Source organism: Nitrospira sp. (genome assembly GCA_029194535.1).
In the GTDB taxonomy this organism is placed as follows: Bacteria; Nitrospirota; Nitrospiria; order Nitrospirales; family Nitrospiraceae; genus Nitrospira_C.
In genome coordinates this window covers 1,783,086-2,242,385 of record JARFXR010000001.1, presented here as the reverse complement: position 1 = coordinate 2,242,385, position 459,300 = coordinate 1,783,086, and the positions used below count along the sequence as shown (strand labels likewise).

General features: G+C 59.5%; 450 protein-coding genes, 7 tRNA genes and 2 riboswitches (2 of these 459 running past the window's edge). Of the genes, 222 read left to right on the top strand and 235 right to left on the bottom strand.

Annotated elements, in window-relative coordinates; genetic code table 11:
- From P0111_10415 to P0111_10400, 4 genes are all read right to left on the bottom strand, one after another.
- Positions 1–975, bottom strand: partial view of a hypothetical protein gene (locus tag P0111_10415; GenBank protein ID MDF0644435.1) — the 5' portion only. It extends 504 nt beyond the left edge of the window; the window shows 975 of its 1,479 coding nt (coding positions 1–975); it begins with the start codon at positions 973–975; its stop codon lies beyond the left edge, outside the window.
- 91 nt (positions 976–1,066) lie between these two features.
- Positions 1,067–2,329 carry a hypothetical protein gene (locus P0111_10410; protein MDF0644434.1) on the bottom strand — a complete coding sequence of 421 codons (1,263 nt, stop codon included), beginning with the start codon at positions 2,327–2,329 and terminating at the stop codon, positions 1,067–1,069.
- A 40-nt stretch (positions 2,330–2,369) separates the two neighbouring features.
- Positions 2,370–3,308, bottom strand: coding sequence for a hypothetical protein (locus tag P0111_10405; GenBank protein MDF0644433.1), 939 nt, complete (start codon positions 3,306–3,308; stop codon positions 2,370–2,372).
- Positions 3,309–3,859: 551 nt separating this feature from the next.
- Complete coding sequence (locus P0111_10400) at positions 3,860–5,062, bottom strand: hypothetical protein (protein ID MDF0644432.1); 1,203 nt, start codon at positions 5,060–5,062, stop codon at positions 3,860–3,862.
- Here P0111_10400 and P0111_10395 point away from each other — a divergent pair.
- Positions 5,061–5,324: a hypothetical protein gene (locus P0111_10395; GenBank protein MDF0644431.1), complete on the top strand. Its 264-nt coding sequence runs from the start codon at positions 5,061–5,063 to the stop codon at positions 5,322–5,324. The genes P0111_10400 and P0111_10395 overlap by 2 nt on opposite strands.
- Before the next feature lie 27 nt (positions 5,325–5,351).
- Here the strand turns inward: P0111_10395 and P0111_10390 are convergent, their stop codons facing one another.
- The 9 genes from P0111_10390 to P0111_10350 all read right to left on the bottom strand — a co-directional run bounded on the left by P0111_10390 (position 5,352) and on the right by P0111_10350 (position 18,148).
- Positions 5,352–6,629, bottom strand: coding sequence for a hypothetical protein (locus P0111_10390; protein ID MDF0644430.1), 1,278 nt, complete (start codon positions 6,627–6,629; stop codon positions 5,352–5,354).
- A gap of 230 nt (positions 6,630–6,859) precedes the next feature.
- Entirely contained in the window at positions 6,860–8,464 is a 1,605-nt protein-coding gene (gene lnt / locus P0111_10385; protein MDF0644429.1) for an apolipoprotein N-acyltransferase, read from the bottom strand.
- A gap of 225 nt (positions 8,465–8,689) precedes the next feature.
- Positions 8,690–10,129, bottom strand: a complete 1,440-nt coding sequence (locus P0111_10380) for a carboxypeptidase-like regulatory domain-containing protein (GenBank protein MDF0644428.1) — start codon at positions 10,127–10,129, stop codon at positions 8,690–8,692.
- A gap of 208 nt (positions 10,130–10,337) precedes the next feature.
- Complete coding sequence (locus P0111_10375; protein MDF0644427.1) at positions 10,338–11,363, bottom strand: hypothetical protein; 1,026 nt, start codon at positions 11,361–11,363, stop codon at positions 10,338–10,340.
- A 134-nt stretch (positions 11,364–11,497) separates the two neighbouring features.
- Positions 11,498–12,121 carry a FecR family protein gene (locus tag P0111_10370; protein MDF0644426.1) on the bottom strand — a complete coding sequence of 208 codons (624 nt, stop codon included), beginning with the start codon at positions 12,119–12,121 and terminating at the stop codon, positions 11,498–11,500.
- 83 nt (positions 12,122–12,204) lie between these two features.
- On the bottom strand, positions 12,205–13,245 hold the full coding sequence (locus P0111_10365; protein ID MDF0644425.1) for a cytochrome D1 domain-containing protein: 1,041 nt from the start codon (positions 13,243–13,245) through the stop codon (positions 12,205–12,207).
- 43 nt (positions 13,246–13,288) lie between these two features.
- On the bottom strand, positions 13,289–16,402 hold the full coding sequence (locus tag P0111_10360; protein ID MDF0644424.1) for a caspase family protein: 3,114 nt from the start codon (positions 16,400–16,402) through the stop codon (positions 13,289–13,291).
- A 265-nt stretch (positions 16,403–16,667) separates the two neighbouring features.
- Positions 16,668–16,910, bottom strand: coding sequence for a hypothetical protein (locus P0111_10355; protein ID MDF0644423.1), 243 nt, complete (start codon positions 16,908–16,910; stop codon positions 16,668–16,670).
- A 233-nt stretch (positions 16,911–17,143) separates the two neighbouring features.
- The gene (locus P0111_10350; GenBank protein MDF0644422.1) at positions 17,144–18,148 is read right to left on the bottom strand and encodes a DUF1080 domain-containing protein; all 1,005 of its coding nucleotides are present in this window, start codon (positions 18,146–18,148) and stop codon (positions 17,144–17,146) included.
- 676 nt (positions 18,149–18,824) lie between these two features.
- Between P0111_10350 and P0111_10345 the strand changes: the two genes are divergently transcribed.
- From P0111_10345 to P0111_10335, 3 genes are all read left to right on the top strand, one after another.
- Positions 18,825–19,202 carry a PilZ domain-containing protein gene (locus P0111_10345; protein ID MDF0644421.1) on the top strand — a complete coding sequence of 126 codons (378 nt, stop codon included), beginning with the start codon at positions 18,825–18,827 and terminating at the stop codon, positions 19,200–19,202.
- Between the two features lie 66 nt (positions 19,203–19,268).
- Complete coding sequence (locus P0111_10340) at positions 19,269–20,123, top strand: methyltransferase domain-containing protein (GenBank protein MDF0644420.1); 855 nt, start codon at positions 19,269–19,271, stop codon at positions 20,121–20,123.
- Between the two features lie 162 nt (positions 20,124–20,285).
- Positions 20,286–20,672 carry a nuclear transport factor 2 family protein gene (locus P0111_10335; GenBank protein MDF0644419.1) on the top strand — a complete coding sequence of 129 codons (387 nt, stop codon included), beginning with the start codon at positions 20,286–20,288 and terminating at the stop codon, positions 20,670–20,672.
- A 152-nt stretch (positions 20,673–20,824) separates the two neighbouring features.
- Here the strand turns inward: P0111_10335 and P0111_10330 are convergent, their stop codons facing one another.
- The 3 genes from P0111_10330 to P0111_10320 form a co-directional block, all read right to left on the bottom strand.
- Positions 20,825–21,382 (bottom strand): cytochrome c, encoded by a 558-nt coding sequence (locus tag P0111_10330; protein ID MDF0644418.1) that lies wholly within the window; start codon positions 21,380–21,382, stop codon positions 20,825–20,827.
- Positions 21,375–22,652 carry a sulfite dehydrogenase gene (gene soxC, locus P0111_10325; protein ID MDF0644417.1) on the bottom strand — a complete coding sequence of 426 codons (1,278 nt, stop codon included), beginning with the start codon at positions 22,650–22,652 and terminating at the stop codon, positions 21,375–21,377. Before soxC ends, P0111_10330 begins: the two co-directional genes overlap by 8 nt.
- 1,528 nt (positions 22,653–24,180) lie before the next feature.
- Positions 24,181–24,256, bottom strand: a tRNA-Arg gene (locus P0111_10320).
- 268 nt (positions 24,257–24,524) lie between these two features.
- Between P0111_10320 and P0111_10315 the strand changes: the two genes are divergently transcribed.
- A complete protein-coding gene (locus tag P0111_10315) occupies positions 24,525–24,848 on the top strand; it encodes a hypothetical protein (protein MDF0644416.1) in 324 nt (107 codons plus the stop codon).
- The gene (locus P0111_10310; protein MDF0644415.1) at positions 24,845–25,831 is read left to right on the top strand and encodes a hypothetical protein; all 987 of its coding nucleotides are present in this window, start codon (positions 24,845–24,847) and stop codon (positions 25,829–25,831) included. Before P0111_10315 ends, P0111_10310 begins: the two co-directional genes overlap by 4 nt.
- Positions 25,832–25,925: 94 nt before the next feature.
- On the opposite strand, the gene P0111_10305 is transcribed toward P0111_10310, so the two are convergent.
- From P0111_10305 to glgC, 3 genes are read right to left on the bottom strand one after another with little or no spacing between them, the layout of a single operon-like run.
- Positions 25,926–26,990, bottom strand: coding sequence for a DEAD/DEAH box helicase (locus P0111_10305; protein ID MDF0644414.1), 1,065 nt, complete (start codon positions 26,988–26,990; stop codon positions 25,926–25,928).
- Positions 26,987–28,846 (bottom strand): hypothetical protein, encoded by a 1,860-nt coding sequence (locus P0111_10300; GenBank protein ID MDF0644413.1) that lies wholly within the window; start codon positions 28,844–28,846, stop codon positions 26,987–26,989. The genes P0111_10305 and P0111_10300 overlap by 4 nt, the downstream gene beginning before the upstream one ends.
- The gene (gene glgC, locus P0111_10295; protein MDF0644412.1) at positions 28,821–30,059 is read right to left on the bottom strand and encodes a glucose-1-phosphate adenylyltransferase; all 1,239 of its coding nucleotides are present in this window, start codon (positions 30,057–30,059) and stop codon (positions 28,821–28,823) included. The genes P0111_10300 and glgC overlap by 26 nt, the downstream gene beginning before the upstream one ends.
- Before the next feature lie 116 nt (positions 30,060–30,175).
- Between glgC and P0111_10290 the strand changes: the two genes are divergently transcribed.
- The 9 genes from P0111_10290 to P0111_10250 all read left to right on the top strand — a co-directional run bounded on the left by P0111_10290 (position 30,176) and on the right by P0111_10250 (position 40,184).
- Positions 30,176–30,472: a hypothetical protein gene (locus tag P0111_10290; GenBank protein ID MDF0644411.1), complete on the top strand. Its 297-nt coding sequence runs from the start codon at positions 30,176–30,178 to the stop codon at positions 30,470–30,472.
- A 223-nt stretch (positions 30,473–30,695) separates the two neighbouring features.
- Positions 30,696–32,027 carry a TolC family protein gene (locus P0111_10285; GenBank protein MDF0644410.1) on the top strand — a complete coding sequence of 444 codons (1,332 nt, stop codon included), beginning with the start codon at positions 30,696–30,698 and terminating at the stop codon, positions 32,025–32,027.
- On the top strand, positions 32,024–33,235 hold the full coding sequence (locus tag P0111_10280) for an efflux RND transporter periplasmic adaptor subunit (GenBank protein MDF0644409.1): 1,212 nt from the start codon (positions 32,024–32,026) through the stop codon (positions 33,233–33,235). The genes P0111_10285 and P0111_10280 overlap by 4 nt, the downstream gene beginning before the upstream one ends.
- A 50-nt stretch (positions 33,236–33,285) precedes the next feature.
- Positions 33,286–36,357: a CusA/CzcA family heavy metal efflux RND transporter gene (locus tag P0111_10275; GenBank protein ID MDF0644408.1), complete on the top strand. Its 3,072-nt coding sequence runs from the start codon at positions 33,286–33,288 to the stop codon at positions 36,355–36,357.
- A gap of 21 nt (positions 36,358–36,378) precedes the next feature.
- Positions 36,379–37,176 (top strand): HEAT repeat domain-containing protein, encoded by a 798-nt coding sequence (locus tag P0111_10270; GenBank protein MDF0644407.1) that lies wholly within the window; start codon positions 36,379–36,381, stop codon positions 37,174–37,176.
- Positions 37,177–37,270: 94 nt separating this feature from the next.
- Positions 37,271–37,801 carry a peptide deformylase gene (gene def, locus P0111_10265; protein MDF0644406.1) on the top strand — a complete coding sequence of 177 codons (531 nt, stop codon included), beginning with the start codon at positions 37,271–37,273 and terminating at the stop codon, positions 37,799–37,801.
- A gap of 55 nt (positions 37,802–37,856) precedes the next feature.
- The gene (locus P0111_10260; protein MDF0644405.1) at positions 37,857–39,581 is read left to right on the top strand and encodes an ABC transporter ATP-binding protein; all 1,725 of its coding nucleotides are present in this window, start codon (positions 37,857–37,859) and stop codon (positions 39,579–39,581) included.
- A 163-nt stretch (positions 39,582–39,744) separates the two neighbouring features.
- The gene (locus tag P0111_10255) at positions 39,745–39,939 is read left to right on the top strand and encodes a hypothetical protein (GenBank protein MDF0644404.1); all 195 of its coding nucleotides are present in this window, start codon (positions 39,745–39,747) and stop codon (positions 39,937–39,939) included.
- A 35-nt stretch (positions 39,940–39,974) separates the two neighbouring features.
- Positions 39,975–40,184: a hypothetical protein gene (locus tag P0111_10250; protein MDF0644403.1), complete on the top strand. Its 210-nt coding sequence runs from the start codon at positions 39,975–39,977 to the stop codon at positions 40,182–40,184.
- A 30-nt stretch (positions 40,185–40,214) separates the two neighbouring features.
- Here P0111_10250 and P0111_10245 read toward each other — a convergent pair whose 3' ends face one another.
- From P0111_10245 to thiS, 9 genes are all read right to left on the bottom strand, one after another.
- Entirely contained in the window at positions 40,215–40,541 is a 327-nt protein-coding gene (locus tag P0111_10245) for a hypothetical protein (protein MDF0644402.1), read from the bottom strand.
- A 144-nt stretch (positions 40,542–40,685) separates the two neighbouring features.
- Entirely contained in the window at positions 40,686–41,201 is a 516-nt protein-coding gene (locus P0111_10240; GenBank protein MDF0644401.1) for a M67 family metallopeptidase, read from the bottom strand.
- Positions 41,189–41,992, bottom strand: coding sequence for a molybdopterin-synthase adenylyltransferase MoeB (gene moeB, locus P0111_10235; GenBank protein MDF0644400.1), 804 nt, complete (start codon positions 41,990–41,992; stop codon positions 41,189–41,191). Before moeB (P0111_10235) ends, P0111_10240 begins: the two co-directional genes overlap by 13 nt.
- A gap of 39 nt (positions 41,993–42,031) precedes the next feature.
- Positions 42,032–42,271: an NIL domain-containing protein gene (locus P0111_10230; protein ID MDF0644399.1), complete on the bottom strand. Its 240-nt coding sequence runs from the start codon at positions 42,269–42,271 to the stop codon at positions 42,032–42,034.
- A gap of 2 nt (positions 42,272–42,273) precedes the next feature.
- A complete protein-coding gene (locus P0111_10225) occupies positions 42,274–42,546 on the bottom strand; it encodes a MoaD/ThiS family protein (GenBank protein MDF0644398.1) in 273 nt (90 codons plus the stop codon).
- Entirely contained in the window at positions 42,543–43,790 is a 1,248-nt protein-coding gene (gene thrC, locus P0111_10220) for a threonine synthase (protein MDF0644397.1), read from the bottom strand. Before thrC ends, P0111_10225 begins: the two co-directional genes overlap by 4 nt.
- Before the next feature lie 27 nt (positions 43,791–43,817).
- Positions 43,818–44,630, bottom strand: a complete 813-nt coding sequence (gene moeB, locus P0111_10215; protein ID MDF0644396.1) for a molybdopterin-synthase adenylyltransferase MoeB — start codon at positions 44,628–44,630, stop codon at positions 43,818–43,820.
- A gap of 54 nt (positions 44,631–44,684) precedes the next feature.
- Complete coding sequence (gene cysK, locus P0111_10210) at positions 44,685–45,608, bottom strand: cysteine synthase A (GenBank protein MDF0644395.1); 924 nt, start codon at positions 45,606–45,608, stop codon at positions 44,685–44,687.
- Positions 45,609–45,610: 2 nt separating this feature from the next.
- Complete coding sequence (gene thiS / locus P0111_10205; GenBank protein ID MDF0644394.1) at positions 45,611–45,811, bottom strand: sulfur carrier protein ThiS; 201 nt, start codon at positions 45,809–45,811, stop codon at positions 45,611–45,613.
- A 315-nt stretch (positions 45,812–46,126) separates the two neighbouring features.
- Here thiS and P0111_10200 point away from each other — a divergent pair, with 315 nt between their 5' ends.
- The 6 genes from P0111_10200 (at position 46,127) to P0111_10175 (ending at position 51,807) form a co-directional block, all read left to right on the top strand.
- A complete protein-coding gene (locus P0111_10200; protein MDF0644393.1) occupies positions 46,127–46,504 on the top strand; it encodes a hypothetical protein in 378 nt (125 codons plus the stop codon).
- Positions 46,501–47,067 (top strand): phospholipase D-like domain-containing protein, encoded by a 567-nt coding sequence (locus P0111_10195; GenBank protein ID MDF0644392.1) that lies wholly within the window; start codon positions 46,501–46,503, stop codon positions 47,065–47,067. The genes P0111_10200 and P0111_10195 overlap by 4 nt, the downstream gene beginning before the upstream one ends.
- Positions 47,068–47,073: 6 nt before the next feature.
- Positions 47,074–48,363, top strand: coding sequence for an NAD(P)/FAD-dependent oxidoreductase (locus P0111_10190; GenBank protein ID MDF0644391.1), 1,290 nt, complete (start codon positions 47,074–47,076; stop codon positions 48,361–48,363).
- On the top strand, positions 48,360–49,103 hold the full coding sequence (locus tag P0111_10185; GenBank protein MDF0644390.1) for a hypothetical protein: 744 nt from the start codon (positions 48,360–48,362) through the stop codon (positions 49,101–49,103). The genes P0111_10190 and P0111_10185 overlap by 4 nt, the downstream gene beginning before the upstream one ends.
- A complete protein-coding gene (locus tag P0111_10180) occupies positions 49,100–49,837 on the top strand; it encodes a TPM domain-containing protein (GenBank protein MDF0644389.1) in 738 nt (245 codons plus the stop codon). Before P0111_10185 ends, P0111_10180 begins: the two co-directional genes overlap by 4 nt.
- A gap of 326 nt (positions 49,838–50,163) precedes the next feature.
- Positions 50,164–51,807 (top strand): heme peroxidase family protein, encoded by a 1,644-nt coding sequence (locus tag P0111_10175; GenBank protein MDF0644388.1) that lies wholly within the window; start codon positions 50,164–50,166, stop codon positions 51,805–51,807.
- 17 nt (positions 51,808–51,824) lie between these two features.
- Here P0111_10175 and P0111_10170 read toward each other — a convergent pair whose 3' ends face one another.
- Together P0111_10170 and P0111_10165 are read right to left on the bottom strand one after the other, a co-directional pair.
- On the bottom strand, positions 51,825–52,310 hold the full coding sequence (locus P0111_10170) for a hypothetical protein (GenBank protein ID MDF0644387.1): 486 nt from the start codon (positions 52,308–52,310) through the stop codon (positions 51,825–51,827).
- Positions 52,311–52,584: 274 nt separating this feature from the next.
- Complete coding sequence (locus P0111_10165) at positions 52,585–53,259, bottom strand: DUF3386 family protein (protein ID MDF0644386.1); 675 nt, start codon at positions 53,257–53,259, stop codon at positions 52,585–52,587.
- 222 nt (positions 53,260–53,481) lie between these two features.
- Between P0111_10165 and P0111_10160 the strand changes: the two genes are divergently transcribed.
- Positions 53,482–53,778, top strand: a complete 297-nt coding sequence (locus P0111_10160) for a hypothetical protein (GenBank protein ID MDF0644385.1) — start codon at positions 53,482–53,484, stop codon at positions 53,776–53,778.
- Positions 53,779–53,788: 10 nt separating this feature from the next.
- Here P0111_10160 and P0111_10155 read toward each other — a convergent pair whose 3' ends face one another.
- Positions 53,789–54,085: an ATP-dependent Clp protease adaptor ClpS gene (locus P0111_10155; GenBank protein ID MDF0644384.1), complete on the bottom strand. Its 297-nt coding sequence runs from the start codon at positions 54,083–54,085 to the stop codon at positions 53,789–53,791.
- 237 nt (positions 54,086–54,322) lie between these two features.
- Here P0111_10155 and cax (P0111_10150) point away from each other — a divergent pair, with 237 nt between their 5' ends.
- Positions 54,323–55,396, top strand: coding sequence for a calcium/proton exchanger (cax, locus tag P0111_10150; GenBank protein ID MDF0644383.1), 1,074 nt, complete (start codon positions 54,323–54,325; stop codon positions 55,394–55,396).
- On the opposite strand, the gene P0111_10145 is transcribed toward cax (P0111_10150), so the two are convergent.
- From P0111_10145 to P0111_10135, 3 genes are all read right to left on the bottom strand, one after another.
- A complete protein-coding gene (locus P0111_10145; GenBank protein ID MDF0644382.1) occupies positions 55,393–55,602 on the bottom strand; it encodes a hypothetical protein in 210 nt (69 codons plus the stop codon). The two genes, cax (P0111_10150) and P0111_10145, sit on opposite strands and share 4 nt — an antisense overlap.
- A 73-nt stretch (positions 55,603–55,675) precedes the next feature.
- Positions 55,676–56,809: a radical SAM family heme chaperone HemW gene (hemW, locus tag P0111_10140; GenBank protein ID MDF0644381.1), complete on the bottom strand. Its 1,134-nt coding sequence runs from the start codon at positions 56,807–56,809 to the stop codon at positions 55,676–55,678.
- Positions 56,806–57,078, bottom strand: a complete 273-nt coding sequence (locus P0111_10135) for a hypothetical protein (GenBank protein ID MDF0644380.1) — start codon at positions 57,076–57,078, stop codon at positions 56,806–56,808. The genes hemW and P0111_10135 overlap by 4 nt, the downstream gene beginning before the upstream one ends.
- A gap of 69 nt (positions 57,079–57,147) precedes the next feature.
- On the opposite strand from P0111_10135, the gene P0111_10130 reads away from it, so the two are divergent.
- From P0111_10130 to P0111_10120, 3 genes are read left to right on the top strand one after another with little or no spacing between them, the layout of a single operon-like run.
- Entirely contained in the window at positions 57,148–57,372 is a 225-nt protein-coding gene (locus P0111_10130) for a zinc ribbon domain-containing protein (protein MDF0644379.1), read from the top strand.
- 3 nt (positions 57,373–57,375) lie between these two features.
- On the top strand, positions 57,376–57,696 hold the full coding sequence (locus tag P0111_10125; protein MDF0644378.1) for a hypothetical protein: 321 nt from the start codon (positions 57,376–57,378) through the stop codon (positions 57,694–57,696).
- Positions 57,689–58,369 carry a hypothetical protein gene (locus P0111_10120; protein ID MDF0644377.1) on the top strand — a complete coding sequence of 227 codons (681 nt, stop codon included), beginning with the start codon at positions 57,689–57,691 and terminating at the stop codon, positions 58,367–58,369. The genes P0111_10125 and P0111_10120 overlap by 8 nt, the downstream gene beginning before the upstream one ends.
- 41 nt (positions 58,370–58,410) lie before the next feature.
- On the opposite strand, the gene P0111_10115 is transcribed toward P0111_10120, so the two are convergent.
- Both P0111_10115 and P0111_10110 read right to left on the bottom strand, forming a co-directional pair.
- Complete coding sequence (locus P0111_10115) at positions 58,411–59,292, bottom strand: formylglycine-generating enzyme family protein (GenBank protein MDF0644376.1); 882 nt, start codon at positions 59,290–59,292, stop codon at positions 58,411–58,413.
- Positions 59,289–60,044, bottom strand: coding sequence for an iron-containing redox enzyme family protein (locus P0111_10110; protein MDF0644375.1), 756 nt, complete (start codon positions 60,042–60,044; stop codon positions 59,289–59,291). Before P0111_10110 ends, P0111_10115 begins: the two co-directional genes overlap by 4 nt.
- Before the next feature lie 56 nt (positions 60,045–60,100).
- Between P0111_10110 and P0111_10105 the strand changes: the two genes are divergently transcribed.
- Together P0111_10105 and P0111_10100 are read left to right on the top strand one after the other, a co-directional pair.
- Positions 60,101–60,385 (top strand): hypothetical protein, encoded by a 285-nt coding sequence (locus P0111_10105; GenBank protein MDF0644374.1) that lies wholly within the window; start codon positions 60,101–60,103, stop codon positions 60,383–60,385.
- 92 nt (positions 60,386–60,477) lie between these two features.
- Complete coding sequence (locus tag P0111_10100) at positions 60,478–60,726, top strand: DUF2007 domain-containing protein (GenBank protein MDF0644373.1); 249 nt, start codon at positions 60,478–60,480, stop codon at positions 60,724–60,726.
- Here the strand turns inward: P0111_10100 and P0111_10095 are convergent.
- Entirely contained in the window at positions 60,723–61,148 is a 426-nt protein-coding gene (locus tag P0111_10095) for a hypothetical protein (protein MDF0644372.1), read from the bottom strand. The genes P0111_10100 and P0111_10095 overlap by 4 nt on opposite strands.
- Before the next feature lie 103 nt (positions 61,149–61,251).
- Positions 61,252–62,043: a hypothetical protein gene (locus P0111_10090; GenBank protein MDF0644371.1), complete on the bottom strand. Its 792-nt coding sequence runs from the start codon at positions 62,041–62,043 to the stop codon at positions 61,252–61,254.
- Between the two features lie 138 nt (positions 62,044–62,181).
- Here P0111_10090 and metH point away from each other — a divergent pair, with 138 nt between their 5' ends.
- Positions 62,182–65,859 carry a methionine synthase gene (gene metH, locus P0111_10085; GenBank protein MDF0644370.1) on the top strand — a complete coding sequence of 1,226 codons (3,678 nt, stop codon included), beginning with the start codon at positions 62,182–62,184 and terminating at the stop codon, positions 65,857–65,859.
- A 6-nt stretch (positions 65,860–65,865) separates the two neighbouring features.
- Here the strand turns inward: metH and P0111_10080 are convergent, their stop codons facing one another.
- Together P0111_10080 and P0111_10075 are read right to left on the bottom strand one after the other, a co-directional pair.
- On the bottom strand, positions 65,866–66,375 hold the full coding sequence (locus tag P0111_10080) for a hypothetical protein (protein MDF0644369.1): 510 nt from the start codon (positions 66,373–66,375) through the stop codon (positions 65,866–65,868).
- A gap of 146 nt (positions 66,376–66,521) precedes the next feature.
- Positions 66,522–67,664: a response regulator gene (locus P0111_10075; GenBank protein MDF0644368.1), complete on the bottom strand. Its 1,143-nt coding sequence runs from the start codon at positions 67,662–67,664 to the stop codon at positions 66,522–66,524.
- A 285-nt stretch (positions 67,665–67,949) separates the two neighbouring features.
- On the opposite strand from P0111_10075, the gene rph reads away from it, so the two are divergent.
- From rph to P0111_10055, 4 genes are all read left to right on the top strand, one after another.
- Positions 67,950–68,693: a ribonuclease PH gene (gene rph / locus P0111_10070; GenBank protein MDF0644367.1), complete on the top strand. Its 744-nt coding sequence runs from the start codon at positions 67,950–67,952 to the stop codon at positions 68,691–68,693.
- A gap of 2 nt (positions 68,694–68,695) precedes the next feature.
- Complete coding sequence (locus P0111_10065; protein ID MDF0644366.1) at positions 68,696–69,313, top strand: XTP/dITP diphosphatase; 618 nt, start codon at positions 68,696–68,698, stop codon at positions 69,311–69,313.
- Positions 69,314–69,501: 188 nt separating this feature from the next.
- Positions 69,502–69,578, top strand: a tRNA-Pro gene (locus P0111_10060).
- Positions 69,579–70,822: 1,244 nt separating this feature from the next.
- Entirely contained in the window at positions 70,823–72,580 is a 1,758-nt protein-coding gene (locus P0111_10055) for a S8 family serine peptidase (protein ID MDF0644365.1), read from the top strand.
- 436 nt (positions 72,581–73,016) lie between these two features.
- Here the strand turns inward: P0111_10055 and P0111_10050 are convergent, their stop codons facing one another.
- Positions 73,017–73,874 carry a hypothetical protein gene (locus P0111_10050; GenBank protein ID MDF0644364.1) on the bottom strand — a complete coding sequence of 286 codons (858 nt, stop codon included), beginning with the start codon at positions 73,872–73,874 and terminating at the stop codon, positions 73,017–73,019.
- Positions 73,875–74,698: 824 nt separating this feature from the next.
- Between P0111_10050 and P0111_10045 the strand changes: the two genes are divergently transcribed.
- From P0111_10045 to P0111_10035, 3 genes are all read left to right on the top strand, one after another.
- Positions 74,699–74,775, top strand: a tRNA-Arg gene (locus P0111_10045).
- 312 nt (positions 74,776–75,087) lie between these two features.
- Positions 75,088–78,054, top strand: coding sequence for a DUF748 domain-containing protein (locus P0111_10040; GenBank protein MDF0644363.1), 2,967 nt, complete (start codon positions 75,088–75,090; stop codon positions 78,052–78,054).
- A 137-nt stretch (positions 78,055–78,191) separates the two neighbouring features.
- On the top strand, positions 78,192–78,827 hold the full coding sequence (locus P0111_10035) for a peroxiredoxin (GenBank protein MDF0644362.1): 636 nt from the start codon (positions 78,192–78,194) through the stop codon (positions 78,825–78,827).
- Between the two features lie 48 nt (positions 78,828–78,875).
- Here the strand turns inward: P0111_10035 and P0111_10030 are convergent, their stop codons facing one another.
- Positions 78,876–81,077: a radical SAM protein gene (locus P0111_10030; GenBank protein ID MDF0644361.1), complete on the bottom strand. Its 2,202-nt coding sequence runs from the start codon at positions 81,075–81,077 to the stop codon at positions 78,876–78,878.
- 238 nt (positions 81,078–81,315) lie between these two features.
- On the opposite strand from P0111_10030, the gene P0111_10025 reads away from it, so the two are divergent.
- Both P0111_10025 and P0111_10020 read left to right on the top strand, forming a co-directional pair.
- Complete coding sequence (locus P0111_10025) at positions 81,316–81,936, top strand: DsbA family protein (protein ID MDF0644360.1); 621 nt, start codon at positions 81,316–81,318, stop codon at positions 81,934–81,936.
- Positions 81,929–82,414, top strand: coding sequence for a DUF4112 domain-containing protein (locus P0111_10020; GenBank protein MDF0644359.1), 486 nt, complete (start codon positions 81,929–81,931; stop codon positions 82,412–82,414). The genes P0111_10025 and P0111_10020 overlap by 8 nt, the downstream gene beginning before the upstream one ends.
- A gap of 92 nt (positions 82,415–82,506) precedes the next feature.
- On the opposite strand, the gene msrB is transcribed toward P0111_10020, so the two are convergent.
- From msrB to P0111_10000, 4 genes are all read right to left on the bottom strand, one after another.
- Positions 82,507–82,926, bottom strand: coding sequence for a peptide-methionine (R)-S-oxide reductase MsrB (msrB, locus tag P0111_10015; GenBank protein ID MDF0644358.1), 420 nt, complete (start codon positions 82,924–82,926; stop codon positions 82,507–82,509).
- Between the two features lie 110 nt (positions 82,927–83,036).
- Positions 83,037–85,436 carry an endopeptidase La gene (gene lon / locus P0111_10010; protein ID MDF0644357.1) on the bottom strand — a complete coding sequence of 800 codons (2,400 nt, stop codon included), beginning with the start codon at positions 85,434–85,436 and terminating at the stop codon, positions 83,037–83,039.
- A 115-nt stretch (positions 85,437–85,551) separates the two neighbouring features.
- Complete coding sequence (locus P0111_10005) at positions 85,552–87,555, bottom strand: hypothetical protein (protein ID MDF0644356.1); 2,004 nt, start codon at positions 87,553–87,555, stop codon at positions 85,552–85,554.
- Between the two features lie 40 nt (positions 87,556–87,595).
- Positions 87,596–88,780, bottom strand: a complete 1,185-nt coding sequence (locus tag P0111_10000) for a THUMP domain-containing protein (protein MDF0644355.1) — start codon at positions 88,778–88,780, stop codon at positions 87,596–87,598.
- Between the two features lie 54 nt (positions 88,781–88,834).
- Here P0111_10000 and P0111_09995 point away from each other — a divergent pair, with 54 nt between their 5' ends.
- Positions 88,835–89,401, top strand: coding sequence for an NUDIX hydrolase (locus P0111_09995; GenBank protein MDF0644354.1), 567 nt, complete (start codon positions 88,835–88,837; stop codon positions 89,399–89,401).
- Here the strand turns inward: P0111_09995 and P0111_09990 are convergent.
- The 4 genes from P0111_09990 to P0111_09975 all read right to left on the bottom strand — a co-directional run bounded on the left by P0111_09990 (position 89,396) and on the right by P0111_09975 (position 90,941).
- On the bottom strand, positions 89,396–89,659 hold the full coding sequence (locus P0111_09990; GenBank protein MDF0644353.1) for a hypothetical protein: 264 nt from the start codon (positions 89,657–89,659) through the stop codon (positions 89,396–89,398). The genes P0111_09995 and P0111_09990 overlap by 6 nt on opposite strands.
- A gap of 6 nt (positions 89,660–89,665) precedes the next feature.
- Positions 89,666–89,905, bottom strand: coding sequence for a hypothetical protein (locus P0111_09985; protein MDF0644352.1), 240 nt, complete (start codon positions 89,903–89,905; stop codon positions 89,666–89,668).
- Between the two features lie 13 nt (positions 89,906–89,918).
- Complete coding sequence (locus tag P0111_09980) at positions 89,919–90,245, bottom strand: PilZ domain-containing protein (protein ID MDF0644351.1); 327 nt, start codon at positions 90,243–90,245, stop codon at positions 89,919–89,921.
- 219 nt (positions 90,246–90,464) lie between these two features.
- Complete coding sequence (locus P0111_09975; GenBank protein ID MDF0644350.1) at positions 90,465–90,941, bottom strand: hypothetical protein; 477 nt, start codon at positions 90,939–90,941, stop codon at positions 90,465–90,467.
- 148 nt (positions 90,942–91,089) lie between these two features.
- Between P0111_09975 and P0111_09970 the strand changes: the two genes are divergently transcribed.
- Genes P0111_09970 through P0111_09960 form a run of 3 tightly spaced genes read left to right on the top strand, consistent with a single transcriptional unit; the run spans position 91,090 to position 92,923 of the window.
- Positions 91,090–91,809, top strand: a complete 720-nt coding sequence (locus P0111_09970) for an A/G-specific adenine glycosylase (GenBank protein ID MDF0644349.1) — start codon at positions 91,090–91,092, stop codon at positions 91,807–91,809.
- On the top strand, positions 91,806–92,210 hold the full coding sequence (locus tag P0111_09965) for a (deoxy)nucleoside triphosphate pyrophosphohydrolase (GenBank protein ID MDF0644348.1): 405 nt from the start codon (positions 91,806–91,808) through the stop codon (positions 92,208–92,210). Before P0111_09970 ends, P0111_09965 begins: the two co-directional genes overlap by 4 nt.
- Positions 92,207–92,923: a 3'-5' exonuclease gene (locus tag P0111_09960; GenBank protein ID MDF0644347.1), complete on the top strand. Its 717-nt coding sequence runs from the start codon at positions 92,207–92,209 to the stop codon at positions 92,921–92,923. The genes P0111_09965 and P0111_09960 overlap by 4 nt, the downstream gene beginning before the upstream one ends.
- A gap of 6 nt (positions 92,924–92,929) precedes the next feature.
- Here the strand turns inward: P0111_09960 and P0111_09955 are convergent, their stop codons facing one another.
- From P0111_09955 to mtaB, 4 genes are all read right to left on the bottom strand, one after another.
- Positions 92,930–93,841: a hypothetical protein gene (locus tag P0111_09955; GenBank protein ID MDF0644346.1), complete on the bottom strand. Its 912-nt coding sequence runs from the start codon at positions 93,839–93,841 to the stop codon at positions 92,930–92,932.
- A gap of 54 nt (positions 93,842–93,895) precedes the next feature.
- Positions 93,896–94,027 (bottom strand): hypothetical protein, encoded by a 132-nt coding sequence (locus P0111_09950; GenBank protein MDF0644345.1) that lies wholly within the window; start codon positions 94,025–94,027, stop codon positions 93,896–93,898.
- Positions 94,028–94,426: 399 nt separating this feature from the next.
- On the bottom strand, positions 94,427–95,767 hold the full coding sequence (gene miaB, locus P0111_09945; protein ID MDF0644344.1) for a tRNA (N6-isopentenyl adenosine(37)-C2)-methylthiotransferase MiaB: 1,341 nt from the start codon (positions 95,765–95,767) through the stop codon (positions 94,427–94,429).
- Positions 95,764–97,113, bottom strand: a complete 1,350-nt coding sequence (mtaB, locus tag P0111_09940; GenBank protein ID MDF0644343.1) for a tRNA (N(6)-L-threonylcarbamoyladenosine(37)-C(2))-methylthiotransferase MtaB — start codon at positions 97,111–97,113, stop codon at positions 95,764–95,766. The genes miaB and mtaB overlap by 4 nt, the downstream gene beginning before the upstream one ends.
- A gap of 158 nt (positions 97,114–97,271) precedes the next feature.
- Between mtaB and P0111_09935 the strand changes: the two genes are divergently transcribed.
- Both P0111_09935 and P0111_09930 read left to right on the top strand, forming a co-directional pair.
- A complete protein-coding gene (locus P0111_09935; protein MDF0644342.1) occupies positions 97,272–97,679 on the top strand; it encodes a hypothetical protein in 408 nt (135 codons plus the stop codon).
- A 131-nt stretch (positions 97,680–97,810) separates the two neighbouring features.
- Complete coding sequence (locus tag P0111_09930) at positions 97,811–99,073, top strand: MFS transporter (GenBank protein ID MDF0644341.1); 1,263 nt, start codon at positions 97,811–97,813, stop codon at positions 99,071–99,073.
- Here the strand turns inward: P0111_09930 and P0111_09925 are convergent.
- Positions 99,068–99,364, bottom strand: coding sequence for a hypothetical protein (locus P0111_09925; GenBank protein MDF0644340.1), 297 nt, complete (start codon positions 99,362–99,364; stop codon positions 99,068–99,070). The genes P0111_09930 and P0111_09925 overlap by 6 nt on opposite strands.
- Positions 99,365–99,534: 170 nt before the next feature.
- Here P0111_09925 and P0111_09920 point away from each other — a divergent pair, with 170 nt between their 5' ends.
- The 6 genes from P0111_09920 (at position 99,535) to P0111_09895 (ending at position 107,117) form a co-directional block, all read left to right on the top strand.
- Complete coding sequence (locus tag P0111_09920; protein ID MDF0644339.1) at positions 99,535–99,906, top strand: DUF4359 domain-containing protein; 372 nt, start codon at positions 99,535–99,537, stop codon at positions 99,904–99,906.
- Positions 99,907–100,237: 331 nt separating this feature from the next.
- Positions 100,238–103,765: a vitamin B12-dependent ribonucleotide reductase gene (locus P0111_09915; protein ID MDF0644338.1), complete on the top strand. Its 3,528-nt coding sequence runs from the start codon at positions 100,238–100,240 to the stop codon at positions 103,763–103,765.
- A gap of 264 nt (positions 103,766–104,029) precedes the next feature.
- Positions 104,030–104,437, top strand: coding sequence for a hypothetical protein (locus tag P0111_09910; GenBank protein ID MDF0644337.1), 408 nt, complete (start codon positions 104,030–104,032; stop codon positions 104,435–104,437).
- 21 nt (positions 104,438–104,458) lie between these two features.
- Entirely contained in the window at positions 104,459–104,869 is a 411-nt protein-coding gene (locus P0111_09905; protein MDF0644336.1) for a hypothetical protein, read from the top strand.
- A 5-nt stretch (positions 104,870–104,874) separates the two neighbouring features.
- Positions 104,875–105,555 (top strand): septal ring lytic transglycosylase RlpA family protein, encoded by a 681-nt coding sequence (locus tag P0111_09900; protein ID MDF0644335.1) that lies wholly within the window; start codon positions 104,875–104,877, stop codon positions 105,553–105,555.
- A 227-nt stretch (positions 105,556–105,782) separates the two neighbouring features.
- Complete coding sequence (locus tag P0111_09895; protein MDF0644334.1) at positions 105,783–107,117, top strand: hemolysin family protein; 1,335 nt, start codon at positions 105,783–105,785, stop codon at positions 107,115–107,117.
- 3 nt (positions 107,118–107,120) lie between these two features.
- Here the strand turns inward: P0111_09895 and ligA are convergent, their stop codons facing one another.
- Entirely contained in the window at positions 107,121–109,133 is a 2,013-nt protein-coding gene (ligA, locus tag P0111_09890) for an NAD-dependent DNA ligase LigA (protein MDF0644333.1), read from the bottom strand.
- Positions 109,134–109,393: 260 nt separating this feature from the next.
- On the opposite strand from ligA, the gene P0111_09885 reads away from it, so the two are divergent.
- The 8 genes from P0111_09885 to trpA all read left to right on the top strand — a co-directional run bounded on the left by P0111_09885 (position 109,394) and on the right by trpA (position 116,912).
- Positions 109,394–110,047: a LysM peptidoglycan-binding domain-containing protein gene (locus tag P0111_09885; GenBank protein MDF0644332.1), complete on the top strand. Its 654-nt coding sequence runs from the start codon at positions 109,394–109,396 to the stop codon at positions 110,045–110,047.
- A gap of 23 nt (positions 110,048–110,070) precedes the next feature.
- Positions 110,071–111,567, top strand: coding sequence for an anthranilate synthase component I (trpE, locus tag P0111_09880; GenBank protein ID MDF0644331.1), 1,497 nt, complete (start codon positions 110,071–110,073; stop codon positions 111,565–111,567).
- Between the two features lie 18 nt (positions 111,568–111,585).
- A complete protein-coding gene (locus tag P0111_09875; GenBank protein MDF0644330.1) occupies positions 111,586–112,221 on the top strand; it encodes an aminodeoxychorismate/anthranilate synthase component II in 636 nt (211 codons plus the stop codon).
- 71 nt (positions 112,222–112,292) lie between these two features.
- Entirely contained in the window at positions 112,293–113,306 is a 1,014-nt protein-coding gene (gene trpD, locus P0111_09870) for an anthranilate phosphoribosyltransferase (GenBank protein ID MDF0644329.1), read from the top strand.
- A 12-nt stretch (positions 113,307–113,318) separates the two neighbouring features.
- On the top strand, positions 113,319–114,158 hold the full coding sequence (gene trpC, locus P0111_09865; GenBank protein MDF0644328.1) for an indole-3-glycerol phosphate synthase TrpC: 840 nt from the start codon (positions 113,319–113,321) through the stop codon (positions 114,156–114,158).
- Positions 114,159–114,194: 36 nt separating this feature from the next.
- Positions 114,195–114,851 carry a phosphoribosylanthranilate isomerase gene (locus P0111_09860; protein ID MDF0644327.1) on the top strand — a complete coding sequence of 219 codons (657 nt, stop codon included), beginning with the start codon at positions 114,195–114,197 and terminating at the stop codon, positions 114,849–114,851.
- Between the two features lie 16 nt (positions 114,852–114,867).
- Positions 114,868–116,097, top strand: a complete 1,230-nt coding sequence (gene trpB / locus P0111_09855) for a tryptophan synthase subunit beta (GenBank protein MDF0644326.1) — start codon at positions 114,868–114,870, stop codon at positions 116,095–116,097.
- Positions 116,094–116,912, top strand: coding sequence for a tryptophan synthase subunit alpha (gene trpA / locus P0111_09850; protein ID MDF0644325.1), 819 nt, complete (start codon positions 116,094–116,096; stop codon positions 116,910–116,912). Before trpB ends, trpA begins: the two co-directional genes overlap by 4 nt.
- Before the next feature lie 380 nt (positions 116,913–117,292).
- Here the strand turns inward: trpA and P0111_09845 are convergent, their stop codons facing one another.
- The 9 genes from P0111_09845 to P0111_09805 form a co-directional block, all read right to left on the bottom strand.
- The gene (locus P0111_09845) at positions 117,293–117,901 is read right to left on the bottom strand and encodes a hypothetical protein (protein ID MDF0644324.1); all 609 of its coding nucleotides are present in this window, start codon (positions 117,899–117,901) and stop codon (positions 117,293–117,295) included.
- Between the two features lie 40 nt (positions 117,902–117,941).
- On the bottom strand, positions 117,942–119,087 hold the full coding sequence (gene traF / locus P0111_09840; protein MDF0644323.1) for a conjugal transfer protein TraF: 1,146 nt from the start codon (positions 119,085–119,087) through the stop codon (positions 117,942–117,944).
- A gap of 176 nt (positions 119,088–119,263) precedes the next feature.
- Positions 119,264–119,947 (bottom strand): ABC transporter ATP-binding protein, encoded by a 684-nt coding sequence (locus P0111_09835; GenBank protein MDF0644322.1) that lies wholly within the window; start codon positions 119,945–119,947, stop codon positions 119,264–119,266.
- 65 nt (positions 119,948–120,012) lie between these two features.
- A complete protein-coding gene (locus P0111_09830) occupies positions 120,013–121,293 on the bottom strand; it encodes a lipoprotein-releasing ABC transporter permease subunit (GenBank protein MDF0644321.1) in 1,281 nt (426 codons plus the stop codon).
- Positions 121,294–121,299: 6 nt separating this feature from the next.
- Positions 121,300–122,781 carry a lysine--tRNA ligase gene (gene lysS, locus P0111_09825; protein ID MDF0644320.1) on the bottom strand — a complete coding sequence of 494 codons (1,482 nt, stop codon included), beginning with the start codon at positions 122,779–122,781 and terminating at the stop codon, positions 121,300–121,302.
- Between the two features lie 9 nt (positions 122,782–122,790).
- A protein-coding gene (gene prfB / locus P0111_09820; GenBank protein MDF0644319.1) for a peptide chain release factor 2 occupies positions 122,791–123,931 on the bottom strand; the annotation gives its coding sequence in 2 pieces (ribosomal slippage) (positions 122,791–123,861 and positions 123,863–123,931; 1,140 coding nt in all).
- 19 nt (positions 123,932–123,950) lie between these two features.
- A complete protein-coding gene (gene lnt, locus P0111_09815; protein MDF0644318.1) occupies positions 123,951–125,576 on the bottom strand; it encodes an apolipoprotein N-acyltransferase in 1,626 nt (541 codons plus the stop codon).
- Positions 125,577–125,707: 131 nt separating this feature from the next.
- Positions 125,708–126,046 (bottom strand): PilZ domain-containing protein, encoded by a 339-nt coding sequence (locus P0111_09810; protein ID MDF0644317.1) that lies wholly within the window; start codon positions 126,044–126,046, stop codon positions 125,708–125,710.
- Positions 126,043–126,456: a VanZ family protein gene (locus P0111_09805; GenBank protein MDF0644316.1), complete on the bottom strand. Its 414-nt coding sequence runs from the start codon at positions 126,454–126,456 to the stop codon at positions 126,043–126,045. Before P0111_09805 ends, P0111_09810 begins: the two co-directional genes overlap by 4 nt.
- A gap of 569 nt (positions 126,457–127,025) precedes the next feature.
- Here P0111_09805 and P0111_09800 point away from each other — a divergent pair.
- The 9 genes from P0111_09800 (at position 127,026) to P0111_09760 (ending at position 133,316) form a co-directional block, all read left to right on the top strand.
- On the top strand, positions 127,026–127,742 hold the full coding sequence (locus tag P0111_09800) for a hypothetical protein (protein MDF0644315.1): 717 nt from the start codon (positions 127,026–127,028) through the stop codon (positions 127,740–127,742).
- Between the two features lie 153 nt (positions 127,743–127,895).
- Complete coding sequence (locus P0111_09795; GenBank protein ID MDF0644314.1) at positions 127,896–129,233, top strand: dicarboxylate/amino acid:cation symporter; 1,338 nt, start codon at positions 127,896–127,898, stop codon at positions 129,231–129,233.
- A gap of 185 nt (positions 129,234–129,418) precedes the next feature.
- Positions 129,419–129,814, top strand: coding sequence for a hypothetical protein (locus P0111_09790; protein MDF0644313.1), 396 nt, complete (start codon positions 129,419–129,421; stop codon positions 129,812–129,814).
- Complete coding sequence (locus tag P0111_09785; GenBank protein MDF0644312.1) at positions 129,789–130,412, top strand: hypothetical protein; 624 nt, start codon at positions 129,789–129,791, stop codon at positions 130,410–130,412. The genes P0111_09790 and P0111_09785 overlap by 26 nt, the downstream gene beginning before the upstream one ends.
- Before the next feature lie 29 nt (positions 130,413–130,441).
- Positions 130,442–130,930, top strand: coding sequence for a hypothetical protein (locus tag P0111_09780; GenBank protein ID MDF0644311.1), 489 nt, complete (start codon positions 130,442–130,444; stop codon positions 130,928–130,930).
- Positions 130,931–130,940: 10 nt separating this feature from the next.
- Positions 130,941–131,507: a hypothetical protein gene (locus P0111_09775; protein ID MDF0644310.1), complete on the top strand. Its 567-nt coding sequence runs from the start codon at positions 130,941–130,943 to the stop codon at positions 131,505–131,507.
- A gap of 160 nt (positions 131,508–131,667) precedes the next feature.
- Complete coding sequence (locus P0111_09770; GenBank protein MDF0644309.1) at positions 131,668–131,973, top strand: hypothetical protein; 306 nt, start codon at positions 131,668–131,670, stop codon at positions 131,971–131,973.
- Positions 131,974–132,228: 255 nt separating this feature from the next.
- Complete coding sequence (locus tag P0111_09765) at positions 132,229–132,849, top strand: CDP-alcohol phosphatidyltransferase family protein (protein MDF0644308.1); 621 nt, start codon at positions 132,229–132,231, stop codon at positions 132,847–132,849.
- A gap of 29 nt (positions 132,850–132,878) precedes the next feature.
- Complete coding sequence (locus tag P0111_09760; GenBank protein MDF0644307.1) at positions 132,879–133,316, top strand: hypothetical protein; 438 nt, start codon at positions 132,879–132,881, stop codon at positions 133,314–133,316.
- A 100-nt stretch (positions 133,317–133,416) separates the two neighbouring features.
- On the opposite strand, the gene P0111_09755 is transcribed toward P0111_09760, so the two are convergent.
- A complete protein-coding gene (locus tag P0111_09755) occupies positions 133,417–134,586 on the bottom strand; it encodes a YncE family protein (protein ID MDF0644306.1) in 1,170 nt (389 codons plus the stop codon).
- A 210-nt stretch (positions 134,587–134,796) separates the two neighbouring features.
- Here P0111_09755 and P0111_09750 point away from each other — a divergent pair, with 210 nt between their 5' ends.
- The 4 genes from P0111_09750 to P0111_09735 all read left to right on the top strand — a co-directional run bounded on the left by P0111_09750 (position 134,797) and on the right by P0111_09735 (position 139,290).
- Positions 134,797–136,446, top strand: coding sequence for an AsmA family protein (locus P0111_09750; protein MDF0644305.1), 1,650 nt, complete (start codon positions 134,797–134,799; stop codon positions 136,444–136,446).
- Between the two features lie 119 nt (positions 136,447–136,565).
- On the top strand, positions 136,566–137,306 hold the full coding sequence (locus tag P0111_09745) for a DUF3313 domain-containing protein (protein MDF0644304.1): 741 nt from the start codon (positions 136,566–136,568) through the stop codon (positions 137,304–137,306).
- A gap of 300 nt (positions 137,307–137,606) precedes the next feature.
- Positions 137,607–138,002: a hypothetical protein gene (locus P0111_09740; protein MDF0644303.1), complete on the top strand. Its 396-nt coding sequence runs from the start codon at positions 137,607–137,609 to the stop codon at positions 138,000–138,002.
- A gap of 853 nt (positions 138,003–138,855) precedes the next feature.
- Positions 138,856–139,290, top strand: a complete 435-nt coding sequence (locus P0111_09735) for a hypothetical protein (GenBank protein MDF0644302.1) — start codon at positions 138,856–138,858, stop codon at positions 139,288–139,290.
- 107 nt (positions 139,291–139,397) lie between these two features.
- On the opposite strand, the gene P0111_09730 is transcribed toward P0111_09735, so the two are convergent.
- Entirely contained in the window at positions 139,398–140,567 is a 1,170-nt protein-coding gene (locus P0111_09730) for a YncE family protein (GenBank protein MDF0644301.1), read from the bottom strand.
- Positions 140,568–141,234: 667 nt separating this feature from the next.
- Here P0111_09730 and P0111_09725 point away from each other — a divergent pair.
- From P0111_09725 to P0111_09705, 5 genes are all read left to right on the top strand, one after another.
- Positions 141,235–142,215, top strand: a complete 981-nt coding sequence (locus tag P0111_09725) for a transcriptional regulator (protein ID MDF0644300.1) — start codon at positions 141,235–141,237, stop codon at positions 142,213–142,215.
- A gap of 145 nt (positions 142,216–142,360) precedes the next feature.
- On the top strand, positions 142,361–142,990 hold the full coding sequence (locus P0111_09720) for a VWA domain-containing protein (GenBank protein ID MDF0644299.1): 630 nt from the start codon (positions 142,361–142,363) through the stop codon (positions 142,988–142,990).
- Positions 142,987–143,373 (top strand): hypothetical protein, encoded by a 387-nt coding sequence (locus P0111_09715; protein MDF0644298.1) that lies wholly within the window; start codon positions 142,987–142,989, stop codon positions 143,371–143,373. Before P0111_09720 ends, P0111_09715 begins: the two co-directional genes overlap by 4 nt.
- Positions 143,374–143,470: 97 nt before the next feature.
- Positions 143,471–144,037 carry a hypothetical protein gene (locus P0111_09710; GenBank protein ID MDF0644297.1) on the top strand — a complete coding sequence of 189 codons (567 nt, stop codon included), beginning with the start codon at positions 143,471–143,473 and terminating at the stop codon, positions 144,035–144,037.
- The gene (locus tag P0111_09705; protein ID MDF0644296.1) at positions 144,034–144,309 is read left to right on the top strand and encodes a hypothetical protein; all 276 of its coding nucleotides are present in this window, start codon (positions 144,034–144,036) and stop codon (positions 144,307–144,309) included. The genes P0111_09710 and P0111_09705 overlap by 4 nt, the downstream gene beginning before the upstream one ends.
- A gap of 249 nt (positions 144,310–144,558) precedes the next feature.
- Here P0111_09705 and lpdA read toward each other — a convergent pair whose 3' ends face one another.
- The 4 genes from lpdA to P0111_09685 form a co-directional block, all read right to left on the bottom strand.
- On the bottom strand, positions 144,559–145,968 hold the full coding sequence (gene lpdA / locus P0111_09700; GenBank protein ID MDF0644295.1) for a dihydrolipoyl dehydrogenase: 1,410 nt from the start codon (positions 145,966–145,968) through the stop codon (positions 144,559–144,561).
- 48 nt (positions 145,969–146,016) lie between these two features.
- Positions 146,017–147,333: a dihydrolipoamide acetyltransferase family protein gene (locus tag P0111_09695; protein ID MDF0644294.1), complete on the bottom strand. Its 1,317-nt coding sequence runs from the start codon at positions 147,331–147,333 to the stop codon at positions 146,017–146,019.
- 209 nt (positions 147,334–147,542) lie between these two features.
- On the bottom strand, positions 147,543–150,230 hold the full coding sequence (aceE, locus tag P0111_09690) for a pyruvate dehydrogenase (acetyl-transferring), homodimeric type (GenBank protein MDF0644293.1): 2,688 nt from the start codon (positions 150,228–150,230) through the stop codon (positions 147,543–147,545).
- 544 nt (positions 150,231–150,774) lie between these two features.
- Complete coding sequence (locus P0111_09685; GenBank protein MDF0644292.1) at positions 150,775–151,341, bottom strand: hypothetical protein; 567 nt, start codon at positions 151,339–151,341, stop codon at positions 150,775–150,777.
- A 397-nt stretch (positions 151,342–151,738) separates the two neighbouring features.
- On the opposite strand from P0111_09685, the gene P0111_09680 reads away from it, so the two are divergent.
- The 20 genes from P0111_09680 (at position 151,739) to P0111_09585 (ending at position 168,010) form a co-directional block, all read left to right on the top strand.
- On the top strand, positions 151,739–152,302 hold the full coding sequence (locus P0111_09680) for an HD domain-containing protein (GenBank protein MDF0644291.1): 564 nt from the start codon (positions 151,739–151,741) through the stop codon (positions 152,300–152,302).
- Positions 152,303–152,554: 252 nt separating this feature from the next.
- Positions 152,555–155,419: a type I restriction-modification enzyme R subunit C-terminal domain-containing protein gene (locus P0111_09675; GenBank protein MDF0644290.1), complete on the top strand. Its 2,865-nt coding sequence runs from the start codon at positions 152,555–152,557 to the stop codon at positions 155,417–155,419.
- 398 nt (positions 155,420–155,817) lie between these two features.
- Positions 155,818–156,048 carry an addiction module protein gene (locus tag P0111_09670; protein MDF0644289.1) on the top strand — a complete coding sequence of 77 codons (231 nt, stop codon included), beginning with the start codon at positions 155,818–155,820 and terminating at the stop codon, positions 156,046–156,048.
- Between the two features lie 213 nt (positions 156,049–156,261).
- On the top strand, positions 156,262–156,603 hold the full coding sequence (locus tag P0111_09665; GenBank protein MDF0644288.1) for a GIY-YIG nuclease family protein: 342 nt from the start codon (positions 156,262–156,264) through the stop codon (positions 156,601–156,603).
- A gap of 407 nt (positions 156,604–157,010) precedes the next feature.
- On the top strand, positions 157,011–158,387 hold the full coding sequence (locus P0111_09660; protein MDF0644287.1) for a restriction endonuclease subunit S: 1,377 nt from the start codon (positions 157,011–157,013) through the stop codon (positions 158,385–158,387).
- Entirely contained in the window at positions 158,387–158,635 is a 249-nt protein-coding gene (locus tag P0111_09655; GenBank protein ID MDF0644286.1) for a hypothetical protein, read from the top strand. The genes P0111_09660 and P0111_09655 overlap by 1 nt, the downstream gene beginning before the upstream one ends.
- 26 nt (positions 158,636–158,661) lie before the next feature.
- Positions 158,662–158,904, top strand: a complete 243-nt coding sequence (locus tag P0111_09650) for a DUF2283 domain-containing protein (GenBank protein ID MDF0644285.1) — start codon at positions 158,662–158,664, stop codon at positions 158,902–158,904.
- Between the two features lie 30 nt (positions 158,905–158,934).
- Positions 158,935–159,144, top strand: a complete 210-nt coding sequence (locus P0111_09645) for a DUF4926 domain-containing protein (GenBank protein ID MDF0644284.1) — start codon at positions 158,935–158,937, stop codon at positions 159,142–159,144.
- A gap of 35 nt (positions 159,145–159,179) precedes the next feature.
- Positions 159,180–159,425, top strand: coding sequence for a YgiT-type zinc finger protein (locus P0111_09640; protein ID MDF0644283.1), 246 nt, complete (start codon positions 159,180–159,182; stop codon positions 159,423–159,425).
- Positions 159,426–159,834: 409 nt separating this feature from the next.
- The gene (locus P0111_09635; GenBank protein ID MDF0644282.1) at positions 159,835–160,101 is read left to right on the top strand and encodes a hypothetical protein; all 267 of its coding nucleotides are present in this window, start codon (positions 159,835–159,837) and stop codon (positions 160,099–160,101) included.
- 170 nt (positions 160,102–160,271) lie between these two features.
- Positions 160,272–160,508 carry a DUF4926 domain-containing protein gene (locus tag P0111_09630; GenBank protein MDF0644281.1) on the top strand — a complete coding sequence of 79 codons (237 nt, stop codon included), beginning with the start codon at positions 160,272–160,274 and terminating at the stop codon, positions 160,506–160,508.
- 41 nt (positions 160,509–160,549) lie between these two features.
- The gene (locus tag P0111_09625) at positions 160,550–160,762 is read left to right on the top strand and encodes a DUF2283 domain-containing protein (protein ID MDF0644280.1); all 213 of its coding nucleotides are present in this window, start codon (positions 160,550–160,552) and stop codon (positions 160,760–160,762) included.
- A 264-nt stretch (positions 160,763–161,026) separates the two neighbouring features.
- The gene (locus tag P0111_09620) at positions 161,027–161,347 is read left to right on the top strand and encodes a nucleotidyltransferase domain-containing protein (GenBank protein ID MDF0644279.1); all 321 of its coding nucleotides are present in this window, start codon (positions 161,027–161,029) and stop codon (positions 161,345–161,347) included.
- Positions 161,344–161,742 carry a HEPN domain-containing protein gene (locus P0111_09615; protein MDF0644278.1) on the top strand — a complete coding sequence of 133 codons (399 nt, stop codon included), beginning with the start codon at positions 161,344–161,346 and terminating at the stop codon, positions 161,740–161,742. Before P0111_09620 ends, P0111_09615 begins: the two co-directional genes overlap by 4 nt.
- A 589-nt stretch (positions 161,743–162,331) precedes the next feature.
- Positions 162,332–162,562 (top strand): DUF4926 domain-containing protein, encoded by a 231-nt coding sequence (locus tag P0111_09610; protein MDF0644277.1) that lies wholly within the window; start codon positions 162,332–162,334, stop codon positions 162,560–162,562.
- Positions 162,563–162,834: 272 nt separating this feature from the next.
- On the top strand, positions 162,835–164,385 hold the full coding sequence (locus P0111_09605) for a class I SAM-dependent DNA methyltransferase (GenBank protein ID MDF0644276.1): 1,551 nt from the start codon (positions 162,835–162,837) through the stop codon (positions 164,383–164,385).
- 522 nt (positions 164,386–164,907) lie between these two features.
- On the top strand, positions 164,908–165,417 hold the full coding sequence (locus tag P0111_09600; GenBank protein ID MDF0644275.1) for a transposase: 510 nt from the start codon (positions 164,908–164,910) through the stop codon (positions 165,415–165,417).
- A gap of 336 nt (positions 165,418–165,753) precedes the next feature.
- A complete protein-coding gene (locus P0111_09595) occupies positions 165,754–166,857 on the top strand; it encodes a DUF4419 domain-containing protein (GenBank protein MDF0644274.1) in 1,104 nt (367 codons plus the stop codon).
- 194 nt (positions 166,858–167,051) lie between these two features.
- Positions 167,052–167,258: a hypothetical protein gene (locus tag P0111_09590; GenBank protein ID MDF0644273.1), complete on the top strand. Its 207-nt coding sequence runs from the start codon at positions 167,052–167,054 to the stop codon at positions 167,256–167,258.
- Positions 167,259–167,368: 110 nt separating this feature from the next.
- The gene (locus P0111_09585; GenBank protein ID MDF0644272.1) at positions 167,369–168,010 is read left to right on the top strand and encodes a hypothetical protein; all 642 of its coding nucleotides are present in this window, start codon (positions 167,369–167,371) and stop codon (positions 168,008–168,010) included.
- 161 nt (positions 168,011–168,171) lie between these two features.
- Here P0111_09585 and P0111_09580 read toward each other — a convergent pair whose 3' ends face one another.
- Positions 168,172–168,639, bottom strand: coding sequence for a hypothetical protein (locus P0111_09580; GenBank protein MDF0644271.1), 468 nt, complete (start codon positions 168,637–168,639; stop codon positions 168,172–168,174).
- Positions 168,640–168,967: 328 nt separating this feature from the next.
- On the opposite strand from P0111_09580, the gene P0111_09575 reads away from it, so the two are divergent.
- Positions 168,968–169,147 (top strand): SDR family oxidoreductase, encoded by a 180-nt coding sequence (locus P0111_09575; protein ID MDF0644270.1) that lies wholly within the window; start codon positions 168,968–168,970, stop codon positions 169,145–169,147.
- A gap of 184 nt (positions 169,148–169,331) precedes the next feature.
- Positions 169,332–169,511, top strand: coding sequence for a hypothetical protein (locus tag P0111_09570; GenBank protein MDF0644269.1), 180 nt, complete (start codon positions 169,332–169,334; stop codon positions 169,509–169,511).
- Between the two features lie 276 nt (positions 169,512–169,787).
- Here the strand turns inward: P0111_09570 and P0111_09565 are convergent, their stop codons facing one another.
- Entirely contained in the window at positions 169,788–170,270 is a 483-nt protein-coding gene (locus P0111_09565; GenBank protein ID MDF0644268.1) for a YbaK/EbsC family protein, read from the bottom strand.
- Between the two features lie 399 nt (positions 170,271–170,669).
- On the opposite strand from P0111_09565, the gene P0111_09560 reads away from it, so the two are divergent.
- Together P0111_09560 and P0111_09555 are read left to right on the top strand one after the other, a co-directional pair.
- Entirely contained in the window at positions 170,670–170,975 is a 306-nt protein-coding gene (locus P0111_09560) for a hypothetical protein (GenBank protein ID MDF0644267.1), read from the top strand.
- Positions 170,976–171,017: 42 nt separating this feature from the next.
- The gene (locus P0111_09555; GenBank protein ID MDF0644266.1) at positions 171,018–171,404 is read left to right on the top strand and encodes a PEGA domain-containing protein; all 387 of its coding nucleotides are present in this window, start codon (positions 171,018–171,020) and stop codon (positions 171,402–171,404) included.
- 39 nt (positions 171,405–171,443) lie between these two features.
- Here P0111_09555 and P0111_09550 read toward each other — a convergent pair whose 3' ends face one another.
- Positions 171,444–171,803, bottom strand: a complete 360-nt coding sequence (locus P0111_09550) for a hypothetical protein (GenBank protein ID MDF0644265.1) — start codon at positions 171,801–171,803, stop codon at positions 171,444–171,446.
- A 191-nt stretch (positions 171,804–171,994) separates the two neighbouring features.
- Here P0111_09550 and P0111_09545 point away from each other — a divergent pair, with 191 nt between their 5' ends.
- The 4 genes from P0111_09545 to P0111_09530 all read left to right on the top strand — a co-directional run bounded on the left by P0111_09545 (position 171,995) and on the right by P0111_09530 (position 175,534).
- Positions 171,995–172,300: a hypothetical protein gene (locus P0111_09545; GenBank protein ID MDF0644264.1), complete on the top strand. Its 306-nt coding sequence runs from the start codon at positions 171,995–171,997 to the stop codon at positions 172,298–172,300.
- 262 nt (positions 172,301–172,562) lie between these two features.
- Positions 172,563–173,792 (top strand): DEAD/DEAH box helicase, encoded by a 1,230-nt coding sequence (locus tag P0111_09540; protein MDF0644263.1) that lies wholly within the window; start codon positions 172,563–172,565, stop codon positions 173,790–173,792.
- 336 nt (positions 173,793–174,128) lie between these two features.
- Entirely contained in the window at positions 174,129–175,082 is a 954-nt protein-coding gene (locus tag P0111_09535) for a hypothetical protein (GenBank protein ID MDF0644262.1), read from the top strand.
- 284 nt (positions 175,083–175,366) lie between these two features.
- Positions 175,367–175,534, top strand: a complete 168-nt coding sequence (locus P0111_09530) for a hypothetical protein (protein ID MDF0644261.1) — start codon at positions 175,367–175,369, stop codon at positions 175,532–175,534.
- A gap of 36 nt (positions 175,535–175,570) precedes the next feature.
- Here the strand turns inward: P0111_09530 and P0111_09525 are convergent, their stop codons facing one another.
- Both P0111_09525 and clpX read right to left on the bottom strand, forming a co-directional pair.
- Positions 175,571–175,738: a hypothetical protein gene (locus P0111_09525; protein ID MDF0644260.1), complete on the bottom strand. Its 168-nt coding sequence runs from the start codon at positions 175,736–175,738 to the stop codon at positions 175,571–175,573.
- Between the two features lie 13 nt (positions 175,739–175,751).
- Complete coding sequence (gene clpX, locus P0111_09520; GenBank protein MDF0644259.1) at positions 175,752–177,032, bottom strand: ATP-dependent Clp protease ATP-binding subunit ClpX; 1,281 nt, start codon at positions 177,030–177,032, stop codon at positions 175,752–175,754.
- A 631-nt stretch (positions 177,033–177,663) separates the two neighbouring features.
- On the opposite strand from clpX, the gene P0111_09515 reads away from it, so the two are divergent.
- Positions 177,664–178,026, top strand: coding sequence for a hypothetical protein (locus P0111_09515; GenBank protein MDF0644258.1), 363 nt, complete (start codon positions 177,664–177,666; stop codon positions 178,024–178,026).
- Positions 178,023–178,340: a hypothetical protein gene (locus P0111_09510; GenBank protein MDF0644257.1), complete on the top strand. Its 318-nt coding sequence runs from the start codon at positions 178,023–178,025 to the stop codon at positions 178,338–178,340. Before P0111_09515 ends, P0111_09510 begins: the two co-directional genes overlap by 4 nt.
- 88 nt (positions 178,341–178,428) lie before the next feature.
- Here P0111_09510 and P0111_09505 read toward each other — a convergent pair whose 3' ends face one another.
- Together P0111_09505 and P0111_09500 are read right to left on the bottom strand one after the other, a co-directional pair.
- A complete protein-coding gene (locus tag P0111_09505) occupies positions 178,429–178,977 on the bottom strand; it encodes an MOSC domain-containing protein (protein MDF0644256.1) in 549 nt (182 codons plus the stop codon).
- A gap of 51 nt (positions 178,978–179,028) precedes the next feature.
- Complete coding sequence (locus P0111_09500; GenBank protein MDF0644255.1) at positions 179,029–179,919, bottom strand: alpha/beta hydrolase; 891 nt, start codon at positions 179,917–179,919, stop codon at positions 179,029–179,031.
- A 135-nt stretch (positions 179,920–180,054) separates the two neighbouring features.
- On the opposite strand from P0111_09500, the gene P0111_09495 reads away from it, so the two are divergent.
- The 3 genes from P0111_09495 to P0111_09485 all read left to right on the top strand — a co-directional run bounded on the left by P0111_09495 (position 180,055) and on the right by P0111_09485 (position 182,431).
- Entirely contained in the window at positions 180,055–180,672 is a 618-nt protein-coding gene (locus P0111_09495; GenBank protein MDF0644254.1) for an ABATE domain-containing protein, read from the top strand.
- A 128-nt stretch (positions 180,673–180,800) separates the two neighbouring features.
- Complete coding sequence (locus P0111_09490; protein ID MDF0644253.1) at positions 180,801–181,661, top strand: MOSC domain-containing protein; 861 nt, start codon at positions 180,801–180,803, stop codon at positions 181,659–181,661.
- 203 nt (positions 181,662–181,864) lie between these two features.
- Positions 181,865–182,431 carry a heme-binding beta-barrel domain-containing protein gene (locus tag P0111_09485; GenBank protein MDF0644252.1) on the top strand — a complete coding sequence of 189 codons (567 nt, stop codon included), beginning with the start codon at positions 181,865–181,867 and terminating at the stop codon, positions 182,429–182,431.
- Positions 182,432–182,462: 31 nt separating this feature from the next.
- On the opposite strand, the gene P0111_09480 is transcribed toward P0111_09485, so the two are convergent.
- On the bottom strand, positions 182,463–182,954 hold the full coding sequence (locus P0111_09480) for a hypothetical protein (GenBank protein ID MDF0644251.1): 492 nt from the start codon (positions 182,952–182,954) through the stop codon (positions 182,463–182,465).
- Between the two features lie 169 nt (positions 182,955–183,123).
- On the opposite strand from P0111_09480, the gene P0111_09475 reads away from it, so the two are divergent.
- On the top strand, positions 183,124–185,070 hold the full coding sequence (locus tag P0111_09475) for an oligopeptide transporter, OPT family (protein ID MDF0644250.1): 1,947 nt from the start codon (positions 183,124–183,126) through the stop codon (positions 185,068–185,070).
- A 228-nt stretch (positions 185,071–185,298) separates the two neighbouring features.
- Positions 185,299–185,577 (top strand): hypothetical protein, encoded by a 279-nt coding sequence (locus P0111_09470; protein ID MDF0644249.1) that lies wholly within the window; start codon positions 185,299–185,301, stop codon positions 185,575–185,577.
- A 326-nt stretch (positions 185,578–185,903) separates the two neighbouring features.
- Here the strand turns inward: P0111_09470 and P0111_09465 are convergent, their stop codons facing one another.
- From P0111_09465 to P0111_09455, 3 genes are all read right to left on the bottom strand, one after another.
- Positions 185,904–186,251 (bottom strand): hypothetical protein, encoded by a 348-nt coding sequence (locus tag P0111_09465; GenBank protein ID MDF0644248.1) that lies wholly within the window; start codon positions 186,249–186,251, stop codon positions 185,904–185,906.
- Positions 186,252–186,329: 78 nt separating this feature from the next.
- Positions 186,330–186,530 carry a hypothetical protein gene (locus P0111_09460; protein MDF0644247.1) on the bottom strand — a complete coding sequence of 67 codons (201 nt, stop codon included), beginning with the start codon at positions 186,528–186,530 and terminating at the stop codon, positions 186,330–186,332.
- 578 nt (positions 186,531–187,108) lie between these two features.
- Complete coding sequence (locus P0111_09455; protein MDF0644246.1) at positions 187,109–187,618, bottom strand: PilZ domain-containing protein; 510 nt, start codon at positions 187,616–187,618, stop codon at positions 187,109–187,111.
- 305 nt (positions 187,619–187,923) lie between these two features.
- On the opposite strand from P0111_09455, the gene P0111_09450 reads away from it, so the two are divergent.
- The 3 genes from P0111_09450 (at position 187,924) to P0111_09440 (ending at position 190,253) form a co-directional block, all read left to right on the top strand.
- Positions 187,924–188,331 (top strand): hypothetical protein, encoded by a 408-nt coding sequence (locus tag P0111_09450; protein ID MDF0644245.1) that lies wholly within the window; start codon positions 187,924–187,926, stop codon positions 188,329–188,331.
- 54 nt (positions 188,332–188,385) lie between these two features.
- A complete protein-coding gene (locus tag P0111_09445; protein MDF0644244.1) occupies positions 188,386–189,366 on the top strand; it encodes a kelch repeat-containing protein in 981 nt (326 codons plus the stop codon).
- A 251-nt stretch (positions 189,367–189,617) separates the two neighbouring features.
- On the top strand, positions 189,618–190,253 hold the full coding sequence (locus P0111_09440; protein MDF0644243.1) for a hypothetical protein: 636 nt from the start codon (positions 189,618–189,620) through the stop codon (positions 190,251–190,253).
- A 13-nt stretch (positions 190,254–190,266) separates the two neighbouring features.
- On the opposite strand, the gene P0111_09435 is transcribed toward P0111_09440, so the two are convergent.
- Positions 190,267–192,696 (bottom strand): fatty acid cis/trans isomerase, encoded by a 2,430-nt coding sequence (locus tag P0111_09435; GenBank protein MDF0644242.1) that lies wholly within the window; start codon positions 192,694–192,696, stop codon positions 190,267–190,269.
- 156 nt (positions 192,697–192,852) lie between these two features.
- On the opposite strand from P0111_09435, the gene P0111_09430 reads away from it, so the two are divergent.
- Together P0111_09430 and P0111_09425 are read left to right on the top strand one after the other, a co-directional pair.
- Positions 192,853–194,106 (top strand): NnrS family protein, encoded by a 1,254-nt coding sequence (locus P0111_09430; protein ID MDF0644241.1) that lies wholly within the window; start codon positions 192,853–192,855, stop codon positions 194,104–194,106.
- Between the two features lie 114 nt (positions 194,107–194,220).
- Positions 194,221–194,694 (top strand): hypothetical protein, encoded by a 474-nt coding sequence (locus P0111_09425; GenBank protein MDF0644240.1) that lies wholly within the window; start codon positions 194,221–194,223, stop codon positions 194,692–194,694.
- A 293-nt stretch (positions 194,695–194,987) separates the two neighbouring features.
- Here the strand turns inward: P0111_09425 and P0111_09420 are convergent, their stop codons facing one another.
- The gene (locus P0111_09420; GenBank protein ID MDF0644239.1) at positions 194,988–195,326 is read right to left on the bottom strand and encodes a BON domain-containing protein; all 339 of its coding nucleotides are present in this window, start codon (positions 195,324–195,326) and stop codon (positions 194,988–194,990) included.
- Positions 195,327–195,667: 341 nt separating this feature from the next.
- Here P0111_09420 and P0111_09415 point away from each other — a divergent pair, with 341 nt between their 5' ends.
- A complete protein-coding gene (locus tag P0111_09415) occupies positions 195,668–196,204 on the top strand; it encodes a DUF3015 domain-containing protein (protein MDF0644238.1) in 537 nt (178 codons plus the stop codon).
- 30 nt (positions 196,205–196,234) lie between these two features.
- Here P0111_09415 and P0111_09410 read toward each other — a convergent pair whose 3' ends face one another.
- Entirely contained in the window at positions 196,235–196,807 is a 573-nt protein-coding gene (locus P0111_09410) for an OmpA family protein (GenBank protein ID MDF0644237.1), read from the bottom strand.
- A 560-nt stretch (positions 196,808–197,367) separates the two neighbouring features.
- On the opposite strand from P0111_09410, the gene P0111_09405 reads away from it, so the two are divergent.
- A complete protein-coding gene (locus P0111_09405; GenBank protein MDF0644236.1) occupies positions 197,368–198,615 on the top strand; it encodes a DUF445 domain-containing protein in 1,248 nt (415 codons plus the stop codon).
- Between the two features lie 25 nt (positions 198,616–198,640).
- Here the strand turns inward: P0111_09405 and P0111_09400 are convergent, their stop codons facing one another.
- Entirely contained in the window at positions 198,641–199,342 is a 702-nt protein-coding gene (locus tag P0111_09400) for a hypothetical protein (protein ID MDF0644235.1), read from the bottom strand.
- Between the two features lie 375 nt (positions 199,343–199,717).
- Between P0111_09400 and P0111_09395 the strand changes: the two genes are divergently transcribed.
- Both P0111_09395 and cax (P0111_09390) read left to right on the top strand, forming a co-directional pair.
- Positions 199,718–201,133 carry a TolC family protein gene (locus P0111_09395; GenBank protein MDF0644234.1) on the top strand — a complete coding sequence of 472 codons (1,416 nt, stop codon included), beginning with the start codon at positions 199,718–199,720 and terminating at the stop codon, positions 201,131–201,133.
- A gap of 22 nt (positions 201,134–201,155) precedes the next feature.
- Positions 201,156–202,214, top strand: coding sequence for a calcium/proton exchanger (gene cax / locus P0111_09390; protein MDF0644233.1), 1,059 nt, complete (start codon positions 201,156–201,158; stop codon positions 202,212–202,214).
- A gap of 125 nt (positions 202,215–202,339) precedes the next feature.
- Here cax (P0111_09390) and P0111_09385 read toward each other — a convergent pair whose 3' ends face one another.
- Positions 202,340–202,660: a hypothetical protein gene (locus P0111_09385; GenBank protein MDF0644232.1), complete on the bottom strand. Its 321-nt coding sequence runs from the start codon at positions 202,658–202,660 to the stop codon at positions 202,340–202,342.
- 35 nt (positions 202,661–202,695) lie between these two features.
- The gene (locus P0111_09380; GenBank protein ID MDF0644231.1) at positions 202,696–203,484 is read right to left on the bottom strand and encodes a ParA family protein; all 789 of its coding nucleotides are present in this window, start codon (positions 203,482–203,484) and stop codon (positions 202,696–202,698) included.
- Between the two features lie 208 nt (positions 203,485–203,692).
- Between P0111_09380 and P0111_09375 the strand changes: the two genes are divergently transcribed.
- The 6 genes from P0111_09375 (at position 203,693) to P0111_09350 (ending at position 209,238) form a co-directional block, all read left to right on the top strand.
- The gene (locus tag P0111_09375; protein ID MDF0644230.1) at positions 203,693–203,962 is read left to right on the top strand and encodes a hypothetical protein; all 270 of its coding nucleotides are present in this window, start codon (positions 203,693–203,695) and stop codon (positions 203,960–203,962) included.
- A gap of 214 nt (positions 203,963–204,176) precedes the next feature.
- The gene (locus tag P0111_09370) at positions 204,177–204,398 is read left to right on the top strand and encodes a DUF5132 domain-containing protein (protein ID MDF0644229.1); all 222 of its coding nucleotides are present in this window, start codon (positions 204,177–204,179) and stop codon (positions 204,396–204,398) included.
- A gap of 161 nt (positions 204,399–204,559) precedes the next feature.
- On the top strand, positions 204,560–207,118 hold the full coding sequence (locus tag P0111_09365; protein MDF0644228.1) for a heavy metal translocating P-type ATPase: 2,559 nt from the start codon (positions 204,560–204,562) through the stop codon (positions 207,116–207,118).
- A gap of 13 nt (positions 207,119–207,131) precedes the next feature.
- Positions 207,132–207,800, top strand: a complete 669-nt coding sequence (locus tag P0111_09360; protein ID MDF0644227.1) for a hypothetical protein — start codon at positions 207,132–207,134, stop codon at positions 207,798–207,800.
- 22 nt (positions 207,801–207,822) lie between these two features.
- Positions 207,823–208,476 (top strand): TMEM175 family protein, encoded by a 654-nt coding sequence (locus P0111_09355; protein MDF0644226.1) that lies wholly within the window; start codon positions 207,823–207,825, stop codon positions 208,474–208,476.
- Positions 208,477–208,878: 402 nt separating this feature from the next.
- Entirely contained in the window at positions 208,879–209,238 is a 360-nt protein-coding gene (locus tag P0111_09350; GenBank protein MDF0644225.1) for a hypothetical protein, read from the top strand.
- 72 nt (positions 209,239–209,310) lie between these two features.
- Here the strand turns inward: P0111_09350 and P0111_09345 are convergent, their stop codons facing one another.
- The gene (locus P0111_09345; protein ID MDF0644224.1) at positions 209,311–210,015 is read right to left on the bottom strand and encodes a hypothetical protein; all 705 of its coding nucleotides are present in this window, start codon (positions 210,013–210,015) and stop codon (positions 209,311–209,313) included.
- Positions 210,016–210,955: 940 nt separating this feature from the next.
- Here P0111_09345 and P0111_09340 point away from each other — a divergent pair.
- From P0111_09340 to P0111_09330, 3 genes are all read left to right on the top strand, one after another.
- Positions 210,956–211,687: an SIMPL domain-containing protein gene (locus tag P0111_09340; protein MDF0644223.1), complete on the top strand. Its 732-nt coding sequence runs from the start codon at positions 210,956–210,958 to the stop codon at positions 211,685–211,687.
- A gap of 306 nt (positions 211,688–211,993) precedes the next feature.
- Entirely contained in the window at positions 211,994–212,326 is a 333-nt protein-coding gene (locus tag P0111_09335; GenBank protein ID MDF0644222.1) for a hypothetical protein, read from the top strand.
- Positions 212,327–212,468: 142 nt separating this feature from the next.
- The gene (locus P0111_09330; GenBank protein ID MDF0644221.1) at positions 212,469–213,437 is read left to right on the top strand and encodes an aldo/keto reductase; all 969 of its coding nucleotides are present in this window, start codon (positions 212,469–212,471) and stop codon (positions 213,435–213,437) included.
- 101 nt (positions 213,438–213,538) lie between these two features.
- Here P0111_09330 and P0111_09325 read toward each other — a convergent pair whose 3' ends face one another.
- On the bottom strand, positions 213,539–214,249 hold the full coding sequence (locus tag P0111_09325) for a class I SAM-dependent methyltransferase (GenBank protein MDF0644220.1): 711 nt from the start codon (positions 214,247–214,249) through the stop codon (positions 213,539–213,541).
- The gene (locus P0111_09320; GenBank protein ID MDF0644219.1) at positions 214,246–214,551 is read right to left on the bottom strand and encodes a GYD domain-containing protein; all 306 of its coding nucleotides are present in this window, start codon (positions 214,549–214,551) and stop codon (positions 214,246–214,248) included. The genes P0111_09325 and P0111_09320 overlap by 4 nt, the downstream gene beginning before the upstream one ends.
- A 502-nt stretch (positions 214,552–215,053) precedes the next feature.
- Between P0111_09320 and P0111_09315 the strand changes: the two genes are divergently transcribed.
- From P0111_09315 to P0111_09280, 8 genes are all read left to right on the top strand, one after another.
- On the top strand, positions 215,054–217,129 hold the full coding sequence (locus tag P0111_09315) for a DNA topoisomerase VI subunit B (protein MDF0644218.1): 2,076 nt from the start codon (positions 215,054–215,056) through the stop codon (positions 217,127–217,129).
- Between the two features lie 3 nt (positions 217,130–217,132).
- Positions 217,133–218,239 (top strand): DNA topoisomerase IV subunit A, encoded by a 1,107-nt coding sequence (locus P0111_09310; GenBank protein MDF0644217.1) that lies wholly within the window; start codon positions 217,133–217,135, stop codon positions 218,237–218,239.
- A gap of 108 nt (positions 218,240–218,347) precedes the next feature.
- On the top strand, positions 218,348–218,614 hold the full coding sequence (locus P0111_09305; GenBank protein ID MDF0644216.1) for a thioredoxin family protein: 267 nt from the start codon (positions 218,348–218,350) through the stop codon (positions 218,612–218,614).
- Positions 218,615–218,643: 29 nt separating this feature from the next.
- Positions 218,644–218,802 carry a hypothetical protein gene (locus P0111_09300; protein MDF0644215.1) on the top strand — a complete coding sequence of 53 codons (159 nt, stop codon included), beginning with the start codon at positions 218,644–218,646 and terminating at the stop codon, positions 218,800–218,802.
- 68 nt (positions 218,803–218,870) lie between these two features.
- Complete coding sequence (locus P0111_09295; protein ID MDF0644214.1) at positions 218,871–222,062, top strand: exodeoxyribonuclease V subunit gamma; 3,192 nt, start codon at positions 218,871–218,873, stop codon at positions 222,060–222,062.
- Complete coding sequence (locus P0111_09290) at positions 222,052–225,408, top strand: UvrD-helicase domain-containing protein (protein ID MDF0644213.1); 3,357 nt, start codon at positions 222,052–222,054, stop codon at positions 225,406–225,408. The genes P0111_09295 and P0111_09290 overlap by 11 nt, the downstream gene beginning before the upstream one ends.
- A gap of 12 nt (positions 225,409–225,420) precedes the next feature.
- On the top strand, positions 225,421–225,837 hold the full coding sequence (locus P0111_09285; protein MDF0644212.1) for a tetratricopeptide repeat protein: 417 nt from the start codon (positions 225,421–225,423) through the stop codon (positions 225,835–225,837).
- 2 nt (positions 225,838–225,839) lie between these two features.
- Entirely contained in the window at positions 225,840–226,223 is a 384-nt protein-coding gene (locus tag P0111_09280) for a metallopeptidase family protein (GenBank protein ID MDF0644211.1), read from the top strand.
- 25 nt (positions 226,224–226,248) lie between these two features.
- On the opposite strand, the gene lgt is transcribed toward P0111_09280, so the two are convergent.
- On the bottom strand, positions 226,249–227,085 hold the full coding sequence (gene lgt, locus P0111_09275; GenBank protein MDF0644210.1) for a prolipoprotein diacylglyceryl transferase: 837 nt from the start codon (positions 227,083–227,085) through the stop codon (positions 226,249–226,251).
- A 327-nt stretch (positions 227,086–227,412) separates the two neighbouring features.
- Between lgt and P0111_09270 the strand changes: the two genes are divergently transcribed.
- The 13 genes from P0111_09270 (at position 227,413) to P0111_09210 (ending at position 238,182) form a co-directional block, all read left to right on the top strand.
- Positions 227,413–227,649, top strand: a complete 237-nt coding sequence (locus tag P0111_09270) for a YtxH domain-containing protein (protein MDF0644209.1) — start codon at positions 227,413–227,415, stop codon at positions 227,647–227,649.
- A 223-nt stretch (positions 227,650–227,872) separates the two neighbouring features.
- Positions 227,873–227,959: transfer RNA gene (locus P0111_09265), tRNA-Leu, on the top strand.
- Between the two features lie 80 nt (positions 227,960–228,039).
- Complete coding sequence (locus P0111_09260) at positions 228,040–228,795, top strand: hypothetical protein (GenBank protein MDF0644208.1); 756 nt, start codon at positions 228,040–228,042, stop codon at positions 228,793–228,795.
- Between the two features lie 90 nt (positions 228,796–228,885).
- Positions 228,886–230,247, top strand: a complete 1,362-nt coding sequence (radA, locus tag P0111_09255) for a DNA repair protein RadA (GenBank protein MDF0644207.1) — start codon at positions 228,886–228,888, stop codon at positions 230,245–230,247.
- Positions 230,248–230,256: 9 nt separating this feature from the next.
- On the top strand, positions 230,257–231,105 hold the full coding sequence (locus P0111_09250; protein ID MDF0644206.1) for a hypothetical protein: 849 nt from the start codon (positions 230,257–230,259) through the stop codon (positions 231,103–231,105).
- A 22-nt stretch (positions 231,106–231,127) separates the two neighbouring features.
- Entirely contained in the window at positions 231,128–231,880 is a 753-nt protein-coding gene (gene tsaB, locus P0111_09245) for a tRNA (adenosine(37)-N6)-threonylcarbamoyltransferase complex dimerization subunit type 1 TsaB (GenBank protein ID MDF0644205.1), read from the top strand.
- 28 nt (positions 231,881–231,908) lie between these two features.
- Positions 231,909–232,478: a ribosomal protein S18-alanine N-acetyltransferase gene (gene rimI, locus P0111_09240; protein MDF0644204.1), complete on the top strand. Its 570-nt coding sequence runs from the start codon at positions 231,909–231,911 to the stop codon at positions 232,476–232,478.
- Complete coding sequence (locus tag P0111_09235) at positions 232,472–232,714, top strand: YdcH family protein (GenBank protein MDF0644203.1); 243 nt, start codon at positions 232,472–232,474, stop codon at positions 232,712–232,714. The genes rimI and P0111_09235 overlap by 7 nt, the downstream gene beginning before the upstream one ends.
- 52 nt (positions 232,715–232,766) lie before the next feature.
- Entirely contained in the window at positions 232,767–233,537 is a 771-nt protein-coding gene (tatC, locus tag P0111_09230; GenBank protein MDF0644202.1) for a twin-arginine translocase subunit TatC, read from the top strand.
- A 13-nt stretch (positions 233,538–233,550) separates the two neighbouring features.
- The gene (locus P0111_09225) at positions 233,551–234,600 is read left to right on the top strand and encodes a hypothetical protein (GenBank protein MDF0644201.1); all 1,050 of its coding nucleotides are present in this window, start codon (positions 233,551–233,553) and stop codon (positions 234,598–234,600) included.
- 16 nt (positions 234,601–234,616) lie between these two features.
- Positions 234,617–235,135 (top strand): peptidylprolyl isomerase, encoded by a 519-nt coding sequence (locus P0111_09220; GenBank protein MDF0644200.1) that lies wholly within the window; start codon positions 234,617–234,619, stop codon positions 235,133–235,135.
- 26 nt (positions 235,136–235,161) lie between these two features.
- A complete protein-coding gene (locus tag P0111_09215; GenBank protein MDF0644199.1) occupies positions 235,162–235,857 on the top strand; it encodes a hypothetical protein in 696 nt (231 codons plus the stop codon).
- Positions 235,858–235,974: 117 nt separating this feature from the next.
- The gene (locus P0111_09210; protein MDF0644198.1) at positions 235,975–238,182 is read left to right on the top strand and encodes a tetratricopeptide repeat protein; all 2,208 of its coding nucleotides are present in this window, start codon (positions 235,975–235,977) and stop codon (positions 238,180–238,182) included.
- Here P0111_09210 and P0111_09205 read toward each other — a convergent pair.
- The gene (locus P0111_09205) at positions 238,179–239,153 is read right to left on the bottom strand and encodes a D-glycerate dehydrogenase (protein ID MDF0644197.1); all 975 of its coding nucleotides are present in this window, start codon (positions 239,151–239,153) and stop codon (positions 238,179–238,181) included. The two genes, P0111_09210 and P0111_09205, sit on opposite strands and share 4 nt — an antisense overlap.
- Before the next feature lie 189 nt (positions 239,154–239,342).
- Here P0111_09205 and purH point away from each other — a divergent pair, with 189 nt between their 5' ends.
- The 5 genes from purH to P0111_09180 all read left to right on the top strand — a co-directional run bounded on the left by purH (position 239,343) and on the right by P0111_09180 (position 243,694).
- Positions 239,343–240,893 (top strand): bifunctional phosphoribosylaminoimidazolecarboxamide formyltransferase/IMP cyclohydrolase, encoded by a 1,551-nt coding sequence (gene purH / locus P0111_09200; GenBank protein MDF0644196.1) that lies wholly within the window; start codon positions 239,343–239,345, stop codon positions 240,891–240,893.
- Positions 240,894–241,039: 146 nt separating this feature from the next.
- Complete coding sequence (purD, locus tag P0111_09195) at positions 241,040–242,320, top strand: phosphoribosylamine--glycine ligase (protein ID MDF0644195.1); 1,281 nt, start codon at positions 241,040–241,042, stop codon at positions 242,318–242,320.
- A gap of 17 nt (positions 242,321–242,337) precedes the next feature.
- Positions 242,338–242,985: an L-threonylcarbamoyladenylate synthase gene (locus tag P0111_09190; GenBank protein ID MDF0644194.1), complete on the top strand. Its 648-nt coding sequence runs from the start codon at positions 242,338–242,340 to the stop codon at positions 242,983–242,985.
- Between the two features lie 47 nt (positions 242,986–243,032).
- The gene (locus tag P0111_09185; GenBank protein MDF0644193.1) at positions 243,033–243,464 is read left to right on the top strand and encodes a hypothetical protein; all 432 of its coding nucleotides are present in this window, start codon (positions 243,033–243,035) and stop codon (positions 243,462–243,464) included.
- A 29-nt stretch (positions 243,465–243,493) separates the two neighbouring features.
- Positions 243,494–243,694, top strand: a complete 201-nt coding sequence (locus P0111_09180; protein ID MDF0644192.1) for a hypothetical protein — start codon at positions 243,494–243,496, stop codon at positions 243,692–243,694.
- 203 nt (positions 243,695–243,897) lie between these two features.
- On the opposite strand, the gene P0111_09175 is transcribed toward P0111_09180, so the two are convergent.
- The 4 genes from P0111_09175 to P0111_09160 form a co-directional block, all read right to left on the bottom strand.
- Positions 243,898–245,091, bottom strand: a complete 1,194-nt coding sequence (locus P0111_09175; protein MDF0644191.1) for a pyridoxal phosphate-dependent aminotransferase — start codon at positions 245,089–245,091, stop codon at positions 243,898–243,900.
- Positions 245,088–245,576 carry a pantetheine-phosphate adenylyltransferase gene (gene coaD / locus P0111_09170; protein ID MDF0644190.1) on the bottom strand — a complete coding sequence of 163 codons (489 nt, stop codon included), beginning with the start codon at positions 245,574–245,576 and terminating at the stop codon, positions 245,088–245,090. Before coaD ends, P0111_09175 begins: the two co-directional genes overlap by 4 nt.
- Complete coding sequence (gene rsmD, locus P0111_09165; protein ID MDF0644189.1) at positions 245,573–246,145, bottom strand: 16S rRNA (guanine(966)-N(2))-methyltransferase RsmD; 573 nt, start codon at positions 246,143–246,145, stop codon at positions 245,573–245,575. The genes coaD and rsmD overlap by 4 nt, the downstream gene beginning before the upstream one ends.
- Positions 246,146–246,422: 277 nt before the next feature.
- Positions 246,423–246,605 (bottom strand): hypothetical protein, encoded by a 183-nt coding sequence (locus P0111_09160; protein ID MDF0644188.1) that lies wholly within the window; start codon positions 246,603–246,605, stop codon positions 246,423–246,425.
- 215 nt (positions 246,606–246,820) lie between these two features.
- Between P0111_09160 and radC the strand changes: the two genes are divergently transcribed.
- Together radC and fusA are read left to right on the top strand one after the other, a co-directional pair.
- Positions 246,821–247,543 carry a DNA repair protein RadC gene (radC, locus tag P0111_09155; protein ID MDF0644187.1) on the top strand — a complete coding sequence of 241 codons (723 nt, stop codon included), beginning with the start codon at positions 246,821–246,823 and terminating at the stop codon, positions 247,541–247,543.
- Positions 247,544–247,593: 50 nt separating this feature from the next.
- Positions 247,594–249,696, top strand: coding sequence for an elongation factor G (fusA, locus tag P0111_09150; protein MDF0644186.1), 2,103 nt, complete (start codon positions 247,594–247,596; stop codon positions 249,694–249,696).
- A gap of 8 nt (positions 249,697–249,704) precedes the next feature.
- Here fusA and P0111_09145 read toward each other — a convergent pair whose 3' ends face one another.
- The 13 genes from P0111_09145 to P0111_09085 all read right to left on the bottom strand — a co-directional run bounded on the left by P0111_09145 (position 249,705) and on the right by P0111_09085 (position 264,108).
- The gene (locus tag P0111_09145; GenBank protein ID MDF0644185.1) at positions 249,705–251,105 is read right to left on the bottom strand and encodes a Do family serine endopeptidase; all 1,401 of its coding nucleotides are present in this window, start codon (positions 251,103–251,105) and stop codon (positions 249,705–249,707) included.
- 66 nt (positions 251,106–251,171) lie between these two features.
- The gene (locus P0111_09140; protein MDF0644184.1) at positions 251,172–251,810 is read right to left on the bottom strand and encodes a TrkA C-terminal domain-containing protein; all 639 of its coding nucleotides are present in this window, start codon (positions 251,808–251,810) and stop codon (positions 251,172–251,174) included.
- 225 nt (positions 251,811–252,035) lie between these two features.
- Positions 252,036–252,581 carry an NADH-quinone oxidoreductase subunit B family protein gene (locus P0111_09135; GenBank protein MDF0644183.1) on the bottom strand — a complete coding sequence of 182 codons (546 nt, stop codon included), beginning with the start codon at positions 252,579–252,581 and terminating at the stop codon, positions 252,036–252,038.
- A gap of 12 nt (positions 252,582–252,593) precedes the next feature.
- Positions 252,594–254,180 carry an NADH-quinone oxidoreductase subunit C gene (locus P0111_09130; protein ID MDF0644182.1) on the bottom strand — a complete coding sequence of 529 codons (1,587 nt, stop codon included), beginning with the start codon at positions 254,178–254,180 and terminating at the stop codon, positions 252,594–252,596.
- A 15-nt stretch (positions 254,181–254,195) separates the two neighbouring features.
- The gene (locus P0111_09125; protein MDF0644181.1) at positions 254,196–255,698 is read right to left on the bottom strand and encodes a hydrogenase 4 subunit F; all 1,503 of its coding nucleotides are present in this window, start codon (positions 255,696–255,698) and stop codon (positions 254,196–254,198) included.
- 8 nt (positions 255,699–255,706) lie between these two features.
- Positions 255,707–256,375, bottom strand: coding sequence for a hydrogenase (locus tag P0111_09120; protein ID MDF0644180.1), 669 nt, complete (start codon positions 256,373–256,375; stop codon positions 255,707–255,709).
- Between the two features lie 2 nt (positions 256,376–256,377).
- Complete coding sequence (locus P0111_09115; GenBank protein ID MDF0644179.1) at positions 256,378–257,343, bottom strand: NADH-quinone oxidoreductase subunit H; 966 nt, start codon at positions 257,341–257,343, stop codon at positions 256,378–256,380.
- Between the two features lie 11 nt (positions 257,344–257,354).
- Positions 257,355–259,382, bottom strand: a complete 2,028-nt coding sequence (hyfB, locus tag P0111_09110) for a hydrogenase 4 subunit B (protein ID MDF0644178.1) — start codon at positions 259,380–259,382, stop codon at positions 257,355–257,357.
- A gap of 73 nt (positions 259,383–259,455) precedes the next feature.
- Entirely contained in the window at positions 259,456–260,394 is a 939-nt protein-coding gene (locus P0111_09105; GenBank protein ID MDF0644177.1) for a carboxypeptidase regulatory-like domain-containing protein, read from the bottom strand.
- 40 nt (positions 260,395–260,434) lie between these two features.
- Positions 260,435–260,584 (bottom strand): hypothetical protein, encoded by a 150-nt coding sequence (locus tag P0111_09100; protein ID MDF0644176.1) that lies wholly within the window; start codon positions 260,582–260,584, stop codon positions 260,435–260,437.
- A 290-nt stretch (positions 260,585–260,874) separates the two neighbouring features.
- Positions 260,875–261,111, bottom strand: a complete 237-nt coding sequence (locus tag P0111_09095; GenBank protein MDF0644175.1) for a tetratricopeptide repeat protein — start codon at positions 261,109–261,111, stop codon at positions 260,875–260,877.
- Positions 261,112–261,355: 244 nt separating this feature from the next.
- Entirely contained in the window at positions 261,356–262,714 is a 1,359-nt protein-coding gene (locus tag P0111_09090; GenBank protein MDF0644174.1) for a sigma-54 dependent transcriptional regulator, read from the bottom strand.
- The gene (locus tag P0111_09085; protein MDF0644173.1) at positions 262,711–264,108 is read right to left on the bottom strand and encodes an ATP-binding protein; all 1,398 of its coding nucleotides are present in this window, start codon (positions 264,106–264,108) and stop codon (positions 262,711–262,713) included. The genes P0111_09090 and P0111_09085 overlap by 4 nt, the downstream gene beginning before the upstream one ends.
- A gap of 254 nt (positions 264,109–264,362) precedes the next feature.
- Here P0111_09085 and P0111_09080 point away from each other — a divergent pair, with 254 nt between their 5' ends.
- A complete protein-coding gene (locus P0111_09080) occupies positions 264,363–264,878 on the top strand; it encodes a tetratricopeptide repeat protein (protein MDF0644172.1) in 516 nt (171 codons plus the stop codon).
- Positions 264,879–264,955: 77 nt separating this feature from the next.
- Here P0111_09080 and lipA read toward each other — a convergent pair whose 3' ends face one another.
- The 6 genes from lipA to P0111_09050 form a co-directional block, all read right to left on the bottom strand.
- Positions 264,956–265,918, bottom strand: a complete 963-nt coding sequence (lipA, locus tag P0111_09075; protein MDF0644171.1) for a lipoyl synthase — start codon at positions 265,916–265,918, stop codon at positions 264,956–264,958.
- Positions 265,919–265,924: 6 nt separating this feature from the next.
- On the bottom strand, positions 265,925–266,290 hold the full coding sequence (locus P0111_09070) for a hypothetical protein (protein MDF0644170.1): 366 nt from the start codon (positions 266,288–266,290) through the stop codon (positions 265,925–265,927).
- A 64-nt stretch (positions 266,291–266,354) separates the two neighbouring features.
- Positions 266,355–266,720: a hypothetical protein gene (locus tag P0111_09065; protein ID MDF0644169.1), complete on the bottom strand. Its 366-nt coding sequence runs from the start codon at positions 266,718–266,720 to the stop codon at positions 266,355–266,357.
- 37 nt (positions 266,721–266,757) lie between these two features.
- Positions 266,758–267,063 carry a Rieske 2Fe-2S domain-containing protein gene (locus P0111_09060; protein MDF0644168.1) on the bottom strand — a complete coding sequence of 102 codons (306 nt, stop codon included), beginning with the start codon at positions 267,061–267,063 and terminating at the stop codon, positions 266,758–266,760.
- 27 nt (positions 267,064–267,090) lie between these two features.
- Positions 267,091–267,966, bottom strand: coding sequence for an Mrp/NBP35 family ATP-binding protein (locus P0111_09055; protein MDF0644167.1), 876 nt, complete (start codon positions 267,964–267,966; stop codon positions 267,091–267,093).
- A gap of 142 nt (positions 267,967–268,108) precedes the next feature.
- Complete coding sequence (locus P0111_09050) at positions 268,109–268,960, bottom strand: acyl-CoA desaturase (protein ID MDF0644166.1); 852 nt, start codon at positions 268,958–268,960, stop codon at positions 268,109–268,111.
- Between the two features lie 166 nt (positions 268,961–269,126).
- Here P0111_09050 and P0111_09045 point away from each other — a divergent pair, with 166 nt between their 5' ends.
- The gene (locus tag P0111_09045) at positions 269,127–272,078 is read left to right on the top strand and encodes a proline dehydrogenase family protein (protein ID MDF0644165.1); all 2,952 of its coding nucleotides are present in this window, start codon (positions 269,127–269,129) and stop codon (positions 272,076–272,078) included.
- Here P0111_09045 and P0111_09040 read toward each other — a convergent pair.
- Complete coding sequence (locus P0111_09040) at positions 271,971–272,861, bottom strand: hypothetical protein (protein MDF0644164.1); 891 nt, start codon at positions 272,859–272,861, stop codon at positions 271,971–271,973. The two genes, P0111_09045 and P0111_09040, sit on opposite strands and share 108 nt — an antisense overlap.
- A gap of 118 nt (positions 272,862–272,979) precedes the next feature.
- Between P0111_09040 and P0111_09035 the strand changes: the two genes are divergently transcribed.
- Both P0111_09035 and bioD read left to right on the top strand, forming a co-directional pair.
- Complete coding sequence (locus tag P0111_09035; GenBank protein MDF0644163.1) at positions 272,980–273,765, top strand: SDR family NAD(P)-dependent oxidoreductase; 786 nt, start codon at positions 272,980–272,982, stop codon at positions 273,763–273,765.
- Between the two features lie 41 nt (positions 273,766–273,806).
- Positions 273,807–274,535, top strand: coding sequence for a dethiobiotin synthase (gene bioD, locus P0111_09030; GenBank protein ID MDF0644162.1), 729 nt, complete (start codon positions 273,807–273,809; stop codon positions 274,533–274,535).
- Here the strand turns inward: bioD and thiE are convergent.
- From thiE to P0111_08960, 14 genes are all read right to left on the bottom strand, one after another.
- Positions 274,516–275,148 (bottom strand): thiamine phosphate synthase, encoded by a 633-nt coding sequence (gene thiE, locus P0111_09025; protein ID MDF0644161.1) that lies wholly within the window; start codon positions 275,146–275,148, stop codon positions 274,516–274,518. The genes bioD and thiE overlap by 20 nt on opposite strands.
- A gap of 157 nt (positions 275,149–275,305) precedes the next feature.
- Positions 275,306–276,646, bottom strand: a complete 1,341-nt coding sequence (accC, locus tag P0111_09020; protein ID MDF0644160.1) for an acetyl-CoA carboxylase biotin carboxylase subunit — start codon at positions 276,644–276,646, stop codon at positions 275,306–275,308.
- Positions 276,647–276,704: 58 nt separating this feature from the next.
- Complete coding sequence (gene accB / locus P0111_09015) at positions 276,705–277,277, bottom strand: acetyl-CoA carboxylase biotin carboxyl carrier protein (GenBank protein ID MDF0644159.1); 573 nt, start codon at positions 277,275–277,277, stop codon at positions 276,705–276,707.
- Positions 277,274–277,834: an elongation factor P gene (gene efp / locus P0111_09010; GenBank protein MDF0644158.1), complete on the bottom strand. Its 561-nt coding sequence runs from the start codon at positions 277,832–277,834 to the stop codon at positions 277,274–277,276. Before efp ends, accB begins: the two co-directional genes overlap by 4 nt.
- A 52-nt stretch (positions 277,835–277,886) precedes the next feature.
- Entirely contained in the window at positions 277,887–278,387 is a 501-nt protein-coding gene (gene aroQ / locus P0111_09005) for a type II 3-dehydroquinate dehydratase (protein ID MDF0644157.1), read from the bottom strand.
- Between the two features lie 104 nt (positions 278,388–278,491).
- Entirely contained in the window at positions 278,492–279,292 is an 801-nt protein-coding gene (locus P0111_09000; GenBank protein MDF0644156.1) for a tetratricopeptide repeat protein, read from the bottom strand.
- 3 nt (positions 279,293–279,295) lie between these two features.
- Positions 279,296–280,543, bottom strand: a complete 1,248-nt coding sequence (gene coaBC, locus P0111_08995; GenBank protein ID MDF0644155.1) for a bifunctional phosphopantothenoylcysteine decarboxylase/phosphopantothenate--cysteine ligase CoaBC — start codon at positions 280,541–280,543, stop codon at positions 279,296–279,298.
- A gap of 2 nt (positions 280,544–280,545) precedes the next feature.
- Positions 280,546–280,905 (bottom strand): DNA-directed RNA polymerase subunit omega, encoded by a 360-nt coding sequence (locus tag P0111_08990; protein ID MDF0644154.1) that lies wholly within the window; start codon positions 280,903–280,905, stop codon positions 280,546–280,548.
- 20 nt (positions 280,906–280,925) lie between these two features.
- Positions 280,926–281,633, bottom strand: a complete 708-nt coding sequence (gene gmk / locus P0111_08985) for a guanylate kinase (protein MDF0644153.1) — start codon at positions 281,631–281,633, stop codon at positions 280,926–280,928.
- Positions 281,630–282,496, bottom strand: a complete 867-nt coding sequence (locus P0111_08980; GenBank protein ID MDF0644152.1) for a YicC family protein — start codon at positions 282,494–282,496, stop codon at positions 281,630–281,632. Before P0111_08980 ends, gmk begins: the two co-directional genes overlap by 4 nt.
- A gap of 8 nt (positions 282,497–282,504) precedes the next feature.
- On the bottom strand, positions 282,505–283,167 hold the full coding sequence (gene nth, locus P0111_08975) for an endonuclease III (protein ID MDF0644151.1): 663 nt from the start codon (positions 283,165–283,167) through the stop codon (positions 282,505–282,507).
- A gap of 33 nt (positions 283,168–283,200) precedes the next feature.
- Positions 283,201–284,808 (bottom strand): GTPase HflX, encoded by a 1,608-nt coding sequence (gene hflX / locus P0111_08970; GenBank protein ID MDF0644150.1) that lies wholly within the window; start codon positions 284,806–284,808, stop codon positions 283,201–283,203.
- Positions 284,809–284,901: 93 nt separating this feature from the next.
- Entirely contained in the window at positions 284,902–285,969 is a 1,068-nt protein-coding gene (gene tsaD / locus P0111_08965; protein ID MDF0644149.1) for a tRNA (adenosine(37)-N6)-threonylcarbamoyltransferase complex transferase subunit TsaD, read from the bottom strand.
- 139 nt (positions 285,970–286,108) lie between these two features.
- The gene (locus P0111_08960; GenBank protein MDF0644148.1) at positions 286,109–288,535 is read right to left on the bottom strand and encodes an ATP-dependent Clp protease ATP-binding subunit; all 2,427 of its coding nucleotides are present in this window, start codon (positions 288,533–288,535) and stop codon (positions 286,109–286,111) included.
- Positions 288,536–288,806: 271 nt separating this feature from the next.
- On the opposite strand from P0111_08960, the gene P0111_08955 reads away from it, so the two are divergent.
- Positions 288,807–289,667 carry an NAD(+)/NADH kinase gene (locus P0111_08955; protein MDF0644147.1) on the top strand — a complete coding sequence of 287 codons (861 nt, stop codon included), beginning with the start codon at positions 288,807–288,809 and terminating at the stop codon, positions 289,665–289,667.
- A 33-nt stretch (positions 289,668–289,700) separates the two neighbouring features.
- Here the strand turns inward: P0111_08955 and P0111_08950 are convergent, their stop codons facing one another.
- Together P0111_08950 and P0111_08945 are read right to left on the bottom strand one after the other, a co-directional pair.
- Positions 289,701–291,047, bottom strand: a complete 1,347-nt coding sequence (locus P0111_08950; protein MDF0644146.1) for an FAD-dependent oxidoreductase — start codon at positions 291,045–291,047, stop codon at positions 289,701–289,703.
- A gap of 252 nt (positions 291,048–291,299) precedes the next feature.
- Complete coding sequence (locus P0111_08945) at positions 291,300–292,757, bottom strand: class II fumarate hydratase (GenBank protein ID MDF0644145.1); 1,458 nt, start codon at positions 292,755–292,757, stop codon at positions 291,300–291,302.
- Between the two features lie 92 nt (positions 292,758–292,849).
- On the opposite strand from P0111_08945, the gene P0111_08940 reads away from it, so the two are divergent.
- Entirely contained in the window at positions 292,850–293,068 is a 219-nt protein-coding gene (locus P0111_08940) for a hypothetical protein (GenBank protein MDF0644144.1), read from the top strand.
- Positions 293,069–293,123: 55 nt separating this feature from the next.
- Here P0111_08940 and P0111_08935 read toward each other — a convergent pair whose 3' ends face one another.
- Positions 293,124–293,576, bottom strand: coding sequence for an Hsp20/alpha crystallin family protein (locus tag P0111_08935; protein ID MDF0644143.1), 453 nt, complete (start codon positions 293,574–293,576; stop codon positions 293,124–293,126).
- 133 nt (positions 293,577–293,709) lie between these two features.
- Entirely contained in the window at positions 293,710–294,846 is a 1,137-nt protein-coding gene (locus P0111_08930; GenBank protein MDF0644142.1) for a citrate synthase, read from the bottom strand.
- Positions 294,847–295,212: 366 nt separating this feature from the next.
- On the opposite strand from P0111_08930, the gene P0111_08925 reads away from it, so the two are divergent.
- Positions 295,213–295,599: a hypothetical protein gene (locus tag P0111_08925; protein ID MDF0644141.1), complete on the top strand. Its 387-nt coding sequence runs from the start codon at positions 295,213–295,215 to the stop codon at positions 295,597–295,599.
- 10 nt (positions 295,600–295,609) lie between these two features.
- On the opposite strand, the gene P0111_08920 is transcribed toward P0111_08925, so the two are convergent.
- Complete coding sequence (locus P0111_08920) at positions 295,610–295,981, bottom strand: hypothetical protein (protein MDF0644140.1); 372 nt, start codon at positions 295,979–295,981, stop codon at positions 295,610–295,612.
- A 92-nt stretch (positions 295,982–296,073) separates the two neighbouring features.
- On the opposite strand from P0111_08920, the gene P0111_08915 reads away from it, so the two are divergent.
- Positions 296,074–296,424, top strand: a complete 351-nt coding sequence (locus P0111_08915; protein ID MDF0644139.1) for an arsenate reductase family protein — start codon at positions 296,074–296,076, stop codon at positions 296,422–296,424.
- Between the two features lie 177 nt (positions 296,425–296,601).
- On the opposite strand, the gene rnd is transcribed toward P0111_08915, so the two are convergent.
- The 3 genes from rnd to P0111_08900 all read right to left on the bottom strand — a co-directional run bounded on the left by rnd (position 296,602) and on the right by P0111_08900 (position 299,963).
- Positions 296,602–297,801, bottom strand: coding sequence for a ribonuclease D (gene rnd / locus P0111_08910; protein ID MDF0644138.1), 1,200 nt, complete (start codon positions 297,799–297,801; stop codon positions 296,602–296,604).
- 8 nt (positions 297,802–297,809) lie between these two features.
- Positions 297,810–298,397, bottom strand: a complete 588-nt coding sequence (locus P0111_08905; GenBank protein ID MDF0644137.1) for a J domain-containing protein — start codon at positions 298,395–298,397, stop codon at positions 297,810–297,812.
- A 123-nt stretch (positions 298,398–298,520) separates the two neighbouring features.
- On the bottom strand, positions 298,521–299,963 hold the full coding sequence (locus P0111_08900; GenBank protein ID MDF0644136.1) for an NAD-dependent malic enzyme: 1,443 nt from the start codon (positions 299,961–299,963) through the stop codon (positions 298,521–298,523).
- 190 nt (positions 299,964–300,153) lie between these two features.
- On the opposite strand from P0111_08900, the gene P0111_08895 reads away from it, so the two are divergent.
- Positions 300,154–303,831: an aldo/keto reductase gene (locus tag P0111_08895; GenBank protein MDF0644135.1), complete on the top strand. Its 3,678-nt coding sequence runs from the start codon at positions 300,154–300,156 to the stop codon at positions 303,829–303,831.
- 228 nt (positions 303,832–304,059) lie between these two features.
- Here the strand turns inward: P0111_08895 and P0111_08890 are convergent, their stop codons facing one another.
- The 13 genes from P0111_08890 to hisH all read right to left on the bottom strand — a co-directional run bounded on the left by P0111_08890 (position 304,060) and on the right by hisH (position 315,874).
- Positions 304,060–304,545, bottom strand: a complete 486-nt coding sequence (locus tag P0111_08890; protein MDF0644134.1) for a tetratricopeptide repeat protein — start codon at positions 304,543–304,545, stop codon at positions 304,060–304,062.
- 248 nt (positions 304,546–304,793) lie between these two features.
- Positions 304,794–305,765: a GDP-L-fucose synthase gene (locus tag P0111_08885; GenBank protein ID MDF0644133.1), complete on the bottom strand. Its 972-nt coding sequence runs from the start codon at positions 305,763–305,765 to the stop codon at positions 304,794–304,796.
- Positions 305,762–306,769, bottom strand: coding sequence for a GDP-mannose 4,6-dehydratase (gene gmd, locus P0111_08880; protein ID MDF0644132.1), 1,008 nt, complete (start codon positions 306,767–306,769; stop codon positions 305,762–305,764). The genes P0111_08885 and gmd overlap by 4 nt, the downstream gene beginning before the upstream one ends.
- A 131-nt stretch (positions 306,770–306,900) precedes the next feature.
- Positions 306,901–307,677 carry a C4-type zinc ribbon domain-containing protein gene (locus tag P0111_08875; GenBank protein MDF0644131.1) on the bottom strand — a complete coding sequence of 259 codons (777 nt, stop codon included), beginning with the start codon at positions 307,675–307,677 and terminating at the stop codon, positions 306,901–306,903.
- 60 nt (positions 307,678–307,737) lie between these two features.
- Positions 307,738–307,814, bottom strand: a tRNA-Ile gene (locus tag P0111_08870).
- A gap of 129 nt (positions 307,815–307,943) precedes the next feature.
- Positions 307,944–309,752 (bottom strand): RNA polymerase sigma factor RpoD, encoded by a 1,809-nt coding sequence (rpoD, locus tag P0111_08865; protein MDF0644130.1) that lies wholly within the window; start codon positions 309,750–309,752, stop codon positions 307,944–307,946.
- Positions 309,753–309,754: 2 nt separating this feature from the next.
- Positions 309,755–311,560 carry a DNA primase gene (gene dnaG, locus P0111_08860; GenBank protein ID MDF0644129.1) on the bottom strand — a complete coding sequence of 602 codons (1,806 nt, stop codon included), beginning with the start codon at positions 311,558–311,560 and terminating at the stop codon, positions 309,755–309,757.
- 214 nt (positions 311,561–311,774) lie between these two features.
- Positions 311,775–312,119, bottom strand: a complete 345-nt coding sequence (locus P0111_08855; protein MDF0644128.1) for a histidine triad nucleotide-binding protein — start codon at positions 312,117–312,119, stop codon at positions 311,775–311,777.
- Positions 312,112–312,807 (bottom strand): bifunctional phosphoribosyl-AMP cyclohydrolase/phosphoribosyl-ATP diphosphatase HisIE, encoded by a 696-nt coding sequence (hisIE, locus tag P0111_08850; GenBank protein ID MDF0644127.1) that lies wholly within the window; start codon positions 312,805–312,807, stop codon positions 312,112–312,114. The genes P0111_08855 and hisIE overlap by 8 nt, the downstream gene beginning before the upstream one ends.
- On the bottom strand, positions 312,804–313,586 hold the full coding sequence (gene hisF / locus P0111_08845; GenBank protein MDF0644126.1) for an imidazole glycerol phosphate synthase subunit HisF: 783 nt from the start codon (positions 313,584–313,586) through the stop codon (positions 312,804–312,806). The genes hisIE and hisF overlap by 4 nt, the downstream gene beginning before the upstream one ends.
- A gap of 201 nt (positions 313,587–313,787) precedes the next feature.
- Complete coding sequence (gene hisA / locus P0111_08840; GenBank protein MDF0644125.1) at positions 313,788–314,516, bottom strand: 1-(5-phosphoribosyl)-5-[(5-phosphoribosylamino)methylideneamino]imidazole-4-carboxamide isomerase; 729 nt, start codon at positions 314,514–314,516, stop codon at positions 313,788–313,790.
- A 3-nt stretch (positions 314,517–314,519) separates the two neighbouring features.
- Positions 314,520–315,269: a hypothetical protein gene (locus P0111_08835; protein MDF0644124.1), complete on the bottom strand. Its 750-nt coding sequence runs from the start codon at positions 315,267–315,269 to the stop codon at positions 314,520–314,522.
- Positions 315,266–315,874 carry an imidazole glycerol phosphate synthase subunit HisH gene (gene hisH / locus P0111_08830; GenBank protein ID MDF0644123.1) on the bottom strand — a complete coding sequence of 203 codons (609 nt, stop codon included), beginning with the start codon at positions 315,872–315,874 and terminating at the stop codon, positions 315,266–315,268. Before hisH ends, P0111_08835 begins: the two co-directional genes overlap by 4 nt.
- A 207-nt stretch (positions 315,875–316,081) precedes the next feature.
- Between hisH and P0111_08825 the strand changes: the two genes are divergently transcribed.
- The 9 genes from P0111_08825 (at position 316,082) to P0111_08785 (ending at position 331,137) form a co-directional block, all read left to right on the top strand.
- Positions 316,082–316,966 carry an OmpA family protein gene (locus P0111_08825; GenBank protein ID MDF0644122.1) on the top strand — a complete coding sequence of 295 codons (885 nt, stop codon included), beginning with the start codon at positions 316,082–316,084 and terminating at the stop codon, positions 316,964–316,966.
- Positions 316,963–318,297: a hypothetical protein gene (locus P0111_08820; protein ID MDF0644121.1), complete on the top strand. Its 1,335-nt coding sequence runs from the start codon at positions 316,963–316,965 to the stop codon at positions 318,295–318,297. The genes P0111_08825 and P0111_08820 overlap by 4 nt, the downstream gene beginning before the upstream one ends.
- Before the next feature lie 169 nt (positions 318,298–318,466).
- Positions 318,467–320,809, top strand: a complete 2,343-nt coding sequence (locus P0111_08815) for a putative Ig domain-containing protein (protein MDF0644120.1) — start codon at positions 318,467–318,469, stop codon at positions 320,807–320,809.
- A 209-nt stretch (positions 320,810–321,018) separates the two neighbouring features.
- On the top strand, positions 321,019–323,085 hold the full coding sequence (locus P0111_08810) for a putative Ig domain-containing protein (GenBank protein ID MDF0644119.1): 2,067 nt from the start codon (positions 321,019–321,021) through the stop codon (positions 323,083–323,085).
- Between the two features lie 113 nt (positions 323,086–323,198).
- Complete coding sequence (locus tag P0111_08805) at positions 323,199–324,425, top strand: putative Ig domain-containing protein (protein ID MDF0644118.1); 1,227 nt, start codon at positions 323,199–323,201, stop codon at positions 324,423–324,425.
- Positions 324,426–324,507: 82 nt separating this feature from the next.
- Positions 324,508–325,179 carry a putative Ig domain-containing protein gene (locus P0111_08800; GenBank protein ID MDF0644117.1) on the top strand — a complete coding sequence of 224 codons (672 nt, stop codon included), beginning with the start codon at positions 324,508–324,510 and terminating at the stop codon, positions 325,177–325,179.
- A 237-nt stretch (positions 325,180–325,416) separates the two neighbouring features.
- Positions 325,417–326,580, top strand: coding sequence for an Ig domain-containing protein (locus P0111_08795; protein MDF0644116.1), 1,164 nt, complete (start codon positions 325,417–325,419; stop codon positions 326,578–326,580).
- Positions 326,581–326,649: 69 nt separating this feature from the next.
- The gene (dnaE, locus tag P0111_08790) at positions 326,650–330,105 is read left to right on the top strand and encodes a DNA polymerase III subunit alpha (GenBank protein ID MDF0644115.1); all 3,456 of its coding nucleotides are present in this window, start codon (positions 326,650–326,652) and stop codon (positions 330,103–330,105) included.
- Between the two features lie 63 nt (positions 330,106–330,168).
- Positions 330,169–331,137 (top strand): acetyl-CoA carboxylase carboxyltransferase subunit alpha, encoded by a 969-nt coding sequence (locus tag P0111_08785; GenBank protein ID MDF0644114.1) that lies wholly within the window; start codon positions 330,169–330,171, stop codon positions 331,135–331,137.
- A gap of 136 nt (positions 331,138–331,273) precedes the next feature.
- On the opposite strand, the gene P0111_08780 is transcribed toward P0111_08785, so the two are convergent.
- The 3 genes from P0111_08780 to P0111_08770 form a co-directional block, all read right to left on the bottom strand.
- Entirely contained in the window at positions 331,274–332,173 is a 900-nt protein-coding gene (locus P0111_08780) for a phytanoyl-CoA dioxygenase family protein (protein MDF0644113.1), read from the bottom strand.
- Complete coding sequence (locus P0111_08775) at positions 332,163–333,269, bottom strand: glycosyltransferase family 4 protein (protein ID MDF0644112.1); 1,107 nt, start codon at positions 333,267–333,269, stop codon at positions 332,163–332,165. Before P0111_08775 ends, P0111_08780 begins: the two co-directional genes overlap by 11 nt.
- A 631-nt stretch (positions 333,270–333,900) precedes the next feature.
- Positions 333,901–334,029 (bottom strand): hypothetical protein, encoded by a 129-nt coding sequence (locus P0111_08770; protein MDF0644111.1) that lies wholly within the window; start codon positions 334,027–334,029, stop codon positions 333,901–333,903.
- A gap of 68 nt (positions 334,030–334,097) precedes the next feature.
- Here P0111_08770 and P0111_08765 point away from each other — a divergent pair, with 68 nt between their 5' ends.
- The 3 genes from P0111_08765 to P0111_08755 are packed head-to-tail and all read left to right on the top strand — an operon-like array spanning position 334,098 to position 337,329.
- Positions 334,098–335,186 (top strand): saccharopine dehydrogenase C-terminal domain-containing protein, encoded by a 1,089-nt coding sequence (locus P0111_08765; protein ID MDF0644110.1) that lies wholly within the window; start codon positions 334,098–334,100, stop codon positions 335,184–335,186.
- Positions 335,183–336,718 (top strand): aldehyde dehydrogenase family protein, encoded by a 1,536-nt coding sequence (locus P0111_08760; GenBank protein MDF0644109.1) that lies wholly within the window; start codon positions 335,183–335,185, stop codon positions 336,716–336,718. The genes P0111_08765 and P0111_08760 overlap by 4 nt, the downstream gene beginning before the upstream one ends.
- A gap of 14 nt (positions 336,719–336,732) precedes the next feature.
- On the top strand, positions 336,733–337,329 hold the full coding sequence (locus tag P0111_08755; GenBank protein ID MDF0644108.1) for a VOC family protein: 597 nt from the start codon (positions 336,733–336,735) through the stop codon (positions 337,327–337,329).
- On the opposite strand, the gene P0111_08750 is transcribed toward P0111_08755, so the two are convergent.
- The 8 genes from P0111_08750 to P0111_08715 form a co-directional block, all read right to left on the bottom strand.
- Positions 337,315–337,770, bottom strand: a complete 456-nt coding sequence (locus P0111_08750) for a hypothetical protein (GenBank protein ID MDF0644107.1) — start codon at positions 337,768–337,770, stop codon at positions 337,315–337,317. The two genes, P0111_08755 and P0111_08750, sit on opposite strands and share 15 nt — an antisense overlap.
- Positions 337,767–338,252 (bottom strand): GNAT family N-acetyltransferase, encoded by a 486-nt coding sequence (locus P0111_08745; GenBank protein ID MDF0644106.1) that lies wholly within the window; start codon positions 338,250–338,252, stop codon positions 337,767–337,769. Before P0111_08745 ends, P0111_08750 begins: the two co-directional genes overlap by 4 nt.
- Before the next feature lie 253 nt (positions 338,253–338,505).
- The gene (locus P0111_08740) at positions 338,506–338,874 is read right to left on the bottom strand and encodes a response regulator (protein MDF0644105.1); all 369 of its coding nucleotides are present in this window, start codon (positions 338,872–338,874) and stop codon (positions 338,506–338,508) included.
- 104 nt (positions 338,875–338,978) lie between these two features.
- Positions 338,979–339,881, bottom strand: a complete 903-nt coding sequence (locus tag P0111_08735) for an aldo/keto reductase (protein ID MDF0644104.1) — start codon at positions 339,879–339,881, stop codon at positions 338,979–338,981.
- Positions 339,881–340,609, bottom strand: a complete 729-nt coding sequence (locus tag P0111_08730; protein MDF0644103.1) for an MBL fold metallo-hydrolase — start codon at positions 340,607–340,609, stop codon at positions 339,881–339,883. The genes P0111_08735 and P0111_08730 overlap by 1 nt, the downstream gene beginning before the upstream one ends.
- A gap of 66 nt (positions 340,610–340,675) precedes the next feature.
- Positions 340,676–340,951, bottom strand: a complete 276-nt coding sequence (locus tag P0111_08725) for a DUF202 domain-containing protein (GenBank protein ID MDF0644102.1) — start codon at positions 340,949–340,951, stop codon at positions 340,676–340,678.
- A 69-nt stretch (positions 340,952–341,020) separates the two neighbouring features.
- A complete protein-coding gene (locus P0111_08720) occupies positions 341,021–342,619 on the bottom strand; it encodes a peptide chain release factor 3 (protein MDF0644101.1) in 1,599 nt (532 codons plus the stop codon).
- Positions 342,620–342,657: 38 nt separating this feature from the next.
- Positions 342,658–342,804 carry a hypothetical protein gene (locus P0111_08715; GenBank protein ID MDF0644100.1) on the bottom strand — a complete coding sequence of 49 codons (147 nt, stop codon included), beginning with the start codon at positions 342,802–342,804 and terminating at the stop codon, positions 342,658–342,660.
- 147 nt (positions 342,805–342,951) lie between these two features.
- Here P0111_08715 and P0111_08710 point away from each other — a divergent pair, with 147 nt between their 5' ends.
- Positions 342,952–344,205, top strand: coding sequence for a hypothetical protein (locus P0111_08710; protein MDF0644099.1), 1,254 nt, complete (start codon positions 342,952–342,954; stop codon positions 344,203–344,205).
- Positions 344,206–344,230: 25 nt separating this feature from the next.
- Here the strand turns inward: P0111_08710 and P0111_08705 are convergent, their stop codons facing one another.
- Positions 344,231–344,695, bottom strand: a complete 465-nt coding sequence (locus P0111_08705) for a tRNA (cytidine(34)-2'-O)-methyltransferase (GenBank protein MDF0644098.1) — start codon at positions 344,693–344,695, stop codon at positions 344,231–344,233.
- A gap of 347 nt (positions 344,696–345,042) precedes the next feature.
- Here P0111_08705 and P0111_08700 point away from each other — a divergent pair, with 347 nt between their 5' ends.
- Entirely contained in the window at positions 345,043–346,788 is a 1,746-nt protein-coding gene (locus P0111_08700; GenBank protein ID MDF0644097.1) for a tetratricopeptide repeat protein, read from the top strand.
- Positions 346,789–347,001: 213 nt separating this feature from the next.
- On the opposite strand, the gene P0111_08695 is transcribed toward P0111_08700, so the two are convergent.
- A complete protein-coding gene (locus P0111_08695) occupies positions 347,002–348,216 on the bottom strand; it encodes a hypothetical protein (protein MDF0644096.1) in 1,215 nt (404 codons plus the stop codon).
- A 179-nt stretch (positions 348,217–348,395) separates the two neighbouring features.
- Positions 348,396–349,547 carry a response regulator gene (locus P0111_08690; protein ID MDF0644095.1) on the bottom strand — a complete coding sequence of 384 codons (1,152 nt, stop codon included), beginning with the start codon at positions 349,545–349,547 and terminating at the stop codon, positions 348,396–348,398.
- A gap of 467 nt (positions 349,548–350,014) precedes the next feature.
- On the opposite strand from P0111_08690, the gene P0111_08685 reads away from it, so the two are divergent.
- The 4 genes from P0111_08685 to P0111_08670 are packed head-to-tail and all read left to right on the top strand — an operon-like array spanning position 350,015 to position 356,311.
- The gene (locus P0111_08685) at positions 350,015–350,455 is read left to right on the top strand and encodes a response regulator (GenBank protein ID MDF0644094.1); all 441 of its coding nucleotides are present in this window, start codon (positions 350,015–350,017) and stop codon (positions 350,453–350,455) included.
- Entirely contained in the window at positions 350,449–353,712 is a 3,264-nt protein-coding gene (locus tag P0111_08680) for an efflux RND transporter permease subunit (GenBank protein ID MDF0644093.1), read from the top strand. Before P0111_08685 ends, P0111_08680 begins: the two co-directional genes overlap by 7 nt.
- Before the next feature lie 4 nt (positions 353,713–353,716).
- Entirely contained in the window at positions 353,717–354,928 is a 1,212-nt protein-coding gene (locus P0111_08675) for an efflux RND transporter periplasmic adaptor subunit (GenBank protein MDF0644092.1), read from the top strand.
- A 21-nt stretch (positions 354,929–354,949) separates the two neighbouring features.
- Positions 354,950–356,311 (top strand): TolC family protein, encoded by a 1,362-nt coding sequence (locus tag P0111_08670; protein MDF0644091.1) that lies wholly within the window; start codon positions 354,950–354,952, stop codon positions 356,309–356,311.
- A gap of 89 nt (positions 356,312–356,400) precedes the next feature.
- Here P0111_08670 and P0111_08665 read toward each other — a convergent pair whose 3' ends face one another.
- Complete coding sequence (locus tag P0111_08665; GenBank protein ID MDF0644090.1) at positions 356,401–356,616, bottom strand: cold shock domain-containing protein; 216 nt, start codon at positions 356,614–356,616, stop codon at positions 356,401–356,403.
- Positions 356,617–356,942: 326 nt separating this feature from the next.
- On the opposite strand from P0111_08665, the gene lptF reads away from it, so the two are divergent.
- From lptF to lpxD, 5 genes are all read left to right on the top strand, one after another.
- Complete coding sequence (gene lptF / locus P0111_08660; protein MDF0644089.1) at positions 356,943–358,034, top strand: LPS export ABC transporter permease LptF; 1,092 nt, start codon at positions 356,943–356,945, stop codon at positions 358,032–358,034.
- Positions 358,035–358,036: 2 nt separating this feature from the next.
- Positions 358,037–359,128 carry an LPS export ABC transporter permease LptG gene (gene lptG / locus P0111_08655; protein ID MDF0644088.1) on the top strand — a complete coding sequence of 364 codons (1,092 nt, stop codon included), beginning with the start codon at positions 358,037–358,039 and terminating at the stop codon, positions 359,126–359,128.
- A gap of 158 nt (positions 359,129–359,286) precedes the next feature.
- A complete protein-coding gene (fabF, locus tag P0111_08650; GenBank protein ID MDF0644087.1) occupies positions 359,287–360,543 on the top strand; it encodes a beta-ketoacyl-ACP synthase II in 1,257 nt (418 codons plus the stop codon).
- A gap of 50 nt (positions 360,544–360,593) precedes the next feature.
- Positions 360,594–360,893, top strand: coding sequence for an acyl carrier protein (locus P0111_08645; protein MDF0644086.1), 300 nt, complete (start codon positions 360,594–360,596; stop codon positions 360,891–360,893).
- Between the two features lie 9 nt (positions 360,894–360,902).
- Complete coding sequence (gene lpxD / locus P0111_08640; GenBank protein MDF0644085.1) at positions 360,903–362,015, top strand: UDP-3-O-(3-hydroxymyristoyl)glucosamine N-acyltransferase; 1,113 nt, start codon at positions 360,903–360,905, stop codon at positions 362,013–362,015.
- Positions 362,016–362,021: 6 nt separating this feature from the next.
- Here lpxD and P0111_08635 read toward each other — a convergent pair whose 3' ends face one another.
- The 24 genes from P0111_08635 to P0111_08520 form a co-directional block, all read right to left on the bottom strand.
- The gene (locus tag P0111_08635) at positions 362,022–362,543 is read right to left on the bottom strand and encodes a hypothetical protein (protein ID MDF0644084.1); all 522 of its coding nucleotides are present in this window, start codon (positions 362,541–362,543) and stop codon (positions 362,022–362,024) included.
- A gap of 315 nt (positions 362,544–362,858) precedes the next feature.
- A complete protein-coding gene (locus tag P0111_08630) occupies positions 362,859–364,970 on the bottom strand; it encodes an HD-GYP domain-containing protein (GenBank protein ID MDF0644083.1) in 2,112 nt (703 codons plus the stop codon).
- A gap of 105 nt (positions 364,971–365,075) precedes the next feature.
- Positions 365,076–365,996 (bottom strand): hypothetical protein, encoded by a 921-nt coding sequence (locus P0111_08625; protein MDF0644082.1) that lies wholly within the window; start codon positions 365,994–365,996, stop codon positions 365,076–365,078.
- A gap of 54 nt (positions 365,997–366,050) precedes the next feature.
- Positions 366,051–367,391, bottom strand: coding sequence for a response regulator (locus P0111_08620; GenBank protein ID MDF0644081.1), 1,341 nt, complete (start codon positions 367,389–367,391; stop codon positions 366,051–366,053).
- Between the two features lie 50 nt (positions 367,392–367,441).
- Positions 367,442–367,879: a hypothetical protein gene (locus P0111_08615; GenBank protein ID MDF0644080.1), complete on the bottom strand. Its 438-nt coding sequence runs from the start codon at positions 367,877–367,879 to the stop codon at positions 367,442–367,444.
- A gap of 20 nt (positions 367,880–367,899) precedes the next feature.
- The gene (locus P0111_08610) at positions 367,900–368,394 is read right to left on the bottom strand and encodes a chemotaxis protein CheW (GenBank protein ID MDF0644079.1); all 495 of its coding nucleotides are present in this window, start codon (positions 368,392–368,394) and stop codon (positions 367,900–367,902) included.
- A 58-nt stretch (positions 368,395–368,452) separates the two neighbouring features.
- On the bottom strand, positions 368,453–371,866 hold the full coding sequence (locus P0111_08605) for an Hpt domain-containing protein (GenBank protein ID MDF0644078.1): 3,414 nt from the start codon (positions 371,864–371,866) through the stop codon (positions 368,453–368,455).
- A gap of 51 nt (positions 371,867–371,917) precedes the next feature.
- Positions 371,918–373,792: a methyl-accepting chemotaxis protein gene (locus P0111_08600; protein ID MDF0644077.1), complete on the bottom strand. Its 1,875-nt coding sequence runs from the start codon at positions 373,790–373,792 to the stop codon at positions 371,918–371,920.
- A gap of 61 nt (positions 373,793–373,853) precedes the next feature.
- On the bottom strand, positions 373,854–374,276 hold the full coding sequence (locus tag P0111_08595; protein MDF0644076.1) for a chemotaxis protein CheW: 423 nt from the start codon (positions 374,274–374,276) through the stop codon (positions 373,854–373,856).
- A 106-nt stretch (positions 374,277–374,382) separates the two neighbouring features.
- Positions 374,383–374,745 carry a response regulator gene (locus tag P0111_08590; GenBank protein MDF0644075.1) on the bottom strand — a complete coding sequence of 121 codons (363 nt, stop codon included), beginning with the start codon at positions 374,743–374,745 and terminating at the stop codon, positions 374,383–374,385.
- Between the two features lie 66 nt (positions 374,746–374,811).
- Complete coding sequence (locus P0111_08585) at positions 374,812–375,549, bottom strand: DUF3365 domain-containing protein (protein MDF0644074.1); 738 nt, start codon at positions 375,547–375,549, stop codon at positions 374,812–374,814.
- A gap of 453 nt (positions 375,550–376,002) precedes the next feature.
- Positions 376,003–376,764, bottom strand: coding sequence for an adenosylcobinamide amidohydrolase (locus P0111_08580; protein MDF0644073.1), 762 nt, complete (start codon positions 376,762–376,764; stop codon positions 376,003–376,005).
- Entirely contained in the window at positions 376,761–377,885 is a 1,125-nt protein-coding gene (gene cobD, locus P0111_08575; protein ID MDF0644072.1) for a threonine-phosphate decarboxylase CobD, read from the bottom strand. The genes P0111_08580 and cobD overlap by 4 nt, the downstream gene beginning before the upstream one ends.
- On the bottom strand, positions 377,864–378,817 hold the full coding sequence (gene cbiB / locus P0111_08570; protein ID MDF0644071.1) for an adenosylcobinamide-phosphate synthase CbiB: 954 nt from the start codon (positions 378,815–378,817) through the stop codon (positions 377,864–377,866). The genes cobD and cbiB overlap by 22 nt, the downstream gene beginning before the upstream one ends.
- Positions 378,814–379,578: an adenosylcobinamide-GDP ribazoletransferase gene (cobS, locus tag P0111_08565; GenBank protein MDF0644070.1), complete on the bottom strand. Its 765-nt coding sequence runs from the start codon at positions 379,576–379,578 to the stop codon at positions 378,814–378,816. The genes cbiB and cobS overlap by 4 nt, the downstream gene beginning before the upstream one ends.
- The gene (gene cobT, locus P0111_08560) at positions 379,575–380,630 is read right to left on the bottom strand and encodes a nicotinate-nucleotide--dimethylbenzimidazole phosphoribosyltransferase (GenBank protein ID MDF0644069.1); all 1,056 of its coding nucleotides are present in this window, start codon (positions 380,628–380,630) and stop codon (positions 379,575–379,577) included. The genes cobS and cobT overlap by 4 nt, the downstream gene beginning before the upstream one ends.
- Positions 380,631–380,639: 9 nt before the next feature.
- Positions 380,640–381,194, bottom strand: coding sequence for a bifunctional adenosylcobinamide kinase/adenosylcobinamide-phosphate guanylyltransferase (gene cobU, locus P0111_08555; protein MDF0644068.1), 555 nt, complete (start codon positions 381,192–381,194; stop codon positions 380,640–380,642).
- A complete protein-coding gene (locus P0111_08550; GenBank protein MDF0644067.1) occupies positions 381,187–382,683 on the bottom strand; it encodes a cobyric acid synthase in 1,497 nt (498 codons plus the stop codon). Before P0111_08550 ends, cobU begins: the two co-directional genes overlap by 8 nt.
- Positions 382,684–382,695: 12 nt before the next feature.
- Positions 382,696–383,289 (bottom strand): cob(I)yrinic acid a,c-diamide adenosyltransferase, encoded by a 594-nt coding sequence (locus P0111_08545; protein ID MDF0644066.1) that lies wholly within the window; start codon positions 383,287–383,289, stop codon positions 382,696–382,698.
- A gap of 313 nt (positions 383,290–383,602) precedes the next feature.
- Positions 383,603–385,672 (bottom strand): TonB-dependent receptor, encoded by a 2,070-nt coding sequence (locus P0111_08540; GenBank protein MDF0644065.1) that lies wholly within the window; start codon positions 385,670–385,672, stop codon positions 383,603–383,605.
- Positions 385,673–385,717: 45 nt separating this feature from the next.
- A riboswitch (cobalamin riboswitch) is annotated at positions 385,718–385,845 on the bottom strand.
- Positions 385,846–385,992: 147 nt separating this feature from the next.
- Positions 385,993–386,763 carry a carbon-nitrogen hydrolase family protein gene (locus P0111_08535; protein MDF0644064.1) on the bottom strand — a complete coding sequence of 257 codons (771 nt, stop codon included), beginning with the start codon at positions 386,761–386,763 and terminating at the stop codon, positions 385,993–385,995.
- Positions 386,764–386,773: 10 nt separating this feature from the next.
- Positions 386,774–387,664: an ABC transporter ATP-binding protein gene (locus tag P0111_08530; GenBank protein ID MDF0644063.1), complete on the bottom strand. Its 891-nt coding sequence runs from the start codon at positions 387,662–387,664 to the stop codon at positions 386,774–386,776.
- Positions 387,661–388,743, bottom strand: coding sequence for an iron ABC transporter permease (locus P0111_08525; GenBank protein ID MDF0644062.1), 1,083 nt, complete (start codon positions 388,741–388,743; stop codon positions 387,661–387,663). The genes P0111_08530 and P0111_08525 overlap by 4 nt, the downstream gene beginning before the upstream one ends.
- A 68-nt stretch (positions 388,744–388,811) precedes the next feature.
- Entirely contained in the window at positions 388,812–389,825 is a 1,014-nt protein-coding gene (locus tag P0111_08520) for a cobalamin-binding protein (GenBank protein MDF0644061.1), read from the bottom strand.
- 183 nt (positions 389,826–390,008) lie between these two features.
- Positions 390,009–390,202: riboswitch (cobalamin riboswitch) on the bottom strand.
- A 186-nt stretch (positions 390,203–390,388) separates the two neighbouring features.
- On the opposite strand from P0111_08520, the gene P0111_08515 reads away from it, so the two are divergent.
- Entirely contained in the window at positions 390,389–391,795 is a 1,407-nt protein-coding gene (locus P0111_08515; GenBank protein MDF0644060.1) for a hypothetical protein, read from the top strand.
- 152 nt (positions 391,796–391,947) lie between these two features.
- On the top strand, positions 391,948–392,139 hold the full coding sequence (gene rpmB / locus P0111_08510) for a 50S ribosomal protein L28 (GenBank protein MDF0644059.1): 192 nt from the start codon (positions 391,948–391,950) through the stop codon (positions 392,137–392,139).
- Positions 392,140–392,240: 101 nt separating this feature from the next.
- On the opposite strand, the gene P0111_08505 is transcribed toward rpmB, so the two are convergent.
- The 22 genes from P0111_08505 to ccsA all read right to left on the bottom strand — a co-directional run bounded on the left by P0111_08505 (position 392,241) and on the right by ccsA (position 413,523).
- Positions 392,241–392,555 (bottom strand): hypothetical protein, encoded by a 315-nt coding sequence (locus tag P0111_08505; GenBank protein MDF0644058.1) that lies wholly within the window; start codon positions 392,553–392,555, stop codon positions 392,241–392,243.
- Positions 392,556–392,805: 250 nt separating this feature from the next.
- Positions 392,806–392,880, bottom strand: a tRNA-Gly gene (locus P0111_08500).
- Between the two features lie 52 nt (positions 392,881–392,932).
- Positions 392,933–394,144, bottom strand: coding sequence for a tyrosine--tRNA ligase (gene tyrS, locus P0111_08495; protein ID MDF0644057.1), 1,212 nt, complete (start codon positions 394,142–394,144; stop codon positions 392,933–392,935).
- Positions 394,141–394,599, bottom strand: a complete 459-nt coding sequence (locus P0111_08490; protein ID MDF0644056.1) for a helix-hairpin-helix domain-containing protein — start codon at positions 394,597–394,599, stop codon at positions 394,141–394,143. Before P0111_08490 ends, tyrS begins: the two co-directional genes overlap by 4 nt.
- The gene (locus P0111_08485) at positions 394,599–394,796 is read right to left on the bottom strand and encodes a hypothetical protein (GenBank protein ID MDF0644055.1); all 198 of its coding nucleotides are present in this window, start codon (positions 394,794–394,796) and stop codon (positions 394,599–394,601) included. Before P0111_08485 ends, P0111_08490 begins: the two co-directional genes overlap by 1 nt.
- Positions 394,797–394,969: 173 nt before the next feature.
- Positions 394,970–395,356 carry a glycine cleavage system protein GcvH gene (gene gcvH, locus P0111_08480; GenBank protein MDF0644054.1) on the bottom strand — a complete coding sequence of 129 codons (387 nt, stop codon included), beginning with the start codon at positions 395,354–395,356 and terminating at the stop codon, positions 394,970–394,972.
- A 16-nt stretch (positions 395,357–395,372) separates the two neighbouring features.
- Positions 395,373–395,792, bottom strand: coding sequence for a nucleoside-diphosphate kinase (ndk, locus tag P0111_08475; protein MDF0644053.1), 420 nt, complete (start codon positions 395,790–395,792; stop codon positions 395,373–395,375).
- Positions 395,793–395,899: 107 nt separating this feature from the next.
- A complete protein-coding gene (gene mtnA, locus P0111_08470; protein ID MDF0644052.1) occupies positions 395,900–396,919 on the bottom strand; it encodes an S-methyl-5-thioribose-1-phosphate isomerase in 1,020 nt (339 codons plus the stop codon).
- A 167-nt stretch (positions 396,920–397,086) separates the two neighbouring features.
- On the bottom strand, positions 397,087–397,272 hold the full coding sequence (locus P0111_08465; GenBank protein MDF0644051.1) for a hypothetical protein: 186 nt from the start codon (positions 397,270–397,272) through the stop codon (positions 397,087–397,089).
- 206 nt (positions 397,273–397,478) lie between these two features.
- Positions 397,479–400,013, bottom strand: coding sequence for a DNA internalization-related competence protein ComEC/Rec2 (locus tag P0111_08460; GenBank protein MDF0644050.1), 2,535 nt, complete (start codon positions 400,011–400,013; stop codon positions 397,479–397,481).
- A 42-nt stretch (positions 400,014–400,055) separates the two neighbouring features.
- Positions 400,056–401,405 (bottom strand): phosphoglucosamine mutase, encoded by a 1,350-nt coding sequence (gene glmM / locus P0111_08455; protein ID MDF0644049.1) that lies wholly within the window; start codon positions 401,403–401,405, stop codon positions 400,056–400,058.
- A complete protein-coding gene (gene folP / locus P0111_08450) occupies positions 401,398–402,207 on the bottom strand; it encodes a dihydropteroate synthase (protein MDF0644048.1) in 810 nt (269 codons plus the stop codon). Before folP ends, glmM begins: the two co-directional genes overlap by 8 nt.
- A 257-nt stretch (positions 402,208–402,464) precedes the next feature.
- Positions 402,465–404,276: an ATP-dependent zinc metalloprotease FtsH gene (gene ftsH, locus P0111_08445; protein ID MDF0644047.1), complete on the bottom strand. Its 1,812-nt coding sequence runs from the start codon at positions 404,274–404,276 to the stop codon at positions 402,465–402,467.
- A 100-nt stretch (positions 404,277–404,376) separates the two neighbouring features.
- A complete protein-coding gene (hpt, locus tag P0111_08440) occupies positions 404,377–404,916 on the bottom strand; it encodes a hypoxanthine phosphoribosyltransferase (GenBank protein MDF0644046.1) in 540 nt (179 codons plus the stop codon).
- A gap of 1 nt (position 404,917) precedes the next feature.
- On the bottom strand, positions 404,918–406,375 hold the full coding sequence (tilS, locus tag P0111_08435) for a tRNA lysidine(34) synthetase TilS (GenBank protein ID MDF0644045.1): 1,458 nt from the start codon (positions 406,373–406,375) through the stop codon (positions 404,918–404,920).
- A gap of 1 nt (position 406,376) precedes the next feature.
- Positions 406,377–407,321, bottom strand: coding sequence for a bifunctional riboflavin kinase/FAD synthetase (locus tag P0111_08430; protein MDF0644044.1), 945 nt, complete (start codon positions 407,319–407,321; stop codon positions 406,377–406,379).
- Positions 407,322–407,326: 5 nt separating this feature from the next.
- Positions 407,327–408,298 (bottom strand): porphobilinogen synthase, encoded by a 972-nt coding sequence (gene hemB / locus P0111_08425; GenBank protein ID MDF0644043.1) that lies wholly within the window; start codon positions 408,296–408,298, stop codon positions 407,327–407,329.
- Positions 408,299–408,302: 4 nt separating this feature from the next.
- Positions 408,303–408,695, bottom strand: a complete 393-nt coding sequence (locus P0111_08420) for a CBS domain-containing protein (GenBank protein ID MDF0644042.1) — start codon at positions 408,693–408,695, stop codon at positions 408,303–408,305.
- A gap of 39 nt (positions 408,696–408,734) precedes the next feature.
- On the bottom strand, positions 408,735–410,306 hold the full coding sequence (cobA, locus tag P0111_08415; protein ID MDF0644041.1) for a uroporphyrinogen-III C-methyltransferase: 1,572 nt from the start codon (positions 410,304–410,306) through the stop codon (positions 408,735–408,737).
- Positions 410,303–411,253: a hydroxymethylbilane synthase gene (gene hemC, locus P0111_08410; protein ID MDF0644040.1), complete on the bottom strand. Its 951-nt coding sequence runs from the start codon at positions 411,251–411,253 to the stop codon at positions 410,303–410,305. The genes cobA and hemC overlap by 4 nt, the downstream gene beginning before the upstream one ends.
- Positions 411,254–411,355: 102 nt before the next feature.
- Entirely contained in the window at positions 411,356–412,717 is a 1,362-nt protein-coding gene (gene hemA / locus P0111_08405) for a glutamyl-tRNA reductase (GenBank protein ID MDF0644039.1), read from the bottom strand.
- Between the two features lie 2 nt (positions 412,718–412,719).
- Positions 412,720–413,523: a cytochrome c biogenesis protein CcsA gene (gene ccsA, locus P0111_08400; GenBank protein ID MDF0644038.1), complete on the bottom strand. Its 804-nt coding sequence runs from the start codon at positions 413,521–413,523 to the stop codon at positions 412,720–412,722.
- Between the two features lie 63 nt (positions 413,524–413,586).
- Here ccsA and P0111_08395 point away from each other — a divergent pair, with 63 nt between their 5' ends.
- Positions 413,587–414,384: an SAM-dependent methyltransferase gene (locus tag P0111_08395; GenBank protein ID MDF0644037.1), complete on the top strand. Its 798-nt coding sequence runs from the start codon at positions 413,587–413,589 to the stop codon at positions 414,382–414,384.
- Here P0111_08395 and P0111_08390 read toward each other — a convergent pair.
- The 3 genes from P0111_08390 to P0111_08380 form a co-directional block, all read right to left on the bottom strand.
- Positions 414,381–414,659, bottom strand: coding sequence for a sulfurtransferase TusA family protein (locus P0111_08390; protein ID MDF0644036.1), 279 nt, complete (start codon positions 414,657–414,659; stop codon positions 414,381–414,383). The two genes, P0111_08395 and P0111_08390, sit on opposite strands and share 4 nt — an antisense overlap.
- A gap of 166 nt (positions 414,660–414,825) precedes the next feature.
- Positions 414,826–415,587, bottom strand: a complete 762-nt coding sequence (locus P0111_08385) for a hypothetical protein (GenBank protein MDF0644035.1) — start codon at positions 415,585–415,587, stop codon at positions 414,826–414,828.
- 207 nt (positions 415,588–415,794) lie between these two features.
- Positions 415,795–415,881: transfer RNA gene (locus P0111_08380), tRNA-Leu, on the bottom strand.
- A gap of 175 nt (positions 415,882–416,056) precedes the next feature.
- Here P0111_08380 and P0111_08375 point away from each other — a divergent pair.
- From P0111_08375 to alr, 12 genes are all read left to right on the top strand, one after another.
- Complete coding sequence (locus P0111_08375; protein ID MDF0644034.1) at positions 416,057–416,338, top strand: Fe(2+)-trafficking protein; 282 nt, start codon at positions 416,057–416,059, stop codon at positions 416,336–416,338.
- 166 nt (positions 416,339–416,504) lie between these two features.
- Positions 416,505–416,972 carry a bifunctional nuclease family protein gene (locus P0111_08370; GenBank protein ID MDF0644033.1) on the top strand — a complete coding sequence of 156 codons (468 nt, stop codon included), beginning with the start codon at positions 416,505–416,507 and terminating at the stop codon, positions 416,970–416,972.
- A gap of 1 nt (position 416,973) precedes the next feature.
- Positions 416,974–417,474, top strand: a complete 501-nt coding sequence (locus tag P0111_08365; GenBank protein ID MDF0644032.1) for a bifunctional nuclease family protein — start codon at positions 416,974–416,976, stop codon at positions 417,472–417,474.
- 31 nt (positions 417,475–417,505) lie between these two features.
- Entirely contained in the window at positions 417,506–417,937 is a 432-nt protein-coding gene (rplM, locus tag P0111_08360) for a 50S ribosomal protein L13 (protein MDF0644031.1), read from the top strand.
- A 188-nt stretch (positions 417,938–418,125) separates the two neighbouring features.
- Positions 418,126–418,518: a 30S ribosomal protein S9 gene (gene rpsI, locus P0111_08355; protein MDF0644030.1), complete on the top strand. Its 393-nt coding sequence runs from the start codon at positions 418,126–418,128 to the stop codon at positions 418,516–418,518.
- A 114-nt stretch (positions 418,519–418,632) separates the two neighbouring features.
- Complete coding sequence (argC, locus tag P0111_08350; GenBank protein MDF0644029.1) at positions 418,633–419,697, top strand: N-acetyl-gamma-glutamyl-phosphate reductase; 1,065 nt, start codon at positions 418,633–418,635, stop codon at positions 419,695–419,697.
- Positions 419,698–419,715: 18 nt separating this feature from the next.
- Entirely contained in the window at positions 419,716–420,948 is a 1,233-nt protein-coding gene (gene argJ / locus P0111_08345) for a bifunctional glutamate N-acetyltransferase/amino-acid acetyltransferase ArgJ (protein ID MDF0644028.1), read from the top strand.
- A gap of 229 nt (positions 420,949–421,177) precedes the next feature.
- Positions 421,178–421,951 (top strand): 30S ribosomal protein S2, encoded by a 774-nt coding sequence (rpsB, locus tag P0111_08340; GenBank protein ID MDF0644027.1) that lies wholly within the window; start codon positions 421,178–421,180, stop codon positions 421,949–421,951.
- Positions 421,952–422,159: 208 nt separating this feature from the next.
- Positions 422,160–422,756 carry a translation elongation factor Ts gene (gene tsf, locus P0111_08335; protein ID MDF0644026.1) on the top strand — a complete coding sequence of 199 codons (597 nt, stop codon included), beginning with the start codon at positions 422,160–422,162 and terminating at the stop codon, positions 422,754–422,756.
- On the top strand, positions 422,753–423,478 hold the full coding sequence (gene pyrH / locus P0111_08330) for a UMP kinase (GenBank protein MDF0644025.1): 726 nt from the start codon (positions 422,753–422,755) through the stop codon (positions 423,476–423,478). The genes tsf and pyrH overlap by 4 nt, the downstream gene beginning before the upstream one ends.
- Positions 423,479–423,494: 16 nt before the next feature.
- Entirely contained in the window at positions 423,495–424,058 is a 564-nt protein-coding gene (gene frr, locus P0111_08325) for a ribosome recycling factor (GenBank protein ID MDF0644024.1), read from the top strand.
- Between the two features lie 48 nt (positions 424,059–424,106).
- A complete protein-coding gene (gene alr, locus P0111_08320) occupies positions 424,107–425,216 on the top strand; it encodes an alanine racemase (protein MDF0644023.1) in 1,110 nt (369 codons plus the stop codon).
- An 87-nt stretch (positions 425,217–425,303) separates the two neighbouring features.
- On the opposite strand, the gene P0111_08315 is transcribed toward alr, so the two are convergent.
- From P0111_08315 to P0111_08300, 4 genes are all read right to left on the bottom strand, one after another.
- Positions 425,304–426,746 carry an outer membrane protein transport protein gene (locus P0111_08315; protein MDF0644022.1) on the bottom strand — a complete coding sequence of 481 codons (1,443 nt, stop codon included), beginning with the start codon at positions 426,744–426,746 and terminating at the stop codon, positions 425,304–425,306.
- A complete protein-coding gene (locus tag P0111_08310) occupies positions 426,743–429,433 on the bottom strand; it encodes a response regulator (protein ID MDF0644021.1) in 2,691 nt (896 codons plus the stop codon). Before P0111_08310 ends, P0111_08315 begins: the two co-directional genes overlap by 4 nt.
- A 376-nt stretch (positions 429,434–429,809) precedes the next feature.
- Entirely contained in the window at positions 429,810–430,118 is a 309-nt protein-coding gene (locus tag P0111_08305) for an MTH1187 family thiamine-binding protein (protein ID MDF0644020.1), read from the bottom strand.
- 20 nt (positions 430,119–430,138) lie between these two features.
- A complete protein-coding gene (locus P0111_08300) occupies positions 430,139–430,792 on the bottom strand; it encodes a bifunctional precorrin-2 dehydrogenase/sirohydrochlorin ferrochelatase (protein ID MDF0644019.1) in 654 nt (217 codons plus the stop codon).
- A 386-nt stretch (positions 430,793–431,178) separates the two neighbouring features.
- Between P0111_08300 and P0111_08295 the strand changes: the two genes are divergently transcribed.
- On the top strand, positions 431,179–431,634 hold the full coding sequence (locus tag P0111_08295) for a hypothetical protein (protein ID MDF0644018.1): 456 nt from the start codon (positions 431,179–431,181) through the stop codon (positions 431,632–431,634).
- A 167-nt stretch (positions 431,635–431,801) separates the two neighbouring features.
- Here the strand turns inward: P0111_08295 and P0111_08290 are convergent, their stop codons facing one another.
- A complete protein-coding gene (locus P0111_08290; protein MDF0644017.1) occupies positions 431,802–432,344 on the bottom strand; it encodes an HNH endonuclease in 543 nt (180 codons plus the stop codon).
- Positions 432,345–432,511: 167 nt separating this feature from the next.
- Here P0111_08290 and P0111_08285 point away from each other — a divergent pair, with 167 nt between their 5' ends.
- Positions 432,512–432,847: a non-heme iron oxygenase ferredoxin subunit gene (locus P0111_08285; protein MDF0644016.1), complete on the top strand. Its 336-nt coding sequence runs from the start codon at positions 432,512–432,514 to the stop codon at positions 432,845–432,847.
- 1 nt (position 432,848) lies between these two features.
- Here P0111_08285 and P0111_08280 read toward each other — a convergent pair whose 3' ends face one another.
- Positions 432,849–433,310 (bottom strand): hypothetical protein, encoded by a 462-nt coding sequence (locus P0111_08280; protein MDF0644015.1) that lies wholly within the window; start codon positions 433,308–433,310, stop codon positions 432,849–432,851.
- 257 nt (positions 433,311–433,567) lie between these two features.
- Here P0111_08280 and P0111_08275 point away from each other — a divergent pair, with 257 nt between their 5' ends.
- The 3 genes from P0111_08275 to P0111_08265 all read left to right on the top strand — a co-directional run bounded on the left by P0111_08275 (position 433,568) and on the right by P0111_08265 (position 435,138).
- Positions 433,568–434,011: a gamma-glutamylcyclotransferase gene (locus P0111_08275; protein MDF0644014.1), complete on the top strand. Its 444-nt coding sequence runs from the start codon at positions 433,568–433,570 to the stop codon at positions 434,009–434,011.
- A 126-nt stretch (positions 434,012–434,137) separates the two neighbouring features.
- Entirely contained in the window at positions 434,138–434,464 is a 327-nt protein-coding gene (locus P0111_08270) for a (2Fe-2S) ferredoxin domain-containing protein (GenBank protein MDF0644013.1), read from the top strand.
- Between the two features lie 161 nt (positions 434,465–434,625).
- Positions 434,626–435,138: a MogA/MoaB family molybdenum cofactor biosynthesis protein gene (locus tag P0111_08265; protein MDF0644012.1), complete on the top strand. Its 513-nt coding sequence runs from the start codon at positions 434,626–434,628 to the stop codon at positions 435,136–435,138.
- Positions 435,139–435,221: 83 nt separating this feature from the next.
- Here the strand turns inward: P0111_08265 and P0111_08260 are convergent, their stop codons facing one another.
- The 3 genes from P0111_08260 to P0111_08250 form a co-directional block, all read right to left on the bottom strand.
- A complete protein-coding gene (locus tag P0111_08260) occupies positions 435,222–435,656 on the bottom strand; it encodes a CBS domain-containing protein (protein MDF0644011.1) in 435 nt (144 codons plus the stop codon).
- An 83-nt stretch (positions 435,657–435,739) separates the two neighbouring features.
- Positions 435,740–436,783, bottom strand: a complete 1,044-nt coding sequence (locus P0111_08255) for a zinc-binding dehydrogenase (GenBank protein MDF0644010.1) — start codon at positions 436,781–436,783, stop codon at positions 435,740–435,742.
- A gap of 335 nt (positions 436,784–437,118) precedes the next feature.
- Positions 437,119–438,051 (bottom strand): PhzF family phenazine biosynthesis protein, encoded by a 933-nt coding sequence (locus P0111_08250; protein ID MDF0644009.1) that lies wholly within the window; start codon positions 438,049–438,051, stop codon positions 437,119–437,121.
- Positions 438,052–438,239: 188 nt separating this feature from the next.
- Between P0111_08250 and P0111_08245 the strand changes: the two genes are divergently transcribed.
- Positions 438,240–438,902 carry a 2OG-Fe(II) oxygenase family protein gene (locus tag P0111_08245; protein MDF0644008.1) on the top strand — a complete coding sequence of 221 codons (663 nt, stop codon included), beginning with the start codon at positions 438,240–438,242 and terminating at the stop codon, positions 438,900–438,902.
- Positions 438,903–439,196: 294 nt separating this feature from the next.
- Here the strand turns inward: P0111_08245 and P0111_08240 are convergent, their stop codons facing one another.
- A complete protein-coding gene (locus P0111_08240) occupies positions 439,197–440,435 on the bottom strand; it encodes a hypothetical protein (GenBank protein ID MDF0644007.1) in 1,239 nt (412 codons plus the stop codon).
- A 43-nt stretch (positions 440,436–440,478) separates the two neighbouring features.
- On the opposite strand from P0111_08240, the gene P0111_08235 reads away from it, so the two are divergent.
- Entirely contained in the window at positions 440,479–440,739 is a 261-nt protein-coding gene (locus tag P0111_08235; GenBank protein MDF0644006.1) for a hypothetical protein, read from the top strand.
- Here the strand turns inward: P0111_08235 and P0111_08230 are convergent.
- The 3 genes from P0111_08230 to P0111_08220 all read right to left on the bottom strand — a co-directional run bounded on the left by P0111_08230 (position 440,736) and on the right by P0111_08220 (position 445,196).
- A complete protein-coding gene (locus tag P0111_08230; GenBank protein ID MDF0644005.1) occupies positions 440,736–442,697 on the bottom strand; it encodes a radical SAM protein in 1,962 nt (653 codons plus the stop codon). The two genes, P0111_08235 and P0111_08230, sit on opposite strands and share 4 nt — an antisense overlap.
- 109 nt (positions 442,698–442,806) lie before the next feature.
- Entirely contained in the window at positions 442,807–444,711 is a 1,905-nt protein-coding gene (locus P0111_08225) for a radical SAM protein (GenBank protein MDF0644004.1), read from the bottom strand.
- 305 nt (positions 444,712–445,016) lie between these two features.
- The gene (locus P0111_08220; GenBank protein MDF0644003.1) at positions 445,017–445,196 is read right to left on the bottom strand and encodes a hypothetical protein; all 180 of its coding nucleotides are present in this window, start codon (positions 445,194–445,196) and stop codon (positions 445,017–445,019) included.
- Positions 445,197–445,524: 328 nt separating this feature from the next.
- Here P0111_08220 and P0111_08215 point away from each other — a divergent pair, with 328 nt between their 5' ends.
- The 4 genes from P0111_08215 (at position 445,525) to P0111_08200 (ending at position 447,187) form a co-directional block, all read left to right on the top strand.
- Complete coding sequence (locus tag P0111_08215; protein MDF0644002.1) at positions 445,525–445,761, top strand: hypothetical protein; 237 nt, start codon at positions 445,525–445,527, stop codon at positions 445,759–445,761.
- Positions 445,762–445,766: 5 nt separating this feature from the next.
- Complete coding sequence (locus P0111_08210) at positions 445,767–446,030, top strand: hypothetical protein (protein MDF0644001.1); 264 nt, start codon at positions 445,767–445,769, stop codon at positions 446,028–446,030.
- 534 nt (positions 446,031–446,564) lie between these two features.
- A complete protein-coding gene (locus P0111_08205) occupies positions 446,565–446,897 on the top strand; it encodes a type II toxin-antitoxin system RelE/ParE family toxin (protein ID MDF0644000.1) in 333 nt (110 codons plus the stop codon).
- On the top strand, positions 446,894–447,187 hold the full coding sequence (locus P0111_08200; GenBank protein MDF0643999.1) for a putative addiction module antidote protein: 294 nt from the start codon (positions 446,894–446,896) through the stop codon (positions 447,185–447,187). The genes P0111_08205 and P0111_08200 overlap by 4 nt, the downstream gene beginning before the upstream one ends.
- A gap of 412 nt (positions 447,188–447,599) precedes the next feature.
- Here P0111_08200 and P0111_08195 read toward each other — a convergent pair whose 3' ends face one another.
- Both P0111_08195 and P0111_08190 read right to left on the bottom strand, forming a co-directional pair.
- Positions 447,600–447,854 carry a hypothetical protein gene (locus P0111_08195; protein MDF0643998.1) on the bottom strand — a complete coding sequence of 85 codons (255 nt, stop codon included), beginning with the start codon at positions 447,852–447,854 and terminating at the stop codon, positions 447,600–447,602.
- Positions 447,851–448,051, bottom strand: a complete 201-nt coding sequence (locus P0111_08190; protein MDF0643997.1) for a hypothetical protein — start codon at positions 448,049–448,051, stop codon at positions 447,851–447,853. Before P0111_08190 ends, P0111_08195 begins: the two co-directional genes overlap by 4 nt.
- A 326-nt stretch (positions 448,052–448,377) precedes the next feature.
- Between P0111_08190 and P0111_08185 the strand changes: the two genes are divergently transcribed.
- Together P0111_08185 and P0111_08180 are read left to right on the top strand one after the other, a co-directional pair.
- Positions 448,378–448,671 carry a transposase gene (locus P0111_08185; GenBank protein ID MDF0643996.1) on the top strand — a complete coding sequence of 98 codons (294 nt, stop codon included), beginning with the start codon at positions 448,378–448,380 and terminating at the stop codon, positions 448,669–448,671.
- Positions 448,668–449,528, top strand: coding sequence for an IS3 family transposase (locus P0111_08180; GenBank protein ID MDF0643995.1), 861 nt, complete (start codon positions 448,668–448,670; stop codon positions 449,526–449,528). Before P0111_08185 ends, P0111_08180 begins: the two co-directional genes overlap by 4 nt.
- A 255-nt stretch (positions 449,529–449,783) precedes the next feature.
- On the opposite strand, the gene P0111_08175 is transcribed toward P0111_08180, so the two are convergent.
- Positions 449,784–450,809 carry an FkbM family methyltransferase gene (locus P0111_08175; GenBank protein MDF0643994.1) on the bottom strand — a complete coding sequence of 342 codons (1,026 nt, stop codon included), beginning with the start codon at positions 450,807–450,809 and terminating at the stop codon, positions 449,784–449,786.
- Between the two features lie 822 nt (positions 450,810–451,631).
- Between P0111_08175 and P0111_08170 the strand changes: the two genes are divergently transcribed.
- From P0111_08170 to P0111_08160, 3 genes are all read left to right on the top strand, one after another.
- Positions 451,632–453,041, top strand: a complete 1,410-nt coding sequence (locus P0111_08170; protein ID MDF0643993.1) for an amino acid permease — start codon at positions 451,632–451,634, stop codon at positions 453,039–453,041.
- 290 nt (positions 453,042–453,331) lie between these two features.
- Positions 453,332–453,586 (top strand): type II toxin-antitoxin system Phd/YefM family antitoxin, encoded by a 255-nt coding sequence (locus P0111_08165; protein ID MDF0643992.1) that lies wholly within the window; start codon positions 453,332–453,334, stop codon positions 453,584–453,586.
- A 6-nt stretch (positions 453,587–453,592) separates the two neighbouring features.
- On the top strand, positions 453,593–453,850 hold the full coding sequence (locus tag P0111_08160; GenBank protein ID MDF0643991.1) for a type II toxin-antitoxin system RelE/ParE family toxin: 258 nt from the start codon (positions 453,593–453,595) through the stop codon (positions 453,848–453,850).
- 107 nt (positions 453,851–453,957) lie between these two features.
- Here P0111_08160 and P0111_08155 read toward each other — a convergent pair whose 3' ends face one another.
- The 3 genes from P0111_08155 to P0111_08145 form a co-directional block, all read right to left on the bottom strand.
- A complete protein-coding gene (locus tag P0111_08155; protein MDF0643990.1) occupies positions 453,958–455,550 on the bottom strand; it encodes a hypothetical protein in 1,593 nt (530 codons plus the stop codon).
- Positions 455,551–455,912: 362 nt separating this feature from the next.
- Positions 455,913–456,431, bottom strand: a complete 519-nt coding sequence (locus tag P0111_08150; protein MDF0643989.1) for a Slp family lipoprotein — start codon at positions 456,429–456,431, stop codon at positions 455,913–455,915.
- A gap of 1,075 nt (positions 456,432–457,506) precedes the next feature.
- Positions 457,507–457,947, bottom strand: a complete 441-nt coding sequence (locus tag P0111_08145; protein ID MDF0643988.1) for a hypothetical protein — start codon at positions 457,945–457,947, stop codon at positions 457,507–457,509.
- Between the two features lie 254 nt (positions 457,948–458,201).
- Here P0111_08145 and P0111_08140 point away from each other — a divergent pair, with 254 nt between their 5' ends.
- Positions 458,202–458,495: a transposase gene (locus tag P0111_08140; protein MDF0643987.1), complete on the top strand. Its 294-nt coding sequence runs from the start codon at positions 458,202–458,204 to the stop codon at positions 458,493–458,495.
- Positions 458,492–459,300 carry the 5' portion of an IS3 family transposase gene (locus P0111_08135; GenBank protein ID MDF0643986.1) on the top strand. The gene runs 52 nt beyond the window's last position, so 809 of the gene's 861 nt are visible here — the first part of the coding sequence; its start codon is at positions 458,492–458,494; the stop codon falls past the right edge of the window. Before P0111_08140 ends, P0111_08135 begins: the two co-directional genes overlap by 4 nt.

Below are 459,300 nucleotides of genomic sequence, written 5' to 3'. Positions count from 1 at the left end.
CAGTACCGGCTCGATTTCATAGACGCCGGCGGCCACAAGCACATCGTCGCCCTTCGCGGACTGGAAGTGGAGCGCTTGGTCGAGCGTGACGGTGATCGGAGGGGTGGGCGAAGTATCAGGCACGCTTTCCAAAGAGGCGGTGGTATCAGCCGATTGATCGGGCACGCCTGCTTCCGCTTGTGGAACATCCATGGCTTCTGTTCCGCGTGAAAAGATATTCGGGTTGGATCTCGGTTTTTGCACGACGCCCGTGTCCGCCGGTGTCGGCGCTTGGACAATCTGCGACGGAATGCGCTGTCGAATGCCAAGTCGTTCACCGGGAAGCGGGTTCGCCCGCCGATATTCGGCATACAGCCGCTTCTTATCCGCTGGCGAGATCACGTCACCGGTCCTTGGGAAACTCTGCTTGTCGATATCGGGGACTGCTTCGCGGAAGTCGTCCGGCGCATAGACGCCGTAAGGAGTGCATCCTCCGGATTGCAACCACGGGTCTCGCGTACAGCGCGCGGTGAAAAACATGAAAATCTTGCCGCCAGGCGTGCGATTGGGAAGAAACGGTTCCCACCCAGTGACTTCCAAGGTCTCGGAAGCATTGGGGCGGTCGGTTTTCGTTTCCGCCGGCGTCCACGATCCTTCCCAGCGCGCCGTCATGAACGCGTTGGGTACGGCAGGACTGGTGCAGGTGCTCTGGAACCGGTATTTGGCCGAACCTTTCGGCCAGGACAGGAACTGCGGAAGGCCATTCAGCAGCGGTGGTGAGCAGGTGACCGGAATGGGTTGCGCCGGGGGACCAGTTCCCTCCACTGTTTCGGACATGTCGCAGAAGACCCCAAAAAACGTCAGACATTTGTGGAGGTTATACAACTGCTTGAGAAAATTTGCCTGGACCGGCATTGTCGGAAACGCAAAGCACGATAGGGCGAGGGCCAGAGCTACGAGGGCAGTTTTTCTGGGCAGCCAGTGTCGTTTCAGCATGCTGACCTCCCCATGACAGTCGGTCTGTCGATTGGCATCAGTCGTTCGCTTTCTTTTCACTTGTCCGTCGTCGGTTATATCGGCAACTGGTTCACGGTTTCCTCTCGGTAGGACGAGGTGGCTCGTCGGCCTCCTGACCCTCCACCCCCCGCGACATGAAGGGCGAGCGCCTCATCTGCGTGCTGGCGCTGCTGCTCGGTGGCGGCGCCTGCATGACAGAAGGAGGAGGCAGGGGAGTCGCTTGTGGAACAGCCGAGGGTTGCATGACCGACGAGGAGGGCAACGGCGATGTCTGTATGGGAGATGACTGCTGCTGGGATGCCTTCATGAGCTGAAACTGCACGGGGTAGCTCCAGGGACCGGGGGGTGTCTTCATGCTGGACCGCGCGCGCACTTGCCAACGGCCCGAATAGGCTCCCGTCACAATTTGAGCGACTGGGTACCCTTGAACGAGATTCTCAGTACCGACGGAGAAGACGGTGTAATAGGGATAGGAGTCCCGCTGAGCCGACGGGGCATCGAGGAATCGCAGCTCCAACTCGGTGACGTTGGTCGCGCCCACCTTCGGCGGCGTCGCAGTGATGACGAGCTGGCCTTGCGCAATCTTGTCGCCGGAGGCTGGCTTGGTAATGACGAACATGTCGGCGGCGATCTTCGTATTTTTAGCTTGGGGATTCATGGTCACGGCAGACGATGGGGCCTGGACGAGAGGACCGAGTGGTTTTGTCGCAGCTGCACCGAAGCTTGGAGGACGAGGTCCGCAGATCAGTCCTATGGCATCGACGAATTGCCCGGCGCGTGTACGAATGCCTACGGCAACTTCACCGGCAGGACAGCTCTGTTCCGGTGGTCTCGTTCCAAAGGGACCGAATGAAACATTCTCGTCATAGGGGTCTTTGTCCCCGAAGTAGAAACTCATACTCTTTACAGATGGCAGCATGGAAGCACAATACGCTTTAATGCGCTGCACATAGTGATTGTCCGATCGAAGGACATCAATCTTCCAAGACTGGACGACATAGACCCTGCCCACAAATTCATTCCAGCAGCTCTTATGGCGTTCTTGCCCTCCGGTGCTAGCCCCATGAGAGGGGCCGACGGACGGCGCGCCGAAAGCCTGCCTGGCTGCCACCCACGGAGCACAGACCGGTGCGATACGATCCACCCATTCGCCGGTTCTCCCCGCAAGGCCGACCAGATACGATCCCTTCGGGCACTCGGCCCTGAAATCATTCCCGCCCAAACCACCATAGACGGGAAGATCCGTCGCGAGGGCAGGCCTGGCGCAGAGTCCAAGCACGAAGCACAGCGCCACCAGAATCAAGTAATGAAGTCGTTGGCGTTGATCATTCATCCTCACCTCCTGCCGTATGGATACAGTCGGCAGTGACCCGTCACGGTTTCTTCTCCGTCTCAGCCGGTGCATCCACCGTCTGATTCCTTTCCGTTCCGCCTTTCTTGTCCACCCCCCGCGACATGAAAGGCGAGCGCCGCATCTGCGTGGGAGCGCTGCTCGGGGCCGGCGCCTGCATGACTGAAGGAGGAGGCAGGGGAGTCGCTTGTGGAACAGCCGAGGGTTGCATGACCGACGAGGAGGGCAACGGAGCAGTTTGCTGCACAGGAGAGCTCTGCCTCTTGGATTGAGTCGGCTGCGTCAGGAATAGTCGAAACTGCACCGGGAAGCTCCATGGTCCCGGCACCGCTTTGCCACTGGATCGCGCGCGCACTTCCCAACGACCCTCGTGTCCTCTGGTGACGCGCGGGTCCACCTGATAGCCTTGAAGCAATTGTGTCGTATCCACAATGAAGGGGTTGAGATAGGGTTTATCGGGCGGCGCGTCCAGCCACTGCAATTCCAGTTGCGTCACCTGAGTCGCTCCGATTTCTGGCAGATCGGCCTTGATGAAGAGCTGGCCCTGCTGCACGACAGCATTCCACCGGGGGTTGGTGATGGTGAACATGTCCTTGGTCTTTCCCATTACCCCAGGGATTCGCTTTGTCCCCGCGACGGGGGAATTGAGTCGTAGATATTGCGAGGACAGGCGTTGCCGATCAGCAGGGGCAATCATATTCTCGGTCTTTGGAAAGTTTAGCGACAGCAAATCTGGAACGGCTTCACGCAGGTCGTCCGGGATAAACGTGCCGCTGATGCGGCAGTTCGCCCCTTCTGGCTGCAACCATGGATCTTGTTTGCATCGCGCCATCCAGTACATGAAAATGCTGCCACCGGGTTCGCGAATGGGAATGAACGGTTCAAATCCTGTTATTTCGATCGCCTCGGACGCATTGGGTTTGTTCGGATCTTTCTCCGACGGGGACCATGATCCTTCCAATCGGTAGGTTAGTTGAGCTCCGGGCCTGTCCGGGCTTGTACAGATGCCGCTAAATGGATACTTTGCCGTTCCTTTCGGAATGCCGAGAAACTGTGGCTGTCCCGTGAGTCTAGGGGGACTGCAGGTTGTGGGAACCAATGTTGGTTCTGGTTCATCGGGGGTAGTTCCGAACGCTGAGGGGTAGGAGGCAGGGGGCGAAGCAAGAACCACAACCAGAAGTGCGACTCCTGCCACGCCGGCAATTCCTGGAAGGGATACTGATGGTTTTCGCATGGCTGCCTTCCTTTCCTTGTGAGCCGGTGAACGCGAGGCCGCTCGACATCATTTCCGGGGCAAGACCCCGGTTCCGGGAACTAGAACCTATCTCAAAACTCCTTCATGATGGGATGGGGATCTATTGTCGTCATTCCCGCGCAGGCGGGAATCCAGCATTTTCAGATCTTTCTGGATGCCCGCTCTCGCGGGCATGACCAGTTCTGACCGGAACACCCATTGTGAGATAGGTTCTATACTCTTCTCATCCATTCCATTGAACGGTCAGCTTCCCTCCGTCATGGCTGCTTCTCCATTTCGACCGGCATGTCCACGGTCTGGTTGCTCTCTGATCCGCCTTTCTCGTCTATCCCACGCGGCAAGATCACGGTGGTGTTCCCGAGGCCTGCCGATGGTGTCGTTTGCGGCCGGAACGCGCTTGTCCCGCCGCCCATGGTCGAACGTTTCTTTTGCCCTTCCACACTCAATGGCGTTTCGGCTCTCGGAGCGACAGCCGGATTCTGGAGGTAGTACTCAAACCGCACGGGCTGGCTCCAATCACCCACCTTGGGCTGATTGATGCGCACGCGCATTTCCCATGTCCCTGGAGCTAAATAACTATCCGGCGCCGCAATGCCGCTCGGACCGGCGATCAGACTCATCGGCACCTCGTAGGTGTAAAAGTCGAGGCCCTTGCCTTGGAAATGGGCCGGCGGGTTCAGCCACTTCAATTGAATCTGGGCCTGCGTCCCGGTGAGATACTTCGAGGGGGTGATCTGAAAAACGCCCTTGCCTTTGACCAAGAAGCCTTGAGGTAGGTTGATCGTGGGAGCGGTCGGAAATGCGGCGGTCGTGTGTGGAGCGTCAGACGGTACTGCCGTGCCGGATTTGCGAGGCACAAGAGGGCCACAGATCAGACCGAGCGCATTGAGAAACTGGCCGGCCCTGCCATGGAAGCCTCGGGCGAATTCGCCCTGAGGACATTGTGTCAAGGTATCGAGCGGCTTCGACGTCGTGTCGATTACGGGAAGCTCTGTGGGATGGCCGAAGATCCGGCGGCCGTCGCTGCGGAACGCGCCCGCGGTCGTAAAGCAGTCGTAGGAGATCGATTCGACAAACTTGAGCTGTGCGTTCTCACCGATGGTCATTGAATGTCTCGTCACACGTACGACCGTATGTGCCGGGCAGCGGCTATGATCCGGTGTCCCTCCGGTACTCGTCCCGATTGTGGCGCCGACGGTGAATTTACCGAATGTCTGCTTGTTCGGTGACAAGGGCTCACAGACCGGAGCGATTTGATCGATCCAGGCGCCCGTTCGCCCGGAGAAGCCCACCAAGAAGGAGCCGATCGGGCACTCAGCCCTAAAGTAGACGCCTCCTAGAGATCCCTGCGTCTTGGTATCAGTTGCGAAAGCTCCGGCCGGGAACCAGCCCAACGTTCCGACCAGTAACAGCAAGCAGCCATAAGGAGGTTTCAACAATGGTTGACGATGTCCCGTCATGAGTGCACCTCCTGTTCACGTAGGATCGCTCCTCGCTTCTCGTGAGTCGTCATTCGACGTAACTGGGTTCAAATCCGCCAACAGACGGATTCGCCTCGTCAAGGTGAACCTCCGGCCCCCTGCGCTCGACACACCGGATAAGAAAACGGTTCAACGTCGCTCAGAAGGAGAAGCCGCCATGTGGATCATCGCTGTGATGCTGGTCTCCCTCGTCGTCCTGGCCCTTGCCACCATGCTGCTTGAGCGGAGGGAAGTAGAATAAATCATTGGCAAACGGCATCACCTACTTCTACGGTGAGGTGAGGGTGCAGGGCACCGGCACCCACCGCGGTCCAATGTCGCTGGGATTGGGCCGACAGGGTGGAGATGACACGGTTCTCGCACCGACTGACGCCGCAAGAACTGCCGCTTCAATGGTTTTGTCGGGGATTGCAGGTATCGTGTTCATGCTGCGCGGTCTCACTCCGGACGGAAAGCCGATCGTCTCAAATCGCCTCCCATCCGCCGTCAGAAAGAGCAGGTGGAGATCGTCCAATGGACCCGGGATGACGACTGCAATCGTGCGGGAGATCGGAATCTGGTGGGTATCCCGATTCGCATTCAAGAGCACGGTCCGCCGGCCTTCTTGTGCGACTCCGAGCTGGAGATCCAGGATGGTTCCGATTTCATAGGCGCCGGCTTTGAACTCCACAGCCTCTCCCTTCGCATCCGTGGCGTGAAACGGCTGTTCGAGCGTGAGCGCAACCGGTTCGGCGACCTCAGGCGTTCCTTCCTCAATGACACCCGGGTCAGTACTTTCAACGCCCTCTGCCGGCGGGTCCTTCCCTTCCTTCCCGGAAGTCTGGCCTTCCTTTTCCTCTACGCCTCGCGCGAAAAGTCCTGATCGTGCCTGTGCACCCATCGATGCGCCAAGCGTTGGAAAGGCCGCTTGCGGTTCAGCCTCCATGCCTTGAGCAGCCTGGGCCTGCGCAGCCTGAGATGGCGTGATGACCGGGGACTGTTGCGGCTGGACCACCATGGCTTGCGTCGACGGGGATTGCTTGACGATCGGAGCCTGTTGCGGCTGAGTCATCATGCTTCGGATACGCTGCTGGTTGCTCATCCGGGCGGATCCCTGCTGGTTTGCCTCCTGATATTGTTTGATGAGTTGCTGCTTCAGCGTTGGCGATAGGGAGTCCTTTGTCAGGGGGAACGGTTTATCATCGATCTCAGAAGGGAAGGCTTCCCGCACGTCGTCCGGGACGTATTCGCCAAGGCGTCGGCAGGTGCCGCCTTTGAGCCACGGATCTGCGGTGCAACGGGCCGTCCAAAACACGAAGATTCTTCTCTCTCCTGACCCTTTCATTTGCCGGTTCGGGAAAAATTGCTCGTAGTTTTCAATGAACAGCGTCTCCACTGCGTTCGGGCGGTCTTGACGAGTCTCTGAAGGGTTCCATCTCCCTTCGAAGGAGAGATGGATGACGCCGTTGTGGTACTGCCCTGTTCTCAGTATGACAGGGCATTTTTCTTCAAAGGGGTAGGAGGCAAAGCCGGGAGGGTTCGAGGCGAATGTCGCAGCTTTCTTCATCACGGCTCCGGGGCAGGAGAGACTGACCGTATCGGTGCGACAGCCATTCCTACAGAACAGTAAGTCTCCCATGGCTTGAACTGACGCAGGCCCAGCAGGGATGCCGAGCAGGAGAACGATGCCGATCAACCAGGCAACCCATCGTGGCTCAATCTGCTGCCTTGCTCGATTCACCCATTCTGCAGCAAATCGGGTCTGTTCCATGGTCTCCTCCAAGAGTTGCGGGCGCTTTACCCAGCCGTTGGTTTGACAATCCGTTCGTCGGCGCATCGCTTCAGCGGTTCAACGCTTCGCCTCAGACCTGCCGCCGCGAGAAGGAAGACCCCATACATCCAGGAATCGCCGATTTCGGTATACCAGGTACCGGCGTTGCCGATGCGGATGGCGCCGGTTACCGTGTCTTCGATGAAGAGCTCAGACTCGGGGCCGACGATCCGTCCGTAGGCGTCGATGATTTGCGAGGGCCCCGTGTTCGACGCAATCACGATCGGCACGCGATGTTCCACCGCCCGGATGACGGACATGAGGTTGTGCTGGCGTGGAGCCGCGCTCCGTCCGAACCACACGTCGTTGGTGAGCTGGACGAGCATCTGCGCGCCGTTGCGGACCGAGTCACGGGCAAGAGCAGTGAACAGATTTTCCCAACAGATAAGTGGGCCGACCGAGAGCTGCTCGCCTATGCGAAGCAGTTGTCCGCCATCTCCCGCTGTCATCTCCGGCACGCGCGGAGCCAGCCATTCGGGCCAGGGGATGATGTCGGCAAGGGGACGATATTCCGCAAACGGAACGAGGATCCGTTTCCGATAGGGCCGTCCGAGCGGTTCGCCTGGCTCGATCAAATATGCGGTATTGAAGATTCGGCGACCGATCGTCAGCTCCGGTTCGCTCTTCGCGAATTTTTCGACCTGCGCCGCACCGACAATCAATGGAATGCCGATCTCAGTGGTCAGGCGTTCCAATCGTGCGACGAGTCCTGAATCAGACTGCAGATCGCCGGGGACGGCGCTTTCCGGCCAAACGATCAACAGGGGCTGCGCTTGGGCCGCCGAACGCGTGAGCCGTTCCAATCGTTCCAACGAGGTACGGCGCCCCTCCTCAGTCGTTCGCTCCGCCACGCGAATATCCGGCTGGATTGCGGTCACCGCGATACTCCGGCCTACCGGTGCGCTATAGAGGAGTGCCGCGCCCCATAGATGCGCGACTGCCAACAGCATTCCGGTCATCAGCACGGCCTGCCGTTCACGACGCAGGATGAGGCAGGCGAGCCCTACATTTCCCGCGGCCACGAGGAGGGTGACCGCTTGTTCTCCGCCAAGACTGGCGATCTGCAGGATGGCGAGGTTGTGATGCTGAGATTGCGCGAGGGTGCCCCAGGGAAGCGCGAGAAATCCGGCATGGGCGCGTAGCGTGTCACTGAGCACCCAGAGAAGGGGACCTGCCAAAAGCAGTGGTACGCCGAGGCGAGCCGTCCAGGCCATGGCTGCGCACCATGCCGCAGGGTAGGCGCCGACATAGACGGCCAGCACAACGGCATGGCGCATGTCGAAACTCGGCACTTCAAAGAGCCAGCCGTAGATGCCGAAGCTTGAAGCAATTCCGAACAAGAGGCCGAGACCGGCGGCCCGCCGCGGGCCTAATCCTTGGATTGCGATGATCAGCGGGACCAGTGCCACCCAGCCACACCATCCGATGTCGGGGTCAGGCAGCGAGCAGATCAAGAGAGCCGCGGACAGCAATGAGAGCGCAACCCTCGTGAATCGGTGCTCGAAGAGGTGTTGGTAGCGGATCAGTCCCGAGCCAACCGCAGAACCACGCGGGGACAAAAGGGGGAGCATCGTGCTTGTGGCGGTCTTGAACATTCGGTTAGCCAGATTGAGCGCGCCCCATAGAATGTTTCCTTTGTCTCGAGAAACGGAGGCAGCGCATCGACGGGATCCTCGCCTGCCGGCCATCTACGCGTCGGTCGAACCAGAATGGGGGAGCGTCACCTTCACGTGAGGCCGATGTGCCGAACGAATTGCTTTCAGGACACAGACACCTTGCGCTTCTTGCTCTTGAGGTCATTGGCCACCCAACGCCGAGTTGCGAAGGGGAGATATTCGCTCCAGGGTAGGAGGTTGAAGCGGAGGCAGCGCATTGATGGGATCGTCACCCGCCGGTCCTCTCAGCGTGAGCTTGACAAGAGATGGCTGCTGGTCCGAACGGGTCAGGTCGGGAACAGCGATGCAACGTACTGCATTGTAGGTGCCCGGTAAGACCGGTAACGGAATCGGAGAATGCGGGGGCGATGGAGGCGGCGGCCTGAATTCGTACAGTATTCGCCGCCAGGAGAGGGTTCGCTTCAACGCGCGCGGGCCGCAATAGGGACAACTCGGCTCCGAATACTTGTCGTACACGACTGCCGGCGCTGTCCCGCTGGCGAAGGCGCGAACACGGCCCTGGGCCAACGGCCCCAGACCGGGAAACGATCCCTCGATGTCGATCAGTTGCCAGTAGAGCATGAGATCGGGGCCATCGAACACGTCAAAGCTTCCGGACACATCTTCGAGCATTATGTTACTCACACGCGCATCCTGAGCGGGATCCGAAGGCAACACCATGGCGTTGTTCAAGCAATAGGTCGTGTCCTTCTTGTTGAATTTGAACCCGCTTTTGAATTGGTAGCGCCGGCTTTTCGCGGCTGCAACGAACCGTTCCAAGGCCTGTCCCGTTAATTCATAGTTGACGAGTCGAGCGGGCTCCAAGACCACGCTGATCGGGCGGCTGCGCGACACACATCCGTTCAATGCAAGGCTCGTCTGCATGTAGAGATGGTGGGTGCCGTAGTGCGGTTCAGTCAGCGCAACACTCGTCGCTAAGACCGGCTTCGTCAACTGCGCCGTCACCGGCACCCACGCGACATTCTTCTTGGTAAACGCCGCATCGGGGTTGAACTGTGATTCGGGATAGCGCTCCGCGGCGGAAAATTCGGCCAGGCGATAGAATGCCGGCTTTTCGGAGAAGACGGCAACAATATGGACCGTACGGCTGGTCGTCTTCGACCCACCCGACACTTCAAGGCTGGTAATCCTCTCACAGGCGTTATCTTCGCCCGTTGCCGTCCCTGCGATCCCTCCGCAAAAACTTGGCAGCGGTGTGGCTTGCCCCGGCTGTACAACGATCTGATGCACCAGGCTCGCGCCGTTGGTCATGGTAATCGTCGTTTGTGTGTTGGCGTATCCGTTACGGGACGTACGGACAGTGGTCGAACCCACCGGTAAAGAAGCGGAAAAACGGCCGTTTTGATCCGTCGTTTTCTGAGCACTCTGCCCCGGCATGTTGAGGCAGAGATTGACGTTGGGAATCGGCACGTCGTTCTGATCGGTGACAAAGATTTGGACCGAGCCGAATTCGGTCACGAGGGCCCAAGCCGACGACACGAGAAGGATGAACACGCAATTGAATGACACAACACAACAAACACAGATCGCTCGTTGAACTTTCGTCATACGAGGCAGCATCGTTCATCTCCCTTCGTCGTTCACCTCATTCCATCGCTTGGGCTGTGGGATGGTTGAGTCTCCCGTCGTGAATACCAGGAACTCTCTCAGAAGGTGTCCGTGGTCCTCGACGCCGGCACTTTGCACTGGCTACTTCTTCGGCGGACATTGATACGGATACTCGTCCTTTATAAGAGCAGGTGTGGAAGCATCATGAGTGCGCAGTTCATTACTGTGGCCTCATGAGGGAACCCTTGCCTATTGCGGCCTTTCCTGATTGCGAGCCGGTCGGAGGCGGCGTGGCCACCTTGAATTCGACCGCGTTGCTCCAGCCGGACTGATTGGGGGCCGACACCTGCGCGCTGACTCTCCAGGTACCGGGGTAAGTGGGAAACCCGCCGATGCCGAATCCGGTGTAGCCTCCCGGAGAGTGGGCTTGAAGGGCTCCGACCGGGATCGTCCTACTCTCGACCCAGATGCCCCGAGCGTCCTTCACTTGGAGCTTGACCATGTAGGTCGTGACGGTCCATCCCACAGGCGGACCCAACTTGATGGGAATGGGATTACCCCTCAGAAACACTTGCCCTGCCGCCGGTCTGAGGATTGACGGAGCCACTCCGGCGCTGTGCGACAAACCCGGCGATTGGCGGGCTCCTTGGGCGAGTTGCTCTTGCTTGCGATATGCAGCCCAAGCGCTCGCGATGGCCTTGTTGCTTCCGCTGGCGTAACGGACGGCGGCCGCGCTGTACGGCTTTTTGAAGTGCCCGATTTTGCTCAAAATCTCGTTCAGCAAGAGCCGGGACGCTTCGTATCTCGGCCCCGGATAGGCGCTCGACGGCGGATTGACTGAGGCGGTGATCGGCTCACATTTGACGTCGTTCAACCAGGGATCCTGTTCGCACCGGAACGAAGATTGAAACGTTCCCCAAGGACGGGAGGGTTCGCTGATTTTCGGTTCCGGCACCCGGAAAATTTCCGTCGCAACCTGCGACTGCGGCTCGTAATAGCCCTCCGCAGTAAAGGGGGCGTCGATCGGGATGAAGTAGGGGTTTCCTCCTGGGCTGTCAACCCGCAATCTGGCCACGTGACATTCGCCCTTGAAGAGATATTGGTGTTTCGTGTCTGTGAAATGAGCCTTTTGAGGTAAGGCTGCCGATTCTACGCAGGCCTCTCCTTCATCGATCGGCAGTTGACTGCCGCAGGAAGAGGTCAACAGAAGGCACAGCGCCACACCCCAACTCCAAACCTGTCTCATGACGCCCTCCCGTCTCAGACAAGGGAACTTGCAGAGTCTCGTTTATGGCATCAGTGAGTCGAGCGCTCGATCGTCACGGTTCAAGCCGACTGTCACCCCGACGCGCCTGTCCATCCTTGAGAACCTGCGATGGGCTATTTCACTGTGCCGTGCACCGCATCCGCCCAGGCCTTCGCGGCCTTCGCGTCGGTTGCGGCCGGCTTCGTGCATTTCTTGCCGCGCACGCCGTAACTGATGGTTTCGGTCCTGATCGGGCAGGTGCCGAACGGCGTGCCGAACTGTACGACCCCCTCGATCACCGTGAGAATGCTTTGCCCGTCTTCCTGAACTTTGAGGTTGAACTCCGTCTCTTTGACCGCTGCTGTGGCCACCGGCGTCTCCACCTCGAACCGCTTCGGTCCGCCGGCGGTCTTTGCCCAGACTTCCCCCTCCTTCAAGCGCAGGATCCGCACCGTCGGCTTGTCCTTCTCCCACCGGGATAACAGTTTGAAAGACGTGTTCTCGTTGAGCGCCACCTCGATGCCTTCAGTGAAGGTGATGAGGGCCTGGCTGCCGGAGTCGGTCTTGAGGACGTCGCCTTCATAAAGGGGCACATTCCCTTTGCCCAGCAATCGTTGCTGTACACCGTCGGTCCGGACGATGACCAGTGTGCCGATGGCGTTGACGGCTGTTCCGATGGGAATATTGTCAGCGTGCGCAGACGCCGAGAGGCTGAGGTTGAGGAAAGAGATCAGGCTGAGGTTGAGTAGTGCGGACATTGTCGCCTTCATTGAACTCATAGTTAAGACTCCTTCGTGCTTTTCGGTTTGCGCTCTCAGCTCTAAGCCATACGCCTGCTTGACTACCGCGACACCACGACTCGGATCGGCTTGCGGCCGACCGGCACCGTCGCGAGCGTTTGACCGGTTCCCGTGTCGATCACGCGGATTTCGTTGCCCTTGTCGTGCGCGACGAAGAGGCGCGTGCCTTCCGGATTGGACCAAATGCCGTTCGGCCCTTCACCGACGGCGATCTCGTCCATGACTTTGAGTTCCTTGAGATCGCCGCCGAGTCCCACCACCTTGTTCTGGCTGCCGACCGTGACGTAGGCCAGAGGACCGGTCGTGCCTTTATACGCAAAGGCGATCTGTTGAGGCTTGTCGCCCACGGCGAAGGTGCCGATCTTTTCGTGACTCTCCGGGTCCAGGACGTACACGTCGTTTTGGCCGGTATTGACGCCCCAGATATGTCCGTCCCGGCTCACGACCAGGAAATGCGGATTGGCGCCGACGGGAATGGTCTTGACGACCTGATGGGACGTGGTGTCGATGACGCCGACCGTTTTCTCTCCTTGAGAACTGACGAACGCAAACCGCCCATCGTGTGAAAAGGTCAGACCGGTCGGGCCCTTGCCCACCGGGATCGTCCCGAGGATTCTGAAGGTGGTGGTGTCGACGATCGAGATCGTGTTGTCGCCGATGTTGGCGACCCAGAGCTGACCATCGTCGTTGCTGAGCGCGACGACATGACACCGTTCGCCCGTGTAGATCGAGGCGATCGTTTCCCGTTTCGCCGTGTCGATGACGGAGACTCGCCCGGATGCCAAGTTACTGGCGTACAGGCGGCGGCCGTCACGGCTCACCGCCAGATCGTGCGTCGAATGGTTGAGCGCTGGGATAGTTCCGACCGACTGAAAATTCGTGGCGTCGATCACGCTGACGTCGTTACTGCTCTCGTTGGCGACATAGATGCGGGAAGGGACGGGAGCGAGCGCGGCCGCCGATGGCGGCGCGGTGGCCGGGGCCATGTCATACGACCCCATCTTGACGGGTTCGAATGCGCCGGCACAACCGGCGATCCCCAGCGCGAGACACGCAAGAAGAGTGAATCGATCTACACGCATGATAATGCCTCCATGATGACGATGGATGATGTGGAATGGGCGATCAGCGCACCTGACCCAGAATCAATTGTCCCTCAACCTCGCCTTTCTTGACCGGATGCTGATTCTGACCGGTCACCTCCGGAACCTTCTTCGAGACATACCCGTACGCTTCATCGACCGTGATGATGCCGTCTTTGTCGGCGTCGGCCTTGCCGCGCAATCCTTCCAGCAGATAGTAGGTGAACACTCCGTGGCCGAGATCTTCCCGTTCTTCGCTCACTTCGCTGGCCTTGCTCGCGCTGAGTACGATCCGTCCCTTGCCTTTGGACAGCCGGGACAGAAAATTCTCGGAAACGACCGCCCGTCTGGAGGCGGTGGCGAACGTCCGGCCGGCTGTCGCCCCGCTGTAACATGAGTCACTGATAAAAATGATCCGCTCCGGCGTGAGCCGCTGAAAGATTGTCTCGATTTCCCTCATCGGTAAGCCCGTCGTATACAGATCTCGCGGGTCTGCGTCGAAGGGAACGATGTATTTTTCGAGTCCATCGTCGTCGCCTGCCGATGCATCGGCTTCCGGCGCGCCGTGACCGGCGTAGTAGACAATGACCGTATCCTTTTCACCGGCCTTACGCTTGAGATCAGTCCCCAGGGTTCGCTTGAGGTTCATCAAGGTGGCCTGATCATTGAGCAACAGGGTCGTCTGCTCCTTCGGGATGCCGATGTGATTGGCCAGATAGTCGTGGAAGGCCAGCGCGTCCTTGTCCGCATAGCGGAGCGGCTGTACCCCCTTGTAATGGGAAATGCCGATCACGACGGCCCAGATTTTCCCGCGATCGGCGAGGCGCGTAACGCTGAGCGTGCGGGTGGCCGAGAGATTGTCGCGATCGACGGCGGTCACGACGATTTGATTTTTGCCTTCTCGCAGCGCCAAACGCTCGGAGAATTCGAGGTTGGTGTGAATATCCGACCCTTCAGGTTTCACCGTAATACCCCGGCTGTCCTTCTGAGTCACCAACTGTCCGTTGAGACGGATCTCGACGCGCGCCACCCCCTTCTCGCTCGCCGCCGCACCGGCCAGATGGATCCGCTCGACGCCGACTTCCGTGCCGTCTGACGGACTGGCCAGGGCGATGACCGGAGGCGCGTTCTGATAGAGCTTGACGACCGGCGTCCCGGAGATCGTCGGGATCGGCATGTCTCCCTTCACCGGTTCCTGTGATTCTCGAACGTCCGCCTTCGCAACCCAGCCGACTTCTTTGGGGGAAATCTGCACGCGATACCACTCGCCCAGCTCACCGGTCACGGCCAGACCTTGATCTTTCGGGGCGGAGGCGATGACGGATGCCTCGGGGCCGGCGCCGCTGTGGATCTTCGCGGACTGGGCGCTCACCGCGACCAATTTATTGGTGGCGACGATCTGCGGGGCGGTCTTGTGATCGACGGCGACCTTGACGGTGTCATCCAGCGTCGTGTGAAGGCCGCGCTCTTTGATGAACAGGCGAACGGGAATCTGCTCGTCCCGGATATCGCGCCCGACGAACAGGTTGACCGTGACATGCTTGGCCTCGTCGGGCTTGAGCAATCCGAGGTCCACCTGGCCCTTGCTGAGTTTCAGGCTTGGGTTGGACGGGATGGAGACCTCCACGGAGGTATTCTGAGCTTGGACGGTTCCGACGTTCTTGACAGTGACGAGCAGGTCTACCGCTTCGCCCCGCTGGAGGCGTCCATCGCCGTTTCCCACCGAGCCACCGCTTCCGTCGTCGATGATCTGCAGGGTGTAGGCGAACCGAGGACGAGGCAAGCCCTTGAGCGCCAACACCGCATTCAGGTTCTCCGGCACGAAGCCGTTATATTCCTCGAATTCCACGCGAACAGGAATGCTGCCGTCCGGTCGGTCGGCAGGAACCTTGATCGTCACGACATCCTCGGCGCTCTGCCCCCCGTCGATCTTGCCGAAATAAAAGAGATGCCCGTCGAGGGCCGGATCGTCGCTCTTAATACGAGCTTGAAACCGGTAGAGCGGCCCTTTGCCTGCGTTCCGGACGGCCAGCGTCAAGGTCACTTCGCCTCCGGCCTTCGCTTCCATCGGTCTGATGGCCAGGTCGGCTTGGGCCAGCGGGGGCGGTGACGGCGGGGTGCCGATCTCATTACCGCGCCGCTGCATCTTTTCCGAGAGCTGCGCGCTGAGCGTCGGCGGCGTGGGGGGTTGCAACCGGACAATGCGGTCTCGACCGGCTGAGGCGACGAGGGCTCCATCAGGAGAGATCGCCAGTGACCAGACCGGTCCCTTGTGTCCGCCGAGGGTATGCCGTTCGTTACCCGAAGCGACATCCCAAACCCGCACGGTCCCGTCTGCGCCGGCCGACAATAAGGCACGGCCATCCGAAGAAAACACAATCGCATAGACCTCGCCTTTATGTCCGGTGAGCGTCAGGTGTTCCTCGCCGCTCTCGAGGTCCCAGAGGCGGATCGAGCCGTCTGCGGAGGCGCTGGCCAACCATCGACTATTAGGGTGAAACGCGAGGCCGTGCACGGCGCCGGTATGTCCGGACAGGGCCTGTCGTTGCCTGCCGGTCGCCAGGTCCCAGAGATGCACCTGCATGTCGCTGCTTGCCGTCGCGAGGGTCTTGCCATCCGGCGAGAACCGCAACGCAAAGACCACGCCGAATTGCCCGCGAACGGATTTCGTTTCTTTCCCGGTCGCCGCATCCCACAAGCGGAAACTGCCGTCGTTGCCGCCGGAGGCGATCATCTTTCCGTCCGCCGCGAACGTTACCGCGCGGACCGCGCCAAATGAAGTGGTGACGGCGCGCACCTCCCGCCCGGATGCCACATCCCAGACACGGATCGAGGTATCGGCGCTGCCCGAGGCCAGGAGCGCGCCGTCCGGCGAGAAGGCCAGGGCATGCACGGCACCCAAATGCCCGCGCAGGACACGTACATCCCTGCCGGTGTCCGGCTCCCAAAAGCGAATGGTTTGATCGGTACCGGCCGAGGCGACCAGTCGGCCGTCAGGTGAGAATGCCACGGCGAGCACTTCGTTGCTGTGTCCGTTCAGCAGGCGGGTCACCTGTTCGAGAGCCTGCGAAACGAGGGGGAAACCGACGAGCCCACAGATGAGCAGCCCGGCGAAGAAATATCGGCACATGATGCGGATATTGCCCTGTCCGCTCACGGCGCTCTCCTCGGCCCAGCACACTACCCGAACAGACGTCGACGAGATGATCGTCGAATGCTCTGCCCGACGAACCATGCCTCCCTTGGTCGATGGCAGGCTCTGATCGGTTCAAGCGGGGGCTAGTCTAGGGATACCCCTTGCGGGAAGTCAATGAAGAGGAGCCGCCCTATACGAAAGGAGGGGTCCATCGACGGACTTGGGCTCCTGCGAATGAACAGAATGGAACAATCAGCGGAGGGGAAGAGAGCAATGGTGCAGCAGGCTAGGCAACTCGGAGCTTGCTCATGAACTTGTGGTAGCACTTGGGACAGTACGTGTGCGTGAAGAGATATTCCCGCGGATCGATCTGGTGTGTTGCTTCATAGATGCGCGACGTGACCCACCGTTCCGGAGCCGAGGATCCCTCAGACTCCACGCGGATCAGCCCGCATAGGCAGCAGACGGGGAGCAATGATTTCTCCTTCGTTTGGCTTTCCGTTCTATCCGGTTGAGTGGCCTGTGTCATGACTGAGCATCCAAATCGTGAATGATTCACTTTACCAGGTGTCGATCAACTTTGAAAAGAGCTGTGAGGAAAAAATAAAATATTTTTTCACCGGCCCTAGGCTCTCCCCTAGGTCGCTGGCGGAAAGAATACCGGTCGATGCTTGTGGAAATTACTAGGCGTGCTGTCGCTGCGTGAACGCGTTGCTAGACAGGTGAGCGTGACGCGACGCCCCTGCCGGTTCGTGACTTCGCTTATTGCGGTATGTGATCCTCTTTCGGAACGACCCAGATGTGACGAAACACGACAGGGTCGCCGTGACCTTGAAGATAGAGCACGTCCGGCAGCGGTCCTTCCGGCGCGCGGCCGGGGGTCCCGTGAGACAATTCTACATCGTCGTGAATCACCACGCCATTGTGGCGGACGGTCACGCGGGCGTTGCGCTGCTTCTTCCCATCGTGATCGAAGCGTGCAGCGGTGAAGTCGACATCGTAGGTTTGCCAGGTGAGCGGTGGAAAGCTCATATTGACCGACGGCGCGGCAATACTATAGATGCCGCCGCAGCCGTCATGTCCGGCCTCGAACCCGAAGGAATCCAGAATCTGCAGTTCGTATCGGTTCTGCAGATAGACGCCGCTGTTGCCGCGGCCTTGTCCTCTCGCCGCCGGTTTGAACGGCACGCGGAACTCCAGATGCAACAGATGGTCGCCGAATGTCTGGCGGCTGGCTGCATCCGCGGCCAGGAGATTCTTCATGACGATGTTGCCGTTCGTGAAGGCGTCGGCGGTGCTTCCGTCGAACAGGACGACCGAGCCTGGCGGCGGCGCGCTTCCTTGCGTGGGACTCTTCCGTTCAATGCGAGTCAAGGCTCCCATTTGCGACTGATCTCGACCGTACAGGGTCAAGACGCCCTGTTTGATGGTCGCGTGCCAGAAATCGACATGAAATGTCGTACCGTCCTCGCCGGAGATTCCATCGGCCGTCATGTTCCGATCACCTGGATGCCCGCCCTGTCCCGGCAAGCCGCCCGAAAAGAGGACGAGATGAAACCGCTTCTCTCCCAAAGCCGTGACTTGTGCGCCCCAGCGTCCTTCGCCGAGTTCACTATGGGACATTCCGAGGTATTCGCCTTGGATTTCGAAATCCGGTCCGGCGTTGGTGGGATCCGTAAATACTCCGGGACGATCCTGCGCATTTCCGTCTGTCGGGGCGAACAACAGCAGACAGAGTACCAACGCTTTCTCCCACCAGGTGCGCATAGGTTCCTCGCTGGTGAGTCGATGGTAACGATGCGGGGGAGGGCTTGCAAGACGTGTCGGTGAGAGAGAACTGCATGCAACCTGGATGACCGGCTTCGGTAGGAAGCCCGACCATTCGCCTGAACGGTCGTTGTGGTGGGGAGGTTTGACAGGGTGTCTCACTCAGCGATATGTTCGGGATTGGTGAGGTGTGATATGCTCGCCCGTCTGATTGCCGCCTTGTCGCTCACTACCTTTGTCGTCCTCTTCAAACGCCTGGTGACCCGCAAGCGCCGCCCGCTGCCGTACCGTAAAGCGGAATCCAATTGGCCTCGTCGAAGCTACCGCGAACCTTCGTCACGCTCCTGAATCCCGCTTCTGCTCGGTCCTAGTGTGGTATCCCGTACGTTCCTGTAATAATCCGTTCACCCTGAGCCGGTCGAAGGGCTCGCCACGAACGAACTTCTGGGACGCAACACTGGGCCTATATATAAAGGGAGCGTTTTCTGGTGTCGGACCAAGCTTCTTGACGGTATCAAGCTCATAACCAATTGTAATCATTTATCTATTACGATATTTCGACCGGTTGGTCGAAAGGCGGGGAACCGTCAGCCGGAGCTTTCGGGTTCCCCACCTGGCTGAACCGCCAGGTGCGCGTCTCTGTAATGAGAAGTACTGTATCGACAGGTACCACGGAATGGCCGATCCTCGCAGCCACACAAGGATTCCAGTCCGAGTCTCGGGCTGTTTTGCGTTTGGATCGGGCGGTTGGGTCGAAGGGATCGTCGTCGATCTGGCCGCCGGAGGCTGTCGTATTGAAACCAGGGCCAGGATCCAGCCGCCCAGCTATCTGCAATTGATCCTCACTCCATCCGCCGAAGACCTGCCCATCAGTATCGATCTTGCCGTGGCTCGATGGGTGAAAGAGGGTCAGGTCGGCGTCCGTTTCCTCAGCCTGCAGACCGAACAGCAAGACCGACTCCACTGGCTCCTCGCTCGAGACGGTCAGAGCCTCGACGTTCCAAGCATCTCACAGATTCCAGAGACGGCAGGACTTTCCCCGGAGAATGCGTGACCTCGGTCCGAACCCTCGCCGAATCCGTGAATCAAGTCGGACCCCTTTCCGTGTATAGTTCGCGCCATGTCAAGAAGCAGTTCCGACGATCCTTCCACTGATCCCGGCCGCATCAACGTCACAGCCTTTGAGCAAATCGACGCGGCCGCGAACGTGCAGGACTATGTCCATATCCTCGATGTCTTCGACAGGCTCGAGGGAATCCAACGGCTCAAGAAAGCCGCGATCGAACGATGTCGCATCCGGCCAGGCCTGTCGGTACTGGACAGCGGGTGCGGCATCGGCCTGGAGACGGTCAAACTAGCCGGACTTGTGGCTCCATCAGGTCAGGTCGTCGGCCTCGATTACAGTCGCAAGTTTCTGGATGTCGCACAACGACGAGGGGCCGGCCTCGATCTTCCGATCACGTACCGGCAGGGAGATGCGCAACAACTTCCGTTCCCGAACGCCGCCTTTGATGTCTCGAGGAGCGAGCGCCTGTTTCCCTATCTCAGTGATCCGCAACGGGCTCTGACCGAATTGATTCGTGTGACGAAGCCCGCTGGATGGGTCTACCTGATCGAGCCGGACTTCGAGACGGTCACGATCAACCTGAGCGATCGAAGTCTGGTTCGGAAGGTCCTTCACTACGACTGCGACCACCATACCAAGAACGGCTGGATCGGTCGTGAGCTGCCGAGACTCTTCAAGTCCAGCGGACTGGTCGATGTCGCAGTCGAAGCCAGTGTCGTCGTCTTCGAACCGGAGAGTTTCAGCGCGTACTTTCTGGAGATCGGCCGCGCCGCGGCCAGCAATCAGGTCATTACCGCCACGGGGCTGAAACAGTGGGAAGACGACATCCATCGATTACGCGATGCTCATGAGTTGTTCTGCACGATCAGCTATTTCATGGTCGCCGGCCGAGTACGCGAAGGATCGTGAATGAAACCGTCATCCGGCTCCGCCAGCCGCGCCGCATCTCCATGGCAGGGCGGGGACGTTCGCGAGCATATCTCATGCGGTCAGAAAGAAAGCGCGTCGCCCAAAGATTGCCGTGCTCGCTACTCGCAAGAAGCGGTTATGACTAGAAAAGGAGAACCGGACATGGAACCTGAGACCGTTCGGGCGGCGGTGGCCCGATATTTCGCTGCGATCCGACAGATGGACGCCGATGCCTGGGTCGCCTGCTTTGCGGAGCAGGCGACCAGTTATGAACCGGGGGCTCCTGCTCCTCTGCAAGGCCATGCGGCATTGCGCCAATTCTTTCTCGGAGTCGTCGGCGCGTTCGAGAAAGTCGGCTTGACCGAAGATCATGTCTTCCTGTCCGGCAACCGTGCCGCCGTGAAGTTCACGGGGCGCGGCATCGGGAAGAACGGCCGATCGGTCGTCTTCGAAGGCATCGATGTGTTTGAAATCCACTCGGACGGAAGAATCCATACGATGTGGGGCTACTGGAATCCGGCCGCGATGCTGGCGCAACTGCAGGGGTGAAACCGACGCCATGAATCCACGCCCACCTTCATGAGGTCGTCCCAACAAGCCAAGCGGAACGGGGCCATTGTTCGATTCCAGAGGGCGAGTGAACGGCCACCGGCAGCGGCCACGCCGGTGAGCCGTTGGATGCGGCTTGATACGAGCAACGGCTACTTCAACACATCGGGTCGAGGATCAGGCGTGAAGCCTGTGCGGTTCGGCATCTGAACGGCAGGGAGCGTCCGCGCATCGAGTGCCGCATCAGCCGGAAGGATGCCGTTCTGGTGCAGCAGCCAGGCAACGACGGCATACACCTCGTCGGCTGTCAGGGATTGCGGAGCGGGGAACGGCATCGCGCGGCGAACGTAATCGAACAATGTTGTGGCATAAGGCCAGTAGCTGCCGATGGTCTTGATGGGCTGTCCTGTGGTGAGCGTGCCCTGTCCGCCCACGAGCCGGTCCATCGGTCCTTCCTGGCCGGTCGGACCATGGCAGACCGCGCACTTCGCGGAAAACACGGCTGCCCCCTGGGTAACCGTCCCACGACCCGGAGGCAGGCCGACACCGGTCGGGGCGACATCGATGTCCCAGATCTGTATCTCCTTCTCGGCGGGTGAGCGGCCGAATCCATAGCCGAGCGGTATATTGTTGTCTCCTGCCAGAGCCGAGCCGGCAAGCCAGGCCGATCCTAGAGTGATCACCCACACTGCCGCCGCAGTCCTAGACATGGACATTGGTCACCTGCCCGTCCCGCGAAATCTTCCAGCTCTGAATGGCGTTGTAATGGTAGACGGAATGGATCCCGCGCACCGCGACCAGGGCCGCGCGGCTGGGTTGCACGTATCCGGTTTCGTCGGTGCAGCGACTCTGGAGAATGGTTTCCATCCCGTCCCACCGCCAGGGCAAACGAAACCGCGTGTGGCATTTGGGGAGGACCGGCTCTTGGAGGCGAGCCTGCTCCCACGAACGGCCTCCGTCGGTGCTGACCTCCGCCTTGGTGATCGACCCGCGACCACTCCAGGCGAGTCCGCGGATTTCGATGAAGCCGGGCTGTAGCGTCTGTCCGCCCGAAGGACTGGTGATGACGGATTTGGCTTCCATCACCATCGTGAACTGCCGCGCTGTGCCGTCGGGCATGAGATCGGTATATTGAGACGTCTCCTCGCGCGTCATGAAGGGAGCGGTTCCCAGCTTCAAACGTCTGAGCCACTTGATACAGGTATTGCCTTCCCACCCGGGGATCACCAGCCTGAGCGGGTAACCCTGTTCCGGCCTGAGCGCCTCGCCGTTTTGCGCGTAACAGAGGAGCGCGTCGTCCAGGATGTCGGCGAGGGGGAGGCTGCGCGTCATGGCTGCGGCGTCGCTGCCTTCCGCCAGTAGCCAGGTGCCGTCGGGTTTCGCGCCGACTTCTTTGAGGATCGTCGAAAGCCGCACACCGGTCCATTCGTTGGTGCTCGTGAGCCCGTGGGTCTGCTGGGCAGTCTGCCCCGCGGAGGCTCGCCATTCAGGCGCGGAATTTCCCGAACACTCGATGAAGAGGAGCCGCGACACCGAGGGAAAGCGCTTCAGTTCCTCGACCGTGAAGATGAGCGGTCGCTCGACCAGGCCATGGACAAGCAGCCGGTGACGGCCCGGATGAATGCTCGGGATGCCGTTGTGGTGGCGTTCAAAGTGCAAGGACGCGGGGGTCACGATGCCCTGAAGGTCCTGGAGTGGAGTGAGAGTGGACCACCAAGAGCGAGGCACCCGCTCGCTTGTCTCGAACTCCGAGCGATGCCCGTAGCGGCTGGGCGGAGACCCTGGCACTTTTGTCGGATCGGCCGAAGCCGCCGGCTCTTCGGCGCGCACAGGACTGAGCATGGTCTCAGCGATCGTGACTCCCACGACGGCCGCCGCCCGGCCCAGCCAAGTGCGACGGTTGACCAGCGGCTCAGGCCGATGCTCGTCGAACAACTCCTCCGGCGCTCGCACTGCCTGATCCTCAGGGTGCGCGCTCATCGGACTTTCTCCTGAATCGCTCATCGACGTGTCCTATTTCTGCGACAGCCTGAGACGGCCAATCGCGCCATGACATCATATAGAGGGCGATCGAGCCGCGCAAGCCGCAATGGGCACTCCTGTCCGGTCCGCAGTCTGTGACCATGCATGATACGAACGATCTCCGCTTTGCAAGAGGGACTGCGCTCCCATTGGTCGATCCCTATCCGGAACGGCTCTCATCTTCGTCGAGCGATGAGGAGAAGAAACGATGCAGGCTTATCAGCGCAAGAAGAAGGGCCTGGCTCACTCTTGTCTCAGCCAGCGGGAGGGGATTCTCCATGGTGGACGGCCGGAAGGCGAAGGGGTCAGATCCAAGTCTTCCTCGGGGAAACTGGTGCCCATCAGTGAGAGGGGAGGGTGATGCCATATGGAGCCAAGGGCCTATCGAGAATGCTTGGATAGCCGGGCATCACGATCCCATAGGGCGTCCTTCCGAGACTGGAAATGGGGGGCGGCGACAATGGAATATAGTATGCGAACTCGCCTCCTTTAGTGATTGTGCTGCCGCTTCCTGGAGGGGTGAATAAGTAGGACGGTTGGCCTGGCCGAAAAACATTGGCACTGCCATCGAACAGAGGAGACACGAACACACTCGGCTGCCCTGGGGAGATTATCACTCCTCCATTCGATTGAGCTTCCGCGCGTGAAGCAACCACCACAATAATCAGCAGAGAGAATAAGAGGACACGAATCATTCCAGTCCTCCCATCACATAATCATACTTTACAGGATTATCGTACACCAACCGACTACACAAAACGAGGTGCGCTGCATTGAACTGACTCTCCTCACCAATCATGAAGTACCTGTTCAACCTCAGTGGACTGGTGAACGTCTGGGAGTCTGACTCGAGTCAGATTTCTCGAATGAGACGACTCCGTCGAGCAGCAAGAATATGGCAATGAGGAGCAAGAGTATCCCACCGATCCCCCAGCCGCGCGGGGTAAACCACCACGGGTCTTTCGTGGTTGCTGCCAGCCCACCAAAAATTCCACACAGAGTGCCTAAACCTGCCATGATTCGGGCGATGATCGTTCGCTTGGCACCAGCTTCCATGGTGTACCTCCCAACGCGGTGGTTATGAGGCTCCGTAGACCAACCTATCGTCGGAGTATCTAGCAGCGGTGTCAAGGTAAGGCGGACGAGGTGGGCGCCGGCACGAGCAAGATAGATACAAGACTACTGGTGGGTTTTATCCGCGGGCGTCAATTGGGAGAGGCTTTGCCTGAATAGCCCGCGGCCCACACGAAGTGCGGTTTGGTGCGCCCGACAGGACGGAATTCGATAGGCCCGGATCCGTCAGTTGAAGAGAGGCTTCTCCTGAAGAGGCGCGGGCTGACACAAACATCTAACTCGGACTACTGGAGGTGTTTATCCGGCGGCGCAACAAAGAAAGGCTGCGCCTGGTGAGCCGCCGGCCCACACGAAGTGCGGTTTGGTGCGCCCGACAGGACTGAATTCGATAGGCCCGGATCCGTCAGCGGTTTGGTGCGCCCGACAGGACTTGAACCTGTAACCCCCAGATCCGTAGTCTGGTGCTCTATCCATTGAGCTACGGGCGCATCAAAGAAGTGCTGAGTTGTGAGTCCTGAGTTGAAGCAACCGGAAGGCGGCTTGGAGACGAGGTCAGACAGCCGGCTCCATCATCTGAATCAGCACTCAGGGCTCAGGACTGGCCGCTGCGGCAGTCTGCGGTTATACAGGGCCACGCCCCGGTGGGTCAAGGGAGCAGGGGCTGCCGATCCATTCAGAAAAAACTATATCCAGAATCCAACCACTCCAGTAGGATGATGCTCTGACGCTCAGGGAACTCATCCGTGAGGACTGGCTATGCCGAATCTCCAGGTCGTGGAGCAGGTGGTTGGACAAGCGGTTGAGCAACAGCCTCAGCAATCGGTTCAAGAAGATCGGCCGGTCGTGGAATCGACTCAGTCTGGTTCCAGTGCTGTCGGTACGATCGGTACGATCGTACGATGGACGGTCGGCATCGTGGCGGCCTTTGCGCTCGGGAGCTGGCTGGTCTGGCTGACCGCCTACCTGCAACGCCATTTCGTCCTCGAAGATATCCGTTCGGCCTGTCAAAGGGTCATGCCGGACACGGTCGAGCGATGTGTGGATACCGTCATCATCCAGCGGGGCGGAGCGAGGCGATGACCAGGCGCCTCCTGGCCATCGGAAGCCTGCTGGCCGCCGGCGTCGTCTTGACCTCTTCAACCTGGCTCGCCCAGGCCCAGGAGCCGGATGAGCCGCGGCGGCCTGCGACTGAAATCAACATCGGCACCTGGATCAGCGTCGGCGAGACGAAGTGGGCGCACAATGCGTCTTCGGTGCCGGGCCTCGGCAATCCCACATCGAAACTGGATTATGAGGACGTCGGCACGAACGTGATCGACGTGGCCGGGAAATTCTGGTTCTCTCAGAAAGTCTTTACCAAGCTCAACGTCGGGTTCGCCAATGTCGGGGGCGGTCGCTTGACCGACGATGATTATGGAGCAGGACAGCAACTCTTCTCGAGTACCCAGAGCAACATCAACGGCAATAACATGTGGTATGTGAACGCGGATTTGGGCGGGCGCGTGACGGAGTTCGCACACCACCGTGGCTATCTCGATGTCTTCGGCGGCTATCAGTATTGGCGTACGGAATATCAGGCGGTCGGGGTGGCGCAGATATCCTGCAACCCGGCTGCGATTCCAGGCCTGACCTGCCTACCGCCCGGCACGAGTACGAACCAGGGGCAGACCGTCATCACGAATACAACGTCCTGGCATTCATTTCGAATCGGCATGACCTCCGAGTATAAGTTCACCCGCCGGATCAGCGTTCACGGCACCGCAGCCCTCATTCCCGCCAGCTATCTGGACAACAAGGACCAGCATCACCTGCGGCCCGACTTGCAGCAGAACCCGAGCTTCGCCATGACCGGCTACGGCATCGGGGCTGATGGCGACATCGGGCTTCGCTTTCAATTCATGAAGAATTTTGCCGCCGACGTGGGGTACCGCGTCTACTGGAATCAACTCATCACCGGGAATCTCACCGTCTACCCGGTGAACGACTCAAGCCAGTCTTTTCCCCTCACCGAGTTTCAATCCCTCCGGCACGGATTGACCGCCGGCCTCACGCTGATATTTTAGCGGGGACTGGCTCGGCATACCTTGCCGTGCCTGTCCCAGTTGGATCAGGTTGTTAAACGGGGACAGCCGTCAACCGGAAGGGTGGCAGTCCCCGTCAGCGCCGGCGGCCCGACGGCATGGTTTCTTCTTCGTATCTGGCAAAAAGACGTTTGGCTTCGGGATGCCAATGGCCTGCGTGGCCATGGGGAATGCCCAGCGTGGGGAACAACGGGACGAGCTTGCCGTCGGGATGGAGGTAGCCGGCCCGGAGGGGTACGGTTCGTTTACTGTGTTTGATCAGGTGGCAGGGGACCGGACGAATCGACGTGAGCCAATCGGCGATATCTTGTGGGTTGCCGATCGAGGCCGAGAGAAGCAGCAGTCTCGCCTGCGATGGACAAAAGATGATGGTTTCTTCCCACACCACCCCTCGCTCCGGATCGGCGATGTATTGGGATTCGTCCATGATGACGAGCCCGAGTGTGTCGAGCCGCAGGTCGATCTCGCCTCCTGCCGCATCATAGAGGAGGTTGCGCAGGATCTCGGTCGTCATGATCAGTAGGGGCGCCTGACCGTTGTCCCGCCGGTCTCCGGTGAGAATCCCCACTCGATCTGCTCCGAAGATACGGGAGAATTCCGTGAATTTGGTATTGGACAGGGCCTTGAGGGGCGATGTGTAGATGACGGTGCGGTTGTCCTCCATGGCGCGTCTGGCCGCTTCCACCGCCACGTAAGTTTTGCCGCTTCCGGTCGGCACGCTCACGACCACGTCCGTCTGCTGCAACCGCTCCACGGCTTCCACTTGCCACGCGTCCGGCACAAACGGCTGCGGCGGCGGCACGCCGATACCGGAGAGCCACTCTCCCAGCGACGCAGACGGCTCATGCGACTCAGCCTCGTGGTGAGGAGGCTTGTGGCGCGGCGTGTGGTGGCTCTTCCCCTGGGAAGCATGGCGCAGCGGATGTGAGGGTGGGGCTGCCGGCTTCGCCGGCCGCTCGCCGATGAGGGCCATGACGTCCGACTCGAAGCCGGCCCGGTTTTCCGCCGAATGGCGAAGCAGCAGCTCGATCAGACGGCGCTTGCCCAGGCGGAAGTGTCGGTGAACACGGCCGCGGGCCAGGCGATGCAACAGGGCCATCGGTTGCTGTGCGAGCAGTGTTTCGAGTTCGTCAGTCGTCACGGTAATTCTTCCAGCACGCCGCGCCGCAGCGCGGCGATCGCCTTGGACGCGCAGTCTGCCAACTCCGGATGCGTGTCCTTGAGTCCGTGCAGCTGCGAGAGAAACTCCAACGTTCTGGCGAGGAGCCGGTAGATGTCTCCCTCGGCCATGGTTGTCATCTTGCAGAGGCCGATCCATGTGAGGTTCGGATCGCCGATCCACCGCTCCGTCACCGCCGCGATGTCTGCGCGCAAGAGCGGCGCCTCTTCATAGGGAGCGAGGGATTCGGCGAGTTTTCGAACCTGACCTAATAATGAGCCTAGCCCCGAGCTGATTCTCGGGAACAGGCCGGGCCGGTCGTCGTCGTGCGCAATGCTCGACATAACCGCCGCCAGGAGCGGCGGATCCCCGCCGGTGAAGGCCTCCGCGCGAATCAGCTCGGTGATGAGGAGCGAATGGTCGATGCGGATGAGGCGGGCCCATTCGCCCGCTTCCGTCAGTTGCGCCGTGGCGGTGAGATACCCGAACTTCTGCAGCACTTCGATCCGCTCCTGAAACCGATGCCACAGGCTCGTGCGCAGCGCTTGAATCGACTTCATGTGCCGCTGCTGTTCCTGTCGCAACTTGGAAGCGTTCGCGTAGTCCTTTTGGCAGGCGGACCGCGAAGGACAGGTCGGGCAGGAAAAGTCACCCAACGTTTGCACGATCGAGTCGGGGATCGGCTCATCATCTTTCGAGACGAGAATCGGCAGGATCGGCAGCCTGCCGGGGAGATCCTTCATGCTGTCCAGCAGGAGATCGAAACTCTCGGCCGTGCACCAGGGATAGGACGGAGACTCCCGGCATTCCAACACCCGGTCGAAGACGTCGGTGACGACGGCGGCGGGACATTCCGTGACGGCCCCGTCAGGACGGAGCACCGTGACCATGGCGCTCTTCTGGCCCTTGCTCCGATACTGCCGCAGGACGACGCCGCGAGTCTTGGATAATCCCACCACCCGGCCGGGACTCAGAAAGTGGAACCGTGCCGTCACCTCCGGCGGCTCGTGCCGTTGGATCATCGGACGATGATGCCGCTGCCGGCGGACCTGATCGAACATGTGCCATTGGGAGATCCAATCGGTGCACACACGCGGGCCGTAGGGCTCCATCTGCCGGTGCACGTCGTCCAGCTTCTGCTCGATCGCCTCGGCTCGTTGGTTCAACTGAAATTGCGCAAAGCTCTTGGCGAGGATGGACTGCATCTGATCGAGCGGGTGGGCCTTGAGCAAATTGAGGACCATCGGATAGGTGATGACGAATTGGCTGTTGATCGCCTCCGGATGACCGGTGAACCCTTTGGTGAGCACACCCAGGTCGATGTAGGGCGACGGCGTCACGATGGCGAACCCGACAAGGTCCTTGCCGCGGCGGCCGGCCCGTCCGGCGATCTGCTGGACCTCTCCGATCGTCAGGTCGGTGAAGTCACGCGCCTTGCGGATGCTGGACTGCGTGATGATCACCGTGCGGGCGGGAAAGTCCACGCCGGCCGCCAGGGTCGTGGTGGCGAACACGGCGTCCAGGCAACCGTGTCGCATGAGCTCCTCCACGGCAATTTTCCACGAGGGAAGGTGGCCGGCATGATGGGCCGCGACGCCGATGCGCTGTACCGTGGGGATCAACGGGTGTTCCGCGATGCTGGGATATTGAGTGATGACCTGTTCCAGCACCTTGGCGATAGCGTCCTGGCGGGCGGGAGGCAAGAGCGCTTCGGTGTGGTCGAAGGCCTGCATCGCCTCGTCGCAGGCGCGGCGAGATGTCAAAAACACGATGGCGGGCGTCAGGTGTTTCTGTCTGAGGGCCGTGATGAGGTCAACCGGATGAATCGACGGAGGCATGCAGCTTCATTCCCTTGGAGATCACGACGAGCCCGGATTCCGTGACCGTGAATCGCTGGGCGTCCGCTTCGCGGTCGTAGCCGATCTCCGTTTTCGCCGGAATGACGACGTCCTTGTCGATGATGGCGCGACGAATCCGGCTGTGCTCACCGATTTCGACATTCTCCATGATCACGGAGTCGCGGACGTCGGCATGGTCCTGAATCCGGACGTTCGGAGACAGCACGCTGTTCTGAACGCGACCGCCGGAGATGATGCAGCCGCCGCAGACGACCGAGTCCAGCGCCACGCCCATGCGGCCGCCCTGGTAGTCCTGGGCGAAGACGAATTTGGCCGGAGGAAACTGACCCTGATAGGTGCGAATCGGCCACTGCTGGTCGTACAGATTGAAGAGCGGGTCTACGGCGACCAGGTCGAGGTTGGCTTCCCAATAGGCGTCGAGAGTTCCGATATCGCGCCAGTACTTGACCGCCTTCCGGTTGGCGTCCTGAAACTTGAAGGCATAGACCTTTCTATTGGCAAGCATGCGGGGGATGATGTTTTTCCCGAAATCGTGCGCGCTGCCTTCCTTAGCGTCGGCGATCAACTCTTCACGCAGGCTCTTGGTGCGGAACAGGTAGATGCCCATCGAGCCGAACGCCACGTTCGGATCGTTCGGAATGGGAATCGGATTCGTGGGTTTTTCATCGAAGCGCGTGACCCGGTAATCTTCGTTCACCGCCATCACGCCGAACCGGCCGGCCTCCTGAATAGGAATGTCGATGGCTCCGACCACCACGTCCGCGTCCTTCGCGACCAGCCAGTGAAACATCTCCATGTAGTTCATCTTATAGATGTGGTCGCCGGCCAAGATGAGCACATATTCGGACTGTTCGCCTTCCAGGAGGAAGAGATTCTGATACACCGCGTCGGCGGTGCCCCGGTACCACTCTTCGCTGATGCGCTGTTGCGGCGGGATCGATGCGATGTATTCGCCCAACTCGGCGTTCAGCACATCCCATCCGATCCGAATGTGGCGGTCGAGAGAATGAGACTTGTACTGAATCAGCACCGCGACGCGGCGCAAGCCGGAATTCAAACAATTGCTGAGGGTGAAGTCGATGATGCGATATTTCCCGCCGAACGGGACGGCCGGCTTGGCCCGATGTTCCGTCAAGGGTTGCAGCCGTTCTCCCTTCCCTCCGGCAAGCACCATCGTGAAGATGCTGTTCATGGGCCGATTGTAGCAGGACGCTCGACCAAGATGAAACCGAATTCGTTGACATCCGGCCACGAGCGGTTGATACTACCGCTCGTCAAGACGTGAGCGGATCGGGCAAAGGAGCTGACATGAAGCAGGATGTCGTGATTTCATCCCTCGGAAAGCGGGCCACGACGGCCGGCGGCAAACAATCGGAGGCCGCTTCCTTACAGAACGCGCTCTGGCGGCTGGAACGGCTGGAAGCGCAGATGCAGAAACTCTCGGAACTGGTGCGTGATCATGCGGAAGACGTCGATCGGCTCGTCCGAATCGTGGCGGAAGACCGCAATGCGATCCGCCGTCAATTGCTGAGAAAGCATCACGAACAGGTCAGAGTCAGAAAACACCTGCGATCGGCCAATGCCAAGGCCGGCGTTGACGAATGACAGCCGACCCCGTTCCGGGGCGGTACCCCCTCCATCCGACAGAGGTCTCTACTCTTCAAGGCCGCCGAGCAGTCTGTCCATGCCGAGTCTAACCGTCGGTTTCTTCAGAGGTTCTTTGCATCGTGCGATGGACACGGTATAATGCCTTATTTTTCAAGGGATGAGCAGCACCCAGGAGCATCATAATAGTCTGCATTGACGGGTCCCTGCCAGGAGACGGTTCGTGTCCGTTGCACCTCTTCGACGACGGTTTCTATCCTGGATTCTTCTCGGTTTCAGCCTCCTGACCATCAGTTACTCCACGACCACTGCGGCACAGCCTGCCTCACCATCTCTACCAGGGCCGCCCTCGCCGTCGGAGCCTCCTGCGGTCATCCGGCTGAGTCTCAACGAAGCGCTCGCGCTGTTCATCAAGCAGAACCTGTCCGTTCTGATCACCAAGTACGGCATCGACTACAACAAGGGCCAGCAGATTACGGCCGCGCTCTTCCCCAACCCCGTGGCCTTCATCGGCACCCTGAGCTCCTACACGCAGGGATTCAACCTGAACAACAGCGGGCAGCTCGCCATGATCGTGCAACAGTTGTTCGAGCTGGCCGGCAAACGCGGCTATCGCATCGAGAGCGCCGCGTTCGGAACCCAATCGGCGGAAGCCGCGTTCGAGGATGCTGTGCGCCAGCTGGGGTTCACGGTCAAGGATACGTACTACCGTATCCAATTGGCGCAACGCCGGCTCAATCTGGCCGAGGAGAACCGCGACCGATTCGCCCGCATCCTCGACATCAATACGATTCGCTTCAAGAAGGGGTACATCGCGGAAGTGGACTTGATCCGGATCCGGCTGCAGATGGTCGATTTTCAGTCTCAGGTCATCCAGTCCCTGCAGGAGGCCGAGGTGGCGCGCGGCGATCTGCGGCAACTCTTGAGGCTCTCCCCGAAGACGACCATGGAGTTGACCACCGACATGGACTTCCGGCGTATCGATCCGGACATCAACAAGCTCCGGGTGACCGCGATCGACCTGCGACCCGACGTCAAGGCCAAGCGGTTCGCCCAGTCGCAACGGGAGTCCGACCTCCGACTGGCCAAGGCCTATCGAGTTCCCGATGTCACCGTCGGCGCCGGCTATGAGATTCAAGGATCGCGGGGTCCGGACAATCCCCAGCAATGGGTGCTGAATTTCGGGATCCCCATTCCCCTGTTCAACCGGAATCAAGGCGGCATCCAGCAGGCGGAGGTCGCAGTCCAAACCGCAGAAGCGGACTTGAATAAAACGGTAAATCAGGTGGAAAATGAGGTCGAAGTCGCCTATCGAAACTTGATTCAAAGCCGCCGGCTTGTCGAAGCATTTGTCGGCGGCATTCTCGACGACGCCCGATCGACCTTGACGATCGTCGAACGTGCGTATGAACGGGGAGGGGCCACCATTCTCGATCTACTCGATGCAGCACGCACCTCCCGCACCATTCAACAAAATTACATCGAGGCCCTTTTTACCTATCAACACAATCTGTTCCAATTGGAAAGCGCGGTGGGTCAGGAGATCCGCTCGTGAAGCGGAAGGTTCAGGTTGAGGTTCAGAATCGGATGAGTTCGAAGGAACTTGTCCGGTCTCTCCTCAGGGGCACGTCCTTACCCTTAACCTCAACCTTAACCTTAGCCTTCTTCCTGCTGTCCGCCTGCGGCCGCGCAGACCAGCCGCCTCATTCCAACGCCGCCACTCCGAAAACCGTCACGCAGCCGGCGGATTCAAGACCACGGGTCGAAATCGGCACCGTCGAAATGGGATCCGGCGAGCACGACCTGACGCTGTCGGGGAAGGTCGCCTACGGGGAGGACCGCTATTCCCGCATTTCCTCGCCGCTGCAGGGACGGGTGGTCGAGGTTCGCGCGCACCTCGGGGATCACGTCAAGGCCGGAGATGTCGTGCTGGTGGTGGACAGCCCCGACATCGCCCAGGCCTATTCAGAATACGTCAAGGAAGATTCGGATCTTCAATACGCGATCCGGGCGCATGAACTGGCGAAAGACCTCTACGAGAACAAGGCCCTGCCGCTGAAGGATCTCAAGCTGAGCGAGAACCAGCTGGTCAAGGCCCGTGCCGAGTTCCGTCGAGCTAAAGAGCGCCTGTTGTCCCTCAAGATTCCCCAGGAAGAGCTGAACAAGCCGTTGGACAAACAGAAGATCACCTCGCGGTTCGAACTGAAGAGCCCGTTGGCCGGCGTCGTCGTCGAACGCGCCGTCACGCCGGGTCAGTCCGTCGGCGGCGACCCGGGCCAAGTCCTCTTCACGGTGGCCGATCTGGCCATGTTGCAGGTAGTGGCGGACGTCTACGAGCGTGACCTGGCTCTGGTCAAGGAGGGACAGTACGCCAAGGTGATCGTCGAAGCCTATCCGGGCATCGCCTTCCCGGCTACGGTCGCGGCCATCGGCGACGTCGTCGATCCGACCACCAGAACCATCAAAGTGCGCGCCTGGGTGAACAACCAGGAGAACAAACTCAAGCCGGAAATGTTCGCCCGTCTGGTTCTGCGCGTGGGCGGCACAACCCCGCTCCTGACGATTCCCAGAGAAGCGGTTCTCGAGGACGAGGGCAAGCAGTTCGTCTACCTCGTAGAAGGGGACGACCGGTACGTGAAACGGGAAGTGACCGTCATGCCGATCTCGCCCGACCAGGTTCGCGTCGTCGAGGGTTTGACCTCCGGGCAGCGGATCGTCATCAAGGGCGCGGTCCTCATCAAGGGACAACAAGCCAAAGGATAGTCGATCTTGCCGCCAGCCTCTCGCTCTTCATCGGACAGACGCTCCGCCCCATGATCGCCCGCATTGTCGAAATCTCTCTGGTCCAACGGTTCCTGCTGTGCACGTTGGGCTTGGCCCTTCTCTTCGGCGGCCTCTACGCCTTTCATCTTCTCGACATCGTGGCCTATCCGGACCCGTCTCCTCCCATGGTCGAGCTGATCACTCAGAATCCGGGCTGGTCGGCCGAAGAAATCGAACGGCAGATCACGATTCCGATCGAGGTTGCGCTGACCGGCATGCCGGGTCTCAAGGACGTCCGGTCCCTCTCGATCTTCGGCTTGAGCGACATCAAGGTTTACTTCGACTTCGGGACGGACATTTTCCGCGACCGGCAGGAGGTGCTGAACCGGCTGATGTCGGTGCAACTCCCGAACGGAGTGCAACCGAGCCTGTCGCCCTGGTGGGCCATCGCGGAAATCTATCGATACGAGATGACCGGTTCGGGCGCGACCTCGCTGACGGATCTCAAGACGATTCAGGACTGGCAGGTGCGCCGCGAGTTCCGGCGCATCCCCGGCGTGATCGACGTGACGGCCTTCGGCGGGACGACGAAGGAATACCACATCGACATCGATCCGGGAAAACTGATCTCCTACGGCGTGAGTCTCTCCCAGGTCATGCACGCCCTCGCCAACAGCAACGCCAACGTCGGAGGCAATTATCTGACGGTCGGTTCACAAAACTACAATATTCGAGGCCTCGGACTCATCGACGATCTCAAAGACATCGAAAACGTCATGGTGACGTCCAAGGACGGGACGCCGGTGTTCGTGAAATCGCTCGGCACCGTATCCGTGGGCCATCGCGTGCGCCTCGGGAAAGTCGGCATCGACGATCGGGACGACGTCGTGGAAGGCGTGGTGCTGCTCCAACGCGGCTACAAAGCCCTGCCGGTCCTCGACAGCGTCCGAGCCAAGGTGCAGGACTTGAATTCCTGGAAACTGCCGGCAGGGGTGAAGGTCACGACGTTTTACGACCGGACGGCGCTGATCCATACGACCGTCGAGACCGTAACGGATATTCTCGTCAGCGGCATGGTGCTGGTGTTCCTGATTCTCTTCGTCTTCCTAGGGCATTTCCGCGCGGCCCTGATCGTCGCCCTGACCATCCCCCTCTCGCTCCTGTTCACGTTCAGCATGATGGTCCTGGTCGGCCAATCGGCCAATCTCATCTCGCTCGGCTCCATCGACTTCGGCATCATCGTGGACGCGACCCTCATCATGGTCGAAAGCATCTTCTTTCATCTGGCGCATGCGAAGACTCAGAACCTCACGGTCAACCAACAGATCGTACGCGCCGCGCGCCAGGTCGGGCGGCCCATCTTCTTCTCGACGGCGATCATCGTCGTGGCCTTCATTCCGCTGTTCACGATGACGGGAGTCCCCGGCAAGATCTTCGCGCCCATGTCCGTGACATATGGATTCGCCTTGGTCGGGGCCTTGATCATGGCCTTTACCCTTGCGCCCGTCCTCTGTTCGTTTCTGTTGCAGGGACCGCTCAGCGAAGAGGATACGGCGGTCGTGCGAGTGGTCCGGCGGCTGTATCACCGCATTCTCGGCTTCTCCCTCGACCATCGCCTGCCGGTCCTGGGCGTGGCGGCGGGCCTGCTGTTCCTGACCTTTGTGGCGCTACGATCGCTCGGCGGGGAGTTCATGCCGGCTCTGGAGGAAGGCAACCTCTGGGTACGGGCGACGATGCCGGTGGACATCTCCTTTCAACAGGCCGCCCGCCTGGCCGGCGACATCCGGGGAATGTTTCGCGACTCGCCGGAGGTGACGACGGTCGTCTCGCAGCTGGGCCGGCCGGACGACGGGACGGATCCGACCAGCTTCTTCAACGCGGAGTTCCTGGCCAATTTGAAGCCGAAGAAGGAATGGCGCTCCGGCCTGGACAAGGACGGATTGATCCAGGAAATCGAAGGCCGCCTGCACAAGATCCCGGGGGTCATCTTCAACTTTTCCCAGGTCATCCAGGACAACGTCGAAGAAGCCATGTCGGGGGTCAAGGGAGAAAACTCGATCAAGCTCTTCGGCCGCGACCTCAAAACCTTGGAATCCAAGGCGGTGGAAATCGAGAGCGTCATGAAGGAGGTCAAGGGCGTGAAGGATCTCGGCATCTTCCGGCTCGTCGGCCAGCCGAACCTCTTGATCCAAGTGGACCGCGAAACCAGCGCGCGATACGGCCTGCAGGTGGCGGACGTCAATGCCGTGGTGCAGGCGGCGGTCGGCGGCCAGGCGGTCACGCAGGTCTTTGAAGGCGAGCGCCTGATCGACCTGGTGGTGCGGTTCATGCCGGAGTTCCGCCAAGACGTCGAGTCCATCAGCAACATCCTTGTGAGCACACCGGACGGCGCGCGGATCCCGTTGAAGCAACTGGCCACGATCACCTCTCAGACGGGGGCCTTCATCATCTATCGGGAAAACAACGAGCGCTACATTCCCATCAAATTCAGCGTACGCGAGCGCGATTTGCAAAGCACGGTGGAAGAAGCCCAGGCGAGATTGGGGAAGGAAGTGACGCTGCCGGAGCGGTATCGCATGGAATGGGCCGGACAGTACGATCAGCTGAAAGACGAGCAGACACGACTGTTGACCATCGTGCCGGTCAGTCTGGTGATCATTCTGTTCCTGCTGTATACGACGTTCGACTCGTTGAGAAATGCGTTGCTGGTGCTCGCGACGGTGCCCTTTGCCCTGGTCGGCGGCGTGCTCTCGCTGGTGTTGACGCAGACTCACTTCAGTATTTCGGCGGCCGTCGGGGTGATCTCCACCCTCGGCGTGGCGATCCTCGGCGGCGTGTTGTTGATTTCACGCATCGAGGAATTTCGCATGACCGGCGTGAGTCTTCGGGAAGCGGTCATCAAAGGGGCCGACGTACAGATGCGGCCGATCCTCATGGCCACCTTGGGAGCCGCCATCGGATTGCTGCCGGCGGCCCTGGCGACGGGGATCGGCTCCCAGGCCCAGAAGCCGCTGGCCCGCGTGGTGGTCGGCGGGATGCTGACCGCGGCGTTTTTGATTTTGGTCGTGTTACCGGTATTATATGAGTTGGTCCATCGACGATGGAACGATCCGGACGAATGATCTCTGACGAAAGGGGAACCAGTGCGCACCAGAGTACGTAACGTCATCACCCGAGCGACTGTAGCAGCTTGTCTTACCGCACCGCTGGCGGCATTCGCCCTCGACCGGCCCGCGCCGATCCCGGCGCAGATGCCCTATGAGATGCCTCCGACGACCCAGCACGCGCCGGCCGAGACCGTTCCGCAAAATACCAAGCCGTTGAGCCAGGAAGAACTGCAGCGGGCCGAAGCCTTGCTGCCGCTGCTGGAGGGAAAACAGGAATTCTGGGCCATGGGCGAGTTCGTGCATCTGGGCGAGCCGGCGGTGCCGGTGCTCGTGAAGGCGCTCACGATGCCGGGTCCCAGAATCCGATACAACGCGATCGAAACCCTGTCCATGCTGAAGGCGCCGGCCGCCGTCCCGGCGTTGATCACGACCGCCAAGGATCCGAACGAGATTCCCCGCGTACGCGAGCATGCGCTCCGCGTGTCGATTCGACTGGACCCGTCCAAAACTCCCGAAGCGGTTCAGGTCATGTCGAAGGACCCCAATTCGTCGATTCGGAAGACCGCCGCATTCGAGGCCCGGTATGTGAGGGACAAGGCGATCATCCCGATCCTGATCGATATGATTGCCGACGATGAACGCTTCGTGGGGCTGTCGGCCGTGCAGTCTCTCTGGATTCTGACGCGCCACGAAACCGAATTTCACGACTGGGAGACCTCGACCAAAGAGGATCGAACACAATGGACCGGGGAATGGACCGAATGGTGGAACATTGAAAAAGACTCGTTCCAGCTTCCCGAGCCGAGGCGTCGTTCCGCGCCCCAACCGGGGTGAGACGCGCCTTGCGACAACGAAAATCGCTATGTTATATGTGAAGATCCGACGCGTGGTGTTCCGTGTACAGTGACGAAAGGACGTCCGCCGGCCTATGGCAGTGCTTCCCATCGCAAAACTCGGCAATCCGATCCTGCGCAAGGTCGCAGTTCCGGTAGATGTCCGCGAGATCCACACCAAGGAATTCCAGCAACTGATCGACGACATGCTCGAGACCATGCTGGATGAGCCCGGCATCGGTTTGGCTGCGCCACAAGTTTCCCATTCGATCCAACTGGTCGTAATGGGATGCGAAGGGGACGGTGGATTTCCTGAGACGGCCTTGATCAATCCCAAGATCGTCTATTACGGCCCGCAGCAAGCAGAAAACTGGGAAGGTTGCCTGAGCGTCGACGGTCTGCGGGGCAAAGTCGTCAGGCCCTCGGTCATCCGTGTCCAAGCCTTGGACCGCGACGGCAAGTCGGTTGACATCGAAGCGGATGGGCTGTATGCCGTCTGCATCCAGCATGAAAGCGACCATCTCATCGGCAAACTGTTCCTGGATCGGATGACGGACCTGTCCACGCTCACTCAACTGACGGAATTCGACAAGTACTGGCGGAAGGAACCGACTCCGGTCATCTGAACGATCCGTCCCTTGCCCTTGGCCTTCGTCTTGGCCTTGGCTCTGGCAAATCGTTGTGAAATCCCTCTTGCGTGTCTTACAGTATCTGCGGCCCCACCGCGGCCTGGCGGCCGCCACGCTGCTGTGCGCCTTGTGCGCCACCGCCATGGAATTGGTGCCTCCGTGGATCGTCAAGATCGTCATCGACGACGTGATTCAGGCCAAGCAGGAAGCGCTCCTTCCCTGGGCGCTCGCCGGGCTCGTAATCGCCTATATCGGCAAGAACGTGTTTGCCTCCCTGCGGATCCGATTGAACAACACCCTGGAACAGACCGTCGTGCACGAACTCCGCAGTGAGGTCTTCGCCGCGGTCCAGCGGCTGTCACTCACGTACTTCGAGAATCGCTCGACCGGCGAAATCATGTCGCGCGTGACGAACGACACCGAGCATGTGGAACGCATCTTCATCGACGGAGTGGAAGCGGCGCTTACGGCCTCGCTGACGCTGATCGGCATCACGATCATGCTCTTCGCGCTGAACTGGAAGCTGGCGGTGCTGTCGCTGGTGCCGATTCCCTTCCTCATGTGGGCGGCCGGCCGATTCACCACGAAGGTCCACGGGTTTTACCATGATATCCGCCAAGGCGCGGCCGAGATCAGCGGATACATTCAGGACGCCCTCTCCGGTATCCGGGAGACCATGGGATTCGGCAGACAGGCGCACGAACAAGAGCGGTTCGACCGTCTGAGCCGGGCCTATAGCAGCGCCAACCTCAAGGCGATGTACCTATGGTCTCTCTATTCGCCCGGCATGATTCTCGTGGGAAGCCTCGGCGCCGTGCTCATTCTCTGGTACGGAGCGGGGGAGGTCTCGGCCGGACGATTGACCCTCGGCGAGCTGGTGCTCTTCCTCTCGTATCTGAGCTTATTCTACGTCCCGATCAATCAGATTCATTCCGTGAACCATCTGCTGCAGCATGCCCTGGCGGCCAGCGATCGGGTCTTCGAGGTGCTGGATACGAAGCCCGACGTGGCCGATGCGCCGGGTGCGTCGGCTCCGGCGGGCAAGGCGCGCGGGGAGGTGCGGTTCGATCGCGTCGAGTTTCGGTACCGGCCGGAGGTGCCGGTTCTGGACGGGTTGTCCGTCTCGGTCTCGGCCGGGGAACGAATCGCGTTGGTCGGGCCCAGCGGCGCCGGCAAGAGCACCTTGCTCAAGCTGCTGATGCGGTTCTACGACGTCACAGGCGGGGCGGTGTTGATCGACGACCAGGACGTCAGGGACGTGCCGCTCGAGTATCTGCGCCGCCAAATCGGCTACGTTCAGCAGGAGCCCTTCCTCTTTAACGGCACCGTACGGGAGAATATTCTGTACGGCGATTTGGCGGCGGCCGATGAGCGCATCGAGGCGGCGGCACGGGCCGCGCGAGCCCATGACTTCATCCTCGACCTTCCAGAGGGGTACGAAACCAGAATCGGAGAGCGAGGCGTGAAGCTCTCGGTCGGTCAAAAACAGCGGGTGTCGATCGCCAGGGTGCTGCTCAAGAATCCGCCGATCGTGATCTTCGACGAGGCCACCTCGAATATCGATACCGAAACAGAAGTGAAGATCCGCGAAGCCTTGAACGAATTGACCAAGGGACGGACCACCTTCATCATCGCGCATCGGCTGACGACCCTCCATGACGTGGATCGGATCTTGGTGATCGAGAAGGGGCGGCTTGTGGAGCAGGGGACTCACGATCGGCTCATGGCGGAGGGCGGAGTCTACGCCGGACTGTACGAAGCGCAGTTCCAGACGTAGCCCGTATTATTCATGAAAGCTTCTACTGCAACTGCACGGGTGCCCGTTCCGGTTTGAACGGGGACAGACACCACGCGCCCGCCTGCCGAAGCCATGCGGCGGACAGGCAGACGCGGGGAAGGGTGTCAGTCCCCAGACACAAGCCGACGCAACAGGAAGAAATATGGTCTTGATCTACGAAAATGATCCGCTGGATAATGAACATGCCCGAGGGCGGTTTTATCACGTCTGTCGAGGGCGCGTAGACCGCACGGAACTTTCGATCCCACCGGTCGACCAGCCACACGAATGCCCCGCCTGCGGCATCGATTTGGAAGCGGAAGATTTCTTCGTGGCCATGCAGAAGGGGTCGGTGTGAAGGGGAAGCGAAACCGTTAGGGGGATCACGAAGCGATGGCAGGGAGCATCGGGCGCAAAACCGTATCAGTCACGCGGGGATTGATGATGCTCTGCGACAGCTGTCACAGCCAGGTCTTGATCGAGAGGCTGGTGGATCACAAGAACTTCGTCGCGGACCATGAGGCCCTGTTCGATACGATCTGTATGGGCTGCACGGACATCAATCGTCCGTTGATCGACGACATGCTGGGAAGTTCGGAATAGGAATAGTCGACGCTCCCGCCGACTCGCCCGCTAGCTGCAGCTCTTTCCGTCGAAGTACATACAGGTCGACTCCCCGGACTTCACCTTCCATGTCCTGATCAGCGGCGCCTTTCCGTCACCTCTCATCTCTACCACAAAATCGACGAGCCCCGAGATCGGCAACTTTTCCATGTGAGGCCATCCCGCTTCGGGCACCTCGATCCAGAACACCGACCCCAGCGTCGAAATGAGGATACGATGATTTTCGGGCTCAAGGTTGATGACCGGACTGTAGAAACTCTTCTCCTCGGCCAGCCCGGTGCCGTGCAGGATGAGGATCAGAAACCCGGCGAGATGAATCGTACGCATCAACGGCATCACGATCGCTCCTTCCAATGAGAGGACATGATAAGCCGGCATTATCGCACCTGAGTCTCGAGAAGGAAACCGGAAATTCGGCGATTCGAGACGGTAGATTGCCGGGACTCTCCGGTGTGTGCCGCCGGCCTGTTGAGACGATCGTCAGGGGGAGGGGGAGAGCACGGCCGGGGTGACGCGCCCCCGCGTGATCCAATAGGCGCGGATGTCCGGATGAGCCTTATCTTGCAGTGAAATCAACAGATACAGGGGGAGCGCGAGGTTCAGGCGCGCCCAGTTCTCTTCCCAGTCCTCGGCGATTTTGATGTCCGTGACGGACGGCCTGGCTGGATCATGGGGATGGGAGTGATAGACCGCTTGGAGCGTCAGACCGCTGTTCCTGATGTCCTTGACGGCCTGGAACATCTCTCGCGCATCCATGATGAAGGCGATCTCGGCGCGTTCTTCCGGAGAGAGCCGGGACAGGTGTCGGACTTTGGCTTCGTCGAAGGCGGCGGCATCGGCGGCGCCTTCGAGGCCGACGACATTCTTGATGCGGTACATGCGGCTGACGGTCTTCCCCGTCCCGGCCAGAAACCCGCAGCATTCATAGGGGTCCAGCGTTCGCGCATGCTCCACGAGTTCGTCGAGGATAGGCTGGGGAACGGTTAAATCGTGCACGTGACCGTGTAGTCCGTGCTCAGATCCGTAATGGAAGGGCTGGGACCGCAGAGGCGGCAGGCCGGATCCTTGGGGCGCCCGACCTTGCGAAATTTCATTTCAAGCGCGTCATAGATCAGCAGGCGGTCGGCGATGGTCTCACCGATGCCGAGGATCTCCTTGATCGCTTCGGACGCCTGCAGCACGCCCATGGTGCCGGCCAAGACACCGAGCACCCCGGCTTCCTGACAATTCGGCACCAAACCGGCGGGCGGCGGTTCCGGATACAGACATCGGTAGCAGGGGTAGCCGGCATGCGGCTTGATCGTCGTCAGCTGACCCTCGAAACGGAACATGCTGGCGGAGATCAACGTTTTCTTGGCGAAAAAGCAGGCGTCGTTCACCAAAAATCGCGTCGCGAAATTATCAGACCCGTCCAGCACGATATCGTATTCCTTGATCAGCGGCAGGATGTTGTCGGCGTCGACGAGCTGATGATACGTCTTGATCGAGATCTCCGGATTGATCGCCGCCAAAGTGTTCCGGCCGGACTCGACTTTGGGCTGCCCGAGACTGGCGGTGGAATGAAGGATCTGTCGCTGGAGATTGGAAAGATCGACCACGTCGCCGTCCACCAGTCCGATCGTCCCGATTCCGGCGGCGGCCAGATAGAGGGCGGCCGGTGAGCCAAGGCCTCCGGCGCCGATCAACAGCACCTTGGCGCCGGCGAGCTTGAGTTGCCCTTTTCCTCCGACCTCTTGAAGAATGATATGCCGGCTATACCGTTGGACTTGCTGTTCGGTCAGTTCCATGATTGATCGCATCTGCCTGGTGAATCGTGACGCCAGAAATCATTCCACGACGTTCAACTCGATCGGATCGACGACGACGCCTTTTTTGCGAAGCCCGTCGACCGCGCGTTCGATCTCGGCGGTCTCGCCGGTCAGCTCGAGGTCCATCCACCCGGTCGTTTCACGGACATCGGCGCGCCGGACGTTCGTGATCACTTTGAACTCCCGGCCGATCTGATAGATGACCGGTTCCTTAATCTTCTCTTCCGGAAAACGGATATGAAAGCGCATGTTGGACATGGTCAACCTCCCGCGATGGCGGGCACGATGGACACTTCGTCGCCGTCGTTCAGCGACGTCTCTTTCCCCTTGAGAAACCGGATATCCTCTTCGTTGACGTAGATGTTGACGAACCGCCGCAGCTCGCCGGTTTCATCGCAGAGTCGGTCTTTTAGGCCCGGGTGGGCCTGATTCAGCGTGTCGATCATGGCCGCGATGTTGCCGGCCTGCGCCTCGACCTCACTTTTGCCCTTCGTCAACGGACGGAGCGGAGTCGGAATGCGAACCTTAATCATGCGTCACCACCATTTTTCCCCATCTTGAACGTCTTTTCAAAAGCCACCAAACTCGGAGAAATCCGAACCGGCCGGCCCACGGCGTCGATCACGGCTTCCTGGGTCTTGAGACCGTTGCCGGTAATATAGGCCACCGTCACGTCGGACTTCTTGATCGTGCCCTGTTTGACGAGCTTTCGCAGGACCCCGATCGTGACGCCGCCCGCCGTCTCGGCGAAAATACCTTCGGTCTGGGCCAGCAGCTTGATGCCGTCCACCACTTCCTCGTCGGACACCATGTCCATGGCGCCTTTGCTTTCCGCCGTGGCTTTCAAGGCGTAGTAGCCGTCGGCCGGGTTGCCGATCGCCAGCGACTTGGCGATCGTCTTGGGTTTCACCGGTTTGAAAAAGTCCCGTCCGGCCTTGAATGCCGTCGAAATCGGCGAGCAGCCTTCCGCTTGAGCCCCGTTGATCCTGGTCCGGACCTCGTCGATGAGCCCGAGCGCCTTCATCTCATGGAGCCCCTTCCAAATCTTGGTCAGGAGCGAGCCCGAGGCCATCGGAATCACGACCTGGTCCGGCGTGCGCCAGCCGAGCTGTTCCACCGTTTCGAAGGCCAGCGTTTTCGACCCTTCCGCATAATACGGACGGATGTTGATGTTGACGAAGGCCCAGCCGTGTTCACCGGCGATTTCGCTGCACAGCCGGTTGACATCGTCGTAGTTACCCTCGATCTCGACCACATTCGGCTTGTAGATCAGGTTCCCGAGCACCTTGGCCGCTTCCAAATCGCCGGGGATGAAGACATAGCAACGCATGCCGGCCGCGGCGGCATGGGCCGCCACCGAGTTTGCAAGATTGCCGGTCGACGCGCAGGCCACGGTTTCGAAGCCCAGCTCGCGCGCGCGCGTCAACGCGACCGCGACGACGCGATCCTTGAACGACAGGGTGGGGTGATTCACCGTGTCGTTCTTGATGTACAGCTCGTCCAGCCCGAGATAGGCTCCGAGATTCTTCGCCCGCACCAACGGCGTGAAGCCCGCATGAGACCCGAGGAAGGCGGGGCCTTCCACCGGCAGCAAATCGGCATAACGCCACATGCTGCGCGGTCCCGCCTCGATCTTCTGCCGCGACACGGTCTTCTTGATCTCGTCGTAGTTGTATTTCACTTCGAGCGGACCGAAGCACATCTCGCAGACGTGGATCGCTTTGGTCGGATACTCCTTGCCGCACTCGCGGCACGTCAACGCTTTCATCTTGGCCATCGTGACACCACCTTCGACATTGTGTGGTTACGGTCGAACCGCACAGCCCGCGAACGGATCCCCCTCGTCGGACAATTCCGTGATCGTCGGATGCTCGCCGCACAAGGCGCACGCGGGATTGCGCTTCACCTTGATCTCCCTGAACTGCGTCTTGCGCGCATCGAAATCGAGCAGGCGATCGGTCAACGGGCGACCGATGCCCAACACGAGTTTCAGCGCCTCCGTCGCTTGAATCGTACCGATCACGCCGGCCAGCACGCCGATGACGCCGGCCTCTTGGCAAGAGGCCACCAACCCGGGCGGCGGAGGATTCTTGAACACGCAACGGTAACAGGCGGATTTTCGCGGCACGATGGTCGTGACGCGCCCATCGAAGCGCAGAATCCCCCCGTGCACCAACGGTTTATCGGCAAAGAAACAGGCGTCGTTGATCAGGAACTTCGCCGTAAAGTTGTCCACGCCGTCGATCACCACGTCGTAGTCTTGGAAAATCTTGGCGGCATTGCCCGCCGTCAACCGCTCCTCGTACATCGTCACGGCCACGTCGGGATTGAGGCCTTGGATCTTTTCCTTTCCCGACAGGACCTTGGGGCGTCCGATATCGGGCGTATGGTGCAGAATCTGGCGCTGGAGGTTCGTGACGTCCACCACGTCGCTGTCGACCAGCCCCAGCCTGCCGACTCCCGCCGCCGCCAGATAGAGGGCCGCTGGCGATCCGAGGCCGCCGGCGCCGACCAGGAGAATCCGCGCCTTGGCGAGTTTCTTCTGACCCTTCCCGCCAACCTCCGGCAGAAGAATGTGGCGGCTGTATCGGTTGATTTGTTCTTCGGTGAATTCCATGTCTCGCTCGTCGTGCGTGAAGCGCCAGAATCCGGACGAGAGCCGCTTCACACGTCAGATATTGAAGTACTTTTCAATGCTGATATAGCGCTCACCCGTGTCGCACAGAATCGTCACCACGTTCTTCCCCGGTCCCAGTTCTTCCGCAATCTTCTGTGCGGCGAAGACATTGGCGCCGGCCGAAATCCCGACCAGGATCCCTTCCTGCTTGGAGATCCGCTTGGCCGTTTGGTAGGCTTCGTCGTCCGTCACCGTCGTGACGCGGTCGATTACCTTCCGGTTCAGCACCTTGGGAATGAACCCCGCTCCGATTCCTTGGATCTTATGCGGACCCGGTTCTCCACCGGACAGAACAGGGGAGCCGGCCGGTTCGACGGCGACGACTTGGACGTTCGGATTATGCTCCTTGAACACCTCTCCACACCCGGTGATCGTGCCCCCCGTCCCCACAGCCGCGACAAAAGCGTCGATCTTTCCGTCCATCGCCTCGAGAATCTCCGGAGCCGTCGTCATGCGATGCATGGCTGGATTCGCCGGATTCGAAAATTGATCCGGCATGAAATACGACGGATTCTGTGCGAGTAAACTTTCCGCTTCACGAATCGACCCCTTCATGCCTTCCCAGGCCGGAGTCAGCACCAACTGGGCTCCATACGACGACAACAGGCTTGCACGCTCCATGCTCATGCTCTCCGGCATGACGAGAATGAGCTTGTACCCCCGGACCGCAGAGATGAGAGCCAATCCGATGCCCGTATTGCCGCTCGTCGGCTCGACGATCGTACCGCCGGGCTTGAGCTTGCCTTGCCGTTCCGCCTCGTTGATCATATTGAGGCAGATTCGATCCTTGACGCTGCCGCCCGGGTTGAAAAACTCGACCTTGCCGTAGATGGTCGCGCTGCCGGGCTTGCTCAGCCGGTTCAGGCGCACGAGCGGCGTGTGCCCGATCGCCTCGGTGATCTCTTTGTGCAGGGGCATGATCAGCAACCGCCCCCCATATAGAACAGGAACTCGAGTCGGTCGCCTTCCTTCAGCATCGTCGTGGCCAGTTGAGCGCGCTCGATCATGGCGTCGTTGACCTCTACGGCCACCATCTGGGGCTCAATCTTTTTGGCTTGCAGCAAGTCCAAGACCGTTCCCCCGAATATCTCTTCGACCTTGCCGTTGATCTTGACCTGCATGAAAGCTCCTAACTTGGCCCAGGGATTAAAGAATTCAGACAGGTTAACAAACTGCCAGCACGAAAGTCAACGGAACGGGAGCCCACGGTAGCGGATCGGTTTCCTGTTGCGTCATGCCTGCGCAGACGGGCAACCACTGCGGGATCATGACTCGCTGCGGAGGAGTAGGCCTTGACTGGATTCCCGCTTCCGCGGGAGGGACAGACGTCGGTGCTGCCGATGGCGAACCGACCCACGACCGAGGGCATAAGGCCGTTGCTTGACATTGCCACGGATGCACCGCCACTATGCACGACTTCGAGAGAGGAGTGCGGTATGTGGAAACGCAATTTCATGTTCCGGGCGAGCGACGCAACACCGCTCAGGGAATCCGAGAATGAACTGTTCCATGAGACCGACCCGGCCATGGACAGCGCCGGTCTCCAATTAGAGAAGTTTTTGTCGGTTTGGATTCAGGGCGACGGCGAAGATGATGCCCCGTCGGCGTACACCAACATGTATGTGAGGACCGCGACGTTGGATTTCCAGCGTCGAGTCGGGTTTTTGCAGCCGCTCCAGGGACGCACGCATCAGATCAAGCAATTGTTGACACCGGGCCAGAAGCAATTCCTGCGGGAATGGCTCTCGAGCAACGCTCCCCACGCGTGGGCCACGACCGACGACCACTTCAAGCTGCTGTTCGAAAACGAATGAACGGCCGCCCGGCTTCCAGTCTCAACCGGAACAGATGTGTCCTTGCGGTCTGTCTGCTGTGGGTTCTGCACGGCGCGCTCGACGGTCAGGCCGCCGGCGCCACCATCGAGATCTACTATGCTCCGGAAGAAGCTCCGCTCGACAGGGTCGTGTCGCTGTATGACCAAGCCAGACGCTACATCTATGTGTCGGTCTACGGATTCACCTCGCCCCGCGCGGCGGAAGGGCTGGTGGCGGCCAGGAAACGGGGAGTCGACGTGCGGCTGATTACGGACCAGGAGCGCGCGCTCGACGTCAAGCAGCGGAGGGCGCTCCGCATCCTTCGCCTTGCGGGCATTCCCATCCGCGTCAATCGACACGACGGGCTGATGCATTTGAAACAGGTCGTGATCGACGACGCCGTCAACACGTCCGGCTCCATGAATCATACGACGAGCGGGAACCGATACAACGACGAACGGCTCGACGTTGTCACGGATCACGCGACGACGGTCAAGGCCCGTGAAAAATTCCTGGCGATGTGGAACGATCGGGAACGGTTCGAACCCTGGGTTGAGGAATGACGGGCCATGGCCGAGCAGGTTGAAGAAACCGATGTGGCCGTAGTGGGAGCCGGCGGGGGAGGGGCGGTCCTCGCCCTGGCCCTGGCACAGAAGGGGATCCGCACCGTCGTCGTGGATCAGGCGCCGGGACCGCCGCAGGGTCTCCGGGGCGAGATCCTGCAACCGAACGGGCAGGCGGTGTTGGACCGGCTCGGCGTCCTGCAATCGTTACCGGCCGAGGCCACCAGGTCCGTGCGGCATTTCCATTTCTGCCGCGCGGGCGGCCGACGACTCTGCACGGTCGACTACGGCGATTTGCCGGCGCCCTTCAACCGCGCCATCGTCACGCTTCCGAACGTGGCGCACCATGCCATCGTCGCGGCCGTCGAACGACAGCCCAGCGTCAGTCTCCGATACCGGACGTCCTTTGCCGGCATCCTGTCGAAGGATACCCGTGTCACCGGCCTGAGATGCGAAGGTCCCGACGGGGCGCGGACCATCAGCGCGAAGGTCGTCGTCGGCGCCGACGGGGCGTTTTCGAAAGTGCGCGAGGCGCTGGCGATTCCGGCCTCGGTGCATGTCTACCGCGAAGGCTATCTGATCGCCATCATCGAGACCGAGCAGGAACTCACGGATTCGTTCTACTACGTCGGACACCGACAAATTCTGGGCATGTTTCCCGCCGCAGGCAAAAAGGTTTACCTGTTTTACATGATTCCGGGCGGGTCGATCGACGCCGTGAAACAGCGCGGGATTCCGGCGTTGCAGCAGACGTGGAGCGCCATCGCCCCGAATTTTGCCGCTTTGTTCAACGGGCTGACCGACTGGAATCAAACCGCCTACATGCCGACGGGACGGGTGACGACGCCGACCTGGGTCCGAAACGGAGCCGTCCTCATCGGCGATGCGGCTCATGCGATGAACCCGCATGCCTCGCAGGGGCGGATGCAGGCCATGGTCGACGCCATGACCCTGGCCGACCTGCTTCCGGATTGTCTCCGCGACGACGACTGTTCGTCGCAGCGCCTGCGCGCCTACGAGATCGCGCGCCGACCTCAGGTCACCATGCTGCAGCGGCTGGCCGACCAGCAAGTCTTCTACTGGAACACCGGCAATCCCGCCATCGCCTTTCTGCGGGACCGCGTGTTCCGGACGTTGGACAAAAACGCGCGCCTGCGGTATCAAGTTCTTTCGACGACCGCCGGCCTCCGGACGACGGAACCGTTCACGCTCCTCGATCGCGTCATCGCCGCGGGTTTTCTTCCGGATTTTCGCGCTGGTCATCCCCCGGCCATCCCCCACAACGGAGGACCATGAGCGAACGCGTCATCGAGGGACTGCCGGACGACACGCAACGGATCGTGCAGAGCTACGCCAAGGACGTCAAGCAGGCCTTCGGCGAGAGGGTAGAAGGCCTGCTCATCTACGGGAGCGCCGTCCGCGGCGAATTCCTTCCTGGCCGTTCAAATCTCAATATGCTGCTCCTGATGACCTCCTACGACGCGGCGATGCTTCGAGCCTATGCACCGCTGCACAAACGCTGGAGCAAAGAACAAATCGTCGTGCCGCTGTTCCTCGCGGAGCAGGAACTGAACGGCCTCTCGGCGCTCTTTCCCCTAGAGTTTCTGGAAATTCAGGACTGCCATCGCGTGCTGGGGGGGCGCGATCCGTTCGTCGGCTATCACATCAACAGGGACCGCCTCGGCGATCAGGTTCTCCAAGGATTTGTCGGCCATGTGCTTCGCCTCCGCCAGCGTTTTGCCGAGGCGGGCGGCGCCGACGATGCGGTGACCATTCTGTTGCCGCTGTCCGTGACGTCCGTCATTCCGCTCCTCAGGGGACTTCAGCGGCTGCTGAACCGGCCGGTCTCGACACATTCGGACGCCGCCATCTCGGACATGGCCGAACACTTCAAGATCGATTTGCAAGGACTGCGCGACGCCCTGGCGCTCAAACGCGGGCAGATCACTCCAGGGCGGAGTGAAGTTCCACGCCTGTTCGATCGCTACCTCCACGCCGTCTCGATCCTGTCCGCCACCGCGCTCACGCTGCGATGATGCACAAGCTTCTCCTGATCCTGGCTGCGCTCATGCTGCTCCTTGGAACGGCCTCGGGGTCGACCTCGGCCCGCCCCTATGACCGGCCGACGGTCAAACTGCCGGATCCGATGGGCTATGTCAGCGATCACGCCCAAATTCTGGATGCAGATTGGAAAGCGAGAATCCGATCGGTCTGCCAGGACCTCGAGCGAAAGACCGGTGTGGAGATGGTCGTCGTGACCGTTCCGACGATCAAGCCATTCGGCTCGGCCAACGAATACGCCGGCGCGCTGTACGAAAAATGGGGCATCGGCTCGACCCAGCAGGAACACGGTATTCTCGTTCTCCTGGCCGTCGACGAGCGGCAGGCGGCCATGACACTCGGAAGGCAGATGTTGCCGGTCATTACGCCCGCTGTGATGAACCATGTCGGCAGCGAGTATCTCCATCCGGCTGTGGAACGGGGACATTTTGACGAAGGACTCTACCGAACCGTGGTCGCGCTGGCGTCCGCCTCCCAAGAGGTCAGAACCGGAGCCCTCTCCAAAACGCATTACCGCAAATTGGGTATTTGGATCACGATTCTGACGAGTCTCGGCGCGTTGCTGTTTCTCTGGTGGATCAGTCGGCCGGATCTTCGGCATCCGTATCGACGGATCAGGAAAGCAGAATATTGGGGAACAGGACAGGGCGGATTCGGCGGCAACTGGGGTGGGTTCGGAGGAGGAACGAGTGGAGAGGGATATACCTAGACGCCACCAGCGATGCTCGGCCACGCAGCGGCATGACCTCATTTGCCTACACATGAAGATCTAGACGATCAAGGCACAACGTGCTTGTCTTTCGAGCACAATTCCTCCGTACGGTATTTCCTACGTTTCTACATGACAGTTCGGTGAATCGTTCAACCCCTCACCCGCGCCTCACGCGACTCATCGCCCTGAAATTTATCACGGAAGTCCTCCCATCCGGAGAATGACCGGTCTGGCAGGCGGTTTGCTTGGCCCTCTCCCCGAACTTCCAAGAACCGCATCCCGATTCAGGCACGATCACCATCCGGACAACCAAAGGAGGAATCATGCCGCCTGCAAATCGATTCCATCTCGCCAACCGATCCCATTTCGTGTCCGCTCTGCTGGCCACCATGGTCGGATGCTCGACCATCGCGGCCGTGGCGCCGTTCACGGCGATGTCTGCAGACTCGCTCTTCTTGAAAGAGCCGAGACAGCCGTCGCGCTCCGATGACTCGTTCATCCGCATGTTTCCGGGTCTTCCACCCTTCGCCCCCGCTACCGACGAAATGCGGGACAAGGCGAAGAAGGTCGGCGAGGCGGGCGGCATTCTGGATGCGAAGGATCTGTTGACCGATCCGATCCAATCAATCACGAACCCGGCCGTGTTCAGCCCGAATAATCCAGACAATCCCAACATGACGGCGGGCGTCACCTTTCTCGGTCAGTTCATCGACCATGACCTGACGCTCGATCTCAAGTCGCCGTTGCTGCAAAACAGCGATCCCGGACGCACGACGAATTTCCGCACCGCCGCCTTCGACCTCGACAGCGTGTACGGCGCGGGTCCGCAGGGTTCACCGGAACTGTACGATCGCAGTTCCGGCGACATCAAGATGCGCATCGAAGCGATACCCGGATCGGAAGCGGTATCGCGCAAAGGAGCGGTCCGCTACGATGTGCCGCGCGATGCCAACAACAATGCCGTCATCGGCGACAGTCGAAACGACGAAAACATCGTCATCAGCCAATTTCACCTGGCGATGCTGCGCTTTCACAACGCCGTGATCGACAATCTGCGCGCGAAGCCGCTGCTGGCAAAGGCCCCCCCGGACCGCATTTTTCAAATGGCGCAGCGCATGGTCCAGTGGCACTATCAATGGATCGTGCTCCATGAATTTCTTCCGATGACCATCGGACAGGATCGGGTGGACGACATCCTACGGCGCGGCACGAGATTCTATAACGGCGACGATGTGCGGTTCAGAAATCTACGCGGCAGCCCGCAGATCCCGGTGGAATTCTCGGTGGCGGCCTATCGATTCGGCCATTCCCAAGTTCGTCCGAGCTACCGCACCAACTTCGGGCCGGACGGCGGGAATCCGGTGTTCGTCTTCATCTTCGACGACAGCAACGATCCGAACGATCCGGATCCGGCCGACATGCGCGGAGGCAAGCGGGCCGCCCGCCGCTTCATCGACTGGCAGACCTTCTTTAATTTCGGAGACGGCAACTTCCGCTCGAACAAGCGCATCGACGCCAAATTGTCTACGCCGCTGATGCACCTGCTGGGATCACGGGGTCCGGCTCCCGGCATGCCGCAGGACGGGGAACAATCGCTGGCGTCCCGCAATCTGATGCGACACGTCAACTCCGGACTGCCGTCCGGGCAGGCTATCGCCCGGCTCATGGGGGTGCAGGTGCTCACACCGGCCCAGCTGACTGAATTGCAGCCATATAACATGGATCGAAGCACGCCGCTTTGGTACTACGTGCTCAAGGAGGCTCAACTCCTGGAAGAGGGAGTTCGGATGGGACCGGTGGGAGGACGGATCGTGGGAGAAGTGTTCATCGGCCTGCTCAAGGCGGATCGCAGTTCATATCTGGCGGCGGATCGGAACTGGAAGCCGACCTTGCCGTCTGCGACGGCCGGCGACTTCAAAGTCACCGACCTCCTCCGGTTTGCCGGCGTGGTACCGCCCTTGAACTAACGCGTTGGGTAACGACATCAGCGGGAAGCTGCGGCGCCTGAAGCAGGCGTCGCAGTCCCGGGGCTCGACTCTTTGCGACCCCAATTGGTGGCGGTGACGCAGACGCCGACTTCACGGTCCGAAACCGGAATGTCGTTGACCGTCACCTGCGCCCCGCCGCGGGCGTCATTGGTCCAGATACGGAACGCCGTCGTCTTCGATTGCGGCCCGGTGAGATAAATAGTCGTGAAGGCGAGTGTGGTCAATGCTATGCCATGCTCATCCTGAGACGGTTCGCGATAGGACACAATCACCCTCTGCTTTCCCTCAGGGAGCGACATCGTCAAGGTCGGACAGCCGGAAGGAAGTACGGAATCAAGGGTCGTCTCTTTTCTCAGTTCCTCGCTTAGCGCATCCTTGACAAGAGTCTCCGAATTGAGCGTTTCACATGCGGCGGAGAGGAGTGCCAGGGTAACCAGCGCGCAGACTCGTCCACCGTCGAATATCCCGCAAGCTCTTCTCATGGCGTCAATCTATCCTCCAGTCTGATGTGATACCGTCGCCCGGCGGCGCGGGACGACGCGTCCCTCTTCTAATAAATGCTGAGGATCGCCCCAACTGGTCAGGTCTGTTCGCAGAAGAGCGACGGCATCCCGATAGATGTTGAACCGTTTCAGACCCTCCGCAGCCCTCGACCCCTTGAGCAGGAGAGCCGTATTCCCCTGGTCCAAATGCAACCGGCGACCGAGGTCCGGCCGGCTGCTGAAACCAGGCGATCACCCACCAAGCTCCATCCATTCACAACAGCCGGTGATTGGAAAACGTCAGGCTCTTAACCACCACGCGGCCGTTCTCATAGCTGATGATTCGTCTTGTACCGGGCAGGTCGGAGTCCCCGACCCGTACGTGGCTGTCGGTGAAACTCTCCACGTTGTTCAGCTTGCCGTCTTTGGGGGAGTAGTAGTAGACCGTATATCTGGTCGTGAGATACTTGCCGTCCTGGGTGACGGCACTATCCTCGACGTTGATCGTGAACGCGAACGGGGCCATGCCGGGGTGGGCCATCGTCCGATTGATCTGGGTGATCCGGTCGTTCTTCAATCGATAAAACGAGTTGGAGCCGTGAATGTGGAGCTTGACGCCGAGCGGATGACCATCCTCCTCCATGGTCAGCGAATACTTTCCGTCGGACTCCTCGAAACTGCGCGGTCCGCGATGAACGGCAATCATGCCCAGTTGCTCCTGCGCCCATTTCTGAATGTCACCGTCGGGCAGTTGCACCGAAACCTCACGGGGGCCTTTGACCATGATCGCCCCGGCGGTCTCCGCCCCGTCGACGTTGACGGCCAGATCGGCCGTGAACCCTTTGAAGTTTTTCTGCCACCGGGCTGTGTTTTCAAACGCCTTTCTCAAGGCTTCGCGCGCGCGGGGATCGTCGGCTACGGTCGGTCGCTCTGGCGTCTGTGCATCCATGGGGTTCTCCAGAAGAGTGAAGGTCTATAAGAGCTCCTGTGACGACTGATTATACTCATCTTCCGGAGCCACCCTCAATGGGAGCATTTTCAAATGTCTTTCGACTCTGTTATAGTTCGACAATTTTTCCGGATCTCCCTCCCGGCGGGGGAGCTGCAGCGATGAAGAATCGGGGGAAGCGAGATGGAACGTAGGGCAGCGTCGCATACCGAAGAAGAAGAGATGAACCAGCGGCGACGTCTTCTGAATGCCGCGAAGAAGGGCGACCAGAAGGCCGTGGCTAAACTCTTTGAACTGTATCAAGTTCGTGTCTACAACAGCGAAATGGTCAACAAACTGAACCGCGCGGCCGGCACACACAAGCTGCAGGGCAAAGGGGCCTCCGCAAAACAGTCGAAAGGAGCCGCGGCCGCGAAGCATGCCCACGTGAAAGACCAGCATCAACGGGGAAAGGCTGCGCCGGTGAAGAAGTCCGTTCCTCACTCGGCGAAGGATCGGCCCGCGAAACACAAGAAGTGATCCGTCGCGACTATTGAACCGCCACCCGCAACCCGCCGTTGCCCAGCTTTCCGGCAATCTCCTCCGCCTGTTTCCAGTCGCCGGTGAACACGACGGCTTCTCCATGATGATCGATCTTCCAGGCCAACTCGAAGGCTTTGGACGCGGTCATCCCGGGAATACATTCGCAAAAGAGCCCGATGACCTGTTGGTAGGTGTGACAGTCGCAGTTGTAGACGACGACGCGGGCCTCGAGACCGTCGCCAGCGCCGGTCGAAGGTGTTTCCGTAGCCAAGGGAGTCGCGACTGGTGTGGGGGATTCCGCCATAGGCTCCGGAATTCTAGCAGAGTTGCGCGCTGCGATGAACATCCAGGTCGAGACAGCCTAGGAGTCACTCGAGCCGCTTCTTTCGCAGTCGTTGACTGACGGAGCGCATCGCAACTCATTTTCCCGCCATCATATCCGCACCCTTCGTTCATCGAACGGTTCTCGCATGTCGCTACGGTCAGAACCGTCTGGCACCATTCATCGACAATGCCGGGGTCCCATGCTAGGGTGCAGACCATGAAGGATTTGTTCAGATCTTGGCTCGATGTCTTGCTCATTTTTGTCCCGGTCTCGGTGGCACTGGAGCTGTTCCACGCCGACCCGCTCGCGGTATTTGTCTGTTCCGCTCTGGCCATCATTCCGCTTGCCGGTGTCCTCGGACGCGCGACCGAACACCTGTCCTCCCATGTCGGAGAAGGAATCGGGGGCCTGCTCAACGCCTCGCTCGGCAACGCCGCGGAGTTGATTATCGCGCTGGCGGCGTTACGAAACGGCCTGCATGACGTCGTCAAGGCGTCGCTCACCGGATCGATTCTGGGCAATATCCTTCTCGTGCTCGGCGCCGCCATGATCGCCGGCGGCATCAAATACGAACGGCAGAAGTTCAACCAGACGGCGGCCGGCATGGGGGCCAGCTTGCTGCTTCTGGCCGCCGTCGGCTTGATTATCCCCGCAGTCTTTCATCTGACGGCCGCCTCGCAAGGCGCAGCGGTCGAACGAGAGCTGAGTCTCGAGATCGCCATTGTATTATTCGCCATTTACGTGTTGAGTCTCGTGTTTTCCTTGAAGACACACCGTCATGTCTATGCCGGCGAGGGACATGGCCCTGCCGACCTCGGCGAAATCCAATGGAGCCAGGCCAAGTCAACCGTGGTCCTGAGTGTGACCACCGTGCTTATTGCCGTCATGAGCGAGACGCTCGTGGGAGCCTTGGAGCCGGCGGCCCACCGCCTCGGTATGACGCAACTCTTCGTCGGCGTGGTGCTTGTGGCCTTGGTAGGCAACGCCGCCGAACATTCGACCGCCGTCATGGTGGCGGTGAAGAACAAGATGGATCTGGCACTCGGAATCGCGGTGGGCTCCAGCCTTCAGATCGCGCTCTTGGTCGCGCCGGTCCTCGTGTTCGCCAGTTATCTTTTCGGCAGGCCGCTCGACTTGATCTTCACGCCCTTCGAGGTCGCCGCCGTCACCATGTCCGTGCTGATCGTCGGTTTCGTCGCCATGGACGGCGAATCACACTGGATGGAAGGAGTCATGCTGGTGGGAGTCTACGCAATGCTGGCGGTGGCGTTTTTTTTCCTGCCTGCCTAGAACCGATCCATGTCGATGACTTCCGTGGCGTCCCACAGATTCTTGCTCTCGGCATCCGCCAGGGCCTTCAGTCGATCCTCTTCCGTCTCCTCGCCATACTGGCCAGGCGACGTCGGCTTGGCGGCAAGGTCGGGTTGAGTAGTGGGCGTCGCTGCCGGCGAATGCGCCCGTCGACGCTTCTTGGCTGGATCCATGTTCACCGGCACGTGTGTTTCCTCCCGAGCCTTTCGTCCAGTTTCCTCCGCCGGGAAAGGAAAAGTCAATCTTGCGGTCGAGACATCAGTACAGCTGTTCCGCAACGTGGTCCGCATAGAGACGTCCCCTGGCCGTCAATCTGGTATACCGATCCACTTCTTCGATGAGATGTCCGTCGCGTAAGCGTCTGATCGTGCGGCCATGGCCGTAATTCGTGCCGTGGGCGGAGAGGCTGGCCGTCGGGACTCCCCGGCTCAACCTGAGCCCGAAGATCACGGAATCCCTGAGGCGTTCCTGGTCGGACAAGACGGCATAATCCGACAGTGGCAGCCGCTGTGCGGCCAAATCCGTTCGATAGGCATTCAAGCTCGCCGTCTTGCCGAACCGAGCGCCGTTCAGAAAAGATTGCGCGCTCGGGCCGAGCCCCAAGTAAGCGCCATGCGTCCAATACAGAAGATTGTGGCGACACATGTGCCCAGGTTTGGCGTAGTTCGATATCTCGTATCGCTCGTATCCGGCCGCGCTCAACAGAGCGTGAGCCGCCTCGTCCATGGCGACCTGTAGCGCTTCATCCGGAGGCGAACAACGGCGGGCTTCGATATCCCCGGCCAGCGCCGTCCCGGGTTCGACGGTCAGGGCGTAGCACGAGAGGTGTACGGGACTCAGGTCGAGACACCGCTCCAGCGTCGAGATCCAACTGGCCATCGATTGGCCTGGAAGCCCGTACATCACGTCAAGATTGATATTCGTGAAGCCGGCCTTGCGGGCTTGCTGCACGGCGACAACCGTTTCACCGGCAAGCGCAGCGCGCCCGATGCCGGCGAGTTCGCGGTCCTCCATCGATTCGGCCCCGAAACTCATTCGGGTGAATCCGGCGCCCGCAAGCGCCGAGAGATCCTTCATGACCACAGTGGCGGGATGCGCTTCGATCGTGACTTCGCAATCGACCGACAATTCAAAATGCCCTCGGATCCCGTCGAGAATACCGATCAGGTCCGACGTCTCCAAGGCCGTGGGGGTTCCACCGCCGAAATACACCGAACTCAGCGGCCGTCTCCGCACATCGTCCTGCCGCGCATGGAGCGCCATCTCGGTGTGCAGTGCAGCCAGAAACCTGTCGGCCGCAGCCTGATGATGGACTTCCAGATAGAACGAGCAGAAGTCGCACCGGCGCCGACAGAATGGAATGTGGACATACAGACCGAGAGGCTGGCTCATGATCGAATGCGGAAGGGCTGTGGATCGGAATAGTCCCGTGACACCACGACCTCGATCTCGTCGACCGGAGAGATCCCGCGATTGCGGATGTGCGCGCTCCAAGCCGGATGTTGCCGGAGCGAGTCGAACACACTCTTCAACAGTTGCGGCTTGATCCGTGCTTCCCAATCGTGGACCCAGGCAAATTCGTCTTCCTCACCTTCATAATCCTCGGGAAATGACACCTCCAAGCTGAAGCGGAGGCGAAAGGTCTTTTCTTCTCGATGCATTGGTCTCCTGACGGATTGCAAGGCCGAATAGACGATTCTATAATGACGCTCCGACAAAGGAGCCTAACCATGCCTATCTTCGAATATGTTTGTCGCGATTGCAATCATCGATTCGAGCTGCTGATTCAGGGATCGATGCAGGCCGCCTGCCCCCACTGCCGGTCGGTCAAGGCGGAGAAGCAGTTCTCCGCCTTCGGTGTCGGTGCGACTGAATCGTCGGCGACGTCTGTGGGAGGAGGTGCGTGCGGGAGTTGCGGTGATCCGCGAGGTCCCGGGGCCTGCTCCATGAATTGACTTATGGAGGCTGAAGAGCAGGCCTTGCAGCAGGCCATCACCGCGATCGCGCAGTCCGACCCCTTGGTCAAGCTGCTTCAGCAGGTCAAGACGGGTCGGATGAAGTCCACGGATCCCGGACTGGCGGCTGTGACGGAATCATGGCTGACGACGTACCGGAAGGCCGTTGCGGCCGAGGGACTGACGAAGCAGGCTCTCAGGCGGATCGATCCGGAGCCGCGATTGGCTCTCTTGATCGAGTTAGGCATCGTGACCTCCGCCCATCCGTCCGTCACAGCCCTCGTGGCGGATTTCGAACAGGCCCTCGCGCGGGCGAATGACTAACTCCACCGTACGGCGTGCGTGGCTCGCGACTTTTTGTCTCACTGCGCTCCTCTCCGCGCCGAATGCCGCCGCCCAAGATGTGAACGGGCGCGGCCCGTTGCATATCGTCTCCGACCCCGCGCAGCTCAGCGAGTTTCTGCCGCTCTCCACGCACCTGATGCTCGAGCCAGTGCCGATCGAACGGCTCTTGGACCAACTCGATGGGCGACCGCCCGACTGGCCGGTGGTCTATGGACACGGCCATCACGATCCCGGGCACGACGACCGGCTGTTTTCCCTCAATCGCGAGCGCGATGCGCAACGTGAGGGAAATCCCGCGCTGTCATGGCTCGTCACATTCGCCTGGATCGGCGAGCTTTCACCCTTCGATCCACAGGTCGGCGGATTTCCCGTCGCCGTCGGTCCGAAATTCATTCAGACCCGGTGGGGGATCGTCCGCTTCAAAGCCGAGGAGCCGCCGGGGAATCTCGTCGTGGTCGCCGACGAGGCGTCGGCCAAGATTCTGGACCCGAGATCGGATCACCCGTTCCCGCGGAACATCGACGTGCTCATGACCGGCCGGTTGCTGCCGGACGAATCCCTCGTGTACGACTTTTCGCATGACCAAGAAGGGGTGGGACTCATCATGCCGTTTGTCCGCCTGGAGCAGATTCATTATGTGCTGATGCGATAGTCATAACTATGACACCCGCATGGGGTTGGAGATCGCCACCGTCAAAACGCATCTTTCGCACAGCGGAAGCCCGTGCCGCTCGGACGACTGTCCATCGTGCCCCAGTCACGGTCGCTCGTTCGAAGGCTGACGGCCGGCTTCAACCACGATCCTCCACGCATGGATTTGATCGCGCCTCGCTCAGGACCGCTGGGGTCCGTGAGAGGGGCCGACCGGTAATAATTGGGATCGTACCAGTCCTGGACCCATTCGGCCGCATTGCCTGCCATGTCATGGAGCCCGTAGGAACTGATTCCCTGGGGAAAACTGCCGACCGGCAAGGTCAGCACTTCACCCTTGAGCCCCTTGGCCTTGGCAAGCTGCGCTCCCTCTCCGTGGATCCAGAATGCTTCCCATTCCGTCGAGTTGGCGAAATCGATCCTCCGGCCGGCCCAATAGCTGGCACTGTTCGCCCAGGATGGGTTCCACACGTTGCCCCAGGGATAGAGACGGCCGTCTGAACCGCGTGCGGCCTTTTCCCATTCGGCTTCGGTCGGCAACCGCTTTCCTGCCCACCGACAGAATGCCGCCGCATCGAGCCAGCTGACGTTGACGACCGGATGGCGCTCGGTACCCGCTAAGGGATGACGATTGTTCCAAAGAGTGGCGCGCGGGTTGGAATTCTCGGGCATCGGATGCCCCGTTGAATCGACGAATCGTTCATAGGCTTCGTTCGTGACTTCGTATACATCGATGTAGAAGCCGCTGACATATATCAGCCGCTGCGGCTGCTCGTCCGGCAGGCCGTCGCCGCCGGACGGCGAGCCCATCGGAAATTCTCCGGCCGGAACCAACACCATCGGCGGTGGAGCAGAGAAGACGACACAGGGACAAGACAGGAGTACGGCCAGCAGAAGGGGAGCAACGCGACGAGAAAGGATCACGCGCCCGTCTTGGTCAGGCCGCACGCACGGGCCACTGCGTCGCGATAGGCAAGCCAGAGCGCCAAACATTTCTTGAGGCAGGAAAGAATCGTCTGCTGTTGAATGCCTGTTACGGCGTAATTCACTACCATATCATAGGCATCGTGCCGATGCCCCGCTTCCACCATCTGATGGGCGCGGATCAGATCCATGCAATCGGGCGAGAGACCATAGTGCTTGACCAGAGGATGCTCACCGATGACGGCTTCCACTTCCTCCGCGGTCTTGGGTTTCGACGGCTCCGCGAGTTCCCTCCGGTCCTTGACGCTGCCCTCCACAAATACCGTCATGGCCGCCGCCCCGACCACCCAATGGCGGTGGTCCGACGCCTGTTCCAGCCACGCCCGGTAACGTCCGGCTGCCGGAAGGAGTTGAACCCGGTCGAAATCCCGTCCCGCATAGCCGAGGCCGTTCATCATGCTGAGAAACAGATCAGGGTGCGATTTGCCCAATGAGAGGCCGCCGGTATCCTCTTCATAGATATTCTCAGCCAACATCCGTCTGACGGCCGGCGGGGGATTGTGTCCATGGATTTGGGCGAGGAACACGGGAAAATCCCGGACGTACACCTCATACTCCTGTTGAAAGTGTCGCTTGAGACGGTCTAGGGGAATCGTCCCCTCGGCAAAAAACGGCCAAGCCCAGTGATCCTTGCGATCCATGATGCAGAGGATTTCTTCTTGGAAACGGGCTTTGGTCATACGCTTCGACATGCTGGTTGCCTTCCTGACCACCGACTCATTACAATTCGCCACGGAGTAGGAGCGAGATGCAGCCGGTCACCGTTCAAAATCCCGAGGAAATTCTCTCGTTGCTTGCCGACGTGTCGCTTCGGGGAACCGGATTCGTCACCGACTGTCTCCTGGATTACGTCTTGGACGAAGGTTTTACGGAGCCGATTTACTTCAACGCAAGCGGGGAGGACCCGGAAGCCTATTTCAAGGGTCAATCGCCGGCGTGGGCCGTCTATCAAGTGCGCGAGTGGAAACGGGTCCTGACCGTTTCAGGCGGACCCGGCAAAACGCGCCGCGTCCAGATTACGGAAACTCCTTAGCCGGATTGAGCTGAGTCTACGGTGAGGCGATTGAAAAAGCAACGAATCGGAGAAGTCTTACCGTGGGCGGCGGGCCCGGCGGAGATCGACGAATGAACCTCGTGCGGATCGCGGAACCATTCACGCCCGGCGAGTTGGTGATGCTGCAGAGTTTGTTAGACGGAAGCGGTATCGAGTATGTACTCCGCCATGCGAACGTGAGCAGTCTGTACCCGGGCATCCCCGCGCTGACATCCCAGGTGTTCGTCGACGAACGGGATGTCCCCCGTGCGGAGCATTTGCTGAGTCGCCTCAGATCGGAGCTTCGCGAGGTGCCTCAGACGACGCCGGACAACGGTTAACCCGACGGTTTGGGCGTATGAGGATTCGAGGGCGCCTGCGAGGGAAGACGCTCGCCCGATCCTTGGAACCAGCCGCCGATCAACGTGCCTTCTTCGAAGTAGAGATAGCGGTGCTTCACGATCGCCGTGCTTTCCCAGTCCTCGAAGATCCATTCTTCCTGCCGGATTCCATCCTTGGTAAAGGTCGTGTTGATCGTCTGTGGTCCGCCCCAGGCTTGCAGGACTTGCTCCTTCGACATCCCGACCATGACGCGGTGCTCGGCGATATGCCTCTGAAAGTCCGGATCTCTCATCTGGACGATGAGCGGCCAAACGACCATCAGCACGACGAACAGGATGAGGCCGGCATAGATGGTGATGCGCACCGGGCGCTGTCGGATGAAGGAAACCGGTTCGGAAACATTGATATCCGCGGACGACATGTGTCTTCAGTCACAAGATGCTCGGCAGCGCGTAAAACGCGCGCGGGAATCCTAGCAATCACCCGCGGAAGGCGTCAAGGTACGCGGCGCGCAGATTTTCGCGTCAGTCGGCGTACTGGGGAACCGGGATCTTCTTGACCTGAGTCTGTCGCGGCGGGACCGGCTGCTGAAAGAATTCCTTGGAATAGGGGTTCATGATCGGCTCATGAGTATGGCGTTGCCTCCGCTTCACGAGCTCGATGCTTTGCGTGCCGATCTCCAACCGATCCACCATCGATTTGGTGGTCAGCGGGTCCGGCAATCCTTGGAGTGAAAACAACTGGTAGGCGAGGGTCCACTCCAGCTGGTCCTTAGCCGCCTCCTTGACGATGAACCGCGCCTGAGGCGAAGGAACTCCCTTGAACAACAACAGCCAGATGTTCGAACGAAAGGACGGCGCGGACGGATCATCAGAGGGATGAAACTCCGGAACCAGAGCCGGCAACTGGGCAATGGAAACGGACGGGGTGAACTCGATGTCGACCAGCCTCACGTACAGGGTGCGATTCTCACTCTGATCGTTGGGGTCGACCGCGTAACTGAAGGAATACCGCACTTCGACCCCGTCCCGCTTAAAAATGTAGACATCTTCCCCGTTTTCCGGAGCGACCAGCTTGCGGAAATACTTCTCCCAATCCGAAATGGCGTAATAGGTGAAGACTCGCAAGGCCGATTTTCGGTCTCGCACCGCCTGCGGCATACCGAGTTTTTCGTGCAATTCCGCTTGGGTCAGACCGAGAAATCCGTCTTCGAAATAGGCCGTTGCCGACGCGCGTGCCGGTGCACACACACCCAGGACCAGTGCAAACAAGAGCAGAAGATACGGTAGGCAGGGGTGAGGCCGATGCTGGAGCAAGGTTCATCTCCGGCTTTCAGTCATCGTATCGGCGGCACCTGATGAAGTCAAGCTCGTGTTTTGGTTGCCGGTTTCCCAGGTTCTCAGTATTATGATGGCGCCATCCTCCTCGTTTCTTATGACAGAGGGCAGATACAGATGAGCGACATCGAAACGCTTCTTCGCGAGCGCATCCTCATTCTCGACGGGGCGATGGGCACCATGATCCAGCAACGCAAGCTGGACGAGGCCGCGTTTCGCGGCGAACGCTTCAAAGATTGGGAAAAAGACCTGAAGGGCCACAATGATCTGCTGAATCTGACGCAACCGGCCTTGGTCGAAGACATTCATCGGCAGTATCTCGAGGCCGGAGCGGACATCATCGAAACCAACACGTTCAACTCCCAGGCAGTTTCGCTGTCCGATTACCATATGGACACCTTGGGGTACGAGCTCTCGCGGGCCGGGGCCGTCTGCGCCAAACGCGCCGTGGAAACCGTCCAATCGGCCGATCCGAAACGGCGGTGTTTCGTCGCCGGCGCGATCGGGCCGACCACCAAGACGTCGTCCATCTCCACGGATGTCAACAATCCCGCCGCGCGCGGCACGACCTACCAGGAACTCGTTCGCGCCTACGGCGAACAGGTTCGCGGTCTCCTGGACGGGGGAACGGATCTCCTGCTCGTCGAGACCATCTTTGACACACTCAACGCCAAAGCGGCCTTCTTTGCCATCCAGCAGGTGTTCTCCTCGGAGGGACGACGCGTGCCGATCATGGCGTCCGTTACGTTTATTCAAGCCGGCAGCAATCGCGGCGTAACCGGCCAAACCGTGGAGGCCTTCTGGAACTCCATCTCGCATGTCCCCTTGCTGAGCGTCGGCATCAATTGCGCCCTCGGACCCAAGGAAATGCGGCCGCTCATCGAAGAGCTGTCGCAGATCGCTCCGGTGTATGTCAGCGCGCATCCGAACGCAGGCTTGCCCAATCCGCTGCTCCCCACCGGTTTTCCTGAGACGCCCGAAACCTTGGCGCCGCAATTGCGCGACTGGGCCAAGAACGGCTGGCTGAACATCGTCGGCGGCTGCTGCGGAACGACGCCGGCTCACATTAAGCTCATTGCGGAAGCGACTCGCGGCATTGCGCCCAGAAGAATTCCGGATGTGCAGCCCTATACCAGGCTGAGCGGACTCGAAGCGCTGACGCTCCGTCCCGATTCCAATTTTACGAATGTCGGCGAGCGCACGAACGTCACCGGCTCGCCGGCGTTCGCCAGACTGATTCTCGCAGGCGACTACGAGGCGGCCTTGTCCGTGGCGCGCCAGCAAGTGGACGGCGGCGCCCAGATCATCGACATCAACATGGACGAGGGCATGCTCGATTCCGTCGCCGCCATGGAGAAATTTCTTCGACTGATCGCTTCCGAGCCCGACATCGCGCGCGTCCCGATCATGGTCGACAGCTCCAAATGGGAGGTGCTCGAGACAGGCTTGCGGAATATCCAGGGCAAGGCGGTGGTCAACAGCATCAGTCTGAAGGAGGGCGAGCAGAAGTTCGTGGACCAGGGGACGTTGGTTCGCCGATACGGGGCCGCCGTCGTGGTCATGGCGTTCGACGAACGGGGTCAGGCCGACACGCTCGAGCGCAAACAGGAAATCTGCGCGCGCTCCTATAAGATTCTGACCGAGCGGGTCGGTTTCCCTCCTCAGGATATCATCTTCGATCCCAATATCCTGACCGTCGCGACGGGGATCGACGAACACAACAACTATGCCGTCAACTTCATCGAGGCGACGCGCTGGATCAAGCAACACCTCCCGGAAGCGAAAGTCAGCGGAGGCATCAGCAACATCTCGTTTTCGTTTCGCGGGAACAACGTCGTGCGGGAGGCCATGCACGCGGCCTTTCTCTATCACGCCGTCAAGGCCGGACTCGATATGGGCATCGTCAATGCCGGCCAGCTCGCCGTGTATGAAGAAATCCCCAAGGACTTGCTCGAACTGGTGGAGGACGTGCTGCTGAACCGCCGGCCCGACGCCACCGAACGGCTGGTGAGCTTTGCCGAGACGGTCAAACAGAAAGGCAAGACCCTCGTTCAGGACGACGCTTGGCGCAAGGGCACAGTGGAGGAGCGGCTTTCCCACGCGCTCGTGAAGGGCATCACGGACTACATTGAGCAGGACACGGAGGAGGCGAGACGGAAATACGCCAAGCCGTTGTCCGTGATCGAAGGGCCCTTGATGGCCGGAATGAACGTCGTGGGGGACCTGTTCGGATCGGGCAAGATGTTCCTTCCACAGGTCGTGAAAAGCGCCCGCGTGATGAAAAAGGCGGTCGCGTACTTGATGCCCTTCATGGAGGAGGAGAAGAAACGGCTGGGCGACTATCGATCGCAGGGCAAAGTTCTGCTCGCCACCGTCAAGGGAGACGTGCACGATATCGGCAAAAATATCGTCGGGGTCGTCCTCGGATGCAACAACTACGAGGTCATCGATCTCGGGGTGATGGTACCCTGCGAAAAGATTCTGGCCACGGCCAAGGATCGCAAGGTCGATGTCATCGGATTGAGCGGCTTGATCACGCCGTCTCTCGACGAGATGGTTCACGTCGCCAAGGAAATGACCCGCGAGGGTTTTGACCTGCCGTTGCTCATCGGAGGAGCCACGACGAGCAAGGCCCACACGGCGGTCAAGATCGCCCCTTCCTATGCCCCATCGGTCGTGCACGTGCTGGACGCCTCCAGAGCCGTGGGAGTGATGGGCAATCTCATGGGAACCCAGCGTCCCACGTTCGTCCAACAGGTCCGGGACGACTACGAGCGAGTCCGTCAAGCCCATCAGGATCGAGGAGCTAGGCCGCTGGTCTCCCTGGATGCCGCACGGAAAAACCGGCTGGACTCGGACTGGACATCCATCGATGTGCCGGAACCATCCTTTCTCGGCACCAGAGAACTCAGGGAACTGGCCCTCGGGGAACTGGTCCCCTACATCGATTGGACGCCCTTTTTCCATACGTGGGAGCTCAGGGGCCGATTTCCGGCGATCTTCGACGACCCTACCGTGGGCAGCAAGGCCAAAGAACTCTACGAGGATGCTGGAAGGCTGCTGGAAGAAATCATTCGGCGCCGGTTATTGACGGCCAACGGCGTCTACGGCTTCTTCGCCGCCGCGTCGGTGGGCGATGACATCGCGCTCTTTACCGATCGGTCCCGCGCGCAGACATTGACGACATTCCACACCTTACGCCAGCAGTCGGAGAAACCGCCGAGTCAGGCCAATCTGGCTCTGGCCGATTTTGTCGCGCCTCAGATCTCCGGCAAGGCGGATTTTATCGGCGCCTTTGCGGTCACGGCTGGTATCGGCACCGACGAGCTCTGTCGCCGGTTCGAAAGCGACCACGACGACTACAACTCCATCATGGCCAAAGCGCTGGCGGACCGGCTGGCCGAAGCCTTTGCCGAATATCTCCATCAACGCGTACGGGGAGAGTGGGGCTATGGGCTGGGGGAGCGGCTGACAAACGAGGAACTCATTAAAGAACACTATCGAGGAATCCGCCCGGCCCCCGGATATCCTGCCTGTCCGGACCACACGGAAAAGGAGGCGCTGTTCAAGCTGCTGGACGTTGAACGCCATACGGGCATCCGCCTGACGGAAAGTTTTGCGATGTTGCCGGCCGCATCGGTCAGCGGCTTGTACTTCGCGCATCCGCAGGCGAAATATTTCGCGGTCGGGAAGGTGGGGAAAGATCAAGTCGAGGATTATGCCGGCCGGAAGGGGATGTCACTTGCCGTGGTAGAACGCTGGCTGGCACCCAACCTGAACTACGAACCAGTCTAGAATCGGTCAGGAGACTTCCGCCAGCAGGGAATGCGGGAGCGGCTTTCCCGCAGCGGAGGTCAAAGCGACCTTCACCATCCGGTAGCGCTCCTCAGCCCACCGGTTGAACTCCTCCGAATCGGCGAATACGAGATCCCAGGCCTTGACCGCATCGACCATCAGCAGCTGATGAGACTGATGGTCGGCCGGGAAATACACGACCAGCACGGCGGACTTGCCGGTCAGACTGACGTCCGTGAACACATGCAGCTGTCCACCGTGGGGAAGCGTCACGTCGCGCGAAGCGGCTTCAACCACAGGGTGATACATGCGACGCAGGAATAGCACGGTCATTTCGAAGGCGTTGCTCGTGCCCAGGAGACGTGGATTCGGTTTTTCGCCGAAGAGATGCTCGGTGAGGTATGTGGCGGCTTCCCAGGTCGGCAGGGAGCCGGACGTGACGAGCGCCTCACAGAGGTACGCAATCCAGTTTCTGGTGATTCCCGGTTTTTTCGTCGGCGCAGACTTTTTGGGCATGGAGACTGATCCTTTCCAGATTGACCGGAACCATCGGAATGCACGCGAACTCGGCGATGCGGGAAAGAGCGTTTTGAGCGCGATGAACTGGAGTATATCGATGAGGGAAAATACGGTCAACGAATTGGCGAAACGACGCGGCGCGGTCAGGACTCGCGGATGGAACCGAGCGGCGCCTTGTCGGCGTATTGCTCGTAGATGCGCCTGATGTCGCCGAGGGAAGCCAGAAACACGTCGAGGAGTTCTGGATCGAAATGCAGCCCGCGCTTCTTGACCATGAGTTCCACCGCATGGTCGAATTCGAACGCCGGTTTGTAGACGCGCGCCGTCGTGAGAGCGTCGAATGCGTCCGCGATGGCGACGATGCGGCCCTCGATGGGAATCTCTTCTCCCTTCAGCCCTCGCGGATAGCCGGTGCCGTCCCAGCGTTCATGATGCGTCAGGGCGATGGTCGCGGCCACATTGAGGATCTCGGCCTCTGAGCCGGCAAGAATCCGGTATCCGATTTCGGCGTGCTGGGCCATGACGTACAACTCATCCTGCGTGAATTTCCCCGGTTTCAGGAGAACATGGTCCGGAGTGCCGATCTTCCCGATATCGTGCATGGGGCTGGCCGTCCGGATGAGCTCGCACCGCTCATTGGGAAGTCCGTAGCGTCGGGCCAGCAGCTCGGAGTACCGGCTCATTCTGTGAATGTGCTGCGCTGTCGACCCGTCTCGGTATTCCGCCGCGATGGCCAGCCGCTGGATCGTTTCCTCCCTCGAAAGCCTGAGTTCCTTTTCGCTCCGCTCAAGCCATTCCAGCGCCTGTTGAAGTGCCATCGTCCTGGTTCTGACGATGTCCTCGAGATTATCCTGGTGGAGCTTGTTCTCGATCTCCAGCCGACGCCGGCGAAGTGCGTTTGTGACATTGATCAGCACTTCATTGGACTCAAACGGCTTGACGACGTAGCCGAATGCGCCCATGTCCAGCGCTGCATTGGCAAGCACGGCGCTGTCGAGACCGGTGACCATGATCGCCGCGGTGTAGGGATAGTCGGCCAGAATACTCCTGACGAGATCCATGCCTGATTCGCCCGGCATGTTCACGTCGCAGAGCACCAGCGCGAACGGATGCTCCTCCAGACGTTGACGGGCCTCCTTCGCATCGGCAGCGAGAACCGTTTCGTATCCGTGTGATTGCAGCATGTAGCCTAAGAGACGCCTGATCGGCTCTTCATCGTCGACGACCAGCACGCGCTTCAGGTCGAGGGTGGACTGTCGGTTTGCTGCATCCTGCAGGAACGTCATAACTTGTGTGGGCGCCGCGGGCCGTCCGCAACCCGCATCGAGGCGGTTTCACATGGGTATCGCGGTATTTTCATGTTGCTCGGAAACTCTAAGACGCGCGCACCTTTTGTGCCACTCTTTTTGTGTTTTACGCATCGAAGCGCCTCCCATTCTTGTACAGCAGCGATGCGCAGCAAGCCTGACCTGTCGCGCGCATGACGTTCATCCGCGCGGCGTTTCATTGCGCTTTGGACGGTGCTTCACTATAATGCGCTCAATCGTACACCACAGGAGAAACTCATTGCCATGAACGGTTCCGGAGGAGTTCTACGCGCCGATGGACGCAGAAAAGACCAGCTTCGTCCGATTAAAATCACCCGAAACTTCATCAAGCATGCCGAGGGGTCCGTCTTGATCGAAATGGGCGACACGAAAGTCGTCTGCACCGCATCAGTCGAGGAAAAGGTCCCCCCTTTTCTCAAGGGAAGGGGAACGGGATGGGTGACGGCAGAATACAGCATGCTCCCACGCTCCACGCACGAACGGTCGCCTCGCGAGGCCGTCAAAGGCAAACAAGGCGGTCGAACTTTGGAGATCCAGCGTCTCGTGGGACGTGCCCTGCGCGCCGTTACCGGCCTGGATCAAATGGGCGAACGGTCGATCTGGATCGACTGCGATGTCATCCAGGCGGACGGCGGGACAAGAACCGCGTCCATTACCGGAGCCTTCATCGCCTTGGCCGATGCGTTCACCACGCTGAAGACGAAGGGTTTGATCAAGAAGCGCCCCTTGACCGATTATCTGGCCGCCGTCAGCGTGGGAAAGGTCGGAGGGGAGATTCTCGTCGATCTCGCTTACGTCGAGGATTCGGTCGCGGAGGTCGATATGAATCTTGTCATGACCTCCAAGGGCCAGTTCGTTGAAATTCAGGGCACGGCGGAGCGGACGCCCTTCGCCAAGCAAGACATGGATGGATTTCTGGCTCAGGGATGGTCGGCGATTCAGACGCTCACGAATCTGCAGAAGGAGCTCGTTGGGGCTCTGGATTGACCATGTCCAGCATGATCACCGAGTTGGTCCTTGCCACTCGGAACCGCCACAAAGGGGAGGAACTCACCGCCCTCTTGAGCAACCTCGGGATCCGCGTCCGGACGTTGGCCGAGTTTCCCGACGCGCCTGAGGTAACGGAAGACGGCGACACCTGTGAGGCAAACGCGGTGAAAAAGGCCAGAACCATCGCAGACGTCACCGGACTTCCCGCCGTGGCCGACGATACGGGATTGGAAGTCGATGCGCTGAGCGGGCGGCCTGGAGTTTTCGCAGCTCGGTATGCGGGCGAGCACGTGTCTTACGAGAACAATTGGCGCAAGTTATTGAAAGAACTTGCGGGGATTCCGAGGAACCGGCGGCAAGCGCGTTTTCTCACGGTTGCGGCCTTGGCTCTGCCGGGCGGCGACATAGAGGTGGCGCAGGGTACCCTGGAGGGGCTCATCGCAGAGGAGCCGGCCGGGACCGGCGGGTTCGGCTATGATCCGGTATTTCACGTGCCGGAACTCGGCAAGACGCTGGCTGAGCTTTCTGCGGAACAGAAGAATCGTATTAGTCATCGAGCTAAAGCCTTTGCGAAGATTCGTGAGGTGTTGGCGAAACGAATGGTGAGTGTTGAATGATGAATGTTGAATTATTGATTGAATTGGTTCACTTTCTTGATTGAATATTCAGCATGACTGGGGCGCTCAAATACGTTTCTGGCAAGGCCGCAAGGAGCGAGAACGCCGAGGCGTACTCATTTCCGTACGTTGAGACGGGCGAATGACTGAGAACGAAGCCAGGGACGTTTTTCAGCGTCCCAAGCAGTCGGGGCGTAGCGCAGCCTGGTAGCGCGCCTGCTTTGGGAGCAGGATGTCGGAGGTTCAAATCCTCTCGCCCCGACCAAACCAAGCTCGCTCGTGCCGTGCGCTCATTATCGGTTTTTGTTATCGATGCGCACGGATAGACGCCACCAGTATCTATGCTTGATGTGCGACCGTCAGCGAAGACGCCGGGCCGAAGGCCAAATCCTCTCGCCCCGACCAAACCAAGCTCGCTCGTGCCGCGCGCTTATTATCGCTGTATCGTTTTGACGCGCGCGGATAAATGCCTTCGGTGTTGATGGCGATGCAAAACTGCTTGCTCAACCCCGAGCCTAGATTTTGTGGCGACGGGATCGACACCTTTAGTGCTGTATTGTAGTCAGCTTGCTCGCTCGTGCCGCGTGCTTAGTGTCGATATTATTGATAGGCAGCAAAAGCCTCAATCATAAACACCTATGAATTGCTTTCTTTGCCCCCGCCTGGTGTAGCCTCGGCGCTCATCGTTGGAATCATTAACAGGCTGTTGACAAAGTCCGCCAGCGGCGTTCTCGCGTCGCTTAGAGGCTCAACGTACGGCACAGAGTACGATTCGCCTCTTCGCTCGCTGCGGCCTTGCTGGACGGCCTTTCTGAACAGCCTGCGGGGCACGCTGGTGGCACCCGTAATCTCAGACACGACGCCATTTCCGAGGTCATCACATGGTTTGTCAACACACTGTTAAGGGCAATTTCCCGACGGTAGTGATCGGCATCCCTTAGGAGCGTAAGCTTGTCTTGCGAATCCTCATTCCGAAAATTACACGTATTTCTACCATCTCCCATCGCGCCCCCCCATTCGAGGGATTGTGCCTCATCAGGTCTGTGCGTAGCGTACCACCAGTCTTGGTGCGCTGATTTGGTTGCCTTGTCTCGATAATAGAAACAGAGCCTATCTCTCAGTAGTGGCAGTTGCTACCGCACCACTGTAGGCGTTTCAGACACTCAAGAGGTGCGCATGAGGAGAAGAGACACGATCAGACTCGTCCATTCTGCCATTAGTATTGTGCTCTTGATGGTGACCGTCGACTGCGGAATCGACTCTCCAACTGGGTCGTCTAACCCCGGCGCAAAGGCAAGAGCAAGCTCGGCTATTCCACCTGGATATTCATCAGCGATCATCAGGGTCAAGTTTAAAGAGGGCACCAATGTGGATATGCCGCTTGAGTTGCTCCCTTCCGACCTGAGGCGCGCAGTCGCTGCTTACTCTAAGCTTTTCACTCTGCCAAGGTCGAAGCTGGACGAACTCCGGAGCAAGGGTAGGACTCGTTCAGGAAGGACCTTGCCCGACTTGAATCTGTGGTTTGAGTTTACCCTACAACAGGGGACTGACGCAGTCGCCTTTCTTAAAGAGTTACGGGATTTGCCGAGTGTGGAGATAGCAGAGCCTGCCCCACTCCCACAACCACTTTCCGCAATCACGCCTGACTTTTCCGGGAATCAAGGTTACCTCGATGTTGCCCCCGGCGGCATCGAGGCCCGCTTTTCTTTCGGGATTCCAGGAGGCAACGGTAACGGTGTCACGATCTACGATATTGAGTACAGTTGGCACCAAACACACGAAGACCTCAGCAAGGCCCATGGACTTCCGTTGCTGGTAAATCCTGGCGATCTACTTTTCGATCCTTTTCACGATGACAATCATGGCACCGCCGTCCTGGGTGAAATGATTGCCGACAAAGATGCTAAGGGCATGACAGGGATTTCTTGGGGTGCCAATATTGGTCTTGCTCCAGCCCAGACCATTAACAAAGGCTACAACCCAGCTAATGCCATTCTTCTCGCAGTAGCAGATGGTTCGCCCGGCGATATCATCCTGTTGGAACAACAAGCCGCCGTCTGTGGTTTGGGTGAATTTGACTGGGGACCGGTAGAATGGATTTCCGATGTCTTCGACGCAATTCAAACCGCGGTCGCGGAGGGATATGTCGTCATTGAGGCAGCCGGCAATGGAAATGTGAACTTGGATCAGCCTAGCTGCGGCGACTTTTTCAATCGGACCGTCCAAGATTCTGGAGCAATCATTGTGGGTGCAGGAAATCACCCGAGCAGTGGCGCCGATCGCCAACGCACAGTGTTTTCTAGTTACGGAAGTCGGATCGATCTGCAGGGGTGGGGCTTTGGGGTCTCAACTACAGGATACGGCCTTTCGCATAAGAATTCTGACGCTTCTAACAATCCTGACTTTTGGTATACACAAACTTTTAGCGGTACGTCGAGTGCCTCGCCGATTGTAGCCGGCGCCGCTACCAACCTCCAAGGTATCGCGTTTAGCCGATTACGGGTACCTCTCACTCCCCTACAATTGCGCACATTGTTGGTGCAGACGGGGAGTCCTCAATTGGGGAATACGTCTGAAAATATCGGGCCTCGTCCGAACTTGAAGGAGGCGATTGCGGAACTCATGCGGACGTTTCCGAATTTGTTCACCCTGACTATCAACAAGGCAGGCTCGGGCAGCGGGACGGTGAGGTCCAACCCGGTTGCCATTAATTGTGGCACCACTTGCTCAACTCAATTTAATGAAGGGACGAGTGTCACTCTCACCGCAGTAGCGACAGACGGCTCGACCTTTGCCGGCTGGACCGGCGGTGGGTGCAGCGGTACGGGCGTCTGTTCGGTGAATGCTGAAGCCACAGTTACGGCCACTTTTACGAAGCCGTTCACCCTGACTATCAACAAGGCAGGCTCGGGCAGCGGGACGGTGAGGTCCAACCCGGTTGCCATTAATTGTGGCGCCACTTGCTCAACTCAATTTAATGAAGGGACGAGTGTCACTCTCACCGCAGTAGCGACAGACGGCTCGACCTTTGCCGGCTGGACCGGTGGTGGGTGCAGCAGCATGGGTATCTGTTCAGTGAATGCTGACGCCACCGTCACGGCCACTTTTAGTAACACAGTTACCACTAGTCCTGTTCCCGCTCCTTCCAATCCTGGTGGCGGCGGCTGCACACTGAACTCCTCAAGCACCGATGTAGTTCTGCCGGCGCTGTTGATGCTCAGCCTCGCTTTTTGGGTACGACGTCTAAGACCTCAGACCAAGAAGTAGACCGACTTCTTGGAAAGTCGTGACGCCGTGCACACTTTGTGGAACTTAGCGAGAGGGTGTGTCTTGCCCTTATCTGATTCGCCAATAGGCATTGTGGAATTTGTCGGTGTAGGTTGCTGCCCCCTCTCTATCGCAATCCTCTGTTTCTGATTGCCATGACTGCGGGACCGACCTTTTGGCTTGCGTGGGCTTTCTTCACGCCAGTGAGCCCGCTTTCTTGGTCTGGCGTCTGGTCCTCGGGGTTTTCTCTCTGGTGCGCTCTAGCAGCCTATTACTGAAGAGTTGCCGTTCTGCGGCGTGATCCAAGATGCGCTGCGTCGGGCAGAAGGATCTCACACCGGCTCAGGCATAACCGGGCAACTTCCGTCCCATCCTCCCTGCTTTCTACTTTGGATATGAGTATTTCAACCCTGCGTCACTGCCGTGAACGGCTGCGTCAGAGTTCCGCCAACGCATCGGCATAGGTTGCGGCATGCGGCACATGATAGGCGTCGAACGCACCCCGTAGATCAACCCCGCCGGTCGCGTCCGTGAACATGACGAACAGGCTGTTGCCCGTCCTCCGGTTCGCTGGAGTACAGCTCTCGAAATTGTAGGAGCGTGTGGGATGATAGAGCCGCTCCCAAAATTGCGGGGTCAGGAGTCCTCGCTCGAATAGCGGCCAGAAATAGCAGTTGCCGATGTCATGACTTTCGCTGAGTTGATCGCATCCCTTGGTGTAGTCGATGCCTCGAAGGCCTCTCGGGCCGAATTGATCCAGCGGCAGGAAGCCGGAACTGTAGGCCAGTGCGTCGGCCTGGCCTTCGTTGAAACAGGAATGGTCTCCGGCGAAGAACCCTGAGATTTCGTTGAAGAGTTGATGCGCGATCTCATGCGCGATTCGCGGAGTGACAGTCTGGACCAGCCCTCCGAACGAGTTGAAATACAAAGGATGCGCATAATTCGCCGTAATTACCCCATTGCTGTAGCTGAAATTCCCCTCGCCATGCTGCGAGGTGGCCAACTCTGTCGGCATGACCAGCGCGGTGATCGGATCTGAGCCGACCCTTGTCAGCCTCCGTTCGGCGGATTGAATCGCGAGAGCGTTCGTGAAAATTTCCATTCCGGCGTTTCCCGCTTGGAAGGAGGCCTGCCGATAAAACACTGTCCGCAAGCCGGTCATGGGATCGGTCCGTTGGTCGGTCACAAAGTCCACTGGAGTGATGCCGCCCCAGACAGGGGGCAGTTCATACCAGGTCACCATGACATCGGTCTCGGTGGACAGCACGATAGAGGGTGCATAGGGTACGGTCACAAACGCACTGGGGCCTTGCGGGTACACCGTGGCAACGACATCCGCCGACCCGCTGATCAATTCTGGTGATGCCCCGAGGACGGGGAACGCAAGGCCGCTGATTCGGATGCCATCGATCGACGGGATGATCGTCGTCGCTCGACACGTTCCACCGCAGGTGGAGAGGACGACCGGAGTTTGATTGCGACATCCCGCATCATCACAGTACGACAGCCACGGGGGAAGCGGTGTCCGAGCCCCGGCCGGAGGAATGACCGGAGGCGTAGCCGGTGGGGTTGTAGGCGCGTTGGGGTTGGGGTTCCCCGGAGGAGGAACACCTGGCTGCGTCGGGGCCTGCGGTTCCACCACCGTAGTGCTTTGAGGTTGAGACTTGTCCCCCCCACTGGAGCACGCAACCAAGAACAACGTAACGAACAGAACGAGCAGTCTCATAACCTAAAACCCAGGATACGCAGTTTTCCTAGATCGTCCTACCCCCCGAATGAGGGGGATCGGTTCGAAGAGTGGAACCCACGATCGTGCGCTACTGATGAGGCCGTTCCGGTGTATCACAATCTGACCCGGCCTTTCCACCACGGACTCTTCAAAGAGGGAACGCTCATTCAAAGGAGTTCGTAACGAATCCCTTTCGTGAGATCTGCGCCTGCCGCTCATCGGGACTGGCATCATTCAGACTTGGCCTGACTGGGTCATAGGTGAGCGGGACCGTCGACATGGAAGATCAAGTCCGGACTTGACGCAAGCCGTCCAAGAGGTTCACAACTATTCCTCATAGCTCAGGCGCAAATGATGCGTGCGCCTTCGTTGGACTGAAACAGAAGAACGCGCCCGTAGCTCAGTCGGATAGAGCATCAGCCTTCTAAGCTGAGGGTCGCTGGTTCGATTCCAGCCGGGCGCACCAAACCTCGCTTGCGCGTTCCGCCGGCTCACCAGGCGAAGCCTCTCTTGATCATCGCCGGCGGATAAACACCTTCAGTGATTTCCAGGCTTGGTTCTTCGTGTGGGCCGCGGGCTATTCAGGCGCAGCCTATCTCCATTGCGCCCGCGGATACACACCTTCAGTGTTCCCAGACAGTCGTTCTTGCGCGGTCCGCCGGCTCACCAGACGAAGCCTCTCTTGATCATCGCCGGCGGATAAACTCCTGTGGACATCGCGAACCAGCCTCTTCTATAGTTTCCTCCTCGTATTGAGCTTTCAGGGGCTTGAGACCTCATGCGCAGGTTTTTCCGACCGATTCCGCTCGTGATTTCGGCAGTCATCCTGCTGGCCGTCTATGCGGTGACGGGATTTTTTCTTCTTCCCTATGTGATCAAATCCTACGTCCTTCCGACCGTGGCGGAACAGCTCGGTCGGCCGGTTCTTGTCCAGGCCGTGCAGATCAACCCCTTCGCGCTGTCAATCACCGTCACCGGCTTCGAAATACGGGAGGCCGACCAAACCGCACTGCTGGGATTCGAGCGGCTCCATGTCAATTTCGAGATATCCTCGTTGGTGCGGCGGGCGTACCGATTCGACGAAATTACACTCGCCATCCCCTTCGTGTCGGTCCGCATTCTGCCGACCGGCCAACTCAATCTCCTTGAGCTGGCCAAGGTCTCCGGTGGTACGACGGCGACCTCCGAGGACGCCGGCGACACCCGACGTCAGGAAGACAAAAAGCCGCTTCCCCCCATCGAAATCAGGCTGTTGCAGATCGACAGCGGCATCGTCGAGTTTCGTGACGAATCGAAGCGCCAGCCCTTTGAAGTTTCGATCGTCCCCATCGAGATCAGACTCCAGAATTTCACGACCCGGCGCGGCGGAGAAAGCACGTATGCGTTCAGCGCGGAAGTCCGCAAGGAGGAATTGCTCAACTGGGAAGGATACGTCTCCCTCGATCCGATCGAATCGGCAGGAAAGTTCTCCCTGACGGGCGTGCGCGGCCCGGTGCTTTGGCTGTATGTGAAGGATCGATTCAATTTCGATATCCCGGACGGCCGCTTGAACATCAGCGCCCGTTACCGCTTTGATACGACCGTAGAACCGTTCAACCTCACGTTGGCCGACGGTGAGATCGGCCTGACGAATCTCGCACTGACCGAGTCCGGCAAGGATGAGGTGGTGATTTCGGTTCCGTCCTTTCTGGTCCACGGCATCAACGTCGACGTCTCACGGCGGAATCTGGACATCTCATCGATTGAATCCAAAGACGCGTTGTTCAAGGGCTGGATGGACAAGGACAGGACCGTGAACTTTCAGACGCTCTTTACGCCGCAGCCGTCGGAGCACGCGGAAGAGCCGCAGAAGGAGTCGGTTTCCACGCCCCCGCCTCCTGCGACGGACGAGCAACGCCCATGGTTGATCGCGCTGAAGGAGATCGCACTGAAGAACTACGGACTGGATTTCGAGGACCGCAGCACGCCGACCCCCGCGCACCATCGGATCGCAGCCCTGAACACCACGGTCAAAGACCTCCATGTGCCGTTCAAAGAACCGATCAACGTGGATCTCGGTTTTCAACTCAACGACACCGGGTCGGTGCATGCCGACGGGACCATCGGACTCAAACCATTCGAGACCAACATCGGCCTGCATGTGTCCGCGATCCCCCTGAAGCCGCTGGAGCCGTACCTTGAAGGAGTCGCCCGCGTGGCCATTGAGTCGGGGAGTCTCGACATGAGCGGAGATCTGCACCTGGCCCTGGAGCATCCCAATGCGCCCATGCTGACGTATAACGGGAATTTCGGCATCCGGAATCTGGCGGTCAATGATCGCAATGGAGTCCCCTCCCTGGTTTCATGGAAGCAGCTGCAACTGAAACAAGTGGCCCTCACCGTCGATCCGACGACGGTGGCGATCGAAGAAGTAGGTTTGGATCAGCCGGCCGTTCATTTCAGCATACAACCGGACGGCCAATCCAACCTCGGCAACATTCGCCCACAAAGCGATGCGGCGGAACCCACGCCGGCGCCGACACCGGCCACATCCACGAAGAAAGGACCGCCCCCTGTCGTCTCGGTCAAGACGGTCAAACTCCTGAGGGGATCGGCCACGTTCGTCGACGAATCGATCAAGCCGACCGTGCGGACCGGCATCCATGATCTGACCGGCACCATCAAAGGGCTTTCCTCGAAACAATTGACCAAAGCGGACGTCGAATTGACCGGCAGAATGGACAAGGTGGCGCCGCTGAAAATCTCCGGTGTCATCAATCCATTGACGGAGAATACGTTCACGGATCTCCTGATTAAGTTCGAGAACGTCGACCTCACGACCGCGGCCCCGTACAGCGGGAAATACGCGGGCTATCCGATCAGCAAAGGCAAACTGTTCTTGGATCTGGCGTACAAGGTCTCCAAGAAGCAGCTGGAGGCCGAGAACAAGGTCGCGATCGACCAGCTCACCTTCGGGGAGAAGACCGACAGTCCTGATGCCACGTCGCTGCCGGTCCCGTTCGCCGTGGCGCTACTCAAGGATCGCAACGGCCGCATCGACATCGATCTGCCTATCCGAGGCGACCTGAACGATCCCGACTTCAAGTACGGGAAGGTCGTGATTTCTACCTTGCTCAATCTTCTGGCAAAGATGGTGGCGTCTCCATTCGCTCTCGTAGGGAAATTGATTCCAGGCGGCGGAAGCGGGGAGGAGCTGCAGTACGTTGAATTCGCACCAGGATCGGCGATCGCCTCGGACGAAGATCTGAAAAAAGTCGACGCCCTGGTCAAGGCGCTGGCCGAGAGACCGGGATTACGGCTGGAGATCACCGGCACCGCCGATCCGGTTCGCGATCGGCAGGCTCTCGGATATAAGAAGCTCTCCGCAGAACTGCTGGCCAGATGGACCCGGGAGCGCGGCAAGTCGGCGGCCGGTGAATCGTTGCCGGCCAACGACGAACAGCGGCTGCTCAAGGAACTGTATGCGCAACGCCGTGCCTCCACCGGGGCGGCCGAGCCTGCGCGGACCGCGGCTGCTCCCCCCAGTCCCCCGAGCGTAGAGGAGATGAGGCGAGAGCTGGCCGCAGCCATGCCCTTCGAGGAAGAAGACCTACGGACGCTGGCTCACCAACGGGCGGAGGAGATCCGGAACCAGCTGACCGGAGACGGAAAGTTGAAGGGTGAACGGGTCTACCTGGTGAACGAGGACATCTCGGCCTCCGAACATGAACGCATTCGCACCAAACTCGGTATCACGGCTTCGTGAGCGGCATAGGAGGTCGTGCACACCGAACGCCTCACGAGACTCTTGAACTGACCCTCTGCTCCACAGTATCGTAGAGAAGCCCGCGTGATCGTCGTCAATTGGATCGATCATATTTATTAATATGGACGGAGGACATTATGGCTCTACGACTAGGAGATGAAGCTCCGAACTTTACGGCTGAAACGACCGAGGGGCCCATCAACTTTCATGACTGGCTGGGGAGCGGATGGGGCATTTTATTTTCTCACCCCAAGGACTACACGCCCGTCTGCACGACGGAATTGGGCACCGTCGCAAAGATCACCCCGGAGTTCAAGAAGCGCGGCGTCAAGGTCATCGCGATCAGCGTCGACCCTCTGGACTCGCACAAGGGTTGGATCAACGACATCAACGAAACGCAGCACACGACGATGAATTATCCCATCATCGCCGACCCCGAGAAGAAGGTCTCCACGCTGTACGATATGATTCATCCCAACGCGATCGATAACATGACGGTCCGATCCGTCTTTATCATCGGGCCGGACAAGAAGATCAAGTTGACCTTGACCTATCCAGCATCATGTGGTCGGAATTTCGACGAATTGCTCCGCGTGATCGATTCGCTTCAGTTGACGTCGAAGTATAAGGTCGCGACCCCGGCGAACTGGAAGGACGGGGAGGACTGCATTATCACGCCCGCGGTCAACAATGACGAGGCCAAGACCTTGTTCCCGAAGGGCTTCAAGACCATCAAGCCCTACCTTCGCTACACCCCTCAGCCGAACAAGTAATCAAGGCTTGCTACGTGGGGGGGCGGCATTCACACGCCGCCCCTCCGGTCACACCAGCAGCAAGCCAGCCTTGCGGATCCTGTCCCACGAAGGACTCGAGAGGAACTTTTCGCCCCGCTTCCCGCCTCCGGGAAAACTTCCGATGGCGTCCCGGAGGAGCGGATAGGTTTGCCCCCGTCCCCTGCATCTCCTTGGCGCGGCGCGTGCGATCAGGTTCTCGATCCACCGCGCCTCGGCCGTGGGAAGGTTCAACGTATTCTCCCTGTCGTTCGCCAAGCGCAAGATTCTCGTGTTGCCGACGGTTTGTCCCGCCGGCATTCCGCCCAACCACACGAGACGGCGCTCGATGGTGATGTCATCGGGATTCGGTTCGCGCCGGACCAATCGCCGGGCCCAGGTGGACAGCACGGTCGGACGGGGCATTTTCCGGTCGAACCAGTCGCGCACATCCATCCGCAGCCCGCGCCCCTCAAGGAAATTGAGCATGGACCTCCGCAGGCCTTCCCGTACCCAGTCGGGCGTCGGACCGCTCGGATTCGCGGGATCCGTATGGATCAGATCGTTGTCGGCAAATCCCTGAAACCGCGGACCCAGAATGCGAATGCCGTGGGATTTGGGATCAAGGCCAATGGGACTGTGCGCCGTCGCCGTAAAGCGATGCCAGAAGGCCGATTGCATCAGATCGGCGGCAAACAACTGGCGCACACGCTCGAGCGCATCGACCGTTTCCTGGAGCGTCTCGGACGGGAACCCGTACATGAGGTAGCCATGGACCAGAATACCGGCCTGGTTGAAGGCGGAACACACGAGGGCGGTCTGATCGACGGTGATGCCCTTTCTCATTTGTTCCAGTAAGCGATCCGACGCGGCCTCAAGTCCCGCGGTGACCGCGATGCAGCCGGAAGCCGCCAATAGACGGCAGAGGTCGGGTGAAAACGCCGCTTCGAATCGAATATTGCCCCACCAGCGGATCGTCAGGCGTCGTTCCAGCAAGGCCAAGGCCAGCGATTTCAATCCGGCCGGCGGCGCGGCTTCGTCGACAAAATGAAACGTGTTCCGACCGGTTTCGGCCATCAGGCGTGTGATCCGTTCGATCATGCGTTCAGTGGGCGTGGGTTCATAGCGGCCGATGTAATCCAATCCAACGTCGCAAAAGGTACATTGCTTCCAGTAACACCCGTGCGCAACGGTCAGTTTGTTCCAGTGCCCCTCGCTCCATAACCGATGCATCGGATTGGTGCTGTCGAGAATGCTCACGTACCGATCGAGCGCCAACCCGTCGTATGTGGGGCAACCCACGTCGTTCATGGAAAAATCGACCGGCGTGGTTTCGGAACTGTAACGGACACGACCATTGTCACGATGAAACGTCCGGCACAGCGCGCTTCGCGATCGCCGCCCGGCGAGATGCTCGACGAGCGACAGCAGGGGACGCTCTCCGTCGTCCAATGTGACGAAGTCGACGTAGTCGAAGATGCGGGGATCGCTGATCCGCCGCAACTCCGTGTTCACATAGCCCCCGCCCAGCGCGATGACGGTCTCGGGGCACTGTCGCCGTACGGCCTGGGCGATTCGAAAGGCGCCGTAGACGTTGCCGGGAAAGGGCACGGACAGTCCGACAAGACCGGGCTGGATCCGATCGAGATGCGCCGAGAGCGCGTCCAGCATGAACCGATCGGTCAGACTCGGCGCCTCGGCCAAGCCGGCCGCCAGCGCCTCGAACGACGAGGCGGACCGTGCCAGGTGCTCGGCATATCGATTCAACGCAAAATGAGGAGAAACCACAGCCTGCACGAGGTCGGCCAAGTCCTCCAAGAACCATGTCGCCCGCAGCTTGGCCCGGTCCTGCACGGACATCGATCGCGACCATCCCGCTCGTCCGGCAAACCGCGGACCGCGCGGCAGGACGCCCTGGCTGGCCAACTCGGCGGCCAAATCGGGGGTACGGCCTTGGAGAAATCCGATCACCGGATCGATCCACTTCGTGTAGGTCCGCGCCGCTTCGAGCATGGCGCAAGCCTCGTCCGGCAACGGGCCCTTGTAGTTGCGCACTTCCTCAAAGATCGTGCGGACTCCGTCACGACTGAACAAGCGCAGCATCATCTCGATGCCGAGGTCGGCCTGATGGCAGGGAACACCGCGCGATCTGAGAAAGCCGGTCAGATAGGCGGTCGACGGGTAAGGCGTGTTCAGCTGAGTCAACGGAGGGATGACCAAGAAGACGCCAACCGGCCTCATGGAGCCGGACATAACATAGTCATGATCATCATTGCCATTGATGATGCGAAGGGTAAGGTATCAGGTTGCGAGTAGAAGCCCTGAAGTGTGTCATTCTCGCGGAAGCGGGAATCCAGGTAAGGCCTTCTACTCAGCATGGAGTCTTGATTTTGCGCCAGCATGACACAAAAGGATAGCTGACCCACCACCACGCAACCAGCCGATCGTTTCCCTCTACCGGACCCATAGCCTATGAATAGTGGACAGTGTCATGCAGCGTCGGCTAGGGTGCATTCTCATGGAAGAGAAGCGGGTATCGCCTCACTTCATACCGTTCATTCTCTACAGCGATTTCAATTGCCCGTTCTGTTATGCCTTGCACGAGCGCCTCCACGACATGAAGCTGATTGAACTGGTTGCCTGGCGGGGCGTTCAACATGCGCCCTATCTGCCGAGTCCCATGCGGCCATGGGAGGGAGCCTTGAGGGCCGAGTTACGGCATGAAGTGGCCGTCGTGAAGCGGCTAGCCCCTGACCTGGGTATTGAGCTGCCGAACGGCAAGCCCAATACCAAACTGGCCATCGATCGCGCTTCGTGGCTGCTGTCCCTGGACGTGTCCCGAGGCATGGAATTTATTCGAGGTGTCTATTCCGCATTCTGGCGCGACGGGATGGATATTTCGGATCAAGAGGTCTTGGATCGCTTGGCTGGGCGACACGCGGATGCGGGAATCCTCCTCAGCCCGGAAGAAAGCGCTCTGTCGATCGTGCACGAATGGGAGGAGAGTTGGCATGCGACGGGACAGGCCGGTGTCCCGCTCCTCGTGTCGCCCGACGATCGGATGCTCATCGGTTGCGTGCCGCCGGAGCAGATCGAGAGGTTCTTTGGGTAGAGGCAGTTCCGACTCGCAACGCGAAGCGATGGTCGCGGCGGCCGAAGCCCTCGCAACCTTGCTCGATTCGGCCTTGAAGATTCCTGGGACGCCCTGGCATTTCGGTCTGGACCCGATCATTGGATTGATTCCCGGCATCGGTGATCTGCTCGCCAATCTGATCGGCATCACCATTCTAGGGCTCGCGGCGCGCCTTCACGTACCGCGCATCGTACTGGCGAGGATGAGCGTTAATCTGATGGTCAACGGAGCAATCGGCTCGATACCGGTAGTAGGGGACCTCTTTTCGGTGTGGTTCCGTAGTCACGCCAGAAATGCGCGTCTGCTGCGGGAGGCGGCGACTCAACCGTCACGGACGACCGGAGGGGACTGGTTCTACGTAGCCTCCATCATCGCGGCCACATCGGCCTTGTTGGCACTCGCAATCATCCTGGTGGCATGGTGCCTCATGAGGATCTGTCAGGCGGTTGCTGACTGACCTTCCGAGAACGGCATCTAACCTTTGGCCGGCGATAGGTTGACCATTCGAACGAGATCCAGAGTACCCGCGAGTTCCTTGTCAGGAGCTTGTCACGACGCGACGAACTTGAGCGCAACCCCGTTGATGCAGTAGCGCAAGCCGGTGGGTTTCGGTCCATCTTTGAAGACATGACCCTGATGGCCCTGGCACCGCGCGCAATGGACTTCCGTACGGGGAAAGATCAGCTTGAAATCGGTCGTGGTTTCGATCACCTTCGGATCGATTGGTTGCCAAAAACTCGGCCAGCCGGTTCCGCTGTCGAATTTGTGATCGGAAGAAAACAGCGGGAGGTCGCAACCGGCGCAGTGGTAGACGCCGGTCTCATGGTTCTCATGCAACGGATTGACGAAGGGTCGCTCGGTGTCCTCATGCCGGAGAACCCGATAGGCCTCGGTGGGGAGAAGCTTTTTCCATTCTTCGTCCGTTTTGACGACTTTGACGATCGGCCCGATCTCGATCTTTGTCGGCATGGCGCCCTCCTTTGTCATCCGTATTCCCCCTGAGGTGTCGCCTGGGCGACAAGATCCTTACACAACGTCCGCCCCGGTACAAGGGGCGAGCCGGTCAACTGACTCCGTTGTCACTCCCTTGCCCTGGCCGAAGACGGAGCGGAAGAAGCGGACAAGGAATCTCCTTGGACAGCCGACTCGTGACCAAATGCGGCCGGCAGCACTTCCTCGATCCGCTCGACCGGAATGAACGTCAGATCGTCGCGAACCTCCTGGGGAACCTCTTTGAGATCCTTTTCATTGGCCTTCGGAAGAATGATCCTCCGGATGCCGGCTCGGTGCGCGGCCAAGACCTTTTCCTTGATGCCGCCGACCGGCAGCACCAGCCCGCTGAGGCTGATTTCCCCGGTCATGGCGGTGTCACTCCGCACCGGTTTGCTCACATAGGATGAGGCCAGTGCGGTCGCCATCGTAATACCGGCGGACGGACCGTCCTTCGGAATGGCTCCGGACGGCACATGCACATGCACCCCGTTCCGTTTGAATCGGGAGATGTCGAGCCCCATGCCCTCCGCATGCGACCAGAGGTAGCTGCGAGCGGCACGGGCCGATTCCTGCATCACGTCGCCCAGCTGACCGGTCAGGGTCAATTCATGGCTGCCGGGCAGCAACGTTGTTTCGATGTACAGCACATCGCCGCCCGTGGGCGTCCAGGCCAATCCGGTGGCCACCCCAATCGGGATATTCTTCCGAGCTTCCTCAGGCATGAATCGCTCCGAACCCAGCCATTCCGGAAGCAACGCCGTCTCCACCGTGACCGACGCGCGCGGCGTGTCGGCAGGCAGGTCGGCGAAGGTCAACGCCACCTTGCGCGTAAGCCGTCCGAGCATCTGCTCGAGCTGACGCACTCCGGCTTCTCTCGTATAGCGCGCGATGATGTGATCGAGCACGCTGTCCGGCAACCGTACCTGCTCGGTGTCGAGTCCGGCTTCCTTCAGCCGTCTCGGCCACAGATAGCGGCGGGCGATTTCCGCCTTCTCCCGTTCGCTGTAACCCTGAACCCGGATGATCTCCATCCGGTCGAGCAACGGCTGACTGATTGTATCCAGCGTGTTCGCAGTCGTGATGAAGAACACCTGCGACAGATCGAACGGCAGATCCAGATAGTGATCGCGAAACGTATGGTTCTGAGCCGGATCCAGGATCTCCAGCAACGCCGCCGCCGGATCACCTCGGAAATCGCGTCCCATTTTGTCGACCTCGTCGAGCATCAGCACCGGATTCTTGACGCCGGCGCGCCGCATCGCCTGGATGATCCGTCCGGGCAATGCGCCCACGTACGTTCGACGATGGCCGCGCAGCTCCGCTTCGTCGTGAATGCCGCCGAGGCTGAAACGTTCGAAGGTCCGTCCCATGGCGCGCGCGATCGATTGGCCCAAGCTCGTCTTGCCGACGCCCGGAGGACCGACGAGGCAGAGAATCGGCGCTTTGGCGGAGGGATTCAACTTCAACACCGCCAAGTGCTCGACAATTCGCTCCTTGACCTCCTTGATGCCGTAGTGATCCTCTTCCAGGACTTGTCGTACCTTGGTGAGGTCGAGCCGTTCTTCGGAGAGCTTGGTCCACGGTAATTCCAGCACCAGATCCAGGTAGGTCCGGAGCACCTGGTGGTCCGGGGATGAGGAAGGGACCTTGGCCAGACGGGCCACTTCGCGGTCGACCTCCTTCCGCACGTGGTCGGGGATCTCCGCCTCTTGAATCCGCTTCTTGAGCTCGCTCAACTCGCTCTCGTCACCCTCGCCCTCTCCGAGTTCCTGATGGATGGCCTTCAGCTGCTCCCGGAGAATGTATTCCCGCTGGTTCTTCCCGATCTTCGCCTGTGCGTCGCTGGCGATCTTGTCCCGCAGTTGAAGAATTTGGATCTCTTTCGAAAGCGCAGCATACAGCGTCCGGAGCAGTTCGATCGTGGACGAACTTTCCAACAAGGTTTGCTCTTCCTTGACGGTCAGGTTGAGTAGCGACGCCACTCGATAGGCCAGGGTCGCCGGATTCTCCTCTTTGCGGAACGCCGCAGCTGCCTCCTCGATTCCCGGGGCTTGAATCACGCGCGGTAAATCCGTGAGCAATTCCTGAATCGCGCGTTGGATGGCCTGCACCTCCCGATCCTGATCGGTCGTGAGTTCCAAACGGCGTACCTGAACGCGCAGGAAGGGGACGGTCTGATCGGCCTTGAGCAAAGCCACCCGTTCGATGCCCTGGACGAGGGCATGGAGGGTACCGTCCTCGGCGTTGGCGACCTGCTTCACAATGGCTTTCGTCCCGATCGTATAGAGATCGTCCAGTCCGGGATTCTCGGTCGACGGATCGCGCTGGGCGACCACGAGAATCATCTTCTCTTCGGTCTTCAGAGCGGCATTGACCGCTGCAACGGATCGCTCGCGCCCCACGGTCACCGGCATGAGGATTCCAGGAAACAATACCGTCCGTTTAATCGGGAGAACCGGTAACGTCAGGGTCAATGTCGTGGTCATTGAAGTGCCCTCCGTTTACGAGTAAGCAGACAAGGTCCCATGGCTGCAGATAGGTCCGCGGAAGGGAAAGTCAACAATCAGAATATATTGAAACACAGCCGATCATTAGTGTCGTCTAACGATCGACAAAGAGACCGCCGTCGTGAGGATACATCACCACCTTGCCGTCGCTCGGCCGCTGATCCGGAGCGGGAGCTACCTCAGATGGGAGCCGATAGGTGTCGATGCCTCCTAAATCGAAAAAGGCGCTCACGCTGTTTTCGTTGGCGCGGCCGAAGCCTCCCTTGACGCCGTATTGATCGTTGCCCCCTTCATCGATGAACAGTCCCCATCCGGAATGGTCTGCGGTCCCGAGGCCGGTCGATCGATCGAACAGGTACTGGTCTCTGCCTTTGTCGCTGTCGATCATCAGACCGACGGCATGGTCCCACGCTACGCCGCCGTTGTAGAACGGTCCGCTCGATCCGTAGCGATCGTCACCCCGTCGGTCATTGAAAAGGCCGATCCCGTAATGCGCGGACGAGCCGTGTCCGTACCGCGCGGCGTGATACTCGTCGTTCCCGGCGAGATCCAACAGCACGCCGGCCCCGAAGAAGTATCCATGGCCTTGAGAAAAGTTCGCGCTTTCATAGTGGTCCGATCCTGCGACGTCGACGAGGAGGCCCCAGCCTCCGGCCGAACTGAAGGCTTGTCGATCGGCTCGTCGGCTCAACACTCTGCCACCGGATCCAGTTCCTAGTCCGAAGCAGTCGTATTGAAACATCGGGTCGCCCGGTTTGCCGTTAGGGGCATCTTCTGCATTGTAGGCGCTGGGATATTTCCCTCCACATTGATATCGGTCGTCCCCCTGCACATCGATGACCGCTCCTATTCCGGATGGCCCTCCGAACCCGATGGCAAACCCATAGCTCGTATACCGGTCGTCGCCCGCCGTGTCGAGCAACAACCCCAGCCCGTGAACGGCCGCTCCCTGGGTCATTCTGCTTCCGACATAGTCGTCGTTGCCCCTGGCATCGAACAGAATTCCGATTCCTGCGAAGCCGGTTCCGCCGGAACCCTGCTCGAGCTGATAGGCATCGTCGCCGGCCAGATCGATCAGCAGACCCACCCCGAGCCGTCCGACGGCCAAACCGAAGGCGCGGCCCTCGTATCGATCGTTTCCTGCAACATCGATTACGACGGCGTTGCCATGGTCCGGATCCGTCGAGGCGGCGATCATGCCCACGTAGCGATCATCGCCACCGAGATCAATGACCAGCCCGAACCTGGCATCCAACTCATAGGTGTTCGCGCCGAATCCTCCGATCACAATAAGCCCATAGGAACTCTTTTCGGCGTAGAGCACGTCGCCCGTCACGCCGTGCGGAACCTTCTCCTGAGGCATGGGTCGCGACAATGTCCCCGTAAGTTGATGGAGCCACCGCTCGTTGGCCAGACGGGCCAGCACCTGGGCGGCGGCGATAAGATTGGCGTGATCGACACGTTCCTCGATCAATTCCGCGAAGCGCGCATCTTCCTTCAGAGACGACACGGCCTGTTCGGTCAGATTGGACACCTGAGGAGTGAACCGTTCGACCAACCGTGCCGCGTGGTTGAAGAGAAACCCGCGCTCATCCTCGGTGAGGTCGCTCAACGCTCTGTCACGATGCTGGGAGGCTTCGGCCAAACTGTCCACCATGAAGGCGGTCGCGGCCGCTATCTGGGAGCCGGTTGGCAGCGCGATCGCTTTGTGGAACGTCGACGTCCGATCCATTCCTGCCTCCAGCACGTCCAGTACGCCGGGGAGGTTCACGGCGCCGCCTTCGGCCAGTTCGGCCGCCAACAGCCCGTGACCTTCGAGATCGGCGAGGCCGTCCCAAGGTTGCCTCAACGCATCGAGGATCAATCGTCGTTTGAACCGAGCCCGCACGGCCTCTCCCGATGCGGCCGGTGCAGCACCGTCGCGCTGTATCTGTTCAGGCAATCCTTGCACGTCCGGACGGACTGACGGCATGAGGCGCTCGACCACCGAGTCTCGCAACGGGCTTCGCGGTTTTGCGGCCGGCGCGGGGGAAAGCATGGACACCACCCCCTGGATCATGCCGCAGCCGGACAGCACCGGCACGAGGCCGATAACCAAGAGAGTCCTAATCCGTCTGCTTGGACGACGAGCGGGAGCATTAACCATGGAGGTTGACGGACCCTGCATTCCTTCGCATCGAGCCTTCGACGATCTTGAACTCATATAGTCGGCACTCGAGAGGGCCATTATAAAGAGGGATGCGTCGGGACGGGCGCAACCCGATCGACTGTTTCAATCGAGAATCGCCGGTGAAGACATGGACTCGCCAGCCGGCCCATCGCTGCTTGAGCCGATCTCCGATCCCGGCATACAAGGCATCCGACCTTTCAGAATGACCGAGCCGCACTCCGTACGGAGGATTGACGAGCATGACTCCGTGAGAAGCCGGCGGCTCCAGCGCCAGGAAGTCTTGAAGCTTCACCTTGATATCGATATCTGCGACCATCCCGGCGGCGTGAAAGAGGCGCCGCGCAATCTGAAGTGCCTGCTCATCCCTGTCGGAGGCATAAATGGACAGGGGCACTGCGGCCAGTTGCCGTGCGCTGGCTGCCTTCCGAATTTTGCTCCATCGCGCGGGATCATGAGGCAGAAGCCGTTCGAACGCGAAGGCACGTCTGATGCCGGGTGCAATTCGTCTCGCTATCAGCGCGGCTTCCAGGGAAATCGTCCCCCCGCCGCACATCGGATCCACGAACGGCTGCTCCGGCCTCCAGCCGCTCAAGAGCACCATGCCGGCCGCCAGATTCTCCCGTATAGGCGCCTCGATCTGCGCAAGCCGATATCCTCGTTTGAACAGTGGTTCCCCCGAAGTATCGAGGTAGAACGTCACCGACTCGGCATCGAGAAACGCGTCGATCCGGACATCCGGTTGGTGCGTGTCGACACTCGGCCGTTGGCGACGGACTGCCACGAATTTGTCGCACACGGCATCCTTGATCCGAAGCGTGAGAAAATTCAAGCTGGCAAGCGGACAGCGGCGCGCGCTGACTTTCACTCGGATGGTTCGTCCGGGCTCGAACCAATCCGGCCACGCGAGCGCATAGGCGCTACGGTAGATGTCGGCTTCCGTGCAATAGGGGGCGCGTCCCACCTCCCACAGCACGCGGTTGGCGACGCGGCTTTCAAGATTCACGTGATAGAGCGCGGCCCACGGCCCAGTAAACGCGACTCCGCCCTCGGTCGGTTCGGCCGAGTCGATTCCGACACCGCCGAGTTCCTGCTCCAAGACCCCTTCAAGACCACGGGGGCAGGGTGAAAAGAACCGGTGTTTTGTGTTATCCATCTCTTGCGTCCCGCGTCACGTGCTCGGCCTTTGTGCCCCACAAGGCTCGATCCCATGAACTTCTGCAGCGCCTGCGGCCACCCTGTCTCCCAACAGATACCCGAGGGAGACAACATGCCGCGGTTCGTCTGCGGTTCCTGCACCGTCATCCATTATCATAATCCCAAGATTGTCGCAGGCTGTATCCCAGAATGGAATGACCGGATCCTGCTCTGCCGACGGGCGATTGAACCCAAGTCCGGTCTCTGGACTTTTCCCGCCGGTTTTATGGAGATTGGGGAGAGCACGGAACAGGCGGCCATCCGTGAAACGGTCGAAGAAGCCCAAGCAGAGGTGGTCCTCACCGGACTTCACTCCGTGCTCAGCCTGCCGCACATCGGCCAGGTGTATCTGGTATTCGTCGGAAGAATGCGATCGGAGCGGTTCGGAGCCGGAGCGGAAAGTCTCGAAGCGCGGCTGTTTCACCCCTCGGCGATTCCTTGGGACCGCATCGCATTCACGGTCGTTAAACAAGCGTTGCGGCGTTACGTCGACGACCTCGCAAAGGGCGAAATGAGGCTTCACGTCGCGACGATTCCCGGAGCTTTGGCCAAGCCGACGCAAGAAGACGGCCGTTCATAGCAACATCGAAGATCGGCGTACGATCGCGTGGATGTCGACCAGTTGGCCGGCGCGGTCGAGCGCATAAAAAATCCGCCATTCGCCCACCGCATACTTGCAGAGGCCGGGAAGATCCGAGGCCGCCGGCTCATGTCGCAGATTATCGACGTTCGAAGCAATCCACTTGGTCTTCTCGAACAGCCGTTGAGCCGCCGGCATCTCGATCGTCGAGAGATCGTCGAGGACCACAGGCTGGAACGACAGGCGATACCAAGGCATGGGCACCTACCAGCGGAGGCCGAGCCTGTGCGCGACCTCTTCGCCGGACAGACGTTCGGTATTGGCGAGCGACGCCTTGAGCCGAGTCCGCAACGTCTCACCCAATTGTAGGCCGAGATCCGGATCGCCTAGCAACTCCCGTAACCGATCATCGACGATGCCGCAGACTAATTCCTTCAGTTGTTGTGGCGAAAGTGAACTCACGTCCATGCGGGAGAGGATACGAAGATCATCGCGGGATTGCAACGGAGAAGACGCATCAACGGGCAGCGGCACCGGCCTCGAGCTGTTGAATGATGCGGCTCAGGCGAGCTTCGTCCGGCTTGGCTACGACCAGAAACTCCATGCCGATTCCTTGCGACCCGCACCACCGAATCGCGGCGTTATCGATCGTAATCGGTGCCGCCTCTCCCGGTACGTGCAGGAGCAGCGTCACCTGCATGCCGGTGAACGGACTCAACAGACTGTCGACTCGGCAGCCCTTCGCCGAAAGGTCACGGATCGCACCCTTGTGGCGGAACTGATCCTTATGGACAAGCGTACTGCTTAGCGAAACCGGATAGCGTTTAAACTTGCGCGTCACCATGAGTCGTTCTCTCGTTCTGGGACAATCGCTCGGGGAGCTATCTGATGGGCGATCTACAGGTGTCAGCTCGTCTCGGGACCGGCTGAGTGCTCATCGGCGTTCAGCAAAGGCTAGACGCGACAGGCCGGATTGTCAAAAATTTTCGCGCTTCGACCAGGAGGGCGGTAGGAAGGGAAGGAAAACGCAATGGGTATCGCAATGGACGCTTGTCGCCGACCACTACCAGCTCCGCCCCCAGCGCCCATAGAATCTCGGTCCCCAATAAGGATGGTAGTAGTAGGGAGGTCCGTAGATCCACGGACGTCCCAAGTAGAAGCCGAGCCCGACCGGGGGAAAGGCATACGTGTATGTGTAGGGCGCCGGCACGAGCGAAGTCGTCTGCCTCTGTGAAAGCTGCTGCTGGAGGTCCGACGTCGCGGCGGCTTGCCGTTCGACTTGGCTCTTCAGTCCCGCGACCGCTTCACGTTCTGCCTGCAGCTGCCCCTCCAACTTTTGGATTTGCTCCCGTTGCTCTTCGATAAACGCGTTCATACAACGGGCTTGAGCCTGCTCGCTGTAGCTTGAGCATTCCCACGGCACCGATGCGTCGGCCGCGTAGGATGCAGCGGCCGTAAGCACCATGCCGAGAATCCAAGCGAATCGTCCCCGCCGCCGCAGAACATCGGAAGGGGAGGGCGTCACGGTTGTACGATCCACGCTTCCTCCTTCGCCGCGTGCCACCTATACCTTAACACGAGCCGGCGTTCCCAACCACACCGCGCCGCCGTTCTCATCACTCGACTAGAGGACGTCGTTTGATTTTGCAGGAGAGGGCCTCATACAATGCCGCCACGGAGTACGATCCATGACTCGCCGCATGACGCCCGCACGACGGCAAGCCGTCAATCAAACCCCCAAGGTCAATCGCGGGCTCAAGCGGCGCTTCCAGCTGAGGCTTCTAAAGTGGTATGAGGCAAACGGGAGAGATCTGCCTTGGCGTAAGACGGCAGATCCCTATCATATTCTCGTGTCGGAGGTCATGCTGCAACAGACCCAAGTCGATCGCGTGATCCCGAAATACCACGAGTTCCTCGACCGCTATCCCAGTTTCCAGCATCTCGCCGAAGCGCCGGCAGGGGAGGTCAAGGCTACCTGGTATCCCCTTGGATACAACATCAGACCGGAACGGCTGCACAGCATCGCCCGCGAAACGGTTGCGCGATATGACGGCAAACTCCCCAACGCGGAGGAGGATCTGCTCTCCTTCAAAGGTATCGGACGCTATACGGCAGGGGCGATCAGATCGTTTGCATTCAACGAAGATGCACCGATCCTCGACACCAATGTCATGCGGGTTCTTCATCGGGTGTTCATCGCCAAGGGGGACCCCAAGGCCGCTAAGTCCAAGCTCTGGGCCCTCTCGGAAGCGTTGATCCCGAAAGGCAGAGGCTATGACTTCAATCAGGCATTGATGGACTTCGGCGCCACCTGTTGTACGTCAAGAAATCCGTCCTGCCAACCGTGTCCAATGAGGTCGATCTGTAAGACCTACCCGTTCAGCGCCCACAAGACAAGGACCGCATGAAACTCATCGAAGTGGCCGCTGGCCTGATCTACGAAGACGGTCGATATTTGATTGCCAAGCGCAAGGCCGGGGTCCATTTGGGGGGCCTGTGGGAATTCCCCGGCGGCAAAAGGGAAGAGGGGGAAACCCTGGAGGACTGTTTGAGGCGGGAACTCCTGGAGGAATTGGGCGTTCGCATCGACATACCCATTCCCTTTCGGATCATCAGACACGACTATCGGGGAAAGACCGTCGAGTTGCATTTTTTTCGATGCGCAATTGAGGCGGGTCGGCCTTCGCCCGTCGATTGCGCCGAGCTTCGCTGGGTCCATCCCTCCGAACTCAACGAGTACGAGTTTCCTCCTGCCGACCGACCGATCATCGAAGCGTTGCAATATCAGGGGGTGGGGCGGAGCCTGTGAAAGTGGTCCTGGACATCGAAACGATACAGGCGCCCAGAGAGGAATGGGAACGCCTGCTCGGCAGACAGCCGTGTCAGGCGGATCTGGCTCCGGAATCCGGCGACCTGGACCTCTTTTCTGCCGGAGCGGCTGCGGAGCGCCGGCGCGTCGAGGAAGAACAGTACGCCAAATCCGCCTTCGACGGAACCTTCAGTGCGATCGTCTGCATCGGACTGCTGGAGTTTTCGGATCAGTTGGAGCCCCGGGGAGCCGTGGCTTGGTACGGGGGCAACGAACGGGAATTGCTTCGCCAATTCTGGTCTCGCGTGGCGCAGGCCCGGCCGTCCTCGTTCATCACTCATAACGGCTTGGGATTCGATCTTCCATTCATCAAGAAGCGATCGATCATCCACCAGGTGAAGCCGAGCCTGGACATCAATCTGGCTAAATTTCGGACCGATCCGGTCTACGATACGATGGCGGTCTGGAGCAATTGGGACCAGAGGGGGTGGGTCAAGCTTGATGTGCTGGCCAGAGCTTTGAACGTCGAAACCAAGTCAGGGAGCGGAGACCAAGTCGCGCAAATGTGGGAGAAGGGACAGGGGCGAGAACTGGCTCTCTACTGCCTGCAGGACACCTTTGTGACCTATGCCTGTTACTGTCGGATGAATTTCCGCCAGCCGCTGTCTCGTGAAGTCGTGCTCCTTCAACCGGAGCTCATCGACGTCAGATGAATACACTCAACGGGTCTGATGCGCTTCAGCCCGTTTCTTCACCGGGGCTGGTTTCGAGGACACCTTGCTGGCCCTGAGCGCCTTGATTTCTTCAGCCTGGTCACGCAGCTCACGTTTCATCCAGCTCGATTCCTTGCGCAGCATGCTAATCTCCAAGTCCTTTTTCGCGAGCGCTTCTTTCGCCTTCTGAATTTCATCCATCTCGGACATCGGACCCGGTTCGGTCATCGCTTGCGCCTTGGCTTGCTCGGTGCTCGCCATGGGAGCACCGGAAGTCATGGCCTGGGATCGTGCCTGGGGCTTCGAGGCAGCCAGAGATGTCATCGAAGCCTTGGCCAGCGCGTGATAATCGATCACCATGGCCATCATGCCCACAGCGCCCCCCGCCGCATAGGCGGGAGCGCTCTCGGCATGGGCGACGGATTCAGGAGCAAATCCGGTCGCTTTGGCGCCTTTGGCGATCGTGAGGTAAACGAATCCTTTCTGCACATAGAGGCTGCCCGTGGTGGGTTCAACGCCTGACCCTGCCAATGAGGATACGCGGAAGGCGACGATCTGTTCCGGTTTCGCCTTGGATAAGCCTTGTACGAGCAGGGGAGCAAGAAACTCCGCATCCTCATCGCTGAACGTTCTCATCGGCTTGCTGCCACCAGCGGACATTTTCGAAGACCCGTTCTCACCCTCATCGCTGTAGAGACCCTTCACGATCTTCATCATGGTCGCCTGGTCGATGACGGCCGGATGACTGGCTTCAAACGACCAATCAGCCACATCTTCCAGTTGCACCCCGCCCTTTGAGCTCTGTGCGATCTTTGAAGCGCTCGAACAACCGGCCACAACCAGGGCCACAACGGCGATCGCCCAAAGCCCGTAGGCCGGCCGCTTACGGTCGACGGAACACATGGATTGGAATATCATGGACGATCTCCTGTGGTCGGGACGATGGTGTCGAACGATCATCAGATGGAAGGCCTACCAGATTCCCAGCCCCATCAGAGTCATGCTCAAGGCCAGCCATCCGAAGAGCCCCACCGCAATGACGGTTTCCAGGCTGACGGAAGAATCGGACCTTTGGTCTGGAGGGGAGGCGAGCTTGGAATCCATAGTGTTCTCCAGCAGCTACAAGGTGTACATTCTTGACAGGACTCTGCGAAGGATTAAGCAAACTTTGTGCCTCTTTGCCGTCTTTGGGCCACTCCTCGCTATCAAATGAAGACTTTCCATCCAGACTTCGCACGGTCTTTTCGTAATCCGATCAATTTCGAGCTAGTTGAAAGGTTACGCTTTGCCGCTTAAATCATTGTTATTTTTACATCTCTATCTCTCAATTCCGTAATAATATTCTGCTTTATCCAATTGGACGGACTTAGGCAACATTTCCTTCGGAGAAGAGAGGGTTCGGCAGGTCGCAACGAGAAACGAATAAGAGGTTCCTACAAAGAAGAGCACTTCCGGTACAAAACTGTTCGATCGTGGATTACGAAGATGATGGTTGAGGTCCAATCAGGCTGGGGTGGCACCATAGAGAGTCGATGCGGAGCAATCATAAACCGAGAGCTGAATCATCTGGCCGGGACCGGCGTGAACGGACTCCTTGGACCAGACCACGGTGATGTTTCCGTCGGTCTTGCCCATGCCCTGAGACGGGGAGCGTTTGGCGTCGCCTTCGACCAAGACGGACAGGGTCGTGCCGAGATAGACCCTGTTGCGCTCTTGGGAAATTCTGCGTTGGAGATCGACCAACGCAGTCACCCGTTCCGACTTGACCGATTCAGAGACCTCATCTGACCATTTTCTGGCCGCGATCGTATTCCTGCGTTCGGAATACTTGAAGATGAACGCCGAGTGATATCTGACCTCTTCGAGAAGTCGATATGTGTCTGAAAATTCCTCGTCCGATTCCGAGCAGAAGCCCGCGATCACGTCGGTGGTGAGCACGATGTCCGGGCATGACGAACGGATTTGATCCACCAAGCTCAGATAGGCGCCCCGGCTGTAGGTCCGGTTCATCAAGCGCAGAATTCTGTCGTTTCCCGACTGCACCGGCAAATGAACATGCTTGCAGATTTTGGGATGCGACACCACCGCCTCCAGCAGGGCCGTGGGAAAATCCTTCGGATGGGGAGAGGTGAATCGCACTCGTTCGATGCCCGGCACATCCGCCACCGCCACCAGCAACCTGGCAAAATCCCAGTCGCCGTATCGGTAGGAATTGACGTTCTGCCCCAGCAATGTGATCTGCTTGAACCCTCCCGCGGCCGCCATCCGGGCCTCGGCCACGATCCCATCCGGCTCCCGGGATCGCTCTCTTCCCCTCGTATAGGGCACCACGCAGAAACTGCAAAAGTTGTCGCAGCCTCGCATGACTGCGATCCAGGCGTTCACCCCGTCGCGACGATCCGGAGCCACATCGTCGTAGGTTTCGTACTCCGAGAGATCGACCGCCATTTGTCGCCGGAGTTCCCCCTGTTCCTGCAATTCCATGGCCTTCGCGATGAGCCCCGACAGGTGGCGATATGAATCCGGCCCGGCCAACACATCCACCAAAGGTTCCTTCTCGGTCAACTCCTCCTTCAGATTCTGAGCCATGCAGCCAAGCACACCGACGACCAAAGGACGCTGCCGTTTAAGCGCCCGAAGATCCGATAGGTGAGTGTAGACCTTGTTGTGGGCATTCTCTCGGATCGCGCAGGTATTCATCAGAATCACATCGGCCCGCTCGCGGTCATCGGTGAAAACGAAACCGTCGCGCGCGAGCAGCGAGCGTACGAGTTCGGAGTCATACTCATTCATCTGACATCCGAAGGTCTCGAGATGCACCTGGGGAGGCCGTTGCTGATTCATGAGATCGACACCGAGGAAATGGTGGGCAGAGTCTTCGACGCAGGCCGGAGCGAAGCCACCCGCCCCACGGCCCATCGCTCGGACGCGGCCGAAATGCGGACGGACCGGATTGTGTTGGTGAGCGAGTCGGAAGCAGTCACGGCGACTCGCAGAAAATTCGGCGCCGTCCCCACTGCAAAGCCGCAGGTCTCTCCGGCCTCGAACAGGACCGGAACGGTCGACCCGATATGGCGCTCTGCAAACAGCATCCGCTTGGCGCGATCCACTGCCGCCAGTCTCATCGCCCGTTCCCGGACCATTCCCCCGGAAACGCATCCGTTCAGTCGCACGGCGGCCGTGCCCGGTCTCGGCGAGAACGGGAACACATGGAGATAGGAGAAGGGGAGAGTTTCTGTCAAACGGACCGTATTGAGAAACGCCTCCTTTGATTCTCCCGGGAATCCCACCATCACGTCGGTGCCCAATCCAAGCGACGGCACCGTTCGAATAACCCGTTCGATCAGTTTCACAAAATCCCGGACACGGTACGGCCGGTTCATGGCCGATAGGATCGAATCGTCGCCGCTCTGCAGGGGCACATGCAGATACGGACAGAGTTTCGAAGATGCAGCCATCCGCTCGATCAGCCCCTCGTCAATGGTCGTGGGCTCGATCGAAGAAATTCTGATCCGTTCCAGGCCGTCGATCCGTTCAAGAGCGTCGATGAGCGCCAGCAAACCGCGGCCGTCTTGCCTGTACCGGCCGATGTTCACCCCGGTCAGCACGACCTCCCGATATCCTGCCGCCGCCAGCATGGCCGCTTCCTGAAGCGTGTCTTCCAACACGCGACTTCGCTCATGGCCGCGGGCGAAAGGAATGAGACAGAAACTGCACATCACGTTGCATCCGTCCTGAATCTTCACGGACGCCCTCGTCGAATCGGGCGTTCCATATTCGGGTAGCACGAAGTCATCTCGGTCGATCGTTTTACTGTGAACGACTTCGGGCTTGGGAGACTTTCGCAGATGCTCAGGCGCGGGCAGCATCGACGGCAGCTCCCATTTGAACTGATTGCCGACGATCAAATCGACGCCAGTCATCGACCGCAGCTCCTGTCCGCCGGTCTGGGCATAGCAGCCGGTCACGGCGACGAACGCACCAGGAGAATGTTTCAATGTCTTCCTCACCACATACCGACAGGTACGCTCCGCCTCTTTCGTTACCGAGCAGGTGTTCACCACCAGCAAATCGGTCGGCTGACCGAAGGCCACAAGTTCGTAGCCTTCTTTGCGCAATCGGGATTCGAGCACGGATGTCTCCGCCTGATTCAGCCGACAACCCAGCGTATGCAAAGACGCGCGTCTCATAACGGACGGGCATTATAGTGAGTGGCGGACCCTCGGGCAAGGCAGCCGATCGGAGAACACCCCGATCGCTTGGCCGTAATTGAGTTGGTTGAAGCCGATCAATGGCCGTGGTAGCATGCGTCCCATCACGTAAGCCTCTGACTCGGAGTGAGTCTCTGATGATCGCTTCCCCGCGTGCCCTCTTCATCTTCGTCTGCCTTATGCTGCTGTTCTCCGCCTCGCTCGTGTCCACCAAGGAACTCCTGCCGAACGAGCCGGATCTCAATTCCAGGATCGACGAATTGTACGACCACGAAGCCAGGCTGTTCCTGATGCTGTATTCCTTGGGCGGAAACGGTCAGGTGGACTATGTCACCGGCCGTATGGTGCAGGAGTATGCCCGGAGCAACTACGGCAACCCGGTCTATCAGACAGAGGCCTATCCGTTGTTCTATTGGTGGAACCATACGATGTGGAATGACCCCGAACAGGACGGGGTCAACGGCAACGAACGAGTCTATCAGGAAAACGTGGAGTTCGACATTTCCCGCTACAAGCCTTGCACGTTCAACGGCCAACCTTGCTGAGGATCGTCTCGACCGCCTTGCCGCCCTCTCTTCATTGTCCACAGGTCATCCGCCACCGGCTTTTATGAAATCTCTGCGGACGGCGAACAGCTGGATGGTATTTTATCCGGGTCGATGATGGTCGACATACCATGAGCGCCTTTTCAGTCGCACAAGTTCTCGCGAATCGACGAATCGCCTTCATGCTTCCCCTGGGCTTCGCCTCCGGGCTTCCTTTGGCGCTCACCGGCGGCACCCTCCAGGCCTGGCTGACCGTGGTCGGACTGGATCTGAAGACCATCGGGATCTTCACCCTCGTCGGGCTTCCATACACGGTGAAATTCCTCTGGGCTCCGCTTCTCGACCGCATCACGCCGCCGTTGCTCGGGCGGCGCCGCGGATGGATGCTGCTGACTCAGATCGGGGTGACCCTCGGGCTGGTTGCCATGGCAATGACCGGAACGGGCGAGCGTCCAGAATGGCTCGCTGTGGCAGCGGTTCTGGTCGCCTTTCTTTCTGCGTCGCTCGACATCGTATTCGACGCGTATCGCACGGACCTGTTGCTGCCGGCCGAGCGCGGCTTTGGAGCCGCGGTGTGGGTGAACGGCTATCGATTCGCTTTATTGGTCGCGAGTTCCGGCGCATTGGTGCTGGCCGACCATATCGGCTGGGAATCCACGTACCTGGTCCTTGCCGGGATCATGGCGACTGGAATCGTCGCCGTGCTGGCGGCTCCGGAACCGACGTTCACCGGAACGCCGCCCTTGAGTCTCATCGAGGCCGTGGGTGACCCGTTAGGGGAGTTGTTCTCCCGTCCCAATATCGTCAAGCTGCTGCTGTTGATCCTGCTGTACAAGATCGGCGACGCTGTCGCCGCATCGCTACAGACGGCATTCTTCATTGGAGGACTGGGCTTTTCGACCAGCGACGTGGGTTACGTCAAAGGGACCGGCTTATTCGCGACGTTGGGCGGTGCCTTGGCAGGTGGAATAGCTATGGCGAGAATGGGTTTGGTTCCCTCGCTCGTGCTGTTTGGGCTTTTTCAGGCGCTTTCGAATCTCTGTTTTACGGGGCTCGCCTGGGCGGGAAAAAGTTACGCGGCGTTGACGGCCTCCGTACTGATCGAAAACGTGACTGGGGGAATGGGAACCGCAGCATTCGTCGCGCTGATCATGTCGCTCTGCGACCACCGGTACACCGCCACGCAATTCGCGCTGCTCTCGTCCATCGAGGCCGTGGGGCGCGTCCTTTCCGGACGTCCATCGGCCGATTTGGTGGGCGCCGTCGGGTGGCCGCAGTTTTTCTTCATTTCCTTTCTCCTGGCATTGCCGGGGGTTTGGCTTGCCTGGACGCTGCGGTCCAAGCTCCAGGAGCAGTCTGAGTCGGGATCCGTCGGGGAATGCGCCGTATTATAGAGGCATGACTCGGCGTTGCAAGAACAGCACGTACAGCATGAGTGTCGGTAAGGGAGCAAGGAGAAATGGCACGAGCCATACCCAGACGTTCTTCGCTCGTACGCGCGCCTGGTCAATCATCCAGACGAAGACCCAGACGACCAGACCGACATAGTTCAACGCCATCCACCGTATCGTATGGGTCTTGAGTCCGCTGGCCCGCTCGGGAGAAGTTTGGAACAGAAATATCCCGAGAACCACAATGAACAGCCCCAGCAACAGTCCGACGATGCGTTTACTCCAAACATACATGGATCCCTCCAACGTGAAGGATGAAATGTCCGGCAACTGACCCGCTGCTTCTGAGTAGGCTAATCGTGCGCAATGCGCTTGTCAAAACGGCATGGACCGCCCCGGTTGCGGCGCGGAAACCGAATGATGGGAATTGAGTGCGGCATCAGGCATACACAGCAAGGAACAGCATGAAGCTCTGGCTATTGTTGCTGCTCGTGACGGCCCTGACGGCAAGCGTCGCTTTGGTCTTGACCAACCCTTCGTTGGATGACTATGTGACATTCGTCGAAGCGGAACTGGGGAAAGCCCTGGACCGACATGAATCGTCCGCTCCGCAGAGGGAACGCGACATGGTCCGCACCATTTTTCGCTTGCACAGCCGCGAGTTGGTGGAGAGCGTCGTACGCCCGCATACCATCCAACGCAACTGGGGGCTCTTCAGTCTGTTCGAGACGACCGCGCTCGAAGTTCATATCGAAGTCCTTGCAATCGGGGGCCGCTTCATCCCGCTCAAAGGCGTCGACGATGCCGTCATCCGTTTGGGCCGCCTGGCGTTCTAGCACTCGCGGTTTTCCCCTTCGACCTTCGCCTTCCCGCCTGCTGATCTGCGACTACCGATCGACGGTCATCCTCCTGTGGATAAATCGATGGAAATTCCGCGAAATCGACTACGGATGCGGCTCCATAGTTATCCACAGAATGTCCTCGCTATCCACAGGGAAACCACAATATTTGGTGTTGACAATTTCCAGCAATGGCTATATGTAGTCCCTCACTCTGCTCCGGGAGAGGATTTCCTCCCCTCAGAGGCAGAGGTGTCCAAGTCGGTTTCACTGTTCGTCCACGGCCGTTAAGCGACTTGCGCTGCCATTAACCCTGGGAGGAGAGATCGTGAGAATAGAACGGCGATTCACACGTCCCGGACAAAGTCCTTATGAAGGCTTAACGTTCGTGAAGCGTTCGTCGGAGATTCGCAACCCTGACGGATCGACCGTCTTTAAATTGGAGCAGATCGACATCCCGGAATCATGGTCGCAATTGGCCATCGATATCCTGGCGCAGAAATACTTCCGCAAGGCCGGCGTGCCCCAACGGGACGAATCGGGTAATTCGGTCGTCAGCCAGGACGGCAAACCGGTGCTCGGCGGAGAGCGGGACGCACGCCAAGTTTTTGATCGTCTGGCCGGGTGCTGGACGCATTGGGGCAAGTCCTACGGCTACTTCAAGACCGCCGAGGACAGCGCGGCCTTTCATGACGAACTGTGCTTCATGTTGGCGCACCAGATGGCGGCCCCCAACAGCCCCCAATGGTTCAACACGGGGCTGCACTATGCCTACGGTCTTTCCGGGCCGGCTCAAGGCCATTATTATGTAGACCCGCAGACCCGTGAGGTCGTCAAGGCGACCAATGCCTTCGAGCATCCGCAGCCGCACGCCTGCTTCATCCAATCCATCGAGGACGATCTCGTCAATGAGAACGGCATCATGGACCTCTGGGTGCGCGAAGCGCGTCTGTTCAAGTACGGTTCCGGAACCGGAACGAATTATTCAAAGCTACGCGGAGATGGAGAATCGCTGTCCGGCGGGGGTCGTTCCTCCGGTTTGATGTCGTTCCTGCGGATCGGAGACCGGGCGGCCGGCGCCATCAAATCCGGGGGCACGACCAGGCGCGCGGCGAAGATGGTCTGCTTGGATTTGGACCATCCGGACATCGAAGAATTCATCGACTGGAAAGTGATTGAAGAGCAGAAAGTCGCCGCCATGGTGACCGGCTCGAAAATCTGCGCGCAACGGCTCAATGCCGTGCTCAAGGCCTGCCATGTCGTCGAGAACGACGGCACCCCGAGAGTCGAGGTGGATCCCAAGCGCAACGGCATCCTGAGGGAAGCGGTCATCGCGGCACGCCGGAATGCGGTGCCCGAAGCCTACATCCAACGGATGTTTTCCTACGCCCAACAAGGTTTCACCCATTTTGTCTTCCACGAGTACGACACGAACTGGGACGGCAGGGCCTACCAGACCGTCTCCGGGCAGAATTCCAACAACAGCGTCCGCATTCCCAACGAATTCTTCACTGCCTTGGAAAACGACGGCGACTGGCAGCTCAAGCGCCGCGTGGATGGAAAGATTTCCAAGACCGTCAAGGCGCGGGAACTCTGGGACCGCATCGCCTGGGCCGCCTGGATCTGTGCCGATCCGGGAACCCAATACGACACGACGATCAATGAGTGGCATACCTGCCCGGAGGACGGGCGTATCAACGCCTCCAATCCCTGTTCCGAATACATGTTCCTCGACGACACAGCCTGCAACCTGGCCTCTTTGAATTTAGCGCAGTTTTTCACCGGCGACGGCCAGTTTGAACTGGAGAGTTTTCGCCATGCGGTGCGGCTCTGGACGGTCGTGCTGGAGATCAGCGTGTTGATGGCTTCGTTTCCGAGCCGTTCGATCGCGGAAAAGAGCTATCAGTTCCGCACGTTGGGCCTCGGCTACGCGAACCTCGGCACCGTTCTCATGCGTCAGGGCATTCCCTACGATTCTCCGAAGGCCACGGCGATCTGCGGCGCCCTCACTGCGATCATGACCGGGGAAGCCTACAGCGCCTCCGCCGAGATGGCAGCAGAACTCTGGCCTTTCCCCGGCTACGCGAAGAATCGGGAATCGATGCTCCGCGTCATCCGGAATCACCGTCGCGCGGCCTATCACGCGCCGGAAGAAGAGTACGAGGGCCTGACCATTCGGCCGGTCGGCATTCAGGCAGAGCACTGCCCCCCCGATTTGTTGATCGCGGCTCGGAGGGCCTGGGACCGCGCCCTGGAGTTGGGAACGGCCTACGGCTATCGGAACGCCCAAGTCACCGTCATCGCTCCCACCGGAACGATCGGACTCGTCATGGACTGCGACACCACGGGCATCGAGCCGGACTTCGCGCTGGTGAAGTTCAAGAAACTGGCGGGCGGAGGGTATTTCAAGATCATCAATCAAAGCCTGCCGCCGGCGCTGGCTACATTGGGTTATTCCCAGTCCCAAATTCAAGACATAGTCAGCTATTGCGTCGGCCACCAAAGTCTGCAAAGCGCCCCCTTCATCAATCACGAGACGCTGAAGCAAAAGGGGTTCGACGATGCAGCGCTGGCTCGTCTGGAGAGCGGTTTGGCCCAGGCTTTTGAAATCCGGTTTGCGTTCAACAAGTATGTTCTCGGCGAGAGCTTCTGCCGGGAAAAGCTCGGTTTCACCGACGTGCAATTCACGGAAGCCAACTTCAACATGCTCAAAGCCATGGGCTTCACGCAGGAAGAGATCGCCGCCGCAAATGACTATTGCTGCGGCACGATGACGGTCGAAGGCGCCCCCTACCTCAAGACGGAACACTTGCCGGTCTTCGATTGCGCCAACCGGTGCGGTAGAATCGGGCAACGGTACATTGCGGTCGATGCGCACATCCGGATGATGGCCGCCGCCCAGCCGTTCATCAGCGGCGCGATCAGCAAGACCATCAACATGCCGGCCGATGCGACGCTTGACGACGTCAAGTCCGCGTATCTGTTTTCGTGGAAAAACATGGTCAAAGCGGTCGCGCTGTACCGCGACGGCTCCAAACTCAGCCAGCCGCTGTCCGCTTCCGTTGACACGACCAAGAGCGTGGAAGCGGCGACGGACGTCGTGTCGGTCGCGGAAAAAATCACCGAACGGGTGCTCGTCCGTTACCTGGCCAAACGACGTCCCTTGCCGGCAAGGCGCAACGGCTATACGCAAAAGGCCGTCATCGGCGGACACAAGCTGTACCTCCGTACCGGCGAATACGAAGACGGGACGGTCGGGGAAATTTTCCTCGATATGCACAAGGAGGGCGCCGCTTTCCGCAGCCTGATGAATTGTTTCGCCATCGCGATTTCGCTGGGCCTGCAGCACGGTGTTCCGCTGGAGGAGTTCGTGGAAGCCTTCGTCTTCACCCGGTTCGAACCGAATGGGCCGGTCAAATTGAATGACCGGATCAAGATGTCGACATCCATCATCGACTACATTTTCCGCGAGTTGGCCGTGACCTACCTGGACCGATACGATCTGGCGCAGGTCAAGGAGGAAGATCTCCGCATGGACTCGGTGAAGAAAGACGAGCAGGACCCGGAATGCTCGAACGAGGAAGCTGATCCGGAAACGCTGGCGTTGTCTTCGATCGTCACCGACCGGGTTCCGGCGCGGCACGGCATTACAGCGCGCCACGGAGGCAACGGAAACGGCAACGTGTCCCACAAGGTTGAACTCAAGCGAGAGACATTGACCTTGACCGCAATACAGATTGCCCGTCAACAGGGCTATGAGGGTGACCCCTGTCAGGAGTGCAAGCAATTCAAGATGGTGCGAAACGGAACCTGTCTCAAGTGCGATCACTGCGGTGCGACGAGCGGATGTTCGTAGAGCAGAGGCAACTCCGAACAAAGGAGTGAACGCTGTGGGAACCAGGGAAAGCACATTCGTCTGCTGCAATCGCGTGATCTTGAAATGGGGCAATCAGCATCAACAGCCTATAAGACCTTACTCTGGCGTGAGATATGAAAGTGGGCACCTGCTGGTTCTATGCCCTTTCTGTGAAACGTGGAAAGCCTTGGGGAATGTCAATCCTCTACATCTTGCGTAGTACATAAGATTGAGCTTCAAGCATGCCTAAGCGGAGGGGGGTCCATGACTACCACACTGCGCGAACAAGGTGTCGACTCGGTCCATGATCAGGTCGTCAGTCAAGTGGCCGAACGGTGGGCCAAGGCCTTTCACTGCAAGGTGACCATCCATACGAACCTGGAGCAAAATCCCTGGGCGGGGCCCAGCCAGTCTTGCGACATTGTGGGATGGCATGTGACGCCGGGAGGTCATACAATAGAGTGGATGGCCGAGGTCGAGACGGAGGCTTCATTGGCCGAGAACCGGACGGCGAAGAATTGGAAGCGGACCGTCGTACGCGGGGTTCCATTTTACCTGTTGGTGCCACGCGGCATGAAGGACATGGCTCAGAAGCTTGCCCAAGACACTTCCGTCGTGTTTAGCTGTGTCTATGAGTACACGTTCATTCACGACATCTGTCACGTGCTTTAACGCACTGTAAAGAGAGGCCCCATGCCTACCACTACCCAGCTGGTTATCAACGGACAGAGCAAACCGGGAGTTATGGCTCAAGTAGCTTCGGTCCTGGCGTCGGCCGGAGTCAACATCAAGGCGTTTTCCGCCCCTGAAGTGACCGGAACAGGCAAGCTCAGATTGCTGGTTGCCGATCTGGAGGGCGCAAGGGCTGCGCTGCGGGCGGCAAAGATCCGATTTTCGGAGGAGACAGCGCTCGTGTTGAGCCTGGAAAACAAGCCGGGCGCCCTCAACGACGTGGCCGATCTCCTGACCCAGGCCCGCATCAATATCAAGTGCGGCTACTGCACGCCGTCCCGAGAGGGGAAGCGCGCCATCGTCGTCTTGACTGTAGCCAACACAGAGAAGGCCCTTTCCGTACTCCGGGATCAATCGCTTGACGAGTTCTAGTCAGGATGCCGGACCGTCTTCCACGCGCCCGCGTCTCTTTTCTCTCAACGGCCCTGTTGCTTGTCTTCATCGGCCTAACGTCCGGTTGTAGCGCTCCGGCTCCGAAGCCGACCTATTTCCCTGGCTATCCGATCGGTTATATAGAACGGGGCATCGCCTCCTGGTACGGACCAGGCTTTCACGGCAACAAGACCGCCAACGGAGAGCGGTACGACATGCATCAGATGACTGCCGCCCACCGGACTCTTCCCCTGGGATCGATCGCGGTCGTCCGATCGCTGAGTTCAGGCCGCCAAGCCACGGTACGGATCAATGATCGAGGGCCTTTTGCCAAGGGACGTATTCTCGACCTCTCGCTGGCAGGGGCCCAGGCTCTGGACATGACCGGTAACGGCACTGCCTCGATTGAACTCCGAGTCATCGGCTTCCAAGGGCGAGCGGACGACATGGGAGCGCTGCGGGTCCAGGTCGGGGCCTTTGCCGACCAACAGAATGCGCTGAATTTGTTGAACCGAGCCAGGCGACTCTACGCTACCGGACGGATCCAGGCGGTGGACCTTCCGGAAGGCCGCCGGTATCGGGTTCAGGTAGGGGAATTCCGTTCTGAGGCGCAGGCCGAAGCTGCCGCCTCCAGACTGGAATCCGATCTTTCCGTTCAGCCCTTTGTATTCCGAGATGACGGCTAGGGAAGAGACGCCATCGGAAAATTCTCTGGAATATTGCGGGAGTTTGATGCAACTATTTGATTTTGCGAATGGATTTTTCAATGTGCTTGCCCCCTACGGGGGGGTATGATACATCTACCTACCGATGATCAGCCTCGGTGCCAGACTCCCATTTCAGGTGTCGCAACTCCTCCCCGCGCCTCAGACTGGCTTGCTCGGCTTAAAAGGAAAGGAGCCAATCGTGCTCCTTGAGCTTTGTCGCACAACTACCCCGGTCGGTCGTCCTTAATTTCTGGAACTTCATGGATATTGCGATCCTTTTGGGTCTCATCGTTCTTTCAGCCGTGATTTCAACCGCCGAGATCGGCTTTTTCTCAGTCAACGAAACCAAACTGCGGGCCTTGGCCCAGAATCATAATGCCAGGGCCAACATGGCCTTGCGGCTGCGGAGTGATCCCCAACAGCTCCTGTCCACCATCCTGGTCGGGGACCGGTTGGTTGGAACCGCCATCCCCATGTATGCGACCTTTCTGACCTTGAACGCCTATGGAGATAGGACCTTCTTCGACGACACGATCGCCGTGGTGGTCGGGTTACTCACCTTCGTACTCCTGGTTTCCGTGGACGTCATCCCCAAGACTCTGGCCGCCAAGTTTGCCGTGCCCGTCACCCTCAATATGGCTTATCCCGTCTATTGGGTACAGGTCCTCCTGCGCCCGGTGTTGTTCGTCATGGTCCCTCTCATCTACAAGCTGACGGGTGGCAAGGGGCTGACGCTTCCCCTGGTGACGGAAGAGGAGCTCAAGATCATGCTGGACGAGGGAGGCAAGGCCGGCGCGATCGAGGTCGAGAAGGTGAAGATGATCAAGAACGTCTTCCAACTGAAAGACATCACCGCCGAGGATGCGATGACCCCGCGCCTCTATGTTTTCTCCCTGGACGGCAATCTCCGCCTCAAAGACGCGCAGGAGTTGCTCTATAGCTCCAAGTACTCGCGAATTCCGGTCTACGACGGCACCATGGACAATATTATCGGCATTCTCTACAAGACCAAGGCTCTGACGGAGCTGGCTAAAGGGCATTTCGATTCCAAGCTCAAGGACATCGCGTATCCGCCGCTCTTCGTGCCGGCCGGAAAAACCGCCGACGATCTAATGAAGCAGTTCCAGCAGGACAAGCGCCACATGGCGGTGGTCGTCAATGAGTTCGGCGGGGTCATGGGAATCGTCACGCTCGAGGACCTGATCGAGGAAGTGGTCGGCGAAATCATGGACGAGACGGACATCACCGAAGAGCTGATCAAGCGCATCGGCAAGAACCACATCCTGGTCCACGGCAGGACGGAAGTCCGCAAGGTGAATGATTTCCTCAAAGTCGACCTGGGCGATGAAGCGGTCACCATCGGCGGGCTCATCCAGCAGGAATTGGGTCGTATCCCGAAAATCGGCGAGGAACTGCGGATCGGCAACTGCCGCATCCTGATTCACGAAGCCGAGCCTCGATCGATCAAGAGCGTGCAGATATTCCGCGAGGAGAAATCTCCCGTGTCGGTCGAGGCGCCAAACCTCAACCTCGTCGGCTGAGCGCTAGGCCTTCCTCTTCACCAGCTCCGCGAATTCCTGCTCGTTCAAAACCTTCACCCCGAATTTCTTTGCCTGGTCCAGCTTGGATCCTGGGTCGTCCCCAGCCACAAGGTACGACGTCTTCTTGCTCACGCTCGAAGCGACACGCGCCCCCTGTTCTTCCACTGCACGTGTGGCCTCCTCCCGCGTAAAGCCTTGGAGTCCGCCGGTAAAGACAAATGTCCCGCCCGCCAGGCCGGTTCGGCCGGGGCGGGCGTTCCTGGCCTCGGCAATCACGAGTCCTCGGTCAAGCAGGTCTCGAATGACAGCGCGATTTTGCGGTTCGGAGAAGTAGGACGCGAGGCTCGCGGAGATTTCCGGTCCGATTTCGAGCACCTGTTGGAGCCTGGCCGGATCCGCCTCCATCACGCCCTCCAGCGATCCGAACTCTCCGGCAAGCACTTTCGCGATATGTTGGCCGACCTGACGGATACCGAGTCCCATCAAAAACCGATCGAGGGTGACCGTCTTGCTCCGTTCGATCGCCTCCAACAGCAAGGTGGCCGATCGATCGGCAAACCCTTCCAGCGACAGCAATTGCGGCTTGGTCAGGACGAAGAGATCCGCCAATGAACGCACCAATCCTTGATCCACCAATTGAGCGACGGTCTTCCGCCCCAGCCCATCGATGTCCAACGCAGCCTTGGAGGCGAAGTGTTCGATGGCTCCCTTGATCTGCGCCCCGCAGACGGGCTGGCCGGTGCAATAGTAGTAGGCGCCTTCGCGGGCCACCGCCGAGCCGCAGATCGGACAATGTTGGGGCATCCGGAAAGGCTCGGAGCGCTGCTCTCCCGGAACGGGCACCCGCTCGGCGATGGCGGGGATGACGTCTCCGGCTCGCTCGACCTTCACCGTATCGCCCACCCGTACGTCCTTCCTGATCACCTCGTCCGCGTTGTGCAGAGTCGCCCGGCTGATCGTCACGCCGCCGACCTCGACCGGCCGGAGCAGCGCCAGCGGAGTCAAGGTGCCGGTCCGTCCGACGGAAACAGCGATGCCTTCGACCACCGTGATCTCCTTCCGGGGTGTAAATTTGAAGGCGAGTGCCCAACGCGGACTTCTCGATTTGGAGCCCAGCCGTTCTTGGCTGCTCCGGTCATCCACCTTCACGACCACCCCGTCGATCTCGTAGGGCAGGGAATCCCGGACCGCTTCCGTTTCGTGATGATAGGCGATCACCTCGTCGATCGTCCGGCAACGCCGCCGCAGCTGGGGAACCGGCACCCCCCATTGCGCCAAGGCGTCGAGTTCGTCCCAGTGCGTCCGGATCGGCGGTCCCGACTGCCCCATGATTTCATAACAGGTCACGGTCAACGGCCGCGATGCGGTGATCGTGGAATCCAACTGCCGGAGCGATCCGGCCGCCGCGTTGCGTGGGTTCGCGAAGGCCTCCTCGCCCCGTTCCGTCATCCGCCGGTTCAACGTCTGAAAATCGCCCAAACGCATATAGACTTCGCCTCGGACCACCAAGCGATCCGGCGCACCGGATCCCCGCGCCAGCTGCAGCGGCAACGAGCGGATGGTGCGCAGATTGACCGTCACGTCCTCCCCGGTCGTGCCATCCCCTCTCGTGGCCCCGCGTGCAAAGATCCCTCCTTGGTAGACCAATTCGACCGATAACCCGTCGAACTTCGGCTCCACCGTATACCGGACCTCTTCGGTCTGCAGCTCCCGCTTCATGCGTTGATCAAAGGCCAGGATATCCCCACGATCCACAATCGAATCAAGGCTCAACATGGACTGCTCGTGCCGCACCTTTGCCAGTTCGCCCAGAGGTGCGCCTCCGACGCGCTGGGTGGGGGAATCAGGGGTGATGAGATCAGGGTGAGCCTGCTCCAGCTCGGTCAATTCGTGAAATAGGCTGTCATAAGCCCCGTCGGAGATCTCGGGTCGATCCTTGACGTAGTAGAGCGCGTCGTGGCGGCGAATTTCTTCCCGCAGTGTTTGCAGTCGCTTTTGAATGTCGTCGGTGGCCATGGGCACGAGGGAATGATCAGGATGAATCTGCGACGTTTGTCCGGACGTGACGGGGTTCCACGCAGTCGAGCACCGAGGGGGACGGTAGCATAGGGTCGGGGAGACGGTCAAACAAGCGGGTGCCGATAACCCTTTGACTTCCGCCGCGTTAGCCACTATGGTATGAAACCCCGTCAAGCTGACAGAGAAGGGTTCGGCAGCCTGGAGTGAGGAAGTAGGGTTGCCGGAGGAAGCGCTTCACGTGGTCGGAGGAGGATTCCATGAAGGAGGACCAACGAGTGAATACGGTGATCGCAGCATCCGGTGTGAGAGTCATGGCCTTGATCTGCGGAGGGTTCATGCTGAGCGGATGCGTCCTTTCCGAAAAGTATGAAGCGGAAAAGGCGCGCAGCCTGAACTTTCAGCGCCTGCTGTCGCAGGAAGAAAAGAGGACGGCGGAACTCGACAACGAAGTCAAGCGCTCCAAGAGGGAGCTCGCGGAATACGATGCCAGAAACCGTGAATTAACCGCTCAAGTCCAGGCAGTACGGGAACAGATGAGCCGCGTGCAGGAAGAATCCGAAGCCATCAAGGAGGCCGCGCTGCTCGAGCGGAAAGCCCGAGCCGACATGAAGCGGACCCCACCAGCGCCCAAAGTCCACGCGGCCCCGCCGGTCGAGGCGACCCCGGCCATGGGCGACCTCAGCGCATCCTCCATGACCGGCTTGCCGGAGGACACCGCGGCGGCCCAAACGGAGACGGCTGTCGCCGCCACCGGACACGGATCTCCCACCATCCATGTCGTCAAGCCCGGCGAGACGCTGTACCGCATCAGCCGTCGCTACGGAGTCAAGCTCGAAACACTGCGGAAGTGGAATAAGCTGCCGGACGACATCATCGAGGTTGGGCAGAAACTGATCGTGGGCCAAGAGTAATTAGGAGTACCAAGGATCGGACCGTGGCGACCGCCGGCTATTCATTAAGTTTCGACGAGTTTCGCCGCTACGCTCATGAAGGGAATCTGATTCCCCTCTATCGCGAGATTCTGGCGGATTACGAAACGCCCGTCTCCGCGTTCGCCAAGATCGACCACGGCCCCACCGCCTACCTCCTGGAGAGCATCGAAGGCGGGGAGAAGTGGGCACGGTATTCGTTTCTGGGCAGCGGCTCACCGGTCGTCATTTGCGAGGACCGCGGCGACTTGATGATCGTGCGGGGCAAGAAAAAGACCCGCATCCCCAGCCGGGGGAATCCACTCGAGCGACTGCGGGAGCACATGAAGGGGTTCCGTCCGGTGACGGTGCCGAATCTGCCGCGCTTCGTCGGCGGGGCCGTCGGCTACCTCAGTTACGACATGGTGCGAACCTTCGAGGAGCTCGCATCCAGGCCGAAGGACCACCTGAACCTGCCCGACTTCGCGTTTCTCATGACCGATACGCTGTTGATCTTCGACAACGTCGCGCAAAAGATCAAGGTGGTCGCCAACGCCCACGTGACCTCGACGCATGACCGGGATGTGAGTAGAGCCTACCGCGAAGCCACGGAGCGGATCGAACGCATGATCACCAGGTTGCGACGCCCCCTGCGCCGAGGTCGTCCGCATCGGCGCCGCCGTCCGATCACGTTCACCTCCAATCTGAGCCGCGCAGATTTCGAAAAGATGGTCAATCGGACCAAGGAATACATCCGGGCGGGTGATGTCGTGCAAGCCGTCTTATCCCAGCGGTGGGAGACCAATGTCCAGGCCCCGCCTCTGCAGCTCTATCGCGCCTTGCGAGTCGTCAATCCCTCTCCCTACATGTATTACCTGCGCGTAGCGGGGGTCGAACTCGTCGGCTCGTCTCCGGAAACGCTCGTTCGGTGCGAAGACGGAGTCATCTCCGTCAGACCGATCGCCGGCACGCGCCGGCGCGGCCACACGGCGGAGGAGGATCAGCAATTGGAGCGGCGGCTCCTCGCCGATGAGAAAGAACGGGCCGAGCACGTGATGCTCGTGGACCTGGGACGCAACGATGTCGGACGCGTCTCCCGGCCCGGCTCCGTGTCGGTCGACTCGCTCATGCACGTCGAACGCTATTCCCACGTCATGCACATCGTTTCGAACGTGACCGGCCGGCTCGACCCGTCCAAGACGTCCTACGACGTCCTGCGCGCCTGCTTCCCCGCCGGAACGGTCTCCGGCGCACCGAAGATCCGCGCGATGGAGATCATCGACGAGTTGGAGCCGACCCGCCGAGGCCCCTATGCCGGCGCGGTGGGGTATTTCAGTTTCTCGGGCAACATGGACATGTGCATCAACATCCGGACTGTCGTCATTAAGAAGCATCAGGCGTTTGTCCAGGCGGGCGCCGGCATCGTCGCGGATTCCAACCCCGACCACGAATACGAGGAGACCTGCAACAAGGCAAGAGCCATGATGAACGCCATCGAGCTGGCGGAACAGGGACTGGAATAAGAATGTCGTCCGTGAACGGTGGAGTGTGAAGCGCACGCACCGGCCCATCACGAGATGCGCTTCACCGGCGACAAGACACGGGAAACTGCGATGCTGCTGATGATCGACAACTACGATTCCTTCACCTACAACCTCGTGCAGTACTTCGGCGAGTTGGGTGAGGACGTGCGGGTCTATCGCAACGACCATCTCACCATCGGACAGATCGAAGCATTGCGTCCGGACCGTATCGTCATCTCGCCGGGCCCCTGCACGCCGAAGGAGGCCGGAATCTCGGTCGAAGCGATCAAATACTTCGCCGGTCAGGTGCCGCTCCTCGGTGTCTGCCTGGGCCACCAATCGCTTGCGGCGGCCTTCGGCGGCGAGGTGGTCAGGGCCGATCGCCTCATGCACGGCAAGACGTCCATGGTCCGCCACGATGGGAACAGGCTCTTTCGCGACCTTCCCAACCCCTTTGAGGCGACACGCTACCATTCGCTGGTCGTCAAACGGGCCACGTTGCCGGTCTGCTTCGATGTGTCGGCCGAGACCGCAGAAGGAGAAATCATGGGATTGCGCCACAAGTCGCTGGGTGCGGAAGGGGTGCAGTTCCATCCGGAATCGATTCTGACGGCGGCCGGCAAAGACTTACTCCGCAATTTCCTGAAACTGTAGCCGCACGGCCTTCAGCCGGACCAGACGGCGCGACGGAATTCGTCGCCGGCGGCTGAACGGAAATGCTGTCGATGATGATCAGAGAGGCCATCGGAAAGCTGGCAGATCGCACTTCGCTGACCGAAAAGGAGGCCGAAGAGGTCATGAACGAGATCATGGGCGGGGCGGCGACCCCGGCCCAGATCGCGGCCTACCTGATGGGGCTTCGCCTCAAGGGGGAAAGTGTCGAAGAGATTGCCGGTTCCGTCAGGGCAATGCGAGACCGCGCGGTCCGCATTGCCGTCGGCGACCCGCTCGTGGTCGACACCTGCGGCACGGGAGGAGACGGGCGGCATACCTTCAACGTGTCGACCACGTCGGCATTCGTGGTGGCCGGAGCCGGGTTGACCGTGGCGAAGCACGGGAACCGATCGGTGTCCTCCAAATCAGGCAGCGCCGACGTGCTTGCCGCGCTGGGCGTGAAGATCGATTTGCCCACCGGCCGGGTCGCCGACTGCATCAACGAAATCGGCATCGGTTTTCTCTTCGCCCCGCTGTACCACGGAGCGATGAAACATTGCGCCGTTCCTCGACAAGAATTGGGCATCCGCACGATGCTGAATGTCCTGGGTCCACTGACGAATCCTGCCGGAGCCGGCATCCAGGTCATCGGCGTCTACGAGCCCCGCCTGACCGAATTGCTCGGCAAGGTCCTCATGCACCTGGGCTCGCAACACGCTTTCGTCGTGCACGGCATGGACGGACTGGACGAGATCACCTTGACCGATCGCACTCTGATCTCCGAAGCCAGGGGAGGAGTGCTGTCGACCTATGTGTTGAATCCATCCGACTTCGGACTGACCAGGGTGTCCCCGAAGGAATTGGCCGGCGGCAGCCCCGAAGACAACGCGCTCATGACGAAGGAAATCCTGCAGGGACGCAAGGGTCCGAAACGGGACATGGTCTGCCTCAACGCGGCCCCGGCGTTGGTCGCCGGGCACAAAGCCAAAACCCTTGCGGACGGATTCGCCCTGGCGGCAAGGACCATCGATTCCGGCGCTGCTGCCGAGAAGCTGGCGCGATTGATCGCCTACACGAATGCTTGACCACCGGTCGCCATGATACTCGCGCGCATCCTGGAACATAAGAAGGCGGAACTCCGGCACAAACAGAGCCGCGGCTACCGGTCGGAGTTGAAGGGCAAGATTCGCGACCTCTCGGGACCTCTTGGGTTTGCGGTCGCGCTCGACGCGACTCGCACCGCCTCCAGCCCGGCCCTGATCGCCGAGGTCAAGCGGGCCTCTCCCAGTCTCGGATTGCTGCGGCCCGAGTTCGAGGAACGGTTCGACCCGGTCGCCATCGCGCGGTCCTATGCCGAGCATGGCGCTTCCGCGCTCTCCGTCCTGACCGATCGGGATTTCTTTCGCGGCAGCCTTGACGATCTCCAGGCCGTCAAACAAGCGGTCTCGCTGCCGGCGCTCAACAAGGAATTCATGGTCGAGGAGATCCAATTTTACGAAGCGCGGGCCTATGGCGCGGACGCCGTGCTGTTGATCGTGGCCGCGCTCGAACCCCGACAACTGGAAGAGTTTCACGCTCTGGCCCGCGACCTGTCTCTCGACGTGCTCTTCGAAACCCATCACGAGCGCGAATTGGATCTGGTGCTGGAGCGGATTCCGGACGCCCGCCTCATCGGCATCAACAACCGCGACCTCAGGACCTTCTCGACGGACCTGGGGGTCACCGTGCGACTGGCCAAGCGTGTGCCGGCCGACAAGCTGATCGTCAGCGAGAGCGGCGTCCACAAGCGGGCGGACGTCGAGCGGTTGCTGGAGGCAGGCGTTCATGCGATGCTGGTAGGCGAATCCCTCATCAAAGCGGAGGCCGTCGAGACCAAGATCGCCGAGCTTCGCGGGACGACAGCAGATCGCGACGCAGACGGAAAGGAAGCAGGGTAACCCTGAGGGCGGGGCCTGTAAACGGAGGGCGTTACGATGTCCGTAACGCAAGGCAGATTGATCGGCAGGATCAAGATCTGCGGAATCACGAACGAGGAAGACGCGGCGGCGGCCGTATCGGCCGGAGCCGACGCGTTGGGGTTCGTGTTCTATCGCAAGAGCCCTCGATGGGTGGAGCCCTCCGTGGCAGCCCGCATCATCACATCCTTGCCGCCGTTCGTCGCGGCGGTCGGTGTGTTCGTCAACGAGGAGGTGAAGGTGGTCCGTGATCTCATGGACAGCTGCAGGCTGGCGCTGGCGCAGCTGCATGGGGACGAAACCGCCGCCTATTGCCTCGAACTCGCGCGACCGGCGGTCAAGGCTCTCCGGATCAAGGACCGCGGCAGCTTTCTCGCGTTGGCGGAATTTCAAGGGCGCGCCGGGATTCGAGGCTTCCTGCTCGACGCCTACCTCGACGAGGCCTATGGAGGAACCGGCCGCACCGTCGATCGGATCCTTGCCGCCGAGGCGGCGAAGACCGCCTCCGTGCTGCTGGCCGGCGGATTGACGCCCGAGAACGTCGGTGAGGCCATCCGAGCGGTACGACCCTACGGCGTGGACGTGAGCAGCGGCGTCGAGCTTTCCCCTGGCAAGAAGGATCGTGAGAAAGTCCATCGGTTCATCCAGTCGGCCAGACAGGCATTCGCAACCTGAACCGGATCGTCGCCCCATGACCAGAAAGAACATCTCGACCAGAAAGAACGCCCCCACCGCACTTCCCGACGCCAGAGGCCGCTTCGGCATCTACGGAGGCCGCTACGTGCCGGAAACGTTGATGCCGGCCCTCCTCCAACTGGAACAGGAATATGCGAAAGCCAGGAAGGACGCCCGTTTTCAGGCTGAGTTCGCCTATTATCTGAAGCAGTACGTCGGCCGGCCCACGCAGCTCTATTATGCGGAACGCCTCACAAGACGCCTCGGCGGTGCGAAGATCTATCTGAAGCGCGAAGACCTCTGCCACACGGGCGCCCATAAGATCAACAATGCCATCGGCCAGGGCCTGCTCGCCAAGCGCATGAAGAAACCCAGGATCATCGCGGAGACGGGCGCCGGCCAACACGGCGTCGCGACCGCGACTGTGGCGGCCATGTTCGGCCTGCAGTGCGAAATCTATATGGGCACCGAAGACATGCAGCGCCAAGCCTTGAACGTGTTCCGCATGCGACTGCTGGGTTCGACGGTGACGGGCGTCGATGCCGGAAGCCGCACGTTGAAGGACGCCATCAGCGAAGCGATGCGCGATTGGACGACCAACATCGACACGACGCATTACGTGCTCGGCTCCGCGCTCGGCGCCCACCCTTATCCCATGATGGTCCGCGACTTCCAGTCGATCATCGGCAGAGAAGCCCGCAAACAGATCCTGTCGGCCGAAGGACGTCTGCCGGACTGTCTGATCGCCTGCGTCGGAGGCGGCAGCAACTCGATCGGCCTCTTTCATGCGTTCCTCGGCGATAAGAAGGTGCAGATGATCGGCGTAGAGGCGGCCGGCCTGGGAATCACGAGCGGCAAGCACGCCGCACGGTTCGCCGGGGGCCGGCTGGGCGTCCTTCAAGGCACCATGACCTATCTGCTGCAAGACGACGACGGACAGATCAATCTGACCCATTCGGTCTCGGCCGGTCTCGACTATGCGGCCGTCGGACCGGAACACAGCTACCTCAGGGAGACCGGGCGGGCCACCTATACGTCGGCCACTGACGAAGAAGCTTTGGCGGCGTTCGACCTCTTGGCCAGGGAGGAGGGCATCGTCCCGGCACTCGAGAGCGCCCACGCGATCGCCCATACCGTCAAGCTCGCACCGACGATGAAGCGGAGCCGGATTCTCCTCGTCAACCTGTCGGGCCGAGGAGACAAAGACGTGCAGCAGGTCGCCCGCATGCGGGGGATCGCGCTATGACCTTCCGACTGGACCACACGTTTTCGAGGCTTCGAGATCGGGGAGAAGCGGCGCTGATCACCTACGTGATGGCCGGCGATCCCAGCCTGCAAGAGACGGAGCAACTCGTGCCCAAGCTCGAAGAGGCCGGCGCGGACGTGATCGAGCTGGGCGTACCGTTTTCGGATCCCATCGCCGACGGGCCGGTGATCCAACAGGCGGCGGAACGGGCGCTTCGGAGCGGAACGTCGCTTCGCACCATCCTGCCGATGGTGTCCCGACTGAGACAGATAACGCAGATCCCGATCGTGCTGATGGCCTATTACAACAGCATCCATGCGTTCGGCACGGAGCGATTTTGCCGGGAGGCGGTCGCCGCTGGAATAGACGGACTGATCGTGCCGGACATGCCTCCGGACGAATCGGGACCGCTCAAGGAACCGGCCGCCGCCTCGGGTCTGCAGCTGATTTTTCTGCTGGCCCCGACCAGTACGGAACAGCGGCGCGCGTATGTGGCCAGGCAGTCCAAGGGATTCCTCTACTACGTGTCGCTCACCGGGATCACGGGAGCCAAACTGAGCAATGTCGCCGAGGTCGGCCGCAACGTGGAAAAGATCCGCAAAGTATCCGCGACCCCCATCGCCGTCGGGTTCGGCGTCGCCACACCCGAGGACGCAGAAAAGGTCGCCGCCGTTGCGGACGGCGTGATCGTCGGCAGCGCCATCGTCAAGCAGGTCGCAGCACACAGGCAGGACGCCCGCCTCGTCGAGCACGTGGCCGGCTTCGTCCATTCCCTCAAGACCGCCATGACGTCTCGCCGCGCGCCGCAGAACTAGTCGCTCGCGCCCCTCTCCCATACTCGTGGGTGCCCGTCGACAGCCGGCCAAACGATGGAGCCCTGATTCGCCATCGCTGGTGTAATGATGATCTGTGTTCGGAGGCGAAACCAATAACCCCGGATTCCGCAGTTGGATTTGAGCCTGTGGGTTTGGAAGGGCGATGCGTGCTCCACCAGCCTGGCAATCAGACGATCAACCCTGATCGCGTGGCCATTTCGAACCCTTCGGCTTCACTCAGGGCAGGCTCCGTGAGAAATCTTCAGCTTGGAAGAGCGAACAGATTTCTCCCGTTGGTCGAAATGACATTCGAGGTCAATCTCTCTTTTGCTACTGCGGAATTCGGGCTAAATGGAACGGGAACGGGAGGGAAACGCTTCTTACCGTTTGGGGATGGGAGGCATGTACTTGATCATTTCGTCGGCCAGGTCCCTGGCCACATCCTTCAGATTCGGACGGTAGAACATATAACTGCTGGACCGTTCGTGCCGGGCCTTCCATACGGTGGTGCCGGTCGTCGCGTCCACGAGCCGCAAGCTCAGTCCGACGCGGCCGACGTTGTCGCCTTCCTTGCGGACATATTCCCAGGAATTGACCCGCACGACGAGAAACGAATCCACATTCAGCGCCTTACCCAGCTTGATAGCCGACTCCTTGTCCGATTGTCCCGTCATTTCGAGCCGTGAGAAGTAAAACACCAGCGAATCGAAAGCCTCCTTCGACCCCTGGAAAATGTCGGTCACGCTTTCCGGACTCACCACGCGCTCGATACTCGCCACCTTGGTGAGGGCGCCGGACAGCACGTCCTGGATGTCTTCCCGCGCGCTGTCGTACTGACTCGCCATCGGCGGCAACACCGCGATCGCCTGGGGACGGAACACCTTGGCGCCGGGCCCTTCCCATACTTCCTGAAGCCCTCCGCATCCGGTGAACGACAGAAGGACGATCGCGAGCGCGGAGCGCAAAAACCTCTGTGAGATCATCAACATGGGTTTCAGTATACCATTACATTAGAGAAAGACGAGGATCCTAGAATGTGAGCGCCAGCGACCCTGAAGCCAGCGCTCCCTGTTCTTGGAAATCGTATCCCCCGCCCAGGTCCAGCCGGAAGGCATACATCCTTAAGCCGAGTCCCGCCGTAGGCGTAAAGGGAACTCCGGCATCCTGCATGTTCTTGAACGCCCCGATCCGCAGGGAGAGGAACTCGTTGAGGATCGTCTGCTCCGCGCCCAGGCTGAGCAGTTGGCTCTTCACGCCCGGCACGAACGTATTGTTGGAGAGGATGTCCACATCAGCGGACAGGGTCAGCGTGGAATAGGGATTGACGGCCATGCCGCCCCTGACCTGTGGCCCAAGTTTCATTTCTCCCGACGGGCTGTCGAAGGTCGGCTGCGTGATGTCCTTGGCCACGACACCGAAGCGCAGCCAGGAGGAAGGCCGGTATATCGCGCCCAGGTCGAGACTCAGTGCCGTGGACAGCGTGGGCTTCCCGAAGTTGTCTCGGAGCGACACGTCCGTGCCGCCCGTCAGCGTGGTCGAGCCGTTGTAGGCCGCGCCCTGGATGATCTTCCCGGTCATGCCGATAGCGAAAGTCTTGTCGGCAAACGCATAGGCATAGGAGAGGGCGATCTGCCTGGCTTCGAGGCCCACGAGGGCCATCTGCCCCTTCAGGCTGATCGGCGTGTTGGGACCGCCCGGCTGGGTCGCCTGGACCGGCGTCGAGACGAAACTGCCGCCGGTGGCGACATCGGAGACATTGATGCCGAAGGCGTGCTCCCCGAAGTGGCCTTTGATGTAGAGGCCGGCCGATCCGTTCATGGAGATGTTTGCGCCCGGCTGATTGATACGGTTGGCGATGTTCTGCGCGTTCGCGAGATTGCTGGCCGAGGTATCGTTGACGTTGAAGGATTCCAGATCGTGGATCGACTGCGCAATACCCATCCGGTCGATCCCTTGCCCGCCGGCCTGAATGCGGATGTCCACGGTCTGCGTCATCGCCAGCCCGGCAGGATTCCAATACGTGGCGAGCGCGTCGGTCGTGATCGCGACGCCGGCTCCGCCCATCCCCATCGCACGCGGTCCGACGATCACGAACTCCGTCGCCCTCGCCTGAGCGGATAGAAGCAGGACCGCCGTCGCCGCGGCGCAGAATGGAAGGATTCGCGCGTGAGCCATCGACTGAGGACTCCTTCGCATCGGAGAACTGCCGCCGAGTCTATTGGATGGCTGGCCCCTCGTCAAGGATTTGAGGACAAGGATTGCGGAGACTGTCGCCTTTCCGACCGGCGCCCGTCCCCGTGATGAGATCAGAAAGCGAGGAACAGGCACCGGCCATGCCGGAGCCTGTCCCTTCATACAATGCGACCGTCCTGAATGTGGATAATCCGATCCGCCTGCGCGGAGAGTTTGTCGTTGTGGGTCACGATCACGAACGTGGTGCCGCGCGCCTTGTTCAGCTCCCGCATCAACGCGAAGAGTGCGTCGCCCGTGTGCGTGTCCAGATTGCCGGTCGGCTCGTCCGCGAGCACGAGATCCGGCTGTTGGAGCAATGCGCGCGCCACAGCCACCCGCTGCTGCTCGCCGCCGGACAGTTCCCCCGGCTTGTGCTGGAGACGCTCGCCCAGACCGACATCCTTCAGAATCGTGATCGCCCGATCCTCGACCTCCACCAGCCGCTTGCGTTGGATCAAGGCCGGCATACAGGCGTTCTCCAGCGCCGTGAATTCCGGGAGCAGGTGGTGAAACTGAAAGATGAATCCGATGCGCCGGTTTCGAAACTCCGCCTGGGCCGCTTCGGACAATCGAAAGACGTCCCGATCCTCGAACAACACGGAACCCTTCGTGGGACGGTCCAACAGACCCAGGATGTGGAGCAACGTACTTTTCCCCGCGCCCGATGCGCCGATGACGGCGACGAGTTCGCCCCGTTCGATGCGGAGATCGATACCTTGCAGCACCGGCAAGGTCCGCTGGCCCATCCGGAACGACTTATGAAGGTCCGTAACGGTGATCATCGAGATGCCGTCAAACGTCAAGCCTCATTCGTTGTGCCGGTTCTTGATTCCCTCTCGGGTGACGGTTCATGGTTGACGGCTGACGCTCATTCATACCGCAGCGCATCCACCGGTTCGAGCTTCGCGGCCTGCAACGAGGGGTACACCGTCGCCGCAAAACTGATGAGAATCGCCGAGCCCGCCACGAGCAGTACGTCTTCGCCCAGCACGTGCACGGGGATCTTGGAGATGTAATAGACCGTGGGATCGAAGGTCCAAAACGTCTGGATCAGCCACAGAAACGCGTAGCCAAGCGGAATGCCGATCCCCGTGCCCGACAGTCCGATGATCAGCCCGTTCAGCATGAAGATCCTCCGAATGCTCTTCCTCGTGGCTCCCATGGCCTTCAGGATGGCGATCTCCTTCTGCTTCTCGGTGACGATCATCGTCAGAGTGCTGACGATGTTGAACGAAGCCACGATCGTGATCAGCACCAGCAACAGGAACATCATCGTCTTTTCCAGCTTGAGCGCCGACAACAGATTGCGGTTCATCTGCATCCAGTCCCGCGCCCCGTAAGAAAAGCCCAGCGCCTGCTCCACCGACCTGGCGACCTCGTTCGCGCGGAAGACGTCGCTGACTTTGAGCTCGATGCCGGTCACCGTATCGCCCATGCCGAAGAATTTCTGCGCCTCGGCCAGGTCGATGTAGGCCAGCGACGAGTCGTACTCGTACATGCCTGAATGAAAGATCCCGACCACCGCGAACGGGCGGATTTTCGGCACCATGCCCATGGCGCTGATCGGGCCGACCGGAGACACGATGCTGACGATGTCACCTGGGAACGCGCCGAGCCGCAGAGCGAGTTCTTTGCCCAGAATGATACCGGGTTTCTCCGTGGGCTGCGGAGGCCCGTTGGGGTTGTCGGCCGGCGGCAGGTTCACCATCACCGGATGCCCGAGCATGGATAGCTCACCGGCCGCCAGGTTCTTCTCCAGCTCGGTCACCTTGCCTTCCCGTGTCGGATCGATACCGCGTAACACCACTCCGTGCGCGCCGGCCTGCGTCGTCAACATGACCTGCTTCAAGATGAACGGCGTGGCGGCCACGACGTCCGGAACCGTCTCGGCCTTCTGAACGACCGGACGGTAGTCGCTCATCGCGTCCTTCATCCGGTCCTGCACGATGACGTGAGCCGTCGTCCCGACGATCTTCGCCTGGATGTCCTCTTTGAAGCCCGTCATGATCCCGACGGTGCCGATCAAGGCCGCCACGCCCAGCGTCACACCGGTGATCGAGACGACCGTGTTGAGCGAGATGGTGCGGTTGCGCCGCTTCGCGCGGAGATACCGCAGACCGACGAAGATTTCATAGGGGACGGCGGCCATCGCGGTCTATTTCTCTGGCCTCAGCTGGGGGAACAGCACCACGTCGCGGATGGAACCCTGATTCGTGAGCAACATGACCAGGCGGTCGATGCCGATCCCTTCGCCGGCCGTGGGGGGCATGCCGTATTCGAGCGCCCGCAAGAAGTCCTCGTCGACCACATGAGCCTCCTCGTCTCCGGCCTCCCGCTGCGCGGCCTGGCCCTCGAACCGTTCCCGCTGATCCAGCGGGTCGTTCAACTCGGAAAAGGCGTTGGCGATTTCCCGCCCGGCGATATAGAGCTCGAACCGGTCCGTCAGCGTGGGATCCGAATCCTTCCGTCGCGCGAGCGGCGAGATTTCGATCGGATAGTCCGTCACGAAGGTCGGTTGCTGCAGATTCGGCTCGACCGTTTCCTCGAAGATTTCGTTCACCACGTTGAAGAGCGGCCATTGGGGATCGACCGGCACGTTCAGTCTCTTCGCCGCCGCCAGCGCCTTGTCCTTGTCGCGCAGCACGGACTCGTCCAATCCGTTCACCTCGAGGATGGCGTGATGGTACGACCAGCGGCGCCATGGTGGGGTCAGATCGATCGCCGTACCCTGGTAGTCGATCGTCGTCCTGCCCAGGAGCTGTGAGGCCAACGTGGACACGAGTTCCTCCGTCAGCGCAATCAGGTCTCGGTAGTCCGCGTAGGCGACGTAGAACTCCAGCATCGTGAACTCGGGATTGTGGATCGTCGAGATGCCTTCGTTCCGGAAATTCCGGTTGATCTCGAACACGCGCGGGAAACCGCCGACGATCAGCCGCTTCAGATACAGTTCGGGCGCGATCCGCAGATACAGATCCACGCCGAGCGCGTTGTGATGCGTCACGAACGGCTTGGCCGTGGCGCCGCCGGGGATGGGATGCATCATCGGCGTTTCGACCTCGAGGAATCCGCGCTCGATCAGGAACGAGCGGATGCCGGCGATGACGCGACTTCTCGTCGCGAAGATCCCGTGCACGTCCGGGTTCGCGATCAAGTCCACGTACCGCTGCCGGTACCGGGTTTCGACGTCCGTCAGCCCGTGCCACTTCTCCGGAAGCGGCCTCAGCGCCTTGCTCAGGAAGGTCAGCTCACGAACCTCGACCGTGAATTCGTCGGTCTTGGTGCGGAACAGCGTGCCCGTGACGCCGATCCAGTCCCCCAGATCGAGCTGTTCGGTCACGGCGTACGCCTGCGGGGAGAGCAAGTCTTTCTTGAGATAGACCTGCAACCGGTCAGATCCGTCCTGCAACACCGCGAAGGCGGCCTTGCCGAACCGGCGGAGCGCCACCACGCGGCCCGCGAACGTGCAGGCGATCTTCTCCTGTTCCAAGATGTCCTTGGGCTTCTCGCCGTGCAGCGCGATCAGGCGCCCTGCCCGGTCCTTGGCCTCGAACCGGCCGCCGTACGGGGCGACCCCGGCCGCGCGCAGTTGCTCGAGTTTCTTGATCCGCTGCTGTCGCTGCTCGTTCAGTTCGTCCATGGCCGTCGTCTACTCCTCGTCCGCAGCGGCTTTCGCCGGAGCGAGCAGGCCTCCCGTGAGCTTTTTCTTGAGATAGGCCTCGATGAATCCGTCCACGTCTCCGTCCATCACTGCCGAGACCTGGCCGACCTCGTAGCCGGTCCGGTGGTCCTTCACCATCTGATAGGGCTGGAACACGTAGGAGCGGATCTGGCTGCCCCAGGCGATGTCCTTCTTCTCGCCGACGATCGCGTTGAACTCGGCTTCCTTCTTCTTCTGCTCCAACTCGAAGAGGCGCGCCTTCAGGATCTTCATCGCACCGTTGCGGTTCTGCAGCTGGGACCGCTCGTTCTGGCATTGCACGACGATTCCCGTCGGCAGGTGGGTGACACGGATCGCCGTCTCCACCTTGTTGACGTTCTGGCCTCCCGCGCCGCCGGCCCGGAACGTGTCGATCCTCAGGTCTTTGTCCTCGATCACGACGTCGATGTCGTCGTTCAGCTCGGGATAGACGAAGACCGAGGCGAACGAGGTGTGGCGCCGCTTGTTCGAATCGAAGGGAGAGATGCGGACCAGTCGATGAACACCGGCTTCGGCCTTCATATAGCCGTAGGCGTACGGGCCCGTGATCGACACTGTGGCGCTCTTGATGCCGGCCTCGTCGCCGGCTTGCAGATCGAGAGTCTCCACCTTGAATTTCTTTCGCTCCGCCCAGCGCACGTACATGCGCAAGAGCATCTGCGCCCAATCCTGGGACTCCGTTCCGCCCGCACCCGGATGGATGGAGAGGATCGCATTGTTCGGATCCAGTTCGCCCGACAGCAGCATCTCCGCGCGCAAGGTCGCCAGGCGCGGCTCGAACCGGTTCAATTCGACCGTCAGCTCGGCTTCCAATCCGGCGTCACCGCTTTCTTCCGCCAGCTCCAGCAAGGCTCCCACATCCTTGAGCGTCTGCTCGATCTCGCGCCACTCCTGCAGGTCGTGTTCGAGCGTCGCCTTCTTGCGGCTGACCTTGGCCGCCGCCTGGGCGTTGCTCCAGAAATTCGGCTGTGCGATTTGTTGTTCCAGCTCGTCGAGCTCGGACGTCATGCGGGCGAAGTCAAAGATGCCCCCGAAGTTCAGCAACCTGCTCACCGATCGAACGCACGCGCACACGGATCTCGTCCAACATCGCGGAGTCCTTTCCCTTGTTACACGGGGGTCGCGGCAACCGCATCCGGTTCAGGCCCCTCCGTACGGAAGAGTCCGAACAGACACAAGACAGCGCAGATTAACACACAGCCGTAGGCAAACACATCCCCATGCCGGCTGTAAAACGTGCGCGGCTGAAGCACCGGGACGGAGGCCTGCAGCACCGTCTCCGTAAAGATGGAGGAGGTCTGCACGATGCGGCCGAACGGATCGATGAATCCCGACACGCCGGTATTGGCGGCACGCGCGAAGGCCAGATGATTTTCCACTGACCGGAACACCACCATCGAGAAGTGCTGCATCGGAGCCGACGATTCGCCGAACCAGGCGTCGTTGGTGATCGTCACCAGGAATTCGGCGCCGTTCTGTGCAAATCGCCGGACCAAGTCCGGGAAGATGACTTCGTAGCAAATCAGCACCCCGAACTTGACCGGGCGTCCTCCGCCGCCTTCTCCGCCGGCCGAGGCCCGGCGAGGCATAAAGGAAAATACGGTCGGGCCCGGCCCGGCCTGAAAATCCCCGATGCCCTCCACCAGTTTGTCGAGGAAGAAGAGGAGCGAGGACTTGAGGGGGATATATTCCCCGAACGGCACGAGATGCTGCTTGTCGTAGCGGCCGAGCAGGTTCCCACCGGGAGCGACCAGATAGGCGCTGTTGAGCAGGTAGGGTCGCCGCTCGTTGTCGAATCGCACCGCCGGACTTCCGAACAGGAGGGGAGCCGAGGCTCGATTGGCGATCGCCAGCACACGCAATTGATATTCCGGTTCGCGCTCGAAGAAAAACGGCGTCGCCGCCTCCGGCCAGACGACCAGATCCGCGCCGACTCCGAACGATTCGGTCAGCCGGTCGTAGCGGACGAGAGTTTCGTCGCGATGCGCCGGATCCCACTTGATCGATTGATCCACATTCGGCTGGACCACGCCGACGCGGAGCGACGTTTTCGGCGCCTGAAATCCTTCTCCCACGATCAGCGACGTGCTGTAAGCCCAGGAGAGGCCCACCAGAATCGCCGACGTCGTCACCAGTTCCCAGGGAAGCCGCGCCGGCACGAAGCCACGGAAGAGGGGCATAAGCCAGGCAATCAGTTCGGCCATCGCCACGTTGGCCAGCACGAGCAGGAACGAGACGCCGTAGACCCCCAGATGATCCGCGATTTGGATCACGTCGAGTTGGCGGTACTGGGAATAGCCGAGCAGCGACCAGGGCAGGCCGCTGAACAGATAGGTTCGCGCCAACTCCAACGTCACCCACAAACAAGGGGCAGCGAACAGGCCGTAGCGCGGGACCAGCGATCGGAACCAGACGTAGCCTGCGCTGTAGAGCGCCACGAAGAGACCCAGGTAGCTGGTCAGCAGGAGCAAGACGGCGTACGCGACCATGAGGGGCACTTTCCCGTACGTATGCATGGCCGTCACGACCCAGGCCATGATGCCCGTAAAACCGATGGTGCCGCTGAGCCAGCCCAGACGGAAGGCTCGCCACTTACTGGGACTGTCGAGCGCGAGATGAAGCGGGATCAGCGCCACCCAGGCCAGGAGTCCGATGTCGAACTTGGGAAAGCAGAAGGGGAGGAGAAGACCGCTCGCCACCGCGAGCACGCTTGAGCGGAGAGGCCACTGATGCATCGCGCTAACTTAGCGGAAGGTAAGGCTTGATGCAACGGCTTGGAGACTGCCGCCTTTCCGATCGACGGCTGTCCCCGTCATGGCAAGAACTGCAGAACAGGGACAGGCACCGCCCGGCGGAGCCAGTCCCTCTAGTGCGTCATGAATGACAGCGGCGTCCGCTGATCGAATGCAACCTGATCCAGCTCCCATGACATGGCCGTGTCGTTGTGGTCGAGCTGCACCCCGAAGAACTGATCGCGCACCCACCGTACCGTGGCTTTCCTGATGAGAAGCGCCGACTGTGTCGGGGGGATGACCAACACCATCAGTTCCATCCCGACTTCCACGCCGTGCGATCCCTGCAAGCAGCCGCCGCTACGGGTGAGATTGGCGGTCACTCCGCTCGCGTGAAACGCACCGTCGGAATAGTACACCGCACACGTGATGGGCACGCGCAGACTCCTGCGCTTGTCAGAATGGAACATCATGGGAGCCTCCTGGAAAACAAGCCGGATGACGATCCGATCCTGTTGATTGAGAGCGTGACGGGCGCCGACGCTCGCGCCCCTGTCCGGTGCTGCACGAGCATGACGCACGCAATCAGGGCGATGCCGCCGGCATTGACGGCAAGATCATCGGACGACGTGCTGCGGCCCGGCACACAGCCCTGGAACACTTCGGTCCATAGGCCGAACACGAAGGCGGCACTCGACGCAGCGAACACGGCATAGGAGACGGGCCAGCCTCGCCCGCGTAGGCCGCCGGCCAACAACCAGGCCAGGAATCCGTACCCGGGCGCATGGGCCCATTCGAGAAGGGCCGGCGGCATCTGCGCGATGAGCCGGCCGCTCACACCCACTCCGGGTGCGATAATCGCGCCGAAACACAAGATCATCATGTACCCAAGTGCCGTGCCGAATCCCACTGGTATCCTCCCGAGCTGAGACGCCGAGGGCGCGCCGAACTGCTGGCAATCGGAACCTACACAACATCGGGCGACTGAGACTACTACGCATTGGTAGGGGAGCAACGCGGAATACCCTGGATAAACCCCTAGCGACACCCGAGTGCGCAGCCTCTCTGGAGGGGTTCATATCGCTGCAATCCGGCTCAATGCAGGTCCTGCCGACATAGCGTCGGCTCTTGTCAACCTGCCTCGGCGAAGCGAGTTTGGACGGGTTCCTGATCAATATCATCTTCGCCCGATGCGCCGCGGCGAACCTCCGATAGCGGCATTTACCGGATCGCCACCATCCCGGTCACCCGTTAGAGTGAGCTTGTCGCATGCATGTGACCATTCATGCGTGAAGGAGGTTCGAGCCATGCGAGAAGGCGAGAAGGCAAGAGGGAAGGAGAGCGTAGGCAGGTGCTGGGGTACGTGATTTTTCTTGAAGAACACCACGGTTTCGTCCACGATGAGCCGTAACACCAGCCGTAGTGCGCACCGAACCTTCGAGAGAGATCATCATGCGCGTTCTGATCTGCCGCCCTATTGTCGCTACCGCGTTGTGCACCGCACCGTGCGCTTGTCTTCTGCTCCTCGCGGCCGGCTGCGCCTGGAAGAGCACCTACGACGAGGCTGTCGCCGAGAGGGAGGGCGCCAGGGCGGAACTGCAAAACGTCACGGTCGAACAGAACCGCCTCGCCGAGCAGGCGAAGGCGATGGAACCGCTCACACGGCAAGCCAGTCAGCAAGCGGAGCAGGCCAATGCGTCGCTCCGGGACGCGATCGACAGAGCAGAGGCCGAACGCAAGATCGGAGAAGAGCGTCAGGCGAAGCTCGCGCGCCTCGTCGACCAGCTGGTCGCCCAGCAGAGCAGCCTGCGCCAGGCGATGCGGCGGGCCAAAGCGGAACAACCCGGTTTGCAGGCGGCCGTGGACAAGTATCGGGCGCAACTGGATGAAGCCGACCGGGTCAGCGCCGCCGCGGCCTTCCCGCCGCCTCCACCGTCCGTTCAGGATCCCATTACCTCCGCGTCTGCCCCCCCGCTCCCGGCCTCACCGCATGCACCGACCATGACCCAGACGTCCCTATCTTCTCCGGCCCCGGCTGCATCACATGACCCGCTTCCTGCGCCTACTACCAGGCCTGCCACCAAGCGAGGAGTCGAGCCGGCTGAGGAAGGCTTCCTCGCCGCGATGACGGATTGGCTGGTTTCCCTCTGGCGATCGGTCTTCTCCTAAGCAACGGGAGGTCTCGATCGAGCAGCTCCGGTTCCCCCGTCGCGGTTGCACCCGCCCGACAAAGTCGCATTTCTTCAGTCGCTTCATCTATTATTATGATGACTCACTCGACAGACTCTGTGTCCGAATGCTCAACTCCATGACCTGTCACCCTTGATCGAACCGGCCATCTCACAGACTGCAGAGTTCGATGACCGTCCGACACCGAGCCGCCGCCGGCCCATCCCTCTCTACACCAGAGTCTTGATCGGAGCCCTCTGCGGCACGGCGCTCGGGCTATTCTTTGGACGGGCCCCGTATCTCGGCCCGGTCGGCAACGAGCATCTGGGTTTGATCGGCTTGGGGGTCATTACCCTGCTGAAGGCGCTCGCCATCCCGCTCATCTTTTTTGCGATCCTCGATGCCTTCCTTCGTATGAGCCTCCCGCTCCGGCAGGGAACCAGATTGCTCGCCATCTGCCTCGTGAACGTTTCGGTGGCTATGACGATCGGCCTCGTGATCATGAATGTCTGGAATCCCGGGACGGCCTGGCACGGCCATCTCGACCAACTGCTCGCCACGGATCCGAGAGCGGCCGGTACCGGATCCGGTTCAGGCGGCACCCAACCCGGCGAGGCGATCGAGTATCTGGCCTCCTATATTCCGAACACGATGCTTCGGCCGTTCACCACCAACAACATCATCGGGGTCGTGCTGCTCGCGGTCATCGCCGGCGCGGCTCTCCGGCAGCTGCGGACGAGCCGACCGCGCCCCATGATCGAGGGGACCGTCGTGATCGTGGAACGTGTCTACTATTGGCTGGTCCGTATCCTCGGCTGGATCATCGAGATCGTGCCGTTCGCCGTGTTCGGGGTGCTCGCGCAGGTGGTGGGAAAGGCCGGGGCCGGGGTCTTCTCACTCCTGTGGATTTTTCTCGTGACCATCCTCGCAGGGCTCGCCATTCATGCGCTCTTCTACTATCCGACCGTCGCCTGGCTCATCGGCAACAAAGCCCCCGGCACCTATATCGGCAAAGGCGCCGACGCGATCATGACCGCCCTGTCCTGCAACAGCAGCCTGGCCACCGTGCCGGTCACACTCCGCTGTCTGGAGCGCATGCAGGTGTCGCCGGAGTCCTCGCGTCTGGCCGCCTGCGTGGGGACCAACCTCAACAACGACGGCATCACGCTCTACGAGGCGATGGCCGCGCTCTTTCTGGCACAGGCACTGGGCTTCGATCTGGCACTCGTCAACCAGCTCCTGATCATCGCCGCCTCGATCGTCGCCGGGGTCGGCGCCGCCGGCATTCCCGAAGCGGGTCTGGTCGTGCTGCCGCTGGTCCTGTCGGCCGCCGGCCTGCCGGATCAGATCATCACCGCCGCCATCCCGCTGATCATGACGGTCGATTGGATCTTGGCCCGAGTCCGGTCCGGGGTGAACGTCATGAGCGATATGCTGGTGGCGATTCTACTCGACGCGGCGGAGCAGAGGCGGCGATCGTCCGGTCCCTGATGGCCTGAGAGCGGGAACGTCGGTCGGGGTGATTTTCCCTAGAGAGAACAGGTATCCTCATACATGGTAGGGTGTATCGGGGTTGCCGCCGATGCTGCCAGGGAACCGCGGTGCAAGCCCCCGTCACACAAGAACGTCCAATCGAATACCGGAATCTCACCGGATGTCACGCGAGGGGGGTCACAATGAACTACAGACGGGTACTCTGGGGGCTCTGTCTCTCGATCGGCCTCTCCGGCTGCGGAAGCAGCGGACCGGCCGAGATAAAGGATGAACGATTGACGGTCGGGAGGGTGCAAAGCGAGATCAAGGTCGGCATGCCGGCCTCCCAGGTCGTCGAGATTCTGGGCTCGCCCAATATCGTCACGACCGACGAAAAGCGGCGGGAAGTGTGGATGTACGACAAGGTCTCGACCGACCGAGTCGACACGAGCACCTCTTCGTACGGAACGCTGATCATTCTGGGGAAGAACTCGCGGGACGCCTCGAGCTCTCAGCGGCAACGCACGCTCACGATCATCATCAAATACGACGAAGACAAGAAAGTCCGCGATCTTGCCTACAATTACACCCAGTTCTGATCGCTCCGCCGCCCGACCCGGCCGACTCGCCGGATGGGCGGCCTGTTTCGCCTGCGCGGCGGGTCTGGCCCTGCCGGCCGGGTGCGTCCAGGAGACGAAGCCCGACGAGCTCTTCCAGCTGACCCCGGAAAGCCTGCGCAACCGGGCGATGGCCGTCCGCACGTTCGATACGGCGAACGAGATCGAACTGCTGTCGGCCTCGGCGGCCGTCCTTCAGGACCTGGGCTATCAGGTCGAGGAGAGCGTGCACGAGGTCGGGTATTTCCGCGCAGTCAAGGAGCGGAGCGCCAGGGAGCGTGGCCAGGACCTGCAGCGGATCATGTTCTTCTTTCTCTCGCTGGGCGGCGCGGTCGTGCCGGTCGATCTCCACCAGCAGCTGGTCGCGAATCTGGTCACCAAGCCGCTCAATGCGGAGGGTACCAAGCAGCAGGTGCGCATCAGCTTCTACCGCATCGTGTGGAAGGGCGACGGTCAGGCCAACCGGGAATACATCCCGCCGGGCGAGCAGTATATGGAGATGATCCGCGATCCCGAAATCTATCAACAGTTCTTCGCCAAACTATCCAAGGCCGTCTTCCTGGAAGCCCACGACATTTAGCTCCACGACATGTGAAGGAGCCGGAATTGATGCGGGAATCGATGCGAAACTCTGTAATTGATCGACGATCGGGTCAAGGATGGTTATGGGGAGTCGTGATCGGCTTCTGGGGTTTGCTCTTGTCCGGCTGTTCGACCCCGGAACAGCCGCAGACTTTGCTGGCTCCGACCGAGGCGCAGCTAAAAATCCGCAACTTTCAGACGCGCGTCTTCGACATGACCGACCGCAATTTTGCGATCCGCTCCGTCATCGGCTCGCTTCAAGACTTGGGCTTCATCATCGAGCGGGCCAACGACGCCCTTGGGCTGGTCACGGCGGCCCGTTTCGCCGAGCCCAACTACTACGACGTCGTCACGATCACCGTGACCGTCCGGCAGCTCAATCAAACACAGCTCACGATTCGAGCCAATGCGATCTACAACAACCGGCCGATCGAAGACCCCAAGGTCTATCAGAACTTCTTCTTCACCCTCGAACGGTCGTTGTTCATCACCAAGGAGAGCCCGACCGCGCCGTGAGACGTTCAGGATGACGATATCGATATGCCGAACGTTCCTCGCCTTGGCCTGTCTGGCGAGCCTCTCCGGCTGCAACAGCTACGAGTTGCGCCAGGAGAACCAGTCGAACGCGCGGGACCAGGTCTGGCTGTCGGAAACGAGCCAGCTCAAGATCCGCGCCGCCCAAACCAGGGTCTTCGACACGACGGATCGCCTGAAGCTCCTTCAAGCGATCGTCTCGACCATGCAGGACCTGGGCTTCAAGGTCGAAGTGCTCGACCAGGACTTGGGGATCGTCTCAGGCAAGAAATTCGTCGAGGTAGAGACCGGCTACCTGGCCGATCCGGCCGCTTACTATCTGTACCGGCCCGATACGATGCTGTTCCTCGCCAGAAACTACCGGTCGTGGGGACCGTTCTACTATCGCAGCAACCTGGTGCGCTTCACCGCCACGATCCGCCCACGCGGCGAAACGCAATCCCTCGTCCGCATCAGCGTCCAGTACTACATGCACGCACTCGAAGATCCGAAATCCTATCAAGAGTTCTTCCGCACGCTCGAACAGTCCCTCTTCCTGCAGGGCCACCAAGAGTCCTAGCAACGGTTTCTCCCAGGTCTCTCCGCGACGTGTTCATCACGATCCCCCATTGAACGACGGCTCCCGCTCCGCTAAGCTTAACAGGATTACTCGATCGAGGCGGCGCCGAACTACCGGCACCACGATCCCGACAATCGCCCGCGTGGCGATGCAAGCTGCGATGGATGAACTCGAAGAAAAGGCGAGCACCCTCTTCACCGGCAAGGCGACGCCGTTGACCGCTGCGCACCACCGTATCCGGTGCACCGTGGACGGCTGCCTGCACCATGCGACCGTCGCCTGCGAGGTCATCGTCACGAACTCCCATCTGAGACCGGACGGGGAGATCCACCATATTCCGCTCTGCGACAAGCACGCGCAGGCCGGGGACATGTTGAAGTGGGAGTGGAGACGGGATCCGGATGCGAATGCCGCACGTAAACTGCGGCTCGATGCCCTGTTCGCGCTGGATACGATTGAGGACTGAGCAGGATTCACTACGACGAGGAGGGAGCACCTTCATGGCCGAGCCGCACAATTCCCCGATTCCGACCGGCAGCAACCCACCGAAAGCTCAGTTCATCTGGCAATGTCCCTCTTGCTCCCGACGCTATCTGACCGAACAGGCCCCGACGCAATGCCCCTATTGTCTGCAGCCGGTCCAGAGTTGACCGGGCTAGCGCACATCCGGTCTGTTCGCGCGCCGGCCTCGGACCAGCCGGTCCGGTCATGATCCAGCGACATGATGACGCGGCGTAGATTCTCGATGATCCGCGAGTTCCACCTCGCGGATTTTCTGACGCTGGCCAACGCGGCCTGCGGAGTCGGCGCCGTCCTCTTCTGCATGCGGTACATGGGCGGGGGTGCGACGGCCGATTTTCTCGCGGCGGCGACGCTGGTGCCAGGCGCGCTGCTGTTCGACTGGCTCGACGGCCGGGTCGCCCGCTGGCGGCACGAGCATACCGCGCTCGGGCGCGAGTTGGATTCCCTGGCCGATATCATCTCGTTCGGCATGGCCCCGGCGGCGCTCGGCTATGCCGCGGGCCTGCGTGGAGGCTGGGATTGGCTCGCCTTGACTTTCTTCGTCTGCTGCGGAGTGAGCCGCCTGGCCCGCTACAACGTGACAGCCGAACAGCTCTCAGCCGGCAGCGACGCGGTCGCCTACTTCGAGGGGACGCCGATTCCGACCACCGTCCTGTTGGCCGCTCTCCTGGTGATCGGCGCCTGGCAGGATCGACTGGGCGAGCGGCTCTATGGAGGGGTCTGGACGATCGGATCCGGCGATCTGCACCCCTTGTCGCTGCTGTTCGTGCTCTCCGGCAGTCTCATGATCAGCAAGACCCTGAAGATTCCGAAGATCTGACCATTTGATCTGAGGCCGAATCTGAAGGCTTGCGGATCGACGACGATCTCCTGATCGCCAACACCGGTATCGAGCATGAACGGTCCATCCTCGAAGAATTCCGCACAGCCGGGGAAGACATGGTCGAGATCGCGACACGCGACCTCGATCAGGGCCTGGGCGAGACCAGACCAGCCGTGGCGGCCAAAGCTCCCGTCATCTACCAAGCCGCGCTCGAGGAAGGGGCTTTCTCGGGCTTCGCGGACTTCCTCGTGCTGGATTCGAACGGGGCGTATCAGGTTTGGGACACGAAGCTCGCCCGCACGCCCAAACCCTACTATGCCATTCAACCGAGCCGGCATCACCACCACGGCGCAGTTGGCCGCCGCGTCCGACGTCACGGTCCCGAGGCAAGATCGGGCGTCGCTGGAGAAACTCGTGGTGCAGGCCAGACTCCAGCGGCGGACGAACGACGACCGCCTGGTTGATCCAGCGGTGCCGCCCCGCTTCGAGGTCCTGCCTCGGCGCAGCCGTGTTCGGCGCGCCCGTGATGGCTACCGGCTGTGCCGTCGCCGCACGTTTCGAGATTCAGCGGCTTCCGACCTGCAACTTGGCGTCCCGGAAATGATTCGGCAGCGGCATGATGCAGTTGGGGTTGAACCCCGCCGCCTTCAACGTATCGATGCTGCCGAGGACCTTGTCGTGCTTGAGGTCGATCACGGTAATCGATCCGTCGCTCATGCCTTCCAGATTGAGCAGGCTGTTCTGCACAAAGAGGTACCGCTCGTCCGGAGACAGCACCGTATGGTGCGCGCCGGCAGCCGCAGGAATCGTCTTGAGGAACTTCGGATGCGTGGGATCGCTGTTGTCGTAGAGATTGACGAATCCCGGCTTGGCCGTGGTGACATACAGGCGGTCACCCTTGGCGTTATACATCATCTCCAGCGGCATGCCTTGACCGCGCGGCGCGAAGTCGTCCACCTGATGAAAGGAAAATTCCTTGGTCTTCGGATCCCAGATCCCGGCCCAGAGCGTCGCTTCCAGCATGTTGGTGATATGCACCACCGGCGGATCGGCGTTCGGCGCGAACATGATTTCGACCGGCGCGGATTTCCCCCCCGGCTTCGCCGTAAGCTTATGCGTCGAGAGTACCTTGCCGGTACCGGCTTCCAACACCGTGACCGTCTCGCCTTGCTCCGACATATCAGGCTTGACCGTGCTGGTGACGAGCACCCGGTCGATGCCGTTGTGAATGGCGATGCCGTGCGGATACAGCACGAAGGCCTTCGGATCCGACGAGCTGAGGGTCTTGAGCGGCTTGTCCTTGACGGCATCGCCCATGATCACGTTGCTCGAGCCCATGCAGGTGAGGTACCAAGTTTTATTGTCCTCCGACACCACCAGATCCTCGCCGACCTGACAGTCCGGCACATCGATCGCGCGCAGCCGGTAGGGGAACGTCGTGAGATCCACGACGTGCAGGATGCTCTTCCCCAAGGCCGTGATATAGGCTTTGCTCTTATCGCGGTTGAAGAAGATGTGATGGGCCACCAGATCCGACGGCAGCGGAATCTCCATGAGAATCTTCCCGAAGTCCTGAGACTCGGGATCGATTTCCATGATGGCGATGCCTTCGCGCCGGACAGGCTGGTTCGGCTTACTCTCATAGTTCAACAGCGCGAGCAGCTCGGCCGAGGCGAGCGACGTACAGGACAGCAGCAGACCGAGGATCAACGCGAGGAGCCTGATCGGTCTCATGGGAGCCTCCTTTGCTGAGAGCGGCTGAGCAGGAACACCGTACTCCTCTCCGACGACACAAGCAATGTCTGACATGACGGAATCGCCGCGCATGGGTCCTTCTATCTCATTCTGTTACCCTGCAGGCGTGCTTTCTCCGTTGCTTCGGCGTATTCTTAGCGGAGCGGCACGCCGCCGCTCCCCAACCTCATCCAGGAAGCAGGTACACTGATGAAAGTCGTCATAGGTCTCCTGATCGGTCTGGTGGTGCTGGTCGGCGTCGTCTTGTCGCTGCCCTTCCTGATCGACCTCAACAAGTACCAGGACCAGTACAAACCGCTCATCGAGGAGGCGCTCAACCGCAAGGTTCAGTTACAAGATATCCGGCTGACGATCTGGCCTCGGATCGGCGCCAGAGTGTCGGGTTTCACTGTGCTGGACGATCCGGCCTTCGATGGAGGCTCCCTTGCCTCTCTCGGGTCGCTCGACGTCGGAGTCAAGCTCATGCCGTTGCTCGGAGGACAGGTGGAGATCGAAGAGATCACGCTCCGGGATCCGGTCATTTCGGTCATCAAGAACAGGAACGGCGTGTTGAACGTCTCGACCATCGGCCGCACCGGCGTGGCCGCGCCGCAGAAACCCTCTCGGGCGCCGGTTCCCTCGCCGGAAGGTCCGCTCAAGATCCTGGCCATGCTGGCCGTCGATCACGTGTCCATTGAAGGAGGAAAACTGACCTATCGGGATCTGTCGGCCGCCAAACAGACCGAGTATGTGCTGCAGGATATGGAGCTTCTGCTCCAATCTGTTCAGCTCGGCGAGACTCCCACCCTCCATTTCCGCACGCTGGTCCAACCGCTGAACCTTCCCGTCCGACTGGACGGCGCCTTCGGCCCGTTGAAGGAATCCGCCGACCTCGACGCGATCCGATTCAAACTTGCCGCCGGAAAGATCGACGCGATCATCGTCGGCAAGACGTCGGGGCGGAACGTGAACCTCAACATCAGCGCGCCGATCATCAATACGGCCGATCTGCCGATCGCGCTCCCGCTGCAGAAGCCGGTCGAGGTGAGCAATCTCGAGATCACCGCCGAGGTGCAAGGGCAGGAAGTCCTGCTGCGCCACGCATCATTGCAAATCTTCGGCGGGCAGGTGGCGGCACAGGGATCGCTGATCTCAGGATCCGAGGCGCCGCCGTTCACCGGAAAACTCAAAGTCCAAGGGATCCAACTCGGCCAGGCGCTCAACTCGCTGGCCACGACTCAGGTATCGATGAGCGGTACGACGGATGCCGATATTTCAGTACAAGGTCAAGGATTTGCTATGCCTGACCTCACGAAACACTTGAAGGGATCGGGACATATTGCCGCCAAGGACGGGAGGGTCGAGCACGTGAGTCTGCTGGAGGAAGCGCTGGCCATACTGAAGGTGGCGGGCATTCAGATCGACCACCCTAAGACCACCGTCTTCTCCACGATCCAGACCGACATGGCCGTCGAGGAGGGCACGGTCCAACTGCAAAACCTCTTGATGGACAGTCATGACTTCCAGGCCACCGGAGGCGGGACGATCGGCTTCGATCAAGCGTTGAACCTGCTCGTGAACCTCAACCTGTCACAAGATCTCAGCGGAAAGATCGCCGGCTCCTCGCCGACCGCCAGGATGGCCATGAGAGACGGCCGCCTGCGCCTGCCGCTGACGATCAAGGGCACGACGCACAAGCCCGTATACGGCATCGATCTCAAGGCCCTCACGGGCAGAATCCAGGAACAGGCCAAGAAGAAAGCCGAGGACACGGTCAAGGGTCTGCTGAAGGGCACGATCAAGCCGAAGGATCTCGAGGAGCAGGGCAAGGATTTCCTCAAGGAGTTTTCGATTCCTTAGAGGAAAGATGCGCGATCTTGCAATGTTCTCCCGCCTCCCCGTAAGCTTACGCCCGATCTGATCTGTAGGTTGCCAACATCGACGACGGGTGGTCATTCGTATCTCGCAGGAGAGCTGACATGCTGTCTTTCCCTCGCCCTCGCCCTCGCATCCTGCTCATCGGAATGCTTGTGGTCCTCTGCGGATGCACCGCGACGAAACAGGCGCGTACGGTGGACAAACTGGGGTTCTTGAAGGACCTCTATCCGAGCATGACGAAGGGCGACGAGGACGCGGGGGAATCGCTGCTGATCTACAAGAATCCCAGGGTCACCTCGATCCCGCCCAACTCCTACACGAAAATCCTACTGGATCCGGTCCTGATCTTTCGCGGTCCGCAATCGAAGATGGAAGGCATCTCTCAGGCTGAGACACAAATGCTTGCCGACACGTTTTACGCCCTGATCTATCAGGAGTTGTCCAAAGACTTCGACATGGTCGACAAGCCCGGGCCCAGCACGCTTCGTATCCAGGTCGCGGTCACCCACCTCGAGCAGTCGTGGCCCATGCTCGACGTGATTTCCAACGTGCCGGCTCCGATGAATGCGCTGGCTGCAGGATCGGTCCTGAAGACTGTCGCGACCGGCAAGCCGGCCTTCACCGGCGAAGCCGTGATCGAAGCCAAAGTCACCGACGCCCAAACAGGCGAGCTGCTGCGGGCGCTGGTCGATCGGCGGGTGGGGACGAAGAAACTCGAAGCCCAATCCTTCAATTCGTGGGCCGACGTCTATGAGTCGCTGCGCTATTGGGCGGAAAACAGCCGGTATCACCTGTGCAAGGCCCGTCAGATTCGCACCGACTGCCCCAAACCTCGGGCTTGAGCCTCTCCCACATCGAATCGCACAGACCGATTCTGGTTCAAATCTGGTTCGCATCATTGATCGTGCGAGTTCCTCCCAATCTACCGTCCTGACAGCGACCAGCCGTCTCCTTGTGCGTCTTTGTAGGCTGAGGCACGGCTCGCCGAGTGAACCGCTCCCTCTGTCCTGTGCGAGAACGAGCGTGCGCGGTGCGCGAGTTCGCGCAGATTTCCGCCTTGTCGATCCAGAGCAGAATCCTGCTCGAGTGCTATAGTTTCAAACATGAACGGCGCCGCAACGACACACGGAGAGGAGGACGCCATGCGACACATCACATGGTTGGGCATCGCAATGTTGACGATGGTCGTGCTCGCAACACAGTCATTGGCGGGCGTTGCCTTGAGACTTCATTCGCTGCTCGCTCACCCTGAGTCGTATCAAGCGAATGTAATCCAAGTCACGGGGGTCGTATCCAACCATCAGTTCAAACACGTCAAGAAATGGGCGGCCGATGTGGACAAATGTATTCAGACCTTCACCGTGACGGACGGAACCGATTCCATTCAGGCGGTGTACGGCGCGAACTGCGCCGGAGCGCTCGATTTGCTTCGGAATCGCGACCGCGTCACGCTGGAAGCTCGCTTCGATTGGGCACCAGGGAAAGAGGGAACGCTTGCTGTGCAATCGGTGCTGTCGAAGATCACACCGTACCCGTAAGGTTCACCGGCCCTTGCTTCCTCCACGACCGGACTGTCTACAGCCGTCTCCTCCGTATCAAGACCCTTCCAGCCGTAACGCAACGGCCTCACCCATTCCAGGGTTCCACACCCCATATTGCAAATTGATGCCAAGTCTATTCTGAACTCGATCAGACTCTCACACGGCGATTCATCCTGCTCGAAGAAACCTCGATGCCCTGCAAGGGTCACCGCATCCGCCAACGCAACTGCGCGGGATCAAATCGGTTGTAACGGCTAGGGGACTTACTAGTTAAGCAAGCAGCCCGGAGAGTGCAACAGTGGCGATTGCACCATCACCGGCTGAGGAAAAAGGACAAGGGATAGGAGGCCCTGAACGATGAATATTCGGCGTTCCGTGAGCCAATTTGTATCGCAAGGCAATGACATATTTCATCAGCTCCGCTCTGAAGGCGAAGTCCTCTCTGATGTGGATTTGGTGACACTGCGGGAGCAGTTGTATATTCTCGATACGGAGGCCGATCATTTGCAGAATCTCAAGCAACCCCGTTCGGAGATGTCCCGCTCAATCCCTTACGGCCGTGGGCACACGGCTCGGTCCGGGCGTCACAGCTGATCGACAAACGGAGGAGATTCGGCGCATACGCTTCCGGCTATTTCGAGACTTGCGCCGCTCATCTGCCTGCACCTCCTTCGCCTCGCCACGAAGGATGACTCGGACAGACTCCTACGGCGTCGGGTACTGTCGGATCTCGGCCGAATCTCGGGAAAGATCACAGGTGCCCGCGTGAACGGCAGTTGCTTTCCAGCAGCAACCTATTGTAGGAATCTGCCTGGCTCCATCCGTAAGCCGACCTGTTATCGTGAGAATCATGACGCTGTGGATCCTGTTGCTGTTGTTCGCCATACTACCAGGGTGCGCCCATCACGATTTGGACGCACTCCGCGCGAGCGCGCCAGACCTCATGCAAGAGGTCGTCGGTCCCTACGACGGCCTCTCGAAATGCACCAAAGAGCGTTTTGACCAACACAGATCGGCCAGTCTCACCCTGTCGGAACATCCGGACAGGGGCATCAATCGACTCGCGATGCTCAAGACCCATCAGGGCTTTCTCGCCAAACGGCGCCAAGACGCGATCTTCGAGTTCACGTTCGTTCGACAATCCGCCAAGTCCACGTTGGTCGAATTCCGCACTGCCGGTTCGACCGACCAGTCCGATCCGGCCTGGCGAGCCATCGCCGAGTGTTCCACCTCCATGAGGATTGAACCGGTCCCTTCGCCGTCATCCGCGGCCGGGATGTCGTGAACGATGTTTCTGAACTCCTCGCAGCCGACGCCTAAGGGCGGCCTTCCCCGCATGACACGTGCACGCATCGTTCAGGCGTGCACGTGTGGAACCAATGTGGAAGAGCCTCAATGCACCATCGCCCGCATGGGCGGTTTCTGAAAATGATTCGGCAGCGGCATGATGCAGTTGGGGTTGAATCCCGCTGACTTCAAGGTATCGATACTGCCCACCACCTGGTCGCTCTTCAGATCGATCACCGTGATCGATCCGTCGCTCATCCCCTCCAGGTTCAGGAAACTGTTCTGGACGAACAGATAGCGCTCATCCGGAGACAGCACCGTATGATGGGCGCCTCCCGCGGTCGCGATCGGCTTGAGAAACCTCGGCCGGCGCGGATCGCTGTTGTCATAGAGATTGACGAATCCCGGCTTGGCCGTGGTGACATACAAACGGTCCCCCTTTTTGTTGTACATCATCTCCAACGGCATCCCTTGCTCACGCGGACCGAAGTCATCGACCTGATTGAACGAGAAGGTCTTGGTCTTCGGATCCCAGACGCCTGCCCAGAGCGTCCCCTCCAGCATGTTGGTAATATGCACCACCGGCGGGTCGGCGTTCGGCGCAAACATGATTTCGACCGGCGCGGATTTCGCCGAGGGCTTCGATGACACCTGGTGGGTCGAGAGCACTTTTCCGGTACTGGCTTCCAGCACCGTGACCGTGTCGCCTTGCTCCGACATATCCGGCTTGACCGTGCTGGTGACGAGCACCCGGTCGATGCCGTTGTGAATGGCGATGCCGTGCGGATACAGCACGAAGGCCTTCGGATCCGACGAGCTGAGGGTCTTGAGCGGCTTGTCCTTGACGGCATCGCCCATGATCACGTTGCTCGAGCCCATGCAGGTGAGGTACCAAGTTTTATTGTCCTCCGACACCACCAGATCCTCGCCGACCTGACAGTCCGGCACATCGATCGCGCGCAGCCGGTAGGGGAACGTCGTGAGATCCACGACGTGCAGGATGCTCTTCCTCAAGGCCGTGATATAGGCTTTGCTCTTATCGCGGTTGAAGAAGATGTGATGGGCCACCAGATCCGACGGCAGCGGAATCTCCATGAGAATCTTCCCGAAGTCCTGAGACTCGGGATCGATATCCATGATCGCGATGCCTTCCCGCCGTACCGGCTGATCCGGCTTGCTCTCATAATTCAAGAGCGCATACTGTTCGGCCCGGGCGAGGGACGCGCAGGTGAGAAACAGCCCAAGAACCGCCAAAAAGAATCTTGACCGTACCATGACTGACCTCCTTCTGATGGCGAATCGAGCGTCAACTCGATCCGAATGATGATGCACCGCCGCTGCGATGCCATGCGGCAGACTATAGAGATCGGCGTCGCGAGAGTCTTATCCAAGCGTCTGGATCTCTTGATACTGTTGTCAGTAAGCAGCGGTTGGTTTGCCTGGGAGTCTGGGGGACGTAGCCGCGGGATTATGGGAATGGCAGACCAGCACGCACCGCTGCCTCAGTTCGACCGTACAGTGCTTCGCCTCAGCTCGGCTGCGGAACTTGCTCCGTCCTGTGCTACGCAGGACGGAACTGCAGACAGTCCTCGCCGTCGTGCAGCACGACCGCCTCAGCTCAGCAGTACGGTGCCCGAGCCTCGGCAGAAGTCGCGTGCTGGCCTGCCATTCCCTGTTGGATTGGGAAGGAGAACGGAAGATGCTCGACGTGTGGATCCTCGCTCGTTCGGTCATGGTCGTGAAACGCCAAGGCCTCCCTTCAATGGAGTGAACGAGCATGGGTCGCTCCGCCTTCGAAGTACTTCCGAGCCAAACTCAGCACCCAGCACTCAGGACTGCGGCTTCCGTCAGCCCCATCTTTGGAATGATTGCATTTCTACTGTGGACTGGATCACGCTCTCACCAACCGGTTCATTCGCTTGTTCACTTGGAGAGATTCCAGATGCCGCGCAACGATCAGCTCATCCGCCAATGGCAACTGCTCAGGCTGCTGGAATCACCGCGCGGTGTCACCCTCGACGACATCGCGCAACGATTGCCTCCGGACTATCCGCGGCACATCCGGACGATCAGACGCGATCTCGAAGCGCTGGAAGCAGGAGGCTTCCCCGTGGTCAACGAACGGGTGGAGGGCCGTGTCCGCTGGCGACTGATGGATGGCGTGCGCCAGGCACCGGCCCTGTCCTTTTCGCCGACGGAGCTCATGGCGCTGGTGATCAGCCGTTCGTTGTTGAAACCGTTGGCCGGGACCGAGATTCAAGCGGCGGTGGAGTCGGCCATGGTCAAGGCCTCCAGGCTGCTGCCGGCCGGATCGCTCGACTATGTGCAGCAGATCCAGAACGTCTTCGCCGTCGGCCTCGGCCCACACAAGACCTACAAGCACCATCGCGAGACTATCGATCGACTCACACAGGCCATCGCGAAAAAGCGCACGGTCCAAATGCGCTACTATTCGGCCTCCAGGCTCCGCATGACGCGCCGCGAGATCGACCCCTACCGGCTCTGGTACGCGTCAGGCGGGCTGTATCTCGTGGGCTATTGCCACCTGCGCAAAGAGCCTCGCATGTTTGCGGTCGAGCGAATGCATGTTGTCACCTTGACGGACCATCCGTACCAGATGCCCCTCGGTTTCGATCTCGAAGCCTTTGTCCAGAATGCGCTGACCGTGATGCGCGGGCGGCCGATCGCGGTCACGCTGCGCTTCGATAGGGCAACAGCCGCCTGGGCCAAAGACCGGCTCTGGCACCCGAGCCAGAAGGTCGCGCCCTTGAAGAACGGCGGAATGACGATGACCCTCACCGTCGCCGATAGCCGTGAACTGGTGGGCTGGGTGCTCAGCTTCGGCAGCGGCGTCCGGGTAATCCGACCTCAGTCGCTCGCCGAGGCAGTTTCCTCCGAGGCAAAGAAAATCCTCCATTCCTGACTCGGCACTCAGCACTTTCGACTCACTCCTCAACCCAGCACTCAACTCTCAGCACTCAGCACTTTTTGCGATAAGGTGTGACCTTCCCTGTCACAGGCCTCCTCTATGCTGGCACCGTTGGACAACCTAACGAGGAGGGGACACCATGGACAACCAGCAGCACGATCAAAGGAACGCCCGCGCGGAGGGCACACCTCAACCGCTCTACGTGACCTTCATTCTCGATGAGACCGGATCGATGCAGTCGTGCAAAGAGCCGACGATCGCCGGCTTCAACCGTTACCTCGCCGAACTGCGAAAGGAGCCGGCGGACACGCAGGTCACGCTCACGCTCTTCAATTCCAGCAAGACCGAAGTGCGGCACCGGTCCATCCCGGCGGCCCACGTCCGGGATCTGGACGTCGAAACCTATCGGCCGAGGGACACCACACCGCTCTACGATGCCATCGGACACAGCCTCGAAACAGCGAAACGCGACGCACCAGCCGATACCAAGAAACTCTGCGTGATCCTGACCGATGGTTTGGAAAACGCTTCGAAGAGTTATACACGCACTCAGATCTTCGACTTGATCAAGGCCTGTGAGGGGGAGGGGTGGCGGTTCCTCTACCTCGGCGCCGATCACGACGTCTGGGCCGCGGGCGAATCGCTCGGCATCGCGGGCAATGGTCGAGTGTGCTTCAGCAAGCGTGAGGTGGCAGAAACATTTCAAGGATTGTCCGACATGACGTCCCGCTATCGGCGGAGCGACGAGACTAAGCAGAGGCCGTCATGAGCACGACTATGCGGGTCGTGCCATGGCCATCCGCCGCGATGGCGACTCTGTTGCTGCTCGGCACCATGACTACTGCCGATGCCGAACCGGGATTCGATGCCCGCTACGAGCGGGACTACAACATCTTCAATCCGGCGAACATCTACGCGCTGGACAATCCGCTCAATCCGGCCAACGCCTTCGATCCGACGAGCTTCGTCAATCCTACGAACATCTACGATCCAGGCAATCCGGCCAATCCCATCAACCGCTATCAGCCGGATAACCCGTTCAATCCCGGGAACCGGTATCACCCGGACAATCCCTTAAACCCGGTCAATCGGTACAATCCTGATACCCCGTTCGCGCCGTTGAATCGACTGCCTCAAAACCGTAGCAGATGAACGGGACTGGCTCCCGCCGCAGCCTGGCGAAGGCGGGTGCCTGTGCCGACGTGATTTCTCCGCGCAAACAGGGTAAGCTTCGGCAGGCGGTGTACCGATGAAATGGGCAGCCACTGCTGTGAGTGATGAACTCGAGGTCTTGAAGTCGGTCACGGCCCGCTTAGACGCGGCGGGGATACCGTATATGGTCACCGGTTCGATGGCGGCAAACTACTACGCGACACCCCGGATGACACGCGACATCGACTTGGTCGTCGAGTTGTCTGAAGAGGACGTCGGCCGAGTCGTGAGTCGCTTTCAGGACGAGTACTACATCGATCGAGAGATGGTGCGACAGGCCGTGGAGAACCGGTCGATGTTCAACATGATCCACAATGCCTTGGTGGTCAAAATCGACTGTGTCGTCCGAAAACACAGCGACTATCATCGTGAAGAATTCCAACGACGATGTGAGGTCACCGTTGCGGGTCAACGCGTGTCAATGGTGGCGCCGGAGGATCTGATCCTCTCAAAATTGGATTGGGCCAAGGAGAGTCGCTCGCAGATGCAGTTGGAAGATGTCAGAAACCTCCTCAGGTCGGTTCAGGGACTTGATACCGTCTATCTGAACCGCTGGGCCGAACGATTAGGACTCGCAGCGCTCTATCGGGAGGTCCGGCAATGAATGATACCTCGCCGGCCTTCGACGAGCGGTATCGGGCCATGCTCATGCAACGAAGCGGCGAAGAGCGCCTCGTGATGGGCTGCGCCATGCGCGATACCGCACGCGCACTCGTGGAAGCATCTCTACGTAATCAAGCTCCGCATGCCACAGTCGAAGGTCTCCGCAAAGGCGTGTTTCTTCGTTTTTACGGGCACGAATTCGACGCGGAGACTCGGGCCAAGATTCTCGCCGCCATCGAACAAGCGGCCAATGTCGTTCCTCCCGGCAGTTGAACCGTACAACAAGGGCGGGACTGGCTCCGACGTACTCGGTGCCTGTCCCGTTTCTCGAGCTTATGCATTTTCCCTATCCGCCCCCCCCTTCAACCCGGAACCCGAAACTCAGCTCCTCAAGCATTTCGCAACTCAACACTCAGGACGTAGCGCTCAGCACTTTTCCCCCATGAGCCGTTCCGAAATTGGACGGGGACAGCCACCGACCGGAAGGGTGGCAGTCCTCCCAGGCGGCATGCGCACAAGCCGTTACCGCTTTGGCTGGTAGAAATGTGTGGCCTGTCCACGGAGCGATTCGGCGGCTTCCATGATCGTCTCGCTCAGAGTCGGGTGGGGATGGATCGAAGCCGCGATATCTTCCGCCACCGCGCCCATTTCGACCGCCAGCACGCCTTCTGCGATCAGCTCGCCCGCGCCGACCCCGCAGAGTCCCACCCCGAGCACGCGGCCGGATTCCGCATCGAGCACCAGCTTCGTGAGGCCGTCATTCCGTCCCAACGTCGCGGCACGACCGGACGCCGCCCAGGGGAACTTCGTGATCGTCACCGCCCGTCCCGAGGCCTTGGCGGTTTCTTCCGTCAGCCCGCACCAGGCGATTTCCGGATCCGTAAAGATGACGGCGGGAATCGTCGCATCGAACGCCGCCTGTTGACCGGCGATCACGCGGGCGGCGACCAGTCCTTCATGTGACGCTTTATGCGCGAGCATCGGCTCGCCGATGACATCGCCGATCGCGAAGATCGTCGGCTCTGCGGTTCGCAGCTGCCGATCGACCTCAATGAACCCCTGCGGCGATAACGCAATCTTCGTCTGCTCGAGTCCGAGCTGCTCCGTATTGGGCCGTCGTCCGACGGCGACGAGGATTCGGTCAAAGATCTCGGTGCTGCTGCCCTCCGGACCGGTACAGGTCGCGGCGATACCGTCTTTACGTGGATCGAATCTCTCGACCTTCGTGTCGAGCCTGATCGATGTGAATCGCCGCTGCATGCGCAGATGCAGAGGCCGGACCAGATCGAGGTCGGCGCCGTTGAGGAGCCGCGGCAGCGCTTCCACGAGCGTGACCCGCGCCCCTAGCGCTTGGTACACCGTTCCCAACTCCAGGCCGATGTAGCCTCCGCCGACGACCAGTAGGCGCCCGGGAATGTCCGGCAGGTCCAGCGCTCCCGTCGAATCCATCACGCGCGGGTCGTCGAGCATGAGAGAGGTTGGAATCGCCGGGCGCGAGCCGGTCGCAAGAATCGCATGCGCAAACGAGAGTTCCCGCCGTTGGTTGGAGCCGGTCAAGATCACGGTGGTTGCGTTCTTGAACGTCGCCCTGGCCTGAATCACGTCGACCTTGCGGCTGGTCGCGAGGGTCTGCACACCTTTGGTCAGTTTGCTGACGATCGCCTGCTTCCGGCTGCGCAACGTGTCGATCTCCAGGCGGGGTTTCTCGAACTGAATCCCCCAGCCCTGCGCCTCTTCCGCCTCGGTGATCAGGCGGGCTGCATGCAGCAAGGCTTTCGAGGGAATACAGCCGCGCAAGAGACAGACGCCGCCGAGTTGCGCCTCTTGATCGATCAGGGCCGTGCGAAATCCGAGATCCGCCGCCTGGAAGGCGGCGGCGTAGCCGCCCGGACCCGCGCCGATGACCGCCACGTCATAACGCGATTCAGCCATGGATACCTCCCGTTGTCGGCTGCCGAGGAGTCAGCACTCAGAGCTATCTCAGAGGCCCAGGAACATTCCCTGAAAGTCTTCCAGGACCTTGACGATCTCGTTGGTGAAGCGCGCGCCGTCGGCTCCGTCGATGAGCCGGTGGTCATAGGCCACACAGAGGGGAAGCATCAGGCGCGGCACGAACTGGCCGTCGCGATAGACCGGCGCCCTCTTGCCCTTGCCGACGCCGAGGATGCCGACCTGCGGCGGGTTGATAATAGGCATGAACGGGCCCGCGCCGAGCCCGCCCATGTTGCTGACGGTGAACGTGGCGCCGCGCAGTTCTTCGAGTTTCACCGTTCGCGCGCGGGTGCGTTCGGCGAGATCGGCCAGTTCCAGAGAAATCTGCAGGAGATCCTTTCGATCGACGTGATGCACGACCGGCACGATCAATCCGGCCGGTGTGTCCACCGCCACGCCGATATTGTAGTACTCCTTATACACGACCTCGCCGCTGGTCAGATCAAGCGTCGCGTTGAACATCGGGTAGAGCTTGAGCGCATGCGTCACGGCCTTGAGGAACAGGCTGGTCATCGTGAGCGTAGCTCCCTTTTGTTTGAACTGCGGCGCATAGCGCTTGTGCAGCGTCTGTAGGTCGGTAATGTCGGCCTCCTGAAACTGATGAACGTGTGGGATAGTGGTCCAGGCCTGCGCCACGTTCGCGGCGATTTTCCTCCGCAGCGACGGAATCGCTTCCCGGCGCTCGTCGCCGTACATCGTGGCGAAAACATTGCCCCCCGTGTCTCGGCCCTCTTTGCCCGAAGTCGCGCCGCTGCGTCGCGTCCGTTCACGCACGTAGGCTTTCACATCCTCGGCCGTGATCCGCCCACCGGCTTCCGACCCTTGCACCTGTGCGAGCTCCACGCCCAGCTCGCGTGCCAGCCGGCGGACGGAGGGAGGCGCCGCGATCGCGGCTCCGGGCAATGTCGGGCGATCGGCCTCATAATCGGCCTGCGTCGCTTCAGTCGACGATCGTTCTTCCCTCTGCTTAGGAGACTCGGGTGTCGGAGATGCGGGAGCAGGGGCTGGCGCAGCCTGTGGCGCCTCCCGTGGCGCGACGGATGTCGCCTGCGCCGCGGCCTTCACCGGAGGCGCTCCTCCTTCAAGTTCGACAAGCGCTTGTCCGACTTTCAGGTGATCGCCCGGACGCACGAGCAGGCGGGCAACTGTTCCGGCGGCCGGCGCCGGCACTGGGATGGTCGCCTTCTCGGTTTCCAGTTCGATCAGCGACTGTCCCTCGGTCACCTGGTCGCCTTCCTTGACCAAAACCTGAACGACGTCGCCGCCTTCGATGCCTTCCGCCAGAAATGGGAGTTCGACTTTCATGGTTCTCTTCGCCTAGACCCTATCTCAAATTTCATTCATGGATGGGATGGGATCTTTTTCCGCCATTCCCGCATTCTCCGAACGATGGGCGCTCACGGAACACGGCCCGCTCAGCATCTCGCGGGCATTCACCAGCGTGACGCGCCCTATTCTTCGTGTCGCGGACCTCAGCACTCAGCACGTTCCTCTCAGGACTCAGCGCTTATCTCTCAGCGCTGCCATGGCGCCTGCTCGTCGGCCCGCAGTCCGAGATCCTGCGCGGCCTGCCGGACGGTTTCAGCCTTGATCTTCCCGTCCTGCCGTTGCAGCGCGTACAACGTCGCAACCACGAGATGTTCGGCGTCGATCTCGAAGAACCGGCGCAGCGCCTGTCGCGTGTCGCTCCGCCCGAATCCATCGGTACCCAGCGCAAGCAGGCCGCCGGTGATCCACGGCGCGATCTGCTGGCTGACCAGCCGGACATAGTCGCTGACGGCGACGCAGGGGCCGTCGAGTCTCTGCGTCGTCCTTTGAAGATAACTGACGCGCGGCGGCTCCCCCGGATGCCACATATTCCAGCGCTCGGCCTCAAGCGTCCTGACGCGCAGCGTCTTGTAACTCGTCACGCTCCACACATCCGCCGCCACACCGTAGCGTTGCAACAGCAGATCCTGCGCCCGCAACGCTTCGTTCACCAGCGGGCCGCTCGCGAGAAGATGCGCCCGGTGCTTGCCGCGGTCCGGCGCCGGCCGGAAGCAGTACATCCCTTCGCGGATCCCTTCTTCCGCTTGGGGCGGCATCGGCGGCATCGGATACGGCTCGTTGTAGAGCGTGATGTAGTAGAACAGCTCTTCCTGATGCCGGTACATGCGCGCCATGCCGTCCTGCAGAATGACCGCCAGCTCGAACATGAAGGCCGGATCGTAGGCCGCGATCGTGGGATACGCGCTCGCCAGCAGTTGGCTCTGCCCGTCCTGGTGCTGCAGCCCTTCGCCTTCCAGCGTCGTGCGTCCTGCCGTGGCGCCCAGCAAGAAGCCGCGCGTCCGCATGTCGGAGGCCGCCCAGATCAGATCGCCGACCCGTTGAAGCCCGAACATCGAGTAGAAAATGTAAAATGGGATCGTGTTGACTGCATGGGTCGCGTAGGCGGTGCCCGCGGCGATATAGGAGGACATTCCGCCGGCTTCGGTGATGCCCTCCTCCAGAATCTGCCCGTTCTTCGCCTCGAAATAATAGAGCAACGAACTCTTATCGACCGGATCGTAGAGCTGACCGACGTGCGAGTAGATGCCGTATTGCCGAAAGAGCGCTTCGAGGCCGAACGTGCGCGCTTCATCGGGAATGATCGGCACCAGATGCTTTCCGAAGTCTTTGAGGCCGAGGAGTCGAGCCAACATGCGGGCGAATCCCATCGTCGTCGAGACCGCCCGGTCGCCGGATCCCTCGATGAACTCCTTGAACTGGTCGAGTGCCGGAGTCTGCAGGGCTTCGACCGTGACGCGCCGTTCGGGAAGCGGCCCACCCATGGCCTTGCGTCGCTCAACGAGATAGGCCGTCTCCGGGCTGCCGGCCGGCGGCTTGAAAAAGGGCGTGCCCTCCAATTGCTCGTCCGACACCGGGACGCTGAACCGCGTGCGGAACTCGCGCAGCTCCTGCTCGTTCATCTTTTTCTGCTGATGGGTGACGTTCCGCCCCTCGCCGGCTTCCCCCAGCCCGTAGCCTTTGATCGTCTTGGCCAGAATCACGGTCGGTCGGCCCTTGTGCTCGACGGCGGCTTTGTAGGCGGCGTAGACTTTCTGCGGATCGTGCCCCCCGCGCAGCATCTTGTGAATCTGCTCGTCCGAATAGGTCTCCACCATTTTGAGCAGGCGCGGATCGGCGCCGAAGAAGTGGGTCCTCGCAAACGCACCCCCTTCGACCGTGTACTTCTGGTACCAACCGTCGACGACCTCACCCATGCGCTTCACCAGCAGGCCTTCGTCGTCTTGCGCCAGCAACGGATCCCAGTGGCGGCCCCAGATCACCTTGATGACATTCCAGCCGGCGCCGCGGAAGCTCGCTTCGAGCTCTTGAATGATTTTCCCGTTGCCGCGCACCGGTCCGTCGAGGCGCTGGAGATTGCAGTTCACGACCCAGGTCAGATTGTCCAGGTGTTCCCGGGAGGCCAGAGTCAGCGCACCGAGACTTTCCGGCTCATCGGTTTCGCCGTCGCCGACGAAGGCCCACACGCGCTGTCGGCTCGTGTCCTTCAGCCCCCTGTCTTGAAGGTAGCGGTTGAAGCGCGCCTGATAGATCGACATGATGGGCCCGAGTCCCATCGAGACCGTGGGGAACTCCCAATAATCGGGCAGGAGCCACGGATGAGGATAGGACGACAGGCCTCGTTCGCCGCCGCTCAGCTCGCGACGGAAGCGATGCAGCGCCTCTTCCTGGAGGCGGCCCTCAACAAACGCGCGGGCGTAATTGCCCGGCGCGGCATGCCCCTGGAAATAGACCTGGTCGCCTCCGCCCGGCGCGTCCTTCCCCTGCAGAAAGTGGTTGTAGGCCACTTCGTACAATGTGGCCGTCGAGGCAAACGTCGAGATATGCCCGCCGATCCCCGAGTGCTGCTTGTTCGCCTTGATCACCATGGCCATGGCGTTCCAGCGAATGAAACTGCGGATCCGCCGTTCGATCTCCAGATTACCGGGGTAGGGAGGTTCGTCGGCGGCCGGGATCGTATTGATGTAGGGCGTATTGAGCGGCGCGGAGACGCGTGCGCCGGCGGCACCGAGGCGGTCGCGGAGCCGCTCGAAGAGGTAGGTCGCACGCGCCGGGCCGTGCTGCTTCAGCACATACTCCAGAGAATCCAGCCACTCGCGGGTTTCCTCCGGATCGGTATCAGTCTGCGGCGGACGTGTGCGCTCGTCGTCGCTCATGCGGTGGCCTCGAGAGGTTCAGTATCATCTTACAGAGATGGCAGGCGGAGCGCAAAAATAAATGACGGGGTCCCCTCGCGTTTCGCTCACCGACCTCCCGTAGGGATCCGCATCGACTTCGCCGGGCGGAAATCCTCCTGGAATTCTCTCAGTCACGGTTGTACTCAACCGTGATTCTTCGGTCAGTTCCAGCTTTCCTTCCCGGCTCAGCTCGGCGGATACCTCGCCCCTCCGGTCATGTTCACGAATCGGGAAGGCAGCTCTTCGGAGGAAGGAGTGGTCGGGCGGGACTGGCTCCCGTCATAGCCTGGCGAAGGCGGGTGCCTGTCCCGTTTCCCGAACCTTTGCATTTTTCCCTATCCAGTCCCTCCTTTAACCCGAAACTCGCAATCCGTAACCCGAAACTCAGCACAGAGGTCGCTGCAATCCCAGCACGCTCTTACTACCGCTCGACGGAACTTCCAGACGAAGGAGATGATGATCGAAGGCAGGCAAGATGTGCGGGTGAGTGGGAGGGCCGACAAGTGGAGAAAAGGCTGAGGTGCTACTCGAGGGTCCGAACGCGTTGTTCGAGACGTTCGAGCCGTTCTTGTGTTTGACTATAAGAAAGCTGGAGGAGAGCGCGCGTCTCTCTGAATTGCTCGTCTAAATAGGCCCGTTCTTCGGCATGACGTCCGCTCAGATGCATCTGAAACCCTTCGGCGACAAGCTGAAGCTCTTGCCTGAGGTCTTCGGTGAGGACACCCGTGTGGCGTCTTGCCTCAGCGATATCAATCCGAAGTGCTTCGGTGACCTGTTGAAGTTCTTCTCCGAGCTCTTCCCTCAGCCCCTCGGTAAGAACGCCCGCATGATGTCTCGCCTCCGCGATATCAGTCCTGAGCGATTCGGCGGCCTGTTGAAGTTCTTCTCTGAGCTCTTCCCTCAGCCCTTCGGTGAGGACACCCGTGTGGCGTCTCGCTTCAGCGATATCAACCCGAAGTGTTTCGGTGACCTGTTGGAGATCTTCTCTGAGGACACCTGTGTCGCGCCTGGCTTCGGCAATGTCGGCACGAAGCAATTCGGTCGCCGCACCGATGAGTCCTTGAATTTGTATCAGGGATTCCTGATCCATCACCGATCCTCGACAGTGCGGCGAAAATCTAGAACGTTATAGAGCCGAAGTCAACGATCATGACATTCCAGCGCTTGATTCAATGCCAGATATACATCCATTCAGAGGAAAGGGACTGGCTCCCGCCGTAGCCTGGCGAAGGCGGGTGCCTGTCCCGTTTCCCGAACCTTTGCATTTATCCCTATCCAGTCCCCCCTTTAACCCGAAACTCAAAACTCATAACCCGAAACTCGTCACTCACCACCCAGCACTCTCCCTGGAGTGACCTTCCTTGTCACAGTCTTGCCTTATGATGCCTGCCGTGAGCCTGTCGAACCGGCCTGCCGTGAGCCTGTCGAACCGGCCTGCCGTGAGCCTGTCGAAGGGTAAAATGCCGCCGTACCCGAAAGGAGGATCGATGAAACCACTGTTGACGTCGCGGTTCGAAGAAGCCCTGATCTTCGCCACACACCTGCACGTCACACAGCTGCGCAAAGGCACTGAGATTCCGTACATTGCCCACCTGCTCAGTGTATCCAGCCTGGTCATCACCCACGGCGGGAATGAGGACGAAGCGATCGCGGCCTTGCTTCACGACTCCATCGAGGACCAAGGCGCAAATCCGGCCTTGCTGGCGGCCCAGTTCGGCAAGGCGGTGGCCGACATCGTCGAGGCCTGCACCGATACGGACGTGACGCCGAAGCCACCCTGGCGGGCACGCAAGGAGAAGTATCTCCCGCATCTCGCCGCTGCCTCTCCGTCCGTGAAGCTGGTCGCAGCCGCAGACAAGCTCGACAATCTCCGAGCGATCCTAACCGACTATCGGATGCTTGGACCGGCGCTGTGGAGCCGATTCAACGCAGGGTATGAGGACCAGGTCTGGTACTTCCGCGGCTGCGCGAAGGCCCTGCAGGGCGGGCCAGCCTCGCTGGTGAAGGAGCTGGAAACAGCGGTTCAGCAACTGGAGCAGCTAGGAAAATAAGTCTACCCCAGGCACCTTGGGCGGGCCGAAGCCAACCGGTCGAGCGCGTGCACTCAACCCGCTATTGAGTCATGTGGGCCTTAACAGTGTTGCTGTACTGAAAATCCTTGAAAAATACGTGTAACCCCTCGGAACAGTCTCGCCCTTTGGGACCAACCCACGGCAGAATGATTGCATTCTGAAGCAGAACAGGGTAAGGCTCTCCGCTAATTGCCAGCCGTCGATTCATAGTTTCGGACTAGGCAGCAGGGCATGACGACACCGGAAGACAAAGCCCGCGACGATATCAATGAGTTGCTAGAGAAAGCCGGCTGGAAGGTACAGGACTACAAGAGTGCCAACCTTCACGCCGGCAGGGGAGTCGCCCTCAGAAACTTTCCCCTCGCCGAGGGGCACGGCTTCGCGGATTACCTGCTGTATGTCGATGGAAAAGCGGCGGGGGTGATCGAGGCGAAGAAAACGGGCGTCACCCTCACAGGCGTTGAAGTACAGGCAGCCAAATATAGCGAGGGATTGCCTGTCATCTTACCGGCCTACATCCGCCCCCTTCCGTTTCTCTATCAAAGCACCGGGATCGAAACGCGGTTCACGAACGGCCTCGATCCGGAACCCCGCAGCCGCCGGACCTTCGCCTTTCACAGACCGGAGACGCTAGCCGAATGGATCGATAAGGCGGGGATCCATTCTCCTGGAGAAGCTCGCGAGCACATTGCCGCGCTGAAGCGTGAACCGTACCGTCTCCACTCCACCTTTCGCGGTCTGCTCAGACAAATGCCGCCGCTCAGAACCGAAGGCCTCTGGCCCGCGCAGGTCACCGCCATCAGGAACCTCGAACGGTCTCTCGCGCAGGATCGTCCCCGCGCACTGATTCAGATGGCCACCGGCAGCGGCAAGACCTTCACCGCCATCAACTTCATCTACCGCCTCATCAAGTTTGCCGGGGTCAAGCGCGTCCTCTTTCTGGTTGATCGTGGCAACCTGGGCGACCAAACCCTGAAAGAATTTCAGCAGTACGTCTCACCCTACAACAACTACAAGTTCACCGAAGAGTTCATCGTCCAGCGGCTCACCAGCAATCAGCTCGACCGGACCGCCCGCGTCTGCATCGGGACGATCCAACGGCTCTACTCGATGCTCAAAGGGCGCGAGCTGGCAGCAGAAGACGAGGAAGCCTCCGTCTCGGGTCTCGAACGCCTCTTCAAGAAACCGGACCCCATTGAGTACAACCCAGCCATCCCCATCGAAACCTTCGACGTGATTGTCACCGACGAATGCCACCGGTCCATCTACAACCTCTGGGCGCAGGTGCTCGAATACTTCGACGCCTCTCTCATCGGCCTCACCGCCACGCCCAACAAGCAGACCTTCGGCTTCTTCAACCAGAACCTCGTCATGGAATACAACCACGAGCAGGCCGTCGCCGACGGCGTGAACGTGAACTATGACGTGTACCGCATCCGCACCGCCATCACCCAGGCCGGCTCCTCGGTCGATTCCGGCTTCTATCTCGAAAAGCGCGACCGCGAGACCCGCGCCACGCGCTGGGAACAACTCGACGACGACTTCGCCTACGATCCCGACCAGCTCGACCGCGACGTGGTTGCCGTGGACCAGATCCGCACCGTCATCAGGACGTTCAAGGAGAAGCTCTTCACCGAAATCTTTCCCGGCCGTGAATGGGTGCCCAAGACCCTCATTTTCGCCAAGGACGACTCCCACGCCGAGGATATCGTGAAGCTCGTGCGCGAGGAATTCGGCAAGGGGAACGATTTCGCACAGAAGATCACCTATCGCACCACCGGCGCCGACCCGAAGGAACTCATCAAGGCCTTTCGCGTCTCGCCATTGCCCCGCATCGCCGTCACCGTGGACATGATCGCCACCGGCACCGATATCAAGCCGGTTGAAATCGTCCTCTTCATGCGCGCCGTCAAATCCCGCAGCTTCTTCGAGCAGATGAAAGGCCGTGGCGTCCGCGTCATCAAGGCCGACGACCTCAAGAGCGTCACGCCCGACGCCGTGAGTAAAGACCACTTCGTCATTGTGGATGCGGTGGGCGTTTGCGAGATGGACAAGACCGACGCCAGGCCGATGGAAAAGAAGCCCGGCATCGCCTTCGACAAGCTGCTCCAAGCCGTGGCCTTGGGGAACACCGATGAAGACGTGCTCACCAGCATCGCCGGCCGACTCGCCCGCATGGAGCACCGCATCACGAAGGCAGACGATCAGGCCATCGTGAAAACCAGCGGCGGCCACTCGCTCAAAGACTTGAGCCGCAAATTGGTCGAAGCGGTCAATCCAGACCGGCAGGAAGAGCGGGCCAGGCAACAATTCGGCACTGACAAGCCGACCGAGCAACAGATGGCAAAGGCCACAGCCGCGCTCTTGCAAGAAGCCGCCAAGCCCTTTCAGGACCCGAAGCTGCGCGAATTGCTCATCGACATCAAGAAGAAGAACGAACTCACCATCGACCACGTGAGTCAGGATCACGTGATCGAAGCAGGCTTCAGCGCCGATGCCCTGGCCCGCGCCCGCACCCTCGTGCAGTCGTTCGAAGCGTTCATCCAGAAGCACAAGGACGAAATCACCGCCTTGCAGATTCTCTACACGATACCTGCGCGTCAGAGAGTGACGCAGGCAGGCAAGCGCCTGACCTTTGAACACATCAAAGAACTGGCCGAGGCCATCGAAAAGCCGCCGTATCTCTGGAACGAATCCCAGCTTTGGCAGGCCTATGCCGCGCTGGAGAAGTCCAAGGTCAAAGGGGCCAGCGGCAAACGCATTCTGACGGATCTCGTGTCCCTCGTCCGCTTCGCCATCCATCAAGACAATGAACTGGTGCCCTTCCCTGAACGGGTCAACGCCAACTTCAATGCCTGGCTGGCGCAAACAACCCGTCATTCCCGTGAAAGCGGGAATCCAGAGCCCTTTAACGCCGAACAAATGAGATGGCTCGATATGATCCGCGACCATGTTGCGGCGAATCTCGGCATAGGACCGGACGACTTCGAGTACGCCCCGTTTGCACAGGAGGGTGGATTGGGAAAGGCCCATCGGTTGTTTCCGAATAGCCTTCAGACGATAATAGAAGACCTGAATGTGGCTCTCGTGGCCTAGCCCGCATGATTCACGAGGGTTCGTGACGAAACCGCTGAGACGCCATGCGAGACGGGTGCGCGGAGGCGCGAGGGAAGGAAACATACTGACGCAGTATGTTGACTGACTGAGCGGCGAGCCCGCCCGCCGTGAGGCTTGTCGTAGCGGCGTGTCGGCGGTTGCAGTAGAAGCCTTCGTGAATGATGCGGGCCAGGAGAGGAAGGGCGATATGTCGACTGCCGAACGAATCTTCAAGGAAGCGCAGAAGCTCCCGGACCAGCTCGCACGGCCTCCGCGACAGGTCCACAGAAGCGTTGAAGCAAGCCCAGGAACCGGCGATGCGCCACGTGTGGGACAATCAGGACGACGAGGTCTGGAATGGCGTGTAGGCCCGGCGACCTGGAGGAGGAGTTGACACCATGAAAGCGAATGCAAAGAGAGTTCTGGAAGAGGCCTTGCAGTTGGAGCCTGGCGCCCGTGCCATGATTGCCGAAACTCTCTTGGAGAGTCTCGACTTCGAGGAGGATTTCGAGGTTTCGCAGGCGTGGCGGGAGGAGATTCAACGTCGCTGCGAACAGGTCGATCGAGGGGAAGTGGAGTTGATCGACTCTGATACAGTTATGGCTGAACTTCGGAAAAAGCACGCCTGATGCGAGTCCGGTGGCATCGGGAAGCTCGGATCGAGGCGGACGAGGCGAGATGACCCCGCTGTCATGTTGCGACACACAATTGTCACTTTGGCATCCCCATTCGACTTTTCGGCCTTCTCATTCGTCATTTCGATCCTCCCATTTGTCATTTTGCCCTTTTCATATGTCATTTCGAGCGAAGCGAGAAATCCTTCCCCAAGGAACCCTCCTCTGATGCGAGACCACCGCTACTACGTCTACCTCCTCACCAATTGGAACAACCGGGTCATGTACGTGGGCATGACCAACGACCTCATGCGACGTGTCTATGAGCACAGAAGCCACGTCGTAAAGGGGTTTACCGAAAAGTACAACGTGACCAAACTCGTCTACTTCGAGGAAACCTCCGATGCACACTCCGCAATTGCCCGCGAGAAGGAAATCAAAAAGTGGCGGCGTGAAAAGAAGAACGCATTGGTCATCCAAGCCAACCCGGAATGGCGTGATCTAGGCAATGATCTCGGCTGCCCTGTCATTCCGAGCGAAGCGAGGAATCGTAAAACGCATTACTTGTAGGATTTCTCCCCAGCCCCTTCGCTTCGCTCGGGACATGGGTCGAAATGACAGAGCGTGGCGGATCGTCACCATAAACGGTGTGGTGGGCCAAGACGACGTGAACCGGAGCCGTGGAGTCTTTTGTCATTTGAGCCTTTTGTTATTTGAGCCTTTTGTCATTTCGAGCGAAGCGAGAAATCCTTGTCTCGAGCAACGCGAGAGATCCTCTCCCTCGTCAGAATGATTTTTCCCAAGTTCCCTCGAAAGACTCGGGACAAGGGTCGAAATGACACAACACCAGAAGCTCATTTATCGACTGCAGGCTGCGGATTCAGGCAGGAGGGCGGGTTAGGAAAGGTGCACCAGGTGTTTGGCAGCGAGCTGAACAGGATTATTGAAGAATTGAACGGAACGTTGGCAGCATAACGATGCTGAGCAAGAGCAACCCAACTTGGCCTCAGAAACCGTTGTCCGAAGTGGTCGATCTCAATCCACGTCTTGATAAGTCTGCCTATCGAGATGACCTCGAAGTGTCCTTCGTCCCTATGGCAGCGGTTGAAGCCTGCAGCGGAAGGATGGAAGTTTCTCAGACGAAACACTTCGTAGCAGTCAAGAAGGGCTACACACCTTTTAAGGAAGGCGATGTTGTATTTGCCAAGATCACCCCGTGCATGGAAAACGGCAAAATGGCGGTCGTTCCGAAGCTCACAAACGGCCTAGGGTTCGGATCGACAGAGTTTCATGTCCTTCGCCCGCACGAAGGGATCGACGCTCGTTTCGTTTACTACTTTGTGTCAAGCCAAGGCTTCCGACGTGAAGCTGCCCATCACATGACTGGCGCGGTTGGCCAAAAGCGCGTGCCGCAGTCCTTTCTTGAGGAAGCATCAATTCCTGTTCCGCTCCTTGAAGATCAGCAGCGTATCGTCGCGGAGATCGAAAAGCAATTCTCCCGCCTCGATGAAGCCGTCGCCTCGCTCAAGCGCACCAAGGCCAACCTCAAACGCTACAAAGCTTCCGTCCTCAAAGCCGCCGTCGAAGGCAAGCTCACCGAAGACTGGCGCAAGCAACACCCAGACGTCGAGCCAGCGAGCAAACTCCTCGAACGCATCCTCGCCGAAAGACGAACCAAATGGCCCTACAAAGGTGCATACAAGGAGCCGGTTGCACCAGCGAGCACTAATCTTCCGCCGATACCCACGGAGTGGTGCTGGATGACGCTTGACCAAGCTCTTTGGCAATTGCGGAGCGGTACAGCGGAGACTTCTAGAAGGGAACCCACTGGCTATCCCGTTCTAAAATCGAGTGCCGTTAGACACGGGTTAATTGACTTTGCGGATATAAACTTCCTCCAGAAGTCGCAGAGCCAACGATCTGATAATTTCCTGCGGATAGGAGATTTCTTAATCACACGTTTGAGTGGCAGTGTGGGTTATGTTGGGTGCAGTGCGCTCGTCAAGGATACCGTATGCGACGGAATCCAATACCCTGACCGTATATTTTGCGGCAAACTAGTGCCGGGTATTGATGGGGTATATCTGTCCTACTGCTTCCAACACCCTCATATCCGTAAGACTCTGGGAAAAGCGGCTAAGTCAACTGCTGGCCATCAACGGATTTCTATGACTGACCTCTATCCGCTGACTCTGCCATTGCCTCCTGCCGCTGAACAAGAACAAATCATCGCCGAAGTCGAGCGCCGCCTGTCCGTCATTGACGAACTCGAAGCCACCGCCGAAGCCAACCTCACCCGCGCCGAGCGGCTAAGGCAGTCGATTCTCCAGCGAGCGTTCCGGGGGGAACTCTGATGGTTCGCTTCCATCCTCATGCGCTGGAACGGTTGTCGGAGCGTGGCGCAACGGAGGATGAGGTGCGTGCGACTGTGCTCGGCGGCGAGAGGTTTCCAGCTAAGTTCGGTCGCGCCGGATTTCGGCGCAATTTCCCCTTCGACTCCATGTGGCGGGATCGGCATTATGCGATGAAGCAGGTTGAGACATTTGCCGTGCCTGAAGGGGAGGATTGGCTTGTGATTACGGTGGTGACCCGTTACTATTGAACCGTTCGCGCGGTTCAGGAGGTAGTATGAAACTCACCTACGACCCCCGCTACAACATCGCGTATCTCCGTCTCCACGCCAAGACGGCGGAAGTCGAGACCATTCACGTGAGCGACGAGATCAATGTTGATCTCGCCCCCGATGGCACGGTGTATGGGATCGAACTGCTCAATGCCAACATACAACTGGCTCGAGAAGACGCGGGACAGCTCGTGCTTCAGAACGAGGCGACCGGTGAACGGACTGCGGTCAAGCTGCCGATCGCCTGAGCCGCGGCACTCTTGCCGGAAGTTCGACTCATGACTGTACAGATTCGCCTACTTGATGTGGTGGCGCTGACCGAGGATATCCCTGATCGTGGTTTGCAGCGCGGACAAGTCGGGACCGTTGTGGAATCGCTGAGGCCTGGTGTCTTTGAAGTGGAGTTCGTGGATAACGATGGTAGAACTTATGCCATGCTTCCGTTGAAATCCAGTCAACTGCTCGTGTTGCACTATCAGCCTGCGTGAGACGAATTTACGGTTCAGACGGGAAGCACAGGCTTATGACGAAATGTATCGACTGCAAAGGCCGGATGGTGAGAGGGACCGCTCCCTTTAGTCTGGATCGAAAAGGTTATCACGTCTCCTGGGATGCGGTGCCCGCCTGGGTCTGCACGCAATGCGGCGAGCCCTACTTCGAGTCGCGAGAGGTCGAACTGATTCAGAAGGCCTTAGCCGGCCTCGACCGGAAAAGTTCCGCCTTGGCTGCACCGGTCCATCGCCGTCGAAGCCATAGCGAAATGCTATGAGAACGATCTGCGAGCTTCTTTCGCGATAATCCGCTTCACCAGTCATGTCATCACTTTTGCAAGACGGCCTGCCGGACCTTGCGGACGAATTAACCGCGCTTCTCAGCAGTCAACATGAGGGCGCTTTAGCCGAGCAAGTACCACTGCTTCGACTCACTGACCGGTGTCGCTGTGGTGATGACTTTTGCGCCACGCTCTACACCGCTCCAAAACCAGAGGGAGCTTACGGGCCGAACCACGAAAGCTTCCCCCTGAAACCTTCGTCTGGGTACCTGATCCTTGACCTCGTTGACCGGAACATTGTGTGTATTGAAATTCTCTTTCGCGAGGACATCCGTCGCAAAGTGCTGCAACTCTTCCCCCCAACTTCAGCAGGTCAGCAATCTTCGGAAACAAGCGATCAACCTCAATGAGCCCTTCCGCCATCGTTCAAAAACTCTGGAACTACTGCAACGTTCTCCGCGACGACGGGATGAGCTACGACGACTACCCTTCGGCGAAGCTCAGGACAGGCCCTTCGGCGGGTTCGGTAGGCTCACCGCAGGCTTGGCTCCCCTCGACTCTGCTCGGGGCGGGCAGGGCAGGCGTCGAGCAGTTGACGTATTTGCTCTTCGTCAAGATGGCGATGAGCGTGATTCAATGGTTGAGCTGGTGTCATGAAATTGCCCCATGCTGATCGCCTAGAGATTCCTAACGCCAAGGTGGTCCAGTATCTCCTCTCTTCGACTCATCGAGCAGGCAGGGGAAAGGCGAGGTTCTTTTCTGCGTTCGGACGGTCTGGTTTATAGATGAGGGTGGTCAGGTACCGCGATTTGTGACTGCCTATCCCCTGAAACGGAGGATGCCATGATTCAGGAGTTAGAAGACGTGATTTTGGAGTGTGACCTTCCCAAGCACGACCTGAGGCGTGGCGATATCGGCACCGTCGTGCTCGTTCATCGGGGCGGCGAAGGCTACGAGGTTGAATTTACGACGTTGAATGGCGAGACCGTGGCGGTCGTGACGCTCTTGGCCGCTCAGGTTCGTCCGGCTCATCAGCGTGAGATTGCCCATGCGCGCGAATTGGCCGGGTCCGCATCGTAACAGCGCACCCCTTGAACGCTCCTCGTATCAGGAGAAACGATATGGCCGAAAAAGTGAAAGTCTGGTTCGATCCGGACGCGGACTATCTCGAAGTGCAGTTCCGTGAGGCGCCTGGCTTCATGCGAGCGACGGCGCACGACGCGCTCATGGAGCGGGTCGACGAGCAGGGGCATGTGCTGGGCTTCAGCGTCCTTGGCGTGAGCCGTTTCAAAAAGGATCATCCTCTGGAAGCTGAACTGATGACCGGCTCTTAAGGTGGGGCAGACGAATCTGACCCGTCCGTGAAACTTCCGACTTCATCTCCGCCCTGGCCTGACGACGCTGTTTCGGCGTCATCCGATTTCAGATGAACTCCTCCGCCATCGTCCAAAAGCTCTGGAACTACTGCAACGTCCTCCGCGAAGATGGGATGAGCTACGGCGACTGGTTGCTCTCAAGCGGAACGGACAGCTAAGGGAGTGCTGTGGGCAATTCCTCAGGAAGCTGCTATAAATGGCGGGTGAGCAGGGAGACTCCCCATGAGCGAGATGGTTCATGCGATCGTGAAAGAATTACGCCGACGGCTTGAGGCGTTGTATGGCCCTCGTCTGGCACGGATGGTGCTGTACGGTTCGCAGGCGCGTGGCGATGCCGAAGTGGGTTCGGATATCGATGTGCTTGTCGTCTTGCAAGGGCCGGTGTCTCCTGGGGAGGAGATCGCCCGAACCAGTGATATCATTGCCTCGCTTTCTCTGACGCATGGTGTCGTGCTCTCGCGCGCGTTTGTGTCATCGGACCGGTTCGAACGTGAACAGAGCCCCTTGCTCATGAATATTCGGCGCGAAGGCGTTGCAGTATGACGCCTGATCAGGCGGCGTTGCTTCGTAAGGCCCAGGCCAGCCTTCGTGCAGCTCAACTCCTGGCCGGTGAGAGGCTCTTTGACTTTGCCGTGTCTCGTGCGTACTACACCATGTTTTACGTGGCAGAAGCGTTGTTGCTGGGGCAGGGTCTCTCGTTTTCCAAGCATTCGGCTGTGCTGGCCGCGTTCGGAGAACACCTTGCCAAGCCGGCGGTTGTTCCCTCGCAGTTTCACAAGTACTTGCTTGACGGCGAGGATAGCCGTCATGTCGGTGATTATGATCTCGGGCCCGGGTTATCGGCCGTGGACGCTGCCGAGCAGATTAGTCGGGCGCAGGAGTTCTTGGATTTGGCCGCACGGCTCCTCGGCCCGCTTCCGCCGTCAGACTCACCATAGGTTTCCCGGTCAGCCAGGGTCACGTTCGATCAATAAACAATTCCACCATACAGGCGATCGTGCGCAATGAGCTTCGCCATCGTCCAAACACTCTGGAACTACTGCAACGTCCTCTCTGCCTGCGCCTGCTCGCAGCCATGCAGGCGGGCCAAGCAATGCGCGGCAGGCAGGCGCGACGACCTGTCTGCGTACCTCGCACAGGCAGACGGGATGAGCTACAACGGCTGTGCCCGGGGTTGTCTAAATGAACGTACCTAACAGCGAACGTGCCGTCGTCGAACATGACAAAGTGAGGGACTACCTGCTGAACGAGGCTCATCCGGATGGATACGGGAAGGCGGAGTTCTTTACTGCACTCGGGTTTCGGCGAGAGTCATGGGAGGCGTTGGCTAACGCGCTCCGGCGCGTGGTGCGGGACTCTCCTCTCACAAAAAGCATGACATCCCGTCACGGGCACAAGTATATTGTAGATGGGCTGCTTCAGACACCAGATGGTCGGACGGCAATGGTACGGACTGTCTGGATTGTTGATGCGGGGGGATGTGCCGCGCCTCGTGACGGCCTATCCGAGAGAAGAGGAGCCCTGACCATGATTAAAGAACACGATCGAGTGGTGTTGGCTGCGACCGTGCCCGCCGAAGGGCTTGTGGCAGGCGACGTGGGTACAGTGGTGCATGTCTATCGGGATGGCCAGGCGTACGAGGTGGAGTTCACCACCCTGGAAGGGAAGACTGCTGCGGTCATTACGGTGGAAGCTGCCCAGGTCCGCCCTGTGGGCAAGCGCGAGATCACCCACGCCCGTGAGCTGGCTTCGCGATAAGCAAGAGCCCACGCCGCATCAATGACTTGAGCCCCTCGGCTTCTTCATTCTTTTCATCTTGGATGCGTCTGTGAGCCTTCGGACGATGGATTCCACAGAAGCACCCGTCTCGATCGCAGTTGAACTTGCAACATTGAGGATTAAGACTTTTCGATACTTCTTGGGATTCCCCAGGTAGGGATTGGTTTCAATCAGAGACTTGTTCTTCACGGCTGTAGCCTCTTGGCTTGAGTGCAATTGTACCGCATGCCTTGGAGTGAGACCATCACAAAATGAGTCCATCGGCTATCGTCAGCAAGCTTTGGAATTACTGCAATGTGCTTCGGGATGATGGAATGTCGTATGGCGATTACGTCGAGCAGTTGACCTATCTGCTGTTCCTCAAGATGGCCGACGAACGGACGAAGCCGCCATACCTGCCTGCCTCTGGCGCAGGCAAGCCAGCCAGCATTGTTCCCGACAAATACAGTTGGCACAGCCTGCTCAAGAAGGACGGCGATGAGCTGTTCGATCACTACCGCCACAGTTTGGAAAAGCTCGGCAACGAGAAGGGCCTCCTCGGGCTGATTTTCAATAAGTCGCAAAACAAATTCCAAGACCCCGCCAAACTACGCCGCCTGATCGTGGACCTCATCGACAAAGAGGACTGGTCGGCGATGAGCGCCGACGTGAAAGGCGAGGCCTACGAAGGCCTACTCCAAAAGAACGCCGAGGACGTGAAGGGTGGGGCAGGCCAGTACTTCACGCCGCGTCCGCTGATTGAAAAAGTCGTGGAAGCGGTCGCTCCCAAACCTGGCGAGACAATCTGCGACCCGGCCCGTGGAACGGGTGGGTTCTTGCTTGCCGCGCACGACTATGTGGTGAGGCACAATCCGAATCTGACCAAGCCTCAAAAGAAGAAGCTGAAGGAAGAAACACTCAAAGGCTATGAGTTGGTCCAGAGTGTCGTCCGTCTCTGCGCCATGAATCTGCTCCTGCACGGCATCGGCTCGCAGGACTTCGAGGCCATCGAAGCGGCCGACTCACTCGCCTCCGATCCAGGCGAACGGTTCAACCTCGTGCTCACCAATCCTCCGTTCGGCAAGAAGAGCAGCTATACGGTCGTCGGGCAGGATGGTGAAGTCTCCAAAGAGCGCGAGACTTACGAGCGCGACGACTTTTGGGCCACGACCTCTAACAAGCAACTGAACTTCGTCCAGCATGTGAAGACCATCCTCGCGGTGAATGGCCGCGCTGCCGTGGTCGTACCGGACAACGTGCTATTCGAAGGCGGGGCAGGGGAAACGGTTCGGCGGAAATTGCTGCATAACTGCGACGTGCACACGCTGCTCCGTCTGCCTACAGGCCTTTTCTATGCGCAAGGCGTGAAGGCCAACGTCCTCTTCTTCGACAAGAAGCCGGCGAGTGAAACGCCCTGGACCAAGAAACTCTGGATCTACGATCTCCGCACCAACCAGCACTTCACGCTCAAAACCAACCCGCTCAAGCGAGAAGATCTCGATGATTTTGTCCGTTGTTATCACCCGGCCAATCGTCATGATCGAAAGCCTACCTGGACAGACAAGATGAAGGACGCCTTGCCTGCGCAAACTGGTCAGTTTGCAGGCAGGTGGCGTGCCTACGGCTACGACGACCTCATCGCCCGCGACAAAGCCAGCCTCGACATCTTCTGGCTCAAAGACGAATCCCTCGAAGCCTCCGACAACCTTCCCAATCCGGATGTCATCGCCCAAGAGATCGTGGACGACCTAGAAGCAGCGCTCGAACAGTTTCGATTGATCGCAAATGACCTCGGCCGCGACGAAATGAAAACTCATGATTGATTCGCAAAACGTGAACGATTCAGCTGCTAGCTACCCCTTCATACCGATTCTCAGAAGAACAGGGGAGGAACATTTCACGCTGAGTGAGCAGACTCTGCCAGTCAGGCTTCACGACTTTTGGCAGTGGTCAGCATCAGACTTTATCGGCACTACGATGCGAGCCTGCCTTGCTGAGAGGCAAGAAAGGGGACAGGCTGCTTTTTCATGAGGCCTCAAGGCTAGTGATTTCCGGAAAAGCAGCCCGTCCCCTTTCTTGCCTCCCCTCTGTGCCACGGTGTTCGATTGGGCTCGGTTTCAACGGGCGAAAGGCGCCATCAACCTCCATCTCCAGCTCGATCACCAGGGGTGTCTGCCCTGCTGGGCCCTCGTGACCAACGGCGATACCAACGATGTGCGCGTGGCCCAACAGCGCACGTTGGCGCCGGGCACCATCGTGGCGGTCGATCGGGGCTACCTCGACTCTGCCCTGTATCATCGCTGGACCTCACCAACGTCGGATGCGTCACGCGGCCCCGCACCAACATGCTCTATGAGGTCCTGGAGCAGCGTCCGGTGTCGGCCCGTGGCCCAGTGCTGGCTGATGAGGTCATTCGCCTGACCGGCTTGCATGCCTCCGACCGGTGTCCCGTGCCGCTGCGGCAGGTGAGCATCTGGGATGAGGTGCAGCAGCGCCGGCTGACGTTTCTGACGAACCTCATGCACCTGACCGCCAGCACGATCGCCGCCCTCTATAAGGAGCGGTGGCAGATCGAACTCTTGTTCAAAGCGCTCCAGCAGCATCTGAAGATCAAGACCTTCGTGGGGACCACGGTGAACGCCGTGCAGGTGCAGATCTGGATCGCGTTGCTCGCGATGCTGCTGCTGAAGTTCTTGCAGCTCAAGTCCACGTGGCCCTGGAGCCTCTCGAACCTCGCGGCGCTGCTCCGCTTCAACCTGTTGATCGATCGGGATCGGTGGGCGTGGCTCAATGCGCCCTTTGACTGCCCGCTGCGCACACCAGCGCTCACACAGGGGAGACTGTTCACCACATGATCTTGGACAGCAGCAGAGGCAACCTCCTCCGAGCACCGGACCCAAAACCGTCCGAGAGGCGGCAATCATGCGGGAAGGAGCCGCTGGGGTAGATTATTTTGGACAGCAGTGAGCCCGTCTCCTTTCTTCTCTTTGTTGGTTCCCGTCTCTGACCGCCTAACTGTATCAGTTTGCTTCCAGGATAGGTCAAAACCGGATCCTTTTTGATCCCACCGAGTACAGCTCTTGACTTCGCATCATCGCAAGTATCACTGTTTCGGCTAATCTTCAGCAGGCACACCTCCTGCCTCTCTAAAGGAAAGCGTGCCATGTCCTACCTAATCTGAGGGGTGTCACATGAGCGATCTCACCGTACGCCAAAGCGATCACGCCTCAATTCTTCACCGATCGGCGAACGAAATCTGCTTTCGTGTCGATGATGTCGAACCAAGTGCCCGGCGATCGAGCTTGAGACGCGCCAAATCCAAAGTCGAAGAAACTCTGGGCCGACCGCTGCTGGCCTTTAGTCATGATGCTTCGTCTAAGGTTATTTGGGGGCCAGAAGTCGGGGAGCATGGCCTTGTGAACGCCGTTCATCTTGCATTCAGCGAACATCGGCCTTTGATTCTGACGCCGGATGTGATTTGGCTGGCGCTCGCTCAGGGCTTTGCCCAACACATTAACAATCACGCGGAAGCGCTCCGGTCCCGGTTTGTTGATCACAAGGGAAGGGTCAGTCTTTCTGTAAGCGTCCTAGAGATTCCTAGCAGTGAGGAATGGCCTGATGTGGTCGAACAATGGAGCGCTGGAATCGAAGCCCATGTCCGAGCTGACCTTTATCAACGGCTCATCTGTAACTTCAGCACCACAACCGCGATCACGAGAACCGCCAGTCAGGTGGCCATGATGAACGCGTTTCAGCAGTATTTCGAATACGAGCTCATGTGCATTTGTGGGATTCCGTCGGTAACGTTGAAAGGCACAGTTGATGACTGGGTAGAGATTCGAGCACGCGTCGATCTGATGGCCGACTACCATCTCGAATGGTGGACGGACCGCATCAAGCATATCTGTGATGCGCTAGTTGAATCAGCCGAAGGCGCTCCCTCACTTCCGTTTTGGCGTCATATTTACAAGCCTAAGGAGGTCTATGGGGGCAATGTTATGACCGGCTGGCTTGCAAATCTCTTTCCGTATGTGAAGGACTATCGGACAAATGCGCCGACGGTCAGAAATCCATTCTTGAGTATTCGGCAGGAAGAAGTGACAATCGAAGAAGGGATCTCACCAGGAATTGTGCCTAACGGCCTTTCTCGGGCCCCAGTTGTCGTGAGATTCCAGGGGACGGATGCAGCATTGGATTTCGATCTTATCGCAGGATTTATCGGGGTTAAGGGGCATCACGCGACGGGACACGTTGAACCCGATATCGGTTGGGCTGTGTGCAAACAAGTCACATGAGACAATCGGAGAAAAGATGCGAAGGCGAGGCGTTGGTCAAGGTTTTCTAGTTTGTGGGACATGACTATAGAGAAAGCACAGAAAAGGTGCCGGGAGGCTTTTCCAATGCCCTAATACTCACGTTGATTAGCGGCTTCCCCGGTTCGCCTCAAGCTGGCGCCCGTGGAGTCTTACCGGTGATTCTGTAGGAGCGCATGAGAGGCAAGAAAGGGGACAGGCTGTTCCCTTTCTTCCTCAATGCTATCGCCACCATTCTTGGAAATATGCTGTGGATCGTTCCAGACGTCATTGCGGATGTCCTCGCAGACGGGGCTTGGCCCCCCGATCCTGAAATCATCAACCTGCCTCTGGTTGCCCAGAAATCGCAAGCAGAACAACAATTGGACCACTCTCAACCATAATGAGTATGATGAGTCAGGTGTAAATTATGTTTTCCCCGGTCTTGATTCTCGCATTACTCTTTACGCTCTCCTGTTCTGCCAAGCAGCCAGCGCAGACAATGCAGGAGACGATGTCGCATGCAAATGTAGAAGAAGAGCAGCTGCATGGGGACCATGAGGCCGAGGCGGTGCTCTCCATGGCCGGCTCTCATGCGCATCTGGGACCGCATTTCCGATGGACGACGCTTCGCTCGGCGAATCAGGCAGACCAGGCGACGGCATGGGATATCCTTCGGCAGCTGCGACAGGCGTTGGCACCATTTCGAGAGTATCGCTTCGCTCAGGATGAGGGCTATGAACCATTCCTGCCGAACGTGCGGCAGACACACTATCACTTTACGCGCAAGATGAATGGATTCAAGGCGGCCTTCAGCTTCGATCCAAAGCAGCCGACCTCGCTGTTATACCGGGAGGCGCCTGGCGGCTATGAGCTGGAAGGCGCAATGTTCACGGCGCCGAAGTGGGAACGCGAGGAAGATCTGAACAAACGCATTCCGCTGAGCGTGGCGCAGTGGCACGCTCATGTGAATATCTGCCTGCCCCAGAAACAGGATGTGCAGCACGCGGATTGGAAGAAGTTCGGACCGAAAGGCTCGATCGTTACCAAAGCCGAATGCGATCAAGCCAATGGGCGCTTCCATCCGCAGCTCTTCGGCTGGATGGTGCACGTGTATCCGTTTGCGGAGTCACCCGAGCAGATCTGGACGCACTGAGGATAACCCGACCCCTGGCGTTGGTCTTCGGTCGCACACCGATTCGTGTCCCCTCTTGCGTGATTCTTTCAGAAGGAGCGACCCGGTGACTTATTCGACCACAGCGGAGCCCCACGGCTTGACAGCCGTGGCTTCCTGCGCAGGCAGGTGAATTCGTTAGATTAGAGGGAGGAGCGACGACCCCAACCCACATTCTTGTAGAGGCTCACAAGCCGATCCATCAGGGTTCTATTCAACTCCGCTTGGACGCTGACCAAACACGCAGGGGTTTCACAGTTGTTGATATCTCGCAACAACCTGAGCGCGAACGACTCCTTCTCGGCTGTTGAGAGCTGGGCCAGCTGGGCGAGTGAGTTGAAGTACGGCAGCACAGCCAACAGGGTGATCGCCTTGAGCTGTGCCAATTCTGAGATTCGGCTGGCTGGTGGTTGCGCGAGCGGCGAGAGGGATGCCGTGTCAGATTGAGAATCGGGCAGTCTGGTTGCGGGAACTGGTGACTCAATCGGAGGAGGTTTCGCCTCGGCATGCGACGAACTCTGTTCACCGTCGCTCCGAGCCGATTGAGCATGGGCGGTGGCCGCGGCCATCGCGAAGACCGCACCCAAGCACATCAAAGCAGGGTAGGTCATAGTTGTTCTTCTCACCAGCGCTCTCTAAAGTCCAGCAGATGTCGATTTTGACGCAAGATGAGACGATGTCTTGAAGGAACGGTTGCGGCGATTTCCGGAGGTGGCAGGGGACTGGGATTGGCGAGACCCAGGCTCTTCGCGCGCGAGGATGCCTCCGTGGTGATCCGACAGCGTGACCGCCCTGAAGGCGAACAGGCGGTGACCAACCTTCATGCCGAGGGCGGGCGTGTCTGCTTTGCCGCTCGGGACGTGACCCAGGAAGACTCGTGGCGCCACGTCATTCACACGGCTTTGGAAACGCTCGGTCGGCTCGACATTCTGGTGAACAATGCAGAGGTGCTTCTCCCGCCATGCGCGAAGCAGCCGGCAGGTCAAAGACCATCTTCCCCTTGGTCGCATCGCGCAGCCGGAAGAAGCCGCCTATGGCATGCTGTATCTGGCGTCCGACGAAGCCGCGTGTGTGACCGGCACCGAACTGGTCATCGATGGAGGATTCACGGCACGGTAAGTGGATCGATGGTCGTGCAACCGGACGCGCTCTTCCCGTAGAATAGCGAGAGCGAACACACGACGCTATGCCTCGGGCAAGGCCGGCTCATGACGACGTTCACTGCGCCATGATTCGTTGCCAGGGGGATTCGCTACGACCGACGAAGAGGACCAACCAGTCACACCACCGAGGGGATATCATCATGAAGAACGTTGAAATGACTGTGGATGGGACGATACTGACCATTAAAGTGGATCTCTCGAAGGAGTTTGGACCTTCCGCATCAGGCAAGACCATCATCATCGCTTCGACGGAAGGGAATGTGACGATTCCGAATCGGGAGGAAAAAGTTGGGCTCAACGTGTACCGAAAGAAATCTTAACGGAACGTCGGTGGCAGACATGCCTCATAAGAGATACCCTGCCTGGGATGTGGGTTCCACTACGGAAGACAAAACCAAGGGGTCGGGAGTCTTTGTTGACTCATCTCTCACCGAGGCAGCAGGGGCGGAAGTTCCGGCGATCGAGTCATCCCCGAGCGATCCCCGCAAGCCTGTCTGGGAACACAGAAATCAAGTGTGGGAGGGGTTCTGAACTGACGCCTGGATTCCCGCTTGCGCGGGAATGACGGAATTCCCAAACCGTTTTCCATTCATCCGTCATCTCATCGCGGCCGGCGGACAGTGGAACTCCGCCACCACTGGAAACACGAGCGCGGCAAAGTCCCAGTAGCGCATGCGAATCGCATCTGAATGTGTGCCGGCTTCAAAGACAATCTCCTCATCATCCGTGAGCGACCGGTCAACATACACAGGAAGCCCATAGAGGGTGCCGAGAGGCGGCATTGCGCCCAGTTCGCAATCCGGGAAGAGTCGTGTAAGCTCCTCCTCGGTTGCGAGCCGCACATGGCGGGTCATGAAGATCTTCCTGAGGCGATGGAGATCCACGTTCCAGCTTGCCTGCAGCACCGTTGTCACGAACCGCCCGTCCACCTTGACGATCACAACCTTGGCCATCTCTCGTTCTAATGTATGGAGCGTCTGGGCGATGGCAGTAGCGCGGAATGTCCGCTTGTGGGGTAATACATCGTAATGAACATGTTCACGATCGAGATGGCTTTTGAGTGTTGGTGAAATGGGCAAGACCGCACCTCCTGTGATGGCTGACCTCCCAATGGGGGTCGCTGGTGGGTGGGTGAAAAAGATAAAGGACCGTTCGGAACCGATGGATGGTGGTCGGAGTGTGTTTCATGACCACGTCTCCGCGTAGATCATGATGACCGGCGACTTTTGTCATTATACTGTTTCCGTTCGGAAATTCATGCACTATTTTTCGTCACAATCCGACAGGCCGTCATCCGTTGACGGGAGATGTAGTACTCGCATTGATCAGTCGTTCAAAGGGTGGCCCGATTCGTCTCAAGCGTGTGCGCGTCGAATGGTGGCTCCGTGGCCGTGTCCGCGACGGTTCCCAAAGAGATTCGTGTCGATGTATCCTCGGGGCTGGACTGATCTCTGGCTGAACCGAAGAGGAGACGCATCATGAAGATGCTGACCATTATCTGCCGGGAACCGTTCGAAGATGAGGTGCTCGGAGTTTTCCGCAGGCTGAAGATTAAGGGATACACGGTGGTCCACGGGGTGGGCGGCAGCGGGGAGACCGGCGCCGTGTCGGTCACGCACACCTCATCCGACCGAAATAAGCTGCTCCTCGTGGCGCTCGAAGACGACCGGATGGCCACACTCGTGGAAGCCGTCAAGCAATTGCAAGCTGCGCTGGTGGAGGAGCATTCGGGACACGCGGTTCCTTTCAAGGCGTTCCTCCAGCCTTGCGACCCGATCGTATAACCCGGCAAAAAGGGGGTATCGACTGTGAACGTTGGAAGGCCTATGTGGAACTCGACCGGCGTCGTGCTGACGCTCTATGCAGTCCTGAGTGGCTGCGGCTCCATCATTCATGGCAGCAGACAAGCGGTCTCATTCAATACCACTCCAGCCGGGGCGACTGTTCAACTCCAGAACGGCACCAGATTCGCGACTCCGTATACCGCCGATCTACGTCGCGCAGAGGATTACACCGTCACGATAGAAAAAGACGGCTATGAAGCGGAGAGGATCACGATCAAGCGAGATTTCAACGCTATCGCCACTATTCTTGGAAATATTCTTTGGATCGATCCCGGCGTGATCGTGGATGTGATGGTCGGAGGGGCTTGGACTCTTGATCCCGAACATATCAACGTGCAATTGGTTGCCCAGAAAACCAAATCCGAATAAAGGAGCCCGTCCAGATCTCTTCTCGCGACTCGTGCTCGTTTAGTTCGGCGAGCCCCCGACGAAGCGCAACGGCTTTTCCCCCGTCAGGTTCTGCGGCTGCACGATATAGTGGCCGGTCATGGCCGGACTCCAGATCGCCTTTGCAATGTCCGTATTTCCCGCCGTCATCACCCAGGCCAGTCCTCCCACGACACCGCCGCCGACCGCATACGCGACCTTGACCGCTCCATAGGGCACGGTCGCCAGCCAACTGGCCGCCTGCAATCCTGCTCCTCCCGCAGTTCCCGAGTCGTCGGCCGCGATCGCGGGCTGCCCTTCCAAGACGATGAACAGCGCCAGGGCGCTCATGATCGCAACATCCCGCACGCGCCAGATCGATGCACGGCTCTGAACTCTCATGTGTATGCTCCTCGGGTTGGACTTGGGCGGCGCCAAAGGGCGTATTATATCGTAATGACGGCCACCGGCAAGCGCGGAGTTTTGAGGATCTCGAAGCACGGCCGCGTCCAAGCCCCGCCGTGGATCACCAGCGGCGCTGATGGTTTCGCATGTCAGTGACTGATCCGCTTGTTTCATATAGGATAGCCGCCATGAAGATGCTCACCATTATCTGCCGGGAGCGGTTGCAGGATGCCGTGGTTCAGGTTCTCAACGGTGCCGGCGTCAAAGGATATACGGTGATGTCCGGACTGGGCGGAAAAGGCCTCACGGGAACGGTCTCGGAATATAGCTGGATGGCGGATCGCAACGTGTCGATCATGACGGCGATCGACGACCAGCAGGTGGCGCCGATCACCGAGGCGGTAAAGCAGCTCTATATGATGGAGATCGAAAAGCGCGCGGGTGAGGAAGTCCCGCTCAAAGTGTTCTTGCAGCCCTGCGAGGTGATCCTTTAAGCATGATGTGATGAGTACGGTGTGTGCGGTCGGCGCGGAACACCGAAGGTATCAGTGAGGTTGACGCCGCGCCTGCGATCCTGTACTGTAACGCCACATCTCGTGCTCGTAGTGGTCCGGCGAGCGGGATACTGAAGCCATACGGATCTCGCGATCGCATCGCGGCCAGGTCCTGTTTGGAGCGGACTCTCCTCTTCCTGATCTGCCTCCCCTCGGTTCTCTGATCTTCGTGAGTATGCGATCCAACTGAAAGGATAGTGTCGTGCACACGACTGTTCACACGAGTTTTGACGCTCTCGGCTTGTCCGAGGCACTGCTCCGAGACCTGACTCAAGCGGGTTTCATTCATCCCACGGCCATTCAGGCCGAGGCCATTCCCCACGCCATCGCGGGTCGCGACGTGCTGGGCTGCGCGCAAACCGGCACGGGCAAGACGGCGGCCTTCGTGATTCCCTTGATCGAACGGCTGGCGGCCGATCCCAAAGATCACCCGCGCGCCCTGATCTTGGCGCCGACGAGAGAGCTGGCGATCCAGATTCAGCAGACCATCGACCGGCTCGGCAAGCACATGCGCATCTTTGCGACCACGTTGGTCGGCGGCGCCGACATGCCGGCGCAGGTGCGCGGGCTTCGCCAGCGACCGGATATTTTGGTCGCCACGCCCGGTCGCCTGCTGGACCACATGTGGAACGGCACGGTCAATCTGGGACTGATCGACATTCTGGTGCTGGACGAGGCGGACCGGATGCTGGATATGGGCTTTGCGCCGCAGATCGACCAAATTCTGGTTGCCTTGCCGGAAGAGCGGCAAACACTCCTGTTCTCCGCCACTCTACCGGCAGACCTGACGCGACTGGTTGAGGCAAATGTCAAGGATCCGGTCCACGTCATGGTGGCGCGACCCGCCACGACGGCCGACGGTGTCACGCAGTCGCTGCACCACACCTCGCATGATCGAAAGCCGGGGCTCTTGATCTCGCTGCTCCGAAACGAAACAGAGACGGTCCTCGTCTTCACGGGCACGAAGCACCGCGCGGATCGGCTGGGTCGCGTGCTGGGCGAGGCGGGACACAAGGTCGCCGTGCTGCACGGCGACCGAAACCTCTCGCAGAGACGGGCGGCGCTGGAGGGGTTCAAACGCGGGACATTCCGCGTCCTCGTGGCGACGGATATCGCGGCCCGCGGCATCGACGTGGCGAACATCGGGCATGTCGTGAACTACGATCTTCCGCACAGTCCCGAAGACTACGTTCATCGCATCGGACGCACGGCCCGCATGAAGACCACCGGGAGAGCGACCAGCTTTGTGACGGCCGACGATCGAGAACAACTCCGGGCGATCGAACAGTTGCTCGGTCAATCGGTTCCGGTCGCGACGGGGAGTCCGGCGGCCTCATCCGTCGGTTCCGGCTCGACCGCAAGGCCGGCTCATCGTCACCACAGAGGGTCCGGAAGACGACCCGGCGTCCAGTCGAATCTTCCCTGCGCCTGAGACATTCGGTCATCCGGCTGTCCCGCCTGAGCGCTCTTGACCGATCTTTCAGCGAAGCGTAGAGTAAGTATCCCCTCAAAGCTACCTCATTTTGGAGGTGGTCGCCATGATCCTCCGTGGAGCCAAGATCCAACGGAACGGACATGGCGAGTGCGGCCTTTCTCTCGCTCGAACTCGCTTTCACCACAAACGGGCGCGGCTCTGCTCCCGAGTGCTGACACGGGATGCCGCGGGCCTCGCCATTCCTGACCAACAACCGTTTCACGTCGTGTGCGCCGGACGCCGAGCGGCGCGGTTGCCGCGCGCCGACCTGCCGGAAGGCGAAAGGAGGTCGTGATGTCGTACCGCTACAACACCGTCGACATCATCGTGGGTGTCGGCATGTGCGCGATTCTTTTCGGTGCCCTTCTGTTTTTCGGAGCCGCCAACGGCACCTATCAGGCGGCTGTTCCGCAGCCCATCTACGCTCAAGAAACCGTCGACAACATGGACGGGATGATCTGGCTCCAGCCGGTCATCGGCCAGACCTTGGTCGACGAGGCCCTTTTCGAGCGACGGACCAACCATCTCATCGCCCAGTCGGCCGTGGAATGGAACCGCGCGACCCTCGCGGCGAATGACTTCGACGCCGGCGCGGGAGGCCCGTTTGGAGCGGTAATGCATCAGGCGGAGACGATGCCGGCGGACCATCAGGCCCGCGTCCAGGGCATCATGGGGCGCGCGATCGTGAACGGCACGAAGCGCGGGGTCCGAAACGGCGCGCTGTCGGCCGATCTGTACCTGTCGGACTACAACAACGGCATGATCCGCACGATCGAGGCGCGAGGGCAACGGCTTGACGACGAATTTTCGTCCACATGGCAAGCGACCCTCGGACGAAGCATCGTGGATGCCTTCCAACGTTACACCGAGCGAGCCGGCGCCATTCAGGAACGGATAGGCTCGGCGCTGGTCCACGTGGCACAGGGGCAATGGACAGCGGAAGAAGGCAGGGCGGCGTTGGAACCACAACTGGGCAGCCTGGTCCTTGCCGCGGTTCGCACAGAGGCGTTGTCGGATCAGTTGCAACTACTGGCCGCGATCCGGTTCTCTCCTGAAGAACCGGCTGCGGTCACGACTGAACCGGCTTCGTGGCCGGAGGTTCCGGCCGGCTTGTTCGCCGCGGCCGGCATCGCATTGATGGCGGTGTTCTTTGGCGGGATCACGCTCGCAGCCCAGCGACGGGATCGCATCGCCATGACCGAGATGGAGCACAACGCGGCCAAATGGGTCTATCGGCCGGCCGCGTAAGCGCCGTGAGAAGAGGACTCGCGCGGGTGACGCGCGAGCTGGTGATCTATGTCGCTGGTGTATTGGGGGATCGTGGCGGGTATCGTCTCGATGGTAGCGACCCTCTTCGTGAGCCTTACCTTACTTGGTTCGAAGACGGGATCGTCCGACACATCCAGGCGGCTCGATGAGCCGCAGGAGACCATTCCTCAGGCGTCGAGCGGGCGCCGTGCAGCCTAGATGACGCCGGGCCAAGAGACGCTCGTGCTTGGCGTCATCTGTTCATGGCGCCACGGAGGTGCCGTATGGTGGAAATCATTGGTGTTGTCACGATAGGTGCGCTCGTATGGCTGCAAGCCTGGTCGATGGCGCAGGAGAGCGACTCCGAGAAGCGGCGGACGCGCCTGTCTCACGAGGGTGATCGCTCGATCGAGGCCACGCCGGCGCGAACGAGACCCAGACAGGCAGCCTGACGTCGGACGCCTGTCTCCGTCGGAACTTTGCTCTGTTTAGACAACGGTGATGCGGTCTGCCTTCTCTCCCTTAGGGTAGCGGGGCAGCATGGAGTCTTGATCGAGCAGTGGATGCCCGCCTTCGCGGGCAGGGCGCGAGAGGAAATCGACCGACTCCTTCTCGTTGTGAGTTCTGAGCGACGCGAGAACGCCGCTGGGGGACATGGTCAACAGCCTGTTACGTGACGAGCCGGGGTTGCGCGACCCCCGAGATGACGTCTTCGGTGATTTCGACGGATTTGACGTCTCCCATGGCGGGCACCTCGTACATCAGGTCGAGCATGACCTCTTCGAGGATCGTGCGCAGCGCCCGCGCGCCGGTCTTCATGAGCGCGGCACGCCGGGCGACGGCCCTGACGGCGGCGTCGCTGAATTTCAAGTCGACACCCTCGATCTCGAACAGGGCCTGATATTGTTTCACCAGCGCGTTGCGAGGCTCGGTGAGGACGCGAATCAGCGCCGGCACATCGAGATCCGCCAGGGTGGTCAGGACGGGGAATCGTCCGACGAACTCGGGAATGAGCCCGAATTTCAACAGGTCTTCCGATTCCACGCGGCCGAGCAGTTCAGTATGACCGTCGATGCCGACAGACGGGTCGTGCGTCTCGAAGCCCAACCGTTTCGGCATAGTTCGTTCGGCAATGATGCGATCCAACCCGACGAATGCCCCGCCCGCGATAAATAAAATGTTCGTGGTGTCCACCCGGATGAACTCCTGCTCCGGATGTTTGCGTCCGCCCTTCTGCGGCACATTGCAGCTGGTCCCTTCCACCAGCTTGAGGAGCGCTTGCTGGACACCCTCGCCCGAGACGTCCCGCGTCAATGAGGGGCTTTCGGACTTCCGGCTGATCTTGTCGATTTCGTCGATATAGATGATCCCGGTTTCGGCCAGCGGAACGTCGTAGTCGCAGTTCTGAAGCAACTTCAGCACGACGTTTTCGACATCCTCGCCCACATAGCCGGCCTCGGTCAGAGTCGTGGCATCCGCGATGGCGAAGGGCACATGAATGATGCGCGCCAACGTCTGCGACAGGAGCGTCTTCCCGGTTCCGGTCGATCCGATCATGAGGATATTGCCCTTCTGGAGTCCGACGTCCTTGAGTCGGTCTCGATTCACGATGCGCTTGTAGTGGTTGTGGACCGCGACCGCCAGCACTTTCTTCGCGCGTTCCTGCCCGATCACGAACTCGTCGAGTGTCGCCTTGATGTCGGTGGGCTTGGGAATGATCGAGGGAACCGACGAAGAGCGGGCACCGGCCCCCTGGCCGTCCTTGCTCAAGGAGCCGGCGCAGCGCTTCAGACATTCCTCACAGATCAACAGGGTGGAGATCCTCTTGCAGGACTGACAATTGTGCTCGACCGGGCTCGCAATGAGATTGCGAACCGCGTTCTCACTTTTCCCGCAGAACGAACAGACACGTTCCGGCGTTTGCGAAGGATGCGCCCTATCCCAAAACACGCGTATTCCCCCTGGTGCCTAAGACCAGCGAACACGTTACCAGCAACCCTCCATCTCACACAGCCGGTGGTCCGTGACGATGGCGGCGGACGCTGGAACCGATCTTAAGAAATGCCTGGAGTGGGGAGACCCGTGCGAGATCGAGGATGTTGGGCTACCGGTCGGTCGTCCCTACACGGGAACGTGTGGCCGTTCGAAATATGGCCGGCGTGACCGACGAGAGACCCGCCTCTAGCTCGGCGGGCCGTTCAGGTCCGGTGGACTGAGGTCTTCCATAAGCGACCTCCTTCGCAGCTCTTCTCATACGCCTCGACCACACTCTTGTCAACGGTCTTTTCGTCAGTCTTCCGAGGTGACGATAGCACGCGCCTCGCCGGCAAAGCCTTGAAGGATCGGTGTACAGATCTCAGCGTAGCCAGGGTCCGCGTGTTCCGTGACCAGAGATATTCCTAGTGCCTGACTCCTACAGGCGTTGTGTCAAACTTAGCATCAATCCCGTAGACCCGTACGCGTGCGCGTGATGAGGATCACGAATCTATTTCTTTCGAACACACTCGACGAGACCCTTAGACACTCAAGCTACATCAGGAGTATTGATACTAATCAGGTGGGTAGATGCGAGGAGGATACCATGGCTGGCGTCAAGTCCATCGGTGCCGCTGTCACCACGATCGGCCTCAGCGTTGTGAGCCTGTTGTGCTCTGCCCCGATGACCGAAGCCCAAGCACGATCGGGTTCGGCATCTCCACGAACCGTGACGGGTCAGGTTTCAGCAGTCGAGGGAAGTTTCCACATGGCGAAGGATGCTCAAGGGGAAGACATCCTGAAATTCGTGGACAAGGCCTATCTCATCACGACTCCCACAGGCCAGGAGATTCAATTGAAGCTCACTCGCGAGACAAAAATCCCCGCCCGAGCAAATCCCGGCGACCGAGTGGAGGCCATGATCTCGGAAAACGGCCAAGCCATGTCGGTCAAGCTGATCGAGCCATGACACGGCCTATCTTGTTGTCCGGCGCGATCCTGATGCTTCTCACCTGTTCGACGGGATGTCCCTTGACGCTGGAGCAGCGATGGGAAGCTTTCGATGCCGACAGACGACAGGAAATCGGCATCAAGACAAAGGATTATTATCTGAGCGAGTGGGGGAAGCCGGCGAAGCGGGAAACGACCGTCAATGGAGAAAGCGTGTGGACCTGGGAGTTCCGCGGATACGGCGGAGCACAAGGCTGGCTGAAGACGCTGGTCTTTACGCCGGACGGTGTCTTGAAAACTTTTAGTCGAGACTATTGGCCCAAGGACGGATAGGGATACCCTCGCGATCGCGAGCATGACGGGAGGAGCGAGGTATCCGCCGAGGCTCCCCCGTTTCACTCTCCCTGCTCCTTCCACCCCTTCACTCCTCAAACACCCTCCGATAGCTCTCGCTCACCGACAGTTCCCGATTGTCGTGGGCGATCTGTTGCCACGCATCGCCTGCGCCGACCTCACCTTCCTCGATGACGGCCAGATAAAAGCCACAAAGACCGCTCGCGTGAAAACGCTTCGGCATGGCGGGGCGCCGAAAGCGCAAACCGAGTTTGTGGCAGGGGAGGCGCGGCTGAGTCACCTCGACCACTGCGCCGCCGATCCTGAACCGGTCGCCGATATGTACGGACTGCTCGTCCAGCCCCTCGCTGGTAAAGTTCTCTCCGAAGCCGCCGTACGGCAGCTGCTCGCCGGGCAATTCCTTCCGCCAGAAGGCATAGTGCTCGGATGGGTAGACATAGACCGCCTTGTCCCGGCCGCCATGCACGGTGAGATCGGCCTGCTGGTCGCCGTCGAGGTTGAAGCGCCGCAACATGATGCGCCCGGCGACCGGCTCTTTGTAGATGCCGGTGGTGATCGCTCTTCCCCGCCATCGCACCGTACGTTGATGTCCGACTTGCACCGATAGGAGCTTCATCCCAGACCTCCTTCGTTTTGTCTCCTCATCTCTGCTTCCCATCGCCCGGCCTTACGCTCCAACGACGGTTGGCTCCGGTGTGTTGTTCAAGAAGGCCACGATCCGCTCTCCGATCTCCCTCCCGTGCGTTTCGAGGGCGAAATGTCCGGTATCGAAGAATTCCACCCGGGCATTGGGATTGTCCCGTTGAAAGGCCCTGGCCCCGGCCGGGAGAAAGAATGGGTCGGCATTGCCCCACACCGCCAACGTCGGCGGACGGTGAGTACGGAAGTACCGTTGGAACTGGGGATACAGGTTGACGTTGCTCGCATAGTCGAGAAAGAGGTCCAACTGGATCTCGGCATTGCCCGGGCGCGCCAACAGGGCTGAATCGAGGGCATAGGACTCCGGGGCCACACGTGCTGCGTCGGCGCCATGCGTGTATTGCCACTTGGTGGCTTCCGGCTCGAGAAAAGCTTTGAGCGCGGCGCGGTTTTCCGGCGAGGGATCGGCCCAATATTTCTGGATCGGATTCCAGCCGGTACTGAGGCCTTCCTCGTAGGCATTGCCGTTCTGCGACACGATCGCCGTAATCCGCTCCGGATGCCGAAGCGCAAGGCGGAACCCAACCGGGGCGCCGTAGTCGAAGACGTAGACGGCGTAGCGATTCATGCCGACCGCTTCCGTGAACCGTTCCATCACCTCGGCAAGTCGCTCGAAACTGTACCGGAAGCGAGTTGGATTTGGGGCATCGGAAAACCCGAACCCCGGCAAGTCGGGCGCCACGACGTGGAAATGCGGCGCGAGCAGGGGAATCAGGTTCCGGAACATGTGCGACGAGGTCGGGAACCCATGCAAGAGCAGGACGGCCGAGGCTGACGGGTCGCCTGCTTCTCGATAGAAGATACGGAGCCCATCTACATCCTGCGTGCGGTACTGAATGGTGGAGCGATCAGCGGTCATGGCTGCCTCCTTGTGAGAAGTGCCGGTGTTGGGCCGGCGTGGGTGTGGGAATACAGGTTTCTTACTCGCTCTGTCGGAATAACCATCTAATACTTACATTGACGGTTATACTAATTTTAGGCTAACCTGTCAACTATGGCTTTAGCGGTCAGTCCCATACCGTTTTTTTTCCTCGGCAACCACCCTTGTCTCGACTTCATCAACACCCAGATCGTGTTGGAGGGTCGGCCCGCAGATCTGCTGAACTCTTTTTCCGATCTGATCCGCTGGCTTGCGCAGGCGAAGCTGCTCGCCGAAGATCCGAAGCAGATCGAGCGACAATGGGGCGGAGAGACCAAGGGGACGCAGCTCATGGACCACGCGCGGGCATTTCGCGCCGTGCTACGGGAGATGGTTGAGCGGATCGCCTCCGGCAAGCGCGTTTCTCAGGAATCGGTGGAGGTCATCAACGGACAATTACAGTCCCGTGTCGGATATCCCCAAGTGATCAGCCGCAAAGGACGGTTCGAGCGCGTCTTTCGAGCCGAATCCCAAGACCTGCGTCGGTTGATGGGGTTGCTCGCGGAGACCGCGAGCGACTTGCTCTGCACCTGCGATCTCGCTCTGATCAAGAAATGCCAGAATCCGACCTGCGTCCTCTTTTTTTACGACACGACCAAGAATCACGCGCGGCACTGGTGCAGTATGAGTCTCTGCGGCAACCGCAGCAAAGTGGCCGCCCACTATCGGAGACATCGGCGGACCAAGGCCTGAGCCGATAGCATCCCGCTCATCCGCTTCGCTCCACCGCAATGGCGATGTCTCGATCAATAGGCTTCCAAGCCATATTGGGTTTGCGATAAGCTCTCTGCTTCATCAACAGGCAGGAGGCACTATTTTTTATGGTAGTCGAAACAGGAACGGTCGCGTCGTTGTGGAGGTATCCGGTCAAGTCCATGGGAGGAGAGCAATTGGCGGCGGCTGACCTGACGGCCTATGGTCTGCTCGGCGATCGCGCCTATGCCTTGATCGACAGTGTCGATGGCAAAGCGGCCACCGCCAAAAATCCCGCCAAGTGGCCCACGATGTTCGCGTTCCGCGCCGCATTCGTCGAGCCTCCCAACAACGGCATGGCCATTCCAGCGGTCCGGATCACGCTGCCGGACGGAGAGACCATCGACACGACGGCGGCTGAATGCGATCACGTCCTCTCACGGATCTTGGATCGGACCGTCACGGTGGCGAAGGCCGAGCGTGGCCGAGTGTCGGGCGTGCAGACCTCATTGCGGGCCTGGAGCGGCAAGTCGGAGGAATATCGCCTCGACATCGACGGAATCGATCAGGGCAACAGCGTCCAGGATTTCACGCTTCCAGCCGGCACGTTTTTCGATGGAGCCCTGGTTCATCTGGTGACGACCGCCACACTCAGCCGGCTTCATGACCTCTATCCAAGCGGTCGCTTTGAGGTACCGCGCTTTCGTCCGAACGTGGTCGTGGATATCGGAAGCGGGGAAAAGAGCTTCGTGGAACAGACCTGGATCGGCCGAACCGTGGCGATCGGCGACGTGATGTTGAAGATTACAGGCCCTTGTGCTCGCTGCGTCATGACGACACTCCCTCAAGGCGGCCTCCCGAAGGACGTGGGCATCTTAAAGACGGCCGTCCAACATAGTCAGGGCTATGTCGGCGTCTATGCCGCCGTCGTCAGCGAAGGAAGGATCAAGCGGGGAGATACAGTCAGGGTCGGTGATGCGACGGCATAGCAGAGAGATCGATGCGGGATGGTGGATTGCTGGCGGCACCATTTCAAGCTCGGGTGGCGTCGCGATATGGGCCTCCGACTGCTTGCCTGTCGGTTGCGCCGGTCGGCATGGCCTCTTACAATGCCTCGGAACATCGTTCCTGTTCGATCACGGACAGGGCCGTCCGTATCACACGAACTGATCGTCTTCAGCAGGAGGGCATCATGCAGTCGGATGGGATGAGCAAACTGGGACCGTTGGCGCCTCTGGCCGGCATCTGGGAGGGGCTGAAGGGCGAGGACGTCGCGCCCTCGGACGATCGGGGGACGGAACACAACAAGTTTCATGAACGGATGACATTCGAACCGATCCTTCCGGTGCGAAATCACGAACAGATGCTGTACGGCTTACGCTATGCGACCGTGGCGCGACGGATCGGAGAGACCGATCCGTTCCACGAAGAGGTCGGGTACTGGTTGTGGGATCCTGCAGAACGGCAGGTGCTCAGATGTTTTATCGTCCCGCGCGGCATCGCACTCATCGCTGGCGGCACGGTGGAGCCGACGGCCACGGAATTTACCTTGGTGGCTGACCTGGAGTCGGACACGTACGGCATCTGCTCGAACCGTTTCCTCGATCGGGAATTCAAGACCGTGCGCTTCGAAGTGACCGTGACGATCCTCGCTCGAGACCGGTTGCACTACAAGGAAAACTCATTGCTCCGGATGCCGGGAAAGTCGGATCTGTTTCACCACACGGATCAGAACATGCTGACGCGGGTGTCGGGGTAGAATCGGAAACCGCTCATGAATAATATGTGGGTTAGGCGGCGCGGTCTCGGTCGGATTGGTCCGGAGTCCCTTGGTACGTCCCCAGACGACGAGCCAAGACGGACTGGATGGTCAGTAACTCGTCCTGACCCTCCGGATTGGCTTGGATGCAGCGATTGAGCGGAATACCGGCTGCTTCAATCTCAAGTTCAAATTTCCCGATGTCGTCGTCGATCCAGAACCACTCCCGCCCGTTCAGCTTATGCACGGCCTGCTGAACCCAGACCACCTTGTTCTCCAAGTTCGTCCAATTGGCGTGACGGAAGAGCGGAGGCTCGTCGTACTGTCCGAACTTCTCGCAATACAGTACCTTCAAGAGCGTCTTGATCTTCTCGGATTCCCACGAGGTCAACCATATGAGTTCGAAGTGCTCATGTGCCCAGGCGAGCCAGGACTTCACACCAGGTCGGAGCTGGAACTCACCTGCATAGTCTCCGAACAGCACCCCGTCGATGTCATGGAAAAGGATCGGCAAGATTTTCATACGGCGCCTCCGGGATCACTCTAGCAGAAGCTCTGCGAGAGCACATCAAATTCACCCTTTGCTCCCTGTGGGCCGGTGCTCTTTCAGGTGTCACCTTCCTTCCGCCCTACGTTATGATTGAGTCGCCCCTCAGGACTATGCTTCGTTTGCCTGTGGTCCGGAATTGAACATGCCCAACGACCAGTCCGTCGTCCCCGCGACGGTCACGCTGCCTGAGATTACCGTCAAGGCGGTCGTCCTGTCGGTGATCCTCGCCGCGATACTGGCGGCGGCTAATGCCTATCTCGGATTGTTCGCGGGCATGACCGTCTCCGCGTCGATTCCAGCCGCCGTCGCCTCCATGGCGATTCTTCGACTGTTCCGGCGATCGAACATTCTCGAAAACAATATCGTGCAGACCGCCGCCTCGTCCGGCGAAGCGCTCGCCGCCGGGGTGATCTTCACGATTCCCGCCTTGCTGTTGGTCGGTTATTGGTCCGACTTCGACTACTGGCAGACCACCGTGATCGCCGCGGTCGGCGGGCTGCTCGGCGTGCTCTTCACCATCCCGTTGAGACGGGCGCTTATCGTGACGGCCCGCTTGCGGTTTCCTGAAGGGTTGGCGACGGCGGAAGTGTTGAAGGTCGCGAGAGGGGAACGGCAGGGACAGTCGGGCGACTTCAAGGCGCTGGCAACCGCGTCCCTCATCGGCGGAGCAGTGAAGTTCTGCGAGAGCGGCTTGCGCCTGTGGGCCGAATCGGTCGAGGGGGCGGCACAGGTCGGGCGAACGGTCCTCTACGCCGGCATCAATCTGTCGCCCGCATTGCTCGCCGTCGGCTATATCATCGGCCTCCAGACCTCGGTGGTCGTCTTTGCCGGCGGTGTGGTCGGTTGGCTCATCCTGATGCCGGCGTACGGGCTGTTGAACGGCCTGCCGCCCGATCTGGCCGGCTTGGCCGCGGCCAGGACGATCTGGAGCCAGCACATTCGCTACGTGGGCATTGGCGCGATGTTGGTGGGCGGCTTGTGGACGCTGACGAAGCTGCGCGAGCCCGTCTGGAAGAGTGTCCGGTCGCTTCGTGACAGTTATCAGGCCTCCCGCGTCGCGCAGATCGATTCGGCCGTGGCGAGGACGGAGCAGGATGCGTCGTTGCCGTGGATCACCGTCCCGTTCATCCTCTCGTTGCTCCCGATGGCCTGGATCTATTCACGTGTCGTGGACAGTCTGTCGATCGGCCTCGTCATGACGGTCGTGATGGCGCTGGCCGCCTTTCTCTTCTCCTCGGTTGCGGCCTACATGGCGGGACTGGTCGGGAGTTCGAGCAATCCCGTCTCGGGCGTAACGATCGCAACGATCATGCTGGCGGCCTTGCTGCTCGTGCTGTTCATGGGCGCGGGCCATCCGGCCGGTCCTGCTGCGGCGCTCGTGATCGGGGCGGTGGTGTGCTGCGCCGCTGCGATGGGAGGGGACAACCTCCAGGATCTCAAGACCGGCCATTTGGTCGGCGCCACTCCCTGGAAGCAGCAGATCATGCAAGTCGTCGGCGTGTTGACCGGCGCCCTCATCCTTGTGCCGGTGCTGTCGCTACTCCACGCCAAGTACGGCATCGGCGAACCCACGGCCGTGCATCCACATCCGTTGAGCGCGCCGCAGGCCACGTTGATGGCGAGCCTCACGCGGAGCGTCTTCGGGCAGGGGCTACCGTGGCCCCTTGTAGGGCTCGGAGCAGCGATCGGCATCCTGGTGATCCTGTTGGACGGGAAACTGAACGCGCGCCGGAGCGACTTTCGTCTACCAGTCCTCGCCGTCGCGCTCGGCATCTACCTGCCGCTGAAACTCTCTGCCGCCATCGTCGTCGGAGGCGTCATCGCCGCCTTGGCCCAACGGACGGCACCCAGGGGACAAGAATCCTCGCGAGTGGGCCTGTTGTTCTCTGCCGGATTGATCACCGGAGAGGCTTTGATGGGCATCCTCCTGGCGATGCCGATCGCGCTGACCGCGTTGATTCCCGGTCTCTCCGCCGATCCCTTTACGCTCTTCGATGCGCCTCCGATAGGAGGCTGGCCAGGACTTGCGATCGTCGTACTGGTGGGCGCCGTGCTCTATCGAATGGCCATCCGCCCTGCAACATCCTAAGCTGATTCCTTGTCAACGCGTGACTGATCAGGACCGCTGGGCCATCGGTTTCTAAATCAGGTGATCCTGTTCATGAACGGTGGAGGGGAAGGACAGGGAAGGTCGGACGGTTCGCTTGTCCACTCGAGCTCGTGGTAAGACGTATTGGTCGATAAATCCTGAAGCACGGGTATGCCCTCGTATGAGGTTGCTCCGCAATGTACGTACCGTATGTGATGGAAGGACACCATGGCACGATCCAGACGACCTGAACTCGAAAAGGACAACCCGTCGGCCCCGTCGGTCTATGTGGGACGCCGGCGGAAGGGCAGGAATCTTCGCGGAGACGGCGGCACAAGTATCATCGAAACGTTGGAGCATCTCACGGATGCAGCGGAGCGGTTCGTAAATCGAGTCCCCAGACTGCGGAAGCACGAAACGGAACGACAGGCGCTGCTGGATGCCATCACGCAAGCGCAGCTGACCTTGTCCGTCCAAATAGTCTCCTCCCACAATTCGGCTGGCTAGTGTTGCGTCCCAGAAGTTCTGTCGCGGTGAGCCGGTCGAACCATGAACGAAACTCTTTGAAAGTGGGCGCCCTTCGACCGGCTCAGGGTGAACGGATTATTACAGGAACTTACGGGACACCACACTAGCAGGCTGCTGACAAAGTCCGCCAGCGGCGTGGTCACCTCGTACCGGGGGCTCGAACAGGCGGTTATAACGTTCGGACGAGACAGGCGGCGAGCCAGACGGTATCTCAAAGACAATGAACGATTGAGCAGTCTCCTCGACGAAGTCCTATCGATGGTGCGGCCGAAGAGTGGAGCGGTTTGGATGGATATCCCCGGACTCTATCTTGCACCACCCGCGGCAGACTGGTAACGGAGACGGTTGAAGTAGGATTCCCCGCCCTGGGTCGTGTTGCCGTAGATGCCGATCGCGCGCATCCGCTTGTCTCTGTCGGCCCGCTCCTGTTCGTCTTCCTCGGCCCTTCGATTGAGATAATTGATCGTCGCCTCGAAGCTGGTCATGTCGGCGAGATTCTTGCCGCCGATTTGGCCCAGACCGGCCGCTCTCCCACTGGAGTCGCCTCCCGAGGACGATTGCGCCACCATCTGACCGTGAGCCGACGGGACGGAGCAGGCTCCAACTGCCAACGTAAGAACCAGACTGACCAGGAGGCTGATGAGAAGCATCATCGTGGATCCATTCCTTTCTTGACGACTCGAGAGTAGGCAGGCTGAACCGAAACTCCGCCGTCTTGGATTGGAGTGCGGTCACTGAGCGCGAAGCGTGGTCGCCAAGCCCAAACTGTTCCGGCTCAGCTTGAGCCGACCGGTACGGCCCATACGATCGACTTCGTGAAACACTTCGAACCAGCTCAACTCAGGCAGGCTACGGATCAATTGTCCCAAGGCGCAGTCCGGATGGGCTCTCACCGCTTCGAGAATCTGATCGGCAGCAGTGTGTTGGTCCATATCACCCTCCCAGGTTCGAGCAATGCGTGAGTGTCTACACTCACAATCGATCAACTGTGCTAGTCGTGTGCAAATCGCGGTCCTGCGACTGGATGGTGAGCAGACCGAGTGAACGGCTGTAGTTCCATATGATTATGGGCAGTCGACCCTTTAGGCGTTTGGCTCCCGACACACCTCAGACATTTTCGCTCATGCCACGCTGAGCGAAATCGCTCAGAGTTATTGGCCTCACCCCTTACAGTCATTTCCCCCTTCAAGCTCATGGCTTGATTTACGCTGAGACCTTCCCAGCGCCTGAGGGTGGTCGATTCTCGCGCTCATGCGGCGGAATACTGACTCGGATTAGCAGGCTGTTGGCAAAGTCCGCCAGCGGCGTTCTCGCATCGCTCAGAGGCTCAACGTACGGCAAAGAGTACGCTTCGCCTCTTCACTCGCTGCGGCCTTGCTGGACGGCCTTTCTGAACAGCCTGCAGGGCATGCGGATGGCGTCCGTGACCTCAGGCACGACTCCATTTCCGAGGTCATCACACAGTTTGTCAACACTGTTAGGGTACGGAGCAGTGAGAGGCGGCGGAGGCTCAGGCGAACCGGAAAGCCGGCCGCCTAAGCGAGAACACCGACCATGTCAGATGTTTGAAGATGATGATCTGGAGACGCCGTCGTTCTTCCGGCGTGACGGAGAGGAACTCGGCACCGAACGTACGGCAACCGACATGACGCACCGTGGTCCCGATGAGTCGCAGTGGAGGCCCTCCATCCGGGAGATAGAGAATGAGCGTGATTTGGCTGCCTCGATAGGGCGGTGTGAGGCTTGCGACCTGGCAGCCGGTCTTGGAGAGGTCGATGAGCGTCCCTTTGACCTGGGCCACGGACCCATGGATTTCTTCCGACGTGAAGCTCACCGGGCAATCCACCGGCGCCCGTTCGGCGCCCCGCCGATCCATCCCATCCCCATCCCCATCTCCGTCCTGTGCATGAGATCCACTCTGTCTCTCGTGCCCGTCTTGCGCCAATGTCTCCATAGCTCTTTGTTGAGCTGAATCCGGCTCCTCCAGTTTGACCGTCACATCGAGTGGAGTGGTGTTCATCTGCGTCACCTTCTTGTGTACCCGTAACGAGTACCGCGTGCAGTTGACGATACGACCGTCACCTTCGTTTTGCCTTTCCCTAAGGCGAGGGGGCTGATCCCCCTCCAATGGGGAAGGCGAAAGCTTTTAGTATCTCGCAAACACGGCGGCGTAAAAACTAGTGATCTCCCCCTGTTCTTCCTTCACCGAACCGAACCCTGTAAGATGCACTCGTCGCCCATTCCTGATGTGGTCCGCACAGGGCATGGATTGCCGCAGGGATCGGACGACGAGATTATCAACCATTCATTGAACGTGAGGGATTCATGACGGTCATGCATCGGGCGATCGGTTTGGCGTTATGTGCATTCTTGTGGACCGGATCGGGCTGGGCGGCCGACCCGGCGGACGTGGAGAAATTTGTGAAAGCCCGCATCGAGATCGGGGAGATGATGACCAACTATTTCGCCGGCGGGGGGAGCAACGGCCCGGGGCAACGGCCCTCGCCCGAACAGATGCAGGACATGCGGGCGGACATCAATGCCAAGCTCGGCAAGGTCCTGGCGAAGTATGACTTGACCGTCGAGGAGTACCGCGCGCGCAGCAAGGAAGTGTTCGCCGACGAAGCCGGCGTGAAGAGCTTTCTCGACGCGCATCCCGACCTGAAGCAACGATACGATGCCCTGCCGCTCGACCGCATGGGCCGCGGCGGAGGATCGAGCAGAGGATACTAAGTGCAATTGAGGGAACGAGCCATACCAGCCGCTTGGGCACATGGCTGCCTTGTCATGTTCTGTCTCCTGGCGTGGCCGGCGATCACGCAACCGGCGGCGGAACCGGCCAGGCCGGAACCGGGCCAAGGCACCTGGCGAACGGCCGCTCCGGCCCCACTGAAACGGACGGAGGCGGTCGCCGCCACGGTGAACGGCAAGATTTACGTCGTGGGAGGATTCGAGCCGCCCGGTTTGGGTAACCTCACCAAACTGGCGATCACGTCAGCGCTCGAGGAATACGACCCTGCATCGGATCGATGGACGGCAAAAACCTCCATGCCGATGGGACTGCACCACGTGGGCATTGGAGTAGCCGGCGGCATCGTGTACGTAATCGGCGGCTACAGGCAATCGGGCCTGAGCGTCTGGCAACCGGTCGCCTCCGTCTATGCCTATGATCCTGGCACGGACATCTGGACCGAGCGGACACCCATGCCGACCGCCCGCGGAGCTTTGGCGGTGACGGAGTTCGGCGGAACGCTCTACGCGGTCGGAGGCTTCGGCGAGAAGGGCAACAGCGCAGCGGTCGAGGCCTACGATCCGGCCAGCGACCGGTGGGTGTCTCGGGCGTCGTTGCCGACCCCCCGAGACCATCTGGCTGTCACCACACTTGGTGGGAAGATCTATGCGATCGGAGGTCGGCTCAACGGGGACTATCAGCGGAACCTCGCCGTCACAGAGAGCTACGATCCTGCCTTGGATCGATGGGAGACGGCCCCGCCGCTGCCGACCGCTCGGAGCGGGATCGCGGCAGTCTCGCTCAAAGACAAGCTCTATGTGTTCGGAGGGGAAGGTCCCGAGGGCACGTTCCGCGAGAATGAGGCATTCGATCCGGTGAGGCGCACGTGGCAAGCGATGGCCCCGATGCCGACCGGACGACATGGTCTGGGAGCCGCCGGGCTCGAGGGAGGGATCCATGTCATCGATGGAGGTCCAACCCCTGGCGGCTCTTTCAGCAATCTGCACGAGATCTTCACGCCGCCGGCTCCTCACTGAGTCTTTGCTCATAGAATCAGAATAGATCCTCGCTGAATCAAAATATTCTCGTCTCCTGCATCCTCCACGTAGTACGCCACATCATCGTCATCCACATTCCCGCTGATTTCTCTCGGTTCCCAAGAGGAACCTCCACTTCAGATCAAGGGCATTGGAGTTGCACGTGTTAGCTTGTTACCACATTCCGGGTGTGTTCTCCTCACACTTTCGGTATCAGCACTGACTGGGACCGATCGATAAGGTAACTTCCCATGTTCCATGACTCGTTCCTGCGTCATTCCGGAAAGGGTCGGCCCTGTCCCTACTGTTCCTCGACCAAGACCAACGAGATCAGTCAATACCTGCTCGGGTGTTCGCACCTGGCGCTGCAACGCTGCGGGGAGTTCCTTTTGAAGGCCGCGGCCCGGTTTGACACGGGAGAGGAGGATGCGGCCCTGGAGCAGGCCGTCTATGCGCGTGAGGAATTGGACCGGTCACGCTATCTGGAGGATCAATGGAGGGTGGGCCTGACCAGCGCCGCCGGTTCGGTGAAGGACATCGAAACCCACTTAAAGGAACACCTAGAGAAACAGGAAGGCAGCAGAGTCGGAATTCCATCTCCGCTCGGAGCCGCGGTCAGCGGCACCTTCGCGCCGGACAGTCGGACCGGCACCCATGACGCCAGTGAGGAGGATCGGCCGCGCAGGAGGGAGGCGATCCGCCAATACACGCTGGACGTAATCGGCATCTACACCTATCGCTGGGACCGCCTACAGAGTTTCGACCTGCTGAATCTCTCAGACCCGGAGCTGGCCCATGCCTATATGCGTCTGAGCGACCGCCTCACCTTGCCGGCCCCTCCCGACATGACGCCCACCCGACGAGAAAAACGTTCTAATGCGGGCTAGAGCCGCCAGGGGCTTACCGGTTTTCCAGCCTGTTGTAGTCCAACGATCCCGCATCGACGGGGTCGGTGCGGCGGTAGGTTTCATGGATCACGTCGCTATGGTGCCAGAACTCCCGGTTGGTACGGCGCAGGGCGAATCGTTCAGCGAGCTTGCGATAGTCCTCTTCGCCGCCGAGCGAGGCCACCATGGCGATGAACTCCAGCAGGTCCTGCCGCTTCACCCGATAGAAGGCGTTGGGATAGGCGCCGATGAGTCCTCGCGCCACGGTGATCCCGTCTTCATCGGGCAGGCGGCGAGATTCCGTATTGAAGAGCGAGGCGATATTGCTGAACCCGTTGTCGTGCAGCAGTGTGTAGAGTCGGTCCTCGCGCCCGGCTCCGTCCGGGTCGTCCGTCACGGTGAGCAGAGCGACTTCCGGCATCCACTGTAGCGTCTGCCCCTTGATCTTGGACAATCCCTGCAGTGGTTCACGCACATCGGAGTCTTTCTCGCCCGCCACGTCATACGCCTGGTTCAACGCGCCGGTGAGGTGCCGGCCCAGCATGTCGAACAGCTCGTGCTTGGGCCGGTCCGTCTGATACCGGATCCCGCTTTCCTTCCCGACGTTGATGTGGCGCCCCAAAACGTAGTCCTTCACCGACTCATGCGCGTCCCGATACCAAAAATCCCGTTCTCGCTCCCGGTCCTTGATGGGTAGAAGCAGGAGAAAATTGGATTCTCCCTCCATTCGGAGAAAATCCATGTACAGCCGCGTATCGAGTTGGTGGCCCGAGAAACCGTAGACGTCAAAGCCCGCAACGAGCAGATAGTAGATCCGCTCAAACAGGTCATAGGATATGAGCCAGGCGGTTTTCGGATCGTCGCCGACCAGGCCCTGAACGACAGAAGCGCTGTCCGCATGACGGAACACGGTCAGAGCAGCGTTCCGATTCTGTCCACGGCCGTTCCAGATGAACGCCAATCCGGCCGCTTCGCCCTTGAGGTCGAGCGATTCAAGATAAGCCTGCTTCGCCTTGAGAAACTCATTCTGCATGCGGGAGTACTTCATCCAGGAAACCAGGCCGAGCCGGCTTGTCCCTTCGGCCGTCGGCAGATACAGATAGTCGCTCGTTTCGGCCAGATACGCGTCCTTGCCGTCGAGCGCGACGCTGTCCGGATCGATGAAGAATATCCAGAACCGATCGTCGATCACGTTCAGCGCGACCTGTCCCCGGCAGACCGGCCCCTTGATGAACTGCATGACGAAGGTCTGCGCGTCATCCAGGAGAAACTTGTAACGCGACCGGACCGGCAGGTCACGGAAGGCGATGAAGGGGTTGGAGGCGACCCCTGGCTCATAGCCGGGAAGCGAACGGACCTCGAACGGTGCGTCGAGGAACAACTCGGTGAACCGTAGCTTCCGCGCCCGGCTCAGCCCGTAGGGAATGTGCGTTTTGGCGAGAAGCCCGGCATGCACCGGTTCGAGGCGGTAATAGACTCTGGCCACACCGGGATCGTCATAAGGCCGGCGCGTCGCGATCTGGTCGATCGGCCGGCCTGGCGCCGTGCGCGACCGAACGAGGCGGAACCATTGCCGATCCGGAGACCCGTCGAAATAGAGATGGGTCAGGTGCAGATGCTCGTACAGGTAGCGACTCATGAGGGCCTGCTTCGGAGTCTCGCCGTTGAGGAAGGCTTCCCATTCATCGACCTGCGTCGTGACCGCGGGCGGAAGCGGATCAGGAACGCGATACGGGGCTCCCTGCTGGATCCATCGGATGAGCGTGTAATACTCGTCGTCGATCAGGCCGGGCAAGCCGTAGGGCATGCCCCAGAGGGGATACTTTTGGGCGAACGCATCGAACTGGCTGTCGGTGGGACATTGCTGGTCCCGATCGAGCGACAGATCGAAGCTGTCTGACAAAATGGGGTGGTCCGGCAGCGGGTGCGTCCGCTTGAGCGCCAACATGCGCGCGAAGACGCCGGCGCGCCGCTGCTCCTCGGTCGCCTTCCCATCTTCCTGCAGGACCGGGAAGAATTTCTTGTCGCGCCAGGCCGCGACCGTGCCGGCATCCTCGAACAGTCTGGTCGGCTCCGCCGTGAGGAGCCGCATGGCGTCATAGACCGGTTTCTTATTGGCCCCGCGTGCCAGTCCCTCATACGCGGTCAGGTTCAACTGGCAGGGCGCGTCGTAGCAGCCATGGCACACGACGCAGCGGCGTTCCAGAATCGGCTGCACGTCCCGCCAATAATCCACCGTCGCGATCCCCGCCGAGCTCGAAGGCAATGGTGCCGGGACCGCAGCCTGCTTCGACGGACCGGATCGGGCGCAGCCGCTCAGTGCCAGCAACACCATCGTCACGATCCAGGCGCTGAGCACCATTCGACGCCCGTTCTCCATGTTGCGAACCATACCCACGCTTTCGCCTTCGGCATGGCGGCCGTTGAACCTGGTCCCGCTCATCGGTCTCCGTCGTTGTTCGGACATCAGGCCGATTACTCTAGCACAACGAGGCGCAGAAGCGGTCCCTCGTGCGAGCGCCATGGCGCGCGAGCGATGTCGAACGAAGCGACGGCGGTGCCGGACCATTGACAAAGTCCGTACGCGCCAAGGAAAATCATGCAGCCCGTGTCGTCGAAACTCCTCACTGTCCAAGCGAGCACATCGGTCCCCGCGGCAGACGCGGATGAGGAACCCTCGTTCCCGCCTTACGGCGGCCCCCCTGTTCTGTCGTACGGATTCCGACCGTTTTTTCTGTCGGCTTCGCTGTTTGCCGGCCTGGCCGTGCCGATCTGGGCTCTGCTGTTTGCCGGAACCGGCAGCGCCTCCTTCCTCTATCCTCCGCGGGATTGGCACGTCCACGAGATGCTCTTCGGCTTTCTGTCGGCCGTCATCGCGGGCTTTCTGCTGACTGCGGTCCCGAACTGGACCGGACGCGCGCCGCTGCGCGGCATCCCGCTCCTTGGCCTGTGGCTCTTATGGGTGACGGGCCGTCTGGGCCTGGCGGTACCGATTCTTTCTCCGCTCGCCGTTGCCGCCCTCGATGCCTCATTTCTGATCTTCCTGGCCTCGCTGCTCTGGCGAGAACTGATCGCCGCGTCCGCTTGGGCACACACGCCTATCGCGATCATCATCAGCCTCTACGCCGCAGCGAATGTATTGTTTCATGCGACCGCCCTGCGCGGCCTGCCGACCGACTTGTCGGAGCGGCTCGTCCTCGCCCTGGTCATGCTCCTGTTGACGGTCATCGGCGGACGGATCACGCCGACTTTGACCCGCGAATTTCTGGCGCAGTCCGGCACCGCAACGCTGCCGGCGGAGTTTTCGCGCTTCGACGTCCTCTCGATGTTATCGATCCTGATCGCCGCCGCCCTGTGGATCGCCAGTCCCGACGCCGTTATAGCCGGATGGGCGTTCATGGCCGCCGGTGTCATGAATCTTGCGCGCCTCCGGCGCTGGCGCGGGTGGGCGGGCCGCACGGAGCCGCTGGTCCTCATCCTTCACGTCGGATACGGGTGGCTCGTGTGCTCCCTGCTCGTGCTCGGAGGCACGCTGCTCGGGGCGGGGATACCTCAGGCCAACGCCCTGCATACGTTGACCACAGGCGCGGTCGGTACCATGACTCTCGCCGTCATGACCCGCGCGAGCCTGGGACATACGGGACGACCGAAGCGGGCCGGCGCGCTGACGGTCGCCATCTATCTGCTGGTCAACATGGGCGCCATGGTGCGCATTCTCGTCCCACAGGTAGAAGCGCCGACGGCGCTGACCCATACGGTCCTCCAACTGTCGGCCGCAGCTTGGAGCGGCGCGTATCTGCTTTTCGCCGCCGGTTACGGGTTGTTGCTCATACGACCGTCGGTGGATGAATAATGAGAACAGGGGCTTTTCAGTCACGGCTCGGCAGACATATACTTTGACCGCCGGCCGGGAGTATGTGAAAGTGACGGTTCTCCGCGGCCGTGGTCGCCAGAAAGCGAGGCTCTCATGAAACGTGTCGCGTTCCTACTGCTCGTTCTTGGTTTCGGATCACCGGCCGGCGCCGAGAACGCGGCATGGACGGGTACCTGGGTGCTCCGGGAAAATCAGCCGGGCGGCCAGCTCACGATGAAGATCGAGGAAATGACGTCGGGCTGGAAGATCACCTACAAAGTCGTGGGTCCGGGCGCGCCGGGGGCCAGCGATACAACGATCGTCACCTCGCTCGACGGCAGGGATGTGCCGGTTTTGATCGACGGTAAGCCCTCAAAACAAACGATGGGCATCAGCAGGGTGGACGGCCGCCACACGCTCAACATCATTAAATTCGGCGGAAAGGAAATCGGCGTCTCCAAGGCGGAACTCTCCGCGGACGAGAAGCTCATCAGGGTGGAGACGGATTATCCGGAATCGAATCTCGGGGCGCCGGCTGGAAAGCAGATTCAGTTTTGGGATCGCAAAGAACGAGCCGGCTCTCCCTAGCCCGCATTATTCATGAGCGCTTCTACTGCAATCGCCGATCCGCTGCTGCGACAAGCCTGCGTGCGGAGTTTCGCCACGCAGGCCGGCGGCCTCGCCGCTCGGTCGGTCGACATACTGCACGAGTATGCCTTCCTCCCTCACGGCTCCGCGCGCCGGTCTCGCGACGCAGCTCCGCGATTTCGCGACGAACCGTCATGAATAATGCGGGCGAGACGGATCCACGGGTCACCAACACCGCCAAACTCGCTCCGGCTGAGAGATGCTTCTCAGCCGGCCTTCTTCCGGACCGGCCGCTAGCGGCGGTAGATTTCCAACTCGTTGTCGACGCGCGTGACCCCGGTGACTTGCGACGCCACTTTTCCTGCTCGTGTGCGTTGATCCGCCGTCTCGACCGTGCCACGCAGGTGAACCAGGCCGTTCCTGGTCTCGACCTCGACTCGCGAAGGATCGACGACCTTCTCGTAAGCGAACCTCGACTCGATGGCGAGGGTGATCTCGCCGTCGTCGAAGTATCGATCGGACGTCGCGCGAGGAGTCTCGCAGGCCGCCAGCATCGCCAGCGTGCAGCCTGCGACCATCGCCATCACCCATCGAATCGGCCGCCACAGCGTCCGCTTCTGTCGGAGTGTCATGTGCGCACCTCGCCATCAAGGTGACGCCCACCATTTTCCTGCTGTGTTCATGCTATCACCCCCCGCATAGGCGATGCCAAGACCGGCTGAGACCGGTTCCAGCCCATACGCGGGCACGATCCGATGATTTCCGCTCGATTGCGCCGGTGCTCAGTCTCCCGGGCTTCGATCCGGACGACCAGGTTCTGCCGGTGAAACAGAGTCGAAAGTACGGATTGTCCGGAACAAGACAGCCTGTCCACCTTGGGAAGCCCGGCAGGCTCACGTGTTTTCTTGACTAGCAAGGAGGCTGCGCTAATCTGACGGTGATCAACCGATTCACCAGGAGCGGGGAGGCATCTATGAAATTCCGAGCGATAGGATCTGTAGTGTTGTGTTTATGTGCGCTGCTGTTCCAGCACGAAGCGCGCGCGGCAAGCGTTTCGGACAACGGTCCGGGGTGCGGTCTGGGTAAGCTCGCCTGGACGGACTATGGGAATCCAAAGCAGATCGCGCCCCAGGTGATGATGGCCACGACGAACGCCACGTTCGGCAGCCAGACGTTCGGCATCTCCTCCGGCACATCCGGCTGCAGCAACGACGGCGTGATTATGAAAAACAAGCACATCAACATCGCCAGTCATGCCTTCGATCGTCTGGCCGAGGACATGGCTCGTGGGACAGGCGAACATCTGGCGTCGCTGGCGACGCTGCTCGGGGTACCGGAGGAGGCGCAGCCGGCATTCTTCGCGCTCGTCCAAGAGCGGTATCAAAGCCTGGTCGGACCGGAGGACGCGACGGCGATCACACTGCTCAAGGTGTTGCAGACCGCGATGGCGGAACGCCCCGCGCTCGCCCACCTGTCGTTCGTCGGCGAGGATGTAGGAGGACCGAACTGAGGGAAGGAGAAAAGACCGCTGACGGCAGGCCTACGGTTTGACGACGAAATGCACGCTCCGGTTGACCTGCATGCAATCCTCATCGTGCCGGAAGCATAGGGGGCGGTCCTTTCCGTAGCTGGTCGTATCGACCTCGACGTCTAATCCGAGGTCCTCGAGGTAATGTTTCACGTTTCTGGCGCGCATTTCCCCCAACACCATGTTGTAGGCGGCGGTTCCGATTTCGTCTCCCCGTCCTTCAAGCAGCAGGCCCGCGACTCCCTCCCGACGCAGGCGCTTGGCGTTGGCCTCCAGCACCGGAACCGCGTCGGGTCGAATCGTGTACCGGTCGAAATCGAACAGCACGTCCAGCAGTGAGCCCTTGGACATCCCCGTGTCATTTCTGGCCGCCAACTCCGCGCGCATCGTCGGACCGGACCGCCGGGAAGCCGTGCTCGGATCGGCCGGCGCGATGTGCTTAATGACAGGCTCGTCGATCCGCTCTCTACGAGATGCCTGTTCGTCACCGGTGCCGGATCCATAGAGACTGCTGCAAGCCTGCAGGCTCAAAACCGTCACAGCCAGAATCCCCATCAGCGCGATCTCGGTGGACTTTTTCATCATGCCTCCTTATGCCTCCTTCTCAACACACCTAGTCTGACTGGAGAAAGCAAAGACAGTGCCATTGCTTCTCATCACTGGTCCGGACGGCCGATCCGACCACCCGACCTCGGTCCTGTGGGAAACTTTCAGAATTCCACCGTTCGTCCCGCCACCGGCCGGTGGACTGAAACCTGCCGTATGCCCCGGCTCATGGATGTATACGGTAGACGGCTGCGCCGGACTTGTACAGCAGTTCGACGTTTGTCGCCGGTCGAGTCATCACAATTCCGCCCTTCTCCCCGCCGTGGCCGACCGCTGAACCCGGATCGCCTGGTCGCGCTGTGGTGGACTTGCTCCGTTTCACAGCTGAGATGGTCAAGCTCGAACGACTTCGTGCGGCGAAGGCGCTTCGCTGCTTGTTTGAACCGGGTCTCGGCATGAGGCAGAAGTGCTTCGGCAGGTGCTCGGCAATCCGAGGTGACGGAGCCACCGAGAATATCCCTCGCCCCGCACCAGGCTACGGTCGAACTGCACCCGACACTGTGGTAGGGTCCTTCGACATCGAGATGATGAGGTCTCCAATGGACGGCGACTATCCGATGATCGGGGACGACCCCTCGGCCGCGTTTCGGCGTACACGACTGCTCGCGACGGGACTTCTGCTGTTCATGGCGGTGTTGTTCTTCGTCGCGCTCTTGGGCGAACAGCGATATCCGATGCTGGGCTGGCTCCGCGCGTTTGCTGAAGCGGCCATGATCGGTGCGCTTGCCGACTGGTATGCCGTCACGGCGCTGTTCAAGCGACCCATGGGATTGCCCATCCCACACACCGAAATCATCCCGCGCAACAAGGATCGCATCGCCTCGAGTATTGGAAGTCTGACTCAACGCAAGCTGGTCACCCCGGAGGCTATCGGCAGACTGGTGGAGTCGTGGCACATTCCGGAAGAATTGACGGCAGTGCTCGTCGATCCACGGCGGAGAGAGGCGCTCACCCAGGAACTCGCCGGCTTGCTGGCCCGCATGCTCGAAGTTTCTGAGGATGCGGCCGTGCAGCGGTTCATCCGTCACCTTGCGACCAGGTTGCTCGATGGTCTGACGGTGGCGCCGCTGACGCGACAGCTCGTTTCGAGTGTCTTGCACAGCCTCCAACGCGATCGGTTATTCAACGACGCGCTGGCCCTCGCCATCGAATATGTCGATAGGCATCGAGATCCCTTGTCCAACATGGTCGCTCAGAAACTGCCTTGGTCGCGATTGCTCAGCTTGGTGCATCTCGACAAGCGAGTCGCCAGGCGGATGATCGGGTGGTTTCGCTCGGTGTTACGGGACGTGCAGGATCATCCGGACGATTCCGTGAGGCAGAGCGCGGAGCAGTGGTTCGTATCCTCTCACGATGGGTCGCAGCAGGTCACGGCGATCAAGGAGTTGTTGACATCTCCTATTCTGCTGCAGGTCATCGACCATTCCTGGCACCGCCTGAAGCACTGGCTGCTCGTGGATTTGAAGCAGGAGCATTCGGAGACCCGCGCCTATCTCGATGCAGCATTGGCCGGTCTCGGCGACACGCTCAAGCGAGATGAGGACGTCGTGAGATTATTTCAAGAGGGGTTACAGAATCTGGTGGTCGATCTTGCCACGAGGCACCGAGACAGAATCGGCGAACTCGTCACCAACACGGTCCGCGATTGGTCTATCGCGCACATGGTGGAAACGATCGAGCGAGAGGTCGGCAAAGATCTGCAATTCATTCGCATCAACGGAACAGTGGTCGGGGGGATGATCGGCCTTCTCCTCTATGCCGTCGCGATGCTTTTCAGCAAGATGTAAGAGGGGCAAGCCATGAGCATCCTGTCTACTCTGTCCCAATCGATCCGGGAAATCCGAAGCATGCCTCACCCACTATCGTGCGGGACGCTTTCGATGGTCCGGCGACGGGAATGGCCTCGTAGTGAAGACGACTGAATGAGAGTGTGGCCTCCGACACAACCCTGTCGAGCGCTGCCGGATCCGACGGCTGGAGCCGAGCGGAAAACAGGTTGATCGCGCTCAGCTTCAGTTGCCTGCTGATCTCGCCGGCAAGATCAGCAAGGCCGGTTCGGAGGGAAGCCTCAACAGCATCCTTTGAGATCACGAGACCGACCAACCAAGCCGGGCCTGGCAGCTCCAGGTGAAAATCTTCGACCGAGTGGTCCAAGCTTTTGGACAGATCGTCGGACCTGTGAGGATTGAGCATGAGCCTGCCTGACGCCTTGGCGCCTTTCCCGCCGCAGCTCAGCGTGATCCCGTCAGATCTGATCCTGCCCTTGATCCACTCAAGATCTGCGACTTCTTTCTGCGTTTCAGCCAGAGCGGCGGCCAATTGGGCTTGCGAAAAACCGGCCTCGCGTGGAACGGCGATACGAGCGATATAGATATCCTGCTGTATGCGGTCGATGGATCCGAGCGCAAACGGGGAGGAGCGGTACCAACAGCCGGGGTGCTGCTCGTGTCCCGTGCGCTCAGAGTCCTCCGCCTGGACCGATGCGGACAGAAAGATGGAAGCACCAGAGGACATCGAGACATCCAACTCAAATCGGCCGGAGCCATCAGTGATTGACTCTGCGACAGATGGGGGGAATCGACCGGCTTGGTTCGAACGGTTGAGCGGGAGGTTGAGATTGACCCGTGCGTTTGAAACAGCACTCATACTGTCCGCGCTCGGTTGAGATCTGTTGGTGACGTACTGCCGCACGAACGACGTGATATCCGTGATCTCGTACAGAGTGCCGTGCAACCTCACGCACACACCTCGAAGAAGTTTTGCGCACTGATTCGCTCGCAGGCGTATATCACGGTCGTCCTTCAGGCGACAAGATCTCTTCACCACCCGTGCTGGCTGTGCTATCGTTAGCGCCATTTCCATTCATGCCGGCGGTGGAGGAGGTAACGCATGAACGATCAGCGCAGACCCGGATTTGCAAAGATCCGATGTTGCATCCTTCAGACGACAGTGCTCTCGGTGTTCCTGGTGGCTATCGCCTCGTCGGTGTTGGTTGTGGATGCTCCGGTGCGGGCCGCGAATTTCACGGAAACGGCCGATAGCTGGATCGAGCAGATACTCAAAGGTCTTTTCAAGCAGGACCAGTACCCGGAGCTGACACCGAAGCGGGGACCGTTTCCTCCCTCAACGAATTTCATGCAACTCTCGCTTGACGAGGCGATGGCCCTGTTTCTCAAGCAGAACCTCGATCTTATCATTGCCCATTACGGAATCGATGCCGCGAAAGGACGACAAATCACCGCACGCCTTTTTCCCAACCCCACGCTGGCTGTCAACACACTGAGTTCCTATACTCAGGGTTGTCACATGAGCACATGCGGCGCCGTCGGCCCGAGCGTCAGTCAGCTTTTCGAGGTTGCCGGCAAAAGAGGCTACAGAATACGTGCGGCCGAATTGGAGGCGCTATCCGTCGAGGCCCGGTTTGAAGACGCCGTTCGGCAATTGGGTTTCACGCTCAAGGATAATTATTTTCGCCTGCAACGGCAACGCGGGCATCTGACTATCGACCAACGTGCCTTGAACATCCTCGTCAAACTGCTTCAACCGGATAAGAAAAAGCAATTCACGTCGGAACTGGAGCGGACCAGGCTGGGATTGTTGACTGTGAATACTGAAGCCGAGGTGCTGCGCGATCTGCAACGGGTTGAGGATGCGTCGGGCGACCTCCGAGTCATGTTGCGACTGTCCCCGGATGTCGAGCTCGATTTGGAAACCCCCCTCATCTACCGCGCTTTGGAGTTGAATCTTGCCGAGCTGATGCAGTACGCATCCGAAAATCGGCCCGACATTCGGGCGCTACGGCTCGTTCGTGACAAACGAAAGACTGAGTTGCAACTGGCCAGAGTGATCCCGTATCCCAACGTGACGGCACAACTCGGATATGCGGTTCAAGGCCCTCACGGTCCAGACAACCAGCAGCAATGGGCGTTCGGCCTGAGTGTGCCCCTTCCGGTTTTCAACCGGAATCAAGGCGGTATCGTGGAAGCCGAAGTGGCTACACGAGCGGCCGAAGCCGAGGTGGAAAAGGCTCTGGTTCAGATCCAAAACGAAGTCGGTGTCGCCTATCGCAACATCCTACACGCAAAGAGACTTGTCGATGCGACAAGCGGGGCCATCGATCGGGCCACCACGGTATTCCAATCAGCGCAGGAAGGCTATGCCAAGAACGACATCGGCATCCTGGATTTGGAAAACGCGCGTCGCTCTTACGGTGACACGGAGATCAGTCATTTAGAAGCGCTCTTCGGTTACTACGAAAATTTGTTGCGGCTCGAACGATCGACCGGGCGCAATCTCATGCTCTGATGCCCACGGAACAGGACGGACAATGGGTCTGAATCTGTTGCTGGTGTTCATCCCGGTCGCGCTGGCGTTGGACTGGTACGAGGCCAACCCCATTGCCGTCTTTTGTGCCTCCGCGCTCGCCATCGTCCCGCTGGCCGGATTGATGGGGCAGGCGACGGAGCAGCTGTCGATTTATGTCGGAGCCACCATCGGCGGATTGATGAGCGCCTCCCTCGGGAACGCGCCGGAACTCATTATCTCCGGCTTCGCCCTGAAGGAGGGACTGAGTGATGTCGTGAAGGCGTCCATCACCGGATCAATTCTCGGAAATTTGTTGTTCTCACTTGGCCTGTCGATGATCGTCGGAGGGTGGGGGCGTGTCCGCCAAAAGTTCAATAAGACGGTTGCAGGCGTGAACGGAGGACTGCTGTTCGTGGCAGCAATCGGCCTGCTCATCCCGGCACTCTTTCATTTTGCCACCGGGAAGGAGCGTGAAGTGAGCACGGAAATCTCGCTCGTCCTCTTTCTCGCCTACATCGCGAGTTTGGTGTTCACGCTCAAAACCCATCGGCAGCTCATCGAAACCGAGCCGGGTGCGTTCGGACCGACCACAACACAAGTCGAAGAGGAGGAAGGCCGTTGGGGCAAGGGCAAGACCATCGCCGTTCTCGCGGGAGTCACGGTGCTGATTGCCATCATGAGTGAAATACTGGTCGGGGCGATCGAACCAGCCTCCGCCGCAATTGGATTCACTCCGATCTTTGCAGGCGTGATTTTCCTGGCCCTCATCGGCAATGCCGCAGAAGCGATGAATGCCGTGCGATTTGCCAGGAACGACCAGATGGATTTGGCGTTTGGAATTGCGGTCGGCGCAAGCACGCAGGTGGCGTTGTTCGTCGCGCCGGCTCTCGTGTTCTTCGGCTACGTGGTCGGACAACCCATGAACCTCCATTTCACGTACTTTGAAATTATCGCGATCGCCCTCACCGTCGCCGTCGTCAGTCGCCTCACAGCCGACGGCGAGTGCCATTGGATGGAGGGCGTCATGTTGGTGTCCATTTACCTGATGTTCGGCATCGGATTTTTCTTTTTACCGGCCTGAGGCATAGGGAGATAAACCGGGACGGTTTAGCGGAGGTGATGAGGGGTTCGGCTCATTGCTGATGCGGGGAGCAAGCCCGGCCTACCGGATTGCTGCAGCCCGTCGCGGAGAGGCTGAGTGGGTGCTCACAACAATAAGGCGAGCCCGATGGCTCCGTAGACCAACCATTTCATCAATTCGTTCTTCTCCTCCACGGACTCTATTCGCCTGAGGAGATCGCCTTGAGCCGCAGATGTTGTTCGGATGGAATGGGCAGAGGGAGCCGCGGTGTTCTCAGGATTGGCCGCGATTGAAGCGGGCCTCGCTGCTTGAGGGGTCTTGGTGGCGGAGACTCGGCCGGCGGACCGGAACTTCGTCTCCGCAGAAGGCTCGTCGCCTTGGCCCGCGGTAGAAGCCGGCGCGATTGCGTCGAGCGGATTGTCTCGGATTGTTCTGCGTTTGGCCATGTGCTCCCTTTACTTTCGTGACGGTACACGACCGTTCATGCAAGACTGGTTGTTGATGCAATGAATCGATTCTCCTGGCTCCTGACATCGCTGGCCAACTTCTGATAGTCGGCCGAGCCGGAACAGAAGGGGTCATAGGCGGTAATGGGTTGGCCGAATGAGGGACATTCCGCAAGACGAACATTCTCCCGGATCGTCGTTTCATACACGAGGGGGCCGAAACGGATGCGCAGTTGCTCGACCACGTCCTGCGCATGACGGGTGCGCGCATCGACTCGGCAGGCGACGATGCCTGCAAATCGGATGGTGGAGTTCAGCCTTACCTTGATTATGTCGACGGCTTGCATCAGCCGAGCAAGTCCACCAAGCCCCATGACATGGCACTCCACGGGCACCAGTACTTCCTCGGCTGCCACTAATGCATTGGTCGCCAGAATGCCCAGCGTGGGAGGACAATCGATCAGGATGTAGTGCCACGGCCCTTCCAGCGTTGCAAGACTCCGCCGCAATGCCGTTTCCGCTCCGATTTCTGCGGCTAGGGCTTTTTCGGCTCCGACCAATGCCGGCGAGGAGGGGATCACGTCAACCCCCTCTGCAGTCGTTGGTTGAACCAGCCTCTCGATGGCAAGTCCGTCGGTCAAGACATCGAGCAATCCTCGCCCCCCGTCCTTGATGCCGAGCCAGTTGGAAGCGGAGGCTTGCGGATCGAGGTCCAGAACGAGCACTCGGCGATCCTGCTTTCCTAGGGCCGCGGCCAGATTCACGGCTGTCGTGGTTTTGCCGCTCCCGCCCTTTTGATTGATTACGGCAATGACTCGTCTCATGCTGCGCCCTCTCGGTGCGGCATTGTATCCGATTCAGAGTTGGCGAAGAAACTGAATTTGGCGAGTATCGAGTCTGTGGATCAGTGCATGGTTCCCGAATGAATCCGCGTAGGATTGCATCCGAAGTCTTCAGTAGGCTACTATTCTACCGTCTCATTCGTCAGCATTGATTGAATCCAATCCGATAGAGCTGGCAAGGAGGTATCTCATGGAAGCGATCATCACCGGAGTGGTCGGAGTCGTCGCTGGTGCAGTCATCGCCCAGGCTGTTCCGAAATTAGTTGAAGGCCCCGCCTCGCTTCTCCGTAGCCTCGCGCGCGAGGTGATCAAGGGCGGATTGGTGATTCAGGATTCCGCCGCGTCGTTATTCTCCGAAAGCGGGAACGTCCTCAGCGATCTGGTACAAGAGGCGAGGGCGGAACTAAAATCAACCTCGACTGCGGCGTCGGTGCCGGCGAAAACCGGGGCACATAAATAGAGAGCCGGCAGGAGTGTAGGACCGCCAACCGCATGGTCGAAAACCATAGTTTGACCGCTGGCGGCAAGCACCTACACCTGAGGGTGTGAAAAGATAAGGGGTGTTCTGGGGAAAGCCAACGGCCCTGAAGGCATGCCGGCGCTGTGGAACCGGTGCAGGGGGGAGACCCCGTGTCCGGTCATCGGCATGAAGCGCATGCAGAGGAGAAACACCGATGACGGATTTTCTTTCAGGCATAGGATCGGCATTGCGTCCCTTGGCCAAGGAACTGATCAAGGGAGGGATGTATCTGTTCGATTCGGTCTCCGAAGCGGCCTCCGAAGCAGGAGAGCAGTTCAAAGATCTTGTCGCTGAAGCCAAGGCCGATCTGGCCAAACAGAACGGTGAGCCCCAACCAAAAGAGCCTGACGTCGAGGACGACGAATCAGCACCGTGACGGTCAAAAATCGCGTCATCGTGGCCGGCGATGTCGAGAATGTACGCTGAGAGGGAACCACATGCGGCCTGGCATCGCCGCTTGGGGGGAATCTCTGTTGCCGAGGAAGACTGGTACCCAGCACAGGACGGACCGGGCAGTGAGGGAAGGAGAACTGATTCATGGCGGTCGAACAGACGACGGTGGCTGTGATCCATACGTCACCAGGGCGTGTGCGGCTCCGCGTGGATCGACTCAAGAGGAATCGCCAATACGCGCAACACATCGAACAGAGCCTCCAGTCCATCCCCTCCGTGCGAGAAGTATCACTCAGTCCGAGTATCGGCAGTCTCGTCGTTCAGTTTGATTCGCCCACTACCTTGTCTGCGGGTGTCTGGCGATCCATGGCTTCGGCGTTGGGCGTCGCGCCGCAGACGTTCGGCGGTCTGACAGTCAACTCCCTCACTGCTCGGCCGCAGGACGACAAGCAGGCCCCTCAATGTGATTCTTCCCCTCACGAGACCGGCCCCGGTTCTGTCGGTGGCATCGGAACACTGGCCGATACGAGTATCGTGCACAGTCTTCAAGACCGAGTGCGCTTGCGGGTCCCCGCGCTCAAGACTTCCTCCGACCTGTCTCAAGGGATGGAGCGGATCCTCCATGATCAACCCGGGGTCACCGAAGTGAGCGTGAGCGAATGGTCCGCGAGCGTCACCGTCTCGTACGATCCCTCGCTCTGGACGTCCGAGCGTCTCTGTGCGTGGCTACGGGGGTTGGGCGTAGAGCAAGTCTCCGCGTATCAGTCCACCGGAACGAGATCGGGTCGAGCGGCTGCTGAAGGGGAAACCTCCGGTAATGAACTGTGGTATTCCAGCGCCGGGATCGGCCTCGCACTGTTGCTGGAACCCCTGGCGGCTCCGTTGCTCCCGGTCTTACTCGTGGCTAGCGCATTGCCGATGCTGAAACGGGCTCATCGCTCGCTGTCGGAAGACGGCAAGCTGAACGTGGATGTGCTCGATGCTTCGGCCACCTCCTTACTCGTCGTGCAAGCCAACTTCCCCATGGCTCTTTTCATGGTCTGGCTGATCAACGTCGCCGACTGGATACGAGACCTGACGATGATGCGTTCCAAGAAGGCGATCGAGGAGATCCTGGGCTATCAGAACATCGAAGCCTGGGTGGTGCGGGACGGTCAAAAAATACGTGTCAACGTGACGGAGGTTCGGCTCGGCGAGACAGTGGTTGTCTATCCGGGTGAGCGCATTGCCGTGGATGGCACGGTGCTCAGCGGCAAAGCCCTGGTGGACCAGGCCGCTCTTACCGGTGAATCGGTCCCGGTTGAGAAGGAAGAGGGTAGCCTCGTGTACGCCGCGACGGTCGTTCGAGAAGGAAAGCTGTATATTTGCGCCGAGCGCATCGGAAACGAAACCGAGGCGGGCCAGATTCTACGTCTCGTCGAGGCTGCGCCGGCTCGCGAAACCAAAATACAGAATTACGCCGTCAAGTGGGCGAATGATCTTGTGCCCTACAGCTTCCTGGGCGGCGCGTTCGCCGCAGCCGGCGGCGGCGGGATCCCCGGTGCGGCCGCGGTGCTGATCGTCGATTACGGAACCGGGATTCGAATCGCCGCACCGACAACGGTGCTGTCCGCCATGACGAAGGCGATCCGGAACGGTATTCTGATCAAAGGAGGGCGGCACCTCGAAACTCTGGCAGAAGTCGATGCGGTCGTCTTCGACAAGACCGGCACGCTCACCACAGGGCATCCGGATGTCATCGAGGTGGTGCCGTTTGAATCCTGGACCTCCGACGAGGTCTTGGCTTTGGCCGCCTCGGCAGAGCTGCGCCTGACACATCCCGTGGCCGACGCCGTTGTTCGGGCGGCTGAGACGAGACGTCTGACGATTCCTGAGCGCACGGCTTCGGAGTATACCTTGGGCCTCGGAGTCGAGGCCCTTGTCAACGGCGCAGTCATCCTTGTCGGCAGTCCTCGGTTCATGACGCAACGCGGCGTGACCTTCTCATCGGACGCGGGAGAGCGCATCGCGGATCTGCAGCGACGTGCGGTCTCGCCGCTCTGTGTCGCGCGGGACGGATCGATCATCGGTCTCCTCGCGATCTCTGATCCCTTGCGACCGGAAGCGCAAGAGGTCGTCCAGGCGCTGCGCGAACGCGGCATCAAGCACATCGTCATGCTGACGGGTGATCACAAAGATGTCGCGCGGCAGGTTGCCGAAGAGATCGGCATCACGGAATACGAGGCGGAGGTGTTCCCGGGCGAAAAGTCCAAAACGGTCGAGCGCCTCCAATCACAGGGTTACAAGGTGGCCGTGGTCGGGGATGGGATCAACGATTCCCCGATGCTGGCATATGCCGATGTGGGCATCGCGGTCGAAGGCGGGACGGAGGCGGCCAGGGAAACGGCTCCGGTGGTCCTCTTGCATGGTGGTCTTTGGAAGGTTCCGCTCGCGATCGACATCGGACGAGAAACCGTGTCGTTGATCCAGCAAAACTGGAAAATTATCTCCATTCCCAACACAATCGCCCTCGGCCTGGCCGTCATCGGCCTACTCGGACCGATCGGAGCCACCTTGCTCAGCAACGGCTCGGCGATCATCGCGACGATGAACGGCCTCCGTCCAATCATGGAACAGCGGCCCGTCAAGGTCATCTGCACGGCGCGTGAAACCGTAAGGCCCTTACCCGCTCCTGTGGATGAGAAGGTGATCCTCGCCGGATGATCAGGTCATACAAATGGCCATCGAGGATTTGAGCGCATCCGATGTGCCGGCTGACAGGGAGAGCAATCACTCCCTCGCGCCTGAGTCTGACACACCTTTGGCCGCCACTCGTGTCATCCATTCTCTTCCAGGTCGTATCCGGCTCCGCGTACCGGCGCTCAAGGCCTACTCTCAGCTGGGGAAGGGCCTTCAAGCGTTGCTCTCAGGTCAAACCGGCGTCATTGAGGTCGCGGTCAACACGGGATGCAACAGCGTGACGGTGGTGTACGAACCGACGTTGTGGAACTCGCAGTCGCTGCGCAGGTTCCTTGAAAGTCGTACTCACGAAGATCTCGAGCGAAGCGCCTCGGCTACCTCGGCTGACGACGCGCATGCAGCCGGCTCGTCGTCAAGGGACTGGCTGCAACCGTGGCGATTCCTGAAGACCTACGACAGTTCTGATTCCAATGGCGCGGTTCAGACAGGCGAACAGGCCAAATCTGGCTATTGGACGGCGGGATATGTGAGCATGATTGTGGGAGCCATTCTGGTACCGGTGCCCCTGGTTCCAGGTATCCCGTTCCTGATCTTGGGAAGTTACTTTTTTGCCAAGGCCGGCATCTCGAAAGCAGGAGACGGGTCTGGAGCTAGCGCGCAGGTTCCTAAAACGAAAGCGGAGAATTCTGTTTGCAAGGTGCCGTGACCGTCGAGGCTGACGACTGCTTGTGAAAACCCTGCACCTGTTTCTGAAACGCTCGCACACACATGAACGCCTCTGCGCCGTTTCGGATGGCGTGTATGCGATCGCCCTCACCCTGCTCGTGTTGGATCTCAAAGTTCCGGAAGTTCCAGGGATCACCGATTCCGAGCTGACGCAGGACTTGGTCCAGCAAGTTCCCAACTTTGTCGCCTACACCGTCGGATTTCTTCTGATCGCCCGCTTCTGGGTCAATCATCACCGGATCTTCCAGTCGGCGGTCCTGTGTGACGAATGGGCTCTGGGGTTGAACCTTGTCCATCTGTTCTTTATTTCGCTGACGCCCTACGCGGCTTCCTTGATCGGCCATTATGAGGGCGATCGCATCGCCGCGATCATCTTTTCTTCCAATCTTGGATTGTCGTCATTGTCGCTGACCGTGCTCGGACATTACGTGCTGGCAAGAGAAGAATGGCGAAACAAGGAATCGGACGGAACCTGGGCTGAAATCCCTTGGTGGACAGCCTATACAGGTCCTGGAGTCGCGCTAGGGAGTATTGTTCTGTCCTTCCTGAGCATTGAGGTCGCGCTCCTTTTCTGGCTCGTCCTCCCGTTGCGAGACCTCATCCTATTAACCCGCCTGTCTCGATCCCAAGATCGCCGCACTCATCAAGAAATTTAATCGGGTGAGTTCTTGAGCTCATTTCTCGCTCACTCCACCTGTAAGACTATTTTGAATTATTGACGCATTGTCGTTGGGAAATCCCACGAGGCAGGGGGATGGACGGTACAAACGCAATGCTACTCAGGCTTGCTCCTCCGTCGTTGATCCGGATCCCGGCTTACCATTCTTCTGAGCCAGATCAGCTTTGGCCTCGGCCACAAAATCCTGGAACCGCCCACCGACCTCCAATTAGTCGGTAATCACTAAATAGAGGCCTCCTCCAAGAACCTGAACGCAATGAATCCGATCTTTCTCAAGCTCTCCCCTCATTATTGCGTAGGCCAATTTACAAGCCCATTGAATTTCAGTTAGAGTAGCCGTCAGAAACGGTCTCTTAATGGTTCTCTTATGGAGGCGGACATGCAAGAGAGCACAACTGACACGATTGAAACAAGATCGGTTTCATGGACCGACTCTGCTGCCGAAATTGGCAAGGGGGCGTCTCAGGCTATGGAAGGAGCCTGGGAAGCGGTGGGTCAAGGAACCCGGCAACTGTTTCACGCTTTTCCGGGCAAAGGAGTAATCCCCGGTTTCGCCGTGGGTCTCGGGGCCGCCATGCTGGTCGGCGTCGCCGAATTGGCGACAGCCTGCTTCGCGGCCTATGTCAGCTACCGAGTTTTTGGATATGGAGAATCGTTGAGCGAGGCGATTGAGAACACCATCAAGCTCGAGGAAGGCAAGCTCACGAAAGAAGATTTAGACAAGCCTCTTCCCGAGTAATCGTCAAGGTTCCGCAAGGCCCGTCAAGGGCCGAGATCCTGGCTTGTGATGAGAGAGTCCTATACCCCGTTATCACGTACCACCCGGTAGGCTTTCCTGTTTTCCGTTTACCACCACACAGGCCGTCCACGGCCACACAAAGTGTCGGCCGTCAGGGCCATGGATCTGAATCCCGGTGAACACGCCATAATCGCTTCGCGCGGGATCGACAGTCAGCCGAATCATCCGCTCGAGCTCTTCAAGGATGACCGTATGGGCGATTCTGGTCAGCGATGGTAGATTCGGGACGTCGCCGTACCGGAGCTTGCGCAGCAGATGTTGTTTGAGAACGCTTTGCTCCAGGTCATCAGGATCGAGCGCCAATTCGAGAGACCCTGTCTCAAGTTCGTGTTGAAAGGCCACCAAAGCCCCGCAGGCGTGGGAGGGCTTCTGGCGACCGGGACGAAAATAGATCCCGAACTTTCCCTGAGCATCGATCGCGATGTGAGGCAAAGCGTAATAGACATATCGCTCTCGGCCATGTTCAATCGGAGCATGCTGCTGAGCGGCCAAGAACCCGGTCTTCCCCAGAGTCAGCATTCCGCCGAGGCTGGAAAACATGAATATCTCTCCCCACGTTTTCTCTACCTCTTCTGCCAGGGAGAAGGCGACCTCGTCGCGACAGACGCTGGCAAACGCGATCGTATTTTCCGCCCGAAATCCGTGCCTGTTCAGTTGCTCAGACGAGTGGGCGACGAAGCGGTCCTGTGGCACAGCCCCAGGAAACTCACGGTCCATAGATGATTCCCAACTCATTTTGCTCGTTGAATCACGCGACACTGACTTGTGGCAATCGACGGTTTCCCGCACGGTAGCCTAAATCGCAATGAGATTCCACATGCTTGAACGGCCAGTCCCTATTTAAGTCACCCGATAAATCACGGTTGTGCCACAGGCCTGGAAAACAGGCGTCGCCCACATGGCACTCACGCGGCGATGATCCAGGCGCTTGCGTCACTGTCCGAATAAGTAGTACGCTCGTCCTACTATTTCCTAGATTCCCGCTCATTCCAAAGTATGGCCAAGCGATATGAGGTTCATGCGTTGCTTCTGATTCTTCTTCTTACGCTCTCCAGCTGCCATCCCGATCGCCCGATCCCACAACCGGTGATGACTCCCGCCGTTTCGCCCGAAGAACCAGCCTCACTGGCCTCGTCCGGCAGGCCGGTACAATAGAGCCGTTTTCCTGTTTCGATCCCGCCTGTGACAACCACGCGTAACTCAGCCGATTTGCCTCGCAATCCCCAGCAAAACCCTGTGGCTGTGGATATTGAAGTCTAGGGCCGAATGTCACCGGCGCCGGCCGCTGTCGCGCAGTCCCTTGTATGACGACGGTGGCTAGAAATGTGTAAAACATACAGGATCGCTCGATTCGACCACTACAAATAGTGGCACGTCTCAGATGACACCTATGCCCAAAAAATAGGCAATTTGATCGATGAGGCGTCCAGCGCACACTCCGCTCACCTCTCGCGGCCACTTGTACACAGAATTATCCACAGAAGATGGGGACTGAGCGTTTTCATGCCGGATCTTCTGATGTGCGGGGCTCATTATAATCTGCCGTTTTCCCGTTCATCTGCTCCTTCTTGACAGGGTCGAATAGAGGGCCTAGCCTGCCACAACCGAATCATCGCCTCAACGAGAGCGAGGCGATGCCACAGAAGAAAGGAGGGCCATGCGACTGCGTATGTTTCTATTCGCGTTGATGATCGTTCCCGTCGCCGCCCAGGCCGGCGGTGGAACTGCACCGGACGTCCCGACTCTGACGGTCAACGGTACCGGCATCGTGACCGTCCAGCCCGATACGGCCTTCGTCACATTGGGCATGGAGACGGCCGCCAAGTCCTTGTCCGAGGCCCAGCGTCTGAACGGCGCAGTGATGCAGAAGGTGATGGACCGGCTGCAGCAGTTGAAGATCGACAAGGATCGCATTCAAACCTCGTCGTTCAACGTCACGCCACAGTACCGGCCTCCGAGCAAGCATCCTGTGGACGCGCCGGCGCCGGCCCCGGAGATCGTCGGCTATACGGTGAGTAACCGTGTCACGGTCGAGATCCGCGACCTGCAGAAAGTCGCGGCGGTGATAGAAGAAACCTCGGCCGCAGGCGCCAACCTCTTTCAAGGATTGCATTGGGGCTTGCGCGACGAGCAGCCGGCGCGCCTGCAGGCGCTCAAGGTCGCGGCAGGAAAGGCCCGCGAAAAAGCCGCGACCTTAAGCGACGCGTTAAATCTCAAACTCGTGCGCTTCATGCACGTGACCGAAGGGATTCAGTTCATCCGTCCGGCACCCTATGCAGGACGCGCGATGATGGCGGCGGATAGCGGAGGCGGAGACATCCCCCTTGCGTCCGGGGAAATGAAAGTCGAAGCGACGGTCACGCTGAGCTACGAAATCAGCAAGGACTAGCCGTGGCACTCGACAATCCATCGAATAGGTCGAAGAGGAGGAGTCGTGACGCGCGGATGACACATCGAGTGGCGACAAAATGAGACGGGGAGCAGGCGTCGTCGTGCAACAGCATGATGACGAGGGAAGAAATGCCTGGCGCGTTTCTTGTATCTTGTCTATCGCGAACCTCATTTTGTTAGAGTGAGCATATTGAGGACCGCCCTGCGTAGCCACACGATGAAACCCCTATCCATCCTTGCTTCAACATGCTGTTCCGCCTTGCTTCTGTGGTCGGTCGTTGCCGCCGCCGATTCGAGCCGCACGATGACGATCGACGGAGAGCTCGTGCCGCTCGGCCCCGAGGCATTGGGGACGAGTGCCGGTGTAATCGGCAGTGCGGGGCGACCGATGCCTGACCAGGGGACGACGTCGTCCTCCGTCTTTCGAGACATTCCGTCGATCAGCGGTCGCTATTCGATCGGCGGTCAAACGTTGTTGCCGTACGTCGGTGCGGGGTTCGGGAGCGGGTACGCCACCGATCTGGATCGTTCTTTACAGCGGTCTCCGGCAGCCGGTTCCGATCAGGGATTACACGGTCATTTCGGTCAAAGCGTGGCGCCCAACGAATTCCAGATGGGGATCCGCATCCCCTTCTAATCTCCTGCTGAATTCCTGCCTCCCTCCTCCGCGCTGAATCTGGTTCGTATACCCAACAGTCCGTGATTGGGGTCAACCACCTCGTGCTCCGCTCGTTCCATTTGTGATAGGCTCCGCACCGGTCATGAGGGAGCAGGGAACCATGCAGTACGTTCAGCTCGGCCGCTCGGGCGTCAAGGTCAGTCGTCTCTGCCTCGGCACGATGAATTTTGGGCCCCAGGCGAGCGAGGCGGACAGTTTTGCCATGATGGACCGCGCGCTCGAACTCGGCATTAATTTTTTCGATACGGCGAATGTCTACGGATGGAAAACAGGAGAGGGCTGGACGGAGCAGATCGTCGGACGCTGGCTGGCGCAGGGAGGCCGGCGCGATCAGATCGTCTTGGCGACGAAAGTCTACGGCCGCATGGGCGACCGACCGAACCAATCCAGGCTATCGGCGCTCCATATCAAGCGAGCCTGCGAGGCCAGCCTGCGCCGGCTCCAGACGGACTGCATCGACCTGTATCAGATGCATCACATCGATCGGGACACTCCGTGGGATGAAATCTGGCAGGCCATGGAACAGCTCGTCAAGGAAGGCAAGGTGCTCTATGTCGGCAGCAGCAACTTCGCCGGTTGGCATCTCGCCCAGGCACAAGAGCTGGCCCGTAGTCGCCATTTTTTCGGTCTCGTCTCCGAGCAGAGTCTGTACAACCTGACCGAGCGGACGATCGAACTGGAAGTGATCCCGGCTTGCGAAGTCTATGGGATCGGCCTGCTTCCCTGGAGCCCCCTCGCGCGCGGGATGTTGGCGGGGGCCCTCGAGCCGGCGACGACGGGCCGACGCGCCGACCCGGAGATCCAAAAGGACATCGACTCCCATCGTCCCAAGCTCGAAGCCTACGACTCATTGTGCAGACAACTCGGCGAACGTCCCGCCGATGTGGCGCTGGCCTGGCTGCTGCATCAAGAGGTCGTCACCGCCCCGATCATCGGCCCGCGCACGATGGATCAGTTGAACGAGAGCATGCGGGCGCTGACGCTCACCTTGAGCCGGGAGACGTTGGAGCGGCTTGACAAGATCTTCCCCGGCCCCGGCGGTCCCGCGCCGGAAGCGTACGCCTGGTGACGATCGATCGGCTGGTCCCGCTGGCCGCAGCTCGCGGTCGGCGACCTGCCGGTATCAGGTCTTGACGCCGCACACAGCCGCCACATGTGCGCAAACGTCGATCAGCGCGGAGCGAAGATGAGAAAGTACTGTTTCGAGAGGAAGGTATGCTCCCCCGCAAGGTCGTATCCGGCGGCGGCCATCTCCTCCACGACTGCATGGCGTGGAACCAGATGTCGTTTGCTGAAGCCGAGATCCCCTGATCGCTCGTCGTGAAAGAAATCGACGATCGCGATCCGACCTCCCCGCCTGAGGGCGGATTTGGTGTTGCGGAAGTAGACGGATCGGTTTTCCAGATGGTGGTAGGTGTTGCAAACAAAGATCAGATCGACCGATTCGTCGGGGAGCTTCGGGTTGTCGGGACGCGCGAGGAGGAATTCCACTGTGTAGGGCCGGCGCATCTGGACGAGGCTCTCCTCCACATACTTGAGGGCCTCCGGCTCGATATCAATCGCATAAACCTTACCCGCCTCGGTGACGGCTTCGACGAACCGGCGGGTAAAATAGCCGGACCCGGACCCCAGATCGGCCACGGCCATGCCCGGCTTCAGGTCCAACGTCTCAACGACCTGCGCCGGCTTCTGATCCTGATCCCGCTCCGGCCGGTCGAGTCGATCGAGATACTCCAACACGCCCGAGGTCGACTGCCGGCCATGAGGCGGCTCCGCCGTCGCCGGCACCCACGACAGCACGATGCCGAGAACCAGAGCCTGGCCGGCCGCTGCCGCGAGCGACGGCCCGGACTTCAGCGGGGTGTTGACGGAGATCCTCATCGCTTGCCGATCGTCTCCTTCAACAAGGCTTTCCATTCGTCTCGATTGACCGCCGGCATCGTCGTGATCTGAATGTGTCCCATTGAGGCGTTCAACACCGCCGCTTTCATGGCCGTCTTGTTATCGGGAAAGTCCCAGACGGCCACGACGTCGTATTCCCCCAGACAATAGTACGCTTGCACGAGTTTCCCGCCGAGACCCTGCGCGTGCTTTCTGACCATTTCAGCCCGCTCGATACCCTTGTCCCTCATGGTTTGGAGCCCGTGCTGGGTGAATTTTACGAGACTGACGTACGTAGGCATGACGTCCTCCTTGGCTAAGGGTGGGCGAACGGACGACCCCGACCACGGAATTTTAGGCCTCCTTCGCACGCCGGACAAGAGGGAGATACAACCGACATTAGTTTGCTTGACTCACCTGTGACCGAAGCCTATCGTGCTGGGGTGGGAGGAGTGAACGCCCCGGGGGAATATGGTTCAAAAGGGGGTCGAGCGCTGAGGGTGGTGTGCAGGCCCAGCTTGTACTGGGAAGCCTAAAATCCTCCCAAGACCTCCGCCGTACCTGCTGACTCTCGGTAGGTGCGTGCTCCTCCCACCCTAAACCAGCCGCTGAAAAGGCTCGCCGGCTTCGTTCGCGTGTCGCTTCCGGGTTCGACGTACAGAAGAAGAGTACGCCTCGCCCGTGCATCCACCGCCTCAGCTCCATTCAAAAATGGGAAATGGACGACGGGAGAAGGCGCGGCAATTTGCCTCTCATTGTGTTTTGTGGTACCACAACACAGCGCAATTAATCTTGAGAGGGTGAATGCCGAAACAGACAGCGTCCGCTCCGGTTGTCGGATCCGCTCCCTCCGCGTCGCGATCTCCTGAAGCAGCCGTCCAGAAAAACGCCTCCTCCACGAAACCCGTGCAGCAGGTGACCGCGGTCGAGATGGGCGCGCGCCAGCGGGAGATCTCCGTCTCGGAATTCTTTACCAAGAACCGCCATCTGCTCGGCTTCGACAGTCCAAGAAAATCCCTGCTGACCTGCGTGAAGGAAGCCGTCGACAACGCGCTCGACGCGAGCGAAGAAGCCGGCATCCTGCCGGACGTCACCGTTCGCCTGGAAGTCGTGCCGACGAACGGCGCGACACCGCCCGCGAGCCAGGCGACCCGGTTCCGCATCACCGTGACCGACAACGGTCCGGGCATCGTCCGCCAGCAGATTCCCCGCATCTTCGCGAAGCTGCTCTACGGCTCCAAATTTCACCGCATGCGCATGAGCCGCGGCCAGCAGGGGATCGGCATTTCCGCCGCCGGCATGTACGGCCAGCTCACCACCGGCAAACCGGTGAAAATCATCTCCCGCACAGGCCCCCGCGCCGCCGCGCATTTTTTCGAAGTCCAGATCGACACCAAGAAGAATGAGCCGCTCGTCCATGAGAACAAGCAGATCGATTGGCACCAGTCCCAGGGCACCGAGGTCGCGCTCGAAGTCGAGGGGAAGTACCAGAAGGGCCGGGCGTCGGTGGACGAATGGCTGGAACAGACCTCAATCGCCAATCCACACGTCAAGCTGATCTACCACACGCCGGAAGGGGAGACGAAGGAGTATCCGCGGACGTACCACGAGCTGCCGCCGTCACCGCGAGAGATCAAGCCGCACCCCTACGGCATCGAGTTCGGCATGTTCTTGAAGATGCTGCAGGATACCAAGAGCCACGGGGTCGCGGGATTTCTGAGCAGCGACTTCTGCCGGGTCTCTCCGCAGCTCGCCGAGGACATCTGCAAAGCCGCCAAGGTCTCGCCCCATCTGACGCCGCGCGGTCTGAAGGGTCCAGCGGCCGAAACCCTGTATCGGACCATTCAAGAGACGAAGATCATGGCGCCGCCGACAAATTGCATCTCGCCGATCGGCGAGAAGGCGATCTTGTCCGGCCTCTACAAGCAAATCAAGGGCGAGTTCTACACGGCGGTGAGCCGGCCCCCCGCCGTCTACCGCGGCAATCCCTTTCTCATTGAGGCGGGCTTGGCCTATGGCACCAGGCCGGCGGATCAACAGAAACCGCAAGCGCCCGCCATGCCGAAAGCGGAAGGGGAGCATGAGGAAGAAGATTCGGAACTCGCCCGGGTCATCCGCTACGCGAACCGCGTCCCGCTGCTCTACCAACAGTCCGCCTGTTCGACGTTCAAAGCGGTGCTCAGCACGACGTGGAAGAATTACGGCGTCTCCCAGTCACGCGGCGCCCTGCCGGGCGGGCCGATGGTGATCTTCGTCCACATGGCCTCGGTGTGGGTGCCCTTCACCAGCGAATCGAAGGAAGCCATAGCCGACTACGACGAGATCCAGAAGGAAATCACCCTGGCCCTCCGGGAATGCGGCAGGCGCCTGGGCCTGTTCCTGCGCCGGCGCGAACGGGCGGCGAGCGAATATCGACGCCGAAATATCTTCGAACTCTATATCGAGGAAGTCGTCGAGGCCTGCGACCGCCTGAAAGGCGGCACGCTGCCGAAAGCAAAATTGAAAGCCCAACTGCAAAAGATCGCCACGTCCCGCACCGGGGGCCTCAAAACCGACGAAGCCCTGGGCAAGACGGGCGGCGGTCCGGAGGGTCTCCCGCATTCGATCATCGTCACGGCGGAGGGCGTCGAAGGGGACGTGGCGGTGGCATCGCAAATCGAGACCGACTCCGTTGCGGTCCCCGTTGAGCCGAATCTGCTCGGCGATGTACCGTCGTCGGCAACACCGGCGCCGGCACGGGCGACCAAGACGAAGCAGCCCAAGACCGGAGCCGATGGGCCGAGGAGGCAGCCTGCTCCGCAAATGCCGCTGTTCGACAAGCCGACGCCTTCCAAGAGATCAACGAAGCCGGCTCATTCCAGATCACGAGGAAAGAAATAATTCATGGCCGCCCACAGCAAGCAGAAGACGACTGCGGTCGAACGGAAACTGATCGGGCTCGCCGACGTCGTGGTCGGCGCCGCGGAGCGCTCGAAAGATCCGACCTTCTCCATCCCCATCCGCGCGCTCTCCAACGTCTCGTTCAACCAGCGCAAGGGCTTGATCGAGATGGGCGACAAGAAGCAGGCGCGCTCGTTCTTCAACGTCGGTATGGCGAAGAAGTTCATGCAGACCGTGCTCGTGGCGGACGCCCTGGCGGAACTGCAGCGGGCGGACCTGACCACGTCGCTCAGAGAGATCTACTACCGGACGAAGCACACGATCAAAGACTCGCATGAAAATACGTTCGACACGCAGGACGAGTCGGACCCGGTCATCGAGGATCTGGAAGTGTCCCTCGCCGCCCTGCGTGAAGAGCTGCACGTGCGGGCGGAGAACAGCGGGAGCATCGTGGGCCCCGTCGTCTTCGGCGACGACGGAGATCGCGTCGATTGCTCCAAGCTGGGAAAAGGCGGGTACTCGGTACCCTCGATTGTAGAGCCGGAGTATCTGGAGATCCGCCGGTGCACGGCTGATTTCGTGCTGCTGGTCGAGAAGGGCACCCAGTGGAACCGTCTGTCGGAGGACAAGTTCTGGCGTCGTTATAATTGTGTCTTGCTGACCGGGAACGGCCAACCGCCTCGCGGCGTCCGGAGACTGGCGAGACGGCTCCATGAGGAATACAAACTACCGGTCTATGTCCTGGTCGATAACGACCCCTGGGGGTACTACATCTATTCCGTCGTCAAGCAGGGGTCCATCAACCTGGCGTTCGAGAGCCAGCGGATGGCGATCCCTAAAGCAAAGTTCATGGGATTGTCGAGTGCTGATCCCGAGCACTATGAATTACCAAGAAATGTCGGCATCAAGCTGAATGAGAAAGATATCGCCAGGGCCAAGGAGCTCATGAACTATCAATGGTTCCAGAAACCGGCCTGGCAGGTGGAAATCAAACGGATGCTCACGAGCGGGTTGAAGTACGAGCTCGACGCCCTGGCGAATAAAGACTTCCAGTATCTCACCAAGAAGTATCTCCCCCGCAAGCTCAAGGAAAAGGACTGGCTCGACTGAGGGCCTGATCTGATCGGCCGGTACGGCCTCCCAATCGCGACCCGACCGGACCCGTGACGGCGCTGCGCCTTGAACCTTCTTTTCGCCGGATGTTAAGATTCGCCCGCGATGCCGAACATCACCTTGCTCGTATCACCCAGTTGCGGCGCCTGTCCCTCGGCCAAGAGCCTGTGGAAACAGCTGCGCGTAAAGTACAGCTTTTCCTATCGTGAAGTGGACATCACCACGCCGGACGGCCAGGAGCTGGCCGGTCGTCACGCAGTGCGGGCGGTCCCGGCCACCATCATTGACGGCCGCTTGACGTTCGTCGGCGTACCCAGCAGAGAGAGCGCGGAAAAGGCCCTGCAGCTCAAAATGCGTCCGCGGGAAGGGTGAGGATCACCGCCCCTCCGGAAGTTGGATCCATGGTGGATGAAGACGATTTCGAGTTACCCATCCTGCCCACGCTCGACAAGGGTCCGCCGCCTGATTGTCCGATCTGCGGAGATCCCATGTCCTTTATCGACGGGGATTGGGCCTGCGTCGACTGTAACGGCGAGCTGCTCGGGCCGGAAACCGGCTGACCGCGGCTCTCACGCCACGAACGCGGCAGGGCCGGCGCTTCAATGGCTCGAGATGCTTCCATTCCCTCATGCTGAAGGTCGTCACCGGTTCGTTTCACCCGCATCTTGAATCCACGTTTGTCGAGCACCTTCAACAGGCCAAGGCCGCCGATCCGTTCGCGCCGGTTGCCGTGCTCGTGCCCTCGACACCCTTGCTCGATCGGCTTCGGCGTGTGCTCTCCCTGGAACGACGGCTTTCACTCCTGAATGTTCATTTTTTCACCTTCCATCAACTGGCGCTGCGGCTCGCCGACGAGGTGATCAGTAGAGGCGACACCGTTCCACCGCTGGTCGTCGACGATCTGTTCTTCGAGCAGTTGGTGCGGCACCTTGTCAGGAGCCGGCTCTCCGGACTGACCGCATTGCAGCAGATCGGCCATTCGTCCGGAACGTGGGCTGCCCTCTGGTCCTCGATCCGTGACCTGAAAGACGCAGGGGTCGATCCGACCGACGCGCAACGCGGGGTCGGCGAAGGCTGCTTCGACGAGGACGACCGGGATTGGCTCCAGGCCCTGTTCACCCTCTACCGCGCCGTGAAGGAAGTCGGACGGACGCTCGAGGTCGGGACCCCGGACGATCTCGCAGAGTCGCTGCTCCCGTTCGTGCCGGCCTCTCCATTCCTCGGCTCGCTCCGCCAGGTCTTCTATTACGGCTTCTACGACCTGACACAAATCCAACTGTCGCTGTTCGAAAAGGTGACCGCCGCCGCGCCGGCTACGCTGTTCTTTCCCCTCGAGGAGGACCGTTCGTTCACCTTCGCGCGGCGGTTCTTCGAACGGCACATCCAACGACTGGTGACGACTCCCGTCGCCCTCACTGAGATCCGCGGCTCCGGCCGGCGCGACCCTGCTTCTCCCGCCCTGTCGGTCCGCAGCGTGATCGGCCTCGAGCAGGAGCTGGCCGTGACCTGCCGCACGATCCTCGAGCTGGTCGAGACGAACGGGTACCGGTTCGACGAGATCGGCGTCGTGGCCAGAACCCTTGATCCCTACCGTCCCCAACTGCAATCCGTCTTCGATCGCCACCGTGTTCCCTTCACCGCGACGGTGGGGCGCCCGCTCATTCAGGAGCCCTTGTGCAAGGCGCTGATCGAATTGGCTACGTTGCCGACGAACGACTTCTACCGCGCCACCATGCTCGATCTGGTGACATCGCCGCTGTTCGTCACCACCGCGAATCAAGACCGTTCGTCCTCCTATCGTCCGGAACTGTGGAAACTCCTCGTCCCGGCCCTGCAGATCACGAGGGGACGAGAGGAATGGGCAAGATTGGAACAGGCTGGTCGGTCGCCGGTTGAACCGGACGGAGAGGATGAAGAGAACGGCCTGCCCCTGCCGCCGGATATCCCGCCGGACGTGATCGGACATTTGTGGCGGGTCGTGGCTCCGCTCCTCGACGCCTGCGCGGCGCTGCCGCAGCGAGGGACCGTCGCTCAGCTGCTCGACGCCTTCCGGCCGCTGGCCATGGGGCACTTGCGTCGTCCGGAGGACGGGTCAGACGGCGATCTGGATTCCGGAGCGGTTCGCCTCCAGGCGGCCTGGGAAGGCATCGAGTGCGCGTGGGCTTCGCTCGGCGAGTTGGAACCGATTGCCGACACACTGACCTGGGTCGAATTTGTGGAGTTGCTCACACACGCGCTCGGACGGGTCACGATAGCGCCGGATCAGCCGGCGCCGACGGGCGTGATGGTGCTCGACGCCATGGCCGCCCGCGGTCTTCCGTTCAAGGCGCTGTTCATCCTCGGTCTCAACGACAAAGTGTTTCCCCGCTATATCCGGGAAGACGCCTTTCTCCGAGATCGGCATCGTCGCGTGCTGGACGCCACGCTCGGATTCAAGATCGATGAAAAACTGGCCGGATACGACGAAGAGTCGCTCCTGTTCGCCCTGCTCTGCCGGGCGGCCGGCTCCCGGCTGTACCTGTCGTTCCAGCGGGCCGACGAGGCCGGCCGTGCGCTGGCTCCTTCTCTCTACCTCTGGGACATCGCTCGTCTCTCAGGCCTTGAACCGCAGACGATGGAGATCCTCCCCCGGCGTCTGACCGATCTGATCGCGCAGAAACCCGCGATGCGGCATATGCTCCCGCCCACCGACCTGGCGCAGTGGATGGCCTTGAACGGAGAGGACCCGGCCGAACTCCTGCAATCCGTCCAAGGCGACGCGGACCTGTTTCGTCATGCAACCGAAGCGCTGGAACACCTCGAGGACGACCGGGCTCCCTTGACGCAGTACGACGGGGTGACCGGCCCGTTGGAATCCCACTGGCTTCGGTCCGTACAGCGTGGGCTGGCCCCGACACCGCTTGAACGGTACGCACGTTGTCCATTTCAATATTTCGCGGTGGATGTCTTGAAGCTCGAACCGGTTCGACTCCCGGTTGCGCAGGAACCGGATGCGCTGCTGCTCGGCACCCTGTGCCACGGCGCGCTCCGCCGTGGGTACGAATCTCTCCTGGCCGCCGGTTGGCCGCTGAACGAACTTCCGAGCGACGCCATCCACCGGTCTATTGTCGCCGCGGTCGAAGAGGCGGCGGCCGACTGCGCCTCGCGTCATCGCACGGGTCACTATCTGTTGTGGGAATTGGCAAAAGCCGCAATGGTCGACCTGATCGCGGCGGCGGTCGAGTTGGATTCGCGCGCACTGACGGACGAAGGATTCGCTCCCGTCGCCTTTGAAGTGGAGGCGGAGGGGACTCTCCAGTCTGAGCGCGGCGACGGCGTCGCTCCCATAAAAATCCACGGCCGCGTAGACCGGATCGACCGGCACAATACATCCGGCGCGTTGCGGATCATCGACTACAAATTCAAGAGCAGCAGCGTGATGAAAGCGGATGACCGGCATCTCCTCCAATCCGCCGTCCGTGGGTCTCGGCTCCAACCTCCGCTTTACACAGGACTGGATTTTCCGGGCGGAGGGAAGGCGCGAGAGGTCCGATTCTTTTTTCTGGCTCCCAAATGGTCAACGCCGATCGCGACGCGCAGCTTCGATGAGCGCGCCTGGTCGTCGGAGGCCGGCGCGCTGATTCGCCGGACCCTCACCCAGTTGGTCGACGGCATAAAGAACGGCCGGTACTTCATCCTGCCGGGGGGCTACTGCACGCCTTGTCCGTATCGGGTGCTCTGCCGACGCGAACATGCGCCCACCTGGTGGCGCGCGCACCGAGCGCCTGAACCGAAGCAACTCGCGGCGCTTCGCACGATTCGGGTGAACGATGCCCAGTGACACCATGATTCCGGATCGACAGGCGCGGGAATCAGCGGAAACCACCTTCGACCGCAACGTCGTCGTGGTGGCAGGGGCGGGCACCGGGAAGACGACGTTGCTGGTGAATCGCCTGATTCACCTCCTGATGAAGGAGCCTGATCCGATCGCCATGACACAGATGGTCGCCCTGACCTTCACGAACAAAGCGGCCACGGAGATGAAGGTGCGTCTGCGGGAGCGATTGACGGCTCTGGCTCGTCCCGAGATCGGGAGTCATCGAGCGAGCGACGGAGGCGCCGTCTCGATCCGTCAGCTGCAAGTCCGCTATTGTCTCGACGAGCGTGAGATCGTCACGCGGGCCGAAGCGGCGTTACAGGACTTGGAAAAGGCCCAAATCGGCACCTTGCACAGCTTTGCGGCTCACCTGCTCCGGCTGCATCCGTTGGAAAGCGGTGTGGACCCGGCCTTTCAGGAAGACGACGGCCAGCGGTTTGACGAACACTTTACGGAAGCCTGGGATCTGTGGATCGATCAGGAACTGGGTCGGAAGGGCGCTCATCATGAGGACTGGCGGATGATTCTGGCGGCGGCCGATCTCGAGTCGCTCCGAAATTTGGCTCGCTCGCTGTCAAGCGAATTGATCGACGTGGACGCGGTCGAGGCGCAACTGAGCGCCCCTTGGCTCAATCCGATACTCATCGACCGGCTTCGTCAACTCGCCTCCCGAGCACTCGTGCTCCTGGAGGCTCATGATCGTCCGAAGCGACGCAAGATCGAGCAGATGCTCGCCGCCGCCGGATCGTTCCTGACTCGATTGGCGGGACAGGGAGCCGGGGCCGTGCAAACATTGCAACCGGACGTACGGGATTGTCTGAGCAAAGAAGTCGGCAGCGCGGTCGCCGGATGGGGAAAACCCGATTTCGCTGAAGCGGCATCGATCATCAAAACTTCCCAGCAATTCCTCAATGTTGACCATCAATACTTCATCACATTGTTGCATATTATTGCGCCGCTGATCCGGTCGATCCGCGCATCGTTTTCAGCCAACGGCTGGCTCTCGTTCGACGGCCTGCTCGCGCGGGCCCGACGGCTCCTCTGGAACCATCGTGCGGTGCGCGAACGGGTGAAGCGCGACTACCGCGCCGTGCTTGTCGACGAATTTCAAGACACCGATCCGGTGCAGTACGACATCATCCTAGCCGTCTCTGAACAGGCGGGGCACCATGCGATCGATTGGCGCGACATCGCGCTCGAGCCGGGCAAGCTCTTCATCGTCGGGGACCCGAAGCAGTCGATCTACGCCTTCCGCCGTGCCGACATCGAGGCCTTCGACCGAGTGGTCGAGAAGATCGAGACCGATGGAGGTCTGCTCAGCACGCTTACGACGAATTTCCGCAGCGACGCGGCGGTTCTGAGTCCGGTCAATGACGTCTTCGACCGTCTCTTCGAACGTCGCCCGCTCATTCAACCCGCCAACGTTCGGTTGGAGGCACACCCGCAACGCTCGCCGACTCTTGTGGATCCCGGAGTCCGTTTCCGAATAGTGGCCCCCAATGAAGAGAACGACGCCTTCGATGCGGAGGAAGCAGCCAGGGCGGAGGGAGAAGCCTTGGCCCGCTGGCTCAAGGACGAGCTCTTGAGTCATCCTCACATGAAGGCAGGGCATGTGGCGCTGCTGTTTCGTCGGCTCACCCAGGCCGACGCCTATCTCGACGCCTTGCGCCGGCACGGCATCCCCTACGTCATCGAAGGAGAGAAACACTTTTACCGCCGTCAGGAAGTGATCGACCTGGTCAATGTGCTGCGCGTGCTGGACCATCCGTACGACCGTCCGGCGCTCGCGGGAGTACTGCGATCGCCGCTCGGCGGCTGCACCGATTCGGACCTCTACGCGATGCACAGTGCGGGACTGCTCGAGGGTTTGAACGAGGCCGGACTGCAGGCCTGGTCCCATCCGCGCTCGGCACCGGTGCGGCTTTTGTATCGCCGGTTGGTCCGGCTCCGTCGGGACGCGGCAACGGTCTCATTGGCCGAGGTGATCCAATTAGTGTTCGACCGTCTGCCTCTGCTCGAACTGGCAGCCGCCTCACTCCACGGGGAACAGGCCGTGGCGAATCTGCTCAAGGTAAAACAGACGGCCGCGTCCCTGTCCGATCGACCGCATTTGACGTTCAGCTCGTTCGTAGATCTCATGGTGGCGCGATTGGAGGATCAGCCGGACGAAGCGGAAAGTCCTTTGGCTGAGGAGAATTCCGATGCGATCCAGATCCTGACGATCCATAAGGCCAAGGGGCTTGAGTTCCCCGTTGTGCTCCTGCCGGGGCTACACCAGGGAAGCGGTCGCGAGCGGTCGAAACCGATGGTGGTCTACGATTGGTCGAGTGGGGCTTATGGACTGTCGCTCGGGGAACATGGCACATTCGGATCCGTGCTGATCCGCGAGAAAGTCTCGGCGCGTGAGGAAGCGGAACGGCGCCGCGTCCTCTATGTCGGCATGACCAGAGCCAAGGATCTACTGGTGCTCTCGGGGAGCGTGACGGAGCGATCCGCCGGCGAGAATGTCTTGGACCTGCTCCAAGAAATCGGCGAAGGAGAGCTGGGCGGCGCCGCGACCCGACACGTGAAGATCGGCACGAGCGAGATTCCTCATCGCGTGGTTCACGCGCCCGACCGACTATGGCCGAAGCGGTCCCTGGCGAGGAGGTCAGAGCCGTCTCTCGTCGATCCGCAGGCCGTCGCCGGACTGTGGGACGGGCGGGCGGCTCGATGGATGAACGCGCGCGGACTCCATTGGCATGTGACCCCAACGGAATTGAGCAGTCGGCAGAGCGTCGCAGAGGGTCGTCCCGTTTCCAACGGCCAGGGGCGCCGGCTCGCTCGTCTGGTTGGGGTCCTGGCCCACCGGATTCTGGAACGCTGGGACTTCAACGAACCGGTCGACCGGATGCTGGATCACATCGGTCCGGCGTTGCGGACAATCTCGAGACCGGACGAACAGGCGTTGATCCCGGAGCTGACCGAGTCGCTCCGTGAGCTGCTCGCGAGGTTCGGCAAATCGGAACCCTATGAGCGGCTCCGCTCTGGAACCATCTTGGGCCGCGAAGTGCCGTTCGTGATGCCTTGGGAGGACAGACAGGTGATGGAAGGAGTTATCGACATCATCTACCGACTTGACGGACGGATCTGGCTCGCGGACTATAAAACAGACCGTATCGAGCGGGAGGAAGCGGTTGACCGCGCCCGGCAATATACCCATCAGGCATCGGTCTATCGCGCTGCGGCGGAACGTGGCCTGGGACAACCGATCGCCGGCTTCCAATTCATTTTCCTTCGGACGGGGATTGCCGTGGAACTCAACGGATAACAGGAGGCCCTCATGTCCGTGGTGCTGTGGCTGATGGCTCTGATTCTGCTGGGCGGATGCGCGAGCTCGATGCCGCATCCTCCCGCAACCATGCTTTCCGCGCCCGCCGGCACCAACGCGGAAATCAAGGCGCAACTCGAGCGGGGCAATGCGCTGTTCGCCTCCCACGATTGGACCGGTGCCGAAAAGGTGTTTCGAGAGGTCGTGTCGTTCGAGCCCTCGTTGGCCGAGGCGCACTATAACCTCGCCGTCACGCTCGATCATCAGGGAAAGCAGGCCGAGGCGAGAAAGCACTACGTCGAGGCGGCCAACCTGGCGCCCGGCAACACGGTGATCTGGGACTCACCGATCTTTCACGACCGAGCCGGCGGATTCGGGCACGACCTTGAGCGATCCACGTTTCAAGATCCGTCACACAAGGGCTATTGACGATGGGAGCGCGAGGCTCAGGTCGGGTCTCCCCCGAGGCCTTTGACCGGTTGGTGCAAGAGGCGCTCCGCGACCTGCCGGCCCGCTATGCCAAGCTGGCGGAAGAAGTGTCCGTCGTGGTGGAAGAAGAACCGCCCGCCGAAGTCCTGGCCGATCTCGACCTCGATTCGAAAGACGACCTTCTCGGTCTCTACCAGGGCGTGCCGCTCAGCGAGGAATCGTTCTTTCAGCCGGGCGGCCAACAGCCGCCGCGTATTGCGATTTACCGAGGTCCCATTCTCCGGCTCTGCAGGACTCCGGACGAGGTCAGGCAGGAGATCCGCGACACGGTCGTGCATGAGCTGGGACACCACGTCGGCTTGGACGACGACGAGATGCCGTATTAGGGAAGGTTGAGGTTGAGTCTGAACCTTATCCTGTAGCGATCTTTCCCGCCGGTTGCTCACGGCGCGCCAACGCTTGCCGCTGGTATCCCAATGCAAGCATGAAGCTTCCGATGATCACCATCGGCAAAGAAAGCACTTGTCCCATGGAGAGGGCGCCGAAAATGAAGCCGATGTGGGCGTCCGGTTCTCGAAACAGTTCCGCCAGCAGCCGGCAGAGTCCATAGCCCGTGATAAAACTCCAAAAGGTGGTGCCGGGCGGTGTGGGTCTTCGTCCGATCACCCACAAAACCGAGAACAGGAGCACACCTTCCAGCGCCAGCTCGTAGAGCTGCGACGGGTGCCGGCAGGCCGGTCCGCCTGCGGGAAACACCATACACCACTCCACGTCGGTCGGGCGACCGAAGAGCTCACCGTTAATGAAATTCCCGAGCCGGCCGAGACCGAGTCCGATCGGGGTGACGGAGGCCGCCATGTCAGCGATGGTGTAGATGGAAATCCCGTGGCGCTTTCCGAACCAGATCAACGCGACGATCGTGCCGATCAAGCCTCCGTGGAACGACATCCCTCCCTCCCAGACCGCGAGAATCTTGCTGGGATACTCGAGATAGTAGGGGAGGTTGTAAAACAGCACATACCCGAATCGCCCGCCGATGAAGACCCCAAAGGCCGCCCAAACCACCATGTCATAGACTTGATCCTTCGTCAGCCCCAAGCCTTGCGCCTGCACCTTCTGACGAATCACGAAATAGGCGATCGTGAGCCCGAGCAGGTACATAAGCCCGTACCATCGAAACTGCAGTGGGCCCAACTCGAGAAACACAGGATCGATGTGCGGGTAGGGAATCGCGTCCAACCGGTTCATTGCTGCCTCATGTGACGTGGATGAGCCGGATGATATGTGAGCGATGGGCCCAATGCAAGCAACGCTGCGGTGCAGCCCCGCGGCCTGCAACGCCATCTCGACGAAACGACCGCGTCGGTTGTTGGCTTTCCATCACGACTGTGTTGCCTTGTGTCAGAAAAACGCTACCCAAAATTAGAAGCGGATTAGTCGTGGCTGCGCTGGGCAACAAAATCCTCTAGAACAGGCCTGATTCTCCGCTGGCACGGTTGATGCGAAACGACCGGACAGGATGTCGGCACTGTGGCACCGACCCATTGAACCTTAACCGATGCAAGGAGGTCTACCATGTCAGAGCAGGGAAAGCAGGCGGTGAAAATGGCGGCGATGGTGGCGGGAAGCGCGGCCATCGGCGCGGGGATCGGACTCCTGTTTGCGCCTCAGACGGGAGCGGAAACGCGGCGTGAACTTAACCGGTACGCCAAGAAGGCGCAGGTGCAGGCCACCCGCTGGAGTCGCGCGATCAAGTCCGGCATCCAGGAGGTCGTGGATCGTACGAAACGGCCGATGGTGGAAGCGGCCTAACGAATCGCGGAGGAAACAGTCGAGAAGGGATCGAAGCATCTCCCGGGCACCGACAACTGCATACGAGCGCCAATGGCCTGCTGCTGACAACGGCACAGGCCGTTGGTGCGTGGTCTTCCCGCGCCTGCGTTCCGCCGATCAACCACGACCTAGATTGCTTGAAACCTCCCGACCTCAATGCTAGAGTTTCGCGGCTCGTCCCTGACCGCAGCCGTCAGGCCGCGCGGGAGTGGCGAAATCGGCAAACGCACAGGACTTAAAATCCTGTACCCGTAAGGGTTTGAGGGTTCGATTCCCTCCTCCCGCACCAATGTATTCACTGCGCCTCGCATGATACGAGGTCCAGCCCACATTGTTCATGACCATGCTTCAGCCGGGAGTCAGATCGCGATGCAAAGAGTCGCCTGTCGTCCGCTGATCAGCATACTCGGGCTCGTGAGCCTGCTGACGCTCCACGGATGTGGGGAGCCCGAACCGGGGCCGCCCCCCGCAGCGAGTTCGGCCGAAGGATTCTGGACCGGCAGCACGAATACCAATCAAACCCTGACCGGCGTAGTGCTCGACGACGGGACTTATTACTTTTTCTATTCGGCCGCCGCAAATCCTACCCAAATCGCCGGGGTCATCCAGGGCACCGGGACCTCCAGCGACAGCACGTTCACCTCCGGCAACGCGAAAGACTTCCGCATCGGAGCCAGCGCGCTGGACGCGACCATTTCAGCCACGTACGAGAACCGCCGCTTCCTGAACGCCACCATCACCTACGCCGGAGGTGCAGTCGTGACGTTCACGAGCACCTTCGATACGACCTATACCACCAACCCAACTCTCGCCGTCGTAGCCGGTTTCTACTTCGGTCAGGCCGGGAGTTCCGGTGGGGTGCAATCGGCCAACATCACCGTGACGGGCAGCGGTCCCTTTGCCGGAACGGAGGCGAACGGCTGCACGTTTACCGGCACGGCCACACCCAGGATTCGTGGGAACGCCTTCAATCAGAGCATCGTTTTCGGCGGAGCCCCCTGCTTCTTCGCCGGATCGACCTTCCAGGGGATCGCGCTTTTCACGCTCACGCCCCCTCGGTTGACCGCCGCCGCGCCTAACGGCGCCCGCACAGACGCGGCCATCTTCTTCGGCTTGCGACTCTAGCGAGCGCGCACTATCGGGTAGCCCGAGTCCTTCCCTTCCGCATCCCCATCCATTAAGATACCTTCACATCTTGAGTTGGATCCCTTCCTGATGAAAGCCAAAACCCTGTTCTCCTGTCAGGCCTGCGGCCACCAGTCGCCTCGATGGATGGGCCGCTGTCCCGATTGCGGCGGCTGGAACACCATGAAAGAGGAGCGGCAGGCACCGACCGGCAAAGGCCGGCCGGCCGCGCTGACCGTCGCCCCGGCTCGGGCAACCCCGATCGCCGATATCGAGGTGGTCGGCGAGAACCGGCGACTGACCCGAATCGGCGAGTTCGATCGCGTGCTGGGCGGCGGCGTGATTCCCGGCGCCGTCATCCTGATCGGCGGGGATCCGGGTATCGGCAAGACCACGCTGCTGCTGCAAGCCTTGCCTCGGCTAGCTTCTCCGACCCAGCCGGTCCTCTACGTGTCCGGAGAGGAGTCGCCCCGCCAGATCAAGATGCGGGGGCAGCGATTGGGCGTGGAGCATCCACACTTGTTGATTCTGGCCGAGACGTCCCTGGAGCAGATTTTGAAGGCCGTTCAGGAGATCGGCCCGGCCGCGGTGGTCGTCGACTCGATCCAGACGGTCTACACGGAGCAGATGACGTCGGCCCCCGGCAGCATCAGCCAGGTCCAGGAGGTGGCCGGCCAGCTCATGTGGTTTGCGAAGCGCGCCGGCGTCCCGGTGTTCATCATCGGGCACGTCACCAAGGACGGAGCGATTGCGGGCCCGCGCCTGCTCGAGCACATTGTCGATACGGTGTTGTATTTCGAAGGAGACAAAGGACACAGCTACCGAATTCTCCGCGCCGTGAAGAACCGCTTCGGGTCTACCAATGAGATCGGCGTCTTCGAAATGAAGGATGCCGGGCTGGAGGAAGTAAACAATCCGTCGGAGTTGTTCCTGGCCGAACGATCTCAGCGCAGCACCGGATCCGTGGTCGTATCGAGTCTCGAAGGAAGCAGGCCCATCCTTGTGGAGCTGCAGGCTCTGGTCACGCCCACAAGTTATCCGATGCCCAAACGCATGACCAACGGCGTCGATCTCAACCGGGTCTCCCTGCTGCTGGCCGTGATGGACAAGCGGTTGGGCGTCCATCTATCCGGTCAGGACGTCTACGTCAACGTCGTCGGCGGCATGCACATCGATGAACCCGCCATCGATCTCGGCATCGTCAGCGCCGTGACCTCGAGTCTGCGGGAAGTGCCGGTGGAGCCCGGCTTGCTCATCCTCGGTGAAGTGGGGCTCGGTGGAGAAGTGCGGGCAATCAGCCAGGCGGAGTCACGGCTCCGTGAGGCGGCCAAGATGGGATTCAAGCGGGCGTTGTTGCCGGAGCGGAACTTGTCGAAACTGGACGGAGTGGATGGCATCGAACTCGTCGGCATCGCCGATGTACGGGAGGCGCTGGATGTCGTCCTGGCGTAAGACCCGTCCATGAGCGTCGCACATCCTCGAAGACCCCTCTCTCATTGCATCGTCTCCGCGCTGCTGCTGGCCCTCACCTCGATGCTCATTGCCGGATGCGCACTGTGGGGCGCGAAAGATACGCCGCCCCTCAGGCAGGCCACGGCGGAAGAGTTGACCGCGTTGTTGCAGCAGCGCGAAGCGGCCCTGCAGAGCTTGAAGGGGCTGTTCAGCGCCAAGGTTCGCGGCGGGATCCTGCCGATCACGACCCGCATCGAGGGGACGCTCTACTATGAGCGGCCGAACGCCCTCCGTCTGCGCGGATTTACTCCGATCGGCGGCGAACTCTTCGAGTTTTTGCAATCGGACGATCAGTTTACGCTGCGGCTTCCTACGATGGGACGGGTGCTGTCCGGCAACGGCTCCGACACGAGCGAGATGGGAAAACTGGCGCGCCCCTTTCAACTGAGCGTCTGGGCGATGAGCGGGGTGTTAGGAACCGACGCGGTGGCGCCTTCCGAAACCGTCACCCTGTCCGAGGACGGCGATCGCTACCGGCTGGACGTCTTCGGCCCGTTAACCAACGGAGGGAACGGCTTGCGGCGCCGGTTGTGGTTCGACCGGCAAAGACTCTTGGTCGTCAAAGCGGAACGGCTCACGGACTCCGGCGGTGTGGATGCGTCGATTCGCTATGACGATTTCCGTCCCGTGGGAACGGAAGCAGTCCAGATCGTTTCCTCGGGCTCCGCGGAAGACCGGCTGCTGCGCCCCTTCAAGATCTCGCTCGAGGACGGTCGCGGGGAGGGAAGCGTGCAGATCACGTTTCACGAACTGGTTCCCAATCAGCCGCTCAAGCCAGCCGAGTTGGGCCGAGGATAAACGGAGACGGAACGGTCCCCCCATGAAGATCCTGGCAGTGGATACGGCGACCGCATGGCAGAGTGTGGCGCTCTTGGAGAACGAGGCGGTCCTGGCCCTGGAAGAACAGGAAGCCCGCGGCTCCCATTCTCGACTGCTGCTGCCGGCCGTCCGCAGACTGTTTGCACGCACGGGATTGTCCCTCACGCAGCTCGACGGTCTGGCCGTCTCCATCGGACCGGGCTCTTTTACCGGCCTTCGCGTCGGCTTGGCCACGCTCCTCGGGTTCAGGACGATCACCGGACTGCCCTTGGCGGCGGTGCCGACGCTCGAAGGCATGGCCTGGAATTTCCGTGGAGCCGACATAGCCCTCTGTCCGATCGTCAACAGCAGGCGCGGCGAGGTCTATTGGGCGAAGTTTCGTTGGCGAGGCGATCGACTGGACCGACTCGTCGCAGAACGCACCGGAACTGCCGCCCAACTGGCCGCCTCCTTGAGCGAACGGACGATGCTGTACGGGGAAGGGTGGGCCACCGAAGGCGCGGCCGTCCGGGAAGCCTGTCCCGACCAGATCCGCACCCTGATCGAGACTCCTAACCCGAGCGCGACCCCCTCGGCCGTTTCCGTGGGTCTCGCCGGGCTCGACAAGCTGCGTCGAGGTGAGCTGGCTGGCCTCGGCATCAGTCCGCTCTATGTGCAACGGCCGGAGGCTGAAGTGAAATATGACGAATCGGGAGGACTATCCCCGCTGGCCCGGCGACGGGCCAAACTGGCCCGTAAACTGGCGCCACGATAACGACACATCTGCGAGGACGACGACGCACATGGCGGGTTCTACAAGCGAAATTCTGCCGGCCACACATGCCGACCTGCCCGACATTTTGGCGATCGAAGAAGCTTGCTTCTCGGCCCCCTGGACGCGCAAAATGATGGAAGCAGAAATGAGCGGCAACCCCTTCGCTCATTTTCTCGTCGCCCGGCGGGCGACCGCCGAAGGAGGAGCCCCGTCAGCCATTGTCGGGTATCTGTGTTTTTGGATTGTCTTTGAGGAAGTCCGGTTGATGAACCTCGCGGTCATTGAATCGATGCGGCGTCAGGGGATCGCCACTTCCTTGGTCACCGCAGCCCTTCAAGCCGGCGCGCTCCAGTCAGCCGTGCGGGCGGTACTCGAAGTTCGCGCCTCGAACGGCGCGGCACAAACCCTCTATCAGAATCTGGGATTTCGACAGACCGGCCTCAGGCCGAGCTACTATTCGGCGCCGCCCGAAGACGCGGTGCTGATGGAGCTGGACCCCCTTGCGGCGGAAGCGGTGGTCCGCGCCCATGCAGGGGATCAGACGGGAGGTCAACCATCCCCGGAGCAGCCACTCAAACCAGGAGGTGCGACATGCTGACGGACAATGTGATCATGGAACGGCTCCGCCAATCCAACACAGAATTCCGTGAACTGGAGGAGTCCCACCACCGCCTCGACCTGGAACTCAACGATCTGCAAAAACGCCACGTCCTCACTCCGGCCGAGGAGTTATCCAAGAAGCAGCTGCAAAAAGAAAAGCTCGCGAAGAAAGACAAGATGGCCGAGATGATCCGCATGTATCGCGATCACGGTCTACAGGCGACCGCGCATTAGCAGAGGCACGTGAGCGTCCGACGGACCGATCACAGCCGCAGAGTCCACACCTATGGCCCCAAGCATCCATCCGCTGGCCGCCCACATTCAGACCGTCAAGAAACGTCTGCTCATCATCGGCGCCACGATTCTGGTGGCGCTCGCTGTCGCCTTCACGTTCTCCGCGGAGATGGTCGCCTGGTTGAATCGTCCCTTTCCCAACCAGCTGGTGTTTTACGGGCCGACGGAAGCGCTGTTCGCTTCGATCAAGGTGTCGTTTTTGGCGGCCGTGCTCGCCAGCCTCCCTGTCGTCTTTTACCAGTTTTGGAAATTCGTCGAACCGGCGCTGCTCCCTCAGGAGCAGCGCTGGGGCGTTCCGGTTTTCCTCCTGGCCGGCGCGCTCTTTGCGCTCGGCCTAGTCTTCTGTAACCTGGTCATCCTGCCGCTGGTCATCGATTTTTTCGTCAGCTTCGGAATGGACCGCGACATCACACCCCAGCTGAGCGTGGGCACCTATATCGACTTCAACGTCAAGTTCCTCCTCACGTTCGGCTGCGCTTTCGAGTTACCACTGATTCTGACGATCCTGGCGCGGGTCGGCGTCGTGTCGGCGCAGGTCTTGGCGGCCTACCGCAAGCACGCCATTCTGGGCTCGTTGATCATCTCCGCCGTCGTGACTCCCGATGCGACCCTGTTCACCATGCTGCTCATGGCAGTGCCGCTCATGATACTGTATGAAGTCGGCATCATCGGTGCGAAGCTCTTTGGGCGTGCGCCGACGGATATGAGCCTGCCGCTCGATCCGGATCTTCCCGTTGGAACGGCGGGGCATCGCGTTCGCTAGTACAGGTGGCACCATGAACTCCACTGCCTGTCGTCCCTTGCGATTTCTCTGGCTCGCCGCGCTGGTGGGGTTGGCCCTCCCGGCGACGGCGCAACAGGGACCGCAACCAGGCGGTTCGCACCAACAGCTCCCGGACCGTCAAGCGGCCAGCATTCAGGCGCTCACGGCAACCGGGGATCAGTCGCTCTACGCCGGGTCGTTCGGGCTCGGACTATTCCGCAGCGAAGATCGCGGCGCGACCTGGACCAAATCGGGGGAGGGCATCAGCGACCCGTTCATCCTCTCGCTGGCAACCTCGAAAGACGGGACGGTCTACGCCGGTACCTTTCGCGGAGGGGTATTCCGGACACGGGATCACGGGAAGACATGGCAATCCGTCAACGACGGGCTTAGGCGACATGAGATCAAGACCCTGCTTCCGGTCGGGGACGTGCTGTATGCGGGAACCGCCGACGGAGCCTATCGTCTTGGTAGAGGCGACGACCGCTGGGCGGTCGTCACGACGGGGCTCGACGAGATTCTGGTCCATGCGCTGGCGCAGGCGCCGGACGGCACGCTCTACGCCGGCACGTCCGGAAAGGGCGTGCTGCGGTTCAAAGCCAATTCGAACGGCTGGGTACGCCTGCATCATGGCCTGAAAGACCATGAAGGTATGGTTGAGAATTTCATCCGGGTATTGACCATCGACCCAGACGGTGCGATCTATGCCGGGACGTTCGACGGCGGCGTCTTTCGGAGTCAAGATGCGGGCGCGACGTGGCGGCCGATCAGCCGAGCGTTGCCGAACGACTCGATTCGAGGGATCGTGTTCAACAGTCGAGGCCTCTTCGTCGCCACCGGCCACGGCGTCTTCAAGACCGTCGACAAGGGCCGTCAATGGACCCCGCTCAACAAGGGACTGACCAGCATGGCCGTTCAGGTGCTGATCGAATCGACCTCCGGCTCTCTCTACGCCGGCACCAATGCCGGAGCCTTCCGTAGCGACGACGACGGACGGACCTGGGCCGCGATCAATCACGGACTCGAGGGAGGGACGGCACCGCCGCCCTTCCTCTTTCGCTAACCACAGGAAAGGACACATGACGATGTCAGAGGCAACCGAGAAGACCCGGGCCACGATTGCGGTGACGAGCAAAGGACAGCCGCTGGGAGAAATCGTGCTGAAGTTGTTTCACAATGTCGCTCCCGGTCATGTGAGAAACTTCATGGACCTGGCCGAGAAGGGGTTTTACAACGGCACCACCTTCCACCGCGTCATTCCGGGCTTCATGATCCAGGGGGGCGACCCCAACAGCAAGCACGCCGACCGAGCCTCGCACGGCACCGGCGGACCCGGCTACCGTATCAAGGCGGAGTTCAACAGTACGCCGCACAAGCGGGGGATTCTCTCCATGGCCCGTGCCAACGACCCGGACAGCGCAGGCTCCCAATTCTTCATTTGTGTCGCCGACGCCAACTTCTTAGACTGGCAATACACGGCCTTCGGCGAAGTCGTCAGCGGCATGGACGTGGCGGACAAGGTCGTCAGCGTGAAGCGGGACGGCCGCGATAATCCGCTGGATCGGATCGAGATGACGGTCACGATCAGCGAAGGTTGAGGCTACGGTTCAGGTTGAGACCGGAGATGCTTCATTTCAACATCCGTTTTCTCTCAGCCTTAACCTTGACCTGCCTCTGTCTGTCCGGATGCACCATTCCGCAGACTCCGTACCGCACCGTCTACGAAGACCCGGTCAACTATGTCCGTCTGGAGCTGGATGACGCCGTGTTGCCCGAATGGTCCCCGGGTCACCATTCACATCCCCGGACCTTTACCTCGGAGGAGATTGCCCGCATCCTCACCGGCATGAAGGTGCAGGAGCACCGCATCTGGTTGCAAAAGTGGATTCAGGGCGAAGCCCCGCTGGTGCCCGCCTTTCGGGATGAAGAAATTACGATCCTCGCGCCGCAGATTGCGGAGGCCTTCGCCGCCGCGGCGTACAACGAGCGCATCACGTTTTATCTGAGCCAGCCGCAAACGTCGGCCAAGCGCGTGATCACCACCGGCGGGCTGTACGTGCGGGAATCGGAGATGCACGTACTGCTGGGCAACTGGCAGATCGTCTACGGCATTCCCGCGTACGGCATGATCTACGACCGGCGGTACCCCATGCGCCCCACGGCCGCCAAGGGCTTCGACCTCTTCTTCCAACCGCCGGACGCCGTCATCGTCCAGAACAGCAGCTTTCTGGACACGCTGCTCGCGAACAACAAGGACGAACTCGTCATTGATATCGACCGTCTCCCCGCCGCGGTGGTCACGGCATCCCCCCTTAGGTAGATCTGCTCCTTCCTGCGCCGGATCGGACCGAAGGAACTTCCACGTATTCGGCTGATTTCGTTGACAAGAAATGGGCTCGCTGTTAGCGTTTCCTGGTCAGCCACATGGAGGTCCACCTTGGGCATCGACCGCAGCAAAGTGTTGCACAGCGCCCAACTGTTCGCGTCGAAAGGTCAGTTCGACGCCGCCATCACCGAATGGAAAAAGCTGTCGGCCGAATCGCCCGCCGATGGGAGCATCTACAATTCCATCGGTGAGCTCCATCTGAAGCGGAACGCCCCCGGCGAGGCTGTGTCGGCTTTTCTGCAGGCCGCGAACGCGTTTCGAGCGGAAGGCGCGACCCTCAAGGCCATCGCCACCTATAAGAAAGTCCTCAAGCTCGATCCGTCCCGCTACGACATCTACCGATACCTCGGCGATCTCAATGCCGAGCGGGGGCTCCTGAGCAGCGCGGTGCAGGACTACCTGACGCTGGGCAAGTACTATCTCAAGGAACGCAAGTCCAAGGAGGCGCTCGAGGTCTACAAAAAAATCGTCAGTCAAGACCCGTCGAATCTCGATGCGCAGCAGCGGGTCGCCGAGTTGTGCGTGCAGGAAAACATGCAGGACGAGGCGACAAAGGTCTACCTGCAGCTCGGTCGTGAACGCTCCGCTCAGCAGCGCTACAGTGAGGCCAAGGAAGCGTATCAGTCGGTCTTGCGTATCGATCCGGCCAACAGCGAAGCCGCACAATTCATCGAGCATTTCGAGAAATCGGGCGGCGACCCGACCCGGTTCGCCCGGAGCAGCGCGTCGATTCCAGCGACGGGAAAATCGCTCGAGCCGATGGACCTCCTGGCGGAAGCCAGGCGACGCATCGAGGAAAAGCAATTTGCGGGCGCGGAAGCGATTCTCAACCAGCTCCTCTCGAAGGAACCGGGAAACCCTCAGGTCTGTCAGTTGCTGGCCCGATTACACCTGCATCAGGGTCAGCTTCAGATCGCGCTGGGCGAATACCGTTTTCTGGCCGGTGCGGCGCTACGTGCCCAGGAATATCCGCAGGCGGAGGCACTGATTCAGGAATTTCTGGCCGTCGAGCCCAATTCGGTTCCGCTCCTGGAGCTGCATGGGGAGCTGTACGAGGAACAGGGAGATCTGTCCACGGCCGTGCTGCACTACGGCAAGGCGGTGGAAGTGCTCCTCGAGCATCCGGAGCCGGGTATACCCACGTTGCACGAGGAAATTTTTCAAAAGATCAAGGGGCTCGTTCCGGATAGCCCGGTCGTTCACCGTTTGGAAACGTTGCTGCACGATGCGCCTCCCGCCGCTGAATCCCTCGATTCACGAGCCGACCAGGCCGCACCGGCACCTGACGTATTCACCCTTGCAGGCGCGGAGCCGGACAATGCGCGAGGAACGACGGCTCGGAGTTCCGGCGAGCCGGGGTTCCGCTTCGCGTCCACGGACGAGGCGGTTCCGGTCCCCGACGTGCCGCCCGCTGCCTCGGCACGCGCGAACGCCGCCGGGCCCGCGCCATCCGGTTCGGACCAGCAGGCGCCTGAAGCGGCCGCTGCGACTCCGCTCCTCACGCGAGACGCTCAACTTCGCTCCTACCTGGAGGCGGGACAGGTCATGGAAGCGGAGCTATGGCTGAATCGACTGGTCGGCAAAGCGCCGGATGATGCCGAGCTGCGGGAATTGCTGGGCCGCCTCTTCGAACGCAAGGGTGACGGGGCCGCCGCCGCATTACACTATGCTCGGGCGATGGAGCTGCAATTGGCCGCCTCGCCCGAGTGCGACACCGCACCGCTCACGGCCCTGTATCTCAAGCTCAACACACTGGTCCCGGCTCATCCTCTTGTCGTAAAGTTGGCGCCCCTGTTCCTCACGCGTAATGAACAGCAGGACGCCGCACCGGTAGAAGCCCCCGAAGAGGTGGCCGACGTGCTCGACCCGGAGGTGCATTACACACTTGGCGTGGCGTACAAGAACATGGGGCTGCTCGATGAGGCCCAGGAAGAATTCTCCGTCGCCATGCAGTCGCCGGCCGTGTTCCTGGACTCCTGTCTTATGACCGCCGTCTGTTTGAAGGAGCGCGGACGGGCCGACGCCGCGAGCACGCAACTGGAGCGGCTGCTGACGGATTCTCGCTGCCAAGGGGCCAAGGGGCAGGCCATTCGGTACGAACTGGGACTGCTCTACGAACAACAGGCTCAGTGGGAGCAGGCCGTCACGATGTTCGAGTCCATCCCCACCTTCCACGACGTTCCTGAGCGATTGTCTTCGATCCGCACGGAGCATCCCGTTTCTCATTCCGCCGCCAAAGCCTTCGGATACGCCAGCTAACCGGGTGCGGTCACGGGATTCGGCGCCGGCCGGCCGGCCAGAACCGCGTCCACATTGCGCAGACAGATCAAGCCCATCTGCACCCGAGCAAACCAGGTCGCCGACCCGAGATGCGGCAGCAACACGACCTGCGGCAACGAGCGCAGGCCGGGATGCACACGGGGTTCGTCCTCATAGACGTCGACGCCTGCCCCGGCGATTGCACGGCGCCCCAACACCTCGACCAACGCCGCTTCGTCCACGATCGGGCCTCGGGCGGTATTGATAAGGATCGCCGTCCGCCGCATCTCCGCCAGTTCCGACGTCCCGATAAGGTGTCGCGTCTCCTCGGTCAGCGGCACATGGATCGACACAAAATCCGACTCACGCAGCAGGTCGGGCAGGGAGACAGATTCCCATTGCGCGCCGGGCGGCGAGACGAGGAGAGGACGCCGACTGTAATAGCGCACCGGCATGCGAAATCCGACGGCACGGTGGGCCACCGCCTGCCCGATTCGCCCCATCCCGATGAGGCCCAGCGTCCGACCGGCGACTTCGGCGCCCAAGAGCTGCGTGGCCGTCCAGCCGGTCCAGGTTCCCGCCCGCACGAGTGCGTCGCCTTCCACGACCCGACGGGCTGTGGCCAGGATGAGCGCCCAGGTCAAGTCCGCAGTGGCGTCGGTCAGGACATCCGGAGTATTCGTCACGATGACTCCGCGGTTTCGAGCCGCAGCGAGATCGATGTTGTTGTAGCCGACCGCATAGTTAGCCAAGACCTGCAGCCGGGCTGCCCTCGCCAAGCTCTGCGCGTCGATGCGCTCGGATAACGTGACGATGGCGGCGACTGCCTCGTGCAATCCCTCCCGTATCGTAGCAGGTGACGGCGGAGCCTCTTCCGGTTCCGCCAGCAGCCGGTAGCGTTCGCGGATCGCCGCCATCACCGGTTCCGGCAAGAGGCGGGAAAGGTAGAGGAGGGGGCGGGGCTCGCTCATAAGTGGTGATGGCATCTTACCGAGTCACGGCCACAGCCACAACCACTCGACAGCGGCAGCTCGAAATGCAATGTAGTGGATGGTGGCGCCCCGGCGGGCCGTCTTGAAGTTCCGGACTTCCCTTTGCTATTCTCCGTGCACCTTCCCACGCATGCACCACTTCAGAGGGCAATTCCAAGGAGTCAGACCATGGCCAGCATCAAGCGGGCATTGATCAGCGTATCGGACAAGACCGGGATCGTGGACTTAGCCAGGGGGCTCGAAGCCTCGGGCGCCGAGATCCTTTCGACAGGGGGCACGGCCAAGGCGTTACGCGACGCCGGCGTCAAGGTCACCGACGTGGCCGCCTATACCGGCTCGCCGGAGATCCTCGACGGCCGAGTGAAGACACTGCATCCGAAAATTCACGGCGGCCTGCTGGGGCGCCGCTCACTCCCCGCGCACGTCGACCAAATGAAGCAACACAACATCGGTCCCATCGACGTCGTCGTCGTCAACCTCTATCCCTTCGAGGCCGCCATCTCCAAACCCCATTGCCCGTTCGACGAAGCCATCGAGAATATCGACATCGGCGGCCCTTCGATGCTGCGGTCGGCCGCCAAGAACCATGAAGACGTCTTCGTCGTCGTCGATCCCGCCGACTATCCGCGCGTGCTGGAGGCGGTCAAGAGCGCCGGCGATACGGGGCCGCTCCGCCGCGAGCTGGCCATGAAAGTGTTCCAGCATACGGCGCGCTATGACAGCGTGATCGCCGGCTATCTTGAAAAGCAGGTTCGTGGCGCCGTCAAGTTTCCGCAGATATTGTCGCTGCAATACGAGTTGGCGGAAACGCTCCGGTACGGAGAAAATCCCCATCAGCAGGGCGCCTTCTATCGCGAACTCCACTCCCAGGAGCCGTCCGTCTCGCGCGGCAAGATCCTTCACGGAAAGGCCATGTCGTATAACAATTTCCTCGATGCGAATTCCGCGCTGGAATTGGCCAAGGAGTACGAGGAGACGGCGGTCGCGATCATCAAGCACAACAATCCCTGCGGCGTCGCCTTGGGCACCACGCCGGTAGAGGCCTATGTTAAAGCGCGCGAGACCGACCCGGTTTCGGCCTTTGGAGGTGTCATCGCCTTCAACCGGCCCGTGGATCTCGCGGCAGCCAAGGAAATCACCTCAACGTTCGTGGAGGTCGTCGTGGCGCCTGGATTCGCTGACGACGCTCTGGTCGAACTCAAGCGCAAGAAAGATCTTCGGCTCCTCGATGTCGGCCCTCTTGTAGGAGTGAAACAAGAGGGCTATGACTTGAAAAAGCTGGTCGGCGGCCTGATCGTACAGGATCGCGATCTGGGCGTACTCACGGATCTGCGATCGCTCCCGGTTCCCACGGTCCGCACGCCCGGCGATGAAGAGTATGCGGCCTGCGCCTTCGCCTGGAAGGTCTGTAAACACGTCAAATCCAACGCCATCATCTATGCCAAGCCCGGCCAGACGGTGGGGATCGGCGCCGGCCAGATGAGCCGAGTGGACAGCGTCAAGCTGGCTGCGATGAAGGCGCAGATGCCCGTCAAAGGCTGCGTCATGGCGTCGGACGCCTTCTTTCCATTCCGGGACGGACTTGACGCGGCGGCGCAGGCCGGCATCACCGCCGTCATTCAACCCGGGGGGTCCATTCGCGATGCGGAAATTATCAAGGCCGCGGATGAGCACGGTTTGGCGATGATCCTTACGGGCATGCGCCACTTCCGCCACTGACGGATGTCGAGACGACGCTCCAACCTGAGGCTCCTGTCGCACAGCGCGTCGATACGCCTTCCGGCACACAGGTCGGCGCTCCGCAGACACACATCCTTCCGCGACCGTTTGAATTCTCCTTTCCCCGGATCGTATGGTGAACCTTCGTGAATATTCTCGTCGTCGGAAGCGGGGGACGCGAACATGCCATCGTGTGGAAACTCGGGCAGAGTCAGCGGAAGCCCGCTATTTTTTGCGCCCCCGGGAACGCCGGTATTGCATCGCGCGCAACCTGTGTGCCGATCGCGGCCGATGACATCCAAGCCCTGAAAGACTTCGTCGTCCGCAACCAGGTCGATTTGACGGTCGTAGGACCGGAAGCGCCGCTCGCTATGGGCATCGCCGACGAGTTTCGCAAACATCGTTTGAAAGTATTCGGTCCGACCAAAAATGCAGCGCGCCTGGAAGCCAGCAAGAGTTTCTCCAAAGCTCTCATGCAACGGGCCGGAATCCCCACCGCACGTGCGGAGAGCTTTACCGACACGGCGGCGGCCCGCGCCTACGCCGACGGACAGCCGCTTCCTCTGGTGATCAAGGCGGACGGTCTCGCGCAAGGCAAAGGCGTCATCATCGCCACGACACGCGAGCAGGCGCGGCAGGCGATCGTCGATTGCATGGAGAAGGCTGTCTTCGGGGCGGCTGGAAAGGAAGTCCTGATCGAGGAGTTTCTGGCTGGAGAAGAGTTGACGATCATGGCCTTTACCGACGGCCGCACGATCGTGCCGATGCCGCCGGCCCAGGATCATAAGCGGGTCGGCGACGGGGACACCGGCCTGAACACAGGAGGGATGGGCGCCTACGCGCCCGCGCCGCTCGGCACACCGGAGCTTCGGGATCAGGTACGGCGGCAGGTCCTGGAGCCGATCGTGGCCCATCTCTCCAAAATGGGCTCCCCGTTCCAGGGTGTCCTGTACGCCGGGCTGATGGTCGTCAAGGGCATGCCGTATGTGCTGGAGTTCAATGCCCGGATGGGCGACCCGGAGGCCCAAGTGGTGCTGCCGCTGCTGAAAACCGATTTGCTCACGGTGATTGAAGCAGTCGTGGAACATCGACTGGATCAGCTCGATGTCGAATGGCGCGAAGACGCGGCCGTCTGTGTCGTGATGACGTCGGCGGGGTATCCCGGCCCATACCGAACCGGGGTTCCGATTCAGGGTTTGACGGAACCGTCCACGGAACACGCCGTCGTTTTCCACGCGGGAACAGCCTTCGATCAGCAAGCAGTCGTGACCGCCGGCGGACGTGTCTTGGGTATTACCGGCTTGGGCTCCGACATCGCGGCGGCTCAACAGACGGCCTATCGCGCCGTCCACGCGCTGTCGTTTGAAGGCTGCCACTACCGTCGAGACATCGCCCATCGGGCATTGAGCCCTCGCACATCGCGTTGAGCATCTCTTGTCGGCTCATGGCCACCGTTCATCCACTGTCCCTGAGCACGTTACCGGTTCTCGCCCCCTCCGTTCGTTCGGTCATTCAGAACCGAGGCTTGATCGCCGTGCCGACCGAGACCTACTACGGTCTCGGCACAAGTCCGTTCGATGCCGGCGCTGTCGATCGCTTGCTGCAGGTCAAGAACCGAGAGGACAGCAAGCCAATCCTGGTGCTCATCGGCGACATCGACCAACTTCCCCTGCTGGTGGCCAATATGCCACGCGTCGGACGCATACTCGCGGAAGCATTCTGGCCCGGCGCCCTGACCATTCTACTGCCGGCCCATCCATCACTTCCCCACAACCTCACTGCGGGAAGCGGGCTGGTGGGCGTGCGACTCAGCCCCTGTTTTCCGCTCACGGAACTCCTGAAGCAGACCGGCCCGGTGACCGGTACGAGCGCGAACCGGTCCGGCGGTCCGCCGTCGACCACTGCCGAGCAGGTGCAACGGGAGTTGGGTCACGAGATCGATATGATCCTGGACGCGGGCAGGACGCCGGGCGGCCTACCATCCACCGTCGTGGACGTCCGGGATCCGGTCCGACTTGTTCGAGAAGGCGCGATCCCTCGACAGACGATACGGAACGTGTTACAGACACACGAGATTGCGCTGACCGCTTAGACCACAGCCACGGCAACGATCGCAGCAACGTACGGAGGAGGAGAGGCATGACAATGGCGACTCGGGTGATGAAGCAGGGAATGGCGGTACTGGCCATCGGTTGCACGCTGACCCTGGCCGGCTGCGACTACTGGCCACCGGCGCTCCAAACCCAGATTGAGCAGCTTCGTTCGGAACTGCAGACCGTCACCGCCGAGAAGGCCCAACTGCAGACGCAGCTGGCGTCCATCACCAAGGTGAAGGATGACTTGCAAGCCCAGGTCGACGATCTCAGCCGCGCGAACCGCGACAAGAGCACTATGATCGCCAGCCTCCAAAACAGCGTGACGGCTCTGCAGGAACGGCTCAACAGGACGTCGAAAGCGGCGGGAGGCAAAGTCACCCCGGTCAAAGGGCAGGCCAAGGCGAGACCCAAAACGGCGGTCAAGACGTCGGCTAAGAAACGACCGGCCGCCAAGGCGGCCGTCAAGCGACAGTAGAGGAGGCGACGGATTATTTTGACGAGGTCGTGGCGGGAGACGTCGCGGACGTGGGAGTGGAACTGGAATTGGAGCTAGCCGTCGAAGTCGGTGCCGCAGTCGACGTGTTCGTCGAAGGAGAAGCGGTCGCAGTCGCTGACGAGGCGGCCGCAGGTGACGGTTCTTTTTGGTCCGACGACGCAGGCGCGGCCGGCTCTCCTCCTGACGGCGGTTTCAGCTTGTCCGAATAGTCGGTCACATACCAGCCGCTGCCCTTGAACATGATGGCCGGAGAAGAAATCAACCGCTTCACCGGTTTACCGCAACGATCACAGGCGGCAATCGGATCCTCCTTGATACTCTGTTTCACTTCGAACTTGTACGCACATCCTTCGCACAGATACTCATAAATCGGCACGATATTCCTCCTTTGCTCGATCGAACAGCTCAACGCTCAGGTAAGTTGCGCCAAGGTATTGTCAAGCCGTTCCAAGCCCCGTTTGATTGTGTCCATACCCGTAGCGTAGGACAGACGGACATGAGCCTGACTGCCGAACGGCTCGCCCGGCACGACGGCGATATGCGCGGTCTTCAGTAAATAGTTGGCCAGATCCGTCGGGGTCTTGACAATACCATCGGGCCCGCGCCTGCCCAAGACGCCCGAGACATTGGGAAAGGCATAGAATGCGCCGGTCGGCATCCGGCACGAGACACCACGTATGCCGTTCAACCCCTCCACAATCACCCGCCTCCGCTGATCGAACTCCACGACCATCCGCGCGGTGAAGTCATCGCCGTCACGCAACGCGGCCACCGCGGCCTTTTGGGAAATTGAGCAGGGATTCGACGTACTCTGGCTTTGAATGTTTCCCATCGCCGCGATCAGGTCTCGGGGGCCCGCCGCATACCCGATTCGCCATCCCGTCATGGCATAGGCCTTGGACACTCCGTTGATGATGATCGTACGGGCGGCGATGTCCGCGCCGAGTGTCGCGATGCTGATGTGGACGGTCCCGTCGTAGATGATTTTTTCGTAGATCTCGTCCGAGATCACCAGCAAATCATGCCGAAGCGCAATCGCGGCGATGGCTTCCAAGGTCGCTCGGCCATAGGTCGCACCAGTCGGATTGCACGGGCTGTTGACGATGATCGCTTTCGTCCGGGGCGTGACCAGCCGCTCGAGTTCCGTTGCACGGATCGCGTAGGCGTCTTCTTCCCTGGTGGGAAGCAGCACAGCCGTGGCGTCATTGAGGAGTGCCTGATCGGAATACGAGACCCAGTAGGGGGTGGGGATGATGATCTCGTCTCCCGCTTCCAATAGCGCTTCGGCCACGTTATACAAGGAATGTTTGGCTCCGCAAGAGATCAGGATCTGAGATTTCTCGTACCGAAGCCCCAGCTCACGTTGCAGTTTGTCGACGACGGCGCCGCGCAATTCATCGGTTCCGGACGACGGCGTGTATTTGGTAAACCCGGCACGAATTGCCGCCTCGGCGGCAGATTTTACGGTTTCCGGCGTATCAAAGTCAGGTTCACCGGTCGAAAAGTCGATGACATCGATTCCTTGGGCCGCCATGGCCTTCGCCGTCGCGGCCATGGCCAACGTAGGGGAGGGAGCGATGCGGCCGACGCGGGAGGCCAGCTTCATGGTCTCAGGCTCCCTATACGTGTCTGGAGGCGCCGCGCCACCTCCGGATGAAGAAACGCGGTCAGTGGTCCGCCATGCATCGCGATATCCTTGATGATCGTCGATGAGAGATACGAATATTCCTCGCTGGGCATCAAGAACACCGTTTCGACCCGCTTGGCTAGTTTGCGATTGACTAGCGCCATCTGGAATTCATGCTCGAAATCTGAAATGGCGCGCAACCCTCGAATGATCGCATGCGCGCCGGACTGCTGAACATAGTCCACCAGGAGTCCGTCAAATGTCACGACCTCGACCTGCCCGAGATCCTTCATGACCAACCTCACCATCTCGACGCGCTCCGCCATATCGAAGAGCGGATGCTTGGTCGGATTCGGCGCGACGGCCACGACCACCTTGTCGAACACGCGCAGGCTGCGGGTAATGATGTCCGTATGCCCGTGGGTGATCGGATCGAAGGTGCCCGGATAGATGCCGATCTTCATGCCGACGCCCGTTGACGCGGCGCCGCGCCATAGAGCAGCAGAGCGGTATCGCCATACACATATCGCCGAATCAATGCTGCGCCAGGAAATGACGTCGGCAACACCGATTTAGCATTCTGCTCAATGACCATCAGACCGTCCTCCACGAGAAGCTCCGTCGCCCACACCATCCGCAATGTTTCGATCGCCTGCGTATCGGCGTATGGGGGGTCGGCGAAGACGACGTTATAGGGCCCATCCCACCAATCAGGCCGAGCCAGGAAGTCCTGCGTACGACCGGCCTTGACATCTCCCTGATCCTCAAAGCCGCAGACCGCGAGATTCTTTCGCAGCACTTGCAGTGCGCGCGGATCACATTCCACAAAGGTCACCGCCTCCGCCCCACGGCTGATCGCTTCGATCCCGACCGCCCCGGTTCCCGCATACAGATCGAGAAGGCGGCCGCCCGGTACCCGAAGGTCGAGAATGGAAAACAGCGCCTCGCGCACCTTATCAGAGGTGGGACGCAGCGTCGTCCCTTGTGGCCCACACAAGCGTCGACCTCGGTGGGAGCCGGCTATGATGCGCATAGTCAATTAGGTGAGAGGACGCTCAGGAGCGAATGACTCTAACATAGCGTTTTTGAAGGGGTCAAGGAGCGAGCACTGCGCGGGAATCCCCAGAACGAACCAGTTCTCCTATTGCAGAGTCATGGCCAAAATTCGATTTAGATGATTGCTGCTATTTTGACGAGATATGCGTGGCTGACTATAATTCGCGGGCGTGGGGCCGACCTAGGCGGCGAGAGACGCCAGGGCGGAAGGACAACCGTTCGATCGCTCTCGCCACTACGAGGATACCGAATCGCTATCGAGCCGCCACCGGCGTGCTCGGTTGCGCATCGCGTGCCGCGAGGCTCTTGCGCCGATTATTCGAAATCGTGCGATCGATGATGGCGCCGCAGTTGATGCATTTCCAGGCGTAAAAAATCAGGAAGAAATCTGAGAACCGCTCCAGCATCATGAGGCCTTTGCACTTCGGACATTCCATCGATCCCTCCCAGGTGATGACATGCACAGCTGCCGGCCTGGCTAAGCAAGAGCTACACCACATGGTCGCCATACGTAATTTCAACACCTTAGCTGCTACGTATTTGCCACCAAGGGGGATCCAAGGAGTCTTTTTCCGGTACAAAAACGTTCACCGTGTCATATTTTTGTTCGGGAAAAGCGGAAATACAGGAAATGCTGACGGGAACGACAGGCATGAGTATCTCGCACTGGCCGGAGGCTGAACGCCCCCGCGAACGACTCTTGGCTCGGGGCGCAGCCGCCCTGACCGATGCACAGCTCCTGGCTATACTGCTGCGGGTGGGCCGACACCGGTCCACCGCCGTCGAAGTCGGCATGGACGTGCTGCACCGTGTGGGTGGACTCAACGGGTTGGCCCGGTGCGGACTTGAGGAGCTGTGCGCCGTCCCCGGCATCGGTGAGGCGAAGGCTGCGCAACTCAAGGCCGCGCTGGAGCTGGGCCGGCGAGCGATGGCGTTGCCCCTGTCGAAAGGTACGAGGATTTCTTCTAGCCGAGATCTGTTCAACCACTTTCATTCCAGCCTGCGGGATCTCCGTCACGAAATTTTTAAGATTGTGCTCTTGGACGCGAAACACAGTATTGTGCGGGAGGCCACGGTCTCGGAAGGCAGTCTGACCCTCAGCATCGTCCACCCCCGCGAGGTATTCTCGCTGGCCGTGAAGGAGTCCGCGGCAGCGGTGATCTTCCTGCATAATCATCCGAGCGGCGATCCCACTCCCAGCCGGGAAGACCGACAGCTCACGGCCAGACTGGTCGCAGCCGGGGAGATCCTCGGGATTCGCGTACTTGACCATCTCGTCATCGGTGACGGACACTATGTCAGTTTTGCCGATCAAGGATGGCTGCATCGATCCGGTAAGGCTGACCTGACGCCAGAGGAGGCTATCGAACTGTAACGCATCTCTCCGGAAGCCCAGAGACTTCCGGCAAACCAGAGGAGGGCCTCATGAACGAGCAGCAGACCGCGTCTCTCAGGAATGTGGCTGTGATCGGGAGCCGGGGAGCAGGAAAAACGTCACTCACGGAGGCACTGCTCTTCTGCGCCGGGGCCGTCTCCAAACTTGGCACGATTGCCCAAGGTTCGACCATATCGGACTTCGAACCCGAGGAGCAGCACCACCGCAGCTCCGTGAGCACCGGTCTCCTCCGATTCGCGTGGAATCAGACCTCCATCACGCTCCTGGACACACCCGGCTCGTTAAGCCTCCTGGGCGAACCGCTGACCGCGCTTGAAGCCGCAGATGCCGTCATCGTCGTGCTGAATCCCGACACCGGCATCCGCAGCGAACTGATTCGGCTCTGGGCCCGCGTCCGGGAGCGACATCTCCCATGTTTGTTGTTCATCAATGAACCCGAGAACCATTCGAAGCCGCTAGACGACCTGTTGGCGGCTTGCCGGCGGGACCTCGACGTCAGTCCCATACCCATGACGCTGCCCCTCTATCACGAAGGGGTGATGGAAGCAGTCGTCGACCTCCTCGGGCAAACGGTCCTCCGCTCCAAGGCCGACAGCCCCAAATGCGAAACCTGCGCCGTATCTGAAATAATACAGCCTCAGGCCACCGAGGGCTTGAGACGCCTGCAAGAGGCCGTCGCCGACATGGACGACCAATTGTTGGAGCGATACCTCTCTGCAGGAGAGCTGACGGCCAGCGACTTGGCGACCGGTATCCGGATCGGCGTGCACAAGACCGGATTGGTTCCGCTGTACAGCGGTTCGGCGTTGAGAAACGTCGGGGTCGCCCCCTTGCTGGCGGCCATCAAGGAATGGCTTCCATCGCCGGAAGAACGGCCGCAGGCGGTGCCTGTCACCGACGGGGACCAACTCGCCGGTGCAGAGGCCGCCGCGTCCAATCCCCATCGAGCGTCCTTTTCGGGATTCATCTTCAAGACCCTCATCGATCCGTTTGTCGGACGCCTGTCTTACGTCCGTATCGTCTCAGGAGTCTTGCAGACCGACTCCACCGTTTATAACGGATCGAAACAGATCAAAGAGAAATGCGGTCATTTGTATACGCTACTCGGAAAAAAGCACATGGCGGTACCATCGGCCACAGCAGGGGAGATCATCGCCATCGGAAAACTGAAGGACGCCCAAACGGGGGATACCCTGTGCGAGGAGCGAGATCCGGTTCGCTATTCTTGGCCGGCCCTTCCGCGTCCCGTGTTGTCGTTCGCGGTCGAACCAAAATCGGGCGCCGACATCGACAAGGTCAGTCTTGGCCTCCACAAGTTGATCGAAGAGGACCCGACGCTCGATTTTTCACGAAACGCGGACACGAAAGAGATGGTCCTGAGCGGCATGGGACAGCTCCATCTCGATCTGGCTCTGGAAAAATTACATCGCAAGTATGGAGCCGATGTCGTCATTCATACCCCAAAGATCCCATACCGGGAGACGATCCGCGGCACGGCGCAGGCGCAAGGCAAGTACAAGAAGCAGACCGGCGGCCACGGTCAATACGGCGACTGCTGGCTGGAGATTGTCCCGACCGCCAGAGGAACAGGCTTTTCGTTCCAAAACCGGATCGTGGGAGGCGTCATCCCAAGAAACTTCGTTCCCGCCGTCGAAAAAGGCGTCGTGGAGGCCATGCATCACGGCACGCTTGCGGGATTTCCCGTCGTCGACATCCGTGTGGCGGTCTATGACGGGTCATACCATGTCGTCGATTCCTCAGAGATGTCGTTCAAGATCGCGGCTTCCATGGCCTTCAAGAAAGCAATGGAGACGGCCCATCCTGTTCTTCTGGAACCGGTGATGAACGTGGAAATCGACGCGCCGGCCGACCATATCGGAGCCGTGATCGGCGATCTCAACGCCCGGCGGGGTAGGATTCAGCACGTGGAGGCGCGAGGGCATGCCGAGTTGGTCAAGGCGTTGGTCCCCCTGTCCGAACTCATGACCTACACCACTACGCTCAATGCGTTGACCGGGGGCGGAGGGAGCTATGTGATGGAGCTGGCTCGCTATGAGGAGGTCCCTCGAGAGATCACTCTGAAGATCCTGGAGGAGCAGAAAGCGGCACGGCAGACCGTCACCGCTCCATAACGAAGCCCTTATGGATCTCCCGCTTTCAAGACGACGTAAAAGGCTCGATTCTCCCGCAGCACGCGCAAGAGGACGGTCTCACCACGGCGGATCTTTGAGACGGCCGCCGTGAATTCACCGACAGAACCGACGTCGACGCGGTTGACTTCTTTGATCAGATCGCCCTCTCGCAGCCCTTCGGATTGAGCCAGGCTTCCCGGTTCCACTTTGGTAATCAGCACGCCGCGTGTTTCCCGCAACCGAAACTTGTCCGCCAAGGCGGCCGTCAGATCCTGAAGGTCCAGCCCCAGCTTCACGTCCGTACGTGACGGCGGGAGGGAGGCGACCACCGCTTGATCCCGTCGTTCGCTCAGAGCGACATCAAGCACCATGCGTTTCTTGTCCCGCACCACCTCGACCTTGGCCGTGGCACCCGGTTGCAACCCTGCCACGACTCGGGAGAGCCGGTTGGGGGTGTCCACCACGGTGCCTTCGATCCTGGTGATGATGTCGCCCGGTTTGATGCCGGCCGCCGCCGCCGGATCCTTCTCGAAGACTTCATTGACAAGCACCCCTTCGTTTTCCGTCACACCGAACTTCCTGGCCAACTCCGGCGTCAACGGCTGGATGCCCACGCCCAACCATCCTCGGATGACACGGCCTTGGGCCACCAATTGCTGCAGTACCTGCTTGGCCATGTTGGACGGAATGGCAAACCCGATCCCTTGCGCAAAGTTGATGATGGCGGTATTGATGCCGATCACCTCGCCACGCAAGTTAAAGAGCGGCCCCCCGGAGTTGCCCGGATTGATCGAAGCATCGGTCTGAATAAAGTTCTCGTACCGAGACAGATTGACGTTCTCACGACCGATCCCGCTCACGACACCGAGCGTCACCGTCCGATCCAGGCCGAACGGATTGCCGACAGCCAAGACCCATTGCCCCACGCGCACCCCGGACGAATCGCCGAACTTGGCATAGGGGAGGGGATGATCGGCGGTGACCTTCAGGACAGCCAAGTCGGTATCCGGATCCTTGCCGACGACCTGCGCGATCAGCTTCGATTTGTCGGAGAGCCGTACTTCAACTTCGCTCGCATCCCCGATGACATGATTGTTCGTGACGATATGACCGTCGGGATCGATGAGGACGCCGGAGCCGGAACCGGGAGAGTTCGGCGTCCGCTCCTGCAGAAAATCCCGTCCTTTTCCGCTCGGGCTCACTGGAAAGAGATTGACCACCGACGGCTTAGTCGTTTCGGCCAACTCGGTGATGACTGCTTGAATCTCCTCCAACATCTGCAGACCGGTCGCCCTTCCGGCCTCCGCAGCTCCCGCGCCCGTGCGCTGCACGGAGATGATACACACCACAAGGGTCGCCAGCATGACGAACAGAACGGGGGGTCTTCTGAACGAAACTATTAGTGTCATGGTCTCGGCAGTGTACACCACCGGGAATCGAGAAACATACGGGAGGTCGCCGGGTCAGCCATCGCGCTAAATGGGCTTGACTTTTCGGGACGTCCCGAACCAGGTCGCTACCTGGTCCAACTCGGAACGCGACCCCATGACCACGACGATGTCATCCGGCTGGAACACCAAGGAGTCGGACGGCGGGATCAGAAACGGTCCCCGAAACACAGTGAGCAATCGGACCGATGCCGGGAGCGTCAGATCCGAGGCATGTTTTCCGATGGCAGGAGCGCGCCGGGCCACGAACATCCGTTCCAACGCAACCGAATGCAGACTCAAGTCGCGCTGAAGCGTCAGCAGGTCCTCGTGAATGGTTTCCATCTTCAGTTCGCGAATCTGTCCGTCGACGTGATGCAGCGCCTGCTTCAGGTCGCGGATACGCCCGAGCGACTGATCTAACGTCCGTTGAAGCTCGTCGGGCGCGATCGAGAGGCTGCCCCGGCCAGCCGATATCTTGTCGGAAATGACGTCGGCAATCCGGTGCCCCAATTCGCCGTGCGCGCTTTCGATCTGGCTCAAGAGCTGGGCGGCCTGGCTGTGCAGACGCAGGATATGCACCTTCCGATTGACACGCTCCGCCACCGCCACGACCGATTCGTAGACGGCGCTGCCGGTCAGCGACAGTTCCTTCTGCAAGCGGCCGATGAATTCCAGGGACACCATCCGACGATATCTCTTATGTCTGATAAGCGCTATTATGTCAACTTATACGCGTTCTCCGCTGGGTCCCATCCAGCCAAGGATCCCATCTTTGGATCTACGCTAACACAGCCCGGCGGGTCACCGCCAGATCGCACAACAATCGACATGCGTATGTGAGCGAGCCAGCAGCACGACGGACGTGGGCGCGGGATTCAAGAGGAAGCTGTGTAGGATGTCTCCAACGGGCTATCCGTGTTCATCGGGGCAGTTTCGAAAATCTTCTCCTTGTCGCCTCCTCCTCAAATCTTGGAGCACCTCAATAATCGCTTCGGGCCTGGGAGGACATCCTGGGATGCGCACATCCACCGGCACGTGACGCTCGACCGGCCCGGTCACAGCATAGCTTCCCTTGAACAGCCCACAGTTGATGGCGCAGTCGCCCAGAGCGATCACCAGCTTCGGATCCGGGGTTTGTCTATATACAACTTTCAACGCCCGTTCCATATTCACGGTAACTGGCCCGGTGACCACGAGGGCATCGGCATGACGAGGGGACGCGGCGATATGGATGCCGAATCGCTCAATGTCATAGACGGGGTTCGTCAGGGCGTTCATCTCCATCTCGCAGGCATTGCAGGAGCCCGTATCGACCTCCCGAATGGTCAACGAGCGTCTGAACGGCTCGGCTTTCTGGCGAGCTTCTCTAAGCCCTCCGTCCGCCGATTCCGTGGGGGCGGAATGACGGCCCGTCACGATTCCTGTCTTCAGGCTTTTCTTAAGAATGCGGAACATGTGCACCTCCGGCTAGAGATCATTCCCGGCGTACGAGAGATTGAAGCTCTTATTGATGAGCGGGAAATCGGGAAGTATATTTCCCGTTACAGCCCACTGAATAGCCGGCCAGTTCACAAAGGAGGGATCGCGCACCTTGCAACGATGGATCCGACCCTGCTCCCCCGCCATGACGAAACAGAGAATTTCGCCGCGCCAGCCTTCGACAGCTGAGACGGCCCAGTCTCCTACCGTCGGAAGATCGCTCGATTCAGCGACGAGCCCTCCGGGTGGAATCAGCCGAGCGATCTCACGGATGAGGCGTACGGATTCGTGAATCTCGTCGATACGCACCCGCAGACGGGCGCGGACATCGCCGTACCGGTAGAGCGTCACCTTCACCGGCAATTCGTCGTAAGCCGCAAAGGGACGGTCACGCCGCACATCCTGGTCGAGTCCCGATGCCCGCCCAACCACCCCGATGACCCCATGGTCCCAGGCGATCCGTTCCGCAAGTACCCCTGTGGTTTCGAGCCGGTCGGTCAAGGAGGCGTTCGCAAGAATGATGGCCTCGAGTTCTGAGAAGTCCTGCTCAATCCGATTCAACTCGTCCACCACCTCTTCCATTCTCCGGGGGGCGAGATCGTGAACAACCCCTCCCAGACAGAGGGCTCCGCGCAAGAATCGCGAGCCGGTCAGACGATCGTTGAGCTGCATGAGCTGTTCCTTCATCCGCGCGCAATGCGCATGGGCCAGCACATAGGCCGTATCGTTACAGATCGCCCCCACATCCCCAAGATGGTTGTGAAGTCGTTCCAGCTCCAGAAACAGGGAGCGCAGATAGCGGGCTCGCCGCGGCACCGTCATGTGCATCACCGTCTCGATAGCCTGGCAGTACGCGAGACCGTGGCCGACCGTAGTGTCGCCGGAGATCCGTTCGGAAAGCGGCAGCGCGGCCGCGAGCGGCTGTTGCTCGAACAGTTTTTCGATGCCTCGGTGCTTCCAGAAATGACGCACCTCCAGCTGCATGATCGGTTCGCCGGCTACGGAGAAGCGAAAGTGCCCGGGCTCAATAATACCGGCATGGATCGGGCCGACCGGGACTTCAAATACGCCCTCTCCTTCCACGTGACGAAACCGATACTCACCCGGTTGCCGTTCCAGCTCCCGGTCCCAGGAAAAGTCCTTCTTGAGCGGATGTGTTCCCTTCGGCCAGTGTTCGTGCCGGACCAAACGGCGCAGATCCGGATGGCCGTGCGGAATCAATCCATACTGGTCCCGAACTTCTCGTTCGTACCACTGCGCCGCATGGACAGACGGTGTGATCGATGGAAAGAGCCGATCACCCCCCGTCCGCTCCAGCGTCAGCAATACCCAGGGCCCGCGCGATCCCAGCCCGAAGAGGTACTGAATCTCGTATCGGTCCGCGATCGGTCTGCCGTCGAGGGCGAACAGCAGCGCCAATCGGCCTTGTAGCTTGCGGTGCAAGCAGCTTGCGAGAGCGAGCAATTGAGCAGGAGCCACACGATACTGGATCACGCCCGCGCGGGATGACGACGCTGGCGGCAACGTCGGGAAGGCCGCGCGAAGCTGCTCATCAATCAATGCATCATCCGACATCGCGTCCTCCTCATGCTATCGGCCGACCAACAAGGTGGAGGCCGTTTCAAGCAACTGGTGCAAGGGCGGAGGCAAGACCCAGCCCAATCCGGCGAGAAGAAGGCTTAGGAAGAGAAGCGAGAGATGTCCGGCCGACCAAGGTTCTCCCTGCACCACGGTTTGAGGCGCAGGCCCCCAGACCATGCCGGTAATGCGGTAGAGAAAGCCGGCAAACGCCACGAGGCCGCACAGCAGCAAGAGCAGGACGGAGCCGCCCACTCCCTGAGCCCCCCACCCGCCCGGGAAACCCGAGGTGCCCAGCGCGGTGACGATCTGCATTTCGCTGGCAAAGAGCGCAAAGGGCGGTAGCGCCGCCAAGGCGAGCCCCGCGACCATCAGCGCCAGCGCGGAACCGGGCAAGACGCTGGCCAACCCCTGCACCTCCCCGATCTCCACCGTCTTGTAGCGCCGGTGAATATTGCCGGCCGCAAAGAACGCCAGCGATTTCGCGAAGGCATGATTCACCAAATGGAACAAACCGCCGAAAACGCCGATCGGTCCGCCGACTCCGAATCCGACCATCGCCAGACCCATGTGCTCGATGCTGGAATAGGCCAACAGCCGCTTGTAGTTGTGCTGCAGCAGCAGAAACAGAGCTGCAATCGCGAAGGACACCAGGCCGAACAGCGCCAGCAGGCTGCCGGAAAATTCTGGCGAGACGGCCTGATCGACGATACCCCTGCTACGCAGGATGGCATAGACGGCGACCGTTTCCAACACGCCGGCGAGCATGGCGGCGACCGGCGCCGGGGCTTCCGTATAGGCGTCAGGCAACCAACTGTGCATCGGCACGAGGCCGACCTTCGTCCCGTAGCCGACGAAGAGAAAGACGAAGGCAAGCTTCAGAATGTGCGGATCCAGTTGCGTGGCGATCGCCTGCAACTGGGTGATGTTCAGCGCCGAATTCACGTCGCCGAGCACGCGGAGAGACGAATAGTACATGAGGACGACGCCGAACAGGGCCAGCGAAATTCCGACCGAGCAGAGAATCAGATACTTCCACCCAGCCTCGAGCGACTCGCGCCGGCGCCAGAACGCGATCAAGAAGGTCGTCGCCAGCGTTGTGGCTTCGATCGCCACCCATTGCACGCCAAGACTGTTGGCCACCGTGGCGAGCACCATGGCCAGCAAGAACATGTGAAACAGGAAAAAAAACAAGTTCAGTCGGTGGGGCGCAATAGTTCCCCTGGCCACCTGTTCATCCATGTACGACCGCATATAGAGCGAGCAGGCCAGACCGACGGTGCCGATGATGAACAGAATCACCGACGAGAGGGCGTCGATGTAGACCATCTCGTCAAATACCATCACTGAACCCTGTGTCAGGACCGTTCGGGCGAGCAGAATTTCCGCCGCCACCAGGAGGCCCATACTGCCGAGATTTACCAGGTGGAGTTGTTGGGAACTACGAATGAGGAGGCTCCAGCACCCGGCCGTGAACGGCGCGCACAGCAGTACGGCCACGGCAATGGTCGTCATTGTGGGCGTCATTCCTTCAACTCGCTGAGACGGCTGGTGTCCACACTGTCGAACGCATCCTGCAGCCGGTTCGTATAGATGCCGGCAATCAGCGCCGCGATCAGCACGTCGAAAAAGACGCCCAACTCGACGATCAAGGGCATACCGTACGTCGCCGCGGTTGCGCCCAAGAACAGTCCGTTTTCCATGACCAGAAAGGCGATCAACTGGGTGACGGCCTTCTGTCGCGCGATCATCGTGAAAAACCCGATCAGTACGATGGCCAGCGCAATGGCGAGTGAGTTTCGGGTCAGCAGGTGGCCGAACGAAATGATGGGTTGCGTGATGATGAAGGCAGTCATCACCAGGGCTCCGCAGATCAGCAGGCTTGCCGGAACATTGACATTCATGACGAGTTCGCGCGTGACATTCAGGCGCTCGATCACCCGCCGCAGCACGTGCGGAATGACGACGCTCTTAACGACCACCGTCAGAGCCGCGGCAATATAGATGTGCCGTGTCCCGGTCAGAAACGCCACCAGCGTCGCGGTCATAGCGAGGAAGGCGGACTGCAGGGCGAAGAGATCCACGCAGGCGGATAGCCGTCGCTGGGCCACGATCGCAAAGCACGTGAGCAGCAGCATGGCCGATCCGAGATCCACGAGTTGCGCGCCGATACGAGGCGTGAGCCAGGACATGGTCAGTCTTGCAAAATGTAAAAAAACAGCAGCCCCAGCAGCGCCAGAATGAAGGCGACGCCGAGCAGATCGGTGACGCGGAAAAGGCGCAGTTTGGCGAACATACACTCGATCAAGCCGATCAGTGCCGCCAGGAGCGATACCTTCGCCACATAGACCATGCCCCCGACCACGAGCGCCAGGGGCGTTGGGTCCGTGGCGATACCCCAGGGAGCGAACACGTTGGCGATGAGCGTCAGAAATACCAACAGTTTGATGGCCGAAGCCCATTCGAGCAGGGCCAGGTACCGGCCTGAGTACTCCAGAATCATGGCTTCGTGAATCATAGTGAGTTCGAGATGGGTGGCGGGATTGTCGACGGGAACACGGCCCGTTTCCGCGAGGGTGACGATGAACAGCGCCGCGAGCGCCATCAGATGTGGCACCGGATCAGTGGCCACTCCCTCGAGCAGCGCGGTCTTGTGGACGATCGTGCTGAGGTTGGTTGACCCGGCCGTCAGGGCGATGGCAAAGATCGACAAGATCATGGCCGGTTCCGTCAGTGATGCGACGATGGCCTCACGACTGCCGCCCATGCCGCCGAATGCCGAACCCGCATCGAGCCCGGCCAGGATCAGGAAGAACGTACCGAGGGCGAACAAGTAGACGAGCGCGATGATGTTGCCCGCAAAGCTCAGGGGAACCTGAGCGACGAAGACCGGCACCAGCAAGCCAGCTGTCAAGGTAGAGCCGAAAACAATGTACGGCGTCGCTGTGAAGATCCACGAAGTGGTCGACGAAATAACCGACTGCTTTCTGAACAGCTTGGCCAGGTCCGCGTAGGGTTGGAAAAGGCTTGGTCCACGCCTGCATTGGAGCCGAGCCTTCACCTTGCGGATGAGCCCGACGATGAGCGGCGCCAGCATCACCAGGACGAGCACCTGGGTCACCGAGAGGACAATGGCAGACAGGATAGTCGGGATCAGCATCCGTCGTTCCGTTACAGCGCAATCAACAACAGCAGTACGAGGGTGACGAATATATAGGCCAGGTAGACGTGGAGACTCCCCGCCTGGATCACCCGGAGCCGGTCCGCCAGTGCAGGCATGATGGCGGCCACCGGTAGGTACAGGTATGTTTCGAAAATCGGCTCAATGCGCACGGTGAAACGCCGGCTCTTGGCGAAGTATTGCGATTCGTGCATCAACTCGGTTTCGAGTTTGAGGGTCGGCTGATATATCGTCCCGAATACCCGCTTGATCGGTTGGACGAAGGCCGTAGCCGTATATTCCATGCGAGGTGACAAATTCAGACCGCACCCCCAGGTTCTGGCATACCGCTTCTCGCGCCATCCTCCAGCCAGAGCAGTCAGTGCAAGAGCCATCATCGCGGAACCAGCGATGAGCATCGCCAATACCGGTGACGAGAGGCTGGAAAACTCGGCATCGACCGGGATCAGCGTCCATCCGCCCAGGGCGAGCATCTGCCCGGCAATCGAACGGCCGGTCATCGGCTGAATCACATGATCGAGTAGCGGCACGACGACCATCGGTGCCAGTCCGAGCAGCACACAGGTCGCCGCCAAAATGATCATCCCGATCCTCATGGTCCAGGAGACTTCTTCGGCATGTCGGGCATGAGAGCTACGCGGCAGCGCCAAGAATGAAATGCCGAACGCCTTCGCGAAGCAAACCAATGCCAGGGCTCCGGTTAATGCGAGCATCGCGGCAGCGAGCGGCAGCATGAGCTTCATTAAGAGCGAGGGGACCTGACCGCTCTGAAAGAGCGTTTGAAAGACCAACCATTCGCTGACGAATCCGTTGGTGGGCGGTAACGCCGAAATGGAGACCGCGCCGACGAGGAAACATGCCCCGGTCCAGGGCATGCGACGCAGCAAACCGCCGTATTCTTCCATGTTGCGGGTCCGGGTGGCGGAGAGCAGTGCCCCGGCCCCGAGGAACAGTAAGGCTTTGAACAGAGCGTGATTGACCGTATGATACAGGCTGGCCAACAAACCCAGTGCTACCAGGTCTTCCAATCCATAGGCGTGAAACAGCATCCCGGCACCGAGACCGAGCAGGATAATCCCGATGTTTTCCACACTGTGATAGGCCAGGAGTCGTTTGAGATCGTGCTCCATCAAGGCGTACATCACTCCGAGAACGGCTGAGACTGCGCCGATCACCAAGACCAAGAATCCCCACCACCAAGGGAACTGGCCACCGAGAAAGTCGAACGACACCCGCAAGATTCCGTAGATCGCCGTCTTGATCATCACTCCGGACATGAGGGCCGAAATATGCGACGGGGCGGCGGGATGGGCGTAGGGCAACCACACGTGCAGAGGCACGATCCCCGCCTTGGTTCCGAATCCGATCAGAGCCGCCAGAAAAACGACCGTCTGCAGCGAGGTCGGCAGCACCCGTTCGGGATGACGGAATGCTTCGAAGGAGAACGTGTTCCCCTGTTGGAACAGCAGAAGGAACATCACGACAATGAACGCGGTTCCGATGTGGGCCATGATCAGGTACAGGAACCCGGCATATCGCACGTCCGGATCTTCGTGGTCCGTGACCACGAGCAAGTAGGAGATCAACGACATCAGCTCCCAGGCGATGAGAAATAAGAAGCCGTTGTCCGCAATCACCACAAGCGTCATCGCACAAAGAAACGCGTTGAAAAGCGCACCCAGCGCGGCCGGTGACACACGGCTGGGCAGATGTCGCAGATACCCGACGGCATAGATCGCCGCGGCAAGACCCACAAGAGAGATGGTCAAGAGGAAGAACGACGCCAGAGCATCGAGGCGGACGGCAAAGGCGAGAAGCGGTATCGACGAGGACCAGGTTAGGGTCAGCGGATCCGGTGCGACGACCCCGGTGGCGCCGAGGACGATCCCCAGTGTAGCGGCGACACCTGCAAGGCTGTTCGCGAGGAGGTTTTGGAGGGTCGGTCTGACCGGAATAGTGAGCGGAAGAACAATCCCGGCGGCATACACCGCCAGCATGACTGTGAGAAAAATGGCCATCAACTATATGTACTTGACGAACCGGATGTCTTTCACGCTGGAACCATGGTAGCCTGTTGCAGAGTGCTCGAGATCAGTGGCCCTGCTTCTGAATCATCGGATCGATTTCCTTCTTCACATTCTCAGTCACGCCGTACCGCACATACTCGTGATCCAGCACCTCGTTGGCATAGAGCCGACCGGTCGGAGCCGGTATCGTGAATCTCGCCGAGGCGGTGCCCTTGGGCTCTACGGTGACTGTTTGTTCGGTGACGGTTCGGACGTAGGGGTGCCAGACCACCAGCTTGTACGTGCCGGCCGGCACACCGGTGATGGTGAAGCGACCCTGCTCGTCCGTCTTGGCAAAATAGGGATTGCTCACGGCCACTCCCCAGCTTTCCATGTAGGCATGGAAGCCGCACTGCATCACGAAGATTCGACGACCCTTGCTGAGCTTGACCAGCTCTTTCATTGGCGCGCCGGCCATGTGACGATGATAGAGGGCGGCCTCACTGCGATCCTTAAAGTTGCGTGGGTGGAGAGGATTCATCGGCAACGGCACATTGAACAGGACGCGTGCGCCCAGGTGCGACGTTTCATAGGCTTGAATATCGTGCATCACCGGGTCCATGTTGACGACGGTCACGGACTCTTCGTCGCGGACGATCGTGGTAAACGGCAGGAAGCGACAGTCTTTCGCTTCGATCTGCGGGATGCCTGCTTCTTCGAAGGGCTTGCCTTGACCGACGCCATCCAGATAGACGACCACGTCGCGAAACTCGCCGGTCGGCGCGACGTCGAACGGCTGCAAAATCCGCCAACCCTGTCCGTCGGAAATGCGTCCGCAATAGAGCGGATCCGGCAGCGTCGTCAGGTTATATCCTTTGGGCTTGGGGACCGCCCCATCGAGCGTCACGATCCCCGTGATGGTTCCACCGTCCTGTACCGTGATCGCTTCATACGAGGCCATCGCCGGCGAAACCAGACCTGTCGTGACCGTCATTATCGTGGCGAGAATACATCGATGCGTCATTATTCCTTGTTTCCTCATTGGGGCCTGATTAGAACCTATCTCAAAATGGGTATTCCGGTAAGAACCGGTCATGCTCGCGAAAGCGGGCATCCAGAGTGACCTGAATAGTCTGGATTCCCGCCTGCGCGGGAATGACGACAGCAGACCCCATCCCGTCATAAACGAATTTTGAGATAGGTTCTACTGTCATGTGTCGACTCCCAAACCACAGCGACCCAGACCGGCTGAACGGACACGGGTTCGGCATCCAGAAGGCCGTCGTATCCTTGCCTGTAGAGCGCTGCCACGGATTTTCCTTCTCTTAGACTCGCTGAAGCCCTCACACAATCCCTCTTGCCACGATGGTTCGGTGTTCGATCAGTGCACGGACACGAACCACGGCTTCGCTGGATAGAACCGGTTTCACCTGCATCCAAAAGAAATCCCCGCCGTTGCGAGGTAGGCCATCGAGCATTTCCCACAAGACCTGCCTGCGCATTCTCAGAGAGGGGACTGCAACGGACGTCCCGCCTTTATCACACAGCGGGCGATACCTTCCCGCGCCTGAAGATTATTGGGGTCCGCGGCCAGCACCCTCTTCCAATGGACGAGTGCCTCCTCAGACTGATTCAGACGTTCCAGCAAGGAGGCCAGTTCGCAACGCGCGCTCCCATCCGTCGGGCACAGAGTCAGGGCCTGCTGCAGTGCCGTGAGTCGATGATTCCATTCGCTGGACATGAATCTGACAAGTCAGTTCCTTCTGACCGTGCAGGGATGGTGCCTGGAATAATCAGACCGGGGGCTGAATGGAAGATGCTAAGAAGACGGCGTGTTTACGCGAATGACGCAAAGGAAAGGGACTACAGAAAGGTAGCGTCTTTCATCGTCTCTGCAAGAATTGCAGATTCCTGCTCTCAGCGCAAAATCCGCTGCAAGATTTGCAGGTCGAATGAACCTGTCGCAGTATCCGCGCTGGTAAAGCCTACTCGTGGATCCCGTATTCTTTGATCTTGTATTGAAGCGCGCGGAGGCTGATACCAAGAAGCTTCGCCGCTTTCTCGCGGTGATTGACGACCTCGGCCAATGTTCGGCGGATCGCCTCTCGTTCGATGTCCTTGAGCGAGGTCCCGAGCGTCACCATCATGGTGCGCCTATCCTCCTGACTCGCCTGAATCTCTTCCGGCAGATGTTCAGGCTGGATCACGGGCTCCTTGACTGTGATGACCAGTCGTTCCATCAAATTTCTTAACTGGCGAATGTTGCCCGGCCAGGCATAAAGCCGCATCAGCCGCATCGTATCCCGGGGGATCTCTTTGAGTTCCCGGTGGTGCTCCGCGGAGAACTCCCGGAGAAAGCGTTCGGCCAGGAGCGGGATGTCGTCACCACGCTCGCGAAGCGGCGGCAAGCGGATCGGAACGACGTTCAACCGGTAATACAAATCTTCCCGAAAGTTGCCTTGCTTGACGGCTTCTTCCAGATTCCGGTTCGTGGCCGCGATAATGCGGGCGTCGACCTTGACCACTTTCGTCCCGCCCAGCCGTCGAAACTCCTTTGTTTCCAGCACACGGAGAAAATCGACCTGGGACTTCAGCGACAACTCCCCCACTTCGTCGAGCAGTAGGGTGCCGCCATCCGCCAGTTCAAACCGACCGACCTTCGTCGCCGTCGCGCCTGTGAAGGCGCCTTTCTCATAGCCAAAAAGCTCGCTTTCGAAGAGATTTTCGGGAAGCGCCCCGCAGTTCAACGTCACGAACGGCCCGTCGGCTCGAACACTCTTGTGATGGATGGCCCGGGCCACAAGTTCCTTGCCGGTGCCGCTCTCCCCTGTCAACAGGACGGTGACGCCGCTTTCGGCAACCAGCTCGACCAGACTGTACAGGCGCTGCATGGGTTCGCTCTCGCCTACCATCTGTTCGAAGCGAATCCTGGTTTCGAGGCGGTCCCGCAACTGTTTGTTCTCGCTGGCCAGGGCTCGTCGCTCGAGCGCCTTGGCGACGGCCAACGGGAACCGCTCACGGTCGATGGGCTTCGTCAGGTAGTCATAGGCGCCAGCCCGCATGGCTTCCACCGCCGTATCGATGGAACCGTAAGCGGTCATGACCACGACCTCGGTGTCCGGCCATGAAGCCTTCAGGCGACGGTTGAACTCGATACCTCCCATGCCCGGCATTTTGAGATCGGTGATGGCCAATTCTGCGCCGTAGCGGGTCAGTTCTTCCAATGCCTCCTCCCCCGACCCGACACCACGGACGTCGTACCCCTGCTTCGACAGCATGGTCACGAGCGCGCTCCGAATATTGATCTCGTCGTCCACCACCAGGATACGCGCCCGATTGGTCATGGCGTCACCGTCACGGAGTGCGATGGTTTTGTTGCCACTGGAAACTGCAACACAACGGTGGTTCCCCGCCCCTGTTCACTCGACACCCCAATCGTCCCGCCGTGGTCTTGCATGATCCGGTAGGCGATCGCAAGGCCGAGACCGGTCCCCTCGGATTTTGTGGTGTAAAACGGTTCGAACAGGCGCGTCATATCTTGCTTCTTGATACCACTGCCGGTATCGTCGATCGCAATATCGACCCATTGCCTTCCGTCTCCACGACCGCGGCGAGCTTCAACGCGACACCGACCTCCCTTCGGCATAGCATGAAACGAGTTGGCCATCACGTTCACCAGCACCTGACTGATTTGGGTCTCATCTCCGAGCACCGTGGGCAATCCATCCTCCACGAGATGCTCCAACCGGATACTCCGTTCGTCGGCTTCGAAGCGCATCAACGAGATGATGTAGTCGATGACCGATCGCACATCCACTTCACGCAATCCGAGCGAGCCGGAACCGGCAAACTTCATGAAGGTATCCAGGATGGCGCACATGCGGCGGCACTCCGCGTTCAAGATCCGAAGATAATGATCCGCCTGTTCCCGCGGTCCGAACTGTCTGGCCAACTCGCCTTCCAAGAGGTGGAGGTTGAGATCCACGGCGCTCAAGGGATTGCGCAACTCGTGCGCCACGCCGGCGGACAGGGTGTGCAGCGCCGATAATTTTTCGGCGTTGCGCACCCGCTGTTCCAACGCCAGCCAGTCCGTTACATCTTGCGCCTGGAGAATAATGCCCGCCGAGCGCCCATCCTCGTCGGTGAGTTCAGCCGTCGTCACACGGATCATCCGCGGCATGCGGTCCTGGCCCTGATACGGCAGATCCCGCTGTCGCACGTGCTCTTGCGTTCGCAAGGCAGTGTCCAGCACATGGCGGATCACATCTCCCGGCGCAAAAACAGACTCGAAGGCATGCCCCAGCAGGTCCGCGGACGAACGTGTCAGCACGTCTTCGGCCGCGGGATTCACGGCGGTGATGACTCCGCTCTGATTCAGCGTGAGAATTCCGGTTGGAATGCTCTGCAGGATATTGCGGGCCAGCCCTTTGACCGCCTCCAGCGTGCGGCGCGCATTGTCGTAATGGACGAACGCGGTGACGGCGCCAATGCTGCCCGCGGCGGCGAGAAATATCAACAGCGCCACCAAAATCAAATCGCGGCGCGATTCCCACAGCGCAACAAAGCGTTCAGCCGGAACCGATCGGTCTCTGGAGAAATCCTGCAACAACCTCTGGTCTTGCTGAAGGCTGAACAGTAGCAGGGAGGACAACACCAGCGCGAGGGTCAGAAAGGCCGCAGTCATCAGCCACAATGGCACCCTGCGGAACCGCGCCGTGACGGGAACGGGTCTAAACATGGCGGTGCCACAGAACCGGGCTCATGATCGCTTCATGCTAGCACGCACGAGCCTCCTTGTATACACGATCGGTCGGCACGGTCGATCCAGACCCAAGCACCCTCAGACGAATCTATCTCTGGAACGAGACGGCTTGTCCATAGCTCGCACACAATGCTCACCGGTCGGCTTGATTAGTTGACTTCCATCGCATTTCTCATTACCGTGGCGAGCACGATTTTGGGTTATCGTATGGTCATCGACACCACTGAACCATGACACGCTCCCCATTCCGTTCAGGCTCGGTCGCGCTGTGTTGCTGCCTGGCGGCCGTCCTTCTCCTCGCCTGCCAGGACCGTCGCGCCGATAAAGCCTACCTCAAGGGGAATTACGAAAAGAGCGCCAAGGAGCTGGAATCGCTCGCCAATCTCGGTGACGCGCGCGCCCAATACAATCTTGGGCTTTTGTACGACCAGGGTCTAGGAGTTCCTCAGAGCGATGCCCTGGCACTGAGATGGTACACCCAAGCCGCAGAACACGGGGAACCACGCGCTCAATACAACCTCGGCATCATGTATATGAACGGACAAGGGACCACGCCGGATCCGGTTCTGGCCTATTACTGGTTCAGTCTAGCGGTCGCGCAAGGAGAGAGCAAAGCCCCCGCGGCGCGTGACTATGTCATGGGACAGATGAGTTCCGAGCAAATCAGCCAGGGACAGCAGATGGTCATGACCCGCCTCCAGGCACAGACCGGCGCTCACCAACCACGGTCTGGCTCTCCTCCATAAAAGCGTTTCGTAAAGGTGTGGACGCAGGAGTGGAACCACTCCGCAGCGAGAATGTCTTAGGCGCTATAGCTCGCTCTTTACTTGAGCGATTCCGTCTCTCTATTGAGATCGGATCTTGCCTGATCGGCCGCGTGATAGGAACTCCGCACAAGCGGCCCGGATTCCACATGGCGAAAGCCCAGTGCCAATGCTTCCAGCTTCAGTGCGCCAAACAGGGCCGGCTCGTAGAATCGAGCTACCGGCAAGTGTTGCCTGGTCGGCTGCAGATACTGCCCCATCGTCAGAATATCGCACCCGCTGTTTCGTAGGTCGTGCATCACCTGACTCACTTCGTCGAGCGTTTCTCCCAAGCCCAGGATCAGACCGGACTTTGTGGTCATGCCCAGATCCTTGGCCTGCCGAAGCACCCCGATCGACCGCCCATATTTTCCCTGCGGCCTGATGGCTGGAAAGAGCCGGGCGACCGTTTCGATATTGTGGTTCAGAAGATCAGGCCGTTCGGCGCAAAGCTCCTTCATTGCCTCCACGTCGCCCCCGAAGTCGGGAATCAAGACCTCGATCGTACAGCCGGGGTTGAGTCGCCTCGTCTCCCGGATGGTCGCCGCAAACACACCTGCGCCCCCATCCGCCAACTCGTCACGGTTCACGGACGTTACCACCACATGCCGCAGGCCCAGCGCCCGTACCGCGTCAGCCACGCGCCTCGGCTCCTCCAGATCGAGAGGCAACGGCTTGCCGGTCTGCACCGAACAGTAGTGACACCGTCTGGTACAGACATCCCCCAGGATCAGAAACGTGGCGGTCCGCGCATTCCAACATTCCCATCTATTCGGACAACGGGCCTCTTCGCAGATCGTGTGCAGCTTGAGCCGCTCCATCACCTGCTTGATGTCGAGATAGTCGGGACCGGTCTGCGCCTCCACCCTGAACCAGGGGGGCAGCCTAGGCCGCGATATGTCTCCCGAGGAAGCCGAGTCCCTACGCGTCAACCTGGATGTGGAATCAGGTCTGGCGATGCGATCTATAGGGATCAGGTCCATGGATGATCAGCGACGGACGGTGTGAGCGCGAAACCAACTGGCCAGCGAGTCCAGCCATCTTCCGGAAGCGGACGATTCCTGAGGTGGATCCGGATATTCGATCCAGGGTTCCTGCGAGCCCAGATACAGCTCGCCGCGAAAGATCAACTGGCTTTTCAGCTGGCGGTAGCCGCGAGATTGAAGCATGTCTGTCAGAGCCGGCAATATCGCATCCCGAACGGGACACCAGTCGGTCGAGATACGGAGGTCTTCATACTGCAAGTGCGCCCGATAGCCCGGGTCGGCCTGTTCCAATTCCACCGGGCGACTGAAACCGCGCTCACGGTCGTCCAGGCCGGCCAGCTGATATTTCTCGATCCAGTTCTTCGACATCGGTCCCTGATGTCCTCCATGATGCCATCCTGGCAAGGGAGTCACGGCCGATCGCCTAAATCCCTCACTCGAGGGCTCGAAACACGGCAACCAAATCGCTAAGCGCGGCGGTCTTGTGTCTGAGCACCGTCCGTTCCGCCCGTATCGAGTCCTGGACCTGACGATCGGCGGATCCGCCTCGCAAACATGTCTCGCCGAGCGCCAGAATGCGGTCGCATTCTTCGGTCAGCTTCTTCTTCACCACGGGGTTGACCGACAGAATGTCCATGAGTTGGCTCCTCGTGTCGGTCAAATGCTTGTTCAGTTCCGTGTCAGGATACGTCTTCCGAGCAGCCTCATCCAAACAGCGGTCCAAATATTGGGCTAAGAAGACGTACAATCGGACCAGCGCGGCAGCGATGTCAATCTGTTCCATTGCAGTGACCGCCATGATTGTTCACCCTTTCTTGTCTCAATCGAGTGAGGAACTAGAGCAGCACTTTCACATCTGCACCGTCGACTTTAACCTGGTAGACCTCAACCTTCCCTGACGGATTGTTCACACACGCTCCCGTGGTGACGTTGAACTGCCAGCCGTGCCAGGGACAGGTCACCACGTTGCCTTCGAGCTCGCCTTCACCAAGCGGCCCTCCGCGGTGAATGCAAGTGTTGTCGATGGCGTGAAACACCCCGTCAACATTGAAGAGAGCAATAGTCTTCCCCTGCGCTTCCGCCACCATCCCGCTGCCCGGCTTGACGTCCCCGGTTCCCGCTACCCGTACAAACTCTCCCATGAATCCCTCCGCAGTGTGAGGTCCCGCTCACTGGTTGCCGAACGGTTGCTTGATTTTCTTCAGGAGACGGTCGATCGACGCGCCCTCTTTCGCCGTCCCGCCCAATCGGCCGATGAGCTGCTGTGCGATGTCTCTGAACGCGGCGGCCTGCGGCGACTCCGGATGCGCCACGACGATGGGATGTCCGCTGTCTCCGCCGTCACGAATGGCCGGATCGATCGGAATACGCCCCAGAAAGGGCACCCCCAACTTCTCAGCGGCGCGCTCCCCTCCTCCGTGCGAGAAAATTTCCGTCCGTTCCCCGCAGTGACCGCATACGAAGAAACTCATGTTCTCGATGATCCCCAACAAGGGGACATTGACCTTCTGAAACATCGCCATGCCCTTGCGCACGTCGTAGAGGGCCACTTCCTGCGGCGTCGTCACCGTCACCGCCCCGGCCAGCGGCACCATCTGGGACAAGGATAATTGAATATCTCCGGTGCCGGGTGGGAGATCGATCAGGAGGTAATCCAGATCTCCCCAGAGTACGTCTCGAAAGAACGCCTGCAGATACTGGTGCACTATCGGCCCACGCCAGACCAACGGCGCTTCCTCCGGAACGAGAAATGCCATCGAAATCAATTTGACCCCATAATTCTCGACCGGCAGGATCTTGCCGTCCTTTTGTTCGGGTCCGGTGGTGCTTCCCATCATCATCGGAATGTTCGGCCCGTAAATGTCCGCATCGAGCAGGCCGACCTTTGCCCCGGTAAGCGCGAGGGCGCAGGCCAGGTTGGATGCAACCGTCGACTTGCCGACGCCGCCCTTACCGCTGCTGACGGCGATGATGTGTTTGACACCGGGGATGAGACTGTCTTTGGCTTGCGACGATTGAGCCGCATGGGTGTGTTCATCTGACATCAGAGCGACCTCCTCTCGCGAACACCAGAACCCAATCCTGAGATCGAGCGGTCCGCATAATCGCATCATAAGCGATGAAGGGAGAGAAAGAAAATGGGCCGGTAGGACCAACCGGGATGGGACAACCGGGGTATGGCAGAGGCTATTCGGCAAATACCGTCGGGTCGAGCCGACGAAGATTCGTTGCCAGTCCCAAGAGAGACAGGGAGTAGATGATCCACTTCGATGGATCGAAATTGTACCATTTGGGGCCGTTGCGATAATCGCGTGCATAGGTGTGATGATAGTTGTGGTACCCCTCTCCGAAACTGACCAAGGAGATCAACCAGCTATCCCGGCTGCTGTCATGATTACTGTGGGGCTGCGTTCCATACATATGACAGAGCGAATTGATCGCAAACGTCGAATTCAGCACCATGAACATGCGGAACATGCCCGCAAGCATGAAACAACCGATCGCGCCCTGAACACCTCCGTGAACGAACCCAAGCATGAGCGGAAAGGCCAGGCCGGAGATCACGATGGCATGGTACTGACGGTGCTGCCACATGATCATCGGGTCTTTTCGCAATTGGCGTTCATAATTTTCGGTTCGATGAGGGGTGTTGACGAACAACCATCCACAGTGGCTGTGCCAAAAGCCCTTCTGGGCATTATACGGATCCTCCTCCTGATCGGTGCGAGCGTGATGGCGAATATGGTCGGAGCACCACCGCAACGCGGAGTTCTGCAGGGCCCAACCTCCGGCGATCAGCAGCACCGCCTTCACCCAGGGATGGCATTCGAAGCTGCGATGCGAGATCAGGCGGTGGTAGCCCACGGTGATGCCCATGCCGGTCACAATGTATAAGACGCCGAACACCACCCAATCAAAGAGCGTATAGCCATAGAGAAAACCGAACAGCGGCGTCCCGATCAACGTCACTGCGGCTACCAGGCAAAACAGGATGAACGTCTTGTACGCAAACGGCGAAGTCCACTTGGTATCGGGCATCCTACTCCTCGCGTTGAAATGAAGAAAACCCGGCGATCAGTCTGTCGTGGCGGTCGCCCACTGTCTCATCAGGTATCTGGCACATAGTATCGAAGTGACGGATAATTTTCAACAAAATCATTGCGGTGTATACTGTGTCAGATTGTGATCGAGCCGTATCTTCCTCATGAGACCCACACCATCCGATCTTGAGACAGCCATCCGCAGAATCGGTGAAGACCTCGCACGATTGTCCGCCGGGCGAACCCCGACCGTCTTCGAGCGACGCTGGTGGTCCCAGGCCGCCATGAACTTGGCCATGCACGACCCGGCCTTTAAGACTCAGCTGTTCCGGTTCATCGATGTGTTGCCCGCCATCCCCAATGACGAACGCGTCGTCGCCTTGGCCGGTGAATACTTTGGTTCCATGACCGACCGAGCATTCGGGTTGCGATGGGGGTTCAGGGCGCTTTCGGCCACCGGCATCGGCGCACGACTCACCGGCCATGCCATCCGGTCTCAGGTGGAACAGATGGCGAGGACGTTCATCGCCGGTTCGTCCGTCGATGACGCCGTGCCGGTTTTGAAGGGACTCTGCCAAGACGGAAAGCGCTGGTCGATCGATCTCTTGGGCGAAGCTACCATCAGTGATCAGGAGGCCGATCGCTATCGGGATCGTTGCGTGGAGGCCTTGCATGCGCTGGCACGGTCTGCCGCCGTGCAGCACGACGCCGGCCACCTGGAGCATGACCAGTTTGGATCGATCCCGACCGTGCAGTTGTCCCTCAAGCTATCCGCGTTGACCCCCCACCTTGATCCGATCGATCCCGAAGGTACCTATGACACGATCGCGCCCCGTTTGCGGTCGATCGTGGACACCGCTAAGGAGGTGGATGCCTCGCTGATTTTCGACATGGAGCAGGCCGAAACCAAAGATTCGATCATCACGATCTTCATACGATTGTTCTCAGAAGCCCCCTATCTGAGCTTTCGACATGCAGGAATTGCCATGCAAGCCTATCATCGAGAAACCATCCGCGATGTTGGGTTGTTGACGGAGTGGGTCCGCAGGCGAGAAGCGCCGATTACCATTCGCCTGGTCAAGGGGGCCTATTGGGACAGCGACACTATTTACTATCGTCAACGGGGATGGCCCATTCCCCTCTTCGAACGGAAGGCCGACACGGATGCGAATTTCGAAGGCCTCGCGGAGACGCTGCTGGCCCATGCCTCCCTGATTCGGCCGGCCTTCGGTACGCATAATTTGAGAACGCTCGCCTGCATCGAGGCGGTGGCCGAACGCTTAGGACTAGGACCGGAGGCCTACGAATATCAGATGATCTTCGGCATGGCCGAGCCGTTTCAGCACGCCATCCTACAGCGGCACCGCCGCCTGCGCCTCTATACACCGGTTGGAGAGCTTCTGCCTGGAATGGCCTATCTCGTGCGCCGACTCCTCGAAAACACCTCGAACGAATCGTTCCTTCGCAAGGAATATGTCGAGTCTGAGCCGCTCCAGCAGCTCCTCGATCCACCTGCCGGAGGTCAAACAGCGTCGGCACCCCAACCGGAAGTCGACTGCGGCTTCCAAAACGAACCGATACAGGACTTCTCTCAGGGGGCGGCACGCCACGCGATGTGTGAAGCGATCAGAATCATTAGGACGCAACTGGACCGGCAATGGAACGCAGATCCTCCCTCCCTCCCGCGCTCGGTTCCGATCCTCCTTTCCCACAATCCTGCGCGTCCTGACGAGATCGTCGCGCGGGTTCACGGCGGCGAGGTGGGTGATGCCGACCGTGCCGTCGACGCTTGCCTCAATGGCTGGGAGGCATGGCGCGAGACCACGGCAGAATACCGGGCAGACACCATGCGCCGCGCGGCGAGTCTGATGCGCGATAGAAAGTCCGAATTGGCGGCCTGGCAAGTCTTGGAATGTGCGAAGCCTTGGCGGGAAGCGGATGCGGACGTCGCCGAGGCGATCGATTTCCTGGAGTTCTACGCCCGCGAATGGCTGCGACTGGCGACTCCAACACGATTGGGACAGATCCCTGGAGAATTAAACCATCGTGTGCTCGTCCCGCGCGGTGTCACCGCCGTGATCTCCCCCTGGAACTTTCCCCTGGCCATCCCGACAGGCATGGTATCGGCTGCCTTGGTGACCGGGAATCCCGTCATCTTCAAACCTTCGGAGCGGTCCTCGCTCATCGGCCAGCTGCTCGTCTCACTGTTGCATGAGGCCGGTGTGCCGCCGGACGTCTTGATCTGCATGCCGGGAGGCCCGGAAATCGGCCGGGCACTGGTGCAACATCGCAACATCGCCACCATCGCTTTCACGGGATCGAAGAAGGTCGGGCTCGAACTCCTACGCGAAACGGCGACGGTTCTGCCGGGTCAACACATGGTGAAGCGCGTAATCGCGGAAATGGGCGGAAAGAACGCCATCATCATCGACGACACCGCCGATCTCGACGAGGCCGTCACGGGAGTCGTGAGATCGGCGACCGGCTATGCCGGGCAGAAGTGTTCCGCATGCTCGCGGGTCATCGTGCACGAGGCCGTGTACGACATCTGTTTGCGTCGTCTGCAGGAAGCCCTCGCCTGCCTGCACGTGGGGGACCCGGAAAAGCCCGGCACCCACATGGGTCCGGTCATTGATGCGAGGGCACAATCGACCATTCTCCATTACATCGCGGTCGGCAAACAGGAGGCCCGTCTGGTTCAGGACAGGAAAAACCCCACGCCTGGCTGGTACGTCGGTCCCACCCTCTTTGCCGACGTGAATCCGAACGCGCGGATTGCACAGGAGGAAATCTTTGGACCGGTCCTGGCCGTTATGAAAGCCGCCTCCTTCGAGGAAGCCCTTCGCCTGGCCAACGCGACGGATTACGGATTGACCGGTGGAGTCTATTCCCGCAGTCCGGCCAATCTCGACCTGGCGCGACGGCACTTTGACGTGGGAAACCTGTACTTGAATCGACCCATCACCGGCGCCCTAGTGGGGCGTCAGCCGTTCGGAGGCCATCGGATGTCAGGGATCGGAGCGAAGGCAGGTGGTGAGGACTATCTGCTGCAATTTGTGGTCGTGAGAATCGTCAGCGAACAGACCCTGCGCCGGGGATTCGCTCCGACCGAGTGACGCCTTCGAAGGCTTGATCTCAAACGATTCCAGCTCTTCCGTGATCTCGGTAATTACACCCCGGTCCTGCAACGGCGAAAGCTCCTGACGCTCGACGTACTTGACCAGTCCCACCCCTTTGACAAACCAGGCGGCCATGACGTCCGTGCCGGACACGGTTTTCTTTGCACCGGACAATCGAATGGTCATCTGCATTTTGGCTTCGATTTTCACGGCGTCCGCAAAGGTCCCGGCCGGAACGGTGACGGATTCCTGACCCACGACGGTCGAGCTGCCCTGCACGTCGACCTTTTCGTTGATTCCATCCTGGTCCATATCGGTCCCAAAATCCAACTCCTTCTTGTCGAACTGCGAAAATGAAGACGCAATCTTCATGGGAAACCGGACAATCTGATAGGGAACCAGTTGTTTCTCCAACGGCGTTCCCGGCTCAGACCCGTAATAGACGATACCGACCGCGTCTCGGCGGTAGAAGCTGTCGGAGACGCCGTGATTGCCGGGATTGGTATCGTGAAACATCGTCACCGTGACCCCTTTCAACGATTTCGTTCCCATCACGGACGATACGTTGTGAAACGACTTGCGCTCGATCGTCTGAACCGGCCCTTCAGTGATCTGGCCTCGATACTCCCAGTGACTGCCGATCGTATCCGGGAAATAGTCCTGCGACTGAACGATCGTGCCGAGGTCCTCGGCCGCAACGGAAAGAGAGGCCGATAGGCCGAGCAGCAGTGAACAGAGCATGGTCACGAATGGATCGGGTCGTCGCTTCGCACGCAGCATGCGAGATGCCTCCATAAATCACCGTTCTGTGACCGTATCATAGGCTCGCGTGACGCGGCAAGCCGATCGGTTTCCCTTCCACTTGCCTTGGCTCCCGATCCAAATCATAATCCGGGCCATGCGCGATGCGCGAATCGTATCGGAGGCCGATCGTGAGGCGGAGAGCGCGCAAGGCAGCCGATCAGTCCGACCCGCCGTCCTCGTGACCGGCGCCTCGGGAACCATCGGTCGTGCAATCAGTCTCGCCTTTGCAGCGAGCGGATGGTTCGTCGGGATTCATTATCATCAGAACAAACAAGCGGCTACCGTCACGCTCGAGCAGGTGGGGACAAGCGGAGGCGATGGGGCCCTGTATCAAGCCGATGTCCGTGACCGCCACGCCGTGATACAGATGACCGAGGTCTTCGCCAAGAAGGCTCCATCGGTTTGGACCTGTGTCTGTAACGCCGGCATTGCTGGCGGCGGCCTCATCATGCGTCAGCGAGAGGATCAGTGGACAGAGATCATCGAAACGAATCTGACCGGCACCTTCCACTGTGTACAGGCGGTCGGACGGATCCTCTGCGCCGAGAACGGCGGTTCAATCGTCGTTATCGGATCTCATGCGGGTTTTCACGGCAGGATCGGACAGGCCGCGTATGCGGCCGCCAAAGCGGGCTTGGTCGGTCTGATGAGGACGGCCGCACTGGAATGGGGTGCGCGTAATGTGCGCATCAATCTTCTGCTGCCGGGCTGGCAGAAGTCGCCGCTCTCTGAAGGCGCGATGCCCGACGATGAGACCTGGGCTGACCATGCCCTACACCGCACACCCTCAATCGAATCGGTAGCCCGCACCGTCGTTCATGTTGCACAAGCGGAGGATGTCTCGGGACAAATCTGGAATTGCGACAGCCGACACCTCTAACCACAACCGCAGCGCCCGTAGCGGAAACCAGGAGAGGGACAATGAGCAGCGGAGTATTCATCACTGGAACAGATACAGGAGTCGGAAAAACAGTTGTAACCGCCGCGCTCACTGTACACATGAAGCGCAAAGGGGCGGCGGTCGGCGTGATGAAGCCGATTGAAACAGGAATCATGACTTCCAGATTGGCTCAGTCCGATGCTGCGCGGCTCCAGGCCGTGACCGAATGCGACGATGCACTCGGAGCCATCTGCCCATTTCAATTCGAATTGCCGCTCGCCCCGCTTGCGGCGGCCCGAGCTGAAAGACGACAGATCGACCTGGGAGTGATCCAGAAAGTCTATCGTTTGCTTTCCCGCCGCTACGAGTATGTGGTGATAGAAGGGGTCGGCGGGGTTCACGTGCCGCTCGGCCCAAGAATCGAAGTTCTTGATCTCATCGCCCGCTTGAAGTTTCCCGTCGTCGTGGTGGGTCGAACCGCGCTCGGCGGGATCAACCACGCGCTGCTGACCGTCGAAGCGCTTCGTCGACGAAGGATTCCCGTCGCAGCCGTGATGCTCAATCAAACAAAACCGGCGAGGTCGAAGCTGGATCGTCTACAGGAGCGCACGACCGTCGAGATCCTCCGCAAACAGGCCGGTGTGCCGGTGCTCGGCCCTCTCCCCTACAGATCGGAATTGTCAAAACAGTTCCGGCGGACCGTGATGAAGTTCGCTCAATCCGCTGCGATGTTGCATCTGGCGAACGTCGTCAGGCGAGCAGCGAGATAAGTTGCTCGACCGTCTTCTTGACATCCGGCGCCGCAAGTACGGCAGAGATGACGGCAATTCCGTTCGCACCGGCCTGCACCGCGGCAGATACTTGTTCTGTTTGGATGCCTCCGATCGCGAAGATCGGAAGCGACGTCAGTGCACGGATTTGCGTGAGTCCTTCCACTCCCACTACCGGATCATGATCTTGTTTCGACCCAGGTTTAAAGATCGGACCGAAGCCGATATAGTCGGGCTTCATCGTATCCGCTTGCCGCACCTGCTCGGCGTTGTGCGTGGACAAGCCAATGATCCTCTCCGGCCCCAAGATTTTTCTCGCATCTCCGTGAGATAGATCGTCCTGGCCGAGATGCACCCCATCGGCATCAACCGCCAATGCCAAATCGCACCGATCGTTCACGATGAACATCACACCGAGATCCCCTGCCAATTTCCGCAAGGGTAACGCCTCTCCGTACTGCTCTCGCATGGACGCGACTTTATTACGGTACTGAAAGAGCTTGGCTCCCCCTTCCGCCGCCGCCGTCAAGACCGCTCCAAGCGGGCGATCCGGCCGAACAGAGGGATCGAGAATTACATAGAGACCGGAAAGCTCGTGAGTACGCACAGTCACAGCCGTAGGGTCATTGTACCTCGAACACTCCAGCAGGTTGTTCAAAAAGTTCGTCCAGCGAGGCCGCAGTGAACGAGGACCCGAAGCGTACTCTGTTTAGTACGTCGAGGGTCCGAGTGATATGAGAACGCCGCTGGCGGACCTTTTCAACAACCTGTTAGCCGGCGAGGAATCGGTCAAGAAACGTCGTGGAAACGTGGCCCTTTTGGAAGTCGGGATCGTTGAGGATGCGTTTGTGCAGCGGGATCGTGGTCTTGATGCCTTCGATCACAAATTCATCGAGCGCACGACGCATGCGAGCGATGGCCTCCTGCCGATCGCGTCCGTGGGTGATCACCTTGGCAATCATGGAGTCGTAATGCGGCACGACCATGGCGTTGGATTCCATCGCCGAATCAACTCGCACCCCAAACCCGCCTGGGGCGCGGTATCTCGTGATCAGGCCGGGCGACGGGGTGAACTTTTCAGGGTCTTCGGCGTTGATCCGGCATTCTAGGCTATGGCCGTTCAGCTTGATGTCCTGCTGCTTGAAGGAAAGCGCTTGCCCATCGGCCAGACGAATTTGTTCCTTGATCAAATCGATCCCCGTGACCATTTCCGTGATGGGGTGTTCGACTTGAATTCTGGTATTTACTTCCATAAAGAAGAAGTTTTGGTCCTTATCCAGGAGAAACTCTACGGTGCCGACATTGCGATAGTGCACCGCCTTGACGGCTTCCACCGCAGTCCGTCCGATTTCACGACGGAGCTTTTCGTCCACGGCCGGGGAAGGCGTTTCCTCGACCAGCTTCTGGTGCCGTCGTTGGATCGAGCAGTCCCGCTCTCCGAGATGCACCACATGACCGCGATGGTCGGCTACAATCTGAACCTCGATGTGACGCGGCTCCAGAAAATACCGTTCGAGATAGACGCTGTCGTTGCCAAATGTGGATTTCGCCTCGGCCTGCGCCGCCTGAAACGCACGACCGAGATCATCCGCCTTATTGACCACGCGCATGCCGCGGCCCCCGCCACCGGCCGCCGCCTTGATGATGACGGGATAGCCGATCTTCTGAGCCGCTTCCATGGCTTCCTGCTCACTCTTCAGACCGCCTGGACTTCCCGGTGTGACGGGCAGACCGCGCTTGGCGACGATCTCACGAGCTTTGGCCTTATCTCCCATGAGAGCGATATTTTCGGAGGTGGGCCCGATGAATTTCATCCCGATCGATTCGCAGACTTCGGCGAAGTGGGCGTTTTCGGAGAGGAAGCCGTATCCCGGATGAATCGCGTCCGCGCCGGTAATCTCGGCGGCACTTAGCACGTTGGGAATATTGCGATAACTGAGGGCCGCTTCAGCGGGGCCGACGCAGACCTGTTCATCCGCCGCTCGGACATGCAACCCGTTGGCATCGGCCTCGGAGTGGATCGCCACCGTTTTGATTCCGAGCTCCTTGCAGGCCCGGATGACGCGAAGCGCGATTTCCCCTCGATTGGCGACGAGAACTTTCTTGAACAAGCTGTGGCTCCGGTACGATGAGGTGATCAGTCTGTCATGCAGAACGTGTCACGGACTGTTATGCCGTGGCCTTGGGATCGATACGAAAGAGGGCTTGTCCATACTCGACCGGTTTGGTGCTTTCGGCGAGGATTTTGACCACCTGACCGTCGACTTCGGACTCGATTTCATTCATCAGCTTCATCGCCTCGACGATGCACAACACTTGTCCCTTCTTGACGAAATCACCCTCCTCGACATATGGGTCGGCATCCGGAGACGGCGACCGATAGAACGTACCGACGATGGGAGATGTGATCGTGACCAGCCCCGCCGTGTCCTCGGTCGTGCCGCCAGGAGAGACCGCCAGTTGGGATGCGCCGCCTGCGCCGACCGGAGCGATATCGGTCACGGCCGCGGTGATGGGTTTGACTCCCGCCTCATGCCGAATCCTGATGCGCATCCCTTCCCGCTCCAATTCCAGTTCGGTCAGGTTGTTGCGTTTGAGCAGGTCAACCAACTCCTGGAGGTGTTTGGACTGGCTTCCCGTAAGGAACGGCCGGCCCGCGTCTCCTGATCCCGCCGCCAGGGTCTGGGGCAGGACAATGGGAGTTTCCCGTTTCTTGGTTCGACGTGGTTTGCCCCGGCTCACCGGACGCGCTCCACGTAGGCTCTTGTGCGAGTGTCGATCTTAATCACGGTGCCCACCTCCAGATAAAGTGGAACCTTGATCGTCGCGCCGGTTTCGACGATAGCCGGCTTCGTGCCGCCGGATGCCGTATCTCCCCGCACACCCGGTTCCGCATCCACCACTTTGAGCTCGATAAAAATGGGCAGTTCGACGTCGATCGGGCGATGTTCGTAGATCAGGATCTTGGCGACCATGTTCTCTTTGAGGAGATCTGCGTTATCCCCGAGTTGCTTCTTGGCGAAGGTCAGTTGCTCATAGCTTTCCGTGTCCATGAACGTGTAGTCGTCGCCCGTAGCATAGAGAAACTGCATTTCCCGTTCTTCAAGGTCCGGTTCCTCGAATCGTTCGCCGGACCGGAAGGTCCGATCGAGTACGTTGCCGGAGATGTAACTCTTGAGCTTGGTACGGACAAACGCGCCGCCCTTTCCGGGCTTCACATGCTGAAACTCGACGATATAAAACGGCTCCCCGTCGATCAACAGCCGTACGCCGCCTCGAAAATCAGTGGTCGAAATCACTCGATACTCCCTTCACATTGATTGGATCGTGATTGGTCAAATCGTGAACACGTTAACGTCGACCCGCCCGTCGCTGAGAAGTCGCCGTCTTGGAGGAGGATTCTTTCTTCGGACGGCGAGCCGTGAGATGGCCGTGCAGCCCACGGAGCGCCAACAGATATCCGACAGGCCCCAGTCCTGAAATCTGCCCAAGTGCTACTCCGGCGACATAGGACTGATGACGAAAATCTTCCCGCTGATGAATGTTGGACACATGGACCTCGATCGCCGGCAAATTCACGGCTACCAGGGCGTCTCGAATGGCCACGCTGGTGTGCGTGTAAGCGGCGGGATTAATGATCACCCCGTGATACTCGTTTCGAGCCTCTTGAATCCACGTCACCAACTCCCCTTCGTGATTGGATTGTCGGATATCGACCTCGACGGCAAGCTCCTCTGCCAACTTGGCGATATCTGCATCAATGGTATCGAGGGGTGCGGAACCATAAATAGCCTGTTCCCTGGTGCCCAGAAGGTTGAGATTCGGACCGTGCAATACGAGTATCCGTAGCATGAACAACTCTGTGATCGGATGCAACGCTCGACAGGCTACCTTCTCGGGCGATCGGCAGGGCGGCATTGTAACAGGCCGTCCGGTGTGGGTCAAACCTCTGAATTCTATCGGGAACTTGGAGAACCGGACCGTCCTGATCCGTTGCGATCACAGCGCGCTCGCTCGATGGAGCGGAGCCACGCCTCAAGCTGCGCGATGGTCGCGGCATGGGGAGAGGGAACAGGAACAGGGGCGACTGCACTCAGCGAGGACTCGACGGCTGCGGACCGCTCTTGCGCAACTTGATCGTCCTGAACGACCGGCGTATGGTCTGCGACCTCATGCTTTGTCGTCGCATCAACCACCACATCTTGCGATGGGATTCCGGGACCGCCGGTTTCTTCACGATCGACTTTGTCCGGCTCAGGAGGAACTGCGGCGTCCGTGCGGTCGGCACGGCTGGAGGATCGTACCTGTAGTGGTCTTCCGGCTTCCGGAATGGTAGATTTCCCCAGTTTTTCCCTGATAGACCGTGCTTCCTCATCGCGAGGGTTCAAGGCCAGGATCACCTCGCAGCTTCTCAACGCCTCGCCCGACGAGCCCTGAGCAACATAAATCTTGATGAGAGTTCGGTGAGCACGAAGATTTTCAGGACTCAACTTGACAGCTTCTTCAAGGAGGACCTTGGCCTTCGTCGTCTGCCCGAGTTGATCGTAGGCGCGACCAAGAACCACCATCGCGGTGATGAATCCCGGATAAAACCTCAGTCCATCCTCCAGCACACCGGCGGCTTCCTGCCACATACCGGCCTTACAATATTCTTCCGCCAGCGGCAGAAACACTTTGGATTGAGGATCTTTGGCCAACTGCAGGGCCATTCGATCTATTTCCATGGCAGTGGCCGAGAGCTTCTGATTCGGCGGCATCGGCTAGTCCTCCTCAACCACGGGCTTGCGAGCGGCCGTTCGCAACAACCGCAGAGCGGCATCCAGGATGTCGTCGGCAAGCCGGCGCTTGGATCGCAGCGCGAACTCGCTGACGGTCCCATCGCGATCGATCAGTGTCGCGGCATTCTGATCGCTGCCAAAACCAGCCCCGGGGGTGGTCACGTCGTTCGCGACGATCAGATCTACGCCTTTGGTTTCCAATTTCTGTTTGGCATGCTGAAGCAGATCCGTCGTTTCAGCGGCAAAGCCGACCAAGAGCTGACCTGTGCGCCTGGCGGAAAGCTCCGCAAGAATATCGCCAGTTGGCTCGAGGTCCACCACGGGATTCTCGAGTTGATGCTTCTTCCATTTTTGACCGGCCGGATGCTTGGGTCTAAAGTCGGCAACTGCCGCGGACATGATGACGACTGTCGACCAGGACAATCGCACGGTCAAGATCTTGGACATCTCCTCCGCCGTTTCAACCGACACGATCTCGACTCCAGGCGGTGGAGAAAGAGCAGTTGGGCCGGTGACAAGGACGACAGAGGCTCCTCTGGCTTTCGCGGCTTCCGCCAGTGCGTAACCCATTTTCCCCGAGCTTCGATTGGAAATATATCGGACCGGATCGATCGGTTCTTGCGTCGGCCCGGCGGAAACAAGCACCCGTTGGCCGGTCCAGTCGCGCCGGGGCAGCAGCACGGCCTCAATCGCATCGAGTATCCTGGCTTCCCCAGCCAGCCGCCCCTGACCCACGCGACCCGAGGCAAGAGGACCTTCCTCCGGATCCAACACGGTCACACCTCGCCGACGCAGAATTTGAACGTGTTCGACGACCGTTGGGTGCGTCCACATGCCCCCATCCATGGCCGGCGCGACGATCACGGGACAAGAGGCCGTAAGCAACATCGTCGTTAAGACATCGTCGGCCAGCCCCAGCGCCGCCTTCGCGAGAAAGTTGGCCGTCGCGGGAGCCACAACCATGACGTCGGCCCTCTCAGGCAACGCCAGATGCCTCATTTCCTGATGCGCCTCGAAGAGATCCTCCGCAACAGGATGGCCCGAGAGAACCTCAAAGGTCAGGGGAGTCACGAACTTCGCAGCTGCCTGCGTCATCGCGACGTCCACCCGGGCCCCTTCACGCACCAGCGCGCGCAGAAGACTGACTGCTTTGTATGAGGCAATGCTCCCCGTAACCCCAAGGATCACGTGCTTGCCTCCGAGCGTCGGTCCGATCGGGCCAGAAACCATGGTTACTCCTCGGTTTCCGGCTCCGGAGCCTTCGGCGTATCATCGACATATACGCTCAGTTCTTTCTTGATCTCACGCGCATCCTCGCCGGTCATCATGGCCATGCGCTCGCTCTCGCCCTCTTTCCCACGCTTGGCTTCCTTCATCGCATCACGCGCCTCTTTGCCCATGAGGTATTTGGCTTCGCCGCGCAGCACCTCATCGAGCGCCACGGTCGTTTCCTTGGTAAAGCGTGAGGCGCCGAATGGGCGTGAACCTTGGAGGATGTGCTTAGCCCGCTGAGCCGCGACAATCACCAATCGGTGGCGAGAATCAAACTGATCCGGCGTATACTGCGGCAACAAATTCAGCATGTCGATCATGTGGAGGAACCCCTTTCTGGTTAAGGATGATCTGTTCGATCTCCGGATTCTGACTCGTCCGTGAGGAGAAAATTGGCCTCAATCCATGCCGTATCCATTCGCGTCGTCTTCGATCGTTCGGCGAGGAAGATATGCTCAAGGTCGTGAAGAGAACGCGCAAGATCATCGTTTCGAACGATGTACGCGTATTCCCGATAGCTCCAAACCTCTTCCTTGACCTTCTGCAAACGGCGCTGGATCTCTTCAGTGGAGTCCGAGGCTCTGGTTTGCAACCTTGTGCGCAGGGCGGTCATTGAGGGAGGGAGGACAAATATCGACACGGCGTCGGCAAACTTCTGCTTCACCTGCGACGCTCCCTGAACGTCGATCTCCAGCAATACGTCAATTCCTTGGTCGAGTTTGTCGGCCAAAGATTTTCTTGGCGTCCCATACAGATGGCCATAAACGCGCGCCCATTCGACGAATTCATGGCGGTCGATCATCTCCTGGAACTTCACCTCTTCAATGAAGAAATATTCCCGGCCGTCCGCTTCACCCGGCCGCGGTGGTCTGGTCGTGCAGGAAATGGAATGCCAGAGGCCGGGGATGCTCGTGATCAGTTGTTTGCACAGCGTCGTTTTTCCCGCCCCGGACGGCGCGGAAATGATGAATAAGATGCCGTGCCGATGGATGGACGAACGGACCGGTCCGGACGGCGATGGGGCAGCATTTTCAGTCGTGACGCTCATTCGACGTTCTGGACCTGTTCCCGGATTCGTTCCAGCTCGGCCTTCATATGAACCACATGGCCGGCGATCTCGGCATCGTTGGCCTTGGAACCGATCGTATTGATTTCACGCCCCATCTCCTGGAGCAGAAAATCGAGGGTTTTACCTATAGATTCCGATCGGTTAAGTGTTTGCTCAAACTGTACCATATGCGAGTCCAGTCTGACTATTTCTTCCGCAATGTCACCACGATCCGCATACATGGCCAGCTCCTGCAACAGACGAGACGCGTCGGGAGGCTCGCCTCCCATCAATTTTTCGACCCTCTTTCTCATCCGATCGAATTCGGCCTCTACCACCTGAGAGGCCATCGCCCCGACGATCATCTTGCGCTCGCGGATCGCATGAAGCCGTGCGAGCATATCCTTCACCATCGCCTCCCCTTCCCGCTGTCTCATAGCGGTCAGAGCTTTAAGCGCCTGGACGGTTAGTTGATGAGCCAGCCTCGACAGCTTTCGGTCCTCTATCGGTTGGTCGGTAATGGTCACCACATCGCGCTGTCCTGCGATCAGGCCGACATCGATGGAGCCGCTGAGCTTAAGGGTTTTCTTCAGGGTACGAATTGCCTGATGGTACTGCTTCGCCAGGACCTGGTCAACACTCACCGTTTGCAATCGTCCCTTCCCGCTCTGGACGGTGATGGTGAGATCGATGCGACCTCGGGCACAGACCTGCTGCGTCGCTTTCTTGATCGTGTCTTCCAGGTGATTCAGCGCGCGTGGCAGGCGGCAGGCGATCTCAAGAAAGCGATGATTGACGGAGCGCACCTCGACCGTGACGGAGCCGTCCTGCCAAGGCGCCTGCTGCCTGCCGAATCCGGTCATGCTTCGAATCATGCCAGCCCTTTCTGTTTCCACGTACAGTGTACGTAGATCGGACAACGTTGGCACTGCGGATGTCGCGCGGTGCAGGTGTACCGTCCGTGTAGCAGCAAGCGTTGCGAGACGGCCGTCCAGCGCGCGGCGGGAAGCAATTGCTGGAGAACTCGCTCAATTTCAGTCGGATCATCGGAGGTCGTGAAACCGAGGCGGTTGGCAACTCGTTTCACGTGAGTATCAACGACGATGGCCGGTTTGCCGAATACATTGCCTAGCAGCACGTTGGCGGTCTTTCTTCCGACTCCCGGCAGCCCGACCAACTCTTCCATGGTCGTCGGAACATCCCCCCGAAACCGCTCCTCCACAACACGACCGCAGGCGATGATGTTCTTGGCCTTGCTCTTGAAGAATCCGGTGGAACGAATCAATTCCTCTACATCCCGCTGCGTGGCCCGACCCAATTCGGCCGGCGTGTGATACCGCCGAAACAGCGCGGGCGTGACCCGGTTGACCCGCTCGTCCGTACATTGCGCAGACAGGATGGTGGCAACAAGGAGTTCCCATGGCGTACGGTGGTCGAGTTCCATCTTCGCCCTCGGCATGGCACGTACCAGTGCTTCGGCTATCTTGCCGAGGCGTTCCCGACGCACCATATGCCGGGGCGGCTTGGGGATCATATCGGTAAAGCTGGCGGTCCGATTCTGCAGCGGTCAGCTGCCAGATGCAAGCACGAGGCTGTCCGGCCTCCTGACGGAAGGCATTCCCGCATCCGGCAAGATGGGCGCCAGCTGATGTTCAAGATGTCGCAGCAACGGGTGGAGAGTGTCCGGATGAATCGCGGAAATCCCGAGGGCACCGTAGCGGCGGCACAGAAGCGCCGCCTCGGCTGGCGGGATCCGGTCGCACTTGTTGAAGACGAGCGTGCGCGGGATCGCGTCGAGGTTCAAGTCTCTGAGAATCGCCACCACCGCAGAAATCTGGACGTCGACGTCGGCTGCGCCGGCATCGACAACGTGCACCAAAATATCCGCTTCGCGTAATTCCTCCAGCGTCGTGCGGAATGCTCCCAGTAATTCCTGCGGGAGATCCCGGATAAATCCGACCGTATCGGTGACAATGACCTGCCGATCCTGAGGAAATCGGAGGCGCCGGCTCGTTGTATCGAGCGTTTCAAACAGCCGGTCTTCGGCGGAAACATGGCTTTTGGAGAGCACGTTCAGCAGCGTCGATTTTCCGGCGTTGGTGTACCCGACCAGCGAGAGAACCGGCATTCCGTGCCGGGCCCGGCGGGCGCGGCGCTGGCCTTGATGCCTGGCGAACTGACGTAGGTCATTCTCCAGATGTGTAATGCGCTCTCTGATTCTCCGACGATCCGTCTCCAATTTGGCCTCCCCAGGCCCCCTGGTGCCGATGCCGCCGCCGAGCCGCGAGAGCTCCGCGCCTTTCCCGGACAGGCGCGGCAACAGATAGCGGAGCTGAGCCAGTTCGACTTGCACCTTGCCTTCCCGGCTGTGGGCGCGTCTGGCAAAAATGTCCAGAATCAACTGGGTACGATCGATCACTTTGATATCGGTGACTTCGGAAATGGCACGTGATTGCGCCGGAGAAAGCGTCTGATCAAAAATGACCATGTCGGCGCCTCGGTGAAGTGTTTGGATCAGCACGTCTTTCAGCTTTCCGCTCCCGAGCAGATACCGTTGGTGGCCTCCCGGCGTTCGTTGGGCCAGCCGGTCGAGGACGGAAATCCCCGCCGAGATCGCCAGCTCCGCGAGCTCTCCCAGACGGTCGTCCTGTTCCGCCCGGCTCCTGGAAGAAGCGCTGACCAACAATGCCGATGCCGCTCCATCTCTGGTCGCGTGACCACGCACCCTCTGCAACTCGGCTTCAAGTTCCTCGATGAACACATCGAACACGACCGGAGACTGATGAAACGCCGTTGTCTTGAGGATATTGAACATTTGACCGGTTCCGTTCGGAGGCAGAAGGTGCGCGAGGTACAAATTGCCCGGCAGCCCGTCGGAAGCCACTGTGAGCACCCCGATCAAATCCAGACGTAAATAAGCCAGGTCCGTCAGCAGCTCTTGATTGAGAGGCTGATCGTGCAACTGCGTTCTGATCACACGAAGGCCCCGCAGAGATTGAACACCGGCCCTGAACCGTGCCAAGGTCGCTGGAGCCAGGGTCAGCTCAGTTCCCACGATAATCTCCTGCACCTGCCCTTTCCTCGTCAGCACCACCGCAATCGGACGTCGAATGTCCAGAGTCAGTTGACACACTGTTTTCGCCAACTCCAGAGAAAGCACCCGATCCAGAGGCACACGGCGCCTATACAGCCGCTCAATGGCACCCAGCTGACCCGCTTTCAACCCTGTGACGTGGCCTAATACTTCTGAAATGGGGTAACCTCCTCGTTATGTTGGTCCGATTGTCGAGACGTCCGAGACGGGTTCCATCGCAATTCGACCCTCCGCCTCATCGGACAATCGTCGGCCTGCCGACAGGGCCTGCCTGCCTGCGGCGGCGATCATGGCCGCATTGTCGGTGCAATACTGAAGCGGCGGAATACTGAGAGAGACACCGTCTCGCTGGGCTCGTTGCTTCAACAGGAACCGAAGTCTTGAATTCGCGGACACACCGCCCACGACCGCCAAGGCCGCAACACCGCATTGCCGCACGGCGGCGAACGCTTTCTCCACAAGCACGCTCACAATGGCTTCCTGATAGCCGGCCGCCAGATCGGCCCGAGCGGCAGTGAGATGCGCTTCATCCATGCCTTGCAGCCGATAGAGCAAGGACGTCTTGAGTCCACTGAAGCTGAATTCGAGGCTACGCTTCCCCATGGACCTCGGAAATCGGATCTTGCCGGGATCCCCCGCCTGCGCAACTTTGTCCAGCGCCGGCCCACCGGGAAATTCCAAGCCCAACATCTGGGCTCCTTTGTCGAACGCTTCACCCGCGGCATCGTCCCTGGTACAGGCCAGCAAGCTCGAGCCGCCGTCCTGCGTCATGCGATAAAGATGGGTATGTCCTCCGGATACCACCAATACCACGCATGAACGAGGAAATAATGGGTCCTGCAGCCATGCCGAGGCGATGTGCCCCTCTAGGTGGCTGACCCCGATGACCGGAATGTTTAACGCGAACGCCAAGGCCTTGGCATAGGTCAACCCCACGATCAAAGCACCCGCAAGTCCAGGGCCTTCGGTCACCGCTACAGCGGCCAGATCATTCCACGTCAGCTGCGCTTCGTCCATGGCAAGTGCGGAGATCTGCTCGATCTTCTGAATATGCGCTCGCGAGGCCAACTCCGGCACGACTCCGCCGAACCGAGCATGAATCCCGTGCTGTGACGAGACCAGGTTGGCCAGAACCGTTCCGTCGCCGCAGAGTACGGCCGCAGCTGTTTCGTCGCAGGACGTCTCGATACCCAGGATCGGACCGCCAATCCAACCGATGTCGAAGATCTCTGAACCGCTCATTTCAGACTGATTCATTTCAGATAGGATACGTGCTTTGGCACAAAGCACCTCGACCCTTGCCGCGTGCGACGCAACAAGGGTCGAGGCTTGGTAATCGGGCGATGATTCGGATAGCGGGGACTCGGCCAGCGGCCATCAGTTACACACCAGCCATCGCCTCCTGTTCAATGAAGGCAGGAGCGCCGTCACGTAGCACCACCTTGATTTTGCGACTCTCTTTGAACCGGCCCTTAATCATCTCCTCCGACAGCGGGTCACCGATGGCCCGCTGAATCGTTCGGCGCATCGGCCTTGCCCCGTAGAGCGGCTCGTAACCTTCCTTGATGAGCCACTGTTTGACCTCGTCGTCGACCTCGATCTCCACACCCTTTTCCAGAAGCCTCAGATTGAGTTCGCGCAACAGAATGTCGAGAATATTGAAGAGATGAGATTTGTCCAATTGATGGAATACCACGATCTCGTCGATGCGGTTCAAAAACTCGGGGCTGAATTGACGGCGCAACTCTCCGAGAACCTCTTCCTTCTTGTGTCGATCCTGCTCGGCTTCGGTGCTCTGAAATCCCAAGGACACACCCTTCTGAATCAATTTGGTGCCGATATTGGACGTCATGATCACGACGGTGTTCTTGAAATCGACTTTGCGACCCAAACTGTCCGTCAAGACTCCGTCGTCCAGCACCTGCAAGAGCAGATTAAACACATCCGGATGAGCCTTCTCGATTTCGTCGAACAGGACCACAGAATAGGGACGGCGGCGCACACGCTCCGTCAACTGTCCTCCCTCCTCATAACCGACATATCCAGGAGGAGCGCCGAAGAGACGCGAACTCGTGAATTTCTCCTGATACTCGGACATGTCGATCCGGATCAACGCATCTTCGGTATTGAATAGGAACTCCGCCAGGGTACGTGCCAACTCGGTCTTCCCGACGCCGGTCGGACCCAGGAAGATGAAGGAACCGATCGGCTTCTTGGCTTCCTTGAGACCTGCACGAGACCGACGGATTGCACGACAGACCGCGGAAATCGCCTCGTTTTGGCCGACCACTCGTTTATGGAGGAAATCCTCCATCCGCAGCAACTTGTTCGATTCTTCTTCTTCGAGTTTGAAGAGCGGAATGCCGGTCATCTTGGAGACGACATAGGCCACGTCCTCCTTACCGATCGTCGGTTTCTGCTTTTCCTGATTCTTTTTCCACTCGCGTTTGGACTCGTCGAGCAACTTCCTGAGCCGTTCTTCTTCCTCGCGATGACGCACGGCCTCTTCGAAGTTCTGCATGGAGATCGCCAGTTCTTTATCCCGCGACACCTTTTTCAGTTCCTGCTCCATCGCCTTGAGCTCTCCGGGCAACGCATAGGTCTGAAGCTTGGCGCGCGAACCGGTTTCATCAATCAAGTCGATGGCTTTATCGGGAAGAAACCGATCGGTGATATACCGATCCGACAGCTTGACCGCTTCGACGATCGCTTCCTCCGTGATCTCCACTCCGTGATGCTCCTCATAACGGTCGCGAAGTCCTTGAATGATCCGGACCGTTTCGTCAAGGCTCGGCGGCTGCACGTAGATCGGTTGGAAGCGTCGTTTGAGGGCGCCGTCCTTCTCGATGTGTTTGCGATATTCATCCAGAGTCGTCGCGCCGATGCATTGAATCTCTCCGCGCGACAAGGCGGGTTTCAACATATTGGATGCGTCGATCGATCCTTCCGCTGCGCCGGCGCCCACCAACGTATGCAACTCGTCGATGAAGATGATGATGTTTCCGGCCTGCACGATCTCCTTCATCACCACTTTCAGACGCTCTTCGAACTGACCGCGGTATTTCGTCCCGGCGACCAGGGAACCAAGATCCAACGCGATGACGCGTCGCGACAACAGATTGTCGGGAACTTCGGATTGGACGATCCGCTGCGCCAAACCTTCGACAATGGCCGTCTTCCCGACGCCGGACTCACCGATCAATACCGGATTGTTCTTCGTACGACGGCTGAGAATCTGCAATACCCGCTCGATTTCATCTGCGCGGCCGATTACCGGATCCAACTGACCCTCCTGGGCCATCTGGGTAAGATCCCGACCGAACTCGTCGAGCGCCGGCGTATTGCTCTTGCGATCGCGCTCGCGCGGGGCGGACTTGCGCAAGAACGTCACTGTCAATTGCCGTGCCGTGAGGAGATTCGCCCCGAGGCTGCGGAGAATCTTGCCGCCGATCCCTTCTTCTTCCCGCAGAAGTCCGAGCAGAAGGTGTTCGCTGCCGATGTGATTGTGTCCGAGCAAGCGGGCTTCTTCGACTCCATACTCGATGACCTTCTTCACACGGGGGCTGAACGGGATTTCACCGAAGGTCATGGTGGTCCCGCCACCAGGCAAGTTCCGTTCGATTTCCAAGCGGATCTGTTCCGTAGAAAGACCCATCTTCTTCAGAATCATCAGGGCAATTCCGTCGGACTCGCGAAGGATGGCCAGTACAAGATGCTCAGTCCCGAGATAGTCGTTCTGATGACGCTCGGCCTCCTCCCGCGCGAGGATGATGATCTTCCGACCCTTGTCCGTGAATCGTTCGAACATCCTGCCTCCTTCTTGATGGTCTCGCTTGATGGTCTAGTGCTGACCCGTGGAAGCGAACCCTTCGAAAAATCTGCCTAATTTTAACTAGAAGGTTCTTCAGTGTCAAGGTTGAGCGGGAATCGCACGACGATCGCAAGCGTGATTGGGACAGCGTGTCGTCACTGCGGATCATGTCACGTGCTTCGTTGACTTCAAAAGAACCCTCCCGATAGAATCCCGCACTTTTCCCGGCCGGCATTGGCTACCTAATCTGAGGAGCGAAGTGCCTTGGATGAAAAGCAAGAGCATCGGCATTTTGACCAAGCCCAAATTTCCGGAGGTCAAAACCACCCTGCAGGCTGTGGTGTCGTGGCTGCGCGCCCGAAACATCGACGCGATCTTGGATACGACGTCCGCTGCCCTTCTGGAAGAAAAAGGCGGACTCCAGAAAACCCAATTGGCCCATAAAGCGGATGTACTGCTCGTCCTAGGAGGAGACGGAACCATGCTTAACGCCGCCCGTCTGGCAGGCGAGCGTGGCATTCCCGTCCTCGGCGTGAATATGGGAGGGCTGGGATTTTTGACAGAGGTGCGCCTCGAACACCTCTACCCCTCTCTGGAACGGGTCTTCGCCAACGATTTCGTCCTGGACGAGCGCCTGATGCTCAAGACGCTCGTCCATCGGCACGGGGAACCCGTTGCGCAGGGTATCGTCCTCAATGATGTCGTCGTGAGCAAGGGCACTCTGGCGCGGATGATTGAGTTGCGGATCTCGATCCACGGACAATTCGTGACGAATCTTCGAGGAGATGGCTTGATTGTGAGCACGCCGACCGGGTCAACCGCCTATTCCCTGTCGGCCGGAGGCCCCATTCTGGAGCCAGCCGTCCACGCTCTCATCCTGACGCCAATCTGTCCCCACACGCTGACACATCGACCATTGATCGTGCCCGACAACGTCGAAGTCGACGTCACCTTGACCAGCAAGGATGAAGGAGCCATGGCCACGTTGGACGGACAAGTCGGTATCGCACTGACGCAAGGAGATACGGTCGTCGTGAGTGTGGCGGAGCTGCAAACCAGGTTGATTCGCTTTCCGGAAAGCACGTACTACGATGTGCTGCGTGAAAAACTGAAATGGGGCGATGGATAGTGCGGAGAGCGTTCGGAAGGAACCGGCTCGCCTCTATCCCTGCTCGATCAGCCGGATCATTTCCAGATTCGTCGCAAACTTGAATTCGCCGATGCAGTCGCCTTTGGCCTGGTGAGCCTTTTCCGCGGCTTCCAAGGCTCGGAGCCCCTTGACCCCGACCGGATGGCACTTCCGTTCCCGAAGCAGCGCCTGGAGTTTCTCGAGCGTCGACTTGGGATTGCCTGGCGCCGACTGCGTGAGCAGATACCGACCGACAACCTCGGCACACCAATCTCCGTCACGCTTGGCTACTCCGACGAGCCCTTCGCTGGCCTTTCTCGCCCACCCGGCAAGAAATACGCCGTCCAGCACTTTTCCCGTGGCTTCGTCGTACGCCTGAAACAGCGCGTCGTCCGGTTCATTGTTCGTCTTGTTGGGGTTCGTCACGAATACCCCGCTCCTGTACGGCAAGCCCACAGTCTCATCGACCCTGTCGCCGACCGCAAAGACGACGCTGTCGCAAGGAAATTCGTAGAACTGCTTGAGCCCGACGGCGGCCGTGTCTTCGCCTTTCGGCTCCAGTTTATTATCCTCCATCTCCAAACCGCGAACGCGGTTGTTTCCGTCGACGAGGATACGTTTGGGTGAAGCCAGAAATTTGAAACTCATCTTCGCGTCGCTGGTCTTCGGCTCGCACTTCGTGAATTCACCGACGAGTGCCTTCAGAACTTCATCAGGCTTCTGGCCCACCGCGATCAGCCGGTCCTTGATGCGCTCCACTTCCCTGGTGATGTCTCCCACGTCCATATAGGCGCACACTGCGCGGATCTCTTTGGGGTTGTACTTCCGTTCCGCAGGACCGCGTCGGACAATCGCGGTCACTCGCTCTACCTTCTTATATCGAGTCAACCAGTGGGCGATGTCCACCATCACGTCTCCCGCTCCGATCACGGCCACGTGCCGACCGACATCAAACGGGCGATCCCCAAACCCTGGAAGACGATTGAAGTGGTACACCACGTCTTTGGCATGAAAAACCCCTGCAGCCGTATCCCCCTCGACACCAATAGCCTTGGTGCCCTGTGCCCCGATGGAAAAAACGACCGCGCTGGCCCCGAGACCCTGCACATCCTCGACGGAGAGATCCTTCCCCGTCCCGATCGAGACATTCCCAAAATAGTGTACGTTGGCCTGTCCGAGTAACTCCCAATACTGTTTCTTGAGACCGCCGCGCAGCTTGAGTTTGGATGGGAAGATGCCATATTCCGCCAATCCGCCGAACTTGATATCACGATTCAAAATAATGACTTCGTGTCCCGCTTTAGCAAGGGTTCCGGCAACCGCCATCCCGGCCGGACCGGCACCGGCGACAATTATCACATGGGCTGCTTTTGCACTCATACGATCATTACTTTCCCCGTGTGGAGGGACAAAAATGGTCTAGAACCTCAAAAGTTCCGCGGACTTTAGCATAGCGGTTCCAGTGCTGTCAAAATGGTGACTACACGGATGCGCGAGCGCAAGCGTCTGACCCGCCACGACGTACAATCGGCCCCCCAACCTTTGCTCCGGGGAAAAGCTCGGAGCCGTGAGCGAGTTATTGGCGACTCTGACTGGTCGCCACGGCAATCCATTCGCCGCAGCTCCACATCGTCAACCTCCGGCGCTCCCAACCGGTCCTCCTGGTTGGGTCATCCGCCAGGGATCGAGCAGTTCGGTCAGGCGCTTCTCAGGAAGGACTTTTTGCTCTTGGGCCACCTCACGCACGGTCTTTCCGGACTTGAACGCGTCCTTCGCCAATTTCGCCGCCGCTTCATAACCGATCTCAGGCGCCAGGGCCGTACACATGGCTAAGCTCTCTTCTATCAGGCTGTTGCAACGCTCTTCATTCGCCGTGATGCCTTCGATACACTTGACCGCGAAGTTATTGGAAGCAGTCGCCAGCAACTCGATGGACTGGAGAAGATTGTAGGCCATCACCGGCAACATGACGATTAACTCGAAGTTCGCCGCCTGCCCGCCGACGGTCACCGTGACATCATTGCCGATCACTTGGGCGCAGACCATCGTGACGGATTCGGCGATGACGGGATTGACCTTCCCAGGCATGATCGACGACCCAGGCTGTGTTTCCGGCAAGCTGATTTCCCCGAGGCCGCAACGGGGACCGGACCCAAGCCAGCGAATATCATTGGCAATCTTCATCAGGCTGACAGCGACCGTCCGCAACGCTCCGCTCGCCTCGACCAATGAATCTTGAGCAGACTGCGCCTCGAAATGATTATCGGCCTCCAGAAACCGGCAACTGGTCTCGTGGGAAATGATGGCCATGACCTTGCCGGAAAACTCGGGATGGCAATTCAAGCCCGTTCCCACGGCCGTCCCGCCGAGCGCCACCTCGCTCAAAGCTTCCTGCGCCCGCTTCACTCGAGTCATCCCCAGCTCAATCTGTCTGGCATAGCCGCCGAATTCCTGACCGAGCCGCACAGGCGTGGCATCCTGCAAATGCGTGCGGCCGATCTTGACGACGGTGTCGAACGCCCGTGCCTTATCCTCAAGGGCCTTGTGCAGCCGGGACAGCGCGGGAAGCAGCTGCCGCTGCATCGACTCCGCAGCCGCGATGTGAATGGCGGTCGGAATCACGTCGTTGCTCGACTGACCGAGATTTACATGGTCGTTCGGATGCACGAGTTTGCTGCCCCGTGCACCGCCGAGCAATTCTGTGGCCCGATTGGAGATGACCTCGTTCGTGTTCATATTCGTCGACGTTCCCGACCCCGTTTGGAAGATATCGACTGGAAATTGGTCGTCGAGCTTCCCCTCCACCACTTCCGTGGCCGCTTGCCTGATGGCGTCGGCATGACGCTGTTCAAGTAACCCGAGCGACTGGTTCACCGACGCGGCTGCCCGCTTGATCAGTCCCATGGCCCGAATGACGGACCGCGGCATGCGCAATGGACTAATGGGAAAATTCTCGACCGCCCGCGCGGTCTGCACGCCGTAATAGGCGTCAGCCGGCACGGCCAGTTCACCCATGGTGTCGCGCTCGATTCTCATGGCCCCGGCAGATGGCTCGGGATCCGTAGGATGGCTGTCGTGTGTCTGCTTCATAGGTTCGACTCCGTCATGAGGGTTCTGACTTACGAGGGCGCCATGATAAACTCCCCCCCTTACTCGACACAAGGGTCATGAGTTCCGCTCACGTGATTGTAGACGCTTATGCGGGTGATAAAGGCGAGGACACGCCCCGTTCGTTCACGCACGGGAAGATGTACCGCGTCGTCACAGACATCCTCGATCGGTGGTATACAGATGCCCACTGCTACTTCCGCGTACGAGCGGACGACGGTCAGCGGTATGTCCTGCGGCACCAGCTTGACAAGGAATCGTGGGAATTGGTGATGCGGGAGGATAGAAAATGAAAAGGCCCGTCCTGTAGACGGGCCTTTCCCCCCTGGACACAGTTAGTCGTGGGTCTTAGGCAACTTTCACATCAATGGCCTTCGGCTTCACTCGTTCCGTCTTGGGAAGGTGCAAGGCCAGCACCCCGTCCTTGTACTCCGCCTTCACTCCCCCGTCGTCCACGGACTCGGGCAGCGTGAAGCTGCGGACGAAGCTCCCATAAGAGCGTTCGACCCGATGGAACTTCTTTCCTTTCTCTTCCTTTTCCTGACGGCGTTCGCCCTGCAACGTCAGCACGCCGTCCTCGACCGTGACCTTGACATCCTCTTTCTTCACCTCCGGCAGTTCTGCCTTGATCAGATACTCCCCGTCGGTCTCACTGATGTCAACAGTCGGCATCCAATCCGCAACAGTCAAGGCCTCCTTGCCATTGCTGACGCGCGCTGCGGGACGTGCAAACACACGGTTCAATCTTTCCGACATATCTTCCAACTCGCGGAACGGATCCCATCGTACAAGAGCCATCATAGACCTCCTGTTTGTCATCATGTGGTTTAGCGTATTGTGGCGCCACGCTGAATTCCGCTCACGGTTGAGAGATAACTCGGATAGACGTCAAGTCAAGAGGGACATCCACTTGACGGAGGGCGACAACAATGGCTCAAGGACGCTCGCTGAGCGGCACATAGGAACGGTTGTGTTCACCGGAATAGATCTGGTCCGGACGAAACAGCTTATTCTCGCCTAACTGCTCCAGCCAGTGGGCCAACCAGCCGGAGACACGCGCCATGGCAAACAAGGGAGTAAAGAGATCCACGTCGATTCCCATCTTGTCGTAGAGAATTCCGGAATAGAAATCAACATTGGGGTAAATCCCCTTCCCGTCCAGATGCTCAGCCGCGGTCCGCTCGACCTCCATGGCCACATCGTAGAGCGGCGAAGAGCCGCATGCTTTGAACAGCCGGTCGCAAAGCGATTGCAGGATGACGGCCCGCGGGTCCTTGACCTTGTACACGCGATGACCGAACCCCATCAGCTTCTGTTTATTGGCCAGACGTCGAACGACAAACTCACGAGCACGATCGGGAGCGCCGATCTCTCTCAGCATCTGGACGACTTCTTCATTGGCTCCGCCGTGCAACGGCCCCTTGAGCGACCCGACGGAGGAAGCCACCACGGTATAGGGGTCGGCGAGCGTCGAGGCGGTGATCATTCCGGTGAATGTCGAGGCGTTCATCGTATGCTCGGCATGGAGGATCAGACAATCGTCGAATATCTCGCCCCACACTGGAGGAGGGACCGATTCCGTCATCATGTACAGGAAGTTTTCGCTGAACTCGAGGTCGTCGCGCGGCGCGATCGCCTCATCTCCCCGGCGCAGCCGAGCCCACGCAGCGACGATCGTCGGAAGCTTGGCGACAAGACGAACCGACGACCAGTAGTTGTTCTCAACGTCCTTCACGTTGCGGCCCGGATAGAACATGCCGAGCGCGGCAATGGCGGCTTGGAGCGCGTCCATCGGATGGCCGTGCTCCGGCAGACACTTCATCAAATCGATGATCGTGAACTTCACCCGGCGATGACGCGTCACATCCTCCGTCCACTTGGCCAATTGGCCTTGGGACGGAAGATGGCCGAACAGGAGGAGGTAGGCGGTTTCCAGATAGGAGGACTTGGCGCAAAGTTCCTCGACCCGGATACCTCGGTATTCGAGAATGCCGCGGGAACCGTCCACATCGCTGATGGCCGACTTGGCGGCCGGGACGCCGGCAAGACCCGGCATGAAATCGTGGGGCATGGCCTCTCCTACTTGAGCGATTGGCTATTGGTGTGAGCGATTACCTATCCGTCCATTCGGTGTCGGCGATGCGAGAGCCGGCACCTTGCAATCATCTACTTCACTTGGCATACTGCGTTCAGTCGTGAAGTGCAGGACGCGCATACTACGGCACCGCTGTGGGCGATGGTAATTCTCGGTACTCTCGTTCTTATTCCCACGCTGATCTCTCGCTGGACATCGACCGGACCCACTCCAACGTCAGACGATCAAGGCCGTCGGCACCTACACGTTTGGTCACGGCCGGCCCCCGGCGAGTTCCCCTCATCAGCGCTCCGCGGTCGCCGGCAACTCCGGCGTGATCGATCGGCAAACGGAGAGATACGGGTGAAGGCGATACTGTGTTGCGCGGTGCTCGGTGCGGCTCTGTTCGTCGGCGGCACAGGTGTGGGCTACGGCAACGACGAATTGCTGATATTCGCCGTAGTCAGCGCTCCGCCCAAGGATCGATCCCGCGTCGCGGTCAAGGCCTCGATCAGCGATACAGTCTCCGACACAAAACTGCTGGCGTCCGACGCCATCTTGAACAACCTGATTTGGAAAAAACTGGAGATCTGTCATGCGCTCCGCATCGAAGGCACCAAAGCTGCCGACGGATACAAGGTGCTGACCGTCCGGGTGATCGATGCCAGCATGCTCCCGATGACGCTGCAATCGTTTGCCGGAGATTGCCTCATCAAGAAAGCCATCGAAATCGCGCCACTGGTGGATTGAGGGATGGGGATCACGTTGCCCGACAACCGAAGCAACTCGTGGGTTCTTCCGGCGCATCGCACTCTTCTTCCGTTAAAGGAAACAGCTGCTCGCAGAGACGGCAGATTCGAATTTCGAAGTAAGGCGTGCCCTCTTGATCGATGTCCGTCGGCAATAGCAATTCAAAGGGGTCATATCCGATCATCGCCCCGTCCGAAAATTTTACGACGGCGAGACGATCGTTGAACACCTCAAAAGCGGCCTCCTGTCCTTTTCGATCGACAAGATGCCCGACTACGAACACCGGTTGCCCTTTGCGTTTGATGCGGAGATCGCGCAGCGTGCGCTGATTGGTGGTCGCACAGGAGAACTGACCGCTCGAGCTGGTACCGACAGTGGGCATGGCAAAGACGAACGCACCCGCAACTCTTTAGCATGTACCATAGCGGGAAAAATGACGTCAAGCGATCACCAATTCAACCATGAGGAGTCGACATGCCCGACATCATCATCTATGAGAAACCGACCTGCTCGACCTGCCGCCAAGCCGTTCAACTGGCCAAAGACAGCGGAAAACCGTTCAAGACCGTCAATTACTATGTGACGCCCTTCACGAAGGCGAAGTTGAGGGCGTTGCTGAAGAAAGGCGGACTAGCACCTCGCGAGGTGCTGCGGACGAAGGAGGATGTCTATAAAGCGCTCGGCCTGGCCAAAAAGAACCTGCCCGACGATGAACTCATCGACTTGATGATCAAGCACCCCGACTTGATTCAACGCCCGATTGTGGAAACCGGCGATACGGTTCTCTTGGCCAGGCCCGCCGACCGAATCGCACAACTGCTGTAGACTCCGCCGAATGTTCTCGGGCACCTACGCACGTCGTCGCTCCTTGATTCTCGGGGTAGAAGAAGCCATGCCGGGTGCCGGCCGATCTTCCCAGCTCGGCGGCAGCGCTCGCGTACGATCCGAGTAGGATCTCAAGTCGCTCAGGCAACCGGCTTCATACGCACCAGCTCTGCCGTATCACGCCGCACCGTCCGGCGTGAACAGCAACGTCCCCGTCCGGCTCACCCGCACCACCACCTCACCGTTCACCACCTGCAGGATCAGGGCGCCCGCCACCTCGCGACGCCACCCGCGCAACAGCGGGAGAGCAATCTCGCTTTTTTTCTCCTTGGCCTCGACCAGCGCTTGAATGTCGGCAGTGGTCGCCAGCAGAGTGGGAGCAATTTCCGCTTCGGCTGCCCGAGCCTTCAGGACAGCCTGAAGGAGCTCGACGATTCCGATGGACTCCGGTTCCGATCGCTTTTCCGTCGGCACCTGTGGCCAGGACGCGGGAGGCAACGCCAGCGCGCGTTCAACCGTTTTCAAGATGTGCTCGCCGTTGCGTTCAACCTCGGAGCTGTGCACCCCTCTGAGGGTTTTGATCTCATTCAGCGTCCTCGGCGGGTGCCGAGCCAATTGCAACAGCACTTCATCCCTCAGCACTCGTCCTCGCGGCACATTGCGCCGTTTAGCTTCGCTTTCTCGCCAGGCAGCGAGATCACGTAGAACGGCGGCGTACTTGGGCTTGAGGCCATCCCACCCTCGAATCCGCTGGTAACGTTCGAGCGGATCCCGGCTCTTTTCGCCCACTACGGATTCAAGACGAGCGAACTCTTCATGGACCCAATCCAATCGACCCAAAGTCGAAAGCTTCCTCACCAGATGCGCATGAATCGGCAGCAGGAACTGGACGTCCTCGGCGGCGTAGGCGATCTGATCGTGCGAAAGCGGTCGCGCGCTCCAGTTGGTGAACGTGTGGGCCTTGGCCAGCTTGGTGCCGACGATGCGTTGCACAAGATTGGCGTATGCGGCTTGTGCGCCGAATCCCAACATGGCGGCGGCAACTTGCGTATCGAAAAACGGCTTTGGAATCTCCCCGGCATGGAGTGCGAACAGATCCAGATCCTGCCGCCCGGCATGCACGATCTTGTTCACACGCGGATTACAGATCAGTTCCCAGAGGGCGTCGAGCGGACCCTCTGCCTGTACGGCGGGAAAGTCGATGACGGCGGAGACGGCGTGCGACGCGACTTGAATCAGTTCCAATTTAGGAACGAAACTGTCTTCTCCCACGAACTCCGTGTCGAGTGCGAGATCCGCACTCGCCTGCAGCTGATGGCACAGCCGTTCGAGAGCCGCACGAGTGGTGATGTAGCCTGGCTCGCTTAGTGTGGTCACACGCTGGTTCATTCCGCGGGGCTGTACGGCCGATCCGGAGGCTTCATCGGCTCGGTGTTGGTGAGGCTGAGATATTCCTTGAGAAATTGGTAGGCTTCCAACATGCGCCGGAGTTCCGGTTCAGAGCTGCGATCGCCCTGGTTTGCGTCGGGATGGAGTTGCTTGGCCTTGTGACGAAACGCCGCAGTGACATCGGCCAGTGAGCTACCAAACTCGACTCCCATGATGGCATAGGCATCCACGGCATTGTTCACTCCGGTCCCCTGCGAGAGGTCCCCGCCCCCACCGCTCGCGGCCTTTAACATGTCCGCCAAGTTGAGCTTCCGCCGCCGCCGCCGCGGACGTTCCCGGATCTCGCTGTCCAAATCGTCCCAGCGGTCTTCCACGAATTCCAGCCGGGACTCCAGACGCATGGCCCCAGACAGATCGGAAATCCTCTCCAATTCCTCCTCGATCTGGAACAGCGACTTGACGATTTCGTCCAGTCCCTGTTCAACTCGAAAGTAGCTGTCAATCCGTTCCTGCATCATCGTATCCACGGCACAGTCCATACTTTCCTCGGTTTTCGACCGGAGCGAACCAATGCGCTTTTGCATCCCGCTCCTGAATTTCATGTATTTGCCGGCCGAGAACGGCATGCGGCCCCCGTTGGGTTTGCAAACGCCGTGTATTGTAGCACAGGCGTCGCAGCCGTCAGAAGCGTGGAGATGGAGTCCCGTTCAGATCGGAGAGAACTGATCGCTGATCCGATTGCGGCGCCGTGCAACCCCGGTATCGTGCGCAGCCGCCGAGACCGCCTTGGCCACTCTCGGCACCACTTCCTTATCAAAGACGCTGGGAATAATGTAGTCTTCGCTCAACGTCGTGCGGGGAATCGTCTCGGCCAGCGCCTTGGCCGCGGCAAGTTTCATCGGTTCGTTGATCGCCGTCGCTTGCACATCCAACGCGCCGCGGAACATTCCAGGAAACGCCAAAGCATTGTTGATCTGATTGGGAAAGTCCGACCTGCCCGTCGCGAAAATGCGGCAATGCGAGGCGGCCAACTCCGGCGTCACCTCTGGATCAGGATTGGCCATTGCGAACACGATCCGGTCCGACGCCATCAGGTCGAGATCCTCGGCCTTCAACAGATTTCCGACGGACAGACCGATGAACACATCGGCTCCCCTGAGGGCTTCTTGGAGAGTGCCGGCCGGCTGAAGCGGAGTCAGGCACGACAAGAGGTCCTGACGGCAGGCACGCAGGCGCTCACCATCCCCTTGCAGAATGATCCCCGGTTTGTCGCAGCCCACCAGATGGGACACTCCCGCGGCCAGCAGCATTCGACAGCAGGCCGTGCCGGCGGCTCCGAGACCGTTGACGACGACCCGCACATCCTCGATCGCCTTGCAGACGACCGTGAGCGCATTGGTGAGAGCCGCAAGAATCACCACCGCCGTGCCGTGTTGATCGTCGTGCATCAACGGAATGGTCAGCGATTCCTTCAGACGCCGCTCGATCTCGAAGCAGCGTGGCGCGCTGATGTCCTCAAGATTGATAGCGCCGAAACCCGGCGCAATCGCTTGAACCGCCCGCACGACCGCATCCACATCTTGCGTATCGAGACAAATCGGCCACGCGTCGATGCCGGCCAATTCCCGGAACAGCATAGCCTTGCCTTCCATGACCGGTAAGGCCGCCTCCGGACCCAAATTGCCGAGGCCAAGAACCGCGGAGCCATCGGTCACGACGGCCACGCTGTTGCTCTTCGTGGTAAAGGCATAGGCTTTGGATCTGTCCTTGGCGATAGCTTGCGAGACTCGTCCGACTCCGGGAGTGTAGACCATGGACAGGACATTGCGGGTATTGACCGGCATCTTGCTCTGCACGTGGATCTTCCCTCCCAGATGGAGTAGAAAAATCCGATCGGACGCCGACAGCACCTTCACGTCCGGAAGCGCTCCAAGACGCAGAAGCACATGCTCTCCGTGCGCCTCATCTCGAACATCGAACGTCACGTCCCGAACCATGTAGGCTGCGGTGGCCGAAACGATGTCCACTGCGCCAAGATTGGCACCTTCCATGGCCAGAACGGCTGCGACATTTGCGAACATGCCAGGCTTGTTGGCGAGTTCGAGGCGGACGGTTAGGCGGTAGTTGGAATAGGGACCAATATCGTTCATTGTCACCCGATACTACGATGATGGCGCCAATGAAGAGAATACCATAACGCGCATCGCGATCGTCGGCATCTGCCGGCGCGACACCGGAGCGAGTGTAGGCCCTGAGCTCCGCTTGCATTCGAATGCGGTGGCACCGAACTCCTTCTTTGTTTGATTGATCCCCTCTTCCACGGAATGCTAAGGTGACGCCATGTCCTCACCATCGCGGGCTCCCAATCGGTTGATCCACGAAACCAGCCCTTATCTGCTCCAGCATGCACACAATCCCGTGGATTGGTTCCCTTGGGGACCGGAAGCGCTTGAACTCGCGAGGAAGCAGAATCGTCCGATACTCTTGTCGATCGGGTATTCCGCCTGCCATTGGTGCCACGTTATGGAGCGGGAATCGTTCGAGGATGAATCGATCGCCGCACTGATGAACCGGCACTTCGTGTGCGTAAAAGTGGATCGGGAGGAACGCCCCGACCTCGATGAGATTTACATGCAGGCCACCGTAGGGCTCAATCGAGGCCAAGGGGGCTGGCCGATGACGGTCTTTCTGACCCCTGAACAGGAACCGTTTTTTGCGGGAACCTATTTCCCTCCGGATGATCGGTGGGGACGTCCGGGATTTCCTACCCTACTGAAGAAAATCGCCGAGGCCTGGGAACAGGACCAAGGTGACCTTCGCCAGCAAGCGCGGAAACTGACCGATCGCTTGAGGCAGGATGCACAAACCACGTTTCCCATGACCGTCGGCGATGCGGCGCTGACCGAGGCGGTGCGCGAGTTCAACCACGAATTCGATCCCCGTTTCGGCGGATTCGGCTCGGCCCCCAAATTTCCCCCGGCCGCCGGACTATCCTTGTTGCTCCGCTGCCACAGGCGTTCCGGCGATCCGAAAGCGCTTCAGATGGTCACGAGGACGCTCGACGCCATGGCGGCCGGCGGGATCTACGACCAAATCGGCGGAGGGTTCGCGCGTTATTCCACAGACGAACGGTGGCTCGTTCCGCACTTCGAGAAGATGCTCTATGACAATGCCCTCCTCACCCGCTCGTATCTGGAGGCCTTTCAGGTCACCGGACAACCCACCTATCGTACGATTGTCGAGGAGGTGCTCGATTACGTGTTGCGGGAAATGACCGACAAGGCTGGAGGCTTCTATTCGTCCACCGACGCGGATTCGGAAGGTGTCGAAGGAAAGTTTTTCGTATGGACCCCGTCTGAAGTTCGGGACATTGTGCAGAACGAGGAAGACGCGAGGCTATTCTGCGCCTGCTATGACATCACAGAAGACGGCAATTGGGAACATCAGAGCATTCCAAATCGGTTGCGGCCGATCGAGGAGGTGGCGAGGGAACTCCAGGTCTCCACCGGGGTTCTCCAGGACACCATCGACCGGTGTCGTCCCCTCCTGTATCGAGCCAGGGCGCAACGGCAACCTCCCGGACTTGACGACAAGGTGATCACCGCGTGGAACGGGATGATGATCGGCACACTGGCGGAATCGGGCCGCGTGCTGGATGTTCCCCGATACATCGAAGGAGCCCGCCGGGCCGCCGATTTCCTGCTGGCTACTCACCGGACGATGGCAGGGCGTCTCCTGCGAACATCACGCAACGGGCAGGCCCATCTTGACGGCGTCCTCGAGGACTATGCCTTTTTTGCGGAGGGTCTCATCGACCTGTTCGAAGCATGCAGTATGGACTGCTACCTATCGGCAGCGCGATCTCTCGGCGAACAGATCCTGACGTCGTTTCAAGACGAGGTGCATGGTGGGTTTTTCACGAGTTCACGAGAGCACGAAGCGCTGATTCTGCGGAGCCGGGAAGGGCCGGACGGCGCCACACCCAGCGGAAACGCCGTAGCGGCCTTCGCGCTCGCGAGACTCGCGCATCATTGCGACCGACAGGACTTTCGCGAGGCGGCCGTCAGCGCCATCCGCGCGTACGGAAAGCAGATCACCCGATATCCCAAGGCCTTCGCCAAGAGTTTGGCGGTCGTCGACTTTCTGACGGAAGGTCCTCTTGAGGTTGCACTGGTGGGTCGGAAGGACGACCCAGGATTGCAGAGCTTTGCGGACGCGCTGCACTCGATCTACCTGCCCAACCGGATTCTTGCCGTTACGCAAAAGGAGGACGGAACATCGGCTCATCCACTCCTGTCGGGTAAGACCGCGGTCAACGGAAACGCGGCGCTCTACCTGTGCCGGAATTTTGCCTGCAGGCGTCCTATCACAGATCCTCGCGAAGCGGCCGACGCCATCCGAGCGGCTCAGCAGGCTTCGCCGGAGGATACCGGAGCCCGGTTTTTGAACGGACCGCTTCTGAGCGGCTTCGCGACACCAGAAGGAACGGCCAGGTATGCGGCGCGGCAGGTCAATCGCCCAAGTGCATCCGGTGGCTTTGAGAACGGCTATGTCCCATTCGGCGCCACCGGTCTGACCGTCTCCAAACTCGGATTCGGCACCTACCGTATCGACACGAGCGATCCGGAATTCAGTCGCGCCCTGGAAATGGCGCTGCAGAACGGGGTGAACCTGATCGATACATCGACCAACTATATGGACGGCGACAGCGAGCGCGCCATCGGTTTCGTGCTGCGACGGCTGAGCGCAGAACAGACACTGGCCCGTACCGAACTCATTGTGGTCTCAAAGATCGGATACGTCCAGGGTCAGACCTTGGCCCAGGCGACGGCTCGCGAGCAGTCCGGCAAGCCCTATTCGGACATGGTCAAGTACGGCGAGGGAATCTGGCACTGTATCGATCCTGAGTTTCTGGCCGACCAGCTGACGGACTCGCTCGATCGGCTGGGTCTGCAAGCGTTGGATGTCTGCCTGCTGCACAATCCTGAATACTTCCTGTCCGAGGCGGCACGCCATGAAGGCGCGAACCTGCACGATACGCGCGATCGATTCTATCAGCGGGTGCAGCAGGCGTTCGCCTTTTTCGAATCACAAGTGGCGATCGGTCGAATCCGTTGGTATGGCATTTCCTCCAATACGGTCGCGGCCGACGCAGGCACCGTGGATGCGACGTCGCTCTCGCGCTTTCTCGCTGCAGCAGAGATGGCCGCGGCTTCACAGGGACAATCACAGCATCACTTCGCGGTGCTGCAATGTCCCATGAATCTGTTTGAAGCCGGCCCGCTTCGGACAGTAAATACCGGAAGAGACCAACAAGAAACGGTGCTCAGTTTGGCCCGGCAAAGCCGGCTGGCGGTTTTGGCAAACCGCCCGTTGAATGCCATGACCGATCCGAAAGGCGGGATGCTACGGCTCGCGGACCTTCCGCTTGAAGGCAACCTCGTCGATCTCGATACCCAGGTGAACACCGTAGACCGATTGGAGCAGGAGTACCGCGAAACACTGGCACCCTTGATCTCCAATCCACAGCAGGGCATGTCGCCGGCCGACTTTTTTAATTGGGCGGCCGAGCTGAAACCTTTGGGCGCGCGCCTCCAAGGGCTCGAGCAGTGGGAGCAGATCGAGCACCAAGTGATCGCACCTCATGTGAACCAGGTCATGCAGGCGATCCCGCGTCTGATAGCCCGAGCGGCGGCCGGCCGATGGGAGGAGTGGCAGGAACGCTATGTTCCTGAGCTCCTGACTCTGCTTCGGGGTCTGCGGCGTCACGCGACGGAGATAAGCCGCCGACGAAGGCTGGCAGTCACAACCGCGCTCGATCCCCTTCTCCCGCGCAGCCGATGGAGCGAGTCGCTGTCCCGCAAGGCCCTCTGGATCGTGAGCAGCACGCCTGGCGTGACATGCGTGCTGAACGGCATGCGGTCGAAGGCCTATGTAGAAGACTCTCTTGAGGTACTTCGGTGGGCCAACCTGGAGCAGGTATATCCGATCTACGACCGACTACGGCCAGCACCATGACAATCTCGCCGTGTTCGTTACTTGACAACGAATGAGGAATCGCTCCTATCGTCTGCGCGAGTCTCCACAGGTGTGACAAGACCGACCTGCTCCCTGCTTGTCGTCCATCGACGGCTGCTGGTCGATATAGCGGATCGTCTCCTGTGATGTACCACGTTGACTGATGATTGTCTGAACCCGCGAAGAGTTCACGAGCGATTCGGGAGCATATGCAGGATGGGGAACTGTTTACCGAGTATGTCGCAGAAGACCTTCCCAGACCTGTAGAGCTTGTTTCGCCAAAGGGTTTCTGACGCGAGACCGATCGTTCAGGTTCAATGGTCTCCTGATACTCAACGCTTCAATCCGCATGACAACGTCTCTGAACCGTGGATCTTCGCGCCGAAGCCAGCGGTAGGCTTCGAGGGACTCGTCGATTCGACCGAGCGATTCCAAAGTCCGCCCGAGGACGTACAGCAGCTGCACGGTCTCTCTGATTGAGGCAATCGGCGACTTCAACGCGTTACGAAACGCGCCAACTGCTTCTTCGTACTGGCGGACCGACTTGTGGCAGAGTCCGATCTGCGCATACGCTTTCAGCGCATACCGAGAATCATCGGTTGCTCTTTCAAACTGATCAATGGCTTGTTTGAAGAGACCGGCCTTTTTGAGTGCGATTCCGCGCTCATACCATTCTGCTGCCTCGACGGTCGTTTCCCCCGAGCTTTCGGTCATTGTTCATTCCGGCGGTGCTGATACGAACATGAGACATAGACTCCGCAACTGAGGATCTGTATTCGCAGTCGGACAGGTACAGATCAGCAAGAGTTGGACCAAGCTATACGATCACGAAGCCGCGGACCGTCAAGGAGTTAGGCGAGAATCCGATGGGTGAAATCGCACAACCGAAGGGCAAATCGTACAAAATTAGCTTGAAGCGCGCAGAAAGAGGGGGATCATGAAGCTCGGCTCGATGTCGGTCGCTAAAAACGAACCTCGCGTAATGCGTGACGATTATCTAAGAACCATACGATTGTCTTGTGAAGTCCGTCACGGAGATGATGTCTAGCCTTGAATCCAAAGAGCTGTTTCGCTCGATTCACATCAAGGCATCGTCGCGGTTGCCCATTGGGCTTGGTCGCATCCCATTCGATGCGTCCGGTAAATCCGACTTCATCAGCAATCAACGCGGCAAGATTGCGAATCGTCACTTCTTCTCCAGTTCCCAAGTTCACCGGTAAATCTCCGTCGTACAGCTCTGCGGCCGATAAGATGCCTTCCGCGGCATCTTCCACATACAAGAACTCCCTGCTGGGAGAACCGTCTCCCCACAATGTAAAGGAGTTGCTCCCGGCCTCCTTTGCCTGTGTACACTTGCGAATAAGAGCGGGGATGACATGCGAGGTTTCAAGATCAAAATTGTCCTGTGGACCGTACAGATTGACAGGAAACAGGACGATCGAATTGAAGCCATACTGCTGTCGATAGGCCTGCGACTGAACGAGCATCATCTTCTTAGCCAGACCATAGGGAGCGTTCGTCTCCTCGGGATATCCGTTCCAGATGTCGGCTTCCTTGAACGGAATCGGGGCAAACTTCGGGTACGCGCAAATCGTTCCAAGCGCAACGAACTTCCTGATTCCTCGTTGGCGCCCGACCTCGATGAGTTGGGTCCCCATCATTAGGTTGTCGTAGAAAAATCTTCCCGGGTTGGCTTGATTCGCACCGATGCCGCCGACTCGCGCCGCCAGATGAATCACCACATCCGGTCTGGCATCTGAATACAGCTGCTGCACCGCCGCCATCTGAACCAGGTCGTATTGGCGGCTGCGCGGGACGATCACCAGCGAGCACCCTCGCGCCTGCAGCTGGGCCACGACGAATGAGCCGAGAAAACCGGCCCCTCCTGTGACGACCACACGTTTGTTCTCCCAAAATACCGATGAAGCGATCATTTCTTAGGCCTGACGCCCTCCAACCGTTCTTGTTCCATTGCGAGATCGGCATCGACCATCATCGCCACAAGCTCCTCGAATCGGACCTTTGGCTCCCAGCCTAACTCCCGCTTCGCCTTACCGGCATCGCCGATGAGCAAGTCCACTTCGGTGGGACGGTAGTACTTCTCGTCGATCTTCACGTGCTTTTTCCAATCCACCCCCACCCGGTCAAAGGCCAGCTCCAGCATTTCCCGCACAGTATGGGTTTCCCCCGTGGCAATCACGTAGTCATCAGGGGCCTCGGCCTGCAGCATCATCCACATAGCCTGGATATAATCGCCTGCAAACCCCCAATCGCGTTTGGCATCGAGATTCCCCAAAAACAGGTCCCGTTGAACACCCAGCTTAATGCGCGCAGCCGCCTTAGTGATTTTTCTGGTCACGAAGGTCTCCCCTCGTCTCGGCGATTCGTGATTGAAGAGAATCCCGTTGCAGGCAAACAAGTTATACGCCTCACGGTAATTGACCGTGATCCAATACGAATAGACTTTGGCCGCTCCGTAGGGACTACGAGGGTAGAACGGCGTCGTCTCTCGCTGCGGAACTTCCACAACCTTTCCAAACATTTCACTCGAGGAGGCTTGGTAGAACTTCGGTCTGAGGCCGGACTCACGGATGGCTTCAAGCAGTCGAATCGTCCCCAATCCGGTGATCTCTCCCGTATATTCCGGGATGTCGAAACTGACTCGCACGTGGCTCTGCGCTCCCAGATTGTAGATCTCATCCGGTTGCACCGTCCTCAATATGTGATTCAACGAGCTGGCGTCGTTAAGATCGCCGTACACAAGATGGAGCCGTCGGTGCGGGACATGGGGATCCTCATAAATCGCCTCGATGCGGCCCGTATTGAAGGAGCTGGAGCGGCGGATAATGCCGTAGACTTCGTATCCCTTCGCGAGCAGAAATTCTGAAAGATACGATCCGTCCTGACCGGTGATACCGGTGATGAGCGCTTTTTTCACGAGTGGACTCCTGGTTATGCGGGATTATTGATCGAACCACCACCAAAGTCCACAGATAGAAAACTTGTCACGCAGATGACGAACGCTGATTGAGACTCTCGTTCGTCCTGATGGCGGCCTCGCGTCGGACGTCAGACAGACTCGCCGACTTCCAGGGAACTATCTTTTGCGGTTTCAGTCGCAGGCTTGCTGTCCGTCGTCGGCTCTCCCTCCCAATAGAGCATCCGATGACAATAGGGGCAGGTATGGAGGTCTTGCGAACGTTTGACTTCCGCCACCAACTGGGGAGGAATTTGGAGGCGACATCCCGTACACATGCCGCCCTTGATGGCGGCGAGAGCCTGATCTTTCCTCGCGGATTTCAGCTTGGTATAGCGATCGAGAAGCCCACGATCGACATGGGTCGCGCATTCACGTTGTTGGACATCGAGTTCCGCAAGCTCACTGGAGAGTCGTCCTTCGAGTTCATCCAGCACGCGCTTTTCCTCTGCGAACGTACGTTCCACCGCCTCAACCCGTTCCTGCGCCTCCCTCATCGTTCGTTGAAGCTCCTCGATCTTTTCCATGCAGGCCAACACCTTGTCCTCAATTTCGGACTTCTTCTTATTGGCCATTTGCAGCTCGAAGAGATGCGCCTGATACTCCTTATTGGTCTTGATCTCCGAGAGCCGTGCACGCATCTTGTCGTTGTGCGCATCCTGAGCTTCCACATCCCGTTCGTATCCTCGACGCTCCTTGACCGCAACCTCCATCGAGACCACTGTCTCTTGGAGCAACTGACGAGCGTCGCGCAACGGCGTTTCGAGCTGATGCAATCGATCGGGGATTTTTCGGCGTTGTTCGCAGATCTCCATAATACGGAGATCCAGCTTCTGCAATTCGATCAGGGAGGAAAGACGCTGGTTCAATGCTCTCCTAAATCAAGTCAGTCGCCGAAACGAAATGGATCCGCCGGTTGCTGATCCCTTTGGTGGGCCCACTAGGACTTGAACCTAGGACCAGCTGATTATGAGTCAGCCGCTCTAACCACCTGAGCTATGGGCCCATCCGAACAATTCCACACTCAGGTCAAGGTCGAGTTTTAAGTCAGTTTCAGCCTTGACCTCAACCTCGACCTTCAGGTCGATTCTAGGCCGCAGTCGAGACGGAGTCAAATAATGCTGGCGCTCTGTCCCTACAGGCTTTCGACAAAGCTCCGCAACTTCTTGCTCCGGCTCGGATGGCGCAATTTCCGCAAGGCCTTGGCCTCGATCTGGCGGATGCGTTCCCTTGTCACCTCAAAATCCTGACCGACTTCCTCGAGGGTATGGTCCGTCGCTTCACCGATCCCAAACCGTTTACGGAGCACCTTCTCCTCGCGCGGCGTCAGGGTTTCCAACGCGCTGTTGATCTGGCGCTGGAGATCGTAACGGATGGCCGCCTCCAGAGGTGAAATGGCCTTTTTGTCCTCGATGAAATCGCCCAGGTGGCTGTCCTCTTCCTCTCCGATCGGCGTCTCGAGGGAAATCGGCTCCCGAGCGATCTTCAGGATCTTGCGAACCTTGTCCAGCGGGAGATCCATCCGCTCGGCGATTTCTTCCGGCGTCGGTTCACGCCCCAGCTTCTGCACCAGATGACGCGACGTGCGGATCAGCTTGTTGATGGTCTCGATCATGTGCACCGGTATCCGGATTGTCCGCGCCTGATCGGCGATCGCGCGCGTAATCGCCTGCCGAATCCACCATGTGGCGTACGTACTGAACTTATATCCGCGCTTGTACTCAAATTTGTCCACCGCCTTCATCAAGCCGATATTGCCTTCCTGGATCAAATCCAGGAATTGGAGGCCGCGGTTTGTATATTTCTTGGCGATGCTGACGACGAGTCGAAGATTCGCCTCAACCAACTCGGCCTTACCACGTTTGACCTTCTCTTCTGCGACGTCCAGATGTTTGACGGCGTCCTTGACTTCTTCACCGGATACAAGCGCTTCCTCGGCTTCGAGCTGCCGTATTTTCGCTCGTGCCGCCTGATAGACTCTTTTGATGTCCTGAAGAATCTCGTCGGACACCCCGGTCTTGCGCTTGACCGTCAAGACATCCTTCCGCTCCCGACACAGCTTACGCAGCAGTTCGCTGCCGGTTTCACCACCCACACCCAATCGCCGCTGACAGCTGACAATCTCACGCTCGGCCGTGCGAATCTGGATGGCCATCTCGCGGACGCGCTGAACCATACGATCCTTGAGCACGCCGTGCAGATTGACGGCCTCCATCTTGTCGACGACCTGCTCGCGGATGGCGTCGATTTGCTTCTTGATCTTCTTCAGTTTGACGGGATCCTTGGCCGCCAGCCGCGACTTTTCATAAAGCCCCTTCAAGGACGTCGACACTTTGCGGACCGCGTTCAACCCGTCCAGCGTCTTGACCCGCAATTCCTCGTAGTCTTTTTCAACTTCTTCTTCCTCGAAATCTTCTTCCGTTTCGACAATGGGCACGATCTCCCGAACGTCGATTTTGCCGGCCTTCAGTTGTTCGCGAAGGGAGAGGATGAATTCGATGGTCATGGGCATGCCGTAGATGACAAAGGCGATGTCCCGCTTGCCCTCTTCGATCCGCTTCGCGATTTCGATCTCGCCTTCGCGACTCAGTAGCGCGACGCTGCCCATCTCCTTCAAATACAGGCGGACCGGATCGTCCGTCCGGCTCAGGGCGCCCGGCGTCAAGTCGATTTCCTTCTCGTTCTCTTCCCCTCCGTCGCCTTCCTCGCCTTCGTCGCTCCCTTCCTCACGATCGCGGGCTTTTGCCTGGCGCTCGCTCCCTTCGGGGGCGTCGACGATTTCAATGTCCATTTCTCCAAACATCGTCATGATGCTGCCGAACTGTTCCGACGACACGACCTCAGCCGGCAACGTGCTGTTCAACTCGTCATAGGTTAAGAACCCCTTTTCCTTTCCGATGGAAATGAGCTTCTTGACTTCCACGAGCAATTCTTGTTTCGGCATGCTTACTCCTTGACCAATGACAGGACAGGCGGCTGACCGGCTTTCCGCAACCGCAGTTCATTGACTTGCACATTGAGCGCGCGCGCTTCTTCCGTTCGTCCGTCGCGCTCAGCGGCCTTGAGCCTCACGATCAGCTCCCGTAAGGCCGCTTCCGCATATTTTCGATCGAGCCGATCAAGGCAATCCTGCAAGTGCGCACGCACATCGTCGAAGTGCTGCTCCAGCATGGATAATTCCGTCGCCAGGGGGCCGCACTCTGGATCGTCGGCGACCGTATCCAGCAGATGCTGCAATCCCACTCGGCCGTCCTGACCGACATGCGCCAACGCCCGCTCGACCAAGGTTCGACAGGCCGATACCGTAAACGTTTCAGGCCGAAGTCGCCGCACATCGAGAGGAGACAATTGCCCCTGCAGCAGGAAATACACCACATCGCGCTCTTCAGGCGCTCCCCTCCAGAGCGGTGCGGGACGCCCCTCAGGCTTGCCGCCGGGCGGACGCCGCTTGTCCTGCGACGCCAACGCGGGGTATCGTTCGATCAAGCGTTGTTGATTGATGCCGAGACGCTCGGCGACGATTCTCATGCGCTCTTCCCGTTCGATCGGATGTTCACTCTTCTGGAGAATCCGCAACACGTCGTCCACACTCCGGATCCGACCTTCCACCGTGCCTCCCTGCGCCGACTGCAGACTCTGTTCAAGTGCAAAATCCAGAAGGCTCGGTGCTTGTTCCTCCAGCCGCGCGAACGCCTCCGGACCGCATGACCGGACGAACGTGTCTGGATCTTCGCCCACGGGAAGCGACACGACTTTGACGCCGAGCCCGCTGTTCACAAACAGATCAAGTCCTCGCAATGCGGCACGGACACCGGCTGGATCGGGATCGAAGAGCAGTATGACGTTTGACGCAAACCGGCGTAACACGTGAATATGATCGGTCGTCAGAGCGGTTCCCAAGGTGGCAACGGTATGGATCAGCCCCGCCTGATGCAGAGCGATGGCATCAAAGTATCCTTCGACGACGATCACGGTCTTGGTCCGCGCGATAGCCTCGCGCGCCAGATCCAAGGCAAAAAGTGTGTGCCCCTTCTTGAACAGCGGGGTGTCCGGTGAATTCAGATATTTTGGGGTGCCGTCGCCAAGGACCCGTCCCCCGAATCCCACGATGCGCTTGCGCAGATCGGAGATCGTGAACATCACCCGTGCACGGAAGCGGTCGTAAAATCCGGACCCGTTGTCGCGCCCGATGATCAATCCGGCGGCTGCCAGTTCGGTCTGTTGAAATCCTTCCTTGGCCAGAGCCTTGAGCAGCCCGTCCCATTCTCCCGGTGCCACACCAACCCCAAAACGGTCGATCGTGGGTTGCTCAATCCCCCGCCTGCGAAGATACTCACGCGCCTCCTCGCCAAGACGCTCATCGCGAAGATTTCGGTGAAACCAGGCGGCGGCGCTTCGGTTCAGCAACTCGAGGCGAGCATTTTGAGCCTGGGCGGGCCCAGAATCCGCGGTGTCCGGAACGTCGATGCCAACCTTGCATCCCAGGTCTCGAACGACTTCGGGGAAACTTCCGCCGGTGATGCGGGTCAGAAAAGTAAAGACGTTGCCCCCGGCGCCGCAGCCGAAACAATGAAACATTTGTCTAGAAGAACTGACGGTAAACGAGGGAGTCTTTTCCTGGTGAAAGGGGCATAACCCCTTCAAATTCTGGCCGGCCCTGACCAAGCTCACGTGTTGCCCGACAATCTCCGTGATGTCGACCCGATCCCTGATTTGATTGATGATGTCCTCAGAAATCAGGCCTCGGCCCACGGGAGTCGCGGCTCCTCTTTCCCGCCTTAAACTGGCAGGTCGGTCGAACGTAAGTGATCGGAAAAATTGACCGGTTACCCTAACAGACGGGAAGGAAATCTGTCAATGTCACGGCGAGAGGTTCAGCTTGAGGCGTAAGTTGAGGGAAGGAACAGGAGGTTTAATCCATCACGTCGGTTCCTTGGTCCAACACCGACCCTCGGCCTTTCTTCATTTACCCGGGCGGCCAGGTCATGCGCCGGCCGCCCATGACATGAAAATGGAGATGCGACACCGTCTGACCGCCGTCTCTCCCGGTATTGGCGACAAGTCGGAACCCGGCCTCGGTCAATCCTTTCAGCCTAGCGACCTGATTACAACTGACCAAGAGTCGCCCGAGCAACGCCTCATCCCTCGCGTCGAGGACATGAACCGAATCGATATGCCGTTTCGGAATCACCAGCGTATGGACGGGAGCCTGGGGATTGATGTCATCGAACGCCAGAGTATGATCATCCTCGTGAACCACCGCCGCCGGAATCTTCTTGTCGACGATCTTGCAAAAAAGACAATCACCCATGCTCTGCTCCTCCTGATTCCGCCGATCTGAGCCCGGACCTGCCGAATCGCCTCCCCAATTCCATCAAAATTTCCTGCAGCGTAATGTGGTGATATCCGAGAACCATCAACGTGTGAAAGAACAGATCCGCCGTCTCGTAAATGATCTCATCCTTCTTGCCCCCTTTGGCCGCAATGAGCACCTCGCCGGCTTCCTCCGCAACTTTCTTCAGAATCTTGTCGTGCCCACCTTCAAACAGCTTCGTCGTGTAGGACCCGGCCTGCGGGTCGGTCCGACGCTCCATGATTGTCCGCAACACCGCGTCCAGAATCCCGCCGGCAGCCGCCGACGTCCTCTCCGCTTGAGGTCGCCCGTGAGCATCGAGTCTGGAAAAGAAGCACGCGCGTTCGCCCGTGTGACACGTAGGCCCGACCTGCTCGGCCTTGACCAATATCGTATCCCGGTCGCAGTCGATGAATAGATCCTTCACGATCAGCTTATGCCCGGACGTTTCGCCCTTCTCCCACAGCGACCGTCGGGAACGACTCCAGAAATGAACCGATCTCGTCGCGATCGTCTTCCCGATGGCCTCCTGATTCATATAGCCCAACATCAGCACCGTTCCGTCCAGCCAGTCCTGGATGACAGCCGGGAGCAAGCCCTGCTCATCGAACTTCAATCCCGTGGTCGAGGAGCCACCCATCATCATCCGCCTTCCAACTCCTGGACGATCCGCACGGGAAGGCCGCGGCCTCGTAAGAACGCCTTGGCTTGCGGGATCGTGAACGTCCGGAAGTGAAAGATCGACGCAGCGAGCACCGCATCCGCCTTGCCTCTAACGAAGCCCTCGTACAGGTGTTCCAATGTCCCGACTCCCCCGGACGCGATCACGGGAATCGACACCGTCTCCGAGACTGCCGAGGTCAATCCGAGGTCATATCCGCTTTGCCGCCCGTCTTCATCCATGCTGGTCAAGAGAATTTCTCCGGCTCCGTAGTCTTCCACTTGCTTGGCCCATTCGACTGCATCGAGCACGGTGGCATTTCGACCGCCGTGCGTGAAGACTCCCCAACGGGCACCATCGTCACGGCGTTTCGCATCGATCGCCACGACGATGCACTGCGTGCCGAACCGTTGTGCGGCCTCTTTTACGAACTCGGGTCGCTGCACCGCGGCCGTATTAATACTGACCTTGTCCGCGCCTGCGTTCAACAACGCCCGGATATCCTCGACCGTCCGCACCCCGCCTCCGACCGTCACGGGCATAAAGACACGGGCAGCCGTGCGTTCCACGACATCAAGAATCGTCTTGCGGTTTTCGTGCGATGCCGTGATATCGAGAAAACAGAGTTCATCAGCGCCTTCGCGATCGTAGGCTGTCGCGACTTCAACCGGATCGCCGGCATCGCGAAGATCGACGAAACCGACGCCCTTGACGACGCGCCCATCCTTGACGTCGAGGCAGGGAATGATGCGCTTGGTCAGCATAACTCGCTCTGGAACAGGTTCAGGTCGAGATCAGATTGAAGAAAAAAGCTTGTGTTGTGTCCCGCAAGTTCCGGTAATAATCCGTGGGCCTGAGCCGGTCGAAGGGCGCCCACTTTCAAGGAGTTCCGTTCATGGTTCGACAGGCTCACCACGAACGACCTTCATGGGCGCAACACTAGCGCGTCCGACTCAACCTCAGTCTTAACCTCCTGCGCCTACGGCGGCAATCGCCGAAGACAAATCCAGCTTGCCATCGTAGAGGGCCTTCCCCACGATCGCTCCCTCGATGCAAGGACCCAGGGCTTGGACCGCCACAAGATCCTCAAGTTTGGTGATACCGCCCGACGCAATAACCGGAAAGGAGGAACGTTCGACCACTTCCTGCAGCGCCCGTAGATTGGGCCCAACCAACATTCCGTCACGGGCGATATCGGTATAGATCACGGCGCCGAGTTCGCAGCCCGACACCTCCTTGAGCACATCCGTGGCCAGACGGCCGGAGACGGCCGTCCACCCCTTGATGGCCACCTTGCCGTCTCGCGCGTCGAGTCCGAGAAGAATGCGCCGGGGAAATTCCTTGCAAGCCTGCTCAAGAAAGGCACGATCCGTGAGCGCCGCGGTGCCGAGGACCACGCGCGACACGCCGGACGTCAGATAGCGACGCACGGTCTGAATGTTCCGGATGCCTCCGCCCACTTGTATCCTGACATCGACGTGCCGCATCACCAGTTCGATCTGCGGAAGGTTTCTCGGCTCTCCCTCGACCGCACCATTCAGATCCACGACATGGATGACGGCGGCACCCTGCGCTTGCCACCGGCGGGCGACGGCAGGAATGTCTTCCGAATAGACTGTCTCGGCCGCCATGTCGCCTTGCCGCAGACGGACACAGCGCCCGTCCTTCAAGTCGATGGCCGGAATGACGAGCATGCCCTATTCCTCCGTCGAACCGAACGGGAAGACCTTCATGAGCTCCTCCACCCCGTAACGTGTGAGATCATCGACGGTCACGAACCCCCAGCCATGATGGATGAAGCCGGAAAAATCCTCCGTCATCGGCTTCTGGCGTTCGTAGTAGTTCCCCACCCACAGCACATGTCCGTCCGTCGCGACGGCTTTGAGTTCGAAGCCGACAGATGCCGGAGGATTCGCGCCGAGCCGGCTGCCGACTCGCTCCTGATACACGGACACCTGTCCCAACAGCGCGGCGTCCGCGCCGACCTTTTTGGCCACATCAGCGGCGGCCTGTTCCGGTAGGACATGCGGAAGATCGGCGGACTGGCGGGCCGAGGTCGTGGACGCGGAGCTTTGCGAGGGTGAGAGAACGGTCACTCCCTTCAAATTCCGCAACCTGATCCAAAACAACTGCGTCACCTTGTCGGCCGCATAAGCCGGCACCACCACCGTTTGCCGCAATTGAGGTTCCACGTTTGACTGGACGCCGACTGAAATGTCGGAGGCTCGAGCCCCTCGCGGCGTCGACATGTATTGATTGCCCTCATCCCGTATCTGGGGAGTATGCAGCGTTCCGAACGGAAGGAGCACCAATGTGCGGATCTGATAGCGGGGCAGGCTGCTCGATTTCTGAGTCGTCACTTTGGCGCCGCTGCAAGCCGCCCCGGTCACGAGCGCCACCGCTGCAACGAGCGTCAGTCCCCATTGACGACTGCGGAGCCGCGTCACTTCCAGACCCCGAAATTCCTCATCAAACGCAATCCGACGGATTGACTCTTCTCCGGGTGAAACTGACATGCGACGACGTTGTCACGCCAGATACTCGAAGCAAAGGGAATCCCGTACGTCGTCGTCGTACCGATGATCGACGGATCTACCGGATCGACGAAATAGGAATGGACAAAATACCAGTCCGCCCCGTCGCGAATTCCATCGAACAGAGGACAGGCGGTCCGAAAATTGACTTGGTTCCATCCCATATGCGGTACCTTGACGGCCGGACCGGCCGCAAACCGCCTTACCTTGCCGGGAATGATGCCGAGCCCCTCGTGCCGACCGAACTCTTCACTCTCCGTAAACAGCAACTGCAGTCCGAGGCAAATCCCGAGAAAGGGCTTCCCGGACTGAATACTCTTTCGAATGGTCTGAACCAGGCCGTACCGCTCGAGGTTCGCCATGCAATCACCGAATGCCCCGACACCGGGCAAGACGACCCGGGTGGCATCGTCGATCAGCTTCGCGTCGCGCGTCACCACAGCCCGGTGCCCGACAGCCTCAAAGGCTTTGGAGACGCTGCGGAGATTACCCATGTCGTAGTCGATGATGGCGATCATGATCTCAGTCCCGCGTCAGTCCGCCCTTCAATCCGCTCGTGGATGCAAAGGGCCTGTACCATACCGCAATCGTCCCGATCCTGCCACTCCCATGCCCTCGCCTTGCGCCCACGCTCACCCACTCCAAACCCAATCCCCAGGCTGACTTGCCCCATCATTGTATGGTACTGTCCCCCCTCATGTAAGGGATTGGGAACGACCACCATCATGATCCGCGCAGCGATTCTCGGCGCAGGCGGGAGTGCGCTCCTACTGCTGGCCGCAGTGTGCATCCCTCGCCACCTTCCGCAGAGCCCCGCACCGCCGATGATTCCCGCCAGTTTTCACGCGAGAATCGAAAACGGGATGCTGACGCTTCGCGGCACGCTTCCCAATACCTCCAGCCTGGGAAGAATTCTCCAGGGCGCCCATGCCCGTTACGACGCCGCCCACGTTCAGATCGTCGACCAATTGACCGTGGACAGCAAGGTCTCACCGGCCCGGTGGATCGATTCCTTGCCCGCAGTGCTTCCTGTTCTGCAACAGATGAACGGACGCGGCTCCATGATCATCGATGGTCGCTCTCTGGTCCTGAGTGGAAAGGTCGCATCCGAACAGTCCAAGGTCGATGTTCTCCGGGCCATCGCCCCCATCACCGCAACCGGCCTCGAGTTGGAAGATCATATCCTGGCTTCCTCGTCGACACCTGCTGCCGCGATGCCGGCTCGACCATCGCGAGCTTCACTGCAATCGCGCCTGAACGCCGTTCTCTCCCGCAACCGGATCGAGTTCGAATCCAACCAGGCGAGTCTGACCGCCACCGGACGGGCCACATTGGATCAGCTCCTGCCCATCCTGCGCGACGCACCGCCGCAGACGGAAATCGAGATCGCGGGACATACCGACGGGTACGGCGCACCGGATTACAATCTGACCCTCAGTCGCCGCCGGGCCGAAGCAGTCCGCGATTACTTCGTGAAACATGGACTGACCCAGCGCTTCATTCCCATCGGATACGGTTCGACCAAACCCCAGTCCAATGAGCGCACACAAGCCTCGCTCAAGAAGAATAGAAGAATCGAACTGCAGGTGAAAGGGAACGGTGACGCATGATGACGCTCATCGGCCAGATCGCGGGATGCCTGATTGTGGCGGCCGGAATCGGCGGCCTCGTCGGGTGGTTCTTGCGACAACATTCCGTCCGTGCACTGGATCAGCAGATGTACGATCTCATGACCGCGTTTCAGGCCAAAGAACAGGCCTTGAGCGCGGCACAGCTGGAAATCAAATCCCGGACATCGACTGTGCAAAGCTATGAAAGCAAACTCTCTTCTGCCGAACTCCTGCTGCAGACAGCCCAACAGGAAGCAACCGCGCACGCCGAGCAGACCAAGCAAGTGCAATCCGAGTTGTCCGGCGCGACTCAGCGGATCGCCGTCCTGGAATCAGAACTGGCCGCGTCGCTCCAGCGGTCCACCGATAGCGACAAAGTGATCGCCGCATTCGAGCAGGAAGCACGTCAGGCCAACGCCGCCCGGACTGCGGCACAGCAGGCTTTGAGTCTCAAAGACGAAGAACTGTGCGAGTTGCAGAGCCGCGTGGCCGAACTCGAAGACCTCACGGCTGAGGCGGATCGACTGCGATCTCACGTGGCGGAGATCGAACCGGCTCAGGGGCGCCTCCACTGGCTGGAGGTGCAGCTCAGCGAAAAAGAAAGTCACCTCCGAACGGCGATCCACGAAACTGAGGAACAACGCGCGGCCGCGACCCAACGAGGAAGCGAACTCGACGCCTTGAGAAAACAGATCGATGAGCAGTCGCGACGCCTGCGGGAATGGGAATTCAGACACGAAAAGACCCTGCGGCAGCACGCGACAGATACGAAGCTGATCGACGCGCATCGCGAGACGATACAGGAGCTGCAATCGACGCTGGCGGAACGGGAACGGACGGCGGAGGCGCAAGCCGAGCAGAGCGCGGCGCTTCAGCGTCAGTTCGACGAACTGAGCTTGCTCTATACGACTCTGACGGCATCCCAGTCGAAGGGAAAGCAGGACGACTCGGATCGCCCGGGCTCTCGCAAACGCCAAGCCGAAATGCGTACCCCGCGAACGGTCAAGGGAGCATCGGAAAACATCGGGCGGCACGCGCCCCCTCTCAACGCTGCCGAGAGTGATCAACTCAATTTGGCGATGTCGTCCGGATCACAAGCCACTGGGTCGCGCAAGGATGACCTGACGAAGATTCGAGGTATTGATCCTACCCTTGAACAGGCTCTAAATAAGCTGGGTACGCACACTTTCATCCAGATCGCGAGATGGACGAGCACCGACATGTCTCGCGTCGCCAAGCAGCTGGCGACCCCGTTGGACCAAATCAAACGATGTAACTGGATTGCCGACGCCAAAAAGCAACACCGTGAGAAGTATGGAGATGCTCTCTGACCCGTTCCCTCCTCCGACAGACCACACCGGCTGAGATGCCCGTCAGCCTTTAAAATTCATCAAAATTTAAGAAATTCCCTTACATTTGTAGGGGTAGACCGCCTACGAAGCTTTCCGTATTATGATGTCCACGTCATGTAGCTTACATTCACTCATGAGGACGGTCTCGATGTCAGAATTCCAAGCAATCTCGAATGTTCGGTGGATCATTCTTGTATTCCTCGCTCTCATCTTCAGTTTGAACGGTTGCAATGACGTGTCGACGGCACCGGCGCCACCTCCTGGCCCAGCCGCATTGGAAATTGTCTCCAGTTCGCCGCTCCCCAGTGGCAGCATTGGTATCCGCTATAGTACGACGTTGGCCGCCTCAGGGGGGAATCCTTCCTATTCATGGAGTCTCGCGAGTGGTTCTCCTTCGCTGCCCAACGGCCTCAGTCTGAACTCCAATGGCGTCATCAGCGGCACACCGACGACCATTCAAACCGTCACACCGAGATTCCAGGTGGTGGATTCTTCAAAACCGACCCAGCAAGTTGCACAAAAAGCTCTCACGATTTCGATTAATGCAGTTCCACAACCAACGATCACCGCACCCGCAGTTCTCCCCAACGGTATCGTCGGGCAAGCGTATCCTCTCACTCAATTAACCGCTTCGGGAGGAACTCCCCCCTATACCGGCTGGACGGTGACTCCTGCGCTGCCGAGCGGACTTGTCTTTAACACCACGACAGGAACGATCAGCGGTACCCCCTTGGCTCCCAGCAATCAATCCCACACCTTCACCGTCACCGACTCCTTCTCGCCGACGCCTCAAGATGGATCAAGACAATATACGTTGACCATCACTCCAGCACCGTTGCCGTTGACTATCACGACAAACTCGCCGCTTCCGAACGGCACCGTAACAGTAGCGTATCTTCCTGTACAACTAGCGGCAACAGGCGGTACGCCTCCGTTGTCATGGAGTGTTGTAAGTGGAAATCTGCCGCCTGGCCTTCAATTGAACCAGAACACAGGCACCATCTCCGGAACCCCAACCACCCCGGGAACCTTTACTCCAACCATCCGGGTGCAGGATGTTGGGTCGCCTCAGCAATCAACTCAAAAGCCATTCTCCATTACCGTAGTCCTGCCCGGGCCACCGAGTATCACCACGACGTCGCTTCCCAACGGGTCATTCAACAGTACGTACAATCAGACCTTACAAGTTACCGGAGGGGTCTCACCTCGAACATGGGGAGTCATTTCAGGCTCTCTCCCTCCTGGCCTCGGTCTCAATGCAGCCACGGGAAATATTTCCGGCACGGCGACGCAAACAGGCACCTTTAGTTTCACAGTGCAGGTCACGGATGCTATACCGCAGTCTGATTCTCAACCGCTATCCATTACGATCACCCCACCGGCTCCTCCGCAAATCACCACATCGTCGCTCCCGAACGGCACTGTCACTCAGGCCTATCCGGCAACCCAGCTGCAGGCCTCCGGAGGGACGGCGCCGTTGACCTGGGACCCTGCGGTTCAGCCTGCCCTGCCGAACGGTCTCAGTTGGAACGCCGGTACGCATACCATCACCGGCACGCCCCTAAATGGAAGTCAGGGCACGACTCAACATGTCTTCACAGTCAGAGATTCAACAAATCCTGTACTGACGGCAACAAGGACGTTATCACTGACGGTCAATCTTCCGGCGCCGCCGAATATCACGACCACTTCCAATTCGCTGTTGCCAAATGGCACGGTTACCAAACCCTATAGCCGAACCCTCCAAGCCAGCGGAGGGACGGGATCATTGACGTGGAGCATACCGTCTGGTTCACTCCCGACCGGACTGAATCCCATCAACGAGACGACGGGTGTGATTTCTGGTACCCCTTCGGCCCCAGGAACATTCAATTTTACTGCGAGAGCGACGGACACGTTGAATCAGTTTGATGACCAACCTCTATCAATTGTGATCAATCTCCCGGCCCCGCCGAATATCACGACCACGGTGCTTCCGAATGGAACGGTTGGCAGTGCCTACAATCAAACTGTGCAGGCAAGTGGGGGAACCGGCGCCCTCACGTGGAGCATCAGTGCTGGCTCTCTACCCACGGGTTTGAACCCAATCAACCCCACAACTGGTCTGATCTCCGGCACACCATCATTTGCAGGCTCTTCCAATTTCACGGTACGAGCCACCGACACGTTGAATCAATTTGATGATCAACCTCTTTCCATAACAGTTGATCTTCCGGCCCCGCCGAATATCACGACCACTTCGCTTGAGGACGGAAAGGTTGGTCAGGCATACAACAATCAGCAGGTTCAAGCTGTTGGCGGGATCGGAAATCTTACTTGGAAAATAAGCGCGGGAGCGCTACCACCAGGGCTCGACATAGAACAGGCAACGGGGGTGATCTTTGGCACGCCTACCGATTCAGTGGGCAGCCCATTCAGCTTCACAGTAGAAGTCACCGACACGGTTCCACAATCTGATACACAGGCTCTATCCATTACGATCAATCCTTGACCGAGCATTATTCAAGTGGGGCGCCGACCGGTCCATCCTATAGTCCTATAGTGCTTCGTGCGCTATAGTGCTTCGTGCGGTTCCTTACAACAATTCGACCTAGGGATCTCCCTAGGTGCCATAGGGACCCCCCTCAAGTACCGTCACCACCGTTCTGCATCTTCTCGCTGATTATCGAGGCTGGGTTTGTGGGGGTACGAGCCCATCACATGTCTCATGAACGAACTGAATCACATCTCCCTTCGCTGGTCCTGTTGGTTTTCCATCTCTCGATAGTGACCGCCTGCAACGATGTCTCCACGGCGCCCGAACCTCCACCGGGGCCGACGGCCCTCGCGATTCAGTCGGGCTCCCCGCTGCCGAGCGGCAGCATCGGCATCCGTTACAGTACGACCCTGGCCGCCTCAGGCGGGAACCCCGCCTATTCTTGGAGTCTCGTCGGTGGATCTCCTTCGTTGCCCAACGGCCTTAGTCTGAGTTCCACCGGTGTCATCAGTGGCACACCGACGACCATACAAACTGTCACATCGAAATTCCAAGTGGTGGATTCTTCGACGCCGACCCCGCAAGTTGCACAACAGACTCTCACCATTTCGATTAATGCCGTCCCGCAGCCGACGATCTCCGCGCCTGCAACGCTCGCCAACGGTATTGTCGGTCGGCCTTATCCCCAGACTCAGTTGACAGCTTCGGGAGGAACTCCCCCCTATACCGGCTGGACTGTGACTCCTGCGCTGCCGAGCGGACTTGTCTTTAACACCGCGACAGGTACGATCAGCGGTACCCCCTCGGCTCCCAGCAATCAATCCCACACCTTCACCGTCACCGACTCCTTCTCGCCGACGCCTCAAGATGGATCAAGACAATATACGTTGACCATCACTCCAGCACCATTGCCCTTGACCATCACAACCGATTCTCTGCGATCCGGAACTCAGCTTCAGACCTATAGCGATACAGTCGTGGCGACAGGAGGGACCTCACCGCTGACATGGACGGTTGTGAGCGGCACACTGCCTCCTGGACTTCAACTGAACCAGAGCAACGGTGCAATTGCGGGAACACCCACGACCTTCGGAACATTCACCCCAGCCTTTCGAGTGCAAGATAGCGGTGCTCCGCAGCAATCATCACAAAAGCCACTCACCATTACTATTAACCAACCAGCTCCACTCAGTATTACGACCGGATCCCTCAGCAACGGTGTGTTGAGTCAGCCCTACGATCAGACCGTTCAGGCTACTGGTGGTTCAGGCTCCAGAACATGGAGTTTTCAAGGTGGCACGATCCCAAACCTAAGCATGAACCCATCGACCGGCAGGATTTCCGGTAATCCGACGCCGACAGGCAATTTTACATTTACGGTCCAGGTTACGGATGCGCTGTTCGTCGCCACGAAACAATTCACGATAGCCGTGATTCCGCCGCCGCCGCCGAGCATCATCGCGCCTACCTCGCTTCCAGTCGGCACCGTCAATGCGCCCTATCCAAGCACGACCCTTCAGGCCAGCGGAGGTGCGCCACCCTTGTCGTTCCAGCCGGTGGGTATGCCGTTCGGCCTATCGTTCGACCCGGCAACAGCGATGATCACAGGAACTCCGACCAGCGCGGGCACGGCGAACGTCACATTCACCGTTCATGATTCCACCACCCCCTTTAACCAGACCGGCAGCAAGATGTACGCCATGACGGTCAACTCGGCGCTCACGATCAATAGCGATGACTCTACTTCGCCGCTGCCGGTCGGCACAACCAGTCGCCCATATAACACCGCTCTGGTCGCATCCGGTGGAACTGGACCGTCAACGTATGCCTGGTCTATCGCAAACGGTGGATCGACACCCGCGCCTGGCTTGTCTCTGAGCTCAGATGGCCTGATCAGCGGCCAACCGACTACGACAGGAACGTTTGGCCGAACCTACCGTGTGCAGGACAGAAACGGAGTGACCGCCACAAAAGCACTCACGCTGAAGGTCAGTACTGAACTGACAATCGAATCTGATGATGTCGGTAAGCCTCTTGCCGTCGGCTTCGAAACTCAGATTTACTCGACGACGCTATCTGCTTCTGGAGGGACTCCCCCTTACACCTGGTCAGTAAGTCCTACGCTACCGGCAGGACTCTCCCTGGATACGGTCGCTGGCGTGATCGCAGGTATTCCCGAGCAAGGTACTGCTGTGGTTCCACCTCAAAAATTTCTGCTTACGGTCAGAGATTCGGTCAATCAATCAGTAAGCAAGGCGCTGACCCTTACGATCATCAGTTGCGGCTGCTGAAGAGGCTTATTTGCAGCCTCTAGCCTCGCACGAGATCGCCGACTGAACTTCTCCCTTGATCTAGAGACCCCAACCAGGCTATCAAATGAAGTTTGATTCAAGAAGGAGTTCGCATGACTTTGCTCGCAGATTCCACATATCGACCTTGGCCACTGTTAGACGGATTGTTACTAGGACTCCTGTTCTGCCTGTCGTTTGTGGCCGGCTGCAACGACGTGTCGGAGGCTCCCGCGCCGGATCCAGGTCCCGGAGCCCTGACCGTTGTCACCGCTTCGCTTCCCGACGCCACCGTCAGACAACCCTATTCCATTACCATAGGCGGATCAGGGGGCATCACTCCCTATTCCTGGGCCGTGACCCCCCCGTTGCCGGCCAACCTCTCGTTCAACGGAGCGAGCGGCGCCATCAGCGGCATGCCGGCCACACAGGGCACAACGTCCCACACCTTTACGCTGCAAGACTCCTCAAAGCCGCCGCAAACGACGCAAAAGACTCTTTCATTGAAGATCAATCAAGCCCTGGTGCCGCCGGCAATCACCACCCTGTCGTTGCCGGCGGGAACCGTGAACGCGCCTTATCCGCAGACCACGCTCACCGCAACCGGTGGAGTCCCCCCCTTGATCTGGCAGCCGGTGGGCATGCCCTTCGGCTTGACGTTCGACGCGGCCAGTCACTCCATCAGTGGAGTCCCCACCAGCAGCGGAACGGCAACTGTGACGTTCACAGTGAACGACTCCGCGATTCCTTTCAACCAGACCGCGTCCGGTACCCTCACGATTACCGTGAACGTGGCGTTGAAGATCGACACAAGTTCGCTCCCGGATGCCACGGTCAACCAAGGCTATGGACCGGTCTCGCTGAATGCTTCTGGAGGCGGCCCGCCCTATACTTGGTCCATCGTCGGAGGAGCGCCACCGGCTCCCGGTCTAGCGCTCAGTTCGGGCGGTGTGATCACCGGTACCCCGACGGCCAAAGGAGCATTCACCAACACCTATCGCCTGCAGGACAACAACGGGGCTGCAGTGACTCAATCACTGACCATCACAGTGGCTGAACTGATCATCGACACAACCGCGCTGCCCACGGGGCGGGTTGGCGAGGCATACGGACCGGTGAGTCTGAGTGCATCCGGCGGCACACCACCCTATGCCTGGTCCGCCACCGTGATCCCGGCCCTCCCGACTGGATTGCTGTTTGATCCGAATACGGGAACCATCAGCGGGGCACCATTGGTTCCGGAACTCAACGGAAGCCACGTATTCACGGTGCACGATGCCGCCGGACGAACGACATCCAAATCGTTGGGCCTAACGATCCTGGATTCGTTGACGTCGAGGTAGGAAGGAGATGTGCTGACCCGATGCTCAAATTTATGCGCGTCGACCTCTTGCAATCAGGAGCGGTCGATGCGCATAACCTACCATGCACGATCGCACGTTCATGACGTCTGGGTTGGGTACCGCGCTCATGGCCGCCGCAGCCCTGTGCGGCCTTCTCGCATGCAACGACGTATCCAAAGCTCCCCCACCCGATCCGGGACCGGGAGAACTCGCCATCGTCACGACGTTTCTTCCCGATGGAGTCGCGAGTGAGCCTTACGTGACCACGTTGGGAGGAGCGGGAGGAATCACGCCCTATACGTGGTCCGTATCTCCGGCTCTTCCCCCCAATCTCACATTCAACCAGACAAGCGGATCGATCAGCGGAACTCCCACCACGGCCGCGACGACCACCCACACGTTCACGCTCCAAGATTCTTCCAAGCCGGCGGACACCGTGCAGAAGTCTCTGTCCATCACGATCGAACCACCCCTCATGATTACCAGCACGTCGCTTCCCGACGGGCGTGTGAACGTGCCATACCCGGTCACCACGTTAGCCGCAGCGGGAGGATTACCCCCTTTGATCTGGCAGCCGGTCGCCATGCCGTTCGGTCTGACCTTCGACCCAGCCTCGCATGCCATCCTCGGTACGCCATTGACCAGCGGGACGACGAGCGTCACCTTCACCGTCCGCGATTCCAGTTCACCATTCAACAAGTCAGCCACCGCGACGCTGGGCTTGACGATCGCCCCTTCGCTGACCAGTCGATAGCTCCGCCTCGTTAGAACTCGCGACACCGGTTCACTCTCCTCTTTCCTATACCTTTGTAGGGGAGACCTCCTCACAGCCCATCCCGTAAGATGCAGTTCCGGAACGTATGGCTTCATATCTGCCGCCACAGAATTGTTGCGACAGGCAACGCATTCATATTTGCTTGGATCAAGCGTACAGGTGAATGATCTGAATAATCAGACGCAAGCATCACGCGTCAGCCGAACCGGAAGGGGCTTGTGGGCTCCATTGCTGTCGGTCATTTGCCTGGCAGGACCCATCGGTTGCAACGACGTCTCGAAAGCTCCTGATCCCGCACCAGGTCCGGGTGCGCTGGCGATCGTCTCGCTTTCGCTGCCCGACGGGCTCGTGAATCAACCCTATGCGACCACCATCGGCGGGGCGGGCGGGATCACTCCCTATCAATGGTCCGTGAATCCACCCCTTCCCCGTAGCCTTGTCCTCGATCCATCGACCGGTGCGATCAGCGGCACACCGGAAGTCGTCGGGACAACGACTCACACCTTCGCCTTGCAAGACGCCTCAAACCCGGTGCAGTCGACACAAATCTCTCTGTCGCTGACGATCAACGCCGCGCCGGCTGTACTGGCCATCACCACGACCTCTCTCCCTGCCGGTCACGTCGGTCAACCCTACAGCAAGGCGATCCAGGCCGTCGGCGGAACTCCGCCCCTCTTCTGGAGTATCACGTCAGGTTCGCTCCCGCAAAATCTGGATTTCAATCTCCAGACAGGCCTCGTCTCCGGCACACCAACCGCCGTCGGCACGTCGACCTTCACCGTTCGTGTCGTGGACACGACGGGACAAGCCGACACGCAATCCTTTTCGATCCTGATCAACCCGTCGACGCCGCCGAACATCACCACCACCTCGCCCCTGCCGGGAGCGACAGTGGGGGCGCCCTATAGTCACACCTTGGCTGCCGCGGGTGGGACCGGCACGCTCGTCTGGAGCCGTACAGTCGGCTCGCTGCCGGCAAATCTGGCGCTCGACCCCGCCGGGATCATCTCTGGCACGCCGACCGACGGCGGCACATCAACCTTCACGGTCAGAGTGACCGACGCCTTGTCACAATCCGATACACAGCAGTTTTCCCTGACGGTCAGCGTCGCACTGACCATCACGACCAATTCACTGGATAATGCCCGGGTTCGGCGATTCTATAATGAGACGCTGCAGCGCTCGGGTGGGACGGCTCCGTTCACCTGGACGGTATCACCACCGCTTCCGGCCGGACTGGTCCTAAATGCGGCCACCGGAAACATCTCAGGAACCCCGTTCTTCACCAGCAACGTGGTCTACGATTTCACGGTGCAGGATTCCACCCTGCCGACAAATCAGACCTTCACCAAATCCATCCGGCTTCGAGTCAGCAATTAGTCGGAGCGGCTCTTCGGAGCATCCTAGATCGGGTTTGACATCGATGGTTCCCCCTCATAGAATCCGCGCATGTCGTTCGTGCACCTCCATCTCCACACACAATTCAGTCTTCTGGACGGCGCCAACCAAATCAGCCCCCTGGTACAACGAATCAAATCCTTCGGCCAACCCGCCGTCGCGATGACTGATCACGGCAACATGTTCGGGGCGATCGAGTTCTATCGGAAAGCGAAAGAGGCAGGAATCAAGCCGATCATCGGATGCGAAGCCTACATGGCCCCCGGCAGCCGACTCAACAAAGACAGCAGCCAACTTGCCCATAACGACTACTATCACCTCATCCTCTTGGCGCGGAACCTCACGGGATACCAGAATCTGATCAAGCTCGTCAGCAAAGCATATCTTGAGGGATTCTATTATAAGCCTCGGATGGACAAGGAAATCCTCAAACAGCACCACGAGGGAATCATCGCGCTCTCCGGCTGTCTGAGCGGAGAAATTCCCTACTTGATCGGCCAGCAGAACATGGCCGAGGCCATGGCGGTGGCTGGCGAATTTCAAGAGATCTTCGGTCGCGACCAGTTTTACCTGGAAGTACAAGCGAACGGCCTCGAACATCAGCGGATTGCCAATGCGGGCCTCATCGAAATTCACAAGAAGCTGGGCATCCCGCTGGCCGGTACCAACGACTGCCACTATCTCAAGAAGGAAGACTCTCGGCCGCACGATCTGATGCTCTGCCTTCAGACGGGCAAAACCATCAGCGACCCGAATCGGATGAAGTTCGACACGGACGAGCTCTACGTGAAATCCACTGAGGAAATCGCTCCCGCGTTCGCCGAGTTCCCCGGGGCGGTCACAAACACCTGCCGTATCGCCGATCACTGTGGGTTGGAATTGGCCCTGAACAGGACCTACCTGCCGCAATATGCGGCTCCCGAGGGTTATACCCGCGAATCCTATGTCGACCATCTGGCGATGGAAGGTCTGAAAGCTCGATTGAGAGACCGGCCAAGCGGCATTCCTGGCGCGGTGTACGAGCAGCGCTTACGGGAAGAACTGACGGTCATCTGCTCGATGGGTTTCGCCGGCTATTTTCTTATTGTCTGGGACATCATCCGGTTCGCCCGATCCCGCGGCATTCCCGTTGGGCCGGGCCGGGGCTCGGCTGCCGGAAGTCTGGTGGCCTATGCGCTGCGCATCACCGATCTTGACCCCTTGGTTTACAGTCTGCTGTTCGAGCGCTTCCTGAATCCAGAGCGCGTGTCGCTTCCGGATATCGACATGGACTTCTGCATGGATCGCCGAGGCGAGGTCATCAACTACGTCGTCGAGAAATACGGATCCGACCATGTGGCGCAGATCATCACCTTCGGAACGCTGGGCGCCAAGGCCGCCATCCGGGACGTGGGCCGCGTGCTGGAAATGCCCTATGCCGAGGCAGACAAAGTGGCCAAGTTGGTGCCCAACCAGCTCAATGTGACCTTGCAACAGGCCCTCGATGCCGAACCGCGATTGCGCGAGTTGGTCGACTCGGACCCCAAGGTGAAGGAACTGATGTCGATCGCCCAATCGCTCGAAGGCCTGGCGCGCCACGCTTCGACCCATGCGGCTGGAGTGGTGATCTCGGAGGGTCCACTGACCGATCATGTGCCGCTCTACAAGGGCGCCAACGACGAAATCGTCACCCAGTATTCCATGGGAGACGTCGAAAAGATCGGTCTGGTGAAATTCGACTTTCTGGGCCTCAAGACGCTGACCATGATTCGGCGGGCTGAAACTTTGATCAATGAGGCTCGACCTGATCATGCGCCGCTCGTGGTGGACCGGCTGCCGTTCGACGACGCGGAAACGTTTGCGCTCCTCTCGTCGGGCAAGACCACCGGCATCTTCCAACTGGAAAGCTCCGGGATGCGCGATCTGCTGACAAGCTTCAAGCCGGACCGGTTCGAAGATATCATCGCCATCATCGCGTTGTATCGCCCGGGTCCGATGGACCTGATTCCGGATTTCATCAAACGTAAACAGGGCAAGGTGCCGATCACCTATGAAACGCCCGAGCTTGAATCCATCCTGAATGACACCTACGGCGTCATCGTCTACCAAGAGCAGGTCATGGCGATCGCCAACAAGATCGCGGGATTCTCGCTGGGACAAGCCGATATTCTTCGTCGGGCAATGGGGAAGAAAAAGCCCGAGGAAATGGAGAAACTGCGGGTCAAGTTTCTGGAGGGAGCGAAGCAGAAGAAAATTCCGGAGAAGAAAGCCGAGAAGCTATACGAACTCATCTACAAGTTCGCAGGCTACGGCTTCAATAAATCGCATGCAGCGGCCTACGCCGTCGTCTGTTATCAGACGGGATATCTCAAGGCCCACTATCCAACCGAATTCATGGCGGCGCTCATGACCAGCGACATGGGGAACCAGGACAAGATCGTCGGCTATTTCACCGAATGCCGAGATCTCGACATCAAAGTTCTGGGGCCCGACGTCAACGAGAGCCAAAAGGACTTTGCGGTGGCAGACGGAGCCATCCGCTTCGGGCTCGCCGCGATCAAGAACGTGGGAGAAGGCGCCGTCGAATCCGTCCTGGCGATCCGGGCGGAGAGCGGACCGTTCGCATCGTTCTTCGACTTTTGCCGACGGGTCGACCTCAGAAAAGTCAACAAGCGGATGCTGGAAGGGTTGATTAAGGCCGGCACGTTCGACTCGACCGGAGCGAGACGCTCGCAACTCATGGCGGCCCTGGACCGGGCGGTCGAAGACGGCGCGGCGGCCCAACAAGAACGAGAACTGGGCCAAACGAACATATTCGGAGAAGAATTCCACGGCCAAGGCCAACCCGCTCACTCGGCAGATCCGCTGCTGCCTTCGGTTCAGGAATGGGATCAAGCGACCAGGCTGAAGTACGAACGGGAACTGACCGGGTTCTACATCAGCGCACATCCCCTCGCCCGCTATGAAGCCACGATCGGCGCCCTGGCAACGGTCACCACGGGGGGCCTCATGGATCTGTCGGATGGCAAGGAGGTCAAGCTGTGCGGCATCATCGCCACCGTCAAGTCGATGCTGACCAAGAAGGGCGATCGCATGGCGTATCTGTCGCTGGAAGACCTTCAGGGTACGGTCGAGGTCATCGCATTCCCCGACCTCTTTAAGTCTGCGGGCGATTTGATCGCACCGGAACGCCTGGTACGAATCACCGGCACCATCGACCGAGGTGACAAGGGGACGAAGATCCGGGGTAGCCATATCGAACCCCTCGCCGAAGTCCAAACCCAAACGGTCAAGCGCGTACGAATCTGGCTGAACGATCGTCCGGATACCCAGGATCAACTGCCCCGGTTGCTGGAAGTCTTCAAACGCCACCCGGGAGGCGCCACCGTGTCGCTGACGTTCCGGACGGAGGAAGCCCTGGAGGCCGACACCGGTCCCCTCCCCAACCTCAGCGTGACAGCCAGTGAGCACTTCGTGGCAGAGGTCGAGGAAGTGCTAGGCAAAGGGGCCCTTTCTTTGGTATCGTAACACCCGATGAATGACCCTGAGAGCCCGTCCATTTCTTGAGAATATCCACAGCCCTGACGGCCTATGCGCGACTATCTTGAATTTGAAAAGCCTCTCCGTGAGATCGAGGAAAAGATAGAAAAGCTGGTGACCTCGGGGAGCACCAAAGCAAGCCACCAGGAAGAAATCCGCAAATTGCGGATGAAGCTGGCCCAAGTCGAGCATGACCTCTACAGCGGGCTGACTCCCTGGCAGCGCACCCAGTTGGCCAGACATCCGCAACGACCCAGCACCCTCGATTATGTCAACGAGGTTTTCCGTGATTTCCTGGAGTTCCACGGAGACCGGTCGTTCGGCGACGACCGAGCCATCGTGGGAGGGTTCGCCCGATTCAACGATCGCTCCGTGATGGTCATCGGCCACCAAAAGGGCAAGACTCTCAAGGAACGGATGCAACGAAATTTCGGCATGCCGAACCCGGAAGGCTACCGGAAGGCGTTGCGCCTCATGAAGATGGCCGAGAAATTCAACCGACCCATCGTCACCTTTATCGACACCCCGGGCGCCTACCCCGGAATCGGTGCGGAGGAACGGGGGCAGGCCGAAGCGATTGCCAGAAACCTCCTGGTCATGTCGAGGCTGACCGTCCCCATCGTCTCCGTCGTGATCGGGGAAGGCGGTAGTGGTGGTGCATTGGCCCTTGGGGTGTCAGACCGGGTGCTCATGCTGGAACACGGTGTCTATTCGGTGATCTCTCCCGAGGGCTGCGCGGCTATCCTATGGGATGATCCGACCAAAGTACCCGATGCAGCGGCCGCGCTAAAAATGACGGCCCAGGATCTTGTCGGTCTCGGGATCGTCGACGACATCATCCCGGAACCCCTTGGCGGTGCTCACCGAGAGCCGAAGGCAGTCACAGACCGGGTCGCCAAGGCACTGACCAATTATCTCTTCCCGCTCACCGAGTGCTCCATTCCGCAACTGCTGGCCGAACGCGAACAGAAGTACCGCCGCATCGGCGCCATCAATGGGCTGGAAACCAAACCTGCATAGACTCCTTCGTCTCACCCGTTCTCAGCCGCTTTGTTTCGCTTGTCGGCAACATCTTGTCAGCCGGCCTGCCCATCCTCTGGACGGTTTGTAGGGAGCACACGAGGGTTCCGCCCACGAACCTCCTCCGCATGGTCTGCTACGCCAACCTCAGTACGGACCGGACTTTCGCCACGATACGTCGCGCATAATGCCTGATGTGGTTCATTTCCATCACCATCTCGACCAGCGAACGATTCATCAACTCCAAGGCCGGATATCTCCGTTTCCTGACGAACCCATGCTGGTAATTCCTCTTGTCCCCGAATCCCAGCATTCGCTGATCCTCCCCCGACAGATTACCCAGGAATGCAGCATTAAGCAGTAAGGGATGGTAGCGATAGTACTCGATATCCTCGCGCTGCAAAGCCACGGCGGGATCGTGATAATTGAGAAACACGGCCTGCCGGCTCTCCAGCACAGGCGTTGCCTGCCGATGAATGCCCGACGTATCGAACAGGAATGCCGACCCGGCCGGTCCCGTCACCTGGACGATGCGATCGGGCGCAATGTCGACAAGCTCTCGGTCCGGAACCAGTCGCGGATGCTGTTTTCGATGACTCCCCTTGATATAGCAGAACGCACCCGACGAAACATCCGTCAGATAGACCGCTAGCTTGATCTCCCGCGGTATGTTGGGATTCACCTGTTGGTCGTACCACGCATCTCCATGCCAGCCGTGAAAATCTTTCTTCGTCGGCAGTGACCGCCACCCCTTGGCTTCAACAAGTTGCACTCGCGGGCCGATGTACTCGTGGAGGATATGTTTGACCAACGGATGCAACGCGACATCCATGAATCCCTGATCCAGCGCCAGGACGTCCTGGATCATGTACCGGAACTTCTCCGTCCGTTCAAATCCCGACACGTCGTTCCAGGCCATACGCTGAAGTCTGACCAGGAATGCCTGCTGCATTGACCGCAACTGCCCCGACGAGATGATCTCTGGTAGACGAACAAGCCCATCACGTTCCAGAATTGCACTCAACTCATGTGCCATATCCCACCTGGCCTACGTCCGACATCGGAGCGTCATACAGAGAAAGTGCATCCTCCACGCGGGTCTCGTGGGAGAACTGCGCGACCGCATCGACCCTAGCTGCACGAGAAATCTCGTTCTGGAGCGGTTCGCAATCCGCCAAAGCCGCTACGTGACGCGCCATCGCGGAATAATCTCCGGCTGCGATCAAGAATCCGTTGTGGCCCGATCGCACGAACTCAGGGATACCGCCAACGCAACTGGCAATGACAGGCAGGCCGCTGGCCATGGCTTCAAGAATGACCAATCCAGCCGCCTCCTCCCAGAGCGACGGACACACCAGGCAATCTGCGGCCTGCATATAGCGACACACATCGGAGCACAGCCCGAGAAAAGCCGTCCGTTCGCCGATGTTCAACGATTCGGTCAACTGCTCCAGCCTTCCTCGCTCAGGGCCGTCCCCCGCAATCCAGAGAGAGGCATACGGCGGGAGAAGTGCCAGCGCGCGTAACGCCGTATCCACTCCTTTCTCAGGAATGAGGTGCGCCACGACGAGCATGACAAATCGCTTCTCGCATCCCAGCGAAGCCTTGACGATCTTTTTGGTCTCGGCGTCCGGCTTGAAGCGGTCGGTGTTGACAAAATGATAGTACCGACGTGGATTCCTCCATATGGCCTGGTTCAGGAGATCGGAGTGGACATAGTTGCTGACCGCAAAGATGTCGGAATAGGCCGAGGCGAACCATTTGCGACTCAATCGCTTCAGCACACCAGTCGATCGGACAAAGGAGCGAGGACGGGAGTTGTGGTCCGTCAAGACATGCCTGATCTTCGGCCTCAGGAGTCTGAGAAGCAGCACATATGGATTGATCGGGGGATAGAGATTCCAATGAATGATATGGATACGATGACGATCGGCTAGACGAATCAATCCCACCACCGCTGCAGCTCGAAATTTCCCCAAGCGGAGGGAGGTCACCGGGAGACCGGTACTGCGATATCTTGCGCCATGACTCTCATCAGGCTCACGAGAGAAGACCGGAACCAACAAGCCTCCGCGGTTGGCCAATCCCTCCGCCAAGAGAAAAATCTGCTCCTCCAGGGAGCCGAATTTCATGGAAGGATTCAGATTGATCACATAGAGCACCCTGGGCGCCGAGCGAGGCGATTCAATGACCCGTCCGCTCGCAACAGGGGGCTCACAAGTGACGTTACCGTCCATTCGGCCCTAGTCCCCCTTAGGTCAAGACAACACTCACTCCGGCCAAGAATGGCATACGAAGAACGTCAGGAGGGGTCCTCCGAAGCGGATTGAAACATCTCTGGATGAAAGTTTCAAGACAACAGAAGAGGGGTGCGCTTCTCCTGATGTGCCACCCCGTGAAGCAGTGCTGTCCGGCCGAAGAAGCCGAGTGGATTTGATGCGATCTCAACAGGTTACCCGCTCATTCTTCAGCTCTCCGGAGGGAAAAATTAATGCAGCATTTTTCGGCATTTTTTTCAAATGTTCTCGGATCGATGGACTTCGGCAGAACGTCTCGTGCGCGGGCACTTATCTCCATCGACCCTGAAGGTCCGCGGAGGACGTCCCTCGGTACCGGCAGCGTAAACATGATCGTCCTCATTGCCGGCCCCCGTGTTTGCGGCAGTCTGGCCACCGTGAGCCTCGATGATCGCCATCCAGATGACCAAACCCTAGGCCGGGTTCCAGGAATCCCGGCGCTCCGTGCGGAGTGCGCCCGCTAGAATCATTCGAAGATCCTGGGCAACTCATCGGCCGGAATGCCGCCACCGGTGCTGGAGATCGACACCTCCATCGCGTCGCCCGCGACCGCCGCAGCCAGTCGAATTGAGGACGAAGGAGCAGAAAACTTCACGGCGTACTCCAGCGATCCCGCGTGATGAGACGGGGGAAGAGGAGTATACTTGAAGAGGGAGGGGTCTCATGCCTCGTGTGCTTGTCCTGGGCGCCGGTAAAATCGGCTCGCTGATCACCTGCCTCCTGGCGGGAGCCGAAGACTATGCCCTGTACCTCGGAGATATCACGCTGGACAAGCCCAAGAGGCTTGTCGAGGACTTGGGACTGTCGCGAGTCACACCGTACCTGCTGGATGCGCGCCATCCGGACAGTATCAGCACGTTTTTGGAGACACATCCCGTTGATGCCGTCATTTCCGGTCTTCCCTACTTCTGCAATCCTACGATTGCTGGACTCGCTCGCACACACGACTTGCATTACTTCGACCTGACCGAAGACGTCGAGATTACTTGTCAGGTCAAGTCTCTCAGCGCGGGAGCCGCACGAGCCTTTGTACCGCAATGCGGGCTGGCTCCCGGGTTCATCAGCATTGTGGCGCACGACCTGATGACGCATTTCGAGAGCCTGGACACAGTCAAGATGCGGGTGGGAGCACTGCCCGTTCACCCCAGCAATGCGCTCAAGTATTCGCTCACCTGGTCCACCGACGGATTGATCAACGAATACGGCAACTTGTGCTATGGCATCGAGGAAGGCGAGCGGGTGCCGCTTCAACCTCTGGAAGGTTATGAAACCATCGAACTCGACGGTTTGCTGTATGAAGCGTTCAACACCTCCGGTGGGTTGGGCACGTTGGCCGACTCCTATGCCGGCAGGGTCCGCACCATGAACTACAAGACCCTCCGATATCCCGGCCACTGCGAGAAAATCCACCTTCTGGTGAAGGACCTGAAGCTGAACGAGGACCGCGACACGCTGAAGCGTGTGCTTGAGCGGGCAATCCCCCAAACACTTCAAGACGTCGTCCTCATTTACGCCTCGGTGACGGGCACCAAACCGGACGGGTTCTTCGAAGAGAATTACGTCAAGAAAGTCTATCCGCAATGCATCATGGGAAGACCCTGGTCCGCCATCCAGGTCACCACGGCGTCCAGCACCTGCTGCGTCGTCGATCTTGTCCTGCAGCACCCCGACGCCTACAAGGGATTCGTCACACAGGAAACCTTCAGCCTGCAAAATTTCCTCGCCAACGACTTTGGAGCCTGTTTCCGATGAGCAGCGCGCAAGACATACTCAGGGAACTGGGCATTCAAGGCACCAATGCCGGCGGCAGCACCGGAAGCGGCCGATGGTGCGGTCCAAGCAGCATGCCTCTGCTTCAATCGATGAATCCGACAACCGGCGATCCCGTCGCCGGCGTCCATCCCTGTACCCTTCCCGACTATGATCGCATTCTTAAGGACTCCCTTGAGGCCTTCCAGCGATGGCGGCTCGTTCCGGCTCCGAAACGTGGTGAGGTCGTCCGACAGATTGGACAGATCTTGCGAGAAAAGAAAGATCCGCTTGGAACGCTGGTCTCCCTGGAGACGGGAAAGATCAAGGCGGAAGGCGAGGGCGAAGTCCAGGAGGTGATCGACATGGCCGACCTTGCCGTCGGACAGTCGCGCATGCTCTACGGAGCGACGATGCCTTCCGAGCGCCCGGCCCATCGACTGTCCGAGCAATGGCATCCCCTGGGGCCGGTGGGAGTCATTACCGCGTTCAATTTTCCCGTCGCCGTTTGGGCATGGAACGCCTTCTTGGCGGCCATTGCCGGGGATACGGTCGTCTGGAAGCCTTCTCCGAAGGCCCCGCTCTGCGCGATCGCGGTGCAGCACATCTGCAACCGAGTCATGGAACAACAGGGCTTACCCGGCGTGTTCTCGCTGTTCATCACCGATCAGCAGTCTCTCGCTGAGACCATGGTGGAGGATCGTCGTCTGCCGCTGATCTCCTTTACCGGCTCCGTCACGGTCGGACGACAAGTGGCCTCCGTGGTCGGCCGGCGTCTGGGCCGGACTTTGCTGGAACTCAGCGGCAACAACGCGGTCATCGTCGACGAGACGGCCGATCTCGACATGGCCACGCGCGCGATTGTCTTCGGAGCGGTGGGGACGGCGGGACAACGGTGCACGACCACTCGACGGTTGTTTGTGCACGAGTCGCAGGCAGACGAGCTGCTCACCAAACTCGTCAAGGCATACGGTCAGATCCCGATCGGCAATCCGCTGGAGCCGAACGTGCTCATGGGCCCCTTGATCGATCGGGCCGCTGTCGAGGCCTATCGCCAGGCAATCGAGGAAATCAAGGCCGAGGGAGGCCAAATCCTCCACGGCGGGAAAGTCCTCCCTCGCGCCGGCTATTTCGTCGAGCCGACGATCGTCCGTGCACACAATCAATGGCCGGTCGTTCAGCGCGAAACCTTTGCGCCAATCTTGTACGTCATGCCATTCCACGAGATCGAACAGGCCATCGAACTCCAGAACAGCGTCCCTCAGGGTCTCTCCTCCGCCATGTTCACCACCAGTCTGCACCATAGCGAGCGATTTCTCTCAGCCGCCGGCAGCGATTGCGGCATTGCCAACATCAATATCGGTACATCCGGCGCGGAAATCGGCGGAGCGTTCGGGGGCGAAAAAGAGACCGGGGGCGGCCGGGAGGCAGGGTCCGATGCCTGGAAAGCCTATATGCGACGGCAGACCAACACGGTGAACTGGGGCACCGACCTTCCGCTTGCCCAAGGAATCAAGTTCGGTTCGTCGTCCTGAATCAAGAGGTGAGCATGGACCACAATCTGGAACTGGACCGCCTGCTAGAAAAGATGGTCGCAGAGTACCTGCAGCGCAACGGAGCTGCCGCGACCCTGAAGCGGATGCTGGATCAGGTCGGAGTCGGGTTTACGCCGGTCATCGATCACCTCACGCTCCGTACCACGGACATCGATCGACGGGTGAAGCCGTTTGTGACGCTCGGCTATGCCTATGACGAAACGCTCGAATTCGACGACTGGTACGCCAAGGTCTTCCGAAAGAACGGCTACCCGGCGCTCTTCGTCGATCAGGCATATCCGGACGATCGCGGGAAGACCAGCATCATTCCTGGGTGGGTCGAGCAGTTTGGAGATGAACAGTTTCATCATATCGCCGTGAGGATCGAAGACATCGAAACCGCGATCGAACGTTTGAAAGGTCAAGGCATCGTCTTCGCGGGAAAGATCGTAGGAGCGCAAGGAGACCAGCTACGTCAGATTTTCTCGGCGCCTGAAATGGTAGGTGGTCATCCGTTTTCAGTACTGGAGCTGGCGGAACGCCATCGTGGTTATCGAGGCTTCCTGCCCCCGCAAGCGGACAGTCTAATGAAATCGTCAGCCGGCCGGTGACCGATCTTGCGCTTGTCGCCGTGATCGCCGCATCGTGAACACCGGCAGATACCACTTGGGCTTCATTCGACCGAAATCCGTTCGGACGTGTGTCTTCAGTGCACTCTTGGAGTCCAACACGTAGGCTCCTGCCTCGTCCGCCACATACACGACCCAATGCCAGAACGTGCCGCTCTCGTGCCTGTGCCACTTGATGGCCAAGAGGGCGCAGGCAGGCAGGGAATTCCATGAGCGAAAGGGTCTAGTCGATCGACCGGACCGTATCCCAAACCTGGAAAGCAGGCGACGGACGTGGTGGAGATTCGACCACAGCCGCGGGTCGGCAGCCACAATGCCGGCCGAACCGGCCGCCTGTTTCGCCGTTGCGTAGGACACTCCCGCGATCGCCGCCACAGCGGCAATACCACATCCTGTCCGCTCCTCTTGAATCACCGGTTTCACGGCAGATCGACCTTGAGCTTTCTTCCCCCGGATACCTGAAACCCTTGGCTCCTATAGAACTTCATCGTCCGTTCAAACTGTGGCAAGGGAGGTGTGGTTACCTCCAACCTGGTCCATCCCCTGGTCTCGCCATAACGCTTGACCTCCCTCAAGAGGTGGGCGCCCACACCCCGTGAGCGATAGGCCGCACGCACATAGACCTCCGGGATCGTCCCGAACCGTCCACCCGCATACAACCCATAGCTTTCATAGACGCTCAGAAACCCCATCGTCTGAACCTCTTCCGGATTCCGCGCCAGGAAGACCGCGTAAGACCGATTGGTCAACCAATCCTGCGCGCGAGATTCCGTCGCGTCGTGGTCGAATCGAAACACGGCCTCACCGATCGTCGTCGTAATTTCCCGCAGCAGTTCACCGACCATCTCGGCGATGAGCGTTGCATCGGCCGGGTCTGCTCGTGCGATATTCGTTGCCTTGAACATATGGATCGGCTTTCCCTATTGGCCTCAGTCAACGAGCCAGTCGCTACCCTAGCGATACTCAGGGCGAGGAGCAAGTCGCGGCAGCAACAGGCCTCTCCCGGTACCGTCGGCCCTCCCATCGGCATCCCGCCGCTCACGGAATCGGTCAGGACAAGACCAGCCACTCGATCAGGGATTGTCCCAAGACCGGAGAACGCAAAAACCGGGTGGTATGTGAAAGGGCCGGAAACAGCGCGGCCGGGAGACCGTCTGTTCAGGACGCGGGGCCGGTCAGGCGACCCACGGTTTCAAGCAGACGCGGCACTGCGACGGGTTTGACCAATGTTTCGTGCGCGCCAAAGAATCTGGCGACGCTGCAATAGTCGAGATCGCGCGCTCCACTGGACACAGCGACGACCTTGAGGCGGGGAAATTGCTGATGGAGCATCCAGGTAAGCTCGAGGCCGTCCATGTCAGGCATCAGGATATCCGTGATGACCAGATCGACTGCATGGCGTTGGAGATGAGCCAAGCCGTCCCGCGCCAACGATACTTCATTGACGGCATGCCCGGCTCCTTCCAACGTTCGCCGGAAGAATTGTCGGGCCGAAGCTTCATCGTCGATCAGAAGAATTTCAGCCAAAGCGGGGTTTCCTCACTTTGGCTCTTGTATCAAAGAACAAGCCCGGCCGATACTGGCGGAGACGCCAGGTACCCCCCTAGGGAGCCCCTCAAGGGCTTCCGAGGCTAGCGATGTCCGATGGATTCGATCAGCCGGAGATCCGCTTCGGCCAACGCAAAATCCCGGCAGGCAAGGTCGTCTCTCATATGCTGGGGGTTGGTCGTGCCCGTCAGTGGCAACATCCCAATCTGCATGGCAAATCGAAACACCAGCTGGGCCAAACCCATACCGTAACGCCCCGCCATCGCCCTGATATCCGGATCGACAAAGACTTCGCGATTGGCCGTTAACAGCGAAAAGCCTTGGTAGAGAATGTGCTGGGCCTGACAAACCTTGCGCACTGCCCGATCCCAGCCGAGCGCCGCATAGCAGCGGTTTTGAACCACCATTGGCTTGATCCTGGCTTGTGCGCACAACAAAGCAAGTTGCTCGCCCGTCACGTTGCTGATTCCGATCATTCTGGTTTTCTTGGCTTCGTACAGCCGCTCGAATGCCGCCCAGACCTCCCAATCCTCGGCCCCAAGCCCACGCCTGCCGTAAGGGCCGTGAAGGACATACGAATCCACGTAATCAGTGTGCAAGTGTCCCAGCGAACGTTCGAAGGATTGTTCCACCTGCACACCCACCCCGGCACGCGGATCATAGGGCGTACGATGGTCCTGGCCGTTGAGGGGAGTGAACTTCGTCTGGACGAACAGGTGTTCGCGAGCTACACCCTGCTCGGCCAAGCTGACCAACGCGTTCCCTACCCGCGCTTCATCATAGTGAATCAGTTGATTGGCTGTATCGATCGCCTGAAAACCGGCTTGCACCGCCGTTATGACGAGTTGAGCGGTGGCATCCCTCTTCCACGCGGTGCCGTACATAAACGACGGTACCGGCACGCCGTTGTATGCGGTGAGGGTGTCGTCGCGGTTTTCCATCATGTGTTGGCTCGCATGCCATCCGCGCGCTACCTCGAATGGCATCAGGGTATCGTGAGCACGTCCTTCCATAACGCGGCCAGTTCCCGCAATGCCCCGGCGCCGTCACCCACGAATGCCGAGCCGTGCATGGCCGCCAGTGTCTTGGGCCTGAGTTCGGCCAACCGGTGCAGCGTCGGTTCCGTCAATGTCGAATACGGAATGTAGTTCGCCAGAGGTCCCCGCTGATACTCGACCAAGATCCTTCGGCAACGCTCGAGCAAATCCGAGCCAGCCACCGGCTCCACGTTGCCGCCCTGATGAAAAAGATCGGAGCAGAAGAGCGTTCGATTGCCTTCTTCGAACAGGAGGCCCGCTTCCCAACAATGTGGAACATGGGGCGTGCTGAGGAAGCGGAATCGATACTTCCCGGTGCTGAGCACCTCCCCCTCGCCCATGCCTCTCGCCGGCCTGATGGCGAGGCAGTCATCGACGCTGACCAACTTGCCGACCATGCTGCACACCGCGGTTGCTTCTGAAGCCAACCCCTGCCATTCCGGCAACGTTCCGCACTTGTCTGCCTCGAAATGGCTGAAGCCGATCCAACGAACCGCAGCCGGATCGATCAGCGAGGCGACCGCCTCCCTGACCCCAGGGAACAAGGCTCGAGGTCCTGTATGAAACAGCAGCGGTTCCTCATCCCGAACAAGAAATTGACTGAACTGCATGTCGAAGGGCTCAACGAATGTTGTGATCCGGAACATGTCCGGAGCGATCTCGGTTACCTGAGCCATGACACCTCCACACAGGTTTCTTCATCTGGCGCTGTTGGACACGCTCAGCTCACTCATGCCGGCGCCTCATGTTTCGGCCGGCGGTTCTCCCTCCCGCGTCATCATCCGTTGGGTTGAGACGAACCGGCGGACGCCGATCGCCGAGCAGACGACCCCCGCCATCAGCGCCACGCCGCCGAGAAGGTGGATCGACGGTTGATCCGGCCACCACAAAGCTGGAATGCCCGCAATAAAAAACCCCAGTGCCGTTCTGACATAGGCTAGAAGCGTCCGCTCATTTGCCAAAACCGTTCGTTGCCATGCCAGTCGATCCCGAATCTGTGTATCGGTTCCACCAGTCATCCCCACCTCCGACCGGCCGTACCTGCCCGCACCTTGCGCCGGCCCGGCAAGCTGCCGTTCCGGCTGCGCTCAGCCCATGTCGCGCAGGGTATGGTCGGGATTGCGGTCCCGTCCGATGGTTTTCATGAGCGTGTCGCCGAACAGCACGACAACGCGATCACGTTGGTCCCTCACCAGCATCGATGCGGAGGGGGCTTTGAAGGTGGTCGGATCACCCTCCAGCCAGGCACTGCAGGTATAGGGCAATTGGTCGAGAACGGTTTCCACCCGATATTCGTGTCGGAGTCGGTACTGCAAGACGTCGAACTGGAGACGACCCACAGCAGCCACAAGCTGATCCCCCTCGTTGAGACTTCGCATGATTTGAACAGTTCCCTCTTGAGCCATCTGGGCCATGCCCTTGTCGAATGTCTTGCGCTTGCCGACGTCGGTTGGACGGATACGGGCGAAGATCTCCGGTTGAAACTGGGGCAATGTCTTGAAATTGAACCCGCCGGACAGGGAAATGGTATCGCCGATCGAGAAAATCCCCGGATTGATAATGCCGATGATGTCCCCCGGGAAAGCCTCCTCAACCGTACTGCGCTCCTGCGCCACCATGCTGTGCGGACGGGACAGCCGTATCTCGCGGTTCAGACGATGATGCTTGACTACCATGTCGCGCTCGAACCGCCCGGAACAAATGCGGAGAAATGCCGTACTATCGCGGTGTTTTGGATTCATGTTCGCCTGAAGCTTGAAGACATAGGCGCTGAACGGGGTCTGAATCGGATCAACCGAGACTTCGCCTCCGTCTTCCAGGTCAGCCGGTCTTGCCCCCGGCGAGGGAGCCAGATCCACGAAGGCATCCAAAAAGCGCTCGATCCCGAAATTCGTCAGCGCCGAAGCAAAGAACACCGGCGTCACCAAGCCGTGGAGGAATCGTTCGCGGACAAACTGGTTGCCGGCAATCTCGAGTAATTCCAAGTCGTGATCCAGCTGCATCATGGTGTCTTGTGAGACCCGTCCGCTGCTTGTGAGATCGGCCAACTCGAGCTCGCTGACCGTCACCTTGGTCGCTCCCCCCGGCGCCGTTCGGCCGAACAACTGCACCCGGCCATCCTCCCGATTCACAATCCCGGCGAAGTCGCTTCCGGATCCGATCGGCCAATTGACCGCGGTGGCCTGAATATCCAGCGCCTGCTCGACTTCCGTCATCAAATCCAGCGGTTGCCGTCCCGGCAGATCCATCTTGTTGATAAGGGTCAGGACCGGAATCTTCCGCATACGGCAAACCGCAAACAGTTTCCTGGTCTGCGCTTCAACACCCTTGGCGGCATCGATGACCATGATGGCGCTGTCTGCCGCCGTAAGCGTCCGATAGGTATCCTCGGAAAAATCCTGGTGTCCCGGGGTATCCAGCAAATTGATCACGGCATCCTTGTAGGGAAACTGCATGGCGGAGGCGGTGATCGAGATGCCGCGCTCCTGTTCCATCCCCATCCAGTCCGAGGCCGTGACCTTTCCCCCCTTGCGACCACGCACCATCCCCGCCGTGCGGATCAACCCCGAGTACAACAGCAGCTTCTCGGTCAGGGTCGTCTTTCCCGCATCAGGATGGCTGATGATCGCGAAGGTTCGTCGTTGCGCCGTCGCGGAAGCCAAGGCATGTTGAAGGGTCGTTTCCATGTGCACGATCGAAGCGGCAGCATACCACAATGGCGCGACTACTGCTCCAGGAAGGCCCGGACTATCGGCTCCTGTTGCGCGACCACCTTGCGTGCGGCCGTTACCGCCAAATCGCGCTCACAGACCGAATCCAGCCAGAGTCTCGTGACGATCTTCGCCAGCCGGTCGACCGCCGCCCGCGGCATCGTCTGTAACGAAGCCTCTTCAGTCCGGTCAAGCGGCCCTCCTCAGCGGAAACCGGTAGAGTTCGCTTCTGCCGAAAGAGTTCCGTCCCGACGGTGACTCAGCGCCCTTGCTGAATGGAAAGCCGCCTCGTTAGAATATCGAGCCCTATGACCGTTGAAGAAGCGCGTGCGCACTACAACTTTCTGTTGACGCTCTATATCCGAAAGGCCGAAACATTCGGACCGGTGGCGTTCGCGTTCATTAAGGACCACAGCCCGGACCAACTCGGCCTGACGGCCGAAGAGCAATTCACACTCTACACGGCCGTCGCCGAAGCATTCGCCGACGAGCCTAAACGGTACACTCATAAGCTCGATTGCCTGCAGAAGGCTGCCGATATCCTCCCCCAGACCAGTTTTTTCGATTCGGCTCTGTCGCGTCAGATTCACCAGGACATTCTTCGTCTCCGAGCGGAACTGGACCTCTATGCCGCTGCGATGAAGCCGGAACCTGTCGGATCCCACCACGACACGGCTCCCGAACAGATCATTGTCGAAACCGACATGCCGGACTATTTTCTTGCCACGGCGCAACGACGGGCCTCGGCCTACTACCAGGCGAAATACCGCTTAACCAAGGAATCCAAGGTTGCGCAACACTTCTCCGGACCCACACGGCGCTTCGAACCGGAAACGACGGCCGTCCACAAGGAATTCCCCGGCGCCTGCGCTCCCTTCGTCTCGGCGCGAACGGGAGCCTGGCACGCCATGCTCCCGTTCGATCTGAAGATCAGCCGGCTGCCGGAAGATCCCTTGGAGGCGGGCCTCCGGATCTGGTACGCGAAGATCGGCTACTCATTTCCTCTCCGCTACGAGATGGGCCGCCTCTGCAGTTACTATGACGATCAGGTGCTGGATATCGAGATGAACGATCCGCATCTCCTGTTCGTTTCGGTGTCCCCGCTGAAGGAACAGGCGCTTGGCGCCGTCGAACGCGCCGTGGCCGCGGATGTGCCGATGGAGATCGGCCTCCCTCGGGCGTTTTTGGACGGCACCAATACCTTGGGACCTTACGTGCAGATCGGGTGCAACATCAAAGTATGGTTCGACGCGTCCGCCATACATCTGTTGGTCCAAGGCGCCCCCGATCTGCACGAATACGGACTACAGGGAGGAGCCGGGTTGCTCACCAGGACCTATGCCTCGGAAAAAACAGCCGCCTATGCGGGTGCCGGTAGTCAGCCCTGGCAGCGAGGGCTGAGCTTCAATTTCGTCAACATGCATTTGCAGTTGCTGCCTGACGTGACCGCCGCCGTCATTCCGGCCAACACCCCGGTGTTTTCACTCTTCCCTGTGATGGCGCGAGGCCAATACGAACTGACCGACGCCCGAGTGCTTGCGCCCCGATCCTCAGCGATATAGAGAAGCCGGCCAGGGCCGCTGTCAGCTATCGGCCTCCACGAAATCCTGTCTGCCGCCAGGCCTCATACACGATTACGGCCACCGCATTCGAGAGATTGAGGCTCCGGCTGTCGGGCAACATCGGCAGGCGCAGTCGCTCAAGGTCGTTCACGCTCCCCAGAAGAGCTTCCGGCAATCCCCTCGTCTCCGCTCCAAACAGGAATACATCGCCCTCCACATACTTCACGGCATCGTAGCGCTGCCGGCCTTTCGTGGTGACAGCGAACAGACGTCTGCCTTCGAAATGCGCGCGGCATTGAGCCCAGTTCGCATGGACGGCAATCGAGGCCCATTCGTGATAGTCCAACCCGGCCCGCCTCAACTGTCTATCTTCGAGCGAGAAGCCCAGCGGCTCGACAAGATGAAGCCGAACTCCTGTATTGGCGCATAGCCTGATGATGTTGCCGGTATTGGGAGGAATCTCCGGTTCATGGAGAATCACGTCGAACATGGCTGATGTCCTTTCTCCTGGTGGCGAGACAACCGACGCCCGTCAACAAGACCTACCGACCGGACAACCTTCCCTGCTAAATAGGGTCATCGGGCAGTCCTCAGAGGGAGTCTCTGAAGGTCCTGCACAAATTTTCGATTTCGACAAGGTCGGAACACCGCACGAATCCTTCCGGCTGATCCTGACTCTTACAGAGCCTGGGGGACCCGTGCGAGGATGAGCTGCCCTGTACCATCCGGTTTCGGTTCCTGCAACATCTTGTTATCATGAACCAGATGGACCGCAATCCTGTTCGTAGCCAATTCTCCGGCACTCGCGGCTTCGATCCCCGACCGTGGCCACGCGGTTTGGTTGAAACGACCTTCATCGTGGGGCTGCTCGTCACGACGGCGGCTCTCCCCGCGCGGGGAGGAGAAGCCCATGTTCCCCCTGAGGCACGTGTCGTCGAACAGGCTCGCATCGTCTGGGAAAGCGGGGCCGTCGCACCGGCGCTGGACATCCTGGAGCAGGGCATACAGGATCATCCGGAAGCCGTGACCCTCCAGAAACTTCGCGGGGATATTCTCGCCACTTCCCGTGGTCCCCAGGAAGCTATCGAGGCCTATGATGCCGTCCTCGCGAGCGCGCCGCATGCCCTCGACGTCAGATGGGCGAAATGGGGGGTGCTCGTGCGGTCTGGGCAAAGCGAAGATGCCGTCGAAGAGCTGCAGCTGATCGTCGAGGATGACGCGCAAAATCCCTTGGTGCATTTGCGTCTCGCACAAGAGCTCAGAAAACTCGATCGACTAGAAGCATCTCTGCCCTCGTATGAGAAAGCCGTCACGCTCGTCCCCTCGCTGCTCGGCTGGCGGCTGGCGTTGGCCCGTGCGCGTTTCGATCTCTTGGACTATCAGGGGTCTGAAGCCGACGTTCGCTACGTGCTGGAACGGGTTCCTTCAGGTTCCTCTCTGGAGTCTTCCGCGAAGACGCTGCTCTCCGTGATCCAAGGAACCTCCCAGGATCGCGGGAGGCGATACGACCCGGCTCTCGCCCCGAAAGAGATCTCCCCTGCCCGCCAGAAAGAGTGGGCTCTGATCCGTGCGGACGCGTGGAGACTGTACATCGACGGACACTACGAGGAAGCCGAGCCGATCTATCGTCAACTTCTGGCGCTCAATCCGAACGACCCCTCAGCCACGCACCAGCTGGGATTGACTCTCATGCATCTCGGCCGCTGCAAGGATGCGCTGACCGTCTTCGGCACGATGTTCAATCTGGATCCGAGCGACGAAGACTATGCCGATACGGTCTATCGAATGGGACAATGCATGGTCGAACTCGAACAATGGGAAGAGGCCTTCGCGCATTTTCAAACTTTATACGACGCAGCCGTCGAATCCGAGGAGAACAACAAGAATGTTGATCTCCCCCCTGACACACGGGTACTGGATAAGAACAAGATCAAGCGCTGGCTCGACAAGGTGCGCCCCCACGTTCCCGAATTGGCGCAGCAGCAAGCCGAGGAGGCCGCCTTGCATCGCCGTGCCCGCAAGGAAGCCGCTCCAGGCCTGTCCGAGGAAGAACTCTATGCGAAAGCCATCGAACGAGTGAAACCGATCAAACCCTTGGAGATTCATGCCTCGCTGGTCGGTCGCGATGCGGATTTCAGCTGGTTCCGGTTCGTCATCCCGGCCGGAAAGGTCATGCGGGATGATTTCCCGACCGGGGCGCACGAATTTATCCCTCTCAATCCGGGAGACAGCTTCCTCACCACGCAACAGGACATTTATCTCGTGTTTGGGCTGGTTTCCGCCTCGTATGATGCCATCCCGCTGGCGGCGCGATGTTATCTTGAAACATCCGAGATGGCGGGTGAGCAACGAGCCATAACCCATGACCAGGTCATGATGGCCATGAACGATCAGTCCGGCTACTTCAGATTGCCATCTCCGACCTCCGGCTGGACGCCGGGATTGTACCGTTGCGGTTTGTTTGCAGGAGAACGTACCTCGGCGGACACGCAGGTGGATGAAGTCCGGTTTCGGATCCTACAGCCGCTGCGTATCTCATCATCGATCGAGCCGCTTGTCCACAGATCGCAACCGCTCGGTTGAACCTGGGCGTCTGTCCAAGTCATGCCATTCTACTGCGGCAAACGATCGGCAGGGATCTGCATCGTTCTCGGCCCGAAAAAATCCTCACCGTATTTCAGCGAATACGCGTCCGGTTTGTTTTCGAGCCTTGCGCCGCTCATCTGCCTGCACCTCCTTCGCCTCGCCACGAAGGATGACTCGGACAGACTCCTAGCGCCTCCGATCTCGCTTCGCTCACTTCGGCGCGGTCAGAGCATCCTGCGCAACGTGACCCGACATCGACTTCTCTACGATATTGTGCTGGATCTCCAATGCAATGACGAAGGCCAATTGCTCCGGCGGGAGCGCACCCATGGGGAGGTCATTCGTCCGGGAATAGAACGGGTCGTCCGGTGTGGCCTTACGATAGGCGTTCACCAAAATCTGAGCGGGCTGAATCCGGCGCTCCCGCTCGCCGACCAGGATTGATCGGTCATCGGGCAAGACGCGCGTGCGGGTCGCCCAATCCCGTCCATCGATCTTGACGAACGCCACGTTCCAGATTTTTCCGTTCAGCAGGCTTCTCACGGCATTCGGCATCTGCTCGAGAAAAACCGGCTCGCGCACAATCCGTTCCAACGCCTGTCGCACCCGGATATCGTACAGGTTCGTGGTCGAATCCGGGCGAGCTGGAGGAATCAGAACGGATGAGCCGATCTCGTAGTACGGCTGCCCGTCGAGACTCTTCAGTTCGTCCAGCGTGTGCAAGTATGTTCCGAACAACTGTTGCAGCGTCCTGGCGCGAGCCTCGGCCGACAGCGCGGAGACATCCTGATCGGCAAGGATCGGCGCGTGCCGTAGATCACGCTCGGTCACCCTGGCTTGTGGTTTTGGTGCGGTATCGGCCTTGCTGACCACCCATTGAAATTCCCGGTCGAGCAGCGGAGCGAGTCGTTCCGGTCGATCAATCAGCTCGCGTTCTTTCAGGCCGACAGCGCTGACCAACAATTTAACCTTGCCGCGCTCTTTGGTTCTGGCGACCAGTAATTGAAATTCCTTGCCGTCACGATTGACCACTTTCGGTTCGACGATGACGGCCTGCAGCGCTTCCTTCTTCATGGCTTCGTCAAATCGAGGAAAGTCGGTTCGATGCTGCGACATCAACGTGAGTGCGTCCACGACAGTTCGAAAAGCCTCCTCGATCGTGAGGGGATCCGGACCGCCGGGGTCAGCGGAACCGGACGGCTTTGCGCGAAAAACTCTGAAGACGGTTCCCGGCACCGAAACACCGGGACCAACCGTCTCCTGATGGACATCCTCCGGCTCGTCATGGCCACGATGATCGGCCGCGGCCGGTACGGCTTGCCAGGCCGCCACACCGACAAGCAACACCAGCACGACCAGGCCTGTCTCCCAGAAACAGGGCTCAGGAAACTGCGCTCCGCGCTCGTCCTTCCTGCCGTCGTTCATATCGCCTCCAATACGGTAACGGGCCGTCGATCTGCACCCGCTACCGTATTGTACCCTTTCTCCAGGACGATCTTCTCCTCGAACGGGAGGCTCGTTCGCTTGGCAGGACGGCGGTGCCGACCGCCAGCCGAAAGCGGTGCCCTTGCCGAACGCGCTGGCGATGATCAGGTCGAGGCGAGTCAGGACCGCGCTTCACCGCATTCCGGGATACTGGGCAGAGCGGACTGGTTGGTCGAGGCGAAAGTCGGTGGATGGATCGGCAGCGTAATAATGAAGGTGGTGCCTTCTCCCTCTTGGCTGCCGACCGAAATGTGACCGCCGTGTGCATCGACGACATCCTTCACAATCTTGGTGCCAAGTCCTGTTCCTCCCGCCTTCCTGCTGACCGCCCGACTTGTGAAGAGCGTCTTTCGCACATCCTCGGGCATGCCCTTCCCCGTATCCTCAACCGTGAGCACGATCGATTGCGTCCCGGGATCGTGTCGTCCACGGATGGTGATCGATCCCAACGGGGGAACTTCGGGAACTGCGTTGTGAACCAGATTGTAGAGCAGCGAATATAATCGATTGCCGTCACCCACAATGGTCGGCAATGACTCGAGGTTCTCGAGCCGAAGCGTGATTCGCTTTTGCTGAACCAATACCCGCAACGTTTTCGCGACACCGTCGGCGATTTTTCCGATGTGGCAGGGTTCGAGCCGCTGCGGCGCACTTGTGACCGCGACATAATCTGCAATTTCCTTCATGCGATCCTGAATCCGCCTGGAGGTGTTGCGCAGAAGTTGAAGCACCTCCTCGCACGTTTGATGGTGGACGTCTGACCGGGCGGAGGTCTGTTCCGGCAGCGACTTGAACAGATCGTCGATTTCCTCGGCAAGCAAATCGGTGCCAGTGACCATCGGCATCAAGAGATTCTTCACATCATGGCTGATCTCCCCGAGCAGCTGTGTCATTTCTCCCGTTTGCTCCCGGCGCTCCAGCGCCATGGTCAGCACCGAGTCGATTTGGCCCGGTTCAAACGGCTTGGTGACAAAATCCACCGCGCCCTCTTTCATGGCTTCCACAGCCCGTTGGATATTACCGTATGCGGTCAGCATCACCACCGGGAGCGTCGGCCATCGCTTCTTGATCCGCCTCAACGCATCCATACCGCTCATCTTCGGCATCGTGATGTCGAGAAAGACGAGGTCCACCGAGCAGGACTCCACCGCCGTCACCGCCGCTTGCCCGTCCCCTGCGGTGATGACTTCATGTCCCAGCCAGCGAAATCGCTCGGCCAAGCTCAACAGAATATCCGGTTCATCGTCCGCCACGAGAATTCGAATAGGCATTGTTTCGCTCCATCCTGCCCGACGGCTACGGTGCAGATCTGCGCCGCAGCCGTCGGGGCATCCTTTTCCTTGAGAGAGTGAGCAAAACACACGCCACGATCCGACAAGTCGAAATCTCAGGCTCTTAGTAAGGTGATGGAAGGTGGGGCCTGAGCTTGGTGAATCCAATCGGACCTTGGAGGGATCACTTCCGATTCAGCCGCACGAACGCAGGCAGCCCGCACTTCAAGGCTCGCCCCCAGTTCACCGATCACCGAGAGCCCCACCGCTCTCTTGCGCGGATACGCGTTGAATCCTCCGCTGGTTAGGGAGAATTTCCAGATGGCGTGGAATTCCTCCCTATCGACCCGTGCAACAATATCTCATTAATGACATGAGTTATGTTTGTTAAGAGCCTGTCATATTTAAATATTATGATTTTCTACGTTTACGAAATCCAACGGCATGGTCCCTGCGTGTAGCCCTACATGCCCCTGTATCCATCACTCTTGTTGATCGACGACAGTTCTGGCGAGCGCGAACTGTTCCGTGAAGCCTTGACCCGTACGAGGCTCGCAGTCGCCCTCTTTGCGGAGCCGGATGCAGAGGCTGCACTGGGATTCCTCACGCACCGCGCAAGCCTGGGACTCCCCCCTTCCCTCATTTTGCTGGATTGGCATCTTCGCCGTCAGAGCGGGGACGAGTTCCTGCGCCGCCTGCGGGCGCGTCCCGGCGTCGCCACAATCCCGGTCGTCGTATTCAGCACCTCGGATGCCGCCGTCGACGTGTCCGCGGCCTATACCAGCGGCGCGAACGGTTACGTGGTCAAACCCGACACCTTCGATGAACTGGTCCGATGCATTCAGGCGATCTGCCGGTTCTGGGTCGATTGCAACCTTTCGCCGCAGCCGATTGAAAGCCGATGTTGACCCGCGCCGCCCTCAAGAACCCATACGCGGTCTTCGCCGTCTGCATGATTGCGCTCGTGCTCGGTACGGTGTCCTACAAGAAGATGCGCGTGGATATTTTCCCCGAGATAAAAATTCCGACGATTCTCGTGACGACTTTCTACCGGGGCATGAGCCCCAGCGAAATGGAAGGCGCCATCACGCTCCGCATGGAGCAGCGGTTCGTCGAAGCCAGTTACGTCGAACATATCGAGTCTCAATCGCTGGCCGGCATGAGCTACATCAAGGTGTTCTTCCAGCCGGAGTACGGCATCGATGCGGCGCAATCGGAACTAACGAGTCTCGCATACAGCATCATCAGATTGTTGCCGCCCGGAGTCTATCCGCCGTCCGTGTACAAGTTCGGGGTCGCGAGTCTACCGATCGGGCTGTTGTCCATCAGCAGCGAGAATCTCGGGCCGAAGGAAATCCGTGACCTGGCCTACTTCACGGTGCGAAATCAGATCGCCAACATCCCGGGCATCTCATTCGGGCCGCCGCTCGGGGGCAAGGTCAGACAGATCACCGTATTCATGGACCAGCAGCGCATGCTCGCGAGGGGAATCTCGCCATCCGACGTCGTGAAGGCGATCAATGCCCAAAGCGCCATCATACCGGCCGGCGACGTCAAGATCGGCGACCTGGACTATTACGTGTACAGCAACAGTCTCGTCGGTGTGGTGGAGAAGATCAACGACATTCCGATCAAGGTGGTGAACGGCACGCCGATCCTCGTGCGTGACATCGGTACGGCCGCCGACAGCGCCGCGATTCAAACCTCTGTCGTGCGGGTAAACGGTCACGAGGCGACCTATCTGCCGATCACCAGACAGGAAGGCGCAAATACGCTGGAAGTCACGGACGGAATCCGAGCCAAGCTTCACAAGCTCACCGAGATCCCGGCCGGCGCGACGGTGAAGTTCATCTACGACCAGTCGCTCTACATCAGACAAGCCATCGCGAACCTGCAAAAGGAAGGGTTGCTCGGCGCCGGACTTGCGGGCTTGATGATCTTTCTGTTCCTGCGAAGCGTCAAGGCCGCGCTCGTGGTCGGCCTAGCCATTCCTCTCTCGTTGACCGCCGCGTTGGTTGCGCTGTACCTGACCGGCCAATCGGTCAATATCATGACCTTGGGCGGATTGGCCCTGGTGATCGGAACGCTACTGGACAACAATATCGTGGTACAGGAAAACCTTCACCGTCACATGGAAATGGGCAAAGACGGGCGTTCCGCCGCCGAGGACAGCGCCACAGAGCTCACACTGCCGATTTTCGTCGCCACGGTCTGCATTCTGATCGTGTATCTGCCGATCATCTTTTTCACAGGCATCATCAAATACCTCTTCGTGCCGCTCGCCATGACCGTCGCCTTCGCCATGCTTGCTGACTATGCGGTGTCCATGTCGGTCACTCCGGTGGTACTGGCCAGACTCTACGCCCGAGGCCATGAACACGGTTCGGAAGGAGGTTCGGCCGCCGAGGGATGGTTTCGTTACGTTCTGGGCGTCTACGTCCCCCTGCTCCGCGCCGGCCTCCGCTACAAGGCCGTCCTGTTGGGAGCGGCGCTCGCGACGCTGCTCGCCGCCGTCCTCTTTCTGGTTCCGCGGCTTCCGACGGAATTCTTTCCCAAAGTGGACGCCGGCAACTTCACGATGATCGTAGTCGCGCCGGAAGGTTCCAGGATCGAGAAAACGACCGCGATCGTGGCGGATATCGAACGATTGGTCCACGAAACCGTCCCTCAGCACGATCTGGAAGAAGTCATTTCGAATACCGGCCTCTACTTCGGAGATGCAGCCCGGTTCGCACCCAATACGGGCAGCCACACCGCGTTCGTCTTGGTCAATCTCGTCAGCGGCCATGAGGGAGCAACCGATGAGTACATTACGACCTTGAGGGCCAAGCTCAGGGGGTCGCTTCCCGGAGTGGAGATCAGTTTTCAGACAGGAGGCATCATCAGCGATGTGCTCAACTTCGGCCTGCGCGCGCCGATCGACATTCAAGTCAAGGGACCGAAACTGGACGTGATTCGTCCGGTCGCGGAAGAGATCCGTGAACGGGTTGCAGAAGTCGCCAACACGACCGACGTCCGCATCAAGCAGGGGAAGAGTTATCCGGAACTACACGTCAACGTGGATCGCACCAAATCCGCCTACTACGGCCTCACCCAAGATCGCGTCATCGTCGACGTGATCACCGGTATCAGTTCTAATCTGGCCTTGAGTCCAAACTACTGGCTCGACCCCAAGACGGCGAATGGTTACTACCTGTTGGCGCAATACCCCGAACAATCGCTGACCGAGACGGAGGACCTCCTGAACATTCCGATCATCGGCGCCCGCACGCCGTTGAACCCGACGTCGGCCTTGATGACGGCCGGTTCTAGCGGCTCGACCATCGCTCTGCAGAATACCCCTTTTGCGGGGCGCAATCTCGATCTGTCGGCCGGATTCTATTCGGCGGATGAACGACGCGGTCCTCCGGTGCTTCTACGCGACGTCGCGGGACTTGAGATACGCACCGGTCCCGACAGTGTCGATCACTATGACCTGTCGCGCCTGATCGACGTCCTGGTGACCCCCGTCGGCAACGACCTGGGGCGCGTGGCAGCGGACATCGAGCGTGCGCTCGCCGCTGTCAAATTGCCGAAGGATGTGACGATCGAAATCAAAGGAGAAGTGGCCAACATGCGCGGGGCGTTCGGCAACTTCGCGTTGGCCCTGCCGCTGGCCGTCCTGCTGATCTATCTGGTGATGGTCGGCCTCTTCCGCTCTATGATCGATCCGTTGATCATCTTGGTCGCGGTACCCTTGGGATGGATCGGCACCGCGATGGTGTTGTTTGCGACGAATACCTCTGCGAATGTGGAGTCCATGATCGGCACGCTGATGATGATGGGCATCGTGGTGTCGAACAGCATCCTGCTCGTCGATTTCGCCAACCACATGGTGCGCGCCGGCGCGACCGCGGAGCAGGCGGTCATAGAAGCGGGAAGGCGACGGATTCGCCCCATTCTGATGACAGCGCTGGCCACAATTCTCGGTCTGTTGCCGCTTGCCCTGGGATTCGGCGAAGGCAACGAAACGATGGTGCCGCTGGCCCGTGCGGTCGTCGGCGGCCTGGCCGTTTCCACCGTCATGACCCTTTTGGTCGTACCCGTGATGCACGCCGTGGTGCTCGGACGTCGTGTGCATCCGATCGTATCGTCGACGCCGGCCGCTTCGCGTGAGGAAATCTGAGGCCATGACGTTTCCCTCATTCACGATACTGCTGTTGCTGTCCATGATCGTCACCGCCTGCGGACGCGAGGAGACGCCTCAGAAACCCGCGCCAGCCTCCGGCAACACCTACGAGGCCGAGGTCCCCAATGCCGACCAAAACGTGCCTGTGGACGTGCAGGTCACGAATCCGTCCAAACAACTCTTGGTCTACTCGATCACGCTGCCGGCAAACATCGCTCCGCTGTACCAAACGACGCTGTACGCGAAGGTCTCGGGCTACCTGAAGTGGATCGGACCGGACAAGGGCGACGCGGTGAAGAAGGATCAGGTGGTCGCCATCATCGATGCACCGGAAGTCGAAGAGCAGTATCAACAGGCGGCGGCGGATTACAAGATCAAGAGAATCACGTTCGACCGGCTCATGAAGGTCTGGAAGGAGGCGCCCGACGTCATCGCCAAGCAGGACGTCGACGTGGCCGAAGCGGCGTACGAAGGCGCGAGAAATCTCATGCAGCAGCGGGCGGTGCTCCGAGACTATACCAAAGTTCGTGCCCCCTACGACGGCACGATCACCGCCCGATTCGCCGACCCCGGGGCGCTGATTCAGGTGGCCACGTCGTCGGCCACTACCGCCATTCCACTCTTTACGATCATGGATTTGGATACCGTCCGAATCTACGCCAATGTCCCTCAGGACGATTCACCGTGGGTGGTACCCGGAAAGACCAAGGCCACGGTCAGGGTTGCGGAACTTCCCGACCGCTCATTTGCCGGCACTGTGACCCGCTCCACCCTGGCCCTTGATCCTTCGACCCGCAGTCTGCTGATCGAAGTGGACTTACCCAACGGTGACCACGCACTCAAGCCGGGAACGTATGCGGAATTGACTGTCGACCTCAGGGAGATCCCGGATGCGTTGGTGCTGCCTCCCTTGGCCGTGACCAGCAGCCCGGGCGGCCACTCGGTCTTCGTCGTTGACCAGGGAAAGGCAAAATCGGTAGCCGTAAGCACCGGCATCACCAGCGGAAAATTCATCGAGATCACGCAGGGGCTGGAAGCCGATGCCGAGGTCGTCGTCGTCGGCAAACGTAGGTTGCTGGAAGGCTCCCCGGTACACGCAAGCCCCTACCGGCTGCCGGAAGCCATCCCCTCCAAACAGCGGTTCGAACGCAAGTCGGCCGGCGTCCGGCCGGTCGCACCGGCCACCGTCGACCAGGGGACACTCCGTCCGTAGACCGATCGCCAAGGAGGCACCATGTACACAGCATCCGTCAGAAAGATTGGGCCGATAATCGTGCTGCTCATGCTGGGCATATCCTCGGCCGCATGGGGAGACTCGCCGACCGAGCCCCCGGAGCGAGGTAGTTTCCTCGCCTTGCAGCAGGCAATTGAACTGGCCTTAAAACACCACCCGATTGTGCAGGAGGCTAATGCCAATCTGAAAGCCTCCGAAGCCAGAACTCAACAGACGCGCTCGATGTATTTTCCCCAGATCTTTGCGAACGCGGATACGGTGGCGGGAGCCGGCAGGCCGAATCCGCGCTTCCTGGTCGGAGGCGCGTTATTACAGCAGAATCAAACCATTTTTGCTGGCGGTGTGATCGCCAACCAGCGGGTCTATGATTTCGGATTCACCAGCAATCTCGTCGACTCAGCGAAGCTGGCGGAGCGAGCCCAAGGCCAAGACGTCAATGCCAGACGAGCACTGGTCATCGTACAAGTGCAGCGCAACTATCTCATCAGTTTGAAACGGCAGCGGTTGGTCCGCATCGCCGAGGAACGGGTCCGAGAACGAGGCATCATCACCGGTCAGATCGAAACACTCCACCGACAACAACTGAAATCCAAATTGGATCTCGATTTGATGCGGGTCGAGCTCGTCAATGCGGAATCCTTGCTGGTCCGGAGTCGTAACGATCTCAAGTCGAGTTTCGCCGACTTGAACCGTGCGATGGGAGTCGCAGGACGCGAGGACTACGTCCTTGAGGATCTTGCCGTGACAGTCACGCCACCGAGGCCGCTTGAATCTCTGGTCAGCGACAGTTTGTCCCATCCAGAGCTCCAGCGGCTCAAGGAGCAGACGGCATCGGCCGAGGCGAAATTGGTCGCGACGAAGCGCCAATACCTCCCCACCATCAATGCCATCGGCAGCGGAGGTGCGTTCGAACCCTTTGATCCGCGGCAGAATCAGCAGACCGGGGGCTGGTGGATGGCAGGTGCACTGATCTCCATGCCGCTCTTTACAGGCTTCCTGATCGAAAACCAGGTTGTAGAAGCTACCGCCCAGAAGGAGGCAGCTGCAGCCGCCAGCATGAACGTTGAACAGGCGCTGACACAACAGGTCACGAACTCCTACTTGGACACCCTCACTTTTTCCCAGCAAATCAAGTTGGGCGAGGAACTGGTCAGGACAGCGCAGGAGGCTCAGCAGCTGTCCAAGCAACGGTACAAGCTGGGCTTGGGGTCAATCGTGGAGGTGACGCAATCGGAAGTGGCGCTCACAGCTGCACAAACACGCTTGGCCGAAGCCCAATATGACTACAAAATCTCCGAGGTGACCCTGGCCTATGCCTCGGGCGGCAGCGCTCAGCTGCAGATCGACCCGACCATCCGCTGACCCTGACAGAGGGACCGCGTACAAAAAAAGGCCTGCCGTCTAGCCGGCAGGCCTGCGTCAAACAGAATCCTCTCTGAAAAGATGCCGCGCTAAGACGCCGCGATCATCTTCGCGACATTGGCAGCCTGTGGCCCCTTGGCGCCCTGCACGATATCGAATTCGACGTTTTCTCCTTCTTTCAGGGTCTTGAATCCTTCCCCTTGGAGAGCGGAGTAATGGACGAACACGTCCTCTCCGCTATCAAGCCGGATAAATCCAAAGCCTTTTCGATCGTTAAACCACTTCACCGTACCTTTTGTCTTCACAAAACCCTCCTTTCCTCAAGGGCCACGTAGACTTACGTTGCCGCGCCAAAACCCGGTTGATACCCTGCGCCGAATAAGGAATGATAAAAATAGGATGAAGAGGAAGGGACGGGGTCTTTGCCAAGAAAAGAAGAAGCGCTCACGAGACCCATCTTGGTTACGAACCGCGGAGCATGTAACACGGGATTTTTGAACTTGTCAAGACAATCTTTGCCGTCCTCTCGGACGAGGGCAGTCCAGCGTGATCAATCCTTCACCGGCGCTTCGATAGACAAGCCTCTGTGAGTCGCCTATAGTGATCCCCCATTTCAGGAACTTCGTGCCCCATGCTGCTTTCCAAGCTGCTCGATCGCTACATCTTCACCGAACTCCTGTCTCCCTTTCTGGTCAGCTTGGGCGCCCTCTGCTTTGTGATGTTGACGCGCGAATTGCTTCGACTGGTCGAGTTGCTCGTCTCCAAAGGCGTCGGTTTGTTCGCCGTCCTGAAGGTGTTCGCCAACCTCCTCCCCTCTTTTCTCGTCCTGACTCTGCCGATTGCAGGAATTATCGCTTCAATTACCGCCTTCGGCCGATTGTCGTTCGATAAAGAACTGGTCGCCATGCGGGCGGCTGGTCTCAGCCTGCTTCGGTTGGCACGACCTGTGTTCCTGTTTGCGTTTCTAGTATTCGTCCTGACCCTGTGGCTCGCCCAATGGGGTCAACCCTGGAGTTCCACCAATCTGAAGAAGGTCGCGCTCAACCTCCTGCGCGACCAATTGGTGCTCGCGCTGGAACGAGGCACATTCAACGAGCCGATTCCCAAAATGATGATCTATGTGTCGGACTTGGGAGACGATGCGACAGCCCCCGGCATTTTTGTGTCGGACGAGCGCAATCCGGACGACCCACGGGTCATTGTAGCTCGGGGGTACCGTGTCTTCGTCGATGCGGCGACCAGCCAAGTCGCACTGCAGCTACAAGACGGAGTCATTCACAGCCAACCGGACAAGATCGACGAATACCAGCAGGTCGGGTTCTCCAGTTACGACTTGAAGCTGTCCCTCAATCAAAGCGGCTACACCTCCACCGAAGAACGCCCCTCCTACGAAACGATCATGGCTCAGTTGCGGGAGTCCCAAGGCCGCGATCCCTCGGCGCGACGACGGCTGATGGAATACTACAAGGATCTGGCGTTTCCGACCGCTTCGCTGGTTTTTTGCATCTTGGGGGTGCCGGTGGGCATCGTCTCTAAGCGCTCCGGGCGCATTGGAGGTTTTGCGGTCGGAGTCCTGGTGGTCATCATCTATTACGTGCTGAACGTCGGCTGTGAATTCCTGGTCACGACCGCCGCACTATCTCCCTTCGCGGGCGCTTGGCTCCCGAACGGAATCTTTGGGCTTGTGACGGCGCTGTGGTTCTACAAAATGAGCCGGGAATAACGATGACCATCCTATTTCGTTATCTGCTGCGCGAGTATGCCAAGATCTTCGGCATGTGCTTCGCCGGCCTCATGACCATTTATCTGGTCATCGATTTCTTTGAGAAAGTCCGGCGGTTCCTCCGCTTTGACGCGAGTTGGCTGGACGTGCTCGGATATTTCGCCCTTAAGGTGCCGGCGATTTCCTACCAGATCGCTCCGCTGGCCATCCTCATGGCGACCTTGCTCACGCTCGGCTTGTTGTCCCGCAGCCACGAAATCACGGCCATGCGGAGCTGCGGCATCAGCCTGCCGCGAATCACCTCCCCCTTTCTCACACTGGCCATCGGGCTGGCCATGGTACTGCTACTGTTCAGTTCGACCGTCATCCCCCTGGCCTCCAACAAGGCCGAGGAAATTCGCGCAATCCGCATCGAGAGAAAATCACCTTCGACGGCCTTGAGACTGCCACAACCGTGGGCGCGGATGGGCGCCGATACCATCCTGCACGTCAAGAGCGTCGCCGTGGGAGGCGGCAGCCTTAGCGGCGTCAGGCTGTTTCACTTTGACCCTCAATTTCGTCTGGTCGACATGACGGAAGCACAGGAAGCCCGGTACGTCGACCATGCCTGGACCTTGCATCAGGGATTCCGTCGAGCATTCCAGCCGGACGGCGCGATCGTCCTTGAACCGTTCAAGCACATGCCCGTGCCGTTGACGTTGATTCCGGAAGATTTCACCACCTGGCTGGCCAGCGATTCCGAATCCATGACCTTCCGAGACATTCGCGAACATACGACGCGCTTGTATCACAACGGTTCTCAGATCACCCGGTTGAAGACGGATTATTACGGACGGATCGCTTTCCCGTTCGTGACCATTATCATGGTCTTGGTCGGCATCGCGCTGAGCCTCCGCCGCAGCGGCACCCGAGGTGGCAGCATGGCGGTCGGCATCGGACAGGCCTTGGTCATCGGATTTCTCTACTGGACCACACATTCCATTTCGATCGCGTTCGGACGAGGGGGAGCGATCCCCCCGATTGTGGCGGGATGGCTGACGAACGCGTTGTTTCTGAGTTACGGACTCTATCTCATGCTGAAGGTGCGTTACTGAGGATAGGACCGATTTGATCCTTCTCGTCCATCCTTCGCCCCGCCTTCGCCCCGGAAGCCTGCGGATTTACGACCCGCCAGGCCGCCAAGACGGGTTGACTCATCCTAACGCTTCCGGTAAGAACTGAGGCGACGAACAATCCGATCAAAGGAACCTGCATGAAGGCTCGTGTAGTTGTGACAGGATTGGGAATCGTTTCTCCGATCGGCATCGGAGTCAGCGAATTCTGGAAATCCGCGCTCGACGGCCGGTCCGGGATCTCGGCCATTTCGGGGTTCGACCCCTTTCCGATAGACGGCTATCGGTCAAAGGTCGCCGGTCAAGTGCGGGAATTTTCTCCTGAACGATACCTCGATCCTCAGTACGCCGACCGGGTCGATCGCTATGCGCAGTTTGCGCTCGTGGCCGCCAAAGAGGCTCTTGCCGATTCGGGGGTGATCATGAGTAAGGAAAATCCCCATCGCGTGGGTGTCATCGTCGGCGCGGGGATGGGTGGCATGGTCATGGGAGAACGGGAGATCACCCAACTGTACCAGCAGCAGCGGCCGCATCGGGTGCACCCCAATTTTATCCCCGTGATCACGCTCAACAGTGCGTCGGGGATCGTCGCCATGGCTAGTGGGGCCAAAGGTCCGAATGTGACGATCTCCACCGCTTGTTCGTCCAGCGCCCATGCTTTAGGTCAGGCGTTGCATTGTATCCGTGAAGGCCGTGCGGACGTCCTCATTGTCGTCGGGGCCGACGCGAGCATCACCCCGCTCGTGTTCGCCGGATTCTGCTCGCTGCGGGCCCTCTCGACCAAGTACAACGATCAGCCGGAAAAGGCCTCGCGCCCGTTCGATCTGGGACGGGACGGATTCGTTATGGGCGAGGGAGCCGGTGCCCTCATCGTGGAGTCGCTGGTCCATGCCAGAAAACGCAAAGCCAGAATTTATGCCGAAGTCGCCGGCTATGCTGCAACCAGCGAAGCCTACCATATGGTGATTCCACGGGAGGACGGCGAGGAGGTCGCCGCGACCATGCGTCTCGCTCTGGCGGATGCGGGAGCAACTACGGCCCAGGTCGACTACGTCAACGCCCATGCGACTTCGACTTTGATCGGTGATGCCGTAGAATCCAAGGCCCTACGCCAGCTCTTCAGGTCACGGGCCGACAAGATTGCCGTCAGCGCCACCAAGTCGCTTGTCGGCCATACTCTAGGCGCGGCCGGCGCGATCGGAGGGATCGCCACGGTCCTAACAATTCACACGGGACAGGTACACCCCACCGTGAACTATGACGATCCCGATCCGGCCTGCGCGTTGCCGGGCATCAGCCGTGCGTCTCAAGAGCGGAAGGTCAAGATGGCGCTGCTCAACGCCTTCGGATTCGGCAGTAACAATGCCGCGGTCGTACTGAAACGGTATGCTGCCTAAACGAGATTCGTGCTCGGGACAGCGATGTCGAACCTGATGGAGTGACGGACATGAATGACCGTGTCGTGGTCGGAAAAATCATTGCCGCTCTGGGTGAGTATCTGCGGCGAGACCCCGCGACCATCCAGGAGAACTACCACCTCCGAGACGATCTCGGCTTGGATTCCATGGCGGTTATTGAATTGCTGTACAAGATCGAAGAGACCTTCAACATTCAGATTCCCGACGAAGATCTGGTCGGGTTGACAACGGTCGGCTCCGTCGCCCAGTACGTGGAACATCGTCTGGCGCCTGCCAAACCCGTCGTATCTGCGTCGGCAAAAGCCAAGACGAAAAAACGTAAAGGCTGACGCAGACCTATGGCTGTCCCGATCGTTTCGAAGCCGACCCCTCTCTCCGAAATTCATCAAGCCATCGGGGGGACCCTGCATGGCGATGGAACCGTCGAGTTGTCGGTCCTCGCCTCGCTGAATGAGGCCACAGCGCACGCTTTATCTTTCGTCCTCAACGACAAAGCGTTGAAAGGCTCTCCAGAGATCCGTGCGGGAGCCCTTCTGACCCATCGGCCTATTCCTGAACTGCGGATACCCCAGATCGTCGTGCCGAATCCCCTGCTGGCTTTGGCCCAGGTCGCCCAACGATTTTTCGTCCGCCCGTACACGGCACGTGGCATTGCGACTGAAGTGATCCGGGGTAAGGACGTCCGTATCGGCACGGATCCCTCCATTTGGCCCTTCGTCACCTTGGGAGACGGGGTCACGCTGGGAGCCCGGGTGACGCTGTATCCCGGAGTTTTCATCGGCGCAGGCTCCACCATCGGTGATGGCAGTCTGATCTATCCCAATGTGGTGATTCGCGAAGGCTGCACGATCGGCAAGCGAGTGATCATTCACAGCGGAACGGTCATTGGGTCGGACGGGTTCGGTTACGTCCAGCATGAGGGGCGACATCACAAGATTCCCCAACTTGGAGGTGTCACCATCGAAGACGACGTCGAACTCGGCGCCAACGTCTCGATCGATCGTGCGACACTGGGCCAGACGCTCATTCGGAAGGGAACCAAGGTCGACAACCTGGTGCAAATCGCCCACAACGTGACGATCGGAGAACACGCCATTCTCGTCGCCCAGGTAGGAATCGCGGGGAGTTCGACCATCGGCCGTCATGTCATGATCGGCGGCCAAGCCGGTCTCGCCGATCACATTCAAATAGGCGATCAGGTGATGATCGCCGCGCGGGCAGGCGTCAATCGCAATCTCGAATCCAATCAGATCGTATCTGGATCTCCGGTCATGCCGCATGAAACCTGGATGAAAGCCCAGGCCGTGATTCCTCGGCTTCCGGAGTTGCGACGACTGTTGCATGGTCTGGAAGCGCGTGTAGCACTCCTGGAGGAACAGGCCGCGAAGACAGGGCGCGCTCGAATCAAAGCCAAGTCTTCGCGCAAGACGACTGCCAGAACCACCCGTTGATTCGGGCTAGTGGACGATTCCCCGCCATAGCAATAGCTTCCCCCAATAGAATCCGGCCCATGGCATGAGCACAGCCGGAATTGCGTCAACCACCCCTTGTTGAAACGCCAAGACCGAACCGGCCAACAACAGCCCTGCACCGATTACATATCCCAACGGAACCAGTGCTCGCCCTTTATGCCGGATATCCTCGTGTTGAGGATCGATTTTCCCCTTCCTGCTCGACTTGCTCACAGCAGCCCGCATCCGCGCAGCAAAGACCTCCGGAACGGTGGAGAGCAGATGGCGATGATACAGGGTTTGGGCCGCCCCGCACAGACCTCCAACGACTAGAAGTCCGGAACTGACGACGAAGGTCTTCCACGTGTAGGATTCCCCCGTGACGAGTTGATAGCCGAGTCCGCCGATACCGCCGAGCATGCAGACCAGGCCGAGGATTCCGGATGGAAGCAGAATATACGACCGGACATAGTGTTTAGCCTGGGATACGATGTCATCCTTGCGCCATACCGTCACAAGTTTTGGCACGCGCAGCTACTCCTTTCTCTGAACGACAATAGACGGGTCAGGAACGCGTTATCTTAGCATTCCTGATCCAAGCTATGCATGAGCGGCGGCCCACATCTTGATCGGTCGGCGGAGAATCGCCGGATAGGTACAAGCGTACTCGGACGATGAGCGAGCGGACATGGGTGAGGAGCGAGGGACTTTCAGAATAATTTTGGCAGCGGATGGCTGATTATGGGAAACGAGAAATCACATACCTGTCATTCCCGATGGATCGACTGGTTAGGCGGTGAAGCCTATGAAGATCGCAAAAGACAGTAGGACAAGGGACACGGCTCATGCGGGAAGAATGTCCGCGATCGTTGTACGACCCACCCTCCCGATGGTCACCCATTGTTCTGCCATCGGCACCAGCGCCCGGATGCGGCCCTCCAAAGCGGTCAGGCGTTTGAGGGCGGTTCCGGTCTGGCGATTCGCGATCATCAAGAGAAAGGATCGTACCCCTTGCAGGATCATCGTAATCATACCCGCCTGGACACGATCCGCGATGGCATGCAACGCCTCGACTTGCTCAATCACGGGATCGAGTTGCGAGGCTGTGACAAAATCCTCCATGCCCACATGTTGCAGATCAGCCAGGGTCCGGCTCATGACGGGAACACGACGTCGCACCTCTTCTAGAAACGCTTCGTCGGCACGGTTCTGCTCGGTTAAGATCTCGCGCACGACCTTCACCGTCAGTTCGCCCGCCTTGCCCTCGGCATCATGGATGATGGCTTCCAACACATCTCTGGTCGGCTGAATCGAACGCGATCTGACGCGTTGAAGATCCCGCAGAGCGGTCAGGAGCGTATGGCCTGATTCTGCCGCACCAGTCGTCTGGACGGCCCTCTCAGCTCCTCTCTCTCGCGTCTCTGCCTCCCCGTAGGCAGGTATTTCCTCGACACAAGACGGCTCCGCGGTCTCGCGCTGGGGTCTCATGGCGTCAGGTACTCCCGACGGCGGCTCTCCTGCAGCCTGGCGCACAGCATCGGCTATGCGATCGAGGCCCGCTTGAAGGGACACAAGAGCCGCTTGCATCGACCGGGGTTCTCGCCTTCCGGCATCGTGCAGGATCGGAAGCAGACTCGTCGCCATCCGTTCGATGGCGCGCTGATGCACGGTCGCAGCCGACTTGGCCAGGTTCGTCAGCGCCTGCAGGATAATTCCGTACAGCTTCGATTCGAGATCTTGGTTGGCTCCGTCGCCCAGCTGTCGCAGAGCCGCATGGATTTGCGCGAGCCATTCGCGGGCTTCCAGCGCAAAAAGGCCGATCACCTCGTTGTCAAGCGGTGCTTCTGATCGCTCCGGCGACGGAACCACCTCGGCCGAGACCGGTGTGTTCGAATCAGGCCGCTCGATGGTTCCCGCCTGGGTCGAGACGCCACGGGTCGCCACCACACCCTGAATAGCATCCGCGATGGCGTCCAGACTCTCCAAGAGCGAAGAAAACTGAGCGGAGACCGAAGGGACCGATTGCGATCGGCGTTCCTCTGTCCGCCCTGACGGAAACTGGATGCGCGTCACATTCGGCGGTTCGACGGTTTCGATCACAGAGACCAGCGGCAGCCGACTGAGATCCAGCAGGCGACGATCCGTCCCGTCGTTCTGAACCACTCCCCTTCCAACTTCAACGACAGGGCGGAGCGGAAAATGCGGATTGATCTGAACGACTGTGCCGACTTCCCCAGTAGTCAGGCGAACCAATGTTCCAAGCGGATAGGCAGATAGTTGCTCGACCAATGCTTTGACGACCTCACGGGGGAATGCCGTTCGCTCGGCCACGATCAATTCCCTAACCGCTTCGTGCGGAAAGAAGCGCCGACGATAGGGCCTAGGTGTTACGAGGGCGTCGAAAACGTCGAGCACGCCAATAATTTGAGCCAATTCGCTGATGTTTCTCCCCTTCAGCTTGTTGGGGTACCCTTGTCCATTCCATCGCTCATGCGCCTGTCGCACCACCAAAGCGAGCCATTCCCACTCAGGACCGACTTTGCGAATCAATCGATACCCCAGTTCGGGATGCTGCTCGATCAGCGTGCGCTCATCGCTGGTCAGCCGACCTGCTTTGGCTAAGATGGATTGCGGTACTGCAAACAGCCCGATGTCGTGGACCAAGGCAGCGAGCACCAACTGCCGCAATTCCTTCCCATAATAGCCAAGTCCGGCTCCAACTTTTGCGCTGAGGATGCTGACGTTGACGAGATTGGTGACCAGCGGGGGACCTGCCGGACCAGCCAACGCATGAATGACCAGTTGGTCGTCGTCGTTCACAGCCTCCGCAATGGAGACTGCCAGATCAGAAAGCGCTCCGAGATCAGGTGTTTTCTGCCGTTGAACCACGGCAGCGACGGCGCCCAATTGTTGTTCGGCGCTCCGGTACAGATCTGCACTGCGACGCTCTTCCATACTTCCCATCTTAGCGGAGCCTCACCACACCTGTCTCTCGTGAGCCGAAAGAGTGTCCGAAGAGAACTGCCGGATTCCCGCTCCAGCCCGTCAGCACTGCCGAAGTCACGATAGCGCTTGCTCAATGGCCGTTCGTTCCGTTCGTCTCTGATCTGCCCATTGATGCATCATCGCCCTGACGGCTTCCAAGCGCGATGCGATCGCATCAACCCGCCCAGCGGCCAACCGGATGCGGTGCTGCGCCGTCACTGACACCAAACTATGCAGCCCTGAAAAGAACGAGGTTACCTGTATGGCATTGAGATTCTGAGCTTCTGTGCGCAATTGCGCCACGCTCTGCAACCAAGGTTCCGCCGCCGCGTTCGACGACGATTCCACCATCAACGAGAGCTGTGCCGTCAAGTTCGGCACGGCGCTATCCAAGGTGCGCATGAAGGCGTCCTCCGAATCGGACAGCCGCTGGAGATAGTCCTGAACGGCGTCAACTCCGAGCTGCTGCACTCCAGCCTTGATCTGGGCCTCCATCTGCTCGATCATCGTCCTGACGATGTTCCATTCCGATGCGCTGCCCTCCTCTTGTGACGCCTGGAGCCGGCGCAATGCCTGCAGAAACTCTTCGGGCGATACGGTGCGTTGTGTGGTTCCCTGGCTCTCCGAGCTGTCTTGGCTCTCGAACGACACGCCCGTGGCGCGCGTCAACGCGACATGAATTTGCCCTAGTTGTTTGCAGAGTGAAAGGAAATCTTGAACAGAGAGCGACTTGAAAGGATCCTTGAGGGCCTCGATGAATGGAATCGCTGCGAAACTGGCTTGTTCGACCTCGGGGAGATTGATCGTCGCGGCGGATCCGCCGAGGTTGGTCACGCCGCCGGTGAGGGTGCCGATCAGCGTCTCGTGGCGTTCCGGAGCCGGCCCCTGTTGCAGCTCATCCAGCGCCACATGGATATTTTGTAGCCATTCCTGAGCCTCTTGAACAAACAGGTCGACGAGTTCTTTCTGGAAGTCGTCCGAGGTGTCCCCCGCCATGAATCCAGCCCCTCGCGCATACTGCCGGTCACCATCGATGAGGATTGCGTGCAATCAAGACCGCCGTGCGCCGCTTCCGAGTTGCGATGCCAGGCCGGCGATCTCCCCCAGCTTCTTGGCCATCTCCTCAAATCGCTTGGTCGCCTGTTGAGCGGATTGCTCGGTTTCCGACACATGCCTAGTCAGCACCGCATTCCGTTCTCGCTCCGTTTGCAATAGTTCCTCCAACTCTTTGACCTTGGTCACGACTCCTTCCATCTCGTGCAATCGTCGCGAGAGATCTTCAGATCGCTGCTGTTCACGGGCGAGTTGTTGCGCCGTTTCCTGTGAACGGGCCAGCGCCTTTTCCATGGTGTTCATTTGCTCCACGAGCTGAGCGGCAGCTTGCCGTTCCGCCTGCAAAGCCGACTCGAACTCTCGGGCTCGCTCTGCTGCTTTCTGAAGCTCGCCTATACGCTGCAGCTGCTGTTCAACACGATCCTGCTCCACATGCAGAGCTGCCTCAAGTTCCTGAGCGCGCTCGGCCATTTCCTTCAGTTCAGCCTGTGTTTGCTTCAACGCGGCCGTCCGCTCTTGTTCGGCACGCAACTTTACTTCCAGTTCGCTGACCCGTCCTTTGGAAAGCTGCAATTCGTCCGTCAATTTTCCAGTCAGCTCCGCCCGCTCATGCTCGACGGCCAGCTTGGATTCCAATTCCTGTATCCGACCCTTCAACCGCTGCACTTCCTCCGAGGACCTTCTGGCTTCTTCTGTCGATTGCCGGGCTTGCTCTGCCTGTTCTTCACCCTGGGCAGCCAGGGCTTCTAATTCTTTGAGACGACCGAACTGGCTTTCCAGTTTGGCAAGCTTTTCTCCCAGCATGCCCGTCTGATCACGCTCTTTCCGGAGATCGTCTTCTGCCTGTTTAAGTTGCGCCGCCATCCGGCGATAGGTTTCCAGTTGCTCCTGGCTCACGCGGATGGATTGATCGGCATCGGAGGGAGGGGTCGCCTTGGCCGCGGGTTTAGCCTGGTTGGATACGGGAGCCTGTCGTTTCGCCAGCAACTCGAGAACGCGGTCTTTCAAGGATGTTCCCTGGAAGGGCTTCTTGAGCACGCCGTCTGCTTTGCACGATTCAGCCTGCTTGGCGACCTCGTCATTGACGATCCCGGAGATGAGGAGAACCGGTGTACCAGCCAAGGCCGTCTGGGTCCTGACGAAGGCGCACACTTCATAGCCACTCTTATCGGGCATGATGACATCGGAGACGATGAGGTCCGGACATTCTTTGGAAAGAAATGCCAACGCCTCTTCCCCGTTCGCAGCGAGAGTCACACCCAAGCCGGCCTCTGTGAGCAAGCGTTCGGCTACTTTCCGAACCGCGATGCTGTCATCGGCCACCAGCACTTTCGGCATGTCCCAATCCTTTCACCCATCACCTACGATTCAACGTCGGCTCGTCAGGGTTATCCCAATCGTCGCAGGGCCACTATGTCAATGTCGACCCCATACCTAGTAAAGCTTCCCATCGTTTCAATATCGTGCCTGCGGCTCGGCCGGACCTCCGATGCACCCACCGTGTGCAGAGAGGGGATCTCCGCGTCGATGCGAATGGCTATCGGGCCGTCGGCATGACGAGCAACCAGACACAACGACTCCCTGTCGGTCTGTCGATCCAACCGTGCCGCCAAATCGTACACCGGAAGCACGTCTTTGTCCCGTTTTACCAGAGAACCGACAAACGGGGTTCGGCTCGGAACGGGCACATCAATTCCCCATGCCGAGATGCCACCCACATCCTCGGCTTTCGCCGCAAGTTTCATCCCGCCGACGGAAAATACGACGACGCTCCAGGATTGTCTGGTTGAGACGGCCCGCTCCTGTTGTCGCGCGGCTCTCAGCATGCTCTATGCCTCTCCTATCCTCAGGAGACGAAACTGCGGCCCACCATCGCCCTAAACGTCGGTGAGGCCTCAGCTTCGAGTTCGCCCAAGACCCATTCCGGATCCAACACGATTGCCAGATCACTTCGGTATTGGATCATACCCGTAACCCACGTCCGCTCCTCGCAACGAAAATGCGGAGGAAGCGGCTTGCACTCCCGCTGGTCCGCGTCAAGCAAGCCCACCACCTCGTCGACGTGAATGGCCCCATGCGAGTGACCATTGGAGAAAAGGACGATCCGAAGGTCCGGGCTGGCTGCATCCAATTTCGTGGAGAGTTGAGCGGCAAGATCAACACGCTGATATGTGATACCGACCCAGTTCACGGTCTCTCCTTGTCCGGCCTGGTCCTTGGTCAGCACCCCGCGAACTCCGTCAGATGGCAACGCGCAGTAACTGGCGCCATATCGCACCACCAATAGGCTGACAGTATGCACATCCGTGGTAGTCGACTTGAAATGCCCCCTCAACCCCATGCGTACCGTGTCCTTCGCTTCGCAGTGGAAGGTTTCCCCGATGGGGACCCACCTCCGTTCATCCCTTTCGTAGAGAACTCTCCTGTCCGATCCACCGTTCCAATTCCTGGATCAACGCCCGTTCTTCAACCGGCTTGGCGATATAGGAACTCGCGCCGATATTGATGGCCATTTGGCGGTGTTTGTCGCCTGCACGGGTGGTCATTACGATGATCGGCGTCTGCTGAGTCTGAGGTCTGCTGCGCAACGCCTGAATGACCTCATAACCGTTAAGCTTGGGCATCTCAAGATCGGTTAAGATTAAACGGAACTGTTGCGCTGACGCTTTCCGGAGACCCTCCTCCCCGTCTACAGCAGTCTCAACCTCATAGCCTGCGGTTTCCAGCATCCGGCCTACGAACTTTCGAATGCTGAGCGAGTCATCGATCAGCAGAATGTGTTTGCTGTCGGCTCGGGGTTCGACCGTCTCTTCGTACGGCATTTCGGGCCCATGGGCTCCCGATTCTGCAGTCGCATCTTCGAGCACAGCCTCCGACCGTGTACCGCCGGGCACCAGACGTGCAGGATCGAGGACCAGAATTACCCGACCTTCTGGATCGATGGTGGCTCCTCCGAACGTTGATTGCGCGAGGGACTTGAGCGAGGCAATCGGTTTGATGACGATTTCTTGCCGACCCAGCAACTCATCCACAACCAGGCCGACCGGTCCGACGCCGGTCCGGACTATCACGACGGGTTTGCCGACTTCCACCGAAGCGCCGGAACCTCTGACCAGCAAGCGTTGAAGAGGTTGAACCTCTATGGCCTCACCTTCTCCGACCTGAATCACCGAACGATCCGCGACCTGCTGAAGCGAGCTGCCCGTCAACATCGTCACTTCTCGTACGCTCGGCAACGGTATGCCATATCGTTCACTTCCCGTCCGTACCATCAATGCCGTGGCGATCAACAACGTCAGCGGGAGGTGAAGCGTGAACTTGGTACCTACTCCGCGCACCGACTCCACGTCGATGTGGCCGTTCATGCTTTCGATGACTCGCTTGACGACGTCCATCCCCACCCCACGACCGGCCTGATCCCCGACCTGATCCGCTGTCGAAAATCCAGGCATGAAAATGAACTTGATCGCTTCGGCGTCGGACAGATTCCTCGCGACCTCGGCACGAACCAACCCTCGTTCCACGGCCTTCGCACGGATTTTGTCAATGTCCAGCCCAGCCCCATCGTCCTCGACTTCGATCAGCACCGCGTTGCCTCGATGGGATGCGTGCAGATAGATCGATCCGGCCGCAGGCTTGCCCTTTGCCACCCGAGCCGCCGCCGGTTCGATGCCATGAAAAACAGCGTTCCTGACCAAATGCACCAAAGGATCAACCAACCGCTCAACTACTCCGGTATCCACTTCCGTGTGTTCACCGGACGTGACGAGAGTCACTTCTTTACCAGTCGCCCTGGCCATCTCTCGCGTAGCCCGACGAAACCGCGTAAACGGCGTACCGATGGGTACCATGCGTGCACGGGCGATCTCATCCCGCATTGCGAGAGTCAATTGCTGAAGCTGACTCATATCTTCATGCGACCGACGGATGGATCCGCTCAGCTGGGACATCGATTCGGAGATATCGGCCGTCACCTCGCTAATCCGGCGGGCCAAGATGTTGAAATCGTCGTACTTATCGAACTCGAGACTTCCGAAGTCACTGAGTCCAGGGAAAAGGGATGTCCCAGTGCGTCCCACACCGGTGTCCATGCCGGAGGGCCCTGCCGAAGGCAGTGTGAACGTATGCTTTTCTTCGAACGAACGGACCGAGTCCATCAAACGTCCTTTGAAGGCCAGCACCTGTTGCGACAGTTGTTCCAAGACCCGAAGCCGCTGCTCGAGTCGGCCACGCCCGATGACCAACTCGCCGACTAGGTTCAACAGTCTCTCCAACCGATCCCGGCTGACTCGAATGACCTCTCGATCCTCGGATCCGCCTTCCCTGCCTTTGCTTTCAGCGACTCTTGCCGTTTCAGTTTCAGCCTGGTTGCTCTGCTCGGGAGACGGCATCATCGGAACAGATTGGACCACTACGGAAGCAACTCCAGAGCCAGCCGCAACCGGCTGCTCCAGCCGCTTCAGGCCCTGCATCGCGATAGCAAACCGCTGCCGCACCATTTCAGCCAGTGTCGGATCACGTCGCATCAGCAGCCGGACGACGTCCACCGCCTTCAATAACATATCCGTGTGACCAGGGAGAACTCTTACCCTCCCCTCGCGAACCGCGCCCATGAAATCCTCGACGTAGTGGGTCAGGTCTCCGATGGATTGGAAACCTACTGTATAGGCTGATCCTTTCAAGGTGTGCGCCGTCCGGAACAGTTGATTGATAAGCTCGGGATTGGCAGGCTCTTTTTCCAGTCGGAGGAGCTGCGCCTCCAGGGATTCCAGGTACTCTTGCGCTTCGGGCGCAAAATACGACAGGACATCCGGATCCAGTTGGGGTAAGAGATATTCATCCGTCAACTGCCGGACCGTCTCGGAAGTCATAGCCGCCGCGTCGGTCGGTTGCGACGGTGGATCCATGACCGCCGTCGCCGTGCAGACCTGAGAAGCAACTGGTATCGGGGCCGAGGCTGTCTCAACCAATTGTTCGCCTCCAGTAATGCGGCTTAACGATTCAGTAACGGCAGGAACATCGCGCTGGAGATCGGCGATTCTGCCTTCATCGCGGCGCATGAGGGTGCGGACGACATTCATCGCCCGCACGATCGTATCCATCAGCACAGGGGACGCTACAATCTTCCCTTCTCGCACGGCAATCAGGCACTCCTCGACATGGTGAGCCACGTCTCCGACCGCTTTGAAGCCGATCGTATGCGCAGACCCCTTCAACGTATGAGCCGTTCGATACAGCGCAAACAGCGCGTCTTGGTCCTTAGGAGATTCGTCCAGGCGTAGAATGAGAGAATCCATGGTTTGGAGATACTCATCTGCTTCAGGGGCGAAATACGAGAGGACGTCCGCATCAATCGAAGGGACAAGATACTGAGGTGACAACGATTCTCCGCTCCCACTATCCCTCGCACTCTCAGCCGACTTCGGAATGAGGCTTTCCACTTCTGTTCTCCATCGTTCGCTGGCGCTCAGATCCTCTGGTCCGCCCCGTTTTACGACGTTCAGTTGAGCTTGAAACGTTTGAATCATCCCTCGCAGCATGCCGACCGCGTTCGGCCAAGAGGATTCGGCGATCGCCGTCGCCTGCTCGAGCACCGATTCAAGGAGGGCACCGAGCGTGGAGAGTCCGGTGAATCCGTAGATACCGGCGGCCCCACGAACCTTGTGAGCCCAGACATATTGGTTTTGAAGTTCTTGTGCCGTGGGAATGACGTTGCCCGGAGGATTCACGGCAGCCGACAATGCGTCCGCGGCTTCGGAGGCTTCCAGGACGAAAATATCGATGAGGGCCTGTCGGTCCAGTTCGGAACTCATCCCGATCCTTTCTGACCCGGAACGCCGTCTGACGCTCCGGGATCCAGACGATTAGGCCAGTTTGAACTGAGCGACCGAAGAGGTCAGTCCGTCGGCAAGTTTGGCCATATCTTCAACGGTCATGCGCGCCGCATCGGTCGCTTTCTGAGTGGCGACCGCCCCTCCCGTGAAGTCCTTAATCGATCGGCCTACCTGATCCGTCGAAGCTGTTTGACTCACCGCCGAACTGGCGATCGTTTGCGCCAACTCGGCGGAACGCTGGGCAATGCCTGAAATTTCATTGAACACTTCACCGGTCCGGAGAGCGGAGGCGGAGCCGGCTTCCACCGCCTGAGTTTCCTGTTCCATCGCCACCACGGCGTCCTGTGTTTCTGACTGAATGACTTTGACCAGATCAGCGATCTCACGGGTGGCCTGCGTCGAGCTTTCGGCCAGTTTTCTTACCTGATCGGCCACGACGGCGAATCGGGCTCCCGCTTCACCTGCTCCGGCTGCCTCAATGGCGGCATTCAGAGCAAGCAAGTTGGTTTGATTTGCGATATCGCGTATCGTCGACACGATCTGAGAAATTTCCAACGATCGGTCGCCGAGGGCCTTGACCTGCTTCGACATGCGTTGCACGGCGGATCTGATGCTCTGCATGTCCTGCACGGTCTCCTGCACCGCGACTCGACCTCGCTCAGTCGCTTGCAACACCTGCTTGGCTGATTCGGACGAGGCGCCAGCGGTTTCGGCGACCTGCCGCATCTGCGCAGCCAGTTGTTCAACCGCGCTGAGCGTGCGTACTGACTCGTCAGCTTGATGCTTTGCCGTGCCGGCCATCTGGCCGGCGCTGTCTCGAAGCGCTCCGGCGGACTTGTTGACGCGCTCCGCCGCTTCGCGAACCTGTTTCAGCAATTGCCCGAATCTCGTGATCATGAGGTTGAAACCATCGGCCAGGTTACCGAACATGTCCGCCGTGACCTCACCGCGCTTGGTCAGGTCTCCTTTCCCGACGTCGGACACCAGAACGAGGAAGCTCATCAGACGTTTTTGCATCTCATTCCGCTCGTCCTCGGAGGTCACGAGCGCCGTAATGCGGTCCAACATGGTATTGAACGATGATGCCATCTGCCCCAATTCATCTTTGGAGACGATCTTCGCGCGAGCTTGGTAGTTGCCGTTCGCGGCTAACTGAGCCACGCTGGCTACCTGCCCGATACCGAGCGCGAGCTTGTGGGCAACCCAGTAACCGAGACCCAGACCCAACGCCACGGCCACGAGACCACCGAAAACCAGCACCATCGTTCCGTTCCACGCAAGAGATTTGGCCTCGTCGTTGAGATCGCCCGAGATCGCCTGCATGGTCTTAATCTGGTCGGCATGACGGTTGGTGACGACGTCGTACGTAGGTGCGATGCTGACCGTGAGCGCCAACTGACCTAACTCCCGCATTTGCTGTGCTTGGCTCGGCGTCAAGGCCTTCGACTCGAAACTTTCGGCGATGGCGGCGACGCCCGCCTCGGCCTGCGAGAAGAAGGCCGCGAGCGATCCCTTCAGATCGCTCAACCCCTTGGCCTCATCGAGGCCAGAACTCGACATCCGCAGAGGCTTCCCCTCATACGCCGCGATCAGGCTATTGACCTGCTGTTTAAAGGGAGTCAGCTTCGTCACGTCGGATTTGAAGTCGGCGGCACGCGGCGCTTTCGATAGCTCTTGTAGCGTCTCGTGATACCTATTGACGTTGAACAACAACTGATTGAAATCGATCAGTGCAACCGTATAGTCGGTATAAATTTCGTCAGCTTGTTGGCTGAGCTTCTTGTTCGTCCACACGCCGAGCGACGCCATGATCAATATGATGATGCCAATTACCCCGAACGTCATAAGGAGCTTCGATTGTGTTTTCAGGTCTTCGAACCGCTGCATCATGCTGAACCTTGCCATGAGAATCCCCTCCTTCTCTCCGATCGTGTCCGATGCCCTGGATGGGGCCCGTGTGCCCTGGTTATCCCGCACTCTCGAAATGCGAGAGCACAGCCGATGTTTCTAATACTCCTCTGAGTCGATTCTCCAGCTTGACGACCGCCGACACAAAAAGATTGGCTCCCCCTCCTGTGTCCGTCGGCGCCGGCATGAACTGGTCTTTCGAAAGAGTGCGAATCTCCGGAACCGAATCGACCAGCACACCGACTTGCCAGGCACCATGTTTCAACACGACGGCATACCGCAATGCGGCTTCGGTACCCAACCCGAACATCTGACGAAGATCGAGCAGCGGGATCACCGTCCCGCGCAAGTTGGTGACACCGACCAAACCGGAGGGCATGCCAGGAACCGGGGTCACGGACTCCACGACAAAGACCTCCCGCACGTGCTGCAAATCCACCGTAAACAGTTCTCCTCCCAGCGAAATAATCGCGGCTCGCACGCTGAGTGACCCGGACGGCTGAGCAACAGAGGAACGCGCCGGCACGATCCCAGCCGGTGATGGCTCCTGATTCATATTCGTCGAAGAGGAGGACGCCGACATCGGACTACCCGAGCACCCGCTTGACCGCAGCGAGAAGTTCCTCGCCTTTGAACGGCTTCACCACGTGTGCATTGGCTCCCTGCTGTTGCCCCCAGAATTTGTCGCTCTCGTTGCCCTTCGAAGTACAGAGGATGATCGGAATGTTCTTAGTACGATCGTCATTCTTGAGATCTCGGCAGGCTTGAAACCCGTTGCGGCCAGGCATCACAACGTCCATCACGATCAAGTCCGGCTTTTCGTTGATGATCTTTTCTTCCAACTTTTCCGAATTGGGGTACGAGACAACGGTATGATTTGCTCCTTTGAGAAATCCTTCGATAATCTGCAGCTCGGCATACGAATCATCCACCACGACGATCTTGCTCATCTTGCGTTCTCCTTGGTGTTAAATATGATTTGCTGAACGCGATGCGGACATCAGCGGCCCTCAACTCTACTTCAGCGGCAGCACAACGCTGATCGCCCCGGCCAATTCCCCTTCCTTCCAGCCTTCCTTCTTATGACCCGACACGTCTCGTTCGCCCTTCGGCGCGCCGTGACAGCCCAGACAGGAGGCTCCTGCATATTCCGGATCCATCATGCGCAGGACTGGGCGGCCATCGACCATGGTGTTGCGGACGTAGATCTGCCCTTTGGGATGGCGGGGATCGCTGAACATCCGAAGCACTTCCGCTTCGAAATCATCCGGCTTATTGCTGGGATTCCGGTAATCGCTCCCGGTAAGCTTCAACCGCACTCCCGATTTCTTGTAGAACTGTTCTCCGGTCCTTCTGGCGAACACCGCCGGAATAAAGCCCTTGAAAGCGATCCCCTGCTTGTTAATGATCGGCTGAGCCTCGTTGACGACTTCTTTTTCGGCTTCGACGAGAGCAAGATACAGGTTCGATTGCGGCACTACATTGGGAATTCTCAGGTCGATCTTCGTCCGTTTCTTGAACCGATCGATGACTTGGGTCCCCATATAGTCTCCGGTGAATCCCTTGTCCGCCTTAGATGCATCATTGATATTCGCCATCTGTTCCGACACCACTCCGCGGCCGATCTTCACCAGTTCGATCAGATGCTCGGCCACTTCCGCTTCATTTGTCGCCCATGCAGATCCAGCACAGAGGGTGACGGTCGCTGCAGCAAGAAGGCACATAATCCGAATACGGAAACATCTCGGTACCATACCGCCCCTCCTTGATTGGTTCATTCACTCAATGGATTCAGTTGAGAATTCCTGTGTGTTGAACGACACCGACTATGCCGCCGCAATTCTTTCTAGTCAGCCCAGAGAAGCCGGTATTGGCTCACGGCACCTCGGGCCGTTTTGCAAAGACTATGCTTACGGGAGGAGTCTATACTTGCCGAGACAAGGTGAATCGAACACTCCGCATTATCAATCGCTTACATCTCATCATAAGAGAGAGAATCGTGACGGTTCGACACGAGCCGATTCATCCTGTGACAAAATGATGCCAATCTGGCAAAAAATGATCACAGAGGGCTGATCGCGAAACCTCTCATAGAGAAACGTAGCAGACGGTCCCTGGGCGGCGGCTCTCGAGGGAGGAGATTGGACTGGACTGGAGAAGCAGACGAGGAAGCGCCCCCGAGCCTAGCAGTGCAAAGCTCGAAGATCTCAAGTCGGATCAGGGAGGGATGCCCGGCGTCCACGAAGACATCGCTTCAGACCCATCCCGACACAGCGAGTGACGAGGCGCCCGATCATCGATCCGATTTGGGTATGCGTACCGCTGTATTGGATCCTGTGGCGACCACGACTGCTGGCGGCCACCACAACCGCGTCCGTGCCTGTGCCGGTCGCAGAGCCACGTCCAGATGCGCTTGGGATATATCGCCCGAGCAGGACAGCCGTCTTACTCTCCGTAGCTACCTGGACGGCTCCCACCATTGCCGACGCCGTCAACGTCGCATTCGTCACGAGAATGATATTGATCGTGCCGTACGGACTACGCCCGCTCACCCTGAGATCACGCCGTGCCGGTTCGCCGGCCGTAACGGCATTCGCGACTCCGACTGTACAGAAACATTCGACCCAAACCCCATCCTTCGCCTCTCGACGGCGCACCAACCGTGTCATCGGTACGGCCGTCATGAGCCCGACCACTGGCCGATCTACGCCCAACCGGTCGGCCAGCATGCTTAGAAACCGTGCCGGGTCACGCCAATGTGGTGTGGCCTTGGAGGGTTGCCCCTTTCGAGTACCGGTCGCCATCGGGTTCGCGGCCACTTGGTGATTCAGAATGGAGCGCGCTCGGACCAATCCCCCTCCTCCCGGTGCAGACGACAAGACCCGATGCACGCCGTCCAGACGGAGAACCAGCGTGTTCAGCACCACCTGGTGCTTGACCACAAACCGTCCGCGCTTTTTGCTAATCACGGTATGCTCGGCAGCAGTCGTCGCAGGGCAGAAACCATCCGATCGTTCTCCGGTCTCGTACGCACAGCAACCCTGATCGACCATGATGTGAGCCCGGGCACGCGCGAACAGTCTCGGACCAGGATCCCTTTTCGCTTCAACGCCTCGGTCGTACGGTGTGCTCGATGGAGCTCTGGCAGCTCGAGCAGCAGAAAATTTGCCCGAGAGGGAAAAACCCTGAGTCCTGGAATATCGGCCAGGAGTGTCGAGAAACGTTCGCGTTCCCCTTCCATATACGCCAGGGAGCGCCGGACGTATCGCCGATCGTTCATCGCGGTTTCCGCCGCCGCTTGGGCAACACTATTGACCGACCATGGTGGTTGATGTCGGCGCAACGTCTCGGCAATCGAGGGGGCGCAGACTGTGTATCCGATTCTGAGACCGGGCAGGGCGTAGAACTTCGTGAAACTTCTCAACACAATCAATCGAGGGTAACGCCGCACCATAGGAAGCAACGACAGACCCTCACAATATTCCATGAACGTTTCGTCGAGAATCAACCAGACACCGGACTGATCAACCCGTCCGACAAACTCTGCCAACTCATCGGATTCGCATGCCTGACCCGTGGGACTGTTCGGATTGCAGAGAAACACCGCAGAAACGGATCGATCTCGTCGGCCGACCGACCAAATCCATCTCGCGGCTTCATCAAGCGGCGGGCGATAGCCGTCTCGTCTCATCGCCGACACGGCATGCACCCGTGCGTCAGCCAAATTCAATGCAGTGCCGTATTCAGAGAACGTGGGTCCCACAACCAGCGCCGAACGAATGCACAACGCACGAGGAAGGAGATGGATCAGTTCGGTCGATCCGTTTCCGATGACAAAGTGTTGCGGAGACAAGCTCCATCGCAATGCGAGCGCTCGCCTTAGACTCCTGCTGTCTGGATCCGGATAGTGTCTCATCAGACGCTCTTTTTGGTGAAGCAGCATCCGACGAACGTTCAGCGACGGCCCAAGCGGATTGATACTGGCGCTGAAATCAAGGAGTGAAGACGATCTTCGTCCCAACTCAGCTGCTACCGCATGGATATTTCCCCCGTGTTTGTCCGCCGCCCTCAGCGCCACAAGAGCCCCCATGCAGCCGCAAGGCCTAGAAGATAGGCGGTCGTCATCACTCGCTTGGCCTGATCAATGTGCACAGTCGCCAACGGCTCGATCGCGTCGCCGAGAAATGGCCGTTCCTGTGGGATGCCGTGGTAGTAATTGGTGCCTCCGAGCCGAATGCCGAGCGCGCCCGCCATCGAAGCCTCCGGCCTGCCGCTGTTTGGGCTGGGATGTTTGCGTCCGTCCAGCCAGAGCGTGCGGATACTCCGTATGACCGGCGCAGGTCGTCGAAATACCAGCGCGGTTGCTATGACGATTAGCACCGCCGTGATACGCGCGGGAATCCAATTGGCCAGATCATCCAGTCGGGCTGACGCCCAACCGAATTCCCGATACCGCTCGTCACGATGCCCCACCAAGGAATCCAACGTCGAGACCGCTTTGTAGGCCAACGCAAGCGGAGCGCCTCCCAGTATCAGATAGAATAACGGGGCAATGATCCCATCAGCCGCACTTTCTGCGACTGTCTCCACCGTGGCCCTCACGATTTCCGACTCGGATAGATGGTCCGTGTCGCGTCCAACGATCCTGCTCAACGCCGTGCGGGCTTCGTGCCAAGACCGGATCTTCAGCGGGTTACTCACGCTGACGACATGATCGACAAGATCACGCCAAGCAAGCGTGCTGAAAGCCAGCCAGATTCCCAGACCTCGTCCGAGCCAGTCGTGCACGGCTGTTCCCGTCATTATCAACGTCCAGGCCAGGACGAACGTCAGGCTCGGAAGAGTCACCGCCAACAGCACACCCGCCATGTGAAGGGCTCCGGGTTTCCCGCACCACGGCCGTATGGCTCGTTCGAACCCTCGGACCACACGACCCATGCTGCGGACAGGATGTGGCAGCCAACGTGGGTCGCCGACAAGCGCGTCGAGCAGACTAGCCAGCAGAAGGTCTCCCGGTATCACAAAAGACGCCACAGTAGGGGAAACAGGACGAGAAAGCACATTTCTACCGACTCATTGGTCGTCCCAAGCGTATCGCCCGTGATGCCGCCGAAGGCCCGGCGATAACTCCAAGTCAGCAACCGGCTCACTGACGCGCCAACTCCCAAGATGACCAGCGCCGGAAACAGGCCTACGGCCCAGCCCAAGGGACAGGCGGCTACGACGGTCGCCCCGGACACCTGTCGCCACGAAAGATGGGCGAGAAACGGCGAAGCGAGCCCCCCTTCGGCCCTGGCATGAGTCGCTCCGTAGGCCCCGACGACCATGCTCCACCGTCCCACTACGGGCATGCAGAGCAGGGTCGAGAATCGCGCCGCCTCGGGCAGAGTGGCCACCGCCGCACAGCGCAGAATCAGCGAGAGGGCGAGACCCGCCGCGCCGAGGGCACCGATGCGAGGATCCCGCATGATCACCAGTCGGTCGGAGGGAGCGCGGCCACCAGCCAACCCATCAAGCGTGTCGGCGAGCCCATCTTGATGAAGTCCGCGCGTCAACGCCACCAACAGCCCCACACACAGAACCGCAGACACCTCATGGGAAAGCCAGCGTGTTAACAACAGATCCGTCGCAGCGACGACCAAGCCCAGTCCGATCCCGACGAAGGGATACCAGACCATCGAGCCAGCCAGTTCGGCCGGATTTGGGTCATGATGGCGTCGGCTCAGCGGAACGGACGTCAGGAACTGCCACGCGACAATCAAGGTGCGCAGGCTTGCCGTCATGAACCCCGCTCCGAGATGCCCGCCTCGCCGAACGTCGCCATCTCGACTAGAATCTTCACGGCTGCCTGAACGAGGCCCATTCCCAGACAGGCACCGGTCCCTTCTCCCAGTCGCAGTTCCAGATCAAGAAGCGGCTTCAGCTGCAAATGTTCGAGCAGGACGTCATGACCGCGCTCGACCGAGCGATGGGCGGCGATGAGATACTGCTGGCACCGTGGCTGCAACCCGCAAGCAATGAGTGCAGCGGCACCGGCAATAAACCCGTCGAGCACGACCGGGATGCGCGCTGCCGCGCATCCGACAATGAGTCCGGCCAAACCGGCAATCTCGAGTCCTCCGATTTTGGCGAGCACACCCAGCGCATCGGTCGGATCGGGCCGATGGCGCGCCAAGGCCCGTTCAATTACTTCCACCTTGGCCTTACGACCTTGCTCGTCAATTCCTGTCCCTTGCCCGGTCACATGGTCCACCATAGATCCGGTCATCACCGCCGTAATCGCGGCGCTCGCAGTGGTATTTCCGATCCCCATTTCTCCCGTCCCGATCAACCCGACTCCTTCACCGGCCGCGGTAGCGGCCAAGTCCACGCCGATCGCGCAAGCCCTTTCCGCGATATCCCTGGGCATGGCTTCCTCTCTGGCCATGTTTCGAGTTGACCGCATCAGTTTTCGGTCAAGGAGCCCCGGAAGCGGCCCAAACTGATACGCGACACCGACATCGACGACCCGAACCTCTATGCCTTCATGCCGCGCAAGCACGTTGACGCCGGCTCCGCCTCGGAGGAAGTTTCTGACCATTTGAGCCGTCACGTCTCGCGGATACGCACTCACGCCTTCATCCACGACCCCATGGTCCGCAGCCAAGGTGAAGAGGACTCCGCGGGGCACAGAGGGCTTGCGTTCCCCAATCATGGCGCAATACTGCACAGCCAATTCTTCCAGCCGACCCAGGCTTCCCTGAGGCTTCGTCAATCGATCCAGCCGGCGCTGCGTATCGACGGCTGCCGAAGCGTCCACATTTCGTACCGACGCGATGGCTTCTTCAAGCGTCATGGTATCCCTCTATTTCAACCGAACACTGAGTCCGCTCACCACCAGATACGTCTCATCAGCCTCGTTCGCAATCAACTGATTGATTGCGCCAGCCAATTCCCTGAAACGGCGACTGACCGCGTCACCGGGGACAATCCCCATGCCCAACTCATTCGCCACCAACACGATCCGCGCCCCCGTCTGCCGGGCTGCATCAAGAAGATTCTGCACATCCTGAACAATCCGGGCGTCTCGTCTTCCTCGTCCGCATTGATTCGAGAGCCACATGGTCACACAATCCACGACAATAACCCGGTGCTCCCTGCCGTGTTGCTTGACCCATCCGGTCAAGTCCAAGGGCACTTCGGCCGTAATCCACGTCGCCGGCCTGGAGGACCGGTGGCGGGCAATCCGCTCGGTCATTTCTTCGTCCAGGGCTTGACCAGTCGCGACGAAGGCCCGCGAGGCAGTTGGGCTGATTCCCTTCACCGCGAGCCGGAGGGCTGCATCACTCTTTCCGGAGGAGGCTCCACCCAGGATAAACAATACTCGAGAAGACCGCCGTTTGACCTGCCTCCTAGACATGCCCATCGACCAGGCTGTCGATCACGGCCATCGACAGATGTTCCTCGATGAAGTCGGCCCACAGATCCAGTCTGGTATCGAGCGAGAGGCTTCGAGTTTCTGAAACGGGTGCCCATCCTCTTGCTACCCGCAACTCGTTCACCCACCAACGTCGAAACGGTGTCGAGTCGAACAATCCATGGAGATAGGTTCCAAATACACGACCCCCAACAGTTGAAATGCCGTCGATCCGTATTGTCAAATCGTTATCATCATACATTTCAAGAAATGCTGTAAGTGTATCGTCGCCGGATGTTCGCCCCATTCTTACTTGGTACCCGGACAGCGGAAGCCCGCTCTCTACATGACGACCAGATACGGCCTGTACAACTTTCGTGGCCGCGAAGACTGTCTCGACAGGCAAGAGGCCGAGGCCGGCCACCCTCACGTCATCCGATTCCACACGATCCGGGTCGCTGATGACGCGGCCCAGCAATTGGTAGCCGGCACAAATCCCGCCGACGGTTCCCCCCTCGTCCAAGACTCGATGCGCCAGGCGATCGAATCCATTCGCCCGGACAAACCCGAGCGCTTGGACTGTCTGCTTGGAACCTGGGAACAACAACGCATCCAAACGGCGATCGGTTGTCTGATCCAGCGGAACCACTTCCACATCCGCCTCATCTGTCAACGGCTCAAAGTCCGTAGCATTAGAAATAGCAGGCAGATCGACAATACCGATGACGATCCGATCAGGACGGTCGCGCTGTCGAGGCCGACGCCATTTCCAACCCCAGGAATCCTCTTCAGGCAGCTCCAAATCTCCCCAATGGGGCAGTACGCCGGCGCATTGCATTCCCGTGTCACGAATTACCCGGTCAATCCCTTCCGTAAGAAGGCTGGAATCTCCTCGAAACTTGTTGATCGCAAAGGCCTTTAGTAGCCGACGATCCGCTTCGTCAAGCAGGGTCCAGGTCCCCACCAGTGAGGCAAACACCCCACCCCGATCGATATCACCGACCAGCAAAACTCGCGCATCGGCATGCCGGGCCATCGCCATGTTGACGACATCGCACTCTCTCAGATTCACTTCCGCCGGACTGCCTGCTCCTTCGAGCACAAGCAAATCGAAATCCTCCTCCAGACGGGAGAATGCCCGTTGAATGGTCCCCCAATGCCTGCGGCGTATCAGGCCGAAATCCCTGGCGCACAAGGTTCCCGCAACCTCCCCATCCACGACAAGCTGCGCGGATGTCTCGCCGCCTGGCTTGATCAGGACAGGATTGAAGTCCGCGCGCGGAGCCACACGGCAGGCCGCCGCCTGAACCGCCTGAGCACGGCCGATTTCCTTTCCGTCCGGCGTGACGAAGGAATTGTTCGACATGTTCTGCGCCTTGAATGGCGCCACCCGAAGACCCCGGCGGTGATACAAGCGGCAGAGACCCGCCGTGAGCACGGACTTTCCCACGTGAGACGCAGTACCTTGCACCATGAGTCTACGCGCCGCCATGTCTGGCTGTCCCTAGCCGGATTCCTTCGGGTCTCGCTCCCAGAGAAACTCCGGTTCTCCGCGTTGCTTGGCCGCCCATCGAGCCAGCACGAACAAGGCATCGCTCAGGCGATTTAAGAATTTGTTCATCTGCGGATCCACCGTTTCTTCCTTGGCCAGCCGAATGCACACCCGCTCGGCACGTCGACAGATCGTTCTGGCCTGATGCAGCGTGGCTGAGACTTTTCCTCCTCCCGGCAGGATAAATTCCTTGAGCGGAGCGAGATCCTTTTGGCACCGGTCGATCATTCGCTCTAGTTTCACGACATCCTGCGCAGTGATTGTCGGCATGTTCTTGAAGGACTGACCGGGCGCTGTGGCCAGAATGCTGCCAAGATCGAAGAGCTTGTTCTGGATCCAGCGAAGGTCTTCTTCAAGCCGTGTTGCCGAATCCGTCGCCAGAGCCGATTCCTCGTTCATCGCTCGAACAAGACCGACCGATGCGTTCAGCTCATCCACAGTGCCGTAGACCTCTACCCTGAGGCTGTCTTTCCAAACCTGTTGCCCGCCGGCCAGCCTGGTTTGCCCCGCATCTCCCGTCCTGGTATAGACTTTCGTAATGCGCATGCCATGCCTCATTGAGGGCCGGGAGTACGACCGGGCCCCAGCACTCCGCTGATCACCTTCCGAAGACACACTGGACAGAGACAATCCTTGAATTTCCGCTCGATCCAATCCATCTGCTGTTCCGTCACGCCGAGATGCCCGCACCAACAACGGTATTGTCCGCATTCGAATGTCTGACTGCAGGCCTCACACGTCTTGCTGATCGGACCCAGCATGTCGTCCAGCTGAACAACCTCGCGCAGCCGCTCATGCGTGACCAGGGTCCTGGCGGCACCCTACGCGCTCGCCAAGTCCGGCCACATGCCTTCCGCAGCTACAACGGCACGTCAAAATTCACTCGAACCCCACCGAACACCGATCGAATGGGAGTGCCGAAGTACAACACTTCTTCATACTTCTGATTAAAAATATTATCGGCCCGCCCATAAACTTGAATGGTTCTACTGACATTGTAGGTCGCAGAGGCGTTGAAAACGTAGAACGACGGGACCGACAGCTGATTACTCACGTCGCTGAACCGCTGCCCCGCATAGCGGCCTTCCAAATTGGCTCGCAGCGATTCGATCGGTTGATAGCTCAGAATCGTTGACCATTGATTCAAGGGCCACTGCGGTAAGCGCGTATCAGCATTGTTCGTCAAGTTTTCCGTGCTGGTGTACGTATATTGAAACTGTAGATCCAAACTCTTGATTCCCGGTCGATCACGCATGATTTGGAGCTTTGCGCTCGCCTCGATACCCTCGGCTCTGGCTGCACCGATGTTTTGGGCGCAAAATCCAAACGTGGTGAAATTGCACCCGGCCGGATCGAAGACCGACAGGATAAGATTCTGATACCGGTTCCAGAAATAGCCCACACTGAGGACTACTCGATCGTTGAACAGTGATTGGTCTAACGCCACGTCCATGCCCTTGCTCTGTTCAGGCTGTAAGTTAGGGTTGCCGAAATCGGGAAAGAACAACTGATTGACCGTCGGCGCCCGAAATCCAGTCCCATAGCTGCCCCGTAGCTTAGTACCGGTTTCCTTATGCAGATACCCTCCGGTGAAGCGATAGGTCGTCGCACTGCCGAACACGTTATATTCATCCTGCCGGATGCCCGCCGTTCCAAACAACCGATCCCAGAGGTTTAACTTGGCTTCGGCGAATCCCGCATTGCTGCTGATGTTCTTACTCGGTATGGTCGTCGTGCCGGCCAGGGTATCGAAATTCTCTCCGATCTGTTCGCGGAATTGATATCCCGCCGTCAGCGCCAAGGGCTTGGCAATCTGAAAATCGTGCTGCCATTCGATGCGGTTGCTCGTCGTGTTGATTTCTGAGTTAAACGCGAAGGGTACGCCCACAGCCCCGGTCACGAGATTACGCTCGACCGTCCCTGACTGTGAGATCAGACTCTCCGTGGCACGCGCCAAAGTCAGCTTTTGCGACCACCAATTCGTGATGGGCTGCAGATAGCTGCCCGAATAAACAAACTGCTGGCTTTTTGATGTTGCTCCGAGCACATCGGCCGGATCAGAGCCGAACGTGATTGGATTGAACGCAACCCCATCGAAATTGACGATGCTATTCATCCACCGAAAGTTAAAGTCCAATCGCCCGTCCTTCGGAAGATCAACGCCCAGCCGGACGGACCCTTGCCAATTATGGAATCCATCCCGCTCGCTCGCCCCTCGCCGATAGTTGATCGCGGAGAAGCTTGCCGCATCCCAGCGAGTGAGTGTTGCGGCAACATCGAATGCCCCTTTCTTCCCTGAGATGTTCGCACCCTCACGAATCGTCGTAAAGGACCCATACTCGACAAAGGCTCCGATGTTCGGAGTTTCTCGACCTCGCTTCGTGGTAATGTTGATCACCCCGCCCATGGCGTCGGATCCCCACATCATGCCCTGGCTGCCACGCAAAATTTCAATCCGTTCGATGTTGTCGCTCGTCAAATTGGCGAAATCGTACGATCCAAGCGTCGCACTGTTGACGATGGCGCCATCGATCAGCACCAAGGTCTGCTCGGGTGTTCCCCCGCGCATCCGCACACCGACGTTGGTGCCCGGGCCTCCACTTTGGAAGACGGCTAGACCTTGAGCCCACCGTAGCGCCTCCGCAACGGTTCTCACTCTCCGTTGCTCCATCTGTTCGCCAGTCATGATTTCGACCGCGCTGGTCACTTGCTTGATGGGAACTTCCGTCTTTGTGGCGCTGATCACCACCTCGGGAGCTTCAAGGACCGTCGGCCTATCAGTCAGCGTGCCCTCTTCAGTGGCAGCAGCGTGGGCTGTTGGCGGATCCGTTGTCGCAATCTCCTCTGCGAATACCGCGTGAAGGGGAATACACATCCCGAGCGTGAATACCAGCGCTCGAAGTACGAATGAACCGAAACGCGACGACATGACAACCTCCCTTTGACTCGAAGGGTGTTATGGCTTCCGTCAGTTGGGTCTCCTGACTCGCGGCTCATCGCTTCTCTGCACCTTCCCATGGAATGTCATCCACAGTGGCGTATTCGCAAAGTCGCTCCCCGCTTACAGTGGCGGCACCGTGATGGGTTTACACCATCTTCCCCGGCGCTGACGGTTATCCCCTTGTGAATCCCTCCGCACGAATGTGATTCACCCTATTGCTCACTCGGAAAGAGCGGGTGCATCCTCTTTCCGCCTAGTTCACGTGGTCCGCTAGCTATCGAGCAAATCTTTGGAACAAGACCAACGGATCATTCCCTGAAATACTCGACATGATATTCAGTCGAGAGAGGGGCCATAGCATTGAAGTCCCAGTCAAAGGTTAAGACGGCGGAACGCGCTGACGCATGTGAAAGAACCCTCTTCCCATTCTTGACCACGAGACTTGGAGCCCTTCCAAAGTCGAGCGTCTTCTCGCCTCCCGTTCGATTACAGACGAATAACGGAAGATCGGTTTCCTTTGTCCGTTCCTCCCACTCACCGCTCGGACCATGGATTCCTGGTCCCCAGGATGCCGGCGAAATGAGCAATTGTGCTCCTCCGATCTTGAGAGCATCCGTGAGATTTCGCGTATACACGTCGCTGCAGATCAGGACACCAACCTTGACACCGTCGCACTCTATGGGAGCAATGCTCTCGCCGGGAGTAGACCAGGACAGAGAATCGCTCTTGACGTTGATCTTTCGATGTTTGCCAATAATCTGACCTGCCGGGTCAATGACGAACACGGAGTTGTACAGCTTCCGTCCCTCTCGTTCCGGACAGGACAAAAACACCGTCCGCTTCAGCTCTCTCACGAGGTGACAGAAACGCGCCGTCCATTGGTCCGGTTGTGGCTGAATCCAGTCGGTCCCGATGGCCTGTGGAAACTGCAGTCCGCAGACGGCAAGCTCAGGCGTCACAATCCACTGCGCACCGGCCCGGGCTGCATGTTTCACGGCCTCGACAATCACGGACCGATCGCGTTGAACATCTCCCGGTGCTACGCGGAGATGGAGCAAGGCAATCTTTCCGAACCTCATCCGCATCCGCCTACATCACCATATTGCGACTTGGCAGCGTCACACGGGGCAGTCCTGAAAGCGGATGGGGATCCACAAGGACTCGGCACCGATACACGCTTTCCAACACGTCCCGCTGAATGACCTCAGTCGGGGAGCCGAGCCGAACGACTCGCCCCTGATCCAAGAGCAGCACCCGGTCGCAATACTGACTGGCCAAATTTAAGTCATGAGACACCAAGACGAGAGTCAGGCCACGCGCCCGCTTGAGCCGGAGCAACAGGGCACAAATCTCGATCTGGTGTTGAAGGTCAAGAAAGGCAGTGGGTTCATCGAGCAAGAGCACTCGCGGATCTTGGGCGAGCGATCGAGCGATCACCGCACGCTGTCGTTCCCCGCCAGACAATTCCGTCACCGGACGTGTGGCCAGCTTCCAAACATCCATGGTCACCATCGCCTGCCGCGCAATGGTGCGATCGTCCTGGCTATCCCACCCAAATCCCAGATGCCACGGCCTTCGGTGCCGATGAGGGAATCGTCCCATGAGGACCGTTTCGGCCACGGTGAAAGGGAAGCTCTGAGACGTATCCTGCGGAACAAATGCGACGTCTCGAGCGACATCGTCCTGCCTCAGTTTAGAGAGGAGGTTCCCGAAGAGCGTGATGGTTCCTTGTTGCTGCGGAACGATCTTCGCCAGCAGCTTCAGCAACGATGTCTTGCCTGATCCATTCGGGCCGACAATGGCAAGCATCTCTCCAGGCTCCACAAGAAAGCTGACGTCTTGCAAGGTCCAGCGAGGAGCGTCCGAATCGCGACGTCCGTAGTGAAATCGCACATTGCGAAGATGATAGACATGGAGTGGCTCGTCCTTGACAGACTCCGCTCGATCACCGCTGAAATCTCGTTCGACAGGAACCGTCACAACATTCGATCCTTTCGCCGGATGAGGAGAGAGACAAAGAACGGTCCGCCCACCAGCGCCGTCATGATTCCCACCGGTAGCTCGGATGGCAAAAGAACGGTGCGGGCGAAGGTATCAGCGACCATCAAGAACGTCCCGCCGACCAACGCCGCGGCCGGCATCACGAGGCGGTGGTCGGCTCCGACGATGAGACGCACCACATGGGGGACGACCATGCCGATGAAGCCCACCATTCCGCTGACGGAAACGACCGCTCCGGTCATCAGTGCCGAAACCAGAAAAATGTGTCGCTTGGTCCGTTCCGTATCAATCCCCAGCGACCGTGCCTGTTCATCACCGAATGCCACGATGTTCAGCACCCTGGCCTGTTTGAGTAGGAAACCGAGACAGACAAGTACGTAAAGGGAAAACACCAGCAATGTAGGAATGGCGGGAGCCGTAAGCGACCCCATGAGCCAGATCATCATGCCGAAGGAGCGGTTGGGGTCCATAATTGAGGTAATAAACATGATGAGGGCCGATAGGACGGCGTTGAGTATGACGCCGGCCAGTAAGACGCTGTAGATCGGCAATCGGCCATCGCTTGCCGCGATCTGATAAATCACCAGCAACGCCACGAGGCTACCGGCGAACCCGCAGAGCGGTAAGACGACGACCGGTAATATGGTCGAGCCCACTCCGAACAGGACAGCGACGGATACACCGAGGGCCGCCCCACTCGACACACCGAGCACGTAGGGATCGGCCAATGGATTGCGCAGCAGCGCCTGCACAGCAACCCCAACAGTCGCCAGACAGCCACCAACGAGGAATCCCAACACGACTCTCGGCAAACGGACATACAGCAGGATCGTTGTCACAGTGTCGAGATCGCCGGCAGCATCGCCGCTTTCTCCAGGCGCCAGAAAGAGGAGACGCAACATGTCGTGTACTCCGACGAATCGTGCTCCGAACTGGAGGCACACGATCGCGGAGAGGACGGCCGAAGCCGAGAGAACGGCGATGATCGTGATCCAGCGTCCCGTGCCCACCGTGGACTTTCGAAACACCTCGTCATCGGCGAGGTCAAATGGCAGCATTTTCGGTTCTGGCAATGAGGTAGGAATGCCGGCCGATGAGGAAGGTACAGAAGGATCTGATGGCAATATCATGGCGAGGGATGGGCTTCGTCTGAGAGGTACGCCTCGGGGTGAATGGCTCGAGCGAGGAGATCCAGTCCTTCCACCACACGAGGCCCGGGACGATTGAGGGCATCTGATGACACTTCGAGGAGCTGTCGGTTCCGAACGGCCGACAGGCTTTTCCAACGGTTCCATTCGTCCTGCTCACTCTTCGGAATACTCTCGACGGATCCGACGGGAAAAATGAGGACCTCCGGGTCTTCCTGCAACACCGTTTCCAGACTGAGACTTGGATAGGGAGACTCGCTGCTTCGTGCCACATTGATCCCACCTGCTAGCCCGATCATGTGATGGATGTAACTTCCCGGTCCCACGGTGATCAGCGGATGACTATTGAGTACATAGAGCACGCGCTTTTCTTTCGAGGTTGCGACCCGTTTCGTCACTCGGGCCATACGATCCCGCATGGTCCCCGTGATCGCATCGGACATCTTCACCTTGTTGAATATTTTTCCCAGGCTCTGGATCTGCATCAGGATATCGCCGATCGTCTTCGCCTCAACGAGGAAGACGGGAATTCTCAGCTCTTCCAGCTTGGCCAGTATGTCGGCACGGAGAAACTCCTGCGGCGCCACAATCATATCGGGTCGAAGCGCGACCAGCGTTTCAATATTGGGACGAGCATATCCGATCTTTGGTTTGGACAAGGCGGCCGATGGATAGTTGCAAAGCTCCGTGACGCCGACAATCTGCTCATCAAGCCCCAGGGCGAACAGCATTTCCGTGATGCTCGGGGCGAGCGACACAACCCGTGTAGGCGGCTTCGCAATGTAGAGTTTTCTTCCGGCATCGTCCACGAATGTCCGTGGCATGATATTGGCCATGAATGGCATTCCGGTGAGAATGCCCTGCTGTCGACGCTTCACAACGGAACTCCCATAGGCTTCGCTCAGACCATCGTCCGAGACGGACACCACAATGAGGATGCTCAGGCATCCAAGGACATAGCCTCGAAACGACGGGGTGCGATTGCTCCGCACGTTCCGACCGAGCCTCAACATCCGATGGAGAACCGGACGAATCCACCGGAGTGTCACAGCCGAATGAACTGGACGCAGGAAGCGGATCAATGTGCGGAAAATAAAAAATCCTCAAGGCCTAGTGACGACCCTGAGGATTGCACCCGCTTCTTCATCCTCGCCCGTTCCCCAGCCCACGAGAGAACAGTTGGTACTCCTCCAAGCAGGTCTTCTGGCTTATGGTTCACCCTACTCCCCACGCCTTCCCATCCAAATGAGTTGGACAGTGGTTTTCGCGGGTTTCGTCCCCACTGACAGCGGCGGGACCGCGAGGGATTTGCACCCTCTTCCCTTACCTGAAGGTTATGTGAGGGGGCACTCTAGGAGAGAGGGACAAAACTTGTCAAGTTCAATATTGTCCGCATTGTGAACGGCAATTCCCACAGCCTCTAGCCGACAGAGGAAGGCACGCTGAAACAGCTAACAACCTGGGCAATTCGTAGCGGATGTGGTCGGGCATGGGCTTTGCTGCACTTCGGAATGCTACCGGAATCCGCTTAGAACCTCTCTCTCAGTAGGCGGCCATGAAACACCTGATCATTGCGCTGGCGACCCTCTGGATTCTGTTCCAAGTCACGTCATTGATTGGTCTCTCGAACAATCCATCCGGCGTCTCCCCGCTGGCCCACTTGGCCGAGCCTCCTGCCGTCCGGCTTACCGATCCCTATCGCAATGCCTACTTCTTCCTGCTGGGACTGACCTCCTCCCCTACGCTCGATCCTGGGAAAGTCGGCTATGAGCTCTGGGTCGAAGCGCGCGAGATGTCGGACGGTCGCCGATTCGACTATGACAAACCGGGACGACTCGACCTCCAGGTCGCGCTCCCGCTTGGACAAGCATTTCCCCTCTGGGATGCGGAGGATCCGGTCAATGCATTTCGCGACAAGAGCACCCCGGTCAAGACCTGGACTTCGCAACACGGTCTTCTTCTGACACGGTACGATCACTGCCTGCAAATGTTGTTCGAGGATCGCGGGTTCGGCCAGCGCGCGACGCCGAGGTTCACAGAGACGATGCTCGCCCATCGATTGTACGTTGCCGACGGATTCTCACGGTCCTCGGCTGTCGGGTTGGACCGCTTGACCAAAGAGCTGGTGTTTTGGCGAATGGTGCTTCGCGAGGCGACGACGCCCGACATGACGGTCGCCGCTCAATTCGTCGTTCAAGACGACGCGAAATTGATTTCGAGAATGGTTTCACGATCTGTCGTAGATAAGGCGTTTCTAGTCACCGCCTTGCAACTCATGGTTCCGCTGACCTCGTCAGAATATTCCCTCCGGTGGCCGATTCGACACCAGTTGGCGGTCGCGGGCCGAGAGGCGCAAAGTCGTCCCGCCCCCGCAAAGGATTCGACGATTGTGAGCAATCCCGAACGTGATTGGCTTATTGCCACGGCACAGCTTCCGGACAGTGCTTTTGCGAAAATTGAACATCCCCGGCCTTCGTCTGTTCTTGGCCATTCCTTCGGCACTCGACAGACGGACGAAATATATGCGGGATACTATGAAGCAATCATGAAGGCCTCAGGAACCGGAGAGGGATCGCTGCCTGCCTTACACCAGACTTCCGGCAATGTTCACCGCGGATTTTTGGAGAGCATGTTGAATCCCGCGCCGCCCGAGCCGGACTGGAATATTTTTCGCCATCAATTGATGGAAACCGACGCCCGGCTCCGTCTCGCATCACTCCAAATCAAATTGCGACGTCCGAGCGGCACGATCGCGGTACCGACCAGACTCGCCGAGGTCGGCTCGCAGTACTTCGACCCGTTCACGGGATTGCCGATGCTGTGGAGTCAGACTCAGCAAAAAATCTACAGCGTCGGGAAAGATCGGCTTGACGACGGAGCGGACGCATCGTTTGACATCACGGCTCCTGCGCTCGTTGGTCCGGCACCCCGAACCGCCACGGGTAAGGGCGCTCAGCTGTAACGGGGCCGCTATCGTCCACCCCGCCCTGATTCGATCCCGGCCAACAGCGACCTGTCCAAAACTCCACCTCCCGTCCAGGCTTGTCACATCCATGGGCTCTGTGGTAGATTTTCACGTCTCTGATCACCTTGACCTAGCCTAAGGAGCCTCCCGTGGCATTCGCCTGCGATATCTGCCTGAAGCGGCATCAGACCGGTCACAACGTCAGTCATGCGAACAACAAGACCAAGCGCTCGTTCAATCCCAATCTGCAACGGGTGCGGGCCATCGTCGATGGTTCCGCGAAACGGATTCGTGTCTGTACGCGTTGTTTACGGAGCGGATTGGTCAAAAAGGCCGTCTAGCCGACCGGTCGTGCGGTAAAAATCCTCTGAGAGTTTCCCTCCAGTCCCAGACGTCACGTCGACTTCGGTTTGGCATTCTCAGGCTGTATTCTCCACCCTCGCTAAGGGGCGGACCAGAGCACGCGGCCGGAACGATCGCTGAGCTTGATGGCGAGCGGCTCGTCGGGCGACAGGGCCAATTTCTTGTTCCCATCTCTGCTGGTCAGGATAAATCCCACTTCCCCCTGAGGGTCGAGCCCTAGGCCGGCCCGCGCCTTGCCGTTTTGATCCAACAGGAGAAACTCCTCGGCGTTGATGCCCTTGGCCTTTTCGGCGCCCGCGCTGCTCACCTCGAAGATCATACCGCCCAAAGCCGCACCCATCGCGTTTCCCAAGAAAACCGCTGCAAGCAAGAGAGCGTATTGACTTCGAGTCACGGCAGATCCTTTCTGTAAAAGAGATGGGATACCGGCGGTGGGACATAGTTGAATTTGATCATTGGAACTGAGCAGGTAGTGAAGGTCTGAACGCGAGGGCCCGCAGCACTTGAGGTATCGATCCGCTCAGCGCAATTACGATAAAGCGCAGAGTCCACCCGCGATAGGGTCAATCAGTAAACCAGTCAGAGGAGGTGTTTAACCCATCGCAAAGATCTACCGACAGGCGCCACGTCGAGCAAGCTTTGTTTGGAGCGGGCGATGGGATTTGAACCCACGACAACTAGCTTGGGAAGCTAGGACTCTACCACTGAGCTACGCCCGCCCTTGGAACGGATCCTACGCCGCTCCGGCGATTCAAGTCAAGAACGCCGCCTCTACGACAGCACCTCGATCAGCGCAAATTTCCTTTTTCCTACTTTAACCCGGTAGGTGGTCCCAGGATTGAGCGTCAGCACGGTATTCGCATCGCTCTGCTTGAGTCCCTCCACCTCGATCCCTCCTTGAATGATGAGCCGGCGCACCTCGCTTTTGCTCGCCAGCAACCGCGTCATGGAGACAAGATCGACAAGACCGATCGTCCCGTCCTCGTTCAGATCCTCTTTGGTCACCTTGAGACGCACATCCGGTTCACTGGGAAACTCCCGATCCTGAAATTTCGCCTGGAACGATTCTCGAGCGGCGCGGCCAGCCTCCTCTCCGTGGTAGAGCGCAACGATATACTGCGCCAGGCTCTGTTTGGCCTCCATCGGATGCGACATCTTGACCGCGGCCAGATCTTCGGTAGTCAGCACGTCATAGTACCGGATCATGAGTTCGTCGCTGACCGACATGATCTTCCCGAACATCTCCCCTGGTGGATCTTCCAGTCCCACATAGTTGCCGAGACTCTTGCTCATCTTCTTGCCACCGGAGACTCCCTCCAGCAGCGGCATCGTAAGCACGGCTTGTGGCTCTTGACCATAGTCACGCTGCAGGTCACGGCCGACGAGCAGATTGAATTTCTGATCGGTCCCCCCCAACTCCACGTCGGCCTTAAGGACGACCGAGTCGTATCCTTGGACAAGCGGGTAGAGAAATTCATGAACACTAATAGGTTTCTGCTCCTGATAGCGCTTCTGAAAATCGTCTCGTTCCATCATCCGGGCAACGCGATAATGCGCGGCGAGTTCGACCAATTCTGCGGCGGTCATCGCACCCATCCATCGACTGTTGAATTCGATGGTCGTCTTCTTGGGATTCAAGAGCTTGAAGATTTGCCTTTCGTAGGTCGCAGCATTGGCCAGAACCTGGTCTCTGGTGAGCGCTTTTCTGGTTTCAGATACGCCCGTGGGATCTCCGATCATCCCCGTAAAGTCGCCGATCAAGAAAATCACTTCGTGTCCGAGATCCTGGAAATGCTTCAACTTGTGAATCAGGACGGTATGCCCGAGATGCAGATCTGGCGCGGTCGGGTCGAAGCCGGCTTTCACCCGCAATGGCCGATTGGCGGCCAGCGCACGGCTGAGCTTGGACTCCAATTCGGCCTGCTGAATCACTTCGACCGTCCCGCGAAGAATCAGATCGAGTTGCCGTGCCAGTTCACTCATGCAGAAATCTTTCCATCCCCTTCCGGTTTCCGGACCGTCACCTGGACCAGATTCTTGATCTTGTCGAACTTCTTCTTTCCGATGCCTTTCACGTCGCGCAGGTCCTCGACGCGGCTAAAGGAGCCGACATCCTGCCGATACTTCACAATCCGGCCGGCCAGAACCGCTCCGATGCCGGGAAGCAACTCCAAATCCTTCTCCGTCGCCCGGTTCAGATCAACCTTCCCGGCCACTTTCGGCACCGAGGACCGCTTCATCGATTCGGCGGTTTGTCCAATCGGGCCTGGAATCGGACCCGCGTCGGCAGGTCCTTCGGCGTGGAGCGCTGGGGCAACCTCTTTCGACAGCGCAAGCACGCTGTCGGATTCCGGCTGCGGGACGGCCCATCCGATCCAAAAGATCACGCCCATGGTGAGCGCGACCATTACCACTTTGACCAACAATGAGACAATCATCAACTCGCCCGATTTCGGACCTGATAAATGGCTCCGCGCACCGACTCGTCTGCCGCTTCCAGCACTCCTTCTGCCATCGTCGGATGAGCGTGGATCATGTCGGCAACCTGAATCACAGCTGCGCCAACCTCCATGGCCAACGCCGCTTCACGGATGAGATCCGCGGCATGGGATCGGATCTTGTCGTCGAGTTTCACGACGGCCGATGGCGCCTTGCTCGGAATTCAGCCCCAAATTCAGACATACTCCGCCGAGCGCCTGAGCCTCCACGACGGTCACTCGAGCGCCGAGCTGAGCGGCTCGCATTGCGGCAACGTACCCTCCAGGGCCGGCGCCGAGGTTCACGATGCGCTTGGACATGAGAGAAAACTTAGTGCTTCTGGCTTGCGAGATATGATTCGTACTGGGACGAGGTCATCAGCTTCTCGACGTCATCCGGCTCCGAGAGGTGCACGACGATCAACCACCCTTTGCCGTACGGATCACTGTTGACCAGCTCGGGATGATCCTTCAGGTCGACGTTGACCTGGGCAATGGTCCCGCTTACCGGCGTGTAGATCGTCGAAGTTGTCTTGGTCGACTCGACTTCGCCGATCTGCTGGCCGGCGGTGATCACCGTTCCGGCTTTCGGCAGATCGACAAATACGATGTCGCCGAGGGCATCCTGTGCAAAATGGCTGATCCCAACTGTAGCCTCGGTCCCTTTCACGCGAACCCATTCATGCTCTTTATGGTATCGAAGCTCGGACGGTATCATGGGCGGCAGGGTCCGGTTACTCCATTACATTCATTTCGGGGAAAAAATAGGCGATTTCCACGCTGGCCGTATCGGGCGAATCGGACCCATGTACCGCATTGTTTTCAATGTTCGACCCGTGTTTCGCGCGAATCGTGCCCTTTTCGGCCTTCGCCGGATCTGTCGCGCCCATGAGATCGCGATTCTTCTTGATGGCATTCTCGCCCTTCAACACCAACACCACGACGGGACCGGACGACATGAACGTACACAGACTGTCGAAGAAGGGTCTGGCCCGGTGCACAGCATAGAATCCTTCCGCTGTCGCTTTGCCCATGACCAGCATCCGCACGGCGACCGGCCGCAACCCGGCTTGCTCATACTGCGAGATGATGTCCCCGATCACGTGTTTTTTGACCGCATCAGGCTTGATGATTGCCAGCGTTCGCTCACTCATTGTAAAACGTCTTCCTCCAATTCTGATACGCGTCTCATCAGTGGCAAGGCCGAAAATTTCTGGGCCATTATAGGGGCGCGTCCGGTGAGTTGCAAGACTGACTCCGCTTATCCGGAGAATTGACGGAGCACCTCGCCTGGCTTGAAAACCCCTCGTTCTGTGATGATACCGGCGATGAATTTCGCAGGCGTCACATCGAACGCAGGGTTATAGACCGACACGCCTTTCGGGGCGATGAGATGACCACCGAGCACGGTCGTCACTTCTTGCGGATTCCGCTGCTCGATGACGATGTCGTTCCCGGAAGATGTCCTGAGGTCGATGGTCGAATAGGGTGCGGCAACATAGAACGGAATACCATGCGCCTGAGCCAGTACGGCGACCGAGTAGGTACCGATCTTGTTCGCGACGTCCCCGTTGGCCGCGATCCGGTCCGCGCCCACGATGCAGAGATGTATTTTGCCTTGCCGCATCATGGTACCTGCCATGCTGTCCGTGATAAGCGTAACCGGGATACCGTCCTGCATCAGCTCCCATGCGGTGAGTCTCGCTCCTTGCAGAACGGGCCTGGTCTCGCCGGCAATCACCTGAATCCGCTTCCCCTCCTCCCACGCCGCCCGAATGACACCCAAGGCTGTTCCGTATCCGGCGGTCGCCAACGCGCCCGCGTTGCAATGAGTCAGAACCGTCTGTCCATCACCCACCAAACGGGATCCGTGCCGACCCATGGCCTTGCAGAGGGCGATATCCTCTTCAAGAATGCTTTGAGATTCTCGAACTAATCCGGTCTTGATCGAGGAAATCGGCTGTCCCCGAAGCTCGTCGAGCTTTCGCTTCATCCGCTCGATGGCCCAGAACAAATTCACAGCCGTGGGCCTGGTCGCCGCAAGCTGCTCGCAGACCCTACCAAGGTCTTTTTCCAGCTGGGGATAATCCTCTGCGGCGCTCAGCTGGGCTCCAAGAGCAACCCCCATGGCAGCTGTTACGCCGATCGCCGGCGCCCCCCGGACTTTCAGTTCTCGGATGGCTCGAGCAACCGATTCGACATCCCGACACTCGAGAAGCTCGACATGCTCAGGAAGTCGACTCTGGTCGAGCAATCGAATGGCACCCTCATCCCATGTCACGGTGGGAACCATCAGCTGTTGTAGCGAGAACGACGCACGAGTGCAAGAGGCAAGCGGAACACCGGCGATACGGGCCGTCAGAAGCGCGGATTGGCTTGTTTACACGTCAGGACTGCGAAACGCGGTTGGAGGGAGTTGATAAGAAGTAAGAAAGGATGACCTGCGACCTAGCGGCTGTTGGCCCTCTTGACCATGGGAAGGACATTGCTCGTCTCATCCTCCGGCTTGGCCAACTCCCGCTCCAACATGGCTCGAATAAACCCGCTGGTGGTATACCCCTGCTGCTTGAGGGCGTCGAGCTGTGTCTTCAATTCAACCGGCAGTTGAATAACGATTCGTACGAGTTTCGGCATTGCTCACTCCTTGAAAGGGACGCGGCCGTCGGAAAATCATCTCCCGCTGTGCACGCACTATGCCTTGGCAGGTTCAGAGTCGCCACGAATGAAATTGAGGACTTATAGCCAATGGCCGCCGATTGCCCCTCAGCAGAGGCAGCCAATTTCGTCGAGTAAACCACGGAAGTGTACGGTGATGTACGTGAACTCTGCAGATCCTGCGTTCAGATCCGTTGGCTCCACTGTTCCCACAGGTGGTTCCAGTTCGTCTTCTCAGAATCCCATAAGCAGTTGAGCGTTGCGGGTCGGATCCGACTAGCTCGCGTCGTACGCACGACGAGGGCCGTTTCCGGACGGCTGCCAGTGATCCACACGCCGCCGTCCCGGTCAGTGCGAAGAATTGGAATTCCCTGCGACCGGTACGCATCGAGCACAGCCGCGGCCGGATGGCCGTAGGGGTTATTCTGTCCGACTGAAATCACGGCATACGTGGGTCGCAATGACGCGATCCATTCCCGATTCAATGAACTCTGCGCTCCATGATGCGGCACCTTCAACACCTCCACAGGCTCTCGATGGCCGGCCCGCAATCTCGACAACGCACTCTGCTCGACATCGGCAGCAAAGAGGACGGAATGCCCCCTGCAGTTCAGGCGCGCGACCACCGAATCATTGTTGAGACTCTGCCCTGCTTTCGGTCCGTAACGTACCGAAGACTGCGGCGTGACCGATTCGGGAGGATTCTCAATCAAGATCCGGCACCCCTCGGAGAACAGCAATTCTTCCCCTTCCCGTGCATGGCGCTCGGACAAGCCTTGTGCGGCCAGAGCCTGCTCCAAGCGTCGGTAAAACTCCTCCTCGCGAACGACTCCCGTACCCCAGTAGCGTCCAACGGAAAAGTGCCGAAGCACCCACGTCAATCCTCCCACATGATCCAATTGAGGGTGTGTGCCGATGACATGGTCGATCGTTCTGATCCCCCTGTTCCACAAATATGGTCCCACGATCGCTCGTCCCATATCGAATCGCTCAAAGCTGGCCCCACCGTCGATCAACACGACCTCCCCTCCGGGAAGCTCAAGCACGGCGCTGTCACCCTGTGCCACGTCCAGAAACATGACCCGAAAACCGTCGGCCCGCCATGTGAGGCGCGGTGACCAGGCCCACCACAACACGAGCATCGCCATCACCAGACAAGCCGAACGCCGCACAAGGATAGATGGGAATTTCCAGATCAGCATCGCCATGCATCCATAGAACAGCAGCATGGACGGTCCCGAAGGAGCCGCGACGTGCCAGTCGGCGAACGGTACCCCGGCCATCCATCGCAGACCATCGACAAATACCCACATCAGCCACTGAAGGACCGCCGCCAGCGGCAATTCGCTGCCGTTCACCAGCAAGTGCCCGATCGCCGCAACCAAGCCGATCGGGACAAGGACGAATCCCATCAGCGGAACTGCGACGAGATTCGTGACCATACCCAGCCAGGGCAACTGATTGAAATAGAATGCGACAAGTGGAAGCGTGACGAGCGTCACCACCGCACTCATCACGACGGCGTCTCTTCCCCAGCGTAGCCCGGCTCGTATCGGCGTCGGGTCGGCCTCGATAGTCAGGCCGTCGGATTCCGCCCATGTCAGCCACCAGGCGATCGCCAGAACGGACAGAAACGACAGCTGGAATGAAATGTCGTACAGCGTTTGAGGATCATGCAGAACAATCAGCAGCGCCGCGAACGCCAGCGCATGAAAAATCTTGTGATCATATGCCAGCCATCTGGCCAATAAGGCCACGAGCACCATCACCAGCGATCGCACCGTCGCGAGTTCCGCGCCGGCAAGGCACGTGTACCAGATGACGGGAGGGACGGTGGCCATGGCGGCAAGGCGCGTCGGGGTGAAGCGGCGCGACAGCCTCAACAGCCACTCAGCGGGAAGCCATAGCAGTGCCTGTCTGGTCGATACTAGAATCAGCAGGGCGACGAGCCCGAGATGACTGCCGGAAATGGAGAGAAGATGCACCGTTCCGGTGGCCATAAATTGATCACGAAGATCGTCGTCGAGATAGCCCCGATCACCCAGAACGATTCCCAAGAAGATTCCCAGTTCAGGCTGTGCAAGGCTGCGGATCCCCGCCGAGCGGATATCTCCACGCCAGCGATCGAACTGGTTCCAGACTCCCCACCAATTGGATGCGCTTCCGGATTCCAGCAAGACGATGCTGTCCGGCCCGACCACCGAGGTGACCGCCTCGACCCGGTGCCGCTCGAGATAGGCGCGGTAGTCGAACCCTCCGGGATTGAGGGTTCCATGCGGGGGTCGGAGTTTGGCGAAGAAACGGACCCGGTCTCCCTGGAACAACATCCTATCCGGTCCCCGCCAGGTCACCCGGATTCTCCCCGAGATCACGTCCCTGGGTGCCACGGTATCGGGTGCCACCACGAGCACCGAACGATCGGGGCCCTGCTGGACGGGGGCGACGATTCTTCCCACGATCTCCTGAGTCTGCTCACCCTGCCCGGAAAGGCGGTTGATGACGGTTGCGCCCTCGGCTCTGATCGACCAGTACACCATGCCGCCCAGTACCGCTATGAAAAGACAGGTCGTCCGCCGTCTGAGGATAGGATCGGTCCGGCTGGACAGTGAGGCCGCAACCGCCACCAGGATCAAGAAGCAGGAGATGGAAAGAGGGAAGTAAGAGACGAACGATCCGAGGACGAGACCCGCGATCAACGCGGCAGTCAGCGCTGGCAGCATGAACTCCCGTCGGGGCAGGCATGCCGTGCCTGGCAAGAGCGATTATCCGATGTGCGTCTTCACCACCTGCGCCAATCGATCAGCCTCTTGACGGATAACCCTGTCCTGCTCGCCTTCGATCATGATCCGCAGCAGCGGCTCCGTCCCGGAGTATCTGACGACCACGCGACCGGTTCCGTTGAGCTTGCGCTCACTCTCACCGATCGCGCTCTGCAGGTCTGGCACCGAATCCAAGTCCGGCTTTCTCGAGACCTTCACGTTGAGTAACACCTGCGGCACCGCCGTCATCGCTTTGGCCAGTTCAGACAGGGGCCGCTGCGTGCGTTTCATCAGCGAGAGCACCTGCAACGCCGAAATAAGGCCGTCTCCCGTCGTATTGTGGTCAAGGAAAATGAAGTGGCCCGACTGCTCCCCGCCGAAGTTATATCCGTCTGCCAGCATCCGCTCGAGCAGATACCGGTCGCCGACAGCCGTTCGCACCAGGGTGATGCCGGCCTGGGCCATCGCTTTCTCCAGTCCGAAGTTGCTCATGACGGTTCCCACGACGGTCTTCTCGGCCAGCTTTCCGTTCTCATGGAGATCCAGGCTCAGAGCGGCCATAATGTGATCGCCGTCGATGACCGTCCCTTGCTCGCAGACGAAGATGGCTCGGTCGGCGTCTCCATCCAGAGCTACACCGACATCCGCCCCGTGCTGCAGCACGGCCTGTCGGAGCGGATCCGGATGAACGGCCCCGCACCCGGCGTTGATATTCATCCCGTCCGGCTTGTTGCCGATCACTTGAACCTTCGCGCCGAGCTCGCGGAGCACAGCCGGAGCCACTTTGTAGGCCGCCCCATTGGCACAATCGACGACCAGCTTGATACCCTGAAAATCCAACTCCTTGGGCAACGACCGTTTGACGAACTCGATATATCGCCCTTCAGCATCGTCAATTCGGAAGGCTTTGCCGATCGCATCGGCGGTCGGGCGCAGATGGGCGATTTCGTCGGAGACGATCAACTGTTCGATTCTGGCCTCCATATCGTCCGGCAGCTTCAATCCCTCGTTGGAGAAAAACTTGATGCCGTTGTCTTGATAAGGATTGTGGGATGCGGAGATCATGACCCCGGCATCCGCCCGCAGGCTGCGGGTCAGAAACGCGATGGCCGGAGTGGGCATCGGTCCGACGAGCAGGACATCCACGCCCATGGAGCAGATGCCGGACGTCAAGGCCGATTCCAGCATGTAACCCGACACTCTCGTATCCTTGCCGATGACGATTTGATGGCGGCCCGCGCGACGCATGAACAGATGCGCAGCGGCGCGCCCCAACTGCATGGCCGTTTCGCTCGTCATCGGTTCAAGATTGGCAACCCCGCGGACTCCGTCTGTGCCGAACAGTTTACGCATGTTGTTCCCGCAATGATAAGTGCTGTCGTCGGGCAATCGCCGTGGCGACTCTCACTACGTCCCGCATCGCCCCAACGTCGTGAACCCGAAGGATTTGTGCCCCATGCTCCACGGCCAAGGCCACGGCCGCCGCCGTCCCCCACCCACGGTCTTCAACCGGACGACCAGTGAGCGTGCCGATGAACGCTTTCCGAGAGACCCCCACCAACACTGGACATTCGAACCGCGCGAAACTTCGTAGCCCAGCCAGCAGATCCAGATTATCCCTCAGGAGCTTACCAAATCCGATGCCCGGATCAAGAATGATGCAGCTTCTGGAGATCAATCTGTCGGCCGCGTACTGCAGGCGGTCGGCAAAGAAGGTGGATATGTCCTGGGCCACATCACGGTAACAGGGAGCCTGTTGCATGGTCCGAGGCGCGCCTTGCATGTGCATCAGGACCACGCCGGCTCGGCTTTGCGCAATCACACCCGGCATGGCCGGATCCCCGCGCATCGCGGTCACATCGTTGACGATGACCGCCCCGGCATCGATCGCCGCCTGGGCGATCGATGCTTTCGACGTATCGACCGAGATCGGAATCGTCACCGCCTTGGCAACCGCTGCGACGACGGGAATGAGGCGGCGCCGTTCTTCCTCCTCGTCAACGGAATCGGACCCCGGCCTCGTCGATTCGGCGCCGATGTCCAACAGGTCCGCCCCTTCCTCCGCCAGCCGTACGGCATGAGAGACCGCAGCCTCGGGATCGACGAATCGACCTCCGTCGAAGAACGAATCGGGTGTGACATTGAGAATCCCCATGACTAGGGGATGCTCCTGCCATGCGATCACCCGATCTCCCGCGTGCAATTCCATCGGTTGCTTGCCGGCGCTGGTCGGACGACATTCACCCGTGCAAAGCCAGTGCGAGGCACAGCCTTGCACATCGGGTCATGAAATACAATCGTACGAAATAGGTGGTGGACATGAATCTCGGCCCACCAACTCGTTGGTTCCGCCGGGTTGACGTCCTTCGGCCACTCCAGCGCCCGTGAAGCAGCCGAAAGACTCAGCGGAGCCTAGGCAGGAACCGTCTGTGAGGAAGATTGCATCAGAATATGATCGATCTCCGGCGCATCAAGCACCTCCTTTTCCAAGAGGGCTTCCGCCAACGCTTTGAGACTCGACATATGCTCGGTCAAGAGCCGTTTGGCTCGTTCGTAGTTTTCCGTAACGAGCCGCTTGATTTCAAGGTCGATTTCCAAGGCGACTTGATCGCTGAAATCCCGTTTCGTGGTCAGTTCTCGGCCCAGGAAGATTTCCTCTTCCTTGCGGCCAAAGGTGAGAGGACCCAGCTTTTCACTCATCCCCCATTCACAGACCATTTTCCTGGCCAAATCGGTCGCCCGTTCGATGTCGTTGCCGGCGCCGGTCGTAATGTGCTTCAAGATCAGCTCTTCCGCAACCCGGCCGCCCATGAGGATGGCCAGATTGTTGTACAAAAAATCCTTGGAGTAGTTGTGCCGATCATCGGTGGGCAATTGCATGGTGACCCCCAACGCCCGGCCGCGCGGGATGATCGTCACTTTGTGCACCGGATCCGTGCCCGGCAGGAGCTTGGCCATCAGCGCGTGGCCGGCTTCATGGTAGGCCGTCGTGCGCTTTTCTTCGTCGCTTAAAATCATGCTCTTGCGCTCCGCGCCCATGAGCACTTTGTCCTTCGCCATCTCGAAATCGACCGTCGCGACTTCCTTCTTATTCTGTCGAGCAGCCCAGAGCGCCGCCTCATTGACCAGATTTTCCAGGTCGGCGCCGGAGAAGCCGGGAGTTCCCCTGGCGATCTTTTCCAGTTCGACGTCCTGAGCAATCGGAACTTTCTTGGTATGCACCTTGAGGATTTCGCACCGCCCCCTCAAATCGGGACGATTGACCACGACCTGCCGGTCAAACCTGCCCGGGCGGAGAAGCGCAGGATCCAGCACGTCCGGCCGATTCGTAGCTGCGATGAGGATGACGCCCTCGGTCGTATCGAAACCGTCCATCTCAACGAGCAGCTGGTTGAGCGTTTGCTCCCGCTCATCGTGACCGCCGCCCAAACCGGCCCCCCGGAGCCGACCGACGGCGTCGATTTCGTCGATAAAGATGATGCACGGCGCGTGCTTCTTCCCCTGTTCGAACAAATCGCGAACTCGGGACGCTCCGACTCCCACGAACATTTCCACGAAGTCGGATCCGCTGATGCTGAAGAACGGCACACCGGCTTCCCCGGCGATCGCCTTGGCCAGCAGGGTCTTGCCGGTGCCGGGAGGCCCGACGATCAAGACGCCCTTGGGAATGCGTCCGCCGAGTTTCTGAAACTTTCGCGGATCCTTCAGGAACTCGATGATTTCCAGCACTTCTTCCTTGGCTTCATCGATTCCGGCAACATCCGAGAATGTGACTTTTTTCCGCTCTTCGGTCAGCATCCTCGCCCGGCTCTTGCCGAAGGACAGCGCCTTGTTCCCCCCGATTTGCATCTGGCGCATCAGGAAAAACCATAGGCCCAGGAACAGTACGAAGGGACCCCACGTCACGAGGAAGGTGATATACCACGGGCTTTCATCAGGCGGTTTAGCCTCGATCTGCACCCCCTTCTCTCGCAAAACTTTGACAAAATCCGGATATTCCGCCGTGTAGGTTCTGATGCGGGTCTTATCCTTCAGCACGGCGCTGACATGGCTGGATTTAATGATGACTTTCTCGATATCGCCCTTGTCGAGCTTCGCCATGAAGTCGCTGAAAATGACCTCCTCTTCGGGAGCATGGGTGGGCACGCTGAACAAATTGAACAGCAAAATCATGAACAGGCCGACCACGACCCAGAAGAGAAGATTTTTCGCCCTGGAGTTCATCCGGTACTCCTTGTGGGATCACCATCGAGCGGTGAGAAATACTCTGAACTTTTGAGATGTTACCACAGGGGCGCCGAGGGTGACAACCGCCGCGGGTTCTCTATTCCTGTTCTCCCTCCATATCCAAGACGGCCAGATACGGCAGGTTCCGATATTTCTGCTGGTAATCCAGTCCGTACCCGACCACGTACTGGTTCGGAATCTTGAATCCCACATAGTCCAGCGCCACGTCGACCGTTCGCCGTTCCGGCTTGCTCAATAACGTGCAGACCTTGATCGATCGCGGTTTCTTCTTCGCCAACGTCTTGACCAAATATTGGGCGGTGAGCCCCGAATCGACGATGTCTTCCACTAACAGGACGTCCCTCCCCTGGATGTCTTCCGTCAACTCCGTGACAATCTTGACCTTGCCGGACGTTCTCGCCCGTGACCCGTAGCTGGTGACGACGAGAAAGTCGACGCGCATCGGTATCCGGATGGCGCGGGCCAAGTCCGCATAGAACGCATAGGCCCCCTTGAGGACTCCCACCAGAACAAAGTCCTTTCCGACGTAGTCGGCCGTAATCTGTTTGCCGAGTTCCTTGATGCGCGTCCGCATCTCTTCCTGGGTCACAATCGGGCGACCGAAGATTCGCTCCATCCTATCGCTCTCCTTTTTCATCGCTCCGGTCGATCATGGTGACCAGAAGACAGCGTGTCGACTGAGATCGAACCAGGAACCGCTCATCCTGTCGGATGCCGGGAATCCAGACAATGCCTTCGGGTGCCGCCAGCACGGGAAGGGTGTTTCGCCGGTCCCGGGGAAGTTTCAGGTCCGTGAACAGGTCTTGGAGTTTCTTACTTTTCCCCTTCATACCGGCCGGCCGGAACCGATCGCCGGGACGCCACCCGCGCAAGACCAGAGGGGCCCCGACAAGATCCGCATCGAACACCGCCTCGTTCGGCATCTTGGTTCGAAGAAACGGCTCGACTTCCTGCCTGCTCAGGAGTTGTACATGAAATTGCGTATTGGTGCCAGCCCAAGACACGACGGACGGCACCGCAATCGGGACTTCAACCTGCTCCGGACCAGCGATGCCCGTCTCCGGATGTTTCCCGTGGCCGATGTCGAACCACTCACCGCGACGTCTGAGATGCACGTTGCGATACGGCACGCACACCGGCCGGCGACCGGACAGGAGAAATCGCCTGGCCGTCTCGACCACACGGACGCTCGGCGCCTGCTGGGAATCCTCGAGGTTCCGCAACAGCATCCGCAGGACACGCCGCTGCAACGCGGGATGCAGAAGCGCGAAGGCTCGTCCATCGACCAGAAATCTTCCCCCACTCTGCGGTTTGAGCAAACCGGACAGGTGCTCGCGAGTTACCTGATCCAGGTACCGCTCGTCTTCCCGCAGCAGTTCCCCCGACTGCCGGAGCAGCGCGACGACCTTGGGAGACAGTCTCCGCAAGGTCGGCATCAACTCGTGCCTGATGCGATTGCGCCTGTAGCGATCCGTGGCGTTACTGGAGTCCTGCCGATAGCGCAACTTCTCCTGCTTGAGATAGTCCAGAATCTGCACTCGCGTTACCGAAAGGAGCGGGCGAATGACGATAGAATCGCGGATGGACGGCATCCCGGCCAGCCCGGTCAACCCGGCCCCGCGTAGCATCCAGAGCAAAATGGTCTCTGCCTGATCATCGGCCGTATGGCCGACCGCGATTCGATCGGCTCCAATCTCCATCGCCAGCTTCTTCATCGCATCGTATCGGGCTTCGCGCGCCAGCGCTTGCACTGAAGATTGTCCGGGTCGCTTCACGACGGCGAGCCGCAGGATCCGCAACGGCAGTTTCCGCTCTTTGCAGAACGAGGCCACACTGGCCTCGTCTTCGTCGGATTCTGTTCCGCGAAGCCGATAATTGACGTGGACCGCGGTGAGCCGCAACCGCCACGCCGGCGCAAGCCGCATCAGCACCGCAGCCAGTGCCGTGGAGTCGGGTCCGCCTGAGAGCGCGATCAGCAGATGCTGATCCGGAAAGAAAAGCCGTTGCTCGCGAATGGCGTGAACGACACGCGTGAAGAAAGCCGCCCTGGTCGGTCGAGCCGACCGCGCCGCCACGTTACGGTACCTCTTCCGCCGCCCGTTTCAGCCGTTCTCTGGCCCGCGCGGCATCCTGATCGATTTGTTCCACCAGCGCTTCGGCTGTGGCAAAATTCCGATCCCCCCTCAGACGTTCCACAAACTCCACGGTCAGCGGGCGCCCATACAGGTTCCGGTTCTCATCCAGCAGGTTGACCTCGAGCAGCCGGTCGCCTCCGCCGAAGGTCGGCCTGGTCCCGATATAGGCCACAGCATCATATGTCGCTCCGTCCTGCGTCGCACGAGCCGCGTAAATGCCGTCCGGAGGAACCACCCGTTGCGGGGGAAGCCGGAGGTTGGCCGTGGGCCAGCCGAGCGTCTGTCCACGCTGCGCGCCTGGAATCACGTCGCCTGTCACCGCATACCATCGGCCCAACAATCTGGCGGCATCTGCCATCTGGCCGGCTTGGATCAGCTGTTTGATCCTCGTGGAACTGACGACCCCGCCATCCAGCGTGACGGGAGGAAAGGGGTGAACGTCGAATCCGAGCTTTGCCCCGTAGCGCTCGAGATCGGCGATCCGACCGGCTCGCCCCTTCCCGAACGCGAAATGCCGGCCGACGAAGATTTCGGCGAGCTTCAGTCGCCGACAGAGGATCGACTCGGCAAACTCTTCCGGACTCATGGACGCAAGCGCGGGAGTGAACTCGATGAACACCACTTCATCGACGCCAGCGGCTTCCAGGCGCGCCAATTTTTCATCGGGACTCGTCAGGAACCGCAGGGCGACCTGGGGGGCCAACACCGTCACGGGATGCGGATCGAACGTCAGGACAACCGACGTGCCGCCGGAACGGCGCGCGGCGTCCACCACGGTTCCAAGCAGCGCGCGATGCCCGAGATGGTGGCCGTCGAAATTGCCGATCGTAGCAACGGCGTACGGCCTGGGTTGCGCGTCGGCTAATCCCCGCGTCACCGTCAACATGGTCGTCAGCGAAGCAGCCGGACGGCGTCTTTCGCAAAATACGTGAGAATCAGATCGGCCCCCGCCCTCTTGATCGCCAGCAATGATTCCATCATGGCCCGGGGCTCATCAAGCCAGCCGGCCTTCGCCGCAGCTTTGATCATGCTGTATTCGCCGCTGACCTGGTACGCGGCAAGCGGGAGATCGGTGAAGGTCCGTGCGGCGGCGATGATATCGAGATAGGGCAGCGCCGGCTTGACCATGACGATGTCCGCGCCCTCCTCGATGTCGAGCGCGATTTCCCGGAGGGCTTCACGGCGGTTGGCCGGATCCATCTGGTAGGACTGGCGGTCGCCGAACTGCGGAGCCGAGGCCGCCGCATCCCGAAACGGCGCATAGAAGCACGAGGCAAACTTGGCCGCATAGGCCATGATCGGCGTATCGGGATAACCGGCTCCGTCCAGTTCCGCCCTGATCGCAGCCACGCGCCCGTCCATCATATCCGACGGCGCTACCATGTCGGCTCCGGCCTGCGCATGGGTCCGCGCCATGGCCCGCAGACATTCCAAAGTATCGTCGTTGACGATGCACCCATCCCTGACGATGCCGCAATGGCCGTGACTCGTATATTCGTCGATGCAAACATCCGTCACAACGACCAGATCCGGCACCTTGTCCTTGATCGCTCTGATCGCCCGTTGCACGATTCCGTCGGGATCGAATCCGGAACTCCCCCGCTCATCCTTACGATCGGGAACGCCGAACAGGATGACGGCCGGAATTCCCAATCCGAAGATCTCGCCCGCTTCCTTGATGAGGAGATCGACTGAGCGGCGGAACTGTCCCGGCATCGAAACGATCTCCTCGCTCCGACCCCGTCCCTCGACGACGAACAGGGGATAGATGAAGTCGGAGGGAGCCAGCGACGTCTCGCGCACCATCCGCCGAAACCCTTCACGCTGCCTGAGCCTGCGCAATCGCTGGATGGGAAATGCCATCGCGCTATTTCCTCGGCAGGTTGGTGAGGAACACGACGAGATCGCGCACGGAGATCATGCCGACGAGTTTTCCCTCTTTCGTCACGCCCAGGTGCCGAAGATGGCTCTGCGCCATGAGATCGTTGGCGTCCAGCAAGGTTTTGCTCTCTTCGATCGTCATGATGGGCGCCGACATGATCTGCTCGACCGTCGTCTTGTGGGTATCCGCCCCGGCCGCCACCACCCGCCGCACCATGTCGGTATCAGTGAGAATCCCGATGATCTCTTTGCCGTTCGTGACAAAGAGGCTGCCGATGCCGCGATCTCTCATGATGCGCGCGGCGGTCTGCGCGTCCATATCACGCTCCACGGTCACGAACTTGTCTTTTGGCACCATGAACGATTTCACAGGAACCATGGCAATAAGTCCTCCTATAGGAATTAGTCCGTCTACCAATTACTCACGCGATGACGACGCGGAGGCGACCTGCACCGATCCGGCGAAATGCCGTACGATCGCCTCCGTCAGTGCGGGGACTGTGTTCTCCTCCGGAACGACGGCGACCGAAAGCCCATATTCTGCGGCGGTATCCGCCGTGATCGGCCCGATGCAGCCTATGGGAACGCTGTTCATCAGGCGCCTGGCCGTATCCACTCCCCCGATGAGGGCCACGAAATTGTGGACAGTGGATGAACTCGTGAACGTGACCAAGTGAATTCTCCCGGCCGCAATCTCCTCCTTGAACCAATCCAGCGCCGCGACCGGCGCAACCGTTCGATACACGGGAATGACGTCCACGTGCGCTCCCATCGCCGTCAGCCGCTCCGGAAGAATTTCCCGTGCGGTTTCCGCCCGGGGAATCAGCACCCGACTCCCTCGCACCGGCTCGTTGCCGAGCGCCTCCAGAAGCCCTTCCGCCTGATACTGCGCCGGAATCAGGTCCGGCACGATTCCGTGGGCCTCCAACTCGTGCGCCGTCCTGGGACCGATCGCACAGACCCGAACATGGGACAGGGCGCGCGCATCCTTGCCCGCCGCGCGCAGACGACTCATGAACGGGCCCACTCCGTTGACGCTGGTCAGAATCAGCCAGCGATAGTCCCCCAAGCGGTCGATCGCCTGATCCAACGTGTCCCAGCTCGGCGGCGGCGCGATTTGGATGGTCGGCACCACGACCGGTTCCGCCCCGTAGGCGGACAGCAATTGCGTGAATTCGCGCGCCTGGCTCTCGGGACGAGTAACCGCGATCCGCTTGCCGAACAGCGGCCGACGCTCGAACCAATTCAGCCGGTTCCGCAACCGTACGACTTCGCCCACGACGATCACGGTCGGCGGTTCGAATTTCGCAGCCGCCGCCTTCGTCACGATATCCCGAAGCGTGCCGCAGATCGTGCGCTGATCCGCTCTCGACCCCCACCGGATGGCGGCGACGGGCGTGTCCGCCGCACGCCCTTGCTCAATGAGCCGCGTCACGATCGCGGGAAGCGTTTTCATGCCCATCAGAAACACGAGCGTGCCGGGGAGCATCGCCAGCTTCGTCCAGTCCAAGTCCGTCCCTGGCTTCGAAGGATCCTCGTGGCCGGTGACGACCGTCACCATCGAGGCCAGGGTGCGGTGCGTCACCGGGATGCCGGCATAGGCCGGCACGGCCACCGCTGCGCTGACCCCCGGCACCACCTCGAAGTCGATCCCAGCTGCCGCCACGGCTTCCGCCTCTTCCCCGCCCCGACCGAACACGAACGGATCTCCTCCCTTCAAACGGACGATCACCTCACCCGCTCTCGCCCGCTCGATGAGCACACGATTGATGTCCTCCTGATTCTGATAGCGGCCGCGACCTCTACGACCGACGTAAATGCGTTCGGCCTCTACCGGCGCATACTGGAGCAAGGCGGGATTCGCGAGATAATCGTACAGGACCACGTCGGCCTGCTCAAGGCACTCCTTCCCCTTGAGCGTCAAGAGACCGGGATCTCCGGGACCGGCGCCGACCAAATAGACTTTACCGGAGTACACGCCGTCCATCATGCCTTATCGTAAATCGACTGTAGGATCTTGTCGCCCCCGCGAGCCAACACACGTTCCCCCACACGGACCCCGAGAGACTCCGCCTCCTCCACCGGTCCTTCGGCTCGTTCACGGACGATGTCTGTTCCGTCCAAGCCGGCCACAAGCGCATCAATCGACAGTCGAGCCCCAGCTAGTATCGTCGCGTGCGCGGCGATCGGAACCTGGCAGCCACCCTGCAAGCGGCGAAGCAGCGCGCGTTCAGCCATGACGGTCGTCCTCGTCGCGTGATGTTCCAGTCCGCTCAACAACGACCGGACAACGTCGTCGTCCTCCCGACCTTCGATGCCGAGCGCGCCTTGCCCGATCGCGGGGAGACAAGTCTCGAAATCCAAGAGTTCCGTAATCTCCTCCGCCCATCCCAACCGCCGGAGCCCGGCCGCCGCCAACACGATCGCATCATACTGGCCTTCGCGCAGCTTGCGGAGCCGCGTATCGAGATTGCCGCGGAGCATTTCGATCTTGAAGTCCGGCCTGGCCCGCAGCAATTGGGCCTGGCGGCGGAGACTGCTTGTCCCGATCCGCGCCCCCTGCGGCAGATCTTTGAATGACCGAGCATCCCGGCTGATCAGAGCGTCCCTCGGATCCTCCCGTCGGGGAACGCACAGCAGCGCCAGGCCGGGCTGCAATTCGGCCGGAACATCTTTCATGCTGTGCACGGCCAGATCGATGTCACCGCGCAGCAGCGCCTCTTCGATCTCCTTCACGAAGAGTCCCTTGCCGCCGATCTTGGCCAGAGGCACATCTAGGATTTTGTCGCCGGAGGTCTGGATACGGCGCAACGTGACGCCGACATCCGGGGCAAGTTCCTTCAGCCGCGCCTGGACCCATTCGCTCTGGCAGACGGCCAACTTGCTGCCCCTGGTGCCGAGCACGAGCCTCGATCGGGTATGTGTCACGGGCGTCATAGAATCCGCTCGCGGCTGCCTGTCGTCACTCGAGGCACCGTCCTGCTCACCGACGCTCCGGCCATGGCTCCCGCCGAAGCCTCGGCTCATTCAACGCACCCATCACGGCGCATTTTCTCCTGTCCGCTGCGTCGATTCCGTCTCCTCACCGACATCCTTGAGCAGCGTGGACCCTGCGCCATTGACCCCTTGTTCGGTCTCGGTCAAGTTGAAGAACCGTCTGGCCGCTTCCACAAACGCGGCTCCGTCGGCCGAGGCGACCTCCGTCTTCAACGTGACCATCGTATGGTGAATGAGCTTGTTGACGATCGACGAGGCCATCCCTTCGACCAACTCGCGCTCCTGCGTCGATAGATGCGCGAGCCGTCCGATGGCCTTCTCGACTTCCGACCGTTTGATATCCTCCGCACGCGTCCTCAATGCCACGATGGTTGGGGTCACTTCCAGCGAGCGGAGCCACTGCCGGATCACCTCGACCTCGTCGACGACCATGCGTTCGGCCTTCTCGGCTTCCTGGACCCGCTCCCCCTTGTTGCGCTCCACACGCAACTTCAGATCGTCGATGTCGAAGAGAAACGCGTTGTCCACGTGGCGCACGGAAGGATCGATATTGCGCGGGACCGAAATGTCGATAAGAAACACCGGACGGTTCATGCGCTGTTTGACCGCCCGCTGCACGTCCTCAGCACCGATCAGGTAGTGCGAGGCGCCGGTCGACACCAGCACGATGTCCGCCGAAGCCATATCCTCCCGAAACTGCTCGAACAGCACAGCGGTGCCGCCGAAACGGTCGGCGAGTTCGATCCCGTGCTGCGGATTCCGCGTGGTCACGCACACGTTGCGGACTCCGCTGGCGATGAAATGTCGGGCCGCCAACTTCGCCATTTCTCCCGCACCGACCAGCAGCACTGTCTTGTCGCTCAAATCAGAGAAGATCTTCTTCGCCAGTTCGACGGCCGCATAACTCACCGACACCGCCATTTCGGAGATCTTCGTTTCCGTTCGCACACGTTTCGCGACGGAAATCGCCTTCTTAACCACCTTGTTCAGAATCAACCCCGTGGCTTTGTGGGCAAGAGCGGAATCGAACGCATCCTTGATCTGCCCGAGGATCTGAGATTCCCCCACGATCATGGAATCCAGGCTGGAAGCCACTCGGAACAGATGGGAGATGGCCCGATCCCCCGTTTGCCAGTAGAGATGCGGCGTCAGCTGTTCCGACGACAGCGACATGTGCGCATCGGCGAGGAATTCCTGAATACGCCCATAGCCCACCTCCAGCTCATCCACGACGGCATACACTTCGACACGATTGCACGTGCACAACAGCAAGCCTTCGCGCACACCGGAATAGGAGCACAATCTGCCCAGCGCTTCGCCGAGCCGGCTTTCCGGAATCGCGAGTTTTTCCCGGATCTCCACCGGCGCGGTCTTGTGGCTCAGTCCCACGACGACGATATGCATGGTTAGGACACGGCTCCGGAGCTCTTAATCGCCACGCCGACCAGCGTCAAAATCACGCAGGCGAATCCGATGATCGTCAAATACGCCGCCCGCTTGGCTCGCCACCCGACGGTCAACCGGCCCACGAGCACCGCGAAATAGAACAACCAGGTGACGATGGCCCACGTCTGCTCTGGGTTCCAGTTGACATAGGCCCCGCGGGCAAACTCGGCCGAGATGGCGCCGGTCACAATTCCGAGCGTCAGCAGCGGGAATCCGAACACGATCGACTGTTGATTGAGTTCGTCGAGAAAATCCAAGGCCGGCAGCTTGCTATAGAGCACGTTGAAACGTTTGGACTTGAGAAGTCCGTCTTGGATCAGATACATGACACCCGCGACAAAGGCCACGGCGAAGCCGACCGTCCCAAGCATGCTGAGAGTCACGTGCACCCATAAGGTCCGGAACACCGGCTGGAGGGTGGGAGCGGTTTCGGGTAAGGCGGCGGCCGACACCAGGGACACCAGCGCCAGAGGAAGGATGAAGGATCCAAGGACATGCAGACGGTGCCGGAACTCGACGACAAGAAAGACGAGGATCAGCATCCAGGAAAAAAACGACAACGCCTCCTGAAAGCTCGGCGGCGAGGCGGTCGTCGTCCCCACCATCCTGGCAACCAGCGCCAATGTGTGCGTGGCAAATCCCGTGGCCGTGATGCTCAGCGCGACTGTCGACAATGCCTCGGCCCGCCGCAACAATAGGGCAAGAAACGCCATCGTCGCCGTAAAGTACAGCGCCATGGTCACCATGAAAAACACCGCGGCCATCGCAGTGCTATCCTCGCAACTTGTAAGGGCAAAACTCCAACTTTTAAACGGAGAATTATATCGATGAGCGGAGAAGGGAGTCAACCAAAGAGCACCAGGACCAGGCTCGAGCAGGCGCCGCCGCGACCGGGAACCTTGTACGTCGTCGGCACTCCCATCGGCGATCCCGACGACATCACCATTCGAGCACTGCGCATTCTGAGGATTGTTCCGATCATTGCGGCCGAGGATCCCCGATCCACGCAGGCCCTCTTGGCGTACCATGGAATCACGGGTGGCATCGCGGGCACAGTGACGAGCTATGGACCGGGGAATCTCGAAGAAAAAATCTCGCTGCTCCTCCATCGGCTCAGACGCGGAGACGACGTCGCGTTGGTTTCCGATTCCGGGATGCCGGTGATCCAAGATCCGGGTTCGCGCCTGATTGCGGCCGCCCGGCAAGCGGAGATTCCCGTGACATCCGTGCCGGGACCCTCGGCGCTCACGGCGGCAGCCGCCCTGTCCGGATTTTCCGCGGACTGTCTCGTCTTCGAAGGACGCCTGCCACGATCCCGCCGGCGACTCACATCGTTTCTCCGTCAGCGGTGCGGAGACCGGCGCACCGCGATCTTCTTCGTCGAGGAACGCGCCGTCGCGGCCATGCTGGAGACGCTCGCTTCCGTGTTGCCGACCAGAATGATCGTCCTGGCTCAGAACCTGACGATGGAAGATGAACAGATCCACCGAGGGACGGCGCCGGCGCTGCTCAAACTCGGGGTCCGCTTGCGCAAAGGAGGAGGGACGAAAACGACCGTCGTCGTGACAGGTGCAACGTCCGCGAAGCGGTCGGCAGATCGGCGGAAGATCGGCCGCCCCACCTAATCGCCGCCGCCTTTGCGGATCACGACCCGATGCACACGCTCGATCTGTTCCTGAGATAGGATCGTGTGGCCCTCATTGCGGAGGCTCTGAGGGACGTTTCGGATCGGCTCGCCGTCATCCAGCAGCACGACCAACACCTGTCCCTCCCCCATCGTGTCCAGCTTCAGCTTGGTCTTGACGAAGTTATAGGGGCAGATGACCCCCCTGAGATCCAGTTCCGCATCGGGCTGCACCGTCATGTCGGCCTCACTCAGGTTACTCGCGTCGCGATTCATGCCGCGCGGCATTCGGTCACACCGGTCCGCATAACGAGCGGACAGATCGCGATGATCCCATCCAGCAACCGAACCGGCGGCAAGGATCCCGCCCGAGCAGTGTCCGAAAATAAAAAGGGGCAGCTTGCGCTGCCCCTTTCGACCTGCACACCAGGCTCGAACCGGCTTACTGAAGCCCCTTGATCAGGTTCGGCTTGGCGACATCTGATCCGTAATCGGACTTGTTCGGCATCTTGGTTTCGGGAGCCACGGTGTTGTAACCCCAACCCGGCTGCGGCTCGCAGTTCCAGCAGGGGGCCGCACCGGTGAACTCGCTGACACCGGTAGTCACGACGCCGGTCGCAGTGCCGGGCAGCACGCCGCCGCTCACGCCGCCGGTGGTGCTACCACTGTTCGTATTGATCCCGCGCTCCGTCATTGGATTCGGTCTTTGCCCGAGTCCGCCGAAGCCGGCCAACTTCTCGTTGCCGCGAAGCACGGTGATTTCGCGGACCAACTTGCGACCAGTGCCGAAAGGCTGGTTCGTACTGGTCTCCTCAACGGCCATTATCATGACGTCGTCCCCGGTCTCGATAGTTCGCATCTGATCCATATTTGTCCGGTCATCGAGATAAACGGTCCGGTACACCATGGACCCAGTGCCAGCTCGTCCCTCGTCGTGAGAACTCCCACCACTCTCCAAATGCAACTTCCTCCCAGGAATATCAATGCCCAGGACTCTGCCATAGACGGTTTCAGGCTGCGACAGGCGATCAAGAAATTGCTGCCGGTCGAATGTGGTGACGCGGGTGCTGGACCCCGACACGTCCCCGACTCCTTCGCCGACGCCCATACCGGACTGGTTGGACTGCAAACGTTCCTGAGCCATGGATACACTCACGGAGCCGACAAGAAGAACTGCCGCTCCTAGTGCCAACACGTTACGCATGTGCTGCCTCCTTGGTGAGTTAGAGATAAGTAATGAAGTAATGACGGACGCAAGGGTGAAAACTCTCGAAACATGAAGACGTTGAAATACGTATGATACTAACTCTCAGCGGGCGGACTATAGGCCACATCGGCACACAAGTCAAGGGGGATCTCGTTCCCTGGAACACGAGCTGTAGCGTACGCGGCTTCAGCCCTCCGGCCTATCTGGTGCCCGGAGGGAGGGTCGAACTCCCACTCTCTTACGAGAACCGGATTTTGAGTCCGGCGCGTCTGCCAGTTCCGCCATCCGGGCATCCTCTGCGCATACAGCGCATACAGAAGGGCGCTCCTTCTAACATGATGCCACCCAGGGGTCAATCGATCTTCGCACTGCTGACGTCCTCCGCATCCCTCTTTTCATCGGCTCGAGCCGGGTGTTAGAATCATCGCGAGGGTCGGTTTCTTTTTTTGAGGAGGACATCGCGATCATGACCGAAGTGCAATGCGTGACGTGCGGACAAACGGGGGAAACGATCACCGAACCCCTGTTCATGGGCAAACTCGAAGCGGAAATCAAATCCAAGGTATGTAAACCCTGCTGGAAAAAGTGGGAGTCCATGCGTGTGATGGTCATCAACGAATACCAGGTCAATCTCGGGGACGAGAGCGGCCGCGAGTTGGTCAAGAAGCAGATGAAGGCCTTTCTCAAGATCGGGGCCGAGCAGGCGGACACGAGCAAGTTGGACCAAAACTATCGACCGCAATCGTGAGACGATGCACACTCGACTCTTCTCCAAGATTGTTCTGCGACACTCGCCAGATTCTTCCGTGATCCGGCCGACTTCGTTGACAGGCCAAAAACGGAAATGATAGAGTCCCCTGCTTCTTGTCCGTTTCCCCGTCGGCAGCAGCCGCCGGGAGTGACGGAGGTTCATTATGATCACGCAAATGCACCTCAAAGGGTTGATGTTCGACCCATACAACAACGCCTACATCGTGGTGCTCCGCGATGAGGACGGTTCCGAAATGTTGCCGATCTGGGTCGGAAAATCCGAGGCCAATTCAATCAGTATGGCCTTGGAGAACGTGGGCCCGCCCCGTCCCATGACCCATGATTTCATGAAGTCGTTTCTCGATGCCTACGATGCCAAGGTCCTGAGTGTGGTGATCACCGATCTGGCCGACCACACATACTTCGCCAAGATTCATCTGATGTACGGGGACTCCGAATACACGGTCGATGCGCGGCCGAGCGACGCCATCGCGCTCGCTCTCCGTTCCCAGGCTCCGATCTTCGCAAAGGAGTCCGTGCTGACGAAACAGAGTTCGGAAGAACTCGAGCAGTGGCTGGAAAACCTGAAACCGGAGGATTTCGGCAAACTGGACTCGGGGGAAGAGAAGTGAGATGAACCAGAGCGACGCGCCGCAGAATCAACCGCTCGTGGAGTATCAGATCGACCGCGTGGTCGACGAGACCAGCACCGAGACCAGGATCGTCGTCCTCTCCCGCAAAGGCGGCGACCCCGACGCGTTTCCGATCTGGATCGGCGCGGCCGAGGGGCACGCCATCAAGCTGGCCTTGGACGCCACCGTCACCCCGCGCCCGATGAGCCATGATCTGGTCAAGAGCTTCGCGGAGCATTTGGGGGTCACGGTCCGCCGCGTCGTCATTTCGGATGTCCGCAACAGCACCTACTACGCCACCGTCCACCTGGGAAACAACGGGGTGGACCGAACCCTCGACGCACGGCCGAGCGATGCGTTGGCGCTGGCCGTGCGGGTGCAATGCCCCATTTATATCGCGCAGGATGTCCTCGCGCGGCGGAGCACGGCCAACTTGGACGCCTGGCTCGCTAAGCTGGAGTCGAAACGCGTCGGCGCGCAGCCCGAGGTCCGCGAGATCTGAATCACTCTTCGACGTGAAGGAGCGAGAACGAATGATGTCGACTTATCTACAGAATCCGATGGACGTACAGGAAAAATGGTACCTGGTCGATGCGGAAGGCAAGACATTAGGGCGCCTGGCGGCCCGAGTCGCCGCAATTCTCCGCGGCAAGCATCGCCCCACGTTCACGCCCAACGTAGACATGGGCGACCATGTCGTGATCGTGAACGCGGAGAAAATTCACCTCACGGGCGACAAGCTGGAGACGAAGCTCTACCGTACGCACTCGGGCTATCCCGGCGGATTGAAAACCGCCACGGCACAGCACGTGTTCCGCAAAGACCCGACACGGTTGCTGACGCTGGCGATCGAGGGGATGCTGCCCAAGACTCCGCTGGGCAAGCACATGGCGAAAAAGCTCCGCGTGTACGTCGGCACCACGCATCCTCATCTGGCTCAGCAGCCGGAGCCGATCACCCTGTAACCCACTTGGACACCACCTCGGCTCACGTAGAATCATGACGATTTCGGCAGGATGCTCAAACAGGCCGTCTGGCAAGCCCGCAGCGAACGCAGAGACGACGCATCGTACGTCGCGCCTCTGCGCTATGCGAGTGCACCGAGGATGGACGTTTCCGGTATTCTGCTAACTCAAGAAGGAGGCACGGCAGTATGGCAGCGGCAATGCAATATGCGACGGGACGGCGGAAATGCGCGATCGCACGCGCCTGGGTAACCGGAACCGCCGGCGATATCATCGTCAACGATCAACCGCTGGAAAAGGCCTTTCCGCGGCTGACCCTCCGGCAGATCATCCAGTTGCCGCTCGAGCTCGCCGGCGTCTCGGGAAAGTTTTCGATCAAGGCGACCGTGCACGGCGGTGGACCGACGGGACAGGCCGGAGCGCTTCGTCATGCCATCGCCAGAGCGCTCGTGGAGCTGAGCCAGCCGCTTCGCGCCCCTTTGAAGAAGGAAGGACTGCTCACGCGCGACTCGCGCGTCAAGGAGCGCAAGAAGTACGGCCAAAAGGGCGCGAGAAAACGGTTCCAGTACTCCAAGCGCTAATCGCCGGAGCCGGCATCGAAGAAAGGGAAGGCTCACGGCCTTCCCTTTTTTATGTCCGCCGCTCTAAGACTGCGTGAAGCACCGAGACATTCGCCGTCGCGTGTTGGTTGAGCGATGAAAAAAAATCGAATCGCCATTGCAGGGGCCAGCGGCTACGCGGGAGCGGAACTGCTCCGGCTGGTCGCGCTGCATCCGCAGTTCGAGTTGGCGACCGTCACCTCGGAAAAATCGGCCGGCATGGCCGTGGCCTCGGTCTTCCCGAGCCTCGCCGGCCTCGTCTCCCATTCGTTTCAGTCCCTGGCCCCGGAGACGCTGCTGGCGGACGCCGACGCCGTCTTCCTGGCCCTGCCTCATACGAAATCGCTGGACCCCGTCGCCGCCTGCATGAAGGTCGGCAAGCCCGTCGTGGACCTCAGCGCCGACTACCGATTGAAGAATCCCGCGGCCTACGAACAGTGGTATCAGACACCGCACTGCCATGCGCACCTCTTGAAAGAGGCGGTGTATGGTCTTCCGGAATTGCATCGCGACGCCATCGCCAACACGCGGCTGGTCGCTTCTCCCGGATGCTATCCGACCGCGGCGATTCTCCAACTGGCTCCGCTGTTTGCGCACGACCTCGTTCAGCCGGATACAGTCGTGATCGACGCCAAGTCCGGCATTTCCGGCGCCGGAAGAAGCCCGGCTCTGCCTTATCACTTTCCTGAAGCGCATGAATCGCTCGAACCCTACAAGATCGGCCAGCACCGCCATATCCCCGAAATCGAGCAAGAGTTGAACGCGTTGCTTCCCGGACGACCGGCTGCAGACACCGCCGCGTCGAGGGTCGCCTTCACGCCTCACCTCGTCCCGATGAACCGTGGGATCTTGAGCACGGCGTACTGCCGGCTGAAACGCCACATGCCGCTGGCGGACCTTCGGGCTCTCTACCGCACGTATTACATTGGCGCGCCTTTCGTGAGACTATCCGAGGACATTGTCCCCAACCCCCGATACATCAAGGGATCGAATTACTGCGACATCGGCATCTATGCCGACCAGCGTGCCGGATGGGTGATCACCGTCGCCGCCGTCGACAATCTGGTCAAGGGCGCAGCCGGCCAGGCGATCCAAGCGATGAACCTCATGTTGAACCTGCCCGAAGCCATGGGACTCACGGCTCCCGCCGCCTATCCCTGATCTCGATCACCGACACCGATGTCCACACACACCGCACACACCGCCAGACTCAGGCACGGCCAGGGCATCACGGCGCCCAAGGGATTCCGGGCGGCCGGAATCCATTGCGGCATCAAGAAGCCGGAGCTTCTCGATTTGGCCCTCGTGGTTTCGGATCGACCGGGGCCGATCGCCGGCGTGTTCACGAACAACCGCGTGGTCGCCGCTCCAGTGGCGCTCGACCGTCACCATCTGCGAAAAGGTGTGGGGCGCGCGATCCTGGTCAATAGCGGCAACGCAAACGCCTGCACGGGATCGGAGGGTCTGTCCGCCGCCCGCAACACCGCCGCCGAACTGGCGAAGCGTTTAGGCATTCCGCTGCATGAGGTGTTCATCGGATCCACCGGAGTGATCGGGCGCCGATTGCCGGTGGACCGGATCCTCCGGGGCCTTTCCGAACTCGTACGGCGGTTGAGTCCGCGCGGCGGCTTGCCGGCAGCCAGGGCGATCATGACCACCGATCTCCGTCCTAAATCGGTAGCCGTTCGCGCCGACATCAACGGCGCGGGGGTCACGATCGGCGGGATGGCAAAGGGATCCGGCATGATCCACCCCGACATGGCCACCATGCTCGGCTATTTCTCGACGGACGCGGCCATCGGTCGAATCGCCCTGCAACGAGCCGTCACTGCGGCGGTCAATCAGTCGTTCAATTGCATCTCCGTAGACGGCGATACGAGCACCAACGATACGGTGCTCTGTCTGGCCAACGGCCTGGCCGGCAACCGTGTGATTCGGGAAGGCACGCCGGGATATCGCCGCTTTACCGAGCTGTTGACGGAAGCCTGCAGCACGTTGGCGCTGGCCATTTGCCGTGACGGAGAAGGTGTCACCAAGGTCGTCAAGATCGAAGTCGTGGGAGCCCGCACCATAGCGCAAGCCCGGCAGGTCGCCCGTACGATCGGCACGTCCAATCTCGTCAAGACCGCCTTCTTCGGAGAAGATGCCAACTGGGGGCGGGTGATGGCCGCCGTGGGACGGGCCGGAGTCGAGCTGATTCCTTCAAAGATCGCCCTGTCCTTCGACGGGATTCCCATGGTCAGGAAAGGGGTCGGACTCGGTCTGGCCGCTGAACGCCGCATTGCGCGCGTCTTTCGGCGCAAGGAGTTCACCGTCAGAGTGGCCTTGGGTCAAGGACGCCGTGATGCGCAGCTGTGGACGACGGACTTGTCCTTTGATTACGTCCGTATCAACGCCAGCTATCGGTCATGAGGCGGCGCGACCGTCCCACCTTCATCTTGTAATACCCTGGACAATCTGCTACTGTGCCAAGGCTTTGGAGCCGAAGAAGCAAGATGCCGGTGCGCACATTTCTGCGGGCCGGCCCACAAAACAAATTCACATCGACGCGTGGGAGCGTCGCTCGGCTTGAGAATAAGGGGGCTGGTCCCTCTCGCCGGCTGTGGCCGGCGCTCTGCAGGCCTTGAGGGGAGGTGAAGGCATGGGAGTGATCGCGATCAAGGAGTTGTTGGAAGCCGGCGTCCACTTCGGTCACCAGACCAACCGGTGGAACCCGAAAATGAAGAAATTTCTCTTCGGCGAACGAAACGGCATCTACATCATCGATCTGCAGCAGACCGTCACGCGCATGGAAGAGGCCTATGCCTTCGTCCGTGACACCGTCGCGTCGGGTCAATCCATCCTGTTCGTCGGCACGAAGCGCCAGGCCGCGGAAATTCTCCAAGAGGAAGCCGTGCGCGCCAACATGTTTTACGTGAACCAGCGCTGGCTTGGCGGCATGCTCACGAATTTCCAGACCATTCGCCGCAGCATCGACAAGATGAAAAAGATCGAGGGCATGCTGGTCGACCCGGCCCAGCACGGCCTGACGAAAAAGGAAATCTCGCAGAAACAGAAGGAACTCGTCAAGTTGCAAAAGTTCCTCACCGGCATCAAGAACATGCGTGGTCTCCCCGGCGCCGTGTTCATTCTCGATACCAGGGTCGAGCGGATCGCCGTGCAGGAAGCCACGCGTTTGGATATCCCGGTCATTGCGATTGTGGACAGCAACTGCGACCCCGACCATATCACTTACCCGATTCCGGGCAACGATGACGCCATCCGTTCCATCAAGCTGATTACATCGAAGATCGCCGAAGCCTGCATCGAGGGCAATCATCTTCGGACTCAGCGCGAGGAAGCGGAGTTCCAGTCGAGCCCGGCTGGAGACGACAAGGTCGGTACCGCCACGTTGGCCGCGGCTCCGGCATCCTGAGATCGCGGCACCCTTCTCCGCGGGATATTCAGCAGCATGTTGTCGGGCCGGCCCTCTGATCCGGGATCGTCGGGGCGTGGCGCCTCTCCCCGGTCGACGCGGTCGAATCGGGGAACGGCCTTGCCGCGTGCGCGGGTCTCCGGACCGGAGCGGCAGAATCGGACAGGAGTTTCACTTCATTCACCGTCAAAGCAAAGGACTGTCGCGCATGGCTGGTTCAAGTCAACTCGTCAAAGAGCTCAGGGAGAAAACCGGTGCCGGAATCCTCGATTGTCAGAAGGCGCTCCAGGAAAACGGAGACGACATTGAAAAGGCCGTGGACTATCTGCGGCAGAAAGGCCTCGCGGCCGCCCAGAAGAAGGCGGGACGCGAGACCAACCAAGGTCTGATCCACGCCTACATCCACATGGGAGGCAAAATCGGGGTCCTGATCGAAGTCAATTGCGAGACCGACTTCGTCGCCCGCAACGAGGAATTCAAGGCCTTCGTCAACGATCTCGCCCTTCAGGTGGCCGCGGCCAAGCCGCAATATGTCCGGCGCGAGGATGTGCCTGGCGGCACCGTGGACAAAGAGCGCTCGATCTACGAAGGCCAAGCCAAGGAGATGGGCAAGCCCCCTGCCGCATGGCCCAAGATCGTCGAAGGCAAGCTCGAAAAGTTTTTTCAGGAGAGTTGCCTGATTGAACAGGCCTTCATTAAGGATCCGGCCGTCACGGTGAAGGATCTGCTCGCTCAAAAGATCGCCAAGATCGGCGAGAACATGAACATCCGGCGCTTTACCCGCTATCAATTGGGCGAATCATGACCTCTGCCAACTATCGGCGCATCCTCCTGAAAGTCAGCGGAGAGATGCTGGCCGGTGAGCAGGGCTACGGTATCCAGCCTTCCGTTCTCGAAGGGCTCGCCGCCGAGATCGCGTCCGTCGTCGCCCTCGACATCGAAGTGGCGGTCGTCATCGGCGGAGGGAACATCTTCCGCGGCATCGCCGCCAGCGCCAGCGGCATGGAGCGCGCATCGGCCGATTACATGGGCATGCTGGCCACCGTCCTCAACGCCCTGGCCCTGCAGAACGCGCTGGAACGCGCCGGCGTCATGACTCGAGTCCAATCCGCCATCGAGATGCGCCAGCTCGCGGAGGGATACATCCGGCGTCGCGCAATCCGCCATCTTGAAAAGAAGCGGGTCGTGATCTTCGCGGGAGGAACCGGCAACCCTTATTTCTCGACCGACACGGCCGCCGCCCTGCGCGCGATGGAAATCGGAGCCCAGGTCATCATGAAGGGCACGAAAGTCGACGGGATCTATGACGCAGATCCGGTCAAGAATCCCAACGCCAAAAAGTATCAGGAAATTTCCTTTCTCGCCATCCTCAACCAAAATCTCAAGGTCATGGACGCCACCGCAATCAGCCTGTGCATGGACAACAACCTGCCGCTGATCGTTTTCAGTCTCAAACAGCAGGGGAATTTCAAACGCGTGGCCACGGGCGAGCCTCTCGGCACGCTCGTCACCGGCGAGCGCCACTAACCATTTTGGAGCCGTTATGCCGAACGCCGCCGAGATACGACAGACCGTCACGGGAAAGATGGAGGGGGCGCTGGAGCACCTGAAACGGGAGCTGGCGGGACTGCGCACGGGCCGCGCCTCCATCGCCCTGCTGGACAACATCCGGGTGGACTATTACGGTACCATGACGCCCCTCAGACAGGTCGCCAACCTGTCCACGCCCGAGGCGCGCTTGATCACGATCCAGCCATGGGAACCGCAGCTCATCAAGGAAGTCGAGAAGGCCCTCGCCATCTCGGGACTCGGCGTGACTCCCTCAAACGACGGAAAGATCATCCGTGTGCCGCTTCCCCCCTTGACGGAGGAGCGCCGGAAGGAACTCACCAAGATCTGCAAGAAACACGGCGAGGACACCAAGGTCCACATCCGGGGCTTTCGACGGGATGCGAACGAAGAGTTGAAGAAACTGCAGAAAGATGCCAAATTGACCGAAGACGAACTCCGAAAGTCCGAAGCCGACATTCAGAAGCTGACCGACCAATACACGCACAAGATCGACGATGTCATCAAGAAAAAAGAGCAGGAGATTCTGGAAGTATGACGCGGCGGCGTTTCCCGACCGCTCGTCGCGTTAAGAACGACTTGGATCGTGCTCACCACCTACGCTCACATCGATCTTGCCTCCCTCGTCCATAACCTCACCCAGATCCGACGATACCTCTCCGGCAACGCCGCCGTCTTGGCCGTCGTCAAGGCCAATGCGTACGGACACGGCGCCGCGGAAACGGCCAAGGCGCTGGTACGTCACGGCCTGTCCGTGCTCGGCGTCGTCTCGGTCGCCGAAGGTCTCGCCTTGCGGGAGGCCGGCATCGCGGCGGACATCGTCGTGCTGGGTCCGGCGTTCGACGAGCAACTCCCGGACGTCTTGCACAGTCGGCTGACGCTCGTCGTCGGCGATCAGCCGCGATTGACCGCCCTGGCACGCGCAGCCGCCGCGAAACAGCTGTCCGTGCCCGTTCACCTGAAAGTCGAGACCGGCATGGGCAGGCTCGGATTCTCAGCGGACGAGATGCCGCTCGTACTCGACTCCCTCCGGAAAGAAACCTCGCTGAGGGTCGAGGGGATGATGACGCACCTTTCGGATGCCGACGGAAAAACTTCGGACTATACCGAGCAGCAACTGGCCAGGTTTCACGAGGCACTCGAGTTCCTCAAGGCGCGCGGACTTCATCCCCCGTTGATTCACGCGGCCAACAGCGCCGCCATCGTCCGGTACCCCCAAGCGCACTTCTCGTTGGTGCGGCCCGGCATCATGCTGTACGGCTATCACACCCTTCCCGCCTCCGTGTCCGCCCCGCCGCTCAAACCGGTGATGACCTTGCGGACGACCATCGCGCACCTGCGAACAGTCAGGCCGGAGACCTCCATCAGCTACAATCGCACGTTCGTCGCGGCTCGACCCAGTCGGATCGCCGTGTTGCCGATCGGGTACGCCGACGGGTACAGCCGCCGTCTCTCCAACCGCGGAGCCGTACTGATTCAGGGCAAGCGCGCGCCGATCGTGGGAATGATCTGCATGGATATGACCATGGTGGATGTGACGGACATTCCGGCGGCGCGGATCGGCGACGAGGTGGTGCTCATCGGGCGGCAGGACCAGGAGACCATCGGAGCGGACGAGATCGCCCAATGGAGCGGCACTATTCCCTATGAAGTTCTCTGTGGGATCGGCCCTCGGGTGCCGAGAATATACGGATGAGCCACCATTTCGGAACGAGCTGAAAGACGCTTCCCACGACCGATCTCCGACCCGATGGTGACGACCACCAGCCGTTGGCAGTCCCCGCTAGAACAACAGACGGAGCGAGAGTCCTCCGGTATGCAACACCGTCCTGTACGTACCGTTCACGGTCGGATTACGGTTGCCGACGATGATACGCGTCTCATACAGGGAAGCCTGGTAAGACAGGTCGAGGCCGATGCCTTTCATTCTGACCGCCCCTACCCCAACGTCTCCGCAGCGGACCAACCCTAAGAACGAGCCGGCGGCATGACAGAGGAATCCCACGCCCCCTCCAAGAATATTCACGTCGGCAGATGGCACGCCGGGGTCGAACGAGACATCCGGCATCTGCGTCTGCTGGTTGGTATAGCCGGCGCGCAACGCCACGTCCCACGAAGGCAGCGCCTCAAGCGCAAGCCACTTGTATTCGGTGCCCACCATGACCGCATAGGTAGTATGCCAACTCAGCGGTTGAGGAATCGTCGCTCCGTTCGCCAGATGCACATCGAGGTTCTTCACCGTATGCCAGCCGACCCGGTCGACATCCAGTTCCACTTTCCATTCATGAGCCGCTGTACGATGCGGCCACACGGCGACGGCGCCGGTCATGACAGACGGCAGGACCAACGTCGCCGTGGCGTCGGACACCTTGGCTCCGTTGGCCAGAAATGCACCTGAGAGATGCAGAGTCGCCTGACTTCTATAGACGAAGCCGATGTTGATGAGGGGCCGCCCGTCTGAATTTCGCAGCGCGGTGTACAACAGACTCACGTTGAAACCAGCCGCCGTATCGGCGCCGAGCAGCTCGATTCGAGCGCCGGCCGGGATGCCCAACCCGCCGGGCCAGATCGACTGCCTCTCGACCTGTCCCTCTCCTACCAATTCGGAAAAGGTGTAGATATCGGCCCCCACCCCCAAGGACAGGCCACGGACCAGCTCATAGGCCACCGTCGGTTTGATGTCCAGCAGCGGAAGCGTATTGAAGACCGTGGCGCTGCGAAAAGGGCCGTCAGTGGGCCACCGCATCAACGAGCCAAACGGTGATGTGACGCCGATCCCCGCCGAAAGCGGCCCCAGGGCTCTCAGCCCAAGGTCCTGAAAATTGGCGGTCAGATAGAGATGGGCAGGCGGCGGCCAGGCCACACTGCCGTTTCGGTCCCCGGTGGCTGTCACGCCGGTCGGACCGGCAAACCTGGTCGTGCCACCCGACAGCAGCAACCCTCCCATGAATTCGACCGCGTGAAGCCCGGTGAGCCCGGCGGGATTATAGTGAACGGCGGACGGATCGTCCGCTTGCGCGGCAAAGGCATTGCCCATAGCCGAAGCCGCCGTGCCCTGGCCTTGTATACGAGGCACCTGAGCCGACGCTATCCGGGGCGCAGCCGCCGCGCCGCACAACCCCACGAGCGTGAGGACCACGCCGGACAGCCGGCCGACCCGGACCCTCCTCAGTCGAATCCAGTCTGACAGTCCGCCGGCCCATTCCACTACGACGGCCTGCCTCATTCAGCAGCCTCTCGGCTCGCAGGTTCCGCGGCCCCGAACCAGGTGTTCACTACCTGCTCCAATTCGTCCGCATGAAACGGCTTCAGCAGATAGGCTTGGGCGCCACTCCCAATGGCCTGCACAGCCGTGTCCCTGGCCCCAGACGCCGTCACCATCACGATCGGGACCTGTTGATCCTTCCGGCGGATCCGTCTCAGCAATTCCATGCCGCCGATCGACGGCAGGCCGATGTCCAGGATCATGCCCGAGAACGTTTCCCGACAGATCGCTTCCAGAGCCCGGAGACCGTCGCTTTCCGATCGGACGTCATAGCCCTTGGCCCTCAGGCGATCTTCCAAATATTGCCGAATGTCCGAGTCGTCATCGACCACCAGAACCGGCGCCATCCGATTGATCCCCCCTTTCACATGGATGTTCGGTGGAGACCACAGTGGAAGAGTGACCGAAAACTCCGCCCCTTCGTCCTCGCCGCTCCGCGCCTCGATGGCGCCTCCATGCAATTCGACGAGGGTGCGCACGATGGAGAGCCCCAGTCCCAATCCCTTGGTCTCGGTCCGCGCCTTCAGCTTGAAGAATGGATCGAAGACCTTGTCGATGAATTCAGGGGGAATACCGGGACCGGAATCCTGGACGGAAATCTTGGCGGCGCACGGATGCGCCATCGTCACCTCCACGGTGACGCATCCGCATTCCGGCGTGAACTTCACCGCATTCTGGACCAGGTTGGTGACGATCTGGAACAGCCGATCCCGATCAGCCCAGACAATCAACGGAACGGAGGGATACACCGCCTCCAGCTTGTGCCGCTTGCCTTGAGCCAGAGGCCTGAGCTGCTCCACTGCATCGGACACCGCGTGGGCCAGATCGACCTGGGCCGGAACCAACTCCAGCCGGCCGGTTTGAATCCGCGTTTGGTCGAGAAGATCGTCGATCATGCGGATGAGGCGCTCGGAGTTTTCCAGCACACGGAACAGATATCGCTGCTGTTTCTCGTTCACCGTCCCGGTCAGTCCATCCAACATGTTCTGCAGAAAGCCCTTGATTGATGTCAGCGGCGTTTTCAGTTCGTGCGACACATGGGACAGAAACTGCGAACGCAGACGGTCCGCCTGTTCCAGTTCGGCCGTGCGCTCGCGGACCTTGGCTTCCAATCCCACGTTGAGCTCTTCGATTTGGCGGTACGCAGCCGCGTTGTCCATCGCCCCGGCGACCTGGTGGGCGAAGGTGACCAACAGCTCAAGATCCTCAAGAGTCAGACAATGCTCCTGCATTCGATCGACCATCAGGCAACCGAGGATGCGATCTTTGGCCTTCAGCGGCACGACGATGAACGCCTTGGTCCCGATCAGCATCGCCAGTTGCTTGGTCGATGGATGCAGGCGTCCCCACACCGTCCGGATATCGCCAATCAGCAGCGGGGTGCCGCGCAACAACACCGTGCCCTCCGGACTCTCGGGGTCCGACACGGGAATGACGCTGGCACGGGCTCGAGCCGTGACCTCGGGAGACACGCCGACGAGTCTCGCGTCCTTGGCCACCTGTTGGTCCGGGTCATAAAACGAGATCATGGCTCTGTCGAAATGCAAGTCACTGGTCAGGGTCTCCAAGACCTGTTGCAGCAACACCTCACGGTCGAGCATGGAACTGAAGAGCAGCCCGGCTCGATGCAGGACCATCAGATGGCTGATCTTTCTCCGCAACTCCACGCGCGTCTGCTCCTGCTCAAGATAGGCGTCCCGAAGCTGTTCATGGCGCGATTCCACGTCGGCCATCTGTTCTTTAATCAACGTTTCCCGCAGTCGGCTCTCCTGATGCAACCGTCGATTGATCAGCGTTCCGGACACGATTATCGGCACGAGCGCCGCCAGGGCGAGTTCTCCGATGCTTACCCCGGAAAACAAGGATCGCATCGCCGCCGCCGCCAGCGCCCCGACGAGCGCGCCCCACACATGCCATGCGACATGGCGGTTCGACTGCGACTGCCATCGAACCTCCCACTCGCAGTGCGCGTCGCCCCTGACAATGCATGCCCGATCCGTCACGGTGGACGGCGGCAGCCCATGCAGCTTCGCCGGAACCATGGCCAGCCGCCCTTTGACGGACTCGCAGATCTGCGCTGCGCAAGCTTTTCGGTAGGATCCGAATTGCTCATAGACCCGCTGAGTCAGACTCAAGCGCAGCACCGCCGATGATTCCGTGACGGCGACGACCGAATAGTCCAGACCCCGGGCGAATTTCTTCGCGTAATAGGGATACATACGGTGGACTTGCGCCAGGCTGAAGGGTCGCCCCAATGCCTGAATCAGCGGGGAAATGTGCTTCTCCCGTCCGACGTTCCGGTAGAACGCGGGATCCTCGGACAGTTCCCGACAAAACTCGCGCAGATACGACGTGAATTCGTACGAGTAGCTGTTCCAGACATTGCGCAACTGCTCGAGCGTCACGTGGTGCGAGGAATCGCGCAAGCGTCGGTTGAGCAGCCGGCACAGCTCCTCGATGGCTCGTCGAGCCGCCTCGGTCCCTTTGGTCCGAGTCATCCACTCCTCCAGATAGTCCACGTTGTCGCGGATGACGATGCCACTGACGTCTCGGACCGGTTCGCCGCGCGCATCGACACCGAACGGGACGAACTGCATCGTTCCCCGTTCCAGAATCGTATGGTCCTGCGACAGCAAATGAGGTGTCATCACTGGCCTTGATTCGGATTCCGAGCTATATCCCAACCATGTCGTCAGTCGCGGCACTCTTGTGTGGCGCTCAATCATTTGGACCAGGGCCGTTCCACTCCAGTCCGTCAGACTGCTTCGCAGAGCCCTTCGGCAAATGTCTCACCGAAAACAGGCGGCGGATTCCAGTTCGCAGCTTTTCGCATTACGCAAAGGACGTACCTTTGTCGTATAGCCTACAGCTGCGAACAACCGTCTGAATCTCTCTGCATCCCGGTTGAGACGACGTGAGGAGATAGGATGGGACCAGGCACGGAGGCTGGTCAGTATTGATTGAGATACAAAAAGGGAAGGAAAAGATACAGAAGTCGAGGCCGTGGAACCAACGGCCGTCGCGTCAGGTCCGCACGTGGCGCTTCAGCCGACGTTCCACGCTCTTGACTTTTCCGGACAACCGGCCGGAATGGTCTTTTCGGTAGTCGATCTTGACCGAACAGGAAATCCGGTTACAGTCCTTCTTCATGCGTTCATAGCACTTCTTCACCACCGCCATCACCTCGTCCCACTCCCCTTCCAGGACGGTTCCCATCGGATTCAGGCGATACTCCACACCGCTCTGATCGACGATGTCCAGCGAACGGGCGACGTACTTTCCCACGCTCTCGCCCTTGCCGATGGGGGACATGCTGAACTCCAACAACACCATGGTCGTCACTCCTCCTCGCTTCAAGGCTGCGCCGGGCTGCCGGCTTTCTCCTGGGCTCGATGATCGAGCCAGACCTTCGGATACTGTACCTTACCCAAGAATCGGAACCCATCGAGAGCTTCCCGCAGAAGCGTCCGCCGCTTCTCCACATCCGGCTCATCCTTTTTCGCCTGTTCTCGCAACTCCCCCAGCCACTCCACGAATGCCGCGAACTCGCCGTCGAGAATCCGCTCCAAATCCTCCTTCATGAAACCCGAGAGCGCCGGAGCTTGGCCGCTGGTGCTGATGGCCAGACGCATGTGTCCGGTCGCCACGACCGCCGGCATGTTCACGCTCGACGCTTCGGGAAAATCCACCGACCACAACAACACCTTTTTCTCGCGGGCCTTGGCGAACAGCGAGCGGGCGAAGTCCCGATCCCCTCGCACCATGTTCAGGATCAGAACGGCGCTTTCCAAGTCAGCCTCGCGGAAATGACGCCCGCGGTGGACCACTTTCGCGGACGCGGCCAGTTGCTTGAGGTGATCGTGCAACATCGGCGCGACCACCGTTACTTTGGCGCCGGCATCCAACAATCGTTGCGTCTTTTCCGCCGCCTCCTCATCGCCCCCGAGCACCACGACGGGATAACCTCTAACATCAAGCGACAAGGGAAAACCTGGATTCGCAGCCATGGCTCACTCCTTCAATGTGCCTTCACGTAGTTTAAAACGGTCCTCAGGCCGCGCCGCCGTTCTTCACTCGCACGACTCGCGCATCGAGACCGTCTGCTACCTTCCAAAGTCTTGATCATACAATAGTCCGTTTTCCATCGTAAACTGCGCCCTCCCCTTGGTCGTGGGTCACTTTACTCCTGCGTCATACCCGCGTAGGCGAGCATCCACTGCTCGATCAAGCCCCCTATTAGGGGAGGACCGTGACCGGATTCCCGTTTCCGCGGGAATGACACACGTCAGGGTGGCTGATGGCACACTGATCCGCTACCCTCCCCTTTTCCGATTGGCCCCGGTATAATGCGCCCCGCCAAAGAAGAAAGTTGAGGCTGAGGAAACCATCTCGCATGTCAGGATTCACAGCGAAATCAATCGGCATGGCCGGCAGCATCATCGGCCTCGCGGCCGTCGCAGCGTGGCTCGGCCTGGCCCATAGCTGCGATCCTCAAACCGGCGAACCGGTGATCGCCGGTCGGGTCCAGATCGCGCCTGGGCTCGCCGGCCAAGTGCGTCCGACCGACGTGCTGTTCGTGATCGTGCGCCGACCAGGCTCCTCGCCCAGACCGGTCGCGGCCAAGCGAATCGACCAACCGGTATTTCCCGTGTCGTTCGAGATCACCAACGCCGACGTCATGGTTCAAGGCTCGGAACTGCGCGGGATGGTCGATGTGGTCGCCAGGCTCGATCGAGACGGCCAGGCGGGGCCGGCCCAGCCAGGCGATATCGAAGGGCGCTACGCGAAAAACCCCACGCTCCCTGGTGGACGGAATCTGGAAATCATTTTGGACACGGTGAAGAACTAGGAATATGAATTTGCAGTGGAGAGGGTTTTATTCTTGAATTGCCCTAAAGGATGTTCAAAAAGTCCGCCCGCAAGGCCGCATCGAGTGAAGGCACGAAGCGTACGTCTTTCGGTATGTTGAGAGTCTGAACGATGTGAGAACGCAGCGGGAGGGCTTTTTCAACATCCCTAACCGGAGGGGTCGGCGTCAAGCTCCATATTCCAATACAGATAATCCCGCCAACTCTCGGGTGTATTCCTGATCCCAATGGTGATCGTCACGATGGGGCTCCAGCGCGGCTTGACCGGCCGCTTCATCAGGCGCATGCCCGCTTCATCCGGCGTGCGGCCGCTCTTGCGGTTGTTGCAGCGCCAGCAGGCGGTGACGATGTTCTCCCAGGTCTTCCTGCCGCCCTTGGCGATCGGCACGACGTGGTCGAAGGTGAGCTCTTCCGTCCGATACTTCGTCCGGCAGTATTGGCAGGTGTACCCGTCTCTGGTAAAGATGTTGATGCGTGAAAACTTGACTGCCCGATGACTGTCCTTCAGACGAACCAGCTTGAGCAGCCGCATGACCGACGGCAGCTTGAAGGAGATCGACACTCCGTGGATCTCGCGATCGTACACCTCCAGCACTTCGACTTTTCCTTGCCAGAGCAACGCAATCGCTTTTTGCCAATGGACGACACGCAGGGGTTCATAGGTGGAATTGAGCAGGAGGGTCATTTCCATTCGGAAACCTCATTCCCAACCGAGGCTCCTTCGTCGAGAGGGCCTTTTGCCGGTCTGGGTACGCTCACGTATGTCTATGCCATAAGGCAGCCGCTAAATCAAGCTACGGGCCGTTCCGGGGTGGCATGTCCCCGGCAGACTGCCTAGAAGAACGGTCAAGAGTAGGAATGATGTCGGACTTCGTCACTGTCGCCATGGTCGATCAGATTCCTCCAGGAACCTCGCGTACCGTCGAAGTGCACGGCGTGCGCATTGCGCTGTTCAACGTCGACGGTACCTACTACGCAGTGGACAACACCTGCCCCCATGCGGGCGGACCGCTGGGCGAAGGATTCGTGAAAGGGGATGTGGTTGAATGTCCCTGGCACGGATGGGCGTTCAACCTTCGCACCGGCGAGCGCTCCGGTAATCCGAACATCACCGTCGCTTGCTGTCCGGTCCAGGTGGCGGACGGCGAGATTCAGGTCGCGCTGCCGCCGAATTTCGATCCGCACGGAGCCTGACTCAGGCAGGCCCTCGCACGCCGGGAAACTGCGGCACGGACGGCCCGGCCGGGTCCGGTTGATCCGGCTCTTTCGGTGTCACTCCGTCGGCCGGTAGCGATGCGGCATTGACTTTCTTCAACGACAGATTGGCGTGCCAGATGAACTCGCGTTCGAACCATTGCCCTCCCACCCCCTGATCGCGGAGTTGCACCCGTATCTCGTAGAGATCGCCGTCGACCTGCTTCACGCGCCACTCGCCGAGCCTCGCATTGAGCCCCCGATCCTTCATGGACCTGACATGCTCGGTCATGGCCTGGAGTATGGTCGGATAGCCCAATGCGCGGTGAGTCTGCACCAGGGCCAGTGCATCGGCGCTTCGCCGGTCGATCATGGGATTGACGACGGGAGGCTTCGTCCAGATAAAGTAGGCCGCCCCCACGAGGAGGACGACGACGGCGAGATAGTGGAGCGCCTTGACCATAGCGAAAGAAACTCATCATAGAAATGCAGTGCTCACGAAGTCAATCTGCCGGAGCAGAGCCGAGTTTCGGGTTTCAGGTTTCTTGTTGTCCGGGCGGACGAAACACGTAACACGAAACAGTCCCGGACACTCGCATCTCGAAACGGTCAACCGGTGTCTTGTACGGTCGAAAGCCGATATGCTACAAGTACCGACCTGGCAGGATTCGCTCTCTCGAAATCATATATCCGGCACAACCCTGAGGCGTAGAACCATCCATGAAATTCTTTCTCTACGGCGACAATGTCAACCCGACCCAGCTCAAGCGACGGGCCCCGGAGCATCAGTTCGTGACGCTGGCGACGCTCCCCGAGCATACGATTCAGTTCGGCCGCTGGTCGTCGCAGTGGCGTTGCGGCCTGGCCAACGTCGTTCCTTCACCGGGGGAAAAAGTGTGGGGCGCGGTCTTCGAAGTGACGGAGGAAGACGTCAAGCTGCTGGACCAGTTCGAGGACGACGTGCCGCAGGGCGCCTATCGCCACGTACAGGTCACCGTGCACGACGAAGCGGGCGAAAAAATGCTTGTGACCACTTACGCCGCCGAATCCATCGGCAAGTTCAAGCCCAAGGACCATTACCTCGATTGGGTGATCAAAGGTCTCAAACACTGGAAGTTCCCAGAGGAATGCATCGAGCAGTGGCAGTTGTATAGGCCGCAGTAAACCAGGGAGCAGATGGCGTATTGCATAGAGCAGGTGGTAGGACGGAGCAGGTTTTTTGAGGAATGCCTCCGCTTAGCTTACGTGCCCTAAGCCATAGGCCATTCGTTCCCCGAAGAAGGAGCACTCATGCCGAAGCCGAAGTATCATATCGTCGTCTGCACCAACGCCAGGCCCCCAGGCCATCCAAAGCCCTCGTGCGGCAGCCAGGGCTCCGCGCAATTACTCATGACCTTCAACATGGGCCTGATGCAGCGAGGCGTGATGCCGGGCGAGGTGCTCGTGACCGGTTCTTCCTGCCTCGGTCCCTGCGAGCAGGGCCCGACCGTCGTCGTGTATCCGGAGGGAACCTGGTATTCCAAGGTCACGGAAGCGGACGTCGCCGTCATCCTCGACGAACACATCAAGGGCGGGAAGCCGGCGGCGAAACTCAATCCGGACGCCGTCTGGAAATAATTGAAGACGTAACTGCATCAGTCCTTCTGCTGAGGATGCTCAAAATGGTCCTGTAGCGAGGCCGCAGCAAGCGAAGCCCCGAGTCGTACGTTTTTCGGTACGTTGAGGGGCTGAGCGATGCGAGAACAAAGCAACAAGCCATTTTCAGCATCCTGGACGATATGGGCAGCCACACCGCTCACGAACACAAACACGATGCCCCTCGGTCGATCGGCTGTATGGTGATTACCTGCAGCGACACACGCACCAGGGAAACGGATGCCAGCGGGCATCGCATCATGCACATGCTCAAGGACGCCGGCCATAGCGTCGTCGACTACTGTATCGTCAAGGACGAGCCGGCCAAGATCAAAGCCAAGATCAAAGCCGGCGTCGCGAACAAGCGGATCCAGGCCATCATCATCAACGGGGGAACCGGCATTTCGCGACGGGATTCCACCTTCGAGGCCGTGGATGGAATGCTGGAAAAACGACTGGACGGGTTCGGGGAAGTGTTCCGCTATCTCACCTACCAGGACATCGGCTCACCGGCCATCATGAGCCGAGCCACCGCCGGAATCATCAAAGGACGCGTGCTCTTCTCCACCCCTGGGTCCGAAAACGCCGTCCGCCTGGCGATGGAAAAGTTGATCCTGCCCGAGCTGGGACATCTCGTCAAAGAACTCCACAAATAAAGTGCTGAGTCCTGAGCTAGGGGGGCTGAGATGGGCTCGGAGATCTCAACACCGGGCACTCAGGACTGAGCACTTCGCCTGATCTAGTCTTGTCCGATCTTCGGTTCGGAATAGTCTTGCATCTGCGGAATCTTCGACTGCGCATACCGCTTGTAGTGCAGCAACAGATCGCGCACCGAGACGATGCCGACGATGGTGCCGTTCTGCGTCACGCCGAGATGGCGCACGGCGAGGTCACCCATCATGTCCTGCGCGTCATCGACCGGTCGGTGCCCTTCGATTGTGCAGATGGGCGACGTCATGATCTTTTCCACCTTCACCTTGCCCAAACTCTTGTTGGCGGCCACGCCCCGGCGAACAATGTCGGTATCCGTTACGATGCCGACGAGTTGCTTGCCCTTTTTTACCAAAAGGGCCCCGATACGGGCCGCCTTCATCGTCCTCGCTGCGCTGGAGACTGTGGTCGCCGGACCGACCGTCTTAAGTTTCTTCGCCATGATCTGCGCCACTGTCGACATGCCCGCTCCTTTCGTTTCACTCAATCTCGAACCTGTCCCTTCCCCTATTCTATCTCTAACCGGTCCGATCCTCCAAACTCCGTTCAACAGCTAAGCACGACCTTACCGAAAAATTTTCGAGATAAAAGCTGTTCCTGCGCAGCCCTCGCCTCCTTGAGGGGATAGGTCCGGTCGATGACCGGCTTGAGCTTCCCCTGACCCACGAGTTCGGCCGCCTTGACCAGCTCGGCCCTGGTACCCATATAAGAGCCCTTGATCGTGAACTGTCGGCTGTAGACATACCGCAGATCCAGTTTAACCTCCGCCCCGGTCGTGGCGCCGCAGGTGATCAAGCGACCTCCCCTGGCCAACGAGGCCAAGCACTGCTCCCACACCTCCGGCCCGATATGCTCGATGACCACGTCGACCCCCCGGCCCTCCGTGAGCAGTTTCACCCGCTCCGCCACCTTCTCGCGGCGATGGTCGATCACCGCATGGGCCCCGAGCAAGGCGGCCTTCTGAATCTTGTCTTCCGATCCGACCGTTGTAATGACCCGGGCCCCGGCCAGGTGGGCCATCTGCACGGCCATGCTTCCAACCCCGCTTCCCGCTCCCATTACCAGGACCGTCTCGCCAAGCTGAAGCTGCGCCAGGGAAAACAGCATGTGGGATGCCGTGACTGAGACAAGCGGAAAAGCCGCCGCCTGTTCAAAGCTGAGGTTGCCGGGGATCGGCAGCACATTGCGAATCGGCACCTTCACATATTCTGCATAGCCGCCGTGCGCCATCGCGCCGATCAGCGTGTAGGATCGGCAGAAGTTGTCACGGCCGGCCAGACATTCGTTGCACCGCCAGCAGCTGATCCCCGGCGAGAGGAACACCCGTTCGCCAACCTTGATGCTGTCAGCCCGCACCCCGTCCACATGGCCGCCGACCGCTTCCACCTCGCCGGCGATGTCCGAACCCGAGATATGAGGAAGCGGCATCGGATAGGCCGGGCTCCCCTGCCTAATCCAAATGTCCAGATGGTTGAGAGCACAGGCGCGAACCCGGATCAAGACATCGTCAGGCCCGATCTGTGGCTCGGGCATCTCCTCGTAGCTCAACTTCTCTGGCCCACCATGCTCTCTAAAGACAACAGCCTTCATAACAGTCCTCTGCGCAGAGTGGTGAGTGCTGAGTGAGGCAGGCGGTGCTGATTTCCTAGCTCAGGACTCAACACACGACCTGTGCCGAGGTTCAGCCGCCTCTCCTCCCCCAAAGAGTTTCTGAACCGGGTGGCGGCGAGCGGGCGTCATTCTCACCCACCCAAGCCCTGACCCGCGCCGAGACGCGGCTCTTCCCCATGCGCGCGTTCCGCCAGGATGATCAAAACGCCATGTAACAAGGCCGCAGGGAACGAAACCCCGAGGCGTACTCATTGCTGTACGTCGAGGGGTTGTAGCGACCGAGAACGAAGTTAGATGGCGTTTTCATCATCCTGCTAAAAATTCAACGTCCCTTCCACCACCATTACACACTGCCCCCCCACCTTCACCGCCTGAATCACATCGTCGTCCGATTCCACCTGCACCAGAATCCGTGAAGGCCGTTCGATCTCATAACCCTGCTCGATCGTGATCTCGGTCATCGGGCCGACGTCGACCACGCCATGGTGCACCAGGTACGAGCCCAGAGCCCCGGCGGCACTCCCCGTCGCCGGATCCTCGATGATGCCGATGGACGGCGCAAACATCCGCGCATGGACCGTGGCGAACGATTCGACCGTGATCGTCGTGAACACCATCAGGCCGTTGGCGCCGAACTGCCGGCACAGCTCGATGATGGCCGACGAATCCGGCTCGATCGAGCGAACCGCCGTCAGAGTCCGAACCGGCACGATCAGCACCGGCAGCCCGGTCGAGACGACTTCCAACGGCCATTTCGCATCGGTGATCGCATGCTTGGCGATGCCGAGCGCATTGGAGACTTTATAGAGGTCTTCGGTGTCGTCCACAGTCTCAAGAAACTGAGGAGCCGGCTGCGTCATGACGACGCGGAGCACGCGGCCGGCGCGCACATGTAGGTCGACAGGGAAGAGTCCGATGTTGCACTCCTGCACGACGCGGGTAACCGGCTCGGTGGCGGCAATCAGTCCCAGCGTCGTCAGGACGAACATCGTGCCCACGACCGGATGGCCTGCGAAGGGAATTTCCTGCGTCGGCGTGAAGATGCGGAGCCTCACGACCGCGGCGGGATCGAAAGGCGGAAAGACGAACACGGTTTCGGACAGGTTCATCTCCCGGGCGATCTGCTGCAGCTCGTCGTCAGACAGTCCCTTCGCGTCGGGAAAGACCGCGACCGGATTGCCGCCGAAGGGTTGCGTCGTGAACACATCGGCCTGGTAGAACTTCAGCGAGCGACGTTCGGACTCCATGATAGGCGGCACTGTAGGTCAGAGCCGATGGGCCTGTCAAACGTCTGCACCTGACATGAGGATTGCGCCCAACCATGACTGCCGGTACGCCACGACTTTGTACCTACGTCATTTTCCGTGATTGACTTGAGCATTCCGCGTATCTATTCTTTTCAGCTTATACCCGCGACACCCGGATGGGGGCGCGCATGGCCCGCCAACTCGAATTGAGCGTTCGGCCTATCTTCTCGACACCACTGCTGGTGTTCTCAGTCCCCGACTGTGCCTGCATCAACGATCAACTCAAGCAAGCGGTCCTCGAGCACGAATCTTCTCAACTCGCCTATCGCGACCGTGAAGTCATCGGATGGTCATCGCCTCATGACATGTCGATGATGCAATGGGCCGGCGAACCGCTCAAGCAGCTCTTCGAGGCCGTCACGCAGGTCGCCGAACTGGCCACGGAATTCTCGGCTCGAACGGGGAAGAACGCGCAACATCCCCACTGGCAGGTCGTGGAAACCTGGTCGAACGTGCAGCGCAACGGAGGAACGAACGGCTACCATGCCCACCCTGGATCCTTCTGGTCCGGCGTGTACTATGTGGATGTGGGCGATATTACCGAGGGACAGGACACAGGAGGAGAATTACAGCTCTACGATCCCCGCGGATGCCTGCCGCGCATGTTGGCGCCTTACCTGCGCTACTCGATGGAGGAGCTGCACGACGCCGGCAACACCATCTCATTCACTCCTTCAGCCGGACAGTGCGTCATGTTTCCAGGCTGGCAGCACCATGCCGTTGCCCCCTACAAAGGCAGCAAACCCCGCATCAGCATCGCCTTCAACCTCGACCCGATCATCAGCAAATAAGCCTGCCCCTCACACCGTAGGAAGTTCTGCAGGAGCCCTCATCGCTCTTCTCAGACCACAGACCCAAATCCATCATCTGCGGAATCCGGCACGAGTGAATACACGAGCGGGTGCCCAGCCATCGGGCCGACTTTCTCACCCGCCCACCCTTGCCGCGCTCGGCCGCGGTGCTTCACCAGGCACGATAGCCGAAGGGACCCACTGGAGAATGTGCGGAGCGAGCACGATGGGGCTGTCGCCGTGACAGCACCCGGTTGGCTCCGCGAGCGTCATCCGGCGGATTTCCACCATCCGTCATGCAGGCAAAGGGAGAGACTCGTACGACTGAACAAGCGGGTTGGCGACGTAGTCTTCCACATAGTTCTTCAGCAAGCAGTTCCGCCACAACAGCCGATTGGCGAATCTGGTGTCGATCTTGTGCAGCACCGTCACCTTGACGCCGGTCTTCTTCGTAAACTGCTCGGGGCTGACGCCGCCGATGTCCGTATAGAGGCCGCGGCCCGATTGCATCATGCATTTCGGCACGTGAATGCGCTTCTGCGTCGTCACGCGCCTGGCGATGTCGTCAAACGTCAGCAGGACGGAACAGTCCGAATCACCTCCCAAGGTCGCGTTCGGCACCATCAGGAACCGCGCGCGGTTCTTCCGATACATATTCAGGACCTTGTAGACGCTCTTGGCCATCACGACCGTGTCCTTCTTCTCCAATTCGAGTGAATCGAAGGCGCTCACGATCCGCTTGCGATTCATGAAGGCGGTGATCGGCGCCTCGGTCTGGATCGTCTGGACGTTCGGCAAACCCAGGTCGTAGAGGCGGCGCGCCTCGTCCGGCAGATACTTCCTGCCCTGGCGCATGAGATCCGCCGTCGGCTCTGTGATGCCCTTCACCGGCGTGAGGCAACCCATCCACAGCACGCACTTCTGATTCACGGCCGAGATCGTCTGCGCGTCCTTCGACATCGTATAGGCGTCGAACGAATAGAAGTTCGCCGACGAGACGGCCGGCCCGTCCAAGACCTTCATAAGATGCTTGACCGATGGCGCATGGGGCATGAGCCGTTGGCGGTAGTCGCCCAGCGTGATCGCCGAGAGCTCGAAATTGATCCGGCCCGGATACTTGGCGGCCAACTGATGGATCTTGGGCACCTGCACGTAGCCGACCGTGAAGAACGTGATGTTCTTGTCCGTGGACATGAGGAAGTCCTCGACCCATTCCATCGCCTTGGGATGCAGGAACAGATCCGTCCATTCCATGTATTCGTTGCCGCCGAGACACCAGAACTGCATCGGATCCGTCGGCTTCTTGTTGATGTAGTCGAGAATGAACTTCCAGTCCTCATCGGTCGTCTTGGGCGGATCGAGCGTCTCGCGATAGGAGTGGTCGATCTCGTAGCAGAACTCGCACTTCACCGGGCAGGTTTTGCCGAGACTGATGGGGATCTTGCCTCCCTCAAGCTCGCGGATCAGCACCTCTCGGTAGTCCTTGTTCTTGAAGATGGGCGGCGCCTTGAGGATGGGGAGCTGCGTTGTCATAGGTTGATTGACACCCCGATCAGAAACTTGTCACACTTCGACCATGGACGAGGAGGCGATCCGTAAGGAAGTGGCCCACGCGCTGGAGATCCTGGGCCTCACCCTTCCGACGACTAAGGAAGATCTCGAACGAGCCCGCCAATTACAACTCTCCACATGGAACCCGGCGCGGTATGCCAACCTGACGAACAATCCTAAACAGTACATGAAGAACTACCAGCGAGCCGAAGAGATGACCAAGAGAATCGAAGCGGCGTACAGCCTGCTCTCGGCCGTTCTCGTCCCCGACGAGGAATCATCCTAGCCACCGACCCCGTGACTCATCACCCGGCTCATCCCCTCCTTACCGTCCTCTCCCTCACCCATAGAAACGGGCCACGTCACCAGACCTGAAACACTGTCCGATGCGCCGACCGTTTGGCGCTGCGCATAGATCTGCGGCAGCTTGTTCGTCCCGAACTTGGAGATATAGAGGAACACGTGCTCGCGGGCGTTTACGCGGACGGCCCAGGGCTGGAAGTCGTTCTTGTAGAACTCCTCGCAGAGCTGCATCGCGTCCATGCAAGAGATACCCGTCGGCTCATTCAACGTGTAGTAATAGTCCAGCGGAAGGTCGTATTCCTCCTGCTTATGGATCGTGATGCCGAACTTCTCCGGATTGCGCACCATCGGCGTGTGCCGGTAGGCCACGAAGTAGAACAGCTCGACCGAATGGATCACCGGCTGGTTGTCGATAACAAACTGCCTGGTCTCCAGCGCCTCGTCACGGGTTTCACCGGGGAAGCCATAGAAGGCCATCACATGGTTCCAGATACCCGCCTTCGCTGCCTGGTGCAGGTTGTTCTGAATCACGCTCTTCTTGGCGTGTTTGTCCATCAGATTGAGCACGCGCTCGTTCGCCGACTCCATACCATAATAGAGGGTGCAGCAGCCGGCCTTTGCGGCGAGATCCCACACGGCCTGGTCCTGTAACGTCTCCTCGAACCGGATCAGCGTGGTCCATTTGATGCCGACGTTCTGATCAACCAGCATCTGCGAGACCTTCTTGAACAGCGCCGGCGGATAAGACTCGTCCGAAAAGAGGAAGTGCCGGCACTGGTATTTATCGCGCAAGGCCTTCACCTGCTCGACGACCAACTGCGCCGTCATGCCCCGGTACTGGTCGAAATACCCCTGCCCGTGATCGCAGAAGGTGCAGCGTCCCCAATAGCAGCCGCGTGTCGCGAGGTAGGGAATGATCCGCTCCGGGACAAAGTAGTGGTCTAGCGGGAAGCCGTCGAAGTCGGGAATCGGCAGTGCCGTCGTCTTCTCCGTATAGACTTCCTTGTTCTGCTGCACGCCGGTGGCATTGCGGTACATCAAGTTGGGCACCGAGGCCATGTCCCGTTGCCCGTTCAAGGCCTCCACCAGCCAGAGCAGCGCATGTTCTCCTTCATAAAGAATAGCAGAATCAAAGACTTCAGAGAATAACCTCTCGTGATGCGGCAGCTCTTCCTGCAATCTCGTAATCACGTTGCCGCCGACCACCACGTGCACGTGCGGGAACGTCTCCTTGATCATCTTGCAGAAGGTCATACCTGCGATGAGCTGCATCTGCGTCCCGATCGAAATGCCGACGACGGATGGCTTCTCCTTGCTGACCGACGGCAACACCAGCTGATTGCAGATGTCGCGATAGACGTTCACCTGTTCGTCGTCGAGACAGGCCAGGAGTTCCTTGGAGACGCCGGGCCGGTAGCCGAGGTTGCTTTCCATCGGATAGAAGACCAGCGAGGCCGGATAGTAGGCGGCGGAGATGAACTGCATCGCCTCGCGGAAGGTATTGAGCGCCCACTCCAGCTTGTCCGCCTGGTAGAACCGTTCGCCCCGGACCACCGCCTTGGCGTCTTCCGCCCTGGCTGCCAGATCGAACACGTCGAGCGTCATGGCCTGCTCCAGCAGGGCCAGCTGCCCGGCCTCGTGATCCGTCAGCTCTCCCCGCTTCTCTTTCATCTGGATCGCCTTGAGCTGCATCGACTGCCGCGCGCGCACCCAGATCAGGAACTCGGTCGTGAAGAAGTGGTCGTACATCTCGATGTTGATGTCGCGCTGGATGACGGTATGTCCCGCTCCGCGCAACACCGCCGTCAGCGACGGCAGCGCCAAATAGGGCGCCGTCGGCACCCACTCGGGCGGAAAGAGCAGCATGACCTTCGAAGACTTCCGATCTTCCCTCTTGATTGGGGTCAGGCCTTCAATCTGTACGAGTCCGTTAGCGCTCATAACCTTTCCCACTCGGGGACTGTCGCCCTTCCGATCGGGGACTGTCCTGTTTCCAGATCCCACTTTCTTAACGGGGACAGGCACCGCGAAGCGCGGAGCCTGTCCCCTACTACATCTTTCCTGCCAGCGTCGGCGTGACTCCCGCCGTCTTCATAGCCCGATACTGCAGATCCGGCAGCTTTGACAACCCGAATTTGCAGATATATAGGAAAATGTACTCCCTGATATACAAGCGCAGATCCCAGCCTGCATAGTGATTGCGCTCGAATTCCTGGAAGACCCGTTCGGCCTCTTCGATGCTCATCCCGTTCTTCACAGTGAAATAGTAGTCCAGCGCCAGGTCCCACTCCGGGTTCTTGTAGGCCGTCACGCCCCATTTCTCCGGATGCTTCGCCACCGGATTGTGCCGCCCCAGATCGAAGGTGCCGAAGCCGAGCGAATGGACGAAGTTCTTGTTCTGCTCGAGGAACTGCACCGACTGCCAAGCTTCCTCACTCGTTTCGCCGGGAAAGCCGAAGAAGCCCATGCAATGGTTCCAGATCCCGGCCTCCGCCGTATACTTCAGATGCTTGGTCATGATCTCGGTCGTCGTGGCCTTGTCCATCAGCTGGAGTACCCGCTCGACCCCCGACTCGTAGCCGAAGTGCAGATAGCGGCAGCCCGAGTCCTTCGCATCCTGCCAGACGGCGTCCTCCAAGAGGCTCTTCTCGAAGCGCATGTGCGTCGTCCAGTAGATGTCCATCTTGGAGTCGACCAGCCCGCGAGCCAGCTTGCGGAAGAGGGCCGGCGGATAGGATTCGTCGGTGAAATGAAAATGCCGGGCGCCGTACTTGTCGCGCAGGTGCTTGATCTCCGCCAGCACATCTTGAATCTTCTTCGAGCGGTAGCCGGCCGTGTAGCCCTCGCCGTGGTCGCAGAATTCGCAACGACCCCAGTAGCAGCCGCGCGTCGCCAAGTACGGGAGCGTCCTCGTCGGCACAAAATACTTCTCCAGCGGCAAGCCGTCGAAATCCGGCGGCGGGAGTTCCGCCATGTCCTCGGCATAGCTGAGGGCAGAAACATAAACGCCGCCCTTGTCGTCCTTATAGATGGTGTTGGGAACTTGCGAAAGGTCCCACTTGGCCCCCACCGCCTCAACCAGCTGCACGAAGGCCGTTTCACCTTCGTAGACCACCGCGCTGTCGAAGTACTGGAACAGCGGCGACTCGGGCAGCACGTCGCGCAGGCGGGTGACGGTGTTGCCGCCGAGCGTGATGTGGATATTGGGGAAGTGCTGCTTGATCAAGGCGCAGAAGGTCATGGTGGAGAAGATCTGCTGCTGGAGGACGATCGAGATCCCGATCACGTCCGGCTGCTCCGCCTCGATCGCCGGTTTCACGAGATGGTCGAACACGTCGCGGTAAACATTGACTTGTTGATCATTCACCGCATCGATGACTTCGTTCGATGCGTAGACCTTGTATGAGAGATCCGTCTCCATCGGCGGCATGCAGATGCGGGCCGGCGCATAGACGAGCGAAATGGTTGATGTGACCTCACGGAAGACTTGAATCGCCCATTCCAACCTATCGATATCATAGAAATTGTCCTCTCCTCGCACGATCCGCTTCGCCTGCCCAGCCTTCTTAATCAGGTCGTCGATCTTTTGGCGCGTAACGTCACACAGCGCCATCTGAACATCCATCTCATAGTCGGCCAGATCTCGCTTCTTGGAAAGCTTGCGGAGACGGTCCAGCTGCTGGGGGACCCGGCGAAGAACCTTTTTGAGGAAATCCTCGCTGAAGTACCAGTCCCACATTTCCAAATTAACGTCTTTCTGAACGACGGTGTGGCCGGCCTTCCGGAGGACGGCGGTGAGGGAAGGGAGGCTGAGATAGGGTTCGGAGGGGTACCAATCGGGCGGGAAGATGAGCATGACCTTCATCTTCCGGCCGCTGGCTTCGAGGGAGGTGTTGCGGCGGAGCTGGATCAGCTCTTTGGAAGCCCTGTCGCCTTTCGAGTACTCGATCTTCATCGAAAGCTGGCCCTTCCCAGAATGCTCAAAACAGCATCCCGCAAGGCCACAGGCGAGCCAAGACCGGAGGCGTACCCTCTGGGGTACGTTGAGGATGTTGGCGAACCGAGAACGACGCGGGAGGTCGTTTTCAGCATTCTGGGGGAGGCGCGGTCACCCTTCGAGAATTCGATGCGCATTCCGGCCCGATCCCTCTCGCAAACCGGATGAAACCAATAAGAATGACGATGGGTTAAGCGAAAACATTGTACGGGGATGGGGGAAAAATATGCAAGCGGGAGGGAGATGGGAAGCCCCTGCTTTCGCTAAGCCTGCGCCTTGTTGGCCGCCGTCGGCGCCGCGACCGCTCGGCTGCGGAACTTGTTCCATCCGATGCTACGCAGGATGGAACTGCAAACAGTCCTCGCCGCCTGTCGGATCCAGAACGCGATCGCGCCTTGAACGGCGGAAACACAAGCCGCAACGGCCGCGAACGCAGCGGGCATCCCCTACCAACATTAGGGGGGAGAGAGGAGAACTGTGGACATCGATGCTGCCCGAGCAGGACGCGCCAGCGCGACGACAGCAGAAACAAAGGCCCAATGCCGCTCAAGCAGCCAGACACCCCTTGATAGACATAATGATCAGTTCCAGCTTTCCTTCGCGGCCAGCCCTCGGCGGATACCTCGCTCCTCCGGTCATGCTCGCCTAGCACCCCAAGGCCCCCACTCCCGCTCTAAGTGCCGTGAATGTTTCAGGGGTGGAGAGGACTGACGGCGGAAACACAAACCGCAAGCTTGACAGCCGAAAACAAATTCAAGAGGATTGCTCACTGTGAGCACAAGAGAACAGAATGAACGGAAGTTTCAACATTGGGAGGACTTACCTGATGGACAAAGACGATATTGGCTCGATGTCTCAAGCCGATCAGGCTGGAAACTCCGGTATCTCAAAGAGGTGGACACGAAGGAAGTGACAACCCGCTTTTACCAGGAAGTGTACGACGAAATCGGACAATTGGTTGAGGTCCATCACAAGTATCCGGTAGACTTAGGCCATCGGAAGGTATAACCGTTATGTCACTCGTGACCCGCGAATCTCTCGCAGAAAAGCTCGGAGCCTATCTCCGTCACGATCTGTCGTTGGCCGCCCTTGTCGATTGGGCGGAGTCGACACTGATGGATAATGACTTTGACCCAGCCCACTTCATGACTATTCGCAATGCCATTGCCAGAATCGGTGCTGCTGATGTGCGCACGTTCGGACTCGCATGGGAAGATTGCGAGCAACTCCTCTCTCAGCTCGGCTATTCCGCTCAGGTTAATATCGTTGCACGATAGCTGTGCGTTGCGAGCAAGGCGTCTGACTGTTTTCACTCTGGCGGGGCCTTGTTGGCTGCCGTTAGTTTCGCTGGCGCTTGGCATCGAAACTTGTTCCATTCCAAGGCAGGCTTGAATGGAACTGCGGACAGTGATGCCACCTGCCGAGCATGCCGCGTTAGCGCGACAATAGCAGAAACACAAGGCCCTATGCCCGCTCAAGCTGTCAGGCACCTCTTGATAGACATGATGGTGTCAGTTCCAGTTTTCCTTCCCAGCCAACCCTCGGCGGATACCTCGCTCCTCCGGTCATGCTCGCCTAGCACCTGAAGGCCCCCACTCCCGCTCTAAGTGCCGTGAATGTTTCAGGGGTGGAGAGGACTGACGGCGGAAACACAAACCGCAACGGCCCCGAAAGCAGTGGGCCCTCTACCAACATCAGGGGAAGTAAGGCAAGAGGTGAAACACAAGCCTCAAATGACCGCGAACGTAGCGGAGACTCAGTCTTTCATAATGACTCTTGCAATAATGTAGCTTATAAACTACATTATCTCTGTGGAGGCTACTCCCAAGGAGCTTCGGATCTATGTCACTGCAGAGGGCCGAGAGCCATTTAGCAATTGGCTGAATTCATTACAAGACCAGAGGACACGTGCAAAGATTCGGGTGCGGTTGGATCGAGTCAGCTTGGGTAACTTCGGGGATTGCCATACTGTAGGCGACGGCGTGCAAGAGCTCCGCATTGATTATGGTCCTGGCTATCGAGTGTATTTCGGACAAGAGGGGAAGACGATCCTGCTACTTCTCTGCGGAGGCGATAAGGACGCGCAGTCCAAGGATATCGAAACAGCGAAACGTTATTGGAGCGATTACAGGAGTCGGCCATGAGAAAGAGCAAAGTCTATCAATCAGACCTGATCGAGAACCTGCGGAATGCGCGAGAAGCTGAAGAATACTTGAATGCTGCGCTGGAGGAGGACGATCCAGAGCTGTTCCTGCTGGCGTTACGAAACGTCGCCGAGGCGCAAGGGGGCGTCGCACAGCTCGCCGAGAAAACGAAGCTCAACCGGGAAAGCCTTTACAAGATGCTCTCTGAACGTGGCAATCCAGAATTTAGAAGCTTAGAAGCCCTTCTCCACGCGTTGGGATTCCGGCTGGCTGTCGCCGTTAATCGGTAAGGAGAGAGAGGGAGCGACTACTGGAGAGTAGTCGGGGCTACTTGCGCTAAGCCTGTCTCTTGTTAACCGCCGTCGGCGTCGCGACTGCTCGACTGCGAAACTTGTTCCATCCGATGCTACGCAGGATGGAACTGGAAACAGTCCTCGCCGCTTGTCGGAGCCAGGACGCGACCTCGCCCTGAACGGCAGAAACACAAGGCCGGATGCCCGCTCAAACAGCCAGACACCTACTAGAACCTATCTCAAAATGGCTGTTCTAGTAAGAACTGGTCATGCCCGCGAAAGCGGGCATCCAGAATGCCCCGAACATACTGGATTCCCGCCTGCGCGGGAATGACGACACAGCCCCCCATCCCATCATGAAAGAATTTTGAGATAGGTTCTAGTGAGTTGAGACAGGGACAATATCAGACTATCGAATCACCCTGTCGTACTCCGCGTGGGTCCCGATCCAAAACCAGACGATTCCGTCCGGCGCTTCGACCACAACTGCCCGATATTGGAGCCCGACTCTGGTAGACCAGAAACGGCCCACTTGTTTAAAATGCAATGACGGGTGTTTGGGATTGGCTTTCAGGAGTTCAAAGGCGCGATCCGCTTGTTCACGGATGGGAGCGGGCAATGCGTTGTAGCAGGTCCAGAAATCAGGAGAGGCGTGATGGATCAAAGCGGCTTCGACTGGCCTGAGATATGGGCGCGAAGAGCCTTCTCAGCCAGCGCATCGAGCTTGCCGGCCTTCATATCGGCCTCGAATTGGCGGTCCCAAACCTCGGCGTCGAACACTGCATACCATCGGCGAAAAGCAGCAAGCTCGTCGGGAGAGAGTTTTTCAATCTGCTGCTCAATGGATTCCACATTGCTCATAATACCACCTTAGCTATCGACAAGACGGATGGGATTTCGCTGCTTGAGACATCGCGGTACAGATCGCCAAGATGGGATTGCAGGTCTTTGAGCGACTCCCCTTGCGTCCAGTAATCAGGATAGTCTTGCAAGTAGCCGAGCCACTGGCCTTGGTCCTGCCAATAGCTAAATTTGGTCGAGTCCATGGGCGGTATTATAGCCTCGGCCGAAAAGCTTGCAAAGAGGCAACTGAAACTTGCCTGACACCTTGAAAAGGGGACAGGCTGAGCTAGCCCCACTTTCGTGGACACCTCAAAAAGGGGACAATAGGTTCCGGGAGGTGTCCGATGGGGAAGCGACAGCAATACACGAAAGAGTTCAAGCTGGAGGCCGTCCGACTGTGGAAGTCATCGGGACGACCGGCAGCAGCCGTCGCGCGAGAATTGGACCTGCGACGCAATCACCTCTATAAATGGCAGCACGAGATTGAGAACTTTGGGGAGGCGGCGTTCCCTGGCAAAGGCGGCCGCGCGCACAGCGCCGATGAACTCACGCGCTTGCGACGCGAGAATGCCCGGCTGCGTGAGGAGCGCGACATTTTAAAAAAAGCCGCGATGTTCTTTGCGCGGGAGTCGCCATGAGATATCGCTTCATTCAGGCGCATCGCACGGAATACCGGCTCACCGGGTTGTGTCGCACGCTGGGCGTCAGCCGAAGCGGCTACTATGCCTGGCGCCAGCGCCCCGCCAGTGCGCGGGCGACGGCCAACGCGCGTTTGCTCGAGCAGATCCAAGAACTCCATCGACAGACGAAGGCGCGCTACGGTGCTGTGAAGGTATGGCGGGCGTTGCGGCTGGCCGGCGTGCGGTGTGGCCGACATCGCGTGGCGCGCTTGCGGCGGCAACACGGTCTTCTGGCGCAACGCATTCGGCGCTTTCGCATGACGATCGAACGGCATGAGTTTGCCCCGCCCGCGCCGAACCGACTCCGGCAGGTCTTTGTGGCCCCGGCCAGCAATCGCATTTGGGCGGGCGATCTCACCGCGATCGCGACCCGCGCCGGCTGGCTATATCTCGCCGTGATCTTAGATCTGTATTCTCGGCGAGTGATCGGTTGGGCGATGAGTGCCAAGCCCGATCAGCACGTCGCGCTCCAGGCGATGCACATGGCGCTGGCACAGCGGTGTCCGCCACCCGGGCTCATTCATCACTCCGATCAGGGGGCGCTCTATACCAGTGTGGCCTACCAACGCCTGTTGGCTCAGCGTGGCGTGATCGCCAGCATGAGTCGCAAGGGCAACTGTTTCGATAACGCAGTGGTCGAAAGCTTCTTCAGCACGCTCAAGAATGAACTGGTGCATGAGCAGCGGTTTCATACCCGTGAAGACGCGCAAGCGGCCGTGTTTGAATTCATCGAGGTGTTCTACAACCGACGGCGCCTCCATCAGACGCTGGGCTATGTCAGTCCCATGCAGTTTGAGGCGAGGCGTCTACCTTAACTCGGTGTCCATGAAATCGGGGTCAGCTCAGGCTACTTTTCTAACGCTTTCAGAATCTCAAAGCTGTGAAATACCAGCCTGTCCCCTTTTCTCGCTCCCGGATTGCCCCTTGTGACCGGCCCAGGAACACGCCTCCGAGTGAAAACGTGAATTAATCAGACCTTCCCTAGATTGGCGTGTGACCACACGGTGCAGGAGTGGCTATGCGGAAGTCCTGCTCGATACATGGATCTGGCGCAGAGGAGACTACGCGGATTAGGAAAAGTACAGCAGCAGTGGAAAAAGGTGTTGCCCATCAAGGTACCCTTCCAAACAGCGTGAAGGCATCACCTGATAATCCGAGCGGTACGCCCTGATGACGTTTTCGATGCCCACCAAATCGTCCGGTCGATGATATGTACCAATGGCCATGCGGGGTTTGTACCGTTGAATTGTGTCCCGCGCGCCGTGCAGTGCAGGCACCTCGGCTCCCTCGATGTCCATCTTGATGAAATCGACCTTTGTGAGCTTGTGATCGCGGACCAGTTGGTCGATAGTGGTGACGGGCAAGGCCACCTCGTCGGTCATCGACTCCCCTTCGTGATGATGATCAGGCCCATTCTCGAACCTGCCAGCCCGCGAATTCGCTCGGAAAAACCTGAGTGTTCCTTCCCGATCAGAGACTCCTTTATCGATCAGTATCACGCGGCCATCAGCGATCTCCCGGGCGAGATTTCGGCGCAGCACGGCGAGGTTGTCGGGGTCAGGTTCGATCGTTATGACCAGTTTGGCCCCTAGCTGTAGCGCCGCCCATGTCGATTCACCCGAATGCGCCCCAGCATCCACGACGACATCGCCCTGACGGATGGGGGAATCGTGCGAGCCGTCGATGCGTGCCCAACGGATCGTGCTGGACTCATAAAATAAGCCGGCAGTTCGCGCGCCGTCCTCATCGCGGGGTGACGTCCAGACAGGTCCATATGGCGTCTGCCAGCGCGTTAGACCGGCGTCTCGGTCGACGACCTTGGCATACGCGCGCCCCTTCTGTTCGGCGCTTGACGTCTCGTCACGATGACGGCGACTCTCAAGCGCCAAGTCTAGCGAACATCGCGAGTCGACACGCCCCTCTACTTTCATCACCAAGAAATGGACCGGAAACCAAGCGGCCGGGAACCAAGATCGCACAACGATGATCCCAGCCACGACCGCCATGACGGCTATACTCAGCAGCACAAGTCCGAGTTTCCAGTAACCTCTCCGCTGCTGGCTCGCGAGCGGTCCTGTTGTCATGACAGAGCTCATTATTACTCCTTGTTGTGTTCATTTTGCCTAAGACTGCTTGCGACAATCGTCGGACAGATTGCTGTCCAGATGAGCATAGTCGAATTAGGTTCCTGAAACGGGTAAGTTGATCGTCTTGGCGACATAATATATAATTCTTATACACATTCACCACCTCTCCTTTACACTATAATAATCAACGAGGGAAGCGGTTTTATTCTCAACTGGGCCTGGACAAGTGAGTGTCTTACAGAGAGGGCGGATTTCAGTTGGGATGGCCATTTCTCTCGAGCATTTCCGTTCCGCCTCGCTAATCTCCCACCCGCCGCGGTTGTCACTCATCACGTAGCTTCTAGCCCACATTATTCATGAACGCTTCTACTGCAACCGCTGGCAAACAGCCGAGGTCATCTTTCGAGGTTTCACTCTCGTGCCAAGAACAATCCAATGGCGCTCGATTTCGCAAGCGCGGGGGCGACGCGCCAGCATGCGCAGTCGAAGGCCAAAAACCTCTCCGCCGCGAGTTGATCGAACGCGGCGGCTCAAGCGGAATCTTGGTGTGGCGGACTCGCCGCTCGCCACCTCGACATAGTGTTCGGGGACAGACATCACGCGCCCACCTGCAGGGCTGTGGGCCGGCAGACGCGGTGAAGGGTGTCAGTCACCGGGCTCCGCGCGCCCGTCTCGCCTGGCGTCTCGGCCTGCCTGTGCGGACATGCAGACAGGCGATTTCACTACGAACCGTCATGAATAATGTGGGCTAGAACTCAATTCTCAGCAACAGCATCTTGTATTTAAGATGGGATTGCCCCGACCTGCCATGCCACAAAGAGGGACACCACCATGTCTGGGATAGTTCAGAACTCCACTCCGACGCTGCAACGACAACTCGGAATGTGGAGCGCCACCGCGTTGGTCGTATCAAACATGATCGGAACCGGAATTTTCACAACGACCGGATTCCTCGCCAGCGATTTGGGTGAGCCATGGCTTGTGCTCGGCATCTGGGTCGTGGGAGCTCTTTTCGCACTCGCGGGCGCGCTCTGCTACTCCGAACTCGGCGTCAATTTTCCGACATCAGGCGGAGAGTACGTCTATCTCAGACAAGCCTATGGGTCTGTATGGGGATTTCTGAGCGGGTGGGTGTCGTTCTTCGCTGGATTCTCTGCGCCGATCGCCGCTGCCGCATTGGCGTTCGCCGGATACCTTGCCTTCATCTTCCCGTCGCTCGGTCAGGAGTCGGCGACGCTCAGAGGGGAGGTCGGCGGCATCACCTGGCAAATCGGTGTGCCGCAGGCGCTCGCAGCCGGACTCATTCTGGTGCTAACACTCCTCAACTGTGGCCGTATCCTCCTCGTCGCTCGGGTGCAGAACGTGCTCACGACGATCAAGGTCATCGTGATTGCGGCCTTTGTGCTGCTGGGATGCTTCGTAGGCCAAGGCAGTTGGGACAACTTTAGTCACGTAGCCGAGCGAACATCGACATCTCCGCTGCTGCAGCAGTTTGCCGTCAGCCTGTTCTGGGTGATGTTTGGCTATAGCGGGTGGAACGCAGCCACCTACGTCGCAGAAGAACTCCGAGAGCCGCATCGAACACTGCCTCGAGCACTCATCGTTGGCACTCTGGCGGGTGCGCTGATGTATCTCGCGTTGAACGTCGTGTTCATCTTTGCAACGCCCCTCGAAACGATGAAGGGGGTGGTGGCTGTGGGGGCCTTGGCCGCGTCGAGGCTCTTCGGTCCGCAAGTGGCAGGGCTCTTTGGCGCGCTGATGGCCTTGGCCATTGTGTCGACGGTGAACGCAATGACGACGATCGGTCCGCGCGTCTACTATGCGATGGCGAAAGACGGCGCTTTCCTCAACGTAGCTGCCCGGTTGAACCCACGATCGCGAGTACCAATCGCCGCGGTTATCGTTCAGGGCATCTGCGCGATCCTCATGACATTCACGTCCTTTCCACAGCTTGTCACGTATATCGGGTTTAGCTTGACGTTCTTCACAGTCCTCACCGTGTCATCGCTGTTCGTGTTTCGACGTCGCCAAGACTGGCAGCGCCTACCCGCTGTCAGCCTGGCCTTTCCTCTTGTGCCTGCATCATATCTCCTGATCGGCGCCTGGATGATCTATTACGGTTTCATGCTTCGGCCAGCAATTTCTGCAGTGGCCGTCCTAACGCTCGTTACTGGCACGGCGGTGTACTACGCCGGACGTAATCGTGGCTCGTTTTTGAATCAGCGGAAGCATACGCGTTAGAAAAGGGGTCGGGAGTCCTTTCTTGACCGTAGTGCTTGCTTCCTGACTAGCTAATGCTTGTTTCCGGCGATCAAAGGGGACAGGCTGGTTTTCCCACGACTAACGGTCGTCCCCGCCGCTTCTCCCCTTTCTTGGCCGGTACTAGCCAGCCCATCGTCTGTCCCTTCCCGCCTACTCCTTTGTCGTTGAATCAGGACTCGGGTACCTATCTCTTGACCTGCGGCCATGCCTAGAGTAGCATTCGTACAATTCGTACTATTAGTACATCTGAACGCCTGCAAGGAGGAATGATGGCGCACCTTCCTGCCAGCAAAGCCAGACAGGGCTTTGCAGATACCATTAATAGGGCAGCCTACGGAAAAGAGCGAGTGATCGTGCGTCGTCGGGGGAAGGAGGTGGCCGCGGTCGTGCCGATCGATGACTTGCGCTTGCTCGAAGGACTGGAAGACCGGATCGATCTAGTCGACGCTCGTGCAGCACTGGCTGAAACCAAAAGGAAAGGAGCGAAACCGCTCGACGCGATTTTAAAAGACCTCGGCCTCTAGCCGACTATGGCTTACTCGATCCTCCTCGCCCCGCCTGCCGAGCGACAATTCCGTTCTCTTGCTTCCGCCATTCAAAAACGTCTCGTCAAGCGAATGAAGGCTCTCCAGAACGATCCTAGGCCGCCAGGGGTGAAGAAGCTTTCAGGTGAAGACGACCTCTATCGCATCCGCGAAGGAGACTATCGCATCATCTATACCGTTCAAGACAAGGCACTCCTCATTCTGGTTCTTAAGATCGGCGATCGCAAAGAGATCTATCGCTAAAAGCCAAGCAAATGGGGACAGGCTACTTTTCTAGCGCTTTCAGAATCTCAAAGCTGTGAAAAACCAGCCTGTCCCCTATTCTCTGTCATAAAGAGGAGGTCGCCCAATCAGCGCTGAAATTCCCGCATGCCGCTGCCGAATGACCAGGGGCCTGGTCCGCAGCCGGTCGCGACTGTTGCCGGAATCGGTTCGATACGCAACCGATCGGCGGATCCACCGGGTGTCGAAGCGAACACCTCCACCAAAACTCGGCCGATCTCCAGATCGGGTTCGTCACCTGGGTGAGATCTAAGATTTTCAAAGCAGTACACAGGGCCGATGGCAATGTCGGCGAAGTCCCGGTTGATGAGCCCTGTCGTGGCCCGCGGGAAGCCGCGTACGCCTGGCGACCACTGACAGATTTCGCCGCCGGTCGGTAGTGGGGTACAAAACACGCCTGACACTGAGAAGACCGGCGCCACGGGGTTCACGTTGTCATGCACCAGCGCCAGCGTCGTACGGCCCTCGTCGAAAGCGCTCGCACTTGCCGAGGTGAACCAATTCCCGCGCGCGGTGCCGGGCTGGTCCTGTTCGTGTTCACCGCATACAGGCGGAGCGGTCCGTCGCACCCTCCCATCAGCGCTCCCAAACAGCGATGAAAACCCTGGAACCAACGGAGCGGTCAGGTACTCGGCGGGGCAAAATTGCTGCAACCGTTCCGGGGCGATGTACGGAGCGATCGCCACCACGTCCGGGGGGAATCCGGACGTATCGATCAGCGAAAAGTCATATCGCGCCGGGTTCGCAAACGGCAGCGGAGACCGGCGGCGGTCGATCAACCCCCAGTCGAAGTTGACGGCACGGGGAGCAGGAGCATTGCCGATACGCTGACCACCGTCGATCGTGACGCTGATGCGTTGCGCGCAGGTCCCCTCATCGATCGATCCTGCAAAGCACACCCAGCGGTCCGGCCGCAAGGCAGCTGCAACGGCGCTGTCGAGCGATCGCAGGTGGAAGAAGTAGCTCCGTACTTCGCGGCAGGGCTGCATATGCACATCAAAGTCATCGGGGCCATTGCGGGTTACCGCAACGACCTCCACGCGCCCCGGAGCGTGCACGTCCACCACGCTCGGCAGACTCGTTGGATCACTCGGCAAACTCAGCGTTGGGCTCAGATAGATGTGGTGGGTGGGAAGCGTGTGGGCAGGCGGATCGAGATTGCCGAGCGGCACGGCACCGCGCAAGAGGTCCGGATCGACCGGATAGTGCGTGAAGAACTTCGTGCGCTCGCCGCAGGCACGCCGACTCAGTGGCAGACTCGATGTCCTCACGATTGCGATGCGGACCCGGCCGGTTTCGAGCCCCTTGAGGACCACATGAAAGTTATTGAATGCTCTCAATGTGACCGGAGACACATGCGGCTCGCCGTGGGAGATGGGCTGTCGAAAGCTGCTCACAATCTCGCCGTTCAGCAGGACGAGCGCCTGGAGCGCGGTCCGGCCCAGCTGTTCGATCACCAATGTATACTCATCCTGCGGGTCGGCCTTGAATTGGTAGTGGAACGAGCGCGGAGTAAATTTGTTGATGGCAAGCTCAACGGGCCCAAAGGCGCAGCTTTGACAGGGATTGTCGCTCGGGACGGGTGTGGCGGCGATCGCGGGCTGCGCCGTCATTAGCGCGGCAAGAAGTACCGTGCCTAGGGTTCTGCTACGCGGCTTCATGAGGCCTGCGCTCCACAGCTGGCACGGCGCGAACAAGCCAGGCAAAAGATTGAACCGGAGAACAAGAAAACGGGACAGATTTTTTCAGCGATATCGTACACTGAGCCACTAGAAATAGATAGTCTGAGCTCGTCCCACTTTCCTGTTCCCAGGACTGTTTAGCAGTGTGTTGACAGCTGTGTGATGACTTCGGAAATGGAGTCGTGTCTGAGGTCACGGACGCCGTCCGTATGCCCTGCAGGCTGTTCAGAAAGGCCGTCCAGCAAGGCCGCAGCGAGCGAAGAGGCGAATCGTACTCCGTTCTGTACGTTGAGCCTCTGAACGATGCGAGAACGCCGCTGGCGGACTTTGTCAACAGCCTGCTAGTGGACCGACAGCGGAACAGACGGAACATACTGAGGGTCGATATTCTCCCAGACATTGTGCTTTCCGCTTGCGTCCCAGCCTCGCATGTACAGTAGGAACAGCACCGGATCGGCGAGGAATCGCTCACCCGTCACTCGTCCGGCCACCGTGACGCGTCCCCAGCTTCCATAATTAGGGGGAAGCTGCTTCAGCGGCATCGCGATCCAATATTCTCCGGCTTCCGGCCCATCAAGACTCGGCGGGCGGTGAGGCTTGTAATCCTGATCGAGCGGGCGATTCTTGAGGTGTAAGAAGACGTACTGGTCAGTCCGCTCTTCTTCGGTAATGGTCCCACCCATGAGCACGACCTTTCCCACGTGGGACGGCAGATCGGAGTTCAGTGTGGTCAGCGTGACACTCGTATCCGCCATCCAGATATATCGCCGTGGCACAGCGGTACACCCGATCGCAACCACGACGCTGGCTATTACGACGAGAGACGAAGTCCATCGGCAGAAACCGCGGCGGGCTGTCATCGTAATACGCTTCTCCTTGAGCTATGAGATACGGGACAAAAGTGAGACCGGCTTCGACGTGCGTGTATCCGCATCACCAGATAGAAGCTGGTGTGTCCTATTACCGATCCCGTCGAAAGATGATCGTTGAGTCGTTTTGCATTCTCTGTCCGTTCCTTGATTTTCCTGCGTATGTCATTGTTCCCCCTGAAAAGATCGCACCGGAGGGGCATTTCTGTGTCCCAAGTGTCACTTCCGTTGACTGAACAGCGGTCGTCTTGAGCCTGCCCTTCTGATCGGGCAGCCAGTTTTGCTCTTCTGCGACTTTATCGAGTGAAACGTTTGTTGTTAGACCGCCCGACAAACATGTGTATTGTCCTGAACCTCCCACGCTCGTATAGGAAATGCCGCTGTCATGATCCTCGGCGGTCAATGTCAGTACAACATTCTGCCCTTCCTGGACTGGCACGGTCTGACCACTTTGCGTAACCCGGCTATTCGCTACTCCCCATTGGATCGCAGGCGGCGTCGTATCAGCATTCCGGGGGTCCGCTGATTTGCACGCTGACCCCAGAAGCGAAAACGCGCACAGGCAAGCAAACCATCGAATCAGCTTAGGCCATGCCCTTCCCAATCTCATTCTGGTCTTCTCCTCTCTAGCAGGCTGTTGACAAAGTCCGCCAGCGGCGTTCTCGCATCGCTCAGAGGCTCAACGTACGGCCCGGGAACACGCCTGTTCCGACGGGCGGTGGGCGGGCGGGTGAGAATGGTATGCGCTTCGCCTTTAAGACACTGGGCGCTCACCAACTCGCGCCCGTCCGCAGACGTGACGCTCATGATGCTTCGCGTCGCGGACCTCGCTGCGGCCTTGCTGGACGGCCTTTCTGAACAGCCAGCAGGGCATGCGGATGGCGTCCGTGACCCAGACACGACTTCATTTCCGAGGTCATCACACAGTTTGTCAACACACTGCTACCTGAGCAGGACATCTCTCTGAAACAGAAAAAGGGAGAGGCTACTTGTCCCTGGCGCCTCACGGCTAGGAGTCGCCAGAAAAGTAGCCGGTCCCCGTTGTGTTCGGCGCCCGAGTTGCCTGTCATCGACCAGAAGCGGGAGCGAAGTGTATGTCGTCAATGGTCTCCTTGACGTCTTTCCATAAGGTCTCGTGATATTCATCAGTCTGCTCTGCGGCGGCTGCTGGATCCTGTACTCCCTTCATCTCTCCCAATCGGCGATCCGCATATCTCCAACTCCGCGCAATACCGTTCGCGTCGTACAGATACCGCAGCGAACTTCCATCAACTCGCCACTCGCAGATTTCGGTCCCTCCACCTTTCCCCACGCAGCGATCCGGCGGACCTTTCTCTATGATCCGATGGTCTTTATATTGCCCAAGCCATTTGTCAAACTCCTTGGACAACGCCATGCGCTCACGATCTTCTGTTGAGACGCATCCCATGACGGCTGCGAGGAGACCCACTCCCATGATCAGCATGTAGAAGGCTCGGAAAGAGGAGAGAAAACGTGACTGCTGCATGCTCAATGAAGCAAGTCGGTTCTCGGCTAGAGACGATCGTTGAACGCGTAACCGAGTCATGAACAACCAGCACGGCCCAGTGATGTCGACATCATAGATAGATCGCTCGCTCCGACGACCGTCACGCACGACACTATGCCATATCGCGCACCAATGAAGGGGAACATTTTGAAGGGAGCCAAGAAAAGGGGCTGAGCTAGCCCCACTTTCGTGGACACCTCAAAAAGGGGACAATAGGTTCCGGGAGGTGTCCGATGGGGAAGCGACAGCAATACACGAAAGAGTTCAAGCTGGAGGCCGTCCGACTGTGGAAGTCATCGGGACGACCGGCAGCAGCCGTCGCGCGAGAATTGGACCTGCGACGCAATCACCTCTATAAATGGCAGCACGAGATTGAGAACTTTGGGGAGGCGGCGTTCCCTGGCAAAGGCGGCCGCGCGCACAGCGCCGATGAACTCACGCGCTTGCGACGCGAGAATGCCCGGCTGCGTGAGGAGCGCGACATTTTAAAAAAAGCCGCGATGTTCTTTGCGCGGGAGTCGCCATGAGATATCGCTTCATTCAGGCGCATCGCACGGAATACCGGCTCACCGGGTTGTGTCGCACGCTGGGCGTCAGCCGAAGCGGCTACTATGCCTGGCGCCAGCGCCCCGCCAGTGCGCGGGCGACGGCCAACGCGCGTTTGCTCGAGCAGATCCAAGAACTCCATCGACAGACGAAGGCGCGCTACGGTGCTGTGAAGGTATGGCGGGCGTTGCGGCTGGCCGGCGTGCGGTGTGGCCGACATCGCGTGGCGCGCTTGCGGCGGCAACACGGTCTTCTGGCGCAACGCATTCGGCGCTTTCGCATGACGATCGAACGGCATGAGTTTGCCCCGCCCGCGCCGAACCGACTCCGGCAGGTCTTTGTGGCCCCGGCCAGCAATCGCATTTGGGCGGGCGATCTCACCGCGATCGCGACCCGCGCCGGCTGGCTATATCTCGCCGTGATCTTAGATCTGTATTCTCGGCGAGTGATCGGTTGGGCGATGAGTGCCAAGCCCGATCAGCACGTCGCGCTCCAGGCGATGCACATGGCGCTGGCACAGCGGTGTCCGCCACCCGGGCTCATTCATCACTCCGATCAGGGGGCGCTCTATACCAGTGTGGCCTACCAACGCCTGTTGGCTCAGCGTGGCGTGATCGCCAGCATGAGTCGCAAGGGCAACTGTTTCGATAACGCAGTGGTCGAAAGCTTCTTCAGCACGCTCAAGAATGAACTGGTGCATGAGCAGCGGTTTCATACCCGTGAAGACGCGCAAGCGGCCGTGTTTGAATTCATCGAGGTGTTCTACAACCGACGGCGCCTCCATCA

Excerpts from the sequence above, each read along its gene's own strand:
- P0111_10410 (MDF0644434.1), bottom strand. The coding sequence starts at position 2,329 with ATGAATGATCAACGCCAACGACTTCATTACTTGATTCTGGTGGCGCTG.
- P0111_10395 (MDF0644431.1), top strand. The coding sequence starts at position 5,061 with ATGAGTGCACCTCCTGTTCACGTAGGATCGCTCCTCGCTTCTCGTGAG.
- P0111_10400 (MDF0644432.1), bottom strand. The coding sequence starts at position 5,062 with ATGACGGGACATCGTCAACCATTGTTGAAACCTCCTTATGGCTGCTTG.
- P0111_10390 (MDF0644430.1), bottom strand. The coding sequence starts at position 6,629 with ATGAAGAAAGCTGCGACATTCGCCTCGAACCCTCCCGGCTTTGCCTCC.
- lnt (MDF0644429.1), bottom strand. The coding sequence starts at position 8,464 with ATGCTCCCCCTTTTGTCCCCGCGTGGTTCTGCGGTTGGCTCGGGACTG.
- P0111_10380 (MDF0644428.1), bottom strand. The coding sequence starts at position 10,129 with ATGCTGCCTCGTATGACGAAAGTTCAACGAGCGATCTGTGTTTGTTGT.
- P0111_10375 (MDF0644427.1), bottom strand. The coding sequence starts at position 11,363 with ATGAGACAGGTTTGGAGTTGGGGTGTGGCGCTGTGCCTTCTGTTGACC.
- P0111_10370 (MDF0644426.1), bottom strand. The coding sequence starts at position 12,121 with ATGTCCGCACTACTCAACCTCAGCCTGATCTCTTTCCTCAACCTCAGC.
- P0111_10365 (MDF0644425.1), bottom strand. The coding sequence starts at position 13,245 with ATGCGTGTAGATCGATTCACTCTTCTTGCGTGTCTCGCGCTGGGGATC.
- P0111_10355 (MDF0644423.1), bottom strand. The coding sequence starts at position 16,910 with ATGACACAGGCCACTCAACCGGATAGAACGGAAAGCCAAACGAAGGAG.
- P0111_10350 (MDF0644422.1), bottom strand. The coding sequence starts at position 18,148 with ATGCGCACCTGGTGGGAGAAAGCGTTGGTACTCTGTCTGCTGTTGTTC.
- P0111_10345 (MDF0644421.1), top strand. The coding sequence starts at position 18,825 with ATGGCCGATCCTCGCAGCCACACAAGGATTCCAGTCCGAGTCTCGGGC.
- P0111_10340 (MDF0644420.1), top strand. The coding sequence starts at position 19,269 with ATGTCAAGAAGCAGTTCCGACGATCCTTCCACTGATCCCGGCCGCATC.
- P0111_10335 (MDF0644419.1), top strand. The coding sequence starts at position 20,286 with ATGGAACCTGAGACCGTTCGGGCGGCGGTGGCCCGATATTTCGCTGCG.
- P0111_10330 (MDF0644418.1), bottom strand. The coding sequence starts at position 21,382 with ATGTCTAGGACTGCGGCGGCAGTGTGGGTGATCACTCTAGGATCGGCC.
- soxC (MDF0644417.1), bottom strand. The coding sequence starts at position 22,652 with ATGAGCGCGCACCCTGAGGATCAGGCAGTGCGAGCGCCGGAGGAGTTG.
- P0111_10315 (MDF0644416.1), top strand. The coding sequence starts at position 24,525 with ATGCCGAATCTCCAGGTCGTGGAGCAGGTGGTTGGACAAGCGGTTGAG.
- P0111_10310 (MDF0644415.1), top strand. The coding sequence starts at position 24,845 with ATGACCAGGCGCCTCCTGGCCATCGGAAGCCTGCTGGCCGCCGGCGTC.
- P0111_10300 (MDF0644413.1), bottom strand. The coding sequence starts at position 28,846 with ATGCCTCCGTCGATTCATCCGGTTGACCTCATCACGGCCCTCAGACAG.
- glgC (MDF0644412.1), bottom strand. The coding sequence starts at position 30,059 with ATGAACAGCATCTTCACGATGGTGCTTGCCGGAGGGAAGGGAGAACGG.
- P0111_10290 (MDF0644411.1), top strand. The coding sequence starts at position 30,176 with ATGAAGCAGGATGTCGTGATTTCATCCCTCGGAAAGCGGGCCACGACG.
- P0111_10275 (MDF0644408.1), top strand. The coding sequence starts at position 33,286 with ATGATCGCCCGCATTGTCGAAATCTCTCTGGTCCAACGGTTCCTGCTG.
- def (MDF0644406.1), top strand. The coding sequence starts at position 37,271 with ATGGCAGTGCTTCCCATCGCAAAACTCGGCAATCCGATCCTGCGCAAG.
- P0111_10255 (MDF0644404.1), top strand. The coding sequence starts at position 39,745 with ATGGTCTTGATCTACGAAAATGATCCGCTGGATAATGAACATGCCCGA.
- P0111_10250 (MDF0644403.1), top strand. The coding sequence starts at position 39,975 with ATGGCAGGGAGCATCGGGCGCAAAACCGTATCAGTCACGCGGGGATTG.
- P0111_10245 (MDF0644402.1), bottom strand. The coding sequence starts at position 40,541 with ATGCCGTTGATGCGTACGATTCATCTCGCCGGGTTTCTGATCCTCATC.
- moeB (MDF0644400.1), bottom strand. The coding sequence starts at position 41,992 with ATGGAACTGACCGAACAGCAAGTCCAACGGTATAGCCGGCATATCATT.
- P0111_10230 (MDF0644399.1), bottom strand. The coding sequence starts at position 42,271 with ATGTCCAACATGCGCTTTCATATCCGTTTTCCGGAAGAGAAGATTAAG.
- P0111_10225 (MDF0644398.1), bottom strand. The coding sequence starts at position 42,546 with ATGATTAAGGTTCGCATTCCGACTCCGCTCCGTCCGTTGACGAAGGGC.
- thrC (MDF0644397.1), bottom strand. The coding sequence starts at position 43,790 with ATGGCCAAGATGAAAGCGTTGACGTGCCGCGAGTGCGGCAAGGAGTAT.
- moeB (MDF0644396.1), bottom strand. The coding sequence starts at position 44,630 with ATGGAATTCACCGAAGAACAAATCAACCGATACAGCCGCCACATTCTT.
- cysK (MDF0644395.1), bottom strand. The coding sequence starts at position 45,608 with ATGCCCCTGCACAAAGAGATCACCGAGGCGATCGGGCACACGCCGCTC.
- thiS (MDF0644394.1), bottom strand. The coding sequence starts at position 45,811 with ATGCAGGTCAAGATCAACGGCAAGGTCGAAGAGATATTCGGGGGAACG.
- P0111_10200 (MDF0644393.1), top strand. The coding sequence starts at position 46,127 with ATGTGGAAACGCAATTTCATGTTCCGGGCGAGCGACGCAACACCGCTC.
- P0111_10195 (MDF0644392.1), top strand. The coding sequence starts at position 46,501 with ATGAACGGCCGCCCGGCTTCCAGTCTCAACCGGAACAGATGTGTCCTT.
- P0111_10190 (MDF0644391.1), top strand. The coding sequence starts at position 47,074 with ATGGCCGAGCAGGTTGAAGAAACCGATGTGGCCGTAGTGGGAGCCGGC.
- P0111_10185 (MDF0644390.1), top strand. The coding sequence starts at position 48,360 with ATGAGCGAACGCGTCATCGAGGGACTGCCGGACGACACGCAACGGATC.
- P0111_10180 (MDF0644389.1), top strand. The coding sequence starts at position 49,100 with ATGATGCACAAGCTTCTCCTGATCCTGGCTGCGCTCATGCTGCTCCTT.
- P0111_10175 (MDF0644388.1), top strand. The coding sequence starts at position 50,164 with ATGCCGCCTGCAAATCGATTCCATCTCGCCAACCGATCCCATTTCGTG.
- P0111_10170 (MDF0644387.1), bottom strand. The coding sequence starts at position 52,310 with ATGAGAAGAGCTTGCGGGATATTCGACGGTGGACGAGTCTGCGCGCTG.
- P0111_10165 (MDF0644386.1), bottom strand. The coding sequence starts at position 53,259 with ATGGATGCACAGACGCCAGAGCGACCGACCGTAGCCGACGATCCCCGC.
- P0111_10160 (MDF0644385.1), top strand. The coding sequence starts at position 53,482 with ATGAACCAGCGGCGACGTCTTCTGAATGCCGCGAAGAAGGGCGACCAG.
- P0111_10155 (MDF0644384.1), bottom strand. The coding sequence starts at position 54,085 with ATGGCGGAATCCCCCACACCAGTCGCGACTCCCTTGGCTACGGAAACA.
- cax (MDF0644383.1), top strand. The coding sequence starts at position 54,323 with ATGAAGGATTTGTTCAGATCTTGGCTCGATGTCTTGCTCATTTTTGTC.
- hemW (MDF0644381.1), bottom strand. The coding sequence starts at position 56,809 with ATGAGCCAGCCTCTCGGTCTGTATGTCCACATTCCATTCTGTCGGCGC.
- P0111_10135 (MDF0644380.1), bottom strand. The coding sequence starts at position 57,078 with ATGCATCGAGAAGAAAAGACCTTTCGCCTCCGCTTCAGCTTGGAGGTG.
- P0111_10130 (MDF0644379.1), top strand. The coding sequence starts at position 57,148 with ATGCCTATCTTCGAATATGTTTGTCGCGATTGCAATCATCGATTCGAG.
- P0111_10125 (MDF0644378.1), top strand. The coding sequence starts at position 57,376 with ATGGAGGCTGAAGAGCAGGCCTTGCAGCAGGCCATCACCGCGATCGCG.
- P0111_10120 (MDF0644377.1), top strand. The coding sequence starts at position 57,689 with ATGACTAACTCCACCGTACGGCGTGCGTGGCTCGCGACTTTTTGTCTC.
- P0111_10110 (MDF0644375.1), bottom strand. The coding sequence starts at position 60,044 with ATGTCGAAGCGTATGACCAAAGCCCGTTTCCAAGAAGAAATCCTCTGC.
- P0111_10105 (MDF0644374.1), top strand. The coding sequence starts at position 60,101 with ATGCAGCCGGTCACCGTTCAAAATCCCGAGGAAATTCTCTCGTTGCTT.
- P0111_10100 (MDF0644373.1), top strand. The coding sequence starts at position 60,478 with ATGAACCTCGTGCGGATCGCGGAACCATTCACGCCCGGCGAGTTGGTG.
- P0111_10095 (MDF0644372.1), bottom strand. The coding sequence starts at position 61,148 with ATGTCGTCCGCGGATATCAATGTTTCCGAACCGGTTTCCTTCATCCGA.
- metH (MDF0644370.1), top strand. The coding sequence starts at position 62,182 with ATGAGCGACATCGAAACGCTTCTTCGCGAGCGCATCCTCATTCTCGAC.
- P0111_10080 (MDF0644369.1), bottom strand. The coding sequence starts at position 66,375 with ATGCCCAAAAAGTCTGCGCCGACGAAAAAACCGGGAATCACCAGAAAC.
- P0111_10075 (MDF0644368.1), bottom strand. The coding sequence starts at position 67,664 with ATGACGTTCCTGCAGGATGCAGCAAACCGACAGTCCACCCTCGACCTG.
- rph (MDF0644367.1), top strand. The coding sequence starts at position 67,950 with ATGAACGGTTCCGGAGGAGTTCTACGCGCCGATGGACGCAGAAAAGAC.
- P0111_10065 (MDF0644366.1), top strand. The coding sequence starts at position 68,696 with ATGTCCAGCATGATCACCGAGTTGGTCCTTGCCACTCGGAACCGCCAC.
- P0111_10040 (MDF0644363.1), top strand. The coding sequence starts at position 75,088 with ATGCGCAGGTTTTTCCGACCGATTCCGCTCGTGATTTCGGCAGTCATC.
- P0111_10035 (MDF0644362.1), top strand. The coding sequence starts at position 78,192 with ATGGCTCTACGACTAGGAGATGAAGCTCCGAACTTTACGGCTGAAACG.
- P0111_10030 (MDF0644361.1), bottom strand. The coding sequence starts at position 81,077 with ATGTCCGGCTCCATGAGGCCGGTTGGCGTCTTCTTGGTCATCCCTCCG.
- P0111_10025 (MDF0644360.1), top strand. The coding sequence starts at position 81,316 with ATGCAGCGTCGGCTAGGGTGCATTCTCATGGAAGAGAAGCGGGTATCG.
- msrB (MDF0644358.1), bottom strand. The coding sequence starts at position 82,926 with ATGCCGACAAAGATCGAGATCGGGCCGATCGTCAAAGTCGTCAAAACG.
- lon (MDF0644357.1), bottom strand. The coding sequence starts at position 85,436 with ATGACCACGACATTGACCCTGACGTTACCGGTTCTCCCGATTAAACGG.
- P0111_10000 (MDF0644355.1), bottom strand. The coding sequence starts at position 88,780 with ATGGATAACACAAAACACCGGTTCTTTTCACCCTGCCCCCGTGGTCTT.
- P0111_09995 (MDF0644354.1), top strand. The coding sequence starts at position 88,835 with ATGAACTTCTGCAGCGCCTGCGGCCACCCTGTCTCCCAACAGATACCC.
- P0111_09990 (MDF0644353.1), bottom strand. The coding sequence starts at position 89,659 with ATGCCTTGGTATCGCCTGTCGTTCCAGCCTGTGGTCCTCGACGATCTC.
- P0111_09980 (MDF0644351.1), bottom strand. The coding sequence starts at position 90,245 with ATGGTGACGCGCAAGTTTAAACGCTATCCGGTTTCGCTAAGCAGTACG.
- P0111_09970 (MDF0644349.1), top strand. The coding sequence starts at position 91,090 with ATGACTCGCCGCATGACGCCCGCACGACGGCAAGCCGTCAATCAAACC.
- P0111_09965 (MDF0644348.1), top strand. The coding sequence starts at position 91,806 with ATGAAACTCATCGAAGTGGCCGCTGGCCTGATCTACGAAGACGGTCGA.
- P0111_09955 (MDF0644346.1), bottom strand. The coding sequence starts at position 93,841 with ATGATATTCCAATCCATGTGTTCCGTCGACCGTAAGCGGCCGGCCTAC.
- P0111_09950 (MDF0644345.1), bottom strand. The coding sequence starts at position 94,027 with ATGGATTCCAAGCTCGCCTCCCCTCCAGACCAAAGGTCCGATTCTTCC.
- miaB (MDF0644344.1), bottom strand. The coding sequence starts at position 95,767 with ATGAATCAGCAACGGCCTCCCCAGGTGCATCTCGAGACCTTCGGATGT.
- mtaB (MDF0644343.1), bottom strand. The coding sequence starts at position 97,113 with ATGAGACGCGCGTCTTTGCATACGCTGGGTTGTCGGCTGAATCAGGCG.
- P0111_09935 (MDF0644342.1), top strand. The coding sequence starts at position 97,272 with ATGATCGCTTCCCCGCGTGCCCTCTTCATCTTCGTCTGCCTTATGCTG.
- P0111_09930 (MDF0644341.1), top strand. The coding sequence starts at position 97,811 with ATGAGCGCCTTTTCAGTCGCACAAGTTCTCGCGAATCGACGAATCGCC.
- P0111_09925 (MDF0644340.1), bottom strand. The coding sequence starts at position 99,364 with ATGTATGTTTGGAGTAAACGCATCGTCGGACTGTTGCTGGGGCTGTTC.
- P0111_09920 (MDF0644339.1), top strand. The coding sequence starts at position 99,535 with ATGAAGCTCTGGCTATTGTTGCTGCTCGTGACGGCCCTGACGGCAAGC.
- P0111_09910 (MDF0644337.1), top strand. The coding sequence starts at position 104,030 with ATGACTACCACACTGCGCGAACAAGGTGTCGACTCGGTCCATGATCAG.
- P0111_09905 (MDF0644336.1), top strand. The coding sequence starts at position 104,459 with ATGCCTACCACTACCCAGCTGGTTATCAACGGACAGAGCAAACCGGGA.
- P0111_09900 (MDF0644335.1), top strand. The coding sequence starts at position 104,875 with ATGCCGGACCGTCTTCCACGCGCCCGCGTCTCTTTTCTCTCAACGGCC.
- ligA (MDF0644333.1), bottom strand. The coding sequence starts at position 109,133 with ATGGCCACCGACGACATTCAAAAGCGACTGCAAACACTGCGGGAAGAA.
- P0111_09885 (MDF0644332.1), top strand. The coding sequence starts at position 109,394 with ATGAAGGAGGACCAACGAGTGAATACGGTGATCGCAGCATCCGGTGTG.
- trpD (MDF0644329.1), top strand. The coding sequence starts at position 112,293 with ATGATGATCAGAGAGGCCATCGGAAAGCTGGCAGATCGCACTTCGCTG.
- trpC (MDF0644328.1), top strand. The coding sequence starts at position 113,319 with ATGATACTCGCGCGCATCCTGGAACATAAGAAGGCGGAACTCCGGCAC.
- P0111_09860 (MDF0644327.1), top strand. The coding sequence starts at position 114,195 with ATGTCCGTAACGCAAGGCAGATTGATCGGCAGGATCAAGATCTGCGGA.
- trpB (MDF0644326.1), top strand. The coding sequence starts at position 114,868 with ATGACCAGAAAGAACATCTCGACCAGAAAGAACGCCCCCACCGCACTT.
- trpA (MDF0644325.1), top strand. The coding sequence starts at position 116,094 with ATGACCTTCCGACTGGACCACACGTTTTCGAGGCTTCGAGATCGGGGA.
- P0111_09845 (MDF0644324.1), bottom strand. The coding sequence starts at position 117,901 with ATGTTGATGATCTCACAGAGGTTTTTGCGCTCCGCGCTCGCGATCGTC.
- traF (MDF0644323.1), bottom strand. The coding sequence starts at position 119,087 with ATGGCTCACGCGCGAATCCTTCCATTCTGCGCCGCGGCGACGGCGGTC.
- P0111_09830 (MDF0644321.1), bottom strand. The coding sequence starts at position 121,293 with ATGGCCGCCGTCCCCTATGAAATCTTCGTCGGTCTGCGGTATCTCCGC.
- lysS (MDF0644320.1), bottom strand. The coding sequence starts at position 122,781 with ATGGACGAACTGAACGAGCAGCGACAGCAGCGGATCAAGAAACTCGAG.
- lnt (MDF0644318.1), bottom strand. The coding sequence starts at position 125,576 with ATGCATCAGTGGCCTCTCCGCTCAAGCGTGCTCGCGGTGGCGAGCGGT.
- P0111_09810 (MDF0644317.1), bottom strand. The coding sequence starts at position 126,046 with ATGATGTTCCATTCTGACAAGCGCAGGAGTCTGCGCGTGCCCATCACG.
- P0111_09805 (MDF0644316.1), bottom strand. The coding sequence starts at position 126,456 with ATGATGATCTTGTGTTTCGGCGCGATTATCGCACCCGGAGTGGGTGTG.
- P0111_09800 (MDF0644315.1), top strand. The coding sequence starts at position 127,026 with ATGCGCGTTCTGATCTGCCGCCCTATTGTCGCTACCGCGTTGTGCACC.
- P0111_09790 (MDF0644313.1), top strand. The coding sequence starts at position 129,419 with ATGAACTACAGACGGGTACTCTGGGGGCTCTGTCTCTCGATCGGCCTC.
- P0111_09780 (MDF0644311.1), top strand. The coding sequence starts at position 130,442 with ATGCGGGAATCGATGCGAAACTCTGTAATTGATCGACGATCGGGTCAA.
- P0111_09775 (MDF0644310.1), top strand. The coding sequence starts at position 130,941 with ATGACGATATCGATATGCCGAACGTTCCTCGCCTTGGCCTGTCTGGCG.
- P0111_09770 (MDF0644309.1), top strand. The coding sequence starts at position 131,668 with ATGGATGAACTCGAAGAAAAGGCGAGCACCCTCTTCACCGGCAAGGCG.
- P0111_09765 (MDF0644308.1), top strand. The coding sequence starts at position 132,229 with ATGATGACGCGGCGTAGATTCTCGATGATCCGCGAGTTCCACCTCGCG.
- P0111_09755 (MDF0644306.1), bottom strand. The coding sequence starts at position 134,586 with ATGAGACCGATCAGGCTCCTCGCGTTGATCCTCGGTCTGCTGCTGTCC.
- P0111_09750 (MDF0644305.1), top strand. The coding sequence starts at position 134,797 with ATGAAAGTCGTCATAGGTCTCCTGATCGGTCTGGTGGTGCTGGTCGGC.
- P0111_09745 (MDF0644304.1), top strand. The coding sequence starts at position 136,566 with ATGCTGTCTTTCCCTCGCCCTCGCCCTCGCATCCTGCTCATCGGAATG.
- P0111_09740 (MDF0644303.1), top strand. The coding sequence starts at position 137,607 with ATGCGACACATCACATGGTTGGGCATCGCAATGTTGACGATGGTCGTG.
- P0111_09735 (MDF0644302.1), top strand. The coding sequence starts at position 138,856 with ATGACGCTGTGGATCCTGTTGCTGTTGTTCGCCATACTACCAGGGTGC.
- P0111_09730 (MDF0644301.1), bottom strand. The coding sequence starts at position 140,567 with ATGGTACGGTCAAGATTCTTTTTGGCGGTTCTTGGGCTGTTTCTCACC.
- P0111_09725 (MDF0644300.1), top strand. The coding sequence starts at position 141,235 with ATGCCGCGCAACGATCAGCTCATCCGCCAATGGCAACTGCTCAGGCTG.
- P0111_09720 (MDF0644299.1), top strand. The coding sequence starts at position 142,361 with ATGGACAACCAGCAGCACGATCAAAGGAACGCCCGCGCGGAGGGCACA.
- P0111_09715 (MDF0644298.1), top strand. The coding sequence starts at position 142,987 with ATGAGCACGACTATGCGGGTCGTGCCATGGCCATCCGCCGCGATGGCG.
- P0111_09710 (MDF0644297.1), top strand. The coding sequence starts at position 143,471 with ATGAAATGGGCAGCCACTGCTGTGAGTGATGAACTCGAGGTCTTGAAG.
- P0111_09705 (MDF0644296.1), top strand. The coding sequence starts at position 144,034 with ATGAATGATACCTCGCCGGCCTTCGACGAGCGGTATCGGGCCATGCTC.
- lpdA (MDF0644295.1), bottom strand. The coding sequence starts at position 145,968 with ATGGCTGAATCGCGTTATGACGTGGCGGTCATCGGCGCGGGTCCGGGC.
- P0111_09695 (MDF0644294.1), bottom strand. The coding sequence starts at position 147,333 with ATGAAAGTCGAACTCCCATTTCTGGCGGAAGGCATCGAAGGCGGCGAC.
- aceE (MDF0644293.1), bottom strand. The coding sequence starts at position 150,230 with ATGAGCGACGACGAGCGCACACGTCCGCCGCAGACTGATACCGATCCG.
- P0111_09685 (MDF0644292.1), bottom strand. The coding sequence starts at position 151,341 with ATGGATCAGGAATCCCTGATACAAATTCAAGGACTCATCGGTGCGGCG.
- P0111_09680 (MDF0644291.1), top strand. The coding sequence starts at position 151,739 with ATGAAACCACTGTTGACGTCGCGGTTCGAAGAAGCCCTGATCTTCGCC.
- P0111_09675 (MDF0644290.1), top strand. The coding sequence starts at position 152,555 with ATGACGACACCGGAAGACAAAGCCCGCGACGATATCAATGAGTTGCTA.
- P0111_09670 (MDF0644289.1), top strand. The coding sequence starts at position 155,818 with ATGAAAGCGAATGCAAAGAGAGTTCTGGAAGAGGCCTTGCAGTTGGAG.
- P0111_09665 (MDF0644288.1), top strand. The coding sequence starts at position 156,262 with ATGCGAGACCACCGCTACTACGTCTACCTCCTCACCAATTGGAACAAC.
- P0111_09660 (MDF0644287.1), top strand. The coding sequence starts at position 157,011 with ATGCTGAGCAAGAGCAACCCAACTTGGCCTCAGAAACCGTTGTCCGAA.
- P0111_09655 (MDF0644286.1), top strand. The coding sequence starts at position 158,387 with ATGGTTCGCTTCCATCCTCATGCGCTGGAACGGTTGTCGGAGCGTGGC.
- P0111_09650 (MDF0644285.1), top strand. The coding sequence starts at position 158,662 with ATGAAACTCACCTACGACCCCCGCTACAACATCGCGTATCTCCGTCTC.
- P0111_09645 (MDF0644284.1), top strand. The coding sequence starts at position 158,935 with ATGACTGTACAGATTCGCCTACTTGATGTGGTGGCGCTGACCGAGGAT.
- P0111_09640 (MDF0644283.1), top strand. The coding sequence starts at position 159,180 with ATGACGAAATGTATCGACTGCAAAGGCCGGATGGTGAGAGGGACCGCT.
- P0111_09635 (MDF0644282.1), top strand. The coding sequence starts at position 159,835 with ATGAGCCCTTCCGCCATCGTTCAAAAACTCTGGAACTACTGCAACGTT.
- P0111_09630 (MDF0644281.1), top strand. The coding sequence starts at position 160,272 with ATGATTCAGGAGTTAGAAGACGTGATTTTGGAGTGTGACCTTCCCAAG.
- P0111_09625 (MDF0644280.1), top strand. The coding sequence starts at position 160,550 with ATGGCCGAAAAAGTGAAAGTCTGGTTCGATCCGGACGCGGACTATCTC.
- P0111_09620 (MDF0644279.1), top strand. The coding sequence starts at position 161,027 with ATGAGCGAGATGGTTCATGCGATCGTGAAAGAATTACGCCGACGGCTT.
- P0111_09615 (MDF0644278.1), top strand. The coding sequence starts at position 161,344 with ATGACGCCTGATCAGGCGGCGTTGCTTCGTAAGGCCCAGGCCAGCCTT.
- P0111_09610 (MDF0644277.1), top strand. The coding sequence starts at position 162,332 with ATGATTAAAGAACACGATCGAGTGGTGTTGGCTGCGACCGTGCCCGCC.
- P0111_09605 (MDF0644276.1), top strand. The coding sequence starts at position 162,835 with ATGAGTCCATCGGCTATCGTCAGCAAGCTTTGGAATTACTGCAATGTG.
- P0111_09600 (MDF0644275.1), top strand. The coding sequence starts at position 164,908 with ATGCTCTATGAGGTCCTGGAGCAGCGTCCGGTGTCGGCCCGTGGCCCA.
- P0111_09595 (MDF0644274.1), top strand. The coding sequence starts at position 165,754 with ATGAGCGATCTCACCGTACGCCAAAGCGATCACGCCTCAATTCTTCAC.
- P0111_09590 (MDF0644273.1), top strand. The coding sequence starts at position 167,052 with ATGAGAGGCAAGAAAGGGGACAGGCTGTTCCCTTTCTTCCTCAATGCT.
- P0111_09585 (MDF0644272.1), top strand. The coding sequence starts at position 167,369 with ATGTCGCATGCAAATGTAGAAGAAGAGCAGCTGCATGGGGACCATGAG.
- P0111_09580 (MDF0644271.1), bottom strand. The coding sequence starts at position 168,639 with ATGACCTACCCTGCTTTGATGTGCTTGGGTGCGGTCTTCGCGATGGCC.
- P0111_09575 (MDF0644270.1), top strand. The coding sequence starts at position 168,968 with ATGCAGAGGTGCTTCTCCCGCCATGCGCGAAGCAGCCGGCAGGTCAAA.
- P0111_09570 (MDF0644269.1), top strand. The coding sequence starts at position 169,332 with ATGAAGAACGTTGAAATGACTGTGGATGGGACGATACTGACCATTAAA.
- P0111_09560 (MDF0644267.1), top strand. The coding sequence starts at position 170,670 with ATGAAGATGCTGACCATTATCTGCCGGGAACCGTTCGAAGATGAGGTG.
- P0111_09555 (MDF0644266.1), top strand. The coding sequence starts at position 171,018 with ATGTGGAACTCGACCGGCGTCGTGCTGACGCTCTATGCAGTCCTGAGT.
- P0111_09550 (MDF0644265.1), bottom strand. The coding sequence starts at position 171,803 with ATGAGAGTTCAGAGCCGTGCATCGATCTGGCGCGTGCGGGATGTTGCG.
- P0111_09545 (MDF0644264.1), top strand. The coding sequence starts at position 171,995 with ATGAAGATGCTCACCATTATCTGCCGGGAGCGGTTGCAGGATGCCGTG.
- P0111_09535 (MDF0644262.1), top strand. The coding sequence starts at position 174,129 with ATGTCGTACCGCTACAACACCGTCGACATCATCGTGGGTGTCGGCATG.
- P0111_09530 (MDF0644261.1), top strand. The coding sequence starts at position 175,367 with ATGGTGGAAATCATTGGTGTTGTCACGATAGGTGCGCTCGTATGGCTG.
- P0111_09525 (MDF0644260.1), bottom strand. The coding sequence starts at position 175,738 with ATGTCCCCCAGCGGCGTTCTCGCGTCGCTCAGAACTCACAACGAGAAG.
- P0111_09515 (MDF0644258.1), top strand. The coding sequence starts at position 177,664 with ATGGCTGGCGTCAAGTCCATCGGTGCCGCTGTCACCACGATCGGCCTC.
- P0111_09510 (MDF0644257.1), top strand. The coding sequence starts at position 178,023 with ATGACACGGCCTATCTTGTTGTCCGGCGCGATCCTGATGCTTCTCACC.
- P0111_09505 (MDF0644256.1), bottom strand. The coding sequence starts at position 178,977 with ATGAAGCTCCTATCGGTGCAAGTCGGACATCAACGTACGGTGCGATGG.
- P0111_09500 (MDF0644255.1), bottom strand. The coding sequence starts at position 179,919 with ATGACCGCTGATCGCTCCACCATTCAGTACCGCACGCAGGATGTAGAT.
- P0111_09495 (MDF0644254.1), top strand. The coding sequence starts at position 180,055 with ATGGCTTTAGCGGTCAGTCCCATACCGTTTTTTTTCCTCGGCAACCAC.
- P0111_09490 (MDF0644253.1), top strand. The coding sequence starts at position 180,801 with ATGGTAGTCGAAACAGGAACGGTCGCGTCGTTGTGGAGGTATCCGGTC.
- P0111_09485 (MDF0644252.1), top strand. The coding sequence starts at position 181,865 with ATGCAGTCGGATGGGATGAGCAAACTGGGACCGTTGGCGCCTCTGGCC.
- P0111_09480 (MDF0644251.1), bottom strand. The coding sequence starts at position 182,954 with ATGAAAATCTTGCCGATCCTTTTCCATGACATCGACGGGGTGCTGTTC.
- P0111_09475 (MDF0644250.1), top strand. The coding sequence starts at position 183,124 with ATGCCCAACGACCAGTCCGTCGTCCCCGCGACGGTCACGCTGCCTGAG.
- P0111_09470 (MDF0644249.1), top strand. The coding sequence starts at position 185,299 with ATGGCACGATCCAGACGACCTGAACTCGAAAAGGACAACCCGTCGGCC.
- P0111_09465 (MDF0644248.1), bottom strand. The coding sequence starts at position 186,251 with ATGATGCTTCTCATCAGCCTCCTGGTCAGTCTGGTTCTTACGTTGGCA.
- P0111_09460 (MDF0644247.1), bottom strand. The coding sequence starts at position 186,530 with ATGGACCAACACACTGCTGCCGATCAGATTCTCGAAGCGGTGAGAGCC.
- P0111_09455 (MDF0644246.1), bottom strand. The coding sequence starts at position 187,618 with ATGAACACCACTCCACTCGATGTGACGGTCAAACTGGAGGAGCCGGAT.
- P0111_09450 (MDF0644245.1), top strand. The coding sequence starts at position 187,924 with ATGACGGTCATGCATCGGGCGATCGGTTTGGCGTTATGTGCATTCTTG.
- P0111_09445 (MDF0644244.1), top strand. The coding sequence starts at position 188,386 with ATGTTCTGTCTCCTGGCGTGGCCGGCGATCACGCAACCGGCGGCGGAA.
- P0111_09440 (MDF0644243.1), top strand. The coding sequence starts at position 189,618 with ATGTTCCATGACTCGTTCCTGCGTCATTCCGGAAAGGGTCGGCCCTGT.
- P0111_09435 (MDF0644242.1), bottom strand. The coding sequence starts at position 192,696 with ATGAGCGGGACCAGGTTCAACGGCCGCCATGCCGAAGGCGAAAGCGTG.
- P0111_09430 (MDF0644241.1), top strand. The coding sequence starts at position 192,853 with ATGCAGCCCGTGTCGTCGAAACTCCTCACTGTCCAAGCGAGCACATCG.
- P0111_09425 (MDF0644240.1), top strand. The coding sequence starts at position 194,221 with ATGAAACGTGTCGCGTTCCTACTGCTCGTTCTTGGTTTCGGATCACCG.
- P0111_09420 (MDF0644239.1), bottom strand. The coding sequence starts at position 195,326 with ATGACACTCCGACAGAAGCGGACGCTGTGGCGGCCGATTCGATGGGTG.
- P0111_09415 (MDF0644238.1), top strand. The coding sequence starts at position 195,668 with ATGAAATTCCGAGCGATAGGATCTGTAGTGTTGTGTTTATGTGCGCTG.
- P0111_09410 (MDF0644237.1), bottom strand. The coding sequence starts at position 196,807 with ATGATGAAAAAGTCCACCGAGATCGCGCTGATGGGGATTCTGGCTGTG.
- P0111_09405 (MDF0644236.1), top strand. The coding sequence starts at position 197,368 with ATGGACGGCGACTATCCGATGATCGGGGACGACCCCTCGGCCGCGTTT.
- P0111_09400 (MDF0644235.1), bottom strand. The coding sequence starts at position 199,342 with ATGTCCTCTGGTGCTTCCATCTTTCTGTCCGCATCGGTCCAGGCGGAG.
- P0111_09395 (MDF0644234.1), top strand. The coding sequence starts at position 199,718 with ATGAACGATCAGCGCAGACCCGGATTTGCAAAGATCCGATGTTGCATC.
- cax (MDF0644233.1), top strand. The coding sequence starts at position 201,156 with ATGGGTCTGAATCTGTTGCTGGTGTTCATCCCGGTCGCGCTGGCGTTG.
- P0111_09385 (MDF0644232.1), bottom strand. The coding sequence starts at position 202,660 with ATGGCCAAACGCAGAACAATCCGAGACAATCCGCTCGACGCAATCGCG.
- P0111_09380 (MDF0644231.1), bottom strand. The coding sequence starts at position 203,484 with ATGAGACGAGTCATTGCCGTAATCAATCAAAAGGGCGGGAGCGGCAAA.
- P0111_09375 (MDF0644230.1), top strand. The coding sequence starts at position 203,693 with ATGGAAGCGATCATCACCGGAGTGGTCGGAGTCGTCGCTGGTGCAGTC.
- P0111_09370 (MDF0644229.1), top strand. The coding sequence starts at position 204,177 with ATGACGGATTTTCTTTCAGGCATAGGATCGGCATTGCGTCCCTTGGCC.
- P0111_09365 (MDF0644228.1), top strand. The coding sequence starts at position 204,560 with ATGGCGGTCGAACAGACGACGGTGGCTGTGATCCATACGTCACCAGGG.
- P0111_09360 (MDF0644227.1), top strand. The coding sequence starts at position 207,132 with ATGGCCATCGAGGATTTGAGCGCATCCGATGTGCCGGCTGACAGGGAG.
- P0111_09350 (MDF0644225.1), top strand. The coding sequence starts at position 208,879 with ATGCAAGAGAGCACAACTGACACGATTGAAACAAGATCGGTTTCATGG.
- P0111_09345 (MDF0644224.1), bottom strand. The coding sequence starts at position 210,015 with ATGGACCGTGAGTTTCCTGGGGCTGTGCCACAGGACCGCTTCGTCGCC.
- P0111_09340 (MDF0644223.1), top strand. The coding sequence starts at position 210,956 with ATGCGACTGCGTATGTTTCTATTCGCGTTGATGATCGTTCCCGTCGCC.
- P0111_09335 (MDF0644222.1), top strand. The coding sequence starts at position 211,994 with ATGACGATCGACGGAGAGCTCGTGCCGCTCGGCCCCGAGGCATTGGGG.
- P0111_09330 (MDF0644221.1), top strand. The coding sequence starts at position 212,469 with ATGCAGTACGTTCAGCTCGGCCGCTCGGGCGTCAAGGTCAGTCGTCTC.
- P0111_09325 (MDF0644220.1), bottom strand. The coding sequence starts at position 214,249 with ATGAGGATCTCCGTCAACACCCCGCTGAAGTCCGGGCCGTCGCTCGCG.
- P0111_09320 (MDF0644219.1), bottom strand. The coding sequence starts at position 214,551 with ATGCCTACGTACGTCAGTCTCGTAAAATTCACCCAGCACGGGCTCCAA.
- P0111_09315 (MDF0644218.1), top strand. The coding sequence starts at position 215,054 with ATGCCGAAACAGACAGCGTCCGCTCCGGTTGTCGGATCCGCTCCCTCC.
- P0111_09310 (MDF0644217.1), top strand. The coding sequence starts at position 217,133 with ATGGCCGCCCACAGCAAGCAGAAGACGACTGCGGTCGAACGGAAACTG.
- P0111_09305 (MDF0644216.1), top strand. The coding sequence starts at position 218,348 with ATGCCGAACATCACCTTGCTCGTATCACCCAGTTGCGGCGCCTGTCCC.
- P0111_09300 (MDF0644215.1), top strand. The coding sequence starts at position 218,644 with ATGGTGGATGAAGACGATTTCGAGTTACCCATCCTGCCCACGCTCGAC.
- P0111_09295 (MDF0644214.1), top strand. The coding sequence starts at position 218,871 with ATGCTGAAGGTCGTCACCGGTTCGTTTCACCCGCATCTTGAATCCACG.
- P0111_09290 (MDF0644213.1), top strand. The coding sequence starts at position 222,052 with ATGCCCAGTGACACCATGATTCCGGATCGACAGGCGCGGGAATCAGCG.
- P0111_09285 (MDF0644212.1), top strand. The coding sequence starts at position 225,421 with ATGTCCGTGGTGCTGTGGCTGATGGCTCTGATTCTGCTGGGCGGATGC.
- P0111_09280 (MDF0644211.1), top strand. The coding sequence starts at position 225,840 with ATGGGAGCGCGAGGCTCAGGTCGGGTCTCCCCCGAGGCCTTTGACCGG.
- lgt (MDF0644210.1), bottom strand. The coding sequence starts at position 227,085 with ATGAACCGGTTGGACGCGATTCCCTACCCGCACATCGATCCTGTGTTT.
- P0111_09270 (MDF0644209.1), top strand. The coding sequence starts at position 227,413 with ATGTCAGAGCAGGGAAAGCAGGCGGTGAAAATGGCGGCGATGGTGGCG.
- P0111_09260 (MDF0644208.1), top strand. The coding sequence starts at position 228,040 with ATGCAAAGAGTCGCCTGTCGTCCGCTGATCAGCATACTCGGGCTCGTG.
- radA (MDF0644207.1), top strand. The coding sequence starts at position 228,886 with ATGAAAGCCAAAACCCTGTTCTCCTGTCAGGCCTGCGGCCACCAGTCG.
- P0111_09250 (MDF0644206.1), top strand. The coding sequence starts at position 230,257 with ATGAGCGTCGCACATCCTCGAAGACCCCTCTCTCATTGCATCGTCTCC.
- tsaB (MDF0644205.1), top strand. The coding sequence starts at position 231,128 with ATGAAGATCCTGGCAGTGGATACGGCGACCGCATGGCAGAGTGTGGCG.
- rimI (MDF0644204.1), top strand. The coding sequence starts at position 231,909 with ATGGCGGGTTCTACAAGCGAAATTCTGCCGGCCACACATGCCGACCTG.
- P0111_09235 (MDF0644203.1), top strand. The coding sequence starts at position 232,472 with ATGCTGACGGACAATGTGATCATGGAACGGCTCCGCCAATCCAACACA.
- tatC (MDF0644202.1), top strand. The coding sequence starts at position 232,767 with ATGGCCCCAAGCATCCATCCGCTGGCCGCCCACATTCAGACCGTCAAG.
- P0111_09225 (MDF0644201.1), top strand. The coding sequence starts at position 233,551 with ATGAACTCCACTGCCTGTCGTCCCTTGCGATTTCTCTGGCTCGCCGCG.
- P0111_09220 (MDF0644200.1), top strand. The coding sequence starts at position 234,617 with ATGACGATGTCAGAGGCAACCGAGAAGACCCGGGCCACGATTGCGGTG.
- P0111_09215 (MDF0644199.1), top strand. The coding sequence starts at position 235,162 with ATGCTTCATTTCAACATCCGTTTTCTCTCAGCCTTAACCTTGACCTGC.
- P0111_09205 (MDF0644197.1), bottom strand. The coding sequence starts at position 239,153 with ATGAGCGAGCCCCGCCCCCTCCTCTACCTTTCCCGCCTCTTGCCGGAA.
- purH (MDF0644196.1), top strand. The coding sequence starts at position 239,343 with ATGGCCAGCATCAAGCGGGCATTGATCAGCGTATCGGACAAGACCGGG.
- P0111_09190 (MDF0644194.1), top strand. The coding sequence starts at position 242,338 with ATGGCCACCGTTCATCCACTGTCCCTGAGCACGTTACCGGTTCTCGCC.
- P0111_09185 (MDF0644193.1), top strand. The coding sequence starts at position 243,033 with ATGACAATGGCGACTCGGGTGATGAAGCAGGGAATGGCGGTACTGGCC.
- P0111_09175 (MDF0644191.1), bottom strand. The coding sequence starts at position 245,091 with ATGAAGCTGGCCTCCCGCGTCGGCCGCATCGCTCCCTCCCCTACGTTG.
- coaD (MDF0644190.1), bottom strand. The coding sequence starts at position 245,576 with ATGAAGATCGGCATCTATCCGGGCACCTTCGATCCGATCACCCACGGG.
- rsmD (MDF0644189.1), bottom strand. The coding sequence starts at position 246,145 with ATGCGCATCATAGCCGGCTCCCACCGAGGTCGACGCTTGTGTGGGCCA.
- P0111_09160 (MDF0644188.1), bottom strand. The coding sequence starts at position 246,605 with ATGGAATGTCCGAAGTGCAAAGGCCTCATGATGCTGGAGCGGTTCTCA.
- radC (MDF0644187.1), top strand. The coding sequence starts at position 246,821 with ATGAGTATCTCGCACTGGCCGGAGGCTGAACGCCCCCGCGAACGACTC.
- fusA (MDF0644186.1), top strand. The coding sequence starts at position 247,594 with ATGAACGAGCAGCAGACCGCGTCTCTCAGGAATGTGGCTGTGATCGGG.
- P0111_09145 (MDF0644185.1), bottom strand. The coding sequence starts at position 251,105 with ATGACACTAATAGTTTCGTTCAGAAGACCCCCCGTTCTGTTCGTCATG.
- P0111_09140 (MDF0644184.1), bottom strand. The coding sequence starts at position 251,810 with ATGGTGTCCCTGGAATTCATCGGCCGCTTGCAGAAGGAACTGTCGCTG.
- P0111_09135 (MDF0644183.1), bottom strand. The coding sequence starts at position 252,581 with ATGTTCCGCATTCTTAAGAAAAGCCTGAAGACAGGAATCGTGACGGGC.
- P0111_09130 (MDF0644182.1), bottom strand. The coding sequence starts at position 254,180 with ATGTCGGATGATGCATTGATTGATGAGCAGCTTCGCGCGGCCTTCCCG.
- P0111_09125 (MDF0644181.1), bottom strand. The coding sequence starts at position 255,698 with ATGACGACCATTGCCGTGGCCGTACTGCTGTGCGCGCCGTTCACGGCC.
- P0111_09120 (MDF0644180.1), bottom strand. The coding sequence starts at position 256,375 with ATGTCCTGGCTCACGCCTCGTATCGGCGCGCAACTCGTGGATCTCGGA.
- P0111_09115 (MDF0644179.1), bottom strand. The coding sequence starts at position 257,343 with ATGCTGATCCCGACTATCCTGTCTGCCATTGTCCTCTCGGTGACCCAG.
- hyfB (MDF0644178.1), bottom strand. The coding sequence starts at position 259,382 with ATGGCCATTTTTCTCACAGTCATGCTGGCGGTGTATGCCGCCGGGATT.
- P0111_09105 (MDF0644177.1), bottom strand. The coding sequence starts at position 260,394 with ATGACGCATCGATGTATTCTCGCCACGATAATGACGGTCACGACAGGT.
- P0111_09100 (MDF0644176.1), bottom strand. The coding sequence starts at position 260,584 with ATGACAGTAGAACCTATCTCAAAATTCGTTTATGACGGGATGGGGTCT.
- P0111_09095 (MDF0644175.1), bottom strand. The coding sequence starts at position 261,111 with ATGTCCAGCGAATGGAATCATCGACTCACGGCACTGCAGCAGGCCCTG.
- P0111_09090 (MDF0644174.1), bottom strand. The coding sequence starts at position 262,714 with ATGACCAATCGGGCGCGTATCCTGGTGGTGGACGACGAGATCAATATT.
- P0111_09085 (MDF0644173.1), bottom strand. The coding sequence starts at position 264,108 with ATGTTTAGACCCGTTCCCGTCACGGCGCGGTTCCGCAGGGTGCCATTG.
- P0111_09080 (MDF0644172.1), top strand. The coding sequence starts at position 264,363 with ATGACACGCTCCCCATTCCGTTCAGGCTCGGTCGCGCTGTGTTGCTGC.
- lipA (MDF0644171.1), bottom strand. The coding sequence starts at position 265,918 with ATGGACCTGATCCCTATAGATCGCATCGCCAGACCTGATTCCACATCC.
- P0111_09070 (MDF0644170.1), bottom strand. The coding sequence starts at position 266,290 with ATGTCGAAGAACTGGATCGAGAAATATCAGCTGGCCGGCCTGGACGAC.
- P0111_09065 (MDF0644169.1), bottom strand. The coding sequence starts at position 266,720 with ATGGCGGTCACTGCAATGGAACAGATTGACATCGCTGCCGCGCTGGTC.
- P0111_09060 (MDF0644168.1), bottom strand. The coding sequence starts at position 267,063 with ATGGGAGAGTTTGTACGGGTAGCGGGAACCGGGGACGTCAAGCCGGGC.
- P0111_09055 (MDF0644167.1), bottom strand. The coding sequence starts at position 267,966 with ATGTCAGATGAACACACCCATGCGGCTCAATCGTCGCAAGCCAAAGAC.
- P0111_09050 (MDF0644166.1), bottom strand. The coding sequence starts at position 268,960 with ATGCCCGATACCAAGTGGACTTCGCCGTTTGCGTACAAGACGTTCATC.
- P0111_09045 (MDF0644165.1), top strand. The coding sequence starts at position 269,127 with ATGAGACCCACACCATCCGATCTTGAGACAGCCATCCGCAGAATCGGT.
- P0111_09040 (MDF0644164.1), bottom strand. The coding sequence starts at position 272,861 with ATGCTGCGTGCGAAGCGACGACCCGATCCATTCGTGACCATGCTCTGT.
- P0111_09035 (MDF0644163.1), top strand. The coding sequence starts at position 272,980 with ATGCGCGATGCGCGAATCGTATCGGAGGCCGATCGTGAGGCGGAGAGC.
- bioD (MDF0644162.1), top strand. The coding sequence starts at position 273,807 with ATGAGCAGCGGAGTATTCATCACTGGAACAGATACAGGAGTCGGAAAA.
- aroQ (MDF0644157.1), bottom strand. The coding sequence starts at position 278,387 with ATGCTACGGATACTCGTATTGCACGGTCCGAATCTCAACCTTCTGGGC.
- P0111_09000 (MDF0644156.1), bottom strand. The coding sequence starts at position 279,292 with ATGCCGCCGAATCAGAAGCTCTCGGCCACTGCCATGGAAATAGATCGA.
- coaBC (MDF0644155.1), bottom strand. The coding sequence starts at position 280,543 with ATGGTTTCTGGCCCGATCGGACCGACGCTCGGAGGCAAGCACGTGATC.
- P0111_08990 (MDF0644154.1), bottom strand. The coding sequence starts at position 280,905 with ATGATCGACATGCTGAATTTGTTGCCGCAGTATACGCCGGATCAGTTT.
- gmk (MDF0644153.1), bottom strand. The coding sequence starts at position 281,633 with ATGAGCGTCACGACTGAAAATGCTGCCCCATCGCCGTCCGGACCGGTC.
- P0111_08980 (MDF0644152.1), bottom strand. The coding sequence starts at position 282,496 with ATGACCGGATTCGGCAGGCAGCAGGCGCCTTGGCAGGACGGCTCCGTC.
- nth (MDF0644151.1), bottom strand. The coding sequence starts at position 283,167 with ATGATCCCCAAGCCGCCCCGGCATATGGTGCGTCGGGAACGCCTCGGC.
- tsaD (MDF0644149.1), bottom strand. The coding sequence starts at position 285,969 with ATGAGCGGTTCAGAGATCTTCGACATCGGTTGGATTGGCGGTCCGATC.
- P0111_08960 (MDF0644148.1), bottom strand. The coding sequence starts at position 288,535 with ATGTTCGAACGATTCACGGACAAGGGTCGGAAGATCATCATCCTCGCG.
- P0111_08955 (MDF0644147.1), top strand. The coding sequence starts at position 288,807 with ATGAAAAGCAAGAGCATCGGCATTTTGACCAAGCCCAAATTTCCGGAG.
- P0111_08950 (MDF0644146.1), bottom strand. The coding sequence starts at position 291,047 with ATGAGTGCAAAAGCAGCCCATGTGATAATTGTCGCCGGTGCCGGTCCG.
- P0111_08945 (MDF0644145.1), bottom strand. The coding sequence starts at position 292,757 with ATGAAGCAGACACACGACAGCCATCCTACGGATCCCGAGCCATCTGCC.
- P0111_08935 (MDF0644143.1), bottom strand. The coding sequence starts at position 293,576 with ATGATGGCTCTTGTACGATGGGATCCGTTCCGCGAGTTGGAAGATATG.
- P0111_08930 (MDF0644142.1), bottom strand. The coding sequence starts at position 294,846 with ATGCCCCACGATTTCATGCCGGGTCTTGCCGGCGTCCCGGCCGCCAAG.
- P0111_08920 (MDF0644140.1), bottom strand. The coding sequence starts at position 295,981 with ATGCCCACTGTCGGTACCAGCTCGAGCGGTCAGTTCTCCTGTGCGACC.
- P0111_08915 (MDF0644139.1), top strand. The coding sequence starts at position 296,074 with ATGCCCGACATCATCATCTATGAGAAACCGACCTGCTCGACCTGCCGC.
- P0111_08905 (MDF0644137.1), bottom strand. The coding sequence starts at position 298,397 with ATGCAAAAGCGCATTGGTTCGCTCCGGTCGAAAACCGAGGAAAGTATG.
- P0111_08900 (MDF0644136.1), bottom strand. The coding sequence starts at position 299,963 with ATGAACGATATTGGTCCCTATTCCAACTACCGCCTAACCGTCCGCCTC.
- P0111_08895 (MDF0644135.1), top strand. The coding sequence starts at position 300,154 with ATGTCCTCACCATCGCGGGCTCCCAATCGGTTGATCCACGAAACCAGC.
- P0111_08890 (MDF0644134.1), bottom strand. The coding sequence starts at position 304,545 with ATGACCGAAAGCTCGGGGGAAACGACCGTCGAGGCAGCAGAATGGTAT.
- P0111_08885 (MDF0644133.1), bottom strand. The coding sequence starts at position 305,765 with ATGATCGCTTCATCGGTATTTTGGGAGAACAAACGTGTGGTCGTCACA.
- rpoD (MDF0644130.1), bottom strand. The coding sequence starts at position 309,752 with ATGCCGAAACAAGAATTGCTCGTGGAAGTCAAGAAGCTCATTTCCATC.
- P0111_08855 (MDF0644128.1), bottom strand. The coding sequence starts at position 312,119 with ATGGGTGATTGTCTTTTTTGCAAGATCGTCGACAAGAAGATTCCGGCG.
- hisIE (MDF0644127.1), bottom strand. The coding sequence starts at position 312,807 with ATGATGATGGGTGGCTCCTCGACCACGGGATTGAAGTTCGATGAGCAG.
- hisF (MDF0644126.1), bottom strand. The coding sequence starts at position 313,586 with ATGCTGACCAAGCGCATCATTCCCTGCCTCGACGTCAAGGATGGGCGC.
- hisA (MDF0644125.1), bottom strand. The coding sequence starts at position 314,516 with ATGCTCGTCATTCCGGCCATCGACTTGAAGGACGGGCGCTGTGTCCGT.
- hisH (MDF0644123.1), bottom strand. The coding sequence starts at position 315,874 with ATGATCGCCATCATCGACTACGACATGGGTAATCTCCGCAGCGTCTCC.
- P0111_08825 (MDF0644122.1), top strand. The coding sequence starts at position 316,082 with ATGATCCGCGCAGCGATTCTCGGCGCAGGCGGGAGTGCGCTCCTACTG.
- P0111_08820 (MDF0644121.1), top strand. The coding sequence starts at position 316,963 with ATGATGACGCTCATCGGCCAGATCGCGGGATGCCTGATTGTGGCGGCC.
- P0111_08815 (MDF0644120.1), top strand. The coding sequence starts at position 318,467 with ATGTCAGAATTCCAAGCAATCTCGAATGTTCGGTGGATCATTCTTGTA.
- P0111_08810 (MDF0644119.1), top strand. The coding sequence starts at position 321,019 with ATGTCTCATGAACGAACTGAATCACATCTCCCTTCGCTGGTCCTGTTG.
- P0111_08805 (MDF0644118.1), top strand. The coding sequence starts at position 323,199 with ATGACTTTGCTCGCAGATTCCACATATCGACCTTGGCCACTGTTAGAC.
- P0111_08800 (MDF0644117.1), top strand. The coding sequence starts at position 324,508 with ATGCACGATCGCACGTTCATGACGTCTGGGTTGGGTACCGCGCTCATG.
- dnaE (MDF0644115.1), top strand. The coding sequence starts at position 326,650 with ATGTCGTTCGTGCACCTCCATCTCCACACACAATTCAGTCTTCTGGAC.
- P0111_08785 (MDF0644114.1), top strand. The coding sequence starts at position 330,169 with ATGCGCGACTATCTTGAATTTGAAAAGCCTCTCCGTGAGATCGAGGAA.
- P0111_08780 (MDF0644113.1), bottom strand. The coding sequence starts at position 332,173 with ATGGCACATGAGTTGAGTGCAATTCTGGAACGTGATGGGCTTGTTCGT.
- P0111_08775 (MDF0644112.1), bottom strand. The coding sequence starts at position 333,269 with ATGAAATTCGGCTCCCTGGAGGAGCAGATTTTTCTCTTGGCGGAGGGA.
- P0111_08765 (MDF0644110.1), top strand. The coding sequence starts at position 334,098 with ATGCCTCGTGTGCTTGTCCTGGGCGCCGGTAAAATCGGCTCGCTGATC.
- P0111_08760 (MDF0644109.1), top strand. The coding sequence starts at position 335,183 with ATGAGCAGCGCGCAAGACATACTCAGGGAACTGGGCATTCAAGGCACC.
- P0111_08755 (MDF0644108.1), top strand. The coding sequence starts at position 336,733 with ATGGACCACAATCTGGAACTGGACCGCCTGCTAGAAAAGATGGTCGCA.
- P0111_08745 (MDF0644106.1), bottom strand. The coding sequence starts at position 338,252 with ATGTTCAAGGCAACGAATATCGCACGAGCAGACCCGGCCGATGCAACG.
- P0111_08735 (MDF0644104.1), bottom strand. The coding sequence starts at position 339,881 with ATGCCATTCGAGGTAGCGCGCGGATGGCATGCGAGCCAACACATGATG.
- P0111_08730 (MDF0644103.1), bottom strand. The coding sequence starts at position 340,609 with ATGGCTCAGGTAACCGAGATCGCTCCGGACATGTTCCGGATCACAACA.
- P0111_08725 (MDF0644102.1), bottom strand. The coding sequence starts at position 340,951 with ATGACTGGTGGAACCGATACACAGATTCGGGATCGACTGGCATGGCAA.
- P0111_08720 (MDF0644101.1), bottom strand. The coding sequence starts at position 342,619 with ATGGAAACGACCCTTCAACATGCCTTGGCTTCCGCGACGGCGCAACGA.
- P0111_08715 (MDF0644100.1), bottom strand. The coding sequence starts at position 342,804 with ATGCCGCGGGCGGCGGTCGACCGGCTGGCGAAGATCGTCACGAGACTC.
- P0111_08710 (MDF0644099.1), top strand. The coding sequence starts at position 342,952 with ATGACCGTTGAAGAAGCGCGTGCGCACTACAACTTTCTGTTGACGCTC.
- P0111_08705 (MDF0644098.1), bottom strand. The coding sequence starts at position 344,695 with ATGTTCGACGTGATTCTCCATGAACCGGAGATTCCTCCCAATACCGGC.
- P0111_08695 (MDF0644096.1), bottom strand. The coding sequence starts at position 348,216 with ATGAACGACGGCAGGAAGGACGAGCGCGGAGCGCAGTTTCCTGAGCCC.
- P0111_08690 (MDF0644095.1), bottom strand. The coding sequence starts at position 349,547 with ATGCCTATTCGAATTCTCGTGGCGGACGATGAACCGGATATTCTGTTG.
- P0111_08685 (MDF0644094.1), top strand. The coding sequence starts at position 350,015 with ATGCCCCTGTATCCATCACTCTTGTTGATCGACGACAGTTCTGGCGAG.
- P0111_08680 (MDF0644093.1), top strand. The coding sequence starts at position 350,449 with ATGTTGACCCGCGCCGCCCTCAAGAACCCATACGCGGTCTTCGCCGTC.
- P0111_08675 (MDF0644092.1), top strand. The coding sequence starts at position 353,717 with ATGACGTTTCCCTCATTCACGATACTGCTGTTGCTGTCCATGATCGTC.
- P0111_08670 (MDF0644091.1), top strand. The coding sequence starts at position 354,950 with ATGTACACAGCATCCGTCAGAAAGATTGGGCCGATAATCGTGCTGCTC.
- lptF (MDF0644089.1), top strand. The coding sequence starts at position 356,943 with ATGCTGCTTTCCAAGCTGCTCGATCGCTACATCTTCACCGAACTCCTG.
- lptG (MDF0644088.1), top strand. The coding sequence starts at position 358,037 with ATGACCATCCTATTTCGTTATCTGCTGCGCGAGTATGCCAAGATCTTC.
- fabF (MDF0644087.1), top strand. The coding sequence starts at position 359,287 with ATGAAGGCTCGTGTAGTTGTGACAGGATTGGGAATCGTTTCTCCGATC.
- P0111_08645 (MDF0644086.1), top strand. The coding sequence starts at position 360,594 with ATGAATGACCGTGTCGTGGTCGGAAAAATCATTGCCGCTCTGGGTGAG.
- lpxD (MDF0644085.1), top strand. The coding sequence starts at position 360,903 with ATGGCTGTCCCGATCGTTTCGAAGCCGACCCCTCTCTCCGAAATTCAT.
- P0111_08630 (MDF0644083.1), bottom strand. The coding sequence starts at position 364,970 with ATGGAAGAGCGTCGCAGTGCAGATCTGTACCGGAGCGCCGAACAACAA.
- P0111_08625 (MDF0644082.1), bottom strand. The coding sequence starts at position 365,996 with ATGGCGGGGGACACCTCGGACGACTTCCAGAAAGAACTCGTCGACCTG.
- P0111_08620 (MDF0644081.1), bottom strand. The coding sequence starts at position 367,391 with ATGCCGAAAGTGCTGGTGGCCGATGACAGCATCGCGGTTCGGAAAGTA.
- P0111_08615 (MDF0644080.1), bottom strand. The coding sequence starts at position 367,879 with ATGCTGAGAGCCGCGCGACAACAGGAGCGGGCCGTCTCAACCAGACAA.
- P0111_08610 (MDF0644079.1), bottom strand. The coding sequence starts at position 368,394 with ATGGGGTTGAGGGGGCATTTCAAGTCGACTACCACGGATGTGCATACT.
- P0111_08605 (MDF0644078.1), bottom strand. The coding sequence starts at position 371,866 with ATGAGTTCCGAACTGGACCGACAGGCCCTCATCGATATTTTCGTCCTG.
- P0111_08600 (MDF0644077.1), bottom strand. The coding sequence starts at position 373,792 with ATGGCAAGGTTCAGCATGATGCAGCGGTTCGAAGACCTGAAAACACAA.
- P0111_08590 (MDF0644075.1), bottom strand. The coding sequence starts at position 374,745 with ATGAGCAAGATCGTCGTGGTGGATGATTCGTATGCCGAGCTGCAGATT.
- P0111_08585 (MDF0644074.1), bottom strand. The coding sequence starts at position 375,549 with ATGGTACCGAGATGTTTCCGTATTCGGATTATGTGCCTTCTTGCTGCA.
- cobD (MDF0644072.1), bottom strand. The coding sequence starts at position 377,885 with ATGGGGGCTCTTGTGGCGCTGAGGGCGGCGGACAAACACGGGGGAAAT.
- cobS (MDF0644070.1), bottom strand. The coding sequence starts at position 379,578 with ATGACGGCAAGCCTGCGCACCTTGATTGTCGCGTGGCAGTTCCTGACG.
- cobT (MDF0644069.1), bottom strand. The coding sequence starts at position 380,630 with ATGACGCTTGAAGAAGCCATCGCGTCGGTACGAAATGTGGACGCTTCG.
- cobU (MDF0644068.1), bottom strand. The coding sequence starts at position 381,194 with ATGTCTAGGAGGCAGGTCAAACGGCGGTCTTCTCGAGTATTGTTTATC.
- P0111_08550 (MDF0644067.1), bottom strand. The coding sequence starts at position 382,683 with ATGGCGGCGCGTAGACTCATGGTGCAAGGTACTGCGTCTCACGTGGGA.
- P0111_08545 (MDF0644066.1), bottom strand. The coding sequence starts at position 383,289 with ATGCGCATTACGAAAGTCTATACCAGGACGGGAGATGCGGGGCAAACC.
- P0111_08540 (MDF0644065.1), bottom strand. The coding sequence starts at position 385,672 with ATGTCGTCGCGTTTCGGTTCATTCGTACTTCGAGCGCTGGTATTCACG.
- P0111_08535 (MDF0644064.1), bottom strand. The coding sequence starts at position 386,763 with ATGAGGTTCGGAAAGATTGCCTTGCTCCATCTCCGCGTAGCACCGGGA.
- P0111_08525 (MDF0644062.1), bottom strand. The coding sequence starts at position 388,743 with ATGCTGCCATTTGACCTCGCCGATGACGAGGTGTTTCGAAAGTCCACG.
- P0111_08515 (MDF0644060.1), top strand. The coding sequence starts at position 390,389 with ATGAAACACCTGATCATTGCGCTGGCGACCCTCTGGATTCTGTTCCAA.
- tyrS (MDF0644057.1), bottom strand. The coding sequence starts at position 394,144 with ATGAGTGAACTGGCACGGCAACTCGATCTGATTCTTCGCGGGACGGTC.
- P0111_08490 (MDF0644056.1), bottom strand. The coding sequence starts at position 394,599 with ATGATTGTCTCATTGTTGGTCAAAGTGGTAATGGTCGCGCTCACCATG.
- gcvH (MDF0644054.1), bottom strand. The coding sequence starts at position 395,356 with ATGATACCGTCCGAGCTTCGATACCATAAAGAGCATGAATGGGTTCGC.
- ndk (MDF0644053.1), bottom strand. The coding sequence starts at position 395,792 with ATGAGTGAGCGAACGCTGGCAATCATCAAGCCTGATGCGGTCAAAAAA.
- P0111_08465 (MDF0644051.1), bottom strand. The coding sequence starts at position 397,272 with ATGCCGAAACTCGTACGAATCGTTATTCAACTGCCGGTTGAATTGAAG.
- P0111_08460 (MDF0644050.1), bottom strand. The coding sequence starts at position 400,013 with ATGCTGCCAGCGCTGACTGCCGCGTTGATCGCGGGTCTCGTCCTCGGA.
- glmM (MDF0644049.1), bottom strand. The coding sequence starts at position 401,405 with ATGCGTAAACTGTTCGGCACAGACGGAGTCCGCGGGGTTGCCAATCTT.
- folP (MDF0644048.1), bottom strand. The coding sequence starts at position 402,207 with ATGGGGATTCTCAATGTCACACCCGATTCGTTCTTCGACGGAGGTCGA.
- ftsH (MDF0644047.1), bottom strand. The coding sequence starts at position 404,276 with ATGAACTCCAGGGCGAAAAATCTTCTCTTCTGGGTCGTGGTCGGCCTG.
- hpt (MDF0644046.1), bottom strand. The coding sequence starts at position 404,916 with ATGGAGCGAATCTTCGGTCGCCCGATTGTGACCCAGGAAGAGATGCGG.
- P0111_08430 (MDF0644044.1), bottom strand. The coding sequence starts at position 407,321 with ATGTTGACGGTGACGCGGGGATTAGCCGACGCGCAACCCAGGCCGTAC.
- hemB (MDF0644043.1), bottom strand. The coding sequence starts at position 408,298 with ATGGCATTTCCCATCCAGCGATTGCGCAGGCTCAGGCAGCGTGAAGGG.
- P0111_08420 (MDF0644042.1), bottom strand. The coding sequence starts at position 408,695 with ATGGTTCCTGTGAAATCGTTCATGGTGCCAAAAGACAAGTTCGTGACC.
- cobA (MDF0644041.1), bottom strand. The coding sequence starts at position 410,306 with ATGATGGACGGCGTGTACTCCGGTAAAGTCTATTTGGTCGGCGCCGGT.
- hemC (MDF0644040.1), bottom strand. The coding sequence starts at position 411,253 with ATGACGCCCGTGACACATACCCGATCGAGGCTCGTGCTCGGCACCAGG.
- hemA (MDF0644039.1), bottom strand. The coding sequence starts at position 412,717 with ATGCATATCGTCGTCGTGGGACTGAGCCACAAGACCGCGCCGGTGGAG.
- ccsA (MDF0644038.1), bottom strand. The coding sequence starts at position 413,523 with ATGGCCGCGGTGTTTTTCATGGTGACCATGGCGCTGTACTTTACGGCG.
- P0111_08395 (MDF0644037.1), top strand. The coding sequence starts at position 413,587 with ATGAGCGGAGAAGGGAGTCAACCAAAGAGCACCAGGACCAGGCTCGAG.
- P0111_08390 (MDF0644036.1), bottom strand. The coding sequence starts at position 414,659 with ATGAATCGCGACGCGAGTAACCTGAGTGAGGCCGACATGACGGTGCAG.
- P0111_08385 (MDF0644035.1), bottom strand. The coding sequence starts at position 415,587 with ATGCGTAACGTGTTGGCACTAGGAGCGGCAGTTCTTCTTGTCGGCTCC.
- P0111_08375 (MDF0644034.1), top strand. The coding sequence starts at position 416,057 with ATGACCGAAGTGCAATGCGTGACGTGCGGACAAACGGGGGAAACGATC.
- P0111_08370 (MDF0644033.1), top strand. The coding sequence starts at position 416,505 with ATGATCACGCAAATGCACCTCAAAGGGTTGATGTTCGACCCATACAAC.
- P0111_08365 (MDF0644032.1), top strand. The coding sequence starts at position 416,974 with ATGAACCAGAGCGACGCGCCGCAGAATCAACCGCTCGTGGAGTATCAG.
- rplM (MDF0644031.1), top strand. The coding sequence starts at position 417,506 with ATGATGTCGACTTATCTACAGAATCCGATGGACGTACAGGAAAAATGG.
- rpsI (MDF0644030.1), top strand. The coding sequence starts at position 418,126 with ATGGCAGCGGCAATGCAATATGCGACGGGACGGCGGAAATGCGCGATC.
- argC (MDF0644029.1), top strand. The coding sequence starts at position 418,633 with ATGAAAAAAAATCGAATCGCCATTGCAGGGGCCAGCGGCTACGCGGGA.
- argJ (MDF0644028.1), top strand. The coding sequence starts at position 419,716 with ATGTCCACACACACCGCACACACCGCCAGACTCAGGCACGGCCAGGGC.
- rpsB (MDF0644027.1), top strand. The coding sequence starts at position 421,178 with ATGGGAGTGATCGCGATCAAGGAGTTGTTGGAAGCCGGCGTCCACTTC.
- tsf (MDF0644026.1), top strand. The coding sequence starts at position 422,160 with ATGGCTGGTTCAAGTCAACTCGTCAAAGAGCTCAGGGAGAAAACCGGT.
- pyrH (MDF0644025.1), top strand. The coding sequence starts at position 422,753 with ATGACCTCTGCCAACTATCGGCGCATCCTCCTGAAAGTCAGCGGAGAG.
- frr (MDF0644024.1), top strand. The coding sequence starts at position 423,495 with ATGCCGAACGCCGCCGAGATACGACAGACCGTCACGGGAAAGATGGAG.
- P0111_08315 (MDF0644022.1), bottom strand. The coding sequence starts at position 426,746 with ATGAGGCAGGCCGTCGTAGTGGAATGGGCCGGCGGACTGTCAGACTGG.
- P0111_08310 (MDF0644021.1), bottom strand. The coding sequence starts at position 429,433 with ATGACACCTCATTTGCTGTCGCAGGACCATACGATTCTGGAACGGGGA.
- P0111_08305 (MDF0644020.1), bottom strand. The coding sequence starts at position 430,118 with ATGGTGTTGTTGGAGTTCAGCATGTCCCCCATCGGCAAGGGCGAGAGC.
- P0111_08300 (MDF0644019.1), bottom strand. The coding sequence starts at position 430,792 with ATGGCTGCGAATCCAGGTTTTCCCTTGTCGCTTGATGTTAGAGGTTAT.
- P0111_08295 (MDF0644018.1), top strand. The coding sequence starts at position 431,179 with ATGTCAGGATTCACAGCGAAATCAATCGGCATGGCCGGCAGCATCATC.
- P0111_08290 (MDF0644017.1), bottom strand. The coding sequence starts at position 432,344 with ATGGAAATGACCCTCCTGCTCAATTCCACCTATGAACCCCTGCGTGTC.
- P0111_08285 (MDF0644016.1), top strand. The coding sequence starts at position 432,512 with ATGATGTCGGACTTCGTCACTGTCGCCATGGTCGATCAGATTCCTCCA.
- P0111_08280 (MDF0644015.1), bottom strand. The coding sequence starts at position 433,310 with ATGGTCAAGGCGCTCCACTATCTCGCCGTCGTCGTCCTCCTCGTGGGG.
- P0111_08275 (MDF0644014.1), top strand. The coding sequence starts at position 433,568 with ATGAAATTCTTTCTCTACGGCGACAATGTCAACCCGACCCAGCTCAAG.
- P0111_08270 (MDF0644013.1), top strand. The coding sequence starts at position 434,138 with ATGCCGAAGCCGAAGTATCATATCGTCGTCTGCACCAACGCCAGGCCC.
- P0111_08265 (MDF0644012.1), top strand. The coding sequence starts at position 434,626 with ATGGGCAGCCACACCGCTCACGAACACAAACACGATGCCCCTCGGTCG.
- P0111_08260 (MDF0644011.1), bottom strand. The coding sequence starts at position 435,656 with ATGTCGACAGTGGCGCAGATCATGGCGAAGAAACTTAAGACGGTCGGT.
- P0111_08255 (MDF0644010.1), bottom strand. The coding sequence starts at position 436,783 with ATGAAGGCTGTTGTCTTTAGAGAGCATGGTGGGCCAGAGAAGTTGAGC.
- P0111_08250 (MDF0644009.1), bottom strand. The coding sequence starts at position 438,051 with ATGGAGTCCGAACGTCGCTCGCTGAAGTTCTACCAGGCCGATGTGTTC.
- P0111_08245 (MDF0644008.1), top strand. The coding sequence starts at position 438,240 with ATGGCCCGCCAACTCGAATTGAGCGTTCGGCCTATCTTCTCGACACCA.
- P0111_08240 (MDF0644007.1), bottom strand. The coding sequence starts at position 440,435 with ATGACAACGCAGCTCCCCATCCTCAAGGCGCCGCCCATCTTCAAGAAC.
- P0111_08235 (MDF0644006.1), top strand. The coding sequence starts at position 440,479 with ATGGACGAGGAGGCGATCCGTAAGGAAGTGGCCCACGCGCTGGAGATC.
- P0111_08230 (MDF0644005.1), bottom strand. The coding sequence starts at position 442,697 with ATGAGCGCTAACGGACTCGTACAGATTGAAGGCCTGACCCCAATCAAG.
- P0111_08225 (MDF0644004.1), bottom strand. The coding sequence starts at position 444,711 with ATGAAGATCGAGTACTCGAAAGGCGACAGGGCTTCCAAAGAGCTGATC.
- P0111_08220 (MDF0644003.1), bottom strand. The coding sequence starts at position 445,196 with ATGCCCGCTGCGTTCGCGGCCGTTGCGGCTTGTGTTTCCGCCGTTCAA.
- P0111_08210 (MDF0644001.1), top strand. The coding sequence starts at position 445,767 with ATGTCACTCGTGACCCGCGAATCTCTCGCAGAAAAGCTCGGAGCCTAT.
- P0111_08200 (MDF0643999.1), top strand. The coding sequence starts at position 446,894 with ATGAGAAAGAGCAAAGTCTATCAATCAGACCTGATCGAGAACCTGCGG.
- P0111_08190 (MDF0643997.1), bottom strand. The coding sequence starts at position 448,051 with ATGAGCAATGTGGAATCCATTGAGCAGCAGATTGAAAAACTCTCTCCC.
- P0111_08185 (MDF0643996.1), top strand. The coding sequence starts at position 448,378 with ATGGGGAAGCGACAGCAATACACGAAAGAGTTCAAGCTGGAGGCCGTC.
- P0111_08180 (MDF0643995.1), top strand. The coding sequence starts at position 448,668 with ATGAGATATCGCTTCATTCAGGCGCATCGCACGGAATACCGGCTCACC.
- P0111_08175 (MDF0643994.1), bottom strand. The coding sequence starts at position 450,809 with ATGAGCTCTGTCATGACAACAGGACCGCTCGCGAGCCAGCAGCGGAGA.
- P0111_08170 (MDF0643993.1), top strand. The coding sequence starts at position 451,632 with ATGTCTGGGATAGTTCAGAACTCCACTCCGACGCTGCAACGACAACTC.
- P0111_08165 (MDF0643992.1), top strand. The coding sequence starts at position 453,332 with ATGGCGCACCTTCCTGCCAGCAAAGCCAGACAGGGCTTTGCAGATACC.
- P0111_08160 (MDF0643991.1), top strand. The coding sequence starts at position 453,593 with ATGGCTTACTCGATCCTCCTCGCCCCGCCTGCCGAGCGACAATTCCGT.
- P0111_08155 (MDF0643990.1), bottom strand. The coding sequence starts at position 455,550 with ATGAAGCCGCGTAGCAGAACCCTAGGCACGGTACTTCTTGCCGCGCTA.
- P0111_08150 (MDF0643989.1), bottom strand. The coding sequence starts at position 456,431 with ATGACAGCCCGCCGCGGTTTCTGCCGATGGACTTCGTCTCTCGTCGTA.
- P0111_08145 (MDF0643988.1), bottom strand. The coding sequence starts at position 457,947 with ATGCAGCAGTCACGTTTTCTCTCCTCTTTCCGAGCCTTCTACATGCTG.
- P0111_08140 (MDF0643987.1), top strand. The coding sequence starts at position 458,202 with ATGGGGAAGCGACAGCAATACACGAAAGAGTTCAAGCTGGAGGCCGTC.